The following is a 399,447-nucleotide window of genomic DNA, read 5'->3' as shown; positions in this document are numbered from 1 at the left end:
GGGACCCTGTGGGAGAGTAGGACGCCGCCGAACTCCTTTTGGAGAAAACCCCCGCACCTTTCGGTGCGGGGGTTTTCTGCGTTCCAGGGCTTTCGTCAGTTCCAGGGTTTCCGTCAGAGGCGGCCGGCCGCCTTCAGGGAAAGGTATGCGTCGGCCAGGGCCGGGGCGAGGTCGTTCGGGGTGGCGTCCACGACCGTGACGCCGCGGCGGGTCAGTTTCTCTGCCGTGCGGTGGCGTTCCGACGCGGCCTGCGCCGCGGCTGCGGCGTCGTACACCGCCTCCGTCGTGCCGCGTGCGGATGCCATCTGCTGGATGTGCGGGTCGGTCACCGATGCCAGTACGACCTTGTGGCGCTTGGTGAGGCGGGGGAGTACCGGGAGCAGGCCCTCCTCGACGGCGGCCGTGTCGAGACTTGTCAGGAGCACGATCAGTGAGCTGCGCGGTGCGGTGCGCAGGGCCGTGGAGGTCAGGCCCCGGGCGTCTGTCTCGATGAGTTCGGGTTCGAGTGTGGCGAGGGCGTCGACCAGGGAGGGGAGGACGTTGCCCGCCGAGCGGCCCTGGACCAGGGCGCGTACCCGGCGGTCGTAGGCGAGCAGGTCCACGCGGTCGCCGGCGCGGGAGGCGAGGGCGGCGAGGAGCAGCGCCGCGTCCATGGAGGCGTCCAGGCGCGGGGCGTCGCCGACGCGGCCCGCCGAGGTGCGGCCGGTGTCGAGGACCAGAAGGATGTGGCGGTCGCGTTCCGGGCGCCAGGTGCGGACCGCGACGCTGGACTGGCGGGCGGTGGCGCGCCAGTCGATGGAGCGGGTGTCGTCCCCGGGCACGTAGTCGCGGAGGCTGTCGAATTCGGTGCCCTGACCTCGGGTGAGGAGGCTGGTGCGGCCGTCGAGTTCGCGGAGCCGGGCGAGTTTGGCGGGGAGGTGCTTCCTGCTGGCGAAAGGCGGCAGGACGCGCAGGGTCCAGGGGATCTTGTGGCTGCCCTGGCGGGTGAAGAGGCCCAGCGGACCGTACGAGCGGATCGTCACGCGGTCCGCCTGGTGGTCGCCCCGGCGGGTGGGCCGCAGCTGTGTCGTGAGGCGGCGGCGTTCGCCGGACGGGACGGTCAGGCGGTGGCGGGTCTCGGTGGCCTCGGTGCCGGGGCGGGTGCTGGGCGGCCAGGCGTCACGCAGTTCTGCGCGGAGGGGGCGGCCGGAGGGGTTGGTGACGGTCAGATCGATCTCGGCGGCTTCGCCGAGGCGTACGGACGCGTCGCCGGAGCGGGTCAGGCCGAGACGGCGTACAGGCGCGGCCAGGGCGAAGTCGCAGGCGCATGCCAGGGCCAGCGGGGTGTTCACGGCGAGGACGCCGGTCCAGCTGGGGTCCCACAGGCCCACGGGGAATGTGCCCAGGGCCGCCAGGAGCGCGGTGCGTCCGGTGAGGGCCATCAGCGGGGGACCGGGACGTGGGCGAGGATCGCGTTGATCACCGAGTCGGCGGTGACGCCCTCCATCTCGGCCTCCGGGCGGAGCTGGATCCGGTGGCGGAGGGTGGGCAGGGCGAGGGCTTTGACGTCGTCGGGGATGACGTAGTCGCGTCCGGTGAGCCATGCCCAGGCGCGGGCCGTGGAGAGCAGGGCCGTGGCGCCCCGGGGGGAGACGCCGAGGGTGAGGGACGGCGACTCGCGGGTGGCGCGGCACAGGTCCACGACGTACGCGGTGATCTCGGGGGAGACCGTGGTCTTGGCGACCGCGGCGCGGGCCGCTTCGAGGTCCGCGGGGCCCGCCACGGGGCGTACGCCGGCGGCGTGCAGGTCGCGTGGGTTGAAGCCCTCGGCGTGGCGGGTGAGGACGTCGATCTCGTCCTGGCGCGAGGGGAGAGGGACCGTCAGTTTGAGGAGGAAGCGGTCGAGTTGGGCTTCGGGGAGGGGGTACGTCCCCTCGTACTCGACCGGGTTCTGGGTGGCGGCGACGAGGAACGGGTCGGGGAGCGGGCGAGGTGTGCCGTCGACCGTGACCTGGCGTTCCTCCATGGCTTCGAGCAGGGAGGACTGGGTCTTGGGCGGAGTGCGGTTGATTTCGTCGGCCAGCAGGAGGTTGGTGAAGACCGGGCCCGGCTGGAAGGAGAACTCGGTGGTGCGGGCGTCGTAGACGAGGGAGCCCGTGACGTCGCTCGGCATCAGGTCCGGGGTGAACTGGACGCGCTTGGTGTCGAGTTCGAGGCTCGCGGAAAGTGCGCGGACGAGCAACGTTTTGGCGACCCCAGGGACTCCTTCTAGTAGGACGTGACCGCGGCAGAGGAGGGCGACGACGAGGCCGGTGACGGCGGAGTCCTGGCCGACCACGGCCTTCGAGATCTCGGCGCGCAGCGCTTCGAGGGAGGTGCGGGCGTCGCGGGGATCTCCGGTGGGCCCGTTGCCAGTGGTCGGGTCCATCATGAGTGGCGTACCTCTCTTTCGAGGGCGTCGAGTTGGTCGGCGAGGGCGATCAGTGCCGCGTCGTCGGCCGGGGGCGGGCCGAAGAGGAGGGCGTGCGGGTCGTGGCCGGATGTGCGGAGGCGGGAGGTGAGGGCGGGGAGCAGGGTCTCGGGCGTGTGCGCCTGGGAGGGGGAGACACCGGCGAGAGGGGCGAGACGGGTGCGGGTGGCGGTGCGCAGGGCCGCGGCGGCGCGGTCGCGGGCGTTGGCCTTGCGGTAGAGGCGGGCGCGGCCTTCCACGGCTTCGGAGGCGCGGATGGCTACGGGGAGGCGTTCCGCGACGAGAGGGCCGAGGCGGCGGGCGCGCCACAGGGCGGCGAGTACGGCGGCGATGGTGAGTTGCAGGGTGCCCCAACGCCAGCCGGAGGGGATGAGGTCGAAGAAGCCGCGGCGTTCGGAGTCGGGGGTGGCCGGGTCGTCGGAGGGGGACGGGAGATACCAGACCAGGTGGGGGCGGGTGCCGAGGAGTTGGAGGGCGAGTGAGGCGTTGCCCTGCTCGTCGAGATGGTCGTTGTACAGGATGTCGGGGGCGCCGATGACGACGGTGTCGCCGTTTCCGCGGGGGGCGGGGAGATGCAGGAGACCGGGGAGTCCGTCGCTGAGGTAGCAGGCCTCGGCGTCGGGGGCGAGGGTGTCGTAACGGATGCCGCCCATGTCGGCGGGGCCGGCGCGGCGGGCCGCGGGGAGCGAGCAGCCGGCGGAGAGCGTGGAGTCGTCGCTGGTCGTGGCGGAGGCGGTGACGCCGGGGGCGAGGTCCTTGACCGAGGTGCCGCTCGGGGCGACGAGGAGCGTGCGGCCGCCGGAGTTCTCGATGGCCGCGTGGAGCCGGGTGCGCCGGCCGGCGGTGAGCAGGTCGGGGTCGGCGACGAGGAGCGTGGTGTCGGGTCCGGTCGCGGACCGGGCCGCGTCGAGGGTGGTGACCACGCGGGTGGATACGCCGCGGTCGGCGAGGAGTTCGGCGACGGCCCGGCTGCCGTGGGTGTCGGCGGAGCGCGGGTCCAGGCGGCCGTGCTGGGCGCCGGAGCGGACCACTGCGATGGCGGCGGCCGCGACGAGGAGGACGACCACGGCGAGGACGATGCCTCGGGAGCGGGTCCAGATCTGCCGGGGGGTGGGGGTGATCGACGTCGACGCGGGTGGGGGCGGTGGCGGTGGCGCCACGGTCCGTTCCGTGGTGGGCGACGCGGAGGGCTGGGTGGGGGCGGGGCCGGTCATTCGGCTGCCCCTCGGGGGCCGTTGCCCGGTGTGGTGGGGGCCGGTGCGGTGCGGGCGGTGGTGGCCAGGGCCGGCCTGGTGTGTTCCAGTTCGTGGTCGAGTTCGGCCAGGCGCAGGTATGCCGTCTCGTCGGCGGTGCGGCCGCCGTATGTGACGTCGTCGAAGGAGCGGGCGGCGGCGCGGAGGCGGTCGGTGTGGGAGGGCAGGGTGCGGCCCGCCTCCGCCGCTGCTTCGTCGGCGGTGCGGCCCGGGCGGGGGTCGAGGAGCGCGCGTTCCTCCAGGGCGCGGACGACGGCGCGCATGCGTTCCTGCACGGCCTGGTTCCACTGGGCCCGGTCGGCGTGTGCCTCGGCGGCGGCGCGGTGTTCGGCGGCGCTGCGGGGGCGGTCGTCGAAGAGCGCGGGGGCGGAGGAGGGGGCGCGGCGCGGGGTGCCGAGGCGCCACCACAGGGCGACGGCCAGGAGTACGACCGCGAGGACGATGACGAGCAGCCCGAGTCCGCCGCCCGGGGCGACCCCGGACGCGGCGGAGAAGAGGTCGTCGACCCAGCCCCAGAAGCGGTTCAGGGCGCGCTGGAAGAGGCCGGGGTCGTTCTCGTGGTACATCGGGTCGGACAGTTCGCGCTCGGCGGCCTCCCGCGCCGGGTCGCGCGGGATGGTCACCGGCGGGTCGTCGCCGATGCGCGCCAGGAGCGGGGCCGCCGTGAACCGGCCGAGGGCGTCGGCCGGTTCACGGAGGGCCGCCCTTGCCGCGCCGAGTCCCGCTCTGAGTACGTCCCCCCGCTCTCCGAGCGCCGCTCCCGATGCTCGCAGTACTGCCCCCACCGCGGTCACCGCATCAGCTCCCCGGGGTGCCGGGCGGGGTGGGGGCGTGGCCGGGGACGCCCGCGGCGCGGGAGAGTTCGAGGTCGAGGGCCTCGCGGCGGATGCGCTGGTCGATGTAGAGGAGCACGGTGACCCCGGCCGTGATCGGGAACGTCAGCATCGAGCCGATGACCGAGCCGACGCCGCTGACGATCAGGAAGGTCCAGCCCAGTTCCCCGGTGCTGTCCAGGAAGCCCGTGACTCCCTCGCCGCTGATCGCCCCGGCGATGAAGGTGAAGGGGATGACGATGATCGACGCCACCACGTTGGCGATGATCGCGGCGAGCAGCTGGATGCCGAAGACCCGCCACCAGGAGCCGCGGACCAGCTTGGCGGAGCGGGCCAGGGACTTCTTGACGCCCTGCTTCTCCAGCATGAGGGCGGGCGAGGCCAGCGAGAGGCGGACGACGAGCCAGAGGGCGGCGACGCCCGCGGCGAGACCACCCAGTACGGCGAGGGCGGCGCCGGCGTCGGAGGGGCCCGCCAGCGCGATCAGCAGGCCGGGCAGGATGCCGACGAAGACGATCGCCGCGCCGATGAGCGGGATGAGCAGCGTCAGACCGGCCAGCTTGGCCAGCCGGGGGCGGGAGTCCCGCCAGGCCTCCGCGGTGGTCACCGGCTTACCGAGCACGGCGCGGCTGGTGACCATCGTCAGGAGGGCCGTCGCGACGATGGTGCCGAGCAGGGTGATCCCGAGGACCACGCCGGAGTTCAGCATCGTGTCGCCCATGGCGCGGGTCAGTTCGCCGACGGTCGCGCTCGGGTCGTCGAGGGCCTCGGTGTCGACGGACTCGTTCAGGACGAGCCCCTGGAGGAGTACGACGATGATCTCCGTGACCACGGCGACGGTCAGGGAGATGCCGAGGACCGTGCGCCAGTGGGCGCGCATGGTCGACACCGCGCCGTCGAGGATCTCGCCGACGCCGAGCGGGCGGAGCGGGATGACGCCGGGCTTGGCGGCGGGCGGGGGGCCCTGCCAGGCTCCCCAGCCGGGGTAGCCGCCGGGGCCTCCAGGACCGCCGGGACCACCCGGGCCGCCGGGTGGCCTGCCCTGCCAGCCCCAGCCGCCGCCCTGGCCGGGCGGCGGGGGCGGCGGAGGCGGGGTCTGGCCCGGGCCGGGGGTGCCGGGCGGGGACCAGGGGGCGGGCGGCGGCTGCTCCTTGGACCACTTCGGCCGGCTGTCCTGCGCGCCGGCGCCCGCGCGCTCTTCGGCGTCCGCGGGCCCTCCGGCGTCCGGGGTGCCGGAGTCCTGTCCGTCGGAGGGGGCAGATCCGGGCGAGGCCCAGCCCGGAGTGTCGTTCATCGTCGCTCCTTCAAGGTGCCCGTCCGCGGGTGCGGCGGCAGGTTGCCAGCCATCGTGCCATGGGGGACCCGCAAGGTGACCGGGCGCCGTAGCCGCTGTACACCTTCAATTGTCCGCCGGGTACGGGGCAGACTGGGCGGATGGCTGATCAGTACGCGCAATCCAGCGAGGACATCCGGCCGACCGGGCCTCCCACGGTTCCCGCGATCCGTTGGGACGACCCGCCCGAGGGACCTGTGGTGGTCCTGCTCGACCAGACCAGGCTGCCCGGCGAGGAGATCGAGCTGGTGTGCACCGACGCACCGGCCCTGGTGGAGGCGATACGGACGCTCGCGGTGCGAGGGGCACCGCTGCTGGGCATCACGGGGGCGTACGGGGTCGCCCTCGCCGCCACCCGCGGCTTCGACGTGGACGAGGCGGCGGACTCGCTCGCGGGGGCGCGGCCCACCGCGGTCAACCTCGCCTACGGCGCGCGCCGGGCGCAGGCCGCGTACCGTGCCGCGGCCGCGGGCGGTGCCGACCGCCGGCAGGCAGCCGCCGCGGCACTCGCCGAGGCGCGGGCGCTGCACGCCGAGGACGCCGAGGCCAGCCGCCGGATGGCGGCCCACGGCCTGGCGTTGCTCGACGAGCTGCTGCCCGGCGGTGGCCACCGGATCCTGACGCACTGCAACACTGGGGCACTGGTCTCCGGAGGGGAGGGCACCGCGTTCGCCGTCGCGCTCAAGGCGCACCGGGAGGGCAGCCTGCGCAGGCTGTGGGTGGACGAGACGCGGCCGTTGCTGCAAGGTGCGAGGCTCACGGCATATGAGGCGGCGCGCAACGGAATGGCGTACACCTTGCTCACGGACAACGCGGCGGGTTCGCTGTTCGCGGCGGGCGAGGTGGATGCCGTGCTGATCGGCGCCGACCGCATAGCCGCCGACGGTTCGGTGGCGAACAAGGTGGGGAGCTATCCGCTCGCCGTGCTGGCGAGGTATCACCACGTGCCCTTCATCGTGGTGGCCCCGCTGACGACCGTGGACCCGAAGACGCCGGACGGGGCGGCCATCGAGGTCGAGCAGCGGAGCGGTCATGAAGTGACGGAGGTCACGGCGCCACGGGTGCCGGTGATCGGGATGGAAGCGGGAGGCGGTATTCCGGTGGCACCCCTGGGGACCCAGGCGTACAACCCCGCGTTCGACGTGACGCCACCGGAGTTGGTGACGGCGATCGTCACGGAAGAGGGCGTTCTGTCACCTGTGACAGCAGAGGGCCTTGTCGAGCTGTGTGCCAGGTCACGCCAGGTAACGATTAGCTAATGGGATGATGTCAGGCATGAAGGGACGAGTCCTTGTCGTCGACGACGACACCGCACTGGCCGAGATGCTCGGGATTGTGCTGCGTGGTGAAGGTTTTGAGCCGTCGTTCGTGGCTGATGGCGACAAGGCGCTGGCCGCTTTCCGGGAGGCCAAGCCTGATCTTGTGCTGCTCGATCTGATGTTGCCGGGGCGGGACGGGATCGAGGTGTGCCGTCTGATCAGGGCGGAGTCCGGAGTGCCGATCGTCATGCTCACGGCCAAGAGCGACACCGTGGATGTGGTGGTCGGTCTGGAGTCGGGGGCGGATGACTACATCGTCAAGCCGTTCAAGCCGAAGGAGCTCGTGGCCCGGATCCGGGCGCGGCTGCGGAGGTCGGAGGAGCCCGCGCCGGAGCAGCTGGCCATCGGTGACCTGGTCATCGACGTGGCCGGCCACTCCGTCAAGCGGGACGGGCAGTCCATCGCGCTGACGCCGCTGGAGTTCGACCTGCTGGTCGCGCTGGCGCGCAAGCCGTGGCAGGTGTTCACGCGTGAGGTGCTCCTGGAGCAGGTCTGGGGCTACCGGCACGCGGCGGACACCCGTCTGGTGAACGTGCACGTCCAGCGGCTGCGCTCCAAGGTCGAGCGCGACCCCGAGCGGCCGGAGATCGTGGTGACCGTGCGTGGCGTCGGTTACAAGGCCGGACCGAGCTGACGTGTCCCGGGACAGTTCCTCCTCGGCGCCCGGAGCTCCGGGGCCTCGCGCGGGGCGGACTGGACCGGCGCGGCGCGCGTCCTGGTTCGGGCGGCTCGTCGACGGCAAGCTGCTGCTCCAGGGCGGCGTCCAGGGCAGCCCCGTGCTGCGCCTCTTCGTGCGCTGGGTGCGCCGCCCACTGCTGCCCGCGGTGCGGCTGTGGCGGCGCAACATCCAGCTGAAGGTCGTCGCCACCACGCTGCTGATGTCGCTCGGCGTGGTCCTCATGCTCGGCTTCGCCGTCATGAGCTCGGTCAACAACGGCCTGCTCAAGGCCAAGGTGAAGGCCTCGCAGAGCCAGGCCGACGGCGGCTTCCGGGCCGCGCAGGACAGTGTCAACGCGGCGCGGCAGAGCGCCGGCCAGGGGCAGGGCCAGGACGGCAGCACCGCGGACGGGCGCAACGCCGCGGTGTGGATGTCCGACCTCGTCGAGCAGCTCTCCAGCGGCGGCCAGAACGCCTTCGCCGTGGTGACGCTGAGCCCCACCTCCGCCGGTGATGCAGGGAGCGTACGGGGATCGCGGGCCTCGGGCGGCGTCGAGCCGATCCTCAGCGTCCCCGAGGAGCTGCGCCGCCAGGTCGACACCGGCACGGGCGTCTACCAGGCCAATACGCGCATCGTCTTCGACGACGACCGCGAACCGCAGTCCGGTCTGGTGATCGGCAAGCGTCTCAACGACCTCAACGGCGACCCGTACCAGCTGTACTACCTCTTCCCGCTGACGCAGGAGGAGGAGTCGCTCAACCTCGTCAGGACCACCCTCGCCACCGCCGGACTCTTCGTCGTGGTCCTTCTGGGCGCCATCGCCTGGCTCGTGGTGCGCCAGGTGGTCACACCCGTGCGGATGGCCGCGGGGATCGCCGAGCGGCTCTCCGCCGGGCGCCTCCAGGAACGCATGAAGGTCACCGGCGAGGACGACATCGCACGCCTCGGTGAGGCCTTCAACAAGATGGCGCAGAACCTCCAGCTGAAGATCCAGCAGCTGGAGGAGCTCTCCCGGATGCAGCGGCGGTTCGTCTCCGACGTCTCGCACGAGCTGCGTACGCCGCTGACGACGGTACGGATGGCCGCCGATGTCATCCATGAGGCGCGGGTCGACTTCGATCCGGTGACCGCGCGGTCGGCCGAGCTGCTCGCCGACCAGCTGGACCGCTTCGAGTCGCTGCTCGCCGATCTGCTGGAGATCAGCAGGTTCGACGCGGGGGCGGCCGCGCTAGAGGCCGAGCCGATAGACCTCCGTGAGGTCGTGCGCAGGGTGGTCGGCGGTGCGGAGATGCTCGCCGAGCGCAAGGGCACGCACATACGCGTCGTCGGGGACCAGCAGCCCGTGGTCGCCGAGGCCGACGCGCGCCGCGTGGAGCGGGTGCTGCGCAACCTCGTGGTCAACGCCGTGGAGCACGGCGAGGGCAAGGACGTCGTGGTGCGGCTCGCCGCCGCCGGTGGCGCGGTCGCCGTCGCGGTACGGGACTACGGAGTGGGCCTCAAGCCCGGCGAGGCGACCCGGGTCTTCAGCCGTTTCTGGCGGGCCGACCCGGCACGCGCGCGTACCACCGGTGGTACGGGGCTCGGGCTCTCCATCGCCCTGGAGGACGCGCGGCTGCACGGCGGCTGGCTGCAGGCCTGGGGCGAGCCGGGCGGGGGTTCGCAGTTCCGGCTCACGTTGCCGAGGACGGCGGACGAGCCGCTGCGGGGTTCGCCGATCCCCCTGGAGCCCGACGACTCACGCCGTCACCGCGGTCTGAACGACGCGGGCCTGCCCCTCGGCGGCGGGAACAAGCTGGCCACCGTGCCCGCGCAGGCGGCCCCCGCGGAGCGCGTGACTCCGCCGGTGCCCGCGAAGGGACCCATACCGCCGAGGCTCCTGCAGGCCGGCCCGGTCGATCTCACGGCCCTGCCCGGCAACGGCTCGCGGGTCGTGCCGCGCCGCCCCCTGGACGACGAGCCGCCGGGCGACGGGGGACGAGGCGACGAGGCGCCGGATGTGACCGGCGGTTCGCGGGATGCGGACGGTGGGTCCGCTTCCGGTTCTCGTACGCGGGCGAGCGGGGAATCCCGTACGGGCACGGGCGAGGAATCTCGTACGCGTACGGACACGGGCGAGGCCCGTGGGCAGACGGACGCCGACCTTCGTACGGATGCGGACACGCGTCCCAGGGCGTCGGGGCCCGGGGTGGGGACGGACAGGGAAGAGGAGAGCACCCGTGGTCGCTGACCGAGCCGGACGCAGCCGCCGGACCGGCCGCGGGCGCCCACTGCGCACCGCCCTGCTCCTGGGTGGCTGCGGGGCGCTCCTCGCCGGATGCGCCTCGATGCCGGACAGCGGCAACCTGAAGTCCGTCGACGCCTCGCAGCGCCCTGACTCGCAGTCCCAGGTCCGTGTCTACGCGCTGCCGCCGCGCGAGGGCGCCCGGCCCGTGGAGATCGTGCAGGGTTTTCTCGAGGCGCTGACCAGCGATGATCCGCAGTTCGCGATGGCGCGCAAGTATCTGACCAAGAAGGCGTCGAAGAGCTGGCATCCGGAGGAGTCCACGACCGTCCTCGCCGACGGCCCGAACACGGACGCGGGGAACGCGGGCAACGACGACGAGGGCAGCCGCCGTTACACCCTGACAGGGCGCCAGATCGCGCGGGTGGACGCGCAGCACGCGTACCGTCCCGACGACGCGCCCTACAGCCAGTCCGTGCACCTCAGCCAGGACGGCGGCCCGGGCGGCGACGAATGGCGCATCGACAAGCCGCCGACCGGCGTGGTCCTCGGCGAGTCGGACTTCCAGCGGATCTACCGGCCCGTCAACAAGTACTACTTCGCCGGGCCCGCCGGGGCGGGCGTGAGCGGCCGCACCGGACTCGTCGCCGACCCCGTCTACATCCGCCAGCGCATCGAACCGCTGACGCAGACGGTCAAGACGCTGCTGGGAGGTCCCACCAACTGGCTGCGCCTCGTGGTGAATTCGAGCTTCCCCAGCGGTACGGCGCTCAAGGACCCCGAGAAACCCCTGACACTGGACGACCAGAACAGGCTGACGGTGCAGCTCAACAGCCGCTCCGACGACGCCGGGCAGACCAAGTGCAAGGAGATGGCGGCGCAACTGCTCTTCACCTTGCAGGACTTGACGCCGTCGGGGGTCGAGCAGGTGACGTTGCAGCGTTCCAACGGGTCGATGCTCTGCGTGCTGAGCCAGGAGAGGGCCGAGACCGTCGCGGCGCACCGCAGCGCGGACCGCCCCGACTTCCAGTACTTCATCGACGAGAAGCACCGGCTCGTACGCATGTCGGCCAACGCGGGCAGCACCGTGGAGCCGGAACCGGTGACGGGCGCCCTCGGCACCGGCGACCAGCCGCTGCGCTCGGCGGCGGTCTCGCGCGACGAGCAGTACGCGGCCGGGGTGTCGCTCGACGGCAAGTCGCTGTACACGGGCTCGCTGCTCTCGGACGACGCACTGGGCAAGGCGCACCTGCGCAGCAAGGCCAAGTCGGAGGAGGACCGCCTCTCCACGCCCAGTTGGGACGGCAGGGGCAACCTCTGGGTGGCCGACCGCGACCCGAAGCGGCCCCGGCTGTTCTGGCTCGAACGGGGCACGGGCGAACCGGTCGAGGTCGAGCTGCCCGCCGTGGACGGACGCGTCCGGCAGGTGCGGGTGTCGGGCGACGGCGTGCGGATCGCCCTGCTGGTGGAGAAGGACGACAAGACCTCTCTGTGGATCGGCCGGGCCGAGCGCAGCGGCGGAAAGGGCGAGCGGCCGGAGATCTCGGTCCTCGACCCCACGCCCGCGGCCCCGCAGATGGAGGAGGTCACGGCCATGTCGTGGGCGGGCGGAAGCCGTCTCGTGGTGGTCGGCCGTGAGACCGGCGGGGTGCAGCAGATCCGGTACGTGCAGTGCGACGGCTCGGTGCTGCCGGGCACCGCGCTGCCGGGCCTGACGGGCGTCGAGGAGATCGCGGCGTCCGACGACGAGCGGCAGCCGCTGCTGGCGCACTCGGACGACGGGATCGTCCGGCTGCCGACGGGGTCGCAGTGGCAGACCGTGGTGAAGGTGGGGATGGCTCCGGTTTATCCGGGGTGAGGGGCTAGTTCCCTCCTGCGGGCGGCAGTTGGCTGTCGGTCGTCGACTGTCGTCGGAGAGTTGTCCACAGAGAGTTCTCGGGAATTCTCCGGAGTTATCCACAGGGGTGGCCGCGCTGCTCCTGCCTTGACACAGTGGTGGGCATGCGGGGCTGGTGGCAGGACCTCACCGACCTGGTGCTGCCGGCCGAGTGCGGAGGGTGCGGGGAGCTCCGGACGGCGCTCTGCGACGGGTGCCGGGCCGCCCTGTGCGGAGCCGGGCCGCGCCGGGTGCGGCCGTCGCCGGAGCCGCCCGGGCTGCCCGTCGTCCACGCCGCCGCGCCGTACGAGGACGCGGTGCGGGCCGTTCTCCTCGCGCACAAGGAGCGCGGCGCCCTGGGTCTCGCCGGGCCCCTGGGAGTGGCGCTGGCCTCGGCCGTGCGTGAGGCCGTCTCCGGCGCCCGTCCTGAGGCTCTGCGGGGCGGATCCGGCTCTCCGGGTGATAGGCCGCCGGGATCGTGGGTACGTGGCAGACAGGATGGACCACAGGGGCGCGTGATGCCGTTGTCGCTCGTTCCTGTGCCTTCGGCGCGGGCCGCCGTGCGGGCGCGCGGGCACGACCCGACGCGACGGATCGCGCTCGCGGCCGCCGCCGAGCTGCGACGGGCGGGTGTCCCGGCGCGGGTGCTCGCGGTGCTGCGGCAACGGCGCGCGGTGGCCGACCAGTCGGGGCTCGACTCCCGGCGGCGCCAGGCCAATCTGGCGGGCGCCCTGGAGGTCTCTGCCGCAGGCCGGCGGCTGCTGAGGGCCGGCGGCCGGGTGGTGGTCGTGGATGACCTCATGACCACCGGCGCCTCCTTGGCGGAGGCGGCCCGGGCATTACGTGCCGTACACACGGAAAAGGAAACCCGAGGGGAAACCGCACGAGAACGGGGAACGGGGGCCGTACGAAGGCCGGTAGGAGACGGCGAGAACGCGCCAGGTGCGGCGGTTGTCGCTGCGTCGCCGGAATCCTTCGAAATAAACCGGAACTGATTGAGAACTTGCATCGTTGCAGGTGATGAGAGGGCTAATACACCTGAATGGAGGTACGCGGCAGTAGAGGGTGACGACTTCCCTCCGGGCGAGATATGTTCGGTTGTGAGGAATGGCGGACGCCGTCCCTCGCATATCGGAATGCCGGTGCGCGGGTTTTCCGCAATCACCCGGGCCGGTGGGGTGGAGAGCTTGCCCACGGGGGAGGAGGAGGTGGAAGTCACCGAGTCCGAGGCCCCGGATGTCACCGGGGTCTGGTGCAAAAGGGAGATGCTCCGCCGCCGAAGCGGAGCGATCCGGGAACGGAGTTCTGCGTGGACATCGTCGTCAAGGGCCGCAAGACCGAGGTGCCCGAGCGGTTCCGCAAGCACGTGGCCGAGAAGCTGAAGCTGGACAAGATCCAGAAGCTCGACGGCAAGGTGATCAGCCTCGACGTCGAGGTGTCCAAGGAAACCAACCCGCGACAGGCCGACCGTTCCGACCGGGTGGAGATCACCCTCCGCTCGCGCGGACCCGTGATCCGCGCGGAGGCCTCGGCAGCCGATCCGTACGCGGCACTCGACCTGGCCACGGCCAAGCTCGACGCGCGGCTGCGCAAGGAGCACGAGAAGCGCCACAACCGCCGGGGCAACGGCAGGCTCTCCGCCGCCGAGGTCGCCGAGCGGGTCCCGGACGCCGCGTCCTTCAACGGAGACGGCTCCATCGCACGCGACGAAGAACCGGACGGCGTGCCGGTCAAGAAGATCGGCTCCCTCGAGATCCAGGGCGAAGGCCCGCTCGTGGTCCGGGAGAAGACCCACGTCGCGGCCCCCATGTCGCTCGACCAGGCGCTCTACGAGATGGAACTGGTCGGCCACGACTTCTACTTGTTCGTCGACTCCGAATCCAAGGAACCGAGCGTCGTCTACCGCCGGCACGCCTACGACTACGGCGTGATCCGGCTCAACACCGACCCCATGGTCGCCAAGGCCGAGTCGGCCGGTGGTGGCGGAGCTCTCGCAGGCTGATCACCGCCCCGTGACGGCCGAGGTGGTGCCCCTGGAGCGCCTGTGCGCCCCCAGGGGCACCACCGTGCGCCCACTGCACGCACCGCACCGGCGCCGGGCATGAAATCATGGGCGGGCCGGTCAACCGGTGTGCTGGCGCCTGGGGTTGGCGCAGCAGAGGGCACAACAGGCCGCGGCCTTCATGGGGGAGGAACGATGGCGGACAGCTTCGGACCGATGCGTCACGAGCATGCCGGCGACGGCATGGGCATCGGCACGGACGCGGGCGCCCCACGCAAGGAGCCCATCAGGGTCCTTGTGGTGGATGACCACGCCCTCTTCCGCCGCGGCCTGGAGATCGTCCTCGCCGCCGAGGAAGACATCCAGGTCGTCGGAGAGGCGGGCGACGGCGCCGAGGCGGTGGACAAGGCCGCCGACCTGCTGCCCGACATCGTGCTGATGGATGTGCGGATGCCCAAGCGCGGCGGCATCGAGGCGTGCACCTCCATCAAGGAGGTGGCACCCAGCGCAAAGATCATCATGCTGACGATCAGCGACGAGGAGGCCGACCTCTACGACGCGATCAAGGCGGGCGCCACCGGCTATCTCCTCAAGGAGATCTCCACGGACGAGGTGGCGACGGCGATCCGGGCGGTCGCCGACGGCCAGTCGCAGATCAGCCCGTCCATGGCGTCGAAGCTGCTCACCGAGTTCAAGTCGATGATCCAGCGCACCGACGAGCGCAGACTGGTGCCCGCGCCCCGGCTGACCGACCGGGAGCTGGAAGTGCTCAAGCTGGTCGCCACCGGAATGAACAACCGCGACATCGCCAAGGAACTGTTCATCTCCGAGAACACCGTGAAGAACCACGTGCGCAACATCCTGGAGAAGCTGCAGCTGCACTCCAGGATGGAGGCCGTCGTCTACGCGATGCGGGAGAAGATCCTCGAGATCAGGTGAGGGCCCGCACCAGCTCGGCGGCGAGCTCGGGGCGGTCCACCCGCTCCACCCGCACCGCGTCACAGCCGACCCAGGACGCAGCCTCGAGGAGGGCCCGGGCCATCGGGTCGACCGCCTTCGGGCCGTCCAGCGAGACCTGCCTGGCCACCAGCGTGCTCCCCTCGCGCGCGGGGTCCACCCGGCCGATGAGCCGGCCGCCCGAGAGCAGCGGCATCGCGAAGTACCCGTGGATCCGCTTGGGCCTCGGCACATACGCTTCAAGCCGGTGCGTGAAGCCGAAGATCCGCTCCGTGCGCGCCCGCTCCCAGATCAGCGAGTCGAACGGGGACAGCAGCGTCGTGCGGTGCCGGCCGCGGGGCGTCGTCTCCAGCGCCTTCGGATCGGCCCAGGCCGGCTTGGCCCAGCTCTGGACCGTCACCGGCACCAGGCCCGAGTCCGCCACCACAGCGTCGAACTGCTCGCCCTTGAGGCGGTGGTAGTCGGCGATGTCCGCGCGCGTGCCGACCCCCAGCGCCTCGCCCGCCAGGCGGACCAGGCGGCGCAGGCACTCCGCATCGTCCAGGTCGTCATGGAGCAGCGCGCCGGGGACGGCGCGCTCCGCCAGGTCGTACACCCGCTTCCAGGAGCGGCGCTCCGTGCACACCACCTCGCCGTACATCAGCGCCCGCTCCACGGCGATCTTCGACTCGGACCAGTCCCACCACTCGCCCTTGTTCTTCGCGCCGCCCAACTCCGTGGCGGTCAGCGGGCCTTCGGTGCGCAGCTGCTTGATGACCTGGTCATACGCTCCGGCGGGCAGGTCGTGGTGCCAGTGCGGGCGGGCGCGGTAGGCGCGGCGGCGGAAGGCGAAGTGCGGCCACTCCTCGATGGGCAGGATGCACGCGGCGTGCGACCAGTACTCGAAGGCGTGGGTCTGCGTCCAGTACGCCGCCTCGACGGTGTCGCGGCCGACGGCGCCGAGGCGCGCGTACGGAATGAGCTCGTGGGAGCGGGCCAGGACCGAGATCGTGTCGAGCTGGACCGCGCCGAGATGGCGCAGGACGCCCCGCACCCCGGATCTGCGGTCCGGGGCCCCCAGGAAACCCTGGGCGCGCAGGACGATGCGGCGTGCCTCGTCGGCGGAGAGGTCGATGGCGGGGCTCGGCAGGCTCGTCATGGTCCGAACGATAGGGGGCGGCACTGACAACCGGCCCGGGTGGTGAGGCCGTCAGGTCCGGGCGGGCAGGTAGGGGTAGGGCGACCGCAGGCCCAGGTCCGAGGGGAGCAGGGCGCCGACCCAGCCGTCGCGGAGCGTGCCCTTGTTGAGCAGGCCCGCGCGGTGCACCCCCTCCATGGTGAAGCCGGCCTTCTCCGCCACCGCCCGCGAGCCGGTGTTGCCGACCTCGGCGCGCCACTCCAGGCGCGTGCAGCGCAGCTCCGTGAAGGCCCACCGGGCCAGCTCGAGGACGGCCTCCGTCATGTAGCCGTGGCCCCGGTGCTCCTTGGCCGTCCAGAAGCCGACCTCCCAGGCGCCCGAGCGCGGGTGGTGCAGGCTGGCGGCGGCGAGCAGCGGGCCGCCCTGCCTGGGGCGGACGGCGAAGGTGTACTCGCGGTCGTTGCGCCAGTCGTCCGGGACGACGCGGTTGATGAAGGTCTCGGCGTCCACGCGCGTGTACGGCGACGGGATGGTCGTCCAGCGCTGGATGTCGGGGTCCTGGCAGGCCGCGTAGGTCTCATCGGTGTCCTCGGGCGTGAAGACGCGCAGGCACAGACGTTCGGTGGTGAGGGTGACGGGCTCCATCAAACGATTCTGCTGGGGCGACGCCCCCGGAGCCACCGTTTTACGGGCATTCCCGATCACCGTTCGCGGGGCACTCATGGACGCAACCCGGCACCTTCGGCACCCCTCGTCCGTTGACCTCATGGCAGACCTCCCGGCGCGGCGTGGTCCTCGCATACGATGGCCGTTGCCCGACGAGTAAAACCGACCATGCCAGGCCCGACCGGCAAGGAGACCAACCCCCGTGTCCGTCCTCTCAAAGATCATGCGTGCAGGCGAAGGCAAGATCCTGCGCAAGCTGCACCGCATCGCGGACCAGGTCAACTCCATCGAAGAGGACTTCGTCAGCCTCTCCGACGCCGAGCTGCGCGCACTGACCGAGGAGTACAAGGAGCGATACGCCGACGGCGAGACGCTCGACGACCTCCTCCCCGAAGCCTTCGCGACCGTCCGCGAGGCCGCCAAGCGCGTCCTGGGCCAGCGGCACTACGACGTCCAGATGATGGGCGGCGCCGCCCTGCACATGGGCTATGTCGCGGAGATGAAGACCGGTGAGGGCAAGACCCTCGTCGGCACGCTCCCCGCGTATCTGAACGCCCTCTCCGGCAAGGGCGTCCACCTCATCACGGTCAACGACTACCTGGCCGAGCGCGACTCCGAGATGATGGGTCGCGTCCACAAGTTCCTGGGCCTGACCGTCGGCTGCATCCTGGCCAACATGACGCCGGCCCAGCGCCGCGAGCAGTACAACTGCGACATCACGTACGGCACGAACAACGAATTCGGCTTCGACTACCTCCGCGACAACATGGCGTGGTCGAAGGACGAGTTGGTCCAGCGCGGCCACAACTTCGCGATCGTCGACGAGGTCGACTCGATCCTCGTCGACGAGGCCCGTACGCCGCTGATCATCTCCGGCCCCGCCGACCAGGCCACCAAGTGGTACGGCGACTTCGCCAAGCTGGTCACCCGCCTCACCAAGGGCGAGCCGGGCAACCCCCTCAAGGGCATCGAGGAGACCGGCGACTACGAGGTCGACGAGAAGAAGCGCACCGTCGCCATCCACGAGTCCGGCGTGAGCAAGGTCGAGGACTGGCTGGGCATCGACAACCTCTACGAGTCGGTGAACACGCCCCTGGTGGGCTACCTCAACAACGCCATCAAGGCCAAGGAACTCTTCAAGAAGGACAAGGACTACGTCGTCATCGACGGCGAAGTCATGATCGTCGACGAGCACACCGGCCGTATCCTCGCCGGCCGCCGCTACAACGAGGGCATGCACCAGGCGATCGAGGCGAAGGAAGGGGTGGACATCAAGGACGAGAACCAGACCCTTGCGACCATCACCCTCCAGAACTTCTTCCGCCTCTACAAGCGCGAGGGCTACGAGAGCGGCCTCTCCGGAATGACCGGTACGGCCATGACCGAGGCCGCCGAGTTCCACCAGATCTACAAGCTGGGCGTCGTGCCGATCCCGACGAACCGGCCCATGGTCCGCGCCGACCAGTCCGACCTGATCTACCGCACCGAGGTCGCCAAGTTCGCCGCCGTCGTCGACGACATCGCGGAGAAGCACGAGAAGGGGCAGCCGATCCTGGTCGGCACCACCTCCGTGGAGAAGTCGGAGTACCTCTCCCAGCAGCTCTCCAAGCGGGGCATCCAGCACGAGGTGCTCAACGCCAAGCAGCACGACCGTGAGGCGACCATCGTCGCCCAGGCCGGCCGCAAGGGCGCCGTCACCGTCGCCACGAACATGGCCGGACGAGGCACCGACATCAAGCTCGGCGGCAACCCCGACGACCTCGCCGAGGCCGAGCTGCGCCAGCGCGGCCTCGACCCGGTCGAGCACGCCGAGGAGTGGGCCGCGGCGCTGCCCGCCGCCCTGGAGAAGGCCGAGCGCTCCGTCAAGGCGGAGTTCGAAGAGGTCAAGGAGCTCGGCGGGCTCTACGTCCTCGGCACGGAGCGGCACGAGTCGCGCCGTATCGACAACCAGCTGCGCGGCCGTTCCGGACGTCAGGGCGACCCCGGCGAGTCCCGGTTCTACCTCTCGCTCGGCGACGACCTGATGCGCCTCTTCAAGGCCCAGATGGTCGAGCGCGTGATGTCCATGGCCAACGTGCCGGACGACGTCCCGATCGAGAACAAGATGGTCACCCGCGCCATCGCCTCCGCGCAGTCGCAGGTCGAGCAGCAGAACTTCGAGACCCGGAAGAACGTCCTCAAGTACGACGAGGTCCTCAACCGCCAGCGCGAGGTCATCTACGGCGAGCGTCGCCGCGTCCTGGAGGGCGAGGATCTGCAGGAGCAGATCACGCACTTCATGGACGACACCATCGACGCGTACATCGCCGCGGAGACCGCCGAGGGCTTCGCCGAGGAGTGGGACCTGGACCGGCTGTGGGGCGCCTTCAAGCAGCTCTACCCCGTCAAGGTGACCGTCGAGGAGCTGGAGGAGGACGCGGGCGACCGCGCCGGCCTGACCGCCGAGTTCATCTCCGAGGCCATCAAGGAAGACATCCACCAGCAGTACGAGGCGCGTGAGGCGCAGCTCGGCTCCGACATCATGCGCGAGCTGGAGCGGCGCGTCGTGCTCTCGGTCCTCGACCGCAAGTGGCGCGAGCACCTCTACGAGATGGACTACCTCCAGGAGGGCATCGGCCTCCGCGCCATGGCGCAGAAGGACCCGCTGGTCGAGTACCAGCGCGAGGGCTTCGACATGTTCAACGCCATGATGGACGGCATCAAGGAGGAGTCCGTCGGCTACCTGTTCAACCTGGAGGTCCAGGTCGAGCAGCAGGTCGAGGAGGTCCCCCTCGAGGACGCGGCGCCCTCGCTGACGAAGGACGGCGCGCAGGACGCGGTGCCGGCCGGTGCGGGCCACTCCCGCCCGGAGATCCACGCCAAGGGCCTGGAGGCCCCGCAGCGCCCCGACCGCCTGCACTTCCAGGCGCCGAACGCCGAGGGCGGTGTCGACGAGGGCGACTTCACCACCGACGGCGCGGGCGTCCGCTCCGAGGCGGACGGCATGACCCGGGCGGAGCGGCGCAAGGCGCAGAAGGGCGGCCGGCGACGCAAGAAGTAGGCCGTCGCCTGCGTGTGGCCGTGTGACTGACCGAAGGGGCCGGGCTGCTGTCCGGCCCCTTCGGCGTGCCCCGGGGACGCGGCAGGGGGGCTGGGCGAGGGGTCAGGGACGGCTCGGGTCGGTTTCCACCGCCGTGCAGCGCCACCTGCGGTCCGGGCCCAGCGTGAGGCGGAACGCCAGCGCGCGCAGGCGCGGGCCCGTCGCGACGCGGGCGAAGACCTCGTACGTCTCGGGGTGCGGCTGGTAGTGGCCGATCCGGTGGATCGTGGGGCGGTGGCCGCTCGCGGCGAGCGGCCGGAGCTCGGCCAGGCGGGCCAGGTCGTCGAAGGCCGTGTTGGCGATGTGCCGGGCCACCCAGTGCATCGGCCGCTGGCCGCTGAGGACCAGGACGAGACGCTCGGCGAAGACCTCCGTGGGGTGCGGGGGTGGCTGGGCGGGGATCGTCGCCCCACGCGTCGCCGGGGAGGCCGGGCGCGCCGCGGGAGCCGAGGGGGTCCTGGGCGATGTGGGTGTGGGGGCCGTGGGAGTCGTGGGGGACGAAGGGCGTCGGGAGTCCCTCCGGTTCGGCGGGCGGCCCGCGGGCGTGCGGGTCGCCGTCGGGCGGGGGCGGGGCCTTGTCATCACCTTGCGCATGGGTGCCTCCGTCTCGTTTCCCTCGGCCGGGAGCGGGACGCCCGACCGGAAGCCCGGCTCGTACCGGACAGTAACTTCGCGTCGAGGGATCTTGTACGGGGCCGGGGAGGGCCGGCGCAAGGGGTGCCAGGGGCGGGCGAAGGCGGTGTCAGGGTTCACCTATCAGGGTGACGCGCGGCCTCGCGGGGGCGGTGGGCGCCGGGGTGTGCCGGGTGAAGGCCGGGACAGGCGCTGACGGCGCGGGGCGCGGTGGGGGGAGCTCGATGGGGGACTCCCGCACGTATCCTGAAGGTCCTCCACGGCCACGAAGGTCCGCCTGCCGCGGACACGAACGAAAGCGGTCAGCCATGCGCGTCTACGTCCCCCTGACCCTGCCCAGGCTCGCCGAGGCGTACGAGGCGGGGCAGCTGGGGCCAGGGCCGCTGGTCGCCTACGCCGTGACGCCCGCCCTGCGCGAGTGGTACGTCTCGGACGACATCGAGGAGCTGGAGTACGCGGCGCTGAACCGGGCCGCGCTGGCGTCGCTGCGGCTGATCGCCGGGGACCCCGGGGCGGCGCGGCGCCGGGTCGTCCTCGCCGCCGACGTGCCCGACACGGCTGCCCTGGCCGACCCCGACCGCGGCCTCGACCAGGGAGCGCTCGGCGAGGTGCGGATCGCGGAGGCGCTGCCGCTGGCCAAGGCGGCGGCCGTGCACGTGGACGCGGACGACGCGGAGGCGGACGTGACGGCGGCGGCCGCGGCGCTGGGGGCCGCGGACCAGGGGGACGACGACGCGAGGTTCGTCGTGGACGGCGCCGAGGACCACGAGCTGCTCTGGTTCGCCACGCAGGAGATCCCCGGGCTGCTCCAGTAGCCCCGGCGCTTCGGCGCTTCGGTCCCTGGCCTCGCTCTGACCTCGCTCGGGCGGCCTCGTGTCCGCTGGTGGGAGAGGTAGCGTCTTGGTATGGGGAAGATGCTGCGCGGGGCGCATATCGTCTGGGACTGGAACGGGACGCTGCTGCATGACATTCATGCGGTGATCGACGCCACGAACGCGTCCTTCGCCGAGCTCGGGCTCGAACCGATCACGCTGGAGCGGTACCGGGACCTGTACTGCGTGCCGGTGCCGCGGTTCTACGAGCGGCTGATGGGGCGCCTCCCCACCGACGCCGAGTGGCGGGTCATGGACGCCGTCTTCCACAAGCACTACTGGTCGCGGGTGGACGCCTGCGCGCTGGCCGATGGCGCCTCCGAGCTGCTGGCCGCGCGGCGGGCTGGCGGGCGCACGCAGTCGCTGCTCTCGCTCGCGCCGCACGAGCGCCTGGTGCCGATCGTGCGCAAGTACGGCATCCACGAGTACTTCGTACGGATCGACGGCCGCACCGACGAGTCGCACGCCGGCAAGGCGGAGCGGATGGTGCGCCACCTCGCCGAGCTCGAAGGAGTGGACGTCGACCGCATCGTGGTGATCGGCGACGCCGTCGACGACGCGGTCGCCGCCGGGCACGTGGGGGCGCGTGCCGTGCTCTACACGGGGGGCTCGCACAGCCGGGCGAGCCTGGAGGTGGCCGGGGTGCCCGTCGTGGACAGCCTCGCCGACGCCGTCGACGTGGCGGAACGGCTCGTCTCCTGAGCGGTGCCCCTTTGGGGAGGGGGCGGAAGAGGCTGCCGCGGGGTTGGGGATTTCGTTCACGCTCCGCGTCGATCTGCGTACGCTGAGGTGGGATCCTCGGCGGTGCGGGGCGACGTGACGGGGGCGGTAACGCTATGGGTTTCGGCTTCGGGCAGCGGCGGGGCGGGCAACTGCCCGCCGAACTGACCTCGTTCGTCGGGCGCGTGGACGAACTGGCGCAGGTCCGCGACGCGTTCGCGTACGCCAGGCTCGTCACGCTGGTCGGGCCCGGCGGCGTGGGCAAGAGCCGCACCGCGCTGCGGGCGGCCGCCGGGCTCGGCGAACGGTTCCCGGACGGGGTGTGGCTGGCGGAGCTCTCCGCCCTGCGCGACCCGGAGTTGATCCCCGCCACGCTCGCCGCGGTCCTCGAACTGCCCGAGCAGCCGGGGATGGCGCCGCTCGACGCGGTCGTGGCGCACCTCCAGGGCCGGCGCCTGCTCATCGTCCTCGACACCTGCGAGCATCTGGTCGACGCCTGCGCGATGCTCTCCGACATCCTGCTGCGCGAGGCGGCGGACGTGTGCGTACTGGCGACCAGCCGGCAGCCGCTGGACGTGCCCGGCGAGCACTGCTGCCCCGTCGCCCCGCTGGCGCCGGACGACGCCGTGGAGCTGTTCGCGCAGCGCGCCGCGGGGGTCGTGCCCGGGTTCGCGGTGCGGGAGGCCGACCGCGACCAGTTGATGGCGCTGGTCCGGCGGCTCGACTGCATCCCGCTCGCCCTGGAGCTCGCGGCGGTGCGGCTGCGGGCCGTCTCCGTGGCGGAGCTGGTGGCGCGGCTCGACGACCGGTTCCAGGTGCTCACGGGCGGCCGGCGGACCGCTCTCTCACGGCACCAGACGTTGCGTACGGCCATCGACTGGTCGCACGAACTGTGCACCCCCGGCGAGCAGTTGCTGTGGGCCCGCCTCTCCGTCTTCGCGGGGTCCTTCGAACTGTCCACGGCCGAACAGATATGTGCCGACGCGGAGTTGCCCGTCTCCGACGTGCTGGCCCGGCTGATCGGGCTCGTCGACAAGTCGGTGGTCCAGCGCCTCGGCGAGACCGGTAACCGCTACCGGCTCCTCGACACGCTGCGCGAGTACGGGGCCGAGCGGCTCGGCGCCCTGGAGGACGACGGGGGCGCCGCGCTGCGGGCGCGGCACTTCGCCTACTACCAGGACCTGGGGCGCCGCTTCGAGGAGGGCTTCCTCTCCGCCGAACAGCCCGCGCTCCACAACGCGGTACGGGTCGACGCCGCCGACCTGCGCGCCGCCCTCGAGTACGCGTACGCGACCGACGGGCGGGCCCGCGAGGGACTGCGCCTCGCCGCCCGGCTCTGGCCCTACTGGCGGGCCTCCGGGACGCTCTCCGAAGGCGGTTACTGGATCGAGAAGGGCCTGGCACGCGTGGACGAGGACTGCTCGGCGCGGGCCTGGGGGCTCCTCGGGACCGGCGTCATCGGAGTGTGGACCGCGGACCTCGCGACCGCCGTCGAGCGGATGGAGCTGGCGTGGGAGTCCGCGGTGCGGGCGGGCGACGAGGAGGTCGCGCAGTTCGCCGAGGCGTACACCCACGGGCTCGCCGCGCTCTGCGGCGACGAGACCGGGCTGGCACGCCTCGCCGACGTGCGGCGGCGGATGGTCGAGAGCGACAACCGGCTGGGCGTCGTGGTCATGAGCTACGAGGCCGCTCTGCTGCGGGCCGTCCTCGGCGACACGGACGGGGCGCTCGAAATGTGCGAGCAGGGTCTGGAACTCCTGGAAGGCACCGGCGAGCGGCAGATCTACGGGTCCACGCTGACGGCGCAGGGGCTGGTGCGGTGGCTCGCGGGGGAGCGGGAGGCGGGGGTCTCGTCGTTGTGCCGGGGGTTGGAGGCGGCGAGCGAGGTGGGTGACATGGGGGAGGTGCTGGTCGCCGCGATGTGCTGCCACGGGCTGGCGTGGGCGGCGGCGGGGGAGGGGCGGCAGGTGCGGGCGGCGTGGCTCTTCGGGTACGCGGAGACGGCGCGGCGGCTCGGTGGTGACCCCATCGCGATGCTGCCGTCACTCCTCGAACAGCAGGAGGCCGCGCGGGAATCGGTGCGGGAGGCGCTGGGGAGCAGGCAGTTCGAGCGGTGGCATGCGGTGGGGGCGCGGTTGTCGGGGCGGCAGGTGTTGGAGGCGGTGCGGGCGGACGCGGATGCGCCGTTGGCTGGGGCGGGGGGCGGTTCTGGGGGTGGGGCCGGGGCTCGGGGGCGGGGGGATGTGTTGACGCGGCGGGAGCGGGAGGTCGCTGTGCTGGTCGCCCAGGGGCTCTCCAACCGGGAGATCGCGGAGCGGCTGGTGATCTCGAAGCGGACGGCGGACGCGCATGTGGAACACATCCTGGCGAAGCTGGGGGTGGGTTCACGGAGGGAAATCGCGGGCGCGACGTAGGTTGCGGCTGCGCTGGGGCTGGGGCCCCGGGGGTGCGGTCCGGTGGGGTCGCGCGTGCTGTCCGTCTGTGGGTGCGGGGCCGCGGGGGTATGTGCGTACTCGCCATCCCTGCGCCGCGCTGCACGAACAAAGACGCCATGGCTGGTTCGGTGCTCCGTGCGCACATACCCCCACGTCCCCTTGTGTCTCGCGCGCGGGTGCGGCCTGGTGGGCGTAAGCGCCTTGGGTCGGTTGTGGGTGCGGGGCCGCGGGGGTATGTGCGTACTCGCTATCCCTGCGCCGCGCTGCACGAACAAAGGCGGCACAGTGTGCTCGGTGCTCCGTGCGCACATACCCCCACGTCCCCTCCCGTCTCGTGCGCGAGTGCGCCCCGGTGGGGGTGGTTCCGCCCGGGTCTGCTGCTCCGTCCCGGCGCGACGGACGCCAAACACCCGCCGCCCCCGCCGTGAGTCGCGGCCCAAACACCCCCACCCCCGTCTTGCTCCCGCCGTGCGTCGCACGGCAAACATCCCCGGTCCCGCCCTGCGTCGCGCGCAAACACACCCCGTCCCGCCCTACGTCGCGGGGCGCCCCCACCCTGTCCTGCTCTCGCTGTGCGTCACGGGGAAAATGCACCCCCCCGCCCCTGCCTCGCCGTACGTCGCGGGGCAAACACACCCCCGCCCCTGCCCCGCCCTGCGTCGCCGGGCAAGCAGGCCCCGCCCGCCCCTACCCTGCCCTGCGTCGCGGGGCAAACGGGTGGGTGGGTGGGATACATCCGCCGCGGAGCGGCGGGGTTGTGCGGGGCCGTGGTGGTGCTGGGTACGACCCCTCGCCGGGGCACGCACCCCTCACCCCCCCCAAGCGCCCCAGCGCAAGGTACCGCCCCCCTCCGGGGCCCCGGGCTTCTGCCGTCGCCGACGAGGGCAGGGGGCCGGGGGCGGGCCAGGGGAGGCGGTACAGGGGGAGCCTGGTGGGTGCGGGGCGCTGCCGCCATCCGTATCGGGCAGGATCCGCATACCGATGTGTCGCCGGGTGCCGTCCCCTCCGTATACCTAGCGGAGCGACACCGGTGCCTTCGCGCGCAGTACCGTCAGGAACTCCCGCATCCAGCCCGAGTGGTCCGGCCACGCGCGGGCCGAGACCAGCGTGCCGTCCACCACCGCCTCCGCGTCCCGGTAGGTCGCCCCGGCCGCCTGCATGTCCAGCTCCAGCGCCGGGTACGCCGTGACCGTGCGGCCGCTGAGGCCGCCGATCGCGGCCGTCAGGAGCGGGCCGTGGCAGATCTGGGCGACCGGCTTGTCCGCGTCGAAGAACGACTTGAGGATCTTGCGGAGCTCGGGGTCGTTGCGCAGGTACTCCGGGGCCCGGCCGCCCGGGATCACCAGCGCCACGTACTGGCCGGGATCCACCTCGGAGAAGGCGAGGTCCGCGGGCCAGGTGTAGCCGGGCTTCTCCGTGTACGTGTCGAAGCCCGGCTCGAAGTCGTGCACCACGAACCGCAGCGTCTTGCGGGCCGGGGCGGCGAGGTGGACGTCGTACCCCTCCTCGCGCAGCCGCTGGTACGGGTAGAGGACTTCGAGGGACTCCGCCGCGTCCCCGGTGACGATCAGGATCTTCGCTGCCATCGTGCCGCGCTCCCCTCGGCGGGTACCGCCCCGGTCGGGCCGGACCCTCCAGGTCAACGTGCCCGTGCGGGGACTGTTTGCCAAGGGGGCGGGAAGACGGGGTGTGTGACTGTGCAGACTGTCAAAGTTCGGACCCCGCTTTTGTACACATACGGCTCATGACGGCTGACCGGTGGGGAGCGATAGCCTTGACCCGTGATCAGCGCGATATCCCGCGGGGGCCCCGGTGCCCCCGTCCTGCGCCCGGGGAACACGGACAACCGTGCCCGGGGCGTCGCTGACGCTTCTTCGCGGTACGGCCGAGCAAGCCATCAGTCAGCGAAACCGCTGAAAATGGCGGAAAGCTGTCCGCTCTTCCATCACCGCGGCATAACGTCGAAGACGGCCGGAGACCCCGCGCCGCGGCGTTACGTCACATCACTTCCTTCTACGTCACGCAATGGCGCGCGACAGGAGTCAGAGGACAATGCAGACCAAGCTGGACGAAGCCAAGGCCGAGCTGCTCGCACGGGCCGCCCGGGTAGCTGAGAACAGCCCGGCCGGGGGACGCCTGCCGAGCGGTACACCGACCGGGACGACGAGCGGGGCCACGCCGGACCAGGACATGGCTCTCGCGTTCCTCCAGCGCTACTACCTGCACACCGCCCCCGAGGACCTGGCCGACCGCGACCCGGTCGACGTCTTCGGAGCCGCCTTCTCGCACTACCGGCTCGCCGAGAACCGCCCCCAGGGGACGGCCAACGTACGGGTGCACACCCCGACCGTCGAGGAGAACGGCTGGACGTGCAGCCACTCCGTCGTCGAGGTGGTCACCGACGACATGCCGTTCCTCGTCGACTCCGTGACGAACGAACTCTCCCGGCAGGGCCGCGGCATCCATGTCGTGATCCACCCGCAGGTCGTGGTGCGCCGTGATGTGACCGGCAAGCTCCTCGAGGTCCTGAGCAGTGAGGCCGGCGCCGAGCTGCCGCACGACGCGCTCGTCGAGTCGTGGATCCACGTCGAGATGGACCGCGAGACGGACCGCGCGGACCTGAAGCAGATCACCGCCGATCTGCTGCGGATCCTCAGCGACGTGCGCGAGACCGTCGAGGACTGGGAGAAGATGCGCGACGCCGCGCTGCGCATCGCCGACGAGCTGCCCGCCGAGCCCACCGCCGGCGACCTGCCCGACCAGGAGGTCGAGGAGGCCCGCGAGCTGCTGCGCTGGCTCGCCGACAACCACTTCACCTTCCTCGGCTTCCGTGAGTACGACCTCACGGACGACGACTCCCTCTCCGCCGTCCCCGGCACCGGCCTCGGCATCCTGCGCGCCGACCCGCAGCACGACGGCGACGACCACCACCCGGTCAGCCCGTCCTTCAACCGCCTCCCCGCCGACGCGCGCGCCAAGGCCCGCGAGCACCGGCTGCTCGTCCTGACCAAGGCCAACAGCCGGGCCACCGTGCACCGGCCCTCGTACCTGGACTACGTCGGCGTGAAGAAGTTCGACGCCGAGGGCAATGTGGTGGGGGAGCGGCGCTTCCTCGGGCTCTTCTCGTCCGCCGCGTACACCGAGTCCGTGCGCCGCGTGCCCGTCATCCGCCGCAAGGTCGCCGAGGTGCTGAAGGGCGCCGGGTTCTCGGCCAACAGCCACGACGGGCGCGACCTGCTCCAGATCCTGGAGACCTACCCGCGCGACGAGCTCTTCCAGACCCCGGCGGACGAGCTGCGCTCCATCGTCACCAGCGTCCTCTACCTCCAGGAGCGGCGCCGGCTCCGGCTCTACCTGCGCAAGGACGAGTACGGGCGCTACTACTCCGCCCTCGTCTACCTGCCCCGCGACCGCTACACCACCGGTGTCCGGCTGCGGATCATCGACATCCTCAAGGAAGAGCTGAACGGCGCCAGCGTCGACTTCACCGCCTGGAACACCGAGTCGATCCTGTCGCGTATTCACTTCGTGGTGAGGGTGCCGAAGGGCGGGGAGGTCCCCGACCTCTCCGACGCCGACGTCGAGCGCATCGAGGGCCGCCTTGTCGACGCCGCCCGCTCCTGGGCCGACGGCTTCGCGGAGGCGCTGACCGCCGAGTGCGGCGAGGAGCGCGCCGCCGAGCTGATCCGCCGGTACGGCCACGCCTTCCCCGAGGGGTACAAGGCCGACCACACGCCGCGCGCGGCCGTCGCCGACCTCCAGCACCTGGAGCAGCTCGGCCAGGGCGAGAAGGACTTCGCGCTCTCGCTGTACGAGCCGGTGGGCGCGGCGCCCGGCGAGCGGCGCTTCAAGATCTACCGGTCCGGCGGGCAGGTCTCCCTCTCCGCCGTGCTGCCCGTGCTTCAGCGCCTCGGCGTGGAGGTCACCGACGAGCGCCCGTACGAGCTGCGCTGCGCGGACCGTACGCACGCGTGGATCTACGACTTCGGGCTCCGCATGCCCAAGTCCCCGAACGGCAACGGCGACTACCTCGGCGACGACGGCCGCGAGCGCTTCCAGGAGGCCTTCGCCGCCGCCTGGACCGGCGCCGCCGAGGTCGACGGGTTCAACTCGCTGGTGTTGCGGGCCGGTCTCGGCTGGCGCCAGGCGATGGTCCTGCGCGCCTACGCCAAGTACCTGCGCCAGGCCGGTTCGACGTTCAGCCAGGACTACATGGAGGACACCCTCCGCAACAACGTCCACACCACCCGGCTGCTCGTCTCGCTCTTCGAGGCGCGCATGTCGCCCGAGCGCCAGCGGGCCGGCACCGAGCTGACCGACGGGCTCCTGGAGGAGCTGGACGGCGCGCTCGACCAGGTCGCGAGCCTGGACGAGGACCGCATCCTGCGTTCCTTCCTCACCGTCATCAAGGCGACGCTGCGGACCAACTTCTTCCAGAAGACCGAGAGCGGCGAGCCGCACCACTACGTCTCCATGAAGTTCGACCCGCAGGCCATCCCCGACCTGCCGGCGCCCCGCCCCGCGTACGAGATCTGGGTGTACTCGCCCCGCGTCGAGGGCGTCCACCTGCGCTTCGGCAAGGTCGCGCGCGGCGGTCTGCGCTGGTCGGACCGGAAGGAGGACTTCCGTACGGAGATCCTCGGCCTGGTCAAGGCGCAGATGGTGAAGAACACCGTCATCGTGCCGGTCGGCGCCAAGGGCGGCTTCGTCGCCAAGCAGCTCCCCGACCCGTCCGTGGACCGCGACGCGTGGCTCGCCGAGGGCGTGGCCTGCTACAAGACGTTCATCTCGGCGTTGCTCGACATCACCGACAACCTGGTGGCGGGCGAGGTCGTGCCCCCCAAGGACGTCGTGCGCCACGACGAGGACGACACCTACCTGGTGGTCGCGGCCGACAAGGGCACGGCGACGTTCTCCGACATCGCCAACCAGGTCGCCGAGTCCTACGACTTCTGGCTGGGCGACGCCTTCGCCTCCGGCGGCTCGGCCGGCTACGACCACAAGGGCATGGGCATCACCGCCCGCGGCGCCTGGGAGTCCGTCAAGCGGCACTTCCGGGAGCTGGGCTGCGACACCCAGTCCGAGGACTTCACCGTCGTCGGCGTCGGCGACATGTCCGGCGACGTCTTCGGCAACGGCATGCTGCTCAGCGAGCACATCCGCCTCGTCGCCGCCTTCGACCACCGGCACATCTTCATCGACCCGAAGCCGGACGCCGCCACCTCGTACGCCGAGCGGCGCCGCCTCTTCGAGCTGCCGCGCTCCTCCTGGGCGGAGTACGACAAGGAGCTGCTCTCCACGGGCGGCGGCATCTTCCCGCGCAGCGCCAAGGCGATCCAGCTCAACGCCCACATCCGCGAGGCCCTCGGCATCGAGAGCGGCGTCGGCAAGATGACCCCGGCCGAGCTGATGAAGGCCATCCTCCAGGCCCCCGTGGACCTGCTGTGGAACGGCGGCATCGGCACGTACGTGAAGTCGTCGGCGGAGTCCGACGCCGACGTCGGCGACAAGGCGAACGACGCCATCCGCGTCAACGGCGCCGACCTGCGCGTCAAGGTCGTCGGCGAGGGCGGCAACCTCGGTCTGACCCAGCTGGGCCGCATCGAGTTCGCGCGCGCCGGCGGCCGCATCAACACCGACGCCATCGACAACAGCGCGGGCGTGGACACCTCCGACCACGAGGTGAACATCAAGATCCTGCTCAACGCGGTCGTCGCCAACGGCGACATGACCGTCAAGCAGCGCAACAAGCTGCTCGCCCAGATGACCGACGAGGTCGGCCACCTGGTGCTGCGCAACAACTACGCGCAGAACACCGCGCTGGCCAACGCCGTCGCCCAGTCGCCGTCCCTGCTCCACGCCCACCAGCGCTTCATGCGCAGGCTCGGCAAGCAGGGCCACCTCGACCGGGGCCTGGAGTTCCTCCCCAACGACCGGCAGATCCGCGAACTGCTCAACTCCGGCCGGGGCCTGTCCCAGCCCGAGCTCGCCGTGCTCCTCGCCTACACGAAGATCACCGCGGCGGACGAGCTGATCCAGACGACGCTGCCCGACGACCCGTACCTGCGGCGGCTGCTGCACGCGTACTTCCCGAAGGCGCTGCGCGAGAAGTTCCCCGAGCAGGTCGACGGGCATGCGCTGCGCCGCGAGATCGTCACGACCGTCCTCGTCAACGACACGGTCAACAGCGGTGGTTCGACCTTCCTGCACCGGCTGCGGGAGGAGACGGGCGCCTCGCTGGAGGAGATCGTGCGGGCCCAGATGGCCGCGCGGGAGATCTTCGGCCTGAGCGAGGTGTGGGACGCGGTCGAGGCGCTCGACAATGTCGTCGCCGCCGACGTCCAGACCCGGGTCAGGCTGCACTCGCGGCGCCTCGTCGAGCGCGGCTCGCGCTGGCTGCTCAACAACCGGCCGCAGCCGCTCCAGCTCGCCGAGACCATCGACTTCTTCGGCAAGGGCGTCGCCGACGTCTGGGACGAGCTGCCCCAGCTGCTGCGCGGCTCCGACCTGGAGTGGTACGAGGGCATCCGCGACGAGCTGACCGGGGCGGGCGTGCCGGAGGAGCTGGCGCGGCGCGTCGCCGGATTCTCGTCCGCCTTCCCGACGCTCGACATCGTCGCGGTCGCCGAGCGGACCGGCAAGGAGCCGATGGCCGTCGCCGAGGTCTACTACGACCTCGCCGACCGGCTGCGCATCACCCAGCTCATGGACCGCATCATCGAACTGCCGCGGGCCGACCGCTGGCAGTCCATGGCGCGCGCCTCCATCCGGGAGGACCTGTACGCGGCGCACGCCGCGCTGACGGCGGACGTCCTCGCCGCCGGCAACGGCGACGCCACGCCGGAGCAGCGCTTCAAGGCGTGGGAGGAGAAGAACGCGCCGATCCTGAGCCGGGCGCGGACGACGCTGGAGGAGATCCAGAGCTCGGACGCGTTCGACCTGGCGAACCTGTCGGTGGCGATGCGGACGATGCGGACGCTGCTGCGCACGCACTCCTGATCTCTGCTAGGCGACGAAGGGGGCGCCCCGAGCCGGAAGGCCCGGGGCGCCCCCTTGTGCATCCCTGACTCCTCGGCGGGCGAATCGGTTGCCCGGGTGGCGCGGAATGGGTGATGAGATTCGCCATACCGCATCAATTCAGACATTTGGGCTAAGGTGGGTGAGATTGTCTGATGGCGGTACGAGATCCGAAGCGCAGGGAAGGTCCGACAAGGCGATGACGGAAGCCATTCTGCTGGTCGGCGGGCAGGGCACCCGGCTCAGGCCGGTCACGGTCCACACGCCGAAGCCGATGGTCCCCGCGGCCGGGGTCCCCTTCCTCGCCCACCAGCTCGCCCGCCTCGCCGCGGCCGGCGTCGACCACGTCGTGCTGGCCACCTGCCACCTCGCCGAGGTCTTCGCACCGCACTTCGGCGACGGATCCGCGTACGGCCTGCGACTGGAGTACGTCGTCGAGGACGAGCCCCTCGGCACCGGCGGCGCCATCCGCCACGCCGCCCGGCGGCTTCGCGGCGGCTCCGACGAGCCCGTCCTCGTCCTCAACGGCGACATCCTCAGCGGCGTCGACATACGCGGCCTGCTCGACACCCACCTGCGGCGCGGCGCCGACGTCACCCTCCACCTCACCCGCGTCGACGACCCCCGCGCCTTCGGGCTCGTGCCCACCGACCGGGACGGGCGCGTCCTCGCCTTCACCGAGAAGCCGCGGAGTGCCGAGGAGATCGTCACCGACCAGATCAACGCGGGCGCGTACGTCTTCCGGCGCTCCGTCATCGACACCATCCCCGCGGGGCGGCCCGTCTCCGTGGAGCGGGAGACCTTCCCCGGGCTGCTCGCCTCCGGCGCGTACCTGCACGGACAGGTCGAGGACGCCTACTGGCTCGACCTCGGCCGCCCCGAAGCACTCGTCCAGGCATCCGCCGACCTCGTACGCGGCGTCATCACCTCGCCCGCCCTGCCGGGGGAGCACGGCGAGTCGCTGGTCCTGCCGGGCGCCGACGTCGCGGCGGACGCCGGACTCGCCGGCGGGACCGTCGTCGGCGCGGGCGCCCGCATCGGGGCGGGCGCGCTCGTGCACGGCTCCGTCGTGCTCGACGGGGCACAGGTGGGGGCCGGCGCCGACATCCGCCGGAGCCTGATCGGCGCGGGGGCCCGGATCGGCCGCCGTACCGTCCTCGAAGGCGCGGTCGTGGGGGACGGCGCGCGCGTGGGGGCCGACAACGAACTGCGGACCGGGGCACGGGTGTGGTGCGAGGCGGTCCTGCCGGACGCGGCGCTGCGCTTCTCGCCGGACGTACCCGACGCATCTTCCGACCACCGAAGGGCCTGAGCAGTGACCGTGAACCTTTCCGAGAGCCTCGCCGCCCGGCTGCCCGAAGCCTGGGCCGCCACCCCCCTGACCGTCGTCATGCCGACGTACAACGAAGCGGGCAACCTGCCCGGCATGGCCGAGGCCCTGATGGCGCTCCCGCTGCCCGGCCTGCGCCTCCTCGTCGTCGACGACTCGAGCCCCGACGGCACCGGCGAGATCGCCGAACGCTTCGCCGAGCGGTACGGCAGCGCCCGCATGAGCGTCCTGCACCGCACCGAGAAGGACGGCCTCGGCCGGGCCTACGCGGCCGGCATGGCGCAGGCCGTCGCCGAGGGCGCCCACTACGTCCTCCAGATGGACGCCGACGGCAGCCACCCCGTCGAGAAGGCCGCCGAACTGCTCGGCGTCGCCCTCGCCACCGACGCCGGCGTCGTCATCGGCAGCCGGTACGTGCAGGGCGGCACGCTCTCCGACGCGTGGGGCGCCCACCGCAAACTGCTCTCCCGCTGGGCCAACGCCTACGCGGGCACCATCCTCGGCACCCGCGTACGCGACATCACCGGCGGCTTCAACCTGTGGCGCGCCGACGCCCTGCGCGCCATCGACCTGGCCTCCGTGGACAGCGCCGGCTACAGCTTCCAGGTCGAGATGAAGTACCGGGCGCTGCGCCGCGGCTTCGGCGTCATGGAGGTGCCGATCCACTTCGAGGACCGCACGGTCGGCGAGTCGAAGATGAGCCTGATGGTGCAGCTGGAGTCGGTCGTGATGCCGTGGAAGCTGCGGCTTGACGCGAGAACCTCCGGCCGGGGCACGGAGGCCCGCCGATGACGGCCCCCACCCTGCACGAGGCGCCGCCCGCCGGGTCCGCGCCCGGCACCACCGTCGCGGTGCCCGCCCCCGCGGCCGCCGCCCCGGCCCCCCGGCTCACCGTCGCCCGGCTGCGCAGGCTCTCCCTGGAGATCGTGAAGTTCGGCCTGGTCGGCGGCAGCGGCGTCGCCGTGAACCTCGTCGTCTTCAACCTGCTCCTGCACGGTCTCGGCTCGGGCCCGATGACCGCCACCGTGCTGGCCAGCTGCGTCGCCATGGGCACCAACTACCTCGGCTTCCGCTTCTTCGCCTACCGCGACCGTGCCTCGCGCACGAAGCGGCAGATCGCGCTCTTCTTCGCCTTCAGCGGGATCGGCGTGGCGATGGAGAGCATCCTGTTCTACGCGGCGTACCACGGCGCGGACATGAGCGGGCCGCTCGCGTCGAACGTCGCCAAGGCACTGTCGATCGTCCTGGCCTCGGCGTTCCGCTTCCTGGTCTACCGGACGTGGGTCTTCCAGCACGATGCGCGTCGCCACTAAGGCGGTCATACGGCCGGGCAGCCGGCCCACGGCCCCGCTCGCCCCCCTCCGGTCCGCACCGGCCCTCACCGTCCTCGTCCTGCCCGTCCTCGTCCTGCTCCTCCTGGTGATCGCCCGCCTGCCCTGGGCGGGTGACCTCGGCATCCACGCGGCGACGATCGAGCGTCTGCGCCACGACCCGCTCCACCCGGGCAACCCGCTGGTCGACGCGGACACCCCCAGCCCGTACTACTCCCCGTGGATGCTGCTGCTCGGCTGCCTGGCGAAGGCGACCGGCCTCGGCACGTTCGTGGTGCTGCGGGTGGCGGCGCTGGCCGGTCTGACGCTGCTGGTCACGGGGGTCCGGCACCTCGTGCGCACCTTCAGCGCGCACCGCGGGGCGCCGCCGCTCGCGCTGCTCTGCCTGCTGCTGCTCTGGGGCCCGCGGCTCTTCGACTGGAGCGGCTTCACCGGCCTGCACTCGCTGGCGCTGACGATCTCGTATCCGAGCACGTTCGCGCTCGGGCTCTCCTTCCACTTCTGGGCGCTGCTGCGGAAGACCCTGCGGGGTGACGGCACCGGGTGGCGGCCCGCTCTCGCGCTGGGCGTGCTCTGGGCGGTCATCCTGCTGAGCCACCAGTTCACGGGCGTGGTCGCCTCCTTCGGGGCGCTCGCGATGGTGCTCGGCGCGCGGCCGTGGCCCGCACGGGGTCCGTGGATCCGGCTGGCCGCGGGAGCGGCCCTCGGCGTCGCCGTCCTCGCCGCCTGGCCGTACTACTCCTTCTTCGGCCTCTTCGGCGCCGGTGACCTGGAGGCCATCCACCGCTCCCTCTACCGGGACCTGCTGCCGCACTTCGGCCTGGTCCTGATCGGCGTCGCGGCGCTGGGCATGCGGCTGCGCCGCGACCGCCGCGACCCGCTGGTCCTCTTCTTCCTGTTCGGCGCGGTGACGTTCGCGGCGGGCGGCCTGACCGGCCACTACTCGTGGGGCCGCGTGCTGCCCGCGGCCCTCGTCCCGGCGCAGCTCGCGGTGGCCCTCGAAGTCTTCGGGGCGGGACGGGCGGGGGTGCGCCGGGCGTTCGGCGCGCTGCTTGCCGCGGCGCTCCTGCTCGGCGCGTGGACCCAGTCGGGCACGCTGGGCTACGTCGTGCCGAAGTCCGTGCTGCCGGCCCCGGTCGCCGCCAAGTACAAGGCGCCGTGGCCCGGTTACCACTGGCTCACGCCGGAGGTGAAGTACGGCGACGTGGTCCTGGCCAAGACCTTCCCGGCCCGCCAGATCCCCGCGTACGGCCCCTACACGGTGGCCCCCGGCTACCCGGACTTCTTCCTCCCGGACCAGGAGGAGCGGATGTCGGCGGTACGGGAGTACTTCGCGCCCGGCACCCCGCGCGGGGAACGCCTGGACATCCTGCGGCGGTATGGGGTGCGGTGGGTCGTGGAGTACCCGGGGGACGGCGGACTGGGGGCGGACGACCCGGCGCTGCGGCGGACGGCCGGCGGGCCGAAGGGGCAGGTGCTGTATGAGGTGGTGGGCTGAGGCGTTCGCCTCGGCGACGGGCGGCCAGTGGGGGGTTAGGGCCCACTGGCCGCCCGCCTCGTCAGCGGCTCAGGGGCGCGTCACGGGCAGGTGGCCAGGATGACGGAGATGGCCGTGCAGGTGACCGAGGCCGTGTCGTTGGCCGGGTTGGGGTCCGCGGGGGCGGAAGCCGTGCGCTGACCTGTGACCTTGACCGGGCCCAGGGTCAGCAGGTGCAGGGGGACCCGGAAGGTCTTGGGTGCGGAGGTGTTCGCGGGGATGGGGCCGTGCATGCACGTCACCGTCGTGCCGGACGTCGTGCATCCGGGGGACAGGTTGGTGGCCCGCGCGCCCGCCGGGAGCTTCGCCGTCACGGTCGCCGATGTGACGGCTCCCGGGCCCGTGTTGTGGGCCGAGAGGGTGTACGTGAGGTACGGGACCAGGAGGCTCAGGTGCGGTTGGGCCGTCAGGTCGACGTCGATGTCCGCCTGCGCGGCCGGCGGCGCGGCGGTGAAGCCGATGCCGTACGGGCCGTTGAAGCCCTTGATGGTGTCGGTGACCGTGTTCGTCCCGGAGTCGATGACCGAGACGGTGTCGACCGAGATGTTGGCCGCGTAGACGGCGGTGCCGGACGGGTCCGCCTCGACCCTGACCGGTCCGTCACCGACCGGGACGGTCGCCGTCACGGCACGGGTCGCCGTGTCGATCACCTTCACGTCGCCGCTGCTCCGGTCGGCGACGTACGCCCGGCTGCCCGACGGGTCGAACGCGACGCTGTTCGGGGAGCCGCCGACCGGGACGGTCGCGCTGACGGTGTTCGTCGCGGTGTCGATGACCGAGACGGAGTTGCCGTCGTTGTTGGTGACGTAGGCCGTGGTGCCGGAGGGACTGACCGCCACGCCGGCGGGGGCGGCCCCCACCGGGACGGTCGCGCTGACCGTGTTCGTCGCGGTGTCGATGACCGAGACGGAGTTGCCGTTGTTGTTCGTGACGTAGGCCGTGGCGCCGGACGGCGTGATCGCCACACCGTTCGGGCCCTGCCCGACCGGGACAGTGGCACTGACCGTGTTTGTCGCGGTGTCGATGACCGAGACCGTCGTCCCGCCGCTGTTCGCCACGTACGCGCGGGACCCGGACGGGGTCACCGCCACGTTGAGGGGGTTGCCGCCGACGGGGACGGTCGCCGTCACCTTGCGGGTGCCCGTGTCGATCACCGAGACGGTGGCCTCGTCGAAGTTGGTGACGTAGGCCCGCCCCTTGGCCGCCGCGACCGCCACGCCCACCGGGCTGTTGCCGACGGTGACGGTGTCGGTGACGGCGTGCGTGCTCGTGTCGACCACCGAGACCGTGTCGCCGTGGAAGTTGGCCACGTACGCCGACGGGCCTGCCGCGGCCTGCGCGGCCGGCGCGGGAAGCGCCACCACGCCGGCAAGGACGAGAGCCCCACCGGCGGCCAGCGAGGCGAGCCGCCGAAAACGTCCGGCCGGTCCTGCGGGTGTGGATTTGGAGGGTGCGGGTGTCAACGGAACTCCCCCTTCGGCAGATGCGCACGGGCGACGCCCGGCGACGTGACCGGAATCCTCTCGCTCGCCCGACCACCCGGGAGCCGGAACTTCACTCTTGTCCGAATACGGTCAAAAGGCGTCCCTGCGGCCACTTGACACCGCGATGTGCGTAGGGGGGCGCGTGGGGTGACAGCGCCGGCACCCGGGGCGTCCACCGCAGTGGTGGCCCGCCCCGGGTGCCGGTGTCAGCGAGTCAGGCTCGCTGCCAGGCGGGCCGCTCTGCGGACTCGGGAGTTTGCCTTGGCGCCTGCCTTGCGGGCCAGGGGGCGTATGACGCGGGACGTCACGCCCACCGGGGTCCAGCGGAGCTGGAGGCGGCCCGAGGCGCGGCCCTCCGGTTCGACCGTGACCTCGTGCGGGAGCGCGCCGCCCCGGTAGTCGACCCGCGCCCGCAGCGTGGGGAAGGCCAGCGGGGCCAGCAGCAGGGCCGTGTTGCGGAGTGGGCCCGAGGTCAGCTGAAGGACCGGGTGGCGGGTGCCCGCGAAGCCGTTCAGAGGGAGCGGGGCCTCGGCGAGGTCCAGGCGGACCGTGCCCTCGAAGACGCCGGGGCGGACCGGGTCCAGGCGGAAGGGGGCCTTCATGCGGCGGCGGCCGGGGGCCAGCAGGAGCGTCGCCACCTGGGGGCCGACCGGCAGCCGCAGGCCGGGGTCGTAGGTGCGGACGGACAGGTCGACCGAGGCGCCCGGACCCGGCTCCACCCGCGTGATCTCGTGCCGGAACTGGGCGCTCGGGAAGGGGCGGGAGTCCAGGCCCTGGTCCGTGAGGTCGAGCTCCGTGCGGGCCGCTTCCGTCTCCGGGACCTTCGCGCCCCAGTAGACGTGACCCGCCGCGTCCACCGACGTCTCGCGCGGCGCGACCCCGTGGCCCAGGCCGCGCGCCGCCAGCTGTGCCTCCGCCAGGCGGCGGTCGCGGACCAGCTGGAGGACGACCCGCTCGGCGCGGGGCAGGCGCGCGTAGGCGCCGGGGGAGAGCTCCGCCAGATACGGGACGACGATGTCGGCGAAGCCCGTCAGCCACTCCTCGTCGCGGAAGGGCAGGTCACCCGCGTACATCCGGAAGTCGTGCTTGAGGAACTTGTAGTCCTTGGCCTCCCGGACGCCCGCGTGACCGCTCGACGTCAGGAACACGTCGATGAGCCGCTGCACGTGTATGCGGTCGCGGACGTTGGTCAGCTTGTGGCGCTGGTTGGAGATGGACGCCGACTCGGCCGCCTCGTACGGGGCTATGTACCAGCGGTATACGGGGTCGGGGATGACCGTGAAGGACCGCGCGAGGCAGTAGGCCTGCGCCGAGAACAGCTGGTCCTCGTAGTGGATGCCCTCGGGGAAGCGCAGGCCGTTGCGGTCCAGGAACTCCCTGCGGTACATCTTGCTCGTCGACAAGTGCTCGAAGAACAGGGCCGGTTCCGCCTCGATGCCCCGCACCGTACGGCGCTCCGCGACCAGGTGCGGCATCCACGTGGAGGTGCGGCCCGTGTCGACACGCACCCGCTCCACCGCGCCCATCGCGAAGTCCACGTCCCGCTCCCGGTGTGCCGCGAGCAGCAACTCGACCGCCCGCTCCGGGAGTTCGTCGTCGCTGTCCAGGAACATCAGGTACGGGGCGCGCGCGATCTCCAGCGCGCGGTTGCGCGGCGCGCTGCAGCCGCCGCTGTTCTCCGGCAGGCGGAGGTAGGAGACGCGTTCGTCCTCCGCCGCCAACCGCCGTGCCACCTCTGGGGTGTTGTCCGTCGAGTGGTCGTCACTGATGATGATCTCGATGTTCGCGTGCGTCTGACGGCGCAGCGAGGCCACCGCGCGCGGCAGCCGCTCCGCGTCGTTGTAGACGATCACGGTGACCGTCACATCGGGCGTCTCGGTCATCGGGTCGTCGCCTCCTCGGGCGTCGGTGCCGGGGTGCGCTCGTCGACCGGGGTCACGGGCGGCAGCGAGTCCTCGCTCTCGCCGAGGAAGACACGGCGCACGACCCGTTCGGCCGCGCGCCCGTCGTCGTACTCGCAGAACCGGTGGCGGAAGGCGCGGCGCGCCTTGGCGGCCGTCTCGTCGCGCCAGGCGTCGGAGGTGAACAGCTCCGTCAGCTCCTCCTGGGTGCGCGCCACCGGCCCTGGCGCCTCCTCCATCAGGTCGAAGTAGACGCCGCGGGTCTTCGCGTACGTCTCCCAGTCGTCGGCGTAGATGACGATCGGGCGGTCGAGGTTGGCGTAGTCGAACATGATCGACGAGTAGTCCGTGATCAGCGCGTCCGCCGCGAGCGCCAGCTCCTCCACCGGGTCGTACGACGAGACGTCGATGACCCGGCCGCTCCTGCGCAGCCCCGCCAGCGGCGAGGTCGCGCCGCCGTAGAAGTAGTGGCCGCGCACCAGCAGCACCGTGTCCTCGCCGAGGCGTTCGGCGAGCGTGGCGAGGTCGAGTCGGGGCGTCCAGGCCGCCTCGTAGTCGCGGTGCGTCGGCGCGTAGAGGATCGCCCGCTTGCCCGGCGCGATGCCGAGCCGCTCCCGGATCGCGCGGACGTCGGCGGCGCTCGCGCCGTAGTAGACGTCGTTGCGCGGGTAGCCGTAGTCCAGCGAGACGTAGTGCGAGGGGTAGGCGCGCTCCCACATCTGGGTGGAGTGCCCGTTCGCGGAGACGCTGTAGTCCCACTTGTCGACGCGGGCCAGCAGGCTGTGGAAGTTGAGGCCCTTGGACGCGGCCGGGTAGTCGAGCTGGTCGAGACCCATGCGCTTGAGCGGTGTGCCGTGGTGGGTCTGGAGGTGGACCGCGTCGGGGCGCTTCACCACCGCGTTGGGAAAGTTGACGTTGTTCACCAGGTACTTGGCGCGCGCGAGCACCTCCCAGTAGCGGGGCGTGCCGGGCACGATGTGGTCGGTGCCGGGCGGCAGCAGCGGCACGTTCGCCGCCGAGACGACCCACACCGGGTGGATGTGCGGGGCGAGTTCGGCGAGCTTCGCGGCGATCGCCGCCGGGTTGCAGGCCACGCCCCGGTCCCAGTACGCGGAGAAGACCGCGAGGTCGGGGTCGACGGGCCGCTCCAGCGCCCTGCGGTAGCGCAGGTCGCGGACCTTCAGCCCCACCTTGTGCTTGCGCGAGACCACCGCCGACCTGAGCTTGCGCCGCTGCTGGTTGGCCGTCTGGAACGTGCGGTACTTGGTGTACGCGTCCTCTTCGAGGAGCCGGCGCCGGATGCCTTCGAGACCGCCGGGACGCTCGTGCCCCGCGGGCCGCCAGGCGACGGCGGCCCGCGACGCGCGGTGGAAGAACTCCCTGCGCACCGCGTCGGGCAGCTGTTCGCGGGCGACGACGCGCAGGCAGTCGCCGACCATCACGTCGTAGAGGGCGGCGCGCGGGGCGGTCGGCAGGCCGCGCTCCGCGGCGAGCCGCAGCAGCGACTCGTACCGCTCGATGACGCCGTACCGCTCCTCGGGCGCGCCCTTCGGCAGGCTCTCGGCGCGCAGCTCCCGTACGTTGAGGGCCACTTGGTCGAGGGCGGCGAGCCGGTCGGCGAGGAGCAGCGCGGCGTACGCGGCGAACGTCTCGTCGTCGACGGCCAGTCGGTCGCGGTGCGCCCGCCAGAACTCCGCCCGCAGCACCCGGGTGGAGAGCAGCGGCGTGACCTTCAGGAGGTTCGGGCAGTCCGCGAGCGGCAGCGCGCGGCGGCCCTGCTTGGCGAGGTGCTTCCCGTCGGGGCTCGGCATCCCCTGGTGCCGCCACGTCGAGCGGACGTGGTCGACGCAGAGGACGTCCACGGAGCCGCCGTCGTCCGGCAGGTCGGCCACGCGGTCGGCGACGGCACGCGGCGCGCCCGTCGGCACGCTGTCCTTGCTGTGCACGAAGTGCAGCCACCGGCCGGCCGCCCGCTCGGCGCCCGCCGCGCGGGCCGCGCCGTCGCCGGTGCCCTCGGGCAGCGGTACGACGGTGACGCCGGGCCGGTCCGCGGCGGCGGCCTGCGCCGACGCGCCCACCGCGGCGACGACCACCTCCACACCGGGCGAGGCCTGCGCGGCCAGGGCGTCCAGGCAGGCGCCGAGATGGCCCTGGACGTTGCGGCCGTGGACGACGACGGTCAGCTCGGGTCCGGTGCCCTGCGGCCGGGCGCCCTCACTCTGCTCGGGCACGGTGGCGCCCTCCTCTCGCGTGGTCATGCGGTGGCCGTCCCGCGGTGGGCGAGCATCCGGTCGACGACGCGGCGCGCGGCCCCGCCGTCGTCCAGGTCGCAGAACTCGGCCCGAAACTCGTCGTACGCCCGCCCGTACGGCTCACTCACCGCTTCGAGGTCCCGCAGCGCGCGGATCAGCTCGTCGGAGGTGGGCACCAGCGGGCCCGGCGCGCGCTTCTCGAAGTCGAAGTAGAAGCCGCGCAGCCGGTCGCGGTAGTGCTCCAGGTCGTACGTGAAGAAGAGCATCGGACGGCCGGTCACGGCGAAGTCGAACATCACCGAGGAGTAGTCGGTGACCAGGACGTCGGCGATCAGGAGCAGGTCCATGATGTCCGGGTAGCCCGCGACGTCCCACACGAAGCCGTCTCCCGCGCCCGGCACCGGCTCCACGATGTGCGCGTGCGGCCGGACGAGCAGGACGTGATCCTCGCCGAGCTCGTGGCGGGCCTTCTCCAGGTCGATGCGGAGGTCGAGCAGGAAACCGCCCCGGTGGCGCTGCTTGTCCTCGCGCCACGTCGGCGCGTACAGCACGACCTTCTTGCCCTCGGGCAGGCCGAGCGCCCGGCGCACCTTCTCGGCGCGCTCGGTGCGGTCGGGCGCGAGCAGCACGTCGTTGCGGGGGTAGCCCGCCTCAAGGAGCTCACCGCCCAGGTCGCCGCCGAACCGGAAGGCGCTGCGCATGATCGGCGTGCTGAACCGGTTGGGGGAGAGCAGCATCGTCCACTGGTGGCGCTCGCGGTCCAGGTCCGTCAGGTACTGGGTGCTCGCGAAGTGGTCGTTGTCGAAGTCGAAGCCGATGCGCTTGAGCGGGGTGCCGTGCCAGGTCTGGATGATCTGCTGGCCCTCACGCCGCTCCAGCCAGCGCGGGAAGTGCGTGTTGCCGACGATGTAGCGGGAGCGGGCCATCGCCTCGTAGTACTCGGGGCTGTGCACGCGCACGGCCCGCGCGGTGGCCGGGACCTCGCACTGGCCGTCCCTGACGACCCACAGGTGCTCGACCGGCAGGCCGCGGCGGACCATCTCCTCGTGGATGGCGCGCGGCGAGTCGCCGTACATGCGGCCGCCGAAGACGTCGTACAGGACCGCCTCGCGCAGCGGCTCGTGGCGGGCGGCCGGGTAGGCCTCGGTGCGCAGCCGGGTCTGGCGGTAGCGGCTGCGCTCGTCGGGGCGCAGCTCGGAGTGGGCCATCAGCGCCAGCTGGTCGTACTGGCGGGCCTGCAACTCGACGCGCTTGCCGTGCGCCCTGACCTCCAGGGGGAGGTCCCCGTGGACGGGCGGGGCGAGCTGGACGGCGGTGCGGGAGCCGTCGGGCTTCTGGACGGAGGGCCACCAGAAGCCGGCGCGCAGCGGGGTCGCGCCCGCGTAGCGGTGGGTGGGGGCGGGCACGAAGCTCGCCACGAAACGGCCGTCGGCCGCCTTCGCCGGGAACGTGTACTCGTGGCCCGACCAGGTCTGCCGCAGCACCAGGGAGAGGTCGTGAGTGCCCTTCGCGGGGTAGCTGCCGGTGAGGGTGACGGTGCCGTCGGGGTCCACGGAGACGTGGTCGACGAGCGGCTGGACGGGCTGGTCGCAGAGCTGGAGGTAGCCGCCGGGGCTGCGCCGGGCGTAGACCGTACGAGCGGTGTCCGCCTGCGCGAACTGGGCGCCGGAGAACCCTTCGCGGTCGTCCAGGATGAGGGCGAGACGGGTCGACCGGGGCTCGTCGCCGGCGGCCTCGACGACCTCCACCGACATGTCCCAGCGGGCGATCGAGCGTTCCGCCTGGGTCGGGCGCAGGCGCTCGTGGTCCTCGCGGACCTCCTTCAGGGCCGCCGTGTCGACGTGCGCGGTGAAGGGGACGCGGCCGTCCAGCGGCGCGCCGAGCTCCAGCGGAACGGTGAGGATGCGGCCGGACTCGCGGTGGCGCATGCGCAGCCGGGCCTCGCCCTGAGGGGCGGTGCGCAGGATGCCGCGTACGAGGAGACCGGAGCCGTCGGCGCGGACCTCCAGGGCGCGCGCGTGCGCCGTCTCCACGCGGATGGCCAGCTCGCCGTCCTGGATCTGCGGGGCGACGCGGACGTCCTCGGTCACCCAGTGCGCGGGCGGCGTCTGCCCGGAGCCCGTACCGGCCCCGTACAGCGGGCCGCGCCGGGGCGTCGAGCCCGTACCGGCCACGGCGATCCGCACGTACCAGACGCCGTCGACCCACTTGCCGCGGTGGCGCAGCCGGACGGGGTTCACCAGCGCGCTGAAGCCCGCCCAGTCGGCGTGCCGGAACTCGGCGCCCGAGGCCACCGTCGCCTCGGGGTCGAGGTGGCTGCGCGCGGGCACCAGGACCGTGCGGCGGCTGCCCTTCTCCTTCAGGATCAGCGACTTCAGCGCCTTGCTCCGCGACTCGGCACCGATCTGGCGCGCGAACGCCCAGCCGGAAAGCCACAGCTTGTCGTCGTGCCAGGCGGCCTCGTCGAGGCGGCTGCGCAGCCGCAGCTCCTGGTCGAGGCGGAGGACCGCGTCGGGGACCGGGTCCGTCGGGTCGAGGAAGGGGTAGTCGGCCTTCGGGTGCAGCGTGCCGGTGACGGGGATGGAGCCGGGGTGCTCCTTCTCGAACTCCAGCTGCCCGACCAGCTCCTCCAGGCGGCGGTGCACGGTCAGGTACAGCTTCAGCTTGTGCGGCACGTGCAGGGCGCGCACCGCGTCCTGGCCGATCTCGCGGACGAGCCGGCCCACGTGCTCCAGGAAGGCCTCCTGGTAGGCGGCGTCCGAGCCCGGCAGCACCTTCCAGAAGAGGGGGATCTCCTCGGCGAGCGCGTTGTGGTCGTACACCTTCAGGTGCTCGGCGAACATCGGGTCGTCGCCGACCCGGGCCAGCATGAACTCGCGGACCATGCGGATCGACTTCACGCGGTCGATCAGGCCCTGCGGATTGGTGCGGTTCTGCGTGATGGAGCGCTCGCCGATCTCACGCTCGCGCCAGTTGTAGATCGGCTCGCTCAGTACGTCGACGGAGTCGGCGAGGTAGTGCGCGGGGACGCTGACGGGGGCGTCCTCGTAGAGCATGCCCTCGGGGTAGGCCAGCGCGTGCTTCTCCCAGAAGGAGCGGCGGTAGACCTTGTTCCACGCGGTGCGGTCGGTCAGCAGCGGGCGGAACTTCGACACGTGGGTCCGCAGCCGGGTCGCGGCGAAGGGCACGCGGTGCACCGGCGACTGGACGTGCCCGGCGGAGCGGAAGCGGGTGACGTTGCCCGCCGCGAAGTCCGAGCCCGTCTCGTCGAGCGTCTCGATCATCAGCGCGTACGCCGTGGTGGGCAGGGTGTCGTCGCTGTCCACGAACGCGAGGTACTCGCTGTCCGGGGACATCTCCCGCACACCCGTGTTGCGCGCCGCGCCCAGCCCCTTGTTCTCCTGGGATATCAGCCGGAAGCGCGGGTCGGCCGCCGCGAAGGCCTCCGCGATCGCCGCGCTGCCGTCCGTCGACCCGTCGTCGACCATGAGCACTTCAAAGTCCGTGAACGTCTGGGCGGCCAGGGACTCCAGGCACTCGTCGAGGTAGAGCTCGACGTTGTAGACGGGGACGACAACACTCAGCCGTGGCTGCACGCGCACTCCTTCTGTTGCTAAACGCTCCCATAGTGTAAGGATCTGCGTATTGGTGCGACAAAAGGGATACACGTCCGGCTCTGCGGGTACGCCCCGTTATTGGCCCTTGCCGCCGCCCGTGAACCGCTCGTACTCCTTCAGGACCTCCGCCGTGGGGCCGTCCATGCGCAGCTCCCCGCGTTCCAGCCACAGCACACGGTCACACGTGTCACGGATCGATTTGTTGTTGTGACTCACCAGGAAGACCGTGCCCGCACGCTCGCGGAGCTCACGGATGCGGGCCTCCGAACGCTTCTGGAAGGAGCGGTCGCCGGTGGCCAGGGCCTCGTCGATGAGGAGCACGTCGTGGTCCTTGGCGGAGCCGATGGAGAAGCGCAGGCGCGCGGACATGCCGGAGGAGTAGGTGCGCATCGGCAGGGTGATGAAGTCGCCCTTGTCGTTGATCCCGGAGAAGTCGACGATCTCCTGGTAGCGCTCCTTGACCTGCTCCCGGGACATCCCCATCGCCAGACCGCCGAGGAGGACGTTGCGCTCCCCGGTCAGATCGTTCATCAGCGCCGCGTTCACGCCGAGCAGGGAGGGCTGGCCGTCGGTGAAGATACGGCCGTGCTCCACGGGGAGCAGCCCGGCGACGGCCTTCAGGAGGGTCGACTTGCCCGAGCCGTTGGTGCCGATCAGCCCGATGGCCTCGCCCTTGTACGCGGTGAACGAGACCTTCTTGACGGCATGCACCTTGCGCACGCCGGGCGACTCGCCCCTGCCGCGCCGGAGGATGCGGCCGAGCGCGGCGGTGGCGCTGCCGCGGCCCGCGCCGGCGCCGGCGCCGTGTACGCGGTAGACGATGTCGACTTGGTCGACGATAACGGTGGGGGAGGGGGTTGGGGCGGCGGAGGGGGTGTTGTCGTGGAGGGCCTCGCGGGGCCCGGGGGTCTCACGGGTGTCAGCCACGGCCGTACGTCTCCTCTGCCTTCCAGAAGTAGATGAACCCGCCGATCCCGGCGAGCAGCGCCCAGCCCAGGGCCCAGGCCCACACGTGGTGCGGGAGCTGGTCCCGGTGGAAGCTGTCGATCAGCGCGAACCGCATCAGGTCGATGTAGACGGCGGCCGGATTGGACTCCAGCAGGACCTGCACGACGTGCGGGAGGTCCTGGTCCTTGAGGACGGCCTCGATGCTCCACATCACCCCGGACACGTACATCCAGGTCCGCAGCACGAACGGCATCAGCTGCGCGATGTCCGGCGTCCTGCTGCCGAGCCGCGCCATGACGAGCGCCAGCCCGGTGTTGAACGTGAACTGCAGCGCGAGGACCGGGACCACCAGGAGCCAGGACGCCGTGGGCGGCACGCCGAAGCAGAGCAGGATCACGAGCAGCGCGCACATGGAGAACAACAGCTGCTGCAACTGCTGGAGGCAGTACGAGACGGGCAGCGCGGCCCGCGGGAAGTGCAGGGCGCGGACCAGGCCGAGGCTGCCGGAGATGGCGCGCGTCCCCGCCATCACGGACTGCTGCGTGAACGTGAAGACGAAGACCCCGGTGACCAGGAACGGGACGTAGTCCTCGACGTCGCGCTTGGTGTCCATCAGGACGCCGAAGATGAAGTAGTAGACCGCCGCGTTCAGCAGTGGAGTCATCACCTGCCAGACCTGGCCGAGCTTGGCCTGGCTGTACTGGGCCGTCAGCTTGGCGGTCGCGAAGGCGGTGATGAAGTGACGCCGCTGCCACAGCTGCCGCACGTAAGCGGGCAGCGAGGGCCGGGCGCCGCTGACGGTCAGCCCGTACTGGGCGGCCAGTTCGGCGGGGGAGGGGGACGGGGGTGAGGGTGGGGTTGCCGGGGCGGGGATCTGGCCGGCGGGGGTGGTGGCGCCGGTGGGACCTGTGGCGGGGGGCGGTGTGTCGAGGGCCTGGCTCACATCCGCTGCTTTCGCTCGGGGGACTCGGGAAACGCGAGCACGCACATTGGGGACGACCGAGGTCAGATTACGTCGGTACGGTCCCGTATCGTCGCAACGCCGAGAGTAGGGCGTGGCTACGTCGGAACGCAACCGTATCGTCGTGACGCTTTATGATGTCCGTATGACGACGAGCAGGCCACAGGGTGAACAGCCGCGCCGCAGGGCGCCCGCCGGAGCCGCCGTGCTCCGCGAGGACAAGACCGAGGCCATCCGGGCGGCCGTCTTCGAGGAACTCGCCTCCGTCGGGTACGCCCGCATGTCCATCGAGGGCATCGCCCGCCGCGCGGGCGTCGGCAAGACCGCGGTCTACCGCCGCTGGCGCTCCAAACTCCACCTGGTCCTCGACCTCGTGTCGGCCATAGCGGTCCAGGGCCTGCCGGCCCCCGACACGGGCTCCCTCGAAGGCGACCTGCGCCTGCTCTACGAGGTGACATCACGCGCCCTGCGCCACCCCATCGCCTCCCAGGTCATCCCCGACCTCCAGGCCGAGGCGGCACGCAACCCCGACATGGCGGAGGCACTGCAGAAGGCACTGCGGGAGGGCCAGTACGGGGTGGCCAGCGGCATCGTGCGGGCGGCCGTGGACCGGGGCGAGATGAACAAGGAAGCCGACGAACCCCTGGCCCTGGACCTCATCTCCGGCCCGCTCTACTGGCGGACGGTGGTGGTACGGGACGCCTTGCCGAAGGGCTACGTGGCCAGCCTGGCGAGGGCCACGGCAGCGGCACTACGGGAGCTGTGAGCGGGGCCGGTGCCGCTTCCCTGAGTTCACCCCTCGGACTGGTGGGGCCATCAGCTTTCGTCGCCGCGTGCGGACCGGTCCATCGTGGATGGCCGCCACAGTCGAGGCGGGGGAGGGCGGGGTCTTCGGTGGGCCGGGATCTTCGAAGGTGGCCGGGGCCGCCCGGGTTTTGCGTGAGTGTGGCGGTTCCGGGCCGGGAGTAAAGGGCGCCCTGCGGGCGTCGGCTTCGCCGATTCCGCTGCGCTCCACCCTTGACTCCCACCCCTCCACCGCAGCTTGACCTTTGACCCGGACGGCCAGGGGTGAGGCGGCGGGCTTGGCTGGTGGGGTCATCAGCTTTCGCTGCCGGGTGCGGACCGGCCCATCGTGAGTGACGGCCACGGTGCGAGCTCGGTCAGACGCGCGGCCTCGCCGCTCGGGTCATCGGCTTTCGGTGCCGGGTGCGGACCGGCTCATCGTGTCCGGCTGCCACGGTGCGAGCTCGGCCAGGCGGCTCCGCCGCTCGGGCCATCAGCTTTCACCGCCGGGTGCGGTCCGGTCCATCGTGGGTGGGCGCCATGGTCGGGGCGAGGGAAAGCGGCGCCTTCGGCGAGCCGGAATCTTCGAAGGTCACCGGGGCCGCCCGGGTTTTGCCTGAGTGTGGCGGCTCCGGGCCGAGAGTAAAGGGCGCTCCTTCGTCGCGTCGGCTTCGCCGATTGCGCTGCGCTCTACCCTTGACTCCCGCCCCTCCACCGCAGCTTGAAGTTCGACCCGGACGGCCAGGGGAATGGGCTGCGGATCTGGCTGGTGGGGTCATCGGCTTTCGCTGCCGGGTGCGGACCGGCCCATCGTGAGCGAAGGCCACGGTGCGAGCTCGGTCAGACGCGCGGCCTCGCCGCTCGGGTCATCGGCTTTCGGTGCCGGGTGCGGACCGGCTCATCGTGTCCGGCTGCCACGGTGCGGGCTCAGCCAGCCGGGAGGCCGCTCGGGGCATCACCTTTCGTCGCTGGGTGCGGTCTGGCTCATCGTGTGTGGGCGCCACGGTGCGGGCTCAGCCAGCGGTGCGGCTTGGCGTGCCGGGTCATTGGCTCTCGTCGCCGGGTGCGGGTTGGTCCATCGTGCGTCGCCGCCATGGTCGGGCGCGCGGGGCCTCGCGGGTCGGTGGCCATGGCCAGTGGTGCTGGTGGCTGGGGTGGTGTGGGGTGAGGGTGTGACGGATGGTGCGTCCTGAGGCGCCATCCCGGCCCGCATTTCGGGCATTTGGGTCTTGCGAGGGGTGGAGTGCAGGGAAGTCTCAGGGGGAGGGCCTGATTGGTGGGGTGGCGGGGAGACTTTCCTGCGATCGGGCTCGGGAGCGGCTTGGCGGGCTTGGTCCGGTGGGCTCCCGTGGCCTTCTGGGTGCGGTGCAGGGACGTCCCAGCGCCGCGAGCATCCCACGTCCCTGACCCACCCCGCGACGGGCAGGCGCGCACCCGGCGATGAGACCCCAGGAGCTGCGCGCCGACCGGGGCTCGCCCACGAAAGACCCGACCGCACCCGGCACCGAAAGGCGCACGACCCCGAGCGGCCACGCCATGCCGTGAGCCGCATCGCACTCGGCGACGAGAGCCGATGCCCCGGCACGCCAAGCCGCCCGGTCAACCGAGCCCGCACCGGGGCAGCTGCACACGATGAGCCGGTCCGCACCCGGCGATGAAAGGTGATGACCCGAGTGGCCAGGTCGGTCCGCTGGCCGAGCCCGCACCGTGACGCCCGCACGCGATGAGCCGATCGGCACTCGGCGATGAAAGGTGATGGCCCGAGCAGCGAAGCCGCCCGACTGGCCGAGCACCTGACCCTGCCCCCCGCCCACGATGAGCCGGTCCGCACTCGGCGATGAAGGCTGGTGGCCCGAGCGGCGAGGCCGCCTGGTCGGCCGAGCTCGCGTCGTCGCGCGCGATGCGGCTGACCGCTCGGGCCGTGCACCTTTCGGTGCCGGCTGCGGCCCCGTCTGTCGTGGACGAGCCCCGGTCAGCGCGCAGCTCGTGGGGTCTCGTCGCCGGGTGCTGGGCCGAGGGCTCGGTCAGCGGGGTGCCTCGGGTCGATCGCGGCACTGGGACCTTTCCTGCATCACACGGCGGGTGCCGTCGCCGCGCGCTGGACCAGGTCCGCGAGACCGCTTCCGGGACCGATCGCAGGAAAGTCTCCCCGACACCCCACCAATCAGGGCCTTCCCCTGACACTTCCCTGCACTCCGCTCCTCGCGGGACCCAAATGCCCGAAATGGGGGCCGGGGGTGGCCCGCAGAGGAGCCCCCATCCGTCTCACCGCTCACCCCCACCACCACCGAAGCCCCCGGTCCGCCGAGCCACGCGGCCCGAGCACCCGACCGAGCCCTGGCCCTGACCGCCACCCACGATGGACCGGGCCGCACCCGGCGATGAGAGCCGATGACCCGGCACGCCAGGCCGCCCGGCTGGCTGAGCCTGCACCGTGGCGTCCGCACACGATGGGCCGGTCCGCACCCGGCGATGAAAGGTGATGACCCGAGCGGCGAAGCCGCTTGGCTGGCCGAGCCCGCACCGTGGCGCCCGCCCACGATGGGCCGGTCCGCACCCGGCGATGAAAGCTGATGGCCCGAGCAGCGAAGCCGCGTGGCTAGCCGAGCTCGCACCTCGACCGCCGCCCACGATGGGCCGGTCCGCATCCGGCCACGAAAGCTGATGACCCCACCAGCCAAGCCCGCCGCCTCACCCCTGGCCGTCCGGGTCAAAGGTCAAGCTGCGGTGGAGGGGTGGGAGTCAAGGGTGGAGCGCAGCGGAATCGGCGAAGCCGACGCGTAGCGCAGCGAAGCGCCCTTTACTCCCGGCCCGGAGCCGCCACACTCGGGCAAATATCCGGGCGGCCCCGGTGACTTTCGAAGGTCCCGGCCCGCCGAAGTCCCCGGCCTTCCCCGCCTCGACTGTGGCGGCCACCCACGATGGGCCGGGCCGTACCCGGCGATGAAGCTGATGGCCCGGGCGGCGTGGTCGGGCGGTTGGCCGAGCTCTGACCGTGGCGTCTGCCCACGATGGACCGGACCGGACCGCACCGGTCCGCACCCGGCACCGAAAGCCGATGACCCAATCACCGAAACCCGCCGGCCCACCCAGCTCGCCCCGACCCCCTACCCCCGCCCCGCCCCCGGATGCAGGCGTAGCCAGCCTGACCAGGCTGAGGTGATCATGTCGCGGATGTCGTGTTTGGCCGACCAGCCGAGTTGGTCGGTGATGCGGGATGCCGACGCGACCACGCGGGCCGGGTCGCCGGGGCGGCGGGGGGTTACCTCTGGCGGGGTGTCGTAGCCCGTGACCTCGTTGATCAGGTCCGTCATCTCGCGGACCGAAACACCCTCGCCGCGGCCGACATTGAGGGTCAGGTCCGTGCCCGGGGCGGCGGACGCCAGGGCGCGGGCCGTCGCCACGTGGGCCTCGGCGATGTCGACGACGTGGATGTAGTCCCGTACGCACGTGCCGTCCGGCGTGGCGTAGTCCGCGCCGAAGATGCGCGGGGCCTCGCCGTCCGTGAGTTTCTCGAAGACCATCGGGACGAGGTTGAAGACGCCGGTGTCGGCGAGCGCGGGCTCGGCCGCGCCCGCCACGTTGAAGTAGCGCAGGGACGCCGTCGCCAGGCCGTGCGCGCGGCCCGTCGCGCGGACCAGCCACTCGCCGGCCAGCTTCGTCTCGCCGTACGGGCTCATGGGCCGGCACGGCGTCTCCTCGGTGACGAGGTCGACGTCGGGCATGCCGTACACCGAGGCGGAGGAGGAGAAGACGACGTGCGCGACGTTCCCGGCGACCGCCGTGTCCAGGAGGGTGCGCAGGCCTTCGACGTTCTCGCGGTAGTAGTGCAGCGGGCGCTCCACGGATTCGCCGACCTGCTTCTTGCCTGCCAGGTGCACGATGCCGGTGACCGCGTGCTCCTCGAAGGTGCGGGCGAGCAGGTCGCCGTCGAGGACCGAGCCGACCACGAGCGGCACACCGGCCGGGAGGCGCTCGGCGATGCCGGTCGACAGGTCGTCGTAGACCACGGCCCGCTCGCCTGCCTCCGTCATGGCGCGGACGACGTGCGCCCCGATGTATCCGGCGCCGCCGGTGATCAGCCAGGTCATGGTCGTCTTGTCCTGTCTTGTCGCGAGTGTGTGCGTGGACGTGCAGTGTCGCAGAGGCGTTGTTCCTGGTTCGAGTCGCGTCAGTGGCCTCCGCCGCGCACCGAGCGCACGAGCCGGGCCAGCCGGCGCCTGGCGACGCCCGCGACCCCCCGCAGGCCGGGGGCGAGCCGCACCGAGAGGTTTCCCGCCTGGGTGGCGTAGGGCTGGACGAGCAGTACCCCGCACCGCCTGCCGACCACCACCGTGCGGCGCAGCAGCCCCGGCCCGGCGACGGCGTGGGCGGTCGTGTCGCGGGTCGTCCCGTCGTCGAAGTGCAGGCGGAGCCGCAGGTCCCAGACGCCTCCGGCCAGGGAGCCGAGGTCGATCAGGGCCGTGGCCACCCAGGTCTCGCCCGGGCGCTCGGGGCGGAACGCCGCCGTGCGGCGCAGCCCCGGCGGACCGCCCTGCCGGTGGACCAGCTCGATGTCGACCGTGGCCGGCCCCGCGTCGGCGACGCGCCCGTACAGCTCGCGCAGCCGCAGCGTGAGCCGTGAGCTGCCGCCGGCCGGGCGCAGCTCGCCGTCGACGGCGATGGGCAGCAGGCGGATGGGCCGTACGAGGAGGTGTTCCAGGGTGACCTGGGGGAGGTCCGCCGCCCAGATCGGGGTCGCGTCGGGCGCCGTCGGATAGGGCGGAGCGAGCCGCGCCGGGCGCGCCGCCACCTGTTTCAGGCGGGTCAGGTCGCGGGGTTCGTCGGCGGCGAGGACGACACGGGCGATGGCGCGGCCGGGCGCGGGTGCCGCGTCGAGGTCGGCGGTGTCGAACGTCGCGAGGTACGCGCGGGTGAGGGTCCACCACTCGCGCTGGTACTCCGTGCCGCGCGCGGCGAGTTCGCGGGTGTACATGCGCAGGCTGTGGTCGAGGAACTTGGCGCGGGCGGCCCGGGCGAGCCGCTTGCCGCCCGCGCCGCGCGCCTCCCGCAGGATGTCGACGGACTGGCGGTGGGCCTCTATGCGGGCCTGCCAGTTGGCGATGTTCGCGCGGTCCAGGGAGATGGACAGCTTGGCGGCGGCGCGGCGCACGTGCCAGACGTAGACGGTGTCGGGGACGAGGGCCATGCGCGGGGCGGCGGCCAGGACGCGTGCGGTGAAGACGAAGTCCTCGTAGATGAAGCGGCCTTCGGGGAAGCGGATGGTGTTTTCGCGGAGGAACGCCGTGCGGTAGAGCTTGTTGACGCAGAGCGTGTCGTGGACGAGGCGGGGGCGCAGCTCGGGGCGGGCGACGAACCGCGCCTTGTCGTACAGCTCGGGCTGCCAGGGCACCTCGCGCCCGGAGGGCAGCTCACGGCGTACGCACAGTCCGGCGGCGACCTCCGCGTCGTGCCGGCGGGCGGCGGCGAGCAGCGCGTCGGCCGCGCCGGGCGGCAGCACGTCGTCGCTGTCGAGGAACATCAGGTAGGGCGCGGCGGCGGCGTCGATGCCGTCGTTGCGGGGGGTGCCGCAGCCGCCGCTGTTGGTCTCGCGGCGGATCACCCGCACCCGGGGGTCGGCCTCGGCGAGGGTGGCCAGGAGGCCGGCGCTGCCGTCCGTCGAACAGTCGTCGACGGCGATCACCTCGCGGACCACGGGGCCCTGGGCGAGCGCGGAGCGCACGGCGTCGGCGACGTGGTCCGCGTCGTTGTAGCCGATCACGACGACGGAGACCTGGGCGGTGTGGGAGGTCTGGTCCTGGGCGGGCGGTTGAGGCAGGGTGCGTTCCACAGGGGAAATTTTAGATGCTGCCGGTAATTATCCGATTAAGGGGGCTTTCGTGGCGAGGCAAACCGATCCAGGAGTACGTCAACCAGTCCTCAGCGCCGTCCCGCCCCACCCGTCTCCTTCGTCCCGTCTGCTCCCTCTACCCCGTCTGCCCCACCCCTCCCACCCGTAACCCGCGCGAGCACTTCCCCCGTCCGGCGGCTCCAGTCCACGACCACCGCCTCCGGCGGGACCCGCTGGCCGGGCGAGAGCAGCAACCACCGCACGTCGTAGCGGCGGACGATCGCGGCCCGTTCGGCGGGGGTGGAATCGGGGGCGAGGTAGGCGCGCACGGCCCCGAGGCGGCGGTTGCGCACGGCCTCGTCGAGCGAGGCGTCGGGCCAGGCGGGGGCGACGAGGTTGGCGCCGTAGCCGGGCACCGAGCGGGTGGGCCGGTAGCCGTCGGTCAGGACGACGTCGCCCTTGCGCAGGTGGCCGACGGCCCACCCGTACCCCGGCCAGCGCGGCGGCTGGTCGAAGCCGATGGGGTCCAGGGCGCGCGGCACGACGGCGCCGGCCTGGATCTGGAAGAAGCCGACGCAGGCGCCGAGCGCGGCGGCCCCGGCGAGCGCGCCGCGCCGCCACCCCCACGGGCGGGGCGCCGCGAGTTCGATCGCCAGGGCGAACTGGAGGGGCACCAGGGTCAGGCCGAGGATGCGGCCGTAGGTGTAGTGGCCGCTGACCCAGCCGTACGCGACGACCGCGCACTCCAGGGCGAACATCAGCACCAGCGGGTCCCTGCGGTCCCGGCGGAAGCGCAGCCACAGGGCGGGCAGGCCGAGCAGGGCCAGCCAGAAGCGCTGGGGCATCTCGGTGTAGAGCTGGCGGTGGATCCAGTCGACGGACTCGTCCCCGACGAGCGAGAAGACGCTGTAGTACGGCCAGAGCCCCGCGACGACCGCCGCGGTGACGGCCGTCGCCGCCCAGGGCCACACCCGGCGCCCCGACGCCGCGAACGCGACGACGCCGATGACCGCCGCCACCGACGAGATGGGGTGGATGAGCAGGATCAGCCCGCACAGGGCGCCGAGCCCTACGTACGGCCACCACCCGACCCACCCGTCACGCCCACCCCTCCCCTCACGAGCACTCCCCTCCCGAACCAGCCCACCCGCCCACGCCCACGCCCAGAACGCCAGGCCGATCGCGAAGGTCGACGGATAGCCGAGGTTGCCCGTCATCGACATGAGCCCCAGGTAGCCGCTCCACCACGCCATCCGGGTGCCCCACAGCAGCACCATCGCGGCCAGCGCGAGCACCGGCGCCCACGGGCGGGGCGTCAGGACGCGGACGAAGCGCCCGATGCCGGTGAGCAGCACGAGCAGGTTCAGCGGTCCCGAGACCTTCACGACCTCCCAGCCCGCCAGGCCGGTGACCTTCGCGAACATCCCTTGGGCCACGGCGTACGGCGAGTAGTACGGGCTGCCCCGGCCCGGCAGGTCCGCCATCGGGTGCGCCGGGTGGAGAAGGTCGTCCTTCAGCCGTTCGACGACGGCCGCGTGCTGGCCGAAGTCGCAGCACATCGGGACCCGCCAGAACGCCAGCGACATCACCAGCCAGAAGAGGCCGCCGATGACGAGGTAGGGGGAGGGGCGGCGGCGCCCGCCGCCGCCCAGCGCCGTCGCGCCGTGGAAGGCGCGGCGGGTGAGGAGCGCGCCGCTCACCGCAGGAGCCTCTCCGCCACCCGCGCCGAGGCCCGGCCGTCGTCCAGGTCGCAGTACGACTCGCGGAACGCCGCGTACGCCTCCGCGTGCCGGGCCGCGATGGCGTCGAGGTCGCGCAGCGCCTCGACGACCTCACCGGTGGAGGCGAGCAGCGGGCCCGGCGCGTGCGTCTCGAAGTCGAGGTAGAAGCCGCGGACCGTGTCGCGGTAGTGCTCCAGGTCGTAGGCGTGGAAGAGCATCGGGCGCCCGGTGTGCGCGAAGTCGAACATCAGGGAGGAGTAGTCCGTGACCAGCACGTCGGCGAGGAGCAGGAGTTCGGCCGCGCGCGGGTGGGCGGAGACGTCGCGGACGAAGGGCGCGCGGGCCCCCGGCAGGCGGCCCGCGGTCAGCGGGTGTTTGCGCACCAGCAGCACGTGGTCGTCGCCGAGCACCGACTCGGCCGCGCGGAAGTCCAGCGCGGGTTCGTAGCGGAACCGGCCCGGTGAGTACGCCAGGTGGTCCCGGTAGGTCGGCGCGTACAGCACGATCCGCTTGTCCGGGGCGATGTCGAGTTCGCGGCGGAGCCGGTCGGCGACCTTGCGGCGGTCCTCGGCGAACAGCACGTCGTTGCGGGGCGAACCGGCTTCCAGGACCTCCCCGTCGTAGGCGAGGGCGCGCCCCAGGTGGGGGGTGGAGAAGCGGTTCGGGGAGACGAGGACGTCCCACTGGCGGGAGAGCCTGGGCAGGGCGTCGAGGTGGCCGTGGTCGGCGTAGAGGGTGTCGGTCAGGTCGGTGCCGATGCGCTTGAGCGGGGCGCCGTTCCACGTCTGGACGACCAGCTGGCCCTCGCGGCGCTCGAAGAAGTCCGGCAGGTGGCCGGCGGTGACGATGCGGCGGCAGCGGGCCAGCGCCTCGTACCAGGCGGCGCTGTGCTCCTCGACGCCCCGCGCGCCCGCCGGGACGCGGGTCTGCTGGTCGTGTGTGACCCACAGGTGCTCGACCTCGGTGCCGCGCCGCACCAGTTCCTCGTGGACCGCGCGCGGCGAGTCCCCGTCGAAGTAGAGGACGGCGTCGGTAAGGGGCAGTTTCCGCCGGCTCGGGTAGTGGACGGTGCGCAGCCGGTGCTGCCGGTAGGCGCCCCGCTCGGACCGGGCGAGCACCGATCCGGCCACGAGGAGCAGCCGGTCGCCGAACCGCCGCTCGACGGTGAACTCCCGTCCCTGGACGGTCCGGTGGCGGGGCAGGGTGACGGCGGCGGAGGCGAGCAGCCGTACGGGCATGCCGTCCTCGGCGTGGGCCCGCGCGGTGCCCTCCGCGGTCCCGGCGGCGTCGCGCAGGAACGCGTACCAGCGCCCCTCCCGCAGGGCGCCGCCGCCCGGCGCGATCTGCGCGCGGAACCGCTCGCCGTCGCGGACGGTCGGTACGGCCACCTCCTCGTCGCGGCCGCTGTGCCGCAGCACCAGTTCGGGCTCGGCCCAGCTGGCGGCCGCCAGCGACCCCGCCACGGTCAGGGTGGAGTCCTCGCCCCATTCGACGAGGTCGGCGATCGGCTGCCGGGTCAGCTCGACGACCAGCTCGCCCCGGTCGTTGGCGGTGGCGCACAGCTCGCGGCCGGCGCGGGAGGCGTACCGGCCGGGAGGCAGGTCGAGGGTGGCGGCCAGGGACTTCAGGGTGCCGTCGGGCAGGACGAGGTTGGCCTGCCAGCGGTCGCCGTGCGGCGGCTCGACCTCCTTGGGCGCCAGGTGCGGGGTGGGCGCCACGTCCTCCAGGTCGCCGAGGCGTACGCGCACCTCGAAGCGGTCGCCGGTGATCCGCACCGGGTGGTCGAGGTCCGTCGCCGTGTGCGCGTGGGTGAGGCGCAGGGCGGTGGGGCGGGCGCTGCCCGGCAGGGTGCCGGTCAGGACCACGTCGTCCCCGTCGAGCCGGTGGGACTCCACGCGTGCGGCGTACTCCTGGATCCGCAGGACGAGCCGGCCCTTGCTGTAGCCGAGGACGAGCCGCTGCCCGTCGCCGAGTTCGCGCACCACGGACTGCGCGGAGGCGCCCTCCACGGCCCGCACGGCGGCCCGCCGCACCGAGCCGTGGCCGGCGACGACCACGCCGAACAGCCAGTTCCCGGGGATCCAGCGGCCGCCGGTCTTCAGCTGCTCGGGGTCGACGGTCATCTCGAAGCCGGACAGGTCGTAGCAGTGCAGCTGCTGGCGCGAGTACTCGGTGGCCTGCGGCGCGGTGACCGTCCTGGTCGGCACGCGGCGGATGCGGCGCCTGCTGTGGGCCGACTTGAGCAGGCCCGCCTTGACGGAGTGGCCTGGCCGGGTCGCCGCGAGGTTGCGCACGTACGCGTATCCGCTGATCCGCAGTTTCCCGTCGGCGTCCCACCGCGACTCGCTCACCCGTGCCACGACGGGCAGTTCGCCCCGGCCGATGCGTGCCAGCTTCTCGGGGACGGGGCCGAGGCCCGGGTAGGCGGCGCTGCGGCGCACCCGGCCGCGGACGTGGAAGGCCGTGCCGTTGGCGCGCTCGAAGGCGAGCAGTTCGATGAGTTCGGCGGTGCGCGACTCGCGGACGAGCTGCCATTTGATGCGCAGGTCGACGGGGAGCGCGGCGAGCACGTCGGGGTCGGCGCGGCGCAGGAACGCGGCCGTGTCGGCGATGAAGGCGGCGCGGTACTCGGGGCCGCCCATCGGCAGGCCCTCCAGGAAGTAGACGAAGTCGTCGCGCAGGCAGGAGGCGTCGTACGTCTTCTTCATCTCGGGCGCGTGGTGCGCGAGGAAGCCGCTGACGTGCGCGCAGGCCGCGATCCGGTCGCGCACGCCCTTGACGTCGGTGCGGCGCCGGGTGATGGAGCCCTCGCGGACCCGCCAGTAGTAGACGTGGTCGCTGAGCACGTCCACGGAGCCGGCGAGGAAGTGCGCCGGGATCATCACCGGCGTGTCCTCGTAGAGCTTGCCCTCGGGGAAGGTGAAGCGGTGGCGGTCCCAGAACGAGCGGCGGAACACCTTGTTCCAGGCGACCCGGTCGGAGAGCAGGTCCAGATCGCGGGCGATGTGGGTGCGGGCGCGCGGTTCGGTCAGCCACTTGTACTGCCAGGCCTGGGAGCGGCCGCGTTCGGTGAGCCGCCAGACGTTGCCGGTCGCGAAGTCGGAGCCGGTCTCGTCGAGGCTGGCGATCATCCGTTCGTAGGCGTCGTGCGGCACGACGTCGTCACTGTCGACGAAGGTGAGGAACTCGGCGGTGGGGGAAGCCTTGCGCACCCCGGTGTTGCGGGCGGCGCTCAGCCCGGCGTTGCGCTGGCGGACGTAGACGAAGCGGGGGTCCTTGGCGGCGAACTCGCGGGCGATGCGGGGGCTGCCGTCCGTCGAGCCGTCGTCGACGAGGATGCACTCCAGCCCGCCGCGCGCCTCGGGGCCGCCCAGCAGGCCGGGCCCGTCCACGGTCTGTCCTGCGATCGACTCCAGGCACTCCTCCAGGAACTCCTCGACGTTGTAGATGGGTACGACGACGCTGAGACGGGGCTGCACGGCGACCGGCCTTTCGTGGGGATAAGTGCATATTCGTCCCCCATGCCCGCTCGCGTCGCACCACGGTCAATATCCGCGCCCTCGACCACCCCAACGAGTGACGATCGGTCTTCGACAGGCGGTGCTCGGTTGACTACGGTCGGTGCCCATGACGCGCTTCTCGGTTGTCGTCCCCGCCCATCGCGTTCAGGGATATCTGCGCGAGTGCCTGGACTCGGTGCTCACCCAGTCCTTCGGCGACCTCGAACTGATCGTCGTCGACGACGCGTCGCCCGACGCCTGCGCCGCGATCGCCGCGGAGTATGCGGAGCGCGACCCCCGCACGCAACTCGTCCGCGCCCCCCGCCGGTCGGGCCCCGGCCCCGCCCGCAACACCGGCGCCGAGCGCGCCACCGGCGACCACCTGCTCTTCCTCGACGGCGACGACCTGCTCCTGCCCGGCGCGCTGGAGGCCGCCGACGCCGCCCTGACGGCGGCAGGCGAACCGGACGTCCTGCTCTGCGCGCACGACCGCGTCGACTGGTGGGAGAACGTCAGGCCCGGCGGCGACGACCTCACCGGCGACCCGCTGGCCGCCACCCCCGCCGCCTGGAACCGCTTCTTCCGGCGCGACTTCTGGCGTGAGCGGCACCTCGCCTTCTCCGACGGCCCGTACGAGGACGTGGTGCCGGTCCACACGGCGACCCTGCGCGCGGGCGAGCGGCTCGCCGTCCTCGACCGGCCGTGCGTGCGCTGGCGCGAGCGCCGGGCCGGCAGCTTCACCAAGACGCCGGGCCGGGCACACCTCGCCGTCGTCGAGCGGTACGCGGAGCTGCTGGCCGCGGCGGACACCGACGAGCGCGCCCGGCTGCTGCCGCACGCCTGCGCCCACCTCCTCGCCGTCCTTGAGGACCCCGGCCGCATCCGGGAGGGCGACCGGCGCGACTTCTACGACAAGGCGGCGGCCCTCTGCGGCACGCACGCAGCTCCTGGGACCGCCCCGCGCACGACCGGGGCCTTTGCCACCGCCTCGTACGCCGCCTACGAACGGCTGCGCAAGGCCGAGACGCGGCGCCTGCGCGTCACCCGGCAGCTCAAGCGGCAGAAGAAGAAGCTGCGGGCCCGCGCCATGCGCGCCGCCTACCGCGGCGACCTGCGGCGCGCCCTCGACCCGCACCTCGCCGTCTACGGCGCCTACTGGAACCGCGGCGTCTCCTGCAATCCGGCCGCGATCCACGCCAAGGCCCGCGAACTCGCCCCGCACATCCGGGGCGTGTGGGTGGTCTCCAGCCGCAACAAGCACCGGGTGCCGCCCGGCGTCGAGTACGTCATCGAGGGTTCCCGGCGCTACTGGCAGACGATGGCCACGGCCACCTACCTCGTCAACAACTCCAGCTTCCCCGGCGGCTTCACCAAACGCCCCGGCCAGGTCTACCTCCAGACCCACCACGGCACCCCGCTGAAGACGATGGGCCTCGACCAGCGCCGCTACCCGGCCGGCACCCACGGCATCAGCTTCCAGAAGGTCCTCGACCACACCGACCAGTGGGACTTCAGCCTCTCCGCCAACCCGCACTCGACACAGATCTGGGAACGCGTCTACCCCTCCGCCTCCTACCAGGCCCTGGAGGCGGGCTACCCGCGCAACGACGTGTACTTCACCGCCGACGCCGAGGAAGTGGCCCGAATCCGGGCGCAGTTGGGCGTCGACGACGGGCGGACCGTGCTCCTGTACGCGCCCACCCACCGCGACTACCAGAAGGGCTTCCTGCCCCGCCTCGACCTGAGGACCTTCGCCGAGCGGCTCGGACCCTCGTACGTCGTGCTGGTGCGCGCCCACTACTTCTACGGCGCCGACGCGGGCCTGGAGAGCCACCCCCAGCTCGTCGACGTCACCGGCCACCCGCACGTCGAGGAGTTGTGCCTGGCCGCCGACGCGCTCGTCACGGACTACTCCTCGCTGATGTTCGACTACGCCTGCCTGGAACGCCCGATCGTGACGTACGCCCCCGACTGGCAGGCCTACCGCCTCGCCCGCGGCACCTACTTCGACCTGCTCTCCGGCCGCCCCGGTGAGACCCCGGGAGCCGTCGCCACCACCGAGGACGAGCTCGCCGCGCTCTTCGGGACCGGCGGCTGGGACACGCCGGAGACGACGGCGCTGCGGTCGGCGTTCCGGGAGCGCTTCTGCCCCTACGACGACGGCAGAGCCGCCGAACGCGTGGTCCGGCGGCTCTTCCTGGACGGGGGCGGGGCTCAGTCCCCGGCGCGCAGCTCGTAGGGCGAGCGCACCGGGAAGTACGCCGTCAGGAACGAGCGGATGGCGAGCGCCATCTCCTCGTCCGTCACGCCCCCGTCGGGCGACTCCCCGATGCAGAACGCCGTCCTGTCCCGGTTCTGCAGCAGCCGGCCGAGCCGCGCGTGGTCGGCGCGGTCCCCGATGTCCACGAAGTCGTACGCGATGCTGCCGGGCACCGCCCGGCCGGTGAGGTACGCGTAGTGCTGGTGGAGCGAGGAGACGAGCGCGATGTCGCCGCGGGAACGGAAACGGCTGCGGGCCGTGGCCGCGAGCTCCTCGGGGAAGCGCTCGGTGATCTCCTGCAGGATGCTGCGGCGCAGCGCGTACGGCACGTGGAAGAAGCTGTGCGTCGTCGTCCTGCCGAACGCGGCGCGCAGCAGCTCCCGGTTGTTCTTCGCCGCCGCCAGATAGCCCTCGTCGGCCTCCGTGACCGGCAGGGCGGGCACCGACGCCGACGACCAGAAGATGCGGGCGAGACCGTTGCCGAGGAAGAAGGTGTCCGGGGTGGTGGGGCGGCCCAGGAACATGTCGTCGTTGAAGTAGAGGAAGTGCTCCGACAGGCCCTCGATGCGGTGCAGCTGGGACTCGATGGAGTGCGAGTTGAAGGTGGGCAGGCACGCGTCGGGCTCGGCGAAGAGGTCGCGGTGGTCGACGACGGTGATGCCCGGGTGGCTCCGGTCGAGCCAGGAAGGGGTCTGGCCCGCCGTGACCAGGTAGACGTGGCGGATCCACGGCGCGTACATCGCCAGTGAGCGCAGGCTGAAGCGGAGCTCGTCGCGGTTGCGGAACCGCACCGCCCCGTTGTCCGCCGACGTGCTCTTGCCGCCCAGCGTCTCGTCGCGCCGGGCACGCCACTCGGGGTCGGAGTCGTCCACCCACGTGTAGACCGCGTCGACGGGGAAGTCGACGTCCTTGACGAGGAGCCGGGTGAACACGTCGAGGGTCGGATACGCGTGGCCGGCCACGCGCAGCGAGGCCGTCGGGGTGAGCGAGGGCAGCTTTGCGCCCGCGAGCGTCGCGCCGAACGGGGCGTGGAAGGCACCCTCGGGCGTCCGCGTCCAGAACGCCACCGTGCACGCGAGGCCCGCGCCGTGCCGCAGCGAGAGCGTGGTCGTGGTGACCGGCTTGAACACCTTGACGCCCGCCAGCTCCCCGATGGAGTCGAGGCGTTCGGCGAGGACGGTGCCGGGCGGCGCGTCGCGCGGGTTGACCAGCTCCGCGTAGACGGGCTGTCCGCGCAGCGCCCCGGCGAGCGCCTTCAGGGCCCGGCCGCGGTCGTCCTCGGCGACGGCCAGGGTGTGCGCGGTGCCGTTCGGGGTGCGGACCAGGACGTACGGGACGTCCTGCGAGAGGAGGGCGGACGCGGTCAGCTCCAGGTTCCAGTCGGCCATGCGCGGGGCGAGGACGTCGTCGCGCCGCTCGGCGAGCCGGCCCACCGATCGGATGAGGCGGCCCGTGGTGTCGGCGGCGAGGATCTCCTCCTCGCGGGCGTGCTCGTCGGCGCAGGCCGCCGCGTCGAAGGTGTGCGGGGCGGTGGGCCGGAAGCCGCTGCCGCCCGACGCGACGCCGAGCGCCACCCGGTCGGCGCGCCCGCGCAGCCGCTCCGGCCGGTCGCGGCCCGCCACGAGCCGGCGGTACAGCTCCTCCCAGCGCGCGGTGACGTCGGCCGACGAGAAGCGGGCGTAGACCCCTTCGCGGGCAGCTTGGGCGTACCGGCGCCGCGTCACGTCGTCGCCCATCAACTCGTCCATCGCGCAGGCGAGTTCCTTCACCTCGCCGGGTGGCACGAGCAGCCCGTCGACGCGGTGCCGGACGATCTCGGCGGGCCCGGTCAGCACGTCGTACGCGACGACCGGCACCCCCGCGGCGAGCGCTTCGAGGAGCACCAGGGGGAACGCCTCGTTGTGGCCCGCGGTCATCAGGCTCAGGCCGGCCTTGGCCCACTCGGCGGCCATGTCCCGGCAGGGGCCGAGGAGTTCGACCCGGTCGTGCAGGCCGAACCCGTCGACGAGGCGGCGCAGATGCCGTTCGCGGTGGCCGCTGCCGAAGATCCGCAGCGTCCATCCGGGGTGCGCGTCGGCGACCTCCGCGAAGGCCCGTACGGCGTGGTCGACGCGCTTCTCGCCGGTCAGCCGCGCCGCCATCACGATGACCTTGCCCTCGCCGTCGGCGCGCGGCCGGAAGCCGTCGGGCACCGCGTTGGGGATGACGGCGAGTTCGGGGGCGGTGGCGCCGAGGGACTCCGCGATCCAGTCGCGGGTGCGGTCGGTCAGTGTGACGAGCGCGTCCAGGCGCGGCGCGTGCAGCAGCAGCGGCTCCCCGGACGGGCCGCGCCGCTGGGTGGGCCGGTGCTCCTGGTGGACGGTGACCACGCGGGCGGGCACCAGCGCCACGGCGGCGGCGAGCAGCGCGGGCGTGGTGGTGACCAGGACGTCGGTGTCCAGGGTGGAGAGCGCGGCGGTCATCTCGATGTCCGAGAGCCGGTCGAAGGCGTCCTCCCAGGCGGGCCTGATCAGCTCGCTGGGGAGCGCGGCGAGCGTCCGGCACGCGGCGTCGTCCAACTCCGAGTCGCGCACGGGGCGTTCGGGCGTCACGGTGCGGTCCACGAGATGCCGTACGGGCAGCTCGCGCGCCTCGGCGAAGAACGGCTCGGCGCGGGTCCGGAAGACGGAGACGACCTCGACCTCGATGCCGGGACGCTCGGCGAGATGCCGTGCCTGGGTGTACGTGGCGAGCTCGGTGCCGCCCATCTCGTCGCCCCAGCCGAGCAGATACGTGATCTTCATGAGCTCTCCTGTGTGACGGCGGTGATGTCCCAGCATGTGACCGCGAAGGCGCCGGACGCGGTGAAGTGGGCGTGGGCCCGCACCAGCGAGCCGTCGGGCAGCGCGTAGACGCGGAAGGGGGTGGGGTAGGCGGCGGAGGGGTCCCGCACGTCGGACAGCCACCGGCCGAGGGGGAGCCGGCCGACGCGGAAGTCCCACACCCACTGCCCGGGGCCCGCCCCGGCCATCGCGGCGAGCGGCACCCGCAGCGTGAACGCCTTCCCCTGCCGGGCCACCTCCACCGGCACGACGACGCCGTCCCGCCGCCGCACGGCCTCGGCCCGGCCGGGCACGGCCCCCGCGACGAGCCGCCCGTGCACGGTGATGCCGTCCCCGGACGGCACGAACCGCACCAGCTCCGCGCGCGGCCGCGACCGCGTCGCCTGCAGCACGGCCCGCCCGGTGCGGGTCCGGACGATCCTGACGAGGGTCCCGGTCACCGGGTCGGGGGCGTGCTGCGCGGTCGGTGTGGCGGGCGGTGCGCCGGCCTCGGCGGTCGTCAGCCCGTGGCGCCGTACGCGTCCGTCGGCGCCCCGCGCCTCGACGGTGAGCCGCCACACGCCGTCCCGCAGGCCGCGCAGGGTGGCCGTGGCGGTCAGCAGGGGAGTGGCGCCGGTGTGCGGCTCGTGGACGAGGGGGACGGCGAGCCTGCGGTGTCCCCGCGTGATCAGCAGCCTCGCGCTGCCGGGACCTTCGAGGACGGCCTGTGCGGCGAGGGCGAGGTTGAGCGTCCGGCTGTCGCGCAGGGAGAGGTGCACGGGGGGCAGGAGCGGCCGGGCGCCCCCGGCCCCGCCCTGCCCGCCCTTGCCGGCGCGCACCCGGCCCGCCACGGCCCGCTCCAGCCGGAAGCGCGAGGTCCGCGCGGTGGCGAGCAGGCGCCTGACGAGAGGCGGCGGTGGTCCCGGACGGCGGGGCGAAGTGAACCACATCTGGTGCATCTGTTCACTTTGACGGCTTTCATCCCGGTGCTCTCGCGCAACTACGCCATTCTTGCGCCGCCCGCCCCCGAGCCTCCGCCCGAACACCGCCCCGCTGGTCACCGCCCCGCCGGTCACAGCCGCGCCGACTGCGGGCGGGCCTGGTACGGCACCCGGTCGGGGCGCGGCCCGGCCGCCGGCACCGGATGCCGCTCCTCCAGGGGCACCACGGACGGCAGCCCGCCCTCCTCGCCGAGGACGACCCGGCGTACCACCCGCTCCGCCGCGCGCCCGTCGTCGTACGCGCAGAACCGCTCACGGAACGCCCGCCGCAGCTGCGCCGAGCGCGAGCCCGCCCAGTGCCCGGTGACGAAGATGTCGGTGAGCTCGTCCTCGCTGCGGGCGACCGCGCCCGGCGGGAACTCCCGTACGTCGAAGTAGGTGCCGCGGGCCGCCTCGTAGGCCTCCCAGTCGTCGGCGTGCAGCACGATGGGCCGGTCGAGCCCGGCGTAGTCGAACATCAGCGACGAGTAGTCGGTGACCAGCGCGTCCGAGGCGAGACAGAGCGATTCGACGCTCGGGTGGTCCGACACGTCGATGAGCCGGCCCGTCGTGTCCCCGTCGCTCAGCGGCGCGTCGTAGAGGTGGTGGGCGCGGGCGAGCACCACGAAGCGCGGACCGAGCGCCCGCAGCACCTTCTCCAGGTCGAGACCGGGGCGCGGGCCGCTGCGGTAGTCGCGGTGCGTCGGCGCGTACAGCACCGCCACCGTGCCGTGCGGAATCCCGAGGCTCTCCCGCAGCCGCGCCACGTCCGCCGAAGTCGCCCGCTGGAAGCGGTCGTTGCGGGGGCAGCCGTACTCCAGCGTCGTGTACGCGCCGGGGAAGACCCGCTCCCAGACCAGCGTCGAGTGGCGGTTGGCCGACAGGACGTAGTCCCACTGGCCGGTGCCCCGCACCAGGGCGGCGAAGTCCGTGCCGCGCGCGGCCGCCGGGCGGTCCAGGAGATCGAGACCCATGCGCTTGAGCGGCGTGCCGTGGTGCGTCTGGATGAGCACCTGCCCGGGGCGCTTGACCAGCCGGTGGTCGAACTCGTCGTTGTTCACCAGGTACTTGGAGCGGGCGAGGGCCGTCCAGTACGCGGCCGTGCCGGGCCGGAGCCTGCGCGTCGCCGTCGGGATCGTGTGGTGGTGGCGGGGGTGCGCGATCCACGCCGTCGAGATGCCCGGCACGAGCTCGCGCATCGCGGTCTCCAGCGCACCGGGGCTGCACCCGTGGCCGCGGCCCCCGTACGCGGAGAAGACGGCCCAGTGGTCGCGCACCGGCAGCCGCAGCTGGAGGCGGTAGTGCAGCCGGAGCAGGGCACTCCTCGCGTGGCGGCGGCCGAGGGCCGCGCACCGCCCGGCGCGGGCCCACAGGTCCGCCGCCGCCCGCACGCCCCGGTACGCCCGGTGCGCGCCAAGGCGGGCCAGGACGTACCGCCACCGCGTGCCGGACGGCAGACGGACGCCCGGCACGCGGTGGCGGCGGTAGTGGGCGCGGGCCCTGCGCAGGAAGGCGGGGCGCGAGCCGTGCGGCAGCCCGTCCCGGCCGGTGAAGATCTCGGTGAGCTGCTCGACCAGGCGCCGGACCAGCAGGGGCCGCCAGACCGCGGGGAGTTCGGGGCGCGCGTCGAGGAAGGCGAAGAGTCGGTCGTACTGGTCGAAGACGTCGAAGTGCCCGCCGGCCCCGGTGCCCTGGGCGCCGCCCTCGTGGCGGCTCCGGTGGTGCACGCAGACCCGGTCCAGGGTGGCGAGGGCGTCCGCGGCCATCAGGACCGGGTACGTCCACGGCGTACCCTCGTGGCGGCCGGGCGGGAAGCCGAAGCCCTCGCGTTCGACGAAGTCGCGGCGGTGCGCCTTGTTCCAGGCGACCGCCGGGAGCTCCGTCAGCTCAGGGCGGTCGGCGAGCCGGAAGGAGAGCTCGCCCTCCGCGCCGAGGTGGCAGGCGGACCGGTCGCGCACGGTCTCGCCCGACCAGGACGCGTGCGCGTGCCCGTAGAGCAGCACGTCCGGCTCGCCGGTCTCCTTGAGGCGGGCGGAGATCGCGGCCAGGGAGCCGGGGGTCAGGGTGTCGCCGCCGTCCAGGAAGATCAGGTAGTCGCCGGTGGCGCGCTCCATCCCGGCGTTGCGGGCCGGCCCGGGGCCCACGCTGGCGGGGAGGTGGACGGCGGCCACGCGCGGGTCGCGGCCGGCGAACTCGTCGACGATCGTGCCGCTCCCGTCCGGCGAGCCGTCGTCGACGACGATCAGCTCCAGGTCGCTGAAGGACTGCTCGAGCACGGACTCCAGGCACGCGTGCAGAAACGCCCGCACCTCGAACACGGGGACGATGACACTGAACCGGGGCACGGCACATCCATGGGTCGGCGCGGGCACACGGCCCTCAAACGCCCGACGGGGTGCGCGAGTTACGCCGGATGCGGCATACGGGGGAGGGGCGGCCCGGCCCGGACCGCCCCTCCCCGGCTCGCTCTTGTCCTGGCCGCGCGGCTACTTCACCGCGCCCGCCATCACACCGGAGACGAACTGCCGCTGGAATGCGAAGAAGACGGCAAGTGGGATCACCATCGAGATGAAGGCGCCGGGCGCCAGGATCTGCACGTTGTCGCCGAAGAACCGCACCTGTTGCTGGAGCGCGACCGTGATCGGCGGGTTCTGCGAGTCGGCGAAGATCAGCGCGATCAGCATGTCGTTCCAGACCCACAGGAACTGGAAGATGCCGAGCGAGGCGATCGCGGGCGCCCCCAGCGGCATCACCACGCGGACGAACAGGCGCAGTTCACCCGCCCCGTCGAGCCGCGCCGCCTCCAGGAGTTCGCGCGGGATCTCCGCGAAGAAGTTCCGCAGCAGGAAGATCGCGAACGGCAGGCCGAAGGCCACGTGAAAGATGACCACGCCGATCGTGGTCTCGAAGATCCCGATCTGGCCGAAGAGCTTGGAGATCGGGACCAGCGCCACCTGCACGGGGACCACGAGCAGCCCGACCACGCCGATGAACCACCAGTCGCGGCCCGGGAACTCCATCCACGCGAAGGCGTACCCGGCGAGCGCACCGATGACCACGACCAGCAGGGTCGCCGGCACCGTGATCATGACGCTGGACAGGATCGAGTCGGTGATCGTCTCGTCCTTGAGGAGGTTGGAGTAGTTGTCCAGCGTCAGCTGCGACGGCGCGCCGAACACCTTCCACCAGCCGCTCTCGCTCATGTCGGCGGGCGTCCGCAGCGAACCGATCAGCAGACCGACCGTCGGCACCAGCCAGAACAGCCCCACCAGCACGAGGAAGACGCGCAGCGCGGTGCCGCCGAGCACCGCGGCGACACGACCGCCCACGGACTGCCTGGCCTTGACGGTCTCGGTGTGGGTCGTCACCTCTGCGCCTCCCGCCTCATCCGCCGGATGTTGCTGTGCCTTCCCGGGGGACGACCCCCGGACCCCCGGCCGAGGGTCGGGTGAGCGGTCACCTCTGCGCCTCCCGCCTCATCCGCCGGATGTTGAACAGCATCACGGGAATCACGAGCAGGAAGAGCAGCACGGCGATCGCGCTCGCCACGCCCGAGTCCTGGTCGCCGAAGGCCGAGTTGTACAGCTGGACCGCGAGGACGTTCGCCTCGTCCTTCGACGAGCCCGGCGGGATCACGAAGACCAGATCGAAGATCTTCAGTACGTTGATCATGAGCGTGACCAGGACCACCGCGAGGACCGGGGCGAGCAGCGGCACCGTGACCCGGCGGAACACCTGCCACTCGTTGGCGCCGTCCACCCGGGCGGCCTCCAGGAGTTCGCGCGGCACGCTCGCCAGACCCGCCGCGATCAGGACCATCGCGAACCCGGCCCACATCCACAGGTAGGAGCCGATGATCGCGGGCGTGATCAGGCTCGGGCCGAGCCACTCCACGCCGTTGTAGGCCTCCCGGAAGTTGGAGTCGGGATACCGCAGGCGGGCGCCGTCGGCCTCCTTGGGCAGCGCGAAGGTGCCGTCCGACGCGGCCTCGGTCGACGCCACCACCTTGCCGCCCTTGACGGCCTCGATCTTGATGCCCGCGTAGCCGAACTCCGAGGCGTCGGGGGCGTTCGGCGTGCCGCGGCCCTTGCCGCGGGTGAAGTCCTGCCAGGCCGTGCCGGTGACCCGGCCGGGGTCGGCCTTCGCCGGCTTCGCGGCCTCGGCGCCGTCCGGCATCTTGTTCGGCGCCACTCCCGTCAGGGGGAGGACCACCGGCTCGCCCGCCCGTACCGGCTCCTTGGTGATGAAGGCCCCGCCGCCCGCCGGCTTCAGCGGCGAACCGGTGGTGGGATGCGCCTGCGGGAACGCCGACGCCTCGGCGAACATGTCGTGCACGCTCACCGCGACCGCGTTGGCCACCCCCCGGTCGGGGTCCGACTCGTACACGAGCCGGAAGATGATGCCCGCGGCCAGCATCGAGATCGCCATCGGCATGAAGATGACGAGCTTGAACGCCGTGCCCCAGCGCACGCGTTCGGTGAGCACGGCGAAGATCAGACCGAGCGCCGTCGCCACGGTGGGCGCCACGACCAGCCAGATCGCGTTGTTCTTGATGGCGGTGCGGATGCCGTCATCCGTGAAGAGCGTCTCGTAGTTGCCCAGGCCGGTGAAGTCACCGGACTTGTCGAAGAAACTGCGGAACAACGAGTACCCGATGGGGTAGAGGACGAGCGCGCCGAGCAGCACCAGGGCGGGCAGCAGGAACAGCACCGCCACCGCCTTGCGGGTGCCGGTCACGCTCTTGCGCGAGGTCGGGGCCGGGGGCGCCACCTTGGCATTGCCCCCGGCGTTCACGGACGCCATCGCGTCAGTCCTTGTAGGCCTTGGCGGCGGCCGTCTCCAGTACCTTCTGGGTGCCCGCGACGTCCTTCGGGTTCTTCAGGAAGTCCTGCAGCGCCTTCCACTCGCCCTTGCCCGGCGTGCCGCCGAAGGACTGCGGGGCCTGGTCCGACATGTCGAAGCGGATGTCGTCGCCGGCCGCGATCATCGCCTTGGCGATGCCCCGCTGCACCTCGTTCGGGTACACCGCCAGGTCCAGGCTCTTGTTCGGCGAGATGAAACCGCCCGCCTCGGCCCAGATCTTCGCGGAGTCCGGCGACGCCAGGAACGTCAGCAGCGCCTGGGCGCCCTTGCTGTCCTTCAGCGCCACCGCAGCGTCACCGCCGACCACCGCGGGGGACTCGTCGCCGACCGCGGGGAAGGGGAACACCTTGGCGTCCGTGCCCACCTTCGCCTTGGTCTCCGAGATGGCCAGCGAGACCATGTCACCCTCGAAGACCATGCCCGCCTTCGGCTGGTCGCCGCCCCGGAAGGTCTGCTTCACCGACGCGGGGAACTCGGTCTGCAGCGCGCTGCTCGCGCCGCCCGCCACGAACCCCTTCTTCCCGAACAGCTCACCGAGTGTGGTCAGCGCCTCCTTGACCGACGGGTCCGTCCACTTGATCTTGTGGGCGGCGAGCTGGTCGTACTTCTCCGGGCCCGCCTGCGAGAGGTAGATGTTCTCGAACCAGTCGGTGAGCGTCCATGCCTCGGCGCCCGCCACCGATACCGGCGGCACACCGGAGTCGTAGACGGTCTGCGCGGTCTTCATGAAGTCGTCCCAGGTCTTGGGCACGCTCACGCCCGCGTTCTCGAAGACCCGCGTGTTGTACCAGACCAGGGACTTGTTGGCCGCCTTGAAGTAGACGCCGTACTGCTTGCCGTCGACCGTGCCGAGGTCCTGCCAGCCCTTGGCGTAGTTCTTGTCGAGCTGTTTCTGCGCCTCGGGGCCGACCGGCTTGGCCCACTTGTTCGCCACGGCCTGCTGGATCGCGCCGACCTGCGGCAGCATCGCGACGTCCGGCGGCTGCCCGCCCGCCACCTTCGACTCCAGGAAGCTGATGATGGGGTCCTGCGCCGGTACGAAGGAGACCTTGGCGCCGGTCCGCTTCTCGAACTCGTCGAGAACCTTCAGGAACACCTTGCGCTCCGAGCCGCCCCAGACCGCCGACACGGAGATGTTCTCCCCGTCCAGCTTGGGCAGCCGCAGCGCCGAACCGGTGTCCTTGCCGCCGTCCTTGCCTCCCTTGCCGCCGCCGTCGTCGTTGTCGTCCCCGCCGCACGCGGTGACGGTGAAGGCGAGCGCGCTCGCGACGACGGCCGAGGCGATCCTGGCGGTGGTACGCCGATGTAGCGGTGCCCTGCGTGTACGAAGAGTGCTGCGCATCACTGCCCCGTTCTCTTCCCTGGCGAGTCCCGTGCGGTCTGGTCTACGCCCGCGCGGGGAGGGGCGGCAAGATGGCCTGCGCTGTCAACTCGGCGATCGTGATGGCGTTGTGACGTGGCGTCACGAGGTTTGAAGCGGCGCAGGCCGCCGTGGGCGGGCGCGCCGCGTGCGGTACGGGGAAGGGGCGACCCGCGGCAGGGGCGGGAAGCGGCGGCCTACAGCAGGGACGGCACCTGATCCGCCGAGACGGACCGGGCGGCCCGCTCCAGCGCGCTGGCCAGCAGCGCCAGGTCCGTGGGCCCGTTCCCCAGCTCGCGCACCGGGCGCCGCGCCGGCGGGTCCCCCATCCGCTCCCACTCCAGGGGCACCACCGTGGGCCGCAGCGTCGCCGTGCGCGGGATGCGGCCGGTCACCCGGCCCGCCTGGAACGGCGTGGCCCGTCCGTCCGGCGAGCGCAACTCGCCCCGCCCCGGCGCCGGTTCCTCCGGCCCCGCGGTCACCGCGTCGAGGACCACCCGCAGCGACGCCCGCTGCCCGAGCTCGGTCTCCATGACCCGCTCGCACCGCGCGCTCGCCACCACCAGATGCACCCCGAGCCGCTCCCCGTCCCGCGCCACGGCTTCCAGGGCGCGGACCACCGAACCGGCGGCGGGCCGCCCCGGCGAGCCGAGCGCGGGTGCGAGGAGCGCGTCGAAGTCGTCCACCAGCACCACGAGCCGGGGCAGCGGCGGGCCGGGATCGACCCGCGGCCGGGCGGCGGCGGGCCGCAGCCGCATCGTGGCGCTCGGCGGCGCGTCGAGGTCACCGTCGGACAGCTGCGCGGGCACGACGGCACCCGTGGCGTCCGCGCCGGAACCGGTGGCGGCGGCGCCGACCGACGCCGACGGCTGGGACCGCTGGGCCACCATCCGCCCCGAGACCTCCCGCCGCGTGTGCCATTCGGTGAACCCGAGCCTGCCGAGCAGCTCGGCACGCCGCTTCAGCTCCGCGGCCAGGGACTGCGCGAACTCCCGCATCCGCACCGGGTCGTTGGCGACGAGGTGGGTGGTGACGTGCGGCAGGTCCGTACAGACCCCGAGCCCCGTCCCCTGCCGGGCCGCGGCACCGCCCGCACCCGAGCCGTCCCGCCCGTCGACGAGGACGATGCCGAGCCGGTCGGGGCGCTCGGCCGCGGCCAGGGATGCGGCGATCGACCTCAGCAGCTCCGTGCGCCCGCTGCCCGCGGGGCCCTCGGCCAGCAGATGCGGCCCGTCGGCGGCGAGGTCGGCGACGACGGGGCCGCGCGGGCCCGCGCCGAGCACCGCGAGGGCGCGCCCGCCGAGCGCGTCCGGGTCGTCGGCCGCCGCCGCCCACCGGGCCATCAGGGAGGCGGGCGTCGCCCGGGCGAGGCCCAGCTCGTCGAGGAGCCGGGCGGCCTGGGGCAGCGGCGCGGACACACGTGCGTGCCCCTCGCCCGCTGTGCCGTCCGTCCGCAGCGGCGCCAGCGCCCGCGCGAACCGCTCGGCCCAGGCCGCCGAGACCGCGTCCAGGGCCGCCACGGTCCCGTGCCCCGCCGGACGCCCGCCGGCCGTCCGCATCAACCGCAGCGCCGTCGCCACGTCACCGCTGAGCAGCGCGGCGGCACCGCACGCGCGAAAGGGAGGAGAGACCGAACAGGCCGCCTCGTACGTCTCGAGGACCGGCGACGCGGGGGAGGCGGCCACCGTCTCGGCGAGGCACACCACATGGATGCCGGCCCGCGCGCCCTCACCGGCGAGCCGGACGGTGGCCTCGCGCAGCTGTGCGGAGCCGGGGTCGCCGTCGACGACGACGACCGTGCGCGCGCCCGCCGTGCCGTCCGTCGTGGCGTCGACGCCGTCCGCGATGCGGTCGTCGAGACGGCGGATCAGCTCATCCGTGCGGGCCGCCGCCTGGTCGCGGTCGTAGGCGAGCAGCAGGCGGCAGTCCTGGCCGTGCGTCGGCCGCAGATGGGGGAGCCAGCCGAGCCAGGCCCACTCGGCGGTGCGCTCGGCCACCGGACGCGCCCGGTCCGTGCTGATCAGCACGATCTCCAGGGAGTCGGGGGAGTGCAGCGCGGCGAGCTGGGCGACGACCGCCCTGGCCAGGCCGGTCAGCCGGTCCCGTGGTCCGGCGAGGCCCAGCGAGCCGGTCTCGCGCAGGCCGACCGTGACGGGCACGGCGGGCAGCAGGCCCTCGCGGCCGTCGGCGCCGGGCAGTGTCCGGTCGACCGTGCCGAGCCGCACCGCGAGCGCCTCCGGGTGGTCCGGGCCGCGCTCCCAGAGGCGCGGGCCGGGGCCGAGCGCCGTCAGCAGCAGGGCGGCGGGATCCGGCCACACCTCGGGCGTGCGCGAGGCCGCGGCGACGGCGAGCTCCTCCCACGAGGGACCCGACTCGCCCGGACCGCCGCTCCCGTACGTCTCGTGGTGGACGCCCTGGTCCTCGTCCGCGGCATACGCGTCGTGCCGGGCCTCCTCGTCGTAGGCCAGGTCGTCCCTGCTGCCGTCGCGGCCCCCGGTCAGCCGCCGGGCCCAGGCCGACAGGCCGCGCCTGCGCAGAGTGCGCGGCACGGTCGTCCCGCGCGCGGGGGTGCCGATACGGGTCCGCTCGGCGTCCGGCGCGCCGCCCTGCTGCGGCACGACGGAGGCATCGGTGCCGCCGGTGCCGCCGGGCGTTCCGTACGCCACCGGGGGTGGCTGGTTCTCGTACGTCCCCGGGGTGCCGTGCGTCCCGTATGCCCCGTCCCCCGCGGTGCCGCCCGCGGCGCCCCAGCCCGCCGAGCCGTACGCGTGGTGGGTGGTGCCGGGCTCGGCGGGTGCGCCTCCGGCGTGGAGGGGCGGGTGCGCGGGACGGCGCACGCGCACGTGGCCCTCGCCGTCCGGGGCGGTCGGGAGCGGGGTGCCCGCGCCGGAGGCCGGGCCGCCACCGCCGTCCGTCAGGCGCAGCGCGGACTCGCCGATGCGCAGCAGGGAGCCCGGGGAGAGGGGCGAGGGACGGTCGGTGATCTCCCGGCCGTCCACCGACGTGCCGTTCGTCGAGCCGAGGTCCGTGACCGTGACCCGGCCGTCGGGGGCGAGCGTGACCGAGCAGTGCAGCCGGGAGACGTCCGGGTCGTCCAGCGGGACGTCCGCGTCGGCGGAGCGGCCGACCTGGATGCGGCCGCCGTGCAGCAGGTGGACACCGCCCGCGTCCGGGCCCGCCACCACGTGCAACTGGGCGGCCGCGCCGGTCGGTTCGGGACCCGGCTCGGCGGGGGCGCCCAGCGAGAGCACCGCTCCGTCGATCAGGGGTGGCTCGCCGAGCGTGCAGCGCTGGGCGTCCAGGCGCTCCGGGCCCGCGTACAGCACCAGGGGGGCCTCGCTGCCCGCGACGGCGGTCGCGAGGCCGGAGGCGACCGCGGCGAGCGCGGTCCCCGCGGGTGCGGTGACCAGGACGTCGCAGGCACCGGGAGCCCCGGTCGGCGCCGTGGGGCGGCCATGCCGCTCGGTCTGGCCGCTGCGCGGCCCGAGGACGGTCAGCCGGATCTGCATCGCCGTCAGCGGTCCCTTCTGCGCTGGGCGCCCGGCACGGGGACACGCGCTGTGATTCCCCCCACCGCACACGGGCACGTCGGCCAGTACTGGAGGCATCCTCGCACCTGCCACCGACAACACGCCCGGCGGCCACCCGTAAGTGATCTTGATTGGTCGGCTCTGCTCGGAAAAGTGCCTGCTTGGACCGTTGCGGAAACGTGCGGGCGTTATCGGGCGGAGGTCAATTCGGGACCACTCGGCAACCAATGGCCACGGGCGAGCGTCTTTCCCCCGAACAACGATCCGGAATGCCCCGGCGGGAAAAGGCCGGGCGGGAATCCGACCCCTCGGCGCCCTGTTCGGCGGCATTACAGTGGGTCGGAACACCTTCGGACAGACCCCCGGACAGAACCAGCGTCCGGACGGGACCAGCCAGACCAGCAGGGAGCGCATGACGTGCGGCCGGTAGGCAGCAAGTACCTGCTCGAGGAGCCGCTCGGGCGCGGCGCCACGGGCACCGTCTGGCGAGCCCGCCAGCGGGAGACCGCGGGCGCCGAGGCGGCCGTGCCCGGTCAGCCCGGCGAGACCGTCGCGATCAAGGTCCTCAAGGAAGAGCTCGCCAATGACGCGGACGTCGTCATGCGCTTCCTCAGGGAACGGTCCGTCCTGCTCAGGCTGACGCACGAGAACATCGTCCGCACCCGCGACCTGGTCGTCGAAGGTGACCTCCTCGCCCTGGTCATGGACCTCGTCGACGGCCCCGACCTGCACCGGTACCTGCGCGAGAACGGTCCGTTCACCCCGGTCGCCGCAGCCCTGCTGACCGCCCAGATCGCCGACGCGCTCGCGGCCAGCCACGCCGACGGCGTCGTGCACCGCGACCTGAAGCCCGCGAACGTCCTGCTCAAACAGGACGACCAGGGCATGCACCCGATGCTCACCGACTTCGGCATCGCGCGCCTCGCGGACTCCCCGGGCCTGACCCGCACCCACGAATTCGTCGGCACGCCCGCGTACGTCGCGCCGGAGTCCGCCGAGGGCCGCCCGCAGACCAGCGCCGTCGACATCTACGGCGCGGGCATCCTGCTGTACGAGCTGGTCACCGGCCGCCCGCCGTTCTCCGGCGGCTCCGCCCTCGAGGTCCTGCACCAGCACCTCAGCGCCGAGCCGCGCCGCCCCTCGACCGTCCCCGACCCGCTGTGGACGGTCATCGAGCGCTGCCTCGACAAGAACCCGGACCGCCGCCCCAGCGCCGAGAACCTCGCCCGCGGGCTGCGGGCCGTCGCCGAGGGCGTCGGCGTGCACTCCACCCCGGCGCAGATCGCCGCCGCCGAGGGCGTGGCCGCGCTGCTCATGCCCGACCCCTCGCCGGCCCACGTGCCGCAGACCCCGGGCGCCGCCGACCCCACCCAGGTGCTGCCGAACAACGCGGGCTCGTACGACCCGAACGCGGCCACCAGCGTCATGCCCAGCACCGGCGGCCACACCCCCGGCTCATCCGACGCCGACCCGACCTCCGTGCTGCCGACCGGCCGCGGCGCCGCCGACCCGACCGCGGTCATGCCCCCCGTCCCGCCGAACGGGCCGGGCGCGGACCCGAACGACCCGCACCCCTGGCAGAGCCAGATGGCCGCGGCCCGCGACCGCAACGAACAGACCCAGTACCACGCGCACCTCGACCCGAACGACGACCCGCTGCGCCGCCGCCCCCAGCGCCAGGTGGCGCGCCCCCAGCAGCCGCCGCAGCAGCAGCGCCCCCAGCAGTACGCGCCGCAGCAGCCGCGAGGCCGGCAGCACCAGCAGCAGTACGCTCCCGCGCCGCAGCCCCAGCACCAGCCCCAGCAGTACGCGGCGCCCCCGCAGGCGCCGCAGCCCCAGCAGCCCGCCCCGCGCCCCGCGCGCGAGCCGCGCCAGCCCCGCCAGCGCAGCGCCAACCCGATGAAGATCCCGGGTCTCGGCTGCCTCAAGGGCTGCCTGTTCACGATCGTCATCCTCTTCGTCGTGAGCTGGCTGGTCTGGGAGTTCAGCCCGCTCCAGGACTGGATCGGCACGACGAAGGGGTACTGGGCGCAGCTGAGCGACTGGTACGACACGGTCAGCGGCTGGATCGGCAAGGTCGGCGGCAAGTAGCCGCCGACGCGGGACGGCACCGTAATCCCCGGCGAGTCTGGGGATTTGTCGACATCTGCAGAGTGATTTCCGCTCCCGGAGTGAACGTTGGCGGCAAGGCCGCGTAGTTTTGTCGCCAACACGCATCCGTAGGAGCAGTCTTGACGCGCAAGATCGGCAGCCGGTACACCGCCCACCAGATCCTGGGCCGTGGCAGTGCCGGCACGGTGTGGCTCGGCGACGGACCGGAGGGCCCCGTCGCCATCAAGCTGCTGCGCGAGGACCTGGCCTCCGACCAGGAACTCGTCGGCCGCTTCGTCCAGGAGCGCACGGCTCTGCTCAGCCTCGACCACGCGCGCGTGGTCGGCGTCCACGACCTGGTCGTCGACGGCAACGACCTCGCCCTCGTCATGGACCTCGTCCGCGGCACGGATTTGCGCACCCGCCTGGAGCGCGAGCGCCGGCTCGCCCCCGAGGCCGCCGTCGCCATCGTCGCGGACGTCGCCGACGCGCTGGCCGCCGCGCACGCCGCGGGCATCGTGCACCGCGACGTCAAGCCCGAGAACGTCCTCCTCGACATGCAGGGCCCCCTCGGCCCCGGCGGCGCGCACCCCGCCCTCCTCACGGACTTCGGCGTCGCCAAACTGATCGACTCCCCGCGCCGCACCCGCGCCACGAAGATCATCGGCACGCCGGACTACCTCGCCCCGGAGATCATCGAGGGCCTGCCGCCCCGCGCGGCCGTCGACATCTACGCCCTCGCCACGGTCCTGTACGAACTCCTCGCGGGCTTCACCCCCTTCGGCGGCGGCCACCCCGGGGCCGTCCTGCGCCGCCACGTCACCGAGACCGTGGTGCCCCTGCCCGGCATCCCCGAAGAGCTCTGGCAGCTCCTCGTCCAGTGCCTGGCCAAGGCCCCCGCCTCCCGCCTGCGCGCCTCCGAGCTCGCGGCGCGGCTGCGGGAGCTGCTGCCGCTGGTCGCCGGGATGCCGCCGCTGGACGTCGACGAACCGGACACGGAGGCCTCGCAGGCCGAGGAGGCGTACGAGGACTCCGCGCCCGAGCCGCACGAGGCCGCTCCCCGGCGGGGCGCGGTCCCCCTCGTGCCGGGCTCCGCCCCCGCCGACTCCAACCGCGACACCCACACCTCGATGCGGGTGCCGGGCCCCGACGAACTGGCCGGCGGCGCCCGCGGCACGGCCAGGGCCCCGCGCGCGGCCGGCACGGCCCGCCCCGGCTCCGCCAAGCACCGGGCCTCGGCGCGGCGGCGCAGGATCACGCTGGGGGTGGCGGGCGTGGTGCTCGTCGCCGCGGCGGGCGTCGGCACGTGGGTCGCCACGAGCGGCGACGACGGGGACGCACCCCCCTCGGAGCCGGGCAACTCGGCCCCGCGAACCCCCTGACCCGCCTATCGCTGTCTGCGGGTGGGTGGGGGTTGTTCGCGCAGTTCCCCGCGCCCCTGGGGTGGTGGTCCTCGTGTCTCGTCTGCGGGCAGGTGGGGGCTGGTCGCGCAGTTCCCCGCGCCCCTGTGGGGGTCGGCCATGGCTGTCGTCTGCGGGTCCTCGCGCCCCTGGGGGGTGGCCGTGGTCTGGCGTCCGCGGAGGGTGGGTAGGGGCGCGGGGAACTGCGCGAGCAACCCCGTGCCGGCCGCAGGGGGGAGAATGCCTGGCCCCGGAGGGGTGCGGGGTGGTCGGACCCCCGCCCTGGCCCCGCAGGGACAAGCTCGGTTGCCGTAGCCGTTACGCTGGAGTCGTGGCAGTCGTCGATGTATCCGAAGAGCTCAAGTCCCTCTCCTCGACCATGGAGTCGATCGAGGCCGTCCTGGACCTCGACAAGATGAGGGCCGATATCGCCGTGCTCGAGGAGCAGGCGGCCGCGCCGTCCCTCTGGGACGACCCGGAAGCGGCGCAGAAGATCACCAGCAAGCTCAGCCACCTCCAGGCGGAGGTGCGGAAGGCCGAGGCCCTGCGCGGGCGTATCGACGACCTGAGCGTGCTGTTCGAGATGGCCGAGGAGGAGGACGACCCGGACACCCGCGCCGAGGCCGAGTCCGAGCTCACCGCCGTCAAGAAGGCGCTGGACGAGATGGAGGTCAGGACCCTCCTCTCCGGGGAGTACGACTCCCGCGAGGCCGTCGTCACCATCCGCGCGGAGGCCGGCGGCGTCGACGCCTCCGACTTCGCCGAGAAGCTCCAGCGCATGTACCTGCGCTGGGCCGAGCGCCACGGCTACAAGACGGAGCTCTACGAGACGTCGTACGCGGAAGAGGCCGGCATCAAGTCGACCACCTTCGCCGTCAACGTCCCGTACGCCTACGGCACCCTCTCCGTCGAGCAGGGCACCCACCGCCTCGTCCGCATCTCGCCCTTCGACAACCAGGGCCGCAGGCAGACCTCCTTCGCCGGCGTCGAGATCCTCCCCGTGGTCGAGCAGACCGACCACATCGAGATCGACGAGAGCGAGCTGCGCGTCGACGTGTACCGCTCATCGGGCCCCGGCGGCCAGGGCGTCAACACCACGGACTCCGCGGTGCGCCTGACCCACCTGCCCACCGGCATCGTCGTCTCCTGCCAGAACGAGCGCTCGCAGATCCAGAACAAGGCGACCGCGATGAACGTCCTCCAGGCGAAGCTCCTCGAGCGCCGCCGCCAGGAGGAGCAGGCGAAGATGAACGCCCTCAAGGGCGACGGCGGCAACTCCTGGGGCAACCAGATGCGTTCGTACGTCCTGCACCCGTACCAGATGGTGAAGGACCTGCGGACGGAGTTCGAGGTCGGTAATCCCGAGTCCGTCTTCAACGGCGAGATCGACGGTTTCCTCGAAGCCGGAATTCGCTGGCGCAAGCAGCAGGAGAAGTAAAAGCCGCCGAGAACGGCTTTATCGACAAGGCAACTGCCGCCCAAGAGGCGGTAGTTGCCTTTTTCGTCACAGTCACATCTCCGTACGACGGTCAACTGCTCCGATTTCGGACATCGCGCCCGCAACGACCTTGACGCTGCTGTGAAAAGTGGAAAGGCTAGCGCGCGGCATGCGTATTTCTGGGGCGTGTGGGATCTGTGGGGGCCGATCGAACCGCCCCCGCCCGACGCAGCCCCGGACGCTGCCTCACTGACGATTCAGCTACTGGGGGTAGCAGCCAGATGACCAAGAAGACGCGGATACGTGTCGCGCGGATCGCCGCCGGTGCCGTGATCGCCGCAGGCGCCTCGCTGACCGCCGCGGGTGCCGCATCGGCCCTCGACGTCGGCGTCGACCTCGGCGGTGTGGGCGTCGGCGCCCACGCCGACGACAGCGGGGTCGGCGTGGACGTGGACGTCCCGGCCGGCGCGGACGAGGACCCGGGCCCGGACCCGGACCCGACCATTCCCGGCCCGGAGCCGACGCAGCCGGACCCGACCATTCCGGGCCCGGAGCCGACCGAGCCCACCACCGAGCCCACGGACCCGGGTGAGCCGACCGAGGACCCGACCGAGCCCACCGAGGACCCGGACCCGGGCGAGCCCACCAGCGACCCGACCGCCCCGGGCAACGGCAACGGCGGCGGCAGCGGCGGCAACGACAACGACCCCGACGGCGGCGGCTCGGCCCCCGTCGAGCAGGGCAAGGGCAAGGACAGCCTGACCGACACCGGCTCCAAGCCGGTCGAGCAGGGCGGCCACAACGGCGACAGGACCGGCAAGGGCGGCGAGCTCGCCGAGACCGGTGCCGCCGAGACGACCTTCCTGCTGATCGGTGCCGCGACGATGATCGCCGGCGGCATCGGCTTCCGCTTCCTGCCGCGCCTCGTCGGCAACCGCGGCGCCGCCGCCTGAACCAGGCGGTGACGTACGCCACGTACGTGTGAAGAAGGGCCCGGAGCTCCACGAAGCTCCGGGCCCTTCCGCATGTCTTTTGCCGTACCGTCTCGGCGTGCTTTCTCGGTGACGCCGCGTGACGACGTGAGGTCGGCGCTCTTACGCGGTCTGGTGCGCCAGCAGGGCCACCGCCGCGATCAGCACCACGAGCAGCGCTATCAGAGCCGCGGGATTGAGCCCCGCGAAGGGGCCCTCCTGCTGCATGCGCGCGCGATTGGCCCGGCACACGGGGCAACGGCCTTCACTCACGGGCGCTGCGCAGTTCGCGCATACCAACCGGTCCAGGGTCATGCGCTTCTCCTCCCGCACAGTCTCAGCCTGCCCAACGCTGGGGGGAACCCAATCGTTCCCCCTACCACTGTGCCAGCTTCCGCGGATTTCGGCGCGGCCCGCCCTCTCCCGACGGTTTCCGACCGTTCCGCACCCCTGTGCTTCCGCGGTACTTCCGAGACAATCGGCGCAACTCCGGACGCCGACTGCGCTCGCGTACCGGGTTCGCGTATGGTCACGCTCACCTACCCCCGGCAACCCGTGGTGCATCCGTGATCCGATTCGACAACGTCTCCAAGGCCTATCCGAAGCAGACCCGCCCCGCCCTCAGGGACGTCTCCCTCGAGATCGAGAAGGGCGAGTTCGTCTTCCTGGTGGGGTCCTCCGGCTCCGGAAAGTCCACCTTCCTGCGGCTCGTCCTGCGCGAGGAGCGCACCAGCCACGGCCAGGTGCACGTCCTCGGCAAGGACCTCGCGCGCCTGTCCAACTGGAAGGTGCCGCACATGCGCCGCCAGCTGGGCACCGTCTTCCAGGACTTCCGCCTCCTGCCCAACAAGACCGTCGGCGAGAACGTCGCCTTCGCGCAGGAGGTCATCGGCAAGTCACGCGGCGAGATCCGCAAGTCCGTGCCCCAGGTCCTCGATCTCGTGGGCCTCGGCGGCAAGGAGGACCGGATGCCCGGCGAGCTCTCCGGCGGTGAGCAGCAACGCGTCGCCATCGCGCGCGCGTTCGTCAACCGCCCCAAGCTCCTCATCGCCGACGAACCGACCGGCAACCTCGACCCGCAGACGTCCGTCGGCATCATGAAGCTCCTCGACCGGATCAACCGGACCGGCACCACCGTCGTGATGGCCACCCACGATCAGCAGATCGTGGACCAGATGCGCAAGCGGGTCATCGAGCTGGAGAAGGGCCGTCTCGTCCGCGACCAGTCGCGCGGCGTCTACGGCTACCAGCACTGACGTCCCGTCCCGCTCGTACCGTCTGATCCACTGATCCACCTGATCCACTGAAAGGCCGCCATGCGCGCCCAGTTCGTCCTGTCGGAGATCGGCGTCGGTCTCCGCCGGAATCTCACGATGACCTTCGCGGTCATCGTCTCCGTAGCGCTTTCGCTCGCCCTGTTCGGCGGTTCGCTGCTCATGCGCGACCAGGTGAGCACGATGAAGGGCTACTGGTACGACAAGGTCAACGTCTCGATCTTCCTGTGCAACAAGGCCGACGCGGAGCAGGACCCCAAGTGCGCCAAGGGCGCCGTCACGAACGAGCAGAAGGACCAGATCCTCGCCGATCTGAAGAAGATGCCCGTCGTCGACACCGTCCAGCACGAGTCGGCGGACGAGGCGTACAAGCACTACAAGGAGCAGTTCGGCGACTCCCCGCTGTCCAGCTCGCTCACGCCGGACCAGATGCAGGAGTCGTTCCGCATCAAGCTCAAGGACCCGGAGAAGTACCAGGTCGTCGCGACGGCCTTCTCCGGACGCGACGGTGTGCAGGCCGTGCAGGACCAGAAGGGCTACCTGGACAACCTCTTCGGCCTCCTGAACGGCATGAACTGGGCCGCCGTCGCGGTGATGGCGCTGATGCTCGTCGTCGCGCTGATGCTGATCGTCAACACCGTGCGCGTCTCGGCGTTCAGCCGCCGACGGGAGACCGGCATCATGCGGCTGGTCGGCGCGTCCAGCTTCTACATCCAGATGCCGTTCATCATGGAGGCCGCGGTCGCCGGTCTCATCGGCGGAGCCGTCGCCTGCGGAATGCTGCTGGTCGGGCGGTACTTCATGATCGACCACGGCCTCGAACTCTCCGAGAAGATCAACCTCATCAACTTCATCGGCTGGGACGCGGTCCTCGCCAAGCTGCCGCTGGTCCTCGCGATCGGCCTGCTGATGCCCGCGCTTGCCGCGTTCTTCGCGTTGCGCAAGTACCTGAAGGTGTGACAAGAGCCCTCCGGGTCTCGGGGCGTCGTAGGGTTCAACCACCCGTACGGCGCCCTTCGTTGTCCTAGACTCACCGTCATGTCAGGCCTCGACCGGTTCGCCGATCGGATCTCCTCGCCCCGCCGCATCCGCCGCGGGGCGACCCTGACGTTGGTCTTCGCGAGCGTCCTCGCCACCGGAGCCGCCACCGGCTCCTGGAGCGACGCGGCGGGTGACGGCCAAAACGCGCCGCTTCCCTCGCTGCGTGCCGGCGCCGTGATGCCGCGCGCGGGGAACACCGGCACCGACCCCGAAACCGACACCGCGGAAGAGGCCGCCGACGCGGCCGCCGAGGCGATGGCCGACGGCAAGTCGGGTCAGCAGGCGGCCGAGGAAGCCGTCAGCCGCAGCGGCGACCGCTGGGGCGCGGTGTACTCACCCGGGGAGTACCAGGAATTCGAGAAGGCCCTCGGCGGCGGCTACACCGGCGTCGGCCTCTGGGCCCGGCGCACCGCCGACGGCCGCATCGAGATCTCCCGCGTCCAGAAGGGCGGCCCGGCGGACCGGGCCGGGCTCCGCGAGGGTGACCGGCTGCGCTCCGTCGACGGCGAGCGCGTCACCGGGCGCCCCGTCACGGAGGTCCTCTCCCTGCTGCGCGGTGACCGCGCGGGCACCCCGGTGGTCCTCGGCGTGGAGCGCGGCACGCGCGCGTGGCGCGAGACGCTGCACAGGGCGCACCTGTCCACGGACCCGGTCACGGTGACCCAGCTGGCCGGCGGCGACGTCCTGATCAAGGTCGCGGCGTTCACCAAGGGCTCCGGAGAGGCCGTACGGACCGCGGTGCGGGAGGCCCCCGAGGGCGCCGGCATACTCCTCGACCTGCGAGGGAACTCCGGAGGCCTGGTCACGGAGGCCGTCACCGCCGCCTCCGCCCTGGTCGACGGCGGCCTCGTCGCGACGTACGACGTACGGGGAGAGGAGAAGGCGCTGCACGCCGAGCGCGGCGGCGACGCGGACAGACCCGTGGTCGCGCTCGTCGACGGCGGCACGATGAGCGCGGCCGAGCTCCTCACGGGCGCCCTGCAGGACCGCGGCCGCGCGGTCGTGGTGGGGTCGAGGACCTTCGGCAAGGGAGCGGTCCAGATGCCGAGCCGGCTGCCCGACGGATCCGTCGCCGAACTGACCGTCGGCCACTACCGCACCCCTTCCGGGCGGGCCGTCGACGGCCGGGGCATCACCCCCGACCTGGAGGCCGAGCGCGGGGCCGAGAAGCGGGCCGAGACAGTATTGACTGGCCTCGGACCCCCCTCGTAGTGCGAAAATGGCCGCACTATGGCGAAGGAAAAGGTAAAGCGCAAGGCCGCGAAGGCCAATGAGAAGGCCCCCGCCCGCAAGATGGTCGCGCAGAACAAGAAGGCGCGGCACGACTACCACATCCTGGACACCTACGAGTGCGGCCTGGTGCTGATGGGCACCGAGGTCAAGTCGCTGCGCATGGGCAGGGCCTCCCTCGTGGACGGCTTCGTGCACATCGACCGCGGTGAGGCGTGGCTGCACAACATCCACGTCCCGGAGTACGTGCAGGGCACCTGGACCAACCACTCCGCCACGCGGAAGCGCAAGCTCCTGCTGCACCGGGCGGAGATCGACAAGCTGGAGTCGAAGGCGAACGAGACGGGGCACACGATCGTGCCGCTCGCGCTCTACTTCAAGGACAGCCGGGTCAAGGTCGAGATCGCGCTGGCCAAGGGCAAGAAGGAGTACGACAAGCGGCAGACGCTCCGCGAGAAGCAGGACACGCGGGAGACGAACCGTGCGATCTCCGCGGTGCGGCGGCGGCAGGGCATCGCCTAGCGGCGGGCATCGCGGCGTCGCGCCGGGTGGCGCGGGGTCTCGTGAGGAATAGGCTGGCACCGTCGTGCGTTGGTCACGTACGATGGGTCTTGCCCCGCTGGTGACGGGGCACCCGGATCGAAAGATCCACCTTGAAAAATCAACATGGGGATGATCGGTTTCGACAGCGGATGTCGAAGCAGGGGAAGCGTGTCGAGGAAGCGGCAATGATCTCGTAAACCATATGTCGCAAAAAATAATCGCCAACACCAAGCGCGATTCCTTCGCCCTCGCTGCCTAAGTAGCGACTCGCGAAGTGTCAGCCCGGGGCTGTTCCCGACCCGGATCCTGGCATCAGCTAGGGAACTAAACTTCTGGACCCGGTCACGGGGTCCAGGAGGAAATCAAACAGTGACTGGGCCCGTCGGCGACTTGTTCGCGTGATCGCCGGGGCCGAGAAAATCGCAGCGAACTGCACACGGAGAAGCCCTGATTCTGCACCGTTGGACGCGGGTTCGATTCCCGCCATCTCCACAATTCCCATGTGAGGCAAAAGCCCTCCGCTCTGTCGTCAGGACGACAGAGCGGGGGGCTTTTTCCATTGGTGGTCAGGTGCTGTGCTGGGCTGGGGGGGGGTGGGTCAATTGGTGTGTATCGAAAGCGTGTTGTCAGGGGTGGGTGGCGGCCGGGTCCTCGGTGGCGCGGGCACACCCTCTGGGCACGTGACTCGTTACTGCTGCCGAGTGCAGGTTCGCAGCGGCCGTGCGGCACAGCGCCCGGGCCGGGTAGGCAGGAGCAGGAGGCAGTCGCATGGATGCCACCGTCACTCTCCTCGGCTCCGTTCTCGCCAGCCTGGGAGTTCTGGGCGCGGCTGTGGTGGCGTATCTCGGCAAACGCGGCGAGAACGCGCTCACGGGATTCTCCAGCCTGACCGAGAAGCTCCAGAGCGAGCGGGACAGGCTGGAGCGGCTGGTCGCGGAACGCGACGCGAAATTGGCCGAGTTGAGCGCTCTGCACGCGCATGACCAGAGCGAGATCGCCCGGCTGCTCATCGACAACCAACGGCTCGGAGGCACGCCGTGACCCAGCTCGAGCGACTCCTGGCCCGCCGTTGGCGCAGGGCGTTCCTGGTGTGTGTGCTCCTCGCGCTCTCCGGGGTGGCGGCCCTGCTGTGGGCCCGCATCGACGCGGGGGACCGGCGTGCGGACCGGTTCGCGGTGGAGGCGGACCGGCGGGGTGAGGCGGTTTCCACGCTCGCGCGCGATGTACGGACGTTGCGGGCGCAGGTCCGTGCGCACGGGGACACCCCGGCGGCGCCGGATCCCTCCGAGGCGGTGGACGACCTGCTGTCCCGGGTCCGGGTGCCGGCGGGCACGCCGGGGGCGCCTGGGTCACGGGGGGTGGCTGGAGTGGCTGGGGTGACTGGTGCGGCTGGGGTGGACGGGGAGGACGGGAAGAGGGGGGAGCGTGGGGGGCAGGGGCGTGACGGTGAGCGGGGGGAGGCCGGTGAGCGGGGTGAGAAAGGTGCGCGGGGGGAGCCTGGGGCTCCTGGAGAGGTGGGGCCGGCGGGGGCAGCGGGTCCCGCGGGGCCGATGGGACCGGCGGGGCCGTCCGGGGCGGATGGTGCGGCGGGGGCTGCGGGGCCGGTGGGACCGGCGGGGCCTGAGGGGCCACGGGGTGAGCAGGGGCCGAGGGGTGAGCCCGGTGCCGCGGGGCCGATGTGCCCGGAGGGCTACACGTTGCAGCAGTCGCCCGACGACGCCGACGCGGTGGTGTGCCGGCGCGCGGGCGGGGGCCCGACGATGCCTTCCTCGGCGCTGACGCTACTGGCGGCGCTCCCACCTCAACGCCGCCGCTTGTACGGGACGGACGAGTAGCGGGGCGCCTGGGGCTGGTCGGTGGGTGCGGGGCCGCGGGAGTATGTACGTATCGGCTTGTCTGGCTCGGTGCTCCGTGCGCACTTACCCCCATGTCCCCTTTCGTGTCGTGCGGGGGTGCGGCCCGGCGGGGCCCCGGCCCCTCCAGCCCCACGCCACAGGGCAATCACCCCGCCTCTGCTCCACCCCTGCGAGACGGGCCAAACGCCCACCTTCCCCCACTCCCGCCCTGCGTCGCGCCCCAAACCCACCCCCACCCTGCGCCTCAGGACAAACCCACCCCCGCCCACCCTCACCCTGTGCCTCAGGACAAAACTCGCCCCCGCCCCACCCCCACCCTGTGCCTCGGGGCTAACCCGCCCCCGCCCCATCTTCACTCTGTCCTCGGGACAAACCCGCCCCCGCCCCACCCTGTGCCTCGGGGTAAACCCGCCCCCGCCCCCACCCTGCGCCCGCCTCGGGCCAACGCACCCCGCCCCTCCCCGCCCCTACTCCAACCCTGCGGCGCGGGGTAAACGGGTGGGTGGGTGGGTGGGAGGCATCCGCCGCGGAGCGGCGGGCTTGGTGCTCCTACGGCAAGGACGCGACGCAGGACACCCCCCCCCCAGGCCGACCGCCAGGTCACCGCGCCGGGTGCCGGACCACCCCCACGCCGACCGCCAGGTCAGCGCGCCGGGTGCTGGGGCCCACCCCGAGGCCGACCGTCAGGTCAACGTGCCGGGTGCTGGGGCCCACCCCCAGGCCGTCCGCCAGGTCACCGCGTGGGGGCTGTTGCCCGGCCGCCGCGTCCGGGATGCTCCAGGTCATGAAGAGACCCGTGAGACGCGTCAACACCCGCATGCGCCACTGGATCTGGCCCGCCCTGCTCGCCGTCGCCGCGGCCGGGCTCTCCGCGGGCTCCCCGGCCGGCGCCGACTCCGACCGGTCGGGGCTGCCCGAGGCCATCGACACCATCCTCGGCGACCCGCGCATGGAGGGCGGGGTGGCCAGTGTCGTGGTCGCCGACTCGGCCTCCGGCGACGTCCTGTACCAGCACCGTTCCAGCGGTCGCCTCATGCCCGCCTCCAACACCAAGCTGCTGACCTCCGCCGCGGCCATGGAACTCCTCGGCCCCGGCCACCGGTTCACCACCGACGTCCTCTCCGACGCGCCGCGCCGGGGCCGCGTGCTGCGGGGCGACCTGTATCTGCGCGGTACCGGTGACCCGACGACGCTCGCGAAGGACTACGACCAACTCGCCGCGAAGGTCGCCGACTCGGGGATCCGGCGGGTCTCGGGGCGGCTGATCGCCGATGACACCCGGTTCGACGCCAGGCGCATCGGTGACACCTGGGGCGGCGACGACGAGTCCTCGTACTACGCGGCCCAGATCAGTGCTCTGAGCGTCGCGCCCGACACGGACTACGACACCGGGACGGTCATCGTCGAGGTGACGCCCGGCGCGCGGGCCGGGGCGAAGCCGCGCGTGAGCGTGACGCCGAAGACCGACTACGTGGACATCGACCTGCGCGCGACCACCGGCGCGGCGGGCGGGGACGACACCATCGCCGTGGAGAGGCAGCACGGCAAGAACACCATCACCGTCAGCGGCACCGTCCCCGTCGGCGGGGAGGCCACCAAGGAGTGGGTCACCGTCTGGGAGCCCACCGGGTACGCGGCGGACATCTTCCGTGCCGCCCTCGCCGCGCACGGCGTACGGGTGAGCGGGCCCACGAGGGCGGGTGTCGCCACCCCGGCGGGGGCCCGGCGGCTCGCCTCGCACGAATCCATGCGGCTCAAGGAGCTGATGGTCCCCTTCATGAAGCTCTCCAACAACATGCATGCGGAGAGCCTCACCAAGGCGATGGGGCACAAGGCGACCGGGCGGGCCGGGAACTGGGACGACGGCCTCGCAGCGATCAAGGGGTATCTGAAGTCGGTCGGGGTCGAGCCGGAGAAGATCCGTCAGGTCGACGGGTCCGGGCTCTCGCGCAAGGACAACGTCGCGGCCGGGCAGTACATCACGTTGCTGCGTGCGGTGAAGGGCGAACCCTGGTTCGACGACTGGTACGCGTCCCTTCCCGTCGCCTGCGCCCCCGACAAGTTCACCGGCGGCACGCTGCGTTCGCGGATGTGCGGGACACCGGCGGCCCTCAACGTCCATGCCAAGACGGGCACGTTGACGGGCGCGTCCGCCCTGTCCGGGTACGTCAAGGACAAGAACGGGCGTGAGCTGGTCTTCAGCATCATCCTGAACAACTACCTGCCCTCGTCGGTGAAGGCGCTCGAGGACGCCATCGTGGTCACCCTCGCCTCGTCGACCGAGGACAGGGCCGTACTCGTCACGCCGCGTTCGACGCGCGGGGCCGGGCAGGACGGCGGCGAGCTGGAGTGTTCGTGGCGCAAGCCTGCGCGGTGCTGAGCAGCAGCGCGCAGCAGGCGGCGGCGACCGGCACCCCGTAACCCGCGGCGGTGGACAGGTGTTCCACCGCCCAGCCGCCGCCCGCGGCGCCGCACGCGATGCCCCCGAGGAGGCCGGTCACGGCGAGGGTCATGCCTTCGTTCAGCCGCCCCTCGGGGGTGCGGCGCTGTACGAGCGTCATGCCGGTGACCATCGTGGGCGCCGTCGCCATCCCGGCGGCGAGCAGCGCTCCGGAGAGGACGATCAGCGAACCGGTGGCCGCCGCGGCGAGCAGGGGCAGCGTCATCAGGGCCGCCATGGCGGCGACGCACAGGAGGTGGCGGCGGCCGAGGGAGCCGCGCGGTTTCACCGCCCCGTAGACGAGGCCCGCCGCGCAGGAGCCCGCGGCCTGGAGGGCGAGGATCGCTCCCGCGGCCGCCTTGTGCCCCCGCTCGTCCGCGTAGGCGATCGTGACGACTTCGAGGGAGCCGAAGACGGCCCCCGTGGCGAGGAAGGCGAGCAGCAGGGCGGGCATCCCGCGCGCACGAAGTGGCGACCGGGCGGCGGAGGGTGTGCTCGTACGGTCCCGGGGCGGGGGTTCCGTCGCACGCTGGGCGGCGAAGAGGAGGACGCCGGTCACCAGCAGGATCACGCCGACGAGGGTGCCGGCCTGAGGGAAGAGCGCGCCGCAGAGGAAGGCGGCGAGGACCGGGCCGAGCATGAAGCAGAGCTCGTCGGCGGCCTGTTCGAAGGAGTTGGCGGTGTGCAGGGCCGGCGCGTCGTCCTTCAGGAGGTGGGCCCAGCGGGCCCGGGACATGCCTCCGGTGTTGGGGGTCGTGGCGGTGGCGGCGTACGACGCGAAGAGCGTCCAGTCGGGCGCTCCGTACCGTACGCACAGCAGCAGCGAGAGCGAGCCGATGGCCGCGACGAGGGTGGCGGGGACCGCGACGCGCGCCTGGCCGTGGCGGTCGACGAGCCGCGCCGTCCAGGGCGCGACGACGGCGGTCGCCGCGAGGCCGGTCGCGGTGACGGCGCCGGCCAGGGCGTACGAACCGCGCGCCCCCGAGATCATGATGACGGCGCTGACGCTGAACATGCCCATGGGGAGGCGGGCGATGAGGTTGCCGAGGGTGAAGGCGGTGGCGCCGGGTATCGCGAAGAGGCGCGCGTAGGGGTTGCGGGGGAGGGGGCGGTGGCGCCGGTCGGGGTGTGGTCCGTCGTGGGGGCGGGCGGCGCGCGGGCCACCGGGAAGGTCGTCGCTGGGCATGGCGCCACCCTCGCCGCGGGGGCTCGGCGGGGTCCAACACCTTCTGGGTGCCGATTCACACACCTGCGTTGTAAGTTCCTGCGATGACCGCGGAATCCGTCGTACGCACGGCCGGGCACCGGGACGTCGATCCCCGGCTGCTGCGCGCCTTCGTCACCGTCGCCGAGGAACTGCACTTCACGCGCGCGGCCGCCCGCCTGTACGTCGCCCAGCAGGCGCTGAGCCGCGACGTCCGGCGCCTGGAGCGCGCCCTCGGCGCCGAGCTGTTCGTCCGCACGACCCGGCAGGTGACGCTGACCGCCGACGGCGAGCGGCTGCTGCCGTACGCGCGGCGCGTCCTGCGGGCCCAGGACGACCTGGTCGCCGCCGTGGCGGGCGCGGCGCGGCCGCTGCTCGTCGATCTGAACAGTCCCGGCCTGATCTCCGGGCGGGTCCTGGAGCGGGCCCGCGGGCTCGTCCCGGAGTGCGAGCTGATGGCCCGCTTCGAGAGCGGACTCACCGGGGCGGCGGCCGAGATGATCGCCGGCCGGCTCGACGCCTCCTTCGGGCGGTTCGCGGGGCTCGCCCCCGAGCTGCGGGCCGGGCTCGACCAGCAGCCCGTGCGGTACGAGCCGATGGCGGTGCTGCTGCCGGACGGCCATCCGCTCGCGGAGCTGGACGCGGTGCCGCTGGACGCGCTCGCGGGCGAGACCGTGTACGCGGGGGCGGGCAACCCCCGGACGCTGGAGTGGACCGACCTCGCGTGCCGCCTCTTCGAGGGGCGCGGCATCGAGATCGCGCCACCCGCGCCGCTCGCCGTCGGCGTCGAGGAGTTCGAGCGGATCATGGCGAAACATCGGAATCCGGTCCTCGCGGCAGTGGACTTTCCGGCCATGCCCGGTGCCGTGCTGCGGCCGCTGATCGATCCCGTCCCGCTCTCCCCGGTGTCGCTGGTGTGGCGAAAAGGCCTGGTTCACCCGGGTATCGACGCCTTGAGGGCGGCTGCCGCGGCGCTCGCCGCCGAGGAAGGGTGGCTGAAGCGACCCGCGCGCGGGTGGGTTCCCGCCGCAGATGCACTCATCATGATGAGACAGAACTGACTGAGAACCACACCCACCACTTCGGTGCGCTACATTCATCGTCCGGGTGCAATGTGATAGGGGGAGCGCTCGGGTCGGGTGGGGGCCCGGTCCGAACGGCAGGCACTCGCGGTCGTATGCGCACCCGAGACAGTGATGTGGGGGGTTGTGCGTACGCATGGAAACTTGGCGAGAAGATGCCCTACCAGGACATACCCATGATCCGAACGAGGTCACCGTTCAGATCGACGGCCTGGGACGGCAGTTGGCGGACCTGCCCGCCGTGCGCGGTCACGAGAGCGCGGCGGACGGGCCGGTCTTCGTCGACGAGACGGGCCGCCGCGGCCGGCGCTACCGCAGGATCGGCGTGGTCGTCGGCATGGTCTGCGCGGTCTATGCCGCGGTGATCGTCGGCACACTCTTCTCCGGCAACTCCAGCGCGCCCTGGCTGCCCATGCCGGCCCCCAAGGACGACAGACCCGCCAGCACGGTGGACGCGCCCGACCGCCCGGTGGACGCAGCCGACCCCTCGGCCTCGTCCGACGGGTCGCCGTCGCCCGACGCCTCGGCCGACGCGGACACGATGCCCGGACCCGGCACCAGCGGCGACCCCGTCCCCACCCGGGCCGGCGGCGACACCGGACGGGACAAGTCCACCCGCCCCGACCCCACGGCCGGCGGCGGCAGGCCCGCCCCCAAGCCCGACCCGACGGGCCCCGGCCGCAGGCCCCACCCGGACCCGACCGGCGACACCGCGGGCCCCGGCCCCGGCCCCTCCCACCCCGTCGACCCGCCCGTGGACCCCAGCACCGGCCCCCCGGAGCCCGGCGGCAACGGCGGCGGCGGTGGCAACGGCGGAGAGGTCCCCGTCGTCTACACCCCACCCGCCGAGCAGTCCTCCACGGACACCGGACCGTCCTCGGAGGACGCACAGCGATGAACGCCCGCACCACCAGGGGCCGGTCCGCCCGCCCCCGGAACAGCCACGCCCAAAGCCGCGGCGCCCGCGCGGGACGGACCCGCGGCGAGCGCGCCCGGCGGGGCGCAGGCCGCCACGGCGGCCCACCGGGCCGGGGCACCCGGCGCCGCGGCAAGGCGGCGAGGAACGCTCCCGGACGCCGCCGTCTGCCGCTGCGCCACCTGCTGCCCTCGCTGCTGCTCGTCGCGCTCCTCGCGATGCTGATGCTCCGCGGTTACGTGCACAGCGAGATCCTCGCCGACCACCGCGTCAGGCCCCCCGCGCCCACCGACCACGTGCCGCGCAAGATCCTCGAGGGCGGCCCCGTCATCGACACCCGGGGCGGCCGCGAGACCACCCTGAGCGTCCCCGACCACCGGCTCGTGCTCACCTTCGACGACGGCCCCGACCCGGAGTGGACCCCCAAGGTCCTCGACGTCCTGAAGGAACACCACGCCCACGGCGTCTTCTTCGTCACCGGCACCATGGCCTCGCGCTACCCCGACCTCGTCCGCCGCATGGTGGACGAGGGGCACGAGGTGGGCCTGCACACCTTCAACCACCCCGACCTCTCGTACCAGTCGACGAGCCGCATCGACTGGGAGCTCTCACAGAACCAGCTCTCGCTCGCGGGCGCGGCGGGCATACGGACCTCGCTCTTCCGCCCGCCGTACTCGTCGTTCGCCGACGCCATGGACGACAAGTCCTACCCGGTCACCAAGTACATAGGCGGCCGCGGCTACCTCACCGTCGTCAACAACACCGACAGCGAGGACTGGAAGCGCCCCGGCGTCGACGAGATCATCCGCCGGGCCACGCCCGACAACGGCAAGGGCGCCATCGTCCTCATGCACGACTCCGGCGGCGACCGCTCCCAGACCGTCGCCGCGCTCGACCGCTTCCTGCCCGCACTCCAGAAGCAGGGCTACCGCGTCGGCAACCTCACCGAAGCACTGGACGCCCCCAGCGCGCACACCCCGGTCACCGGCGTCGAGCTGTGGAAGGGCAAGGCCTGGGTCTTCCTGGTCGGCGCGTCGGAGACCCTCACCGACGGCCTCGTCGTGGCGCTCGCCGTCATCGGCGTGCTCGTCTTCACCCGCTTCGGCCTGATGCTGCTGCTCTCCGCCGTGCACGCGCGCCGGGTGCGGCGGCGGAACTTCCGCTGGGGCGCGCCGATCACCGAGCCGGTCTCCGTCCTCGTCCCCGCCTACAACGAGGCCAAGTGCATCGAGGCGACCGTCCGTTCCCTGATGGCGAGCGACCACCCCATCGAGATCATCGTCATCGACGACGGCTCGACGGACGGCACGGCACGCCTCGTGGAAGGCCTCGGCCTGCCCGGCGTCCGCGTGGTGCGCCAGCAGAACGCGGGCAAACCCGCCGCCCTCAACCGGGGCATAGCCAACGCCCGCTTCGACATCATCGTGATGATGGACGGCGACACCGTCTTCGAGCAGTCCACCGTCCGCGAGCTCGTGCAGCCCTTCGGCGACCCGAGCGTCGGCGCCGTCGCGGGCAACGCCAAGGTCGGCAACCGCGACTCGCTCATCGGCGCCTGGCAGCACATCGAGTACGTGATGGGCTTCAACCTCGACCGCCGGATGTACGACATGCTGCGCTGCATGCCGACCATCCCCGGCGCGGTCGGCGCGTTCCGGCGCTCCGCCCTGGAGCGGGTCGGCGGCATGAGCGACGACACGCTCGCCGAGGACACCGACATCACCATGGCGCTCCACCGCGACGGCTGGCGGGTGGTGTACGCGGAGAAGGCGCGCGCCTGGACCGAGGCCCCGGAATCCGTCCAGCAGCTCTGGTCCCAGCGCTACCGCTGGTCGTACGGCACGATGCAGGCGATCTGGAAGCACCGCCGCGCGGTCGTCGAATCGGGCCCCTCGGGCCGCTTCGGCCGGATCGGCCTGCCCCTGGTGGCCCTCTTCATGGTCCTGGCACCGCTCCTGGCGCCGCTGATCGACGTGTTCCTCCTGTACGGCCTGGTCTTCGGCCCCACCCAGAAGACCATCGTGGCCTGGCTCGGGGTGCTCGCCGTGCAGGCGGTCTGCGCGGCGTACGCCTTCCGCCTCGACCGCGAACGCATGACCCACCTGATCTCGCTGCCCCTCCAGCAGATCCTCTACCGGCAGCTGATGTACGTCGTGCTGCTGCAGTCCTGGATCACCGCTCTCACCGGAGGCCGGCTGCGCTGGCAGAAGCTCCGGCGCACGGGAGTGGTGGAGGCGCCCGGTTCCATCCCGCGACAGCGGACGGGCAGTCACGAGCGGAGGCCCGTCGCGTGAGCCACGGATACATACCCGATCAGGTACCCGACCACGTACCCGCATACGTACCCGCAGACGGGGAGAGACGGCAGCTGCCGCACATGGACACGACGACTCCTTACCCTGTGGCTTCGGGGCCGGTCCCGCATCCCGCGCAGGTCCCGCCCGCCGCACCGGTGCCGGTGCCGCCCGCCACACCCGTACCGCCCGCCGGGGATGCCGCCGCGCCCAAGAGGCCGGGCCGCGACCGCTACCTGGACCTGCTGCGCTCGCTCGCGCTGGTCCGCGTCGTCATCTACCACCTCTTCGGCTGGGCCTGGCTGACGATCGCGTTCCCGTCCATGGGCGTGATGTTCGCGCTGGCCGGCTCGTTGATGGCGCGCTCGCTGAAGCGGCCCGCGTGGGGCGTGATCAGGGGCCGCATCCGCCGACTGCTGCCGCCCATGTGGGTGTTCAGCGCGGTGGCGCTCTGCCTGCTCTTCGCGGGCGGCTGGGACATCTCCAAGGACCCCGACCACGGCGGCACATGGGGCCTTGTCTCGATGCTCAACTACGTGTTCCCGGTGGGCGCCCCGCCCTTCCCGTGGAACCTGGGCGACAAGGCGGGCCTCCTGGAGGACACCTGGCCGGCGCAGGCGGCGGGCCCGCTCTGGTACATCCGCGCGTACCTGTGGTTCGTCATCGCCTCACCCCTGCTGCTCTGGGCGTTCCGGAAGCTCCCGTGGGCGACGCTGCTCGCCCCGCTTGCGCTGACCGCGGTGGTCGGCACGGGTGTCGTCACGATCCCGGGCGAGACGGGCAACGCGGTCTCGGACTTCGCGGTGTACGGCAGTTGCTGGGTCCTCGGCTTCGCGCACCAGGACGGCCTGCTGGCACGGGTCCCCCGCTACCTCGCGGTGTCGGGGTCGGCCCTGATCATGGCGTTCGGCCTGTGGTGGGCCTCGGGCCATCTGGGCCCGGACGGCTGGGACCTGAACGACATCCCGCTGGCCCAGGCCGCGTGGTCGTTCGGCTTCGTCGTCATCCTGCTCCAGTACTCGCCCTCCTGGCAGGAGTTGCCGGGGAAGCTGGCCAAGTGGGACAAGCTGGTGACGCTCTCCAACAACCGCGCGGTGACGATCTACCTCTGGCACAACTTCCTCATCATGGCGACGGTGCCGATCATCGACAGGGCGTACGACCTGCCGTTCATGGAGGACGAACGCTGGAGCTCGGCGCTCGACACGACGTACATGCTGTGGATGACGCTCCTGATCTGGCCGTTGATCGGCCTGATGGTGGTGACCGTGGGCTGGGTCGAGGACCTGGCGGCGAAGCGCAGGCCGAGGCTGTGGCCGAACGGCGCGAAGTCCAAATCCCGGGGGAGGAGGGCGGCTTCGTCCGCCTGATCACCTTCGCGCACTTAGCGGGAGCTCAGCAGTGAAGCGGGCCGGTCACCGGGATATCCGGTGACCGGCCCGATGCGTTGCGCGACTGTTACGTGGGGAGAGGCGACCGCAATGGACTGAAATGCCGCGGTAAAGGGGGTCGTTGAGCGCACGGAACACACGCCCCGGACTACTGTCCAGCCCTCCGGATATTCGCTCAGGCGAACGATCGCCGCCACGACGACACCCCGCCGTCCCCGCCCCGCACATTGCAAGAGCAACCATTCATCACGGTGATGGCCCGTCACGACCTCGACGCGCCCAGTGGCCAACTCCTAAGCTGACGGCTCCCTGCCGCCCACCGGACCCCCCTGTGTCGAGCGGCGGATCCACTTCTGCCAGGAGATCTCTTTGCTTTACAGGAAGACCGCCCTGCGGGCCGCCGTGCCCGTCGCCGTACTGGCCCTCGCGCTGACCGCCTGCGGCGGCGGTGACGACAAGGCGGACGACAAGAAGGCGGACGCCTCAAAGTCCCGGAACAAGCCCGCGGCCCCCACCGCCCTGAAGGCCGGCGAGCCCACCACGGGCAAGGTGAAGGAGGGCGCCGCGACCGTCACGTACGACGTCGCCGCGCAGAAGGTCGACGTGGGCACGGAGGCGGAGACCAAGAAGCTGGTCTCCGACCCGAAGAAGGCCAAGGGCCTGGTCGTGGCGACCGCCCACATGAAGATCACCCACAAGGGCGGCGCCCCGCTCAAGGACACCCCCGACGTGGCGGAGACCACGGAGATCTACGCGGACGGCACCCGCGGCGGCCTCCTCATCGGCGCCGCCGAGGACGCCCCCGGCTGCGAGGACGAGCTGGAGCTCAAGGGCTGGAAGACGGGCCGGACCCACGTCCTCTGCGAGACGTACCTGGTCCCGGCGGGCTCGAAGGAGCTCGAGGTGCACTGGGCGGAGAAGGACGGCGCGGAGCCGGCCGTGTGGAAGTTCCCGGCCAAGTAGCCACCGCCGAACCAAGGAACCAAGGGATACGGACCACCACCGCTCCCGACGCGAAAAAGGCCGGGCAGCCCCGTGCGGGCGCTGCTCGGCCTGTCGTGTGTCTGTGCTCTCTGGGGAGCGGCTCAGTACCCCACCGTGAAGCGGGCGCGCAGGTGGGTGGGGTGTTCCGTTTCTTGCAGGAGTGCTATCGCCAGGTCCTCCATGGAGATCGACGAGTTGCCCGCCGGGTCCACCAGGAGTTCGTCCTTGCCGAGGCGGAACTCGCCCGTGCGGGTGCCCGGTTCGAAGAGGGCCGCCGGGCTCACGTACGTCCACTCCACGTCCGTGTCCGCCGTGCGGATGGCGTCGTACTGGGCGTTGGAGGCCTCGGCGATGTGGCGCCAGGCGGCGGGGACGTAGCGGGGGTCGTCGATGGCGAGGACGCCGTTGGTGCCGGGCACCGTCAGGCTGCCCGCGCCGCCGACCACCAGCAGGCGGACGCCCGTGCCCGCCAGGCCCGCCAGCATCGACCGGGAGATGGCGGCGTGGTCGGCCTCGTGGCCCGGGGCGGGTCTGGTGGCGTTGACGACGACGTCCTGGCCCGCGCTCAACTCGCGTACGTCGTCCGGGTTCCTGGCGTCGCCGGTGCGGTGGGCGGCGGCCGGGTGGAGCTCCGGGAAGCGGGCCGCGTCGCGAACGACCGCGGTGACCTCGTGGCCGCGGGAGAGGGCCTCGGTGACGATGCGGGTCCCGGTGTTGCCGGCTGCTCCGAAGACGGTGATGCGCATGGTGACTCCTCAGGGGTGTGGTGCGGGGGAGAGGCGATGGGGCGGGGCGGGGTTACGCCTTGCGGGCGGCCGTGCGGCGGCTCTGGCCGAGCAGGACGCTGCCCAGGACGAGGACCAGTCCGCCGACCTGCCAGACGGTGAGGGTCTGGCCGAGCAGGACGAGCCCCGCCAGCGTGGCGACGACCGGGTTGGTCAGGCCGAGGAAGGAGACGGAGGAGGCGGGGAGGCGCTCGATGCCGCGGAACCACAGGGCGTACGCGAGGGCCGTGCCGATGATGCCGAGGTAGGCGTAGCCGGCGAGGTTGGCGCCGGTGAAGTGGTCCGGGAGGCCTTCGGCGGTGAGGGCGATGGGGGCCAGGACGAGTCCGCCTGCGGTGAGCTGCCAGCCGGTCAGGGCGAGCAGGGAGACGCCTTCGGGGCGGCCCCACCGCTTGCTCAGCACCACCGCGAGCGCCATCAGTGTGGTGGCGCCGAGCATGGCCACGATGCCGGTGAGGTCGACGGCGGCGTTGCCGCGCAGGACGAGGAGGGCGACGCCGACGACGCCGACGAGTCCCGCGGCCAGCGTGCGGCCGGTGGGCCGCACCTTCAGTACGCCCATTCCGAAGCCCGCGACGAGCAGTGGCATGACCGCGCTGATCGTCGAGGCGACGCCGCCGGGCAGCCGGTAGGCGCCGAAGAAGAGGAGCGGGAAGAACGCACCGAAGTTCAGCATGCCGAGGACGGCGGCCTTCCACCACCAGTCGCCGCGCGGGAGGCGCCGGGTGAGCGCCATCAGGATGAGTCCGGCGGGCAGTGCGCGCAGGGCGGCGGCCAGCAACGGGCGGTCCGGGGGGAGGAGTTCGGTGGTCGTGACGTAGGTGGTGCCCCAGGTGGCCGGGCCGATGGCGGCGAGCGCGGCGATTCCGGCGGCGGCCTTGGCGGTGGTGCGAGGGGCCGGTGCCGGGGTCTGCGGTCCGGAGTGGGACGGGCCCTGCTTACCCGTGCGGGCCGTGGCCGCGGTCCGGTTGTTCCGGTCGGCCGGTCGCTGGACGCTGCTCATGATCGTCATGACGGTTCCCCTCGTCGTTCCCCTGAACGCTGTTATTCTCAACGTTGAGATAAATATGGACCCTGGATCTGAGAACGTCAAGTATCTGAACGTTGAGAGATTGGGTCCCCGGTGAAGAGGAGGACATCCCGTGGCCGATCAGGAGAGCGTGGACGCCATCGACGAGCTGCGCGGCCAGTGGCGCCGCGAGCGCCCCGACCTCGACCCCGCGCACCTGGACGCGATGGCCCTCGTGGGCCGCATCAAGCGCGCCGACCACCTGCTCAGCAAGGGCATGAAGCGGGTCTTCGCCGAATACGGCCTGGAGTTCGCCGAGTTCGACGTCCTCGCCACGCTGCGCCGGGTCGGCGCCCCGCACGAACTGACCGCGGGCGGTCTCCTGAAGACCGCGATGGTCACGTCCGGCGCCATCACCAACCGCCTCGACAAGCTCGAACGCAAGGGCCTGATCGCCCGCCGCCCCGACCCCACCGACCGCCGCGCCATCCGTGTCCGGCTCACCGATGCGGGCAGGGAGATGGTCGACCGCGCGGTGGTCGAACACGTCGCGAACGAGGACGCCATGCTGGCCGACCTGACCCCGGAGGACCGCGCGGCACTCGACGGCGCACTGCGCCGCCTCCTGGTGTCCTTGGGGGACACGCATCTGGGGTGAGGCAGGACGCGTTGCTATTGCGTGCAGCGAACGGGCGGGTGGCAGGGCTTCTGTTCGTGGCCATCGGTGACCAAGTGGGCGCGGTCGGCGATCAATTCACGTCAAGCGTGTTGCTCTGCGGCGGCTATGTCCGCGTATGCCCGGTGTGGGGCGGGGGCTCGACGTGACCTCGGCTTTCCCTCATGGATAGCGTGGTTCACCGCAGAGAACCCTCCCCCCACCAGGAGCTCACCGTGAATCGCCGACCTGCCCTGCTCACAGCGGCCACCATGACTGCCGCGGCAGTCCTCTCCCTCGCCGGCTGCGGAGGGGACGGCGGCGACTCCAAGGGCAGCGACAAGATCGCGGGGGCGGATGACGGCGCCTCGAAGCCGGCGTCCTCCTCGTCCTCGGCGCCGGACGACGGGATCGACCGGCCGGAGATCAGGTTGCCTAAGGGTGTGAAGGACGACTTCGAGGGCGGGAAGACGGGCGACGCCAAGAAGGACGCGGTACTGGCCGACAGTGCGCGTCGGATCAGTTCGGTGACGGAGGCCGTCACGGCCGACGCGAAGGAGCACCCGGCGCTGAAGTTCTATTCGGCGGGCGAGGCCCTGCTGTCGGCGGCGAACCACGTCCAGGGCTTCCAGAAGAAGAACAAGAGCTTCGTCGGTACCACGCGGTACTACGACCGTGAGGTCACGTTCCTCAAGGACGGTGCCGCCGCGGTGACGTACTGCATGGACTCCACCAAGACCTACCCCAAGGACCGCAGGACCGGTGAGGTCGACAAGTCGATCCCGGCGTCCGCGCAGGATTACTCCTTCTACAACACACGCCTGGAGAAGAACGAGCACGGAGTCTGGCAGACGACGAAGGTGCTGACCACCACGGCGGCGAAGCGGTGCATGCCGTGATCCGTCGCGCGCTGGTCCGCCCGGCCGTTCTCGCCCTCGTGCTGGCCGCGGTCGCCGCACCCGGGGCTGCCCACGCTTCCGGCGGCAACCAGGCCGAAGAGCCGGTCCCGCAGGCCAAGGGTGGACGCCAGGGACAGAACCTCACCGTGCAGACGAAGATCCGGACAACAGTCAACGGCGCACAGGAAACCGCCAGGACCGGCACGCTCACGCCGGCCGACAGCAACTGGGACCCGCCGGCCTGCTGGTACGAGCCCGCCTACACCCCGAAGCAGATCGAGGCCGCCGTCAAGGCCATCCGGACGGTGAAGCTCTTCGGGGTCGGCGACTTCGTGGGCGGTGTCTTCGACTCGTACTTCAAGGAAGGCAAGCCGTACAAGAACTACAACCTCGACAAGCAGGGCAAGGGGCAGTTCTGGGCGGCCACCATCAACGACAAGCGCAAGAACGACCCCGAGGCCAACTCCTGCAACAAGCTGCCCTTCTGGGTGCCCACGGGTGCCACGCCGAAGGAGCCGCTCGCCGTCTCACCCAAGGTCCTCGCTGAGTACGCCTACGACGAACTGCCCGTACCCGGCACCGAGATCGCCATGGCGCCCAAGGGGACGACGAAGGTCAATCTCCCGACCTGGGTCTGGCTGGACAAGGCGAAGTTCAAGAAGGTCTCCGTCACCGCGAGCATCCCCGGCTCCGGGCTCTCCGCGACCACGACCGCCGAACCCGTCTCTCTCTCGATCGATCCGGGGACGGAGGACGCGGAGACGTATCCCGCGTCGGGCGAGTGCCCCATCGAGGACGGGAAGATCGGCGCGCCCCGCGCCAAGGGCACCCCGGCGGACACGGAACCCCCGTGCGGCGTGCGGTACCTGCGCTCGTCCGGCGACGGCTCGTACGCCCTCCGGGCGACGGTCACCTGGAAGATCAGCTGGACCAGCACCACGGGCGAGGGCGGCGACCTGCCGGACGGCCGCTTCGGTGCGGACCAGCAGGTCGAGGTGGAGGAGATCCAGTCCATCAACCGGTGAGCGGACCACCCGAGGACTGCCTCTGAACGCCACCGCCCCTCACCGCCCCCACCCCTCACCGCCCCGCCCCACCCCCCGTGAGAGCAACGTTCCCCGGTGGTCATCGGGTGGCACAGGGTTGAAATGCGGTCTCTCTACCTTCGGGATCCGTCGGTCGCTGCCCGTGGACTGCGTGGATACCCCTGGAGGCGTGTGATGTGGATCGAGCGGTGGGAGCCGGAGGACGAGAGGTTCTGGAAGGAGGAGGGAGGGGAGAAAGTCGCCCGGCGGAACCTGGCGTTCTCCGTGCTCTCCGAGCACATCGGGTTCTCCGTCTGGAGCCTCTGGTCGGTGATGGTCCTCTTCATGGGGCCCGAGTACGGCATCGACGCCGCCGGGAAGTTCTTCCTGGTGTCGATGGCGACCCTCGTCGGCGCCGTCGTCCGCGTCCCGTACACCTTCGCCGTCGCGCGCTTCGGCGGGCGCAACTGGACCGTCATCGCGGCCTCCCTGCTGCTCCTGCCGACCGTCGCCGCGTTCGCCGTCATGGAACCGGGGACCTCGTACGGCACGTTCATGCTCTGCGCCCTGCTCACCGGCATCGGCGGCGGCAACTTCGCCTCCAGCATGACCAACATCAACTCCTTCTTCCCGCTGCGGAAGAAGGGGTGGGCCCTCGGACTCAACGCCGGGGGCGGCAACATCGGCGTCCCCGTCGTCCAGCTCGTCGGGCTCGCCGTCATCGGGGCGAGCGGCGGGCCGCGCGTCGTGCTCGGGATCTACATCCCGCTCGTCCTCGTCTCCGCCGTCTGCGCCTTCCTCTTCATGGACAGCATCTCCTCCGTCCGCAACGACACGGGGGCGGTGAAGGCCGCCGTCCGCGACGCGCACACCTGGATCATGTCGTTCCTGTACGTGGGGACGTTCGGGTCGTTCATCGGGTACGGGTTCGCCTTCGGGCTCGTCCTGCAGACGCAGTTCGGGCGTACGCCGCTCGAAGCCGCCCAGCTCACCTTCGTCGGACCGCTGCTCGGCTCGCTGATCCGGCCCGTCGGCGGATGGCTCGCCGACCGGTACGGCGGGGCCCGCATCACCCTGGGGAACTTCCTCGGGATGGCCGCCGCGACCGGTGTCGTCGTCCTCGCCTCCGTGCGTGAGTCGCTGCCGCTGTTCGTCTGCGCGTTCGTCGCGCTGTTCGTGCTGACCGGGCTCGGCAACGGCTCCACGTACAAGATGATCCCCGGCATCTTCCAGGCGAAGGCCGAGGCGCGGGGGCTCACCGGGGAGGCCGCGGCGGCGTACGGGCGACGCCTCTCGGGCGCGGCCATGGGGCTGATCGGCGCCGTCGGCGGGCTCGGCGGGCTCGGCATCAACCTCGCGCTGCGGCAGTCCTTCCAGACGGTCGGGTCCGGGACGGGGGCGTACGTGGCGTTCCTCGTCTTCTACGGGGTGTGCTCGCTCCTCACCTGGGCCGTATACCTTCGGGGGACGGCCGTCCGCGTGGCCGGCGCCGCCGACACGGAGGAGAAGCCGCAGCTCAGCTACGCCGAGGTGTGACGTAACACTGCGGACATCAGAGCGAACCGGGCCTGTCACGCACCGTTGACAGGCTCAGTCGTCCGCCGCCCCTCCTCCACCGGGCACCGGCGGAACGGCCGGGACCACCCGGACGGCCGGGACGCCCGGAACGAGCGGGACGCGAGTCACGAGCGGAACGAGAGCCACGAGCGGGACGAGACGAGACAGGCCTATGCGCGACACCCCAAGGCACGCCCCGAGCGAGCCGAACTCCCCGAACGAGTCCGGCGGGTCCAGCGAGCCGAACGCCATCAGCGAGCCGAACGTCACCGGCGAGCCGAACGTCACCGGCGAGCCGGCGGAATCCGCCGCCCGGGGCGTCCCCGCCCCCCACGGCCCCCTCGCCGGCTTCACTGTCGGCGTGACCGCCGCCCGGCGCGCCGACGAGTTGGGCACGCTGCTCAAGCGGCGCGGCGCCACCGTGCTGCACGCGCCCGCGCTGCGCATCGTGCAGCTCGCCGACGACAGCGAACTCCTCAGCGCCACGAAGGAGTTGATCGACCACGCGCCGGACGTCGTGGTCGCCACCACCGCCATCGGGTTCCGCGGCTGGGTCGAGGCCGCCGACGGCTGGGGGTACGGCGAGGCCCTGCTCCGCTGTCTGCGCGGCGTCGAACTCCTCGCCCGCGGGCCGAAGGTGAAGGGCGCGGTACGGGCCGCCGGGCTCACCGAGGACTGGTCGCCCTCGTCCGAGTCCATGGCGGAGGTGCTCGACCGGCTGCTCGGCGAGGGCGTGGCCGGCCGGCGCGTGGCCCTGCAACTGCACGGCGAGCCGCTGCCCGGCTTCGTCGAGGCGCTGCGGGCCGGGGGCGCGGAGGTCGTCATGGTGCCCGTCTACCGCTGGCTGCCGCCCGAGGACCTCACGCCCGTGGACCGGCTGCTCGACGCGGCCGTCGGGCGGGGCGTCGACGCGCTGACCTTCACCAGCGCGCCCGCCGCCGCGTCGCTGCTCGCCCGCGCCGAGGAGCGCGGCATGACGGCCGAGCTGCTCGCCGCCCTGCGCCACGACGTGCTGCCCGTCTGTGTGGGGCCCGTCACCGCGCTGCCGCTGCAGTCGCTCGGAGTGGACACCGTGCAGCCCGAGCGGTTCCGGCTGGGCCCGATGGTCCAGCTCCTGTGCCAGGAACTGCCGTCCCGTTCGCGGAAGTTGGTGATCTCCGGGCGCCGGGTGGAGATCCGCGGGCACGCCGTCATCGTCGACGAAGAGCTGCGTCCCGTACCGCCCGCGGGCATGGCCCTCCTGAACGCCCTCGCGCGCCGCCCCGGCTGGGTGGTGGCCCGCGCGGAGCTGCTGCGCGCGCTGCCGGGCGCGGGGAGCGACGAGCACGCGGTGGAGTCCGCGATGGCCCGACTGCGCACGGCACTGGGCGCACCCAAGCTGATCCAGACCGTCGTCAAACGGGGCTACCGCCTCGCAGTCGACCCGGCCGCGGAGTCGAAGTACGCGGAATGACAACGAAGGCGCGCGGTACGGGACGCGCGCCGGGGCCTCGCTGCGGGGTGACCGGGGCCCCTTCGCCGGGTAACCGCACCCTCTCCCCGGAACAACCCCAGCCCCCACCCCAGGTAACCGAACCTCTTCTCCGGGCAACCTGGTGCGGTGGGTTCCGGAGGCGGTCGGGGACGGGCACTGTAGGGGTACGCGACGGCATTCACCCACCGGTGACCCCCAAGGCGGTGACAGGCGCATGGCGTTGGGCACGGCCCCGGCTCCGTACGAGCTGCGATTCGACTCCGGGCGGATCAGCCTGGACCTCGTGGCGACCAACCATCCCGTGGAACGGCTCTACTCCGTGGAGAGACTGCGCGCCTGGCTCGCCGGTGCCGGCCTCGTCCCCGCGGCCGCGCCCCTGCCCGGCGCCGGTCCGCAGTGGCTGGCCGCCTTCCGTGAACTGCGCGGCCACATCGCGCAGTTGGTGCGGGCCGAGATCGAGGGCAGGCCCGCGGGGGCCGCCGCCGCGCTGGACCGCGTCAACGCCCTGGCCGCAGCGGCGCCCCCGGCGCCCTGCGCGGTGCGCGCGGCGGACGGCACGCTGGTCCGCGTCCTGCGTGGCGACCCCGGCTGCGCGGGCCTGGTGGCCGCGGTCGCCAGGGACACGGTCGACCTGCTCACCGACCCGGTGGCCCGCGCCCTGCTGCGCCAGTGCGAGGGCGACAGCTGCCCCATCGTCTACCTCGACACCTCCCGCGGCCGTCGCCGCCGCTGGTGTTCGAGCGAGGTGTGCGGCAATCGCGAGCGGGTGGCCAGGCACCGGCGCAGGGCGGCACTCGCCCGTACGTGAGGCGGCCGTCCCGAGAACCCGCGCGTACGTTGAACATCCGCCGCCCCGCGTACGTACCTCCGACGTGAGACTCCCCAGTCCCGCCCGACCCCGCGAAAGCGCGGACAACGGAGGTGCGCGTGCGCAAGGATTCCGCCGTGGCCGATGAGCGACCGCAGCGGCACCGCCATCGTCTCGGCCGGCCCCCGGGCCCGGACGAGGAGCTGATGCGCGCGCTCTACCGCGAGCACGCGGGACCGCTGCTCGCCTACGTGCTCCGGCTGGTCGCGGGTGACCGGCAGCGCGCCGAGGACGTCGTGCAGGAGACGCTCATCCGTGCCTGGAAGAACGCCGGTCAGCTCAACAGTGCGACCGGTTCGGTACGCCCCTGGCTGGTGACGGTCGCCCGGCGCATCGTCATCGACGGCCACCGCAGCCGGCAGGCCCGGCCGCAGGAGGTCGATCCGTCGCCACTGGAGGTCATCCCCGCGGAGGACGAGATCGACAGGGCGTTGTGGCTGATGACTCTCTCGGACGCGCTGGAGGACCTGACTCCCGCGCACCGGGAGGTACTTGTCGAGACCTACTTCAAAGGGCGTACGGTCAATGAGGCGGCGCAGGCGCTGGGCATCCCGAGCGGCACGGTCCGTTCGCGGGTCTTCTACGCGCTTCGCTCGATGAAGCTGGCGCTCGAGGAGCGGGGGGTGACGACATGACCGGGTCCTACGGCCACCACGACGCCCGGCGGGAGGGCGACCTCCACGAGACGGTCGGCGCGTACGCCCTCGGCATCCTGGACGACGCGGATGCCATCCGGTTCGAGGAGCATCTCGCGGGCTGCGGGATCTGCCGGCACCAGCTGGAGGAGTTCTCCGGCATGGAGCCGATGCTGGCCGCGCTCGCCGGCCTGCCCGGACCGGCGGGCGCACCGGCCCCCGACCCCCACGCCCCTCCCGGCGGCCTCGGCGTCCGTCCGAGCCCCCGCCTCGCCGAGCGCCTCGCCGCCGAGGTGGCCGCCAAGCGTGAGCGCCGGCGCAGGCACGGCCTGTACTTGGCCGCCGCCGCGGCCGTCCTGATCGTCGGCGGCCCGCTCGCCGCCCTCGCGCTGACCGGCGACGACGGCTCCACGCGGGACGCGCTGGCCGACCCGCACCCCACCAGCCCCGCCGAGGACGCCTTCTTCCACCACATGGACGAGAAGTCGCACGCCACGGACCCGACGACCAAGGTCAGCGCCACGGTGGGCACCGAGCGGAAGGCGTGGGGCACCCACGCCGTCCTGGAGCTGAAGAACGTCAAGGGCCCGCTGAAGTGCTCGCTGGTCGCGGTCGGCAGGAACGGCGAGAAGGAGACGGTCACCAGCTGGTCGGTGCCCAAGTGGGGGTACGGGATCAAGGACAGCCCGGACAAATGGGCGCGCGGCCCGCTGTACGTCCACGGGGGCGCCGCCATGGACCGCAACGACATCGACCACTTCGAGGTGACCACGTTCGACGGCAAGCGCCTGGTCGAGGTCGACGCGTAACGCCGGACGAGGACGACGGGAGGCAAGCGCACCGCGAGACAAGTGCACAGGACGGGCCCCTTTCGCCTAAGGTGGACGGCTGCTCAATACGGGCAGCAGCACGGTGTGAAAGGGGCCTCGGTGGCCGACGTACGCGACCGCGAGATCAGTGTCGAACAGGAACACCTCGACCAGGTCTACCGACGTCTCGAGGAGAAGATCCACGAGGCCGAGTTCCTGATGAACGACGCTGCCAAGCGCTCCCAGGTCGGTACGCCGGGCGCGCTCGCCGAGCGCGACGCCCAGGTCTTCCGGGCGGGCGTCCACCTGAACCGGCTCAACAACGAGTTCGAGGACTTCCTCTTCGGCCGCATCGACCTGCTCCAGGGCAAGGACGGCAAGAAGGGCCCCGACGGCGCGTACACGGCCGTCGAGCCCGCCGAGGGCGCGGTCCGCGAGGACGAGAGCGGCAAATACGCGGACATCGCCGAGACGCTGCACATCGGCCGCATCGGCGTCCTCGACGCCGACTACTCCCCGCTGGTCATCGACTGGCGCGCGCCCGCCGCCGCGCCCTTCTACCGCTCCACGCCGGTCGACCCGGGCCGCGTCGTGCGCCGCCGCGTCATCCGCTCCAAGGGCCGCAAGGTCCTCGGCGTCGAGGACGACCTGATGCGCCCGGAGATCACTGCCCGCCTGGACGGCGAGGAGCTCCCGGTGATCGGCGACGGCGCCCTGATGGCCGCGCTCGGCCAGGCCCGCAGCCACTCCATGCGGGACATCGTCGCCTCCATCCAGGCCGAGCAGGACATGGTGATCCGGGCGCCCGCCGCTTCGGTGACATACGTGGAGGGCGGGCCCGGCACCGGCAAGACGGCGGTGGCGCTGCACCGCGCCGCGTACCTCCTCTACCAGGACCGCCGCCGGTACGCGGGCGGCATCCTCATCGTCTCCCCGACCCCGCTCCTGGTCGCCTACACGGAGGGCGTGCTGCCCTCCCTCGGCGAGGAGGGCCAGGTCGCGATCCGCGCGGTCGGCTCGCTCGTCGACGGCGTCGAGGCGACGGTCTACGACTCCCCGGCGGTGGCCCGCGTCAAGGGCTCCTCGCGGATGCTGAAGGTGCTGAGGAAGGCGGCCCGGGGCGCCCTGGAGACCTCCGCCCCGCCCGCCGCGCGGGACGGGGGACAGGAGACCGAGGGTCAGCTGGCCTTCGGTGACGACGCCTCCGGGGGCGACTGGGCCGGCACCGGCGAGCAGGGCACCCCCTCGCACGGCGGCGCCCCCACCCGCCTGCGCGTCGTCGCGTTCGGGCGGCGCCTGGAGCTCGACGCCGGCCAGCTGAACCGCATCCGGAACAACGCGCTCGGCGGCACCGCCCCCGTCAACCTGCTGCGCCCGCGCGCCCGCAAGCTGCTCCTGGACGCCCTGTGGTCCCAGTCGGGCGCGGCGGGCCGCCACACGGACCCCGAGCTCGCCGCCGAGCTGCGCTCCTCCTTCGACGACGACGTCTCGTCCGAGGACGACTTCATCCGCTTCCTCGACGCCTGGTGGCCCGAGCTCACCCCGCGGGGCGTGCTCGCGGCGATGGGCGACGAGAAGCGGCTCGGCCGCTGGGCCCGCCGCGTGCTGAACCCCGGGGAGGTCCGCAAGGTCGCCCGCTCCCTGCGGCGGGACGCCCTGTCCGTGCACGACGTGGCGCTCCTCGACGAGCTGCAGGCGATCCTCGGCACGCCGCACCGGCCGAAGAAGAAGCGCGAGCTGGACCCCCTTGACCTGCTCACCGGTCTGGAGGAGCTGATGCCGCAGCGCGAGGAGTCCCAGCGCGAGCGGGCCGAGCGCCTCGCGGCGGAGCGCACCGAGTACGCGCACGTCATCGTCGACGAGGCCCAGGATCTGACCCCCATGCAGTGGCGCATGGTCGGCCGCCGGGGCCGGCACGCCACCTGGACGGTCGTCGGCGACCCGGCCCAGTCGTCCTGGTCCGACCCGGACGAGGCGGCCGAGGCCCGCGACGAGGCCCTGGGCACCCGGCCGCGCCGCCGCTTCACCCTCACGGTCAACTACCGCAACCCGGCCGAGATCGCGGAGCTCGCCGCCCGGGTCCTGGCCCTGGCGATGCCCGGCGCCGACTCCCCGTCGGCGGTGCGTTCGACGGGGGTGGAGCCCCATTTCTGCGTCGTACGGGACGGGGACCTCGCCGCGTCCGTGCGCGAGGAGGCGGCACGGCTCCTGGAGCGGGTCGACGGCACGGTCGGCGTCGTGGTGGCGATGAACCGGCGCGAGCAGGCCGCCCGGTGGCTCGCGGGGCTCGGCGATCGCGTGGTGGCGCTGGGCAGCCTGGAGGCCAAGGGCCTGGAGTACGACGCGACGCTCGTCGTCTCGCCCGCGGAGATCGCCGACGAGTCCCCGGCGGGGCTGCGGGTGCTGTACGTGGCGCTGACGCGCGCGACGCAGCAGCTCACGGTGTTGTCGGGGGAGCGGGACGAGCCGGACGCGGACGGGGTGCCGGACCTGCTCCGAGATTGACCGGAGCGGCTTCCCGGGAGGGAATTGCCTTCCGGGATTCGTTTGTTACCTTGGATGTGGCACCGGCCCGATCCAAGCCCCCGGGCCCAACCTTCGTCGCTACGAGCGACCACTTGCCGCGAGGCGAGCATGGCGGGTCGGTGTCATGAACGTACGGAAGAGGTCCACGTCAGCAGTGACGTGGACCTCTTCCGCGTTTCCGGAGGCCCCTTCCACAAGAGCCCCTACTTCTCGTATGGTGGAAATAGGTTTCCGAAAACGAAGCCCGGCGGCCGATGAACAAAACGTTCTCAATCCGGGGCGGCTACCACGTACCCGGCGGTAGGTGCGACCATCGGACGGCAAGAGCTACAAGGTGAAAGCAGAGGAAGTCGGCCATGGCAACGGCGCCCAGCGTCTCCTACTCGATGACGGTCCGGCTGGAGGTGCCCGCGAGCGGAACCGCGGTCTCCCAGCTCACCACGGCCGTCGAGTCTTCCGGGGGCTCGGTCACCGGCCTCGACGTCACGGCCTCCGGCCACGAGATGCTGCGGATCGACGTGACGATCGCGGCGTCCTCCACCACGCACGCCGACGAGATCGTCGAGCAGCTGCGCACGATCGAGGGCGTCACCCTCGGCAAGGTCTCCGACCGTACGTTCCTGATGCACCTCGGCGGCAAGATCGAGATGCAGTCGAAGCACCCCATCAGGAACCGTGACGACCTCTCCATGATCTACACCCCGGGCGTGGCCCGCGTGTGCATGGCGATCGCCGAGAACCCCGAGGACGCGCGCCGCCTCACCATCAAGCGCAACTCCGTTGCGGTCGTAACGGACGGCTCGGCCGTCCTCGGCCTCGGCAACATCGGCCCGAAGGCCGCCCTGCCGGTCATGGAGGGCAAGGCGGCCCTCTTCAAGCGCTTCGCCGGTATCGACGCCTGGCCGCTCTGCCTGGACACCCAGGACACCGACGCCATCGTCGAGATCGTCAAGGCGATCGCCCCCGGCTTCGCGGGCATCAACCTGGAGGACATCTCCGCGCCCCGCTGCTTCGAGATCGAGGCCCGGCTGCGCGAGGCCCTCGACATCCCCGTCTTCCACGACGACCAGCACGGCACGGCCATCGTCGTCCTCGCCGCCCTCACCAACGCCCTGCGCGTGGTGACGAAGAACATCGGCGACGTGCGCGTCGTCATGTCGGGCGCCGGCGCGGCCGGTACGGCCATCCTGAAGCTGCTGCTCGCCGCCGGTGTGAAGAACGCCGTCGTGGCCGACATCCACGGCGTCGTGCACGCCGACCGCGAGGACCTCATCTCCCACGAGGCCGACTCGCCGCTGCGCTGGATCGCCGACAACACCAACCCCGAGGGCCTGACCGGCACGCTCAAGGAGGCCGTCGTCGGCGCCGACGTCTTCATCGGCGTGTCGGCCCCGAACGTGCTGAACGGCGAGGACGTCGCGGCGATGGCCGACGGCGCCATCGTGTTCGCGCTCGCGAACCCGGACCCCGAGGTCGACCCCGCAATCGCCCGCCAGACGGCGGCAGTTGTGGCGACCGGCCGTTCGGACTTCCCGAACCAGATCAACAACGTCCTGGTCTTCCCCGGCGTCTTCCGCGGCCTGCTCGACGCCCAGTCGCGCACCGTCAACACGGAGATGATGCTGGCCGCGGCGGGCGCCCTCGCGGACGTCGTCGCCGAGGACGAGCTGAACCGCAACTACATCATCCCCAGCGTCTTCAACGACAAGGTCGCGGGCGCCGTCGCCGACGCCGTGCGCACCGCCGCGAAGGCCGCCGGAGCAGCTGTGACGGGTGCCACGGCCTAGGGACACGGCGCGTCGCGGAACCCGGGCCCAGAGGCCCCTCTAGGGTGGCTTGGCAGCAAGCCCCCCGGCCCCCGTCGTTTCAGGGGCGGCGGACGCTTTTCGTGTGACCCCCAAGGGCGCCGGATTGGCTTTCCCGCCGCAGGTGGGGGCAGGATGCGTAATCGGGCGCGAGGGTCTGACGTCAGACCCGGGTCCGGGGACTGTCCGAGGACCCTGGCAGCATCGTCTTCGCTGTGCCCATCATGCGGCCCTGCCGCGTGGCACGCCTCAACGGCAAAAGAACACGGGAGTACAAACATGAACCGCAGTGAGCTGGTGGCCGCGCTGGCCGACCGCGCAGAGGTGACCCGCAAGGACGCCGACGCCGTGCTGGCCGCGTTCGCCGAGACCGTCGGCGAGATCGTTGCCAAGGGCGACGAGAAGGTCACCATCCCCGGCTTCCTGACCTTCGAGCGCACCCACCGTGCCGCTCGCACCGCCCGCAACCCGCAGACCGGTGAGCCGATCAACATCCCGGCCGGTTACAGCGTCAAGGTTTCGGCTGGTTCCAAGCTGAAGGAAGCGGCCAAGGGCAAGTAAAGCCTGAAGCACCGAAGAGGGGCGGTCACCCACCGGGTGACCGCCCCTCTTCGCGTACCGCCGGGCACCGGGCCCGGCGGCGGACCGGCTAGCCCAGCGCGGCCTTGCCCGGCAGCTCGACCTTGGCGCCGAGCTCCTGGAGCTTCTCCATGAAGTTCTCGTAGCCGCGGTTGATCAGGTCGATGCCGTGGACGCGGGACGTGCCCTGCGCCGCCAGCGCCGCGATGAGGTACGAGAAGCCGCCGCGCAGGTCGGGGATGACCAGATCGGCGCCCTGCAGCTTCGTGGGGCCGCTGACGACCGCCGAGTGCAGGAAGTTGCGCTGGCCGAAGCGGCAGTCGGAGCCGCCCAGGCACTCGCGGTAGAGCTGGATGTGCGCGCCCATCTGGTTGAGCGCGGAGGTGAAGCCGAGGCGCGACTCGTAGACCGTCTCGTGGACGATGGAGAGGCCCGCGGCCTGCGTCAGGGCCACCACGAGCGGCTGCTGCCAGTCGGTCTGGAAACCGGGGTGGACGTCCGTCTCCAGGGCGATCGCGTCGAGCGAGCCGCCCGGGTGCCAGAAGCGGATGCCCTCGTCGTCGATCTCGAAGGCGCCACCCACCTTCCGGTAGGTGTTCAGGAACGTCATCATCGAGCGCTGCTGGGCGCCGCGGACGTAGATGTTGCCTTCGGTCGCCAGGGCCGCGGAAGCCCACGAGGCGGCCTCCAGGCGGTCCGAGAGGGCGTGGTGGGTGTAGCCGCCCAGGCTGTCGACACCGGTGATCCTTATGGTCCGGTCGGTGTCCATGGCGATGATCGCGCCCATTTTCTGCAGGACGCAGATCAGGTCCTCGATCTCCGGCTCGACCGCGGCGTTCGAGAGCTCGGTCACACCCTCCGCGAGGACGGCCGTGAGCAGCACCTGCTCGGTGGCGCCCACGGACGGGTACGGCAGCCGGATCTTGGTGCCGCGCAGCCGCTGAGGGGCCTCCAGGTACTGGCCGTCGGCGCGCTTCTCGATGGTGGCGCCGAACTGGCGGAGCACCTCGAAGTGGAAGTCGATCGGCCGGCCGCCGATGTCGCAGCCGCCGAGGCCCGGGATGAAGGCGTGGCCGAGCCGGTGCAGCAGCGGGCCGCAGAAGAGGATCGGAATGCGCGACGAGCCCGCGTGGGCGTCGATGTCGGCGACGTTCGCGCTCTCCACGTGCGACGGGTCCATGATGAGCTCGCCCGGCTCCTCGCCGGGACGGACGGTCACGCCGTGCAGCTGGAGCAGGCCGCGTACGACGCGGACGTCCCGGATGTCGGGGACGTTGCGCAGCCGGCTCGGAGCGCTGCCCAGCAGCGCGGCCACCATGGCCTTGGGCACGAGGTTCTTCGCGCCGCGGACACGGATCTCGCCCTCCAGCGGGGTTCCGCCATGGACAAGCAGTACGTCTTCGGTGCCGGTGACGGTCATGAATCTCGCGTTCCGATTGGATGGACGGGGGGACCAAAGGGCCAAGCGTAATGGCCGTGTACCCCCCTTCCGTAAGGCCAAGGGCGTGCAAAACACGTCATGAGTTCGTGACAACACGAACCGTACGGAACCGGACACTCCAGGTCACTGCCCGCGACGGGCGCTCCACCTGCCCCTTCCGCCCCTGAGCTGCGTTCACTCCGGTATGCCCATTGGCTCCCCGCGCGGGGCGAAGATGCGGGATCATGTGGTCCATGACCGAGGTGTCCTCGCTCACAGGGCGGCTGCTCGTGGCCACACCGGCCCTGGCGGACCCGAACTTCGACCGTGCGGTGGTGCTCCTCCTCGACCACGACGAGGAGGGCTCGCTCGGCGTGGTCCTGAACCGCCCGACCCCGGTGGACGTGGCCGACATCCTGGAGGGCTGGGGAGAGCTGACCGGCGCGCCCGGCGTCGTCTTCCAGGGCGGGCCCGTCTCCCTTGACTCGGCGCTCGGGATCGCGGTGATCCCCGGTGACGAGGGCGCGCCCGCCGGAGCCCGGGTGCGGGCCGTGCGGGAGGACCCCGTCGGCTTCCGGCGCGTGCACGGCGCGATCGGCCTGGTCGACCTGGAGGCCCCGCCGGAGCTGCTCGCCTCGGCCCTCGGCTCCCTGCGCATCTTCGCCGGGTACTCGGGCTGGGGCCCGGGCCAGCTGGAGGACGAGCTGGTGGACGGCGCCTGGTACGTGGTCGAGTCCGAGCCCGGCGACGTCTCGTCCCCGGACCCGGAGCGGCTGTGGCGCGCGGTCCTCAGGCGTCAGCGCAGCGAGCTGGCGATGGTCGCCACCTATCCGGACGATCCGTCGCTGAACTGATCGGCGCCGCGCAGGAACCGCTCGGCCAGCGGATGGGCGTCCCTGGCCGGCACCGCGAGCCGCACGGCGACGGGCGGCGCGTTCTTCAGGCGTACGCGGCGCAGCGCCGGATGGGAGTGCCTGCGGGCCACCGGTTCGGGCACCACGCCCACGCCGTGCCCCGCCGCGACCGCCTCCAGCCACTCGTCGAAGTTGTCGGCCGTGCAGGCGAGCCGGGGGCGGCGGGGCGCGGGCCACAGGTCGGGGCGGGTCGTGCCGGTGACGGTGTTCACGACCAGCGGCAGGTCGGCGAGTTCCGCCCAGTCCACCACCCGGCGGCCGGCCAGCTCCGCCGCGCCCCGGGCGACGACGGCCACGCGCGGCTCGTGCAGCAGCGTCCGTGAGCGCACCCCGGCGCCGGGCGGGATCTCCCCCCGTACGACCGCCACGTCGCACGCGCCCGAGGTCAGGCCGGCGAGCGGGGTGTCGCGGCGCACCAGGCGGACGCCCGCGCCCGTCGCGGCCTTGAAGGCGGCGCTCAGGGCGACGCAGGCCTCGGGCAGCACCGCGGTGAAGCCGAGCCGGAGCAGGGGCGGCTCGGCGCGGGTGGCGCGCAGGGTGGCGTCCAGGCGGGCCAGCAGCGGGGCGAGGTCCTCGCGCAGCCGGTGGCCCGCGTCGGTGAGGACGACGCGGCGCGTGGTGCGCTCCAGGAGCCGCGCGCCGACGGCTTCTTCGAGGGCGCGCACGGTGCGGGTGAGCGCGGGCTGGCCGATCCGGAGCCGGTCGGCGGCGTGCGTGAAGCTCAGCTCGTCGGCGACGGCGAGGAAGCCCCGCAGGTGCCGCAGCTCGACGTTTTCCAGGAGCGGTGCCGCTTGCGGGGGAGGTGTCGCTTCCGGTGGGGGTGCCGCGCGTACGTGATCCATGCCGCCCGAGCATAAATGGCCGTCACCGGCATTTCCCCCGCGATACGGAGGCTGCCTACGTTTCCTCTCCCCGGCCGGGCCGGACCGGGTGCCGAGCAGGACGTACGAGGGAGATGAGTGGCGTGCGCAAGGTGTGGCTGCTGATGCTGGGAGCCTTCACATTGGGGCTCGATGCCTATGTGATGGCCGGACTGCTGCCGGTCGTCGCCGGCGATCTGGGCACCACGGTGTCGCTCGCCGGCCAGATGGTCACCGTCTTCACCCTCGCCTACGCCATCAGCGCGCCCCTCGTCGCCGGAATGGCATCCGGCGTACGCCCCCGCGCGCTGATCATCGGCGCCCTCGGCGTCTTCACGCTCGGCAACGCCCTCACCGCGCTCGCCCCCGGACTCGCGGTCCTGCTCGTCGCCCGCGCCGTCGCGGGAGCCGGCGCAGGCGTCTACTCCGCGCTCTCCACCGCGGCGGCCGCCGCGCTCGTGCCGGGCGAGCGCCGCGGCCGCGCCCTCGCCCTGGTGATGGGCGGAATGAGCTCCGGCACGGTCCTCGGGGTGCCGCTGGGCGTCCTGCTCGCCGAACACGCCGGGTGGCGCGCCACGATGTGGGGCGTGACCGGACTCGGCGCGCTCGCCCTGACCGGGCTCACCCTGTGGCTGCCGCCCGTCCCCGCCGATCCGCCGGTCCCCGCGCGGGCCAGGCTCGCCGCGCTCACCGACCGCGGTGTCGTGCCCGTCGTCGGCGTCTCCTTCCTCGGCGCGATCGCCAGCCTCGGCCTGTACACCTACCTCGCCCCCGTGCTCGCCTCGGCGGGCGGCGTGGGGGAGGGCGACCTCGCCCCCTACCTCTGGGCGTGGGGCATCGGCGGGGTCATCGGCAGCGTCCTCGCCGGACCGCTCGTGGACCGTACGGGCAGGGCCGTCGCCCTCGTCGGCGGGCTGATGGCGGCGCTGATCCTCGCCGTCGCCGCGCTGCCGCCGCTCGGTGCCGCCGCCTTCCCCGCGCTCGTCCTGTGGGGCGCCGCCGGATGGGCGCTCCAAGTCCCGCAGCAGCACCGCCTGCTGGCCCTGCGCGCCGAGCGCGGGACGGTCGCCCTCGCCCTGAACAACTCCGCCCTCTACCTCGGCAGCGCGGTCGGCTCCGGCGCGGCCGGGCTCGCCCTCTCCGCCGGGCTCGCGCCGCGCACACTTCCGTGGGTGGCGGCCGCCGTGGCGGGGGCGGGGCTCATGCTGCATCTGCTGGGGGCGCGTGGTGGGCGAGGGGCGCGAGGCGCGCGGGCGGCGCGTGAACCCGCCGCCGCACCCTCCGAGGGGTCTCCCGACGCGGCCGCTGCCAGGACGCGCCGGGCGTGAGTACCCTTGGCCCTTATGAGCACTCTTGAGCCCGAGCCCGAGCGCGGGGCAGGTACGGGGACCCTCGTAGAGCCGACGCCGCAGGTGTCGCACGGTGACGGCGACCACGAGCGCTATGCGCACTATGTCCAGAAGGACAAGATCATGGCCAGCGCGCTCGACGGCACGCCCGTCGTCGCGCTCTGCGGCAAGGTGTGGGTCCCCGGCCGCGACCCGAAGAAGTACCCCGTCTGTCCCATGTGCAAGGAGATCTACGAGTCCATGGGCGCCGGCGGCGACAAGGACAAGGGCGGCAAGGACGGCAAGGGCGGCGGCAAGAAGTAACCCCTCCCGTCCCTTCTGAACCCCTTTCGCCCGAGGGGCGTTGCGCCAGCCGCAACGCCCCTTTTGCGTTGTGCAATCGCGTGACAGCCTTGGGCGCCATGACCTTTGGGCAACTCATCCCGGCGCCCGCACGCGCCGAGGCCACGCAGAGCTCCTCCTTCGTCATCGACGCCACCACCACCCTCGACGCCGGCCCCGGCACCGCCACCACCGAGCGGTGGCTGCGCGCCACCCTCGGCGCCGCGCTCGGCCTGCCGCTCCCGCCCGGCCCCGAGGGCGCCCGCAACTCCCTCCGGCTGCGCGTCGACGACTCCCTGGAGCCCGAGGCGTACCGGCTCACCATCGACGGCGACCGCGTCGACCTCACCGGCGGCGCCGGCGCCGGCGTCTTCTGGGGCGCCCAGACCCTGCGCCAGCTCCTCGGCCCCGACGCCTTCCGCCGCGCCCAAGTGCGGCCCGGCGGCGAGCACTCCGTGCCCGCGGGCGTCATCGAGGACGCGCCCCGGTTCGCCTGGCGCGGCATGATGCTCGACGTGTCACGGCACTTCATGCCGAAGGACGGCGTCCTGCGCTACCTCGACCTGCTCGCCGCCCACAAGCTCAACGTCTTCCACTTCCACCTCACCGACGACCAGGGCTGGCGCGTCGAGATCAGACGCCACCCCAGGCTCACCGAGATCGGCTCGTGGCGGGCCCGCTCCAAGTGGGGCCACCGCGCCTCACCGCTGTGGGAGGAGCGCCCGCACGGCGGGTACTACACACAGGACGACATCCGGGAGATCGTCGCGTACGCCGACTCCCTGCACATCACCGTCGTCCCCGAGATCGACATCCCGGGCCACTCGCAGGCCGCGATCAGCGCCTACCCGCACCTCGGCAACACCGACGTCATCGACACCGGGGCGCTCACCGTCTGGGACACCTGGGGCGTCAGCCCGAACGTCCTGGCCCCCACCGACGACGTACTCCGCTTCTACGAAGGGGTCTTCGAGGAGATCCTCGACCTCTTCCCGTCCACCTTCATCCATGTGGGCGGCGACGAGTGCCCCAAGGACCAGTGGAAGGCGTCGGCCGCCGCGCAGGCCCGCATCAAGGAGCTGGACGTCGAGGGCGAGGACGGCCTCCAGAGCTGGTTCATCCGGCACTTCGACCGATGGCTCACCGCCCGCGGCCGGCGCCTCATCGGCTGGGACGAGATCCTTGAGGGCGGCCTCGCCGAGGGCGCGACCGTGGCGTCCTGGCGCGGCTACCGGGGCGGCGTCGCCGCGGCCCGAGCCGGCCACGACGTCGTCATGTGCCCCGAACAGCACGTGTACTTCGACCACCGGCAGCACGGCGGCCCCGACGAGCCGATGCCCATCGGGTTCATCCGCACCCTGGAGGACGTCTACCGCTTCGAACCCGTACCCGCTGAACTCACCGAAGAGGAGGCCGCCCACGTCCTCGGCACCCAGGCCAACGTCTGGACCGAGGTGATGGAGCACCAAGGGCGCGTCGACTACCAGGTGTTCCCGCGCCTCGCCGCCTTCTGCGAGGTGGCCTGGCGCAGGCTGCCTGCGCCGGCCAAGCGGGACTTCACGGAGTTCGAGCGCCGAATGGCCACGCACTACCCGCGACTTGACGCCCTCGGCGTCGACTACCGTCCGCCGAGCGGTCCTCTGCCGCGACAGCAGCGACCGGCCCCCGAAGGAATGTCGAACAGCAGCCTCGGACGCCCGATCGAGGGGGCGCCCCCGAACGTGTGAGACGGCCCCCCGGCAACGCGCTCCCGGCGGCCCGCGCCGGGAGCGTGGGGGTAATTCACCCCACCCGGAGAGGGCCCGTCAAACCGGCACATCCCCCCGTACCAGGGACGAATGCCTCCTAGCGGACCCCCGCGTCGGGGGCCGGGGAAGATGTGCCAGAGTTGCCACGTCCGGGTTGTGAGCACGTACCGTACGGCGGAACAGGCGTAACGGTGAGACGTCGCGAAACGGCGAGCACTTCACATACACGTCGTACGTGGAGTACGCGGCCGGGCATCGGGAAGGGGCAGCCGGTTTTGACCACGCACGCACCGCAGGCGGCACAGACACCGCAGTCGGTGAAGCTGCCCGCCACGCTGGACGAGGCCGTGGCGGCACTCACCGCCATGCCCGCCGCCGTGCCCGTCGCCGGCGGCACCGACCTCATGACCTCGGTCAATTCGGGACAACTGCGCCCCGCCGCCCTCGTCGGCCTCGGCCGCATCAGCGAGATCCGCGGCTGGCAGTACCAGGACGGCCACGCCCTGCTCGGCGCCGGACTCACCCACGCCCGCATGGGCCGCCCCGACTTCGCCGCGCTCATCCCCGCCCTGGCCGCCGCCGCGCGCGCCGCGGGACCGCCCCAGATCCGCAACGCGGGCACCCTCGGCGGCAACATCGCCTCGGCCGCGCCGACCGGCGACGCGCTGCCCGTCCTCGCCGCCCTCGAAGCCGTCCTGATCGTCGCGGGCCCCGGCGGATCCCGCCGCGAGATCCCCGTCCCGCACCTCCTCGCCGGCATGGAGATGCTCCGCCCCGGCGAACTCATCGGCTTCGTGCGCGTACCGCTCCTGCACGCCCCCCAGGTCTTCCTCAAGGCGACCGGACGCACCGGCCCCGGCCGCGCCACGGCCTCCGTCGCGCTGGTCCTCGACCCCGCGCGGCGCGGCGTGCGCTGCGCGGTCGGCGCGATCGCGCCGATGCCGCTGCGGCCCCTCGAGGCCGAGGAGTGGGTGGCGTCCCTGATCGACTGGGACGGCGAGCGGGGCAGCCTCGTCCCCGAGGCGGTCACCGCCTTCGGCGAGTACGTCGCCGCCGCCTGCATCCCGGACCAGCCCCCGGCGGCCGACGGCACCGAACAGCCGCTGTCGCCCGCCGTACTGCACCTGCGGCGCACCGTCGCCGCGCTGGCCCGACGAGCACTGGGGAGGGCGCTGTCGTGAGCGACGACCAGAACACCCACAACGGCGGCGGCTGGCAGCCGCACCCGCAGGGCGAGTACGACTCCGACGCCACGGCGTTCGTCCAGCTCCCCGAGGGCATGCTGGACGCCCCGCTCGCCGCACCCGGCCACGGCTACGTCCCGCCGCAGATAACGGTCACCCCCACCACCGCCGACGCCACCGACCCGGCGGCCACGGGCACCTGGGTCATGCCGCCCGAGATGACGGGCGCGGCCACCGGCGGGCACGCGGTGCGCTGGCCCGAGGCGGCGACGGCACAGGAGCCGCAGCCGCAGCCGCAGCCGCAGCCGTCGGTTCCGGGGCCGGGGTACGACCCCCGGGCGACCGGCCAGTGGACCTTCGACGAGACGGAAGCCGCGCCGCAGGAGCCGTACGGGCACGGGCCCGGGCACGCGTCCGTACCTGGGCATGCCCAGGCGCAGGGTCAGGGATTTGGACAGGAGTACGGCGAGAACTACGGGCACCAGCAGTACGGGCAGGAACCCGCGGCTCCCCCCACCCCCGCCTCCGACGTCACCGGACAGTGGTCCATCCCGGTCGCCGACGGTGACCTGCCGGACGAGTCCGGCGAGTTCACGGCCTCGTCCCTGGCCACCCAGTGGGGCGGCACGCCTCCCGCGACCCTGCCGGGCGGCGCGCCCGCGCCGTGGGCGACGGGGGTGGGGGCCGGTGCGCCCTGGGGGGCGCAGGCTCAGGAGGCCTTGCAGGAGACCATCGGGGCGGAGCGCCCCGAGGAGCCGGAAAACCGCTTCGAGAAGACGCAGTTGCTGCGCGCGATCCGGCTGCCCTCGCAGGAGCCGGCCGCCGCGGAGCCGGTCGAACCGGCCCACGTCGAGGTGGTCGACGTGCCTGAGGTATCTGGGGTGCATGGGGCGCCTGAGGTGCCTGAGGTGCAGGCCGAGGTCGTCGATCTGCACGAGGCCGGCGTCGTACCTGCCGATGAGCCGGACGAAGCGGACGCATCGACGCAGGAGCCGGAGGAATCGGGGGAGCTGGGGGAGTCGGGGGAGGCTGAGGACGCGGCGGACGCGGCGGAAGCTGCTGACGTCGTCGAGCCTGTCGATTCCGTCGAACCCGCCGAAACCGCCGATCCCGTCGAACCTGCCGAAGCCGCCGCGGTCGCCGAGGGTGCCGAAACCGCCCCGGTCGCCGAGGGCGCCGAAGTGGCGGAGGGCGCCGAGGGCGTCGAAGCCGCTGAGGTTGCCGAGGCCGCCGAGCCAGGTGCCGCTCCGGTCCCCCTCCAGGACGACCACCCGCTCGTCTCGTACGTCCTGCGTGTGAACGGCACCGACCGTCCCGTGACCGGCGCCTGGATCGGCGAGTCCCTGCTCTACGTGCTGCGCGAGCGGCTCGGGCTCGCGGGGGCCAAGGACGGCTGTTCGCAGGGGGAGTGCGGGGCCTGCAACGTCCAGGTGGACGGCCGCCTCGTCGCCTCCTGCCTCGTCCCGGCCGCCACGACCGCGGGCAGCGAGGTCCGCACCGTCGAAGGCCTGGCCGTCGACGGCAGACCCTCCGACGTGCAGCGGGCGCTCGCCGCGTGCGGCGCGGTGCAGTGCGGTTTCTGTGTACCGGGCATGGCCATGACCGTGCACGACCTCCTTGAGGGCAACCCCGCCCCCAGCGACCTGGAGACCCGCCGCGCGCTCTGCGGCAACCTCTGCCGCTGCTCCGGATACCGCGGTGTGCTCGACGCCGTGCGCGAGGTGGTCGCCGAGCGCGAGGCGACCGCGGCCGCCACCGAGCCCGCCGCCCGGAACGAACACGGGCACGGGCACGAGCCCGAGTACTCGGACACCGCCCGCATCCCGCACCAGGCCGGGCCCGGTGCCGGGGGCGTCCACGAGAGCGCGCACGACGGGACGTACGGCGAAGCGCCCGGCGGCGCGTACGACGCGCCCCACCCGTACGACGCGCCCGGACCCGAAGCACACGGACCGCACGGCCCCTACGGCCAGGACGGAGGCCACGCGTGAGCACCGAAGCCACCACCGGGACCACGCCCGCCGCCGAGCAGGGGTCCGGGCAGTCGCAGGCGCAGGCGCAGCCGCCGCACGGCATCGGTTCGTCGCTGCCGTCCGCGCAGGCCCGGGTGAAGACCGAGGGCACCTTCCCCTACGCGTCCGACCTGTGGGCCGAGGGCCTGTTGTGGGCGGCGGTGCTGCGCTCCCCGCACGCCCACGCCCGCATCGTCTCCATCGACACCAGCCACGCGCGCGAGATGCCGGGCGTCCACGCGGTCGTCACCCACGAGGACGTCCCGGGTGAATCGCTGCACGGCCGGCGGACGGCCGACCGGCCGGTCTTCGCCTCCGACGTCGTACGCCACCACGGCGAGCCCATCGCGGCCGTCGCCGCCGACCACCCCGACACCGCGCGGATGGCGGCCGCCGCCGTCATCGTCGAGTACGAACTGCTCGAACCGGTAACCGACCCGGAGAAGGCCTTCGAGGCCGAACCGCTGCATCCCGACGGCAACTTGATCCGTCACATCCCGCTGCGGCACGGCGACCCGGAGGCGGCGGGCGAGGTCGTCGTCGAGGGCCTGTACCGCATCGGCCGCCAGGACCCGGCGCCGATCGGCGCGGAGGCCGGCCTCGCGGTGCCGCGCCCGGACGGTGGCGTGGAGCTGTACATCGCCTCCACCGACCCGCACGCCGACCGCGACCGGGCCGCCGCCTGCTTCGGCATCGCCCCCGAACACGTGAAGGTCGTCGTCACGGGTGTGCCCGGCGCGACCGCCGACCGCGAGGACGCGAGCTTCCAACTCCCGCTCGGGCTGCTCGCGTTGCGCACCGGCTGCCCCGTGAAGCTCACCGCGACCCGCGAGGAGTCCTTCCTCGGCCACGCCCACCGCCACCCCACGCTCCTGCGCTACCGCCACCACGCCGACGCCGAGGGGCGGTTGGTCAAGGTGGAGGCGCAGATCCTGCTCGACGCGGGCGCGTACGCGGACACGTCGTCGGAGGCGCTGGCCGCCGCCGTCTCCTTCGCCTGCGGCCCGTACGTCGTGCCGAACGCCTTCATCGAGGGCTGGGCGGTCCGTACCAACAACCCCCCGTCCGGGCACGTCCGGGGCGAGGGCGCCCTTCAGGTGTGCGCCGCGTACGAGGCGCAGATGGACAAGATCGCGAAGAAGCTGGGCGTCGACCCGGCCGAGCTGCGGCTGCGCAACGCCATGGCGACCGGCGACATCCTGCCCACCGGCCAGACGGTGACCTGCCCGGCCCCGGTGGCCGAACTGCTTGCCGCCGTACGGGACTTCCCGCTGCCCGAGCTGCCCAAGGACACCCCCGAGGACGAGTGGCTGCTGCCCGGCGGCCCGGAGGGCGCGGGCGACCCTGCGGCGGTGCGCCGGGGCGTCGGCTACGGCCTCGGCATGGTCCAGCTCCTCGGCGCCGAGGGCACCGACGAGGTCTCCACCGCCACGGTGAAGGTCCACGGCGGCACGGCGACGGTGATCTGCGCGGCCGTCGAGACCGGCCAGGGCTTCACCACGCTGGCCCGCCAGATCGTCCAGGAGACGCTCGGCATCGACGACGTGCGGGTCGCCCCCGTCGACACGGACCAGCCGCCGGCGGGCCCGAGCTGCCGAGGCCGGCACACCTGGGTGTCGGGCGGCGCGGTGGAGCGGGCCGCGAAGATGGTCCGCACGCAGCTCCTCCAGCCGCTGGCCCACAAGTTCGGCATGTCGACGGAGCTGCTCCAGATCACGGACGGCAAGATCACCTCGTACGACGGCGTGCTCTCCACGACCGTCACCGAGGCCCTGGAGGGCAAGGAACTGTGGGCCACGGCCCAGTGCCGCCCCCACCCGACCGAGCCGCTCGACGAGGCCGGGCAGGGCGACGCCTTCGTGGGCATGGCGTTCTGCGCGATCCGCGCGGTCGTGGACGTCGACATCGAGATCGGTTCCGTACGGGTGGTCGAGCTCGCGGTCGCCCAGGACGTGGGCCGCATCCTCAACCCCGCCCAGCTGCGGGCCCGCATCGAGGCGGGCGTCACCCAGGGCGTGGGCGCGGCGCTCACGGAGAACCTCCGCACCCCGCGCGGCATCGTCCGCCACCCCGACCTGACCGGATACGCGCTGCCGACGGCCCTGGACACCCCCGACATCCGCATCGTGAAGCTGGTGGAGGAGCGGGACGTCGTGGCCCCCTTCGGTGCGAAGGCGGCCAGCGCGGTACCGGTCGTGACCTCGCCTGCGGCCATCGCGTCGGCGGTCCGCGCGGCGACGGGCCGCCCGGTCAACCGCCTGCCGATCAGGCCGCAGGCGGCTGTGGCTGTGTGAGCAGTGTTCGGTCGAGTTGGAGGGGTGGGATGAACGTTCCGGCGGGGTCGGTGGTCGTGATCACCGGCATCATGGCGTCCGGCAAGTCCACGGTGGCACAGGCGTTGGCCGAACGGCTCCCGAAGGCCGCGCACGTGCGGGGCGATGTCTTCCGCCGCATGATCGTCTCGGGTGGCGTGGAGTACGAGCCCGGTGCGACGGGGGAGGGCGAGGCCCAACTCCGGCTCCGCTACGGCCTGTCGGCGTCGACGGCCGACGCGTACGCGGCAGCGGGCTTCACGGCGATCGTCCAGGACGTGATCCTGGGCGAGGAGTTGAAGACGTACGTGGACCTCGTCCGTACGCGCCCCCTGTACGTGATCGTCCTCGCCCCGCGCCCCGCCGCGGTCACTTCCCGCGAGGCCGCACGCGGCAAGACCGGCTACGGGGAGGCGTGGACGGTCGAGACCCTGGACGGCATCCTGCGCGAGGAAACGCCCCGACTCGGCCTCTGGCTGGACAGCTCGGACCTGACGGTGGGGGCGACGGTGGACGCGATCTTGGGACGGGCGGACGAGGCGCGGGTGGGGTAGGCGGGTGAGCTCGGCGGGGGTGGGCTGGGCTGGGTGGGCTCGGCGGGGTTACCAAAGGCCGAGGTCGTCCTCGTCTTCGTTCTCGCCCTCCGAATTGCCCGAGTCGTCCGGGTCCTCCGAGGGGCTGAGGCTGTCGCCGGATTCCGAGGGGAAGGGCCAGACGGCGACCGGGACCACGGACAGCAGGCCGATGTCCTCGGGATGGACGACGGGGATCACGGCGGCTGTGGCGACGACCGCGGCGCCTGCGGCGACCGTGGTGCGGCGGCGCTGCTCCGGAGGCGAGGCGCGACGGGAAGGGTCGACGTACGCCCCCAACCCGAGGCGCGGCGACTCGCGCGACTCGCTGTAGTGGTGCACGTATCCGGCGGTCCAGTCGTCCCTGCGCCAGCCCTCGCGGGTGTACCCGACCACGCGGCACGGCCACTCCCGCCCACCGTCGGCTTCCCGGCACAGGAGGTCGACGCGGATCTCCAGCTCGCCGTGGTGCTGTTCCGTGGTGCGGATCTTCAGGGTGCGGGTGGTGCCGGGGGCGGTGTGGTGCCAGGTGAGTACGCCGTCGTCGTCGCCGTCGACGAGGTCGGCGGGCTCGTCGTTCAGGTGGACGGTGACCCGGGCCTCGGCCACGGGGGAGCCGCCGGTCTGCTCGATGACGGCGATGATGTCGGGGGAGCCGTTGCCGCGATGGACGTCGGTCTCCCGGACGACGAAGACGGGACAGTCGGCTTGGTCGAGGCGCTCGCGTTCGCGCGCGAACTGCTCCCGTATCAGCTCCACTTGGGCGAGCGCGGCGCGGGCCTGGAGGTCGGCTGCGAGGGAGGCCTGCCTGGCGACGAGGACCTGCCAGGAGGCGATACAGGCGGCGCCCGCCGCGACGACGGCACTGCCCGCCGCGATGTAATCCCCAGCCTCCACCGGCACCCCCGCCCCCGTGGCTTCCGCGTGTGTCGTCGGCGGACTCACCATACTGACGCGGGGGTACGCGAGAGGGGTGGTCCGGTGAGGACCACCCCTTCGGTAATACGAGAGGCCGTGGCGGGATTCGAACCCGCGTTACTGGATTTGCAGTCCAGCCCCTGAGCCACTCGGGCACACGGCCAAGCACTTGACCTGACCCCTCGAACGTAACGACCCCCCGCAAAACCCTCAAGCGATCACCCTCCACCGCAACGGAACTGCCATACGCCGTTAACGGAGGCCCGAGGCCCGACGCCCGACGCCGGCTGACGGGCGACGGGGGGCGGGCCCGCCGGGGGCGGTTCCGGGCGGACAGTAAAGGGGACTCCCACCCCTGCACCGAAGCTTGACGTTCGCCTGGACGGCCAGGGGGCGGCGGGCGGGATGAGGCGGGTCATCGGCTTTCGTTGCCGGGTGCGGTCCGGTCCATCGTGGGTGGTGGCCAGGGCCAGGGCTCGGTCGGGTCCGTCGGCCTCGCGGCTTGGCGAGCCGGGGGCTTCGGTGGTGGGGGTGAGCGGTGTGACGGATGGGGCTTCTTGACGGGCCATCTCCGGCCCTCATTTCGGGCATTTGGGTCTCGCGAGGAGCGGAGTGCAGGAAAGTCTCAGCGGGAGGCCCTGATTGGTGGGGTGTGGGGGAGACTTTCCTGCGATCGGGCCTGGGAGCGGCTTTGCGGACCTGGTCCAGCGCGCCGCGACGGCGCCCAGCGTGCGATGCAGGAAAGATCCCAGTGTCGCGATCGACCCGAGGCACCCCGCTGACCGAGCCCCCGACCCTGCACCCGGCGCCGAGACCCCACAACCTGAGCGCTGACCCGGGCTCGCCCACGACAGGCCAGGCCGCACCCGGCACCGAAAGGTGCATGGCCCGAGCGGTCAGCCGCATCGCGCGCGACGACGCGAGCTCGGCCGACCAGGCGGCTTCGCCGCTCGGGCCATCAGCCTTCGTGGCCGGGTGCGGACCGGTCCATCGTGGGCGGGGGGGGGGCAGGGTCAGGTGCTCGGTCAGTCGGGCGCGGCTTCACTGCTCGGCCCATTACCTTGCGTCGCCGGGTCCGGTCCGGTCCATTGGCGCTGCCACGGTGCGGGCTCGGCTAGCCACGCGGCCCCGCCGGTGGAGTCATCGGCTTTCATTGCCGGGTGCAGACCGCCCGTCGTGGACGCGGCCACGGTGCGGGCTCGGCCAGCGGACCGACCTGGCCACTCGGGTCATCACCTTTCATCGCCGGGTGCGGACCGGCTCATCGTGTGCAGCTGCCCCGGTGCGGGCTCGGTTGACCGGGCGGCTTGGCGTGCCGGGGCATCGGCTCTCGTCGCCGAGTGCGATGCGGCTCACGGGATGGCGTGGCCGCTCGGGGTCGTGCGCCATTCGGTGCCGGCTGCGGTCCGGTCTGTCGTGGGCGAGCCCCGGTCGGTGTTCAGCTCGTGAGGTCTCGCCGCGGGTGCGGGCCCGGGCTCGGTCAGCGGCGCGCGTATCGGGTCGGCTGCGATGCTGGGATGCGGCTGCCTTCCGGGCATCGCGCGCGGGAAGCCATGCGGGCGCGCTGGACCAGACCCGCAAAGCCACTCCCGAGCCCCATCGCAGAAAAGTCTCCCCGACACCCCACCACTCAGGCCCTCCCCCTGAGACTTCCCTGCACTCCACCCCTCACGAGATCCAAATGCCCGAAATGAGGGCCGGGGGGAGACCTCGCGGACACACCACGGCTCACACCCTCACCCCACACCACCCCAGCCACCAGCACCACTGGCCAGGGCCGCTGACCTGCGAGGCCACCCCGCCCGGCTGGCTGAGCCCGCACCGTGGCCGTCACTCACGATGGGCCGGTCGGTACCCGGCAACGAATGGTGATGGCCCGAGCAGCGAAGCCGCCCGGCTAGCCGAGCCCGCACCGTGGCAGCCGCCAACGATGAGCCGATTCGCACCCGGCGAAGAAAGGTGATGGCCCGAGCGGCGAGGCCGCCTGGTCGGCCGCGCTCGCACCGTGGCCTTGGCCCACGATGGACCGGTCCGCACCCGGCAGCGAAAGCTGATGACCCGACCAGCCAAGCCCGCCGCCTCATTTCTGGCCGTCCGGGTCGAAGGTCAAGCTGCGGTGGAGGGGCGGGAGTCAAGGGTGGAGCGCAGCGGAATCGGCGAAGCCGACGCCCGCAGGGCGCCCTTTACTTCCGGCCCGGAGCCGCCACACTCAGGCAATGTCCGGGCGGCCCCGGTGACTTTCGAAGGTCCCGGCCCGCCGAAGGTGCCGCTTTCCCTCGCCTCGGCCGTGGCGTCCATCCACGAGGGGCCGGTCTGTACCCGGCGACGAGAGGTGATGGCCCGAGCAGCGTGGCCGGGCGATTGACCGAGCGCCCACCGTGGCCGCGTCCACGAGGGGCCGGTCCGCGCCCGGCGATGCAAGGTGATGGCCCGAGCAGCGAAGCCGCGTGGCTGGCCGAGCTCGCACCGTGGCCCCCGGCCACGATGAGCCGGTCCGCACCCGGCACCGCAAGCCTATGACCCCACTAGCCAGACCCGCCGGCCCCACCCGGGCACCGTCAACGACACCGGCCCGCCTAAGTCCAGGGCCTTCCCCCCCCCGCCCCGGCCCTGACCGCCACTCACGATGAGGCAGGCCGCACCCGTACCCAACGCCTGGAGCCCCCTATCCCCGCCCTCCGGGAGGGTGTCAGGCCGGGGTGAGGATGCAGAATTCGTTGCCCTCCGGGTCCGCCAGGCATGACCACGGGGCGTTGCCCTGGCCGAAGTCGATGCCGCGGGCGCCGAGGTCCCGCAATCGGCTCGCCTCCGCCTCGTGATCGCCCCCGCGGTACGGGCGGAGGTCCAGGTGGATGCGGGGCCTTACCGACGGGTCCCATTCGGTCCTCACTCCGGGCGTCCGCAGGAATTCGAGGTACGGTCCCACGCCGGCGGCCGACCGCAGTCGTGCGTGGTCGTCAGACACCTCGTGCACGGTCCAGTCCATCGCCTCGCCCCAGAACCGGGCCATCGCCCGGGGATCGGCGCAGTCGACCACCACGGCGGCCATCGGGCCGGTGTCCCGGTAGATCTCGCGGGGCTCCAGCACGCAGAACTCGTTGCCCTCCGGGTCGGCCAGGACCTGCCACGGGGTGTCGCCCTGGCCCACGTCGGCGGGGGTCGCCCCGAGGTCGCGGAGGCGCGTGACCAGCTCCGCCTGATGCGCGGCGGACGTGGTGGCGAGGTCGATGTGCAGGGGGTTCTTCGCCGTCTTGGGCTGGGGGTCGGCGACGACGTCGATGCAGAGGGCGGTGGGGTCCGGGTAGTCGAAGCCCTTGGGTTCGAGGTTGGTGACGCCGGGGCCTTCGCTGTCCACGCCCCAGTCGAGCGCCTCCGCCCAGAACCGGCCCAGTGCGGCGTCGTCCCGGGCCTTCAGGTGAATCTGAACAAGTCGCGTCGTCATGCCGCCAATCCTAGATCGGCGATCTTGTGCCGTGCCACGGTCGGGATGCATGCGTGAGGTGACTGATCTGACCGATCTGACCGATCTGGCCGAGGAGGGCTTGGCTCGGCGGGCTAGCCAGTTCCGGATGCTGGCCGGCTAGACGCCTGCCGGTGTGCTCGACTCGTACGCCGAAGTCCGTGCCCGCACGGCTGAGTTGGCGAGTGCCCTGTCCGACCTGGACGCTGAACAGTCAGCTGATGGCCGGTCGCCGTGGCCCCTCAACGGGCGCGCCGCCTCCCGCCCTTCAAGTGGCCGCAGTTACAGTGCTGTGCCCCCCCCACACACACGCACAACGCCACCCCTGTTCTCTCCCCCCACGACTACATCCCGTATCCCCGAACTCCCGTACCACTACCAGTAGTTCCATCGGAAAGGGAACGTCAGCCGTGTCTCAGCACTTGCCTCACATACATCACATGCGTCACTTACGTCCCGGGCCCGCCGCCGTCGCCTCCGCGGCCGCCGTCGTCATCCTCACCCTCGGCCTCACCGGCACCGCCCACGCCGCCGCACCCGCAACACCCGCCGGCGGCTCCAGCGCCCGCGCGGTCGGCGATTCGGATCAGCCGGACAATCCCCTCTACGACGCGCCCGAGAGCTTCGACGTCGCGTCCGGGCGGGAGGCCGTCTCGCTCTCCTGGAGTCCGCTCTCCGCTGCCACCGCCTACGAGGTCTCCCGCGCCGAGGCCGAAGGTGCCGGGCCGGACGAGGTCGGGCCGTATGAATCGCTGGGCACCGTCACCGGGTCCGAGTACGTCGACAGTGCCGCCGACCCCGACGTCACGTACTCCTACCGGGTCCGCGCCCTGGACGACGCCGGGCACGTCTCGCCCTGGACCGGACCCCGCCGTGGCACCCGGGACACCGTCGCGCCCTTCGCGCCCCGCGATCTCACCCGTGTGCGCGAGGACGAGCGCGGTGTCACGCTGACCTGGCGCAGCGGCGACTCGGACTCCGTGAAGTACGTCGTCTACCGCGCCGAGTCCCCCAACTCCAGGTGGGTGAAGGCCGGTTCGACGACTTCGCTGACCTTCCGCGACACGAAGGGCGAACCGGGCCGCACGTACGTGTACGAGGTGCGGGGCGTCGACGCCGTCGGGAACGAGTCCCCGGGGTCGAACTGGGAGACCGGCACCAAGACCGCCGTCCCCGCCGCCACCCCCAAGGCCCCCGTCCTGACCGATTCGCACATCGTGGGCCAGCGGCTCACCCTGCGCTGGTCGCAGAACCAGGACGTCCCCGTCTCCTCCTACACCGTCTACCGGTCGCGGACGTCCCCGGTCGACATCACCGACGCGGCCAACCGCGTGGGCACCGCCACGCGGACCGAGTACACCGCCACCGTGGGCGAGGACGAGCGGGACTACTTCTACGCCGTCGTCGCCACGTCCACGCACTCGGTGCCCTCGCCCGCCTCCGCGTCCGTGAAGCCGGCGTACACGGCGCCGCGCCCGCCCGGCGCCACGCAGGTCTACGACATCGCCGCGGGCAAGGGCAGCGTCCGGCTCGACTGGTACGTCGTGCCGTACGGGAGCGACGAGTCGCGGATCACCGGTTACCGCGTCTATCGCGCGACCACACCCGGTGTCACCAAGGAGAACGCCGAGTTCAGCAAGTCCACCACCGATTCGCGGTACGTGGACAGCGGGCTGACGGCCGGGACGACGTACTACTACGCCGTCGCCACCGTAAACGAGGACGGCCTGGAGTCCGCCCTCTCGCCCGAGGTGTCGGCCACGCCGACCGCCTGACGGGGCAGGGCCCGCACTTCGGAGCCGGGCGGCGGCTCCGCAGTGCAGGCCCTGGCCCAAGCTCCGGCCCCGGCTCCGCGCCGCGGGCGTCCCGGACTTACGACCAACGGACGATCAGATCCCCGTCCCCGGACAGGGGTAAAAGACGCCCACGCCTCTTACTCTGGCGTGATGACCGACACCGACGGAGTCCTGCGCAAGCCTTACCGTGCCCTCAGCACCGGCATCGTCTCCGTCGTCCTCCTGATCGCCTTCGAAGCGACCGCCGTCGGGACCGCGATGCCGGTCGCGGCCCGCGAGTTGGACGGCGTGTCCCTGTACGCCTTCGCGTTCTCCGGGTACTTCACGACCAGCCTCTTCGGCATGGTGCTCAGCGGACAGTGGGCCGACCGCCGCGGGCCGCTGGGGCCGCTCGCCGCCGGGATCGGCCTCTTCGCGGCGGGGCTGCTGCTGAGCGGCACCGCCGGGGGCATGTGGGTGTTCATCCTGGGGCGGGCCGTGCAGGGGCTCGGCGGCGGACTCGTCATCGTCGCGCTGTACGTCGTCGTCAGCCGGGCCTACCCCGAGCACCTGCGGGCGTCGATCATGGCGGCGTTCGCGGCGAGCTGGGTGGTGCCGTCCGTCGTGGGACCGCTGATCTCCGGGACGGTCACCGAACACCTCGGCTGGCGCTGGGTCTTCGTCGGTATCCCCGTCCTCGTGACCGCGCCGCTCGCCCTCGCGCTGCCCGCGATACGGCGCACCGCGTCCGGGCCCGTCGACCCGGACGCGCCGCTCGCCGCCTTCGACCGGCGGCGGATCCGGCTCGCGCTCGGCATCTCGCTGGGCGCGGGGCTCCTCCAGTACGCGGGCCAGGACCTGCGGTGGCTCTCGCTCCTGCCTGCCGCGGCGGGGGCGGCCGTCCTCGTGCCGGCCGCGCTCGGGCTGCTGCCCAAGGGGACGTACCGGGCCGCCCGCGGGCTGCCGTCCGTGGTGCTGCTGCGCGGTATCGCCGCGGGGTCGTTCATCGCCGCCGAGTCCTTCGTGCCGCTGATGCTCGTCACGCAGCGCGGGCTGAGCCCGACCATGGCGGGGTTCTCGCTCGCCGTGGGCGGCGCGACCTGGGCGTTCGGCTCGTACGTCCAGTCGCGGCCCCGCATGGAGCCGTACCGGACGCGGCTCGTGGCCATGGGCATGGTGCTCGTGGCCGCCGCGATCCTCGCCGCGCCGACCGTCCTCCTCGATGCCGTGCCCGTGTGGGTCGTCGCCGTCGCGTGGGGCTTCGGGTGCCTCGGCATGGGCATGGTCATCGCGTCGACCAGCGTCCTGCTGCTGCGGCTCTCCGCGCCCGCGGACGCCGGGTCCAACTCGGCCGCGCTGCAGATCTCCGACGGGCTGTCGAACGTCATCCTCCTCGCCGCCGGAGGCGCCGCGTTCGCCGCGCTGGGCGGGGGAGCGGTCGGCGAGGCCGGTCACGGGGCGGCCGACGCCGCCGGCTCCCACCCGGCCGCCTTCGTCGCCGTCTTCCTGCCGATGGCCGCGGTCGCCCTGGTCGGGGTGTGGGTGGGGACGCGGCTCCAGGGGCCGGGGCGGGAGCCGGGGGCGGCGGCGGACGCGGGCGTGTCGGTGGATGTGGTCGCGGTGACGGCGGACGTGACCGGGACGACGACGGGGGTTGTCGGGGCGGCGACGGAAATGGGTGGGGTGGCGGGTGACGCGGTGCCGGACAAGCCGTAGCCCCCGCCCGGGGGGCGGTTCCTCGTGCTCCTAGGTTCGTCTGGCTTGCTGCCCGGCTGTTGATCTGCGGGTCCGCCGTGGTTGTTCGCGCAGTTCCCCGCGCCCCTGGGTTCGTTCGTCTTGCCGTCCGGCAGCCCACCTGCGGGTTCGCCGTGGTTGTTCGCGCAGTTCCCCGCGCCCCTGGGTTCGTTCGTCTGCTGCCCGGCTGTCTACCTGCCGGCCCGCTGTGGTTGTTTGCGCAGTTCCCCGCGCCCCTTAGTCGCCCGCCCCGGCCGGCGCCCCACCTGCGGGCCCGCCGTGGTTGCTCGCGCAGTTCCCCGCGCCCCTTAGTAGTCCGCCTTGGCCTGCACGTCATCCGCCACCCCGCCCAGCCAGGGTGGCGTCACACGTCCTCGTGTGAGCCCCGTCGCACCCGTGGTCGGTGCCGTCTTGTCGTCGGGGGCGGGGCGGCGCATCACCGGTAAGGTGGCCCGGTTGTCATACGTGCCGCCGACCCGCGAACCCGGAGACCGTGACTACCACCAGCGCCGCCGCCAACTCCTCCCACCACCTCTCGCCCGCCTTTCCCGGGCGTGCCCCCTGGGGTACCGCCAACAAGCTGCGCGCCTGGCAGCAGGGCGCGATGGAGAAGTACCTCCAGGAGCAGCCGCGAGACTTCCTGGCCGTCGCCACCCCGGGCGCCGGCAAGACGACGTTCGCGCTCACGCTCGCGTCCTGGCTGCTGCACCACCACGTCGTCCAGCAGGTCACCGTGGTCGCGCCCACCGAGCACCTGAAGAAGCAGTGGGCCGAGGCCGCCGCCCGTATAGGCATCAAGCTCGACCCCGAGTACAGCGCGGGTCCGCTCAGCAAGGAGTACCACGGGGTCGCCGTGACGTACGCGGGCGTCGGCGTGCGGCCGATGCTGCACCGCAACCGCTCCGAGCAGCGCAAGACCCTCGTGATCCTCGACGAGATCCACCACGCGGGCGACAGCAAGTCGTGGGGTGAGGCGTGCCTGGAGGCGTTCGAGCCCGCCACGCGCCGGCTCGCGCTGACCGGTACGCCGTTCCGGTCCGACACGAACCCGATCCCCTTCGTCACGTACGAGGAGGGGAACGACGGAATCCGGCGTTCCTCCGCCGATTACACGTACGGCTACGGAAGCGCGCTGGGCGACGGCGTCGTGCGGCCCGTCATCTTCCTCTCCTACAGCGGCAACATGCGGTGGCGTACGAAGGCCGGTGACGAGATCGCGGCGCGGCTCGGCGAGCCGATGACCAAGGACGCCGTCTCGCAGGCGTGGCGCACCGCCCTCGACCCGCGCGGCGAATGGATGCCGAACGTCCTGAAGGCCGCCGACAAGCGGCTCAGCGAGGTCAGGAAGGCCATCCCGGACGCGGGCGGGCTCGTCATCGCCTCCGACCAGGACTCCGCGCGCGCCTACGCCAAGCTGATCCGCGAGATCACCGGGGCCAAGGCCACCGTGGTCCTCTCCGACGACGCCGGGGCGTCCAAGCGCATCGACGACTTCAGCGGCGGCACCGACCGGTGGATGGTCGCGGTCCGCATGGTCTCCGAGGGCGTCGACGTGCCGCGTCTCGCGGTGGGCGTGTACGCCACGACGATCTCGACGCCGCTCTTCTTCGCGCAGGCCGTCGGCCGTTTCGTGCGGTCCCGGCGGCGCGGCGAGACGGCGTCCGTCTTCCTGCCCACCGTCCCTGACCTGCTGACCTTCGCCAATGAGATGGAGGTCGAGCGCGACCACGCCCTCGACAAGCCGAAGAAGGAAGGGGAGGAGGACCCCTACGCCGAGTCCGAGAAGGAGATGGACGAGGCGAACAAGGAGCAGGACGAGGACACCGGCGAGCAGGAGCAGTTCTCCTTCGAGGCGCTGGAGTCCGAGGCCGTCTTCGACCGGGTGCTCTTCGACGGCGCCGAGTTCGGCATGCAGGCGCATCCGGGCAGCGAGGAGGAGCAGGACTACCTCGGCATCCCGGGGCTCCTCGAACCCGATCAGGTGCAGATGCTGCTCCAGAAGCGGCAGGCCCGGCAGATCGCCCACAGCAGGAAGAAGCCGGACGAGGAGGCGGATCTCCTCGAGCTCCCCGCCGAGCGGCGTCCGGTCGTCTCCCACAAGGAGCTGCTGGGGCTCCGCAAGCAGCTGAACACGATGGTGGGCGCGTACGTCCATCAGAGCGGGAAGCCGCACGGGGTGATCCACACCGAGCTGCGGCGCACGTGCGGCGGGCCGCCGAGCGCGGAGGCGACGGCGGGGCAGCTGCGGCAGCGCATCGAGAAGGTCCAGGAGTGGGCCACCCGCATGAAGTGACGTTCGGGTAAGGAGCCGGGGGCTCAGAGTGGGGAGGTGCGGGTTCCGAGTGGGGAGGTGGTGTGCGGAGGTCGTGCACGCCCCCTCACCGGTGCCCGCCGCGTAACGGGGCAATGGGGGGCGCTCAGGGCGTCCCGGTGCCCGGATTCTGGACGAAGTCTTCCGCTGAGCGGGACGGCCTCGCTAATGTCCCCGCACAGCACACGCCCCGTGGCAGCGCCGCCGCGGAGCGCAGCCGGTGTTCCGACCGGCGGCCTCTGACGCGCGTCGCCCACGGGACCGGCGACGCAACCGCCGCGTAGGGGGGCCGCCGACCCTCACCTAAGGAGTGGGCGTCGTGACCGCGGAGACTTCCCAGACGCTCGACCGAGGACTGCGCGTCCTCAAGCTGCTGGCCGACACCGACCATGGACTCACGGTCACCGAGCTCTCCAACAAGCTCGGGGTGAACCGGACCGTGGTGTACCGCCTGCTCGCCACGCTCGAACAGCACGCTCTCGTACGACGGGACCTGGGCGGCCGCGCCCGCGTCGGCCTCGGTGTGCTGAGGCTCGGCCGCCAGGTGCACCCGCTGGTGCGCGAGGCCGCGCTGCCCGCGCTGCGCTCGCTCGCCGAGGACATCGGGGCCACGGCACATCTGACCCTGGTCGACGGCACGGAGGCCCTCGCGGTCGCGGTGGTGGAGCCGACCTGGACGGACTACCACGTCGCCTACCGCACCGGTTTCCGCCATCCGCTGGACCGGGGCGCCGCGGGCCGCGCGATACTCGCCGCCCGCCAGGGCCTGGTCACCGACCCCGGTTACGCGCTCACCCACGGCGAGCTGGAGGCCGGCGCGAGCGGCGCCGCGGCCCCGCTGGTCGGGGTGACGGGGCTGGAGGGCAGCGTGGGGGTCGTGATGCTGGCCGACTCGGTGCCGGAGCGGGTGGGACCGCGGGTGGTGGACGCGGCGCGGGAGGTCGCCGACGCGTTGCGCTGAGGCCGCGCGGGCGGGCGGTTCCACGGGGCTCGGCAAATCGCCGGCTGCGCCGAGCTCGTCCTCAAACGCCGGACGGGCTTGATTGGGCGCGATCGTTCTCGGGTGCCGGGTGGGCATGGTGTGCCGGGTGGGCTGGAAACTCGGAGTTCCGGGGGGCGCGTTAGATTGATCCCGTGTTCTCCCTCTCTCGTCTCACGCGTCCCCAGGCCCTCGCCGTCTGTGCCCTGCCCGTCGTGGCTCTGCTCGCCGTGGTGGGGTTCGCGCCGTTGCCGTTCGCCGTGGCCCAGCCCGGTGGCACGGCGAACGTGCTCGGGGACCACGAGGGCAAGCCCGTGCTCACCGTCTCCGGCGTGCCCACGCGGAAGACGAGCGGGGAGCTGCGCATGACGACGATCGTCGCGACGGGGCCGCAGACGGACAATTACCTGGGTGACGTGATCGACGGGTGGTTCCGTACGGACCGTGCCGTGATGCCCAAGAGCTCCGTCTACCCCGTCGGCGACAGCGTGAAGGAAGTCGAGAAGCACAATCTCGGCGACATGAAGAAGTCGCAGGACGACGCCACGAAGGCCGCGCTCGCCTACCTGAAGGCGAACGGCGTCGACGGCACCGACAAGGTGAAGGTCAAGGCCGACCTCGGCAAGATCGGCGGGCCGAGCGCCGGCCTGTTCCTCTCGCTCGGCATCATCGACAAGGTGGACGGCGACGGCAGCGGCCGCGACCTCACGGGCGGCCGCAAGATCGCGGGCACCGGCACGATCGAGGCCGACGGCACGGTCGGACCGGTCGGCGGGGTGGCCCTGAAGACGCAGGCCGCCGGGCGGGACGGCGCGACGGTCTTCCTGGTCCCCCGGGACGAGTGCTCGGACGCGAAGGCCGAGCTGCCGAAGGGGCTGCGGCTGGTGCCGGTCACCACGCTGAAGGGCACGGTCGAGTCGCTGCGGGCCCTGGAGAAGGGCGCGAAGGTCCCGAGCTGCTGACCAGGCGCAGCCCGCATTCGACGAGGGTCCAGCCGAGCCGGGCGCGGACGGGCCGGGTGCGGACGGGGCGGTGGGTGCGCCGTACGGCGGCCGCGCGCCGTAATTCCCCGGCGCGGGCGTCGTGCAGCATCAGGTGGACGTCGGGATGCATGCGGTGTTCCTTTCACGTGTCCGGTGTCAGGGTCAGGTGTCAGGTGCCGTCGGACCTCGGCCGGGTCGGGAAGACGTGGGAGTGCACGCGCACCTTCGCCACGTCGGGGTCGTCGTCGTCCGGCGCCGCCGCGCGGTAGCTCTCCATGAGTTCGTGGACCTTGTGGCTCAGTTCGCAGGCGAGCGCCGGGGTCAGGTCCAGGGTGAAGTCGCTGGTGTCCGCGGCCTCGATCCACTCCTGCGGCCACTCGTGCCGCGTGGCGATCCAGGTGGACACCTCCTGGGCGCGCTGCGTCGCGTACTCGTGGAGGAGGGTCTCCAGGGCGCCCCGCACCTCCGGGTCCCGGTCCCGCAGGAGGCTCTCGTCGGTCCAGGTGCCCTGGTGGACCGAGCGCCACCACCGCTCCCTGCCCTTGCCCAGGTCGGGGTCGTCCTCCACGAACCCGTACTCGGCGAGCTGCCGCAGGTGGTAGCTGGTCGCACCGCTCGACTCACCCAGGCGGGCGGCGAGTTGGGAGGCGGTCGCCGGTCCGTCGAGCCGCAGGGAGGAGAGCAGCCGCATCCGCAGGGGGTGGGCGAGGCCGCGCAGCGAGCGCGCGTCCAGGTGGTGGACCTTGCGGGGCGGGGGCTCTTGCGTCATGTCCTCAGCGTAGAGATGCAAAGACTCCGTTGCAACGGGTTCTTTGCAACGGAGTCTCTGTAACTGGCCGACAGGCAAGAGGAATTGAAGCTGCCCGGTGGGCTACTCCTTCACGAAGCCCTCCTGCACCAGCCAGTCCTTCGCCACCTCGTGCGGGTCCTGGCCCTCCACGTCCACCTTGGAGTTGAGGTCCCTGGCCACCGTGTTGTTCAGCTTCCTGGTGATGGGGGCGAGGACCTCCGCCATCTCCGGGTGCTTCTTCAGGGAGTCGCTGTTGATCTCCGGGGCGGCGTTGTAGTTGGGGAAGAAGTGCCGGTCGTCGTCCATCGTCGTCAGGTTCATCGCCTTGATGCGGCCGTCGGTGGTGAAGACCTCGCCGTAGGTGCACGACCCCTTGGACGCCTGCGTGTAGATGATTCCGGTGTCCATCTTGGTGATGTTGGAGGAGGGCACCTTCATCCCGTACTCCCTCTCCATGCCCGGCAGTCCGTCCTCCCGCGAGGCGAACTCGCTCTCCACGCAGAGCGAGACGGCCTTCGGGTCGGACTTGGAGAGCGCGGCCACGTCCGAGAGCGTCTTCGTCCGGTACTTGGCGCGGTTCCGCTCGTTCGTCGCCAGCGCGTACGTGTTGTTGAGCGCGGCCGGCGCCAGCCAGGTGACGCCGTTCTTCAGGTCGGCGTCGCGCACCGCACTCCACTGCTTCTGCGGGTCGTCGATGGGCTCGGTGTTGCCCTGGTACGTGATCCAGGCGGTGCCCGTGTACTCGTACATCGCGTCCGCGTCACCGCTCTTGATGGCCTCGCGCGCGCCGATGGAGCCCTGGATGCCGGTGCGGTCGAGGACGTCCGCGCCGGCCGCCTCGAAGGCGATGCCCATGATCGCGCCCAGGATCAGCTGTTCGGTGAACTCCTTGGACGTGACCGTGAGATCGGCGCCCTTCAGGGGCAGCCCCCGGCCGATGGAGCCCGGCTTCACGTCGTCCACCATCGGGCTGCCGCTGGTGAGTCCGCACGCGGCGAGCAGCGCGCCGCCCAGGACGCCGACGAGGGCCGTGCGCGGGGTGGTCCTCATGAGCTCACCTCCAGTCCGCGCGGGCGCAGCAGCAGTTCGGCCAGCGAGGCCAGCCAGTCGACGAGGAGCGCGAGCGCGATCGTCAGGATCGAGCCGAGCATGAGGACGGGCATGCGCTGGTTGGTCATGCCCGTCGTGATCAGGTCGCCGAGGCCGCCGCCCCCGCCGAACGTGGCGAGCGTCGCCGTGCCCACGTTGAGGACGAGCGCCGTGCGCACGCCCGCGAGGATCAGCGGTACGGCGAGGGGGAGTTCGACCCGCGTCAGGACGCCAAGCGGTGACATGCCGATGCCGCGCGCCGCCTCCAGCAGGGTCGGGTCGTTGGCCTTCAGGCCGGCGATCGTGTTGGAGAGGACCGGCAGGACGGCGTAGATGATGATGCCGATCAGGGCGGCCTTCTCGCCGATGCCGAGCCAGATCACCAGGAGGGCGAGGAGGCCGATCGCCGGGGTCGCCTGGCCGATGTTGGCCAGCGCCATCGCGGCGGGGGCGGCCCTGCGCAGCCGCCCGCGGGTCAGCAGGATGCCCAGCGGGATGGCGATGATCAGGACGAAGAAGGTCGAGATCGCGGTGAGCTGGATGTGCTGGCGCAGCCGGAGCCAGACATTGCCGTCCGCCAGCGCGTTCTCGGAGATCGAGTCGAGGTCGGCCTGCTGGAACCACCACCAGGTCGCCAGCAGGACCACCGCGAGGACGGCGGGCAGGAAGGTCAGCTTCTGCCAGCCGACCTTGCGGGGCTGCCGGGCGCCGAGCGGCGCGGGAGGGGCTTCCGGTTCGGCCTCTCCCTCGTCGCGGAAGGCGAGGCCCTTGACCTCGTGCTCGCCCGCGGGGCGCGACGCCTCCTTCGGCGTGGGCCTGCGGTCCGGGATCCGGGGCGAACCCCCGGGGGTGCCCCTCACGCCTTCGCCTCCCCGCCGTGGCCCTCCTGCTCCTGGTGGGTCAACCCGGCGCGCTGCTCCTCCAGTTGGTGCTGGTGCTCGACGGCGTCGAGCCGGTCGGCCTCCAGCATCTCGTGGACGGAGTTCATCAGCGTCTCCATGTCGACGACGCCCGTGTACTCGCCGCGCCGCCCGGTCACCGCGACCCGCCCCGCGTTGTCGGTGAGGACCGCCTCCAGGGCGTCGCGCAGGGTGGCGTCGCGGGTCACGGTGTCGTGGACGAGGGTGCCGGCGCGGGCCAGCGACCCCTTGGCGCGCATCAGGTCGCCGCGGCGCAGCCACTTGTAGGGGCGGCGGCGCTTGTCGAGCAGGAGGAGTTCGTTGGTGCCGCCGGCGCGCAGCTTGTCGAAGATGTCCTGGAGCGGGTCGTCGACGGTCACCGTCGGGATGTCGGCGATCTCCACGTCGCGTACGCGGGTGAGGTTGAGGCGTTTGAGGGCCGCGCCCGCGCCGACGAAGCCGGAGACGAAGTCGTCGGCGGGGTTGGTGAGGATGGCCTCCGGGGTGTCGAACTGCGCGATGTGCGAGTGCTCCCGCAGGACGGCGATGCGGTCGCCGAGCTTGATGGCCTCGTCGAAGTCGTGGGTGACGAAGACGATGGTCTTGTGCAGTTCGTGCTGGAGCCGGATCAGCTCGTCCTGGAGGTGGTCGCGGGTGATCGGGTCGACCGCGCCGAACGGTTCGTCCATCAGGAGTACGGGCGGGTCGGCGGCGAGCGCCCGGGCCACACCCACGCGTTGCTGCTGGCCGCCGGAGAGCTGGCGGGGGTAGCGGCCGTGGAACTCGGCCGGGTCGAGCCCGACGAGGTCGAGCATCTCCGCGACGCGGGACCTGATCCTCGACTTGCCCCAGCCGACCATCTTCGGCACGAGCGCGATGTTCTGGGCGACGGTCATGTGCGGGAAGAGCCCGGAGGACTGGATCGCGTAGCCGACCTTGCGGCGCAGTCTCACCGGGTCGATGTCGGTGACGTCCTCGCCGTCGATGCGGATGCGGCCGCTGGTCGGCTCGATCAGGCGGTTGATCATCTTCAGCGTCGTCGACTTCCCGCACCCCGAGGGGCCCACGAAGATGACGATCTCGCCCGCCTTGATCTCCATGGTGACGCTGTCCACGGCCGGTTCGCTGCTGCCGGGGTAGCGCTTGGTGAGGTTCTCCAGCTCGATGGTGGCCCCGGAGGTGGTGGCCCCGGAGGTCGTGGCGGGCCGCCCGGCGCCCTCGGGCCTCGCGCCCGACTCGGTGGCGCCCGACTCCGTCGCGCTCCGGTCCGGCGCGCTCCCGCCGGTGGTGGTCTCAGACACGGATCCCCCTCGGGATGGTCAGCCGGCCGATCAGGACGTACGCGGCGTCGAAGAGCAGCGCGAGGACGACGATGCCGAGCGTGCCCGCGAGCACCTGGTTGAGCGCGTTCTTGCTGCCGAGCGAGCCGATGCCGCGGAAGATCTCGTTGCCGAGCCCGGGGCCCGATGCGTACGCGGCGATGGCGGCGATGCCCATCAGCATCTGGGTGGAGACGCGGATGCCGGTCAGGATGGGCGGCCAGGCGATCGGCAGCTCCACCCGGAAGAGCCGGGCCGGCCGGGACATCCCGATGCCCTTGGCGGCGTCGACGAGCGACGGGTCGACGCCGCGCAGGCCGACGATGGCGTTGCGCACGATCGGGAGCAGCCCGTACAGGGTCAGCGCGACGACGGTCGGCGCGACGCCGAGCCCCACGACCGGGATGAGCAGGCCGATCATGGCCAGGGACGGCACGGTGAGGATGGTGGAGGTGACGGTCGTGGCGAGATTGCCCGCCCATTCGCTGCGGTAGGTGAGGACGCCGATCAGTACGCCGATGAGGGTGGCGACGACCATGCACTGGAAGACGGCGCTCGCGTGCTGGTACGCGTCCGTCAGCAGTTGCTGGTGGCGGTTGCCGAGGTAGTCCCAGAAATTCACTGAAGTGCTCACCTCGCCCTTTTCCGGAGGTACTCACAAGGTCGGTGACCCGGGTCGGTGACTCGGGCCGGGTGACTCGGGTCGGGTGACTCAGGGGTCTTCGGACGCCTGCTCCACCAGCGGGATGATCCGCAGCGGAACGGGGTTTTCCATGACGATGGCCGTGGAAGCCCGGACGATGCCATCAAAGCCGACGACCCGGTCGATCACCCGCTGGAGATCCGCGTTCGACCGGGCGACCAGGCGGCAGAGCATGTCGCCGTGGCCGGTGATGGTGTGCAGTTCGAGGACCTCGGCGACGGTCGCCAAGTGGGCCCGTACGTCGGCTCCCTGGCCCTGTTTGATCTCCAGGGTCGCGAAGGCGGTGACGGGGTAGCCGAGCGCCGCCGGGTCCACTTCGGGGCCGAATCCCCGGATGACTCCATTGGACTGAAGCCGGTCCATCCGCGCCTGCACGGTGCCGCGCGCCACCCCGAGCCTGCGGGAGGCCTCCAGGACCCCGATGCGGGGCTCGCGCGCCAGGAGCACGATGAGCCGGCCGTCCAGATGATCGATCGACATGGCGCCTCCGTGATGGTCATGATGTACAGATAGCCCGCCCATACTGGCCAGTGCCTGTGCAGATTGACCACTGAAAGCGCGAACTATTGCGCATCTTGCGGTTCGGCGGGAGCCTCTGCTCATGACTGAGACCACCACCCACACCACCCCGGACACCGCGCGCGAGGCCGACCCCTTCCCGGTCAAGGGAATGGACGCGGTCGTCTTCGCCGTGGGCAACGCCAAGCAGGCCGCGCACTACTACTCCACGGCGTTCGGCATGAAGCTGGTCGCCTACTCCGGACCGGAGAACGGCAGCCGCGAGACCGCGAGTTACGTGCTCACGAACGGCGGTGCGCGCTTCGTCTTCACCTCCGTCATCAAGCCCTCCACGGACTGGGGACACTTCCTCTCCTCCCACGTGGCCGAGCACGGTGACGGCGTCGTCGACCTCGCCATCGAGGTCCCGGACGCCCGTGCCGCGTACGCCTACGCCGTCGAGCACGGCGCCCGCGGCATCACGGAGCCGTACGAGGTCAAGGACGAGAACGGCACGGTGGTGCTGGCCGCCATCGCCACGTACGGCAAGACCCGCCACACCCTGGTGGAGCGCACCGGGTACGACGGCCCGTATCTGCCCGGTTTCGTGGCCGCGAACCCGATCGTCGAGCCGCCGGCCAAGCGCACCTTCCAGGCGATCGACCACTGCGTCGGCAACGTCGAGCTCGGCAAGATGAACGAGTGGGTCGGTTTCTACAACAAGGTCATGGGCTTCACGAACATGAAGGAGTTCGTGGGCGACGACATCGCGACCGAGTACAGCGCGCTGATGTCGAAGGTGGTCGCGGACGGCACCCTCAAGGTGAAGTTCCCGATCAACGAGCCCGCCATCGCCAAGAAGAAGTCGCAGATCGACGAGTACCTGGAGTTCTACGGCGGCGCCGGCGTCCAGCACATCGCGCTCGCCACCAACGACATCGTGGCGACGGTGCGCACCATGCGCGCGGCCGGCGTCCAGTTCCTCGACACCCCGGACTCGTACTACGACACCCTCGGCGAGTGGGCCGGTGAGACCCGCGTCCCCGTCGAGACCCTGCGCGAGCTGAAGATCCTCGTCGACCGCGACGAGGACGGCTACCTGCTGCAGATCTTCACCAAGCCGGTCCAGGACCGTCCGACCGTCTTCTTCGAGATGATCGAGCGGCACGGCTCGATGGGCTTCGGCAAGGGCAACTTCAAGGCGCTCTTCGAGGCGATCGAGCGGGAGCAGGAGAAGCGCGGCAATCTTTAAGCGGGGCAATCTCTGAGCGGGGTTGATCACGGGCTGCGCCAGCTCGTCCTCAGTCTCAGCCGCCGGACAGGCTCTGCCTGTCCGGCGGTTTCGCGCTGTTCCGTGTCTCGGCGGCAGGGCCGGCAGATTTATCCACGTTTCAATTTGACTGTCGCGGGGGCGCATATAGAACCCCCGCAATCAACTGTTTACGAAAAACTATTTGGTACGGTTCTTAATTTTCTGTACGGCCATGACGGTGCGGGCCGTGCCCGGTGGGGCAGCAGGGCAGCCCCAGGTCGTGGCTGCTTATGAAGAGGGCGCACGCCTCCGCTTTCACCGCCTTGCCGGCCGCGCCCCACGTGCGCCCCTCTTGCGCCCCTTGTCCGCCTGCCTATCCGGAGCAGGTGTTGTGATGTTGCCCTTTTCGTACATACGTTGGTCCTGCGGATTTGACCCTCTCGATTTCTGGGACGAGGTCTAATTGAATTCGCCGCGCATATTTTTTCTGTGCGTATCGTCCTCAAAAAGGGAGAACGATTATGACGTACGAGCGTCCCACGCTCACCAAGGCCGGCAGCTTCCGCAAGGTGACCGGCATCAAGAACACCGGCCCCAAGGACGTCCTCGGCGGCAAGCAGCTCCTCTGATCGGGGCGGCCCCGGCCGCTGAGCGGTTCTGAGTCGCAGAACGTTTGCGCCGGCCCCTGAACAGGCCGGCTGTCGGGTGGTGGCGTCCAGCCGCCACCCGATCCTCTGCTCCGGGCATCACCTCACCGCCGACCAAAGGCCGTTGCTCATGGCTCCGTTCCTCTCCCTCCAGGCCGCACCCGCCTGGTTCATCGCGTTGCCCGACACCGCCGCGGCCGCGCCCCTTGCCGCCAGAGCGCACCGCTACGCCACCCGGAGTCTGCTTCATGCCTCTGGACGACCGTGGCTGGTCGGCCGCTGGAAGGAGAACTCGGCCGTGACGGGGCGGTGTGGGGGCACCCGTATCGCGGTGATCGGGGAGCACGCCGTCACCGAGCACCATCTCGACCGAGTCGCTGCGGACACCGGCCCCGCCGCACTGACGGCCCTCGACCGCGCTGCACGCCGGCCCGGCAGCTTCCACCTGGTGAGCAGCTCCGGCGGCCGGGTGCACGTACGGGGCGGCGTCGTGAACTTACGGCGCGTATTCCACGCCGAAACCGCGGCATTCGGCTCCGGGCCGGTCAGCGTGGCGTCGGATCGGGCCGACGTGCTCGCCGAACTGATCGACGCTGATCTCGACGAAAGCCGGATCGCCCTCGAACTGCTCACCTCAGGAGCGCCGTACCCGCTGTCGGAGCCCCCGCTGTGGCAGGGCCTGCGGGCCGTACCCCCAGGACACTTCCTGACCCTCGACGCCGACGGCCGGACCACCATCAGGCGGTGGTGGTCGCCACCCGATCCCGTCGTCCCCCTCGCCGAGGGCGCCCGACACCTGCGGGAGGCGCTCACCGAAGCGGTCGGCGTACGCACCCGCGGGCGCGAGCTGGTGACGGCGGATCTGGGCGGACTGGACTCCACCGCCCTGTGCTGCACAGCGGCCCGCGGTGACACCAAGGTCGTGGCGTACACGGCCGCGCTCCACGACGAATCCGGTGACGACGTGTACTGGGCCCGGCGCACCGTCCAGGGACTCGAAGGCATCGAGCACCACGTCGTAGCGGCCAAGGACACGGCCATGACCTTCGACGGGATCGACACCCTCCACGACATCCTGGACACGCCCAGCATCATCACCGTCGACCGCAACCGCCGGATGGGCATCGTGGAAATGGCCGCGGCCCGCGGATCCACCCTGCACATGACCGGACTGGGCGGCGACGAACTCCTCGCCGGCACGCCCGCCCGGCTGCATCCTCTGTTGCTGACCCATCCGTCGACCGCGCTGCGCAACATCCGCGGATACGCCGCCAAGTACCAGTGGACCCGGCGGGCGACGCTGCGCCAGCTCCTGGACCGGCGCTCCTACCGGAGCTGGCTCGGCCGCGTGGCCCGCGACCTGACCGGGCCGCCTCCCGGCACGAACACCCCGCTGCTCGACTGGTCCGTACCACCCCGGATGGCTCCCTGGGCCACGCCGGACGCCGTCGCGGCCGCCCGCGAACTGATACGCGCCGGCCTGCCCGGCACCGAACCCCGGGGCAGGGGCCACGGTGAGCACCGAGAACTGGTCGCGATGGACGGCATCTCCCAGTGGACCCGGCACATCGGCCAGATGGCCGCGCCCCTGGGCATCACCGTCGCCGCCCCCTACTACGACACTCGCGTCATCGAGACCTGCCTCGCCGTGCGGCCGCAGGAACGGATCACCCCCTGGCGGTACAAACCCCTGATCGTCGAAGCCATGCGCGGCGTCGTGCCGGAAACCAGCCGGACGCGCGGCACCAAGGCGAACGCCACGTTCGAGGAGGAGGTCGGCCTGCGCGAGCATCGTCGGCGGCTGCTGGCACTGTGTGATGACTCGCGGCTGGCCCAGCTCGGCCTGATCGACGAGAACATCCTGCGTGAATGGTGCCGCCGCTCTCTCGCCGCGGAGACGGAGAGCTACCAGCTGCACTCGACGATCGCCTGCGAAGTCTGGCTGCGCGCCCGCGAATTGACGCCCCCGCCCCCTGGGAACACCGTCCCCGCCCAGCCTCTCGCCGACCGTAAGGAATGATCTTGATGCACGCCTTGAGGCCCGGCGTCCTGATGACCGAGACCGAATACGGCGCGGCGCTGCTCGACCAGAAGAGCGCCGAATACTGGACCCTCAACCCGACGGCGGCCCTTGTCCTGCGAACTCTGCTGGACGGTCGTGCCCGCGGCACGGAGCGGGCCGTCGAGGCGCTGACCACGCAGTACGACGGCATCGACGCCGACGAGGCGGCCAAGGACGTCGACACCATCGTCGGCGAGCTGCGCTCCGCGGGACTGCTCACCACATAGCGCCCGCATGCGACAGGCACAGGCCCGCGGTCACACTCCTGCGCCACGCCCTCCTTCGACCGAAGAGGTACGCATGACGACCCCGGAAGCTCTCCCCTACGATCCGCGCTCCATACCGGCGGGCCGCCGCTTCACCGCCCGGATGGCCGTGGGCTGTGCCCATGTACTGGCCACCTTGCCGCCGGGCCGCATCCGCACCGTCCTGGCCGGGCTGCGTCACGGCGCCCGGCCCGCCACCTTGTCCGAGGCGGAGAAGGCCCGGGAGACGGTACTCGCCGTAAGCCTGTCCGCCGGCGGACAGAAGGGCTGCCTCCCGAGATCCCTGGCCACCGTGCTGCTCTGCCGGTGGTACGGCCACTGGCCCACCTGGTGCGTGGGCGTGCGCAGCCGGCCGCCCTTCGCCGCCCACGCCTGGGTGGAAGCCGAGGGTGTCCTCGTCGGCGAAGACGCGTCACCCACATACTTCCAGCGCTTCTTCACCGTGGAGTGAGCCGATGACCACGGCCCCCGGCATCGAGGACCCCCGGCCCCTCACCGGGCCCGCCGACGGCTCCGACGCGCCTGAGGAGGACACGGCTCCCGAACGCCCCTGGGCTTCACAACGAGCGCTCATGACCCATCTGCGCCCACAACGATGGCGCATGGCCGCAGGTGTCCTGCTCGGGCTCGTCGGCAGCGTCATGGGCCTGGCCCAGCCCTTGGCGGCCAAGCGTGTGATGGACGACATGAGCCAGGGCCGGCCGACCGCCGGCCCCATCCTCATGCTCAGCCTGCTGGTGGTCACCGGCGCGGTACTCGCCGGGCTGGGCCACTACGTGCTGCAGTGGTCGGCCGAGTCCATGGTCTGCGCCGCCCGCTGCCGGCTGACCGAGCGGCTGCTGCGCCTGCGGGTGCCCGTGGTGGAGCGCACCGAGCCGGGCGACCTGATCGCCCGCGTCACCTCCGACACGACGTTGCTGCGCCAGACCGCGCCCCAGGCGGTGTCCGCCGCCGTCACCGGCACGCTGGTCACCGCTGCGACCGTCGTCATCATGGGCTTCCTCGACGCCGTCCTGCTCTGCGTCACTCTCGGCGTGATCGCGTTCGTCGGGGTCATCGTCGCGGTCGTGGCTCCGCGCATCGGCCGCGCCACCCGGCAGGTGCAGGATGCGGTGGGCCACATCGGCGGCGCCCTGGAGCGCGTCCTGGGAGCCTTTCGCACCGTCAAGGCATCGGGTGCCGAGCACTGGGAGACCCGAGCGCTGCACCGTGCGGCCGAACACGCCCGCCGCAGAGGTACGCGGGCCGCAGTGTGGGAGGCGGTGTCGGCCACGGCGTCGGCGGTGGTCGTCCAGGTGTGCTTCCTCGTCGTGCTCGGGGTGGGAGGCGCCCGGGTCGCGTCCGGCACGATCAGCGTCTCCACCCTCGTCGCCTTTCTGTTGTATCTCTTCGCCCTCGCTCCTCGCGTCGGTCAACTCGTCGAAGGAGTGAGCCAGTTCCAGATCGGATCCGCGGCGGCTGCCCGCATCGAGCACATCGAGACGCTCGAGGCCGAACAGGTGAAACCCGAGCACGCGGCCGAGCCCGCGCGGGGAGTGACAGCGGGGGGCGACTCACCCGATATGGCCGCCGAGGACTGCCGGTCACCACTCGACGTGACGTTCCGGCACGTCCGTTTCTCTTACCGGCCCGGACTGCCCCCGGTGCACCACGAGGTCTCCTTCACCGTGCCCAGACGCGGTCTGACGGCAATCGTGGGCCCGTCCGGCGCAGGCAAGACCACCGTCTTCTCGCTGATCGAGCGCTTCTACGAACCCGATGCCGGGTGCATCCTCGTGGGCGGCGAGGACACACGGCAGTGGCCCCTGGGCCGGCTCCGCGCATCCATCGGCTACGTCGAACAGGACACCCCCGTCCTCGCCGGCACACTGCGGGACAACCTGACGCTCGGCGCCGGCGAACCCTCCGGCGAAGAACTCGCCCAAGTGCTGTACATGGCACGGCTGGACACCTTGCTGGACCGCCTCCCCCACGGGCTGGACACCCATGTCGGCCACCGCGGCAGCCGCCTCTCCGGGGGCGAGCGACAGCGTGTGGCGATCGCCCGCGCTCTGCTGCGCCGCCCGAGGCTGCTGCTGATGGACGAAGTCACCTCACAACTCGACGCGGCCAACGAGGCGGCACTGCGCGACATGATCACCGATGCCGCCCGCGACACCACCGTCATGGTGATCGCCCACCGGCTCTCCACCGTCACCACGGCCGACCGGATCATCGTCATGGAGGCCGGACGCGTACGAGCGATCGGCACGCACGGCGAACTCATCGAGCATGACGCCCTCTACGGCGAACTGGCGCACACGCAACTCCTCAATCACTGACAACACGGATGTAGTTGAGGCATCACTCCTGATCCGGGCGGGACATGTGCAGACATTGGCTAGGGTGCGTCCATGGCCAGGATCAACGACGTCGGTGGCATGCAGGGCTTCGGGCCGCTCGACACCACCGACGACACCGAGCCCTTCCACGCCGACTGGGAGGCGCGCGTCTTCGCACTCAACAGCGCGTTGGTGCGCGAAGGTGTCTACAACCTCGACGAGTTCAGGGACGCCATCGAGTCGATGCCGCCCGCCGACTACCTGGCGGCCTCGTACTACGAGCGCTGGTTCCACGCCATCCGCACGCTCCTCGAACGCAAGGGCGTACTCGAAGAGGGTGCCCTCGATCCCGGACCGGGTGCCCTCGATGAGTGACCGCTTCGGCCCCGGCGCCCGCGTCCGCACCGTGGCCCACGACCCGCCCCACCACACCCGCCTGCCGCGATACGCCCGGGGGAGACGCGGCGTGGTCGTCGAGCCCGAGGGGCGCCACCCGCTCGCCGACGTCCGCTCGCAGGGGCGGGACGACGCACCGGTCGAGCAGGTCTACGCGGTGCGCTTCACGGCGCGGGATCTGTGGGGCGAGGGCGACCACGACGTCGTGCTCGACCTGTGGGAAAGCTATCTGCTGGAGGACGACACCCCATGAGCGGTACGCACACGGACGCCCGGATCTCCCGGCAGGTACGCCGCCTGGAGACCCTCTTGGAGGAACGCGGCATCGTCGTCGGTGCCGTGCTCGACGAGACGCTGGACGCCTTCCTCGCCGGCGCCACCCCGCTGAACGGCGCGCGCGTCGTCGCGCGGGCCTGGACCGACCCGGCGTACAAGGGGCGGCTGCTCGCCGACGGCACGGCGGCCGTCGCCGAACTCGGCTACTCCGCCGGGGGAGTCCAGCCCCAGCGGCTGCGCGTCGTCGAGAACACCGAGGACACCCACAACGTCGTCGTGTGCACGCTCTGCTCCTGCTACCCGGTGCGGCTCCTCGGCCCCTCGCCCAGCTGGTACAAGAGCGAGGCCTACCGTTCGCGGGTGGTGCGCGAACCCCGCGCCGTGCTCGCGGAGTTCGGGCTGCGGCTGCCGGCCGGCACGCGGATCACCGTCTGGGACTCCAGCGCCGAGACCCGCTACCTGGTCCTGCCGCGCCGCCCCGCGGACGCCGGCTCCCTCACGGAGGAGGAGCTCGCGGCCCGGGTCACCCGCAACGCCCTGATCGGCACGGCGGCGCTCTAGGGCTCTTCCGTGCGCCACCGGTGATCGGGCAGGAAGCTCACGTCGAAACGCTCGGGGACGTCACGGAATTTGTCGGGTCCGGGGACCAGCGGGCGGTGCGGCAGACCGTGCCGCTCCGTGGGGGCGCCGAGGTTCTCGAAGAACCGCTCGAAGGTGCCGCCCGGTCCCGCGGCGACGCCGACGACCTGGCTGTGGTGGCGCTCCATGCGGTAGGCGTGGCGGCAGTTCTTCGGCACGAAGCCGAAGTCGCCCGGGGTGAGCAGCTTCTCCTGCTGGACGCCCTCGGTGTCCTCGACGAAGAGGCGGACCGCGCCCTGCGTGACGTAGAAGACCTCGTGGGTCTCGGCGTGCACGTGGGCCGGTATGACGTCGCCCTTGGGGCCCTCGACGGTGAAGAAGTTGAAGGTGTTCTCGGTCTGCTCGCCGCCCGCGTAGACGGTGATGAGGTCCCCGAACAGGTGGGCGCGGTCGCCCTCGCCCTTCTCGATGAAGTAGGGCTTGCCGGGCTCCGGGGGGATGCGGGAGGCCCGGCGGTGGCGGGTGGCGTACTCGATGGTCATGGCGCTCCTCGGTGTACTCGGTGGTCCTCGATGTCGGACACCAATGTCAGGTACCCTGACATTAATGTCGCAGAAACCCGGTCACCGCAACCTCCCCCAGCTCCTCGGCGAGGCCCGCCGCTGGTTCGAGGAGGGACTCCTCGCCGCCATGGCGGCCGCCGGGGCCCCGCCCGTCTCCCCGACCCAGGCCCAGCTCTTCGCCGTCCTCGACGACGAGGGCACCACCGTCTCCGAGCTGGCCCGCCGCATGGGCGTCACCCGGCAGACCGCCCACCAGGCCGTCCACGGCCTCGTCGGCGCCGGGCTCCTTACGCAGGTGCCGGATCCCGCATCCGCCCGGCGGCGCCTGATCCGGCGCACCCCGGCCGGTGAGAGCGCCCACCGTGCGGCCGTCGCCGTCCTCGCCCGCATGGAGGAGCGGCTCGCCGAACGCATCGGCGGCACGGCCGTCGACGCCCTGCGGGCCGCCCTGGAGGCGCCGTGGGGCCCGCCGCCCGCACCGGACCCGGTGGCCGACGCCTGACCGCCGGGTTCAGTTCGCGGACGACCCGCGCCCCGAACCGCTCCCGCTCCCTCTCCTGCCCCCGGTCCGGCCGCTCGACGTGCCCGGCGCCGTCCGGCGCTGCGACGTGCCCCGAGGGGTCGTCCGGCGCGGCGCCGCCTGCCGGGGCGAAGAGGCCTGCGGGCCCTGCGCGACCGGATCCGGCGCGTACATCTCCTCGGGTCCGCCCTCCGGCGGCTCGCCCAGCTCCTCCAGCGCCTCCTTCGCCGCGGGCACGCCCAGCGGCGAGAAGTACGGGTTGACGCGCAGCGCCTCGCCGAGGTGGCGGCGCGCGGCGCCGTAGTGGGCCAGCTCCCGCTCGATCTGCCCCCGGTGGAAGGCGAACAGGGCGCTGCGCGGCCCCTTGTCCATCGCCTTCGTGACCAGCTTCAGGCCCGCCTCGCTCTTCCCGGAGCGGTGCAGCGCCCAGCCCAGCGCGTCCGCCGTCTGCGGGCTGCCGTGCCGCTTGTACTCCGCGCTGAGCCGCTTCACCGCCCTGTCCGCGTCGCCGTGGTCCGCCTCGAAGAGCCCGAGGATCCGCTCGTCGTTGACGCCGGCCGCGCCCTCCTGCTTCACCCGGGCCCGCACCATGTCGTACTGCGCCTTCGCGGCGGGCCGCAGCTTCAGCGACTGGTACAACTCGCCCAGTTCGAGGGCGTATTCGGGTAGCGGCTGTCTGGCGAGCGCCGAACGGTAGGCCTGCAGCGCCTCCGAGGAGCGGCCCAGCGCGGCCAAGGCACGGCCCCGGCCCGCCATCGCCGGGTGGTGGTCGGGGTCGGCGGCGAGCGCCGCGTCGTCGTAGCGCAGCGCCTCCGCCGGCTCGCCCCGCTCCCAGGCGAGCTCCCCGACGCGGTGCAGGCACGCCGCCTTCTCCGCCGGGGCCTCGGCGAGCGCCGCCGCGTCGGCCAGTGCGGTGTTCGCGTTCTCGCGCCAGCCGCGGTCGCGGTAGACCTGCCCGGACCACTCCAGGACCGCGGGGCCCGAGCCCAGCTTCTGCAGCGCCTCAAGGGCCCTGCCGACGCCCTTCGCGTCGCCGAGCCCGCTGTACGCGTCGATCAGCGGCGGGTAGACCGTCCACCGCTTCGGGGCCTGCCGCGCCGCGAGCTCGCCCCACTTCTTGGCGGCGCGGTAGTCGTGCCGGGCGTTGGCGAGCGTGGCCAGGCCGGTCAGCGCCTCCGGGTTGCCCTCCGGCCGCACCCGCAGGGAGGTGTTCAGCGCGGTCTCGGCCTTCGGGAAGTACGTGACGTCGGCGGTCCGCTCCGCGCGCGCCACGTAGGCCGAGCCGAGCACCGCCCAGGACTGCTCGTCGCGGGGGTGCGCCCGCACCTGCGCCTCGCGCTCCCCGATGAGCGCCGCCAGGTCGGGCAGCGCGGCGGGCGCCCCCGTCCCCACGGCCGCCATCGCCCGCCCCGCGGGCCCCAGCGCGGGAGGTGCCGCGTCCTTCCCCTCCGGCGGCAGCAGCACGACGACGCCGCCGAGCAGCACGCTCCCCACGGCGGAGGTGATCAGTCCACGTTTCACCCAAGGGTTCATGGCCTTCACTGTGCGTCAATACGAAGAGCACATCCCGGCATGGTGAAGGGCATCGCAGACGGGTTCACACCGATGGCCCCGGGTGCGAGGCTGTGATCATGAGCCGCACCCTCGTCGAACTGCTCCGGGAGGGCCTCCCCGCCGAGGCGCTCCTCACGGATCCGGACGTCACGTCCTCGTACGCGCACGACATGGCGAGCTTCTGCGAGGCGGGCGTCCCCGCCGTCGTGGTCCTGCCGCGCACCGTCGAGGAGGTCCAGCACGTCATGCGGACCGCCACCGCGCTGCGCGTCCCCGTGGTGCCGCAGGGCGCCCGCACCGGCCTGTCCGGCGCCGCGAACGCCAGCGAGGGGTGCATCGTGCTCTCCCTCGTCAAGATGAACCGCATCCTGGAGATCAGCCCCGTCGACCGGACCGCGGTGGTCGAGCCGGGCGTCGTCAACGCCGCGCTCTCCCGCGCGGTCGGCGAGCACGGCCTCTACTACCCGCCGGATCCCTCCAGTTGGGAGATGTGCACCATCGGCGGGAACATCGGCACCGCCGCCGGGGGCCTGTGCTGCGTGAAGTACGGGGTCACCGCGGAGTACGTCCTCGGCCTCGACGTCGTCCTCGCCGACGGGCGGCTCATGAGCACCGGACGCCGCACCGCCAAGGGCGTCGCGGGATACGACCTGACCCGGCTCTTCGTCGGCTCCGAGGGCAGCCTCGGCATCGTCGTCCGCGCGGTCCTCGCGCTCAAGCCCGAGCCGCCCCGGCAGCTCGTCCTGGCCGCCGAGTTCGGCTCGGTGCAGGCCGCCTGCGACGCCGTCTGCCGGATCATGGCGGGCGGCCACGCCCCCTCGCTCCTCGAACTGATGGACCGTACGACGGTGAAGGCCGTCAACGACCTCGCCCACATGGGGCTGCCCGAGACCACCGAGGCGCTCCTGCTCGCCGCCTTCGACACCCCGGACCCGGCGGTGGACCTCGCCGCGGTGGGCGCGCTCTGCGAGGCCGCGGGCGCCACCCAGGTCGTCCCGGCCGAGGACACCGCCGAGTCCGAACTCCTCCTCCAGGCCCGGCGGTTGTCGCTCACCGCCCTCGAAGCCGTCAAGGGCAGCACGATGATCGACGACGTGTGCGTGCCGCGCTCGAAGCTCGCCGACATGCTCGACGGCGTCGAGCGCATCGCCGGGAAGTACGGCCTGACCATCGGGGTCTGCGCGCACGCCGGCGACGGGAACACCCACCCCACCGTCTGCTTCGACGCGGCCGACCCCGACGAGAGCGGGCGCGCCCGCGAATCCTTCGACGAGATCATGGCCCTCGGCCTCGAACTCGGCGGCACCATCACCGGCGAGCACGGCGTCGGCGTCCTGAAGAAGGAGTGGCTGGCGCGCGAGATCGGCCCGGTGGGCGTCGAGATGCAGCAGGCCATCAAGGCCGCCTTCGACCCGCACTCCCTGCTCAACCCGGGCAAGCTCTTCTGATCGGATTCCCTGTCCGCCCCCGTGGCGCGGGAGTTCACTCACCGTCCTTGGACTCGTCCGAGGGCCACGGGTCGCGCAGCCAGAGCTCGTCGGCACGGCCGGAGGCGGGCGCGAGCAGCTCGGCGAGGCCGTCGTCGATGCCGAGCTGCTCGGACTCGGAGCCCGGCGGGACCACCCGCAGCGTCCGCTCGAGCCAGGCGGAGACGGCGGTGGCCGGCGCCTCCAGGAGGGCGTCGCCGTCCGGCGAGCTGAGCGCCATCAGGACCACGCCGCGGCCGTCCACCTTGGTCGGCCAGACCCGCACGTCCCCGTGGCCGCACGCCCTGAAGACCCCCTCCACCAGCAGCTCGCGGGCGAACGTCCAGTTCACCGGGTGCTCGGAGCCGATGTGGAAGGCGATGTGGACGGCGTACGGGTCGTCGGTGCGGTAGGTGAGGCGGGCCGGGACGGGGATGGCCCGTTCCGGCGAGAGGACGAGTTTCAGCTCCAGTTCGCGTTCCACCACGGAGTGCATGTCGATGCCCTGCCTTTCCCTGTAGGGGCCCTGGGAGCGGACCCGTACGAGTGGAGAGCGCGAGATCGCCGGAGCATTACGCGGGTTCGGGAAAGTTTCTCCGGACCGCTGCGCGGCGGAGGCCGGGAGGGGGAGCGGAGGGGGCGGGGGATGTGTGGGGAGCGTGCCCGGAAAGTGGTCCGTGGGCCGGGAGCCGCCCGGTGGCACACGGAGGTCTGATAGATGTGGAGCCCCCAGAAGACCCCCGAGCAGATACGGGACGACGGACATGAGCGCCCCAACTCCGGCCCCAGGCGACGACCGGCCGCGCGAAGGCTACTACCCCGACCCGTCCATTCCCGGATATGTCCGGTACTGGAACGGTGCCGCCTGGGTCCCCGGTACGAGCCGTCCCGCACCGTCCGACGGCGAACCCCTCCCGGCCCCTCCCGGCGCCGGTGCCGACACGGGTGCCGTGGTCCCGCCGCCCGTGGAGGAGACGGGCCCCCACTTCTTCGACGAGGAACCGCGGACGGACCCGGGGGAGCGGCCCGAGCCCGCCTCCGCGTGGGGCGCCGACGCGGGCCGGCAGGCCGGGCTCGGCGCCGAGCAGGAGCGCGTCTCCTGGGGCGACCCGAACCAGTCCGACCCGCGCGTGCCGAGCGACGCCGCGCCCCGCGCGGAACTCCCCGAGGAGGCCGCGCGGGCGAAGGCCCCGGGGGAGACCGGGGCGCCGCACGGCGACAGCAACCCCGGCACGGTCACGATCCGCGCGGTCGAGCCCGGCGCCGCGAAGCCGGCCAGCGGCGAGGGCACGGTGACGTTCCGCCGGCCCACCGGGCCGGTGCGGCCCGCCGCGGGCAAGCCCGGCGGCCAGGGCACGCCCGCCGCCTCGCCCGGCACCGACGGCACCATGTCCATCCGCGCGATCCGCCCCAAGTCCGCCCGGCGCGGCGCGCAGACCGCCGCCGCCCAGCCCTCCGTACCGCAGCAGGGAGCCGTACCCCCGCAGACACAGCAGCCTCAGCAGCCCCAACCCCAGTCTCAGCCTCAGCCTCAACCGCAGGCCCAGCACCCGCAGCCGGACGCCGCGGCCCCGCAGCCCGCCGTGCCGCAGCAGGGCGGCGTCCCCCACCCCGTCACCTCGGGGCCCGGCGGAGGCTCGCCCTCCTGGGCCCAGCAGGTGCACCAGCTCGCGCAGCCCCCGGCCGGCCCGGCCCCCGAGCAGCACGGCGGCGAGGGACAGCCCGTCGTGCCGTGGAAGCCGGTGGCCGCCGACCCGTTCCTCGCGGTGGCGCAGGCGCAGGCCGCGGCCCGCCCGGCCGGACTCGGCAGACGCCTCGCGGCACGGCTGATCGACACCGTCGTCCTCGCCGCCGTCACCGGCGCGGCCGCGCTGCCGCTCGGCACCAAGGCCGCCGACCACATCGACGGCAAGATCGACGCGGCGAAGCTCTCCGGCGAGAAGACCACCGTCTGGCTGCTCGACGGCACCACGGCGGGCTACCTCGGCATCGTCCTCGCCGTCCTGCTGCTCTTCGGCGTCGTCTACGAGGTACTGCCCACCGCCAAGTGGGGCCGCACACCGGGCAAGAAGGTGTGCGGCGTCCAGGTGCGGGACATCGAGGAGCACGAGACGCCGACGTTCGGGGCGGCGCTCAGGCGCTGGCTGGTGTACTGCGTGCCGGGCGTGCTGGTGATCGGCGTGGTGGGCGTGGTGTGGTGCGTCTTCGACCGGCCCTGGCGCCAGTGCTGGCACGACAAGGCGGCGAACACGTTCGTCGCGGGGTGACGCCCGGGTAACCCGGTCGGCCGCTCGCCGGATGCGGAGCCGGGGCGGTCGCGGTCGACTCGGGCCATGAGCACCGAACCGCCGCAATATCCGCCGCCGGACGACGACCCGTTCAAGAAGCAGCCGCCGAACCGGCCACCGGAGGGCGGCGGCTCCCCGTACGACACCCCGCCCCCGGGCGGCGGCTCGCCCTACGGCACCCCGCCTCCGCCCTACGGCGGTGACCCGTACGGGGGCGGCAGCGGCGGGCCGGGCGGCCCCGGCGGCTACGGCGGTCCCGGTGGCTTCGGGGGGACGGATCCCCTCGCCGGAATGCCCCCGCTCGCCGACAGCGGCAAGCGTGTGCTCGCCCGCATCATCGACATGGTGCTGGTGGCCGTCGTGGTGGCCCTGCTGTCATGGGCGTTCGGCACGGCGGAGTACGACATCGACCCGGACGACGTGAACACGGGCAAGTCGTTCGGCCAGTCCCTGCTGGCCGCCGTGCTCTACATCGCGTACGACACCTTCATGATCTCCAGGACCGGGCAGACGCTCGGCAAGAAGTGGCTGGGGATGCGGGTCGCGAACCTCAACGACGGGGCCACGCCGGGAGTGCAGACCGCGCTCGCCCGCGCGGCCGTCCTCTGGCTGCCGTTCGCCTTCTGCTGCGCCTGCATCTGGACGGCGATCAGCGGCGGCTGGAGCTTCTTCGACAAGCCCTACAAACAGGGCCTGCACGACAAGGCGGCGAAGACGGTGGTGGTCAGCGTCTAGCCGCTGCCGGCGCACTCCCGGCCCCGGCCCGGCACTGCCGGGCGCGGTGGTGGCACGCTCATGCGGCGGGCCCGTGACTCACGGGCCCGCCGGTTCGCGTACCGGGTCGGCGAGCACGGAGCGCTGCGCGGGGACGCGCTCGTCGGCGGCGGCGGGCGCCGCCGTGGCGCGTGCGGCCGGCGCCGCGGGCGGTTTGGGCAGCGGCACCGTCATGGCGACCAGTAACCCGAGGCCGAGCGCGGCCAGGGATATCACCGCGATGCCGACCCCCGAGGCGGTCTGGGAGAGCAGCAGCATCGCGAGGGTCGAGACGATGACGGTCACCGAACCGTAGGTGATCTGTGCGGTGGTCGGACGTGGCATGGGACGAGGCATGACGTGATCCGTCCTCGGCAGTGATCCCCCCACGTCTTGTGGACCATGGGGGCGGATGCGGATGTGGGCACGGCTTATGCGAATCAAAGGGTGCTTGACGGCAGCGACTTGGGATGTGCCGCTTCGCGCGGTGGCGCACCGTCGATTGACTCTATTCCGCACCATGCCCGACGGGAACGGGTAGTAAGCGTGACCTAACCCACGGTGCCGCAGCACAGGGGGCGCACGGGTTCATGGCGTCCATCAAGTGGACGGTGCGGCGCGCCCGTTCGCCTGCCCCGTGGGGGAGTGCTCCGTGTCCGGATACCGGGGTCCGGCGTCTGCATAGTGCACTTGGCCTGTCCAAGTCAAGGTCTGTCTTTTCTCCCGTACTTCCGGTCGAATGTCGTCACTTGTGACGCGTACATCGCGCGCGGACCTCCTCCGACCGGGACATCGGTCCGTCACATTTCGCGCGGGCGCGGGGGAGGACAGCATCAAGTGACAGTCAGAACACGGACGTTCAGAGCCACCGCGGTGGCCGTGGCGATGGCCGCGGCCACCGCGACCTTCGCGGCAGCGACGGCTTCGGCCCAGGACGGCGCCTCGGGCGGGGCGCCGGCCGTCGACCGGCAGGACCCGTCGCGGACCAAGGCACAGGTCGACCACGACCTGGACGGTCCGTTCAGCAAGCAGCAGGCGCAGCAGCGCAAGGCGGCCCTGCAGCAGGTCGTCGCGGGCGACGCCAAGGTCCAGAAGAGGGGCGCCTCCAAGGTCGTCAAGCTCGACGACAAGAAGTACGTCGAGCTGGGCCGGGAGAAGACCGACAAGATCTTCACGATCCTGGTGGAGTTCGGGAACAAGGTCGACGACACGACCATGTACGACCCGGACGGCCCCGAGGGCCCGGAGCAGCCGGTCAAGAAGTACGGCGGCAAGCCCGGCCCGCTGCACAACAAGATAGCCAAGCCCAACAGGGCGAAGGACAACAGCACGGCCTGGCAGGCCGACTACAACAAGAAGCACTTCCAGGACCTGTACTTCGGTCAGGGCAAGGACAGCAGCGGCAAGACGAAGCACTCGCTGAAGACCTATTACGAGAAGACCTCCTCGGGCCGGTACTCGGTCGACGGCGAGGTCTCCGACTGGGTCAAGGTCGACTACAACGAGGCCCGTTACGGCTCGAACTACTGCGGCGACACCAACTGCCCGAACGTCTGGGACGCGGTCAAGGACGGCGTGACCGCCTGGGCCAAGGACCAGAAGGACAAGGGCCGCACGGACGAGCAGATCAAGGCGGACCTGGCCAAGTACGACCTCTGGGACCGCTACGACTTCGACAACGACGGCAACTTCAACGAGCCCGACGGCTACATCGACCACTTCCAACTGGTCCACGCCGGCGAGGACGAGTCGGCCGGCGGCGGCGCCGAGGGCAAGAACGCCCTGTGGGCGCACCGCTGGTACGCCTACGGCAACGACGCGGGCAAGACCGGTCCGGGCAACAACAAGGCCGGCGGCACCCAGATCGGCGACTCGGGCATCTGGGTCGGCGACTACACGATGCAGCCGGAGAACGGCGGCCTCGGCGTCTTCGCCCACGAGTACGGCCACGACCTCGGTCTGCCGGACCTCTACGACACCACGGGCAAGGGCGAGAACTCGGTCGGCTTCTGGTCGCTGATGTCGGCGGGCTCCTGGCTCGGCACCGGCAAGGACGCCATCGGTGACCTGCCGGGCGACATGACTGCCTGGGACAAGTTCCAGCTGGGCTGGCTCGACTACGCCAAGGCGAAGGCCGCGACGACCTCCGAGCACAAGCTGGGCGTCTCCGAGTACAACACCCGCCACCGTCAGGCGCTCGTCGTCGACCTGCCGAAGAAGCCCGTCACCACCACCGTCGTGAAGCCCGCCGAGGGCGCCAAGCAGTGGTGGAGCGACCAGGGCGACGACCTCAAGAACACCCTGACGCGCTCCGTCGACCTGACCGGCAAGTCCAAGGCCGAGCTCTCGCTGCAGGGCTGGTGGGACATCGAGGCCAACTACGACTACCTCTACACCGAGGTCTCGACGGACAACGGCGCCAACTGGACGCCGGTGGACGGCACCGCGGACGGCAGGCCGATCACCCGCGACGCCGGTGACAAGCCCGCGCTGACCGGCGTCTCGGGCGCGTACAAGAAGCTGGTCTTCCCGCTCGACGCCTACGCCGGCAAGAAGATCGACATCCGCTTCCGCTACGCCACGGACGGCGGCGCGGGCGGCAAGGGCTTCACGGCCGACGCGCTCGCGGTCACCGCGGACGGCACCAAGCTGTTCGAGGACGGCGCCGAGGGTGACGACAACGGCTGGACGGCGAAGGGCTTCTCGCGCATCGGTGAGTCCTTCACCAAGAAGTACGACCAGTACTACCTCGCCGAGAACCGCCAGTACGTGTCGTACGACAAGACCCTGAAGGTCGGCCCGTACAACTTCGGCTTCTCGCAGTCCCGTCCCGACTGGGTCGAGCACTACCCGTACCAGACCGGCCTGATGGTCTGGCAGTGGGACACCTCGCAGAAGGACAACAACACCAGCCAGCACCCCGGTGCGGGCCTGATCCTTCCGGTCGACGCCCACGCCAAGCCGCTGAAGTGGAAGGACGGCACGATCCTGCGCAACAAGATCCAGCCGTTCGACGCGCCCTTCAGCAAGTTCGCGACGGACGCGTTCACGCTCCACAACGCGGACGTCGCGCTGAAGATCAAGTCCCAGAAGGGTGTCCCGGTCTTCGACGACCACAAGGGCACCTACTGGTACGCGTCGAACCCCACGGGAAGCGTGAAGGTCACTGACACCAACACGCAGATCAAGATCATCAAGCAGCCCAAGGACGGCTCGACGATCACCCTCCAGGTGGGCCCCTCTAAGAAGTAATTAGCGTTTTCGCAGGTCAAGCCATGATCGGCCGTCGCCCTCTAGCGGGCGGCGGCCGATCGTGTTTAGGTGCGTCCTGTGGATTTCTTATTGACGCGGGGCCCGGCCGTGGCGGCCGGGGACCCCGTCCGATGTCTCACGGGGGTGTGACCGAGCATGTCCGCAGGAGGTTTCTGCAAGCTGCCGAACGGCAGTGTGGTGGTGGCGCTGACCCTGCCGAGCCCGTCGCCGGGCGGCGGCACGGTCAGGATGATCGTGCACGCCGTGAACCGCGCCCGAGCCCTGACCAGGCTGCGCAACCTCGGCATGCGCGCGGTGTACCTGCGCGGCAACGCGGAGCCGCCCACGCCCGACGAGGTCACGGCGGTGCTGCACCACCCCGACGGCCTGATATGGCGGACGGCGCCGGACGACGCGCGGGAGCTGTGGCACCCGATCCGAGCCCTGCGGAGGCAGGGCCGCGCCGCTCCCCACTCCCGTGGGTCAGGGGTCCCGTTCTGACAGCTCTCGTGCGTTCTGCGGGCGGCACCTTCGCTCGGGCGGCACGCAGGACCACCCAGGGGCGCGGGGAACCGCGCGCCGAGCCCCCACCGGCCCGCGGGTCAGACGACGGGCTTGCCCGTGAGCTCCACCCCGGCCGAGCGGAGCTCGGCCATCGCCGTCTCGGTGGTCGCCGCCGAGACCCCGGCCGTGAGGTCCAGAAGCACCGTCGTCCGGAACCCCTCCCGCGCCGCGTCCAGCGCGGTGGCGCGCACGCAGTGATCCGTGGCGATGCCCACCACGTCGACCTCGGTGATCTCCCGCTCGCGCAGCCACCGCGCCAGCGGCACGTCGTTCTCGTCGACGCCCTCGAAGCCGCTGTACGCCGCCGAGTGGGCGCCCTTGGAAAAGACCGCGTCGATGGCGCCGGAGGCGACCGCGGGGGCGAAGTTCGGGTGGAAGCCGATGCCCTCCGTGCCGGCCACGCAGTGCGGCGGCCAGGAGTCGACGTAGTCGGGGTGGTCGGAGAAGTGGTCGCCGGGCTCGATGTGGTGGTCGCGGGTGGCCACGACGTGGCGGTAGCCCGCCGGGGCCTGGCCGATCAGCTCGGTGATGGATGCGGCCACGTCCGCCCCGCCGGCGACCGGAAGGCTGCCGCCCTCGCAGAAGTCGTTCTGCACGTCTACGACGATCAGTGCGCGGCGCATGGCGGGTGTCCTTCGGCTCGGCAGGGCGGGGAACGGTGGGGGACTCGGCCGGATGAACCGAGCGTAGAGACTTCGCGGGCGTTGCGGGAGGGGGCGCCGGTGCGGCCACCGGTCACCGGGCGCCGCTGCGGCCCCCCGGTCGCCGGGTGTGGGCCGGGAGGCGCCCCCTCCCCACCCGTCAGACGTACTCCGTCGGGATGACCGCCTCGCCGCGCGACAGCTGCGTCGCCGACAGGGGCAGCCCGGCGCGGGCGGCGGCGTGCCGGTCACGGACGGCGTCCAGCGGCTCGCGGGCCACGACGTCGCCGCCCTTGACCAGCTCGACCAGGAGCTGCCGGTCGGCCAGGTCGGCCGGTACCGGACCGGTGCCGACCACCTCGGCCTCGGCGACCCCGTACGCGTCGGTGCGGCGCGCGGCCCACTTGCGGCCGCCCATCGAGGACTTGGCGCCGAGCGACTTCTTCGCCACCGGCTCCAGGGGCGCCTTCGGGTCGGCGGAGTGGGCGCGGGCCACCAGCTTGTAGACCATCGAGCAGGTGGGGTGCCCGGACCCGGTGACGAGCTGGGTGCCCACGCCGTACGCGTCCACGGGCGCCGCCGCGAGCGAGGCGATGGCGTACTCGTCGAGGTCGGAGGTGACGACGATCTTCGTCTTGGTCGCGCCGAGCTCGTCCAGCTCCTTGCGCACCCGGTGCGCGACGAGCAGCAGGTCACCGGAGTCGATGCGGACGGCGCCGAGCTCGGGCCCGGCGATCTCCACCGCGGTGCGGACGGCCTCGGTCACGTCGTACGTGTCCACGAGGAGCGTGGTGCCGGGGCCGAGGGAGTCCACCTGGGCCTGGAAGGCGTCGCGTTCGTTGTCGTGCAGCAGGGTGAAGGCGTGGGCGCTGGTGCCGACGGTCGGGATGCCGTAGCGGAAGCCGGCGGCGAGGTCCGACGTGGTGGTGAAGCCGCCGACGTAGGCGGCGCGGGAGGCGGCGACGGCGGCCAGCTCGTGGGTGCGGCGGGCGCCCATCTCGATCAGCGGGCGGTCCCCGGCGGCGGAGGACATCCGGGAGGCGGCGGCCGCGATGGCCGAGTCGTGGTTGAGGATGGAGAGGATCACGGTCTCCAGGAGCACGCACTCCGCGAAGGAGCCCTCGACCCGCAGGATGGGCGAGCCGGGGAAGTAGACCTCGCCCTCGGGGTAGCCCCAGATGTCGCCGCTGAAGCGGTAGCCGGCCAGCCACTCCAGGGTCGCCTCGTCGACGATGCCGCGCTCGCGCAGGAAGCCGAGGACGCCGGCGTCGAAGCGGAAGTTCTCCACGGCGTCCAGGACCCGGCCGGTTCCGGCCACCACGCCGTAGCGGCGGCCCTCGGGCAGTCTGCGGGTGAAGACCTCGAAGACCGAACGCCGGTCGCCGGTGCCCGCCTTCAGTGCGGCCTGCAACATCGTCAGCTCGTACTGGTCCGTGAAAAGCGCTGTCGACGGAACATCCACCGGCAGGCCAAGGTCCGCTGTGTTCATACGAAGGATGCTACCCCCAATCTCGTCACTCTGACGATTTCGTGGCGCGCGCGGGAGACCATTTGTGCGAGGGCCCTTCAGGGGTGGCAGCATGGGGCACGTGAGTACGGCTCCCGCAGAAATCACCCGCCCGGATTCGGACGAAGAGGCGCTCGTCGTCCCCGAGCCGGACGTTCCCTGGATCACGCTCGTGCACAACGACCCGGTCAATCTGATGAGTTACGTGACGTACGTGTTCCAGACGTACTTCGGGTACTCGAAGGAGAAGGCCACGAAGCTGATGATGGACGTCCACCAGAAGGGCCGCGCGGTCGTCTCCAGCGGTACCCGTGAGGAGATGGAGCGCGACGTGCAGGCCATGCACGGTTACGGCCTGTGGGCCACTCTTCAGCAGGACCGCAAGTAGCCGACCTCCAGCAGCGCACGGACCGGAAGCAGCGACGCATCTGATGCCAGGACAATTCGAACCGATTCCCGGGGGCGGCGCCGCCGTCGCGCTCGACGAGGTCGAGATCTCGATCATCCGTTCCCTCGCCGTGCAGCTCCTGGAGCTGATCGGGCCGGGTCCGGGCGGGGAGGTCTCCGACGACCCCCTCGCGGAGCTCTTCGCCGAGGGGCCGAGCGAGCCGCCCTCCGACCCGGTGATGCGGCGGCTGCTGCCCGACGCGTACGGCGGGCCGGGGAGTGAGGACGCCGCGCCGGGCGACGCCGAGGAGGCGCGGGCGTACTCGGCGGAGTTCCGCCGCTTCACGGAGAACGATCTGCGGGCCAAGAAGCGCGACGACGCGCTGGTGGTGATCCGTTCGCTGGACGCGATGACGGCGTCCGGCGACGGCGGAGCTGTCCTGAAACTGTCGGTCGAGGAGTCCCAGCGGTGGCTCGGCGCCCTCAACGACCTCCGGCTCGCGATCGGCACGCGCCTTGAGGTCAGCGACGAGGAGGACGCGGATCTGCTCTACCGCCTCCCGGACACCGACCCCCGCAAGCCGATGGTGATGGCCTATCTCTGGCTGGGCGGCTTGCAGGAAACGCTGGTGGGGACGTTGCTGGACTGAAACCGGGCCAAATTCGGTGCATACGGCAGCGAAATTTGTTGTAGTGGACAGGTTCTGTTCACGAGGCGGGCCGTTCGCTCAGCGGATCCTCAAATCCGGATAACGATCGCGTCAAGCCGTTGTCCGCTTTTGCGGTGTCAAGGGCGCTTTGTCCGCTTCTCCCTGTGTTCTGTGCCACAGGTGGCTCATTCCCTCACTGTTGCCCCCGTGATAAATCTTCACGACCGCTCGGTGACGCCACCCATGTCGCCGAGGGCGCTCCAGCCGGCAGACCGCCGGTAGCACTCCATCCATATCCGGGGGGATCAGGACCTGGTCCGCAGCCACAACGCAGATGTGCGGGCGCGGATCAGCATGGAGAAAGGCGTCACCATGACCTCAGTGCAGGTCGAAGAGCACCACGGCGAGCACGGCGGCAATGGTGTCGCGCAGGGCGGCTCGTCCGGCGAGGGCGAGGGCTATCAGCGCGGGCTCGGAGCCCGGCAGATCCAGATGATCGCGATCGGCGGCGCCATCGGCACCGGCCTGTTCCTCGGCGCGGGCAAGGCCATCCACAAGGCCGGCCCCAGCCTCATCCTGGCGTACGCCATCGCGGGCCTCGTCATCTTCTTCATCATGCGGGCGCTCGGCGAGCTCCTCATGTACCGGCCCGTGTCCGGCTCCTTCTCGGAGTACGCACGCGAGTTCATGGGCCCGTTCTTCGGTTTCGTGACCGGCTGGACCTACTGGCTCTTCTGGGTCGTCACCGGCATCACCGAAGTCACCGCGGCCGCCCAGTACATGCAGTACTGGACACACGACTCGTTCCCGCAATGGGCGTACGCCCTGGTCTTCACGGTCATCCTGTACGGCGCGAACCTCATCTCCGTGAAGCTCTTCGGTGAGCTGGAGTTCTGGTTCTCGATGGTCAAGGTCACCGCCATCATCGGCATGATCCTGATCTGCGTCGGCATCCTCACCATCGGCTTCTCCGACGCCGGCGACACCGCGTCCGTCACCCACCTGTGGAACGACGGCGGCTTCTTCCCCAACGGCATCGGCTCCACGCTGATGACCCTGCAGATCGTGATGTTCGCCTTCCTCGCCGTCGAGCTCGTCGGCGTCACCGCGGGCGAGTCCAAGGACCCGAAGACCGTCCTGCCCAAGGCGATCAACACCGTGCCGTGGCGCATCGCCGTCTTCTACGTCGGCGCGCTGATCATGATCCTCTCGGTCGTGCCGTGGACCTCCTTCAAGCCGGGCGTCTCGCCGTTCGTGAAGGCCTTCGAGGAGATGGGTCTCGGCGTCGGCGCCGCCATCGTGAACTTCGTGGTCCTCACCGCCGCGCTCTCCTCCTGCAACTCCGGCATGTACTCCACCGGCCGCATGCTGCGCGACCTGGCGCTCAACGGCCAGGGCCCGAAGTTCTTCACCAAGCTCACGAAGAACGGCCTGCCGCTGACCGGCACCACGGTCTCCGCCGCGTTCATGCTGGTCGGCGTCTGGATCAACTACCAGTGGCCGGGCGAGGCGTTCAACTACGTCGTCTCCTTCGCCACCATCTCCGGCATGTGGGCCTGGATCATGATCCTGGCCTGCCAGATCCGCTACCGCCGCAAGGCCGACCGCGGCGAGCTGCCGCAGTCCACCTTCCGCGCCCCGGGCGCCCCGTACACCAGCTGGTTCGCGCTGCTCTTCATCGGCATGGTCATCGTGATGATGGGCGTCGACAAGGACGCGCGGATCTCGCTCTACGCCGCCCCGGTCTGGGCCCTGATCCTCACGGTCTCCTACCTGGTGCTCAAGAGCCGCAACCCCGATGCCGCGGCGTTCACCAAGCGCAAGACCGCCGTCGACGGCTCCGTCACCGCCGGCAGCGCGCCGGTCGAGAAGGACTGACACCGGCGCCCCGACACCGGCTCTTCCGGGCCGTGTCCAGCATTCGGGCCCGCCCGTACCACACTTCGGTACGGTGCGGGCCCTCTGCTTATCCTGACTCCCATGCTGACCATCACCCAGGCCCTCCACGACCAGATCGTCGCGCACGCGCGCCAGGACCACCCCGACGAGGCGTGCGGCGTGGTCGCGGGACCGGCGGGCACCGGCCGCCCCGAGCGGTTCATCCCCATGCTGAACGCCGCGCGCTCGCCCACGTTCTACGAGTTCGACTCGGGTGACCTGCTCAAGCTCTACCGCGAGATGGACGACCGCGACGAGGAGCCGGTGATCGTCTACCACTCGCACACGGCGACCGAGGCCTACCCCTCGCGCACCGACATCACGTACGCCAACGAGCCCGGCGCGCACTACGTCCTGGTCTCCACGGCCGACACCGACGACGCAGGACCCTTCCAGTTCCGCTCGTACCGCATCGTCGACGGCGAGGTCACCGAGGAAGAGGTAAAGGTCGTACAGGCATACTGATCTTTACTCACGAGGGCGGCAGGACCCAGGAAGCCGGCGCGAATCCGGCACGGTCCCGCCACTGTGACCCCACCCCGTACCGGGGCCGGGGGTAGTCAGGAACTGACCTGCCGCCTTCCTCCACCCGACGCAGGGGACGCGGAAATCCCCTGGAGGAGGCAGCACCCCCATGTCCCGCCCCACGCGCGCCCTGCTGGCCGCGGCCCTGCTCGTCCCGCTCGCCGCGTGCTCCTCGTCCGGCCCGGCCGACGACGCGAAGCCCGCCGCCAAGGCCGCCGGATTCCCGTACACCGTCACCAACTGCGGTGTGCGCACGACGTACGAAGAGCCCCCCAAGCGCGCCGTCACCATGAACCAGCACGCCACCGAAGTGATGCTGGCACTCGGCCTCCGGAACCGGATCGTCGGCACCGCCTACCTCGACGACAAGGTCCTGCCCGCCTACGAGAAGGCGTACAAGTCGATCCCGGTGCTCGCCAAGGAGTACCCCTCCTACGAGAAGCTGCTCTCCGCCGACCCCGACTACGTGTACGGCGGCTACGCGAGCGCCTTCCAGGCCGGCGACGGCCGCAGCCGCGCCGCCCTCGCCGAGTCCGGCATCGACAGCCGCCTCAACGTCGAGAGCTGCGCCAAGCACCCCGTCTCCATGGACGACGTCTACCGCGAGGTCCGCGAGGTCGGCGCCACGTTCGGCGTGCGGGACCGCGCCGACCGGTGGATCAAGGACGCCCGGCGCGAACTGGCCGCCACCGAGGCCGAGTCCAGGGGCAGAAAGGCCCGTTCCGTCTTCGTCTACGACAGCGGCGACAAGACCGCGTTCACGGCGGGCGGCCGCGGCATCGGCAACGACATCATCAAGCGGGCGGGCGGCCGCAACGTCTTCGCCGACGTGGACAAGTCCTTCAGCGACGCGTCCTGGGAGAAGGTCGTCGAGCGCGGGCCCGAGACCATCCTCATCCTCGACTACGGCGCCACCACGGTCGCCCAGAAGAAGAAGCGCCTCCTCGACGACCCGGCCCTCCAGGACGTCCCCGCGATCAAGAACAAGAGCTTCGCGGTGCTGCCCCTGTCGGACGTGGTCACCGGCGTACGAGCACCGGAGGCGGTGAGGAAGCTGGCGGCACAGCTGTGAGGCCCATCCAGCCCGCAGGGCGACTCATCCAGCCCGTCGGGCGGATCATTCAGCCCGTGGGGCGGATCATTCAGCCCGTCCGGCGTTTGAGGACGAGCCCGAAGGGCGATCGACGGGACACACTTGGGCGGCGCACGGCCGTCCTGGCCGTCCTCACGCTCGCCCTCGCGGCAGCGACACTCGCCGGGCTCGCCCTCGGCTCCGTCCGCATCCCGCCCGGCCAGGTCCTGGAGATCCTCACGGGGCGGGCCGAACCCTCCCCGTTCCGCACCATCGTCCTGGACGTGCGGCTCCCCAGGGTCCTGCTCGGCGCCACCGTCGGCGCCGGACTCGCCGTCATCGGCACCGTCCTGCAGGCCCTCGTCCGCAACCCCCTCGCCGACCCGTTCCTGCTCGGCGTCTCCTCGGGCGCCTCCGTCGGCGCGGTCGGCGCGATCGTCCTCGGCGGATTCCTCGGCATCGGCACCACCCTGTCGACCACCGTCACCATCCCGGCCGCCTCCTTCGCGGGCGCCCTGATCTCCCTGGTCCTCGTCTACGCCCTGGCCAGAAGCGGGGGCGGCGGCTTCGCCACCGGCCGTCTGATCCTCGCGGGCGTCGCCGTCTCGTACGTCCTCTCCGCGCTGACCAGCCTCATCCTGGTCACCGCCGACACAGCGGACCAGCTCAAGGAGGTTTTGTACTGGACGCTCGGCGGACTCGGCGGCGCCCGCTGGGACATGCTCGCCCTGCCCTGCGCCACGCTGGTCCTCGGCACGGCCCTCCTCATGGTGCTGGCCCGCCCCCTCGACCTGCTCCTCGCCGGCGAGGAGGGCGCCACCGTCCTCGGCCTGGACGCCGCCCGCTTCCGCGCCGGCGTCTTCGTGCTCGCCTCGCTCCTCACCGGCGTCCTGGTCGCCTACAGCGGCGCCATCGGCTTCATCGGCCTGATGGTCCCGCACGCCGCCCGCATGCTGGTCGGCGCCGCCCACCGCGCGCTGCTGCCGGTGGTCGCCCTGATGGGCGCCGTCTTCCTGGTCGCCGCCGACCTCGCCGCGCGCACCGTCGCCGCCCCGCAGGACATCCCCGTCGGCGTCCTCACCGCGCTGACCGGCGGCCCGTTCTTCCTCTGGCTGCTGCGGCGGCGTACCGAAGGAGCACCCGCGTGAATCCCGCCGCGCCCGCCGCCGCGCTGCGCACCGAAGGCCTCTCGTACGAGACCGACGGCAGGCTCCTCGTCGACGCCGTCGACCTCACCGCCGCCCCCGGCGAGACCGTCGGCGTCGTCGGCCCCAACGGCAGCGGCAAGACGACTTTGCTGCGCTGCGTCTACGGCACCCTGCGCCCCACCGCGGGCCGCGCCCTCCTGGACGGCGACGACCTGCACACGATGACCCCGAAGGCGCGGGCCCGGCGCCTGGCCACCGTCCCGCAGGACGGGCAGGCGGCCTTCGAGCTGACCGTCCGGCAGGTGGTCGCGATGGGCCGCTCCCCGCACAAGCGGTTCTGGGAGGCGGACACGGCCGCCGACGAGGAACTCGTCGCCGCGGCGCTCGCCCGCGTCGGCGTCGAGGAGCTCGCCCACCGCCCCTTCCCCTCGCTCTCCGGCGGCGAGCGCCAGCGCGCCCTGGTGGCCCGCGCCCTGGTGCAGCAGCCCGCCCTCGTCGTCCTCGACGAACCCACCAACCACCTGGACATCCGCTACCAGCTCGACATCCTCTCCTTCGTGCGGGGCCTGGGGACGACGAACCTCCTCGCCCTGCACGACCTGAACCTCGCCGCGTACTACTGCGACCGCATCCTCGTCCTCGACGGCGGCCGCCTCGTCGCCTCAGGGACGCCGAAGGAGGTCCTCACCGCCGAGCTCCTGGCCACCGTGTACGGGGTGACGGCCGAGGTCAGCACCCATCCGCTGACCGGCGCCCCGACCGTCGTCTATCTGCCGCCGCCCGCATCCTGAACGGTTTCCGTCCACCAGCTGAGATCACATTCCGGGATCCGGACCGGGAATCGATACGATGACCGCATGGTTCCCCACGACGTGAGCGAAAAGACGCCGGGCGCACTGCTCGTTGCGCGGCTGCACGTCGACCTGTGCCGCCTCGCCAGCGCGATCTGTTCCCGCTGAACCGTGCCGCCGCACGGCCGCGGGCCGCGGCGCCGCACCTCCGTACACGGCGCACCACCCGCAAGCACAGCGCCGCCGCGCGCCCACCACCCGCACTTCTCGACGCACCTCTTCACTCCCGACAGGAGCCCAGCATGGCCATCGAGGTCCGCATCCCGACCATCCTCCGCACCTACACCGACGGCGCCAAGGCCGTCGAGGGCAGCGGCGACACCCTCGCCGAGCTCCTCACCGACCTCGACTCGCGCCACGCAGGCATCGCCGAGCGCATCGTCGACGGCGACAAGCTGCGCCGCTTCGTGAACGTGTACCTGAACGACGAGGACGTCCGCTTCCTCGACGGCATCTCCACGAAGCTCACCGACGGCGACAACGTCACGATCCTGCCGGCCGTCGCCGGCGGCATGGTCTAGGCCCGATCCCGGATGCCTCGTCACGACTCCCCGCTCGCCGCGGTCGGCAACACGCCGCTCGTCCGGCTGCCCCGCCTGTCCCCCTCGGAGGACGTACGGATCTGGGCCAAGCTGGAGGACCGCAACCCGACCGGCTCCATCAAGGACCGGCCGGCCCTCCACATGGTCGAACAGGCCGAGAAGGACGGCCGGTTGACGCCCGGCTGCACGATCCTGGAGCCGACCTCGGGCAACACCGGCATCTCGCTCGCCATGGCGGCCAAGCTCAAGGGCTACCGCATCGTGTGCGTCATGCCGGAGAACACCTCACAGGAACGGCGCGACCTGCTCGCCATGTGGGGCGCCGAGATCATCTCCTCCCCGGCCGCCGGCGGCTCCAACACCGCCGTCCGCGTCGCCAAGGAGCTCTCCGCCGAGCACCCGGACTGGGTGATGCTCTACCAGTACGGCAACCCCGACAACGCGGGCGCCCATTACGCCACGACCGGCCCCGAGATCCTCACGGATCTCCCCTCCGTCACCCACTTCGTGGCCGGCCTCGGCACCACCGGCACCCTCATGGGCGTCGGCCGCTACCTGCGCGAACAGAAGCCGGACATCAAGATCGTCGCGGCCGAGCCGCGCTACGACGACCTCGTCTACGGCCTGCGCAACCTCGACGAGGGTTTCGTCCCCGAGCTGTACGACGCCTCCGTCCTGACCACCCGCTTCTCCGTCGGCTCCGCCGACGCGGTCACCCGCACCCGCCAACTCCTCCAGGAGGAGGGCATCTTCGCGGGCGTCTCCACGGGCGCCGCGCTGCACGCCGCCATCGGCGTCGGCAACAAGGCCGTCAAGGCGGGCGAGAGCGCCGACATCGTCTTCGTCGTCGCCGACGGCGGCTGGAAGTACCTCTCGACGGGCGTCTACACCGCGGCCACCACGGAAGAGGCCATCGAGACGCTGCAGGGCCAGCTCTGGGCCTAGCCGCGGGCCCCACCGCCCCGCACCACCCGTACACCGCCGCTGCCCGGACCGGTTCTCCGGCCCGGGCAGCGGCACGTTCCGCTTCTCACCCCGCCAAGTACTTCACCTGATCCCAGAGGACCGGATCCACCACCCCGGCGCGCCGCCGGAACTCCCACAGCGGCACCTCCCGCAGCTCGTCCGTCTCCAGGAAACTCGGCCGCCCCCGCGCGTCACCCACCGCACCAGGCGGCAGCGTGATCACACCCGCCCGCTCGTCGTGGTACTTGCTCGTGATCTTCGCGACCCGCGCGGTGCGCCCGCGCACCGACAGGACCAGACACGGCCGGTCCTTGCCGCCGGGCCCGTCCTCGTACGGCACCCGCGCCCACCAGATCTCCGCAGGCCGCGGCGCGGGCAACCGCCCCCGCGGCCCCCGCGGCGGCCGCGTGCCGCCCGGCGGCCGGGAACTGGACACACGCGGCCCGCGCCCCCAGCCGTCCACCAACGTGACGACGAGCGCGAGCACCACCACGGCGGCCAGCGCGAGCCACCAGGACGTGTCCATGGGTCCGACGGTACCGGCGCACGCCCCCCACCGCCCACCACGTCCCGCACGCCCCAAGAGCCCCCCGAACCGGTGACAGCGCAGGTGAGTTCCCCCACAACGACCCACGACGGAGGAGCGACCAGGCCTTTTGCGCCTTACGCTCGACGGACCGCACACCACCCCCAGACTCTCCTGCCAGCGCGGAGGTTCCAGCTTCATGAAGCTCACCGTCGTCGGCTGCTCGGGGTCGTTTCCGTCCGCGGACTCGGCCTGCTCGAGCTACCTCGTCGAGGCCGACGGCTTCCGGTTGCTGCTCGACATGGGCAACGGCGCCCTCGGCGAGCTGCAGCGCCACATCGGTCTGTACGACCTGGACGCGGTCTTCCTCAGCCACCTGCACGCCGACCACTGCATCGACATGTGCGCGTACTTCGTGGCCCGCTACTACCGGCACGAGGGCGGCCGCTGCGCCCCCATCCCGGTCTTCGGCCCCGAGGGCACCGAACAGCGTCTGACCACCGCGTACGCCGACACGCCCACCGCCTCCTCGATGAGCGAGGTCTTCGACTTCCACACGGTCAAGCCGGGCTCCTTCGACATCGGCCCGTTCGCCGTGCGCACCGAGAAGATGTGCCACCCCGTCGAGGCCTACGCCATCCGCGTCGAACACGGCGGGAAGTCCCTCACCTACTCGGGGGACACCGGCCCCTGCGAGCCCCTGGACAAGCTCGCCGAGGACACCGACCTCTTCCTCTGCGAAGCGGCCTTCACGCACGGCAAGGAGAACATCCCCGACCTGCACCTGAACGGCCGCGAGGCGGGCGAGTCCGCCCGGCGCGCCCGTGCGGGAAGGTTGCTGCTCACGCACATCCCGCCGTGGACGGACCCCCAGGTCAACCTCGCCGACGCCCGCGCCGTGTACGACGGCCCGACCGCCCTCGCCGCGCCCCGCGTGACGTACGAGATCTGACGGTCCCGACGGGTCAGGCCCGCCGGAAACCGCGGCCGCCGAGCGCCATCCGGTTCCACGTGTGGCGGCGGCCGCGGACCGCCACCGAGTAGTCGTACATGACCTCCGGGTCGCACATCCCCGGCAGGAACGAGTCCCCGAAGTGGTGGGCGTCGACGCCCACCTCCTTCGCCGTCAGGGCCAGTTGGGGCACGACGTTCGCGTGGCTGCCCTCCTGGCTGGTGCCGATCGCGCCCATCACCACCGCGCCCGCCTCCTGCACCGCCGCCACCGCCTCGGCCGCCAGCTCCCGGGTGACCCCCGGCAGCGTGCCGGGCAGCGGCAGTACCACCCCGTCGGCACCCGCCTCCACCAGCGACGTCAGCCGCCCCACCGTGACCCGCTCCGGATGACCCGCGTGGTGCATCTTGCCGCTCCACAGCGCCACGTCGTCACCGAGCCCGGCCCGCAGCTCCTCGGTGACCCGCGCCAGCCCCTCGTACGAGCCGCCCGTGCCCGGATTGGCCGTCAGGCAGAGCATCGCCGCGCCCATGTCCACGAGGCGCCTGGCGTACTCGGGCTTCGCGCGGCGGATCTCGGGGACGTCGCCCGGCTCCAGGTTGATGCCGACGGGGCGGCCGATGTACGCGGCGAGGTCGGCGATGGAGGCGAAGGTGCCGAGGCCCGGCAGGTCGAGGCGCTCGCCGTCCCAGGCGCGCTCGATGAGGTTCAGTACGACGATGTCGGCGCCGAAGGCCGCCACCAGCTCGGCGTTGTGCACGCCCGGCATGCCCGGCACCGGGACCAGGACGGCGCGGTCGGCGAAGACCTCGGCGACCATCGTGCGGCCCTCGGCGGCGGCCACCGAGGCGGTCAGGGCGCGGCCGCGCAGGGCGGCGAGGCGCTCGCGGTCGAGGTCGAGGATGCGGGGGGCGGGTCGGTCGCTGTGCTGGTCGCTCATGGTTCGACCGTATGCGGCCGGGCACGGCGAAGCCCCTCGCCGTTGGTACCGATGGCGAGGGGCTTACGTCCCCGGAAGTCCGGGCAGGGGCCGGGCGGAGGCTACTTCGCCTCGGCCTTCTGGAGCTCGGCGAGCTCCTCGTCGGACTCGCGGCCCGGCGTCGGCAGGTTGAACTTGGTGATCGCGAAGCGGAAGACCACGTAGTAGACCGCCGCGAAGCAGAGGCCGACCAGGGCCAGGCCCCACGGGTTCTTCGCGATGCCGAGGTTCAGGAAGAAGTCGACCGCGCCTGCCGAGAAGCCGAAGCCGTCCTTCATGCCCAGCGCCCAGGTCAGCGCCATGGAGATACCGGTGAGCACCGCGTGGATCGCGTACAGGACCGGCGCGATGAACATGAAGGTGAACTCGATCGGCTCGGTCACACCGGTCACGAAGGCGGTGAGCGCGAGCGAGAACATCATGCCGCCGACGACCTTGCGGCGCTCGGGACGGGCGCAGTGCACGATCGCGAGGCAGGCGGCCGGCAGGGCGAACATCATGATCGGGAAGAAGCCGGTCATGAACTGGCCCGCGGACGGGTCGTGGTGCAGGAAGCGCGCGATGTCGCCGTGGTAGTCCACGCCGCCGTCGTTGTACGTGCCCGCCTGGAACCACGGGAAGGAGTTCAGGAGGTGGTGCATGCCCACGGGGATCAGCGCGCGGTTGGCGACACCGAAGACACCCGCGCCGACGGCGCCGGACCCGACGAGCCACTCACTGAAGTTGTGGATGCCGGTGCCGAGGACCGGCCAGATCAGACCGAAGACGATGCCCGCGACCAGGCCCGCGAAGGCGGAGAGGATCGGGACGAGACGGCGGCCGCCGAAGAAGCCGGCCCAGTCGGGCAGCTTGGTCCGGTAGAACTTCTGGTACAGCAGGGCGACGATGATGCCCATGACGACGCCGCCGAGCACACCGGCGTTGACCGGGGCCTCGTTCATGACGATCTTGCCGTCGACGACGGAGGCGACCTTCGGCAGGTTCTTGTCCGTGAAGGTGGCGAGCACCTTCTGGAAGACCAGGTAGCCGGTGACGGCCGCGAGGGCCGTCGAGCCGTCCGACTTCTTGGCGAAGCCGATCGCGATGCCGACGCAGAACAGCAGCGCCATGTTGTCGAGCAGCGCGCCACCGCCCGCGGCCATGTAGCTCGCGAGCTTGTTGATGAAGGTCGGGAACGACTCCTTGCCGAGCATGTCGTCCTGGCCGAAGCGGACCAGGAGGGCTGCGGCGGGCAGCACGGCGACCGGCAGCATGAGGCTGCGGCCGATGCGCTGCATGACAGCCATCACGCCGGCGCCCTTCTTCTTCTCGGCCGCGGGGGCGGACTTGGCCGTGGACACAACTTCCTCCAGTGGGCAAGGCGCCGCCTGGGGACAGGGAAGTGGGGGACGGCGGCGTCTCCGGGGGACGCGGCGAGATGGCCGCGTGGTCTACACCAATTAGTGGTGTAGACCTGTTGTAGCACGGTGAAGGTGACGTAAGGAACCCGCGATTCCTGTGGGGTCCGCCATATCCGGACATGGCAGCCGAAAGACCCCCGGACCAGAGGTCCGAGGGCCTGACATAGGGGAGGAGAAGCGCGCCCCGCGCGACGAATTATGCCTTCGTCTGCTCCCTGTCCAACGCCTCCGCCTCCTCCTCCGGTTCACGTCCCGGAGTGTGCAGATCGAACTTCGTGATGACGAAGCGGAATAGCGCGTAGTACACCACGGCGAAGCACAGACCGATCGGAATGATCAGCCACGGCTTGGTCGCCAGACTCCAGTTGATGACGTAGTCGATCAGCCCCGCGGAGAAGCTGAAGCCGTCCTTCACCCCCAGCCCCCACGTCACCGCCATCGACACACCGGTCAGCACCGCGTGGATCGCGTACAGCAGCGGCGCGATGAAGAGGAACGAGTACTCGATCGGCTCGGTGATGCCCGTGACGAACGACGTCAGACCGACCGAGAGCATCAGGCCGCCGACCACCTTGCGGCGCTCCGGGCGCGCGCAGTGCGTGATCGCGAGGGCCGCCGCGGGCAGCGCGAACATCATGATCGGGAAGAAGCCCGAGGTGAACTGGCCCGCCGTCGGGTCGCCCGCGAGGAAGCGGTTGATGTCGCCGTGCACCATCGTGCCGTCCGGCTTGGTGTAGTCGCCGAACTGGAACCAGACGAACGTGTTCAGGAACTGGTGCAGACCCACCGTGAGCAGCGCGCGGTTGGCGACGCCGAAGATGCCCGAGCCCAGCCAGCCGAGATCGACGAGCCACTTGGAGAAGCTGGTCAGCGCGTCACCGATGGGCGGCCAGACCCAGACGCAGAGCCCGGCGAAGACCAGGCCGACGAAGGCCATGATGATCGGCACGAGACGGCGGCCGTTGAAGAAGCCGAGCCAGTCCACCAGCTTCACGCGGTGGTAGCGCTGCCAGAACCAGAAGGCGAGCAGCCCCATCACGATGCCGCCGAAGACCCCGGGATTCTGGTACGCGGCCTGCGCGACCGTGCCGTCCTCGGCCACGCACACCCCGCTCCACATGCCCGCCCCGCCGAAGACGGTGTCCTTCGGGCAGTCGTCGGGGAAGGCGCGCAGCACCGCGTAGTAGACGAGGAACCCGGCGACCGCGGCGAGCGCCGTGGAGCCGTCCGCCTTCTTCGCCATGCCGATCGCGACACCGATGCAGAACAGCAGCGGCAGACCGAGCGTGGAGTCGAGCAGCGAACCGCCCGCGGCCGCGAAGACCTTGGCGACATTGGTCCAGCCGAGGCCGTCGTCGCCGAACACGTCGGGCTGGCCGAGCCGGTTCAGGATGCCGGCGGCGGGCAGCACGGCGATCGGCAGCTGGAGGCTGCGGCCCATCTTCTGCAGGCCCTGGAACAGCCCGTTCCACCACTTCTTCTGCGGCACCGCGGAGGCTGCGGAACTCATCGGCGTCCCTCCCGGAACAAGCCAGGTTTGGCGGTCGTTGAAAACTGGTGTAGACCAGTTGCGGAACGGTGGGGCACCACCCGGTGAGGGACGGCACCTTGATCGTCATCATTGGGTACGACTGCCGTAACCGCCCGCGAAGATGGTCCAACCGTGCGTTACCGTGACAAAGCGGACCGACGGTGGGTCGAACGCCGCGACCTATGGCTGCACACCCCCGGGGCGACCCCGGACCCCCAGCCGCGAGAAAACAGGGAGAAACACCATGGCCACCAAGGCTGAGAAGATCGTTGCCGGGCTCGGCGGCATCGACAACATCGAAGAGGTCGAGGGCTGCATCACCCGCCTCCGCACCGAGGTCAAGGACCCCGGCCTGGTCGACGACGCCGCCCTGAAGGCCGCAGGCGCCCACGGCGTCGTCAAGATGGGCACCGCGATCCAGGTCGTCATCGGCACCGACGCCGACCCGATCGCCGCCGACATCGAAGACATGATGTGAGTTCCTGAACTCGCGCGACGAGGGGCCCTCCCGCCACGGGAAGGGCCCCTCGCCCATGTCCCGATAGGCTCGGACCCATGTCCTCAACGCCCCGCATCGACGGCCGCACCCCCGAACAGCTCCGCCCCATCACCATCGAACGCGGCTGGAGCAAGCACGCCGAGGGCTCCGTCCTCATCTCCTTCGGCGACACCAAGGTCTTCTGCACCGCCTCCGTCACCGAAGGCGTCCCGCGCTGGCGCAAGGGCAGCGGCGAAGGCTGGGTCACCGCCGAATACTCGATGCTGCCCCGCTCCACCAACACCCGCGGCGACCGCGAATCCGTCCGCGGCAAGATCGGCGGCCGCACCCACGAGATCAGCCGCCTCATCGGCCGCAGCCTCCGCGCCGTCATCGACTACAAGGCCCTCGGCGAGAACACCGTCGTCCTCGACTGCGACGTCCTCCAGGCCGACGGCGGCACCCGCACCGCCGCCATCACCGGCGCCTACGTCGCCCTCGCCGACGCCATCACCTGGGCCCAGGACAAGAAGCTCGTCAAACACGGCCGCCGGCCCCTCACCGGCACCGTCAGCGCCGTCTCCGTCGGCATCGTCGGCGGCGTACCCCTGCTCGACCTCTGCTACGAAGAGGACGTCAGGGCCGACACCGACATGAACGTCGTCTGCACCGGCGACGGCCGCTTCGTCGAGGTCCAGGGCACCGCCGAGGCCGAACCCTTCGCCCGCAAGGAACTCAACGCCCTCCTCGACCTCGCCGTCGGCGGCTGCGAAGACCTCGCCGCCTTCCAGCGCGAAGCACTCGAAGCCACCCGCTAGCGACGTAGGTCACGCGGGCGCGCAGGCAACCAACACCCCCTCCAAGGACGTTATTACGGGTACGGACGCACGGGCAGAACCGCGCGTCCGTACGTACCCGGGGAGGGACCGAACCATGGCCGCGCGCCACCGTCGTATCGCCACCGCCGTCGTCACGGCACTGATCGTCATCCCGGCCGGCGCCGGCCTCGTCGGCTGCGACGCCGTCTCCAAGGCCCTGGACTGCGTCCAGACCGCGGACACCATCGCCGACAGCGTCACCGACCTCCAGCAGGCCGTCGAGAGCGCCGGCGACAACCCCGCCGAGGCCGACCGCGCCCTGGACGACATCGGCAAGAACCTCGACAAGATCGACGAGAAGACCGACGACACCGACGTCACCAAGGCCGTCGACGACCTCGACAAGGCCGTCGACAACGTCCGCGAGGCCATCAGGAACGGCGACGCCACACCCGACGTCCGCCCCGTCACCGACGCGGCCGGCGAACTCACCAAGGTCTGCACGCCGTGACGGAGGCGGTCATGCCCCCCGGGATACTGGGGGGCATGACCCGCCTCATCCTCGCCACCCGCAACGCCGGCAAGATCACGGAACTGAAGGCGATCCTCGCCGACGCGGGCCTCGCCCACGAACTCGTCGGCGCGGACGCCTACCCCGACATCCCCGACGTCAAGGAAACCGGCGTCACCTTCGCCGAGAACGCCCTCCTCAAGGCCCACGCCCTCGCCCGGGCCACCGGCCTGCCCGCCGTCGCCGACGACTCCGGCCTCTGCGTCGACGTCCTCGGCGGCGCCCCCGGCATCTTCTCCGCCCGCTGGGCCGGCCGCCACGGCGACGACAAGGCCAACCTCGACCTGCTCCTCGCCCAGCTCGGTGACATCGCCGCGGAACACCGCGCGGCCCACTTCGCCTGCGCGGCGGCACTCGCCCTGCCCGACGGCACGGAACGCGTGGTGGAAGGCCGCCTGCGCGGCGTACTCCGCACTGCCCCCGCAGGCACGGGCGGCTTCGGCTACGACCCGATCCTCCAGCCGGACGGCGAGACACGGACGTGCGCTGAGCTCTCCGCCGCGGAGAAGAACGCGATCAGCCACCGCGGCAAGGCGTTCCGGGGGCTGGTGCCGGTGGTGCGGGAGCTGTTGGGCTGACGCGAACGGGCCGTGGGCCCGGTCGTCAAAGGACCGGGCCCACGGCCCGTCGAAGGTGCGGCCGGTGGGACTCGAACCCACACGGGTGTTAACCCACTGGGACCTAAACCCAGCATGACTGCCAAATTCCATCACGGCCGCTCAAAAACGGTCACACGGTCTGACCGGCGGCGTTCAGTGTACGGGCAGGGCGGGTCACCCGGCGAGAGGCCGCCGCCCCTTCTGGCGGCACCACGTCTCCGTCAGCGCGTGGCAGTTGGGGCACAGATACCGCAAGTTCTCCCGCCGGTTGTCCCGCCAGTCGCCGTTGGCATGGTCGATCTGCAGGGTGATCGTCTGCCCCAGCCATTCGCCGGTGCTGCCACACCCCGAGCACTCGTAGGGCACACCGATCTCCGTCAGGGCGCGGTGCAGCTGGGCCCGGTTGGTACGCCCGGCGTGTCCGGGCAGGACGACCAGCACCCGCTGGGCGACCGGCGCGGGTTCGGGCTCGTCCGTCCGTCTCCAGGACCGGCGTTTGAAGTGGCCGGTGTCGAGCTTCAGTCGGGACGCCATCCGGCGGACCCGGCGGTGGTTCACGTCGGAGACCTCAAGGCCGAGCTTCCGCATGACGTCCGCGAAGCTGGTGGCCTCCGGCACGGCCGCGCGGAGGGCCGTCTCGTCGATGGCGAGGCGGGCATGGCGGAAGTGCGAGGTGTCGATGCCGTGCTCGCGCAGCATGCGGGCCAGTGCCGCTCGCGAGCGGCTGTCATCGGGCACCCCGAGGGCCCGCGCGGTGCCTCGCACACTGGTCGATCCGGCAGCGGCGCGTGCCAGTTGCCGGGCCGTGAACGGCAGGTCGAGCCGGTCTCGACGTATGCCGGGGAAGTGGCTGACGTCGAGGCCCGCGCGCTCGATGCGCCGCGCGAGGTGCGACATCGTGCCGGTGGCCGGGGTGGCTCCGAGACGCAGTGCGACCTCGCGGAGACTCTTCGACGAGGCCACCGCCAGGCCAATGGCCTCGTCCGTGTACTTGCGCCACGGGCTGCGCTTGGTGAAGTGCCCGGTGTCGATTCCGTGGGCGGCGACCCTTTCCTGAAGGATCCGTCGTCGCCCGCCGCTCTCCACGAGCCCGAGACGGCGCATCAGCGCCGACCAGTTGTGGACTTCGGAGACCGCGGCGGCCAGCGTGTCCCGGTCGTACGGATCGGTCGCGGCGGCTCCCTCGTGGTCCGCCCCGGCGCCCTCTGCTTCCGCCATGTCACCCCTCCGTCCCGGCCGCGTGTTCGTGGCCCCGTACGGAGTAACGAACCGACAATCGGACCGTGACGCACGGAATGCGGAACGGCCCGGCTCACTTGGGTGAGGCGGGCCGTTCCGGGGTCCGGGGCGGAGGGGGAGTGTCAGAAGCGGGGGGCCGGGGTCTGGGCCGCGACCAGTTCTGCCGCTTCCTCCTTCGTCTCCACCGACGGCGGTGAACCCGTCAGCGGCTTCTGCGCCGTCTCCTTCATGCACGCCACCGCGATGACACCGACGACGGCCGCCGCCATCGAGTAGTACGCCGGGACCATGTCCGTGCCCGTGACGCTGATCAGGGACGTGATGACCAGGGGGGCCGTGCCGCCGAAGAGGGAGGCGGAGAGGTTGTAGCCGACGGAGAGGGAGCCGTAGCGGACCGAGGTGGGGAAGAGGGCGGGGAGCGTCGCCGACATCGTGCCGAGCAGGCAGACCAGGGAGAGGCCGAGCAGCAGCATGCCGGCGGAGACCGCGAGCAGGCTGCCCTGCTTGATCAGGAGGAAGGCGGGGACGGAGAGGACCAGGAAGCTGACCATGCCGGTCATCAGGAGCGGCTTGCGGCCGAAGCGGTCGGAGAGTTTGCCGACCTGGGTGATGATCAGCATGAGGACGATCATCGTGCCGATGAGGATGAGCAGTCCGTGGGAGTCGTCGTAGCCGAGCTCGTCCGAGAGGTAGGTCGGCATGTACGACAGGAGCATGTAGTCGGTGATGTTGTACGCGCCGACGAGGGCGATGCACAGGACCAGCGTGGCCCAGTGGTCGCGGAAGATCTTGGCGAGGTCGCCCTTGGCGGTGGTCTCCACGGTGGAGGCGCCCTCGGAGGCCGAGTGGAAGGACGCGTCCTCCATCTTCTGGAAGGCGGGGGTCTCGTCGAGCTTGAGCCGCAGGTAGAGGCCGACGAGGCCGAGCGGGCCCGCGACGAGGAACGGTATGCGCCAGCCCCAGGACTCCATGGCGTCGGAGCCGAGCGCGGTGTTGAGGATGAGGACGAGGCCGGCCGCGCCGGTGTAGCCGGCGAGGGTGCCGAGCTCCAGGAAGCTGCCGAAGAAGCCGCGCCGCTTGTCGGGGGCGTACTCGGCGATGAAGGTGGAGGCGCCGCCGTACTCGCCGCCCGTGGAGAAGCCCTGGATGAGGCGGAAGAGGATCAGCAGGACCGGCGCCCAGAAGCCGATGGTGGCGTACGACGGGATGAGGCCGATGGCGAGGGTGCCGATCGCCATCATGATCATCGTCAGTGCGAGGACCTTCTTGCGGCCGATCTTGTCGCCCATCGGGCCGAAGACCATGCCGCCGATGGGGCGGACCAGGAAGGAGACGGCGAAGGTGGCGAAGGACGAGATCAGCTGGACGGTGTCGTTCCCGGACGGGAAGAAGACGTGGCCGATGGTGACGGCGAGGTAGCTGTAGATGCCGAAGTCGAACCATTCCATGGCGTTGCCGAGCGAGGCCGCCTTGACCGCCCGTTTGACCGCGGCCTCGTCGGTGACCGTGATGTCGGTGCGGCGCAGGGGCGGGTTCTTGCGGCGCTTCACGGCCCGGAACAGGGTTCTGTGGCGTTTCACCGCCTCGGTGTCCGCCTCGGTCGTGTCGTGGGCCGCCATGGAGTCGATCCTTTCGTTCTTCGTACAAACCCCCGGGGATCACTTGCTCGAAGTTGGCCGACGCAAACGGAAGCCCCCGGCGAGGGGGGCTTCGTCACAGTGGGGCGGGTGTGCCGCCGGGGGGTCTCAGACGCCGAGGTCCCGGATGATCTTGGCCACGTGGCCCGTCGCCTTCACGTTGTAGAACGCGTGCTCGACCTTGCCCTGCTCGTCGACGACCACGGTCGACCGGATGACGCCGGTCACCGTCTTGCCGTAGAGCTTCTTCTCGCCGAAGGCGCCGTACGCCTCCAGGGTCTCCTTGGAGGGGTCGCCGACCAGCGTGACCTTGAGGTTCTCCTGCTCGCGGAATTTCGCGAGCTTCTCCGGCTTGTCCGGCGAGACGCCGATGACGTCGTACCCGGCGGCGGCGAGCACGTCGAGGTTGTCGGTGAAGTCGCAGGCCTGCTTGGTGCAGCCGGGGGTGAGGGCGGCGGGGTAGAAGTAGACGATGACCTTGCGGCCCTTGTGGTCGGCCAGCGAGACGTCCTTGCCGTCGGCGTCGGGCAGGGTGAAGGCGGGGGCGGTGTCGCCGGGCTGCAGTCGCTCGCTCATGGGCGGTCTCCTCATAAGGGGTGCTTCGCGAAGGGTGTGGTGACGGAGTCGAGCGTAATAGGGGTGCCGTGGGGTGCGGTGCGCGCGAAGCTGACAGACTGTGGAGTACAGATCCACCGATTGACCGGTTCCGATTTTCAGCTACGACGACGGAGGCAGCGCGGTGTCGGATGCCAGGACCCCTGCGCAGATCGAGGCGGACATCAAGCGCCGGCGCGACCAGTTGGCCGAGACCCTCGACGAGATCGGGGTGCGTGTCCACCCGAAGACGATCGTCGGCGACGCGAAGGCGAAGGTCGTCTCCAGCGTGGACCACACGCTCGGCCGGGCGTATGTGGGGGCGAACCGCATCGTCTCGGACGTGCGCGGCAGGCTCGTCACGGAGGAGGGCGCGCCGCGCATGGAGCGGATCGTCCCGGTGGCCCTGGTGGCCGTGGGCCTCGTGGGGCTCCTCGTGGTGAGCTCGCGGCGCCGCGGCGACTGAGTCCGGTGGACGAGCTCCGACCCGGCGCCCCACGGCGGGCGCCGGGGCAGGTAGGTTCTGGGACGTGAGCGAGAAGACCCACCACGACGACAAGCTGCCCATCCGGATGCTGCACGACCGCGTGCTCGTGCGGCAGGACACCAGCGAGGGCGAGCGGCGCTCCGGCGGCGGCATCCTGATCCCCGCGACCGCGGCCGTGGGCCGGCGGCTCGCCTGGGCCGAGGTGGTCGCGGTCGGGCAGAACGTCCGTACGGTCGAGCCGGGCGACCGGGTCCTGTACGACCCGGAGGACCGGGCCGAGGTCGAGGTGCGGGGCGTGGCGTACGTCCTGATGCGGGAGCGTGACCTGCATGCCGTGGCCGCCGACCGGTTCGAGGGCTCGGAGGATTCGACGGGCCTGTACCTGTAGCCGCGGTGCCCTGTACCTGTGGCCGCTGTGGGCACGAGGGGCTGGTGACCATGGTCACCAGCCCTTTTCGCGCGGGTTTTGCTACGTTGGGATGACCCCGACGAGACGCGCCGTACCGGGTTTCCGCAAAGACGACGCATCCTCATGAGACGACGCGTGCGCGCGTCCTGTTCGTCGGAGGTGCCGTCATGGCCTGGGTTCTGCTGATCGTCGCCGGTCTGCTCGAGGTGGGCTGGTCGATCGGGATGAAGTACACGGACGGTTTCACACGGCTGTGGCCCAGCGTGTTCACGGGCATGGGCATCGTCGCCAGCATGATGCTGCTGTCGCAGGCCGCCAAGACGCTGCCGATCGGTACGGCCTACGGGGTCTGGGTCGGCATCGGCGCGGCCGGTGCGGCGGTGCTCGGCATGGTGATCCTGGGTGAGCCGGTCACCGCGGCCCGGATCTTCTTCGTCTGTCTGCTGCTGGTCGCCGTCGTCGGTCTGAAGGCGACCTCGGGTCACTGAGCGGCCGCGGCGCCCGGGGAACGGGCGCCGCGGCCCGGCTAGCCGTCGGTGAGGCCGCCGATCGCTCCTCCGTCGTCGGTGCCGCCGTCCGTGGGGCCTCCGTCGGTGGTGCCGCCGTCCGTGGGCCCGCCCTGGGTGCCGCCGTCGGTCGGCCCGCCGTCGGTGGTGCCGCCGTCCGTGGGGCCTCCCGGGGTGCCGCCGTCGGTGGTCCCGCCGTTCTGGCCACCCGTCTGGCCGCCGTTCTGCCCGCCGGTGCGGCCGCCGCCGTCCTGGCCGCCCGTCTGGCCGCCGTTCTGGCCGCCGGTGTCGGGTCCGCCGGTGGTGGTGCCGCCCGTGTCCTGGCCGCCGCCGGTGTCGGTCCCGCCGTCCGTGGTGCCGCCGGTCTCCGGCTCACCGGTGCCGCCGGTCGTGGGGGCGGGCTGCTCCGGCAGGTCGGCACCCTGTTCGAGCTCCAGGTCGAACTCCTTGACCGGCTTGCCCTTCAGAGCGGCCTTGGTGAACTGCGCCCAGACGCGGGCCGGGTAGGCGCCGCCGTTGATGCGGGGCTCGCCCAGCGCGCCGTACAGCGGGGTGTGCGCGCCGGTCTCCGGGTTCTGGCCCATCACGGCGACCACCGTGGCGAGTTCGGGGGTGTAGCCGGCGAACCAGGCCGCGGTGTCGTTCTCGGCGGTGCCGGTCTTGCCCGCGGCCGGGCGGCCCGCGCCCTGCGCGGCGGTGCCTGTGCCGCCCTGGACGACGCTCTGCAGGATGGCGGTGGTGGTGTCGGCGGCCTCGCGGCTCACGGCCTGTGAGGTCTTCGGCTCGGGCAGTTCGATCTCGTCGCCGTCCTTGGTGATCTTCTCGACGAGTGTGTACGTGCCGTGCTTGCCGTGGTTGGCCAGCGTCGCGTAGGCCTCGGTCATGTCCAGGACGCTGGCGGTGGAGGGGCCGAGCGCGATGGAGGGGGAGGCGTTCAGGTCGGGGGTGTTCTCGGGGACGCCGAGGGCGACGGCGGTGTCCTTGACCTTGTCGGAGCCGACGTCGACGGCCATCTGCGCGTACACCGAGTTCACGGACTTGTCGGTGGCGGTGCGGACGGTGATGTCGCCGTAGTCGACGTTGTCCTCGTTCTCGGGGGCGTACGTCCCGCCGCTCCAGCCCTGTACGGGGCGCTTGTTGGTGCCGTCGTACATGGTGTTGGGGGTGATCGGGCGGCCGTCCTGGGTGACCGAGCCGTTCTCCACCGCGGAGGTGAAGACGAACGGCTTGAAGGTGGAGCCGACCTGGTAGTCGCGGCGCGTGGCGTTGTTGACGTACTGCTTGGTGTAGTCGATGCCGCCGTACATCGCGACGACCTTGCCGGTCTCCGGGTCGATGGAGGCGCCGCCCGCGCGGACGTTGCGGTCGGCCTTGCGGGCGCCCTTGTCGACCTTGGACATCACCTGTTCGTCGACGGCCTTCTTGAAGGCGTCCTGACGGTCCTTCTGGAGGGTGGTGGTGATGCGGTAGCCGCCCTTGGCGAGGGTGTCCTCCTCGATGATCTTGTTGCTGGTGAGGTAGTCCTCGACGGCCTTGACGACGTAGCCGCGCTGCCCGGACAGGCCCGCCGCGCCCTTGGCCTCGTCGGGCACCGGGAACTTCATCTTCTTCCGGTCACCGGCGTCGAGCCAGCCCTCCTTGACCATGCCGTCGAGGACGTAGTTCCAGCGGCCCGCCGCGCGCGGCTTGTTCTCCGGGTGCGTGGCGACGTCGTAGGCGTTGGGGGAGTTGAGGAGGGTGGCGAGGTAGGCGCCCTGGGCGGGGGAGAGGTCCTGGACGTCCTCGCCGTAGTACGCCTGGGCGGCGGCCTGGATGCCGTAGGCGTTGCGGCCGAAGTAGCTGGTGTTGAGGTAGCCCTCCAGGATGTCGTCCTTGCTCACCTCCCGGTCCAGCTTGATCGAGATGAAGAACTCCTTCACCTTGCGGGTGACCGTCTGCTCCTGGCCCAGGTAGTAGTTCTTCACGTACTGCTGGGTGATGGTGGAGCCGGACTGCTTGCCCTTGCCGGTGACGGTGTTCCACGCGGCGCGGACCATCGCCTTGGGGTCGACCGCGGACTCGCCGTAGAAGTCGCGGTCCTCGGCGGCGAGCACGGCGTGCTGGATGACCAGCGGGACCTGCTTGAGCGGCACCTTCTCGCGGTTGACCTCGCCGTCGCGGGCGATCTGGGTGCCGTCGGCGTACAGGTAGACGTTGCTCTGTTTGGTGGCGGCGGCGTTGGCCGGCGGGATGTCGACCAGCATGTAGCCCGCCATGAAGCCGCCGACGAGCAGCAGGACCAGCAGGATGAAGCCGCCGAGGACCATGCGCCAGGTGGGGAAGATCCGCCGCCAGCCCTTGCGCTTGGGACGCTTCGGCTTCTTGGCCTTGCCGGGCCCGGTCGCGGGGGCGGCTTCGGCGGTTCCGGGGGTCCCGGGGGCGGCTCCGGTCACGCCGGTCGCTCCCGTGGCCTCGGCCTTTCCGGCAGCTCCGGAAGCTCCGGCGGCACCGGCAGACCCGGTCGCCGCGCCGCCCTGACCGGTCTTGTCGGCCTTCCCGGCCGCACCCGTCTCACCGGTCGCGCCGGCCTCACCCGTCTTACCCGCCTTACCGGCGTCCCCCGTCCCCCCGGACTCACCGGTTCCGGCAGCCGCCGCGCCCCCGGCTGCGTCCGCCGGTGGCCCGGCGGGCGTGTCCTGGGGATCCCTGGGCGCCCAGCCCTTGCGCCCGGCAGGACCCTGCTGCTGCGGCTCGTCGCTCATGTCTCGCGGAACTCCCGGTTAGCGTCGTACGTCCAGTACGCCTCGTAAACCCCATGGCAACCCCCATTGCACACCGTTGCCACACACGTTCGTGACCAGGCACGCACCCCCACGCCGAAAATGCCTGGCACGAGCGACCTCGATCGCACTAGGCTCCAGCGCTTTGGCCCGATTCGGGACGAAGCTCACGGTGAAAGGGATGCACGTGCGCACAGGACGGTTCCGTTTGTACGCGACCGTCGCCGGGGGCAGCTTCCGCCGGTACGCCACCTACCGGGTGGCGACGGCGGCGGGGGTGTTCACCAACTCCGTCTTCGGCCTCATTCTCGCCTACACCTACCTGGCGCTGTGGGACCAGCGTCCGGGACTCGGCGGCTACGACCAGTCCCAGGCCCTCACCTACGTATGGCTCGGCCAGGCGCTCCTCGCGACGATGGCGCTGATGGGCGGCGGCTTCGAGAGCGAACTGATCGAGCGGATCCGCACCGGAGACATCGCCGTCGACCTGTACCGGCCCGCCGACCTGCAGCTGTGGTGGCTGGCGACCGACCTCGGCCGGGGCGCCTACCAGCTCCTCGGGCGCGGCGTCATACCGATGATCTTCGGTGCGCTCGTCTTCGACCTGACGGTTCCCCCGGACGCGCTGCGCTGGCTGGCCTTCGTGATCGCCGTCGTGCTCGGCGCGGTGGTCGGCTTCGCGATCCGCTTCCTGGTGGCGCTCTCCGCGTTCTGGCTCCTGGACGGCGCGGGTACCCAGCAGGTGGCGATGCTCGCGGGCACCTTCTTCTCCGGGATGCTGCTGCCGCTGAACGTCTTCCCGGGCGCCCTCGGCGATCTCGCCCGCGCACTGCCCTGGTCGGCGCTGCTCCAGCTGCCCGCCGACGTCTTCCTCGGCACGTACTCCGGCGCCGGGCTGCTGCGGGCGTACGCCTTCCAGCTCGGCTGGGCCGCCCTGCTGCTCACGGCGGGCCGGCTGCTGCAGGCCGCGGCGACGCGCCGGGTGGTGGTCCAGGGTGGCTGAGCCGGGCCAGATCCGGGAGGGGCTGCGCGCCTACCGGCTGATCTCCGCCATGTGGATCCGCTCCCTCATGGCGTACCGCATGTCGTTCGCGATGACCGCGCTCGGCAACTTCGCGGTGACCGCCTTCGACTTCGTGGCCATCCTGCTGATGTTCTCCCAGGTGGACAGGCTCGGCGGCTACTCGCTGCCCGAGATCGCCTTCCTGTACGGCCTGAGCTGCACCGCGTTCGGCCTCGCCGACCTGGCCCTGGGCTCCATGGACCGGCTGGGCCGCCGGGTGCGGGACGGCACGCTCGACACGCTCCTGGTGCGGCCCGCGCCGGTCATCGCGCAGGTCGCCGCCGACCGCTTCGGCCTGCACCGCGTCGGCCGGCTCACGCAGGGCGCCCTCGTCCTGGGGTACGCGCTGGTGGTCCTGGACATCGACTGGACGCCGTGGAAGGTGCTGATGGTGCCGGTGACGCTGGTGTGCGGCGCGGGCATCTTCGGGGCGGTCTTCGTGATGGGCGGGGCGTTCCAGTTCGTGGCGCAGGACGCGGCCCAGGTGCAGAACGCCTTCACGTACGGCGGCACCACCCTGTTGCAGTATCCGCCGACGGTCTTCGCCAAGGACCTGCTGCGCGGTGTCACCTTCGTCCTGCCGCTCGCCTTCGTGAACTGGCTGCCCGCCCTGTACGTGCTGGGCCGGCCCTATCCGCTCGACCTGCCGGCGTGGGTGGCGTTCGCGCCGCCTCCGGTGGCGGCCGGGTTCCTTGCCCTGGCCGGACTCGCCTGGCGCGCCGGCCTCCGTTCGTACCGCAGCACCGGGAGCTGATCCGCCGTGGACACAGACCTCATCGAACTCGACGGCGTGGAGAAGGTCTTCGACGTACGCCGCAAGACCGGGTTCCTGCGCCGCGAGCGGCACCGGGTGCGGGCCGTCGACGGGATCTCCTTCACCGTGCCGCGCGGCGAGATGGTCGGCTACATCGGGCCGAACGGCGCGGGCAAGTCGACGACGATCAAGATGCTGACGGGCATCCTCACCCCGAGCGGCGGCCGGCTGCGCGTCGCGGGCGTCGACCCCTCCCGCGAGCGCACCCGCCTGGCGCGCCGCATCGGGGTCGTCTTCGGCCAGCGCACCACGCTCTGGTGGGACCTGCCGCTGATCGACTCGTACCGCCTGATGCACCGGATGTACCGGATCCCGGACGCGCGGTTCAGGGAGAACCTCGACCGGTGCGTGGAACTGCTGGAGCTGGGCGCCCTGTTGGACGTCCCCGTGCGTCAGCTCTCCCTCGGGCAGCGGATGCGCGGTGACATCGCGGCGGCGCTGCTGCACGATCCGGAGGTGCTGTACCTGGACGAGCCGACGATCGGCCTCGACGTGATCAGCAAGAACAAGGTGCGGGGCTTTCTGCGGGACCTGAACGCCGAGTCGGGCACGACGGTCCTGCTCACCACGCACGACCTGACCGACATCGAGCAGCTCTGTGAGCGCGTGATGGTCATCGACCACGGCCGGCTGATGTACGACGGCCCGCTGGCGGGCCTGCACGAGGTGGGGGAGAGCGAGCGGACCCTCGTCGTGGACCTGGAGCGTGAACTCCCGCCGATCGAGGTCGAGTCGGCGCGCGTGGTGCGGGTGGCGGGGCCGCGGCAGTGGCTCGCCTTCCCCGCCGCGCACTCCGCGGCGCCGCTGGTCGCGCGGATCGCGGAGCGCTACCCGCTGGCCGATCTCTCGGTCAGGGAACCGGACATCGAGGCCGTCATCGCCAAGATGTACGCGGAGAAGTCCACCTCGTAGGCTGCACCGTATGAGCGAACCCGCCTTCTCCGAGGGGACATCCCCGGAACTGCCAGGCCCCGATCTGCGGGCCTCCGACGCCGACCGCGAGAGGGTCGCCGAACAGCTGCGGGACGCGCTGGCCGAGGGCCGTCTCGACATGACGGAGTTCGACGAGCGCCTCGACGCCACCTACCGGGCGCGCACGTACGGGGAGTTGGCGCCCCTCACCCGCGACCTGCCGTCGCCGGGCACGAAGGTGTCCATGGTGAAGCGGCGGGTGAGCGACGACCCGGCCGCCATCGACTGGGACGAGCGGATGGTGGCCGGCGAGCCGTCGTCCACCCTCGGCCTCGCCTTCTGGGGCGGGTTCAGCCGCAAGGGCGGCTGGGTGGTCGGCCGGCGGTTCAACGGGTTTGCGATGTGGGGCGGCGGCGAGATCGACCTGCGCGAGGCCCGGTTCACGGAGCGCGACGTGGAGATCCGCTGCTTCACGGTCATGGGCGGCATGCAGGTCGTGGTGCCGCCGGACATGACCGTGGTGGTCCGGGGCTTCGGCATCATGGGCGGCTTCGACGACAAGGCGACCGGTGAGGGCACGCCCGGCTCGCCGCGCGTCGTCGTCAAGGGGTTCGCGCTAATGGGCGGCGTCGGCGTGGACCGCAAGATCCGCCGGATGGAGAAGCTGCGCCTGAAGGAGGAGCGTCGCCGGGAGCGGCTGGAGCGGCGCGGGGAACGGGGCTGAGGCCCCGCCGGGGGCGCGGGTGTCCTCCCGCGCCCCCGGGGGGGGCGGCCCTGCTACAGCTCGGCCGCCGCCGAGCCCTTGAGGTGCGAGAGGTTGAACGTCTGCGCCATCCGCTGGTAGCCGGCGTCGGAGGGGTGCAGGTGGTCGCCCGAGTCGTACTGCCCGCGCAGCTTGCGGGGGTCGTACGGGTCGCGCAGGGCCCGGTCGAAGTCGACGAACTCGTCGAAGACCCGGCCGGAGCGGATCTGCTCGTTGACGGCCTCGCGCACGTTCTCCAGGGCGGGTCCGTAGCCGCGGTGGCCGCCGAAGGGCATCACGGTCGCGCCGACGACGCGCAGGCCGCGGGTGTGCGCCTGGCGGGTCAGCTCGCGCAGGCCCTCCACGATGCGGTCGGGGTTGTTCTGGTGCGGGTTGCGCAGGATGTCGTTGACACCGAGGGCGATCACGACGGCCTTGACGCCGGTGCGGTTCAGGACGTCGCGGTCGAAGCGGGAGAGGCCGCTGGGGTTGACGGCGGGCCGGCCGCGTCCGTCGGAGAGGATGCGGTTGCCGCTGATGCCCTGGTTCACGACGCCGTAGCGGGGTGCGCCCGCCTCGTCGCGCATCCGGTCGGCGAGGACGTCGGTCCAGCGGCGGTTGGCGCCCATCGTGGACGAGATGCCGTCGGTGATGGAGTCGCCGAAGACGACGACGGTGCCATCGCTCTCGTTGCTCAGCACGTCCACCGCGGACAGGTAACGCCAGTACGGGCTCTGCTCGGTGTACGCGTCGCCGAGCTCGTCCTCGGTGCGGTCGCCCTCGGCGACGTAGCTGATCTGGCGTGCGTGCGGGTGGTACGTGACCGGGCCCGACGGCGTCGGCGAGTACGTGGTGACGAGCAGGTCCGCGTCGTGCGGGACGCGCAGCCGCGCGGCGTCGCTCATCACGTGGCCGCCCGCCGGGATCACCACCGAGGTGTTGCCGTCGAAGGTGAGCCTGCGCAGCGTGCCGGCCGCGGCGCCCGGGTTGTTCGACGCGGAGGCGAGCGCGATCGAGGCATGCGTGATGCTGAGCGGCGTCGTGCCGTACAGGTTGGACAGGGTGATGCGGGCGCTGGTGCCGCCGACGCTGGTGTGCACGACGTTGCGGATGGAGCGGCCGGCGAACCCCTTCTGCTCGGTGCCCGGTTCGGACCCCGCGGGGGAGGCCGACCAGGAGCCGACCCAGACGCCGGAGGAGGCGGGGGCGGCGGAGTTGCGGGGGGAGCGCGGACCGGCGCTGATCGTGTCGTCCGAGCCGCCGTCGGTGCTGACCCCGACGTATATGGCGGCGGAAATCACCACTATGACCGCGAGAACCGCGGCGAGAAGGGCATAACCGTGACGCTTGGTCATGCGGGCTCTTTCTCCTCGGGCAGGGGGAGCTCCGAGGCTCCGATGTGATCACCCCATGATGCGGCATGGACCGGGAGACGGCCGACACTGCCCCCCTCCGTCTCTTATAGACGCCGGGAACTTGTGGTCCGTTCCAGGAGTCGGTCAGGAAGGGGCGTAGAACACATGCCGCGGGGACAATCGGGACACGGTGTGGCACGGCGAGGAAACCATGCGGACGAGGAACGACGCGAACGGGCCAGGTGGAGCGAGTGAGACGCACAGACGCGGAGGAACCGGCCGGGCCGGGTGAGGCGGGCCGGCACGAGGATGCCCGTGAGCTTCGCCCGTCAGGCGGTTCCCCGTTCGGAGCAGCGCGTGACCCGCTCGGCGCAGCGCGTGACGCGTCCGGCGCACGGGGCGGCGCCGGGAGCGGCACGGGTGTGGGCGGTTTCACGTATAGCCCCGCCGACGAGGAGAAGCGGCGCGGGGTCCGCCGGATGAAGGCCACGGCGACCGGACTCCTCGTCCTCGTCGCCGTCGTCTACGTCCTGGCGAAGTGGGCGCAGCACTCCGGCGCCGGCGCCTGGGCGGGGTATGTCGCGGCGGCCGCCGAGGCTGGCATGGTCGGCGCGCTCGCCGACTGGTTCGCGGTCACGGCCCTCTTCCGCCACCCGCTCGGCCTGCCCATCCCGCACACGGCGATCATCCCGCACAAGAAGGACCAACTGGGTGCCTCCCTGGGTGACTTCGTGGGGGAGAACTTCCTCTCCGCCGATGTCGTACGGGGCCGCCTGCACGCCGTCGGCATCGGCGGACGCCTCGGTGCCTGGCTCGCCGAGCCCGCGCACGCCGACCGGGTGACCGCCGAGCTCGCCACCGCGCTGCGCGGCGCCCTCACCGTCCTGCGCGACTCCGACGTGCAGGCCGTCGTCGGCGAGGCGATCACGCGGCGCGCGGACGCCCAGGAGATCGCCCCCGGCATGGGCAAGATGCTGGAGAAGATCGTCGCGGACGGCGGCCACAAGCGGGTCGTCGACCTGGTGTGCGTCCGCGCCCACGACTGGCTCGTGGAGCACGCCGACTCCGTGATGGACGCCGTGCAGGGCGGCGCCCCCGGGTGGACGCCGCGGTTCGTCGACAAGCGGGTCGGCGAGCGCGTCTACAAGGAGCTGCTCCGCTTCGTCACCGAGATGCGGGACATGCCGGGGCACCCGGCGCGCGGCGCCGTCGACCGCTTCCTCGCCGACTTCGCCGCCGACCTGCAGTCCGACTCGGACACCCGCGCGCGCGTGGAGCGCCTCAAGCGGGACATCCTGGCCCGCGGCGAGGTACAGGACCTGATCGCCTCGGCGTGGTCGTCGGTGCGGGCGATGATCGTGGCGGCGGCCGAGGACGAGCGCAGCGAACTGCGGCTGCGCGTACGGGCCTCGCTCCTGTCGCTCGGCGCGCGGATGTCGACGGACGGCAGGCTCCAGCAGAAGGTCGACGGCTGGGTGGAGGGCGCCGCGGTGTACGTGGTCACGACCTACCGCGCCGAGATCACCTCGCTGATCACGGACACGGTCGCGGGCTGGGACGCGGAGCACACCTCGAAGAAGATCGAGGCCCACATCGGCCGTGACCTGCAGTTCATCCGCATCAACGGCACGGTGGTCGGCTCCCTGGCGGGGCTCGCGATCTATACGGTGTCGCGGCTGGTGGGGGCGTAGGGGCTTCAGGAGGGGCGCCTTGGGGAGGGCCGGGGGCCGGCCGTGTTCCGGCGCGCGTGAGAGCGCGTTTACCGGGCACTCTGGAGGAGCTCTCTCGGCGTCGAGGGGGCCGTCGCCCGCGAGGCGTACGCGTGCAGCCGGCGCGTGGACCCGCGACGGGAACCGCCGACCGGCGACGTGGGAGCCCGCGGAAGGAGCCGCCCCGCCATGACCGCGTCGTCCACGCCCTCCCAGCCGCCCCCGGACTCCGCACCCGGGGAGCACACCGTCACCACGGCCGTGCCCGCCCGCCTCGACCGGCTGCCCTGGTCACGCTGGCACTGGATGATCGTGGTGGGCCTCGGCACGGTCTGGATCCTGGACGGCCTCGAGGTCACCACCGTCGGCAACATCGCGAGCCGCCTCTCCGAGGAGGGCAGCGGCCTCGCGATCAGCTCCGCCCAGGTCACGGGCATCGCGGCGGCCCTCTACGTGACCGGGGCGTGCTCGGGCGCGCTCTTCTTCGGGTGGCTCACCGACAAGTTCGGCCGCAAGAAGCTCTTCATGGTCACCCTGATGGTGTACCTCAGTGCCACCGCCCTGACCGCGCTCTCCGTCGACGCCTGGTGGTTCTTCCTCTTCCGCTTCCTGACCGGGTTCGGCATCGGCGGCGAGTACGCGGCGATCAACTCGGCCATCGACGAGCTCATCCCGTCCAAGTACCGCGGCCGCGTCGACCTGATCATCAACGGCAGCTACTGGCTTGGCGCGATCGGCGGCTCGCTGCTCTCCGTCCTCATGCTCGACACGGGCATCTTCCCCAAGGACATCGGCTGGCGGCTCACCTTCGCCCTCGGCGTCGTCCTCGGCCTGGTGATCCTCCTCGTACGCCGGCACGTCCCGGAGAGCCCGCGCTGGCAGTTCATCCACGGGCGCGGCGAGGAGGCAGACGCCCTCGTCACATCCGTGGAGCGGGAGATCGAGGAGGAGAAGGGCGAGCGGCTGCCGCGCCCCGACCGCGAGATCACCATCCACCAGCGCAAGAGCATCGGCTTCGGACTGATCGCCAAAACCGTATTCCGCGACTATCCGCGGCGGGCCGTCCTCGGCCTCTCCCTCTTCATCGGCCAGGCGTTCCTCTACAACGCGATCACCTTCGGTTTCGGCGCGATCCTCACCAAGTTCTTCGACGTCCCCTCGGGGCATACGGGTTACTACTTCGCCGTCATCGCCGCCGGGAACTTCCTGGGCCCGCTCTTTCTCGGCAAGCTCTTCGACACGGTCGGCCGCCGGATCATGATCTCCTCGACGTACCTGCTCTCCGGCGTCCTGCTCTTCGTCACCGCCTGGCTCTTCGACCGGGGCTCGCTGAGCGCGACGACCCTCACGGCCTGCTGGTGCGTGGTGCTGTTCTTCGCGTCGGCGGGTGCGAGCAGCGCGTATCTGACGGTCTCCGAGATCTTCCCGATGGAGACGCGGGCCATGGCGATCGCCTTCTTCTACGCGATCGGAACGGCGGCCGGCGGCATCAGCGGCCCGCTGATCTTCTCGGAGCTGACCGAGTCGGGCGTCGTCGGCGACACGGTCCTCGCCTTCCAGATCGGCGCGGGCCTGATGTGCGCGGCGGGCCTGGTGGCGGCGGTCTTCGCGGTGAAGGCGGAGGGGCGTTCGCTGGAGGACATCGCGACACCGCTGTCGAGCGCCGACCCGGCGCCGCACACCCCGTGAGGGCTCTGGCCGACGGGGAGCCCTGTGCAAGGATCCGGCCATGAGCAGCGGTACGGCGGATGGTGGGACGGAGGGCATGGCGAGGGCGAGGGATGCGGCGACGGATGCGGCGGCGGCGACGGATTCGGCGACGGATTCGGCGATGGACAGGGCGCGTCACAGGGTGGCGGTCCTGGTGCGGGACGGCGTGCTGCCGATGGAACTCGGCCTGGTGCACCAGCTGTTCGGCGGGGCGCGCGGCCCGTCGGGGGAGCGGCTGTACGAGGTGCGGACGTGCGCGGTGGACGGCCCCCGCCAGATCCGTACGGACGCGGACTTCCCGATCGGCGCCCCGCACGGCCCCGACGCGCTGACGTGGGCGCAGACGGTGCTCGTCCCGGCCTCGCACGAGGAGGACGAGTCGCTGGCCCCGGGTGCTCTCCCGGCACCGCTGGCGCGGGCCGTGGACGCGGCGCGCGGGGCGCGGCTCGCCTCGATCTGCACGGGGGCGTTCGTGCTGGCGGCGGCTGGCCTCCTGGACGGCCGCAGGGCGACGACGCACTGGCTCTCGACGGACCTCTTCGCCCGTACGTTCCCCTCGGTGACGGTGGACCCCGACGTCCTCTACGTCGACGAGGGCCGCATCCTGACCTCGGCGGGCGAGGCGGCGGGCGTGGACCTGTGCCTGCATCTGATCCGCCAGGACCACGGCGCCACGGTCGCGGCGGACGTGGCACGCCGCACGGTGGTGCCGCCGCACCGGGAGGGCGGCCAGTCCCAGTACATCCGACGCCCGGTCGCGGAACCGCGGTCGAGCTCGACGGGCGGCGCGCGGGCCTGGGCCCTCGACCACCTGCACGAGCCGCTGACACTCGGCGAACTGGCCGAGCGGGCGTCGATGAGCGTACGCACCTTCAGCCGCCGCTTCCGCGAGGAGACGGGCCTGACACCGATGCAGTGGCTGACGCAGCGCCGGGTGGACCGGGCCCGCGAACTCCTCGAGGCCACGGACCACACGGTGGACCGCATCGCGACGGAGTCGGGCTTCGGCACGGCGGCCTCACTGCGACAGCACTTCGTGGCGGGGGTGGGGGTGCCCCCGGCGACGTACCGGTCGACGTTCCGCGGCGCGGCCCCGCTCCGGGAATGAGTACGCGTACTCTGTCGTGCCACGCACCCGGCCCGGCACCGTCGTACACATGAACGCGATGCTGATCCCTCTCCGGCGTACCGCACCGCTCCCCAGATACGCGACCCGCCTCCTCGGCGCGGCCCTCGCGGCCACGGCGTACGTGACGTGCCTCCCCTGGGACCTGCGCAACCGCGCCCAGACGCCGGGCGCGATCGAGGAGACATCACCGGTGACGCCGGCGGGCCTGACCTTCCTGACCCTCGCGCTCCTGGCGCTGGCGGCCTACTTCGGCCTGAGGGACCGCCTGCCCTGGGCGCTCCTGGTGGTCGCGGTCCCACCGGCGACGCTCCTGTACGCGTCCTTCACCACGCACCCCACCCAGGACGCGAGCGCGTGGCCGCTGGCCTGGGGCTTCTTCGCGCTGCTGATGGGGGTGGGGGTGCTGATGACGGCGGGTCTGGCGCGGAACTTCCGGAGGGGGGAGGGCTGAGCCCCCGGACCGAGACTCAGCACCCGGAGACTCAGCGCCCGTCGGGTGAGGCGCCGCTACGACCCCGGCACCCAGACCCTGACCCTCACCTCAGGCGTGACGGTCGGCCAATGCCCAGGAGGCGGCGGCCACGCCGCTGGCCACGCCGAGGACGGCAGGCCAGGCCCCGACCTTCTTGGCCAGCGGATGGGACCCGGCGAACCCGGCGACGTAGGCCGCGGTGAGCGCGGCGGCGGTCTTCGCGCCGGCGGCCTCCCGCCACTGCCGGGCGGCCACGGTCCCGGCCGCGGCGAGCACGGCTCCGCCGAGGGGACGCTTCCTGGTGAACCGGGCGGTGGCGTACCCGCCGATCAGCCCACTCGCCGCCACTGCCGCCGCCGGAATCCTCGCCATGGTTGGTCCGCCTCTCGGTGATACGTCCCTGTTGCGTTCTCCGCCCGAGGCTAACGCGCGACAAGAAGAGGAGCCGAGGCCGGGCAGACTCAGAGCTTCGGCTCGACGGGGTGGGGCAGCGAGGCGGCCCACTCGGCGAGGACCCCCGCCGCGACGGCCCGGGCCTCACCTCCGACGGCCACTTCGGCGAGCTGGGTGCGCTCACCGTTCGGCACGGCGAGCTCCCGGTAGAACTGCAGGTCCTCGAAGCCGTTGACGGCGGCGTCGTGACTGGTCGCGGCGTAGACGAGCCGCGGGATGCCCGCCCAGTAACAGGCGACGAGGCACATGGGACAGGGCTCGGCGCTGGAGTACAGGGTGCCGTCCTCGATGAGATGCCGCCCGAGCCGCCGCCCCGCGTCCCGCAGAGCCATGACTTCGGCGTGTGCGGTCGGATCACAGAGCTCGACGGTCGAGTTGGCCCCGTTCCCCACCACCTCCCCACCCACGACGACGACGGCCCCGAAGGGCATCTTGTCCCCACCACCAAGAGCACGACGCGAATGCGCGACGGCCAGCTCCAGAAACACACGATCCTGCTCATTCTCGGGGGCGTAAGGCACGGGGGCTTCCTCTGTTCGTGAGCCGTGGCCGGCCACGGGCCGTCACTCGCGCCCTGCCGGATTCCGGCAGGGAAGCACGGCCCCGTGGATCATCCGGAGACATTGCTCTGCCCCCACTACCCGTCCGCGGCGGACCCGAAGCGGGCCGAACGCCTCTTCTCGTGGCACGACCGGCGACCTCAAGGCATCGGGTTCTCCGGGTCCTTGGCCCGACGGAGTACGGCGGCGATCTGCATGGCCACCTGCTCCGGCACCTCATGCTCCCAGAAGCGCAGAACGGTCCAGCCGAGAGCTTCGAGGTGGGCGGAGGTTCTGGTGTCGCGAAGGGCATTCTTGTCGATCTTGTCGCGCCAGAACGCCGAGTTCGCCTTCGGGAAGGTGGCGTGCTCCGGGCAGCCGTGCCAGAAGCAGCCGTCGATGAACACGGCGATGCGAGGCCCGGGGAAGGCGATGTCGATCGTGCTGCGGGCCATCCCCGGGATGCGCCGCTGCAACCGGAAGCGGAGTCCGGCGGAGTGGAGCAGGCGCCGGACCGCCACCTCCGGTTTGGTGTCCCGGGAGCGCTGCCTGCTCATCCGTGCGGAGACGGCGAGGGACGAAGGGGTCGGACGGGGCGGTCGTGGTACGGGCACGTCTTCAGTGTGCGGTGTCCGCCGCGGCCTCGTCACGGTCCTTCGGGGCCCATTCGGAGAGTGCGTGCCACTCGTCCTTGCCCGGCGGCGTCAGGCCCAGCGCGGCGCTGAGGACGTGGATGCCGAGGCGCGGCGGAACGGCGTTGCCGATCTGCTGAGCGATGTCACCGCCGGACCAGGGAAACCGCTTCGGGAAAGTCTGGAGACGTCCCGCCTCGCTGTGACTGAGCCGGGCCAGATCACGCTCCGCCGGGTCGTCGGTGACGATGCGGTTGCGGGAGACCTTGCCCGTCACCGTGGCGGAAGGCTCACAGGAGCGACGGCGCCCGCGCAGCTTGGGGTCGCCGCCGGTGCCGTAATTGGAGACGACCTGGAAGGGGCTGGTGCGCTCCGTCAGCACGTCCTCCATGGCGACCCACGTCTGGAGCACGAAATCGCTCTCGGGACGCGGCGCACCCTTGCGGTAGCGATGATGCGTGGGGCCGGGGAGGGAGGCCGTCAGCGGGTCGCGGCGGGCGACGAGGATCGCCCGCCTCCGGGTCTGGGGGATGCCGTAGGCCTCGGTGTGCAGGACGTCGCAGTCCACCGAATAGCCCTCCTTCTCCAGGACCGTCGCGTACGCCTCCCAGACCCGGAGTGCCGCCGGTACCTGTTCGAGGACGATGGCGTCGTACGGGCGGAGCTCGGCGTCGTCGATGGCGCTCAGTGCCCATCGCAGGGGCTCGAGGACGAGCCCGGTCCGCTCGTCGTCCATTTCGGCCAGGTCGGCGTCGATGACGTCGCGCGGCTCGCGGTCGACGAGACGCTGCACGTACGCGAGGACCTTGTCCAGGGCGCGGCGGCCGGCCCCGGATCCGGCGACGGTGAAGCTCTGGCAGGGCGGGCCTCCGGCGAGGACGTTCGCCTCGGGGAAGTCTTCCGGGCCGTACGCGCGCACGTCACCGTGGACGGTGTGAAGTCCGGCCGCGGTCCGGGTGGCCACGGCGTTCGCGTCCCACTCGATCCCCACGGAGGGCACGCCCAAGATCGTCGCGGCCATGTCCAGCCCGCCGGGGCCGGCGAAAAGGTCCACGATGCGGTAATCCACAGGTGGGCGCTGGTGAGGCAGAGCGACGGTCATGGTGAGCGAGTTTATAGGTGTTGGAGAGCGCGAGGGGCCGGTGGAGGGCCTGAGCGGAGAAGTGCCGGGTGAGGTGCCCTCGCCTGATCGTTCTACGTGGTCAAACCGCCGCCAGCGCGGCGCTGATCGCGCGTCCGATGGCCTCACCGACGGGAGGCGGGGAGGCATGGCCGACCTGGCGGTAGCGGGCGGTCTTGCGCCCGGCGAAGTCCCAGTCCTTGGGGAAGCCCTGGAGCGTGGCGGCCTGTTCGACGGTGAGCGCCATCATGCCGTCGCGGCCGATGGCCGGGTTCCACTCGAAATCCGGGCCGGGTACCTCGTTCGCGACGGTGCCGCCGTCCACGCCGATACGGGCCCAGGCCCGCTTGGATCCGGTGGGGCCCAGGTCCGCGCCACCACGGTCCCAAGAGCCTCCGACGAGTGTCGGAGCGACGTCGGTGGCCTGTGCCGCCCAATCGGCGGCGCGTGGCCAGCCCCGAGCGGCCATGGACGGCCCGAGCGCCTGACCGACCGAGACGTCGGGTTCGGGTGAGGGTGAGGGCATCCGGAACGCGGCGGCGGCCCCGGGGTCCCGGAAGGCGACGAGGATGCCCTGCCTGCGGTCCTGGGGCACGCCGTGGTGGCGGGCGTTGAGCACGAACCAGGTGGCGGAGTAGCCGATCTCCGACATCGTCTCCTCCACGTGTTCCCGGAGCGGTGCGTACGTCTCGCCGGTTACGAGGTCCGGCACGTTCTCGATCAGAAGGGCGCGGGGTCGGAGGGCGCGGGTCAGCCCGAGGGTGGCGTGGAAGACCGCCAGTTCGTGATCGTTGCCGCGTTCCCTGGCGACCGCGGCGGAGGCCTTCAGGCGCGGGAGGCCGCCGGCGATCAGATCGAGCCCTTGGAGGGCGGGATCCCGCGTCAGTGTGTCCGGGTCCAGAACGCTGAGGTCTTCCTCGCGGAGGCGCCAGTCGGGCCGGTTGAGGCGCAGGGTGTCCAGGGCGACCGGTCGGTTGTCGATCAGCAGGGCGGGGGTGAAGCCCGCGGACTCCAGACCGAGCGCCAGACCTCCGGCTCCCGCGCAGACCTCCAGGGACGTGAGGCGAGGCGTGGGCGTCAGGAGCGCGGGAAATGTCGCCCGCGAGGGCGTGGGACCCGACGGACCGCTTTCGGGGGCGGAGGACGCTTCGACCGCCGGTATGGGCGCTGGTTCCTCCTGCTGGGACGCCTCGGGTCGCAGCGCGGCGACGGACTCCTCGGCCACGGAGCGGAGTTCGGCCTGCAGCTCCGTGTCGTCCAGGGCCTCGAAGATGACGAACGGCGCGAGCCTCAGCAGGCGCTTGAGGAAGTCGCGGAAGACCTCGCGCTCGGGCAGGCCGTGCAGGTCCACGGCTGACCAGGCCTGCAGGATGTTGCGCACGAGATGGGGACTGCCGCCCAGAGACCTGCGTCGGGCGTAGATCTGGTCGAACGCGGCCTCACCGAGGATGTCGAGGGCCGCGTACGGTTCGGCGGCCGAGGGGTCGCGGACCAGGTGGGCGCGCCACCACAGGCGCCCGAAGACGTGCCGGGTGAGGTCGCTGGCCACGACGCGGTCGCCGGGCGGGCGCGGGTAGCGCCAGTACGCGACGTCCGGCAGCAGGACCAGGGCGAGGAAGGCCCAGATGTCGCCGGACGCTGCCTCCGCCGGCATCAGGTCCATCTCCGCGTGCAGGAGCGCGGCCAGGTCGAGGTCGAAGCGGGAGCGGGCCGTGCGCGAGGACTCCCCGGGGAAACCGCCCTGCTCGGCGACTCGCAGGACACGGGCCCGCAGGTCGCGCAGACGTGACTCCGTGATCCGGTCGCCGCCGGTGGCCACGTAGACGGCGGACTCGTGGCGGTGGGCGACGAACGCGGTCAGTTCGCGGGGCGACATCTCCCTGTACCGCTGATGGAGCGGCTTGGCCTGCCCGGCGAGGAGGCGGGGATAGAGAAGAGCCATGGCTCACGCCTCCTTGAGGATGCGGGTCGCGGCCTGCAGCTCCGTCGCGAACAGGTTCGGCGAGTTCTGTCGGAGCTGACGCAGGTCCTGGACGGTCCGGCCGGGGAAGAGCCGGTGGAAGAGATTGATCAGGGTGGCGCCCAGGGAGTCCTCCGTGAAGACCGCGTCGTCGTCGAACTCCTCCTTCAGCAGGGCGTGTTCCACCATGATGCGCGCACAATCGGAGTAGACCATCGAGAGGACGACACGATCCACCGGGCCCGGCCTGGCGGCACGCGCGAAGGCTCCGGAGACTTCCTCGGACTTCTCGTTGACGACGAGGAGCATGGAGCCCATGGCCGCGGCGTTCAGGTCGGAGCCGAGCTGCAGGTGCCAGGCCGCGTCGTCCCTGAACGAGGTGTGGGCGAAGTCGATCACCGTCATGGGGAAGAGCGGTGCATCACCCTGGAGGCGCAGGGCCGCGGCGTCGTCCCAGAGCAGCGAGCCGGCTCTGCGCGGAGCGAAAGGTGCTGCGGGGCCCGTCGTACGGGACAGGACGAGCACCGTCTCCAGGGAGAGCACTCCACCGAGCTGGGCGCCCGGCAGGACGGCGTGCAGGTCGATGGTGCGGACGCCGTCCCCGCTGAGAGGCACCCGCTGGACGGGACCCCGGAGGTTGGAACCGGAGGCCGTCCAGATCGCTGCGAGGGTGAGCACCGCGTCATCGGCGAGGCCCGCTCCCGCACGGGCCGTCTGCAGGTCGACGTGTACGGTGCGGCGGAGTTCGACGTCCATGCGGTAGTCCCAGAAGTCGAGCGACTCGGGGAGCTCGGTCGTGGCACCGTCGAGGACGAGTCGCCAGGGCTCGGCGCGGACACATGAGGGGACGGGGGAGCGATAGGGGAGAGCGAGTCTGCTCACGTCGCGCTCACCGCCTGGGTCTTCACGGTGATCTCCGTGATGGTGTCCGGGGCCGGGCGGACCACGGCGCGCCAGATGGTGTCGTCCCCGCCTTCGATGACGAAGGTGGGCGATGCGTGGAGCGTGCCGGCGGGGTCCTCCCAGCCGACGAGGCCGGGCATGGCGGCGCCGGCGGGTGGGTCGGTCTCGCGGTTGCCGACACCGGGCAGGGCGACGGCCAGGTCGACGCGAACGCGCTGCAGCATCGGCGCGGGCAGGGTGAACGCCTGGACCAGGACGGCATGCCCGAAGCGTTCCTCGTAAGTGGTCTCACCTGCATACTTCACGCGCGGGCGGGGCGCTCGGGCCGCGCCGTCGGCCGCCGGGGGGAGGTCGACGGGGCCCGAGCCCTTGCGGCGTGTGCCCGAGCGGGCGCCGCCACGCGGTTCGGGCCGTTCCTCGTCGTCGTCCACCGCCGAAGTGGCACGGCCCGTGGAGGAAGTGCCTCCGTGGTCCGTGGCGCCACCGGTTCCCCGGGCGCCACCGACCAGCGGGGAGAAGCGGGCACTCGCCGCTCCCAGTGCCACGTTCGCAGATCCTTCACGGGCAGATCCACCCAGTTGGAGGAGCTCGTCGACCGCTTCCTTGAGTCGCGTGAAGGTGGTACGCACGAGCGTCCGCTCCTGACCCTCCAACCGGTGGTGGTTCCAGGCGTCGTGGGTGGGCGGTTCGGCCTCCGCGTACGTGGCGTCCATCTCCTCGGTGGCGCGGAAGACGCCCGCATAGGAGAGGAGTTCGGCACCGGTCTCTCGACCGGGCCAGTAGGTGACCACCAGCTCCGCGGGACGCATCAGGGCCACATGGTGCACGGTGCGTTCGATCTGCACCATCTCCATGGCCCGACGGGCGGCGGGAGCGGGTTCCAGGGGCACGACCGGCCGCTGGACGAGTCCCAGTCGTCCCAACTCCCTGACCGGCCTGTGGCAGGACAGGGTCTGTCCTTCCTCGGAGTCCAGCCGGCGGTAGGCGTCGACGAAGAGATTGAGCGGAGAAGTGGTGCGGGGGTCCGGTACGGGAAAGTCGCGGCCCTCGCAGGTGACCGAGAACTGCATGGGCGGCGTGCCGTCGGCACCCTCCAGCATCTTGGGCCACAGGTGCCAGGCCACCGTCTCCGCGAGGTAGGCCGCGGCCTCCTTCGGCTCCATGCCGTCGAGGTGTGGGTCGAGGACGACGATGCTGGTGCCGGTCTCCTCCGGTCCGAAGGGAGCGAGACCCAGGAGCCGGGCCGTCTCCTCCGCCTCGGCATCGACGAGGGGGTCGATCACGTCACCGGAAGCGTCACCCCACCAATGCCGCCCCGTATATCGCCGTTCGTTGCCCGCCGTGTCCGTGGCCCGGTAGCTGTGCCAGAGGGCACAGCCCATCAAGCGGGTCTCCAACTTCCCCTCGTCGTTGCGGCATCGGGTGTGTACGAGCACGGTGCCGAGGCTCGAGAGCAAGTAGAAGACGGCTTTGCCGAAACCGTAGGTGCCGCCGCCCAGCCTCGTGTCCCGTGGTTCGCCCACGTTCCGCACGAAGGCGATGAAGTCCTGGCGGTCCCGGGAGATCTGGTGGGCTCGCGTGGGGCCGCCGAGACCATTCGTGCCCCGGTCGGAGACGGTCATGATCCGGATGCCCGACCGGAGTGCTCTGCGCACCCCGAGGTATTCGTTGGACGGCGCGCCGTTGGCAAGGAGCCTGCGCCAGGCGTCGGCGTGTGCCGGACCCACGTACCCCAGGTCGATTCCGAACCGGACCGGTCCGTCGTGCTGCGTGTCCCTGGCGTCCCAACTGTTCTGGGCGGCTTCCCGGACGAGGATGGTCAGCAGGTCCAACTCGGGCCGACCGAGCTGATTGCGGATGCCCTCGGCCGCGCTCGCCCCTTCCGGGGGGTAGGGCTGCGAATACCACTGGGGTTCGGTGCGCGGGTCCGTCACGTGCCCTCCCCGAGCAGTGCGGCCAGGTGTCTCTCCACCGTGGTCATCGGAAGCGGGCTGGGGGCGGACATGGTGAGGTCCACCGTGTAGTCGACCTCCATCACGTTGCCGGGCACCTGTGCGACGGTGAGGTCGGCCGACGTTATCCGGGGGAAGCCCGCGCCCACCGCGTACCAGCGCTCGTCGCGCACGGTGAAGCGAATCGCGCGATACCGCTCGGCGTCCACGGTGTAGTAGCCGACCTCGGCGAGGAGACCGAGCAGGGCGTTCTCGTCGTCGCTCAGCCGCAGGGCCCGTTCCACCAGGTCCACGACGCTGGTTCCGTTCCCACCCTCCGGGGTACGCTCGACGCGCAGGCAGGCGAGCTGCAGGGATCCGCCCTCCGGGGGCTCCAACTGGCGCAGGCCGTGGATGCGAATGCGCAGGGCGTCACCGGTGGCCGTCTTCACCTCGACCGCCTCTTTGCCCGAGGTGAAGTCGTGCGGGCGCCCGGCGGGCCCCGTCCACAGGGTGTGGGCGCTGGGGTTCCGGGCGAGAAGGCGCAGGAGCAGATGCAGTTCGCCGTACAGCCCGGCGAGTTGCGCGGCACTCAACGGCGTCCCCGCCGTTCGAAACAGCGCTCGCCAGCGGTCCAGGACCCGATGCAGCACCTTGAGCGGCCGTGGAGACACCGGTGACCGGTCGTCCTCACCGATGCGGTTCATCTCCCGCAGGACGTCTTCTCCGAGCCGGGTGAACACGTCGTCGAGGTCGTGGCGCAGGCAACTGAGGTCGGCGTAGTACTGGTACACGTCCGCGTCTTCCAGAGGCCGCTTGCGCAGGCGCAGTACCTGGCCGTCACGGATCTCGCGGACGTGCTGGTTCCCGGCGACGGGCACCAGCAGGTGGCGATGCCCTTCGCGGTCGACGGCCGCGAGGACGGGACCACGCGCGGTGGAGACGGGAAGCGGAGCGGTGCGGAGCCGGTTGTCCGCGGAGACCGGCGCGCTCATGAGATCGCGCCAACATCCTTCGAGCGCGTCCCGGAATGTGTCGCTCACGCCGTTTCCTCGCCCTCGACGGTGCGCAGGTCCTCGTCGTCGGTGTCCTCCAACCGGATGCCCGAGAGGTCCGCGGAGATGTAACTGCCGTCCCAGGTGACCTCGCTGTCGTGGCCGGGCTCCGGGAACACCAGGCCGACGCCGATCACGTGTTCCTCGGCTCCGAGCGGCTCACGGGACTGTTTCCGCCGTTCCGAGGGGCGGGAGTCCTTGTCGATGGGGTACAGCACGATGAGACCGGTGTCCGGGAGCTGCTCCCGGCGCAGGCGTTTGATCTCTTCTTCCGTCAGGCCTCGGGGGGCGTCCGGCAGATCCACCGCCGCGTCCGCGCGGCTCATCAGGGTCTTGATGTCCGCGAAGTCCGGCTCACCGGTGAGGTTGTGCAGTCGCGCACGAGTGATGCGACCGACGGTCACGCCCGGTGCGAAGGTGTGGTTCGACGCGTCGTCCGTCGCACGGTTGCCCACGACCGCGACGTTCCAGCGCAGGAGCGAGCCCTGCTGCACGCGGCGTCGGATGTAGGAGGAGATCAGCGTGGCGTCGCACTCCTGGGAGTTCTCGTGGAACCGGTACCGGTCCAGGAATTCGAGCACGGGCGTGTGCGGGATCTCGCGCAGGACGTGCCGACCCGCCTCGGGGCGTGAGTCGTGCGTCACGGCTTCGTCCACGGCGATGCGCACCAGCTCTCGGGCGGCATCCTCGTTGTCACGCAGCCAGTCGGCGCGGGTGTGGAAGTAGCGCGTCTGGATCCGTCGACCACCGTATGCGGCACTCGCCTTGATCGCGGACTGCATCTTCGCCGCGGCGGTCACCCGCAGCACGGGGTGCGTGCGCAGGCGAACGGCGAACGTCTGCGGGGTCTCGTTCTCGTGCAGGTACACGTCGATGTCGCGACGCATGTCCGCCTCGACGGTGGCGAGATGCCGGAAGGAGGCATGGAGCTCGGTCGTCATCCACACACGGGGCAGGTCGGCGTATCCGTGACGGAAGCCGAACCACCGCCCCATCTGCAGCAGGGTGTCGTATGCGGAGGCGGCGCGCACGAAGTACGTGACGGCGAGACCCTCCAGCGTGAGGCCGCGGGAGAATTTGTTGCCGCCGACCGCGATGGCGACCACCGGGCCGTTGTCGTAGTCGAGGGTGTCCTCGCTCTCGGAGTTGTCCATGATGATCCGGCAATCACGGATCACCCCCGGCAACTCCTTCAGGAGGCTGTCGAAGGGGACCTTCGTCTGTCCGAAGTCCTCGGCCGGCACCCGGGCGGTCTCCTCGTCCCAGAGGGCGCGCAGGCGCCGCAGGGTGTCGGCGTCACCCAGATGGTCCAGGGTGTGCGAGCGGAGCCGCTTGAGCGGGGCGCGGAAGCTGTTGTGCACCTGGATGCGCATGCTGGTGTGGATCAGCATGGTGGCGTGCTTGTTGCCCGTGCCGCGCACGCGTCGGGCCGCGGTGGTCAGCCAGAAATACTGGATGGCCGCGTCGAGGGTGTCGGTGATCTCGGGCGTGAAGCCTTCCGCGTCGGCTCTCGTGGCCGGGGTGACCAGGGGGACGTCTTCCGCGGGGATGTCGCGGATCATGTCGTAGCCGTCGTCGACGTCCTCCGGATCCTCGCCGTCGAGGGCGTACCGGCCGAAGAGCACCTCCGTGCCGAAGTGTTCCCGGGGCTGCGGCAGGTTCACGATGAAGTCGCTGGGATACAGGTCCTTCGCCGCCGGGTCGATGAGGACGTTGGCGAAGGGGGTCGCCGTGTATCCGACGTAGGCAGCCTTCGGCAGGGTCCCGAGGATGCGCAGGATCAGCGGGTTGATCGAGGCGGTGGCCACGCTCGCCTGGTCGGCCTCGTCGTCGATCACCAATGCCGGTGCCTGCTGGAGGTATTCGGAGGCCGACTCGAGCCAACGGGCGAACTTGCGGAGTACGCGGGCGTTTTTCTTGACGACACACAGAACATGGGTGGTGTTGCTGCCGCCGAAGAACGACGCCGCATTCTCCGTCGGCACGAAGTCACGTTCGAGGCCGGTGAGTTGAGACCAATTCGTCGGATTCGACTCCACCAGCTGCTGGGCGAGGCGGGCCTGCGTCTGGCGGCGCAGGCCGTTGTGGATGCCGGCCAGGACGATGAAGAGCTTGTATTGGCGGTCCGCCGCTTTGGCCATCACCGAGGTGAAGTTCGTCGTCTTGCCGGACTGCACGTAGCCGACGACCAGGCCGCGAGCGGCGAAGGCGGGCTCCTTCGGATGGTTGAGAAGGGAGACGACCCGGGTGGAAGAATTGTCGAGGTCCCTGATGGCGTCCTGACTCCAGCCGGACTTCTCCAGTTGGCGCTTGATCGCGGGCCACGCGCGATCGTTCTCGCGGGGGCCGGTGTACCAGGTCTCGCGGTTGCCGTTCACGGCTACGCGCGGTTCCTCCATCTCCCTGATGGAGAGCAGCTGCTGCTCGTGGAATTCGCGGATGCGCTGGATCCGATCCTGGTCGACGCCCAGGATCTCCAACTGCTTGACCGCTTCCGCCGGCGTGCTGGTGTCGAGGAGATTGCGGAAGACCTCGTACATCTGGCCGAGTTCGCTGCTCACTTTTGTTCCCTTACCGGACCGCCCGCGGCTCCAGTACCCCGAGTACTTGCCTGGGTCAATGAAGTTTCTGAGGTCATGCGAATTCAGTACATGCGAAACATGCGTCAATTGTCATGCGGATACCCGGCCGGCCGGGGCCGGCGCTGAAGTCGCACGGCTCGACAGAGCGATCCTCGGATCAAAGGCGTGGGGGTGAGCCAGACGATATCGCACACCTGTGTTGTTGATGCATCTACTGGCGCAAAGAGGTCGGTGGCTTGCCGAAACCAGCCGGGTCACCGGCGAGTGCCGGTTCCTCCGGGCATCAATGCCGACCGTGACACTCCCCATAAGTCGTCTCCGAGCCGCACCAGCACTGCCCGCCTCGTTCCGGGGGCCAAGACGTTGCTCGGCCTCGGGCTGCCAGGGTTGTGGCGTATTGGGGGAGGAGGGACGGGTCGTCCGGGGTGGTGCCCTCTGAGGCGGCGAAGGCCTCGTAGGAGGGGACCGTGCCCGTGACGATGCCCAGGTTCGGGGTGCCGGAGGCCGAGAGTTCGCGGAGGGAGGACTCTATGGTCGACAGGTGGGCCTCGTGGGACGGGTACTCCGAGGCCAGGGACGGGTACGCCGTCAGGAGTTCCGTCAGTTCCGCCGCCGGCCAGTGCAGGATCGCCACCGGGAACGGGCGGGACAGCGCCTCCCTGTACGAGCCCAACTCCACCTGGATGCGGGCGATCTCCGCGCGCAGCTCCGCCGGGTTCTCCGAGCCGAGGGACCACACCCGCTTCGGGTCGTGGAGTTCGTCCAGGGAGACCGGGGCCGTGGAGACGCGGTCCGCCAGGGTGTCCCATGCGTCGTGGTCCGCGCCCAGGAGGCGGCGTACGCGGTGACGGCCGAAGAGGAGGGGGTGCGCGGCGTACGGGGGTTCCTCGGAGGGTGAGGGGATGAGCAGGGTCGCCGCCGCCGTGAACGTCTCGTGCGCCTGTTCCAGCTCGTCGTGCGATTCCAGCGACTCCGCCACGATCACCCACGGCGCGGGGTCCCGGGGCGCCGCCGCGCGGACGCCGTCGATGATCGCCCGTGCCTCCGCCTCATGGCCGTACTCCCACAGGTTCGAGGCCTTCAGGGCGCGGATGAGGAGAGGCGCCGTCGCCGGGCGCGGTGCGGACGGCGACAGCATCCGGTCGTAGAGCGTCGTCGCGCGGTCGCGGGCGCCGGCCAGTTCGAGGTGGGCCGCGGCCTGGAGGAGGAGCTGTTCGGAATCCTCCGGGTACAGGCCGGCCGTGCGTTCCAGGCGCGCGGCTTCGGCGATGTGGTCCACGTCGGTGCGGTCGGCGGCGGCAGCAGCAGGCTTGTCGGGGCGCATACGGGACACGGTACTGCCGAGCGGGGCACTTGCAGGAGGGGCGATGCTCCGCCTGTTGGTCGGGCCCAGTCCGTCCTCCGGTCGGGTGCGTCGTGTGGGTCGGGTTCCCGGGCATGGATTCTTCCAGGAGCAGCGCCTATCCTCCGGGCGGTCCAGGTCCAGGTCAGCTCCAGACCCCCCTCCAGGAGGCCCCCGTGCGCCAGCGGCTCCCCGTCGTGCAGCACGGGCTCGCCCGGCGCCGGACCCGTGTCGTTCGCGTGGTGTGGGGTGCCGCCGAGGTCGCCGTCACCCTCGGGCTCGTACTCCTCCTGCTCGTCGCCCATCAGCTGTGGTGGACCAACCGGCAGGCCCGCGCCGCCGCCGAGCGGAAGGTCGACGCGCTGGAGGAGGAGTGGGGGCGTCAGCGGGGTGACTCCGGTGGGGCCGGTGACTCGGGTGGGATGGGTGATTCGGGCGGGACCGGTGCGCCCAGTGGGCCGGATGCGTCCGGCCGGTACCCCTCGCGTACCGACCGCCCCCGCCCCGGTTCCCCCCAGTCCCACGACGGCAGCCCCTCCGCCCCCGCCCCCCGCTGGGACCAGGCCTACGCCGTCCTCCGCATCCCGCGCATCGGCATCCGCGTCCCCGTCGCCGAGGGCGTGAGCAAGGCGGCCGTGCTCAACCACGGGTACGTCGGGCACTATCCCCGTACCGTCCAGCCCGGACAGGCCGGGAACTTCGCCCTCGCCGGGCACCGCAACACGCACGGGGAGCCGTTCCGCCACATCGACCGGCTGCGGCGCGGGGACGAGGTCACCGTCGAGACCGCGCACGCCATCTATACGTACGTCGTCGACAAGACGCTGGCGCGGACCTCCGCCCGCGACGGCGGCGTCATCCGGGAGGTGCCCCGCAGCGACGTGCGCAAGGGGTACGGGTATCGCGAGCCCGGGTACTACGTCACGCTCACCACCTGCACGCCCGAGTACACCTCCAAGTACCGGCTCGTCGTGTGGGGCAAGCTGCGGGCCATGCGGCCGCGGTAGCCGGCGGGCCGCGCCCCGGCCCCCGGATAGGGTCGGGCCTCGTGATCGCTCGACGCCGCCCCCATCTGCTGTGGCTCCTCGGCCCCTTCGTGCTCTACCTGGGGGCCCTGCCCCTCGCCAACCGCGTACGGCCCGTCGTCCTCGGGCTGCCCTTCCTCTTCTTCTGGCTGCTCTGCGCGACCCTCCTCACGCCGTTGTGCGTGTGGCTCGCCCACCGCGGTGACCGGAAGCAGCAGCACGAGCAGGAACAGCAGCACGACCGCACGACAGAAGGGCCGCGCCCATGACCGACGGAGCCATCGCCACCACCGTCTTCGGCGTCTTCATGGCCGCGACCGTCGCCCTCGGCCTCGCCGCCGTCCGCGGGCGCGGCAAGCAGGGCGGGATCGCCGAGTGGTCGGTGGGCGGGCGCAGTCTCGGGGCCGTCTTCATCTGGGTGCTGATGGCGGGCGAGGGGTACACCAGTTTCAGCTATCTGGGTGCCGCGGGCTGGGGGTACAACTACGGCGCCCCCGTGCTGTACGTCGTCGCCTACATGTCCTGCGGTTACGCGGTCGGTTACGTCGTCGGGCCCACGCTCTGGGCCTACGCCCGCCGGCACGGGCTCGTCAGCATCTCCGACATGGTCGCCCACCGGTACGGGCGGCCGTGGCTCGGCGCGGGCGTCGCGCTCCTCGTCACCGTCTTCCTGCTGCCCTACATCCAGTTGCAGATCACCGGCATGGGCGTCGTCGTCTCCACCATCTCGTACGGCGCGATCAGCCTCAACTGGGCCTATTTCATCGGCTTCGCCGTCACGACCGGGTTCGTGGTGGTGAGCGGATTGCGCGGCAGCGCCTGGGTGTCCGTGCTCAAGGACGTCCTCGTCGTCGGGACGCTCGCCTTCCTCGCCGTCTACGTACCCCTCCACTACTTCGACGGGTACGGGGACTTCCTCGACCGGATCGTGCGCGAGAAGAGCGACTGGCTCACGCTGCCGGGCAGCGGCGAAAGTCCGTACGGGCAGGCGTGGTTCGCCACGACCTCGCTCCTCAACGCGCTCACCGTCGTCATCTTCCCGACCACCGTCGCCGGCTACCTGGGCGCCCGCGACGCCGACGCGCTGCGGCGCAATGCCATCTGGCTGCCCGCCTACAACGTGCTGCTCTTCGTGCCGATGCTGCTCGGCATGGCCGCGCTCTTCGTCGTGCCGGGGCTCGTCGGCGCCGGGTCCAACCTCGCGCTCTTCGAGCTGGTCGTGGACTCGCTGCCCGCGTGGGCGGTCGGGGTCATCGGGGTCGCGGCGGCGCTCTCCTCGATCGTTCCCATGGCCGTGTTCATGCTGGTCATCGGCACGATGTGGGGCAGCAGCGTGCTGTCGCTGCTGCCCCGCTGGCGCACCCCGCAGCGGCAGAAGCGCGCCTCGCAGGGTGTGGTCGTCGTCGCGGGCGGCCTGGCGCTCGCCCTCACCTACGGGGCGCCCAACACACTGGTGCGGCTCTCCCTCATCTCGTACGAGGGAATGGCCCAGCTCGTCCCGATGCTGCTGCTCGGCCTGGTGTGGCGCAGGCTGACCCTCGCCGGCGCGCTGAGCGGGCTGGTGGTGGGCGTCGGCGTGGTGTGCGCGCTCGTCTTCGGCGGGCACGATCCCGTCTTCGGGGTCAACGCCGGGATCGTCGCGCTCGCCGGGAACCTGGCCGTGGCGCTCGCCGTGTCGTACGCGGGGCCGGCCGGCCGTGCCGACGGCCGGCCGGACGACGAGGTCCTCGCGCGCGATCCCGTCAACGACGAGGACCCGGCGTCCTCCCCTTCCCCTCCCGCAGCAGCAGCACGCTGACCGCCGCGAGGACGGCGAGTCCGGCCGACACCCCCATGGCCAGGTCCGTGCCGTGCCGGGGTTCGCCGGTGGACGTGGAGACGGCGATCATCAGCGCGACGCCGGCGGCCGAACCGATGTAGCGGGCGGTGTTGTTGGCGCCCGAGCCCATCGCGGCGCGCCCGGCGGGCACGGATTCGACGGCGAGCAGCGGCAGTGCGGCGTTGAGCAGGCCGCTGCCCGCGCCGGAGACGATGAGGCCGGGGAGCAGGCGCGGCCACGAGCCGGAGGAGGCGGCGCCCAGCATCGTCAGGACGGCGACGGCGTGCAGGGCGAAGCCGACGGCCAGTTGGTGGCGGGCGGAGACGCGGCCCGCGAGCCGCCGCGCCTGGAGCGCCGCGACGAAGGACGTGCCCGACCAGATGACGAAGAGCCAGGCGGCGTGCATCGTCGAGAGGCCCAGCGTCTGCTGGAGCAGCGTCGGCAGGTAGCTGAAGAGGGCGATCACGGAGAAGCCCGTGAAGAGGGCGCCCGTCGTCGAGGCCAGGAACAGCGGCCGACGCAGCAGCGCGAGGTCGAGCATGGGGGCGCTGCCGCGCCGCTCCACGGCGACGAACGCGCCGAGCAGCAGCACCGCGGCGGCGAGCAGTCCGCCCACCGGGGCGCGCAGCCAGCCGTCCCTGCCGAGGGTGAGCGCGGCGACCAGGGAGGTGAGCGCGAGGCCGAGGGTGGCGGCGCCCGCCAGGTCCGGCCGGCCGGGGCGCGGGGCGCGGGACTCGGTCAGGGCGCGGGGGGCGAGGGCGGCCACCGCGAGCGCGGCGAGGCCGAGGACGGCGTACGCCCAGCGCCAGCCGTCGGCGCCCGTGGCGGCGATGCCGCCGGCGAGGGGCGGGCCCGCGGCGATGCCGCCGCTGACGAACGCGCCCCAGATGCCGGTGGCCCTGATCCGGCCCGGGCCCGGCGGGAACGCGTGCACCAGCAGGCCGAGGCTGCTGGCGAGGATCGCCGCGCTCGCCGCGCCCTGGGCTACGCGGGCCAGCGTGAACAGCCAGGTCGAGCCGGCGAGCGCGGCGAGTGCGGTGGTGATGCCGAGCGCGACGGTGCCGGAGAGGAAGATCCGGCGCCGGCCGTGGTCGTCGGCGAGGCTCCCCGCGACCAGGAGGACGGCGGCGAGCCCGAGGGGGGTGCCGTTGAGCAGCCAGGCCTGGGCGGAGAGCGGGGTGTGCAGGGCGGCGGCCGTGTCGGGGAGCGTGATCATCGGCGCGGTGTACGTCATGAGGGCCACGGCGGTGGCGGCGCTGGTGACGGTGAGCGTGGCGGTCGGCCGGGCGGTCGGGGGACTGGCCGGCGGAGCGGCCGGGGAGGCGGGCGCGGTGGAGTGGTCGGAGGGGGTGGGGACGAGGCGGGTGGACATGCGGCAGCCCTTCGAGGTTCATTCATTGAACTCGGTGCGTGCCGAGACCGTAGCATCCAAAGTTCGTTCACTGAACCTCGTACGGGAAAAGTGGTTAGAGTAGGGGCCATGGCTCTCGGCAAGGACTACGCCGCGCAGGAGTGCTCGATCGCCCGCGCCCTCGAAGTGGTCGGCGAGCGCTGGACGCTGCTCGTGGTCCGCGACGCCCTCTACGGAGTGCGCCGCTACAACGACTTCCTCGTCCACCTCGGCATCCCCCGCGCCGTGCTCGCCGCACGCCTCCAGGCGCTCGTCGCCGCCGGGGTCCTCGACAAGCGGCCGTGTTCCGACGCGCCAAGGCGGCAGGAGTACGTGGTGACGGAGCGCGGCAAGGCCCTGTGGCCCGCGCTGCGCGCGCTCGGCCTGTGGGGGCGCGAGCACATCCCAGGCACGCGGCCGCTGCGCCACTTCCGGCACGCGCAGTGCGGCACGGAACTGGGGATCGTCGGGGAGTGCCCGGCGTGCGGACACCCCGTCGCGGTCGAGGACGTCGAGATGCTGCCGGGTCCCGGCCTCGATCCGGAGCCCCCGGATCCGGTCAGCCGGGCGCTGCTGCGGCCCCGCAGGCTCCTTCAGCCGGTCGAGATCGATCCTGTATAACGGCAGTACGACAGGATCGGACGCGTACGAGTAGGAATACGAGTACGGGTCCGAGTACGACGGGTCCGGTCACGGATCCGAGCCCGAGCGTCAGGAGAGGAGGGCAGCCATGAACGGCACCACGCGCCACGTCATCCGCGACATGGCCCGCAGCGCGAAAGCGGCCGCCCGTCCCGCCCTGCTCCTGCTCTTCCTCCTCGTCGAGGTCGTCCTCGTCGACACCGGCAGCTTCACCGCCGCCGTCGCGCTCGCCGCGACCGCCGCCGTGGGCTCCGCCCTCGCCGTCTGCTCCGTGATCGCCGCGCGCTGCGCGCCCGCCGTGCCCCGCACCAGGGTGCGCACGGCCATCCGCGACCGGGAGCGGCGCACCGCCTTCCTGCCGCAGCGCGACCCCGACGCCAGGGGCCGCAGGCGCCCCCGAGCGCCCGGCCGTCCCCTCCCGACGGCCGCGTAGGGGCGCCGGCGGCACACCGCCGCCGGCACGGAACACCACCACTCTCATCCCCCAGCCCCTCGCGGCTCGTCACGCCGACGACGCGACGTCTTCCGTCGCTTTCCCACCGGCACGACGAGACCCTCGGAGGGCTTCTCCATGTCCGCTTTCATGTCCGTGTTCGCCGCTCTGGTCGAGCACCTCGCCGACCTGCTCCACCCGCTCTTCCACGGTTCGGCGACCGCCGCCGCGATCGTGCTCTTCACCGCCTGCGTACGTCTCCTCGTCCACCCCTTGTCGCGTGCGTCGGCCCGCGGCCAGCGGGCGCGCGCCAGGCTGTCGCCGCAGATCGCGGCGTTGCGCGAGAAGCACGGCAAGAATCCGGAGAAGCTGCAGAAGGCCGTCCTGGAACTGCACCGCAAGGAGAAGGTGTCGCCGCTCTCCGGGTGCCTGCCCAGCCTCTTCCAGCTCCCCGCCTTCTTCCTGCTCTACCACCTCTTCTCCAACACCGGCATCGGCGGTGACGCCAACCTGCTGCTCGACCACACCCTCCTCGGGGCGCCGCTGGGCGGCCGGTGGACCGGCGCGCTGGCCGACGGCGGGATCTTCGGCGCGCAGGGCCTCGTCTACCTGGCGCTCTTCACGATCGTCGCGGCCGTCGCCACGTTCAACTACCGCCGCACCAAGCGGCAGATGGCGGCGAACCCGCTGCCGCAGGCCGGCGCCGGCGCAGGGGACCAGCAGGTGCCGGGCATGGCCGCGATCACCAAGGTGATGCCGCTGATGTCGTTCATGACTCTGTTCACCGTGGCCGTCGTGCCGCTGGCCGCCGCGCTGTACGTGGTCACCAGCACGACGTGGAGCGCGGTCGAGCGTGCGGTGCTGTACCGGGACATGCCGGGCAGCGCGGGGGCGCTGGCCGCCGCCGTCTGAGACCCGCGCTACCGCCCGGTAAAGGTCCAGTACGTGAACGGGGTCTTGCGGACCGGACGGTGACCTTGGACGATCGACCAAAGCTCCGAGGCCGCACCCCGTCCCCAGCCGCGAACGAACCGGCCGGGGAGGCCCCATCGCCGGGCTACCGAAGGAATGGAGTCTGACCATGAAGCTGCTGCGAGTCGGTACGGCCGGGGCGGAGCGCCCGGCGCTGCTCGACGCCGACGGGACCCTGCGGGATCTGTCGGGGGTCGTCGCCGACATCGACGGCGGGGTGCTCGCCGACGCCGCCGCGCTCGGCCGGATCAGGGCCGCCGCCGACGCCGGTGACCTGCCCGTTCTCGCGGCCGACGGGCTGCGCGTGGGACCGCCGGTCGCGCGGATCGGCAAGGTCGTCTGCATCGGCCTCAACTACCACGACCACGCCCGCGAGACGGGCGCCGAGCCGCCCGCCGAACCCGTCATCTTCTTCAAGGCGGCGGACACCGTGGTCGGCCCGGACGACACCGTGCTGGTGCCGCGCGGCTCGGTCAAGACGGACTGGGAGGTCGAGCTCGCCGTGGTCATCGGGCGTACGGCGCGCTACCTGGAGTCGCACGAGGAGGCGCTGGCGCACGTGGCCGGGTACGCGGTGGCGCACGACGTCTCCGAGCGCGAGTTCCAGATCGAGCGGGGCGGTACCTGGGACAAGGGCAAGAACTGCGAGACGTTCAACCCGCTGGGCCCCTGGCTGGTCACCGCGGACGAGGTACCGGACCCGCAGGTGCTCGCCCTGAAGCTCTGGGTCAACGGCGAGTTGAAGCAGGACGGCACCACCGCCGACCAGATATTCCCCGTCGCCGAAGTCGTGCGCTACGTCAGCCGGTTCATGACCCTGTACCCCGGCGACGTCATCAACACGGGTACGCCCGCGGGCGTGGCGATGGGGCAGCCCGAGCCGAAGCCGTACCTGCGGGCGGGCGACGTGGTGGAGCTGGAGATCGAGGGCCTCGGCCGGCAGCGGCAGGAACTCAAGGACGCGTGACGCTCCCGCTCCGGGACCGGCCCTCTTCCGGGGCCGGTCCCGGAAGGGATGGCCGGGCTTCGGCGTTGTCCTGCCCCGTCGCTTCCTCCTGCACGGCGAGGAACCGTTCCAGCGTCTCCACGACCAGCGCGTGATCCTCGATCTGCGGCAGCCCCGACACCACCACCGTGCCGATGACGCCCGCGCCCTCGACGGCGAGCGGGAAGCCGCCGCCGTGGGCCGCGTATACATCGGGGTCGAGGCGCGAGGAGTCCTCGAAGGTCGTGCCCTTGGCGCGGAAGCGGCAGCCGACCAGGTACGAGGAGCAGCCGTAGCGCTCCACGACGCGGCGCTTGCGGTCGATCCAGGCGTCGTTGTCGGGCGTCGAGCCGGGCAGCGCCGCGTGGAAGAGCTGCTGGCCGCCGCGCCGGATGTCGATCGCCACCGGGGCGCGGCGCTCGCGGGCCCGCTCCACCAGGAGCGTGCCGAGCGCCCAGGCGTCGTCGTGGGTGAGGCGGGGGAGGACCAGACGCCGTTCCTGGGCCTCCAGTTCGTCGATCGAGGGGGCCGGTGCCGCGCTCACAGGGACACCGCCACACCGTCGCGGGCGGAGCGGCGGGCCGCTTCGAGCACGTCGAGGGCGGCGGCCGCCTCGTGCGCGGTGACCGGGTTCTCGCCGGTGCCGCGCAGGGCGGCGGCCACCGCCGCGTAGTACGCGGGGTAGTCGCCCGGCAGGGTCGGCAGCGGGTCGCCGCCGCCGGTCAGCGGGGACTCGCCGGCGCCGATCCGGCCCCACATCGTCTCGGGCTCCACGCCCCACGGGTCCTGCGTGGCCGGGCGCAGGCCCTCGCGCAGCGCCGCCTCCTGCGGGTCGAGGCCGTACTTCACATAGCCGGCCCGCGAGCCGAGGACCCGGAAGCGCGGGCCGAGCTGGGCGGTGGTGGCGCTGACGTAGAGGTGCGAGCGGACGCCGTTCGCGTGGGTGAGGGCGAGGAAGGTGTCGTCGTCGGCCTCCGCGCCGGGGCGCCGGACGTCCGACTCGGCGTACACGCTCACCACGGGGCCGAAGAGGACCAGCGCCTGGTCGACGACGTGGCTGCCCAGGTCGTAGAGGAGGCCGCCGATCTCCTGGGGGTCGCCGGACTCGCGCCAGCCGCCCTTCGGCCGCGGGCGCCACCTCTCGAAGCGGGACTCGAAGCGCCACACGTCGCCGAGTCCGCCGTCGGCGAGCAGCCGCCGCAGCGTGCGGAAGTCGTTGTCCCAGCGGCGGTTCTGGAAGACGGACAGGAGCAGCCCGCGCTCGTCGGCGAGGGCCGCGAGCTCGCGCGCCTCGGCGGCGGTGCCGGCGACCGGCTTGTCCACGACGGCCGGCAGGCCCGCCTTGAGGGCGGCGGTGGCGAGCGGCACGTGCGTCTTGTTCGGGGACGCGATGACGATCAGGTCGAGCTCGTCCGCGCGGTCCCACAGCTCGTCGGCCGAGGCCACGCAGCGCAGGTCGTCGCCGGACTCGGCGCGGGCCTGTGCCTGCCGCCCGGGGTCGGACGTCACGACCGTGTCGAGGACGAGGCCCTCGGTGGCGGCGATCAGCGGGGCGTGGAAGACGGAGCCCGCGAGGCCGTACCCGACGAGGCCGACGCGGAGAGGAGAGCCTGAAGAGCCTGTGCCAGTCATGCCTCCCACTTAAGCAACGGTGTTGCCAAAGTGCAAGCGGACGGGACAATGGCCCCGTGAAGTCGTACGTGAACAGGGTGAACCCCGGAGTCAACCTGCCGGCGCTGCGCGGGCACAACGCCGCGCTCGTGCTCGACCTGCTGCGCGCCGCGGGCGAGGCGGGCATCAGCCGCCTGGAGCTCGCCGAGCGCACCGGGCTCACCCCGCAGGCCGTCAGCAAGATCACCGCGCGGCTGCGGGCCGAGGGGCTGGCCGCGGAGGCGGGCCGCCGCGCCTCCACGGGCGGCAAACCCCGCACGCTCCTGCGCCTCGTCCCCGCCGCCGGCCACGCGGTCGGCCTGCACCTGGACCGCGACGAGCTGACCGCGGTCCTCGTCGACCTGACCGGCGCGGTGGTCGCCGAGCGCCGCGCCCCGCTCGCCTTCGGCGCGGGCGCGACGGCGGTGGTCGAGGCGGCGGCGCGCGAGGTGCGGGAGCTCCTTGACCCCGCCGGGGACGCGGAGAGCGACGAGGGCGGGCGCCGGATCTCCGGGGTCGGCGTCGCGCTGCCGGGGCCCCTCGATCACGCCGCGGGGGTGCTGCACCGGGTCACCGGGTTCCCCGAGTGGGACGGGTTCGCGCTGCGGGACGCGCTCGCGACCCGGCTCGGTCTGCCCGTCACCGTGGACAAGGACACCAACGCCGCCGCCCTCGGCCTCGCCCTCGCGGGCGCCGCCGACTCCTTCGCCTACCTCCACCTCGGTACGGGGCTCGGCGCGGGACTCGTGCTCGGCGGCACCCTCTACCGAGGCGACCGCACCGGCGCGGGTGAATTCGGCCACCAGGTCCTGCAGTTGGACGGACCGCGGTGCGAGTGCGGGGACCGGGGCTGCGTCGAGGCGCTCTGCCTCGCGGCCGTCGCCCGGGGCGAACTCGCCGAGGCGGCACGGGTACTCGGCACGGCCGCGGGCAACCTCGTCGGCCTGCTCGACATCGACCGCGTCCTGCTCGGCGGCCGGACCGTCTTCGCCGCCGAGGAACTCTTCGTGCGAGGAGTGGGCACCGTCGTCGCCGAACGCGTCCGGCGCGGGGGCGGGGCCGCACGGGTCCCGGTGAGCCTCGCTCCCGGCGGGGAACGCGGCGTCGCGGAGGGAGCGGCCCAACTCGTCCTCGCCCCACTCTTCGGCCGCGCGGACGTGGCTTTCCCCGTATAGACCCCGAGTCCGTGCGCGAGGGTCCTCCAGGTCCTCCCTCCTCAGTCGAAGAAGGCGGCAAGCGCGTATCCCAGCAGGAGTACGAATCGATCTCCTCCCGTGTGCGGTCTTCGCCCGCGACGGCTTCTTCCCGTCGTAGACGACCGGGACCACTGTCCCCACGGGGGTCGGGCTCTCGGAGCAGCAACTCGTAGAACTCCCCGGCGCGCTCACCCTCCGGGACCGACACGCAGGCGCCGGAACTCCAGGACGTTCCACCCGCCACATGATCCGCCGCACAGAGCCCAGGGCTTTTCCTGCGGGGGCGGGTGCCCGGCGTCGGGTGCGCGGGCGGGGGCCTGCACGTGTGCTCAGGTTGGGTGGGGTTTGAGCAGGGCTTCGACGAGTGTGTCTACCAGGCCGCGGGGGATGGTCGCACCCGTCAGTGCGCGGTAGACGATCGGGCCGATCAGGGCGTCGACCGTGGCCTCAAGCCCCAGCACGGGGGCGATCTCGCCGGCCTCGACCGCCGCCGCGAGCAGGTCGCGCTCCTGGGCGCGGCGCGGGCCGAGATAGCGCTTGTGGAAGCTCTTGGCCGTCTCCGGGTCGTGCTGCGCCTCGGCGACGAGGGCGAGCAGCACCTTGCCGGCGGGGTCGCGGGTGAGGAACCGAGCGAAGCCGCGCAGGTAGGCGCGGATGCTCTCCGCCGTGGCCCGCTCCGTCGGGACGGGGATGCGCTTGCCGGTGTCCTCGATGAGCGTGTCGAGGAGGATCTCGACCTTCGAGGGCCACCAGCGGTAGATCGTCTGCTTGGCGACGCCGGCGCGGCGCGCGATGGCCTCGATGGTCAGGGCGCCGAAGCCGTTCTCGACGAGCAGGTCGTCCGCGGCGTGGAGCACGGAGAGCCGCGCGGACTCGTCGCGCCGGCTGCCGGAGTGGGGTCTACGGGGCCGGGAGGTCTGGGCGGGCATGCGGACACGATACCGGGCGGGCGTGCGGCCCGAGGGCATTGTCTAGTCGCAACGGTGCGTCTAGGCTAAGCGAACCGAGACGAGGCCGTGGGCGGGGCCGCCGGCCGTGTGCGCCACCGCCGCCGTCATCTTCACCTTCACCACCCCGGGGGCCGGTGCGCATGTGGCATCGCGCCCGAACCTCTCTGTGCCTGCTGCCTGCTGCCTGAGCACGTCTGCCCGCCCCTGACCTTGGAGAACCCGTGACCATCACGTCCGACACACCCCGCACCCCCCACCGCGCCACGCCCCGCCGGGCCCTCGTCATCGGAGCCTCTCGAGGGTTAGGGCTCGTCCTCGCCGACGAGCTCGTACGGCGTGGCTGGCACGTCACCGCCACCACCCGCCGGACGGGCGGCGAACTGGGGGAGCGCGCCCGCGCCGCGGCCGGGCGGCTGGACGTGGAGACCCTGGAGATGACGAGCGCCGACCAGCTCGCCGGGCTGCGCGCACGCCTTGAGGGCACCGGGTTCGACCTGCTCTTCGTCAACGCCGCCATCGACCGGGGCGATCTGCCGATCGACCAGGTCCCCACCGAGATGTTCACCGAGGTGATGGTCACCAACGCGCTGAGTCCGCTCCGCACCCTCGAGGCCCTGCGCGGGCTCGTCGTGCCCGGCGGGACCGTCGCGGTCATGTCCTCCGACCAGGGCAGCATCTCGCGCAACACGGAGGGCGGTTACGAGCTCTACAAGGCCAGCAAGGCCGCGCTCAACCAGCTGATGCGCAGTTACGCGACCCGGTACGGCGACGACGGGCGGACCAAGCTGCTCATCGACCCGGGCCACAACCGCACCCGGCTCGGCGGCCCCGACGCGCCGCTCGCCCCCGAGGAGAGCATCCCGGCCGTCGTCGACGTCCTGGAGGCGCAGGCGGGCGCGCCCGGCCTGCGGTTTCTCGACCGGCACGGCGAGCCCGTCCCGTGGTGAGCGCGTCGGTCACCCGCCCGGAGCGCCGGAAGCTCCCCTGAACGAGGGGGATCGGGCGGCCGATCGGGCCCATCGGGCGGTGGCGCGGCGGTGAGGTCGCGCGCGCGTGGCAGGGTCTCTGGCCATGACCGGTGGACGCCGGCCGCAGTCCGCCCCCGCCCGGCACCCGCCCCGATCAGATCCCTCCCGATCTCCGCAGCCCCGCCCGCGCGCCCCCGCTGTCCGCAAGTCCCGCGCCCGTTGTCCGTCAGTCCCGCGTCCCGTCGGCGTCCCGCTCAGCAAAGGTCCTTCATGCGCTTCCGCAGTTCTCTCGTCTCCGGTCTCACCGCCGCAGCCGCCGCCCTCGCGCCCGCCGTGGCCGGGACGCCCGCGACGGCGGACGGAGGCGGAGCCGGGGCGGCGGGCCGCCAAGTCTGCGTCGGGGCAGGGCCCTCGACGGCGGGCCGCGCGGACCCGTCCTGCGTGAACCCCCATGAGGACGCCGGGGCCCGCGCCTCCCGTACCGGGCCCCGCGCTGCCCGTACCGAGGCCCGCGCCTCTCGTACCGAGGCCCGCCTTATCCGTGCCGAGACCCGTGCCTCCCGTACCGCCGTCGCACCCCACACCGGCCCCGCCGCCCAGCGGCCCACCTGTGACCAGGAGGACCGCGCGGAGTTCCCCATCGACACCCGTATCCACCCCGGGCCCGCCACCTACCGGCCCGGCGAGGGCTACCGGAAGTGGACCGTCGATCTCACCAACACCACCGACGAGACCTGCGCGAAGATCCACCCCGTCGTCGTCCTCGTCGACGACGCGCGGACGCTGCGGCCCCGGCAGGTCCAGCTGGAGTTCGACGACGGAAAGCGGCGGCGGCACGTGACCTTCGAGAACACCGGTCGGGGCGAGAACATCGGCGTCTTCGACGACGGCTTCGCCGGGTTCACGGTCGCGCCGGGCCGGACCGTCTCCGTCGCGGTCAGGCTCGCCTTCACCTCCGACACCGAGCCCGACCGCGTCACCGCGTCGGCCGCCCTCGTGCAGCGCAAGGAGGACGACGGCGACTGGGTCGGCGACTCCAACGACTACCCGTTCGACATCGTGAACGAGGGCCCCGTCGCGCCCTCCGCCGAACAGCTCGCCGAGACGGGCCCTGGCACGCCGCTCGCCCCGGGCGTCGTCATGGGCGCCCTCCTCCTCGGCGCCGGAGCCGTCGTGATGGGCGCCCGGCGCCTGCGGGCCAGAAGGCGCTGAACCACCGGACCGGCCCCCCCGGGCCGCCGCGCCGGTAACGCCACCCCTCGTTCACCCGTGTGTTCACGTACGTCTGCGAACATCCCCGCGTGGACAACCCGAACCCCGCGCACGTGCCCGCCCACCTCCTCGACCAGGTGCCGGGCGCCCCCGTCCGCTCCGGCATCCCCGAGCACGGGCGCATCCCGAAGTACTACGCCGTGAAGGCCAGGATCGCCGCGCTGGTCGAGGAGTTGGGGAACGGGCGGCCGCTGCCCACCGAGCGGGATCTGGCCGAGCGGTACGGGGTGGCGCGCGAGACCGTGCGGCAGGCGCTGCGCGAACTGCTCCTGGAGGGGCGGCTGCGCAGGCAGGGCCGGGGCACGGTCGTCGCGGGCCCCAAGCTGGAGCAGCCGCTGTCGCTGGCGAGTTACACGGAGGGCGTGCGGCGCCAGGGCCTCACCCCGGGCCGCAACCTCATCTCCCTGGACCGCTTCCCGTGCCCGGCCCAGCTCGCCGCCGAGATCGACGCCGGCGAGGGCGAGCCCGTCTGGCACATGGAGCGGGTGCTGCTCGCCGACGAGGAGCGGATCGGCCTGGAGAGCACCTACGTCCCGGTGGCCCGGGTGCCGCGGCTCGACGAGGACTTCGAGCCGGACTCCTCCTTCTACGCGTACCTGCGCGACAGCCTCGGCATCGCGTTCGGGGACGCCGACGAGCGGATCGAGACGGTCCTCGCCACCCCGCGCGAGGCGCTCCTCGTCGGGACACCGCCGGCGCTGCCCATGCTGCTCATCCACCGGCTGTCGCGGGACACGGAGGGCCGGCCGCTGGAGCGGGTGCGCACCCTCTACCGGGGTGACCGGTTCTCATTCACCACGCATCTGGGGTCCGCGGCGCCGACCACGGGCAAGGGCTGAGACAGGCCTTCTGGCGGTGCCGGGCCGGTGGAGCACTCGTTTGGTCACGGAAACATAACAGGTCTGGTCCAAGTTTGGGTGGCCGTTCACCGTCCCGTCGCCGGTCGGCCCCGCGCGGGACATCGGCCGCCAGGAGCGTTGCCGCCGTGAGAGTCATCGTCGTAGGAGCCGGCGTGGTGGGCACCATGCACGCCTGGCACGCAGTGGAACGCGGCCACGAGGTCGTACAGATCGAGCGCGAGACCGAGGCCCGCGGGGCATCGCTGCGCAACTTCGGACAGATATGGGTGAGCGGCCGGGCGGGCGGCGAGGAACTCGACACCGCCCTGCGCGCCCGCGAGTTGTGGAAGGCCATCGGCGAGCGTGTGCCGGAGCTCGGCTTCCGGGCCAACGGCTCCCTGACCCTCGTGCGCAACGAGCGTGAACACGCCGTCGCCGAGGCCGCGCTGGCCCGCCCGGACGCGGCCGACCGCGGCTACAAGCTGCTGACGGCCGAGGAGGCGCGCGCCCTCAACCCGGCCCTGCGCGGCGAGTTCACCGCCGGGCTGTGGTGCGAGCGGGACGCGGCCGTCGAGCCGCGCACCGCTCAACTCCGGCTGCGCGAAAACCTCCTGGCCTCTCCGCGCTACACCTTCCTGCCCGGGCGCGAGGTCCGGGACGTCGTCGGCGAGAGCGCCGTCCGCGACGACCACGGCGACGTGCACCGCGGTGACGTCGTGGTGCTCGCCACCGGCGCCTGGCTCGGCGGCCTCGTGCGCGAACTGGCAGGACCCGGCCTGCCCGTGCGCCGCGTCCGGCTCCAGATGATGCAGACCGAACCGCTCGGCGAGCCGCTCACCACCTCCGTGGCCGACGCCGACAGCTTCCGCTACTACCCGGCGTACCGCTCGGCGGCGCTCGACGCGCTCAACGCCGGGCAGGAGCAGACGCCGACCGCCGCCGCGCACAAGATGCAGCTGCTCATGGTGCAGCGCGCGGACGGCGGCCTGACCATCGGCGACACCCACGAGTACGAACACCCCTTCGCCTTCGACACCGTCGAGGACCCCTACGACCACCTCACCGAGGTCGTCGAGGGCTTCCTCGGCCGCCCGCTGCCGAAGATCAGGCGGCGCTGGGCGGGCGTGTACGCGCAGTGCGTCGACCCGGGCCGGATCGTGCACCGGCAGCGGGTGCGCGAAGGGGTGTGGCTGGTGACCGGGCCGGGCGGGCGCGGCATGACCTGCTCGCCCGCCATCGCCGAGCGGACCGCGGACGAACTGGGATGGTGAACGCATTGACCACGAACCACATCGGCCTCGTCGTCCTCGACATGGCCGGGACCACCGTCGCCGACGGCGGCCTCGTCGAGCGCGCCTTCGCCGCCGCGGCACGGGAGTTGGGCGTCGAGCCGGACTCGGCGGACCACGCCGCGAAGCTGGCGTACGTGCGCGCCACCATGGGCGAGTCCAAGATCTCCGTCTTCCGGCATCTGTTCGGGGCTGAGGAGCGCGCGCAGCGGGCCAACGCCGCCTTCGAGGAGGCGTACGCGACGCTGGTGGACGAGGGCCGTGTCGCGCCCGTCGCCGGGGCGCGCGAGGCCATCGAGGAGATGCGGGACGACGGCAGGACCGTCGTCCTGAGCACCGGTTTCGCCCGCGTCACCCAGGACGCCATACTCGACGCGCTCGGCTGGCGCGACCTGGTCGCGCTGACCCTCTGCCCGGCCGACGCGGGCGGCCGCGGCCGCCCCTACCCGGACATGGTGCTCAGCGCGTTCCTGCGGACCGGTGCCGCCGACCGCGTCCAGGACGTCGCCGTCGTGGGCGACACGGCCCACGACATGCGCAGCGGCGTACGGGCGGGCGCCTCCGTCGTCGCCGGGGTGCTGACCGGCGCCCACGATGACGCCACGCTGCGCGAGGCCGGGGCCACCCACGTCCTCGGCTCTGTCGCCGAACTGCCCGCGCTGCTCCGGGGAGTCGGCTGATGGGCAGCGGCATCCGCTTCGACGGGGTCAGCGTCGCCTACGGCGGCACCACCGTCCTCGACTCCCTCGACCTGACCGTCGAGCCCGGCGAGGTGATGGCCCTGCTCGGCCCCTCCGGTTCCGGCAAGACCACCGCGCTGCGGGCCGTCGCGGGGTTCGTGCGGCCCGCGTCGGGGCGGGTCTTCATCGGGGACCGCGACGTCACCGCGCTGCCGCCGCACCGGCGGGGCATCGGCATGGTCGTCCAGCAGTACGCGCTCTTCCCGCACATGCGGGTCGCGGACAACGTCGCGTTCGGCCTGAAGGCGCGGAAGACGGCGAGGTCCGCGATACCCGGGCGGGTCGCCGAGGCGCTGGAGCTGACCGGCATGGCGGCGTACGCGAAGCGGTTCCCGCGCGAGCTCTCCGGCGGCCAGCAGCAGCGCGTCGCCATCGCGCGGGCGCTCGCCATCCGGCCCGGCGTGCTCCTCCTCGACGAACCGCTCTCCGCGCTCGACGCGCAGCTGCGCTCCGGGATGCTCGCCGAACTGGCCCGGCTGCACCGCGAGTTGCCGGATGTGTCCATCCTGTACGTCACCCATGACCAGGTCGAGGCGCTGACCCTGGCCGACCGCATCGCCGTGATGGACCGGGCGCGGCTCCAGGACTGCGGGACACCGCAGGAGCTGTACCGGGCGCCGCGCACTCAGTTCACGGCGTCGTTCGTGGGCAACGCGAACCTGCTGCCGGTGACCGTCGGCGCCGGGGGCGTCTCCTTCGCGGGGACGCGGCTGGAGGTCGACACGCGGGAGGCGGCCGCCGGGGCGACGGCCACGCTCTGCGTGCGGCCGCATCTGGTCGGGCTCGGGGACGGCCCCAATCCGCTGCGGGGAAAGGTCACCGAGGTCCAGTGGCGGGGCGCCACGCACCGGCTGTACGTCGACGTCGCGGGGGAGCGGGTAAAGGCGGACGTCCGCGAGCTCAGGACGCCACCCGGCATCGGAGACCCCGTCACCCTGCACTTCGCGCCCGAGGACGGGGTGCTCCTGGCGGGAGGGGTGACCGGTGCGTAGCCCCGCCGAGCGCCTCACCGGAAGCGCCCCCGCGCAAGAAGAGGCACCCGACACCGCGCCGGACGCCAAGCCCGACACCGCGCCGGATGCCACGCCTGATACCGCGCCGGACGCCACGTGGGGCACCGCGTCGGATGCCGCGCCCGCCACTGCGCCGGACGCCAAGCTCGGCACCGCGCCGGATGCCACGCCCGGCACCGCGCCGGGTCCCACGCCCGACACCAGGCCGGATGCCGCACCCGGCACCGCGCCGGGTCTCGCACCCGGCACCGCGCTGGACGCCAAGCCCGGCACCGTGCCGGATGCCACGCCGGACACCGCGTCGGATGCCACGCCGGACACCGCTCCGAATGCCGCACCCGGCACTGCGCCGGATGCCGCACCCGGCACTGCTCCGGATGCCGCACCCGGCACCGCGCCGGACGCCAAGCCCGGCACCGCGCCGGACGCCGTGTCCACCCGGACCGCCCCGGCCGAGCGGCTGCCCGCTGCCGTCGCGCCCCGGGGCCGCGGGGTTCCCGCCCTCGTCTGGGCCCTGCCTCCCGTCGCGCTTCTCGCGCTCTTCTTCCTCTATCCCCTCGCCCTCGTCGTGCGGCAGTCCCTGCGGCCCGACACCGGCGGGAGCTCCCTGCGCCCCTACACCGACGTATTCGCGTCCGACGCGTTCCGGGAGGCGCTCGGGACCACCGTGTGGCTCGCGCTCGGGTCGACCGCGGGATGCCTCGTGCTCGGGTTCACGCTCGCGCTGGTCATCGCCTTCGTACCGTTTCCCGGCAGCCGGGCCGTCGCCCGGTTCATCGACGTCTTCCTCGCCTTCCCGTCGTTCCTGATCACCCTCGCCCTGCTCTTCCTCTACGGGACGAAGGGCATGGCCAACGGCGTCTGGACGGACGCGACCGGCGCCGCCGAGGGGCCCTTCCGGTTCCTCACCACCCCGTGGGGCGTCCTGCTCGCCGAGATCACGTACTTCACGCCGTTCGTGGTGCGGCCCCTGCTCGCCGCGTTCTCACAACTGGACACGGCGCAGCTCGAAGTCGCCTCGTCCCTCGGCGCCCGGCCCGCCCGCGTCGTGCGCCGCGTCGTCCTGCCCGAGGCGCTGCCCGCGCTCGCCGCCGGCGGCAGCCTCGTCCTCGTCATGTGTCTCAACGAGTTCGGGATCGTGCTGTTCACGGGGGCCAAGGGGGTCACCACCCTGCCGATGCTCGTCTACGGCAAGGCCATCCTCGAGGCCGACTATCCGGCGGCCTGTGCCGTCGCCGTCGTCAACATCGCGATCTCCGTGGGCCTTTACGGCCTCTACCGGGTGGTGAGCCGTCGTGCTGGTGCATAGCCGCACCGGGAAGTGGGCCCTGTGGACCCTCTTCCTCGTCCTCTTCCTGCCGCTCTTCGCGCTGCCACTGCTCGTGATCCTCCTCGCGTCGTTCTCGGGACACTGGTCGGGGGCCTTCCCGTCCGGGCTCACCGGCGAGCACTACGCGGCGGCCACCCGCGGCGACTCGCTGCGCGCCCTCACCACCAGCCTGGTCACCTCGGCCGTCGCCGGCCTGCTCGCGCTGGCCGCGGGTTCCTGGGCCGCGCTCGCCGCGGCCTCGCTGAAGAAGGGCGGCGGGCGCGCGCCCGCGCTGTCGGCACTCGTGGGGCGGATGATCGGCGCGCTGTTCATGCTGCCGGTCGCCGTGCCGTCCGTGGTCGTCGGCCTCGCGGTGCTGGTCGCCTTCTCCGAACCGCCGATCCTCCTCAACGGCACCCGGTGGATCGTGATCCTCGCCCACGCCCTGCTGGTCACGGCGTTCGCCCACCAGTCGGTGGCGGCCGCCCTCGCCCGCCTCGACCCGGCGTACGAGCAGGCCGCCGCGTCACTCGGCGCCCGGCCGGCCCACGTCCTGTGGAAGGTGAAGCTGCCGCTGCTGCTGCCGTCCCTGACCGCCGCCGCGGGCCTCTGCTTCGCGCTCTCCATGGGCGAGCTGAGCGCCACGATGATGCTCTACCCGCCGGACTGGACGCCGCTCCCGGTACGGATCCACGCGGTCACCGACCGCGGTTCCACCTTCACCGGGGCCGCCCTCGCCGTGGTCCTGATGACGGCCACGCTCCTCGTGCTCTTCGCCGTCTCCCGTATCCGCACCCGCGCCTCCTACCGCTGAACCGCCCACCCCGCCAAGGAGTACGAAACGCCATGTCGCGCCTCACCCGGGTCCGCCCCGTCCGCACGGCCGCCGCCGTCACCGGCTGCCTCGTCCTCGCCGGCTCCCTCACCGCCTGCGGCGGCAGCTCCGCCGCCTCCGACGCCAAGGCCGTCACCGTCTACAGCGCCGACGGCCTCAAGGGCGAGAACGGCGACGGCTGGTACGACCACGTCTTCGGGGAGTTCGAGAAGAAGACCGGCATCAAGGTCAACTACGTCGAGGGCGGCTCGGGGGAGATGGTGCAGCGCGCCGTCCGCGAGAAGTCCAACACCCAGGCCGACGTCCTCATCACCCTGCCGCCCTTCATCCAGCAGGCCGACGCCAAGGGCCTGTTGAAGGCGTACGAGCCCAAGGGGTCGGAGCAGGTCGCCGCCGCGGACAAGGCCGCCGACGGCAAGTGGACCTCCGTGGTCAACAACTACTTCGGGTTCATCTACGACAAGAAGGAGCTGTCCGGCGACAAGGCGCCGCGGACCTGGGAGGACCTCACCGACGGCACGTACAAGAACAAGGTGCAGTACTCCACGCCCGGTGTCGCGGGCGACGGCACCGCCGTGCTCATCAAGGCCATGCACGACTTCGGCGGCAGGAAGCCGGCGATGGCGTACCTGAAGAAGCTGCAGACCAACAACGTCGGTCCCGCCGCCTCCACCGGCAAGCTGGCGCCCAAGGTCGACAAGGGCGAACTCCTCGCCGCCAACGGCGACGTCCAGATGAACCACGCCCAGTCCAAGGACATGCCGAACCTCGGCATCTGGTTCCCCGCCACCGACCGCAACCCCGGCAGGCCCACCACCTTCGCGCTGCCCTACGCGGCCGGACTCGTCACCGGCGCCCCGCACGACGCCAACGCCCGCAAGTTCCTCGACTTCCTGCTCGGCGCAGAGGCGCAGCGCCAGGTCGGCGAGGTCGGCGGCGGCTTCCCGGCGCGCAAGGACATCGAGGCGACCGGCGCCGACGCCCGCGCCCTGCGCGAGATCATGGACGGTGTCGAGATCTTCCGGCCGGACTGGCGGGACATCTCCGAGAACCTCCCGTCGTACGTGGCGGAGTGGAAGTCGGCCACGGGCAGCTGACCCCGGCTCGACCGGTGGCGGGGGAGGGCAGCGGGCGTGGATCACGTCCCCGCCGACCCGGTCCAAGATCGTGGCTTCCTGATTAGGCTGTGGGGCGTCGGCACAGCGCTGTCCCGGCGCCCCTCAGTTACCCCGCATCGACGCAGAACGCAGGAGTGCACCCCATGGCAGAGCGCAAGCCCATCGAATCGTGGCTCACCGACATGGACGGCGTGCTCATCCACGAGGGGGTGCCGATCCCCGGCGCCGACTCCTTCATCAAGAAGCTGCGCGAATCCGGCAGGCCCTTCCTCGTCCTGACCAACAACTCCATCTACACCGCGCGCGACCTCCAGGCCCGGCTGGCCCGCATGGGCCTCGACGTCCCCGTCGAGAACATCTGGACCTCCGCGCTCGCCACCGCCAAGTTCCTCGACGACCAGCGCCCCGGCGGCACGGCGTACGTCATCGGCGAGGCGGGCCTGACCACGGCGCTGCACGACATCGGGTACGTCCTCACCGACCACGCCCCGGACTACGTGGTCCTCGGCGAGACCCGTACCTACTCCTTCGAGGCCATGACCAAGGCCGTCCGCCTCATCAACGGCGGCGCCCGCTTCATCTGCACCAACCCCGACGAGACCGGCCCCTCCACCGAGGGCCCGCTGCCCGCCACGGGCGCCGTCGCCGCGCTGATCACCAAGGCGACCGGCAAGACGCCGTACTTCGCGGGCAAGCCGAACCCCCTGATGATGCGGACCGGCCTGAACGCGATCGGCGCGCACTCGGAGACCAGCGCCATGATCGGCGACCGGATGGACACCGACGTCCTGGCCGGTCTGGAGGCCGGGATGGAGACGTTCCTGGTGCTGACCGGGCTGACGACCCGCGCCGACATCGACAAGTACCCCTTCCGCCCGTCCACCGTCGTGAACTCCATCGCGGACCTGGTCGACCGCATCTGACCTGCGACGACGCCTTCCGCGGGCGCCTCGGACGGCTCGGCTCGAGATGCGAAGCCGCGGCGGGCGCATGAACCTCGTAGTACAGGAGGTTCACGATGCGTATATGTTCCCTTGCCGTCCGTGGGGCCGGGGTGGCCGTCGCCCTGGCGGCCGCCCTGCCCGCCACCGCGGCCCAGGCCCACGACGACGGCTCCGTACGGGCCACGGTCACCCCCTCGACCGCCGCGCCCGGCGCCACCGTGGAGGTGAGCGTCACGGGGTGCGGGGGCACGACAGGGTCGGCCGGATCGGAGGCCTTCGAGGGGGACGCCGAGCTGACCGGCCGGGACGGCGGCACATACGCGCTGGCCGGCAGCGCCAGGATCCGGCACGACATCTCAGGCCCCCACGCCATCACCATCACCTGCGACGGCCACCCCCACCAGGGCGCCGGCACGGTCCGCGTCACCGGCCACCACCAGGAGGGGCGTCACCAGGAGCCGGTCTCGCCGGTGCGGGCCGGGGGCGGCGGCGCCGCACGGCAGGTGACCACGGCCGTCTCCGCAGAGGCCGACGAGGCGGGACCCGGCACCCGGCACGCCGTGATCGGCCTCATCCTCGCCGCGGTCGCGGCCGTCGCAGTCGCCGTCCGCAGCGTGCGCCGGCGACGCTCCGAGTGACGGCGGGAGACGACCGTGTCCAGCGGTGAACACCCCATGGGCTCCGGACGGTTGCTGACCGGGGTCGCCTGGGCCCTCCTCATGGCCGGCCTCTGCCTCTGGGGCAGCGACGTCACCGGCCTGCGCGGCGGCCTCTCCGGGCCCGCCACCGGCGACGTGGCCGCCGTCGGCCGCCCCCTCGGCGTGGAATTCCCCGCCGCGCACGACCCGTTGGCGCCCGCGCGCCCGCTGCGCGTCGAGGTGCCGTCACTCGAGGTGCGCGCCCCGGTGTCGGCCCGCGGCCTGGACGCCGACGGCGCGATCGACCCGCCGCCCTTCGAGGAGGCCGACACCGTCGGCTGGTACGGCGGCGGCACCCGCCCCGGCGCCGCCGGCGCGGCCCTCATCGTCGGCCACGTCGACACCGAGACGCAGCCCGCCGTCTTCTACGACCTCAGCACCCTGCGCCCCGGCGAGACGGTCGAGGTGACCCGCGACGACGGCACGGTCGCGCAGTTCACCGTCGACGACGTCCGCGTGGTGAGCCGCGCCCGCTTCGACGCGAAGAAGGCGTACGGGCAGCACGAGGACGGCCGGGCGGAGCTGCGCCTCATCACCTGCGGCGGCGTCTTCGACAAGACCGCCCGCGCCTATACGGCGAACGTGATCGTCTCGGCGTATCTGACGGGGGTCGAACGGCGGACCTGACGGAGGCGGTGCCCTGCGGCCGACCCGGTCCGGTCGGCGGCCCGCTCCCCCCGGAGCCGCCGACCGGACTGGTCCTCGACCGCGCGCGCACGAGCTGCGGGAGTAACCCGGCGTCGGCGCGGGAGGTTCGAGACCATTCCAGAAACGCGGAATGGCCGGTGGATGGGCCGGGGGCTCGGGCCGTGCCATCGACTCTAGAACGAACAGGCGCTCGGGCCTAGAGGGTATTGGCGGCAAATAACGCCAAGTCGCCCTGTGCTCTCCCTCCGTGATGGTCGCAGGTGGAGGGGGTCCCGGTCCGAATCGCACCGGCCGCCGGGGAGCGCCGGGCCGCCGGATCCGTGGCCTGTTCGATGCGCCTGGCGCGGCGCTGTAACAGCTCTCCTACAGGTCTCCATGCGGTACGGGCGGACCTCGTGGGCAGGGAGTGTGTATGTCAGGATTGAGACCGGACAGTGCGCCCAAGGGGGAGTGGATGTACCACAAAGACACAGGTCGCGGACGCCGTTTCGCGGCCCGGGGGGTGAGGACGGGGGCGGCTCTCGCGGGGGTCGCGCTGCTCCTCGCGGGGTGCTCCTCGTCCGACGGCGACTCGGACGGGGCGTCGAGCCCGCCCGTGAAGCAGCAGCCCAAGGGCAAGGACCCGTACTGGGTCAATCCGGACGGCAAAGCGGCCAAGCAGGCCGCCGCGTACGCCGAGGACGGCAAGAAGGACGACGCCGCGCTGATCCGGAAGATCGCCGAGCAGCCGACCGCCGAGTGGATCATCCCGGAGAACGCGCAGGAACAGGCGCGCGGCTTCACCGAGGCCGCCGAGAAGGCCGACCGGGACGCCTTGTTGGTCGTCTACAACATCCCGCACCGCGACTGCGGCCAGTACTCGGGCGGCGGCGCGGCCGACGGCAACGCGTACCGCGCCTTCATCGACGAGGTCGCCAAGGGCATCGGCGACCGGCACGCCACGGTGATCCTGGAGCCCGACGCGGTGCTCCACATGGTCGACCAGTGCACGCCCGAGCAGTTCCACGAGGAGCGGTACGACCTCCTCAAGGGCGCCATCGGCAAGCTCAAGTCCCTGAAGAACACCAAGGTGTACCTGGACGCGGGCAACGCCGGCTGGAAGAACCCCGACTCGCTCTGGGAGCCCCTGAAGTGGTCCGGCGTCGAGCAGGCCGACGGCTTCTCGGTGAACGTGTCCAACTTCCAGACCACCGAGGCCAGCACGGAGTTCGGCAAGACGCTCTCGACGAAGATCGGCAACAAGCCGTTCGTCATCGACACGGCGCGCAACGGCAACGGGCCCTACACCAAGGGCAAGGACCCCTGGTGCAACCCGCCGGGACGGGCGCTCGGCGAGACCCCGACGACGAAGACGTCCGACCCCCTCGTCGACGCGTACCTCTGGGTCAAGCGTCCCGGTGAGTCGGACGGCACGTGCCGCGGCGGCCCCAAGGCGGGCGAGTGGTGGCCCGAGTACGCATTGGGCCTCGCGAAGGCGTCCCGCTAGGGGCGCGGGGAACTGCGCGACAAGCCACGAAACAGCCGCAGTCGCATCTGCCGAGTCACCTGGCAGACGCGACTGCGGCTTTGTCGTGGTTGCTCGCGCAGTTCCCCGCGCCCCTGAAACGCGCCCTCCGGGCGCCCCTAGGGCACCCGCACCCACTGCGCCTTGCTGGGCGTGCCCTGACCGTCGGTCACGAACAGCATGTACCAGCCCGACTCCACCAGCGACCGGTTCTTCGGGACCGTCACGGAGACCGAGTCCCCGCTCTTCTTCAGGTCGAGCGCGATCGACGTCTGGTCGATGTCCGTGACGTGCGTGGACGCGCTCGGCTTGATGAGGCGGGCCGTCTTGACGGACGAGACGTCCTTGGTCGGGAACGTGCCCGTGCCGCCCCGTCTGATCGTCTCCGGGCCCTTGCCGAGGCTCGGCCGCGAGCCGTGGTACAGGTACGGCGGCGTGTAGATCTCGATGCGCTGCTCGAAGACGCCCGGCTTGGTGTTGGCCGCGTCCGCGTAGAGCGAGTCGGAGCCGAAGAACATCACGCGGCCGTCGGGCAGCAGGATCGAACCGGAGTGGTAGTTGCGGCCCACCTCGGGGTCGGCGACGCGCTTCATCTCACCGGTCTTCGCGTCGTAGATGCGCGCCTGGTGGATGTTGGAGGCGCCGCGCCCGCGGTAGTCCTCGGAGCCGCCGGAGATCAGCACGGTGTCGTCCGGCAGCGTGGAGATCTGCGGGTAGCGCGTGCCCTTCTCCAGCTCGGGCCCGTCCGCGAACATCGGCTTCTCGGCCTTCAGGTCGACGATGCGGGTCTTCTTGCTGGACTCGTCGGACTCGCCGACGCCACCGCCGCCGACCACCATGTACTTCTGGTCCTGCGCGGGCGGCAGTTCGACGGTGCCGGAGGTCTCCATGAGCTTGCTGTCGCTCAGGCCCGGGATGCCCTGCCACTTGTTGGTCTTCAGGTCCCAGATGCCGGGCTTGCGGCCGACGTCGTCGGGGCCGTACCCCGCGTTGGAACCGGAGTAGAAGAGCCGCCCGTCGGCCATCTGGAAGATCGCCGGGTAGGTCGGGAACTGCCGGATGCCCTTGGTGTACGTCCACTTCTTGGTCTTCGGGTCGTACACCTCGTTCTTGCCCGGGACCAGCTGGCCGATCTCGTCCAGCCCCGAGGTGGAGAGGATCTTGCCGTCGGTGAGCGTGGTCAGCGTGGGGTACCAGCGCGCCTCGTTCATCGGGTCGACCTTGATGTACCGCTCGGCGACCGGGTCGAACTCGAAGGCGTCCTTGATCCCCTGGAAGTCCTTCTTGTCCAGGGCGAGCTTCTGCGCCATGCCGTAGACGTTGCGGGTGTCGGCGCCCTTCAGGCCCTGGATGCGGTAGTTGTCCTGGGTGCCCGTCTCGTACTTGGTGCCGCTCCTCTGCGCCTCCACGTAGACCCGGCCGAGGCCGGGCTCCGTGCGCAGGAACGCGCCGGTCTGCTTGTCGAAGACCTTCTTCGCCTTCTCGACCAGGATGTTGTCCTGGGAGACGAACGTCTTGCCGTTCTTCTTGCCGGTGAACTTCGTGCCCGCCGGGATCGTCTTCGGCTCGTCCGGGTCCTCGTTGTGGACGATCATCAGGCCGCCGGCCTTGGTGATGTCGCCCTTCAGCTTCTCGTAGCGCTGCGTGCCGCCCGCGATCAGCAGGTTGCCGTTGCCCAGCTGGGTGTGGCCGGTGCAGAACAGGTCGGTGGGCGTCGGGATCTTCTTGATCGTGTTCTTGACCGGGTCCCACAGCCGCGTGTCGAACTTCTTCTTGTCGAAGTTCTTCTGGTTGTTGCCCGATCCCGCGACCAGCAGGACCTTGCCCGTGTGCAGGAGCGCCGCGTGAATGGTGTTCTGGCGGTACTCCTCGGGGAAGTTCACCACGTCCCAATGGCCGTTGTCCGCCTTGTACTCCGGCTTGTTGATCTTGTAGTCGTGGTACTTCTCGGAGCCCACGCGCCACAGCCACGGGCCGTTCATCCCCGCCAGCGCGAGGACGACCGCCGCGCCTATCGCGATGCGGCGGGCGCGGCGGCGGCTGGAACGGTCTTTCATTTCTTACGTCCCCCAAGGGAAATCTGCATGGTCTGGTCGGGCGCGGCCCACGTCGGCTTCTGCTGCGGGGCGTGCGGCAGCGGCGCCGTGGCGTCACGCTGCTGCGGGAGGGCCACGTCCGGCGCGGGCGGGCGCGGCTTCTTCTTCTCCTGCCGCATGCCGTACCGCCACGCGAAGATCGGCGCCGCGGTGATCAGCAGGGCGAACGTGGCCCAGGTGATCATCGCCGGGTGCGCGTGCCCGTACACGAAGGAGGCGGCCATCGAGCCGGCGAAGACCAGGATGAAGAACAGGTGGATGCGGAAGGTCCCGAACAGCGTGTCCGGGCTCGCCGAGTCGCCCTTGGGGGTCACCACGAACTTGCTCTTGCGGCGCAGGGCGGCGTCGAGCAGCGAGCGGGCGTAGATCGGCGCGGAGAGGGCCGACATCACCATGCCCGCCACACCGCCGGAGCCCTCCGGCTCGTGCGGGGAGACGTTGTGCCTGCGGTTCCAGATGTACAGGCCGATCTGGAGCGCCGAGGCGTTGCCGTACAGCATCAGCCAGATGGTCGGGTCGATGTTCACGCCGGACGCGCCGAGACCCAGGAACAGCGCACAGCTCAGCGCCGCGAGGATCCAGTTCATGGCGGACATCGGGTAGAAGATGACCATCATCGTGTAGTTGAAGAGGCGGCCCGGGGGCAGCGAGAACGGCGCCTTCCAGAACTGCTTGAGGATCGTCTCGTACGTGCCGCGGGACCAGCGCAGCTGCTGGGTGAAGAAGTCCGTCCAGGCGTTGGGGCCCTCGCCGACCGCGAGCACGTCCGGGGTGTACACGGACTTCCACTTCTTGCCGGTCGCCGGGTTGGTGGCGCGGTGGATCTCGAAGCCCGTCGCCATGTCCTCGGTGATCGAGTCGTACAGGCCGCCGATCTGCTTCAGCGCCTTGATGCGCACGGCGTTGGATGTGCCGACGAACATCGGGGCGCCGTAGGCGTTGCCCGCCCGCTGGATCAGCGCGTGGAAGAGGAACTGCTGGGACTCGGCGGCCTTGGTGACGAAGTTGTCGTAGTTGCCGTAGACCTGCGGGCCGATGACGAAGCCGACGTTCTCGTCGCGGAAGAAGCCGAGCATCCGCTCCAGGTAGTTCGGCATCGGGATGTGGTCGGTGTCGACCGAGGCGAAGTAGTCGTACTCGTCGCCGTGCGCGTCGAGCCAGGCGTTGTAGTTGCCGTGCTTGGTCTTGGCGCGGTGCGGGCCCTTGGCCATGTTCCACTTCGCCACGCCCTTGCGGGAGAAGTGGTGGACGCCGAGCCGCCGGCAGACCTCCTTGACCTCAGGGTCGTCACCCTCGTCGAGGAGCCAGACGTGCATCAGACCGCGGTGCCGGATCTTGACCGCGGCCTCGAGCGTCTTCGTCACCATCTCGATCGGCTCCTTGCCGGGCACGAACGAGGTGAGGAAGGCGACGCGGGTGCCGGTCTCGGGGACCACGGGTATCGGGTCGCGGGCGACGAGCGTCGCGTGGGCGTTGGAGAGCACGTTCATGCAGCGGAAGAACTCGATCAGCCCGATCGATATGAGCATGACGACGTCGAGCGCCGGCAGCCAGTCGTTGGCGACGTAGTCCCGCTTGGTCCAGTGCTCGGGCTGCAGCAGCCAGCCGAGCAGCACGAGCGAGAGCAGCGGCGCCGCGCCCAGCATGAGGGCGGCCCGTACCTTGTGCGGCTCCTGGGAGAGCAGCGAGCGGTACTTCACCCGGTACGGCTTGTTCGGGTCGGGCTGGGTCAGGGGTCCGGCGAGTCTGCTGTAGTGCTCGTAGTCGTACCGCGGCAGGGTCTTCTTGATCCTGCGGAAGCCACCCGTGCGGTACGAGTCCACCCTGAGCTGGGTCGTCTCTGTCGGGTCGTTCCGCTGCGCGCCCGCGCCCGTCGGCGTCGACGTCATGAGTCATCCCCCCGCACGCGGTCCCCCGCGTGTTCGTAGGTCGTTCCGTCCGCTTGGGCCCCCTCGACCTTCACGAACGCATCAGTGGCAGGCCACCGTCTCCTTAGACATGGAACGGCGACCTTCCGGTTGCATGATGCCCCCCTCGGCATCGCTTCATGAACGGGACCCCCGTCCCCTGTCCCGCCGCGGCCGTTTCGGGTCCCCAACTGCCCCGTATCGTCCGCCTCATGAGAGCCAGTGGCTCCGGGACAGGGTTCTACGCCCTATGGCATGATCGCAAGGCCAAAACAAGGAGTTTACCGGTCATCTGTGCGATTCGGGGCGTCTGGTGGGACGGGTGAGCTCAGCCGGGTCCTGATGTTGCCGAAGTGCTCGCGCACCGCCCGTTCGGCCCGGTGGGCGTCGCCCGAGCGCACGGCCTCCAGGATCTCGCGGTGCTGGCGGCAGGTGACCCAGGGGTCCTGCGGCACGTCCACCAGATCGGTGCGAACCCGGTGAAAAGCATCCCAGAACGCCTCCAGGACCTCGCCGAGGAGGAGATTTCCGAGGCCGCGGTAGAGCGTGGCGTGAAACGCGCGGTCGGTCTCGGCACGCACGGCTCCCTCCGGGGACGCCGCCTCCGACTCCATCCGGGCGACCAAGGCGTCGAGTTCGGCCAGGTCCCCGTCCGGGACCCGGCCCGCGAGCCGCGCGATCAGCCCGGTCTCCACGGCCTCGCGCAGCTCCAGGAGCTGGAGCAGGCTGTCCTCGCCGCGGTAGTGGCCCGCGACCGTACGGAAGGCGAGGCCCTCGATCATCGGCGCGACCGACATCGGCCCGACATACGTGCCGAAACCATGCCGGATCTCCACGATCCCCATCGCCTGGAGCGCCTTGAGCGCCTCCCGGACGGAGTTCCTGCTGACCCCCAGGCGCTCCATCAGCTCGGGCTCGGTCGGCAGCGAGGCCCCGGAGGGCAGCCTCGCATCGATGATGAGCTTCTTGATCCGCTCCTGGATGTCGCGCGCCATGGCGCAACGGTAGCGGTACGGATACGGGGGCCGGCCCCCGCACGCACGTACGACGAAGGCCCCCCGCGTGAACGGAGGGCCTTCGCTGTCTGTGCGCCGCCAGGGACTCGAACCCCGGACCCGCTGATTAAGAGTCAGCTGCTCTAACCAACTGAGCTAGCGGCGCCTGCTGACCCGGAGAACTCTACCGGATGTCCGGGGGTGCTCCGAACCACCCGGCGGGCGCCCGCCGGGGTGCCGCGCGGACCCCCACAGAGGCGTGCCGGGGGCCGATCCATCATTCGGACCGTCAACATGCGGTATCGCGGGACAGTTGAGAAACTGACGGACGTGCAGATGCGCGGAGATTCTTTTGTGGGGTGTGAGGGGAATCGCATGGCGGCCGCTCCGGCATTCGAGGAATTCACTCCCGAGAGCGACTGTGATTGTCCCGGCTGTATTCACTGGCGCCGTATGGCGGTGCATTCCCTGCCCACGCGGCTCGGCGGCCACCCCGCCGCGCACGGCGCGCGCCGCGCCCTCGTGCTCGCCGCCGCGGCCGGCACGGTCCTCGGCGGCCAGGCGCTGCCCGCGGCGGCGTCGGCCGAGGTGGCGGGCGCCCCGGCGGCCCGGGGGCAGGACCCGGCCGACGGCGACCCGGACAGCCCGCAGGGCGCCGCGGCCCCGCTGTACGGCGGCGCGCAGAGCCCCACCCCGGGTCCGCCCGGCGTCGCGGCGGCCCCGGCGACGACCCGGGCGGAGATCATCGCGCGGGCGGAGAAGTGGGTCGCGGCGAAGGTGCCGTACGACATGGGCGCGTTCTGGTCCGACGGCTACCGGCAGGACTGCTCGGGCTTCGTCTCGATGGCCTGGAAGCTGAGCGGCAACGAATGGACGGGCAGCCTCGGCAAGTACGCCGTCCGTATCGAGAAGGAACAGCTGCAACCCGGCGACATTCTCCTCTTCCACAATCCGGCGAATCCCACGAAGGGTTCGCACGTGACGATTTTCGGGGGCTGGTCGGACACCGCGCACACGCGTTATCTCGCCTACGAACAGACCCGCCCGATCACCAGGAAACAGGCCACCCCCTATGCCTACTGGACCAATGGGGACCGCTATCTGGCCTATCGCCACAAGGGCGTGAGCGACGGGCCCGCGAGCGGCGCGGACGCCACGACGACGCGGTACCCCGGCGCCCGCGCCTTCGGGCCCGGGGCGAACAACACGTACGTGACGCGGCTCGGCGAGGCGCTGATCGCCCGCGGCGGCAAGCGCTTCTACCGCTCGGGCCCCGGCCCGCGCTGGAGCGACGCGGACCGCAGGGCGACGCAGGCCTTCCAGCAGGCGCAGGGGTGGCGGGGCGCGGACGCGGACGGGCTGCCGGGGCCCAGGACGTGGGCGTACCTGATGACGGGCAAGGGCCGGGACATCCCCGCGGCGAACGGCGGCGCCGCCGGTGCGCCCGCCTACCCGGGCCGTGGCGTCTTCCGCCCCGGCAGCACGGACCCGGCGATCGAGCGGCTCGGCGGGCAGCTGGTGAAGAAGGGCTACGGCAGGTACTACACCCGGGGCCCCGGCCCCGCCTGGAGCGAGAGCGACCGGCGCGCCGTGGAGGCGTTCCAGCGGGCCCAGGGCTGGCGGGGCGCGGCGGCCGACGGCTATCCGGGGCCGGAGACGTGGCGGCGGCTGTTCCGGTGACCGGACCGGGAGGCGCCGCGCCGGGGCGCGGGACCGGCAGGGGCCCGGGGCCCGGGCGTGGGCGCCGGGCGGGCACGAGAGAGAACGAGGCACGAATGAGTCGGAGGCACGGATGAGTGCGACGGCAGCTTCCCAGCCACAGCCCGCGCGGTCCGACGGGCCGCCCGGGCCGGCCGCCGCGCGGCCGCCCCGGGTCATCCAGACCGAGGCCACCACGGAGATCCCCGTCCACCTCCTCTTCCGCGACGACCCGGACGACGCGACGGGCGTGCCACTCCCGCCGGCCGTGGTTCGGCGCAGGCAGGGCACCGGTGAGCAGCCCCGTACCCCCCGGCGGCCCGTCCCGCCCGCCTTCGACCCGCCGGCGCGCCCGGTGCCCGAGGCCGACCCCGCGCTCGTGGAGCGGCGCGCGCGTGTGCTGCCCGGTCTCGCCGGGGTGCTCGGCGGCTGCGCGGGCGTCGCCGGGTGCGCGCTCTCGCTGTGGTGGGCGGGGGTGCTGCCGGAGCCCGCGCTGCGGGTCACGGGGCTGCCCGGTGACGGGGGCGCGGGGCTCGGCGCCGCGCAGTGGGCGTCGCTGGCCGGGTCGGGGACGCTCGGCCTCTTCGGGTTCGGCGGGCTGGCCCGCGGCCGGGTCGGCAGGGCGTGGGTGCTCAGCCTCTTCGGCCGCTACCGGGGCACCGTCCGCCGCACCGGCCTGCTCTGGGTGAACCCGCTGCTGCTGCGCCGCCGTGTCGACGTACGGCTTCGGCACTGGAGGAGCGAACCGATGCCGGCCGTGGACCGGGCCGGGGTCGCCCTGCGCGTCGTGGTCCTCGTCGTGTGGCGGGTGCGGGACCCCGCGCGGGCGACGTTCGCGGTCGAGGACCACCAGGAGTATCTGCGGGAGTGCGTGGAGGCGGCCACGGCGCGGGTCCTCTCGCGGCTGCCCGCCGACGCCTTCCACGACGAGGCGCCCACCCTGCGCGACGCGGAGGCGGTCGGGGTCGCGCTGACCCGGGCGCTCGCGGCGGAGGCGGCGGCGGTCGGCGTCCAGATCTTCTCGGCCCAGCCGACCTTGATCGAGTACGCCCCCGAGGTGGCGGCGGCGATGCAGCGCCGCCGGGTCGCTGCGCTTGACGCACGCCACCGCGACACGGTGCTGACCTCGGTGGTCGACTCGGTGGAGGACACGGTGACGCGGCTGACCACGCGGGGTCTGGTGGAGCTGGACGACTACGAGCGCAAGGCCTTGGTGAAGGACCTGACGGTGGCGTTCTACACGGGCCACGGCGAACACCGCTGACGACGAGACCTCACCGGAAACCCCAACAGCCCATCCCCTCAATCCTGTTGAGGGGATGCGTCATGCGGACGGAACCTCTCCGCGATTGGTATGGACATGTTCAACTAACGGCAATAATCTGAGACTTGGTCTAGACCGCAGTGCGCGCACGTCCCACGGAACTCCCCACGTTCGGCAGGAGCGGCACATGCGAAACAAGAAGATGTACGCGGCCCTGGTCGGTCTCGGCACGGTCGGCGCGTTCGCGCTCTCCGCCGGTGGCGCCAGCAGCCACGGCTACACGGACCTGCCCGCAAGCCGGCAGATCAACTGCGCCAAGGGCGTGGTGACCGGCTGCGGCTCCATCCAGTGGGAGCCGCAGAGCGTCGAGGGCCCCAAGGGCTTCCCCGCCGCGGGACCGGCCGACGGCAAGATCTGTTCGGCGGGCATAGCCGGCTTCGACCAGCTCAACTCACCCAAGGCACCAGGGGGAGGGGCCTGGCCGACGACGAAGGTGAGCGGCGGCCAGAACTACACCTTCCGCTGGCAGTTCACCGCCCGCCACCGCACCACCGATTTCAAGTACTACATCACCAAGCAGGGATGGGACGACAGCAAGGCGGTGACCAGGGCGGTCCTGGACACCACGCCGTTCCTCACCGTCCCGTACAACAGCCAGCAGCCGCCCGCGACCCTCTCGCACAGCGGCACCATCCCCGGCGGGCGCAGCGGACACCATGTGATCGTCGCCGTCTGGACCATCGCGGACACGGCGAACGCCTTCTACGCCTGCTCGGACGTTCAGTTCTGAGCATCGCTTGAGGAACTTCCCCCCACCCCGCGGGTAGGTTCTGCGCACGCCGTGCCGACCTCACGGCGTGCGCAGAACCGTGCACGTGCCACGCGCACGGCAGGACCAGGACATCGGGGGAACCTCATGGAGTTCATGTTCTACGCCGTGCCCAGTTTCATCGCCGTGGTGGTGATCCTCGGGGCGGCCAAGGTGGTCAAACGCTCCACCGAAGTGAACCGGGCCTGGAACAGCGGCCTCACCGCCGAGGCGCGGTGCCTGCGGACGTACACCACGACCAGAGGCCACGGCGACGACGGTCGCATCTCCACGACGCTGCACCACGTCTACGAGTTCACCACCCGGGAGGGCCGAACCGTCCGCTTCGAGGAGGAGGACGGCCCGTCCACCACCGTCGAGGGCGACATCGTCACCGTGCACTACACGGCAGGACGCCCCGAGGCGGCGACCGCGCGCCCGCCCCGCCCGTTCGCGATGGCGGCGGGCACGGTGGGCATGCTCTGCTTCTTCGGCCTGATGCTGGCCTTCTGTGTCTTCTTCATGGTCACGGCGCACGACTCCTTCGCCGACGACGTCTTCAGCGACATGCCGTAACAGGACGGGCCGGCACACTCCACATCTGACGGTACGTCAATTACCGTGCCGCACCATGGAGTCCACCGGAACGACGGTCGCCGATCTCGTACGGGCCCGGTGGGGCGACCACCGCACCGGGCTGCGGTTCGCGGGCGGGCAACTCAGCCACCACCAGGTGGCCGCGGGCGCGGCAGCCAGAGCCGCGCTCCTCACCGACCTCCTGCCGCCCCGCGGCGAGCCCCACATCGGCGTCCTGCTCGACAACACCCCCGAATACCCCCTGTGGCTGAGCGCGGCGGCACTCGCCGGAGCGGCGGTCGCGGGCATCAACCCCACCCGGCGCGGCCCCGAACTGGCCCGCGACATCCTGCACACCGACTGCCGCGTCCTCGTCACGGAACGGACGCATCTGCCGCTCCTGTCCGGCCTCGAACTCCCCGGCGTACGCGTCCTGGTGACCGACACCGCGGCCTACCGGGAACTCCTCGCCCCCTACGCGGACGCGAAGCCCGAGACCGCGCGGACCGTGCACCCGGGCAGCCGCATGCTCCTCTACTTCACCTCCGGGTCGACCGGCGCCCCCAAAGCGGCCATCTGCAGCCAGGGCAGACTCGCCGCGGCGGGCGCCTCGCTGGTCACCCACTTCGGGATCAGGCCCTCCGACACCCACTACATCTGCATGCCCATGTTCCACGGCAACGCGGTGATCGCCGACTGGGCGCCCGCGCTGGCCGCGGGCGCAGGCGTGGCCCTGCGCGCCCGCTTCTCCGCCTCGCGATTCCTCTCCGACGTACGGGACTTCGAGGCGACGTACTTCACGTACGTGGGCCGGGCCGTCCAGTACATCCTCGCCACCCCGCAACGCCCCGGCGACCGGGACAACCCCCTGCGGGTCGGCTTCGGCACCGAGGCGGGGGCGGTGGACGCGGCACGCTTCGAGGAACGGTTCGGGGTACGGCTCGTCGAGGGGTACGGGTCCTCCGAGGGCGGCGCGGCGATCCAGCGCACCCCGGGCACCCCGGCCGGCGCGATCGGCCGCGCCGCACCCGGCGACGACCTCGCCGTGGTCGACCCCGCCACGCGGCGGGAGTGCGAAGCGGCCCGGTTCAGCGCGGACGGCCGCCTCCTGAACGGCCGCGCCGCCATCGGCGAACTGGTCAACCGCGGCCCCAACCCCTTCGAGGGGTACTGGCGCAACGAGCGGGCCCAGGCGGAACGCCTGCGGGACGGCTGGTACTGGACGGGAGACCTCTTCTACCGGGACGCCGACGGCTACCTCTACTTCGCCGGCCGCACGGACGACCGGCTGCGGGTGGACAGCGAGAACCTCGCGGCCGCGATGATCGAGAACATCCTCGCGCGGTACGCCGGGGCGGCCGGGGTCGCGGTCTACGCGGTCCCGGACCCGGTCGCCGGCGACCAGGTCATGGCGGCGCTCGCCCCGCCGCCCGGCTCCTCCTTCGACCCGCTCGACTTCGCCGAATTCCTGCTCTGCCAACCGGACCTGGGCACGAAGATGGCGCCGCGCTTCATACGGGTGGTCCCGCGGATGCCGGTGACGGCGACGAACAAGGTCGCCCGCGGGGTCCTGCGGCGCGAGGGCTTCCGGTGCGGGGACCCCGTCTGGTGGCGCCCCCCGGGTTCGCCCGCCTACCGCCGCCTCACGCCGTCCGACGTGACGACCCTGCTCTCCGAGTACGAGGCGCGGGGCCGCGCGGGGTCACTGGACCTCTGAGCCCGGCGACGTCTTCCCCCGCGCCTTCCCTTTCCCGTAGGAGCCCCAAGCCCGCCGCTCCGCGGCGGATGCTTCCCACCCACCCACCCGTTTACCCCGCGCCGCAGGGTTGGAGTAGGGGCGGGGACGGGGGGCGTTTGCCCCGTGCCGTCGGGTTGGAGTCGGGGTGGGGTGGGGGGTGCGTTTACCCCGTGCCGCCGGGCTGGAGTCGGCGGGGGCGGGGCCTGAGGACCCACCGGGCCGCAGGCGCGTGCAAGACGGGAGGGGACGTGGGGGTATGTGCGAACGGAGCACCGAGCCAACCATGGCGTCTTTGTTCGTGCAGCGCGGCGCAGGGATAGCGAGTACGCACATACCCCCGCGGCCCCGCACCCACAAACGAACCCCAGGCGACACCAGCACAACCCGTGGACGCATACCGTAGGAGCCTCGGCCGGGGGAGGGGCAGCGTGAGGGCAAGTCGTCGGATCCGCGGGCGGAGCGTCCTCGTGGCCCACGCCCACGCCCACCCCACTCCCAGCCACCCATGGCGCAGCGCCGCCTACCTCCTCAGCGGAGCCCTCCTCGGCGCCGCCCTCCTCCTCGTGGGCCTCGCCCTCACCACCGCCGGCCTCGCCCTCACCCTCGTCCTCATCGGCCTCCCCCTCCTCGGCGCCCTCACCCTCACCGGCCTCCCCGTCGCCGCCGTCGAGCGCCGCCGCCTCACCCTCCTCACCCCCGCCACACCCCCCGCCCCGGCCCCCCACCGCACCCCGGCCACCCCCGGCATCCCCGCCTGGATCCGCCTCCGGCTGACGGAGCCGGCGACCTGGCGCGAGCTCGCGTACGCCGTGCTGCTCGCCGTCGTCCTGTGGCCCCTTGACCTCCTCGTCCTGGCCTGCACGGTCGCCCTCCCCGCGCTGCTCGCCGCCGCTCCCGTCCACCTCGCCCTGGCCGGTGGCGCGGGCGGCGGCGGAATCCGCCCGGCCAAGCTGTGGCTCGTCGACAGCTGGCCCGCAGCCGCGGGCACCGCACTGCTGGGCCTCGCGCTCCTGCTCGTCCTCACCCGCCCCCTGGGCACGTACGCGTCCCTCCGCGCCGCGTTCACCCGCCTCCTGCTCGCCCCGCGCGAAGCGGAACTCGCCGCCGGTCTCGCGGAGGTGACCCGTTCCCGCGCCCGCCTGGTCGACGCCTTCGAGGCCGAACGCCGCCGCATCGAGCGGGACTTGCACGACGGGGCGCAGCAGCGCCTGGTCGCGCTGACCATGACCCTCGGCCTCGCCCGGCTCGACGCGCCGCCGGACGGCCCGCTCGCCGAACGACTGGCGGTGGCGCACGACGAGGCCGGCCGCGTCCTCACCGAACTGCGTGAACTGATCCGTGGCATCCACCCGCAGGTCCTCGCCGACTACGGCCTCACCGCGGCGGTCGAGGACGCGGCGGACCGCTCGCCCGTCCCGGTGACCGTCGAGACCGCCGGGGGCGCCGTGCCGAGGCTGCCCCAAGCCGTTGAATCCGCCGCGTACTTCGCGGTCCGCGAGGCACTCGCGAACATCACCAAGCACAGCGAGGCGACCCGGGCCCACATCACCCTCACCCACACCACCACCACCCCCGCCCCCGCCCCCAAACCCACCCCCCACGGCGTGCTCCGCATAGACGTGCGGGACGACGGCCGCGGCGGCACGGACCCGGACCGCGGAACGGGCCTCACCGGCCTCGCCGATCGTCTCGCCGTCCTCGATGGCACACTGACGGTCGCCAGCCCGCCGGGCGGCCCGACCGTCCTGTCCGTCGAGATCCCCGTGGAGCCGCCTTGTCCGACCGAAGGCTGAGAGTCGTACTCGCCGAGGACAGCGTGCTGTTGCGCGAGGGGCTCGTGGCCGTGCTCGGCCGCTTCGGGCACGAGACGGTCGCGGCCGTCGGCGACGCGGACGCGCTGCGGGACGCCGTGTCGGCGTACGAGCCGGACATCGTGGTGACCGACGTGCGGATGCCGCCGGGGTTCCAGGACGAGGGGCTGCGCGCGGCGGTCGCCCTCAGGGCGGGACGTCCGGCGCTCCCCGTCCTCGTGCTGAGCCAGTACGTCCAACGGTCCTACGCCGCCGAGCTCTTGGACACCGGCGACGGCACGGGCGTCGGCTACCTCCTGAAGGACCGGGTGGGCCAGGTCGAGCAGTTCGTCGAGGGTCTGACGAGGGTCGCGGAGGGCGGGACGGTCGTCGACCCGGAGGTCGTACGGCAGTTGCTGCGCCGCCGCCGCGACCCGCTGGAGCGGCTGACGCCGCGCGAGCGCGAGGTGCTGGCCCTCGTCGCCGAGGGGAAGTCGAACGCGGCGATCGCCGGTGAACTCGTCGTCTCCGAGGCGGCGGTGGGCAAACACATCGGCAACATCCTCGGGAAGCTGGGCCTGCCGCCGGCCGACGGAACGCACCGCAGGGTGCTCGCGGTCCTGACGTACCTGAGGGCGTGACGGCACGAGGGCGTGACGGCGTGAGGGAATCGTGGGGAAGGGACACAAGTCGGCAAAAACCGCTCGCTTGACCGATTACGATCCACGTCCATGAGCGCGCGAGAACAGCCCGGGACGACGACCCAGAGCCGACTTACCCCCGCCACCCCCGCCGCCCGCGCCCGACGGGCCCGTATCGCCGCCGCGTCGCTGCTGATGGCCGCCGCCGCGGTGGTCCTCGCGCTGCGGCTGGCGAGCCGCTCGTCCGTCCTCGTCGTCGGGGTCTACGGCGTCCTGCTCATCCTCTGCGGCGCGGTGATCGAGCTGAGCCGCCGCGGCCGTACCAGGCTCGGCACCTGGCTGCTGGCCGCGGGCCTCGCGGCGGCACTGTTCATGGACGGCTTCGTCCTGTCCTGACCCCGACCGCCCCCCGTACCCCCACCCCCATCCCACCCCCGCCCTCAGGACTCCAGATACCGCAGCACCGCGAGGACCCGGCGGCTGTAGCCGTCGGCGCGGGACAGGCCCAGCTTGTCGAAGATCGCGTTCAGGTTCTTCTCGACCGCGCTCAGCGAGATGTGCAGTTTCTGCCCGATGGCCGCGTTGGTGTGGCCCTCGGCCAGCGCCTCCAGAACGGTCCGCTCCCTCGGCGTGAGCCGGGTCAGCGGGTCGACGTGCGTGGTGCGGATGAGCAGCTGACGGACGACCTCCGGATCGATGGCGGCGCCCCCCGCGTGCACCCGCTCCAGCGCGTCGAGGAACTCCTCGACCTGGGCCACCCGGTCCTTGAGGAGGTAGCCGACCCGCTCGGCGCTCGACGTGAGCAGCTGCGTCGCGTAGTTGCGCTCCACGTACTGAGAGAGGACGAGCACGCCGATCTCGGGGCGCAGTTCGCGGATCCGTACCGCCGCGCGCAGCCCTTCGTCGGTGTGGTCGGGCGGCATGCGGATGTCGGTGACGACGACGTCGGGGGTGTGCGCCCCGACCTCCCGCAGCAGCGCATCGGCGTCGCCCACGGCGGCGAGGACCTCGTGGCCCTCCTCGGCGAGCAGCCGGACGAGGCCCTCCCGCAGCAGGGTCGAGTCCTCGGCGAGGATTACGCGCACGGCAGCTCCGCGGTGATGGTGGTGGGTCCCCCGAGGGGGCTGTCGACCCGCAACGTTCCGTCGAGCGCGGCGACCCGGCTGCGCAGCCCGGTCAGCCCGCTGCCCGCCGGGTCGGCGCCGCCGGCCCCGCTGTCGCGGACGAGCACGGTGAGCGTCGCGGGGCCGGTCTTGCGCACCTGTACGAGGACCTCCTCGGCCGCCGCGTGCTTGGCCGCGTTGGTCACGGCCTCCGACACGACGAAGTAGGCGGCCGTCTCGACGGGGGAGGGCAGCGGGCCGGGTACGTCGTACTCCATGCGTACGGGGAGCGCGCACCGCTCCGACACCCCGCCGAGCGCCTCGCGCAGCCCCAGGCTGTCGAGGGCGGTGGGGTAGACCCGCCAGGCCACCTCGCGCAGTTCGGTGAGGACTTCCCTGGCTTCCTTGTGGGCCTGTGCGAGCAGGGCGTCGGCCTGTTCCGGGGTGCGGCCGCGCCGGGCCCGGCCGAGGAGCATGGCGAGGGCGACGAGCCGCTGCTGGACGCCGTCGTGCAGATCGCGTTCGACGCGGCGCCGCTCCACGTCGACGGCGTGGACCACCGCGGCCCGGCTGGTGGCCAGCTCGTCGATGCGGCGCTGGAGGAGTTCCCGGTCGGAGGGGCCGAAGCACTCGCGGGCGAGCCGGGCGTCCTGGTCGGTCAGGGCGCGCAGCCCCTGGACGGCGAGGAAGAGCAGGGTGCCGCCGAGGACGACCTGGCTGAGCAGGTCGAGCCAGGTCATCGAGGAGCGGGCGAGCGACACGGCGAAGATCCCGGCGAGGACGGCGCCGAAGTCGACCAGGCCGACCACGACCGCGCACAGGAGTCCGGAGTACGTACGGGCCGCGAGGTAGCGCAGGATCTGCTGGTCGCTCGGGCGGTGCTCGGGGAAGACGTCGTGGAAGAAGAGGGAGCGCCGGCGCCGTTCGACGGCGGTGAGTCTGCGGGCGCCCGCGGCGAGGAGGGCGTGGGCGCGGCGGCGGGTGCGCGGCCAGAGCAGGAAGGCGCCGAGGGCCGTGCCCGCGACGGCGAAGTAGACCAGGCCGAGCAGCGCGCTCAGGCAGCCGGCGAGCACACCGGAGACCCGGAGCAGGAACGGGGCGGCCACGGGCTCCTTCACGTCGTCCGACATTAGCCGAGCCCTAATCCGCGCGCCGGTGTCGGGGCCCGGCGCCGGAGCGGGCCGCCCGGCCGCGGGAGCGCACCCGCACCGTCACGTACCAGGCGACCGCAAGGAGGACGAGGGCCAGGACGGCCTTGGACAGGAGCCCCACGTACGTTCCGACCGCGTCCCACTGGTCGCCCAGCCAGTAGCCGGCCAGGACGAGGACGGAGTTCCAGACGAGGCTGCCGGCCGTGGTGAGGGCGAGGAAGACGGGCAGCCGCATGCGTTCCACACCGGCCGGCACGGAGATCAGGCTGCGGAAGATCGGCACCATCCGGCCCAGGAGGACGGCCTTGGTGCCGTGCCGCGCGAACCACGCCTCGGTGCGTTCCAGGTCGGCGGCCTTGACCAGCGGCAGCTTCGCCCACAGGGCGTGCATGCGCTCGCGGCCGAAGAGCACGCCGATCCCATAGAGGGCGGCGGCGCCCACCACGGAGCCGAGCGTGGTCCAGAACAGCGCCGAGAAGAGGCTGATCACGCCCTGCCCGGCGGCGAAGCCGGTGAGCGGCAGGATCACCTCGCTGGGCAGCGGCGGGAAGAGGTTCTCCAGGGCGATGGCGAGTCCGGCGCCCGGGCCACCCAGCACGTCGACGAGGTCGGCGGCCCAGCCCGCGATGCCTCCCGCGGGTTCCTGGGGGAGGGCGAGAGTCGTGAGGTCCATGGAGGCAACGCTAGAAAGCGCAGGTCAGCGGCGGTATGAGGGTTGCCGTCGACGTGGGGTGCGGAAAACCGCACCCTTCCCCCGCGCACCCGGGGCAGGCCCACGGCGGCGGGCAGCGCGAAAGGGCGTCCCCGGAGACCGGGAACGCCCTTTCGGCATTCGCAAGTGCGCCGCCAGGGACTCGAACCCCGGACCCGCTGATTAAGAGTCAGCTGCTCTAACCAACTGAGCTAGCGGCGCCTGCTGACGAGTAAATAGTACCTGGTCCCGGCGGGTGCTCCGAACCGGAGCCGGTCCGCCCCCGGACGCCCCTAGATCGCCAGGGACAGCAGCACCGGCGCCGCGCCCCGGTTCAGCGTGTCCGCGGCCTCCCGCAGCCGGTGCGCGTGCTCGACCGGCAGGGAGAGGGCGAGGCAGCCGACGGAGGAGCCCGCGGTGATGGGCACGGCCGCGCAGACCGTGCCGACCGCGTACTCCTGGAGGTCGAGGACCGGGACCGTGGCGGGCTGGGAGGCGAGGCGGTTGAGCAGGACCCGCTCGTCCGTGATCGTCCGCGAGGTGAGGCGGGCCATCTTGTGGCGGGAGAGGTGGTCCTTGCGGCCGTCCACGTCCAGCTGGGTGAGCAGGCTCTTGCCGACCGCGCTGGCGTGCGCCGAGGAGCGGAAGTCCACCCACTCGTTGACCGCGGGAGTGCGGGGTCCTGCCGCGAAGTCGGTGACGCGGACCTCGCCGTCCACGTAACGGCTGATGTAGACCGCGGCGCCGATGGAGTCGCGCAGCCCGTCCAGGGTGCGCCGGAGCTTCTCGCGCAGCGCCTCGGCGCGCCCGTGGGCGGAGCCGAGGCGGCTGAGGGTCTCGCCGGTGACGTACGCCCCGGTGGTGTCGTCGGCGAGCTGCTCGACGTACCCCTCGCCGCGCAGCATGCGGAGCAGCGGGGTGAGCTCGGTGAGCGGCAGGCCGGTGTCGCGGGCGATCCGGGCGGCGGTGACGCCGGTGCCGTGCCGTGCGACGGTCTCCAGGACCCGCAGGGCGCTCTGGACGGAGCGGTGCGGCGTTGTCGCCTCGTGCTTCAACGCCACGGCAATCCCCCTGCGTGGAACGGTTCCGGACAGCTGGACTCCGTCCCACGATAGCCGCCAACTGGTCTATTCGGAGGGTCTGTTGTGGAGATTGGCGGTGCGCTTGGGCCCTGTCAGCAGGAACGCGCCGCTCTGGCATATGCCCAGGTCATGCCCCGGTCCGGGGACCCGTCCCGCGGGTCCCCGGAGCGGGGCCGCGCGGTCACAGCACCGCGCTGAGGAACTCCCGGGTCCGCTCGTGCTCCGGCTCCGTGAAGATCTTCTCCGGGGTGCCGGACTCGATGACCCGGCCCGCGTCGAACATGAGCACCTGGTCCGAGATGTCCCGGGCGAAGTTCATCTCGTGGGTCACGCACAGCATGGTGATGTCCGTGGTGTGCGCGATGTCGCGCAGCACGTCGAGGACGCCCGCCACCAGCTCGGGGTCGAGCGCGGAGGTCACCTCGTCGAGGAGCAGCACCTGGGGGCGCATCGCCAGGGCGCGCGCGATGGCGACGCGCTGCTGCTGGCCGCCGGAGAGCTGGGTCGGGTACGCGTCGCAGCGGTCGCCGAGCCCCACCAGGTCGAGCAGCTCGCGGGCCCGCACCTCGGCCTCGTCCTTGGACATGCCGAGGACGGAGACGGGCGCCTCGGTGATGTTTCTGAGCACCTTCATGTTCGGGAAGAGGTTGAACTGCTGGAAGACCATCCCGATGTTCTTGCGGACCTCGCGGACGTGCTTCTCGCCGGCGGGGACGAGCTTGCCGTTCTTCTCCTCGTGGGTGAGGTACCTGCCGCCCACCTTGATGGTGCCCTGCTCCGGCTTCACCAGCGTCATGAGCAGACGCAGGATCGTGGTCTTGCCGGAACCGGACGGGCCGATCAGCGTCACGTGCTTGCCGGAGGCGACCGAGAAGTCCAGCTCGTCCAGGACGGTGTTCGAGCCGTAGCGCTTGACGACCTTGTCGAAGCGGATCAGCTCACTGCCGTCGACGGCCGGGTTGGGGATTTCCTGGGAAGTGCTGCTGTCAGCGGACAAGGCGACGCTCCAAAACTCGCAGAAGAAGAGAGGCCGGGTAGGCGATGACGATGAAGGCGACACCGACCACGCTGATCGCCTCGTAGGTGAAGGTCGTCTGGCTGTACCCCTGGGCCTGGCCCAGCATGTCGAGCGCGCCGATGGCGGCCATCTGCGGCGACTCCTTGAGCATGACGATCACGTAGTTGCCCAGGGCGGGGATGACCCGGCGCACCGCCTGCGGCAGGATCACGGAGGTCCAGGTGCGGCGCCTGGAGAGGCTGAGCGCGGTCGCCGCCTCCCACTGGCCGGCCGGCACGCCGTCGATGCCGGCCCGGTAGACCTCGGAGGTGTACGTCGAGTAGTGCAGGCCGAGCCCGACGATGCCCGTGGTGAGCGGGGACATCGAGGGGCCCCACTCCGGCACCACGTAGAACAGGAAGAACAGCTGCACCAGGAGCGGGGTGTTCCGGATGAACTCGGTGACCACCGTGACCGGCCAGCGGATCCACTTCTTCTCCGAGCGCTGGGCGACCGCCCAGACCAGGCCGAGCGAGAAGGCGATCAGGGTGCCGAAGAGCAGCGCCTTGAGGGTGAGCTCCAGGCCGTCCCAGAAGAGCGGCATGAAGTCGTCGACGTGATCCCAGTTCCAGTTCACTTGGCACCCCCCGTGCCGGTGACGGCGTCGATCGTCGACCTGGAACGCATCCCGGCGAACAGGCCGGTCTTCTCGGGGGCCTGTCCCACCCGCTTCTTGGCGTGCCGCTCCAGGAGCCGCATGCCGCGGGTGAGGATGAACGCGAGGACGAAGTACAGGGCGAGCAGCAGCGTGTAGATGGGCGCGCTCTCGTTCTTGACGAGCCGCAGCAGGTCACCGGCGAAGGTCATGTCGGCCACCGCGATGAGGGAGACCAGCGAGGTGCCCTTGAGCAGCTCGATCAGCAGGTTGTTGAACGGCGGGATCATCTCCGGCCAGGCCTGCGGGAGTTCGATGCGGCGCAGCCGCTGCATCGGGGTGAAGTTCAGGGCGATGCCCGCCTCGCGCTGGGCGGGCGGCACCGCGGCGAGCGCGCCGCGCACGATCTCGGAGGCGTACGCCCCGTAGGTGATGCCGAGCGCCAGGACGCCCGCGAACATCGGCTGGAAGCTGATGTTGAACACCGGGGGGACCGTGAACGCGATCCAGAACATGAAGACCAGCGACGACGTGCTGCGGAAGATCTCGAAGTAGGCCCCGGCGAGGAAGCGCACGATCCAGAGCCGGTTCGTGCGCAGCACGCCGATCGGGAAGGCGATCACGAAGGCGAGGGCCGCGCTGAGGAAGGTGACCTGGACGGTGATCCAGACGCCGGGCAGGAACCAGTTCCCGAAGAACTCCGACGACATCATGAGGAGCCGCCCTTCGCGGGGGGACAGAGCTTGTCCACGGTCAGGTCCGTCATCTCGGCCTCGGTGAAGCCGAACGGCTTGACGATCCGCAGGAGTTCGCCGCTCTCCTTGAGCTTGTGCAGCTCCTTGTTGAAGGCGTCCCGCAGGTTCTTCTCGGAGAGCCGGAAGGCGAAACCGCCCGCGCCGTAGGCGGGCTTCCCGTCGACCTTGGGCTGGAAGGGCTCGGTCGCCTCGACCCGCGGGTTCTTCTTGATCACCGTGCGGACGGTGACGTTGGTGCCGGCGAAGGCGTCCACCCGGCCCTGGGCGACGGCGTCGAGCCCGGCGACCTGGTCGGGCAGGACGAGGACGGACTTCACGCCCGCGGCCTTGGCGTAGTCGATCTCCGCGTAGGCGGTGCCGCTCGCCAGCTTCAGCCCCTTCTTCGCGATGTCCTCGTACCCCTTGATGCCGTGCGGGTTGCCCTTCTTCACGATGAAGGAGTCGAGCATGAGGTAGTCGGGATCGGAGAAGAGGACCTGCTCGCACCGGGTCGGGTTGATGTACATGCCCGCCGAGACCACGTCGAACTGGCGCGCCTGCGTCAGCCCGGGGATCAGGGCGCCGAACTTGGTGGGCACCGCCTTCACCTTGGGCACACCGAGGCGCGGGAAGATCACCTTGGCGATCGCCGGGGCCTCCCCGGTGACCTCGCCGTCCTCGTCGATGTAACCGAACGGGACCTCACCCGCGACACCGATCCTGACCGTACCGCTGTCACGCAGGCGGTCCAGCAGATCGCCCCCCTCGACCTTCCCCTCCTCGGGCACCCGGCTGCATGCCGAGACCCCGAACGCGCCAAGAGCCGCCCCGCCCGCTCCGGTGAGCAGGGCGCGGCGGCGAACCGCTCTGCCGGTGAATCCCTCGTTGTTCCCAAGTGGTGGAGCCATGGGCGCGCGGCTACCCGACTCGAAGCAACATATGCCGGTGAATTCCGGCCCCTGATGCAATCGTTGTGCTCTTGACCCCGGGAGGAGCATGGACCACATGTCAGAGCGATTCATCGAAGTCTCCCTCGCCAAGCGGGGAGTTCAGTGCACGGCGAAACTGCTCGACGACCGGGCCCCGGTGACCTGCGCGGCGGTGTGGGAGGCGCTGCCGCTCGGTTCGGACGTCTATCACGCGAAGTACGCGCGCAATGAGATCTATGCGCTCTTCCCGGCTTTCGCGGACCGGGAGCCGCCCCTGGAGAACCCGACGGTCACCCCCATCCCGGGAGATCTCTGCTATTTCTCCTTCTCCGGTACGGAACTGGGCACGCAGGCCTACGGCTACGAGCCCGAGGCCGACGTGAAGGCGGGCACCACCGTCGTCGACCTCGCCCTCTTCTACGAGCGGAACAACCTGCTCCTCAACGGCGACGTCGGCTGGGTCCCCGGCATCGTCTGGGGCCAGATCGTCGAAGGCCTCGACCGGATGGCCGAGGCCTGCAACGACCTGTGGCGCGCGGGCGCACAGGGGGAGACGCTGAACTTCAAACGCGCCTAGGCGCCCCGCGGACTCAGCTCACGCCCGGCGCGGGCGCCGCGATCCCCGCGCCGCCCGCCTCGTACAGCGCGTGCGCCGCCCGCAGCACCACCGTGTCGGCGTGCCGGGCCCCGACGATCTGCACCCCGACCGGCAGCCCGCTCCCGTCCACCCCGCAGGGAACGGTCGCGGCGGGCTGCTGGGTGAGGTTGAAGGGGTACGTGAACGGGGTCCAGCCCGTCCACCGCCGGTGCCCCGAGCCGCGCGGCACCTCGGCCCCCGCCTCGAACGCGGTGACCGGCAGCGTCGGCGTGACCAGCAGGTCGTACGTCGAGTGGAAGCGGCCCATGCGGCGCCCGAGGTCCATGCGGACGTCGACGGCGGCGAGGTAGTCCAGCGCGCTGTACCGCGCGCCCTGCCCGCAGACCTCCCGCAGCCCCGGATCGAGCAACTCGCGCTGGGCGGGCGCCAGATGCTGCACGACCCGCGCCGCCCCGCTGAACCACAGGGTGTGGAAGGCCTCCACCGGCTCGGAGAAGTCGGGGTCGGCCTCCTCCACGTACGCGCCCTGCGCCGCCAGGGACTCCACCGCCCGCCGCACCGCCGCGGCGACGGCCGGCTCCACCGCGACCTGCCCGCCCAGCGACGGCGAGTAGGCGACGCGCAGCCCGCGCACCCCGCCGTCGAGGCCCTCCCGGAAACTCCCCGCCACCGGGCCGAGCTGGGACCAGTCGCGCGGATCCGGGCCGGTGATGACGTCCATCATCAGGGCCGCGTCCGCCGCGTCCCGGGTCATGGGCCCGACGTGGGCGAGCGTCCCGAAGGGGCTCGCGGGATACAGCGGCACGCGCCCGTACGTCGGCTTCATCCCGAAGATCCCGCAGAACGCGGCCGGGATGCGCACCGAACCGCCGCCGTCCGTGCCGAGCGCGAGCGGGCCCGCGCCGACCGCCACGGCCACCGCGCTGCCGCCGCTGGACCCGCCCGAGGTGCGCGACGTGTCGTACGGATTGCGGGTGATGCCGCTCTGCGGACTGTCCGTGACGCCCTTCCACCCGAACTCCGGGGTCGTGGTGCGGCCGACGAAGACCGCGCCGTGCTCGCGCAGGCGGGCGACCGACGGCGCGTCCTCGTTCCACTTCCCCTCCGGGCGCACGGTCAGCGAACCGCGCAGCGTCGGTCCGCCGCGCATCAGGAGCAGGTCCTTCACCGCCACCGGAACGCCGTCCACCAGACCCTGCGGCTCGCCGCGCCGCCACCGCCCCGCACTGGCCTCGGCCTGTGCGAGGGCGCTCTCCGCCTCGATCCGCACGAACGCGTTCACCGCCGCCCGGGTCTCCTCGGCCCGCCGCAGCACGGCACGGGCCGCGTCGACCGGGCTGAATTCGCCCTTGCGGTAGCCCTCGACGAGTCGTACGGCGGTGAGATCCGTGAGCTCGGTCATGCACGCTCCTCAGAAGTCGGACGGAGTGGGTGACGTGCCATCAATGTCCCGGGACATACCCGCGTTCCTTGTCGACCACGTTCGCCAGCGGCCCGCCCGCCTCCCACGCCTCGTACAACTCGACGAACTGGCGGCCCAGTTCGTCGCGCCAGCCGACCGTGTCGCCGCTCATGTGCGGGGAGACGAGCAGCCCCGGCACACTCCACAGGGGGCTGTCGGCGGGCAGCGGCTCCCGCTCGAAGACGTCCAGCGCCGCGCCCGCGATCCACCGCCCGGACACCGCCGCCACCAGGTCGTCCTCGACGACGAGCGGGCCGCGGCCGATGTTGATGAAGTGCGCGGACGGCTGCATGACGCCGAAGCGGCGGGCGTCGAACATGCCGCGCGTGTCGTCGGTGAGCGGTGCCGCGCACACCACCCAGTCGGCGCGCCCGAGGAGCCGGTCCAGGTCACCGGGGCCGTACACGCCGGCCCGTGGGGTGCGGCCCACCAGCGCGGTGATGATGCCGAGCGCCTGCAGCGTCCGCGCGATCGCCCGCCCGATGGGCCCCGAACCCACCACGCACGCGCGCGTGCCGGAGATCCGCCGCGACTCGCGGTGCCGCCAGGTGTGCTCCCGCTGCAGTTCGAGGGTGCGCGGCAGATCCTTGGCCAGGGCGAGGACGAGCGCGGCGACGTACTCGGCGATGGGCTGGTCGAAGACGCCGCGCGCATTGGTCACCACCGTGTCGGAGGCGGCGAGTTCGGGGCACATCAGATGGTCCACGCCCGCGCTCGCGGTGTGCACCCAGCGGGGCCTCGGCCCCGCGCCCGGCCAGGCGCGGCGCACCGAGTCCGAGCTGAAGTCCCACACCAGCAGCACGTCGGCGAGGGGCAGCCGGTCGGCGAGGGCGGCCTCGTCCGTGTGCAGGATCCGGGCGCGGCCGGTCAGGCCGCCGAGGCGCGGCGGGGGCGTGGGGGGCTCGGCGTCAAGGACGAGGACGGTCGTTTCGGGCGTCGGGGAGAGACCGTTTCGCAAGAGGTTCCGCTTCCCTGTCAGAGGTACGGCCCCACCGGTTCCGGATCCGCGTCCGGAACCCGGCTCGGCCGTCTGAGATGTGCGGATTGACCACGCTCGCACCCGAACCTACCTTCGTCAACAGAGGCACTGCTGTACCGGCGGTGCCCGGAGCCAGTACTCTCCGTGCAGCCGTACGCACACTCCGTGCGGTACGACCGCGCGGCATCCCCGTCCCGACGTCCCGGCGCGTCGCCGGCTTCGCTCGTCCCCCGGCCCCCGGCCGGTCCCTGAATCAACGCACGAACTTGGGGACTGTTCATGGACGTCTCTTTCCTCGGCGGACCGCACCCACAACGAGGTGTCGGTGTCGTAGCCCCTTTTGACTTCGTCCTCGACCGCGAACTGTGGCGGTGGATCCCGGACGAGATCTCCCTCCATCTGACCCGCACCCCGTATGTGCCTGTCGAGGTGAGCCTCGACCTCGCCCGCCTGGTCAGCGAGCACGAGACGCTCGGCGAGGCGGTCCGCGCGCTGACCGCCGCCGAGCCCGAAGTCCTCGCGTACGCCTGCACGTCGGGCAGTTTCGTCGGCGGCACCGCCGGGGAACGCGCGATGTGCGAGGCCATGACGCGCGAGGGCGCGGTCGCCTCGGTGACCACGTCGGGCGCCCTCCTGGAGGCCCTGGACGAACTGGGCGCGCGGCGCATCGCGCTCGTGACGCCCTACACCTGGTCGGTCACCAGGTCCCTGGAGGAGTACCTGGCCGAGGCGCACGTCTCGGTCTCCGCGCGCGCCTACCTGGGGCTGACCCGGCACATCTGGAAGGTCCCCTACCGCGACGTCGCGGACATGGCGCGCCGGGCCGTCCAGGGCAGCGTCGGGGGCGTGGACGCCCTCTTCATCAGCTGCACGAACCTGCCGACGTACGACGTCATCCCGCAGCTGGAGGCGGAGTTGCGGATGCCGGTGATCTCCGCGAACCAGGTGACGATGTGGTCCGCCCTGCGTCGGCTGGGTACGCGTGCGGTAGGGCCCTATCAGGCACTGATCGATCCGTCGGCGCGGCCGGGCGGCAGTCCGCTCGATCCGTCGGCACCGCCGCAGGGCCTGCCCGAAGTACCACCCGCAGAAGGAGGAGGCTGGACGTGACGGCACTCGGATTTCTCTACCCGGGGAACTCGGCCGAGGACGACTACCCCCGCATGGAGCAGATGCTCGGCAGCGACATCCGGCTGCAGGTCGTCCACACGGACATCGGTGAGGACGCCCACCGGGTCGACGCGCTCCTGGAGATGGGCTCCGACGCCCGGCTCGCCGCCGGCGTCGAGGAGCTGCGGCTCTCCGGTGCGGAGGCGGTGGTGTGGGCGTGCACCAGCGGCAGCTTCGTCTACGGCTGGGAGGGCGCCCACGACCAGGTCCGCAAGCTGGCCGTGGCCGCGGGGCTGCCCGCCTCCTCGACGTCGTTCGCCTTCGTCCATGCCGTACGCGAGGTGGGCGCGGCCCGTGTCGCGGTCGCGGCCACCTATCCGGAGGACGTGGCCGGACACTTCTCGGCCTTCCTGAAGGACGGCGGCGCCGAGGTCGTCTCGGTGCGCGGCAGCGGCATCGTCACGGCCCAGGAGGTCGGCACCTGGGGTCGCGACGAGGTCCTCGCGCTGGCCCGCGAGGGCGACCACCCGGACGCGCAGGCGCTGCTCCTGCCGGACACGGCGCTGCACACGGCCGCGTACCTCCGTGAGCTCGAATCCGCCCTCGGCAAACCGGTCCTGACGGCCAATCAGGTCACGGTATGGGAGGCGTTGCGGCTTGCTCAGCGTCGGGTCAATGCGCCTGAGATGGGGCATTTGTTCACTCGGGAGCCGGTGGTGCAGGTTGGGGGGTGAGGGGGGCGGGTGTGTGTGGGGGGCTCACGTGGTGCGGGTTAGGGGCTGAGGATCAGCCTTACCACCGTTAACGTCTGGACCGATCCGGAGACGTAGTAAAGGACGATGGCGCCGTCTACCGTCGCCTCCCTGCGGTCCGGGTCTTCCCGCACGGGCGTGGACCCGTGGCCGTACGGATCCCGGCCCACGGTGCGCGCGAGCGCGGTGCGGAAGGCGTCGGCGTCGCCCATCTTGGCGAGGGTGTCGTCGGCGGGCGGTGCGTAGGTGACGCGGTAGCCGCGGCGGTGGCGAGGGCTCACGACGCGCCCCGCCTCTCGGCCTCGTCGGAGGCGAGCCGGGCGAGGCGGGCCTCCGCGTCGGGGTCGGGCACGGCCTCCAGCATCCAGTGCCGCATCACGGAGTGGATCTCGTCGACCCCGGCGGCGTTGATGGCCCGGTCGAACTCGGCGCGGCGTTCGGCGGGGAGCGCGGCGCGGATGTCCGGGATGGTGTTGGGCACCTCGACCTCGACTCCGTCGACGAGGGTCTTCAGGGGATCAGCCATGGGCGGCACGGTAGTGGGGGGTGGGAATCAGCCTTCGGGCAGGGGTCGGGAATAAAACGGAGTGAGCCTCCTGTTCTCGTCCGCGTACCCACGTGACGTACGTACGCAGTGCAGGAGGCACCCCCAGTGACAGTGGACCCGATCGGCGAAGGCACCCGTGACGACCTCGGGGAGCGGTCAGATGGCGACGGCATCCGCGGGGAGCGGCACGGTAGCGCGCCTGTGCCTCTGTCCGTCCTCGATCTGGTCACCGTGGGCGCCGGACGCACCGCCACCGACGCCCTGCGCACCAGCGTGGAGTTGGTGAAACTGGCGGAGGCCCGCGGCTACCACCGCTACTGGGTCGCCGAGCACCACTCCATGCCCGGCGTCGCCTCCTCCTCCCCGGCCGTGATCCTCGCCCACCTCGCCGCCCACACCCGCCGCATCCGGCTCGGCTCCGGCGGGGTCATGCTGCCCAACCACGCTCCACTCGTCATCGCCGAGCAGTTCGGCACCCTGGAGGCGATGGCCCCCGGCCGCGTCGACCTGGGCCTCGGCCGCGCCCCCGGCACGGACGGTGCGACCGCCGCCGCGCTGCGCCGCACCGACCGCCTGAACGAGGGCGCCGACGACTTCCCGCAGCAGCTGGCCGAGCTGACGCGCTTCCTCGACGACGACTTCCCCGACGGCCACCCCTACCGCCGCATCCACGCCGTGCCGGGCCCGGTCCAGGCCACCTCGCCGGGTGGCGTCCAGTCTCCGCACCGGCCCCCGCTGTGGCTGCTCGGCTCGTCCGGCTTCAGCGCCCGGCTCGCCGGGGCGCTCGGTCTGCCGTTCGCCTTCGCGCACCACTTCTCCGCGCAGAACACGATCCCGGCGCTCGACCTCTACCGCGAGTCGTTCCGGCCCTCCGCGCTCCTCGACGCCCCGTACGCCGTCATCGGCGTCTCGGCGCTGGCGACCGACGACGAGGCCGAGGCCCGCCGCCAGGTGAGGGCCGCCGCCCTGAACATGGTCCGCCTGCGGACCGGCCGTCCGGGCCTCGTCCCCACGCCCGAAGAGGCGCAGGCGTACGAATTCAACGAGATGGAGCGGGAGTTCGTCGCCAACTGGAACTCCAACGTCATCCACGGCACCGCGGACGAGGTCCGTGCGGGCCTGGACGACCTGGCGAAGCGCACGGGCGCCGACGAGCTGATGATCACGGCCAACGCGCACGGGGGTGACGTGCGGTTGCGTTCGTATGAGCTGATCGCGGATGTGTATGGGGTGGGGCCCGGGGTGTGAGGTTGGGTGAGGGTGGGGGTGCTGAGTGCGCCTTTGGTCCGTAATCCTCCGTGGCCTGGAGCGTGCGCGTCCGCGGGTGATTCGGGGTGCGAAAGGCGGCTGGCGACGGGGGGAGGGAGGGGTGGTTGCGGACCGGTCGCCGTCGGGCCGGGCGGAATGGGGTTGTTGGCCGTACTCCCGCCGTCTCGCATGACGGGTGCGTGAGGAGACCGCGCCGCCCGGCCGTGACTGAGGGGAGCAGCTGCTGCCGCGATGTGGTGGCGGCCGGTGTGGTCGCTCCGCGTCGGTTCCGGTCTCGTCGGGGCTCAGGAGCGTGTCGTTGCGTGTCGGGGCGTGTCGTTGGGGAGCTCGGCGACGGGGGCGTGTGGTGGTCCGTGTTTCTCGTGTGGGGGGCGCGTGGGTGAGAATTATGGGGCGTTGCGTAGTAGGGCGGAGATGCGGTCTGGGGGGACCGGGCGGGAGTAGAGCCAGCCTTGGCCCGTGTCGCAGCCGATCTTGCGGAGGCGGGTGGCCTGGGATGCGGTCTCCACGCACTCTGCCGTTACCGTGAGGCCCAGGCGGTGGGCTAGTTGCACCATCGCCTCGACGATGACCTCGTCGGCCGGGTTGGTGTGGGGCTCGCCCTCCTCGTACTGGAAGCTGCGGACGAATGAGCCGTCCAGCTTCAGTACGGAGACCGGGAGGCGGCTGAGGTAGGCGAGGTTCGAGTAGCCCGTGCCGAAGTCGTCGATGGCGATCCGTACGCCCATGTCGCTGAGCGCCTGGAGGGCCTGCAGGGGGCGGCCCGCCGAACCCATGACGGCGGACTCGGTGAGTTCCAGTTGCAGCAGGTGCGCGGGGAGGCCGGTCTCGTTGAGGATTTCCGCGACGTCCGCCACCAGGTCGGAGTCCCACACCTGACGCACTGCCACATTGACGCTGACGAACACCGGGTCGCGCTCGGGGTGTTCCAGTTGCCAGCGTCGCGCTTGTTGGCACGCGCGGTGCAGGACCCAGCGGCCGAGCTGCACGATCGAGCCGTCCTCCTCGGCCAGTCCGATGAACCGATTCGGCGTCAGAAGGCCGAACTGCGGGTGCCGCCAGCGCACCAGGGCCTCGACGCCGTGCAGTCCCTCGTCGTCCAGGCCCACCAGCGGCTGGTAGTCCAGGACGAACTCGTCGCGGTCGACGGCGGGCCGCAGCGAGCTGGCGAGCGCCTGCCGGGTCATGCGGTGCGCGTTGCGCTCGGGGTCGAAGAGCGTCCAGCGGGCCTTGCCGTCCGTCTTCGCCCAGTACAGGGTGGTGTCGGCAGCCTGCATCAGGCCCGTCGTGGTGGTGCCGGCCGCGCGCCGTTCCACGACGCCGATGGAGGCGGAGACCGAGAGCCGCTGACCGGACAGATCGAAGGGTTCCTGTAGGGCTGTCAGTGTCCTGTCGGCCAAGTCCACCAGCTGGTCCGTGCCGGTCGAGTCCTCCACGAGCAGCGCGAACTCGTCGCCGCCGAGGCGCGCGACCAGCGGCGCCGCGCCTCTGCCTGCCCGGTCCGCGCAGCGGGTGAGCCGCTCCGCGACGGCGGCGAGCAGCCGGTCGCCGACCCGGTGGCCGAGGGTGTCGTTGACCGCCTTGAACCCGTCGAGGTCCAGATAGCAGAGCCCGATCCGCCCGGTGCTCGTGTCGTCGTACGTGCCCGCCTCCAGGGCGGCGGCGAGCCGCTCGAAGAAGAGGTTGCGGTTGGGCAGCCGGGTCACCGGGTCGTGCATCTGCACGTGGCGCAGCCGGGCCTGGAGCTCGCGGCGCGCGCTGATGTCCGTGGCGGCCAGGAGGGCGGTGCCGCCCTCGCCGGGCCCCGGCATCGGCGAGACCGTGATCTGTACCCAGAGCGAGTGGCCGTCCGGGTGCTTCAGACGCCGGGTGCAGCGCAGTCTGGCCTGCCGGCCGCGGAGCACCTCGCGGTACGCGTGCCAGGTGCGGGCGTCGGAGGCCAGGTCGATCAGGTCGGCGGCGATGCGGCCGGTGAGCGCGCCGGGGGCCGCGCCGAAGAGTGCGGACAGGGCGTCGTTGGCGCTGAGGACCAGACCCTCGTCGTCGATGACGGCGAGGGGCAGCGGGGCGGCCGCGAACGCGCCGCGGTAGTCGGACCGCTCCGTGCGGCGACGCTCCGTGATGCCGGCCCGGCTCCGGCCGGGTGCTGTGACCGTCGTGGGGGTGGGCCCTTCGGACGTTCCGTTCACCGCTTGCTCCCGCAGTGCAGTTTGTTCTCGAACAGGTCTCGTCGGGCGGCGGGCAGAGGCGGGCGGTGGTGTGGGGACCGGGCCCGCGCTGGAAAGTGTGCCGATCATAGAGGCTGGTTGGAGGCCCGTTCCAGCCGCGCCGTCGGGGCGGGCGGGGCCCGGTGGCCTCGGCAGATCGTTTCTGCTCGGGCCTGAACTGGTTCCGTTGTGACCCGATCGCTTGTGACGTTCGGTGAGCACTCGGGGTGTCGTCCCCTCGCCTCACACTCACTCGGAAGGGCCAGACAAACAGGGCGTACTTCAACAAAACATCTCAAGGTGGGTGGGGTGTCCCGCATTCCGCACCCGGAGGTCGACGTGCCGCGTCAGCTCCCCCCTTGGGGACTCACCCGTGGAGGGGAGAACTCCCGTCTTCGCAGCACCGCCGCCATCCTCACCTCCCTGACCGCCCTGGCCGCCACCTCGCTCGTCGCGGGCCCCGCGATCGCCGAGCCCACCGGGGGACCGTGCGCCCTGCGCCGCACCACCGCGCACCACTCGGAGGGGCTCGACACCTGGAACACCGCCTACCCGCGCCCGCTCAGGACCCTGAACGCGGTGATGGTGTTCCTCTCCTTCCCGGATTCCCCGCCGATGACCGCCCCCGCCGACCTGGCCGCCGACTACTTCCCGGCCACCAGCCGGTTCTTCGAGCGCGCCTCGTACGGCAGGTTCAGCCTGACCCCGCACCCGCAGCGCGACTGGGTCCAGATGCCGCAGAGCTCCCTGTCGTACGCCATACAGCGCGACTGGAACGCCAAGCGCCGTGCCGCCTACCTGCGCGACGCGGTGGCCGCCGCCGACCCGCACGTCGACTTCTCCCGCTACGACGTCGTCTACTTCGTCGCCGACCCGGACGCGCCCGGCGTCGACTCGGACGCCACGAAGGTGGTCAACTTCGACCGGCCGATGCGGGCCGACGGCACGGAGATCCGGCGCATCGTCACCGTCTTCGAGCGGCACCCGCCGGACCGCAACGTCCTGGCCCACGAGACGGGCCACGTCTTCGACCTGCCCGACCTCTACCACCGGCCCACCGACGGCAAGGGCGACTGGGACACCTACGTGGGCGACTGGGACGTCATGGGCAGCCAGTTCGGGCTCGCCCCCGACCTCTTCGGCTGGCACAAGTGGAAGCTGGGCTGGCTGGAGCGGCGGCAGGTGCGCTGCCTCGGCGCGGGCACCGAGCGGCTGACCCTGGACCCGCTGGCGGCGCCGCCCCCGCCCGGCGGCCTCGGCGGCACCCGGCTCGCCGTCGTCCGCACGGGCAGCGGCACGGCGCTGGCCATGGAGGCGCGCGGTTCCCTGGGCAACGACGAGGCGACGTGCACGGAGGGCGTACTCCTGTACGAGGTACGCAACGGGACGGCGTCGGGCGGCGGCCCCGTCGAGGTCGTCGACGCCCACCCGGACTCCGGCTCCTGCTGGGGCGAGTCGGTCTACCCGCAGCTGGCGGACGCCCCCGTGCGGGCCGGCGAGAGCTTCACGGTGCCCGGCGAGGACATCCGCGTCGAGGTGGCCGGACGGACCGCTTCCGGGGCGTGGAACGTGCAGGTCACGACGGGCTGAGCCGGGGCCGGGACGGCGCGCGTACGCAAGAAGCCCCTCGCTTCCGCGAGGGGCTTCTCACCGTCTGTGCGCCGCCAGGGACTCGAACCCCGGACCCGCTGATTAAGAGTCAGCTGCTCTAACCAACTGAGCTAGCGGCGCCTGCTGACGTCGTAGACCTTAGCACTCTGATCGCCGCCAGGAAAAATCGATGTGCGTACGGCCGAGGAGGCCGCCGAGCGGGCCGCGCGGACGCATGCCCAGAGGATGACCTCGGGTCCCGGGAGCCAGGGGTGGCGGGTGTCGGGGGCCACCAGCCACCGCGATCCGAGGCGGTCGCCGGACGCGGCGTCCGGGGCGCCGGGGGTCGCCGTGAGCGGCGGTACGGTCACCGCGTCGCCGGTGCCGTGGCAGAGCACGGACGGGACGGCGGGGCCCCACTCCTCCCACTCCAGGAGGGCGGGCAGGCGCTGGGCGGTGCCGGGAGAGGCGAAGAGCAGGACGCGGCCGCGGTGGGCGGCGACCGGTCCCGAACCGGGCCCCTCCGCCCATAACCGGTCCAGCATCCGGCGCCCGAAGACCGCGGGGACGCTCACCACGTCGAAGGCGGAGCCGCAGGGGAGCACGGCGGGGGCGGTGGGTTCGCTCCGCCAGAGAGCGAGGGCGCTGCGGGGATACGTTTCCGCCGAGGCGAGCCAGGCGGCGCCTTCCGCGGTGACGGTGCGGGCGCCGTGGGCGGGGCCGGTGGGGGACGGGCCCGCGGGGGACGGGGCGGCCGGCGAGAGGGCCGCGTGCAGGGGTAGGGGAGTGCCGCTCATGGCAGGTACATGTACCGGTAGTGAGGGTTCCATTTCTGCGAGTTACGAAAAATCGGGACAGGGCGGGGTGGGTTGGGGTACCTTGCCCCGTCTGGCATATGCCAGATCGTGTGGCGCGGCGCGGCACGCGCCCCCCGGTTACTGCGGTTACTGCCTCTCGGCGCCGCCCCGCAGCAGATCCCGGCCGAACTCGACCATCTTCTTCGCGTAGTCCTCGGTCCACTCGGCGCGCTCCGCGATCAGCGCGAGCGACAGCCGGTCGAACCGGCGCGGGTCGGCGAGCTGGGCGGCGGCGATGGCCTGGAACTCGATGGACCGGTCCGTCGCGGCGCGGAACGCGTGCGTCAGCTCGGTCGCGCGGTCGAGCAGCTCGCGGGGGTCCTCCATCGACTCCAGGTCGAAGAAGTGCTCCGGGTCACCGGCGGCCTCCGCGGGCTCGAAGAGCAGGGGCGCGGGACGCATGCGCTGTTCCGTCCGGGGCCGCTCGGGCTCCGCCATGGTCGTTCCTCCTCGTACGGTGCGGGCCGTCCGTGCGGTCGTCCGGCCGCCTCTCATTGTCCCTTGCCGCACAAGGGGGCGGGGGCCTCCCGGTGACAGCCGGAGCGCCCGTCAAGGTCGCCAGGTCACCCGGTGTTCCGCGAGGCGGGCCAGTACCGCGTGGTTCGCCTCCCAGCCGTCCGGGCTGTGTCTGTTGGCCGCCTGTGGCGGCGTGCCGGACTCCGTCCGGCGGTGGGGCGGTGTGGTGCCGGTCGTTGGGCGGGTGGGAGTCGGGGTGTGGGTCAGGGGCGCCAGGTCACCCGGTGTTCCGCGAGGCGGGCCAGTACCGCGTGGTTCGCCTCCCAGCCGTCCGGGAATTTCACCGTGACGCCCAGCTGGACCGGTTCCGTCGACGGGTGGTCGTCTAGGAGCGCGTCGACGCCGGCGCGGCAGACGACGATGCACGCGTGCCGGTGGCGGGAGGTCAGGACGCAGAGGCGGCCCGTCTCCAGGTGGAAGGCGGTCGCGTCAGGGCGGCCCGAAAGCGGGTGCAGGACGACCGTCACGTCGTACTCCCGGCCCTGGAGCCGGTTGGCCGTGTCCACCGTGACGTCCGGGACGCCGAGGCCGGCGAGGGCCGCGCGGACCGCCGCCGCCTGGTCGCGGTGGGCGGTGCCGACGGCGATGCGGTCGGCGGTGAGCGGCGTGGGGCCGGGCCCGCGCTCCGAGGTGGCGGCGCCGCCCCGGTCCAGGAGGCGGCGCACCACCTGGGCCAGCGCGAGGACCGCCTCGGGATCCGTGCGCGGCGTATTGCGCGCGGGCAGCTCAAGGAGGCCCCAGCCCGACTCCGCCGCCTCGTCGATCACCCGGTCCGGGCCCGAACCGTCCGAGGCCACCGCGAAGCGCAGCGTGCGGTCCCCGTGGTCCGTGCCGCTGCGGAACGGCGTGTACGGATAGAACGCGTCGGAGACGAGGGGCGCGGCCGAGGCGGGCAGCCGCCAGGAGACGGGCAGGCGGTGCTGGGGCAGTTCGGGGTTGTGGGCGAGCAGCGTCGTCACGGCCGACGACGAAGGGTCGTACGACAGCCCCGCCCACTGCTCCGCGCCGACGATCGAGAACGGGTCCAACTGCCCCGGATCGCCCACGAACAGGGCCCGCTCGAAGAGCCCCGCCACGGCGAGCAGCGCGTCCGAACGCATCTGGTACGCCTCGTCGACGATGGCGTGGCCCCATGGGGCGTCGAGCTGGTCCAAGTTGACATGGGCCCACTTCGCGGCCGTCGAGATGACCACGTCCAGGCCCGCGAGGTCCCCGGCCTTCGTCGACTTGCGGACGTTGGCCAGGTCGTCGAGGGCCTTGTCGTACGGGTCGGGGTCGCTGCTGTGCAGGCGGCCGACCGGCAGCTCGGGGTCCTTCTCGGCGAGGCGCAGGACCAAGTCGTCCACCTGCGCGTTCGTCTGCGCGATGATCATCAACGGGTGGCCGGCCGCGGCCAGTTCGAGCGCCGCGCGGACCACGAGCGTCGACTTGCCGGCGCCGGGCGGGGAGTCCACCACGACGCCGCGGTGCGTGCCGTGCAGGGTGTCGTGGAGAATCGCCTCCGTGGCGCGCGCGGCCGCGGTGCCGGGGTCGAAGGCGCCGCCCGCGGGCGGGGCGAGCTGCATCACAGGGTGTCCTCCGCGGTCACGGGGTCGGGCTTCTCCACGGCGTCGGAACCGTCGGCCGGCGGCCCGCCGTGCGTCCAGGGGGTGGCCTCGGGATCGGGCAGCCTGGGGCCGCCGCGCTGCTCGTGCTCGAAGAGGGTCCAGCAGATCCGGTCGCCCTTCTCCGGCACGGAACCCGGCTCGGGCTCCTTGCCGCGGCCCATCTTGTCGGTGAGGCGCAGGACGACCGTCTCCTTGCCCGCCCCGCCCTCGTACGCCACGAACTCCGCGGTCTGCGGCTTGCCGCCGAGCGAGCGGTAGACCTTCGTGCGCTCGCCGAGATGCGGCCGGTCGTCCGTGCGGACGGTGATCAGGGGGCGCGGCCGCGGTGTCTTCGCCTCGCTGTACGCCATGACGACCTCCGTCACCTCGCCGGCGAAGGCCTCGCCCGCGAGGCGGCGGCCCGCCATCACCAACGGGTCGTCGAGGGCCTCCTGGGCGTCCAGGCGGGCCTGTTCGCGCTCGCGGGTCGCCAGCTTGTTGGCGGCGGTGACCGCGTCGTCGACTCGGGGCTGCGGGGGCTCGCCCGCCGTGACGCGGTCGCGGTGCGCGGTGAACGACCAGCGGTCGCGGGTCCAGCGCTCGGCGACGTGCGGGGCCTCGGGGAGCGTGCACAGGGCGTCGAGCCCGCGCCACACGGCGTCCCAGGTGGGGCGGGTCCTGCTGTCGATCAGGGCGCGGATCTCCCGCTCGGCGGCCGAGAGGCCGGCGAGCCGCTCCTCCGCCTCGAAGCCGTCCTCGGCGGCCGCGAGGGCGGTGCGCGCGCGGTCGTACCGCTCGATGGCCGGGGCCAGCAGGTCGTTGTCGAACGCAGGGTCGGTGGCCGGGCCCGCGGGCGGGCACAGGAGCTGCCCCGACCCGTCGCGGGCCAGCTCGGCACGGAGCGCGGCCTCGGCCCCCGAGGTGCCCTCCGGCGCCTCGATCCAGGCGAGCAGGGCGCCCAGGTGCTGCTCCTCCAGGCTCGACTGGCCGGTCGCCCAGTGTCGGGAGAGCAGCTCGGTCATGGGGACGAGCAGCGACGAACCGGGGACGCGGGCACGCTCCCCGAAGTGCGTCAGCCAGCGGCCGAGCAGGGGGACGCGGGGCGGGGCGGGATGAGGCGTGTCGGGGTCCTGCTCGGCGGTGCGGCGAAACCGCATGGAGCGGCCTAGGAGCCGCACGAACTCGACGCCGGCACGGCTCGGGACGATCAGCTGCGGGGCGTCCGCGCAGAGCTCCACCTCGACCTTGACGCGCTTGCCGGTCTCGGGGTCGGTCTCGTTCCGCTCGGCGGCCTCGACGTCCTGCGCGAACCCGTCGACGTACGGCAGGACGGTCTCGGCGAGCTCCGCGAGGAAGGCGAAGCGCAGGTCGCGGTCGCGGGGCTGCGGGACGGTCAGGAGACGCGGCGAGGTGCGCTCGGTCCCGACGAGGGCGCCGAGCGGCGCGCCGGTCTCGCCGGCGGTGGTGAGCGGGACGAGGACGAGGGGCCGCTGAGAGACGTGCCGGTGCCGGACGGTAGCCCTGGGCTGGGCCCGACCGGTACTGACCGCCTCCAGGCGGGCGAGACTATCGATCAGAGACACGGGCACACCTCGTCCGGGGACGCGACAGGGGAGGAGGGCCCGCCACCGGCGTAGGACCACGGGGCGGACGGCGGTGGGGCGGGCAGCGGCGCGGCGGGAGTCCCGCGCGGGGTGCTCGCAGGGGTATGGCTCAGCACGGGGCGCCTCCCGGGGCGCCCGCGCCGGGCAGTGCCCGCTGCCGGCTGGCAGCGGCAACCGACATATGACGCGCGCCGGGCAGCGGCGCGGTGGGGGTCCCGCGTGGGGTGCTTGCAGGGGTGTGGCTCAGCACAAGGCGCCTCCCGGGGTGCCCGCGGTCGACAGTGCCTCTCGTCGTAGTTCCGCGGCCCTGCGCAGGGCCGCCACCGTCGGGTCCGCGGGGTCGCCCGTCGTGCCCGAGGCCGCCGAGAGGACCTCGTCGATGGTGGTCAGGCCGCCAAGTTCGCCGCGGATCGCGCGGCCCAGGGAGGTCACGTCCCCCCGCTCGCGGGCCCGGTCCCGGCAGTGGAAGGCCAGCTCGCAGGCGGCCAGACACTCGGGGGCATACGTCGCGGGGACCGACTCGACCGCCGAGGCGAGCTCGTCCGCGGGGCGCCGCACGTCGAAGGTGATGCCCTCGGGGAGCCGTGCCGCGATGTCCTCGACGCGGGTCAGCCGGTCCAGCTGGCGCCGGGTCACCGACAGCTGTTTGCGGACGTCGACCGCACGGGCCGTCGGCAGGTTCGAGAAGTCCTTGGGGCAGACCAGCAGGACGTGGTGGAGGACGCGGGGCGCCGGGTCCATGCGCTCGGCCACCCGCTCCAGCGCCAGGGTGTACACCGCGGCCTGACGGGCGGCGGCCCCCACCTTCGCGGCGTCCGCCGAGCCGTCGATCATGGGGAAGGACTTGATCTCGACGACCGTCCAGCTGCCGTCGGGCCGGACCACCACCGCGTCCGGCTCCAGGAAGGCGGGCGTCCCCGCGACGTCCAGGGCCAGCATGGGGTGGTCGAGAAGGGTCCAGCCGCCGGAGCCGGTGGCGTCGCGCAGGGCGAGCGCGGTGCGTGCGGCGCGGCCCTCGGGGCCCGCCGCCGACAGGTCGGGCACGGCGGACTCGCCCGGCACCGGCTCGGCCCCGCCGCCCAGGCTCCCGTGCGTCAGGCGCAGCAGCTCCGCGCCGCCGTCGGCCTTGACCCGCGCCTCGAAGGCATTGCCGCGGACGAACGCGAACTGCGACTGGCCGAAGCCGGAGGGCGCGCCCAGCGACTGCGCGAGCGCCGCCTTGTCCACGCCCGCGCCGTCGAGCAGCGCCCGCCGCCCGCACCCCGGGTTGGCCGCGAGCGCGGCCAGGGCACGGGCGTCCAGCGGCCGCGCCGGGAGGCCCGCGCCGCGCAGCTCAGTGAGCCGGTGCCGGAGCGCCTTCCCCGGCGTCGGCCGGGTGGCCGACCTCTGCGGGGCGGGCACCGGGCTCGGCGCCTGGGGCGGCACTCTGCTTGCGCTGTCGGGGAATTCGCTCACCCGCCGAAGTCTGGCATCCGGCACCGACAATTGAGGAGTTTGTGGCGGACGAGGTGGCCGAGGAGGACAGGAAGCGGTCCCGCAGCCGGTTGATCGTCGGTTCGGTGAGCCGCTGCACGGGCCGTACGAGGAGCGCTCCGACGCCCATCACGCAGGCCCCGGCGACCGCGTCGAAGAAGTAGTGGTTGGCGGTGCCCATCACCACGATCGTCGTGATGAGCGGGTAGGCGACCGCGGCCGCCTTGGTCAGCGGGGAGCGTCCGCACCGCCAGAGCATCACCCCGCACCACAGCGCCCACCCGACGTGCAGGCTGGGCATGGCCGCGTACTGGTTGGTCATGCCGCCGAGGCCGCGCGGCGCGCTCGCCTCGCCGCCCCACCAGCCGAAGTTGCTGTACTGGGCCATGGTGTCGACGAAGCCGTGGCCCTTGCTCAGCAACCGGGGCGGGCAGGTCGGCAGCAGCGTGAAGCCGATCAGGCCGATCATGGTGGAGATCATCAGCCACGCGCGTGCGGCGCGGTAGTGGACGGCCCGGCTGCGGAAGAGCCAGATCAGCACGGCCGGCGTGACGAGGTAGTGCAGCGAGGCGTACCAGAAGTCCGCGGGGACGCCGATCCAGGCGTTGCCGGTGAAGAGACGGTTCAGCGGGCTCTCCGCGTTGAGCCGCAGGAACCGCTCGGCCCTGAGGATGCCGAGGCCGTGGTCGACGGCGCTGGCGACGTCGCCCCGGACGATCAGGCGGCCCGCCGAGTACGCGGCGTACACCAGCACGATCAGTGGCAGCTCGGTCCACCAGCGGAGCCGGTGCCCGGTTATGCCCGTGGTGCCCGGCACGTCGGTCTTCGGCATCCGGTCGGTCCCCCATCGTCTCTGTTCATGCGGCGTATGCCGCCGCATCACTTTACGGCGCGCGCGAAGGCCGTCGAGGAGTCCCCCGGCCGACTAAGACGCAGAGATCGGCGACCGGGTTGCCAGGGCGGGCCGGGGCCCTGGCCGGGTGGGTGATGATGGAGAGGGCAGCCGCCCGCTGTCCGTGAAAAGCAACAAAAGTCCCATCCGGGGTGCGACCGGATGGACATGCGTACGACTTGGAGAGATCCCCATGGCACCCCGCATCCTGTTGGCCCGGCACGGACAGACGGAATGGTCGCTGTCCGGGAAGCACACCGGCAGGACGGACATCCCCCTCCTGGAGGAGGGGCGCCGCGGCGCCAAGCTGCTGGGCGAGCGGCTGCACCGGGCGCCCCACGACGGTCTCCCGGACGTCGAGGTGCGCACGAGCCCGCTCTCCCGCGCGCGGGAGACGTGCGAGATCGCCGGCTTCGGCGACCGCGCGACCACCTGGGACGCGCTGATGGAGTTCGACTACGGCGCGTACGACGGCATGACCCCCGCCGACATCCAGGCCATCCGCCCGGGCTGGTTCATCTGGCGCGACGGCGTCCCCGAGGGCGAGACGCTGGCGCAGGTCTCCGCGCGCGCTGACGAGGTGGTCGACTGGGCCAGGAGCGCCGACCGCGATGTCCTGGTCTTCGCGCACGGTCACATCCTGCGGGTCATCGGCGCCCGCTGGCTGGGCCTCGGCATCGAGTTCGCCGCCCGTATCCGCCTCAACCCGACCTCCCTCTCGGTCCTGGGCTGGGCCTACGGAGAGCCCGCCATCGAGTCGTGGAACGAGACCGGACACCTGGCCTGACCCCCGTCCCGTACGCCGGCCCGGTCCCGTACGCCGGCCCGGTCCCGTACGCCTGCCCGAGCACGCGCGGGCGCCGGCCGCTACACCGCCCGTGGCAGGCAGGCGTGCCCCTCCAGGAAGTCGCTCACCTCCGAGGTGCTGCGGTGCGGGAGCAGCACGCGTGCCGTCGTGGCCAGCATCGACTGGATGCGTGAGGACTGGACCTCGCCGAGCAGCCCGAGGACCCGCTGTCCCGCCATCGCCGCCTCGTCGGGGCGGCCCGCACGGGCCAGGTCGTCGGCGAGCTCGGCGGTGTAGAGGGCGATGTTCCGGGTGAACTGAGGGGTCTGCGACGCGGCCGTGGTCGCGGCGAGCCGCGCGTGCCCGACGGCCCGCCCCCACTCGCCGAGGGCCGACCAGCACTGCGCCTCCAGCCCCGCGAGCTCGGCAGGCCCGTAGAAGGTCATCCACTCCGGGTCCTCGTCCCGGGGGCCGCGGTCGAAGAGGGCGTGGGCGCGGGAGAGCGCCTGCTCACACCCCGCCCGGTCGCCGAGCCCGGCCCAGCCCCCCGCCTCGCGCAGCGCGATGAGCGAGAGCAGCCGGTAGGAGCCGAGCGGGTGGGCGGCGCGGGTGGCCGCCTGGGCGGCCCGCACCGCTTCCCGGGGCCGCCCCGCGTCCCGCGCGAGGAAGGCGGTGTTGCAGAAGGCGTGCGCCTCCAGGGCGGCGTCTCCGGAGACCCGGGCCGTGGCGAGGGCCTCGGCGTAGTGCGAGCGGGCGTCGTCGAAGCGGCCCGAGTCGTGCGCCAGCCAGCCCACGGAGATGGCCAGTTCGCCGGCGCCCGCGTGCAGCCGGTCCGAGGTGGACCGGCGGGTCGTGGTCCCCGCGTCGAGCAGGGTGTAGGCGGTGCGCAGGGGGGCGGCGGCGCGTCGGTAGAGCCCGTCGGCGCCGTGCCGGTCGTCGAGCAGCCTGATCTTGCGTACGGCCGCCTCGACCGCGCCGACCTCGGCCTCGCCGATCCGGCGGCCCCGCAGGGCGGCCGCCTCCGCCGGGCCGCCCAGGGTGAGCCCGGCGGGTCCGAGGGCCGCGGCCACGGTGGCCGTGGACCCCGTCATGAATGCGCGACGTTGCACGTCGCTCTCCTCGTGTGTCTGGACCGCGTACGGATCGCAGGCGTGAGGGTCTGACCCGGACGGATGGGACTCGTACAAGTGAAGCGTGGTCGGTGTCGTGTGGAGCGTGGTGCCGGTCTCGATCGTGCCGGGGGCCGGCGGCGGGCCCGGCTCGGCGCGCGTTCCCCTTCCGCGCACCAGTGACCGGGGGGCGAACCCCAGGTCCGCCAGGGTCCGGCCGGGGAACATGTGCAGGAACACACGTTCGTAGGCGTAGTTCGGGCAACGGATCTCACCCGCCTCCACGCGTCCGATGTACCGCGCGTCGCAGCTGACGCGCTCGCCGATCTCGCGCGCGGCCCGCCGTACGGCCGCGGCGAACTCGCCCGGCGAGCGCCGCCCGCGGAGCCGGCGGAAGGCGAGGTTCGGTCGTGGGGACTGAGTTGACGATGCCATCGGTGAGGACGCCATGGCCGGACCCTCTCGTGCGGATCGTGCCGGATCGTGCCCACCCTGGCGCACCCGTGAGCGGCGCCGCGCACGCACTCCCGCGGTGCCGCCGCAGTCCCGGCGGAGCACGAACGTACCGTCTGTAACGGGTCCGCCACACGGAGTTCGCCTACAAACCGGATATCTCACCCGCGATCCGCCATGAACTGCCATCCTTTGCGGCGGCGTGCCGCAGTGCCTGTTGACGCCGACCCGCGTTGTACCGAGAGGAGCGGGAGCCAGGCGATCCCGCACTTGCGAGGAGGGGTCCCCTTGTTGGAGATCGGCATGGAGAGCAGCGACTCCCGTACGAAGAGCGGCGCCTCCCCGGCGTCACTCACCACGGCACGGCACTGGCCCACGCCGGACCACAGCGCCCCGCCCCCCTGCGACGACGAATGGTGCGACCTGGTCACGGTCCCCGCCAGGCAGGGACTCGAAGCCGTCGACATCCTGCGCCGCGGTGCGGCCGACACCATCGGCCCCGTGCTGCACGACGGGAGCTGCGACACCCTCGGCTTCCTGGTGCCGCCGGGCACCGCGGACGGCTGGGACCTGCCGGGCAGCGCCTGCACCCAGACCTTCGGACGCGGCCTGAGCGTCTACGCGGAGCCTCTTCCGGGCCCCACCGGCCCCGTCGTCCCCGAACCGCCGGTCGCCGGCACCGGCTGGCTGCTCCCGCCGGACGGCGAGAACGACCCCGTCACCGACCCCGCCGTCCTGCGCGCCGCGCTCGGCCAGGCCGCCCGCACCATCGAGGCCGCCGACAACTGCCGCTGAGCGCCCCCCGCCCCCAGGGTCCCGCGCCCCGCCCAGGACGGCCGTCGGGCCGCCGCGCCCGCGTACGCCGATAATGGCCGGATGACCAGGAACAAGCGGTCCCGGGAAGCGCGGGAGGCCGTCGTCGAGGACGTGGACGGCGGACTCGCCGAGCTCATGCCGGACCGGGACAGGCCGCGCGCCTGGACGCTGCTGGTGGACGGCGCCCCGCAGTCCCACGTCGACCTCGACGACCCCGCGTACCTCGACTTCGAGTACCAGCGCAGGCTCGGCCACGTCGTCGACCTCGTCGCACCGCCCGGCAAGCCCATCCACGCCCTGCACCTCGGCGGCGGCGCCTTCACCCTCGCCCGCTACACCGCGGCGACCCGCCCCCGCTCCACCCAGCAGATCGTCGAACGCGACACCGCGCTCGTCCGGCTCGTCCGCCGCGAACTGCCCCTGGACCCCCAGGCCCGGATACGGGTGCGCGGCACCGACGCCCGCGAAGGCCTCGCCAAGATCGCCGACGGCTGGGCCGACCTCGTCATCGCCGACGTCTTCAGCGGGGCACGCACCCCCGCCCACCTCACCAGCACGGAATTCCTCACCGACGTCCGCAGGGTCCTGAAGCCCGGCGGCCACTACGCCGCCAACCTCGCCGACGGCCCGCCCCTGGCCCATCTGCGCGGCCAGATCGCCACCGCCGCCGCCCTCTTCCCCGAACTCGCGCTCGTCGCCGACCCGACGGTGCTGCGCGGCAAGCGCTTCGGCAACGCCGTGCTGCTCGCCTCCGACGGCGCGCTGCCCGTCGCCGAGCTGACCCGGCGCTGCGCGAGCGACCCGCACCCCGGCAGGGTCGAACACGGCCGCGGGCTCAGGGACTTCAGCGGGGGAGCGGCGGCGGTCACGGACGCCGCCGCGGTCGCCTCACCGGCACCGCCCCCGTCGGTCTTCCGGTGACCTGCGGTCCTCAGTGAGCCGCCGGACCGGCCGGGGCGGTCAGGACTTGTCGATCTCCACCCGGGGTGCCGTGTCGTGCCAGGTGCAGAAGACCGAGACCCGGGCGGCGCCCCCGGTGAAGTCCACCCGGATCCACTTGTCCTGCTTCCACGTCTGCACCGACCAGCCGGCCGCCGGGGTCGCCGAGACCAGCGTCGCGGAGTCCTCGCCGAGGTCGAGGACGACCCGGCCGCCCTCGGTGTTGTAGCTCTTCACCGTGCCGGTACTGGACTTCGTGGGCGGCGGCGAGGGCTTCTTGCCGTGCGGGGTCGCGGTCACTCCGGACGGCTCCGGCGACGCCGGCGGCTTCGGGGACCGTGACGGCTTCCCGGTGGGGGCGGACGGGGTGCGGTGGGTCGAGGAGGCGCGCGGCCGGGCGTGCTCCGTGCCGCCGTCGTCGGCCGCCAGCGGCAGGGCCCGCGGCGGGTCGTAGGCGGTGCCCGCCATCACCGTGTGGACGCCCCACCAGGACAGCGTGACCGCCGCGCCCGTGGCCAGCGACCAGGCGATTGTGTGTACGAGTCCTCTGCGCATCGCGGGCCATACTGCACCACGTCTCGCGCCCCTGTCCCGCGGGGCGGCCGCGCCCCGGGCCGCCCGGAGCGGGAACGTCCCGGAGAGGACCGCGTTCCTCCGTATGGCGTACGGTGCCGCCCATGGCAAGTGTGCTCGTCGTCGAGGATGACCAGTTCGTACGCTCCGCCCTCATCCGGCACCTGACCGAGGCATCGCACACCGTGCGCAGCGTCGGCACGGCCCTGGAGGCGCTGCGTGAGGTCGCCCATTTCCGCTTTGACGTGGTGATCCTGGATCTCGGCCTGCCCGACCTCGACGGGTCGGAGGCGCTGAAGATGCTCCGCGGCATCACGGACGTCCCCGTGATCATCGCGACCGCCCGGGACGACGAGACGGAGATCGTCCGCCTCCTGAACGACGGTGCCGACGACTACCTCACCAAGCCCTTCTCCGTGGAACACCTCTCGGCCCGGATGGCCGCCGTGCTGCGCCGCGCGCGCGTCCCGGCCGGGGAGGGGCCGCCGAGCAATGTGCTCCAGGTCGGCGGGCTCTCCATCGACCCGCTGCGGCGCCAGGCGGAGCTGGACGGCGCCCGCCTCGACCTGACCCGCCGCGAGTTCGACCTGCTCGCCTTCCTCGCCGGGCGGCCCGGCGTCGTCGTGCCCCGCAAGGAGCTGCTCGCCGAGGTCTGGCAGCAGAGTTACGGCGACGACCAGACCATCGACGTCCATCTGTCGTGGCTGCGGCGGAAGCTGGGCGAGACGGCCGCCCGGCCGCGCTATCTGCACACCCTGCGCGGCGTCGGCGTGAAGCTGGAGCCGCCGCTGCCGGAGCCACCGCTGTGAGGTGGGCGCTGGTCAAGGTGTGCCTGGCCGTCACCACGATGGTCGTGGTGGCCTTCGCGGTGCCGCTCGGTCTCGTCGTCAAGGAGATGGCCAGGGACCGGGCCATCTCCAACGCGGAGCGGCACGGCGCGGGCATGGGCCCCACCCTCTCCATCACCACCGACCGCGCCGAGCTCAACCGTGCCGTGGCCGCGTCGGAGGCGGGCGGCGACGGGCGGATGGCGGTGTACGTACCGGCCGTCGACGACCACCCCGCCTTCGAGGTCGGCGACCCGAGGGCCGAGGCGCGCGCCGTGGAGGCCACCCGCAAGGAGGGCCGGGCCAGGACCGCAGGGGTGCCCGGCGGCTTCGTGGTGCTCCAGCCGACCGCGCTCAGCTCGGGCACGGCCGTCGTGGAGATCTTCGTGCCGGAGGCCGAGGTCAGCAACGGCGTGACCACGGCGTGGCTGGTGCTCGCGGGCGTCGGCATCGCCCTGATCATCGGCTCGGTGGCGGTCGCCGACCGGCTCGGCGTACGCATGGTGCAGCCCGCCAAGCGGCTGGTGGGCGCCGCGCACGACCTCGGCGAGGGCAAGCTGGGGGCCCGGGTGCCGGAGGAGGGGCCGACCGAACTGCGGCTGGCCGCGGTCGCGTTCAACGCGATGGCCGACCAGGTGGTGCAACTCCTCGCCAACGAACGGGAGCTGGCCGCCGACCTCTCCCACCGGCTGCGCACGCCCCTGACCGTGCTGCGCCTCAACGCGGCCTCGCTCGGCGACGGACCGGCGGCCGAACAGACCCGTACGGCGGTGGAGACGCTGGAGCGCGAGGTCGACACGATCATCCGTACGGCGCGGGACGCCAAGCCGCAGACGGCGACGGTAGGCCCCGGCACGGGCTGTGACGCGGCCGAGGTGATCCGGGAGCGGATGGCCTTCTGGTCGGCGCTGGCCGAGGACGAGGGGCGCGAGGTCCGGGTGGCGGGCATCGACCGGCCGGTCCGCATCCCCGTGGCCCGGCCCGAACTGGTCGCTGCCCTCGACGCGTTGCTCGGAAACGTCTTCCGGCACACCGGCGAGGGAACCGCCTTCTCCGTGGACGTGCACAGCGGCGAGGACGCGGTGATCGTCCTCGTCTCCGACGCCGGGCCCGGCATCGCCGACCCCGAGGCCGCGCTGGCCCGCGGCTCGGGTTCCGGGGAGGACGGCTCGACCGGCCTCGGCCTGGACATCGTGCGCCGCCTCGCCGAGTCGACGGGCGGCGACGTCCGCATCGGCAGCTCGGTGCTCGGCGGCACGGAGGTCCGCATCTGGATCCAGCTGGACGCGCGCCGTCCGGGGGAGGACCGCCGGGGCCACCGGGGAGCCGCGGTACGCCGCCGCAGGCGCGCACCCACACCGGGCTGAAGCTCCCGCGCGGGCCGTCAGCTCCCGGGGAACCGCGGGCCCGTCAGCTCCTGGGTCGGTCTCAGTCCCTGGCGGCCAGGTCCAGCGTCCACCACGGCCCGCCGGACCCTTCCACCACGCCGACACCCGCGTGCGTGTAGTGGCAGTTGAGGACGACGGTGCGGTGGGAGGGGCTGTCCACCCACAGGTCGACGGCGGCGTCCGGCGAGGTGGCCCCGGCCGCGATGACCTCACCGGCCCGCAGCGGCTGGTACCCGGTCTCCCGCACCCGGTCGATGGGGCGGCTGCCGTCCTCGCCCGTATGGGTGAGCCGCTCGTGCCGCGCCATCTCGGCGCTGTGCTCCCGGGCGGCCCGGCTGAGCGAGTCCAGGAGCCGTACGGGCGGGCAGCCGGCCCGGGACCGGTGGCGGTTGACCCCGTCGACCACGTCGGCGGCCTGGCCGACCCGTTGCTCGGGTGGGCCGGGCGGGCCGGGTGGCGGCGGTTCGGCCGAGGCCGCCGCCGGACAGGCCAGCAGGGCGGCGAAGAGGGCGACCCCTGCGGTGAACGTTCCTCTGTGCTCTCCGGTCATGTTTCCCTTTCTCCCCTTCTGTTTTTAATCGGCTCCCATCCCCGTCTTAAGCGCACCCTAAGATCGCCGGCCCCGGTCCCGCATGGCCGTTTTGTCGCTTCCGGCGCGGCTAGCGTGCTGCCGCACCCCCACCCCCGTACAGCTAAGGCAGGCACGCGATGAGCAGCACGCACCGGCGCACGGTGAGCACCCGTTCCAAGGTCATAGGGGGGATCGTCGCCGCGTCACTCGTCGGCGGCGGCGCCTTCCTCTTCTCCGGGACGGCCCTCGCGACCAAGGCCCCGGCGAAGAAGGCTCCCGCGACGTCCGCGACGGCGAAGGCCACCGGGGACGCCGCGGCCTTCGCGCCCTTCGTCGACACCTCCCTCACCCCCGCCCAGGACCTGGTCGGCACGGCGGCCAAGACCGGCGTCAAGGAGTTCAACCTCGCCTTCGTCACCTCCGGCGGCGGCTGCGAGCCGCTGTGGGGCGGCACCACCGGCCTGGGCGACGACAAGGTGGCCGCGCAGATCGGCGACCTGCGTGCCGAGGGCGGCGACGTCCGCGTCTCCTTCGGCGGCGCGGCCGGCTCCGAACTCGGCCTCAAGTGCGACGGCGCACAAGAGCTGACCAAGGCCTACGGCAAGGTCATCGACGCCTACGACCTCACGAAGGTCGACTTCGACATCGAGGGCGCCGCCCTGCCGGACACCGCCGCCAACACCCGCCGCGCCCGGGCCATCGCCGCGCTGCAGAAGCAGCACCCGGGCCTGGACGTCTCGTTCACGCTGCCCGTCATGCCCGAGGGGCTGACTCAGCCGGGCGTCGACCTGCTCGCCGACGCGCGGAAGAACGGCGTGAAGATCGACGCGGTGAACATCATGGCCATGGATTACGGCCCCTCCTACAGCGGCGACATGGGCACGTACGCCGAACAGGCCGCCACCGCGACGCAGAAGCAGCTCAAGAGCGCCCTCGGCCTCTCCGACGCGGCCGCCTGGAAGACCGTCGCCGTCACCCCCATGATCGGCGTCAACGACGTCACGACCGAGGTGTTCGGGGTCGACGACGCCCGGCAGCTCGTGGAGTTCGCCGAGGAGAAGGGGCTCGGCGCCCTCTCCATGTGGTCCTCGACGCGCGACAAGGCCTGCGAGGGCGGCGCCTCCGGAGCGGCCCAGCCGACGTGTTCGTCGATCGAGCAGAAGCCGCTGGCGTTCACCGAGGCGTTCGCCACGTACGACAAGTAGGGCCGCGCGGCCTTCGCCGCGTCAGGCCGTCGGTGAGCCACCCCCCGAGGTGCCCCGGCCGGAGTTCCCCCGCCCGGCCGGGGCACCGCCATGTCAGTCCAGGTCCGGGGCCTGCGGCAGCTCCCCGGAGGCCGCCACCTTCGCGTACCAGTGGGCACTGGACTTGGGGGTGCGGGCCTGCGTCTCGTAGTCGACGTAGACCGCGCCGAACCGCTTGCTGTAGCCGTACGCCCACTCGAAGTTGTCCAGCAGCGACCAGAGGTAGTAGCCGCGCACGTCGGCCCCCTCGGCGATCGCCTCCCGCACCGCGGTCAGATGGCCGTGCAGATAGCGGATGCGCTCGGGGTCGTGGACCTGGCCGCCCGCGCCCGGCCTGTCGTCGTAGGCCGCTCCGTTCTCCGTCACGTAGAGCGGAACCTCCGGGGCCTGAGCGGTGTACTCAAGGAGAAGGTCCTTCAGACCGGTCGGGTCCACCGGCCAGTCCATGGCGGTGAGTTCACCGGGCGCCCGGTGGAAGGAGACGTGCTCGTCGGCGCCCGGCCAGGGGGAGTGGCTGCTCGCGCCGTGCCCGTCGGGGCGCGGCCGGCCGGCGCCGTCCGGGGAGGCGGCCGAGACGACGGAGGGGGCGTAGTAGTTGATGCCGAGGAAGTCCAGCGGATGGCGGGCGGTGCGCAGATCGTTGTCCAGGACGAAGGACCAGTCCGTGACACCCGCGGTGTCCGCCAGCAGATCGTCGTCGTACGTGCCGCGCAGCATCGGCCCGGTGAAGACGCGGTTGGCCAGCGCGTCGATCCGCCGGCACGCGTCCCGGTCGGCGGCGGACGGGGTGAGCGGACGCACTGCGCTCGGGTTGAGGCTGACACCGATCCGGGCCCGCCCCGGCAGACCGTCGCGCAGCGCCTGCGCGCCCAGGCCGTGCGCGAGGTTGAGATGGTGAGCCGCGCGCAGGGCGGCCGCGGGATCGGTGCGGCCCGGGGCGTGCACCCCCGAGCCATAGCCCAGGAAGGCGCTGCACCACGGCTCGTTGAGCGTCGACCACATCTCCACCCGGTCCCCGAGCGCCCCCGCGACGATCCCGGCGTACTCCGCGAAGCGGTGGGCGGTGTCCCGCTCAGGCCAGCCGCCGCCCGCCGCCGAGCCGCTGGGGAAGGCGTCCTCCAGCTCCTGCGGGAGGTCCCAGTGGTAGAGGGTCACCATCGGCTGGATGCCGTGCGCGAGCAGCTCGTCGACGAGCGCGCGGTAGAAGTCGAGCCCGCGCTGGACGGCGGGCCCCCGCCCGGTGGGCTGCACCCGCGACCAGGAGACCGAGAAGCGGTACGCGGACAGCCCCAGGTCCGCCATGAGGCGCACGTCGTCCCGCCACCGGTGGTAGTGGTCGACGGCGACATCCCCGGTGTCGCCGCCGAGCACCTTGCCCGGCGTGTGGCTGAAGGTGTCCCAGATGGAGGGCGTGCGGCCGTCCTCCCGCACGGCCCCCTCGATCTGGTACGCGGCGGTCGCGGCGCCCCACAGGAAGCCGGGCGGAAAGGTGAGGCCGGTGGCGGTGGTCGGGTCCGGGTCCGGGGTCGGTCCCGGGGTCGGCCCCGGGGTCGGATTCGCGGAGGTCAGAGACATAGGAGCGCTCCCATGGTTCGTACGGAGAAGGGGAGTTGAGGGAGATGGGGGAGATGCGATGGGGCGGGTTGGTGAGGCGGACGTACGGGGAGGGCTCAGCCCTTGACCGCGCCCTGCATGATCCCGCCCACGATCTGCTTGCCGAACAGCACGAACGCGAGCAGCAGCGGCAGCGTGCCGAGCAGCGCGCCCGCCATGATCACGGACTGGTCGGGGATGGCCCCGCGGCCCAGCCCGGCGAGCGCCACCTGCACGGTCGGTTCGCCCTCCTGGGTCAGGGCGATGATGGGCCAGAAGAAGTCGTTCCACGCCATGACGAAGGTGAGCATGGCCAGGACCGCCATCGCGGGGCGCGCGGCGGGGAAGACCACGTGCCAGATGACGCGCCAGCTGTTCGCCCCGTCCACCCGGGCCGCCTCGATCAGCTCGGTGGGCAGCGCCTCCGAGAGGTACTGCCGCATGAAGAACACCCCGAAGGCGCTGACCAGCGTCGGCAGGATCACGGACTGGAGCTGGTCGGTCCAGCCGAGATCGGCCACCACCATGAAGAGGGGCACGACACTGAGCTGGGGCGGCACCATCATCGTGCCGATCACCAGCAGCATCAGCAGGCCGCGGAAGCGGAAGCGGAGCTTGGCGAAGGCGAAGCCGGCCAGGGTCGAGAAGAGCACGGTGCCGACGGTGATGGTGCCCGCCACCACCAGCGTGTTGAGGAGCGCCGTGCCCATGTTGGCGTCGGTCCAGGCGATCTCGAGGTTCTTGAAGAGGTTGCCGCCGAACCAGAAGGGGGGAGGGGTCTCGGCGAGCCGGGTGTTGTTGCGGGAGGCCGCGATCGCGGTCCACACCAGCGGGAAGAGCGAGCCGACGGTGAAGAGGATCAGCACGGCGTAGGTCACCTTGCCGCCGTGCAGCTGGCGCCCCGCGCCCCGCTTCTCCCGCTTTCCGCGCCCGCCCGCGCGCCGCGTGTCCCGCACGGCAGGACCGCCGGGCCCGGTGGACAGAGTGGTGGTCACGTCATCCCCTCACGCGCTCTTGCGGAGCCGGCGGCTGATGGCCCAGTTGACGAGGCCGATCAGCACGAGAATCAGGAACATGGTCCAGGCGATCGCCGAGGACCGGCCGAGGTGCTGGTTGAACCAGCCCTGTTCGTAGAGATAGAGCCCGAGCGTCTGGAACTGGTGCTCGGTGCCTCCCGTGGGGCTCGCGCCCTGGCTGAACAGCAGCGGCTCGCCGAAGAGCTGGGTCGCCCCGATCGTCGAGACGACACAGGTGAACAGGATCGTCGGCCGCAGCGAAGGGATCGTGACGTGCCGGAACTGCTGCCACCGGCTCGCGCCGTCGAGCGCCGCCGACTCGTACAGGTCGTGCGGGATGGCCTGCATCGCCGCCAGGTAGATGAGCGCGTTGTACCCCGTCCACCGCCAGATCACGATGGAGGAGACGGCGAACTGCGCGGTCCAGTCGCCGTTCTGCCAGTCGACGGCGTCGACGCCGACCAGGCCGAGCCCCCAGTTGATCATCCCGTGGTCGGTGCGGCTGAACATCAGCACGAAGACCAGCGTCGCCGCGGCCACCGACGTGGCGTACGGCGTGAGGATCGCGACCCGGAAGAACATCGAGCCGCGCAGCCGGTAGTTGAGGAGGTGGGCCAGGCCGAGCGCCATCGCCAGCTGGGGCACGGTGGAGAGGAGGCCGATGGTGAACGTGTTGCCCAGCGCGTTCCAGAAGAATTCGTCGTCCCAGAGCCGGGTGAAGTTGTGCAGCCCCACCCACTCCATGTCGGTCGGCGCGCCGAGCTCCACGCGGTGCAGGGAGGCCCACCCCGTATAGAGGAGCGGGAAGAGGCCGAAGGCGAGGAAGAAGAGGAAGAAGGGGGCGATGAAGGCATAGGGACTCCACTTGACGTCCCAGCGGTAGCGGCGGCTGCGCCGTGCCCGGCGGCGCTCGTCGGCGGGGTCCGCGGACCGCGTGCCGGTCCCGGCGCGGGGGACCGCGCCCTCCTCCCCCTGGGAGGGCGCGGCGGTGCTGGCGTCGCTCGTCATCCCGCTCACTGGTCCAAAGCGTTGTCGATCGTCTTCACGGCCTTGTCCCAGGCCTCGTCGGGAGAGGTTCCCTTCTGGTCGACGCCGAGCATCCCGGTGTCGGCCAGGTACTGGGAGATGATTCCGTCCTTCGGGCCGATGGGCTGGACCGGCACGCCCTCGGCGGCCCGGGAGAAGATCTGGCCCACGGGCGCGTTGCCGAAGTAGGGGTTCTTGGCGTCCTTGACCTCGGGCAGGTCGTAGGCGGCGTCGGCGCTGGGGAAGCTGGCCCGCTCGTCGAAGAGGGTGGCGAGCTGCTTGGGCTCGGTCAGCCAGGCGGCGAGCTTCGCGGCCTCCTCCTTGTTCTTGCCCGCCTCGGGCACGGTGAGGAAGGAGCCGCCCCAGTTGCCGGGCTTCGGCGAGGGCGCGACGTCCCACTTGTCCTCGCCCTTGTCGCCCGCCTTGTCCTTGATGTAGCCGAGCATCCAGGGCGGGCAGGTGATGGTGGCGAAGGAGCCGTTGGAGATGGCCTGGTCCCAACTGGGCTGGAACTGCTGGAGCTTGGCGGTCAGTTTCGCCTGGGCGAACTGGGCCGCGAGGTCCCAGCCCTCCTTCACCGCCGGGCTGTCCTTGTAGACCAGCTCGCCGTCCTTGTCGTAGAACTTCTCCTTGCCCGAGGCGTGCACGGCCGCCATCACGCCGGTCGCGCCGTCCACGAAGGAGGTGCCCTTGGGGGCCTTGGCCTGGTAGCGCTTGCCCGCCGCGAGGTACTTCTGCCAGTCGCCGGCCCACAGCTTGCCGACCTCGTCGCGGTCGGTGGGCAGGCCCGCCTTCTCGAAGAGGTCCTTGCGGTAGCAGATGCCGGTCGGGCCGATGTCGGTGCCGAGCCCGATCGTCTTGCCGTCCTTGGTGGTGCCCTGCTGCCACTTCCAGTCGAGGAAATCGCCCTTGTCGACGCCGGAGACCTTGCCGAGGTCCATCAGCTTGCCGGAGTGGGCGGTGGTCAGCTCGGCGATGTTGCCGACCTCGACGGCCTGGATGTCGGAGAGGCCGCTGCCGGTGCTGAGGTGGGTGAGCAGGGCGGGCCAGTAGTTCTCGTTGCGCTGCACGGAGTTCTGCTTGATCTTGATGTTCGGGTGGAGCTTCTCGTACTCCTTGTAAAGACCGGCCTCCTGCAGGCCGAAGGCTCCGAAGACGCCGATCGTGAGCGTCGTTCTGCCCTTGCCGCCGCCTCCGCCGCCGCCCGATGAGCCGCCGGAGTCCTCCTTGTCCTCGGCGCAGCCGGCGAGCAGCCCGGCGGCGAGCGCGGTGACGGCCGCGAGGACGGTCACCCTGCGGTACGTACGCGTGCGGTAGGTGCGGGTCCTGTGGCGCATGACGTCCTCCTCGTGCCCCTTGACGTGCCGGCCGCCCTCGGTCAACTGCTGTAACTGGTACGTGAGTTGACGTTGTGTACGGGGGCGGGGGACGTGCGGGTCTTGTAAGAGCCAGGTACGGTGGGAGCGCTCCCATGTGTGATGTCTTGAAGAGTCGCGGCTCTCCGCGGGGGTGTCAAGGCGGCGGACGCCAAGAGTTGAAGGCGTCCGGCGGGCGGCGGCGAGGCCGCACCCGGGCCGGGCCGGCCGGGAGGACGGCCGCGGACCGGCTGTTAGATTCGCGTCGTTGGGAGGCACGGATGGGGACTGGTCAGCCCAGAGGGCGCAGTGGGGGGAGGCCCACGCTCGAGGAGGTGGCGGCGCGCGCCGGAGTCGGCCGCGGCACCGTCTCCCGGGTGATCAACGGCTCGCCGCGGGTGAGCGAGCGCACCCGCGCGGCCGTCGAGGAGGCGGTCGCCGAGCTCGGTTACGTCCCGAACACGGCGGCGCGGGCGCTGGCGGCGAACCGTACGGACTCGATCGCGGTCGTCGTGCCCGAACCGGAGTCGCGGTTCTTCGCCGAGCCGTACTTCTCGGACATCATCCACGGCGTGGGCCAGGCCCTCTCCGACTCGGACATGCAGCTCCTGCTGACCTTCGCGGGCGGCGACCGCGAACGCAGGCGCCTGGCCCAGTATCTGGCCGCGCACCGGGTGGACGGCGTGTTGCTCGTCTCGGTGCACGCCGACGATCCGCTGCCCGACCTCCTGGAGCAGCTGGACATCCCCGCGGTGATCAGCGGCCGCAGATCGGCCGACGAGACGCTGGCCTCGGTGGACTCGGACAACTTCGCGGGGGCCAGGGCGGCCGTCGCCCACCTGGTGGCCCGCGGCCGCCGCACCATAGCGACGATCACCGGCCGGCTCGACGTGTACGGCGCCCGGCGCCGCCTGGACGGTTACCGCGACGCCCTGGCGCACGCGGGGCTCCCGGTCGACGAGAAGCTGATCGTGCGGGGCGACTTCACGGAGGAGGGCGGCCGCCGCGCGATGGCCGAACTCCTGGAGAACTGCCCGGAGTTGGACGCGGTCTTCGCCGGCTCGGACGTGATGGCGGCGGGCGCCCGCCAGGTGCTGCGCACTGCGGGCCGCCGGATACCGGAGGATGTGGCCCTGGTCGGCTTCGACGACTCGGCCATCGCCCGCCACATGGATCCGCCGCTGACCAGCGTGCGCCAGCCGATCACCGAGATGGGCCGGACGATGACGGAGCTCCTGCTGGCGGAGGTCGCCTCCCGGGCGGAGGCCGCATCTCTCGCGGACGCCGCCTCTCCCGCAGCGGCCGGAGAGGACCATTCCGCGGCCGGCCTGCGCGCGCGCCGCCCGCAGATCGTGCTGCCCACCCGGCTCGTGGAGCGGGCGTCGTCCTGACCGCGGCCCGCCAACACGCTGCGTAACCCTTCGACATGCGCTTCCCGTCACCCCGGCCGAAGCTGTGACGGGGGGACGAAGCCGATCGTGAAGGCACGAAGGGAGCCCGCCATGGGCATGAAGGACCAGTTCCAGGACAAGGCCGAGCAGCTCAAGGACCAGGCGAAGAAGGCGCGGTCCGGCGCGCAGGACGAGGCGTCGCAGCGCGGCGGCCAGGCGAAGGACCGGGCCCGCAAGGGTCAGGACCAGGCCCGGGACGCCGTCGACGACGCGCGGGACCGCTTCCAGTCCTGACTGTCCGGCCCTGGCCGATGCCCGGGCCCGGCGAGCAGAACCGCGGCGGCTGTGGCGCCGCGTGAACGAGCCCCCGACTCGCATGCCGAGTCGGGGGCTCGTCGTCTCAGGTGTTGCTGCAGTGGTTGCCCTCGGCCGGGTTGAGGAGCCCGAGGATGTCCACGGTGAGACCGCAGGCGTTGACGGGGACCTTGACCGGGATCTGGATGTTGTCGCCGGAGAGGATGCCGGGGCTGTTGCCGGTCGTGGCGGTGGTCGGGTCGCCGTCGGCCAGGGCCTGGCCGGCCCCGCCCAGTACGGTCAGACCCGAAAGCAGTACGGCGGCGGTGAGAATACGGGCACGGCGCATTGAGGACCTCCAAGGGTTCGGGGACGCGTGCGAATCCAACTCACCGCAGTCCACGCCGATTCGCGACCGCTGACCGCCATATGAACGAAGCCCGGCCGCGGGGCGCACACCCGTCATGTCCGGGTGCGCCGGGGGTATTCGGGCTCCATGAACTTACCGAAACCGCTGAAGCTGACGCTGATCCTCCTGCTCATGTACGCCTTCTGCGTGCTGCTCTTCCGCTACCGGCGCGACGGCATGGACTGGGGTCCCGCGCTGCTCATCGGGCTGGTCGCCGCTCCGCTGGCCCTGCTCCTCTCCTGGGGCAGGGAGCGGTTGAACGGCAGGGCCCGGCAGGCGGGTCAGCGGTGGCGGGAGCGCCGGCAGGGCGGCGGCTGAGACGTCGGGAGCACTCCCGTGAGACGACTTCTCCAGTGGCGGGCCGAATGAAGCGTGCATAGAACGGGAGACACGCTCACATGCGGGGCGAGGACGTCCCGCTGAAATGGAGAAGTGACATGGCCGCTGAGTCATTCTCTGCCGCCGGGGATTCCTCCGGGGCCGGCGAACCTATGGTTTCGACGTCGGTTCACTGGGGCACCGCGCAGCTCGGCGCCCCACCCCGTGACCAGCCCGCCCCCCAGCCGCAGGCAGTCGAGCACGCCACGGACGGCGTTCCGCCGGAACCGGCGGTGTACGGCACCGACGCGAGGCCCCCGCAGCGCCCCGCGCACGCACCCAACTGCGGCCCCCCGGAGCCGGCGCCGCCCGGCGCCGACGACGACGCGGTGGAAGAGCTCATACGAGTCGCCGTGGTCTCCAGGCCCCTGGACGACGTCGTCGACCTCGTCACCCTCCTGGAGCAGTCGCCCGACGACATGCCGACCGCCGCGTCCGTCCTCCGTCTGGCGGCCGTGGCCCGTTCCGTCGACGACGTCACCCGGCTGGTGGAACTGCTCGGTCCGCCGGAGCATCCGGCCGACCACATGGACCAGGCCATCCGGCACGCGGCCGAGGAGCGGCCCATCCCGGAGGTGAGCCGCCTCGTCCACCTGCTCTCCCGTCCGCCGCACGACCCGCACAGCGGCGCCGAGGTGGTGCACGCCGCGGGTACGAGCAGGTCCGTCGAGGACCTGATGGAGCTGATCGGCAGCCTGCGTGACCACAAGGGCGCCGTTCCGCCCGAGGCGACGGCCCCGAACGCGAACGCGCCGGGCACCCCGTCCGCCGGGGCCGCCACCCGCCCCGCACCCGGCACGCCGGGAGCGCCCGCCGCTGCCGCCCCCGTCGCATCCCTGCCGGGTGCCTCTCGCCCGCAGGCCAGGACCCCGCTGGTGTGGCTACGCCGTCTCGCGGGCCTGCTGCTCCTGCTCTGTGCGGCGGCCCATTTCCCGGTGCGCTGGTCGGGCGCCCCCACCGTCGCCCTCTCGGCCGCGGTGGCGGTCTGCGTCCTCTGCGCCGCGGCGGGCGTGGCGCTCCTGCTGAGCCGGTCGCCGGTCGTGGCGGTGCTGAGCACCTTGGTGGCGGGCGCGCTGGCCGTCGGCCATCTCCTGGACGACCGGATCCACTCCACGACGCTCGCGTACGTGCTGCGGCCGCCCGGCGGCGTGGCGGCCCCGCTCCCGATGCTGTCGGCGGCGCTCGCGACGCTGGGCGCGCTGCTGGTCGTGGCGTTCACGGTGGCCGGCCTCAGGGCAGCGGCGGGCCGGACCCAGACGGTGCGCTAGCCGACGCGGACACACAGAAGGACAGACAGACAGAAGGGCACACACGCAGAAGGGCCGATCCGTTCTCACGGATCGGCCCTTCTTCTTCAGGGTGAGTGACGGGACTTGAACCCGCGGCCACCTGGACCACAACCAGGTGCTCTACCAACTGAGCTACACCCACCATGCCCGGTCTTTTGTCGTTCTTCCGACCGGCCGAGAAAAAGTGTACAGGGTCTGGAGGGGTGCTCGCGCACACGTTTTCCCGACCCCGTACACGGGGCTCCCGCCCGGGCTATTCCGCAGGCAGGACGTGCTTGGCCGCGATCGTCCTCGCGGTGTCCGAGTCCGGGCCGGGCTGCGGGACGAAGATCGCCTCGCGGTAGTAGCGCAGCTCGGCGATGGACTCGCGGATGTCGGCGAGCGCGCGGTGGTTGCCGTTCTTGTCCGGGCTGTTGAAGTAGGCCCTCGGATACCAGCGCCGGGCCAGCTCCTTGATGGAGGAGACGTCGACGATCCGGTAGTGGAGGTACTCCTCCAGCGTCCGCATGTCCCGCAGCAGGAAGCCGCGGTCGGTGCCGACCGAGTTTCCGCACAGCGGAGCCTTGCGGGGCTCCTTGACGTGCTCACGTACGTACGCCAGGACCTGCTCCTCGGCGTCCGCCAGCGTGGTGCCGCCGGCCAGCTCGTCGAGGAGCCCCGAGGCGGTGTGCATGGCGCGCACCACCTCGGGCATGGTCTCCAGCGCCGCGTCCGGCGGGCGGATCACGATGTCCACACCTTCGCCGAGCACGTTCAGTTCCGAGTCGGTGACCAGTGCGGCCACCTCGATAAGTGCGTCGTCCGTCAGCGAGAGCCCGGTCATCTCGCAGTCGATCCACACCATGCGATCGTTCATGCGTCTTACCCTACGGCGCGCTCCTCTGGCCGGGCAGGGGAGCACGTCCTGGCGCGTACACGTCCGAGTGCGGCTTGCCGGGCTCGGTGGGCACCGAGGCCGAGGGGCCCAGCGCGCTCGCGGCCGCCGTGCGCCGGGTCTGGGAGGGCACCGGACCCGCCTCCACCAGCGCGGGAACCGCCTGCGCCGTCGCCGAGACGGACTCCAGCGCCCGCTCGCCCTGCGGCCTGCGGGCGCGGTAGGCGGCCCGGTAGGCGGCGGGGGAGGAGCCCAGCTGGCGCCGGAAGTGGCCCCGCAGCGCCACCGGCGAGCGGAAGCCGCAGCGGCCCGCGACCTCGTCGACGGAGTAGTCGGAGGTCTCAAGGAGCCGCTGCGCCTGCAGCACCCGCTGGGTGATCAGCCACTGCAGCGGCGCGCTGCCGGTGAGCGAGCGGAACCTGCGGTCGAAGGTGCGCCTGCTCATGTACGCGCGCGCGGCCAGGGTCTCCACGTCGAACTGCTCGTGGAGGTGTTCGAGGGCCCACGCGACGACCTCGGCGAGCGGGTCGGCGCCGATCTCCTCGGGTAAAGACCTGTCGAGGTAGCGCTCCTGGCCGCCGGCCCGGCGCGGCGGCACCACGAGCCTGCGGGCGAGCGCGCCCGCCGCTTCGTTGCCGTGGTCCGTGCGCACGATGTGCAGACAGAGATCGATTCCGGCCGCGGTCCCGGCACTCGTCAGGACGTCCCCGTCGTCGACGAACAGCTCGCGCGGATCCACGTGGACGGACGGATAACGCTTCGCGAGCGTCGGCGCGTACATCCAGTGGGTGGTCGCGGGCCGCCCGTCCAGGAGTCCCGCCGCGGCGAGCACGAACGCACCGGTGCACAGCCCGACGATGCGGGCGCCCTCCTCGTGCGCGCGGCGCAGCGCGTCGAGCGCTTCCGGCGGCGGCGGTGACGTGATCGACCGCCAGGCCGGCACGACGACCGTGCCTGCCCGGCCGATCGCCTCCAGCCCCTGTGGCGCGGTGAGTTCGAGACCGCCGGTGGTCCGCAGCGGTCCCTCCTCGCCGGCGCACACCAGCAGCCGGTAGCGGGGGACGCCGGCGTCCTGCCGGTCGATGCCGAACACGGAGAGCGGTATGGAGCTCTCGAAGATGGGACCGCCGCTGAAGAGCAGCACCGCTACGATCTCCCGGCGGCGCCGCCCCGAGAGTTTCCGAGCCGCGGCCTCCGGCGCGGCAGTGGAGTCGTGGCTCATGGTGCTAAACCCCCCTCGGTCGTCGCGGCTCCCCGTTCCTGACGTGCTTGACGTGCTTGCTTGGCTTGTCGCTGCTGCACGTTTCCCCTCGGTCCTCCACCAGTCCCCCGCCGTAATACAGTCAAGATCGAATCTACTGCGTCCCGTGCTGCCGGGGTGACCAGTTCATCACTCGGCAGATTGTCGACATGGCAACTTGGCGTGAAGCATTCGATCACGAAGCGTTGCACTCGCGCGGCTTGCTGGGAAGTGGGCCTTCGCTCCATGGCCGGTCCCCGTAGGGTGCACGCGGCCGGAGAGCACCTTTCAGCCCTGGTCGGACGGGGGTTGAGAGGGCGTTCGGCCAGGGGATCCGGGGGCCCCGGAAGTTGGCTGAAAAGCTACGGGAGCGTGTGTGTGAATCAGTCAGTCGACCGGCGCACTGTCGGCACTGTGACGGGTGCCCCTGTGCGCCCCCGGAGCCGTCCTGCCGTGCCGCCCGCGGTGCCCGTCGTTCTGTTCTGCAAGCAGTCGCGCGGCGCCCCGTTCGGACTGGCGCAGGAGCACCCGGCAGACCCCGGTGACGGCCACCAGGCCGAGGGCCGAACCGGCGGCGCCGGCCAGTGACGTGCCGTACCCGATGAGGACGACGGGCACCAGCACGCAGCTGAACGCGGCCCAGCGGACCACGTCGCTCGCCGAGTCGGGCGCGGGCCCGTCCTGCGTCTCCCGCGCGCCCTCGGGCGGGCGCCGGTGGCTGTTGGCCGCCCTCTGTCCCCCTTGCCGGGTCTGCCGGGTCCGCCGGTCCGGCCGGGCCGGCTGGTCCTGCGGGGCTTGCTCGGGTGAATCCGGGAAGCGGGTGGCGGATGGGGGCGCGGTCGAAAATCCAGGCACGGCGTGCTCCCTGTGGCGGTGAGGTACGGAGGTTCAACGGCCGGCCCCGCGCCGGGTCACTGGGGAGGGCGCCGGGTGGCGCCGGACGGGTGGGCAAAACGCCTGTAGGAGGCAGCAACCATTGCCATACGGGCGAGGCTCGTGCATGCTCCGGTGAGCGCCGGGAGGCCTGTGCAGGGCCCCGGTGGGGCTCCGTGCGGGGCTTTTCGCAGGCTCTGGGCAGGAGGGGAGTGTCGCCGTACCCTTGGGGGTATGGGGTTGGGAAGATGATTCCCGGACGACCTTCCAGGTCCTGAACTTGTCCACCACCTGAAAAAGCCGACCCTCCCACAGAGGACTCCTTCGCCGAGACACCGATGGCCGGTCACGAATTCTCCGAACCCGCGGACCGCAAGCGGCAGGTCGCCGATCCGACAGCGACCCCCCGAGCGGCGGAAGAACCGCGCCACTCCTGCGATCCGGCCTTCCGGCACGGGGTCGTCGTCGGCTTCGACGGTTCGACCTCCAGTGAGCGGGCCCTCGCCTACGCGATCGGCATGGCCCACCGTTCCGGCTCCGGTCTGATCATCGTCCACGTCGCCAACCGGCTGCCCACCACCGTGTGGGCGGGGTGCGAGCCCCCGGTCTTCGTCGACGTCCCGGACCACCGCACCGAGGTGCTCGGCCTTGAGCTGGCCTGCGCGGACTACCTCGCCGAGGTGCCGTGGATCCTCGTCGAGCGAGGCGGCGACATCTGCCACGAGCTGGAGGAGGTCGGCCGCGAGTACAGCGCGGACGCGATCGTCGTCGGCTCCACGCACGGCATCGTCGGCCGCATCTTCGGCTCCGTCGCGGGCCGGCTGGCGCGCCGGGCGCAGCGCCCCGTCATCGTCATCCCGTAACACCCGCCCGCGCCGGGCGAGTTGAGCTGCCACATCGCCGAACTCCCTTACGGGGAACGTTCCGTATGCAGATGAATCTACTCGCGCGTAGAGGTGGTTCGCGCCTTTGTGAAGGGTACATAACGGTCGTCGACGCGGAGCGGTACGAACGCACCGTCGCGCCCCTGCACATGAAGGGAGCCCGCCGTGGGCAAAGGCGTCTTCGCGGGAAACGCCACCGCCACTCTCGGCCAACTCGCCCTGGCTCCACGGCTCTTCCGGGGCGCCCCGCCGGCCGGAGGGTGACGGCCGCCGGCCGAGCCGGGCGCGGGTCGGGGTAATGGGCGACCCCGGCCCCTCGAAAGGACGACCCCCTGTGCGCTGGTGGCACGCACAGGGGGTCGTCCGCATCGTCCGCGTGGGACCCGCGACTACTCGACGGTCACGGACTTCGCGAGGTTGCGCGGCTTGTCGATGTCCCGGCCGAGCGCCAACGCCGTGTGGTAGGCGAGGAGTTGCAGCGGAATGCCCATCAGGATCGGGTCCAGCTCGTCCTCGTTCTTCGGGACGACGATCGTCTGGTCGGCCTTCTCCTGCTCCTGGTGGGCGACCGCGAGGATCTTGCCGCTGCGGGCCTTGATCTCCTCCAGGGCGGCGCGGTTCTTCTCCAGGAGGTCGTCGTCAGGGACGATCGCGACCGTGGGGAGCGCGGGCTCGATGAGGGCGAGCGGGCCGTGCTTCAGCTCGGAGGCCGGGTAGGCCTCGGCGTGGATGTACGAGACCTCCTTGAGCTTGAGGGAGGCCTCACGGGCGACGGGGTAGCCCCGTACGCGCCCGATGAAGAGCATCGAGCGGGCCTCCGCGTAGCTCTTGGCGATCTTCTTGATCTCGTCCTCCTGCTTGAGGATCTCCGAGATCTGGCCGGGCAGCTTGCGCAGCCCCTCGATGATCCGCTTGCCGTCGGAGACCGACAGGTCACGGATGCGGCCCAGGTGCAGGGCGAGCAGCGCGAAGGCGACCGTGGTGTTGGTGAAGCACTTGGTGGAGACGACGCAGACCTCGGGGCCCGCGTGGACGTACACGCCGGCGTCGGCCTCACGGGCGATCGCCGAGCCGACCACGTTCACCACGCCGAGGACGCGGGCGCCCTTGCGCTTGAGCTCCTGGACGGCGGCGAGCACGTCGTACGTCTCGCCGGACTGGGAGACCGCGATGTAGAGGGTGTCGGGGTCCACGACCGCGTTGCGGTAGCGGAACTCGGACGCCGGCTCCGCGTCGGCGGGGATGCGGGCCAGCTCCTCGATCATCTGGGCGCCGATCATGCCCGCGTGGTACGAGGTGCCGCAGCCGAGGATCTTGACGCGGCGCACCTTGCGGGCGTCGTGCGCGTCGAGGTTGAGGCCGCCGAGGTGCACGGTGGAGAAGCGGTCGTCGATGCGGCCGCGCAGGACGCGGTCGACCGCGTCGGGCTGCTCGAAGATCTCCTTGTGCATGTACGTGTCGTGGCCGCCCATGTCGTACGACTCGGCCTCCCACTCCACGGTGGTCGGCGAGGCCGTCGTGCGCGAGCCCTCGGTGGTGTAGGTGCGGTAGTCGTCGGCCTTGATGGTGGCCATCTCGCCGTCGTCGAGGGTGACGACCTGGCGGGTGTGGGAGACGAGCGCGGCGACGTCCGAGGCGACGAACATCTCCTTCTCGCCGATGCCGAGGACGACGGGGGAGCCGTTGCGGGCGACGACGATGCGGTCGTTGAAGTCGGCGTGCAGGACGGCGATGCCGTACGTGCCCTCGATGTGGCGCAGCGCCTCGCGGACCTTCTCCTCCAGGGTGTCGGCCTGGGAGCGGGCGACGAGGTGGGTGAGGACCTCGGTGTCCGTCTCGGAGAGGAACTCGACGCCGTCGGCGGTGAGCTTGGCGCGCAGGTCGGAGGCGTTGTCGATGATGCCGTTGTGGACGACGGCGACCTTGTCGTCACCCGACATGTGCGGGTGGGCGTTCTCGTCGGAGGGCGCGCCGTGGGTGGCCCAGCGGGTGTGCGCGATGCCGGTCGTGCCCTTGAAACGGGCGGGGACCTTGGCCTCCAGGTCGCGGACGCGGCCCTTGGCCTTCACCATCTTCAGGCCTGCGGCCTTGGGACCGGTGACGGCGATGCCCGCGGAGTCGTAGCCGCGGTACTCCAGGCGCTGCAGGCCTTCGAGGAGCAGCGGGGCGACGTCACGCTTGCCGATGTATCCGACGATTCCGCACATAGAGGGATTCCTAGCCGTAGACGATGCGGCGCAGCTGCCGGAGCGTGAGCTCCGGAGGCGCGACCGCGCGGTATGCGAGATCCGCCGAGATCTTCTCGAAGATCGCCGCGTTCAGCAGGCCCTGACCCTGCAGTTCGCGGTGGCGGCGACGGACGAACTGTTCGGTCGTCTCGTCGAAGTAGGCGAGCACGTCCTGGATGACCCGTAGCGCTTCGCCCCGCTGGAGCGGGGTGCTGCGGGTGAGGTGGTCCACCAGGTCGTCGTGCATTCGTTGATCCTGGGGTATCGCATGCCCTTTCGCAAGAATCCTGCCCGGAATCGGGCAGGGACGTGTCGGAACGGGTCATGGAGCGGGCCATGGCAGGGGTCACATGCGACGCAGGACCGCCTGCTTGGCCGTCGCGAACTCCTCGTCGGTGAGGACCCCGGCCCGGTGCAGCTCGCCCAGCTCCCGCAGGCGGCGCAGCAGGGCGTCGTGATCGTCGCCCGGGGGGTGCGCCGCCGGGGCCGGGGCCGCCGCGGGGGAGGCGAGCGTCTTCGGGGCGGCGGGCGCCGCGGGGTGCGGCAGCCGGGCCTGGACCGCGGCCGCCACCAGCGCCATCAGGGGGTCCTTCTTGAAGCCCCACAGCTCGACCGCGTTCGGGTCGTACTTCGGCGGGGCCTTGGTCGGGGCGTTCCGCACGGTGAAGCGGAGGTGGCCGTTCTCAAGCCCGGCCGCCGGCTGCCACTCCACGGCGACGATGTCGTCGAGCGCCAGCGAGCGCGTACCGGCCGCCGCCTTCGCCTCCTCCGTCTTCCAGTTCCACTCCAGGCGGACGGTCTCCCCGTCGAAGCTCGCCGTGCCGTCCCCCGCCGAGACCGACAGCGGCACGGAGGGCCCGCCGAAGAGGTAGGCGTCGCAGGGCGCCGCCGGCACCTGTTCGAGCAGATGGGCGTTGCGGACCTCGTCGACCAGATACTCCGCGACGCCGTACCGGTCCGGCTCCACGTGCAGCTGGTACGGGTCCACGGAGTCCGTCAGCTTCCCGCCCGCCGCCTGGAGCAGCGGGTCGGCGCCGTCCCGCAGGCGCAGCCGCAACCGGCCCGACTTCCTGCCCTGTTCGAAGGCGATGCCCGCCAACGCCCGGAGCGGCACGGAGAGTTCCCCCAGCGTCCTGCGGAGCAGCGAGACGTTCTTGTCGCGGCCCGGCACCAGCCGCAGCGTCTCTCCGTCGAAGGTCCACGTTCCGTCGCGCTGGATGATTTCCGCCATGCGGGAATTCTCGCACCGAGCCTTCGGATGACTGGTCTACACCCCTTGACCCCTTGTAGGGCCCGGGTTACCAATGGGGACCGTTCGATCGCGATGCACCACAGATGCGCCACGCGCCACGTGCCACCACAGACGCGCCGCACACGTGCCCCACCGCGGCGCCGGCCCGTCGAAGGGACCCGCTCGTGAGATCGCAGAGAAAATCGACACGATTGTTCGGCGCGCTGCTGCTCGTGGCGGCCGCCGGAATCTCCTCGTTCGCCGCCGCGCCCGCCCCGCGGCCGGACACCCCGCCGCCCACCCCGCTCGGCCGGATCGTGCCCGCGCCCCTGAACGCCGAGGCGGGCGGCGCCGGTTACGAGATCACCCCGAGGACCCGGATCCGCGTCGCCGAGGGCAATCCCGAGGAGCGGCGCGTCGGCGAGTACCTCGCGAAGCTGCTGCGCCCCTCCACCGGCTACAAGCTCCCGGTCACCACGGGCAGCGGCGGCGACGGCATCCGGCTGCGCATCAGCGCCGACCCGGCCAACAAGGTGCTCGGCGCCGAGGGGTACCGCGTCATCTCCGCACGCGACTCCCTCACCATCACCTCCTGGACGGGCGCGGGGCTCTTCCACGGCGTCCAGACCGTGCGCCAGCAACTGCCCGCCGCGGTCGAGGGGAAGACGGCGCGGCGCGGCCCGTGGCGGATCGCGGGCGGCACCATCAAGGACATGCCGCGCTACGGCTACCGCTCCACCATGCTCGACGTCTCCCGGCACTTCTTCACCGTCGACCAGGTCAAGCGCTACATCGACCAGGCCGCCCTCTACAAGATGAACAAGCTCCACCTGCACCTCAGCGACGACCAGGGCTGGCGCATCGCCGTCGACTCCTGGCCGCGGCTCGCGACGTACGGCGGGTCCACGCAGGTCGGCGGCGGCAAGGGCGGCTTCTACACGAAGGCCCAGTACAAGGAGATCGTGGAGTACGCGGCCTCGCGGTACCTGGAGGTCGTCCCCGAGATCGACATGCCGGGGCACACCAACGCCGCGCTCGCCTCGTACGCCGAGCTGAACTGCGACGGTGTCGCGCCGCCGCTCTACACCGGCACCGAGGTCGGCTTCAGCTCGCTGTGCGTGAAGAAGGACGTGACGTACGACTTCGTGGACGACGTGATCCGCGAGCTGGCCGCGATGACGCCCGGCCCCTACCTCCACATCGGCGGCGACGAGGCGCACTCCACCAGCCACGAGGACTTCGTCGCCTTCATGGACAAGGTGCAGCCGGTGGTCGCCAAGTACGGCAAGACGGTGGTCGGCTGGCACCAGCTGACCGGGGCGAAGCCCGCCGAGGGCGCCGTCGCGCAGTACTGGGGGTACGACCGGACGTCCGCCGCCGAGCGCGAGCAGGTCGTGAACGCCGCGAAGAACGGCACCAAGCTGGTCCTCTCGCCGGCCGACCGCTCCTACCTCGACCACAAGTACACCAAGGACACCCCGCTCGGGCTCTCCTGGGCGGGCTACGTCGAGGTGCGGCGGTCCTACGACTGGGACCCGGGCACGTACCTGGCGGGCGCCCCGGCGGACTCGGTCATCGGCGTCGAGGCGCCGCTGTGGTCGGAGACCCTCTCGACCTCGGCGCACCTGGACTACATGGCGTTCCCGCGGCTGCCCGGCATCGCCGAGCTCGGCTGGTCGCCGGCGGCCACGCACGACTGGGACGCGTACAAGGAGCGGCTCGCCGCGCAGGCCCCGCGCTGGGACGCGCTCGGCATCGGCTACTACCGGTCGCCGCAGGTGCCCTGGCCCGCGAAGTGACCCGTGAAGTGACGGGGACGGGCGCCCCGGAGGACCGTCTCCGGGGCGCCCGCCGGCTCAGAGGGCGGCGCGCCGCACGCTCCGCCACCGCTCGCGGGTGCAGAAGCACAGCAGGGCTTCCTTCTCCGGCTTCTGGACGACGGTCTCGGCACGGAATCCGGCGGCCTCGAAGAGGGTGAGCGCCGCGGTGTCGCGCACGTCGGGCTCGACCACGAGCCGCTCGGCCGCCGGGTCGGCGAACAGCTCCCGCACCGCCGCGGTGAGGGCGCCGAGGCCGAAGCCGGGGACGCGGGCCCGGTGGGGTGCGGTCAGCAGGTGCAGGCCGACGTCGCCGGGGCGCGGCTCGTAGAGGCCGGCGAGTTCGACGTGCCGGGGGTCGTACCGCTCCACGAGGAACGAGGGCACGCCCCTGTACAGGCCGAGGTAGGCGTCCTGGTGCTCGGCGGCGGCGATCGCCATGTAGGCGCGCTCGACGTCGGTCAGCGTGGCGTGCCGCATCATCCGGTGGGCGGCCTCGGGGTGGGTGAGCCAGCCGTGCACCAGTTCCGCCTCGGTCAGGGGGTCGAGGGGGCGCAGGGTGAAACCGGTGGCGGTACGCGGCCGGACGCGGAGGTCAGCAAGCGCGATCAACGTTCTCTCCCGGGGACTGCTCGACCGTATGTACTTAGGTAAGCCTAACCTAACTTCCCCCTTCTCGTGGGGGGTGTCCGAAAAACGACGGCTGCCCCCTCCCGTTCGGAAGGGGGCAGCCGCAGACCGCGGAGGCGTGGGGCTACTTCAGCTTCTTCGCCTTCTCGATCGCGGTGGCCAGGTCCTCCAGGATCGGCGCGCACTTGGCGTACGAGAAGATCGGCTCGGTGACGCGCGGGATGACCTGTCCGGCCTTGACCGCGGGCAGCTTCTTCCAGGTCGGCTTGGACTTGTCGAGGTCGGCCGGCTGGAGGGCCGAGGTGCGGTTGTCCATCATGATGAGGTCCGCGTCGTACTTGTCGACGTTCTCCCAGCTGAGGTTCTCGAACCAGCCGCCGGACTCCTTCTTGGCCTTCTCCGGCGGTTCGATGAAGTTCACGCCGAGCGCCTTGAAGTACTCCAGGTCGACCGAGAGGTTCGAGCCGGAGACGTAGAACAGGTCCTGACTCGCGGAGCCGACGAGGACCTTGATGTCCTTGTGGGCCTTGGCGACCTTGCGCAGCCGCTCGGAGGCCTCCTCGAAGCGCTTCTTCGCCTCGCGGGCCTTCTGCGACCTCACGTCCGCGCCGAGCGACTCGGCGAGCGCCTGGATGCGCTGGAGCGGGTGCGTCAACTGGCGGTCGTAGACGCTGATGCCGACGCTCGGGGCGAGCTTCAGGATCTTGTCCTTGCTCTCCTCGGGCACGTACCAGAGGGTGCCCTGGTCGTCGAACATCGTGGAGATCAGCACGTCCGGGGCGAGGCCCGCGTACTTCTCGATGTTGAACTGGCCCCACTCGTTGCCGATGACCGTCAGCTTGCTGACGTCCATGTCGCCGGCCTGGACGTCGGGCTTGCCGTCCTTGGTCTTCGTCGGGCCGAAGACGCCCTTGACCTCGATGCCGTAGTCGAACAGGGCGGCGGCGACGCCGGTGAAGGCCACGATGTTCTTCGGCGTCGCGTCGCGCTTGGCGGTGGTGCCGCGGTCGTCCTTGAAGCTCCAGGGCCCGGTCTTGCCGCCCCCGGTCTCGCCGGACCCGTCCTTTTTCTCGGAGCCGCAGGCCGCCAGGGCGGCGGTGAGGCCGAGGGCGCCGCCGGCGGCGAGGATGCCGCGGCGGGAAGGCTGGGGGAAGCGGGCCTGGGGCATGAGGGTCTCTGCTTTCGTGACGTACGGCGGCGGGGCCGCTGGCCGGAAGTAGAGCTTAGGCTAACCTAAGCTAACTTCTGGCCGGCGACCCCGCCGCCGTACGGCCCGGGTCAGCCCGCGAAACCCAGCTCCCGGGCGATCAGCATGCGCTGCACCTCGCTCGTGCCCTCGCCGATCTCCAGGATCTTGGAGTCCCGCCACATGCGCGCCACCGGGTACTCGTTCATGAAGCCGTACCCGCCGTGGATCTGGGTGGCCTCACGGGCGTTGTCCACCGCGACCGTCGACGAGTAGAGCTTGGCGATGGCCGCCTGCTTTTTGAAGGGCTCGCCCGCGACCAGCCGCGAGGCCGCGTCGTGCCAGCCCACCCGGGCCATGTGCGCCCGCATCTCCATGTCGGCGATCTTGAACTGGATGGCCTGGTTGGCGCCGATCGGCCGGCCGAAGGCGTGCCGCTCCTTGGCGTACTTCACGGACTCGTCGACGCAGCCCTGGGCGAGCCCGGTGGCCAGCGCGGAGATGGCGACGCGGCCCTCGTCGAGGATGTGCAGGAACTGGGCGTACCCGCGGCCCTCCTCGCCCAGCAGATTGGCGGCGGGCACCCGGACGTCGGAGAAGGACAGCTCGCGGGTGTCCGAGGCGTTCCACCCCACCTTCGAGTAGGGCGCGGCGACGGTGAAGCCGGGGGTGCCTGACGGCACGATGATCGAGGAGATCAGCGGGCGGCCGTCGTCCTTGCGGCCGGTGACGGCGGTGACCGTGACCAGGCCCGTGATGTCCGTACCGGAGTTGGTGATGAAGCACTTGGAGCCGTTGATCACCCAGTCGTCGCCGTCGCGCACCGCCGTCGTGCGGGTGCCGCCCGCGTCCGAGCCTCCGTCCGGCTCGGTCAGGCCGAACGCGCCGAGGATCTCGCCGGAGCACAGCTTCGGCAGCCACTCCCGCTTCTGCTCGTCCGTGCCGAACAGGTGGATCGGCATCGCGCCGAGGGAGACGCCCGCCTCCAGGGTGATCGCCACGGACGAGTCGACGCGGGCCAGCTCTTCGAGGGCGATGCCGAGCGCGAGGTAGTCGCCGCCCATCCCGCCGTACTCCTCGGGGAAGGGCAGGCCGAACAGGCCCATGCGGCCCATCTCGCGGACGATCTCGTAGGGGAACTCGTGGCGCTCGTAGAAGTCACCGATCTTGGGGGCGACGACGTCGTGGGCGAACGCCTCGACCGTGCGGCGCAGTTCCTCGTGCTCGGGGCTCAGACGGTGGTCCATCGTTCTTCACTGCTCCTGGTGGGAGGCGGTCGCGGTCTGCTCGTCGTGGGAGCGGGCCGTGAGGGCGCGGACGGTGCGGGAGGGGCTCGGACGGCCCAGCCGGTCGGCCATCCAGGCGCTGGTGGCGCTGAGGCGGACGAGGTCGACGCCGGTGTCGATGCCGAGGCCGTGCAGCATCCAGATGAGGTCCTCGGTGGCGAGGTTCCCGGTGGCGCTCTTCGCGTACGGGCAGCCGCCGAGGCCGCCCGCGGAGGCGTCCACCGTGGTCACACCGTGCTGGAGCGCGGCCAGGGTGTTGGTGAGCGCCTGCCCGTACGTGTCGTGGAAGTGGACGCCGATGCGCTCGGTCGGCACCTGCACGGCGTTGAGCGCGGCGAGCATCGCGTAGACGTGACCCGGGGTGGCCACGCCGATCGTGTCGCCGAGGCTCAGCTCGTCGCAGCCCATGTCGAGCAGGGCGCGGCAGACGCGGACGACCTTGGAGATGGGGACGGCGCCCTCCCACGGGTCGCCGAAACACATCGAGAGGTAGCCGCGCACGTGCGCCCCCTGCTCGCGGGCGCGGGCGACCACCGGGGCGAACATCGCGAGCGCCTCGTCCACCGTGCGGTTGAGGTTGGCCCTGGCGAACGAGTCGGTGGCGCTGGCGAAGACGGCGACGCGGCGCGCGCCGAGCGCGAGGGCCCGGTCGAGGCCGCGTTCGTTCGGCACCAGGACCGGCAGGTGCACGTCCCGCAGATCGTCGAGGAGCGGGAACAGCTGCTCCGCGTCGGCCAGTTGGGGCACCCACTTGGGGTGCACGAAGCTGGTCGCCTCGACGGTGGTGAGGCCCGCGTCGGCGAGCCGGTGGATGAACTCCGCCTTGATCTCGGTGGGGAGAGCCGTCTTCTCGTTCTGCAGGCCGTCGCGGGCCCCCACCTCGTGGATGCGGACGCGGGACGGCAGGCCACGGGTCGGCACGACCATCGGGAGCGGCGCGGACGCCAGCTCCAGCGGCTCGTCCCCGGGCGTCGGGGTGGGGCTGCTCATGCCTGCTCCTCCTCGGGGGTGACGACGGCGAGGACCTGGTCCATGGCGACGGTCGTGCCCGGGGTGACGTCCAGCTCGGTGACGGTGCCGGCGTGCGGGGCGGAGATGACGTGCTCCATCTTCATCGCTTCGACGACCAGGAGGCTCTGTCCGGCGGCCACGACGTCCCCGGGGGAGACCTTGACGACGGTGACGGTGCCGGGCATGGGGGCGGTGAGGGCGTCGGCCCCGGCGTGCGCGGCGCCGGTCAGAGAGGCCGCCACGGGGTCGTGGTCCTGGATGTGCCAGGCGTCGCCCTCCCTGCCGAGCCAGTCGCCGGCGCGGCGGAAGGTGTGCAGGGTGCCGTCGACGGTCACCGAGACGCACTCGGGCGTGACGGTGTGGCCGGTGCCGCGGAGGCGGTGGGTGACGGGTTCGAGTCCCGCGGCCTTCAGCCAGTGCGTGACGGGCGCCGGGGTGCCCCCGAGCCGCCAGCCGCTGGGCACCGAGAAGGGGTCGGTCCAGCCGTCGCCGGAGGGGCGCAGGGCGTCCTCGCGGACGGCGGCCGCCGCCTCGTACACCTCGTCGGGCACGCCGTCGGGGACGAGCGAGGCGGCCTCGCGCTCCACCAGGCCGGTGTCCAGCTCGCCCGCCACCACGGCCGGGTGGGCCAGCAGCCGGCGCAGGAAGCCCGCGTTGGTCGGCACGCCCAGGGTGACCGTGTCGGCGAGGGCGGCGCGCAGCTTGCGCAGGGCCGTCGCGCGGTCGGGGCCGTACGCGATGACCTTGGAGAGCATCGGGTCGTAGAGGCTGCCGACCTCCGTGCCCTCGCTCAGCCCCGAGTCGGTGCGCACGCCCGCGCCCTGCGGCTCGTGCAGGGACAGGATGGTGCCGCCGGAGGGCAGGAAGCCGCGCGCGGGGTCCTCCGCGCAGACACGGGCCTCCACCGCGTGCCCGGTGAGCGTGATGTCGTCCTGCGTGAACGGCAGCGGCTCGCCCGCGGCCACCCGCAGCTGCCACTCCACCAGGTCGAGCCCGGTGATCAGCTCGGTGACCGGATGCTCCACCTGGAGGCGGGTGTTCATCTCCATGAAGTAGTACGAGGAGGGGTCGGAGCCGGGGACGATGAACTCCACCGTGCCCGCGCCCGCGTACCCGCACGAGCGGGCCGCCTGGACGGCCGCCTCGCCCATCGCCGCGCGCGTCGCCTCGTCCAGGAGGACGCTGGGCGCCTCCTCGATGATCTTCTGGTGGCGGCGCTGCAGGGAGCACTCGCGCTCGCCGAGGTGGATCACGTTCCCGTGGCCGTCGGCGAGGACCTGGATCTCGATGTGCCGCGGCCGGTCGACCCACCGCTCCACGAGCAGCGTGTCGTCGCCGAAGGAGGCGCGGGCCTCGCGCCGGGCGGCGGCGATCTCGTCGGCGAGGAGCGCCTCGTCCCGGACCAGGCGCATGCCCTTGCCGCCGCCGCCCGCGGAGGGCTTGAGCAGCACCGGCGTGCCGATCTCGCGGGCCGCGTCGGCCAGTTGGGCATCGGTGAGGCCGCTGCCGGAGGAGCCGGGGACGACCGGGACGCCGGCCGCCCGCACGGTCTCCTTGGCGCGGATCTTGTCGCCCATGAGGGAGATGGCGTCGGCGGGCGGGCCGATGAAGACCAGCCCCGCGCCGGCGCAGGCCGCCGCGAACTCCGCGTTCTCCGCGAGGAAGCCGTACCCCGGGTGGACGGCCTGGGCGCCGGACTTCGCGGCCGCCTCCAGGATGCGGTCCACACGCAGATAGCTCTCGGTGGCGGGCGCCGGACCGATCCGTACCGCCGTGTCGGCCTCGCGCACGTGCCGGGCGTCCGCGTCGGCGTCGCTGAAGACGGCGACGGAGCGGACGCCGAGCTCGCGCAGCGTACGGATGACGCGCACCGCGATCTCGCCGCGGTTGGCGACGAGCACCGTGTCGAACATGGTCCCTCTCCCCGGGGTGGTCCCTTGCTGGAAGTCGCTCATCGTCCGCCCCTCACATCCGGAAGACGCCGAAGCCGGGCGCCGCGGGGTCCCTGCGGGGGAGCGGGGCGCCCGCGCACGCGGTCAGGGCGAGGCCCAGGACCTGCCGGGTGTCCAGGGGGTCGATGACGCCGTCGTCCCAGAGGCGGGCCGTGGCGTAGTAGGCGTTGCCCTGCTGCTCGTACTGGGCGCGGATCGGGTCCTTGAAGGCTTCCTCGTCCTCGGCGGCCCACTCCTCGCCGCGGGCCTCCAGCTGGTCGCGCTTGACCGTGGCGAGGACGGAGGCGGCCTGCTCGCCGCCCATAACGGAGATCTTGGCGTTCGGCCACATCCACAGGAAGCGGGGGCTGTAGGCCCGGCCGCACATCGAGTAGTTGCCCGCGCCGTACGAACCGCCGACGACGACCGTCAGCTTCGGCACGCGGGTGGAGGCCACGGCCGTCACCATCTTCGCGCCGTGCTTGGCGATGCCGCCCGCCTCGTAGTCCTTGCCGACCATGAAGCCGGAGATGTTCTGCAGGAAGACCAGGGGGATGCCGCGCTGGTCGCACAGCTCGATGAAGTGGGCGCCCTTCTGGGCGGATTCGGAGAACAGGATGCCGTTGTTGGCGATGACGCCGACCGGGTGACCGTGGATGTGGGCGAAGCCGGTCACCAGCGTCTGGCCGTACTCCGCCTTGAACTCGGCGAAGCGGGAGCCGTCGACCACGCGCGCGATGACCTCCCGCACGTCATAGGGGGTGCGGGAGTCCGTCGGCACCGCGCCGTACAACCCCGCCGGGTCGACCTTGGGCTCCTCCACCGGCCGCACCGTCCACGGCAGCTCCCCGCGCGCGGGCAGCGTGGAGACGATGGTGCGCACGATGCGCAGGGCGTGGGCGTCGTCCTCGGCGAGGTGGTCGGTGACCCCGGACGTGCGGGAGTGGACCTCGCCGCCGCCCAGCTCCTCGGCGGTGACGACCTCGCCGGTGGCCGCCTTCACCAGCGGCGGGCCGCCGAGGAAGATCGTGCCCTGATTCCGGACGATCACCGCTTCGTCGCTCATCGCGGGGACGTACGCCCCGCCGGCCGTGCAGGAGCCGAGGACGGCGGCGATCTGCGGGATGCCGGCGCCCGACATCCGGGCCTGGTTGTAGAAGATCCGGCCGAAGTGCTCGCGGTCGGGGAAGACGTCGTCCTGCATCGGCAGGAAGGCACCGCCCGAGTCGACCAGGTAGAGACAGGGCAGCCGGTTCTCCAGGGCCACCTCCTGGGCGCGCAGGTGCTTCTTCACGGTCATGGGGTAGTACGTGCCGCCCTTGACGGTGGCGTCATTGGCGACGATCACGCACTCGCGGCCCGAGACCCGGCCGATGCCGGCGATGACACCGGCCGCCGGGGCGTCCCCGCCGTACAGCCCGTCCGCCGCCAGAGGCGCCAGCTCCAGGAAGGGGGAGCCGGGGTCGAGGAGCGTGTCCACGCGGTCGCGGGGCAGCAGCTTGCCGCGCGCCACATGGCGGGCCCGCGCCCGCTCCCCGCCGCCGAGCGCGGCCGCCGCGAGCTTGGCCCGCAACTCCTCGGCGAGGGCGGTGTGCGCCGCCTCGTTCGCCCGCCACGCCTCGGACGCGGGGTCAGCCGCGCTCGCCAGCACTGGTGCCTGCCGCATCAGTCGAGCCCCCTTGCTCGGTCGGGTCGGCCGTCCCCGTCTCCGGGGGGATCGGCCTCCGGGACGGTTAATGACCGTTAACGCATTTCCTTAAGGTTAACGATCGCTAACCGGCCTGTCTAGAATCAATTCCATGGCCACCAGAACCGACGCCCCCACCCGCCGCGAGCAGATCCTCAAGGAAGCCGCCAGGCTCTTCGCCGAACGCGGCTTCCACGGAGTCGGCGTGGACGAGATAGGGGCCGCCGTCGGCATCAGCGGGCCGGGTCTCTACCGGCACTTCGCGGGCAAGGACGCGATGCTCGCCGAGCTGCTCGTCGGCATCAGCGAGCAGCTCCTGACCGGCGGCAAGCGGTGCGTGGCCGACGTGGGCGGCCCGCCCGGGGCGGTCCTCGACGCGCTCATCCAGGGCCACATCGACTTCGCGCTCGACGACCGCTCCCTGATCACCCTGCACGATCGCGAGCTCGACCGCCTGCGGGACAGCGACCGCAAGCTGGTCCGCCAGCTCCAGCGGCAGTACGTGGAGATCTGGGTCGACATGGTGCGCAAGGTCTATCCGGAGCTCGCGGAGAACGCGGCGCGGGTGGCCGTGCACGCCGTCTTCGGGCTGCTCAACTCCACGCCCCACCTGAGCCGCCGCGACGCGCTGCCCAGCCGGGCGGCGATGGCGGAGCTCCTGCACCGTCTGGCCCGGGGGGCCTTCGCGGCCGCCGCGGAGTGACACGCGTCTCTGGACGCTCTGGTGACCGCCGGGTAACCTGCCTCTGAGCAAGCGCTTAGTCGAAGCAGGCGAGATGCAGGCAGAAGGAGTTCTCCGTGCGCCGTACCGTTTTCAATGAGGACCACGAGGCGTTCCGGGAGACCCTGCGCGCCTTCATCGAGGCCGAGGTCGTGCCCGTCCACGACGAGTGGTTCGCCGCCGGCCAGGTGCCGCGCGAGTTCTACTACAAGCTCGCCGAGCTGGACCTCTTCGGCATCAACGTGCCCGAGGAGTTCGGCGGCGCCGGCCTGGACACGCACAAGTTCGAGGCCATCCAGTACGAGGAGACGGCCCGCGCCGGCGTCTCCTTCGGCGGCTCCGGCGTGCACGTGCTGCTCGCCCTGCCCTACATCAAGATGCTCGCCACCGACGAGCAGAAGAAGCGCTACCTGGAGAAGTTCGTCTCCGCCGAGGAGATGTGGGCCCTCGCGATGACCGAGCCGGGCACCGGCTCCGACCTCGCGGGCATGAAGACCACCGCCAAGCTCTCCGAGGACGGCACCCACTACGTCCTCAACGGCTCCAAGACCTTCATCACCGGCGGCGTGCACGCCGACCGCGTGATCGTCTGCGCCCGCACCTCCGCGCCCACCGCCGAGGACCGCCGCCACGGCATCTCGCTCTTCGCCGTCGACACCAGGTCCGAGGGCTACTCCATCGGCCGCAAGCTCGACAAGCTCGGCCTGAAGACCTCCGACACCGCCGAGCTGGCCTTCGTCGACGTCAAGGTCCCCGTCGAGGACCTCCTCGGCGAGGAGAACAAGGGCTTCTACTACCTCGGCAGCAACCTCCCCTCCGAGCGCTGGGGCATCGCCTACGGGGCGTACGCGCAGGCCAAGGCCGCCGTCCGGTTCGCCAAGGAGTACGTCCAGGACCGCACGGTCTTCGGCAAGCCGGTCGCCTCCTTCCAGAACACCAAGTTCGAACTGGCCGCCTGCCAGGCCGAGGTGGACGCCGCCGAGGCCGTCGTCGACCGCGCCCTGGAGGCGCTGGACGCCGGCGAGCTGACCGCCGCCGAGGCCGCCTCCGCGAAGCTGTTCACCACCGAGGTCGCCCACCGCGTCATCGACAAGTGCCTCCAGCTGCACGGCGGCTACGGCTTCATGAACGAGTACCCCATCGCCCGCCTGTACGCGGACAACCGCGTCAACCGCATCTACGGCGGCACCAGCGAGGTCATGAAGATGATCATCGCCAAGGACATGGGTCTCTAGGGAGCGCCCGGCAGAGACGGCCCCGAAGAGACGCCCTGTAGAACTACCTTCATGAACCAGGCACTTGAAGCCCTCCTCGATCTGCTCGACCTGGAGCAGATCGAGGAGGACATCTTCCGGGGCGTGAGCCGCCCGTCGCTCGTGCCCCGCGTCTTCGGCGGCCAGGTCGCCGCGCAGGCCCTGGTGGCCGCCGGACGCACCGTGCCGGGCGGGGAGGGCCCCCGGGCCCACTCCCTGCACGCCTACTTCCTGCGCCCTGGCGACCCCGGCGCGCCCATCGTCTACACCGTCGACCGCATCCGCGACGGCCGCTCCTTCACCACCCGCCGGGTCGTCGCCGTCCAGCACGGACAGCCGATCTTCCACCTCTCCGCGTCCTTCCAGACGTACGAGGAGGGCCTGGAGCACCAGGCCGAGATGCCGGCCGCGCCGGACCCGGAGACGCTGCCCACCGCCGCCGAGACGCTGCCGCGCCACCTGCCGGCCGATGTCGCCGCACGGCTCGTCGAGGCCCGCGCCGCCGTCGATCTGCGCTACGCCGACGTACCGCCCTGGGGCACCGTCGGACAGCCCCGCGAGCCCCGCTCCCAGGTGTGGTTCCGGGCCGCCGGCAAGCTCGCCGACGACCACCTGCTGCACGTCTGCCTCGCCACGTACGTCTCGGACATGACGCTGCTCGACTCGGTCCTGCTGGCCCACGGCAGGGGCGGCTGGGCGGTCGGTGACGTCGTCGGCGCCTCGCTCGACCACGCCATGTGGTTCCACCGGCCCTTCCGCGCCGACGAATGGCTCCTGTACGACCAGGAGTCGCCGTCGGCCTCCGGCGGCCGGGGCCTCGGCCAGGCGCGGATCTGGACGCAGGACGGACGGCTCGTCGTGACCGTCATCCAGGAAGGCGTCGTTCGCGTTCCCCGCTGATCGGACATACCGTCCGGTACATGAGTGAGCAACCGTCAGAGGGCGGCGGCGAGAGCACGTTCACCGTCGTCGTCGCCGCCGTCGCCAACCTCGGCATCGCCCTGGCCAAGGCCGTCGCGGGCGTCATCAGCGGGTCGAGCGCCATGCTCTCCGAAGCGGCGCACTCCGTGGCCGACACCGTCACCGAGCTGATGCTGCTCGTCTCCCTGAAGGCGAGCGACAGACCCGCCGACGAGGAACACCCCCTCGGCTACGGCGGCGCCCGCTACATCTGGGCGCTCCTCGCCTCCGTCGCCACCTTCGTCGGCGGCGGCGTCTTCGCCGTCTACGACGGCATCCACACCCTCACCCACGGCGAGGACCCCGGCGACCCGCTCGTCTCGTACCTCGTGCTCGCCGTCGCCTTCCTCCTGGAGGGCTACTCCCTGCGCACCGGCCTCAAGCAGGCGCGCGGCGAGGCCGACCGCTTCGGTGTGCACATCAAGCGCTATCTGCGCCACACCCCCGACACCGCGGTCAAGGCCGTCGTCATGGAGGACTCGGCGGCGCTCGCCGGCCTCGTGCTCGCCGCCGCCGGACTCCTCGGCGGGCAGCTCACCGGATCGGGCGCGTGGGACGGGATCGCCTCGCTCTGCATCGGCGTGCTGCTCGTGTACGTCGCCTGGGTCCTCGGCCACGCCAACTCCGAGCTGCTCATCGGACGGCCGCTGCCGCCGGAGATGCGGGCCGCCGTCCGCGCCGAACTCCTCGCCGACCCGCACGTCGTGGACGTGGTGGAGCTGACCACGCTGCTCCAGGGCCCCAAGGAGGCGCTGGTCGCAGCCAAGGTCGACTTCCGCGACGTGTCGTCGGCGGCGGAGATCGAGCGGGCCTGCGACCGGATGGCCCGCCGCCTCCAGGAGCGGTTCCCCGCGATCAGACGGGTCTACCTGGACCCGACACCGGGACCGGCTCAGAACCCGGGCGTGAGCCCCGCCGCGTCCAGCAGGTAGGCCGTCATCGGGTCGTAGTGGCGCGGGCTCGTCACGTGGTCGTCGAGCGGCACCGTCACCTGCACGGTGCCCTCGGCCTCGCCGATGAACAGCGCCGGGTCGTTGCAGTCCGCGTACCCGACCGAGTCCAGGCCGCGCTGGCCCGCGCGCCCCGCCCAGCCGTGGTCGGCGACGACGAGGTCGGGCCGCGGGCGGCCCTCGCGCTCCAGGCCGTCCAGGATCGCGTTCATCGGCTCGGGGGAGTGCGTGTGCCACAGCGTCGCGCCGCGCTCGAGCACCGCCACGTCCGCGAACTGGAAGACCATGCCTTCGTCGGCCGTCAGCCCCTCGGGGATCACCACGATCTCGCAGCCCGCCGCGCGCAGCGCCGCGGCCGTCGCGCGGTGCACGTCGAGCAGACCCCCCGGGTGGCCGGTCGCGAAGAGCACCCGCTCCTTGCCGGCGGCCGCCTTGCGCAGCCGGGCCGCCATCCGCTCCAGGGCGTCGACCGTCAGCTCCGGGTCGATGGTGTCCTGGCCGTACCGGAACTGCGGGTCGTCGATGACGCCACAGCGCTCGGCCATCACCGCGAGGACGTCCTGCTCGTCGCTCCAGCGGTCGCCGAGCTCCAGACCGAGCCAGTAGTGACGGTCGCCGTTCGCGAGCTTGCGGTAGTGGCTGAGGTTGTTCTCGCGGGGCGTGGCGACGTCACCCGCGATGCGGGTACGGACGAGATGGTCGACGAGCGCGGCACGAGTGGGTATGGGCATGACTCCCATTGTGGGGGACGAGCGCTCCGCGCAGGGGGTGGGTTTTCCCTGAGCCCGTGCGCGGGGGCCTAGTCCGGTCTGGTCAGGGCGAACCAGAGTTCCATGCGGGTGTCCGGGTCGTTCAGGTCGGCGTCCAGGAGGGTCGTGCAGCGGGCGATGCGCTGGCGGACCGTGTTGCGGTGGACTCCCAGGGCCACTGCCGTGCGGTCCCAACTGCCGTGCAGGGAGAGCCAGGTGCGCAGGGTCGACGTCAGCGTCTCGTTGCCGGCCAGCGGGGACAACAGCACGCGCGCGTGGGCGGCGGCCTCCTCGGGGGCGATCAGGTCGGCGACGGTGTTGGCGTGCTGGCGGACCAGGGGGGCGCGGATGGCCTCCGCGCGGCGCAGCGCGCGGGCCGCCTGTGTGTCGGCCGCCGCGAGGCCCGCCGCGGGGGCCGGGGCGGAGACGCCGAGGGTCCAGCCCTCCAGGGGCGCGATCTCGCGGTCGGCGGGGACGAGGAGGCGTACGACGTCCTCGTGGGGGTCGACCAAGGTGCTGCCGAGCGCCGCGGCGAGGGCGGAGGCGGCGAGCGGGGTGTGCTCCCCGCGCGCGTGCACGACGGTCCACCGTTCGCTGCCCAACAGGGGGCCGGTCTCGTCCGCGGGCGCCCCGAGCAGCAGCCGTACGAGAGCGGAGGAGCGGGCCGCCTCGGAGGCGCCCTGGTGTTCGCCGGTGAGCAGGGAGAGCAGGACGACCGCGGCTCCGGCGATGGTGTGGTCGCCCGGTTCGCGGCGGTCGGTGGCGACCCCGAGCGCGAATCCGCGGCCGCCGCCCAGGGCGTAGGCCGCCAGGTGCGTGCCCCCCGCCGTGTCGGCCGCGGACGCCGGGGCGCCGGGTGCGGGGCGGCGCACCACTCCGGTCAGCTCCCGCAGCGCCCGCCGCGCGGCGTCCCGCGTCCGGCCGGCCGCCGTCAGCTCCGCGCCGTCCGGCCCGTACAGCACCGCGGCCCCGCCGAGCCGGGCCGCCAGCTGACGCAGCACGGCCGGGACGGGGTCGGGGCGGGCCGCCGCCGTGGCGAGGCCCTGCTGCGCCTGGGTCACCCGGCGCAGCTCCGCGTGGCGGGCCTCGGCCATCAGCCGCCACACGGCGCGGGCGACGCCGCTGAACGTGGTGCGGGGCGGGACCTCGACGAGCGGCAGGCCGTAGCGGTCGCACGCCTCGGCGAGGGCGCGCGGCACCGTGTCGTGCACGGGCGCGACGCCGAAGCCGAGGGCGGCGCCGCCCGCCGCGACGATGCGGGCCACGTAGTCGTCGAGCCGGCCGCCGGCGCCGGCCGGGTCCGTGATGTGCACGCCCGCGGTGAGGAGCAGCTCGCCGCCGAGCAGGTACGGGTAGGGGTCCGGCATCTCGGAGGTGTGCACCCACTGGACGGCCGTGTGGGCGGCCCGCGCGTCGGGTCCGGCGATCTGGCGCAGGCCCAGGTCCTCGCGGGCGAGGAGCGCGGCGAGCGGGACGGGGGGCGTCGGGGGGACCGCGGGGGTCGGGGCGGGCTCGGCCATGGTGGACGTTTCCTCCATCCAGGTCGCCACAGGTAGAGGAAACGTACACTTCAGCGTCGCTTTCCGGCCACCTAAGGTCGTGCCGACCACAGGCCGCGGGTACGGGCGGATGTCCCCGCGGCCGGTCGCCACCACTCCATCTGCACGACACGCCACCGAGGTGCGCGAAGGAGGCCCCCTATGGCCGTCGACTACACAGTGATCGTCGTCTATCTCGCCGGGATGCTGGCCATGGGCTGGTGGGGCATGCGCCGCGCCAAGTCCAAGGCGGAGTTCCTGGTCGCCGGGCGCCGCCTCGGGCCGTGGATGTACTCCGGGACCATGGCCGCGATCGTCCTCGGCGGCGCCTCCACCATCGGCGGCGTCGGCCTCGGCTACCAGTACGGCCTGTCGGGCGCCTGGATGGTCGTCACCATCGGCCTCGGCATCCTCGCGCTCAGCGTCTTCTTCTCGGCCCGCATCGCGCGCCTGAGGGTCTACACCGTCTCCGAGATGCTCGACCTGCGCTACGGCGGGCGCGCCGGGCTCATCTCCGGGGTCGTCATGTGGGCGTACACGCTGATGCTCGCGGTCACCTCGACCATCGCGTACGCCACGATCTTCGACGTCATCTTCGACATGAACCGCACGCTCGCGATCATCCTGGGCGGCTCCATCGTCGTCGCGTACTCGACGCTGGGCGGCATGTGGTCCATCACGCTCACCGACATGGTGCAGTTCGTGGTGAAGACGGTCGGCGTGCTGCTCCTGCTGCTGCCCATCGCGGTGGTGAAGGCGGGCGGTTTCGGCGCGATGCGGGACGAGCTGCCCACCGCATACTTCGACCCGCTCGGCATCGGCGGCGAGACGATCTTCACGTACGTGCTGATCTACACCTTCGGCATGCTCATCGGGCAGGACATCTGGCAGCGCGTGTTCACCGCGCGCAGCGACAGGGTCGCCCGTTACGGGGGCACGGTCGCGGGCACGTACTGCCTGCTCTACGCCGTCGCGGGCGCCGTCATCGGCACCGCCGCCAAGGTCATGTACCCCAGGCTGCCGAGCGCCGACGCGGCCTTCGCGACCATCGTCAAGGACGAGCTGCCCGTGGGCGTGCGCGGCCTGGTGCTCGCGGCCGCGCTCGCCGCCGTCATGTCGACCTCCTCCGGCGCGCTCATCGCCTGCGCGACCGTCGCCAACAACGACATCTGGTCGCGGCTGCGCGGGGCGGTGACGGCGAAGGAGGGTGACGGGCCGCACGACGAGGTGAAGGGCAACCGCGCCTTCATCCTCGTCATGGGCGTCGCCGTGATCGTCATCGCCATCGCGCTCAACGACGTCGTCGAGGCCCTGACCGTCGCGTACAACCTGCTCGTCGGCGGGCTGCTCGTGCCGATCCTCGGCGGGCTGCTGTGGCGCCGCGGCACCGCGGCCGGCGCGCTCGCCGCCGTCGCCGCCGGCGGCCTCTCCGTCATAGGGCTCATGTGGGGGTACGGGATCCTCGCCAACGAGCCCGTCTACTACGGCCTGCTGACCTCGCTCGCCGTCTACGTCGTGGTCTCCCTCGCCACCCGGCCCACCGACGCGGCCGTCCTCGCCGCCTGGCGCGAACGGCTCGCCGGGCGGGGCGCGGAGCCCGGGGCCGAACCGGCCCCCATACCTCAGTAAAGTCAGAAAGCGCCCACAAAGCGCATCCAAGCGTAAAAAGGAAGGCACTCCATGAGCAGCAACGAGACGCCCCGCGGCCCCGTCGACTCCTCCCGCATCCCGCGGTACGCGGGCCCGGCGACGTACGCCCGGCTGCCCCGCCTCGACGAGGTCGGCGGCAAGGCGGACGTCGCGGTGGTCGGCGTGCCCTTCGACTCCGGCGTCTCGTACCGCCCCGGCGCCCGCTTCGGCGGCAACGCCATCCGCGAGGCCTCCCGCCTCCTGCGCCCCTACAACCCGGCGCAGGACGCCTCGCCCTTCGCGCTCGCGCAGGTCGCCGACGCGGGCGACATAGCCGCCAACCCGTTCAACATCAATGAGGCCGTCGAGACCATCGAGGCCGCCGCCGACGACCTCCTCGGCTCCGGCGCCCGCATGATGACCCTCGGCGGCGACCACACCATCGCGCTGCCGCTGCTGCGCTCGGTCGCCAAGAAGCACGGCCCGGTCGCGCTCCTCCACTTCGACGCGCACCTGGACACCTGGGACACCTACTTCGGCGCCGAATACACCCACGGCACCCCGTTCCGCCGCGCCGTCGAGGAGGGCATCCTCGACACCGAGGCGCTCTCCCACGTCGGCACCCGCGGCCCGCTCTACGGCAAGAAGGACCTCACCGACGACGAGAAGATGGGCTTCGGCATCGTCACCTCGGCCGACATCTACCGCCGCGGCGCCGACGAGGTCGCCGACCAGCTGCGCCAGCGCATCGGCGACCGCCCGCTCTACATCTCCATCGACATCGACTGCCTCGACCCGGCCCACGCGCCCGGCACCGGCACCCCCGAGGCGGGCGGCATGACCTCCCGCGAGCTCCTGGAGATCCTGCGCGGCCTCGCCTCCTGCAACCTCGTCTCGGCCGACGTCGTCGAGGTCGCCCCGGCCTACGACCACGCGGAGATCACGGCGGTGGCCGCCTCCCACACCGCGTACGAGCTGACGACGATCATGTCCCGCCAGATCGCGGAGGCCCGCGGGACGGGGAGCACACAGTGACCCACGACCACGACCTGGTCCTGCGCCCCACGCCGCGCCAGACCGAGGCCGCCCTGAACCCGCCCCCCGGGCGCAACGGCGGCGACCTCGTCGTCGAGACCCTCGCCGGTCTCGGCGCGACCACCGTCTTCGGGCTCCCCGGCCAGCACGCGCTCGGCATGTTCGACGCGCTGCGGCGCTCCTCGCTCTCGTACGTGGGCTTCCGCGTCGAGAACAACACGGGCTTCGCCGCGGACGCGTACGGCAGGATCACCGGCGAGGTCGCCCCGCTGCTGCTCTCCACCGGACCCGGCGCGCTCACCTCGCTCGCCGCGCTCCAGGAGGCGGCGGCGGGCTCCTCGCCGGTCCTCGCGATCGGCAGCCAGGTCCCGGTGGCCGGGCTCGGCGGCGGCCGCCACGGCTATCTGCACGAACTCCGCGACCAGCAGGCCTCGTTCCGTGACGTGGTCAAGTCCGTGCACACCGTCCGTACGGCCTCGCAGATCCCGTCCGCCGTCGCCGCGGCCTGGGAGTCCGCCCTGACCGCGCCGCACGGCCCGGTCTGGGTGGAGATCCCGCAGGACGTGCTGCTCGCCGAGACGACGCTGCCCGTCGTCACGGCGATGGACGCGACGCCGGAGGAGGTCGTGCCGCGCCCCGAGCTGACCGCCGTCGCAGCCGACCTGCTCTCCCGCGCCGAGCGCCCGGCGATCATCGCGGGCGGCGGCGTCGTGCGGTCCGACGCGAGCGGCAAGCTGCGCGTGCTCGCCGAACTGCTGAACGCCCCCGTGGTCACCACCTTCGGCGGCAAGGGCGCCTTCCCCTGGGAGCACCCGCTCTCGCTCCAGTCGTGGCTGGAGGACCGGCACACCACGGACTTCCTGGAGGACGCGGACGTCCTGCTGGTGGTCGGCTCGGGGCTCGGCGAGCTCTCCTCGAACTACCACACGTTCAGGCCCCGCGGCCGGGTGATCCAGATCGAGGCCGACGCCGGGAAGCTGGAGTCCAACCACCCCGGGCTCGGCATCCACGCGGACGCGCGCATCGCCCTGTCGGCGCTGCTTGAGACCATCGAGACGCCCAGGGAGGACGCCGACGCCCCCGAGCGGGTGCGGGCGGTGCTCGACCGCGTCCGTGAGCGGATCGCGGCCCAGGACCTCACCCTGGAGCAGCGGGTCCTCGCCTCCGTCCGCGACGCCCTGCCCGACGCCTCCCCGTCCTTCTGGGACATGACGATCCTCGCGTACTGGGCGTGGTCGGCGTTCGACGCGCGGCGCCCCAACACCATGCACTCGGCGCAGGGCGCGGGCGGCCTCGGCTACGGCTTCCCCGCCGCGCTCGGCGCCGCGGCCGCCGACCCCTCCCACCCGGTCCTCGCCGTCTCGGGCGACGGCGGGGCCATGTACTCCATCGCGGAGCTGGCCACGGCGAAGCAGTACGACCTGCCGGTGACCTGGCTGATCGTCGACGACGGCGGCTACGGCATCCTGCGCGAGTACATGTCCGACGCCTTCGGCGAGGCGACGGCGACGGAACTGGCGCGGCCCGACTTCGTGAAGCTCGCGGAGTCCTTCGGGGTGCCGGGCGTGCGGTCGTCGCCCAAGAGGCTCCGGGACGACCTGGCGAAGGCGCTGGCGGAGCCGGGGCCGTCCGTGGTGGTGCTGCCGGCGGTGCTGCGGATGTTCGCGCCGACGCACCTGGACTGACGCCGGACCACCCTGCCGGGACGATCAGGCCAGATTTTCGTACAAGTCATACAACCTTTCACCGGTACTGGTGAGTCATGTGGTGCGAGTGCGCCGGGGGGCGCACTTGTACGGACCCCGGGGGTCCTGTACGGACCCAAGGGGATGGGAACACCTCATGACTCACCCGATATCCGGGATATCCAGGCGTGCCCGCGTGCTCTCGGCGGGCCTCGCCGCCGGAGTGCTCGTGCCGCTCGGCGTCACCGCCGCCGCCACGCCCGCCGCCGCCGCGACCGCGCCGAAGGTCACCTGCACCTCCGCGCAGTCCGGCCTCGCCGCCAAGCTCACCAAGGACATCACGGCCGCCCTCAAGAACCGCAAGGGCACCGTCGCCGTCGGCCTCCACGACCGGACCACCGGCACCACCTGCACGCTGCGCGCGACGACCTCGTACGACTCGGCCAGCGTCGTCAAGGCGACCGTCCTCGCCACGCTCCTCTGGGACGCCCAGAAGACCGGCCGGAGCCTCTCCTCCCGCGAGAAGAGCCTCGCCACGGCCATGATCACCCAGTCCGACAACGCGGCGACCAGCACGCTCTGGCGCCAGCTCGGCGTGACCAAGGTGAAGAACTTCCTCCGGGCCGCCAAGATGACGAAAACGGTGCCGGGCAGCGGCGGCTACTGGGGACTCACCCAGATCAACGCCACCGACGAGCAGAAGCTCCTCGCCCTGATCACCGGCGAGAACACCGTCCTCACCGACGCCTCCCGCGCCTACATCCTCAAGCTGATGGGCAAGGTCGTCTCCTCGCAGCGCTGGGGCACCCCCGCCGGCGCGCCCTCCGGCGTCGCGATCCACGTCAAGAACGGCTGGCTGCAGCGCTCCACCCACGGCTGGCGGGTGCACAGCATCGGCGCGTTCAAGGGCGGCGGCCACGACTACACCATCTCCGTGCTCACCCACGGCAACAGCACCATGAACTACGGCGTCGCCACCATCCAGGGCGTGGCCAAGGCCATCCACAAGGACCTCGCGCCCCGGGCCGCCGCGGCCACCAGGTACGCGCCGACCGACACGCCGCGCGAGGCGTTCGTGGCGGTGCCCGGCAGCTGACGAAAGCCCCCACTTTGTTGCGGCGGGATGAAATCCGCGTCCCGCCGCGTTGGGCCTCTCGGCAGGTCAGGTCGACGGGAGGCAGCTGGTGGCAGAGGAACGGGGCTGGGCGGGGCGGCTCGCCGGGTACGCGTGGCGGTATCCCAAGGACGTCGTGCTCGCGCTGGGCTCCTCGCTCGGCGGTATGGCCGTCATGGCCCTCGTACCGCTGATCACCAAGGTGATCATCGATGACGTGATCGGGCAGGACGGCCACGGCGGCGGCCGCTCCATGGGGCCGTGGGCCGCGGCGCTCATCGGCGCCGCCGTCGTCGTCTACATCCTCACCTACATACGCCGGTACTACGGCGGCCGTCTCGCCCTGGACGTCCAGCACGACCTGCGGACCGAGATGTACGGGACGATCACGAAGCTCGACGGGCGGCGCCAGGACGAGCTGTCCACCGGACAGGTCGTCGGCCGCGCCACCAGCGACCTCCAGCTCATCCAGGGCCTGCTCTTCATGCTGCCGATGACCATCGGCAACATCCTCCTCTTCGTGATCTCCCTCGTGATCATGGCGTGGCTCTCCCTGCCGCTCACCCTCGTCGCCCTCGCCGTCGCCCCCGCCCTCTGGTTCATCGCCCGCCGCTCCCGCTCCCGCCTCCACCCCGCCACCTGGTACGCGCAGGCCCAGGCCGCCGCCGTCGCCGGCGTGGTCGACGGCGCCGTCAGCGGCGTACGCGTGGTGAAGGGCTTCGGGCAGGAGGAGCAGGAGACCGGCAAGCTCCGCGAGGTCGGGCGCAGGCTCTTCGCCGGGCGGCTGCGCACCATCCGCCTCAACTCCCGCTATACGCCCGCCCTCCAGGCCGTCCCCATGCTCGGCCAGGTCGCGATGCTGGCCCTCGGCGGCTGGCTCGCGGTCAAGGGCGAGATCACCCTCGGCACCTTCGTCGCCTTCTCCACCTACCTCGCGCAGCTCGTCGGCCCCGTGCGGATGCTCGCCATGGTCCTCACCGTCGGACAGCAGGCCCGCGCCGGCGTCGAACGCGTCCTCGAACTGATCGACACCGAGCCCAGCATGAGCGACGGCACCAAGGAGCTGCCCGCCGACGCCCCCGCCACCGTCGAGTTCGACGACGTCGGCTTCGCCTACGAGGACGGCCGCCCCGTCCTCGACGGCCTCTCCTTCGAGATCCGCCCCGGCGAGACCCTCGCCGTCGTAGGCTCCTCCGGCAGCGGCAAGTCCACCGTCTCGCTCCTCCTGCCGCGCTTCTACGACGTCACCCACGGCGCCGTCCTCATCGGCGGCCACGACGTGCGCGAGCTGACCCTCGACTCCCTGCGCTCCGCCATCGGGCTCGTCCCCGAGGACTCCTTCCTCTTCTCCGACACCGTGGGCGCCAACATCGCCTACGGCCACCCGGAGGCCACCCGCGAGGAGATCGAGACCGCCGCCCGCGCCGCCCAGGCCCACGGATTCATCTCCGACCTGCCCGAGGGGTACGACACCAAGGTCGGCGAGCAGGGCCTGACCCTCTCCGGCGGCCAGCGCCAGCGCATCGCGCTCGCCCGCGCCATCCTCACCGACCCCCGCCTCCTCGTCCTCGACGACGCCACCTCGGCGGTCGACGCGCGCGTGGAGCACGAGATCCACGAGGCGCTGCGCGGCGTCATGACGGGGCGCACCACGCTCCTCATCGCCCACCGCCGCTCCACCCTCGGCCTCGCCGACCGCATCGCCGTCCTCGACGACGGACGCCTCGCCGACCTCGGCACCCACGAGGAGCTGGAGGAGCGCTCCGCCCTCTACCGGCGGCTGCTCACCGACCCCGACGAGCTTGGCGGCGTCTCGCCCGGTCACGCGCTCCCCGCCGACCTGCCCGAGGACACCTCCGTACGCGAGGAGCTCGACGCCGAGTTCGACGCGGAGCGCGGCATCACGCCCGCCCTGTGGACCGGCGACCGCGAGCCCAAGGACACCGCCCTGACCGGGATGCCCGCCACGCCCGAACTCCTCGCCCAGGTCGACGCGTTGCCCCCGGCCGACGACACCCCCGGCATCGATGAGGCGAAGGCCGTCACCCCCGAGGAGTCGTACGGGCTGCGCAGGCTGCTCGCCGGATTCGGCCTGCCGCTGCTCTTCAGCCTGCTGCTCGTCGCCCTCGACGCCGGCATGGGGCTGCTGCTGCCCGTCCTCATCCGGCACGGCATCGACGAAGGCGTCAACCAGCTCGCGCTCGGCGCCGTCTGGGCCGCCTCCGGGCTCGCGCTCGCCGCCGTCGTCGTGCAGTGGGCGGCGCAGACCGGCGAGACGCGGATGACCGGACGCACCGGCGAACGGGTCCTCTACTCGCTGCGCCTGAAGATCTTCTCGCAGCTCCAGCGGCTCGGACTCGACTACTACGAGCGGGAGTTGACCGGGCGCATCATGACCCGGATGACCACCGACGTGGACGCGCTCTCCACCTTCCTGCAGACCGGCCTCGTCACCGCGTTCGTCTCCGTCGTCACCTTCTTCGGCATCATGGTCGCCCTCCTCGTCATCGACGTACAGCTCGCGCTCGTCGTCTTCGCGACGCTGCCGCTGCTCATCGTCGGCACGTACTTCTTCCGCAAATCCAGCGTGAAGGCGTACGAACTGGCGCGTGAGCGCGTCTCCGTGGTCAACGCCGACCTCCAGGAGTCCGTCGCCGGGCTGCGCATCGTGCAGGCCTTCCGGCGCGAGCGCGCGGGCGCCGAACGGTTCGCCGAGAACAGTGACAGCTACCGCAGGGCCCGCATCCGCGGCCAGTGGCTGATCTCCGTGTACTTCCCGTTCGTGCAGCTCCTGTCGTCCGTCGCCGTCGTCGCCGTGCTGATCGTCGGCGCGGGCCGGGTCGAGGCGGGCACGCTCACCACCGGCGCGCTCGTCGCGTACCTCCTCTACATCGACCTGTTCTTCGCCCCCGTGCAGCAGCTCTCCCAGGTCTTCGACGGCTACCAGCAGGCCACCGTCTCCCTCGGCCGCATCCAGGAACTGCTCCAGGAGCCGACGTCGACGAAGACCGCGGACGAGCCGCAGGAGGTGCTCTCGCTGCGCGGCGAGATCGCCTTCGAGGACGTGGACTTCGCGTACGCGGCCACCGGCGACGGCGCCCCCGAGGAGGCGCTCAGCGGCGTACGGCTGCGGATACCCGCCGGCCAGACCGTCGCCTTCGTCGGCGAGACCGGCGCGGGCAAGTCGACGCTCGTGAAGCTCGTCGCCCGCTTCTACGACCCCACCGGCGGCCGCGTGACGGTCGACGGCGCCGACCTGCGCTCCCTCGACCTCACCTCGTACCGCCACCGCCTCGGCGTGGTCCCGCAGGAGGCGTACCTCTTCGCCGGCACGGTCCGCGACGCCATCGCCTACGGCCGCCCCGACGCCACCGACGCCCAGGTCGAGGCCGCCGCCCGCGCGGTCGGCGCCCACGACATGATCGCCACGCTGGACGGCGGCTACCTCCACGAGGTGGCCGAGCGGGGCCGCAACCTCTCCGCGGGACAGCGCCAGCTGATCGCGCTGGCCCGCGCCGAACTGGTCGACCCCGACATCCTGCTCCTCGACGAGGCGACGGCCGCCCTCGACCTCGCCACCGAGGCGCAGGTCAACCAGGCCACCGACCGCATCGCGGGCAAGCGCACCACGCTCGTCGTCGCCCACCGCCTGACCACGGCCGCCCGCGCCGACCGCGTCGTCGTGATGGACCACGGCCGGGTCGCGGAGGACGGCACGCACGAGGAGCTCCTCGCGCTGGACGGGCGGTACGCGCGGCTGTGGCGGACGTTCGTGGGGGACCCGGTGGAGGCGGCCTGACCCGGCGCGGCCGGGAAGCGGCCGGAAAGCGGCCGGAAAAAGCGGGGGATCCCGCAACCGCACGGGCCACGGGCTGCGTCCGTACATCAGTACGTGAAGCAGACGTGGCGGGAGGGCAAGCTGTGAGCAGTGGTCGCGGCCGTGGTCGCATACGACGGCGGCTGGTGCTCGGCACCGCCGTGCTCGCCGCCGCCGTCCTGCTCGCCCTCGCGGGCCCCGGCACCGCCTCGGCGGAGGCCGCCAACGGCCTCTGCGCCGGCCGCAAGGTACGGACCCTGCCCTTCAGCACGGGCCGGGTCGACGTCTTCAAGGCCCGCGGGTACGTCTGCGCCGTGGCCTTCGCCAAGCACACCGGCGCCCGCAAGGCGATGTACGTCAGCATCAAGGCGCGCGGCGGCCGCCCCGCCCGCGACAAGGGCCGCTACGCCCACCACGCGGGCCCGGTCACGGTCCACGCGGGCCACCGCTGCGTGTGGGTGAAGGGCCGGATCGGCGGCCGCGGGGTCAGTTCGGGCTGGATTCTCTGCTGACGTCCGACCTGTACCGCCCTCCCTCCACGAGGACCCCTCAACATCCCCTGGTGCGGACCCAGTTGCTCCGTTAGGTTCCGGGGCATTGCTGTGTCGACAGGGGAGGGTGCATGCGCAAGGCGCTCAGATGGCTGCTGTCGCTCGTGGTGCTGATAGGCACGGTGGGCGCGGCCGGAGCGACGACCGGAACGGCCACGGCCGCTACGACCGGTACGGAAGGTCCTACGAGTACGGCCGGTGCGAAGAGTGAGACCGGGACCGACATCAAGGACAGGCTGCTCGCCATACCCGGCATGAGCCTGATCGAGGAGAAGCCGTATCCCGGTTACCGCTTCTTCGTCCTCAACTACACCCAGCCGATCGACCACCGGCACCCCTCCAAGGGCACCTTCAAGCAGCGCCTGACCGTGCTGCACAAGGACACCAGCCGGCCCACGGTCTTCTACACCAGCGGCTACAGCGTCTCCACCAACCCCAGCCGCCGCGAGCCGACCCAGATCGTCGACGGCAACCAGATCTCCATGGAGTACCGCTACTTCACGCCCTCGCGCCCCGAACCGGCCGACTGGTCCAAGCTCGACATCTGGCAGGCCGCCACCGACCAGCACCGCATCTACCGTGCGCTCGAGCCGATCTACGGCAAGAAGTGGCTGGCCACCGGCATCTCGAAGGGCGGCATGACGGCGACGTACTACGAGCGCTTCTACCCGCGCGACATGGCTGGCGTCGTCTCCTACGTCGCGCCCAACGACGTCGTCGACAAGGAGGACTCGGCCTACGACAGGTTCCTCGCGGGCGTCGGCACCAAGGAGTGCCGCGCCAGGATCCAGGCCGTGCAGCGCGAGGCGCTGGTGCGCAGGGAACCCCTGTCGGCGAAGCTCGCGGCGTACGCCGCGGGAGAGGGCTACACCTTCAAGACCGTCGGCACGCTCGACAAGGCCTTCGAGGCCGTCGTCATGGACCTGGTGTGGGGCTTCTGGCAGTACCAGCCCGCCGCCACCGCCTGCGGGCAGATCCCGGACGCGGCCACCATGACCGACCAGGCGCTCTACGACTACGTCGACTCGGTGGGCGGCTGGTCCTCCTACACCGACCAGGGCCTCGCCCCCTACACGCCGTACTACTACCAGGCGGGCACGGAGCTCGGCGCGCCCACCATCAAGCAGCCCTGGCTCGGCGGCCTGAGCCGCTACGGCTACCAGCCGCCGCGGAACTTCGTGCCGCGCGAGATCCCGATGACGTTCAAGCCGTACGTGATGCGGGACGTGGACCGGTGGGTGCGGCACAACGCGCACCGGATGATGTACGTGTACGGCGAGTACGACCCGTACGGCGCCGAGAAGTTCCGCCCGGCGCGGGGCGCCAAGCACGACAGCCACGTCTTCGTCGCGCCCGGCGCCAACCACGGGGCGACCGTCTCGCAGCTCGTCGCGGACGAGAAGGCGAAGGCGACGCAGCGGATCCAGGCATGGGCCGGGGTCGCATCGGATTCCGGCAAGCCGCTGGCCCCGTACGACAAGAAGCTCGACCGGCGCGACGTCCGGAAGGAGCTGACGCTGCGGCCGTGAGGCCGTGAGGCCGTAAGGCCGTGATGCGGCGACCCGGTGCGGCGTGCTGGTCAGTACGTCAGTCCGTGCCCGATCGGGTACAGCACCCGCGCCGGGTCGTCCGCCCGCCGCACCGGCACCGGCAGCCGCCCCTGGGGAGCGACCCGGCCCGCGATCACCCGTGCGGCGGCGCGGAGTTCGACGTCGGTCCAGGAGTACGAGGCGAGGGCGGCGTCGACCGGGGGCAGGTGGGCCACGTCGTACGGGTTGCGGATCGCCAGGGTGATGACGGGCGGTCCGGTCGCCAGGAGGGCGGCCACGAGGGCGGCCTGACCGGTGCTCCCGGCGTCATCGGCCGGGTCGGTCGCCCGGTGGGCGCGGGCGTTGCCGCCCGGCTCCAGATCGCTGTTGGCGGCCTGGGTGTTGTCCTGCGTACGCGTGTGGGTGGTGATGTTGTACGTCGCCACGAGGATGGCGTCCTGCTCCTTCGCCGAGGCCACCGCCGTCTCGATCGTGGCCTCGTCGGGCGCCGTGCCGGTCGGCAGGGCCACGGCCCGGAACCCCAGGCCGTTGAGGGCGCCCGCGAGGACGGTCGTCGGCGGACCCGTGGTGCCGGACGGGGAGCGGGGGTCCGCGCCGACGACCAGGATGTTGCCGTGCGTGGCGGGCGACAGGGGGAGGAGTCCGCCGTCGTTGCGCAGCAGGGTGGTGGTGGCGTCGGCGATGAGGTCGGCGGAGATCTGGTGGGCGGGGATCCCTACGGTGGCGTCGACCGTTTCTGGGGTGGGGGCGCTGTTGATGACAGTGGCCGTGGCCGTGGCCGTGGCCGTGGCCGTGGCCGGGTGGGGCGGTAGGAGGCCTACGTCCGCCTTCATGCGGAGCACGCGGAGCACCGACTCGTCGATCCTGGCCTCCGTCAGTTCGCCCTCCGCGACCGCCCGGAGCACCGCGTCCCACGCGACCTGCGGCCGGGGCGGGTTGAGGAGCTGGTCGGCGCCCGCCTTGAGCGCGAGGACGGCCACGCGGTCGTCCCCGTACTTCGTACGGACCCCGCGCATCGCGAGCGAGTCCGTCGAGATCACGCCCTCGAAACCGAGCTCGTCGCGCAGGATGCCGGTCAGGATCGGGTGGGAGAGCGTCGCGGGGTCGCCCGAGGGGTCGAGCGCGGGCACCACGATGTGCGCGGTCATGACGGAGTCGACGCCGGCGGCGATCGCGGCCCGGAAGGGCGGCGCGTCGTAACGCTCCCACTCCTCGCGGGTGTGGTGGATGTGCGGCAGCTCGGTGTGGCTGTCGTCCGTCGTGTCACCGTGTCCCGGGAAGTGCTTGGCCGCGGCGGCGATGCCGGCGCCGCGGAACCCCTCGACCTGCGCGGCCACGAGTCCGGCGACCGCCTCGGGGTCGGCGCCGAAAGAGCGTACGCCGATGACCGGATTGGCGGGGTCGACGTTCACGTCGGCGTCCGGGGCGTGGTCCTGGTGGACGCCGAGGGCGCGGAGCTCGGTGCCGGCGATGCGGGCGGCCTCCCGGGCGTGGTCGTGCGAGCCGGAGGCGCCGAGGGCCATGGCGCCGGGGAGGAGGGTGGCGGGGGCGCCGATGCGGGCGACGGCGCCGTGCTCCTGGTCGACGGAGATCAGGACGGGGGCGGGGAGGCGGGCTTCTTGCGCGGCTTGCTGGATGCCGTGGGAGAGGGCGGCGATCTGGTGCGGGGCGCGGGTGTTGTGGGCCCAGCCGAAGTAGATGATGCCGCCGAGCCGGTAGCGGGCGATCAACTCGGCGGCGTCGCGGACGCCGAGTTCCCGGCGGTTGGTGTCGATGTCGGCGGGGTCGGGGTCGGCGGCGGTGTGGCCGTAGACGTGCATCACGAAGAGCTGGCCGACCTTGTCCTCCAGGGACATGGTGCGGATGAGGGCGCGGAGCCTTTGGTCGCGGGCTTCGGGCTGGGACACGAGGGCTCCTGCGGGCCGGAGGAAACTTTCTTTCAGGAGTCGTGGATATCCCGAAGATTTCTGCCGGTCAAGGAAACTGTGCTGGGGGGGCTGGTGTCTGCGCCTTGGGTTCGGTTGTGGGTGCGGGGCCGCGGGGGTGTGTGCGTACTCGCCATCCCTGCGCCGCGCTGCACGAACAAAGACGCCATGGTTGGCTCGGTGCTCCGTTCGCACAAACCCCCACGTCCCCTCCCGTCTCGTGCGCGGTGCGGCCCGGTGGGCGTGGGCGCCTGCGGCTGGTGTCGGGGTCGGGGCCGCGGGGGTGTGTGCGTACTCGCTATCCCTGCGCCGCGCTGCACGAACAAAGACGCCAGCGTCTGCTCGGTGCTCCGTTCGCACAAACCCCCACGTCCCCCTCCCGTCTCGCACGCGAGTGCACCCCGGTGGGGGCAACTCCCGCCCGGACCGAACCTGACCAGCGCCGCGGGGTATACCCACCCGCCCCGGCCCCCTGCGTCGCGGGTGAACCCACCCCTGCTCCCGGCCCCACCCTCTGCGTCGCGGGTGAACCCACCCGCCCCGGCCCCCTGCGTCGCGGGTGAACCCACCCCTGCTCCCGGCCCCACCCTCTGCGTCGCGGGTGAACCCACCCCCGCTCCCGGTCCCACCCTCTGCGTCGCGGGTGAACCCACCCCCACCTCCGCCCTCAGCAGCACGGGCAAACCCACCCCCACCCCCCTCCCGCCCCCTGCGTCACGGATAAACCCACCCCCACCCCCGCCCCACCCCCCGCGGCGCGGGCAGACCCACCCCCGCCCCCGCCCCTACTCCAGCCCTGCGGTGCGGGGTAAACGGGTGGGTGGGTGGGAGGTATCCGCCGCGGAGCGGCGGGTCTGTTCGTGCCCGCAGAGGGAAGAGGGGAGGAGCCCCCACGAAGGGTCCCGCTACACGGGCCAGTGGGGTATCCGCCGCGGAGCGGCGGGACTGTTCGTGCCCGCAGGGGGAAGAGGGGAGAAGCCTCCGCGAAGGGTCCCGCTACACGGGCCAATGCCCCCGCAGGGCCCGTACCGTTTCTGCGATCGCCGGCCGCCGCGCCGCCCCCGTGCGCCACAGGGCGTAGAGCCGCCGTACCGGCACGGGGTCGAGGGAGACGGTGACCGCCCCGTCCGGGACGGGCCCGCGGCCGAGGCGGGGGATGAGCGCGATGCCGAGCCCCGCGGCGACGAGGGCGACCAGCGTCGGGTTCTCCTCGGCCTGGTGGGCGATGTCGGGCTCGCACCCCGCCGCGCGCAGCGTCCGGAGCAGCCACTCGTGGCAGACGAGCCCGGGCGGCTGGGTGATCCACCGCTCGGACTTCAGCTCCTCGCGCCGTACGGAGTCCCGCCCCGCGAGCCGGTGCCCGACGGGTACGACGAGGTCGCAGAGGTCGTCGCCGATGACGGCCTGTTCGACGCCCGGCGGCGTCGGCAGCGGCGCGATGTCCCAGTCGTGGACGACGGCCACGTCGACCGCGCCCTTGGCGACCAGGTCGATCGACAGGTGCGGGTCGATCTCCGACATGCGGGCGTCCAGGGCGGGGTGGCGGCGGGCCAGGTCGGCGAGGACGCCGGGCAGCAGCCCCCGCGCCGCCGAGGCGAACGCGGCGATCTTCAGCCGCCCCGCCGGCACCCCGCGCCGCTCCTCCAGCTCGGTCTCGGCACGCTCCACGATGGCCATCAACTGCTGTGCCGTATCGGCGAGATGGAGGGCCTCCTCGGTGAGGGCGACGCCTCGGCCCCGGCGTTCGAGGAGGGTGGTACGGGTCTCGCGTTCGAGTTTGGCTATCTGCTGGGAGACCGCGGAGGGGGTGTAGCCGAGCGCGGTGGCGGCCGCGCCCACCGTGCCGTGCACGGAGACGGCGTGCAGCGCGCGGAGCCGGGCGAGATCGAGCACGGGGGTCTCCCATTCATAAGCGTTGCTTCATCCAATCATGCAGAGATCCGCGCTGGTCCTAAATGGTCGTGCCGGGTGATCCTCGACGCATGCGACCTGCACATGTCTGTCTGGCTGTTCTCGTTGCCGCTGTCTGGGGCGTCAACTTCGTGGTGATCGAGGTGGGGCTCGGCCACTTCCCGCCGCTGCTGTTCTCCGCGTTGCGCTTCCTCGTCGCGGCGCTGCCCGCCGTCTTCTTCGTGGGGCGGCCGAAGGTGGCGTGGAAGTGGGTGGTGGGGGTGGGGCTCGTGCTGGGCGTCGCCAAGTTCGGGCTGCTCTTCATCGGGATGGACGCCGGGATGCCCGCCGGTCTCTCTTCGCTCGTCCTGCAGATCCAGGCCGTCTTCACCGCCCTGTTCGCCTTCGTCGCGCTCGGTGAACGCACGGGCCGCCTGCGGGTGTTGGGCATGGCCATCGCGCTCGCTGGTATCGGTGTCGCCGCGGTCGACGAGGGCGGTACCGGTCCGCTGACCGCCTTCGCCCTGCTGATCGCCGCCGCGGCCTGCTGGGGCGTCTCGAACGTCCTGACCCGCAAGGCGGCGCCCCCGGACGCCCTGAACTTCATGGTGTGGGTGAGCACGGTCCCGGTGCTGCCCCTGGCCGCGCTCTCCCTGCTCTTCGAGGGGCCGTCCCGGGACCTGGCCGCCCTGCGCTCCCTCGACTGGACCGGCGCGGGCATCGTCGTCTACGTCGCCTGGATCACCACGGTCTTCGGCTTCGGCGCCTGGGGGTATCTGCTGCGCCGGCACCCCGCGGCCACGGTCGCGCCGTTCTCGCTGCTCGTGCCGGTCTTCGGGATGTCGTCCGCGGCCCTGGTGCTGGGCGAGTCGGTGAGCGGACTGCGGTGGTGCGCCGCGGCCCTGCTGGCGGGCGGGGTCGCGCTGACCTCGTTCGCGGGAGCGGGCCGGGTCAGGCGGGGCGGGCCGTCAGCCGTGCCAGCAGTTCGCGGCCCGGGCCCAGCAGGTCGGGGAGCGGTGCCGCCGCCTCGTACCAGCGTTTCTCGTACTCCCAGCACAGCCACCCCGCCGCCTTCTCCTCGCTGAGCAGGGCCACGCATTCGGCGAGCGGCAGGGTGCCGGCCCCGAGCGGCAGGGGGGTGGTGTCGTGGGCGGAGGCGATGTCCTTGACCTGGACGTAGCCGAGGTGGGGGGAGAGGGCGGCGAAGGTCTCGGTGACCGATTCGCCGCCGAGCCAGGTGTGCATGAGGTCCCACAGGGCGCCCACGTGAAGGTGGCCGACGGTGCCGAGGACGCGGGTGACGTCGGCGCCGGTGCGGTGCGAGTCGTGGGTCTCCAGGAGGATGCGTACGCCGGCGTCGGCGGCGTACCGGGCGGCGGTGCCCAGCCGCCGTGCGGCCGTCGCGTCGGCCTCGGCCGCGCTCTGCTCGGTGCCGCCGCCGGGGAAGACGCGGACGAAGGGGGCGCCGAGGTCGCGGGCGAGGGTGACGAGGGAGCGGATCTCGTCGAGGACCGGCTCGTCGTCGCCGGGGGACGCCACGCGCGCGTACCCGGCGATGCCGAGGATCTCGACGCCGGACGCCTTGAACTCGGCGGCCACGTCGGCCCGTTCGAGCAGCCCGAGGCCGGGGTGGACCGGCTCCTCGGGGTGCGCGCGGAGCTCGACGCCGTGGTAGCCGTGGGTGGTGGCGAGCCGCAGGACGTCGGGTACGGGGAGGCCGGGTACGCCGAGAGTGGAGAAGGCGAATTTCATGGTCCCGACAGTAGGCGGCGCGGCGGCGCGGTCAACCCCGCCGCCGCGCGGTCCCGGGCCGGTGCCTCAGAGGAAGGCCAGCCGCGCCCCCAGCGCCGCGAACGCCACCGCGAAGGTGCGGCGCATCCGGATCACGACGCGCGGCCGCGAGATGACGTGGCTGCGCATCGCCGCCGCGAACCGGCCGTACGCCACGAAGACCACGAACGTGATGAGCATGAAGTACGCGCTGAGCTCGGTCATGCGCAGGAAGGCGTACGGCTCGTCGGTGCTCACGAACTGCGGCAGGAACGCGAGGAAGAACAGCGTCAGTTTGGGGTTGAGGATGTTGATCAGCACGCCCGTCAGGATGGTGCGGCCCGCCGAGCGCGGCTCGCTCTCCGGCTCGGCGGTGAGCTCGCTCTTGTCCCGCAGCGTGCTCCACGCCATGTACAGCAGGTAGGCCACGCCCAGGTACTTGAGGGTCTGGAAGGCGACGGCGCTGGTGTTCAGGAGGGCCGCGAGGCCGGTGATCGCGGCGACCATGTGCGGGACGACGCCCAGCGTGCAGCCGACGGCCGCGATCACCGCGGCCCGGGTGCCGCGCGAGAGGCCGGCCGCGATCGTGAACAGGACGCCGGTGCCCGGCGTCACGCAGACGACCAGGGAGGTGAGGAGGAATTCCATGGCTCGACCCTGGCGCCACAATGGCTCCATGAACAGGTCCATTGGATCTCCTTCCGACCGGTCCATAACCGCGGGCGCCACGGCGGACTTCCTCCAGCTCGACCCCGGTGCCGCGCCCCGGGGCGGGCTCTCCGACTGGCTGGCGCGGCAGATCAGGGGCGCCATCGCCGACGGCCGCCTCACCGTCGGCAGCCGGCTACCCGCCACCCGCACCCTCGCCGGCGACCTGCGCGTCTCCCGCGGCGTCGTCACCGAGGCCTACCGGCGGCTCACCGAGGACGGCCACGTCGCGGGGCGCGGACGCGCCGGCACGGTCGTGGTGGCCGTCCCGCACACCCCGGGCGCGTCAACTTCCCCGCGTACGAAGGGGGATGAGCCCGCGGCCTCCCGCGACGACCTCTTCACCGCACCCCCCGACCTCGGCGTCTTCGACGCCCTGCGCGCCGCGCCCGCCCGCATCGACCTGTCACCCGGCCTGCCCGACCTCTCCGCCTTCCCCCGCGCGGCCTGGCTGCGCGCCGAGCGCGCCGTGCTCGCCGCGCTGACCCCCTCGGACTTCGGCTACGGGGACCCGCGCGGCACCCCCGCCCTGCGCGGCGCCGTCGCACGCTGGCTTTCCCGCAACCGGGGGATCCCCGCCGACCCGGACGACGTGCTGATCGTCAACGGCACGGCCCAGGCGCTGCGGCTCCTCGTCGATGTCCTGCGCGCCGACGGGATCACGCGGGTGGCGGTCGAGGAGCCGGGTTCGCTCGGCGTACGGCAGCACCTGCGGCCGCTCGCCACCCCGCCCGTCCCGGTCGACGCGCACGGCATCCGCGTCGACGCGCTGCGCGCCACCGGGGCCCCGGCCGTACTGCTCACCCCCGCCCACCAGTTCCCCACCGGGGTCGTCCTCGGCGGCGAACGGCGCCGCGCGCTCATGGAGTGGGCCCGTGAGGGCGGCCTCGTCATCGAGGACGACTACGACGCCGAACACCGCTACGACCGCCCCGCCGTACCCGCGTTGCGCTCCCTGCTCCCGGACCACGTCTGCTACGCGGGCAGCGTCTCGAAACTCCTCGCGCCCGCCCTGCGCCTCGGCTGGCTGCTCGCGCCGCCCGCCCACCGGGACGCGCTCGTGGACGCCAAACGCCTCATCGACCTGGGCAGCGCGGCCCTGCCCCAGCTCGTCCTCGCCCACCTCATGGACCACGGCGACCTGGAACGCCACCTGAGACTCATCCGCAGGCACCACCGCAGACGCAGGGACGCGATGATCGCGGCGCTCGCCGCCCATCTGCCCGGCGCCGTCGTCCACGGCGCGGCGGCCGGACTGCACCTGACGATCACCCTCGAAGGACACGCGTACGACGGCCCCGACACCGCCCTCGCCACCACGGCCCTGCGCCATGGCGTCAAGACCCACCCCCTGTCCTGGCACACCCAACTCCCGCACCCCCCGGGCCTGGTCCTCGGCTACGCGGCGAGCGGCACGGCCGAGATCACGGAGGGGGTCGCGGTGCTGGGGAGGGTGGTGAGGGGGGAGTAGAGGGGGGCGAGTAGAGAAGGGGGAGTAGAGAGGGCTGGGCGGAGGCGGCAGGGGCGCCGGGTGCCCTACCTGGGTGCCGCCGTCGACCCCCGCACCATCAGCTCGCCGTGGATCGTCGCCACCCCGCCCGGCGGCGGCTTCTCCTTGCTCATGGCGATGCGGCCCGCCCGTGCGCCCGCCTCGTGCAGCGGCAGGCGGACCGTCGTCAGGGCGGGGACCGCGTCGACGCTGAAGGGGAGGTCGTCGAAGCCCGCCACCGATACATCGTCCGGGATGCGCAGGCCCTTGTCGCGCAGGGCCGCGCAGGCGCCGAGCGCCACCGTGTCGTTGGCGGCGACGACGGCCGTCAGGTCAGGGGCGCGGCGCAGGAGTTCGTCCGTGGCGTCGTAGCCGGAGCGGCGGTCGTAGGGGCCGTGGACCGTCAGCCGCGGGTCGTCCGCGATGCCGCGCGCGGCGAGCGCGGCGCGGTGGCCCTCCAGGCGGTGCCGGGTGGTCGTGCGCTCCTCGGGGCCCGCGATGTAGCCGATGCGCCGGTGGCCGAGGCTCAGCAGGTGCTCCGTCAGCTGCTGTCCGCCGCCGCGGTTGTCGAAGGTGAGCGCCACCGCCTCGGTCTGCGGCGCGGGCGGCCGGCCGCAGAGCACCACCCGTGAGCCGGCCTCCGCGAGGCGCCGCAGCTTGCCGCCGATGGCCGCCGCGTGGTCGGGGTCCTCGACGGCGCCGCCGGTGAGGACGACCGCGGCGGCGCGCTGGCGCTGGAGGAGCGTGAGGTAGGTCAGTTCGCGCTCGGGGGATCCGCCGGTGTTGCAGACCACGGCAAGCCGTTCGCCGCCGGCGCGCCCGCCGGGTCCGCCGATCTCGGACTGCACGGCCCCCGCCATGATCCCGAAGAAGGGGTCGGCGATGTCGTTGACGAGGATGCCGACCAGGTCGGAGGTGGCCGCGGCGAGCGCGCTCGCGGGGCCGTTGAGGACGTAGTCGAGGTCGTCCACGGCGCGCAGGACGCGTTCGCGCGTGGCGGCGGCCACCGGGTAGTTGCCGTTGAGCACGCGCGAGACGGTGGCGGGGGAGACCTGCGCACGGGCCGCCACATCCGCCAGGGTCACAGTCATCTCGTCGTCCTCCGGTCACCCGTCTTGTCGACTTCCGCCACGCCCTCGACCGAAGCCCTTGTCCGAACCTTGTCCGGCAGGCTAGCTTGCCCCTGGATAGAAAGCGCTTGCTGGGCACTTACGGAGGGACTTTCGTGACACGCAAGACGGTGCGCATCGCCATGAACGGCGTCACCGGCCGCATGGGCCACCGCCAGCACCTGGTCCGCTCGATCCTCGCCCTCCGCGACCAGGGCGGCCTCGATCTGGGCGACGGCACCGTGCTGTGGCCCGAGCCCGTCCTGGTCGGCCGCAGGGAGCACGCGCTGCGCGCCCTCGCCGACCGGCACGGCCTGGAGCACTTCTCCACCGACCTGGACGCGGTCCTCGCCGACCCCGCCGTCGACATCTACTTCGACGCACAGGTCACCTCGGCCCGCGAGGACGCCATCAAGCGGGCCATCGCCGCGGGCAAGCACATCTACACCGAGAAGCCGAGCGCCACCGGGCTCGACGCCGCCCTCGGCCTCGCCCGGCTCGCCGAGGAGGCCGGCGTCAAGCACGGCGTCGTCCAGGACAAGCTCTTTCTGCCGGGTCTGCTCAAGCTGAAGCGGCTCGTCGACGGCGGCTTCTTCGGCCGGATCCTCTCCGTGCGCGGCGAGTTCGGCTACTGGGTGTTCGAGGGCGACTGGCAGCCCGCCCAGCGCCCGTCCTGGAACTACCGCGCCGAGGACGGCGGCGGCATCGTCGTCGACATGTTCCCGCACTGGGAGTACGTCCTGCACGAACTGTTCGGCCGCGTCCGCACCGTCCAGGCCCTCACCGCCACCCACATCCCGCGGCGCGGCGACGAGGACGGCAGGCCCTACGACGCCACCGCCGACGACGCCGCGTACGGCATCTTCGAACTGGACGGCGGCATCGTCGCCCAGATCAACTCGTCCTGGGCGGTGCGCGTCCACCGCGACGAGCTGGTGGAGTTCCAGGTCGACGGCACCGAGGGCTCGGCGGTCGCGGGGCTGCGCGACTGCCGCGTACAGCACCGGAGCACCACACCGAAGCCGGTGTGGAACCCCGATCTGCCCGCCGCCCACTCCTTCCGCGACCAGTGGCAGGAAGTCCCCGACAACCAGGGCCCCGAGGGGTTCGACAACGGCTTCAAGGCGCAGTGGGAGCTCTTCCTCCGGCACGTGTACGCCGACGCGCCCTACCGCTGGGACCTCCTCGCGGGCGCGCGCGGCGTGCAGCTCGCCGAGCTCGGCCTGAAGTCCTCCGCGGAGGGCCGCCGCATCGAGGTGCCGGAGATCGCGCCGTGACCGCCACCGTCCGGCTCCCGGCCGCGGACGGCGGCACGCGCGCGTACACCCCTCGTCCCGACCCGCTGCGCCTTCCGGCCGGGGGACCGCCACCGGCCTCCCGCACCGTCTTCGCCGCCGCCCACGTCGTCGCCGACCCCCGCGCGGACGTCACGCCCGACGGCCCCGCCGCCCTCGACTGGGACGCCACGCTCGCCTTCCGCCGCCACCTGTGGTCGCACGGCCTGGGCGTCGCCGAGGCGATGGACACCGCCCAGCGCGGCATGGGCCTGGAGTGGGCGGGAGCGGCCGAGCTGATCCGCAGGTCGGCCGCGGAGGCGAAGGCGGTCGGCGGCCGGATCGCCTGCGGCGTGGGCACCGACCAACTCACCCTGCCCGCACGCCTGCCCGAGGTCAGGGCGGCGTACGAGGAGCAGCTCGCCCTCGTCGAGTCGGCCGGCGCCCGCGCGGTCCTGATGGCCTCGCGCGCCCTCGCCGCCGCGGCCGCCTCACCGGACGACTACCTGGAGACGTACGGCCACCTCCTGCGCCAGGCCCGCGAGCCGGTGATCCTGCACTGGCTCGGCCCGATGTTCGACCCCGCCCTGGAGGGCTACTGGGGCTCCGCCGACCTGGACGCGGCCACCGACACCTTCCTGGAGGTGATCGCCGCCCACCCCGGCAAGGTCGACGGCATCAAGGTCTCCCTCCTGGACGCCGACCGCGAGATCGCCCTGCGCCGCCGCCTCCCCGACGGCGTGCGCTGCTACACCGGCGACGACTTCAACTACCCCGGACTCATCGCCGGTGACGACCACGGACACAGCGACGCCCTGCTCGGCGTCTTCGACCCGCTGGGCCCCCTCGCCGCGGCGGCCGTACGGGTCCTGGACACCGGGGACGCGAAGGGCTTCCGGGAGCTGCTCGACCCCACGGTGGAGCTCTCCCGCCACCTCTTCGAGGCCCCCACCCGCTACTACAAGACGGGTGTCGTCCTGCTGGCCTGGCTGGCCGGGCACCAGCGGCACTTCACCATGGTCGGCGGCCACCAGTCGGCCCGCTCGCTGCCGCACCTGGCCCGCGCCTACGAACTGGCCGACGGCCTCGGCCTGTTCCCCGACCCGGCGCTCGCGGCCGCCCGCATGCGCTCCCTGCTCACCGTCCACGGAGTCCCCCAATGAGCCACGCGCCCAGCACCCCGCCGAACCCGCCGCCGCTTTCCCTGGACCGCCTCAGCGTCAACCAGGAGACCATCAGGCAGTGGTCACTCCCCGAACTGGCCGAGGGCTGCGTCAAGGAAGGCATCGGGGCGGTCGGCCTGTGGCGCGCGCCGGTCCAGGAGTACGGGGTCGAGCGCACCGCCCGCCTCATGCGGGAGTCCGGACTGACGGTGACGAGCCTGTGCCGGGGCGGCTTCCTCACGGACACCGACGAGGCGGCACGCGCGCGTGCCCTCGACGACAACCGCGCCGCGGTCGACGAGGCGGCGGCCCTCGGCACGGACACCCTCGTCCTGGTCTCCGGCGGGCTGCCGCCCGGCAGCAAGGACCTGGCGGGCGCGCGCGAGCGCGTCGCGGACGCGCTCGCCGTCCTCGGCCCGTACGCCGAGGAGCGCGGTGTACGCCTCGCCGTCGAGCCGCTGCACCCGATGTTCGCCGCGGACCGCTGCGTGGTCTCCACCCTCGGCCAGGCCCTCGACCTCGCGGAACGCTTCCCCGCGAGTCAGGTGGGCGTGGTCGTGGACACGTACCACCTGTGGTGGGACGACCGGGCGCCCGCCCAGATCGCACGCGCGGGGCGCGGCGACCGCCTGCACGCCTTCCAACTGGCGGACTGGGTCACGCCGTTGCCGGCCGGGGTCCTGCTCGGCCGGGGGCAACTGGGTGACGGCAGCGTCGACTTCAAGGCGCTGCGCGCGGTCGTCGAGGCCGCGGGTCACCGGGGACCGATCGAGGTGGAGATCTTCAACGAGGCGCTGTGGGCGCGCGACGGCGGCGAGGTGCTGAGGGAGACGGCGGACCGCTTCCGCACATACGCGTAGCGCACGCACGCGTGCCGTACGCCCGCGCGGGCCGGAGGGGCGGCCTACTTCTTGCCGCCGAGGATCTGGCCCAGCAGGTCACCGAGGCCGCCGGAGGGGGAGGCGGAGGACTTGGGCGCGCCGCCGGATCCCCTGGTGCCCGCCGCGCGCTTGGAGAGCACGGCGAGGACGACCGGGATGAGCATCTCGATGACGCGGGTGACCGTCGGGGCGGGAATGCCGGTCTTCTTGGAGACCGCGTTCGCCACGGGCCTGCTCATCTTCGCGAGCACGCCGGACATCATCCCGCCGGCCGCCAGACCGCCCAACCCGCCGAACGCGGCCACCCCCTGGAGGGGCGCCTGCTCCGGGGCGGGCGCGTCGCCGACCTCCGCGATGGCCTGCCGTACCTCTTCGGCCTCCGCGGGGTCGTCGGTGGCCGCCTTGTCCTGGAGGTTCCCGGAGAGCGCGGACACCGTGGTGCCCACGACGTCCTGGGCACCGGACGCGTCCGTGCCGAGCAGGCCGGCGATCTCTTGGAGCTTGTCGTCGCCGAGCTCGTCCAGGACGTCCCGCTCGAAGGACTGGGATTCATCGCTCATGCGTCAAACGCTACGTCTGCCCCGCTTTGCCGGCACCTGGAAGGCGTCCGGAAAAAAATCTCGCCACGCGGTGCAACCCTTCGGGCACCAGGCGTGTCGTACATGGCGTCAGGGCTGCTGAGGGGGGAACCAGGATCTGGGGGGATCCGGGGGATCCGGGGGGATCGCGAGTTCTGACAGGGGAGGGAAACGAAGGGGCCCGGTCCATGGACCGGGCCCCTTCGAAGTTCCGCGGCCGCCGCGCACGCGGCGCGGAAGTCGTCCACAGGCCCGCCGCGCTGTCGGTGCCGGACGGTAGCGTCGGATCATGGCGAGTCCAGCTGTGGCGACGGCAGTGCTCGAGGGAGTCCTCGAGCGCATCACGTACGCCAACGAGGAAACGGGATACACCGTCGCGCGCGTCGACACCGGCCGCGGCGGCGACCTGCTCACCGTCGTCGGCGCGCTGCTCGGCGCGCAGGTCGGCGAGAGCCTGCGGATGCAGGGCCGCTGGGGCTCCCACCCGCAGTACGGCAAGCAGTTCACCGTCGAGAACTACACGACGGTGCTGCCCGCCACCATCCAGGGCATCCGCCGCTATCTCGGCTCGGGCCTCATCAAGGGCATCGGCCCGGTGATGGCCGACCGGATCACCACGCACTTCGGCGTGGACACCCTCGACATCATCGAGACCGAGCCGAAGCGGCTGGTGGAAGTGCCCGGCCTCGGCCCCAAGCGGACCAAGATGATCGCCGCCGCCTGGGAGGAGCAGAAGGCCATCAAGGAGGTCATGGTCTTCCTCCAAGGGGTCGGCGTCTCCACCTCCATCGCCGTGCGCATCTACAAGAAGTACGGCGACGCGTCGATCTCCGTCGTGAAGAACGAGCCGTATCGCCTCGCCGCCGACGTCTGGGGCATCGGCTTCCTCACCGCGGACCGCATCGCCCGGTCCGTCGGCATCCCGCACGACAGCCCCGAGCGCGTCAAGGCCGGTCTCCAGTACGCCCTTTCGCAATCCACCGACCAGGGCAACTGCTATCTCCCCGAGGAGCGCCTCATCGCCGACGCGGTGAAGCTGCTCCAGGTCGACACGGGCCTCGTCATCGACTGCCTCGCCGAACTGGCCGGCGAGGAGGAGGGCGTCGTCCGCGAGACGCTCCCCGACCCGGACGGCGGCGACGACATCGCCGCCGTCTACCTCGTCCCCTTCCACCGTGCCGAACTCTCCCTGGCCGGCCAGCTGTTGCGCCTGTTGAAGACCGGCGACGACCGCATGCCCGCCTTCCGGGACGTCGCCTGGGACAAGGCCCTCGCCTGGCTCTCGGCGCGCACCGGGGCGGAGCTCGCGCCCGAGCAGGAGGAGGCGGTCAAGCTCGCGCTGACCCAGAAGGTCGCCGTCCTGACCGGCGGGCCCGGCTGCGGCAAGTCCTTCACGGTCCGCTCCGTCGTCGAGCTGGCCCGCGCCAAGAAGGCCAAGGTCGTCCTCGCCGCCCCCACCGGACGCGCCGCCAAGCGCCTCGCCGAGCTCACCGGCGCCGAGGCCTCCACCGTGCACCGCCTGCTCGAACTGAAACCGGGCGGCGACGCGGCGTACGACAAGGAGCGGCCGCTCGACGCCGATCTGGTCGTCGTCGACGAGGCCTCCATGCTCGACCTGCTCCTCGCCAACAAGCTGGTCAAGGCCGTCCCGCCCGGCGCCCACCTGCTCTTCGTCGGCGACGTGGACCAGCTGCCCAGCGTCGGCGCCGGCGAGGTGCTGCGGGACCTGCTCGCCGACGGCGGCCCGATCCCCGCCGTCCGCCTCACCCGCATCTTCCGGCAGGCCCAGGAGTCGGGCGTCGTCACCAACGCCCACCGCATCAACTCCGGCATCCCGCCCATCACCCAGGGCATGAAGGACTTCTTCCTCTTCGTCGAGGAGGAGACCGAGGACGCGGGCCGCGTGACGGTGGACGTCGCCGCGCACCGCATCCCGAAGAAGTTCGGCCTCGACCCGCGCCGCGACGTGCAGGTCCTCGCGCCCATGCACCGCGGCCCGGCCGGCGCGGGGAACCTCAACGGCCTCCTCCAGCAGGCCATCACGCCCGCCAGGCCCGGCCTGCCCGAGAAGCGGTTCGGCGGCCGGGTCTTCCGCGTCGGCGACAAGGTCACCCAGATCCGCAACAACTACGACAAGGGACAGAACGGCGTCTTCAACGGCACGGTGGGCGTCGTCACCGCCCTCGACCCCGACGAGCAGCGGCTCACCGTCCGCACCGACGAGGACGAGGAAGTCCCGTACGACTTCGACGAACTGGACGAGCTGGCGCACGCCTATGCCGTGACGATCCACCGCTCCCAGGGCAGCGAATATCCGGCGGTGGTGATCCCGGTCACCACCGGGGCGTGGATGATGCTGCAGCGGAATCTGCTCTACACGGCCGTGACACGCGCCAAGAGGCTGGTCGTCCTGGTCGGTTCGCGCAAGGCTCTGGGGCAGGCCGTACGCACGGTCTCCGCGGGCAGGCGCTGTACGGCACTGGATTTCAGGCTTTCCGGCCGCCGCGGAACGGGCCCCGGAAGATTTGATCGATCAAACGAGTCGGAAACGTCACACAGCACTTCCGGAACCAGGGCGAAGGGGGCAGGATGAGCAGGTTGGCGGCACTGAGTGCCGCCAATAGGCCCAATGGTCGACCCCGAGTGCACTCTCCAGGGCCAAATGGGGGATGGTAGAGACAGTCAGGGCACCTCGAAGAAGAGGCACAACGTCGGTGAGGGATGACGTGAGCGAGAACGCTAACAACGGTGTAGTACTGCGGTACGGCGACGACGAGTACACCTACCCGGTGATCGAGTCGACCGTGGGCGACAAGGGCTTCGACATCGGGAAGCTCCGTGCCCAGACCGGTCTGGTGACCCTGGACAGCGGCTACGGCAACACCGCCGCCTATAAATCCGCCATCACCTATCTCGACGGTGAGCAGGGCATCCTCCGGTACCGCGGCTACCCGATCGAGCAGCTGGCCGAGCGCTCCACCTTCACCGAGGTGGCGTACCTCCTGATCAACGGCGAGCTGCCGAAGGTCGACGAGCTGGCCACCTTCAAGAACGAGATCACGCAGCACACCCTGCTGCACGAGGACGTCAAGCGGTTCTACGACGGCTTCCCGCGCGACGCGCACCCGATGGCGATGCTGTCGTCGGTGGTCAGCGCCCTGTCCACGTTCTACCAGGACAGCCACAACCCGTTCGACGAGAAGCAGCGCCACCTCTCGACGATCCGCCTGCTCGCCAAGCTTCCGACGATCGCCGCCTACGCGTACAAGAAGTCGCAGGGCCACCCGGTCGTCTACCCGCGCAACGACCTCGGCTACGTCGAGAACTTCCTGCGCATGACCTTCTCGGTGCCCGCCGCCGAGTACGAGCTGGACCCGGTCGTGGTCAACGCGCTCGACAAGCTCCTGATCCTGCACGCGGACCACGAGCAGAACTGTTCGACCTCCACCGTGCGTCTGGTCGGCTCCTCGCAGGCGAACATGTTCGCCTCGATCTCCGCCGGCATCTCGGCCCTGTGGGGCCCGCTGCACGGCGGCGCCAACCAGTCCGTCCTGGAGATGCTGGAGGGCATCCAGGCCTCCGGCGGCGACGTCGACACCTTCATCCGCAAGGTGAAGAACAAGGAAGACGGCGTGAAGCTCATGGGCTTCGGGCACCGCGTCTACAAGAACTTCGACCCCCGGGCGAAGATCATCAAGGCGGCGGCGCACGACGTCCTCTCGGCGCTCGGCAAGTCCGACGAGCTGCTCGACATCGCGCTGAAGCTGGAGGAGCACGCGCTGGCCGACGACTACTTCGTCGAGCGCAAGCTCTACCCGAACGTGGACTTCTACACCGGCCTGATCTACCGGGCCATGGGCTTCCCGACCGAGATGTTCACCGTGCTCTTCGCGCTCGGCCGGCTGCCCGGCTGGATCGCGCAGTGGCACGAGATGATCAAGGAGCCGGGTTCGCGCATCGGCCGCCCGCGCCAGATCTACACGGGCGAGGTTCTCCGGGACTTCGTCCCGGTCGAGGGCCGCTGACCCTCCCGGGCCGCCGCGCACAAAGCGGAAAGCGCCCCGCCGTCGATCCCCCCACGGGTCGACGGTCGGGGCGCTTCCCTTTTTCCCGGTGCGGATTCCCCCCACGGGATCCGGCCGGGCGTCTGTGGCTGCCCTGCGGTCTGCCGGGACGCGTACGTATCGGGAGGGCCGCTCAAAGCTCCCCGGTGCACGTGCCCCGGCAACGCAATTCCAGAGAACATCCCCCAAGATGTCCTCCGATGTCGGAAGACGTCCCCCAAGACATCTTCCTGCATCGCACCATTAGACTCGCGACCCCCCTCAATGGTTACGTCCCGATCGCTGTGATCTGCGTCTCTTGCATATGTCGCGTACGGGCGCAAGACCCCCCATATGGGGATCCTGTGACAGGTGTGTGGATACTGAAACGACCTCGTGAAGGGGTCATGAGAACGTCCGCAGCCGCAGGCTGTTCGTCACCACGAACACCGACGAGAACGCCATCGCGGCACCCGCGATCATCGGGTTGAGCAGACCGGCGGCGGCGAGCGGCAGCGCGGCGACGTTGTAGCCGAAGGCCCAGAAGAGATTGCCCTTGATGGTGGCGAGGGTCTTCCGGGAGAGCCTGATGGCGTCGGCCGCGACCCGCAAGTCCCCGCGCACGAGCGTCAGATCGCTCGCCTCGATCGCCGCGTCCGTGCCGGTGCCCATCGCCAGGCCGAGATCGGCGGTGGCGAGCGCGGCCGCGTCGTTCACGCCGTCCCCGACCATCGCCACGACCTTGCCCTCGCCCTGCAACCGCCGTACGACATCGACCTTGTCCTGCGGCAGGACCTCCGCGAACACGGCGTCCCGGTCGATGCCCACCGCATCGGCCACCGACGCGGCGACCGCCTTGTTGTCACCGGTGAGCAGCACCGGGGCGAGCCCGAGCGCGCGCAGCTCGCGCACCGCATCGGGACTGGTCTCCTTCAGGGCGTCCGCGACGGTCAGGACACCGCGGGCGGCGCCGTCCCAGGCGACCAGGACCGCGGTGCGCCCCGCGGCCTCCGCCTCGTCCCGCAGCCCCGCCACCGCCTCCAGGCCCGTCACCCTGGCCGCCGCGAGGAGCCGTTCGCGGCCGGCGAGCACCTCGTGCCCGTCCACGGTGCCGCGCACCCCGGACCCGGCGACGTTCTCGAACCGCTCGGGCACCGGCAGCTCCCCGACGGCGATCCCGAGACGGCCGGCGGCGCCCGCCGCGACGGCCCGCGCGACGGGGTGCTCCGAGGCGTGCTCCAGGGCGCCCGCGAGCCGAAGGAGGCGCTTCTCGTCGGTGTCCCCGACGACGTGCGCCTCCATGAGTTCCATGCGCCCGGTGGTGACGGTGCCGGTCTTGTCCAGGACGATCGTGTCGACGCGGCGGGTGGACTCCAGGACCTCCGGGCCCTTGATGAGGATGCCGAGCTGGGCGCCGCGGCCGGTGCCGACCATGAGGGCGGTCGGGGTGGCGAGCCCGAGAGCGCACGGGCAGGCGATGATCAGTACGGCGACGGCGGCGGTGAACGCGGCGGTCGCGTCACCGGTGGCGCCCAGCCAGCCGCCGAGCGTGCCGGTCGCGATGAGCAGGACGACGGGCACGAAGACCCCGGCGATCCGGTCGGCGAGCCGCTGTACCCGGGCCTTGCCGGTCTGGGCGTCCTCCACGAGCCGCGCCATCCGCGCCAGCGAGGTGTCCGAGCCGACCCGCGTCGCCCGGACCACGAGCCGCCCGGCGACGTTGACGGTGCCACCGGTCACGGCGGCACCGGCGGCCACGTCCACGGGCACGGACTCGCCGGTCAGCATCGAGGCGTCGACCGCGGAGGCGCCCTCGACGACGGTGCCGTCGGCCGCGACGGTCTCGCCGGGACGGACGACGAAGCGGTCCCCGACGGCCAGCCGCCCGACCGGCACCCGCGTCTCGGTGCCGTCCCGCAGCACCGCCACGTCCTTGGCGCCCAGCTCCAGCAGGGCGCGCAGCGCCGAGCCCGCCGTGCGCTTGGAGCGGGCCTCCAGCCAGCGGCCGAGCAGGATGAAGGTGACGACGCCCGCGGCGACTTCGAGGTAGATGGTGGAGGCGCCGTCGCCGGGCGAGGCGGTGAGGTCGAAGCCGTGCCGCATCCCGGGCATCCCGGCGTCCCCGGCGAACAGCGCCCACAGCGACCAGCCGAAGGCGGCGAGCGTGCCGATGGAGACGAGGGTGTCCATCGTCGCGGCCCCGTGCCGCAGGTTGGTGAAGGCCGCCCGGTGGAAGGGGAGGCCGCCCCAGACGACGACGGGCGCGGCGAGGGTGAGCGAGAGCCACTGCCAGTAGTCGAACTGGAGGGCGGGGACCATCGCGAGGAGCGCGACGGGCAGGGCGAGGAGCGCGGAGACGGTCAGGCGCTGCCGCAGGGTGTCGGGCTCGGTGATGTCGGCGGTGGTGGGGGCCGCGGACCCGTCCTCCGGTTCCGGCGGGGGCGGGACGATCTCCTCCGCGGTATAACCCAGCTTCTCGACGAGGGCGATGAGCTGGGCGACCTCGACCCCGTCGGCGTACGCGACCTTCGCCTTCTCCGTCGCGAGGTTGACCGTGGCGGTCACGCCCTCCATGCGGTTCAGCTTCTTCTCGATGCGGGACGAGCAGGAGGCGCAGGTCATTCCGCCGACGGCGAGTTCGACCTCATGCAGCTCGGTGTCGGCCTCGGGCGGGGCGCTGGCGACTTCCGTCATGACTCTTTCGTACTACTTCCGGGGGTGGAACGGCTGCGGGCCCTGTGGTGCCGGTGTCGGCACCACAGGGCCCGGGGTACCCGGCGGGCCGCCGGTCAGACGTCGCGGCCGGGGTGGACCTCAGGCCTCGACGCCGGCGAGCTCGTAGCCCGCCTCGTCGACGGCGGCGCGCACCGCGGCCTCGTCCAGCGGGGCCTCGGAGACCACCGTCACCTGCCCGGTGGCGGCGACCGCCTTGACGGAGCTGACGCCCGCGATCTCCGAGATCTCCGCGGAGACGGCGCCCTCGCAGTGCCCACAGGTCATGCCGGTCACCCGGTACACGGTGGTGACGGCGCCCTGCGGCGTCTCGGCGGCGCCGGAGTGGCAGGAACCGCTGGGGGAGCAGCAGGAGCCGGTCGACTCGGACGCGGCCTGCGGGAGCTCGGTCTGGGCGCTCATGTCGTTCTCCTCGGGGAGGGGTGTGTACGTATGCGGCGTGGCGTGCAGGAGGGGGCCCCGGAGTCCCGGTGTCCTCCTGACACACCCGACACTATACCCCTAGGGGGTACGTCTCAACGGGGTGGGGCCGCTCCGGGCGGGCCGCCGCGCTCAGTCTCTGCGTCCCCGGTTGCCGGGCCGGGCGGCGACCCAGGCGCGGATGGTGTCCGCGTACCAGTAGGGCTTGCCGCCCTCCACGTGATCGGGGTCGGGGAGCAGACCGTGCTTGCGGTAGGAGCGCACGGTGTCGGGCTGCACACGGATGTGCGCGGCGATCTCCTTGTACGACCAGAGCCTGCGGTCGGTCATCAGTGGCACCTCCCTGCGCGCGCCCAGGGCGGCCGGAGAGGCCGACGGGGGAGCTGGGCGCGGCGCGTGGCGATCACTCAGCCTGTGCCCGGTGAACGACGCTGAGTGACCGCATGGGGGCGGCTGTCGACCGCCTGTTACGCAAGACCCGCGTACACGAGACATGTGTGACAGGAAAGGGGTGTTTGTGACGGAAGAGACGCATCACGAAGGCGCATCGCCCCGGCGTGCGGGCGCCCGTCAGGCGCCGCAGGAGCGCAGGAAGGAGCGGGTGCGGCGGGCGATGGGCAGTGGCCGGTCCGGCGCGCACGGGTACATGTCCTGCTCCACGATGGCGAAGAGCTCCACACCCAGCTTCTGGGCGGCGGCGAGCACGGGCTCAAGCGCGGGCACGCCGGCGGGCGGCTCGCACATCACACCGCGCGCCACCGCGGGCCCGAACGGCACCTCTTGGGCGCGCACCTCGGCGAGGATCTCCGGGTCGACCTGCTTGAGGTGCAGATAGCCGATGCGTTCGCCGTACGTCTCGATGAGCTTGACGCTGTCGCCGCCGCAGTAGGCGTAGTGGCCGGTGTCCAGGCAGAGCGAGACGAGGTCCGGGTCGGTGGCGTCGAGGAAGCGGGTGACGTTCTCCTCGGTGTCGATGTGGGTGTCCGCGTGCGGGTGGACCACGACGCGCAGCCCGTACCGCTCGCGGACCTCGTGGGCGAGACGCTCGGTCTGGGTGGTCAGTTCGCGCCATTGTGCGGGCGTCAGGACGCGGTCCTCCAGGACCTCACCGGTCTTGTCGTCGCGCCAGAAGGAGGGGATGACGACGAGGTGTCCGGCGCCCACGGCCTGCGCGAGCGCGGCGTTGTCCGCGACGTGGGCCCAGGTTTTCTCCCAGACGGCCGGCCCGTGGTGCAGGCCCGTGAAGACGGTGCCCGCGGACACCTTGAGGCCGCGGCGGGCCGTCTCCGCCGCCAGTTCGGCCGGGTCGGTGGGGAGATAGCCGTACGGGCCGAGCTCGATCCACTCGTATCCGCACTCCGCGACCTCGTCGAGGAAGCGGCGCCAGGGCACCTGCCGCGGGTCGTCGGGGAACCACACGCCCCAGGAGTCGGGTGCCGAGCCGATCCGGATGCGAGACAGCGTCGTCATACCGGCCAGACTCCAGGCCGTCTCGGAAGGGTGTCAAGCAGTCGTCCGAATGTAAGGACAAAATGTTGACAGGGTTCCCGGCGCGGGATTAGACCTGGGGTCACACGAACGTCACATGAACGCGACGAAGGGGCGTGCAGGGTGACCGGTCCGTACGACGTCATCACGATGGGCCGGATCGGGGTGGACCTGTACCCCTTGCAGGTGGGGGTTCCCCTCGCCGAGGTGAGCGCGTTCGGGAAGTTTCTCGGCGGCTCCGCCAGCAACGTCGCGGTGGCCGCGGCCCGGCTCGGGCGCCGCGCCGCCGTCATCACGCGCACCGGCGAGGACCCCTTCGGCGCCTACCTGCACGGCGCGCTGCGGGAGTTCGGCGTCGACGACCGCTGGGTGACTCCGGTCGCGGGCCTGCCGACACCGGTGACGTTCTGCGAGATCTTCCCGCCGGACGACTTCCCGCTGTACTTCTACCGGCTGCCGAAAGCGCCCGACCTGGAGATCCACGAGAGCGAACTCGACCTCGACGCCATCGCGGCGGCGCGGATCTTCTGGATGACGGGCACGGGGCTCTGCGCGGAGCCGAGCAGGTCGGCGACGCTGGCCGCGCTCGGGGCGCGGCCGGCCGGCGGGGTCACGGTCTTCGACCTCGACTGGCGGCCGATGTTCTGGGACGACCCGGAGCGGGCGCGGCCCCACTACGCCGCCGCCCTCGCGCACGCCACCGTCGCCGTCGGCAACCTCGACGAGGTGGAGATCGCCACCGGGGAGCGCGAACCGCTCGCGGCGGCGCGGGCGTTGCTCGACGCCGGCGTCGGGCTGGCCGTCGTCAAGCAGGGTCCCGGCGGCGTACTCGCGATGAACCGCGCGGGCGAGGCGGCGCAGGTGCCGCCGCTGCCGGTGCACGTCCTCAACGGCCTCGGCGCCGGGGACGCGTTCGGCGGCGCGCTCTGCCACGGGCTGCTCGCGGGCTGGGATCTGGAACGGATCATGCGGTACGCCAACGCGGCGGGGGCGATCGTGGCCTCGCGGCTGGAGTGCTCGTCCGCCATGCCTTTTCCTGGCGAGGTCGCCTCGGCGGTGGAGAAGGGTGCCGTCACGTGAATCCGCGCGCCGCACGGGGTCGCCGTCCCCGGGGCGCCGCCCCGGACCCCGCTCCTCAAACGCCGGAGGGGCTGAAATCCCTGCCGGGCCGGCTCTGTGGTGGGCGTGGGAGCCGTCACGTGACGCCTGCCGCCGCACGGGGTCGCCGTCCTCGGGGCGCCGCCCCGGACCCCGCTCCTCAAACGCCGGAGGGGCTGAAATCCCTGCCGGGCCGGCCCGTTGCGTATGGGGCGGGAGTCGCGCCGGAGAGGCTGGAATCTCTGCCGGGTGGGTCTGTTGTGCGTGGGGTGAGTCGTGGTTGATGTCGGGGCTCTTGTGCGGACTCGGGCTCGGTGTCCCGAGGCCATCGCCGAGGCCGCCGCGCGGCGGCGGCGGAGGCCGTTGGTCCAAGGGAGCGGGCGGCTCATGATCGTCGCCGCCGACCACCCCGCCCGCGGCTCCCTCGGCGTCGGGGACGCGCCCCTCGCCATGGCCAACCGGCGCGACCTCCTCGAACGGCTCTGCCTCGCCCTGTCGCGGCCCGGGGTCGACGGGGTCCTCGCCAGTGCCGACGTCCTCGACGACCTGTTGCTCCTGGGCGCCCTGGACGGCAAGGTCGTCATGGGCTCGATGAACCGCGGCGGTCTCGCCGGGGCCGCCTTCGAGATGGACGACCGCTTCACCGGCCACCGGCCCGAGGACATCGAACGGCTCGGCTTCGACGCGGGCAAGCTGCTGCTGCGCGTCGACTACTCCGACCCGGGGTCGCTGACCACCCTGCACTCGGCCGCCCGCGTCGTCGACGCGATGGCCGGACGCGGTCTTCCGGTCTTCGTCGAGCCGTTCCTGACCCGCAGGGACGGCCCTGGGCCGCCCCGCAACGACCTGGGCGCCGAGGCCGTCATCCGGTCCATCGCCATCGCCTCCGGGCTCGCCGGCACCTCCGCGTACACCTGGCTGAAGGTGCCCGTCACCGACGACCCCGACGACATGGCCCGCGTGATGGAGACCTCGACGCTGCCCGCCGTGCTCCTCGGCGGCGACGTCGGGACAGATCAGGACGGTGCGTACGAGAAGTGGCGCGGCGCCTTGCAACTGCCCACCGTGCAGGGTCTCGTCGTGGGCAGGGCGCTGCTGTACCCGCCGGACGGGGACGTGGCGGCGGCGGTCGACACCGCCGTGGGACTGCTCTAGCGGGACAGGCGACGGGACGGACAGGCCTGGGAGGCCCACATGACGTACGTACCGAAAGGGAGCGTGGCCGACGGCCCGTACGCCCTCTCCATCGATCCGGCACGGGCCGGGTGGACCTACACGCACCTGCGCGTCCTCGAACTCGCGCCGGGCGGGCGGCACTCCTTCGCCACCGGCGGGAGTGAATGGATCGTGCTCCCGCTGACCGGCGGCTGTACGGTGCAGACGACAGACGGGATCATCGAACTGCGGGGCCGCGAGAGCGTGTTCAGCGGAGTCTCGGACTTCGCTTATCTGCCGCGCGATGCCCGTATCCAGATCGCCTCCGGCGCGGGAGGCCGCTTCGCCCTGGCAGGAGCGGAGTGCGAGCGTCGACTCCCCGCCCGCTACGGCCCCGCGCCGGAGGTACCCGTGGAGAGCCGCGGCACCGGCGGCTGCGCCCGCGAGGTGCGCAACTTCGCGTCGGCCGACGCCTTCGCCTGCGACCGGCTCATCGCCGTCGAGGTGATCACGCCGGGCGGCAACTGGTCCTCGTACCCGCCGCACAAGCACGACGAGCACCGGCCGGGCGTCGAGGCGGAGCTCGAAGAGGTCTACTACTACGAGATCGAGGCACAAGGCGGCCGTGAGGGAATGGGGTACCAGCGGGTGTTCCCGTCCCGGGAGGGTGGCACCGACGTCCTCGCCGAGGTCCGCACCGGGGACGCCGTGCTGGTGCCCGACGGATGGCACGGCCCGTCGGTCGCCCAGCCCGGCCACGCGATGTACTACCTGAATGTGATGGCGGGTCCGGGCGAGGAGAGGGAGTGGCGGATCTGCTTCCACCCCGACCACACGGAGGGATATCGATGACGGGGACCCCCAAGGACGGCGTCAGGCTCACCACCGCGCAGGCGCTCGTGCGCTTCCTGTCCCGGCAGTTCACCGAGCGGGACGGCACCCGGCAGCGGCTGATCGGCGCGACCTGGGGCATCTTCGGGCACGGCAACGTGGCCGGCATCGGGCAGGCGCTCGTGGAGCACGCCGACGAGATGCCCTTCCACCAGGGACGCAACGAGCAGGCCATGGTGCATGCCGCCGTCGGGTACGCGCGCCACAGCGGCCGGCTCTCCACGCACGCCGTGACCACCTCCATCGGGCCCGGCGCCACCAACCTCGTCACCGGGGCCGCGCTCGCCACCGTCAACCGGCTGCCCGTCCTGCTGCTGCCCGGCGACACCTTCGCGACGCGCCCCGCCGACCCGGTCCTCCAGCAGCTCGAAGTGGCGTACGCGGGCGACGTGTCGGTCAACGACTGCCTGCGGCCGGTGTCGCGGTACTTCGACCGCGTCACCCGGCCCGAGGCGCTGATCCCCGCCGCGCTCGCCGCCATGCGGGTGCTCACCGACCCGGTGGAGACCGGCGCGGTCACGCTCGCGCTGCCGCAGGACGTGCAGGCCGAGGCGTACGACTGGCCGGCGGAGTTCTTCGCCGAGCGGGTGTGGACCGTCCGCAGGCCCGCCCCCGACCCGCGCGAGGTGGCCGCCGCCGCGGCCGCGGTGCGCGCGGCCCGCCGCCCCCTGGTCATCGCGGGCGGCGGCGTCCACCACAGCGCCGCGGAGGAGGCCCTGCGGGAGTTCGCCGAGGCCACCCGGATCCCCGTCGCCTCCACCCAGGCGGGCAAGGGCTCCCTGCGCCACGACCACCCGGCGGACGTCGGCGGCATCGGGCACACCGGCACCGCCACCGCCGACGAACTGGCCCGCACCGCCGACCTGGTGATCGGCGTCGGCACCCGCTACAGCGACTTCACCACCGCCTCCGGCACCCTCTTCGAGGCGAGCGGGGTGCGCTTCCTCAACCTCAACATCGCCCCCTTCGACGGCCACAAGCTGGCGGCCACCACCCTGGTCGCCGACGCCCGCGCCGGCCTTGAAGCCCTCGGGCAGGCGCTGCGCGGCCACCGCGTCGAGCCCGCCTACGCCGTGGAGTACGCGGACGACAAGGAGCGCTGGGAGCAGCGGGTGGAGGCCGCCTATCAGGCGGAAGAGCCGGACATAAGGCCCACGCAGACCCAAGTGCTGGGCCTGCTCGACGAGTTGGTGGACGAGGAGGACGTCGTCATCAACGCGGCCGGGTCGCTCCCCGGCGACCTGCACAAGCTGTGGCGGACCCGGTCGCCGCGCCAGTACCACGTCGAGTACGGCTACTCCTGCATGGGATACGAGATCCCCGCGGCCATCGGCGTCGCGCTCGCCGAGCCCGGGCGGCCGGTGTGGGCGCTGGTCGGCGACGGCACGTACCTGATGAATCCGACCGAGCTCGTCACGGCCGTCCAGGAGAACATCCCGATCAAGGTCGTCATCCTGCAGAACCACGGCTACGCCTCCATCGGCGGCCTCTCGGAGTCCGTGGGTGGCGAGCGGTTCGGCACCGCGTACCGCTTCCGGGCGCCGGACGGGACGTACACCGGGGGCCCGCTCCCCGTCGACCTCGCCGCGAACGCGGCCTCGCTCGGCATGCGGGTGCTGCGCGCCAAGACCGTGCGTGACCTGCGGGCGGCGCTGCGCGAGGCGCGCGGGGCAGACCGGCCCACATGTGTCTATGTGGAGACGGAAACGGCAGACACAGTGTCGGGCCCGCCCCCGGCACAGGCGTGGTGGGATGTGCCCGTGGCCGAGACCGCGACCCGGGAGTCGGCGGTCAAGGCCAGGGAAGAGTACGACCGGCACGTCGGGGCCCGGCGCCGCCACCTGTGAGAGTAGGGATGCTTGTCATGACGAAGACCGTCAATCACTGGATCGGCGGGAAGGCCGTCGAGGGCGCGTCCGGTACGTACGGCCCGGTCACCGACCCGGCGACCGGCGCCGTCACGACGCAGGTCGCGTTCGCGTCGGTGGACGAGGTGGACGCCGCCGTCGCCGCCGCCCGCGGGGCCTTCGCCACCTGGGGCACCTCCTCGCTCGCCAAGCGCACCGCGATCCTCTTCAAGTTCCGCGCGCTGCTCGACGCCAACCGCGACGCGGTCGCCGAGCTGATCGTCGCCGAGCACGGCAAGGTGCACTCCGACGCGCTCGGCGAGGTCGCCCGCGGCCTGGAGATCGTCGACCTGGCCTGCGGCATCACGGTGCAGCTGAAGGGCGAGCTGTCGACCGAGGTCGCCTCCCGCGTGGACGTCTCCTCGATCCGCCAGCCGCTCGGCGTCGTCGCCGGCATCACGCCGTTCAACTTCCCGGCCATGGTGCCGATGTGGATGTTCCCGCTGGCCATCGCGTGCGGCAACACCTTCGTGCTCAAGCCGAGCGAGAAGGACCCGTCCGCCTCGATGAAGATCGCCGAGCTCCTGAGCGAGGCCGGTCTGCCGGACGGCGTCTTCAACGTCGTGCACGGCGACAAGGTGGCCGTCGACCGCCTCCTCGAGCACCCGGACGTCGCGGCCGTCTCCTTCGTCGGCTCCACCCCCATCGCCCGCCACATCCACGCGACCGCCTCCGCCAACGGCAAGCGCGTCCAGGCCCTCGGCGGCGCCAAGAACCACATGCTGGTCCTGCCCGACGCCGACCTGGACGCGGCGGCCGACGCGGCCGTCTCCGCGGCCTACGGCTCGGCGGGCGAGCGCTGCATGGCGATCTCGGCGGTCGTCGCGGTCGGCGCGATCGGCGACGAACTCGTCGCGAAGATCAAGGAGCGTGCCGAGAAGATCAAGATCGGCCCCGGCAACGACCCGGCCTCCGAGATGGGCCCGCTCATCACCGCCGCCCACCGCGACAAGGTCGCCTCGTACGTCACGGGCGCCGCGGCCGAGGGGAGCGAGGTCGTCCTCGACGGCACCGGCCACACGGTCGAGGGCCACGAGAACGGCCACTGGATCGGCCTCTCCCTGCTCGACCGCGTCCCGACCACCGCCAAGGCCTACCAGGACGAGATCTTCGGCCCGGTCCTGTGCGTGCTGCGCGTCGACACGTACGACGAGGGCGTGGCGCTGATGAACGCCTCGCCGTTCGGCAACGGCACCGCCATCTTCACCCGGGACGGCGGCGCGGCCCGCCGCTTCCAGCTGGAGATCGAGGCGGGCATGGTCGGCGTCAACGTGCCGATCCCGGTGCCGGTGGGCTACCACTCCTTCGGCGGCTGGAAGGACTCGCTCTTCGGCGACCACCACATCTACGGCAACGACGGCACGCACTTCTACACCCGCGGCAAGGTCGTCACCACGCGCTGGCCCGACCCGTCGGACGCCCCGTCCGGCGTCGACCTCGGCTTCCCGCGCAACCACTGAGCCGCTCCCCGCGAGTTGCCCCCTGGTCTCTTGACCAGGGGGCTTCGTCGTCCCGGCCCGAACGCGTGGTTACCTTCCCCGCATCCGCTCCGTCATGGGTGATGACGGGCCCGAACAGGCCCGCGTACCAGCTGGAGGAGCACCAATGCTGACGAACATCATGTACGTGACGCTCTACGTCACCGATCAGGAGCGGGCGCTGGGTTTCTACACGGAAAAGCTCGGTCTGGAGAAGCGCGTCGACCACGCGGGTCCTGAGGGGCGCTTCCTCACGGTGGGCGTCCCCGGCAGCCCCCTCGAGATCATCCTCTGGCCGCACGCCGCGGCTGCGGGGCACCCCGCCGAGCTGCGGCCGGGCACCACACCGGGTCCGGTCTTCCTCGAATCGGACGACCTGCGCGCGGACTTCGAGGTGTTCCGCGACCGCGGTGTGACGTTCGACAAGCCCGAACCGGAGGACTACGGATACGGGATCCGCGCCGAGGCAGTGGACCCGGACGGCAACCGGATCTCGCTGCGCCAGCGCGCGGCCTGGCAGCTTCCCGACGCCGACTGACCCACAATCCGACGCTGACGGACGAGGTGTTCCAGCATGCCGACAACGATCGACTCAGTGGTCACGCGACAGCGCGTCGACGACCTGGAGGCGGCCGTCCCCTTCTACGAGCGGTTGACCGGCCGGACGGCCACCCGCTTCGACTTCGCCGGTGTACGCCTGGCGAGCGTCGGGCCCTTCCTGCTGTTCTGCGGTCCGGACGAAGCAGTGCACAGGGTGGCCCGAGTGAGTGCCACTCTGCCGGTCTCAGACCTGGTTGCCGCCGTCGGGGAAGCCGTCGCGGCCGGTGCCACCGTGGTGATGCCGGTGCAGCCCACCCCCAACGGCCACCGAGCCGTGCTGCGGCACCCTCACGGGGGCGTGTACGAATACGTCGGCCGTGAGCCGGCGCAGCAGGTGGGAGGCACGGCGTCCCACCCGCCGGTGGCCTCTTAGGTCCGGGGGCTCCGCCGTTGGTTCACCGTTCTACGATGTGTGTGCACTACATGGAAGGCCGTGAGCATGCCGCACATCGACATCGACTACGCCGAGACCCTGTCCGGCGTCCTGGATCTGCCCGCCCTCGTGGCGGAGCTGCATCCCCTGGTCGTGGAGCGGGTGGACTCGGTCGGCGTCGGCAAGAGCTTCTGCCGCTCGGCGGCGGCCTTCGTGGACGGGCGCGCGGCGGCGCCCTTCGTCCATGTCACCGTGGGCCTCCTTCCGGGGCGCGGGCCCGCCGTGAAGGCCGGGCTCTCCGACGACGTCCTCGCGCTGCTGTGCAAGCACCTCTCGGGGGTCGAGGGCGCGACGTACTCAGTAGAGGTGCGCGACCTCGACCCCTCCTACCGGCTCCATCCGACGCACTGAGCGGCCGCACTGAGCGGAGCCGCCCCGTGACTGAATGTGGAGGGGTGTCGTCCGGATACCGGACGGATCCGATTCTTTTTTGACGCCGTCCTTGCGGTTCCCGTGCACAGGGTGCAATTCGGGCACCTAATGCGGCTCCGTTCATCCGCCTGCAATATCAAGGTCATATCCGAGACGGGCATGTTCATTGCGACCCCAAGGAGCAAACTCTTGGGAAAGCCAGGCAACTTGGGGATCTTCGCGGCTGCGGATTCCGTAGGTAAAGGACCGTTGACGTTCCGGTTGCCGCCGGGGTTCGATGACGCGCCGGGAGCCACCGAAACACCAGCTCAACAGCCTTCGGAGGCGATAGCGCTCCCGCCGTACTCCTGCCACACGAGTCGATCGGAACCGCTGCTCCATGACCGACACGCTTCGCCCACTCCAGTCCGCCACCACCGGGGAGCCCCCGGCACCGGTAGCCGTCCCCGGGGACCCCCAGAAGCTCAAGCGTTCCATCGGCGTCGTCGGCGGCACCCTCCTCACGCTCTCGTGCGTGACGCCCGCCTCCACCCTCTTCGTCGTCGTCCCCGACCTCTTCTCCTCGCTCGGCACCGCCACCGCGCTCACCATCGCGATCGGCTCGCTGCTCTGCGTCGGCGTCGCGTTCTGCTACTCGGAGCTGGGCACCCTCATCCCCAGCGCGGGCGGCGAGTACGCGATGGTCTCCACCATGGCGGGACGCCTCGCCGGCTGGCTGGTCTTCGTCCTCTCGCTGCTGGTCGTGATGATCGTGCCGCCCGTGATCGCCATGGGTACGGCCGACTACCTGGCCCCGGTCATCCACCTCGACCCCTCCTACGCGGGCGCCGGCGTCATGATCCTCGCCACCCTCGCGGGCCTGCTCGACCTGCGCGCCAACGCCTGGATCACCGGCATCTTCCTGGTCCTCGAGGTGATCGCGGCCGGCGTCGTGGCCGTCCTCGGCTTCACCCACGCCGAGCGGGGCGCGGGCAGCCTGGCGGACCTGTCGGTGGCGGGCTCCGGACCCGGCGGCGTCGACACCGTCACGGCGATGCTGATCGTCTCCGGCCTCGCCGTCGCCCTCTTCGTCACCCAGGGCTTCTCGACGGCCGTCTACCTCTCCGAGGAGCTGGAGAACCCGCGCCGCAACGTCGCCCGCACCGTCCTCGCGACCCTCGCCATCTCCACCGTGATCATCCTGGTCCCCGTCGTCGCGATCACCATGGGCGCCGAGAGCCTCACCGCCCTGTCCGAGGGCGACATCAGCGCCATGGTGACGGCCTGGTCCAACTCGGCGGTCGGCACCTTCGTCAGCCTCTGCGTGGCCCTCGCCATCATCAACGCGGGCATCGTCATGGTCATCCAGAACTCCCGCGTCCTGTTCGCCTCCGCCCGGGACAGGGCCTGGCCCACCCCGGTCAACAAGGCCCTGTCGAAGCTCGGCGGAACCGGCGCCCCCTGGGCCGCCACGCTCCTCGTGGGCATCCCCGGCGCGCTCCTGTGCTTCGTCAACCTGGACACGCTGTACGGCGTGACCGGCGTCTCCGTGACCGGCATGTACCTGCTGGTGGCGGTCGCCGCGCTGCTCGCCCGGCGCGGATCGCACGGCCACGGCTCGGCCTGGCGGATGCCGCTGTGGCCCGCGGTGCCCGTGGTGCTGATCGCGGTCCTCGCGTACGTGCTGAGCCGGCAGGAGACCCAGTACCTCGTGTGGACCGGCTCCATCGTGGTCGTCGCGACCCTGTACTGGGCGCTGTACCTGCGCCCGCGCCGCGAGACGCGCTGGCTGGTCACGGTGGACTGCGACGGTCTCGACGACTGACCCCGGGGCCCCGACCCCCGCCCCGGCCCCGCGTCCCGCGCCCGTACCTTTGACGGCATGGATCTACGACTGCCCAGGGCCAGGTTCCCCGTGCCGCGCGGTCCGCGCAGGCTGCTCGCCGCCGCGGCCGCCGTCGTGGTGCTCGCCGGGGTGGGCACCTGGACGGCGGCCGCCTCGGACGACGCCCCCGCCGTGCACCGCGTGGACCGCATGGTCGACACCGGCGGCGCCCGGATCGACACCTCGTACTTCACGGCGGGCGACCCGCACACCAAGCGCCCCGCCGTCCTCATCGGCCACGGCTTCGGCGGCAGCAAGAACGACGTGCGCGCACAGGCGGAGGACCTCGCCGCCGACGGGTACGCGGTCCTGACGTGGTCCGCGCGCAGCTTCGGCAGGTCCACCGGCAAGATCGGGCTCAACGACCCCAAGGGCGAGGTCGCCGACGTCTCCAAGCTGATCGACTGGCTGGCCACCCGCCCCGAGGTGCGGCTCGACAAGGAAGGCGACCCGCGCGTCGGCATCACCGGCGCCTCCTACGCGGGCGCGGTCTCGCTGCTCACCGCCGGGTACGACCGGCGGGTGGACGCGATCGCCCCGCAGATCACCTACTGGAACCTCGCGGACGCGCTGTTCCCCGACGGCGTCTTCAAGAAGCTGTGGGCCGGCCTGTTCGTCAACACCGGCGGCGGCTGCGACCGGTTCGAGAAGCGGCTGTGCGCCATGTACGAGCGGATCGCCGAGGCCGGCAGGCCGGACGCCGCCGCGCGCGAACTGCTCACCGAGCGCAGCCCGGTCGCCGTCGGCGACCGCATCAAGGTGCCCATGTACCTCGCCCAGGGCCAGACCGACTCGCTCTTCCCGCTCACCCAGGGCGACGCCATCGCCCGGGCCGTCCGCGCCAACCACGCGCCCGTCTCCGTCGACTGGATCGCCGGCGGCCACGACGGCGGCGACCGCGAGAGGGACCGCGTCGAAGGACGCGTCAACGCCTGGTTCGACCGCTACCTCAAGGGCGACAAGACCACCGACACCGGCCCCGCGTTCCGGATCACCCGCACCGGAGGTGTCGACTCCACCGACGGCGCGGCCCGCAAGCGGGGCGCATCCGGCGACGCGTATCCGGGCCTGGAGAGCGGCCTGCGCCCGGTCCCGCTGCGCGGCCGCGAGCAGAGCTTCGCCAACCCGGCGGGCGGCAACCCGCCCGCCATCTCCGGCCTGCCCGGCACCGGCGGCGGCCGGCTCTCCCAGTTCGCCTCCCTCGGCGTCGGCGTCTCCGTCGACTTCCCCGGCCAGAACGCGCGGTACGACTCCGCGCCGCTCGGCAAGGACCTGCGCGTCACCGGCACGCCGACGGTCCGGGCACACGTGAAGTCCTCGACCGACGACGCGGTGCTCTTCACGAAGGTCTACGACGTCGGCCCCGGCGGCAAACAGCAGGTGCTGCCCTCCCAGCTCGTCTCCCCGGTCCGCGTCGAGGGCGCGGGACGCGGCAAGGACGTCACCCTGCGGATGCCCGCCGTCGACCACGAGGTGCAGAAGGGCCACCGCCTGCGCCTGGTCATCGCCTCGACCGACCTCGGCTTCGCCTCGCCTGCCCGCCCCGCCACGTACACCGTCTCCCTCAAGGGCGACCTGAAGGTGCCGACGGCGCCCGGCGTCGAGACCGCCGCCGCGCCGCTGCCCTCCTGGGTGTGGTGGCTGCCGGCCACCGGCGCCCTGCTCGCCCTCGGCCTGCTCGTCACCGCGCGCCGCCGCACCACCGCCCCCGCGCCCGACCCGGACCTCGCCGAAGTGCCGCTCCACATCACCGGATTGAGCAAGCGGTACGCCAGGTCCAGCGACCGGTACGCCGTCCGCGACGTCTCCTTCACCGTCGAGAAGGGCCAGGTCCTCGGCCTCCTCGGACCCAACGGCGCGGGCAAGACCACCACCCTGCGCATGCTGATGGGCCTCATCCGCCCCGACGCGGGCGAGATCCGCGTCTTCGGCCGGGCCATCCGCCCCGGCGCGCCCGTCCTCTCCCGGGTCGGCGCGTTCGTCGAGGGCGCCGGATTCCTGCCGCACCTCTCCGGCCGCGAGAACCTGGAGCTGTACTGGAAGGCGACCGGCCGCCCCGCCGAGGACGCCCACCTGGACGAGGCGCTGGAGATCGCCGGGCTCGGCGACGCCCTGGCCCGCGCCGTGCGCACCTACTCGCAGGGCATGCGCCAGCGCCTCGCCATCGCCCAGGCCATGCTCGGCCTGCCGGACCTGCTCATCCTCGACGAGCCGACCAACGGCCTCGACCCGCCGCAGATCCGCGAGATGCGCGACGTCATGATCCGGTACGCGCGCGGCGGCCGCACCGTCATCGTCTCCAGCCACCTCCTCGCCGAGGTCGAGCAGTCCTGCACGCACCTGGTCGTCATGGACCGCGGCCGGCTCGTCCAGGCCGGACCGGTCGCCGACATCGTGGGCTCCGGCGACACGCTGCTCGTCGGCCTCGCCGCGGAGATCCCCGATCCGCTGGTCGAGAAGGTCGCCGCGCTGCCCGGCGTCGCCTCCGCGGTCCGCGCGGACGGCGGCCTGCTCGTCCGGCTCGACGGCACCGGGCAGACGAGCGCCGCACGGCTGCTGCCCGAACTGGTGCGCCTGGACGTGCCCGTGGAGTCCATGGGCCCGCACCGCCGTCTCGAAGACGCGTTCCTGACCCTGATCGGAGGCACCGCATGAGCGCCCCCACGCTGGAGCGGCCCACCGCGCCCGGCTACCGCGCCGGCCGCACCCTGCCCCTGCGGGTGGAGGCGGTGCGCCAGCTGAAGCGGCGCCGCACGCTGGTGATGGGCGCCATCATGGCGCTCCTCCCGGTCGTCCTGATCATCGCGTTCGCCGTCGCGGGTGGCTCACCGGGCTCCCGCAACGGCAACGTGACGCTGATGGACACCGCCACCGCGTCCGGCGCCAACTTCGCGGCCACCTGCCTCTTCGTGTCGGCGGGCTTCCTGCTGGTGATCCCGGTGGCCCTGTTCTTCGGGGACACCGTCGCCTCCGAGGCGAGCTGGTCCTCGCTGCGCTATCTGCTCGCCGCGCCCGTGCCGCGGGCCCGTCTGCTCTGGTCGAAGATGGCCGTCGCCCTCGGTCTGAGCGCCGCCGCGCTGGTGCTGCTGCCGCTCGTCGCGGTCGTGGTCGGCACGGCGGCGTACGGCTGGGGGCCGCTGGAGATCCCGACCGGCGGGCAGCTGCCCGCGGGCACGGCCGCCCAGCGGCTCCTGGTCGTCGTCGCGTACATCTTCGTCTCCCAACTGGTCACCGGTGGCCTCGCGTTCTGGCTGTCGACGAGGACCGACGCCCCGCTCGGCGCGGTGGGCGGCGCGGTCGGACTGACGATCGTCGGCAACGTCCTCGACGCGGTGACGGCGCTCGGTGGCTGGCGCGACTTCCTGCCCGCGCACTGGCAGTTCGCCTGGGCCGACGCCATCCAGCCGCAGCCCGAGTGGGCCGGCATGATCCAGGGCTCGGCGGTGTCGGTGACGTACGCGCTGGTGCTGTTCGCGCTGGCGTTCCGGGGGTTCGCCCGCAAGGACATCGTCAGCTGAGGCCGGGCTACTGGCGCTCCGCGGCCCGCAGCCGGTAGGCGTACGTGTACGTGCGTCCCGCGTGCAGCAGGTACGGCTCCAGCGGCGGGGCGCCCCACGAGTCGTTGCCGCCTACGCCCATCTGCCGGTGGTTGACGCCGAGGACGGTCTCCGCCCGCCGCCTCACCTCGTGCGGGTGGCGCGGCCCGTCCAGGTCGAACGGCGTGTGGTGCAGGGCGCTGATCTCCAGGAACGGTTCGCCGTCGGCGGGGTCGGCCAGCACCGTGAGGCCCTGCCCCGACCGGTCGGCGACCGTGCACCGCCGTACGTCGGTCATGTTGCCGGTCTGCTGCGGCCGGACGTACGGGGCGACCTGGTCGTCCACGGTGGAGCGGTAACGGCCCACGAACGCGGCGGAGTTGCGGTCCCGGTAGTTCTCGTGCGGCCCGCGCCCGTACCAGTCGAGCCGTTCGTGCCCGGCGGGCACGGCCAGCAGGACCCCCACCAGGGGCAGGTCGGGCAGGCCCGCCGGTGCCTTCAGGGTGTGCCGCACCCGGACCTCGCCGTCGCCGCGCACGGTGAACACGGTGTGCCAGTCGCAGGGGTGCGGGGAGGTCGGCAGCGTGGCGCTCACCTCGACGGTGACCTCGCCGGGAGCGGTCCTGGCCGCCCGGACCCCGGTGATCTCCGCCTTGGCGCCCGCGTCGCGCCAGGTCGCGGCCTGTTTCTGGTAGCCGCGGCCGATGTCGTTGTCGGTGGGGGCGCGCCAGAAGTTCGGCACGGGCCCGCCGGTGAGCAGCGGCCGCCCCTTCACCTCGTACGAGGAGAGGGTGCCGGTCGCCTTGGAGAGGACGGCCTCGACGTGCCGGCCGGTGACCCGCACCTCCTTGTCGTCCTCGGCCAGTTCGAGGCGGGGCAGGGAGCCGGGTGCCGGGTCGGCGGGCGCCGGCGCGTGCCAGTCGAGGGCGAGCTGTCCGGCGGCGACGGTGTGCCCGGCCGGGGCCCAACCGGTCTCCTTCCGCAGCACGAGGGCGAGGTTCAGCCAGTACTCGGCGCCGGGTTCGGGACGCGCGGGCTTCCGGTAGGGGACGCGCAGGGTCCCCGAGGCGCCGGGGGCCACCCGCGGCGCCTCCAGCGTCCCGTGCTGGATCTCCTCGCCGTCGCGGGTCACGGCCCACCGCAGCTCGTACGCGTCCAGGCCGCTGAAGAGGTGCTTGTTGCCGATCCGCACGGAACCGGAGCCGAGGTCGGCCGCGGTGAAGGACGCCGGTTGGTAGACCTTCTTGATCTCCTGGAGTCCGGGGTGGAGGGCGCGGGTCGAGGCGACGAGGCCGTTGCAGCTGAAGTTGGAGTCGGTGGGGTAGCCGGGCGTCCAGTCGCCGCCGTACGACAGGTAGGAGTGCCGCCGGTCGCCGGGTATGGGGCGCCGGATGTTCTGGTCGACCCAGTCCCAGACGAAGCCGCCGTGCAGGTTCGGGTACTTCTCGAAGATCTCCCAGTACTCCGGCAGGTTGCCGTTGCTGTTGCCCATGGCGTGCGTGTACTCGCAGAGCATGAACGGCTTGGACGCGCCCGACCTGCCGTACTTCTCGACGTCGGCGGGCTTGGTGTACATCTCGCTGTGCACGTCGGCGACGGAGTTCATGCCCTCGTAGTGCACGGGACGCGAGTCGTCGCGTGCGTGCACCCAGTCCGCCATGGCCTTGAAGGTGTTGCCCTGGCCCGCCTCGTTGCCGAGCGACCAGACGATCACGCTCGGGTGGTTCTTGTCCCGCTCGACCATCGACCGCAGCCGGTCCACGCAGGCGTCCGTCCACTCGGGCAGCGACCCGGGCAGGCGGTCGCGCACGCCGTGCGTCTCCAGGTTCGTCTCGTCGACGACATACAGGCCGTACTCGTCGCAGAGGTCCAGCCAGTGCGGGTGGTTGGGGTAGTGCGAGGTGCGGACGGCGTTGATGTTGTGCCGCTTCATGAGCAGGACGTCCTGGAGCATCACCGACTCGGGGACGGCCTGCCCGTGGTCGGGGTGAGACTCGTGGCGGTTGGTGCCGCGCAGCATCACGGGCCGGCCGTTGACGGTGAACTTCCCGGGCCCGACGTCCACTTGACGGAAGCCGACCCGCGTCCGGTGCACCTCCAGGGTCTTGCCGGAGCCGTCCCGCAGGGTGACGACGAGGGTGTAGAGGTGCGGCTGTTCGGCGGACCAGAGCGCCGGTCTCCTGACGGTGGTCTTCAGGGTGAGGGGCCGGTCGGGCTCGGACTCACCGGTCAGTCCGGCGCCGGGCACGGGCCGCCCCTCGGCGTCGTGCAGCACCGCGTCGATCCGGAGCCCGCCCGCGCCGCCGCTGCCTCCGGCGTCGCGTACGACGGTCGTCACGGACAGGACGGCGTCCCGGAACTCCGCGTCCAGGTCGGTCCGCACCCCGAGGTCGTGCACGTGCGTGCCGGGCACCGAGTACACGTACACGTCCCGGAAGATCCCGGACAGGTCGATCATGTCCTGGTCCTCGAGCCAGCTGCCGTCGGACCAGCGGTAGACCTCCACGGCGAGGGTGTTGCCGCCCGGCCGCAGCCGCTCGGTGATGTCGAACTCGGCGGGCGTGTAGCTGTCCTCGCTGTACCCGACCTTCTCGCCGTTGACCCAGACGAAGAAGGCGGACTTCACGCCCTGGAAGGAGAGCAGCGTGCGGCGTCCGTGCCAGCCGCGCGGCACGGTGAAGGGGCGGCGGTAGGAGCCGACGGGGTTGAACTCCTTGGGCACGTCGGGGAAGTCGGGCTGCTCGTACCCCTCCCACGGATACCGGATGTTGAGGTAGATCGGGTGCTCGTACCCCTCGATCTCCCAGTTGGAGGGCACAGTGATCCGGTCCCAGCCGCTCACGTCGTACGCGTCGGCCTCGAAGCCGGTCGGCCGCTGTCCGGGGTTGCGGGCCCAGTGGAAGGCCCAACGCCCGTTCAGGGAGCGGTAGTAGGGGGACTTCGTGAGGTCGCCGCGCAGCGCGTCGGCGGTGGAGGCATACGGGATGAGGCGGGTGCGGGCGGGTTCTCTGTTGACCTGGAAGACGCGGGGGTCGGCGTCCCACTCGGGCGCCCTGGCCGCGCCGCGGGGTCCTACGCCGCTCGCGGCGAAGGCCTGCTTCTGCGCGGCGAAGGCGGCCCAGCCCGCGAGCGCGGTACCGGAGGCGAGGAAGGACCGGCGGCTCGGACGGCTCATACGGCAACTCCGAACGTAAGGCAACAAGAACCATCAGCATCCGACGCACTCGCTCAGCGCGCAAGAGGCCCGCGCTCAACGGGAGTTGAGCCGGGCCCCGCTACCCACCCGCTTCCGCACTCACCGTCCCCGCCCGCACAGCTCCCGCTCGGCCCGCACCGGGTCGTTGGGGAAGCGGAACGAGGTGCGCGCCACCGCCCCGGTCAGATTGCGCCAGAACCGGCCCGCCGTCATCGGCGCCCGCGTGGCCTCCCGCAGCTCCGCGAGCGGCCCGCACCGCAGCGCCCGGCGCGCGGCGCCGACCCGCGCCGGATCGAGCCCCAGCGCCGCGGCGCCCCGCGCCGTGCCGCGGTCGGCGACCACCCACTCGTCCGGCAGCCGCTTGTCGTGGCCGACCCGGCCGGGGAGCGGCTCGGAGTGGGCGGCGAGCGGATAGGCCAGCCCGATCGGGTCGAGCGCGGCTCCGCGCAGCGGGACGACGGTGCCGTTGAGGCCGAGGACGTTGTAGACGCCGGTGACCGACGGCGCACGGGCGGGCGTCGGCGTCCAGGCGAGCAGCAGGGTGGGGTGGCCCAAGCGCGCCGCCCCGCGCACCGCGCGCACATAGTCGGCGTTGCCGCGGGAGTCGGAGAAGTCGTGGTGGAGGGGGTGCCGGTCGCCGTTCTGCTGGACGTACACGCCGCGTTCGTCGGCGATCCCGTCCGGCCCGATCTTCCCCTCGTACGGGATGCGCAGCAGGCTCGCGCACACCACCGCCCAGACGCCGACCGCCACGGCGGCGACGGACCACACCCGGGTGACGGGCACGAGGAAGACGGGCAGCAGCATCAGGAGCAGTCCGGGCAGGAACATCCGCCCGTGCATGAAGTCGCCGCCCACCTTGATGACGTACGCCCAGCACAGCACCCCGGCGACCAAGGGCGCGGCCACCGGAACGCTCACCCGGAACCGCCCCTGGGCCAGGGCGCACGCCCCCACCACAAGCAGCGGCAACCACAGCGCGTACGGCCCGGCGAAGTCCCCGAGGTAGCCGAACCCGCGCCCCCACAGGCTGCGCGACGCCTCCTTGGTGACGCCGGGCAGCGGCACCAGATGCCCGTAGTAGCCCATGCGGAAGATCTCGTACGCGACGGGCAGCGCCCCCGCGGCACCGGCCCCCGCGAGCGCCCCGCGCCACGACGGCCGCGCCATGACCCACTGCCCGGCGAGGAACACCGCGGAGACCAGGGCGAGGTCGGGCCGCACGAGCGGGCCGAGCCCCAGGACGGCGCAGGTCAGCGGCGACCGGGGCCGCGCGAGGAGCGCGAGCCAGGCCCCGGCGATCCAGCAGGTGGCGAGCCCCGTCTCCAGGCCGGACGTGGCGAAGTCCCACACCGGCGGCAGCGCGAGCAGCACCAGCGCCCCGCACGGCACGAGGAGACGGTCCCCGCCCCACATCCGCAGCGCCCCGGCCCCGGCGAGCGCGAACCCGGCGACGGTGAACAGCAGCCCCCCGTACATCGCCACCGTCGCGACGTCGAACCCCGGTGCCCCGCCCACCACGAGCAGCCATTGCCACAGCGTGCCGGTGGACGACTCGGCACGCTCGCCGGCGTTGAAGACGGGCCCGTTCCCCGCCAGCACCTGCCGGACGGTCCGCACGTAGATGTGCCCGTCGTCGGACATCCACCGCCGCTGGAACCCGGCGAAGGCGATGACGAGGGCGGGCAGCAGACAGGCGGCGACGCGGGCCCGCCCCGGCCCGGACCTGCCGTCGGGGCGGGTACCGACGGCAGCCTCCGGCTCACGGACGACAGAGGAGTACGTAGACGTCATGACCGCTACATCGGCGCAGGTCAGTCAGGCCTTGAATCGTGCTGCCGCACCGAGGAGCGCCGGCGCGGGTGGGGGCTCGGGCCTCGCGGGTGGGAGTGAGGGCTCAGGCCTTCGGGATGTCGAAGTAGCGGGTGAGCCCGGCCGCGAGGGCGACATCGCCCGCGATCTTCACCTTGCGCGTCAGGAAGAGCGAGACGGGGCTCGCGTTGCCGGAGACCAGTCTGAGGAACTCGGGGTCGGCCATGGTGAGCGTGAGCCGCGGCTCGGCGTCCGAGCGCCCCTCGCGCACGGCGCAGCCGCCGTCGGCGATCTCCGTCTCGTACACGGCGTCCTCGTTGCCGTCGCTGCCCGTGATCTTCCAGCGGATCAGGGCCTTCAGCGAACCGGCGGCAGCCGGCTTGAACTGCCGCTCCATGCGGCCGAAGACCTCGTCGAGCACGCGGGTGCGCAGCGCGCCGTCGCGGGCGATCGCCGCGATCTCCCGGTTCGAGAGCCCCTTCACGAGCCGGGCGAACTCCTCGGGTGTCACGTCGGCGAAGTCGAGGTCGGCGATCCTGCTGATGTCGTCCGCCACGGCGATCTCCTTACTCTACAGTAAACTTACTAAAGAGTAAGGTAGGTCGGAACCGGGAGGCTGACAAGGGTGGGCGACATGTCCGAGGGTGGGACCGCGCCGCGCAGGCGCAGGGTCCCGCGCCCCGAGCGCGAGCGGCAGATCGTCGACGTGGCGGTAGGGGTCTTCGCCAAGCGTGGCTACCACGGCGCCTCGGTGGACGAGATCGCCGAACTCGCCGGAATCTCCAAGCCGATGGTGTATCTGTACCTCGAATCCAAGGAGGGTCTCTTCCTCGCCTGCCTGCGCCGAGAGGCCGACCGGCTGGTCGGCGCCTTCCAGGACGCGGCGACGGCGAGCGGGCCGACCCCCGAACTGCGCCTGCATGCAGGGCTGCTCGCCTTCTTCACCTTCGTCGCCGAACACCGCGACAGCTGGGTGGTGCTGCACCGCCAGGCCTCCGAGCTGAGCGAGACGATCGCGGCGGCCGTCGCCGGGGCGCGCCGCGCGGTGATGGCCGAGGTGGCGGGGCTGGTGTGGGCGGGCATCACGGACAGCGGCCCGGAGGCGCAACTCTCCGCCGAGGACGCGGACTTCGTGGCGCACGCGCTGGTCGGCGCGGCGGACTCGCTGACCGACTGGATGGCCCTGCACCCCGGCCAGTCGCCGCAGGGGATGACCCATCGCCTCATGAACATGGTGTGGGTGGGCATGGGCCGCGTCCTGCGCGGAGAGGTCTGGAGCCCCACGCCGACGGAGTGAGCCGCCCGCCCCTCTCGCCTCCTTCCGGCCCCTCCCGTCTTCTCGCCCCCCTCGCTGCCGCAGTCTCCTCCCGCCCGACCCATTGAATTTTCCTTACGGGTCGGTAAGTTGACGCATGAGTAAGTACGCGCCGATCGCCTGCACATCAGCTGGGAACGGGAAGCCGGGGAGCCGTCATGGGCGTACGCAAGGATCTGAAAAGAGCACAGCGCCACAGTCACCTGGCCGAGCGCGCCGAGGTCGAACTCATCAGGGACGAGCGCGGCACCGTACGGGAGGCCCGCACCGCCCCGCTCGTCGCCCGGCCCACCACCGGCAGCATCGCCGACATCCCCTTCACCAACGCCGCCGAGGCCCCCGACGCGGTCGTCCTGCGCCGCAAGGAGGGCGGACAGTGGCGGCCCGTCACGGCCGCCGCCTTCGCGCGCGAAGTGACCGAGGCGGCACGGGGGTTGATCGCCGACGGCCTCGAACCCGGCGGGCGGGTCGCGCTGATGGCACGCACCCGCTACGAATGGGCGGTCCTGGACTTCGCCATCTGGGCGGCGGGCGGCCAGACCGTGCCCGTCTACGCGACCTCGTCGGTGGAACAGATCGAGTGGATCGTCCGCGACTCCGGCGCCCGCCTCTTCATCGCGGAGACCGCCCAGAACGCGGCGAGCGCCGAGGAGGCCGTCGCCGCCCACGCCGACCCGCCCCGCATCCGCCATCTGGACGGCGGCGCGATGGCCGAACTGGCCGCGCTCGGCCGGGACGTGCCCGACGAGGCGGTGACCAAGCGGCGGACCGCGCTCACCCCGGACTCCGTCGCGACCCTCTGCTACACCTCGGGCACCACGGGACGCCCCAAGGGGTGTGTCCTCACCCACGGCAACCTCCACGCCGAGGCGGCGAACACCGTCGACCTGCTCCACCCCATCTTCAAGGAGATCACCGGACAGGTCGCCTCCACGCTCCTCTTCCTGCCGCTCGCCCACATCCTCGGCCGCACCCTCCAGATCGCCTGCCTGCTCGCCCGCATCGAGCTCGGCCACTGCCCCGGCCTGAAACCCGACGAACTCCGCCCGGAACTGCGGGCGTTCAGGCCGACCTTCCTCGTCGGTGTCCCGTACCTCTTCGAGAAGATCCACGACACCGGCCGGGCGACCGCCGAGAAGATCGGCCGCGCCGCCTCCTTCGACCGCGCGGAGCGGATCGCGGTGCGCTTCGGCGAGGCGTACCTGAACAAGTTCCTGGACAAGAAGGGCCCCGGCCCCTCCCTCGGCCTCTACGCCGGCTGGGCGCTCTACGAACTCCTCGTCTACCGCCGCATCCGCAAGGAGGTCGGCGGCCGGCTGCGCTACGCGATCAGCGGCGGCTCACCCCTCGACCGCGACCTCAACCTCTTCTTCTACGCCGCCGGAATCATCATCTACGAGGGGTACGGCCTGACCGAGACCTCCGCCGCCGCCACCATCACCCCGCCGCTCCGGCCGCGCCCCGGCACGGTCGGACTGCCGGTGCCGGGCACCGCCGTGCGCATCGCCGACGACGGGGAGGTGCTGATCAAGGGCGGCATCGTCTTCGGCTCGTACTGGAACAACCCGGCCGCGACGGACGCGGTGCTCACCGGCGGCTGGTTCGCCACCGGTGACCTCGGCGTGCTGGACGCCGACGGCTATCTCACCATCACCGGCCGGAAGAAGGACATCATCGTCACCTCCGGCGGCAAGAACGTCTCGCCGGCCGTCCTGGAGGACCGGCTGCGCAGCCGCGCGCCGGTCGGGCAGTGCATCGTGGTGGGGGACAACCGCTCGTACGTCGCCGCGCTGGTCACCCTGGATCCCGAGGCCGTGCGGCACTGGCTGGCCGTGCGGAAACGCCCCGAGGACACCCCGCTCGCGGAACTCGCCCGTGACCCGGAGATGCTCGCCGAGGTCCAGAAGGCCGTGGACCACGCCAACGCGGCGGTCTCCAGGGCCGAGTCGATCCGCAGATTCGCCGTCGTCGGCGGCGAGTTCACGGAGGAGAACGGCCTCCTCACCCCCTCCCTCAAGATCAAGCGACACGCGGTGAGCGCGGCCTACGCGGCGGAGATCGAGGCGCTGTACGGGGGATGAGCGGGGACCTGGCCGGGCTGGGCGGGGATCCGGGACCAAAGTCCCGTCTTCGGTCTCATTCACATCACCCTGCCCGGTGGCCGGGGCTCCCACTTCTACACCTGTGTAAAAGTATCCGTCGGCATCCCGGGCGGGGATCCTCTTCGAGGGCCCGGGGTGCTTTCGCATGCACCTGCACAGGGAGGGACCCATGAAGAAGAACACCCGGACGGCGCGGGGCGCGGCCTGCGGTTTCATCGCGACGGTGACGGCGGTGGCCGTCCTCGGCGCGGCATCCCCCGCGGCCCTCGCCGCGCCGGCCCCGTCCGACGCCGAACGGGCGGCCGCCGTGGTCGAGAAGGCGACCGGGACCGCCGACCTCACGACGCTCGACGGCCACCGGGGCAGCGGCCGGGCGGACGAGGGGAAGGTGACGGTCACCGCACCCGCGCGGGCCGACGGCGACGTACGCATCGACGCCCCCAACGCGGACGTCTCGCTCGGCGTCCCGCGGGCCGGGGGCGCCCGGGGCGTGGCGGCCGGCGCGGGCACGGTGGTCTACCCGGACGCCGCACCCTCGACCGACATCGCCGTGCAGCCCACGGCGGACGGCGCGGCCCGCACGCTGGTGACGCTCAAGGACCGCAAGGCCCCGACCACGCACGACTTCTCGCTGACGCTCCCCGACCGGGCCCGGCTCGTGCCGGACGGCCGGGACGGGTACCTGATCGCCAGGAGCCACGGCGAGGACACCGAGGTTCTCGGCGCCATCGACGCCCCGTGGGCCAAGGACTCCGACGGCAGGCCGGTGCCCACGCGGTACCGGCTCGACGGCCACAGGCTGACGCAGACGGTCGAGGTCGCCGACGACACCGCGTTCCCGGTGGTGGCGGACCCGAAGGTCTCGCTCGGCTGGTCCATCTACCTCCGCTTCAGCAAGAAGGAGGTGAAGGACATGGCCAAGACGCCCATGTACCACTTCGCGGCCACGGCCACGGTGATGGCCTGCGCCAAGATCCCGAACGCGGTCGCCGCGGCCGGCTGCGGCGCCGCGCTGACCGCCCAGGCGAGCTCCCTGCGCGGCCAGATGCAGGACGCCGCCAAGGCCAACCAGTGCGTGGAGTGGAAGGTCAGCTACGTGGGCGTCATCACCAACTGGAAGCGCTACAAGTGCTGATCGGGGGCCACCCGCGGAATGTCAAGCACCCGACGAACGTGAACGACCCGAGGAACCCCCGGTGAACGACCCAAGGAACCCCCGGATGAGCGTGAAGAAGGACCTCCTCGTCCTCACCGTCACCTACCTGGCACTCGTGGCCCTCGCCTGGGCCGTGCTGAGCTGGGAGACCGCCCGCTGGATGCTCTTGCTCCTGCCGGCCCTGATCGCGGGCCGCGTGGTGGCGCTCCGCGGCCGGACCCGGCGCGAGTAGCCGCACCCCTCCCCAGCCCCGCCCGTCACCAGCCGGTCACCAATAGGTGGTTGACCAGGAGCGCGACGGCGGCCTGGGCGGCGAGCCAGGGGCGGGGCCGGGGGAGGAACGCACAGGCCGGGAGCAGCCACATCGCGAACGGCAGCCAGATCCGCTCCGTCTCGGCCTTGCTCATCCCGGACAGATCGGCGGCCAACAGGGCGAGCAGCGCAGTGAGGGTGAGCAGGGCGAGGCGCGGCCCGGCGGTGGGGTCGAGCGCCGGGCCTGGGCCTGGGCCTGGTGCGGGGCGAGGGGCGCTGCCTTGGACGAGGACGTTCCGGCGCCCCCGGACAAGCGTCCCCCCGGCCCGGCGCAGTCCCGCCGCCGTCGCGAGGCCCACGACGAGTACCGTGCACGCGAGGTTCGCCCACACCCAGTACCCGTACGGCCGGATGCCGCCCGCGCCCTGGTAGTAGCGCTCGACCAGCAGCCGGTACGCCTCCCACCAGTCGAAGCCCGCGAGCGTGAACGCGAGGGGGACGACGGCGAGTCCGGCGAGCAGCGGGGGCAGAACCCTCAGCCGCTCCCTGATCCCGGTGCCGCCCAGGAACAGCACGCCTGCCCCGATGAGCGCGAACAGTGTGAGCCCGTACGAGAGGTAGCAGGTCAGGCCGTAGAGCAGGCCGGAGGCCGCCGCGGTGAGCGGGCGCCGGCGCCCGCGGCCCGGCAGGGCGAGTGCCAGCAGGGCCACGGCCCAGGCGGCGACCGCGGCGAAGTACCCGTCCGCCGACGTGCCCATCCACACGGCCGCGGGCGCGAGGGCCAGGAAGGGCGCCGCCCGCCGCGCCGGCTCCTCACCGGCCAGCGCCCGCACCGTCACCAGGACGGCGACGCACGCCGTGGCACCGACGGTGATGCACCAGGCCCCCGCCCAGGCCCCGCCGCCCAGACCGGCCCGGTCGAGCAGGACGAACGTGAGCGTCGCGCCCGGCGGATGCCCGGCGACGTGCGCGGGCCAGTGGTCCGGGGAGTCGATCAGGATGTGCCGGGTGAAGTCCCGCAGGGTGCCGTGGATGTCGTCGAAACGGCTGATGACCTGGACGTACTCGTACTTGGTGGTGAGGCGGCGGGCCACGCCCCGGTCCCAGCCGTCGATCAGCGCGAGCGCCCATACAACTGCCCCAGCCCATGCATTCGTCCCTGCCCCCGATAGACATGCAACCCTTGCGTTACGCGAAACCCGTCAAGAGGGCCCGCGCACGCCAACACGTGCAGCGGCACGTCAGCCGCATTCATAGCCCCAGCCCCAGTCCCAGCCGAAGTGACACGTCAGGCGCCGCGCGCCGCCGACGTATCGGACCAGCCCAGCGGGTGCAGTTCGGGTCCGTCCGTGGCGGGCGCGGGCGGTTCGCCGCCCGCGTCGTTGAACGCGGTCAGGGCCTCGACGAGTGACGCGCGCTGCTGCGGCGCGAGGCGCTCGACGATCGCGGCTATCTCGGCGCGGCGCCGGGCGGTCACGGCGGCGACGGTGCGCCGGCCTTCGTCGGTGAGACGGAGCAGGGTTTCGCGCCGGTTGTCGGGGTTGATCCTCCGGTCGGCGAGCCCGGTGGTGATCAGCCGGTCCACCATCCGCATCGCGGTGGAGGGCGCGACGTGGAGGAGCTCGGCCAGCGCCACCAGTTTGGTCTCGCCCCGACTGGAGAGGACCACCAGCATCCGGAACTGGGGAAGCGTCACCCTGCCCTCGACCTCGGCTAGGGACCGGGCGGACAGCGCGACCAGAAGCCGCGACGCGGTCAGCACCGCACCCGTCACCGCGTCGACATCATCCACGCCCGCACCTGGGGCCACACGCTCGACCATGCACCTCTCCACCGTCCGCCGTTCCCGTCGCGGCCACCACACCGCTCCGGCCCCTTATGCCCCCGAAGCGGCGGATCAGTAGAGGAGAGGGCGGAGCAGAGAGGGCGCGCACGGCCACACACAGCGGCACGCGGGAGGGAGTTGACGGGGGCTCAAATATTGTCCCGTCCCGTGGTTGCGGCGATACAGTCCGGCGAGGTCGGATCGGTGATCCGAGGAACGGACCGGCGCTTCGAGGACCGGACCGGTAGCCGAGGACCGGAGCGATGACCGGGCCGGTGATCAAGGGAGTCCCAGGGGAGGGGCCGACGTGCTGGAGATCGTGGCGCTGAGCGCGCTGACCGCATTTCTCACGGCAGCGGGAAACGGCGCGGCGGGCGAGATGGGCAAGCAACTGCTCCTGTCCACCGGTGCGCTGGCGAGACGGACCCTGGGCCGGGAGACGCCACGGCCCACGGACCCGGAGGGCTGGCAGACGCTGGCCGACCAGATGCACGCGAGGCTGGGCGACGACCCCCGCCGGGCCGGCGAGTGGGCCGTACTCATCCGAAGCCTCCCGGACCAGGCCGCAGCCCTGTCGACGACTCTCTCCGCGGCCCTCCCCGCCCTCCCCACGACGCTTGGCACGGCGCTCGGCACGGTCGGTGGACTCCCGCCCGCGCCAAGGGACTTCACCAACCGCCAGCAGGTACTGAAACAGCTCAAGCGGGAGGCGACCCGCCCCGCCGCAGGCCGGCCGCGCGTCGCCCTGCTCCACGGCCCGCCCGGCATCGGGACGACGGCGGTGGCGCTGCACCTCGGTGCCGCGCTCTACACCCGGTTCCCTGACGGCCGGTTCTACGTCGACCTGCGAGAGGCGTCGGAGGGGCACGGTCCGGGCCCGGCCACCGTTCTGTCGCGCCTGCTGCGGCAGATGGGCGTCGCACCGGAGCGGATCCCGTCCACCGCCGCCGAGCGCGAACAGCTCTACCGCAGGCTCACCGAGGGCCGCAGGGCCCTGGTGGTCGTCGACCACGCGTCGTCGGTCGCCCAGGTCCGCGGCCTGGTCCCGGCCACGCCCGACGTATTCCTGCTGGTCGTCGTCTCCGGCCGGCCCTTCGCGCTGGAGGCGGAACGCGTCCCGGTTCCTCCGTTGAGCGACCGTTACGCGGTGCAGATGATGAGGAAGGTGGCGGGGCAGGAGAAGATCGCGCGGGCCAAGGCCAGGATGCCGCAGGTCCTCGAAGAGTGCGCGGGCAACGCCTTCGCCCTGAAGGCCGAGGCCCTGAGCCTGCTCACCGAGGAGCCCGCCCGTGACCCGGACCCGCACGGAAATCCCCCGCAGCCCCACACCCACGTACGTAACCCCGTACGCGACACCGCCCGGAACGCCTGCGACCGGCTCCGCCCGGAGACGGCGCGGCTCGTCCGGCTGACGGCACTGGGCGGCTGGCCCGCCATCGACGCCCGCCTCGCCGCGGCGGCCGCGGACGTGACGTACGAGGAAGCGGACCGGATGCTCATGGAGGCGGCAGACGCCCAACTCCTGGACCCCGAAACCGCCCCCGCCCCCGCTCCCAGCGGCACATCGACCCCCGACGACCACTACCGCTACCGCTTCCGTCCCGAAGTCCGGCGCGCCCTGGCCGACATGGCGGCCCAAGAGCACGGCATCGCGGAGTGTTCCGCCACCGTGCGGCGCGTACTCGACGCCCTGCTGAACCGCGCCCTGCACGCGGCACACGCCGTCCTGCCCCAGAGCTGGCGCACCGAACCCGCTCCGAGCGAGGGAGAGCCGTGCCGCGGCGAGGCGGCGGGCGTGGCGGTCCTGGCGGCGGAGGTGGGCAATCTGGTCCGCGCGGTGTCCGTGGCCGAGGAGTACGGGCACACGGAGATCGCGCTGCGGCTGGCCCGGGCACTGTGGCCGCTCCAGTTGAAGGCCGGGTACTGGGACGAGGTGCTGCCCGCACTGCGCGTCGCGGCCCGGTGCGCCGACGAACACCGGCCGCATTCCCGCGAGGCCGGGGCGCTGCACTTCCAACTCGGCCACTGCCTGGGCGAACTCGCGCAGTGGGAGGAGGCCGACCGGGCCGCGCTCGCCGCCGTCGAGAGCGAGCGCGCGGCCGGTCACGTGCGGGGCGAGGCGTCGGCCGTCGAGCTGCTGGGTCTGCTGAAGCTGTACGACTGGCGGTACGAGTCGGCGTACGAGCGGTTCGTCGAGGCCGAGCGCATCTACCGGCGGATCACACCCGGCCAGGAAGGGGCGGCCGACCTCGCACGCGCCCTCGCCCTCGTCGAACGTCACCAGGGCCGTGCCCTGCGCGGCATGGGGAGAACGGCCGAGGCGGAGCAACTCCTGCAATCCGCGGCGGACTTCTTCGAGCGCGAGGGGGAGCCGTACAACCGGGCGCGAGCGCTCACCGACCTGGCCGAGACCCTCCACGAGGCGGGCCGGAACGCCGAGGCCCTGCCGACGATCACCCAGGCCGAACGCCTGCTCACGCCGGCAGCGACCCCACACCTGCAATACCTCGCCGGCCTCCGCCGACGCTGCGAGGAAGCCAATTAACCGGCCCCCTCACCCCCCTCACCCTCCTCAACCACCCACTCCACATTCACCGGGTGGACGCCGCCGGCCGTGCGCACCCGGAGCGTGATGCCCGCGGGCGGCACGGTGCCGCCGGCCGTCAGCCACGCATGCAGCGACGACGCATACGCCGCCGGATCGACATCCGCTCCAGGCCCCGCGGAGAGCCGCAGCAACCCGTGCCCCCGGCTGTGCGCGACGCAGCCGTCCGGGCCGGTCACGTACGCCGCGACCGAGCAGTGCGGATGCCGGTCCAGGACCTCGGCCGCCCAGATGTACGGGCCGCCCAGGCGAGGGTCGTCGGCGGGCCCGTCGCGCACGATCACGTCGGCCAGCTCGAGACCGCGCGGGTCGCGGGTCTCCTCGTGCACGGCGAGGTGTACGTAGCCGTCGGCAGCGGCGCCGCCGTCATAGGGGTGTTCGGTGGACCGCTCGATCGCGACCTCAGTGCCCCGCACACGCGTGAGGACGAGCAGCGGCGCCGTACGCCGTGGCGGGTCGTACGGAGGCAGGGGGAGGGGTTCGAGGAGAGCGGGGCCGGCGGGCTCGGGAAGGTCCATCAGCGCGTAGAAATGGCGCCGCAAGAGCACCGCGGAGCCGCCCGGATCAGAGGTCACGAACTCGGCGGGCCCCACGTCCCCGGCCCCAACCCCAGGAGCCCTACGTCCCGCCGACAACCCCTCCACCTGCCCACGCAGAGACCCCCGGGGATCGAGCCGGGGCGCACCCCGTACGAACGCGGCCAGAGGCGACTCGGGGTCCAGCCGGTCCTGCCCGGCGGCCGCAAGCAGCACGGGCACCCCGAGGGCGTACGCGTAGTAGGACACGGCACCGAAATCGCCGACCACGGCGTCGGCGGCGAGCAGGGCCTGCCGCCAGGCATGCGCGGGGTCGATCAGGGTCAGGCCGCTGCGGAGCGCCTGGTCGAGCCAGGCACGGATCTGCCCGGGCCCGTGCCCGTACCAGATGTTCGGGTGCAGCACGGCGGCCAGCCGGTAGTCGTCCGCGGGCAACTCGGCGGTGAGCCGCGGGAGAAGCCCCGGCAGCACGTCATCACCGCCCCCGTCGCCGAAGAGCCCTTCCGGATTCCAGGTGGAGTTCAGTACGACGAGACGCTGACCCCGCCGGACGCCCAGGGCACGCCGGAACCGGTCGCGGTACGGGCGCGCGGCGAGCATCCGGTCGAAGCAGGGGTCGCCCGCGAGTACGGCCGCGTCCACGGCCTCCGGACAGGCGCGACGCAACCGCTCCAACTGCTCGGGGTGTGAGAAGACGAGGCCGTCCACGTACGGCTTGCCACCCGAGAGAAGCCACTCCGCCGACAACCCGAACGTCGGCTCCCGGCTCCCGGCTCCCGGCTCCCGGCTCCCGGCTCCCGGCTCCCGGCTCCCGGCTCCCGGCTCCCGGCTCCCGGCTCCCGGCTCCCGGCTCCGCCAGCTTTTTAGTATATCCGGCCCCATGCGAAATAACACACAATTTGCCCTGAAGGGAGGCGATTTGACCGCCGAAGCTGGCGGAGATCGCAAGGTCCACGGGTGTCGACAGGGCCTGCTCCCAGGGCAGTACGGGAAGGCCCAGACCGGCGAGAAGTTCGCCGACCCCGTCCTGGAAGACGGAGGACCCGGTCGACGTGACGAGCAGCTGGACCCGGAAGTCGCCGTGGAAGAGCGGCAGCACGTCCAGCAGGCGGCCGGCGGAGGTGGCGTTGTGGATCACCAGGAGGACCCGCCGCTGGGCTGTACGGCTGACCCAGCGCTCGGACCGGTGGCCGACCGGCACGCGTATCGGCAGGGGTTCCGCTGCCCGCACCTTGCCCCTCCCGAGAGTGTCCGACGCCACCGCGCGATCACCTTAACCGCGCGACCACACCACTCCCGCCCCCGCATCCCGATCCTTATGCCGCCTCAACGCGGCACTCGCTAATCTCCCGACCACCGACAGAGAGCAGGGCTCTCAAGCGACTCCGCGTGAGTCTCCGAGAGCCCGCGAGAAGCCCTCAGGAAGCCTCAGGAACAGCCCTCAGGAACCCAAAAAGGACCCTCCCAAAGGGAGGGCCGAAGCCTGCGCTGACCCTTGCGGGCGAAAGCGCCCCCGGCAGGACTCGAACCTGCGGCCAAGCGCTTAGAAGGCGCCTGCTCTATCCACTGAGCTACGGGGGCCGGGTGTGGCCGTTGGCACGGGGCCCGGAGGTGGGGGAGATCCGTGACCTTGCCGGGGACAAGGATAGGGCTCCCGGGTCCCTGCCCCTGGTGCTTCGCCTACGCGCCGTGATGTGGAGGTTCGGTGAAGCGGTCCTGATAATCGCAGGCAGGTGCGAATCTCGCATCGCTTTTGGCGTCTCGCGCCCCGGGTGTTGTGCACTCGTTATGCCTGCGCCCCGGTCGCCCCTTCCATCCCCCGTGTCCGATCGGCGCGCAGGGACCCCCATATGCTTCAGAAAGCCGCCAAAATTGGGCATTCTTCGCATGTGGTGACCTTGGACGTACGGCCTCAGTTGCTTGACGCACTCTCCGCCCTGCGCGAGCGTGTCGCCGCCGCACGCTTTCCGCTCCCCCTGCCGGGGGCGCCACGCGCGCGTGCCAACCGTGACGAGTTGCTGGCACAGCTCGATGACTATCTGGTGCCCCGCCTCAAGGCACCCGAAGCGCCCCTCCTCGCCGTTGTCGGCGGATCCACCGGAGCCGGTAAGTCCACTCTGGTGAACTCCCTCGTGGGACGGCAGGTCAGCGAGGCGGGTGTGCTGCGGCCCACCACGCGTACGCCGGTGCTCGTCTGCCACCCGGACGATCACCACTGGTTCTCGGGGATGCGGATCCTGCCGGACCTCACGCGCGTGTGGGTGCCCCGCCCGGAGCCCGCGGAGGGCGGTGAGGGGGCGGACGGCGGGGACGACGGCGACGCGGGCGTGCAGGCCGTCGTGGGCGAGGACGAGCGCGCCCTGCGGATCGAGACCGCGCGGAGCCTGCCGCGGGGGCTCGCCCTGCTCGATGCCCCCGACGTCGACTCGCTCGTCGCCGACAACCGCGTCCTGGCCGCCGAGCTGATCTCCGCGGCCGATGTCTGGGTCATGGTCACCACCGCCTCGCGGTACGCCGACGCCGTGCCCTGGCACCTGCTGCGCACCGCCAAGGAGCACGACGCCACCCTCGTCACGGTCCTCGACCGCGTACCCCACCAGCTGGTGAGCGAGGTGTCACGGCAGTACGGCGCGCTGCTCACCAAGGCCGGCCTCGGCGACGTGCCGCGCTTCACCGTGCCCGAGCTGCCCGAGTCCGCCGGCGGCGGCGGACTCCTCCCCGCCACCGCCGTCGCCCCGCTGCGCGCCTGGCTCACCCACCGCGTGCAGGAACCCGCGGCCCGCGCCCAGGCCGTCGCCCGCACCGCACACGGCGTCATCGGCTCCCTCGACACCCGGATGCCGGAACTCGCCGGCGCGGTCGCCGCCCAGTACGCCGCCGCGCTGCGGCTCACCTCCGCCGTCGACGAGGCGTACGAGAGGGAGCACGCGCGCGTGCGGGGCCGTCTGCGGGCGGGCGGCGTGCTGGCGGGTGGCGCCCTGAAGCGGTGGCGCAGCTACCCGCTCGACTGCGGCCCCGGCGAACTCCTCGACGCCATCGCCGAGAGCCTGGAGGCGCTCCTGCTCTGCGCCGTCACCGCCGCCGACGAACGCATCGACGAGGCCTGGCGGCGCGAACCCGCCGCGGGCGCCCCCGGCCTCGCCGACCGCGACCGCGACGTGGAGAGCGCCGAGCACCGCATCGGGATGGCCGTCCGCAGATGGCGGCGGGTCCTGGAGGAGTACGCCGAGGACGAGGTGCGCGGCGTCGAACGCGTCGACAAGAGCGCCCTCCCCGACCCCGAGGTCGTCGCCGCGCTGCTCGCCACGGCCCTGCTCGGCGGGCGCCGGGCGCGTTCGGCGGGCGAGGTCCTCGCCGAGCGGATCGGCGCGCAGGCCGCCGTCCGGCTGCGCGACCGGGGCACGCGCCTGCTCAACGACTACCTGGAGAAGGTCCTCACCACCGAGCGGGAGCGCCGGCTCGCCCCCCTGGACGCCCTCGAAGTCCACCCGGAGCCCCAGGCCGAGCTGATCGCCGCCCTGTCCGTACTGCAGAAGGAGAGGTGACCGCGGTGACCGCCGTCACTGATCACGCCGATCACGCCGAGCCCGCCGACCACGGTGACGGGGCCGGGCCGGACGGGAGCGAGCGGCCCGCCGCCGGCTCCGAACGCGCCTGGGACGACGGGCTGATCGCCCGACGCGTCACGCCGGGGGCACGGGGCACGGAGGCCGGCGACGACACCGGCACGCGCGCGTACACCCCCGCGCGCCGACCCGCCGCCTACGAAGGGAGCGCCGTCCCGTACGAGGGGAGCCCCACCTCGTACGAAGGGAGGCCCGGTTCCTACGAGGGACCTCTGGAGAAGAAGTCCGGCTCCTACGAAGGAGCCCTGCGCACCCGTCTCGACGCGCTGCGCGAACTCGTCGGGCTCTCCCGCACCCGCCTCGACAGCGGCACCCTCGCCGAGGCGGGCCGGGTCCTCGACGAGGCCGCCGCCCGCCGCAGACTCTCCGACCGGCACACCGTCGTCGCCATCGCCGGGGCCACCGGAAGCGGCAAGTCCACGCTCTTCAACTCCCTCGCCGGGGTGATGATCTCCGACACCGGGGTGCGCAGGCCGACGACCGCCGCACCCATCGGATGCAGCTGGACCGACGGCGCCGCGGGACTGCTCGACCGGCTCGGGATCCCCGGCCGGCTGCGCCGCAGGCCCCTCCAGGGGCCGGGCGCCGACGAGCTCCAGGGGCTGGTCCTGATCGACCTGCCCGACCACGACTCCGCGGTCGGCGAGCACCGCGACCACGTCGACCGCATCCTGGCCCTCGTCGACGCCGTCATCTGGGTCGTCGACCCGGAGAAGTACGCCGACGCGATGCTCCACGAGCGGTACCTGCGGCCCATGGCCGGCCACGCCGAGGTCACCTTCGTGGTGCTCAACCAGATCGACCGGCTCCCCGGAGACGCCGCCGACCAGGTCCTCGACGATCTGCGGCGGCTCCTCGACGAGGACGGCGTCGCCCTCGGCGAGCACGGCGAACCGGGCGCCACGGTCCTCGCGATCTCCGCGCTGACCGGCGAGGGCGTCGGCGAACTGCGCGAGGCGCTCGGCCAGTTCACCCAGGAGCGGGGCGCCGCGGCCCGGCGGATCTCCGCGGACCTGGACGCCGCGGCGGAACGGTTGCGTCCGGTGTATGTCGACGGGGCGCACCGCGGGCGCGACCGCGGCCGGATCGGGCTCAGCGAACAGGCGCGCGAGGAGTTCGCCGACCGGCTCGCGGACGCCGTGGGCGCGGCCGCTGCCGGAGACGCGGCCGAACGGGCCTGGCGCAGACACGCGGGCAGGGCGTGCGGCGACCCCTGGCTGCGGCTCTGGCGCTGGTACGAGGCCCAGCGCTCCCCGGAGGGCCTCCCGGGGCCCGCCGCGCTGGCACCCGTGGACGAGGAGGCGACGGCGCGCCAGCGCGTGGAGCACGCCGTGCGCACGGTGGCCGACGAGGCGGCCTCGGGGCTGCCCGTGCCGTGGGGGCAGGCCGTGCGGGAGGCCGCAGTGCGCGGCGCCGAGGGGCTGCCCGAGGCGCTCGACGAGCTCGCGGTGACGGTCGGGGTGCCGGCCGGACGGCCGCCGCGCCCCGGCTGGTGGCCGGTCGCCGTCCTCGCGCAGGCGGCGATGACGCTGCTCCAAGTCGTGGGCGGGCTCTGGCTGGTGGGGCAGATCATCGGGATCGCCACGCCGAACCTGGGCGTGCCGGTGCTACTGATGCTGGCGGGCATCGTGGGCGGCCCCTGTGTGGAGTGGGCGAGCCGGCTCGCGGCGCGTGGCCCCGCGCGCCGGTACGGCCACGAGGCGGAGCGGCGGCTGCGGGAGGCGGCCGCCGGGTGCGGGCGGGCGCGGGTCCTCGATCCGGTGGCGGCGGAGCTGCTGCGCTATCGGGAGGTCAGGGAGCAGTTCGTACGGGTGACGGGGGCGCCGGTGGGGTGAGCGGGGCCCGCCCGGGAACGCCTGGTCACCCTCTGGGGTGACGGAGTTTTCCACAACCGGTGGGCGGTCCACAGGTCTCAGCGGGATCGGTCCGGCCGGTGCAGTCTGAGGACGCAGACGCAGATGCCGCCGCGAAGGGCGCGGCGGCGCGAGGCGCAGACGATGCGGGGGAGTGGATCGGCGATGAACGAGACCTTGGTGACGGTGGTGGGGAATGTCGCGACGACTCCGGTGTACCGGGAGTTGCCGTCGGGGCCGGTGGCCCGGTTCCGGCTCGCGGTGACATCGCGGTACTTCGACGCCGCGCAGAACACGTGGAACGACGGCCACACCAATTTCTTCACGGTCTGGGCCTGGCGTGCCCTCGGTACGAACGTGCAGGGGTCGGTGTCGGTGGGCGAACCGGTCATCGTGCAGGGCCGGTTGAAGGTGCGCGACGAAGAGCGGGGAGGCCAGCACTGGACATCGGCGGACATCGAGGCACTGGCCATCGGCCACGATCTGTCGCGCGGTACGGCGGCGTTCCGCCGGGTCGTCAAGGGCAACGCCGCGCTGACGGCCCCGGCGTCGGAGCGGCGCGAGGACGCGTCCGGGGCGCAGGAGAAGCAGCCGGCGCCGGTGGGGTGATGGGTCGTCAGCGGGAGCGGGCCCATGGCGACCGATGTGCGGCATATCGGTGAATGAGGGGGGTGGATTTGTCGATAAGCCCAGCTCGGAGCAGGTGTTGGGGATAACGATTCCGAGTCGGATCCGCCGTCCCATGAGATGCGTGGGGCTCGTGATGCGCCACTTCCTTAGGATGCCGGACGTAGCTCACGGGGCAGTTGGCAGGAGACGCCATGCAGGTGGCAGGTGATCCTGCCCCATTCAGTCTGCTGGCGGGACCACCCCCCAACGTTGTGAACGGGTCCCGCCCGGAGGGGAATTCTGTGTTTTCTGCGTTGTCCATACGTAGCCGAGGCGTCGCCCGTCTCGCCGCAGTGACCGTGGCGGCGGGACTGGCCGTGGCGGGCGGAATGACCGCTGCCGGGGCGGCCGTGGCGGAGGAGGCGCCGCAGCATCAGGGGGGCGCCACCGCGACGCTGGGCGGGCTGCAGACGTTCGACCAGGCCGTCATCCGGGACAACGGCAGCTCGCAGCAGGTGCCCGCGGGACTCTTCGAGATGTCCGTGGAGGGCGGCGGCGCACTTCAGACGTACTGCGTCGACATCCTCAACCCCACGCAGAAGGACGCCAAGTACCAGGAGACCCCCTGGAGCGGCACCTCGCTGAACGCCAACCGCGACGCGGGCAAGATCCGCTGGATCCTGCAGCACTCCTACCCGCAGGTGAACGACCTCGCGGCGCTGGCCGACAAGGCGGGCGTGCGCTCGCTCACCGCGCAGACCGCCGCCGCCGGCACCCAGGTCGCGATCTGGCGCTACTCCGACCACGCCAAGGTCGACGCCGTCGACCCCAAGGCGGAGAAGCTCGCCGACTACCTGTACCGCAGCGCCCGCGGCAGTGCCGAGCCCAAGGCTTCGCTGACCCTCGCCCCGTCGGCCGTCTCGGGCCGCGCGGGTGAGCGGCTCGGCCCGGTGACGGTGCGGACCGACGCCGACTCGGTGACCGTGACGCCGCCCACGGACTCCGCGGAGAGCGGCGTGAAGATCGTCGGCAAGAACGGCAAGGCCGTGAAGTCGGCGCACAACGGCAGCCGCCTGTACTTCGACATCCCGAAGGACGCCCCCGACGGCTCGGCCGCGCTCTCCCTCCAGGCGTCCACCACCGTCCCCGTCGGCCGGGCCTTCACCTCCGAGACCCGCAGCCAGACGCAGATCCTCGCCGGCTCCAGCGAGTCGACGGTGACGGCGACGGCGACGGCCGACTGGGCCGAGAAGGGAGCGGTGCCCGCACTCTCGGCCGAGAAGAACTGCGCCAAGAGCGGCATCGACATCACCGCCGCCAACAAGGGCGACGCGCCCTTCACCTTCCGCCTCATGGGCCTCAAGCACACCATCGCGGCGGGCACGTCACAGACCGTGACGATACCGCTGCAGGAGGACCAGCCCTACGACTTCACGATCAAGGGCCCGAACGGCTTCGAGAAGCGCTTCAAGGGCGTGCTCGACTGCCGCACGGAGGGCGCCGTGACCGGCACCGGCACGAAGGCCCAGCTGGCCGCCGAGCCCAGCCCCGCCACCGCGGGCGACGCCACCACCACGGGTGGCGGCGACCTCGCGGAGACGGGCAGCTCCAGCAACACGCCCCTGATCGCCACGATCGCGGTCCTCTTCGTCGCCCTCGGCGCCGCGACAGTCTTCTTCCTCCGCAAGAAGAACGACGGAACGGACCCCTCCACCGAGGAGTGACCGAGGAGTGACCGACCTAGCGCGGTCGGGGTGTCTCGGCGGCGGTGTCCCCGTCACGGGGAGTGATGGCGCGCCCGGTCTCATCACGGTGGCGTTTGGCGGCGTCGTCGGTTGTCGCGAAGAAGGAGACCGTGAAGAGCAGACCACCCGCGATCGTGAGGATGTGCCACCAGCCGCCGCCTTGGCGGAAGCCCATCCACATGAACAGAACAGAGATCCCCATGAGGGTGGACCCGATGCGGACACCGGACATGTTCCGGGTGCGCTGATCCTCATCCTTGATCAGTGACTTGAACGAGTCCGAGACATGCTGTTTGTACTCCTGCCGGATCGGCAGATCCTCCGGCATGGAATTGAGTAGCTCCAGGTCCTTCATCAGCCGATCCCGGGTCTCGTACCGAGGCCGCCGCCCCTGCCACATGGCGCCGGCCAAGGCGAGCAGCCCCAGAAGGACGGGACTCAGTTCGGACCACTTCATGCAGGCAGATTAGTGACCGGACGCCACACGGGAGGCGGCTTTGAGAGGTTCGCTCAGTGACCGAGCGACTACGGAAGCCGTCCGAGGGGCGTCCAGGTCGCGGACCCCCGGGCATACTGGTTTCCTCCGGGGGGTGGCCGTCAGGCAAGATGGGGTGTATCTGCCCACTCACTGATTGCCGGACGGTTTCTCTTGGCTGAGTACATCTACACCATGCGCAAGACGCGCAAGGCGCACGGCGACAAGGTGATCCTCGACGATGTCACCTTGAGCTTCCTTCCTGGCGCGAAGATCGGTGTCGTGGGCCCCAACGGCGCCGGTAAGTCCACGGTGCTGAAGATCATGGCTGGTCTCGAGCAGCCGTCGAACGGTGACGCGTTCCTGTCGCCCGGGTTCACCGTCGGCATCCTCATGCAGGAGCCGCAGCTCGACGAGTCGAAGACCGTCCTGGAGAACGTCCAGGACGGCGCCGCCGAGATCATGGGCAAGCTCAAGCGCTTCAACGAGGTGGCCGAGCTCATGGCCACCGACTACTCCGACGAGCTCATGGAGGAGATGGGCAAGCTCCAGGAGGACCTGGACCACGCCAACGCGTGGGACCTGGACGCCCAGCTCGAGCAGGCCATGGACGCGCTCGGCTGCCCGCCCGGCGACTGGCCCGTCACCACCCTCTCCGGTGGCGAGAAGCGCCGCGTCGCGCTCTGCAAGCTCCTCATCGAGGCGCCCGACCTGCTCCTCCTCGACGAGCCCACCAACCACCTCGACGCCGAGTCGGTGAACTGGCTGGAGCAGCACCTCTCCAAGTACGCCGGCGCCGTCGTCGCGGTCACCCACGACCGGTACTTCCTGGACAACGTGGCCGAGTGGATCCTGGAGCTCGACCGCGGCCGCGCCCACCCGTACGAGGGCAACTACTCCACGTACCTGGAGAAGAAGCAGTCCCGTCTCAAGGTCGAGGGCCAGAAGGACGCCAAGCGCGCCAAGCGGCTCAAGGAAGAGCTCGAGTGGGTGCGGTCCAACGCCAAGGGGCGGCAGGCCAAGTCCAAGGCGCGTCTGGCCCGGTACGAGGAGATGGCCGCCGAGGCGGACAAGATGCGGAAGCTGGACTTCGAGGAGATCCAGATCCCGCCGGGCCCGCGTCTGGGCAACATCGTCGTCGAGGTCGAGAACCTCTCCAAGGCCTTCGGCGACAAGGTCCTCATCGACGACCTGAGCTTCACGCTGCCGCGCAACGGCATCGTCGGCATCATCGGCCCGAACGGTGCGGGCAAGACCACGCTGTTCAAGATGATCCAGGGCCTGGAGAAGCCGGACTCCGGCAACATCAGGATCGGCGACACGGTCAAGGTCAGCTACGTCGACCAGGGCCGCGCCAACATCGACCCGAAGAAGACCCTCTGGGCCGTGGTGAGCGACGAGCTCGACTACATCAACGTCGGTCAGGTCGAAATGCCCTCGCGGGCGTACGTCTCCGCCTTCGGCTTCAAGGGTCCGGACCAGCAGAAGCCCGCCGGGGTGCTCTCCGGCGGTGAGCGCAACCGCCTCAACCTGGCGCTGACCCTCAAGGAGGGCGGAAACCTCCTCCTCCTCGACGAGCCGACGAACGACCTGGACGTCGAGACCCTGTCCTCGCTGGAGAACGCGCTCCTGGAGTTCCCGGGTGCCGCCGTCGTGATCTCCCACGACCGCTGGTTCCTCGACCGGGTCGCCACGCACATCCTCGCCTACGAGGGTGACTCCAAGTGGTACTGGTTCGAGGGCAACTTCGAGTCGTACGAGAAGAACAAGGTCGAGCGTCTGGGCGCCGACGCGGCCCGCCCGCACCGCGCCACCTACAAGAAGCTCACGCGAGGCTGAGGCGACCGTGGCCCGACACATATACCAATGCCCGCTGCGCTGGTCGGACATGGACGCCTTCGGGCACGTCAACAACGTCGTCTTCCTGCGGTATCTGGAAGAGGCGCGCATCGACTTCATGTTCCGTCTCGCGCCCGGTGACGGGTCCCCTTCGTTCTCCGGCGGGTCGGTCGTGGCCCGGCACGAGATCGACTACCTACGGCCGTTGGTGCACCGGCACGAGCCGGTCACCGTCGAATCGTGGGTGACGAAGATCGGTGCGGCGTCGCTGACCATCGCGTACGAGATCAAGGACGCGGAACAGGTGTATGTCCGGGCCTCGACCGTGGTCGTGCCCTTCGACCTGGAGGCCCAGCGGCCCCGGCGGATCAGCGCCGAGGAGAGGTCGTTCCTCCAGGAGTACGTGGACGACGGCGCCGGCGGCCCCGACAGTGGCTCGGGGGCGCTCGCCGCATGACCGCGCGGCTCCACTTCGCCGATGCCGGGGAGGCGGCGGACCTCGCCGCCTTCCTGGCGCGCCTGATCCATTACGACAAGGCGGCCGCGGTCCGGCTGCAGGCCGCCGGGGACACGCTGGCCGTGTTCGGGCGGCCGCCGTCGTTCGAGGTGCTCGTCATCCGCACGGCGCGGCTCGCCAAGCCCTACGAGGACGGCCTCGACACGACGCTCGACGTCACCGTCTCAGCGGGCGAGTTCCTGGAGAGCGTCGGCGCGTCCGCGGAGTCCGTGCGGGCCGCCGGCGTCGCCCCGGTGCCGGACGCCGTCACCGGTCCGCCGTGGGCGGGCGTGCTGCCCCCGCGCGGCGGCTGGCGGCAGGAGCCGGGGCTCGTCGCCCCGGACGCGCTGCGGGCCCTCGTGCACGCGGCGGTCGCCGAATTCCGTTCCCGCGTCGAGGAGTTGCCCGCCGAGCGGCGGGTGCGGGCCGAACTCGACCGGGTCGGGCGGGAGATCTGGTCCCGGCCCGTCGGCGACACCGAGCTGCCGGTGCGGGCCGCGCACGCGGCGCAGTCCCTGGGATTCCTGCGCGGGGACACCGTGACCCTGCTGTCGGCCGGGCCGTGGCTCCGGCTGCGTACGGCCTACGGGTCCGTCGCGGTGCGCCGGGCCGGCGTCCAAGGGCTCACCGTCACCCCCGCGTGAGCGTCGGGCCCCCGCCCGGCGCGCCCGCCACCACCTCTGGCCCCTCCGGCCCCCGTCACCCCCGCTCGTCGGGCCGGACCGCGATGTGGTCCCGCTCCAGCTCCAGCGCCACCCTGTCCCGCATGTCCAGGGCCGCCGTGTACTCCGCGGGGAGCTGGAGGCGGCCCGCCCGGTCCAGCATCGCGTACTCGCGGGAGACCAGGGACTCCCGGCCCGTCGACGCGTCGACCTCCGTGTGGCGCAAGACCTCCGTCGAGGTGCGGCCGTCACGGATGGCGACCGTGCGGCGCACCTCCGAGGCGACCGCCTGGTCGTGGGTGACGATGACGATGGTGGTGCCGAGTTCCTCGTTGGCCCTGCGGAACGCCGCGAAGATCTGCTCCGCCGTGTGGGAGTCCAGCTCGCCTGTGGGCTCGTCGGCGAGGAGGACGGCGGGGTCGTTGGCCAGCGCCACCGCGATGGCGACGCGCTGCTGCTGACCGCCGGACAGCTGATGGGGCCGCCGGCCTTGGCACTCCGCCACCTCCAGCAACTCCAAGAGGCTGAGGGCGCGTTCGGCCTTCTGAGTGCGTGTACGGCCGCGTCCTCCCTTCAACTGCATGGGAAGCGCGACGTTCTGAGCGGCCGTCAGGTAGGGAAGCAGGTTGCGGGCCGTCTGCTGCCAGACGAAGCCGACCACGTCACGGCGGTACCGCAGCCGCTCCTTCGCGCTCATGGCCAGCAGACTGTGGCCCGCCACGCGCGCCGCGCCCGCGGTCGGCTCGTCGAGGCCCGCGAGGATGTTCATCAGCGTCGACTTGCCGCTGCCCGAGGCGCCGACCAGTGCCATCAACTCGCCCTCGCGCACCAGCAGATCGAGCCCCTGGAGCGCCTGCACCTCGACGCCGTCCGTCGCGAACACCCGCACCAGACGGTCGCAGCTGATCAGCGCGTCGTGCCCGTAGGACGGCCGGTCGCGGTGGGCGGCCGCCCGCGCCTCCAGCTCCGCGAGCGACGGTGGTGACGCTGCGGTGCCCGTGGCGCCCCTAGCGCCCGTATCCGTGCCTGTCATCGGTGGTCTCCCGTTCTGAGATCGGCCGCGGGGGTGCGCCGGGTGGTCCACCAGGCCTGGGCGAACGCCACCGCGGCCGTGAGGGCGACGACGCCCGCCGCGGGCAGCAGCAGCGACCACGGGTCGGCCCGCAGGGTCACGTCCCCCAGGTCGCCGATCCCCCCGCGTGCGGCGAGCGCGATCCGGCGTAGATCGAGCCCGTCCGCGAGCAGCCCCACCGCCGCCCACCCCACCAGCGCCCCGCCACCCGCGGCGAGCAGCGCCTGCGGCAGCGCTTCGAGGGCCAGCAGCAACCGGCCCTGACGTGTGCTCAGGCCCATGGTGCGCAGCCGGGCCAGGAGGGCGGAGCGTCTCGGGGCGGAGTGCAGGAGGGAGAGGAGTACGGCGAGCGCCGCGTAGCCGGCACCGGCGGCGACGGCGGTCAGGTAGACGCGTTCGGCGCCGGTCTGCAGCGGCGAGTCGGTGAGCACGGCCCGCTCGGCGGAGCGCAGGCTCACCTCGACGGCGGGGGACTCCGGCGTGCCGCCCGCCGGGCCCGTGGCCGCCGCCTCGATCGCCTTCCTGGTGACGTCGGAGCCCGTCACCAGGAGCATGGTGTCCTTCGCCCTCGGGAGCGCGCGCCGGTCGATGAGGACGAAGGCGCCCTGGGTGGGCAGCGCGGGCGTCGTCGTCCGGGTGGTGGTGACCTTCGCGGTGAACGTTCCCGACGGCGTACGGAAGGTGTGGGCGCCCGCGCCGAGCCTGCGGGCGACGTCGGGGGTGGCGACCGCGGGCACGGCGGCGCCGCCGCTGCCCGGTGGCGCGGCCAGGGCCGGGCCTTCGACCGGACCGAGGCCCGTCGTCGCCGTGAGGCGGGTGTACGTCGCCGGGTCGGCGGCGATCAGCGGCACCGTGGAACCGTCCGGCAGGGAGAGGTTCCAGTCGATGTGGACGGCGGCCACCTCACGCACACCGGGCGTCCTGCGCACCTCGCCCGCCAGCCGCGCGGGCAGCGCGGCGCCGTCCCGCGTGACACGGGCGTCGGCGCCCACCGCGAGCAGCGCCGTGCGGTCCCTGGCGTCCTCCACGCCCGCCAGCACCGAGCCGCCGAACGCCGCCGTCGTCAGCGCCAGCAGCAGCCCCAGCAGCGGCAGGACGTGAGCGGTCGACGCGCGGCCCGCGCTCGCCGTCGAGAGGAAGCCGAGCAGCCCGCGCCGCCGCGCCAACGGGCGCATGAGCAGCCGCAGCGGCAGCGGATACAGCCGTACGAGGAGAAGCGCCGCGATGCCGCCGACGAGCAGCGGAGCCGCGCTCACCAGCCAGTCCACCGAGCCCCCTGAGCCTCCCGGGCCGCCCGCACCGCCACCGGAACCCCCGCCGCCCCCGGATCCCACCGAGCCCGCGCCGCGCCTCCTCAGCGACACCACCGCGCCCACCGCCAGGGCGAGCAGCACCAGTTCGGCCACGGTCCGCCGCCGGGACGGCCGCGCCGTGACCAGGTCCCCGCGGCCCGCGTGGGCGCGCGGTCTGCGGTGCGTGACGGCGGCCCGGACCGGCAGCGCCGCGCAGGCGAGGACGCACACCCCGGCCGCCGCCGCGACCGACGGCCACGCGCGCGCGTGGGGCTCGACGAGGACCGCCGCCGCCAGACCGACGGCCGCCGCGGGCACCGCCACCACCGAGGTCTCGGCGAGCAGCCGCCCCGCGATGCCGCGCACGGAGCCGCCGCGCGAGCGCAGCAGCGCCAGCTCGTCGTGGCGGCGGACCGCGGTCAGCGCGCACATCATGAGGAGGACGACGGCGGCGACACCGCCCACGCCGTACGCGGCGACGGCGACGACCGGCGCGACCGCGTCCCGCAGCCCGGCATGGTCGGTGAGGACCTTGTCGAGGTCGGTGGAGAGGCGCGCGTCCGGGGCGATGCGGGAGCGCAACTCGCTGAGCAGCGGCCCCTTTTCGTGGGAGGCGATCCGGTTCTGGAGCGCCGGCAGGTCGCCGGCGGTGAGCCCACCGAGGTCGGGGGCGATACGCCAGTACCGCTGCGGGCCGCGGTCCACGGCCGACAGGACCGGGCCCGCGCCGGGGGCGAGGAGCAGCCCGGCGTGCCAGCGCCGCAGCTCGGTGCCCTGGCCCCGCACCGTCACCTCGGCGGGGGTGCGCAGAACCGTGTCGTACGACCAGTAGGCGCCCTCGGGACGCACCGGATCGACGATGCCGGTGATGTGGACCGTGACGGTCTCCCCGGTCGCGGGGGCGAGGTGGATGTCCGCGCCGGCCTTGATCCGCAGGGTGCGCGCGGTCTCCGCGGTGACGGCCGCCTCGACCCGGCGGCTCTTCGACGTGATGCCCCGCCCGGTGGGCAGGCGCCCCTCGCGCACCCGCGTACGGGTGTCGAGTCCGGCCTGCGCGGCGAGCGTGAACTGCGGGGCGAGCGGGCTCGTGCGGGGCAGCCAGCGGTCGGTGGCCTCGGGCGGCTCGACGGTCCTCGTGCCGTACGCCGACTCCGCCGGGTCGGTGCGGACCGGCGCGGGCATGGCCCTCCGCGTCCTGTCGAACCGCTCCCGCAGTGCGGCGGGGCGCAGCGCGTCCTCGCGTTCGCGCCGGTTCTTCTCCCACCCCGGCGCGGGCGCCGTCAGTTCGATGCCGCTGCGCTCGGTACCCGCCTCCGTGATGGCGGCGCGCACCCCCTCGCTCTCGTACGTCTCCACCGCGCGCGGGAAGAGGGCGGCGAGGAACGCGGTCACCGCCACGAGGAGCGCGAGGGCCGTCGCGAAGGCCGGGGCGGCGCGCAGCCGGGTCCGTACCCAGGGGGTGACGACGCGGGGCGGCATGTCAGTTGTCCCCTTCGTGGCGCAGGGAGACCGCGGGGTCGCCGCGGCGCAGCGAGAGCGCCGCGATGATCAGGAGCGGGACGGCGGCCACGGCGGCGAGCAGCGTGGCGACCCGTGCGGCGGGCAGCTCGACGAGGACCGGGGGGAGCGGCTGGGTCGCCTCGCCGGTGAGCACGATCAGCGGGACCACGGCCCGGGTGAGGACGGCCCCGAGCCCCAGGCCGACGAGGAGCGCGACGCCGAGGAGGAAGCCCTGTTCGGCCGCGATCAGCAGGGCGAGGCGGCGGCGCGGGGCGCCGAGCGCGCGCAACACCCCGAACTCCGCGGCCCGTTCGCGCAGGGACGCCGCGGCGCTCACCGCGAAGCCGACGGCGGCCAGCGCGGCGGCGGCCGCCGCGACCGCGAGCAGCGCGGACTGCGGGCCCGCGCCGAGCGGGTCGTCGCGCAGCTCGCGGGCGATCTCGTCGCGTACGAGGACCTGTTCGGGGTCGGTGTCGGGGCGGGCGCGCAGTGCGGCGGCAGCCCGCTCCGCGCCGCCCGCGCGCGTGCTGAGCCACCACTCCGTGGCGGCCAGCGGGGTCTTGCCGGCCTGCGTGAGGCGCGCGTTGACGCTCGGCAGGTCGAGCAGCACGGCACCGCCGCCGTCCGGGCCACCGCCCACCGCGGCACCCCCGCCGACCGAGGAGCCCGCCGCGCCGGAGCTTGCCGCGCCGTCCGGTGAGGCCGCCGCCGGAAGTTCCCGTACCGCCTTCGCGATCCGCACCCGCAGCGTCCCGCCGCCGGTCGGCACGTCCACGCGCGCGCCGACCTTCGCGCCGCCCGCCCGCAGGAACGCCTCCGTCACCACGGCCGGCAACGGCGCACCCGGTTCCCGCGCCGCCCGGCCCGGCGCGAGGGCCGCCGCCACCGCCTCCCGGTCCGCGCCGTCCGCACGGGTCAGCATCCCGGACGCGGCGTGCGCCGTGTCCAGCGCCAGGACCGAGGCCTGCCGGTCGTCCGACAGGTCCATGGTGAGGCGGGCGGCGGGCGCGGCCGCCCGTACGCCGGGCAGTGCCCGGAAGACCCTGCCCTGCTCGCCCGGCGGCACCCGGCTGCCGAGCACCCGGATCTGCGTACCCGCGCGGAAGTCCGCCTGATCCTCCTGCGAACGGTCCCAGGACGCGCCCTGCCCGATCGCCAGCATGCCCATCGCCACGGCGAGTACGAGCAGCAGCACCGGGCCCGCGCCGCGCAACGGCCGCCTGCTGAGCTGCCAGCCCGCGAGCGCCCCCGGCAGCCCCCGCCCCCTGGCCGCCCACCGCTCGGCGAACCGGGCCGCGGGCGGCAGCAGCCGCAGCGTCACCACGGTGCCCGCGAGGAGCGCGAGGGCCGGGGCGGCCACCAGGAGCGGGTCGATGCCGAGCCGCCCCGAGCGGTCGTCGCTGAGCGCGCCTGAACCCGACGTACGGCTGTCCAGCTGCCAGTACGCGACCGCGGCGATCACCAGCAGCCCCACGTCCGCGCCCGCCCGCAGCGGCGCGGGCAGCGCCGCGGCCCGCACCGGACGGCGTGCGCCCGCCGTGGCCGAGAGCGCGGGCGCCACCACCGCGAGCGCGCAGCCGAGCGCGGTGACCGCGGCGGCCGACCACACGGCGGCGCCCGCACCGGCCTCCAGCCGCAGACCGGTGCGGGCCAGGGCGCCGTGCCCGGCGATGAGTCCGGTCAGCGGGCCCGCGAGGAGCGGCGCGAGGACGACGGCGGGCAGCGCGAGCAGCAGCGCCTCCACGGCCGCGAGCCAGGCGATGCGGCCGCGCGCGCCGCCGCGCGCCATGAGCAGCGCGGTCTCGCCGCCGCGCTCGGCGGCCAGCAGCCGGGCGACCAGGAGCAGCGCGTACCCGGCGAGCATGATCAGCTGCAGGGCGACGATGAGCAGCGTGGAACGGGCGACGAGCAGCGCACGCGCGGCCCGGTCGAGGACCTCGGGCAGCGCGGTCGCCGCGCTCGGACTGCCGCGCAGGGCGGGACTCTTCACCAATGCGTCCGGGCCCTTGGCCGCCGCCGAGCGCAGCGCGTCGACGCGGTCCGTGGTGACGGTCCCGAAGTCGGCGGTGGCCAGCCACTGCGTCCCGTCCGCCGAGACGCGCGAGCCGGTGAGCACCGCCCGGTCGACGAGCAGCGGCCCGTAGACCATGAACACGCCCTGCCGCATGCCGCGCCCGCCCAGCTCGTCGAGGCGCCAGTACGGGTCGGCGGGGTCGGCCGGGCGGTAGAGACCGGTGACCCGGACCGTGACGTCCGGGCCCGAAAGGCGGTCGGTGAGGGTGACGGGGGCGGAGCCGGGACCGAGGCGGAGCCGGGCGGCGGCGGCCTCGGGCAGCGCCACCTCGATAGGGGCGGTACCGCGGCCGGACCGCTGTGCCGCGCCACTGCCCGGACCCGGCCAACTGCCCTTGGTGAGGCGGATCCTGGACCGGTCGATGGCCGCGAAACGGGTCAGGTCGGGCCGGCCGGCGGAGCGCCCGCCGGGCAGGGCGTACGTGCCCGAACGGGTCAGGGAGAGCAGCCGTACCGGCAGGCCGTCGAAGGTGCGCCGTGCCCCCTCACGCACCGCGCGGTCCGCCGCACCGGCCGCGCCCGGCGCGACCTGGCTGCGGACGACGAGCGCCGCGGGCGCCGCGGAGCCGGTGCGCAGGGTGTGTCGCAGCGCCGCGTCACCGATCGCCCCGGAGAACGCGGTGAGCGTGGCGAGGACCGCCGTGGTCAGCAGGACGGCGAGGAGGGCGGCGGCGAGCAGCAGCCGGTGGGCGCGCACGCGCAGAAGAACGAACCCCGTCAACGCCGCCGACCCCCCGTGCCCTGCCCGCGCCCGCGCTCGCGTTCACGCGAAGCGCGGGTGCCCGTGCCTGTGTGCCGCCCCCCAGCGGTCACTGTGGATGCTTTCAGAGGGCAGGCACTTACGGAAGGGGCGAGAGCACGAGCCGCACGGGCAAACAGGATCCTGACAACCGGGGTGGGCCGGGCGGGCGAGCGGGTGTCAGCCCTCGGAGTTGACCATGGACGCCGCCGCGTACGTCAGGTAGTTCCACAGCGTCCGCTCGTGCTCCTCGGAGAGACCGAGCTGGTCGACGGCCGCCCGCATGTGCTTCAGCCAGGCGTCGTGCGCGGCCCGGTCGACGGTGAACGGCGCGTGCCGCATGCGGAGCCGGGGGTGGCCGCGGTTGTCGCTGTACGTACGGGGGCCGCCCCAGTACTGCATGAGGAAGAGCGCGAGGCGCTCCTCGGCGGGGCCCAGGTCCTCCTCCGGGTACATCGGCCGCAGCAGCGGGTCCTCCGCGACCCCCTGGTAGAAGAGGTGCACCAGGCGCCGGAAGGTCTCCTCGCCGCCGACCTGCTCGTAGTAGGTCTGCTCCTGAAGCGTGCCGTGCGGGATCTCTTTCACGCGTTCCATGGTCTCAGACGGGGCGGCCGAGTACGGAAGGCTTAGGACCATCGCCCGGATCACCGGCACCACCCCGGGCCCGGCCCCCCGGTCCCGCCGCTCGCATCGCGGGCGGCGGCGCAGCACAGTGGAGTCATGGAACCCGATCCTGACCTCGTCTCCGAGGCCCGGGCCGCCCTCCTGCGCGAGATCGAGGCGAGCGGGGTCTGGCGGGACGACCCCGCCTGGCGGGCGTCGTTCGAAGCCGTGCCGCGCCACCTCTTCGTGCCGTACTACTACGTGGGCGTGGCCGGGGGATACGAGCGGCTGTGGGGCGAGGACCCCGACGAGCGGCACCGCGTCCGCTGGCTGCGCGGCGCCTACGCGGACGCCCCGCTCGCCACCCGGGTGCGCGACGGCGAGCTGCTCTCCTCCAGCAGCCAGCCGTCCCTGATGGCGAAGATGCTCCAGGAACTGGACGTACGGGAGGGCGATCACGTACTGGAGATCGGGGCCGGCACCGGCTACAACGCGGCGCTCCTCGCGCACCGGCTCGGCGACGACCACGTCACCACCGTCGACCTGGACCCGGAGATCACCGAGTCCGCGCGGCGGCACCTGGCCGCCGCGGGCCACCGCCCGGCCGTGGTCACCGGCGACGGCGCGGCCGGCTGCCCCGAACGCGCCCCCTACGACCGGATCATCGCCACCTGCACCCTCGGGTCGGTGCCCAGGGCCTGGCTCGCCCAGTGCGCGCCCGGCGCCCGCATCCTCGCGCCGCTGGCCACCGGCCTGATCGCGCTGACCGTGCAGGACGCGGACCACGCCGAGGGGCGGTTCCTGCACACCCCCGCCTACTTCGTGCCGCTGCGGGGCGGCGACGCGAAGGCCCCGCACGAACGGCACCTGGGCGGGCTGCCGCGCGGAGCCCTGCAGAACGAACTCTTCCGCTTCCTTCTCGAGCTGACCTCGGGCAGCCTCGATCCGCACGAAGCGCTCGCGCTGTGGCAGCGCGAGGGGCTGCCGGTGCGCGAGCGCTTCGGGGTCACCGTGAGCGGTCCGTACGCGTGGGCCTGGCTCGACGACCCGGAGGGGCCGTACGTCTGGCCCCTGTGAACCGGGTCAGTCGCGGCGGATCGTGATCGTCGTCCAGGCGCCCACGTGCACCTGGTCGCCGTCCTGGAGCGGGACGGGGACGAACGGCTGGATGGGCTCCTCGCCGCCGTTGACCGTGGTGCCGTTGGTGGAGTTCTGGTCGACCACCGCCCAGCTGCCGTCCGGCTGCTGGACGAGCACCGCGTGCTGGTGCGAGACGCCCGGGTCCTCCGGCGGCACCGACAGGTCGATGTCCGGGGTGTCACCCGTGGAGTGCCTGCGGCGGCCGATGCTGATCTGGTTCCCGGCGAGCGGACGCTGCTGCTCCGGCGAGTACGCGGGCAGGTTGAGGCCCGAGGCCTCCGGGCCGCTGCGCTGCATCATCGCCATGAAGTACTCGCGGTCGGGACCGATCGTCGCCGTCCACGTGCCCGGACCCTGCGGTGCCTGAGGCGGCTGGCCCTGTCCCTGCTGCTGGCCCTGTCCCTGCTGCCCGGGACCCTGCTGCTGTCCCGGTCCCTGCTGGAAGTGGTCCTGCTGCGGGAAGGACTCCTGCTGCCGGAACGAGTCCGGCTGCGGGAAGGGCTCCTGCTGGGCCGGGGCGGAGGGCGGCGAGAGCACCCAGTCGTCACCGCCACCGCCACCGCCGAACGACGGTCCCGGCGGAGGCGGTGGCGGACCCTGCGGTGCGCCCGACTCCTGCGGGAACGCGGGCGGCGCGGGCGGACCCGGCTGCTGGAACGCCTGCGGGGCGCCGGGCGGCGCCTGACCGGGGCCGGGACCATGCGGACCGGGCTGACCCGGGCCGTGCTGCCCCGGACCCTGCTGACCCGGGCCGTGCTGCCCCGGACCCTGCGGGCCGCCGCCGTTGCCGAACGGCGGGATCGGCTCGGCGGGGCGGTTCATCTGCGAGGGGCGCGAGCCCTGGTACTCGTAGCCCGGCGGCGGCTGCTGCTGGAACTGCTGCGCGGGGCCGGGGCCGGGGCCGGGACCGGGGCCGGGACCGCGCCCGGGGCCGCCCTGCGTGCCGGGCAGCGGCGGGTTCGGCGCGGCCGGGGTGTACGAGGTCGCCGTGTTGGTCAGGAAGTTCCAGCGGCACTCCTCGCAGAACGGCGCGTTCGCCTCGCGGGGCGTGCGGCACTGCGGGCAGAGCTCGGCCTCGGGGGCCGGGTCCGGGACGGCGGCCAGGTGCGGGCGGCCGGGCGCGGGCTGCGGGAAGCCCGGGTCCTGGCCGGGCGGCGGCGGAGGATAGCCGTATCCGGCCGCGGGCGGCGGCGGAGGCGGCGGCGGTACGGCACCGGCCATGCGGTGACCGCAGACCTCGCACCAGTCGTCGGAACCCGACTGGTGTCCGTTCGGGCAGGTCGGCATGTCGGCGCTTCCCCCTCTCCTTCTCCGGCCCGAGGGCCGTACATCGCTGCTTCTTCAGGACTGTGTCGGTCAGGACCGCTCGGTCACGACTGCTCGGTCACGGCCGCTCGGTCACGACTGCTTCTTCACGCGAACGGTCTTCGTCGACCGTGTTTCGAGTGTCATCTCGTCGGCCTCGGCGACCTTCGCCTTCAATCGAACAGTACCTGCAGCGGCATCCACGACGTCCACCACCTTCGAAAGCAGTTTCGCCGTATCGGCATTGCCCGAGGCGCTCGCGAGCTGTACGGCGCGGCCCAGCTTCGCCGTCGCGCCGTCGACATCTCCCGATTTGCGGGCGTCAAGACCCTGCTGGATGACTTGTGCCAGTTCCGCCTGGCCCGTGTAGTGCGCGACCTGCGGATTGATCGAGGTGGAGGCCGCCATGTCGTCCGTCCACACCGCCCGCACCAGCCCCTGGGACAGCGTCTGCGCGCTGCCGTCCTCCTGCGGCACGACCAGCGAGACCCGGGCCGCGAGCATCTCCTGGCCCAGTTCGGCGCCCGGCACGTGCACACAGATGTGGTAGTCGCGGGACTCGTCGCCCCAGGACCCCGTGGGGTAGTCCCCGGCGCGCGGCCCCGCCTCCGTGCGGCGGGAGGTCAAGTCCTCGACCGTGGGCGCCACTTGCTTCACGAACCTGATCTCCACGCCCACCGGCGTCCACAGCCTCAGGCTGACGTCGGCGACCTCCTTGCCCATCGCCGTCTCCATCATCTGCGTGAAGTCGGCGGCGAGGTTGGCGGGGTCGGCGACGATGTCGGCGGTGCCGAGCAGCGCGGAGGCGATCCCTGTGACCTCCTTCACCTCCCAGTCCGTGCCGACACCGCGGGCGTCGCAGGTGAAGCGGCCCGCGCAGGAGTCGAGCGCGGCCTGGAGGTCGCCCGGCGACTCGTGTTCGTTGCGGCCGTCGGTGAGCAGGATGCCGTGCCGGATGCCGACGTCGGCGGAGGCCAGCAGGCGGTCGGCCAGGCGCAGCCAGGTGCCGATCGCCGTGCCGCCGCCCGCGCTCAGCCTGCGCAGCGCCTGCTTGGCCTGGTCCCGGGTCCGCGCGCTCGCCACCGCGAGCCGCCCGTCGCCCGGATAGATCTCCTTGGCGACATGGGTGCCGCCGATCACCGCGAAGTGCACGCCGTCGCGCACGGCGTCGATCGCCGCGGCCGTGGCGTCCCGCGCGCCGCGCATCTTCGTCGGCGGGTAGTCCATCGAACCGGAACAGTCGACCATGATCGCCACGGCCGCGTCCGGGCTCTGGCCCGCCGAGTACAGGTGTGGGGCGCGCACCGCGGACCCGATCGTCCCGCCCCCGGTCGAGGTGACGGTGGCGATGGCGTTGACCTCCCGGCCGCCCTCCGGGAGGTACTCGTTCTGGTAGACGTCCACCGAGAACTGCGGCACGTTCGACTTCGAGAAGTTGGCCATGGAACTGCTCCCCCTCAGACCCTAGGACTTCGTACCCCGGCGTCCCCCTAGTCGGCCGGGCCGCCCGCGGGCGGACCTGCGTCCGCCGTACCGGCGGGTGTGCGTGCGCTCTAGGCCGATCCTGCCCCTTGCGGCACGAACGGGAACGGGACGACGGCCACTGTTACGTTGTCGTGGCCCCCGCCGTCCAGCGCGTGGCCGACCAGGACCCGGGCGCTGTGCAGCGGCCGGTCCGCGGCGTCGGCGGGCACCGCGTCGGCCATCTCCTCCACGGCCTCCGCGTAGTTCCACAGCCCGTCCGTGCACACCACCACTACACCCGCACGGTCCGGCTTGAAGGAAGCGGTGTGCGGCTCCAGTTCGTACGCGTCCGCGCCGAGCCAGCCCGTGATGGCGTGCGCGCGCTCGTCGGCGTACGCCTCGGCCTCGCTCATCAGGCCCGCGGCGACCATCTGGGCCGCCCACGAGTCGTCCTCGGTCAGGCGGACGGTGGGGCCGGTGCGGTCGTCGGGGACCCAGTAGGCGCGGCTGTCACCGACCCAGCCGACGACGAGCAGGCCGCCGGCGACGACCGCGCCGACCAGCGTGCAGGCGGGCGCGTTCTGGTGCGGGCTGTGCTCGCGGGCCGAAGCGGGCTCGGCGGCAAGGGCGTTGACGGCCTCGGACGCCGCGAGGATCGCGTCGTGCATGCCCTGCTGCGGGTGGGTGCCGCGCGGCAGCGACTCCAGGAGCGCGGCGTTGGCGGCGCGCGAGGCGGCGAGCGAGGCCTCGTCCGGGCGGGTCGCGGAGGAGACGCCGTCGCAGACGATCGCGACGACGGCGGCGGAGCCGTCCGGCAGAGCGGCCGCGGAGATCGCGAAGGCGTCCTCGTTGCGGTGATGGCGCAGCCCGCGGTCGCTGACCGCGGCGACCGCGTCGAGCTCCTGCTCCATGTGGTCGCGCTCGCGCGGCTGGGCGTGCCCGCAGTTCTCGCAGTACCCGTCCGGGTCCACGCGGCCCGACCGGCAGGCCACGCAGAGCTTGGTGCCGGCCGCGGGCGTGGGGTCGGAGGACTCCGCGCGCGGGTCGGCGGCGGCCGGTGCGGCCGTGCCCGGGGCGGGCAGCGGGTACTCGTCGGGCTCCGCGCCGGCGGCCGGCTCCCCGGCGATTCCGTCGGCGGCCGCGGCGGCCGCCGGGGCGGCCTCGGGGTTCCCGGTGAGCCGGCCGCCCGCCGAGTCCGTGCCCGGCAGTTCCGCCGGGAGGTGGGTCGGTACGGGCCGGTCGGAGCTGTCGACGTCCGGCGCGGCGGGCCACGGCGCGGACTCCCCGGCGGGGGCGGCCGGTGCCGCGGATCCATTGGGGGAGGCGGACCCGTTGGGTGACGCGGCCGGCCGCGGTGGCACCGCCGACAGGTCGAACCCGCACGCACCGCAATACAGGTCACCCGACTCCAGCGGCTCCTCACAGCTGGGGCAGGCAGACAGCTGGGGCATCTGCGACATACTCACACCCACGTCCGGGGGCGGAAACGGTTGGCCCGCTCCACCAGTTCGATCCTCTCCTCGCCACCCTGTGCGAGCCGGGCCAGTGTCCGGTACGAACGTTCCAGACCGAACCGGAGGCCACGCTCGTCCAGGTCACTGCCGAGCAGTACGGTCCGCGCACCGGTGGTGGCCGGCGGCGCGGAAGCGTGACCAGAGTGCCTACCGGAGAGTACCCAGTCGAGCGCCGTCCCCAGTACCTCGGTCGACAGGCGCTCCCTGCGCACCGCGTCCAGACCGAACCCGGCGAGCGCCTCGATCTGCCCCGCGGCGGCCGTCAGGTCGTCCAGGAAGGCGGCGCCCGGCGAGCCGTCCGGGCCGGACGTCAGCCGCCTGCGCAGCCGGGCCCGCACCGCCGCCACCCGCGCCGCGGTGTAGTGGATGGACGACTCGGGCACCGACTCCAGGGTGCGCACGGCGCCTGCCCTGTCGCCGGCGGCGAGCTGCACGCGGGCCAGGCCGAACGCCGCGCTCACATAGCTCGGGTCGGTCGCCCACACCAGGCGGTAGTACTCCGCGGCGTTGTCGAGCTGGCCGAGGACCTCCGCACAGACGCCGAGCGCCAGCTTCGGCGCGGGCTCGCCGGGGAACGCGTCGTAGACCGCGTCGAAGGAGAGCGCGGAGTTCTCGAAGTCGCCGGTGGCCAGGGCCGCGACGCCCCGGTACCAGACCACCCGCCAGTCGTCCGGATGCTGGCGCTCGAGATCGGCCAGGGCCTGCGCGGCGGGCGCCAGCTCGCCCATGGAGAGCCGTGCGCGCAGGCCGCGCAGCCGCAGCTCCAGCGAGTCGGCGGGCGCCGCCCGCAGCGCGGTGATCAGTTCGCCGGGGGCGGAGGCGATGAGGCCGGCGAGGAAGCCGGCGTTCGGGTCGTTCGGGTCCACGAGGGGCACGGGCAGCGCGAGGGCGGTCGCGGCGGCGTCCAGCTCCCGGACGATCCCCGTACCGCCCGCGGCGCCCGGTGCGCCGGCCGGCAGCGCCCTGCCGTTGCCCGACGGCTCGACGGGCCGTGCCCCCAGAGCCGACACCTCCCCGGTCAGCTCCGCGAACAGCTCCGTGTCCGGCACCTTCACCTCGGGCCCGAACAGCGTGGAGAGCGCGGGCCGCGGCCGCCCGGTCTGCAGCGCCACGACCTCCCGCAGGACGCCCGTGAGCTGCTCGGCCATCTCCTGCGCGGAGGCGAAGCGCCGGGCGGGATCCGGGTCCGTCGCCCGGACCAGGAGGCGGTAGAACGACTCGTACGTACGGAAGACCTCGATGTTGTCGGGGTCCGGCAGGGAGTCCACGAACACGTTCGTATAGCCCTGGAAGTCGAAGGTGAGGACCGCCAGGGTGCGCGCCACCGTGTACAGGTCGGAGGCGACCGAGGGGCCCACGTCGGCGACTTCGGGGGCCTGGTAGCCGACGGTGCCGTAGATCGCGGACTCGTCGTCGTCCATCCGGCGGACCGCGCCCATGTCGATGAGCTTGAGCTGGCCCTCCGTCTGGATGGCGTTGTCGACCTTGAAGTCGCAGTACAGGAGGTTGCGGCTGTGCAGGTGGCCGAGGGCCTCCAGGGCCTCGATGCCGTACGCGCAGGCCTGCTCGACCGGGAGCGGGTCGCGCTTGCCCTCTGGCGTGCGGCGGCCGTTGGCGATCTCCTTCAGGGACTTGCCGCCCACGTACTCCATGACGATGTAGCCGTCCATGGAGCCGGTGCGCTGGTCGAGGTGCTCCACGAAGTTGTAGATCCGCACGATGTTCGCGTGCTCGATCTCGGCGAGGAAGCGGCGCTCGGAGATCGCGGCGGCCATCGCGTCCTGGTCACCGGTGTCGAGCAGGCCCTTGAGCACCACCCAGCGGTCCGAGACGGCGCGGTCGATGGCGAGGTAGACCCAGCCGAGGCCGCCGTGCGCCAGACAGCCCACCACTTGATACTGGCCGTGCACGATGTCGCCCTCGGCCAGCTTCGGCACGAAGGAGTAGGGATGGCCGCACTTGGTGCAGAACCCCTCGGTGCGGCCAGGCCGGTCACCCCGCGCCCGCCCCACCGGCGCCCCGCAGTCCGAGCGCGAACAGAACCGCTTCCGCTCGGGCACCTCGGGGTTGGCCTGCACCGCGTCGCGCGGGTCGGGGCGCGGCACGTCCGGCACCGTGACCAGCCCGGCACCCAGCCGGCCGCGGCCCGACGAACCGGTCGCCGAGCCGGAGCTGCGCACCGACACCGAACGCGACGCCGACCCGCCGGACAGGGAGCGGGAGAGCCGCCCCGACACCGACCTGCGCGAGGACTGCGACCGGGAGGACCGGGACGAGCGCGAGGAGGCGCGCGACGAGGAGCGGGCGCTGGAACTGCCCGAGCCCCGCGACCCCTTGCCGCCGCCCGTGATGCCCGTCGGCGACGAACCCACCATGCCGTCGGGCGCGACCACCGGGGCGAGACCGCAGGTGTCGCAGTACAGCTCCCCGCCGCCGACGTCCTCGTACGACCCCGCGCATCCGGGCCGCTGACACTGCCGCTGGCTCACGATTCCCCCGTCCGGTCGGTGGGCCCGCCCTGCTGCGGGACCCTCGGCGCGAGCACCTCGGCGGCGGCCTGCTGATAGCGCAGGACCGCCTGCTCCGCCACGCGCAGATCGCAGGGCGCGCTCCACAGCATCCGGCGGGCCGCGTCGTACCGCTCGATCAGGAACGGGTCCTCGGCGTGGCCGAGCCGGGCGACCTTCGCCTTGTACGCGTCCAGGCGGCCGCGGAGCTCGGCGCGGACCGCGAGCGGTGCCGTGACGGCGGTCAACGACTCGCGGGCGCGCAGCAGTTCGTCCTCGGCCTTCTCCTCCAGGGACTCCAGGAGCGGCGAGAGGCGGTGCCACTGCCCGAACCTGCGGTACTCGGCGGCGGCCGCCAGCTGCTCCTGGAGAGCGGTCGGCGGGCCGCTGACCGCGGGCACCTCGGAGGCGGCGATCTTCGCGAGGACCTCGCCGCGCGCGGAACGCGCCTCGGCGAGGGTGCGGTCCGCGCGGGAGAGCACGTCGCGCAGCCTGCCGAGCCGGGCCTCCGCGTCCTGGCGGACGGTGAGCACCGCCTCGATCTCACGGCGCACCTCCTCCAGGGCGCGGGCCTCGCGGTCGTACCGCTCGGTGTGCGGGCGGCCGCCGCCCGGCGCCGAACTGCCTTCCGCGCGCTGCCAGAAGGCCAGC

Annotated in this window: 324 protein-coding genes, 7 tRNA genes, 1 other RNA gene, 3 pseudogenes and 2 riboswitches (1 of these 337 running past the window's edge); of the genes and pseudogenes, 188 read left to right on the top strand and 147 right to left on the bottom strand. The window is 72.1% G+C overall.

Annotation, left to right across the window (positions count from 1 at the left end; translation table 11 throughout):
• Positions 1–113 precede the first annotated feature (113 nt).
• The 5 genes from ACZ7DY_RS14500 to ACZ7DY_RS14480 are packed head-to-tail and all read right to left on the bottom strand — an operon-like array spanning position 114 to position 5,829.
• A complete protein-coding gene (locus tag ACZ7DY_RS14500) occupies positions 114–1,421 on the bottom strand; it encodes a DUF58 domain-containing protein (RefSeq protein WP_471134451.1) in 1,308 nt (435 codons plus the stop codon).
• Entirely contained in the window at positions 1,421–2,407 is a 987-nt protein-coding gene (locus ACZ7DY_RS14495; protein ID WP_471134448.1) for an AAA family ATPase, read from the bottom strand. The genes ACZ7DY_RS14500 and ACZ7DY_RS14495 overlap by 1 nt, the downstream gene beginning before the upstream one ends.
• Positions 2,407–3,663 carry a DUF4350 domain-containing protein gene (locus ACZ7DY_RS14490; protein WP_471134445.1) on the bottom strand — a complete coding sequence of 419 codons (1,257 nt, stop codon included), beginning with the start codon at positions 3,661–3,663 and terminating at the stop codon, positions 2,407–2,409. Before ACZ7DY_RS14490 ends, ACZ7DY_RS14495 begins: the two co-directional genes overlap by 1 nt.
• Positions 3,660–4,496 carry a DUF4129 domain-containing protein gene (locus tag ACZ7DY_RS14485; RefSeq protein WP_471134443.1) on the bottom strand — a complete coding sequence of 279 codons (837 nt, stop codon included), beginning with the start codon at positions 4,494–4,496 and terminating at the stop codon, positions 3,660–3,662. The genes ACZ7DY_RS14490 and ACZ7DY_RS14485 overlap by 4 nt, the downstream gene beginning before the upstream one ends.
• Before the next feature lie 4 nt (positions 4,497–4,500).
• Positions 4,501–5,829: a DUF7847 domain-containing protein gene (locus ACZ7DY_RS14480; RefSeq protein WP_471134441.1), complete on the bottom strand. Its 1,329-nt coding sequence runs from the start codon at positions 5,827–5,829 to the stop codon at positions 4,501–4,503.
• A 140-nt stretch (positions 5,830–5,969) separates the two neighbouring features.
• Between ACZ7DY_RS14480 and mtnA the strand changes: the two genes are divergently transcribed.
• The 7 genes from mtnA (at position 5,970) to ACZ7DY_RS14445 (ending at position 14,883) form a co-directional block, all read left to right on the top strand.
• On the top strand, positions 5,970–7,127 hold the full coding sequence (gene mtnA / locus ACZ7DY_RS14475) for an S-methyl-5-thioribose-1-phosphate isomerase (protein WP_471134439.1): 1,158 nt from the start codon (positions 5,970–5,972) through the stop codon (positions 7,125–7,127).
• Between the two features lie 4 nt (positions 7,128–7,131).
• A complete protein-coding gene (mtrA, locus tag ACZ7DY_RS14470) occupies positions 7,132–7,821 on the top strand; it encodes a two-component system response regulator MtrA (protein WP_189176211.1) in 690 nt (229 codons plus the stop codon).
• Between the two features lies 1 nt (position 7,822).
• Positions 7,823–10,072: an MtrAB system histidine kinase MtrB gene (mtrB, locus tag ACZ7DY_RS14465; RefSeq protein WP_471134436.1), complete on the top strand. Its 2,250-nt coding sequence runs from the start codon at positions 7,823–7,825 to the stop codon at positions 10,070–10,072.
• On the top strand, positions 10,062–11,924 hold the full coding sequence (locus ACZ7DY_RS14460; RefSeq protein ID WP_471134434.1) for an LpqB family beta-propeller domain-containing protein: 1,863 nt from the start codon (positions 10,062–10,064) through the stop codon (positions 11,922–11,924). The genes mtrB and ACZ7DY_RS14460 overlap by 11 nt, the downstream gene beginning before the upstream one ends.
• 143 nt (positions 11,925–12,067) lie before the next feature.
• Positions 12,068–12,937, top strand: a complete 870-nt coding sequence (locus ACZ7DY_RS14455) for a ComF family protein (RefSeq protein WP_471134431.1) — start codon at positions 12,068–12,070, stop codon at positions 12,935–12,937.
• Between the two features lie 314 nt (positions 12,938–13,251).
• Positions 13,252–13,944 carry a ribosome hibernation-promoting factor, HPF/YfiA family gene (hpf, locus tag ACZ7DY_RS14450; RefSeq protein ID WP_471134429.1) on the top strand — a complete coding sequence of 231 codons (693 nt, stop codon included), beginning with the start codon at positions 13,252–13,254 and terminating at the stop codon, positions 13,942–13,944.
• A gap of 195 nt (positions 13,945–14,139) precedes the next feature.
• Positions 14,140–14,883 (top strand): response regulator, encoded by a 744-nt coding sequence (locus ACZ7DY_RS14445; protein ID WP_471134426.1) that lies wholly within the window; start codon positions 14,140–14,142, stop codon positions 14,881–14,883.
• On the opposite strand, the gene ACZ7DY_RS14440 is transcribed toward ACZ7DY_RS14445, so the two are convergent.
• Both ACZ7DY_RS14440 and ACZ7DY_RS14435 read right to left on the bottom strand, forming a co-directional pair.
• A complete protein-coding gene (locus ACZ7DY_RS14440) occupies positions 14,876–16,039 on the bottom strand; it encodes a winged helix-turn-helix domain-containing protein (protein WP_471134424.1) in 1,164 nt (387 codons plus the stop codon). The genes ACZ7DY_RS14445 and ACZ7DY_RS14440 overlap by 8 nt on opposite strands.
• 51 nt (positions 16,040–16,090) lie before the next feature.
• Positions 16,091–16,663: a GNAT family N-acetyltransferase gene (locus ACZ7DY_RS14435; RefSeq protein WP_471134421.1), complete on the bottom strand. Its 573-nt coding sequence runs from the start codon at positions 16,661–16,663 to the stop codon at positions 16,091–16,093.
• Between the two features lie 223 nt (positions 16,664–16,886).
• On the opposite strand from ACZ7DY_RS14435, the gene secA reads away from it, so the two are divergent.
• Positions 16,887–19,724 carry a preprotein translocase subunit SecA gene (secA, locus tag ACZ7DY_RS14430; RefSeq protein WP_471134419.1) on the top strand — a complete coding sequence of 946 codons (2,838 nt, stop codon included), beginning with the start codon at positions 16,887–16,889 and terminating at the stop codon, positions 19,722–19,724.
• A 102-nt stretch (positions 19,725–19,826) separates the two neighbouring features.
• On the opposite strand, the gene ACZ7DY_RS14425 is transcribed toward secA, so the two are convergent.
• Positions 19,827–20,357: an Rv3235 family protein gene (locus tag ACZ7DY_RS14425; protein WP_471134415.1), complete on the bottom strand. Its 531-nt coding sequence runs from the start codon at positions 20,355–20,357 to the stop codon at positions 19,827–19,829.
• Between the two features lie 347 nt (positions 20,358–20,704).
• Here ACZ7DY_RS14425 and ACZ7DY_RS14420 point away from each other — a divergent pair, with 347 nt between their 5' ends.
• From ACZ7DY_RS14420 to ACZ7DY_RS14410, 3 genes are all read left to right on the top strand, one after another.
• Positions 20,705–21,211, top strand: a complete 507-nt coding sequence (locus tag ACZ7DY_RS14420) for a DUF6912 family protein (protein ID WP_471134414.1) — start codon at positions 20,705–20,707, stop codon at positions 21,209–21,211.
• Positions 21,212–21,301: 90 nt separating this feature from the next.
• A complete protein-coding gene (locus tag ACZ7DY_RS14415) occupies positions 21,302–21,970 on the top strand; it encodes an HAD family hydrolase (RefSeq protein WP_471134412.1) in 669 nt (222 codons plus the stop codon).
• A 134-nt stretch (positions 21,971–22,104) separates the two neighbouring features.
• Positions 22,105–24,402, top strand: a complete 2,298-nt coding sequence (locus ACZ7DY_RS14410) for an ATP-binding protein (protein WP_471134411.1) — start codon at positions 22,105–22,107, stop codon at positions 24,400–24,402.
• 1,034 nt (positions 24,403–25,436) lie between these two features.
• Here ACZ7DY_RS14410 and ACZ7DY_RS14405 read toward each other — a convergent pair.
• A complete protein-coding gene (locus ACZ7DY_RS14405; protein ID WP_471134409.1) occupies positions 25,437–26,009 on the bottom strand; it encodes a DJ-1/PfpI family protein in 573 nt (190 codons plus the stop codon).
• A gap of 466 nt (positions 26,010–26,475) precedes the next feature.
• Here ACZ7DY_RS14405 and ACZ7DY_RS14400 point away from each other — a divergent pair, with 466 nt between their 5' ends.
• The 5 genes from ACZ7DY_RS14400 (at position 26,476) to ACZ7DY_RS14380 (ending at position 35,599) form a co-directional block, all read left to right on the top strand.
• Entirely contained in the window at positions 26,476–31,422 is a 4,947-nt protein-coding gene (locus tag ACZ7DY_RS14400; RefSeq protein ID WP_471134407.1) for an NAD-glutamate dehydrogenase, read from the top strand.
• 217 nt (positions 31,423–31,639) lie between these two features.
• Entirely contained in the window at positions 31,640–32,752 is a 1,113-nt protein-coding gene (gene manB, locus ACZ7DY_RS14395) for a mannose-1-phosphate guanylyltransferase (RefSeq protein ID WP_471134405.1), read from the top strand.
• A gap of 78 nt (positions 32,753–32,830) precedes the next feature.
• Positions 32,831–33,562, top strand: coding sequence for a polyprenol monophosphomannose synthase (locus ACZ7DY_RS14390; RefSeq protein ID WP_471134592.1), 732 nt, complete (start codon positions 32,831–32,833; stop codon positions 33,560–33,562).
• Positions 33,559–34,083 carry a GtrA family protein gene (locus ACZ7DY_RS14385; protein ID WP_471134403.1) on the top strand — a complete coding sequence of 175 codons (525 nt, stop codon included), beginning with the start codon at positions 33,559–33,561 and terminating at the stop codon, positions 34,081–34,083. Before ACZ7DY_RS14390 ends, ACZ7DY_RS14385 begins: the two co-directional genes overlap by 4 nt.
• Positions 34,067–35,599, top strand: a complete 1,533-nt coding sequence (locus ACZ7DY_RS14380) for a hypothetical protein (protein ID WP_471134400.1) — start codon at positions 34,067–34,069, stop codon at positions 35,597–35,599. The genes ACZ7DY_RS14385 and ACZ7DY_RS14380 overlap by 17 nt, the downstream gene beginning before the upstream one ends.
• A gap of 80 nt (positions 35,600–35,679) precedes the next feature.
• Here ACZ7DY_RS14380 and ACZ7DY_RS14375 read toward each other — a convergent pair whose 3' ends face one another.
• From ACZ7DY_RS14375 to ACZ7DY_RS14350, 6 genes are all read right to left on the bottom strand, one after another.
• Entirely contained in the window at positions 35,680–37,101 is a 1,422-nt protein-coding gene (locus ACZ7DY_RS14375) for a beta-propeller fold lactonase family protein (protein ID WP_471134398.1), read from the bottom strand.
• Positions 37,102–37,328: 227 nt separating this feature from the next.
• Entirely contained in the window at positions 37,329–39,005 is a 1,677-nt protein-coding gene (locus tag ACZ7DY_RS14370; protein ID WP_471134395.1) for a glycosyltransferase family 2 protein, read from the bottom strand.
• On the bottom strand, positions 39,002–41,281 hold the full coding sequence (locus tag ACZ7DY_RS14365) for a CDP-glycerol glycerophosphotransferase family protein (RefSeq protein ID WP_471134393.1): 2,280 nt from the start codon (positions 41,279–41,281) through the stop codon (positions 39,002–39,004). Before ACZ7DY_RS14365 ends, ACZ7DY_RS14370 begins: the two co-directional genes overlap by 4 nt.
• Complete coding sequence (locus ACZ7DY_RS14360) at positions 41,278–44,871, bottom strand: bifunctional glycosyltransferase/CDP-glycerol:glycerophosphate glycerophosphotransferase (RefSeq protein WP_471134390.1); 3,594 nt, start codon at positions 44,869–44,871, stop codon at positions 41,278–41,280. Before ACZ7DY_RS14360 ends, ACZ7DY_RS14365 begins: the two co-directional genes overlap by 4 nt.
• Positions 44,872–44,967: 96 nt before the next feature.
• Complete coding sequence (locus ACZ7DY_RS14355) at positions 44,968–45,732, bottom strand: ABC transporter ATP-binding protein (protein ID WP_471134590.1); 765 nt, start codon at positions 45,730–45,732, stop codon at positions 44,968–44,970.
• A gap of 79 nt (positions 45,733–45,811) precedes the next feature.
• Positions 45,812–46,714: an ABC transporter permease gene (locus tag ACZ7DY_RS14350; protein ID WP_471134587.1), complete on the bottom strand. Its 903-nt coding sequence runs from the start codon at positions 46,712–46,714 to the stop codon at positions 45,812–45,814.
• A 232-nt stretch (positions 46,715–46,946) separates the two neighbouring features.
• On the opposite strand from ACZ7DY_RS14350, the gene ACZ7DY_RS14345 reads away from it, so the two are divergent.
• Positions 46,947–47,567 (top strand): TetR/AcrR family transcriptional regulator, encoded by a 621-nt coding sequence (locus tag ACZ7DY_RS14345; protein ID WP_471134388.1) that lies wholly within the window; start codon positions 46,947–46,949, stop codon positions 47,565–47,567.
• 3,124 nt (positions 47,568–50,691) lie between these two features.
• Here ACZ7DY_RS14345 and galE read toward each other — a convergent pair.
• The 4 genes from galE to ACZ7DY_RS14325 all read right to left on the bottom strand — a co-directional run bounded on the left by galE (position 50,692) and on the right by ACZ7DY_RS14325 (position 58,614).
• Positions 50,692–51,675, bottom strand: coding sequence for a UDP-glucose 4-epimerase GalE (galE, locus tag ACZ7DY_RS14340; protein WP_471134386.1), 984 nt, complete (start codon positions 51,673–51,675; stop codon positions 50,692–50,694).
• Positions 51,676–51,755: 80 nt separating this feature from the next.
• The gene (locus ACZ7DY_RS14335) at positions 51,756–53,414 is read right to left on the bottom strand and encodes a glycosyltransferase family 2 protein (protein ID WP_471134383.1); all 1,659 of its coding nucleotides are present in this window, start codon (positions 53,412–53,414) and stop codon (positions 51,756–51,758) included.
• Between the two features lie 89 nt (positions 53,415–53,503).
• Positions 53,504–55,114: a hypothetical protein gene (locus ACZ7DY_RS14330; RefSeq protein ID WP_471134380.1), complete on the bottom strand. Its 1,611-nt coding sequence runs from the start codon at positions 55,112–55,114 to the stop codon at positions 53,504–53,506.
• Entirely contained in the window at positions 55,111–58,614 is a 3,504-nt protein-coding gene (locus tag ACZ7DY_RS14325; protein ID WP_471134378.1) for a bifunctional glycosyltransferase/CDP-glycerol:glycerophosphate glycerophosphotransferase, read from the bottom strand. The genes ACZ7DY_RS14330 and ACZ7DY_RS14325 overlap by 4 nt, the downstream gene beginning before the upstream one ends.
• Before the next feature lie 148 nt (positions 58,615–58,762).
• On the opposite strand from ACZ7DY_RS14325, the gene ACZ7DY_RS14320 reads away from it, so the two are divergent.
• Positions 58,763–60,874, top strand: coding sequence for a CDP-glycerol glycerophosphotransferase family protein (locus ACZ7DY_RS14320; RefSeq protein WP_471134375.1), 2,112 nt, complete (start codon positions 58,763–58,765; stop codon positions 60,872–60,874).
• On the opposite strand, the gene ACZ7DY_RS14315 is transcribed toward ACZ7DY_RS14320, so the two are convergent.
• The 7 genes from ACZ7DY_RS14315 to ACZ7DY_RS14285 form a co-directional block, all read right to left on the bottom strand.
• On the bottom strand, positions 60,850–63,678 hold the full coding sequence (locus ACZ7DY_RS14315; RefSeq protein WP_471134372.1) for a stealth conserved region 3 domain-containing protein: 2,829 nt from the start codon (positions 63,676–63,678) through the stop codon (positions 60,850–60,852). The genes ACZ7DY_RS14320 and ACZ7DY_RS14315 overlap by 25 nt on opposite strands.
• Positions 63,675–64,655 carry a hypothetical protein gene (locus tag ACZ7DY_RS14310; RefSeq protein WP_471134369.1) on the bottom strand — a complete coding sequence of 327 codons (981 nt, stop codon included), beginning with the start codon at positions 64,653–64,655 and terminating at the stop codon, positions 63,675–63,677. The genes ACZ7DY_RS14315 and ACZ7DY_RS14310 overlap by 4 nt, the downstream gene beginning before the upstream one ends.
• Positions 64,656–64,768: 113 nt before the next feature.
• Entirely contained in the window at positions 64,769–67,021 is a 2,253-nt protein-coding gene (locus tag ACZ7DY_RS14305; RefSeq protein ID WP_471134367.1) for a bifunctional glycosyltransferase/CDP-glycerol:glycerophosphate glycerophosphotransferase, read from the bottom strand.
• A gap of 141 nt (positions 67,022–67,162) precedes the next feature.
• Complete coding sequence (locus ACZ7DY_RS14300; protein ID WP_471134365.1) at positions 67,163–68,044, bottom strand: carbohydrate ABC transporter permease; 882 nt, start codon at positions 68,042–68,044, stop codon at positions 67,163–67,165.
• A gap of 88 nt (positions 68,045–68,132) precedes the next feature.
• Complete coding sequence (locus ACZ7DY_RS14295) at positions 68,133–69,479, bottom strand: carbohydrate ABC transporter permease (RefSeq protein ID WP_471134363.1); 1,347 nt, start codon at positions 69,477–69,479, stop codon at positions 68,133–68,135.
• A gap of 4 nt (positions 69,480–69,483) precedes the next feature.
• Positions 69,484–70,881 carry an ABC transporter substrate-binding protein gene (locus ACZ7DY_RS14290; RefSeq protein ID WP_471134360.1) on the bottom strand — a complete coding sequence of 466 codons (1,398 nt, stop codon included), beginning with the start codon at positions 70,879–70,881 and terminating at the stop codon, positions 69,484–69,486.
• A gap of 215 nt (positions 70,882–71,096) precedes the next feature.
• The gene (locus ACZ7DY_RS14285) at positions 71,097–74,408 is read right to left on the bottom strand and encodes an FHA domain-containing protein (protein ID WP_471134357.1); all 3,312 of its coding nucleotides are present in this window, start codon (positions 74,406–74,408) and stop codon (positions 71,097–71,099) included.
• Positions 74,409–74,846: 438 nt separating this feature from the next.
• Between ACZ7DY_RS14285 and ACZ7DY_RS14280 the strand changes: the two genes are divergently transcribed.
• The 4 genes from ACZ7DY_RS14280 (at position 74,847) to ACZ7DY_RS14265 (ending at position 80,311) form a co-directional block, all read left to right on the top strand.
• On the top strand, positions 74,847–76,520 hold the full coding sequence (locus tag ACZ7DY_RS14280; protein WP_471134356.1) for a serine/threonine-protein kinase: 1,674 nt from the start codon (positions 74,847–74,849) through the stop codon (positions 76,518–76,520).
• 140 nt (positions 76,521–76,660) lie between these two features.
• Positions 76,661–77,902 carry a serine/threonine-protein kinase gene (locus tag ACZ7DY_RS14275; protein ID WP_471134354.1) on the top strand — a complete coding sequence of 414 codons (1,242 nt, stop codon included), beginning with the start codon at positions 76,661–76,663 and terminating at the stop codon, positions 77,900–77,902.
• 349 nt (positions 77,903–78,251) lie between these two features.
• Positions 78,252–79,358, top strand: a complete 1,107-nt coding sequence (gene prfB / locus ACZ7DY_RS14270; protein ID WP_471134351.1) for a peptide chain release factor 2 — start codon at positions 78,252–78,254, stop codon at positions 79,356–79,358.
• A gap of 281 nt (positions 79,359–79,639) precedes the next feature.
• The gene (locus ACZ7DY_RS14265; RefSeq protein WP_471134349.1) at positions 79,640–80,311 is read left to right on the top strand and encodes an LPXTG cell wall anchor domain-containing protein; all 672 of its coding nucleotides are present in this window, start codon (positions 79,640–79,642) and stop codon (positions 80,309–80,311) included.
• Between the two features lie 141 nt (positions 80,312–80,452).
• Here ACZ7DY_RS14265 and ACZ7DY_RS14260 read toward each other — a convergent pair whose 3' ends face one another.
• On the bottom strand, positions 80,453–80,644 hold the full coding sequence (locus ACZ7DY_RS14260; protein ID WP_471134346.1) for a hypothetical protein: 192 nt from the start codon (positions 80,642–80,644) through the stop codon (positions 80,453–80,455).
• A 251-nt stretch (positions 80,645–80,895) separates the two neighbouring features.
• Here ACZ7DY_RS14260 and ftsE point away from each other — a divergent pair, with 251 nt between their 5' ends.
• The 6 genes from ftsE to ACZ7DY_RS14230 all read left to right on the top strand — a co-directional run bounded on the left by ftsE (position 80,896) and on the right by ACZ7DY_RS14230 (position 85,458).
• Positions 80,896–81,585, top strand: a complete 690-nt coding sequence (ftsE, locus tag ACZ7DY_RS14255) for a cell division ATP-binding protein FtsE (RefSeq protein WP_055569411.1) — start codon at positions 80,896–80,898, stop codon at positions 81,583–81,585.
• A gap of 60 nt (positions 81,586–81,645) precedes the next feature.
• Positions 81,646–82,563 (top strand): permease-like cell division protein FtsX, encoded by a 918-nt coding sequence (gene ftsX, locus ACZ7DY_RS14250; RefSeq protein WP_471134343.1) that lies wholly within the window; start codon positions 81,646–81,648, stop codon positions 82,561–82,563.
• 78 nt (positions 82,564–82,641) lie between these two features.
• Positions 82,642–83,856 (top strand): S41 family peptidase, encoded by a 1,215-nt coding sequence (locus ACZ7DY_RS14245; protein WP_471134340.1) that lies wholly within the window; start codon positions 82,642–82,644, stop codon positions 83,854–83,856.
• 18 nt (positions 83,857–83,874) lie between these two features.
• Positions 83,875–84,396, top strand: coding sequence for an SsrA-binding protein SmpB (smpB, locus tag ACZ7DY_RS14240; protein ID WP_471134337.1), 522 nt, complete (start codon positions 83,875–83,877; stop codon positions 84,394–84,396).
• Positions 84,397–84,542: 146 nt separating this feature from the next.
• Positions 84,543–84,912, top strand: a transfer-messenger RNA (tmRNA) gene (gene ssrA, locus ACZ7DY_RS14235).
• Between the two features lie 273 nt (positions 84,913–85,185).
• Entirely contained in the window at positions 85,186–85,458 is a 273-nt protein-coding gene (locus ACZ7DY_RS14230) for a hypothetical protein (protein ID WP_471134334.1), read from the top strand.
• Positions 85,459–86,873: 1,415 nt separating this feature from the next.
• On the opposite strand, the gene ACZ7DY_RS14225 is transcribed toward ACZ7DY_RS14230, so the two are convergent.
• Entirely contained in the window at positions 86,874–87,059 is a 186-nt protein-coding gene (locus ACZ7DY_RS14225; RefSeq protein WP_471134331.1) for a hypothetical protein, read from the bottom strand.
• Between ACZ7DY_RS14225 and dacB the strand changes: the two genes are divergently transcribed.
• On the top strand, positions 87,058–88,653 hold the full coding sequence (gene dacB / locus ACZ7DY_RS14220) for a D-alanyl-D-alanine carboxypeptidase/D-alanyl-D-alanine endopeptidase (protein WP_471134328.1): 1,596 nt from the start codon (positions 87,058–87,060) through the stop codon (positions 88,651–88,653). The two genes, ACZ7DY_RS14225 and dacB, sit on opposite strands and share 2 nt — an antisense overlap.
• On the opposite strand, the gene ACZ7DY_RS14215 is transcribed toward dacB, so the two are convergent.
• Entirely contained in the window at positions 88,574–89,899 is a 1,326-nt protein-coding gene (locus tag ACZ7DY_RS14215; RefSeq protein WP_471134325.1) for an MFS transporter, read from the bottom strand. The two genes, dacB and ACZ7DY_RS14215, sit on opposite strands and share 80 nt — an antisense overlap.
• A gap of 83 nt (positions 89,900–89,982) precedes the next feature.
• On the opposite strand from ACZ7DY_RS14215, the gene ACZ7DY_RS14210 reads away from it, so the two are divergent.
• The 5 genes from ACZ7DY_RS14210 to ACZ7DY_RS14190 all read left to right on the top strand — a co-directional run bounded on the left by ACZ7DY_RS14210 (position 89,983) and on the right by ACZ7DY_RS14190 (position 96,563).
• Positions 89,983–90,978, top strand: coding sequence for a LysR family transcriptional regulator (locus tag ACZ7DY_RS14210; protein ID WP_471134322.1), 996 nt, complete (start codon positions 89,983–89,985; stop codon positions 90,976–90,978).
• A gap of 244 nt (positions 90,979–91,222) precedes the next feature.
• The gene (locus ACZ7DY_RS14205) at positions 91,223–91,897 is read left to right on the top strand and encodes a hypothetical protein (protein WP_471134319.1); all 675 of its coding nucleotides are present in this window, start codon (positions 91,223–91,225) and stop codon (positions 91,895–91,897) included.
• Positions 91,894–94,209, top strand: coding sequence for a glycosyltransferase (locus ACZ7DY_RS14200; protein ID WP_471134316.1), 2,316 nt, complete (start codon positions 91,894–91,896; stop codon positions 94,207–94,209). The genes ACZ7DY_RS14205 and ACZ7DY_RS14200 overlap by 4 nt, the downstream gene beginning before the upstream one ends.
• 83 nt (positions 94,210–94,292) lie before the next feature.
• Complete coding sequence (locus ACZ7DY_RS14195; RefSeq protein ID WP_471134314.1) at positions 94,293–95,579, top strand: acyltransferase family protein; 1,287 nt, start codon at positions 94,293–94,295, stop codon at positions 95,577–95,579.
• 390 nt (positions 95,580–95,969) lie between these two features.
• Positions 95,970–96,563, top strand: coding sequence for a hypothetical protein (locus ACZ7DY_RS14190; protein WP_471134311.1), 594 nt, complete (start codon positions 95,970–95,972; stop codon positions 96,561–96,563).
• 122 nt (positions 96,564–96,685) lie between these two features.
• Here ACZ7DY_RS14190 and ACZ7DY_RS14185 read toward each other — a convergent pair whose 3' ends face one another.
• Positions 96,686–97,330 (bottom strand): NAD(P)-dependent oxidoreductase, encoded by a 645-nt coding sequence (locus tag ACZ7DY_RS14185; RefSeq protein WP_471134310.1) that lies wholly within the window; start codon positions 97,328–97,330, stop codon positions 96,686–96,688.
• Positions 97,331–97,382: 52 nt separating this feature from the next.
• On the bottom strand, positions 97,383–98,381 hold the full coding sequence (locus ACZ7DY_RS14180) for an EamA family transporter (protein ID WP_471134308.1): 999 nt from the start codon (positions 98,379–98,381) through the stop codon (positions 97,383–97,385).
• Positions 98,382–98,511: 130 nt separating this feature from the next.
• Between ACZ7DY_RS14180 and ACZ7DY_RS14175 the strand changes: the two genes are divergently transcribed.
• The 11 genes from ACZ7DY_RS14175 (at position 98,512) to ACZ7DY_RS14125 (ending at position 111,192) form a co-directional block, all read left to right on the top strand.
• Positions 98,512–99,036 (top strand): MarR family winged helix-turn-helix transcriptional regulator, encoded by a 525-nt coding sequence (locus tag ACZ7DY_RS14175; RefSeq protein ID WP_471134305.1) that lies wholly within the window; start codon positions 98,512–98,514, stop codon positions 99,034–99,036.
• 269 nt (positions 99,037–99,305) lie between these two features.
• Positions 99,306–99,932, top strand: coding sequence for a hypothetical protein (locus tag ACZ7DY_RS14170; RefSeq protein WP_471134302.1), 627 nt, complete (start codon positions 99,306–99,308; stop codon positions 99,930–99,932).
• A complete protein-coding gene (locus ACZ7DY_RS14165) occupies positions 99,929–100,957 on the top strand; it encodes a hypothetical protein (RefSeq protein ID WP_471134300.1) in 1,029 nt (342 codons plus the stop codon). Before ACZ7DY_RS14170 ends, ACZ7DY_RS14165 begins: the two co-directional genes overlap by 4 nt.
• Before the next feature lie 195 nt (positions 100,958–101,152).
• Positions 101,153–102,493, top strand: a complete 1,341-nt coding sequence (locus tag ACZ7DY_RS14160; protein WP_471134298.1) for a nitrate/nitrite transporter — start codon at positions 101,153–101,155, stop codon at positions 102,491–102,493.
• 193 nt (positions 102,494–102,686) lie between these two features.
• A complete protein-coding gene (locus ACZ7DY_RS14155; RefSeq protein ID WP_471134295.1) occupies positions 102,687–103,967 on the top strand; it encodes a uroporphyrinogen-III synthase in 1,281 nt (426 codons plus the stop codon).
• Between the two features lie 235 nt (positions 103,968–104,202).
• Entirely contained in the window at positions 104,203–104,796 is a 594-nt protein-coding gene (locus tag ACZ7DY_RS14150; RefSeq protein WP_471134293.1) for a CGNR zinc finger domain-containing protein, read from the top strand.
• Positions 104,797–104,909: 113 nt separating this feature from the next.
• Positions 104,910–105,491, top strand: a complete 582-nt coding sequence (locus tag ACZ7DY_RS14145; protein WP_471134290.1) for a sigma-70 family RNA polymerase sigma factor — start codon at positions 104,910–104,912, stop codon at positions 105,489–105,491.
• Positions 105,488–106,300, top strand: coding sequence for a zf-HC2 domain-containing protein (locus ACZ7DY_RS14140; RefSeq protein WP_471134288.1), 813 nt, complete (start codon positions 105,488–105,490; stop codon positions 106,298–106,300). Before ACZ7DY_RS14145 ends, ACZ7DY_RS14140 begins: the two co-directional genes overlap by 4 nt.
• Positions 106,301–106,420: 120 nt before the next feature.
• A complete protein-coding gene (locus tag ACZ7DY_RS14135; protein ID WP_471134285.1) occupies positions 106,421–108,805 on the top strand; it encodes a HelD family protein in 2,385 nt (794 codons plus the stop codon).
• 377 nt (positions 108,806–109,182) lie between these two features.
• A complete protein-coding gene (locus ACZ7DY_RS14130) occupies positions 109,183–110,613 on the top strand; it encodes an NAD-dependent malic enzyme (protein WP_471134282.1) in 1,431 nt (476 codons plus the stop codon).
• A 297-nt stretch (positions 110,614–110,910) separates the two neighbouring features.
• A complete protein-coding gene (locus ACZ7DY_RS14125; protein WP_016645140.1) occupies positions 110,911–111,192 on the top strand; it encodes an HU family DNA-binding protein in 282 nt (93 codons plus the stop codon).
• Between the two features lie 88 nt (positions 111,193–111,280).
• Here the strand turns inward: ACZ7DY_RS14125 and murA are convergent, their stop codons facing one another.
• On the bottom strand, positions 111,281–112,630 hold the full coding sequence (gene murA, locus ACZ7DY_RS14120) for a UDP-N-acetylglucosamine 1-carboxyvinyltransferase (protein WP_471134279.1): 1,350 nt from the start codon (positions 112,628–112,630) through the stop codon (positions 111,281–111,283).
• Between the two features lie 254 nt (positions 112,631–112,884).
• Here murA and ACZ7DY_RS14115 point away from each other — a divergent pair, with 254 nt between their 5' ends.
• Complete coding sequence (locus ACZ7DY_RS14115) at positions 112,885–113,484, top strand: YqgE/AlgH family protein (RefSeq protein ID WP_471134278.1); 600 nt, start codon at positions 112,885–112,887, stop codon at positions 113,482–113,484.
• Here the strand turns inward: ACZ7DY_RS14115 and ACZ7DY_RS14110 are convergent.
• Entirely contained in the window at positions 113,457–114,386 is a 930-nt protein-coding gene (locus ACZ7DY_RS14110; RefSeq protein WP_471134276.1) for a LysR family transcriptional regulator, read from the bottom strand. The two genes, ACZ7DY_RS14115 and ACZ7DY_RS14110, sit on opposite strands and share 28 nt — an antisense overlap.
• 113 nt (positions 114,387–114,499) lie before the next feature.
• Between ACZ7DY_RS14110 and ACZ7DY_RS14105 the strand changes: the two genes are divergently transcribed.
• The 7 genes from ACZ7DY_RS14105 to ACZ7DY_RS14075 all read left to right on the top strand — a co-directional run bounded on the left by ACZ7DY_RS14105 (position 114,500) and on the right by ACZ7DY_RS14075 (position 123,884).
• Entirely contained in the window at positions 114,500–115,732 is a 1,233-nt protein-coding gene (locus ACZ7DY_RS14105; RefSeq protein WP_471134273.1) for an MFS transporter, read from the top strand.
• A 15-nt stretch (positions 115,733–115,747) separates the two neighbouring features.
• Positions 115,748–116,056 carry a DUF3039 domain-containing protein gene (locus ACZ7DY_RS14100; RefSeq protein ID WP_471134271.1) on the top strand — a complete coding sequence of 103 codons (309 nt, stop codon included), beginning with the start codon at positions 115,748–115,750 and terminating at the stop codon, positions 116,054–116,056.
• 98 nt (positions 116,057–116,154) lie between these two features.
• Entirely contained in the window at positions 116,155–117,801 is a 1,647-nt protein-coding gene (locus tag ACZ7DY_RS14095) for a beta-N-acetylhexosaminidase (RefSeq protein WP_471134269.1), read from the top strand.
• Positions 117,802–118,097: 296 nt separating this feature from the next.
• Positions 118,098–119,003, top strand: a complete 906-nt coding sequence (locus ACZ7DY_RS14090; RefSeq protein WP_471134266.1) for an FAD binding domain-containing protein — start codon at positions 118,098–118,100, stop codon at positions 119,001–119,003.
• Positions 119,000–120,997, top strand: coding sequence for a (2Fe-2S)-binding protein (locus ACZ7DY_RS14085; RefSeq protein ID WP_471134263.1), 1,998 nt, complete (start codon positions 119,000–119,002; stop codon positions 120,995–120,997). The genes ACZ7DY_RS14090 and ACZ7DY_RS14085 overlap by 4 nt, the downstream gene beginning before the upstream one ends.
• Positions 120,994–123,312: a xanthine dehydrogenase family protein molybdopterin-binding subunit gene (locus ACZ7DY_RS14080; RefSeq protein WP_471134261.1), complete on the top strand. Its 2,319-nt coding sequence runs from the start codon at positions 120,994–120,996 to the stop codon at positions 123,310–123,312. The genes ACZ7DY_RS14085 and ACZ7DY_RS14080 overlap by 4 nt, the downstream gene beginning before the upstream one ends.
• Before the next feature lie 29 nt (positions 123,313–123,341).
• The gene (locus ACZ7DY_RS14075; protein WP_471134259.1) at positions 123,342–123,884 is read left to right on the top strand and encodes an AAA family ATPase; all 543 of its coding nucleotides are present in this window, start codon (positions 123,342–123,344) and stop codon (positions 123,882–123,884) included.
• A 48-nt stretch (positions 123,885–123,932) separates the two neighbouring features.
• On the opposite strand, the gene ACZ7DY_RS14070 is transcribed toward ACZ7DY_RS14075, so the two are convergent.
• The 3 genes from ACZ7DY_RS14070 to ACZ7DY_RS14060 all read right to left on the bottom strand — a co-directional run bounded on the left by ACZ7DY_RS14070 (position 123,933) and on the right by ACZ7DY_RS14060 (position 128,262).
• Positions 123,933–124,799, bottom strand: coding sequence for a hypothetical protein (locus ACZ7DY_RS14070; RefSeq protein WP_471134256.1), 867 nt, complete (start codon positions 124,797–124,799; stop codon positions 123,933–123,935).
• Between the two features lie 112 nt (positions 124,800–124,911).
• Positions 124,912–124,983, bottom strand: a tRNA-Cys gene (locus tag ACZ7DY_RS14065).
• Positions 124,984–127,509: 2,526 nt separating this feature from the next.
• Complete coding sequence (locus ACZ7DY_RS14060) at positions 127,510–128,262, bottom strand: VOC family protein (protein ID WP_471134253.1); 753 nt, start codon at positions 128,260–128,262, stop codon at positions 127,510–127,512.
• A 458-nt stretch (positions 128,263–128,720) separates the two neighbouring features.
• On the opposite strand from ACZ7DY_RS14060, the gene ACZ7DY_RS14055 reads away from it, so the two are divergent.
• From ACZ7DY_RS14055 to ACZ7DY_RS14035, 5 genes are all read left to right on the top strand, one after another.
• Positions 128,721–130,055 carry a hypothetical protein gene (locus ACZ7DY_RS14055; RefSeq protein WP_471134251.1) on the top strand — a complete coding sequence of 445 codons (1,335 nt, stop codon included), beginning with the start codon at positions 128,721–128,723 and terminating at the stop codon, positions 130,053–130,055.
• 171 nt (positions 130,056–130,226) lie between these two features.
• On the top strand, positions 130,227–131,771 hold the full coding sequence (locus ACZ7DY_RS14050; protein WP_471134248.1) for an MFS transporter: 1,545 nt from the start codon (positions 130,227–130,229) through the stop codon (positions 131,769–131,771).
• Positions 131,772–132,282: 511 nt separating this feature from the next.
• On the top strand, positions 132,283–134,082 hold the full coding sequence (locus tag ACZ7DY_RS14045) for a DEAD/DEAH box helicase (RefSeq protein WP_471134245.1): 1,800 nt from the start codon (positions 132,283–132,285) through the stop codon (positions 134,080–134,082).
• A gap of 337 nt (positions 134,083–134,419) precedes the next feature.
• Complete coding sequence (locus ACZ7DY_RS14040; protein ID WP_471134242.1) at positions 134,420–135,061, top strand: IclR family transcriptional regulator; 642 nt, start codon at positions 134,420–134,422, stop codon at positions 135,059–135,061.
• Positions 135,062–135,234: 173 nt separating this feature from the next.
• Positions 135,235–136,041, top strand: coding sequence for a S16 family serine protease (locus ACZ7DY_RS14035; protein ID WP_471134239.1), 807 nt, complete (start codon positions 135,235–135,237; stop codon positions 136,039–136,041).
• A gap of 190 nt (positions 136,042–136,231) precedes the next feature.
• Here the strand turns inward: ACZ7DY_RS14035 and ACZ7DY_RS14030 are convergent, their stop codons facing one another.
• From ACZ7DY_RS14030 to ACZ7DY_RS14005, 6 genes are all read right to left on the bottom strand, one after another.
• The gene (locus tag ACZ7DY_RS14030; protein WP_471134236.1) at positions 136,232–136,831 is read right to left on the bottom strand and encodes an ArsR/SmtB family transcription factor; all 600 of its coding nucleotides are present in this window, start codon (positions 136,829–136,831) and stop codon (positions 136,232–136,234) included.
• Positions 136,832–136,933: 102 nt separating this feature from the next.
• Positions 136,934–137,902 (bottom strand): glycine betaine ABC transporter substrate-binding protein, encoded by a 969-nt coding sequence (locus tag ACZ7DY_RS14025; protein ID WP_471134233.1) that lies wholly within the window; start codon positions 137,900–137,902, stop codon positions 136,934–136,936.
• Positions 137,899–138,771 (bottom strand): ABC transporter permease, encoded by an 873-nt coding sequence (locus tag ACZ7DY_RS14020; protein ID WP_471134584.1) that lies wholly within the window; start codon positions 138,769–138,771, stop codon positions 137,899–137,901. The genes ACZ7DY_RS14025 and ACZ7DY_RS14020 overlap by 4 nt, the downstream gene beginning before the upstream one ends.
• A 26-nt stretch (positions 138,772–138,797) precedes the next feature.
• The gene (locus ACZ7DY_RS14015) at positions 138,798–140,006 is read right to left on the bottom strand and encodes a betaine/proline/choline family ABC transporter ATP-binding protein (protein ID WP_471134581.1); all 1,209 of its coding nucleotides are present in this window, start codon (positions 140,004–140,006) and stop codon (positions 138,798–138,800) included.
• Positions 140,007–140,133: 127 nt separating this feature from the next.
• Positions 140,134–140,781, bottom strand: coding sequence for an ABC transporter permease (locus ACZ7DY_RS14010; protein ID WP_471134579.1), 648 nt, complete (start codon positions 140,779–140,781; stop codon positions 140,134–140,136).
• Positions 140,782–140,871: 90 nt separating this feature from the next.
• The gene (locus ACZ7DY_RS14005) at positions 140,872–141,342 is read right to left on the bottom strand and encodes an Lrp/AsnC family transcriptional regulator (protein WP_361723912.1); all 471 of its coding nucleotides are present in this window, start codon (positions 141,340–141,342) and stop codon (positions 140,872–140,874) included.
• Positions 141,343–141,463: 121 nt separating this feature from the next.
• Between ACZ7DY_RS14005 and hppD the strand changes: the two genes are divergently transcribed.
• From hppD to nthA, 9 genes are all read left to right on the top strand, one after another.
• Complete coding sequence (gene hppD / locus ACZ7DY_RS14000; protein WP_471134231.1) at positions 141,464–142,612, top strand: 4-hydroxyphenylpyruvate dioxygenase; 1,149 nt, start codon at positions 141,464–141,466, stop codon at positions 142,610–142,612.
• Between the two features lie 521 nt (positions 142,613–143,133).
• A complete protein-coding gene (locus tag ACZ7DY_RS13995) occupies positions 143,134–143,241 on the top strand; it encodes a keywimysin-related RiPP (protein ID WP_158688462.1) in 108 nt (35 codons plus the stop codon).
• 148 nt (positions 143,242–143,389) lie between these two features.
• Positions 143,390–145,279: a lasso peptide isopeptide bond-forming cyclase gene (locus ACZ7DY_RS13990; protein WP_471134228.1), complete on the top strand. Its 1,890-nt coding sequence runs from the start codon at positions 143,390–143,392 to the stop codon at positions 145,277–145,279.
• Between the two features lie 5 nt (positions 145,280–145,284).
• On the top strand, positions 145,285–145,548 hold the full coding sequence (locus ACZ7DY_RS13985) for a lasso peptide biosynthesis PqqD family chaperone (protein WP_471134226.1): 264 nt from the start codon (positions 145,285–145,287) through the stop codon (positions 145,546–145,548).
• A 73-nt stretch (positions 145,549–145,621) separates the two neighbouring features.
• Positions 145,622–146,038 (top strand): lasso peptide biosynthesis B2 protein, encoded by a 417-nt coding sequence (locus ACZ7DY_RS13980; protein ID WP_471134224.1) that lies wholly within the window; start codon positions 145,622–145,624, stop codon positions 146,036–146,038.
• Positions 146,039–146,042: 4 nt separating this feature from the next.
• Positions 146,043–147,908, top strand: a complete 1,866-nt coding sequence (locus ACZ7DY_RS13975; RefSeq protein ID WP_471134222.1) for an ABC transporter ATP-binding protein — start codon at positions 146,043–146,045, stop codon at positions 147,906–147,908.
• Between the two features lie 72 nt (positions 147,909–147,980).
• Positions 147,981–148,283 carry a hypothetical protein gene (locus tag ACZ7DY_RS13970; RefSeq protein WP_471134220.1) on the top strand — a complete coding sequence of 101 codons (303 nt, stop codon included), beginning with the start codon at positions 147,981–147,983 and terminating at the stop codon, positions 148,281–148,283.
• The gene (locus ACZ7DY_RS13965) at positions 148,276–148,557 is read left to right on the top strand and encodes an SH3-like domain-containing protein (RefSeq protein WP_471134218.1); all 282 of its coding nucleotides are present in this window, start codon (positions 148,276–148,278) and stop codon (positions 148,555–148,557) included. Before ACZ7DY_RS13970 ends, ACZ7DY_RS13965 begins: the two co-directional genes overlap by 8 nt.
• On the top strand, positions 148,554–149,141 hold the full coding sequence (nthA, locus tag ACZ7DY_RS13960; protein WP_471134216.1) for a nitrile hydratase subunit alpha: 588 nt from the start codon (positions 148,554–148,556) through the stop codon (positions 149,139–149,141). Before ACZ7DY_RS13965 ends, nthA begins: the two co-directional genes overlap by 4 nt.
• On the opposite strand, the gene ACZ7DY_RS13955 is transcribed toward nthA, so the two are convergent.
• Entirely contained in the window at positions 149,138–149,701 is a 564-nt protein-coding gene (locus tag ACZ7DY_RS13955) for a quercetin 2,3-dioxygenase (protein WP_471134214.1), read from the bottom strand. The two genes, nthA and ACZ7DY_RS13955, sit on opposite strands and share 4 nt — an antisense overlap.
• Before the next feature lie 64 nt (positions 149,702–149,765).
• On the opposite strand from ACZ7DY_RS13955, the gene ACZ7DY_RS13950 reads away from it, so the two are divergent.
• Positions 149,766–150,224, top strand: a complete 459-nt coding sequence (locus ACZ7DY_RS13950; RefSeq protein ID WP_471134211.1) for a MarR family winged helix-turn-helix transcriptional regulator — start codon at positions 149,766–149,768, stop codon at positions 150,222–150,224.
• A gap of 9 nt (positions 150,225–150,233) precedes the next feature.
• Here the strand turns inward: ACZ7DY_RS13950 and ACZ7DY_RS13945 are convergent, their stop codons facing one another.
• A complete protein-coding gene (locus ACZ7DY_RS13945; RefSeq protein ID WP_471134209.1) occupies positions 150,234–151,763 on the bottom strand; it encodes a tetratricopeptide repeat protein in 1,530 nt (509 codons plus the stop codon).
• 110 nt (positions 151,764–151,873) lie between these two features.
• Between ACZ7DY_RS13945 and ACZ7DY_RS13940 the strand changes: the two genes are divergently transcribed.
• Complete coding sequence (locus ACZ7DY_RS13940; RefSeq protein ID WP_471134207.1) at positions 151,874–153,244, top strand: FAD-binding oxidoreductase; 1,371 nt, start codon at positions 151,874–151,876, stop codon at positions 153,242–153,244.
• 34 nt (positions 153,245–153,278) lie between these two features.
• Here the strand turns inward: ACZ7DY_RS13940 and ACZ7DY_RS13935 are convergent, their stop codons facing one another.
• A complete protein-coding gene (locus ACZ7DY_RS13935) occupies positions 153,279–153,758 on the bottom strand; it encodes an SsgA family sporulation/cell division regulator (protein ID WP_471134206.1) in 480 nt (159 codons plus the stop codon).
• Between the two features lie 268 nt (positions 153,759–154,026).
• On the opposite strand from ACZ7DY_RS13935, the gene ACZ7DY_RS13930 reads away from it, so the two are divergent.
• Entirely contained in the window at positions 154,027–155,529 is a 1,503-nt protein-coding gene (locus ACZ7DY_RS13930) for an RDD family protein (RefSeq protein ID WP_471134203.1), read from the top strand.
• A 66-nt stretch (positions 155,530–155,595) separates the two neighbouring features.
• Complete coding sequence (locus tag ACZ7DY_RS13925) at positions 155,596–156,285, top strand: RDD family protein (protein ID WP_471134201.1); 690 nt, start codon at positions 155,596–155,598, stop codon at positions 156,283–156,285.
• A 78-nt stretch (positions 156,286–156,363) separates the two neighbouring features.
• Here ACZ7DY_RS13925 and ACZ7DY_RS13920 read toward each other — a convergent pair whose 3' ends face one another.
• Positions 156,364–156,648 (bottom strand): hypothetical protein, encoded by a 285-nt coding sequence (locus ACZ7DY_RS13920; RefSeq protein ID WP_471134198.1) that lies wholly within the window; start codon positions 156,646–156,648, stop codon positions 156,364–156,366.
• Positions 156,649–157,140: 492 nt separating this feature from the next.
• On the opposite strand from ACZ7DY_RS13920, the gene ACZ7DY_RS13915 reads away from it, so the two are divergent.
• Both ACZ7DY_RS13915 and ACZ7DY_RS13910 read left to right on the top strand, forming a co-directional pair.
• Positions 157,141–159,555, top strand: a complete 2,415-nt coding sequence (locus ACZ7DY_RS13915) for an immune inhibitor A domain-containing protein (RefSeq protein WP_471134196.1) — start codon at positions 157,141–157,143, stop codon at positions 159,553–159,555.
• Positions 159,556–159,711: 156 nt separating this feature from the next.
• Positions 159,712–160,056 carry a hypothetical protein gene (locus ACZ7DY_RS13910; RefSeq protein ID WP_471134193.1) on the top strand — a complete coding sequence of 115 codons (345 nt, stop codon included), beginning with the start codon at positions 159,712–159,714 and terminating at the stop codon, positions 160,054–160,056.
• A 101-nt stretch (positions 160,057–160,157) separates the two neighbouring features.
• Here the strand turns inward: ACZ7DY_RS13910 and ACZ7DY_RS13905 are convergent, their stop codons facing one another.
• Positions 160,158–160,742 (bottom strand): nicotinamidase, encoded by a 585-nt coding sequence (locus tag ACZ7DY_RS13905; RefSeq protein ID WP_471134191.1) that lies wholly within the window; start codon positions 160,740–160,742, stop codon positions 160,158–160,160.
• Between the two features lie 178 nt (positions 160,743–160,920).
• Positions 160,921–162,249 (bottom strand): nicotinate phosphoribosyltransferase, encoded by a 1,329-nt coding sequence (locus ACZ7DY_RS13900; RefSeq protein WP_471134188.1) that lies wholly within the window; start codon positions 162,247–162,249, stop codon positions 160,921–160,923.
• Positions 162,250–162,340: 91 nt separating this feature from the next.
• On the opposite strand from ACZ7DY_RS13900, the gene clpS reads away from it, so the two are divergent.
• The 10 genes from clpS to ACZ7DY_RS13850 all read left to right on the top strand — a co-directional run bounded on the left by clpS (position 162,341) and on the right by ACZ7DY_RS13850 (position 170,325).
• Positions 162,341–162,655, top strand: a complete 315-nt coding sequence (gene clpS / locus ACZ7DY_RS13895) for an ATP-dependent Clp protease adapter ClpS (protein WP_471134186.1) — start codon at positions 162,341–162,343, stop codon at positions 162,653–162,655.
• A 43-nt stretch (positions 162,656–162,698) separates the two neighbouring features.
• On the top strand, positions 162,699–163,304 hold the full coding sequence (locus ACZ7DY_RS13890) for a DUF2017 domain-containing protein (RefSeq protein WP_471134183.1): 606 nt from the start codon (positions 162,699–162,701) through the stop codon (positions 163,302–163,304).
• A gap of 372 nt (positions 163,305–163,676) precedes the next feature.
• On the top strand, positions 163,677–165,182 hold the full coding sequence (locus ACZ7DY_RS13885; RefSeq protein WP_471134181.1) for an amino acid permease: 1,506 nt from the start codon (positions 163,677–163,679) through the stop codon (positions 165,180–165,182).
• Between the two features lie 102 nt (positions 165,183–165,284).
• The gene (locus tag ACZ7DY_RS13880; RefSeq protein WP_471134178.1) at positions 165,285–165,707 is read left to right on the top strand and encodes a M67 family metallopeptidase; all 423 of its coding nucleotides are present in this window, start codon (positions 165,285–165,287) and stop codon (positions 165,705–165,707) included.
• A 3-nt stretch (positions 165,708–165,710) separates the two neighbouring features.
• Positions 165,711–165,832: riboswitch (cobalamin riboswitch) on the top strand.
• 44 nt (positions 165,833–165,876) lie between these two features.
• Positions 165,877–166,839, top strand: a complete 963-nt coding sequence (locus ACZ7DY_RS13875) for an ABC transporter substrate-binding protein (RefSeq protein WP_471134176.1) — start codon at positions 165,877–165,879, stop codon at positions 166,837–166,839.
• Positions 166,840–166,925: 86 nt separating this feature from the next.
• Positions 166,926–167,987 (top strand): FecCD family ABC transporter permease, encoded by a 1,062-nt coding sequence (locus ACZ7DY_RS13870; RefSeq protein ID WP_471134173.1) that lies wholly within the window; start codon positions 166,926–166,928, stop codon positions 167,985–167,987.
• Entirely contained in the window at positions 167,984–168,778 is a 795-nt protein-coding gene (locus ACZ7DY_RS13865) for an ABC transporter ATP-binding protein (protein ID WP_471134170.1), read from the top strand. Before ACZ7DY_RS13870 ends, ACZ7DY_RS13865 begins: the two co-directional genes overlap by 4 nt.
• A gap of 66 nt (positions 168,779–168,844) precedes the next feature.
• Complete coding sequence (locus ACZ7DY_RS13860; protein ID WP_355816933.1) at positions 168,845–168,946, top strand: putative leader peptide; 102 nt, start codon at positions 168,845–168,847, stop codon at positions 168,944–168,946.
• Positions 168,947–169,080: 134 nt separating this feature from the next.
• Complete coding sequence (locus tag ACZ7DY_RS13855) at positions 169,081–169,359, top strand: MoaD/ThiS family protein (RefSeq protein ID WP_471134167.1); 279 nt, start codon at positions 169,081–169,083, stop codon at positions 169,357–169,359.
• A gap of 12 nt (positions 169,360–169,371) precedes the next feature.
• On the top strand, positions 169,372–170,325 hold the full coding sequence (locus ACZ7DY_RS13850) for a PLP-dependent cysteine synthase family protein (protein WP_471134164.1): 954 nt from the start codon (positions 169,372–169,374) through the stop codon (positions 170,323–170,325).
• A gap of 85 nt (positions 170,326–170,410) precedes the next feature.
• Here ACZ7DY_RS13850 and ACZ7DY_RS13845 read toward each other — a convergent pair whose 3' ends face one another.
• Complete coding sequence (locus ACZ7DY_RS13845; protein ID WP_471134163.1) at positions 170,411–170,872, bottom strand: type II toxin-antitoxin system PemK/MazF family toxin; 462 nt, start codon at positions 170,870–170,872, stop codon at positions 170,411–170,413.
• Between the two features lie 199 nt (positions 170,873–171,071).
• On the opposite strand from ACZ7DY_RS13845, the gene ACZ7DY_RS13840 reads away from it, so the two are divergent.
• A complete protein-coding gene (locus ACZ7DY_RS13840; RefSeq protein ID WP_471134161.1) occupies positions 171,072–171,824 on the top strand; it encodes an MBL fold metallo-hydrolase in 753 nt (250 codons plus the stop codon).
• A gap of 13 nt (positions 171,825–171,837) precedes the next feature.
• Here the strand turns inward: ACZ7DY_RS13840 and ACZ7DY_RS13835 are convergent, their stop codons facing one another.
• The 3 genes from ACZ7DY_RS13835 to ACZ7DY_RS13825 form a co-directional block, all read right to left on the bottom strand.
• On the bottom strand, positions 171,838–172,764 hold the full coding sequence (locus ACZ7DY_RS13835) for a DUF7916 family protein (protein WP_471134158.1): 927 nt from the start codon (positions 172,762–172,764) through the stop codon (positions 171,838–171,840).
• Positions 172,765–172,865: 101 nt separating this feature from the next.
• Positions 172,866–174,143: a PTS transporter subunit EIIC gene (locus ACZ7DY_RS13830; RefSeq protein ID WP_471134156.1), complete on the bottom strand. Its 1,278-nt coding sequence runs from the start codon at positions 174,141–174,143 to the stop codon at positions 172,866–172,868.
• Between the two features lie 256 nt (positions 174,144–174,399).
• On the bottom strand, positions 174,400–175,713 hold the full coding sequence (locus tag ACZ7DY_RS13825) for a PTS transporter subunit EIIC (RefSeq protein ID WP_471134154.1): 1,314 nt from the start codon (positions 175,711–175,713) through the stop codon (positions 174,400–174,402).
• Between the two features lie 142 nt (positions 175,714–175,855).
• On the opposite strand from ACZ7DY_RS13825, the gene ACZ7DY_RS13820 reads away from it, so the two are divergent.
• From ACZ7DY_RS13820 to rdgB, 4 genes are all read left to right on the top strand, one after another.
• The gene (locus ACZ7DY_RS13820; protein ID WP_471134152.1) at positions 175,856–176,212 is read left to right on the top strand and encodes a PTS sugar transporter subunit IIB; all 357 of its coding nucleotides are present in this window, start codon (positions 175,856–175,858) and stop codon (positions 176,210–176,212) included.
• Between the two features lie 77 nt (positions 176,213–176,289).
• Positions 176,290–177,030: a ribonuclease PH gene (gene rph, locus ACZ7DY_RS13815; protein WP_471134150.1), complete on the top strand. Its 741-nt coding sequence runs from the start codon at positions 176,290–176,292 to the stop codon at positions 177,028–177,030.
• 115 nt (positions 177,031–177,145) lie between these two features.
• A complete protein-coding gene (locus tag ACZ7DY_RS13810; RefSeq protein ID WP_471134149.1) occupies positions 177,146–177,541 on the top strand; it encodes a hypothetical protein in 396 nt (131 codons plus the stop codon).
• Between the two features lie 35 nt (positions 177,542–177,576).
• Positions 177,577–178,179, top strand: a complete 603-nt coding sequence (rdgB, locus tag ACZ7DY_RS13805) for an RdgB/HAM1 family non-canonical purine NTP pyrophosphatase (RefSeq protein ID WP_471134146.1) — start codon at positions 177,577–177,579, stop codon at positions 178,177–178,179.
• Positions 178,180–178,235: 56 nt separating this feature from the next.
• Here the strand turns inward: rdgB and ACZ7DY_RS13800 are convergent.
• The 4 genes from ACZ7DY_RS13800 to bcp form a co-directional block, all read right to left on the bottom strand.
• Positions 178,236–178,320, bottom strand: a tRNA-Leu gene (locus ACZ7DY_RS13800).
• A 54-nt stretch (positions 178,321–178,374) separates the two neighbouring features.
• Positions 178,375–179,418 carry an HNH endonuclease signature motif containing protein gene (locus ACZ7DY_RS13795; RefSeq protein WP_471134144.1) on the bottom strand — a complete coding sequence of 348 codons (1,044 nt, stop codon included), beginning with the start codon at positions 179,416–179,418 and terminating at the stop codon, positions 178,375–178,377.
• A gap of 143 nt (positions 179,419–179,561) precedes the next feature.
• Entirely contained in the window at positions 179,562–181,058 is a 1,497-nt protein-coding gene (proP, locus tag ACZ7DY_RS13790) for a glycine betaine/L-proline transporter ProP (protein ID WP_471134142.1), read from the bottom strand.
• Positions 181,059–181,184: 126 nt separating this feature from the next.
• Positions 181,185–181,652 (bottom strand): thioredoxin-dependent thiol peroxidase, encoded by a 468-nt coding sequence (gene bcp, locus ACZ7DY_RS13785; RefSeq protein WP_223774844.1) that lies wholly within the window; start codon positions 181,650–181,652, stop codon positions 181,185–181,187.
• A gap of 163 nt (positions 181,653–181,815) precedes the next feature.
• On the opposite strand from bcp, the gene ACZ7DY_RS13780 reads away from it, so the two are divergent.
• The 3 genes from ACZ7DY_RS13780 to ACZ7DY_RS13770 all read left to right on the top strand — a co-directional run bounded on the left by ACZ7DY_RS13780 (position 181,816) and on the right by ACZ7DY_RS13770 (position 183,054).
• The gene (locus ACZ7DY_RS13780) at positions 181,816–182,136 is read left to right on the top strand and encodes a DUF3618 domain-containing protein (RefSeq protein WP_471134139.1); all 321 of its coding nucleotides are present in this window, start codon (positions 181,816–181,818) and stop codon (positions 182,134–182,136) included.
• Between the two features lie 64 nt (positions 182,137–182,200).
• The gene (locus tag ACZ7DY_RS13775; RefSeq protein ID WP_030793504.1) at positions 182,201–182,545 is read left to right on the top strand and encodes a GroES family chaperonin; all 345 of its coding nucleotides are present in this window, start codon (positions 182,201–182,203) and stop codon (positions 182,543–182,545) included.
• 79 nt (positions 182,546–182,624) lie between these two features.
• A riboswitch (guanidine-III (ykkC-III) riboswitch) is annotated at positions 182,625–182,686 on the top strand.
• Between the two features lie 47 nt (positions 182,687–182,733).
• On the top strand, positions 182,734–183,054 hold the full coding sequence (locus ACZ7DY_RS13770) for a DMT family transporter (RefSeq protein WP_362368654.1): 321 nt from the start codon (positions 182,734–182,736) through the stop codon (positions 183,052–183,054).
• A 38-nt stretch (positions 183,055–183,092) separates the two neighbouring features.
• Here ACZ7DY_RS13770 and ACZ7DY_RS13765 read toward each other — a convergent pair whose 3' ends face one another.
• The gene (locus ACZ7DY_RS13765) at positions 183,093–185,813 is read right to left on the bottom strand and encodes a transglycosylase domain-containing protein (protein ID WP_471134136.1); all 2,721 of its coding nucleotides are present in this window, start codon (positions 185,811–185,813) and stop codon (positions 183,093–183,095) included.
• Between the two features lie 199 nt (positions 185,814–186,012).
• On the opposite strand from ACZ7DY_RS13765, the gene ACZ7DY_RS13760 reads away from it, so the two are divergent.
• Genes ACZ7DY_RS13760 through ACZ7DY_RS13745 form a run of 4 tightly spaced genes read left to right on the top strand, consistent with a single transcriptional unit; the run spans position 186,013 to position 189,344 of the window.
• Positions 186,013–186,834, top strand: coding sequence for an ABC transporter permease (locus tag ACZ7DY_RS13760; RefSeq protein ID WP_471134134.1), 822 nt, complete (start codon positions 186,013–186,015; stop codon positions 186,832–186,834).
• A gap of 49 nt (positions 186,835–186,883) precedes the next feature.
• The gene (locus tag ACZ7DY_RS13755; RefSeq protein WP_471134576.1) at positions 186,884–187,648 is read left to right on the top strand and encodes an ABC transporter permease; all 765 of its coding nucleotides are present in this window, start codon (positions 186,884–186,886) and stop codon (positions 187,646–187,648) included.
• A 6-nt stretch (positions 187,649–187,654) separates the two neighbouring features.
• Complete coding sequence (locus ACZ7DY_RS13750) at positions 187,655–188,620, top strand: ABC transporter ATP-binding protein (RefSeq protein WP_471134133.1); 966 nt, start codon at positions 187,655–187,657, stop codon at positions 188,618–188,620.
• Positions 188,621–188,630: 10 nt separating this feature from the next.
• Positions 188,631–189,344 carry a DUF1707 SHOCT-like domain-containing protein gene (locus ACZ7DY_RS13745; RefSeq protein ID WP_471134131.1) on the top strand — a complete coding sequence of 238 codons (714 nt, stop codon included), beginning with the start codon at positions 188,631–188,633 and terminating at the stop codon, positions 189,342–189,344.
• Positions 189,345–189,397: 53 nt separating this feature from the next.
• On the opposite strand, the gene ACZ7DY_RS13740 is transcribed toward ACZ7DY_RS13745, so the two are convergent.
• Complete coding sequence (locus tag ACZ7DY_RS13740) at positions 189,398–190,717, bottom strand: SGNH/GDSL hydrolase family protein (protein ID WP_471134129.1); 1,320 nt, start codon at positions 190,715–190,717, stop codon at positions 189,398–189,400.
• Positions 190,718–190,959: 242 nt separating this feature from the next.
• Between ACZ7DY_RS13740 and ACZ7DY_RS13735 the strand changes: the two genes are divergently transcribed.
• The 4 genes from ACZ7DY_RS13735 (at position 190,960) to ACZ7DY_RS13720 (ending at position 195,716) form a co-directional block, all read left to right on the top strand.
• A complete protein-coding gene (locus ACZ7DY_RS13735; protein WP_471134127.1) occupies positions 190,960–192,408 on the top strand; it encodes a DUF445 domain-containing protein in 1,449 nt (482 codons plus the stop codon).
• Between the two features lie 207 nt (positions 192,409–192,615).
• The gene (locus ACZ7DY_RS13730) at positions 192,616–194,115 is read left to right on the top strand and encodes an MFS transporter (RefSeq protein WP_471134124.1); all 1,500 of its coding nucleotides are present in this window, start codon (positions 192,616–192,618) and stop codon (positions 194,113–194,115) included.
• Between the two features lie 142 nt (positions 194,116–194,257).
• On the top strand, positions 194,258–195,244 hold the full coding sequence (locus ACZ7DY_RS13725; protein WP_471134573.1) for a GlxA family transcriptional regulator: 987 nt from the start codon (positions 194,258–194,260) through the stop codon (positions 195,242–195,244).
• 49 nt (positions 195,245–195,293) lie between these two features.
• The gene (locus ACZ7DY_RS13720) at positions 195,294–195,716 is read left to right on the top strand and encodes a hypothetical protein (RefSeq protein ID WP_471134122.1); all 423 of its coding nucleotides are present in this window, start codon (positions 195,294–195,296) and stop codon (positions 195,714–195,716) included.
• Positions 195,717–195,806: 90 nt separating this feature from the next.
• Here the strand turns inward: ACZ7DY_RS13720 and ACZ7DY_RS13715 are convergent, their stop codons facing one another.
• The 10 genes from ACZ7DY_RS13715 to ACZ7DY_RS13670 all read right to left on the bottom strand — a co-directional run bounded on the left by ACZ7DY_RS13715 (position 195,807) and on the right by ACZ7DY_RS13670 (position 208,236).
• A complete protein-coding gene (locus tag ACZ7DY_RS13715) occupies positions 195,807–196,109 on the bottom strand; it encodes a hypothetical protein (protein WP_471134119.1) in 303 nt (100 codons plus the stop codon).
• Between the two features lie 89 nt (positions 196,110–196,198).
• A complete protein-coding gene (locus ACZ7DY_RS13710) occupies positions 196,199–196,678 on the bottom strand; it encodes a nucleoside deaminase (RefSeq protein ID WP_471134116.1) in 480 nt (159 codons plus the stop codon).
• A gap of 212 nt (positions 196,679–196,890) precedes the next feature.
• Positions 196,891–197,286, bottom strand: a complete 396-nt coding sequence (locus tag ACZ7DY_RS13705; protein WP_471134570.1) for a very short patch repair endonuclease — start codon at positions 197,284–197,286, stop codon at positions 196,891–196,893.
• 61 nt (positions 197,287–197,347) lie between these two features.
• A complete protein-coding gene (locus ACZ7DY_RS13700; protein WP_471134113.1) occupies positions 197,348–198,463 on the bottom strand; it encodes a DNA cytosine methyltransferase in 1,116 nt (371 codons plus the stop codon).
• A 100-nt stretch (positions 198,464–198,563) separates the two neighbouring features.
• Positions 198,564–200,423 (bottom strand): DUF6339 family protein, encoded by a 1,860-nt coding sequence (locus ACZ7DY_RS13695; protein ID WP_471134111.1) that lies wholly within the window; start codon positions 200,421–200,423, stop codon positions 198,564–198,566.
• Between the two features lie 3 nt (positions 200,424–200,426).
• The gene (locus tag ACZ7DY_RS13690) at positions 200,427–201,323 is read right to left on the bottom strand and encodes a hypothetical protein (RefSeq protein WP_471134109.1); all 897 of its coding nucleotides are present in this window, start codon (positions 201,321–201,323) and stop codon (positions 200,427–200,429) included.
• The gene (locus tag ACZ7DY_RS13685) at positions 201,320–203,278 is read right to left on the bottom strand and encodes a hypothetical protein (protein ID WP_471134107.1); all 1,959 of its coding nucleotides are present in this window, start codon (positions 203,276–203,278) and stop codon (positions 201,320–201,322) included. The genes ACZ7DY_RS13690 and ACZ7DY_RS13685 overlap by 4 nt, the downstream gene beginning before the upstream one ends.
• A complete protein-coding gene (locus ACZ7DY_RS13680; protein ID WP_471134104.1) occupies positions 203,275–204,270 on the bottom strand; it encodes a PD-(D/E)XK motif protein in 996 nt (331 codons plus the stop codon). The genes ACZ7DY_RS13685 and ACZ7DY_RS13680 overlap by 4 nt, the downstream gene beginning before the upstream one ends.
• Before the next feature lie 44 nt (positions 204,271–204,314).
• Positions 204,315–206,891 carry a Z1 domain-containing protein gene (locus tag ACZ7DY_RS13675; RefSeq protein WP_471134102.1) on the bottom strand — a complete coding sequence of 859 codons (2,577 nt, stop codon included), beginning with the start codon at positions 206,889–206,891 and terminating at the stop codon, positions 204,315–204,317.
• A gap of 304 nt (positions 206,892–207,195) precedes the next feature.
• Positions 207,196–208,236: an SEC-C domain-containing protein gene (locus tag ACZ7DY_RS13670; RefSeq protein WP_471134100.1), complete on the bottom strand. Its 1,041-nt coding sequence runs from the start codon at positions 208,234–208,236 to the stop codon at positions 207,196–207,198.
• Positions 208,237–208,430: 194 nt separating this feature from the next.
• Here ACZ7DY_RS13670 and ACZ7DY_RS13665 point away from each other — a divergent pair, with 194 nt between their 5' ends.
• Genes ACZ7DY_RS13665 through ACZ7DY_RS13655 form a run of 3 tightly spaced genes read left to right on the top strand, consistent with a single transcriptional unit; the run spans position 208,431 to position 211,077 of the window.
• Complete coding sequence (locus ACZ7DY_RS13665; RefSeq protein WP_471134098.1) at positions 208,431–209,261, top strand: class E sortase; 831 nt, start codon at positions 208,431–208,433, stop codon at positions 209,259–209,261.
• A 41-nt stretch (positions 209,262–209,302) separates the two neighbouring features.
• Entirely contained in the window at positions 209,303–209,548 is a 246-nt protein-coding gene (locus ACZ7DY_RS13660; protein ID WP_471134095.1) for a DUF3311 domain-containing protein, read from the top strand.
• Positions 209,545–211,077 (top strand): sodium:solute symporter family protein, encoded by a 1,533-nt coding sequence (locus ACZ7DY_RS13655; protein WP_471134092.1) that lies wholly within the window; start codon positions 209,545–209,547, stop codon positions 211,075–211,077. Before ACZ7DY_RS13660 ends, ACZ7DY_RS13655 begins: the two co-directional genes overlap by 4 nt.
• Here the strand turns inward: ACZ7DY_RS13655 and ACZ7DY_RS13650 are convergent.
• Positions 211,022–212,470, bottom strand: coding sequence for an MFS transporter (locus ACZ7DY_RS13650; protein WP_471134090.1), 1,449 nt, complete (start codon positions 212,468–212,470; stop codon positions 211,022–211,024). The genes ACZ7DY_RS13655 and ACZ7DY_RS13650 overlap by 56 nt on opposite strands.
• A gap of 108 nt (positions 212,471–212,578) precedes the next feature.
• Between ACZ7DY_RS13650 and ACZ7DY_RS13645 the strand changes: the two genes are divergently transcribed.
• The 4 genes from ACZ7DY_RS13645 to ACZ7DY_RS13630 all read left to right on the top strand — a co-directional run bounded on the left by ACZ7DY_RS13645 (position 212,579) and on the right by ACZ7DY_RS13630 (position 215,502).
• Complete coding sequence (locus ACZ7DY_RS13645; protein ID WP_471134088.1) at positions 212,579–213,109, top strand: winged helix-turn-helix transcriptional regulator; 531 nt, start codon at positions 212,579–212,581, stop codon at positions 213,107–213,109.
• Between the two features lie 109 nt (positions 213,110–213,218).
• Positions 213,219–213,563 (top strand): DUF6412 domain-containing protein, encoded by a 345-nt coding sequence (locus ACZ7DY_RS13640; RefSeq protein ID WP_471134085.1) that lies wholly within the window; start codon positions 213,219–213,221, stop codon positions 213,561–213,563.
• A 138-nt stretch (positions 213,564–213,701) separates the two neighbouring features.
• Positions 213,702–214,475 (top strand): YidC/Oxa1 family membrane protein insertase, encoded by a 774-nt coding sequence (locus tag ACZ7DY_RS13635; RefSeq protein ID WP_471134082.1) that lies wholly within the window; start codon positions 213,702–213,704, stop codon positions 214,473–214,475.
• Between the two features lie 169 nt (positions 214,476–214,644).
• On the top strand, positions 214,645–215,502 hold the full coding sequence (locus ACZ7DY_RS13630) for a fumarylacetoacetate hydrolase family protein (RefSeq protein ID WP_471134079.1): 858 nt from the start codon (positions 214,645–214,647) through the stop codon (positions 215,500–215,502).
• 94 nt (positions 215,503–215,596) lie between these two features.
• On the opposite strand, the pseudogene ACZ7DY_RS13625 reads toward ACZ7DY_RS13630, so the two are convergent.
• Together ACZ7DY_RS13625 and ACZ7DY_RS13620 are read right to left on the bottom strand one after the other, a co-directional pair.
• Positions 215,597–216,064, bottom strand: a pseudogene (locus ACZ7DY_RS13625) (heme-degrading domain-containing protein); the annotation flags it as partial.
• The gene (locus ACZ7DY_RS13620) at positions 216,061–217,152 is read right to left on the bottom strand and encodes a Gfo/Idh/MocA family protein (protein WP_471134077.1); all 1,092 of its coding nucleotides are present in this window, start codon (positions 217,150–217,152) and stop codon (positions 216,061–216,063) included. The gene ACZ7DY_RS13620 and the pseudogene ACZ7DY_RS13625, both read right to left, overlap by 4 nt.
• Before the next feature lie 56 nt (positions 217,153–217,208).
• Here ACZ7DY_RS13620 and ACZ7DY_RS13615 point away from each other — a divergent pair, with 56 nt between their 5' ends.
• On the top strand, positions 217,209–218,345 hold the full coding sequence (locus ACZ7DY_RS13615) for an ROK family transcriptional regulator (protein WP_471134074.1): 1,137 nt from the start codon (positions 217,209–217,211) through the stop codon (positions 218,343–218,345).
• A 350-nt stretch (positions 218,346–218,695) separates the two neighbouring features.
• Here ACZ7DY_RS13615 and ACZ7DY_RS13610 read toward each other — a convergent pair whose 3' ends face one another.
• Positions 218,696–219,295, bottom strand: a complete 600-nt coding sequence (locus ACZ7DY_RS13610) for a TetR/AcrR family transcriptional regulator (RefSeq protein WP_471134072.1) — start codon at positions 219,293–219,295, stop codon at positions 218,696–218,698.
• 242 nt (positions 219,296–219,537) lie between these two features.
• On the opposite strand from ACZ7DY_RS13610, the gene ACZ7DY_RS13605 reads away from it, so the two are divergent.
• The 13 genes from ACZ7DY_RS13605 to ACZ7DY_RS13545 all read left to right on the top strand — a co-directional run bounded on the left by ACZ7DY_RS13605 (position 219,538) and on the right by ACZ7DY_RS13545 (position 232,475).
• Positions 219,538–220,263 (top strand): SDR family NAD(P)-dependent oxidoreductase, encoded by a 726-nt coding sequence (locus ACZ7DY_RS13605; RefSeq protein ID WP_471134070.1) that lies wholly within the window; start codon positions 219,538–219,540, stop codon positions 220,261–220,263.
• A 291-nt stretch (positions 220,264–220,554) separates the two neighbouring features.
• Positions 220,555–221,496 carry a hypothetical protein gene (locus ACZ7DY_RS13600; RefSeq protein WP_471134067.1) on the top strand — a complete coding sequence of 314 codons (942 nt, stop codon included), beginning with the start codon at positions 220,555–220,557 and terminating at the stop codon, positions 221,494–221,496.
• A gap of 89 nt (positions 221,497–221,585) precedes the next feature.
• Positions 221,586–222,395, top strand: a complete 810-nt coding sequence (locus ACZ7DY_RS13595; protein ID WP_471134065.1) for a GntR family transcriptional regulator — start codon at positions 221,586–221,588, stop codon at positions 222,393–222,395.
• 146 nt (positions 222,396–222,541) lie between these two features.
• Complete coding sequence (locus ACZ7DY_RS13590) at positions 222,542–223,666, top strand: TIGR03364 family FAD-dependent oxidoreductase (protein ID WP_471134062.1); 1,125 nt, start codon at positions 222,542–222,544, stop codon at positions 223,664–223,666.
• A gap of 5 nt (positions 223,667–223,671) precedes the next feature.
• Entirely contained in the window at positions 223,672–224,364 is a 693-nt protein-coding gene (locus ACZ7DY_RS13585; protein WP_471134059.1) for a phosphonatase-like hydrolase, read from the top strand.
• Positions 224,364–225,416: an ABC transporter ATP-binding protein gene (locus ACZ7DY_RS13580; RefSeq protein WP_471134057.1), complete on the top strand. Its 1,053-nt coding sequence runs from the start codon at positions 224,364–224,366 to the stop codon at positions 225,414–225,416. Before ACZ7DY_RS13585 ends, ACZ7DY_RS13580 begins: the two co-directional genes overlap by 1 nt.
• Positions 225,417–225,867: 451 nt before the next feature.
• A complete protein-coding gene (locus ACZ7DY_RS13575; protein WP_471134567.1) occupies positions 225,868–226,746 on the top strand; it encodes a 2-aminoethylphosphonate ABC transporter permease subunit in 879 nt (292 codons plus the stop codon).
• Positions 226,733–227,560, top strand: a complete 828-nt coding sequence (locus ACZ7DY_RS13570; protein WP_471134054.1) for an ABC transporter permease — start codon at positions 226,733–226,735, stop codon at positions 227,558–227,560. Before ACZ7DY_RS13575 ends, ACZ7DY_RS13570 begins: the two co-directional genes overlap by 14 nt.
• Before the next feature lie 32 nt (positions 227,561–227,592).
• Positions 227,593–228,678 carry a 2-aminoethylphosphonate ABC transporter substrate-binding protein gene (locus tag ACZ7DY_RS13565; RefSeq protein ID WP_471134051.1) on the top strand — a complete coding sequence of 362 codons (1,086 nt, stop codon included), beginning with the start codon at positions 227,593–227,595 and terminating at the stop codon, positions 228,676–228,678.
• 164 nt (positions 228,679–228,842) lie between these two features.
• On the top strand, positions 228,843–229,622 hold the full coding sequence (locus ACZ7DY_RS13560; protein ID WP_471134048.1) for an HAD-IIA family hydrolase: 780 nt from the start codon (positions 228,843–228,845) through the stop codon (positions 229,620–229,622).
• 95 nt (positions 229,623–229,717) lie between these two features.
• Complete coding sequence (locus ACZ7DY_RS13555) at positions 229,718–230,281, top strand: hypothetical protein (RefSeq protein WP_471134045.1); 564 nt, start codon at positions 229,718–229,720, stop codon at positions 230,279–230,281.
• 36 nt (positions 230,282–230,317) lie between these two features.
• Complete coding sequence (locus tag ACZ7DY_RS13550) at positions 230,318–230,968, top strand: class F sortase (RefSeq protein WP_471134565.1); 651 nt, start codon at positions 230,318–230,320, stop codon at positions 230,966–230,968.
• A 475-nt stretch (positions 230,969–231,443) separates the two neighbouring features.
• The gene (locus tag ACZ7DY_RS13545; RefSeq protein WP_471134042.1) at positions 231,444–232,475 is read left to right on the top strand and encodes a glycoside hydrolase family 6 protein; all 1,032 of its coding nucleotides are present in this window, start codon (positions 231,444–231,446) and stop codon (positions 232,473–232,475) included.
• Between the two features lie 137 nt (positions 232,476–232,612).
• Here the strand turns inward: ACZ7DY_RS13545 and glxA are convergent, their stop codons facing one another.
• The 4 genes from glxA to ACZ7DY_RS13525 all read right to left on the bottom strand — a co-directional run bounded on the left by glxA (position 232,613) and on the right by ACZ7DY_RS13525 (position 237,657).
• Complete coding sequence (gene glxA, locus ACZ7DY_RS13540) at positions 232,613–234,550, bottom strand: radical copper oxidase GlxA (RefSeq protein WP_471134040.1); 1,938 nt, start codon at positions 234,548–234,550, stop codon at positions 232,613–232,615.
• Positions 234,547–236,478: a glycosyltransferase family 2 protein gene (locus ACZ7DY_RS13535; RefSeq protein ID WP_471134037.1), complete on the bottom strand. Its 1,932-nt coding sequence runs from the start codon at positions 236,476–236,478 to the stop codon at positions 234,547–234,549. Before ACZ7DY_RS13535 ends, glxA begins: the two co-directional genes overlap by 4 nt.
• Positions 236,479–236,777: 299 nt before the next feature.
• On the bottom strand, positions 236,778–237,491 hold the full coding sequence (locus ACZ7DY_RS13530) for a FadR/GntR family transcriptional regulator (protein ID WP_471134034.1): 714 nt from the start codon (positions 237,489–237,491) through the stop codon (positions 236,778–236,780).
• A 92-nt stretch (positions 237,492–237,583) separates the two neighbouring features.
• Positions 237,584–237,657 (bottom strand) — tRNA-Lys (locus tag ACZ7DY_RS13525).
• A 209-nt stretch (positions 237,658–237,866) separates the two neighbouring features.
• On the opposite strand from ACZ7DY_RS13525, the gene ACZ7DY_RS13520 reads away from it, so the two are divergent.
• From ACZ7DY_RS13520 to ACZ7DY_RS13485, 8 genes are all read left to right on the top strand, one after another.
• Entirely contained in the window at positions 237,867–239,171 is a 1,305-nt protein-coding gene (locus ACZ7DY_RS13520) for a peptidoglycan-binding protein (protein ID WP_471134032.1), read from the top strand.
• Between the two features lie 112 nt (positions 239,172–239,283).
• Positions 239,284–240,453: an SPFH domain-containing protein gene (locus tag ACZ7DY_RS13515; protein WP_471134030.1), complete on the top strand. Its 1,170-nt coding sequence runs from the start codon at positions 239,284–239,286 to the stop codon at positions 240,451–240,453.
• Between the two features lie 187 nt (positions 240,454–240,640).
• Entirely contained in the window at positions 240,641–241,243 is a 603-nt protein-coding gene (locus ACZ7DY_RS13510; RefSeq protein ID WP_471134029.1) for a lytic polysaccharide monooxygenase auxiliary activity family 9 protein, read from the top strand.
• A 126-nt stretch (positions 241,244–241,369) separates the two neighbouring features.
• Positions 241,370–241,837 carry a DUF3592 domain-containing protein gene (locus ACZ7DY_RS13505; RefSeq protein ID WP_471134026.1) on the top strand — a complete coding sequence of 156 codons (468 nt, stop codon included), beginning with the start codon at positions 241,370–241,372 and terminating at the stop codon, positions 241,835–241,837.
• A 55-nt stretch (positions 241,838–241,892) separates the two neighbouring features.
• Entirely contained in the window at positions 241,893–243,554 is a 1,662-nt protein-coding gene (locus ACZ7DY_RS13500; protein WP_471134025.1) for an AMP-binding protein, read from the top strand.
• Positions 243,555–244,042: 488 nt separating this feature from the next.
• Positions 244,043–245,368 carry a sensor histidine kinase gene (locus ACZ7DY_RS13495; RefSeq protein ID WP_471134023.1) on the top strand — a complete coding sequence of 442 codons (1,326 nt, stop codon included), beginning with the start codon at positions 244,043–244,045 and terminating at the stop codon, positions 245,366–245,368.
• Complete coding sequence (locus tag ACZ7DY_RS13490; protein WP_471134020.1) at positions 245,350–246,006, top strand: LuxR C-terminal-related transcriptional regulator; 657 nt, start codon at positions 245,350–245,352, stop codon at positions 246,004–246,006. The genes ACZ7DY_RS13495 and ACZ7DY_RS13490 overlap by 19 nt, the downstream gene beginning before the upstream one ends.
• A 90-nt stretch (positions 246,007–246,096) precedes the next feature.
• A complete protein-coding gene (locus ACZ7DY_RS13485) occupies positions 246,097–246,402 on the top strand; it encodes a hypothetical protein (protein ID WP_471134018.1) in 306 nt (101 codons plus the stop codon).
• 44 nt (positions 246,403–246,446) lie between these two features.
• Here ACZ7DY_RS13485 and ACZ7DY_RS13480 read toward each other — a convergent pair whose 3' ends face one another.
• The 9 genes from ACZ7DY_RS13480 to ehuB form a co-directional block, all read right to left on the bottom strand.
• Positions 246,447–247,091, bottom strand: a complete 645-nt coding sequence (locus tag ACZ7DY_RS13480) for a response regulator transcription factor (RefSeq protein ID WP_471134016.1) — start codon at positions 247,089–247,091, stop codon at positions 246,447–246,449.
• On the bottom strand, positions 247,082–248,239 hold the full coding sequence (locus ACZ7DY_RS13475; RefSeq protein WP_471134014.1) for a sensor histidine kinase: 1,158 nt from the start codon (positions 248,237–248,239) through the stop codon (positions 247,082–247,084). Before ACZ7DY_RS13475 ends, ACZ7DY_RS13480 begins: the two co-directional genes overlap by 10 nt.
• 10 nt (positions 248,240–248,249) lie before the next feature.
• Positions 248,250–248,933, bottom strand: a complete 684-nt coding sequence (locus ACZ7DY_RS13470; protein WP_471134013.1) for a DedA family protein — start codon at positions 248,931–248,933, stop codon at positions 248,250–248,252.
• A 166-nt stretch (positions 248,934–249,099) separates the two neighbouring features.
• Positions 249,100–249,173, bottom strand: a tRNA-Lys gene (locus ACZ7DY_RS13465).
• A gap of 71 nt (positions 249,174–249,244) precedes the next feature.
• Positions 249,245–250,012 (bottom strand): IclR family transcriptional regulator, encoded by a 768-nt coding sequence (locus ACZ7DY_RS13460; protein ID WP_471134010.1) that lies wholly within the window; start codon positions 250,010–250,012, stop codon positions 249,245–249,247.
• 202 nt (positions 250,013–250,214) lie between these two features.
• Positions 250,215–251,030 (bottom strand): ectoine/hydroxyectoine ABC transporter ATP-binding protein EhuA, encoded by an 816-nt coding sequence (gene ehuA, locus ACZ7DY_RS13455; RefSeq protein ID WP_471134008.1) that lies wholly within the window; start codon positions 251,028–251,030, stop codon positions 250,215–250,217.
• Complete coding sequence (ehuD, locus tag ACZ7DY_RS13450) at positions 251,020–251,667, bottom strand: ectoine/hydroxyectoine ABC transporter permease subunit EhuD (RefSeq protein ID WP_471134004.1); 648 nt, start codon at positions 251,665–251,667, stop codon at positions 251,020–251,022. Before ehuD ends, ehuA begins: the two co-directional genes overlap by 11 nt.
• The gene (gene ehuC / locus ACZ7DY_RS13445) at positions 251,664–252,395 is read right to left on the bottom strand and encodes an ectoine/hydroxyectoine ABC transporter permease subunit EhuC (protein WP_471134562.1); all 732 of its coding nucleotides are present in this window, start codon (positions 252,393–252,395) and stop codon (positions 251,664–251,666) included. Before ehuC ends, ehuD begins: the two co-directional genes overlap by 4 nt.
• A complete protein-coding gene (gene ehuB, locus ACZ7DY_RS13440; protein WP_471134002.1) occupies positions 252,395–253,327 on the bottom strand; it encodes an ectoine/hydroxyectoine ABC transporter substrate-binding protein EhuB in 933 nt (310 codons plus the stop codon). The genes ehuC and ehuB overlap by 1 nt, the downstream gene beginning before the upstream one ends.
• A 97-nt stretch (positions 253,328–253,424) precedes the next feature.
• Here ehuB and ACZ7DY_RS13435 point away from each other — a divergent pair, with 97 nt between their 5' ends.
• Positions 253,425–253,925 carry a DUF3830 family protein gene (locus ACZ7DY_RS13435; protein WP_471133999.1) on the top strand — a complete coding sequence of 167 codons (501 nt, stop codon included), beginning with the start codon at positions 253,425–253,427 and terminating at the stop codon, positions 253,923–253,925.
• 13 nt (positions 253,926–253,938) lie between these two features.
• Here ACZ7DY_RS13435 and ACZ7DY_RS13430 read toward each other — a convergent pair whose 3' ends face one another.
• Together ACZ7DY_RS13430 and ACZ7DY_RS13425 are read right to left on the bottom strand one after the other, a co-directional pair.
• Positions 253,939–255,348: an amidase gene (locus ACZ7DY_RS13430; protein ID WP_471133997.1), complete on the bottom strand. Its 1,410-nt coding sequence runs from the start codon at positions 255,346–255,348 to the stop codon at positions 253,939–253,941.
• A 40-nt stretch (positions 255,349–255,388) separates the two neighbouring features.
• The gene (locus ACZ7DY_RS13425) at positions 255,389–256,366 is read right to left on the bottom strand and encodes a D-2-hydroxyacid dehydrogenase (RefSeq protein WP_471133995.1); all 978 of its coding nucleotides are present in this window, start codon (positions 256,364–256,366) and stop codon (positions 255,389–255,391) included.
• A gap of 300 nt (positions 256,367–256,666) precedes the next feature.
• Between ACZ7DY_RS13425 and ACZ7DY_RS13420 the strand changes: the two genes are divergently transcribed.
• A complete protein-coding gene (locus ACZ7DY_RS13420; protein ID WP_471133993.1) occupies positions 256,667–257,497 on the top strand; it encodes a maleate cis-trans isomerase family protein in 831 nt (276 codons plus the stop codon).
• Positions 257,494–258,231: a maleate cis-trans isomerase family protein gene (locus ACZ7DY_RS13415; protein ID WP_471133990.1), complete on the top strand. Its 738-nt coding sequence runs from the start codon at positions 257,494–257,496 to the stop codon at positions 258,229–258,231. The genes ACZ7DY_RS13420 and ACZ7DY_RS13415 overlap by 4 nt, the downstream gene beginning before the upstream one ends.
• 38 nt (positions 258,232–258,269) lie before the next feature.
• On the opposite strand, the gene ACZ7DY_RS13410 is transcribed toward ACZ7DY_RS13415, so the two are convergent.
• Together ACZ7DY_RS13410 and ACZ7DY_RS13405 are read right to left on the bottom strand one after the other, a co-directional pair.
• Positions 258,270–258,461: a hypothetical protein gene (locus ACZ7DY_RS13410; RefSeq protein ID WP_471134560.1), complete on the bottom strand. Its 192-nt coding sequence runs from the start codon at positions 258,459–258,461 to the stop codon at positions 258,270–258,272.
• A gap of 65 nt (positions 258,462–258,526) precedes the next feature.
• The gene (locus ACZ7DY_RS13405; RefSeq protein WP_471133988.1) at positions 258,527–258,775 is read right to left on the bottom strand and encodes a hypothetical protein; all 249 of its coding nucleotides are present in this window, start codon (positions 258,773–258,775) and stop codon (positions 258,527–258,529) included.
• A gap of 141 nt (positions 258,776–258,916) precedes the next feature.
• On the opposite strand from ACZ7DY_RS13405, the gene ACZ7DY_RS13400 reads away from it, so the two are divergent.
• Positions 258,917–260,044 carry an LLM class flavin-dependent oxidoreductase gene (locus ACZ7DY_RS13400; protein ID WP_471134557.1) on the top strand — a complete coding sequence of 376 codons (1,128 nt, stop codon included), beginning with the start codon at positions 258,917–258,919 and terminating at the stop codon, positions 260,042–260,044.
• 407 nt (positions 260,045–260,451) lie between these two features.
• Here ACZ7DY_RS13400 and ACZ7DY_RS13395 read toward each other — a convergent pair whose 3' ends face one another.
• Complete coding sequence (locus tag ACZ7DY_RS13395) at positions 260,452–262,254, bottom strand: putative bifunctional diguanylate cyclase/phosphodiesterase (RefSeq protein ID WP_471133985.1); 1,803 nt, start codon at positions 262,252–262,254, stop codon at positions 260,452–260,454.
• Between the two features lie 327 nt (positions 262,255–262,581).
• Here ACZ7DY_RS13395 and ACZ7DY_RS13390 point away from each other — a divergent pair, with 327 nt between their 5' ends.
• A complete protein-coding gene (locus ACZ7DY_RS13390; protein ID WP_471133983.1) occupies positions 262,582–263,862 on the top strand; it encodes a M6 family metalloprotease domain-containing protein in 1,281 nt (426 codons plus the stop codon).
• A 67-nt stretch (positions 263,863–263,929) separates the two neighbouring features.
• Here ACZ7DY_RS13390 and ACZ7DY_RS13385 read toward each other — a convergent pair.
• The 7 genes from ACZ7DY_RS13385 to ACZ7DY_RS13355 all read right to left on the bottom strand — a co-directional run bounded on the left by ACZ7DY_RS13385 (position 263,930) and on the right by ACZ7DY_RS13355 (position 270,730).
• Positions 263,930–264,003: transfer RNA gene (locus ACZ7DY_RS13385), tRNA-Lys, on the bottom strand.
• Positions 263,994–264,659 (bottom strand): bifunctional DNA primase/polymerase, encoded by a 666-nt coding sequence (locus ACZ7DY_RS13380; RefSeq protein ID WP_471133980.1) that lies wholly within the window; start codon positions 264,657–264,659, stop codon positions 263,994–263,996. Before ACZ7DY_RS13380 ends, ACZ7DY_RS13385 begins: the two co-directional genes overlap by 10 nt.
• 147 nt (positions 264,660–264,806) lie before the next feature.
• Positions 264,807–265,157 (bottom strand): hypothetical protein, encoded by a 351-nt coding sequence (locus ACZ7DY_RS13375; RefSeq protein WP_471133977.1) that lies wholly within the window; start codon positions 265,155–265,157, stop codon positions 264,807–264,809.
• Positions 265,158–265,438: 281 nt separating this feature from the next.
• Positions 265,439–266,800, bottom strand: a complete 1,362-nt coding sequence (locus ACZ7DY_RS13370; RefSeq protein WP_471133975.1) for an AAA domain-containing protein — start codon at positions 266,798–266,800, stop codon at positions 265,439–265,441.
• Positions 266,800–268,404: a hypothetical protein gene (locus ACZ7DY_RS13365; RefSeq protein ID WP_471133972.1), complete on the bottom strand. Its 1,605-nt coding sequence runs from the start codon at positions 268,402–268,404 to the stop codon at positions 266,800–266,802. Before ACZ7DY_RS13365 ends, ACZ7DY_RS13370 begins: the two co-directional genes overlap by 1 nt.
• Positions 268,405–268,668: 264 nt before the next feature.
• Complete coding sequence (locus ACZ7DY_RS13360; protein WP_471134554.1) at positions 268,669–269,826, bottom strand: hypothetical protein; 1,158 nt, start codon at positions 269,824–269,826, stop codon at positions 268,669–268,671.
• On the bottom strand, positions 269,759–270,730 hold the full coding sequence (locus ACZ7DY_RS13355) for a phosphatase PAP2 family protein (protein ID WP_471133970.1): 972 nt from the start codon (positions 270,728–270,730) through the stop codon (positions 269,759–269,761). Before ACZ7DY_RS13355 ends, ACZ7DY_RS13360 begins: the two co-directional genes overlap by 68 nt.
• A gap of 253 nt (positions 270,731–270,983) precedes the next feature.
• On the opposite strand from ACZ7DY_RS13355, the gene ACZ7DY_RS13350 reads away from it, so the two are divergent.
• Complete coding sequence (locus ACZ7DY_RS13350; protein WP_471133968.1) at positions 270,984–271,577, top strand: histidine phosphatase family protein; 594 nt, start codon at positions 270,984–270,986, stop codon at positions 271,575–271,577.
• 80 nt (positions 271,578–271,657) lie between these two features.
• Here the strand turns inward: ACZ7DY_RS13350 and ACZ7DY_RS13345 are convergent, their stop codons facing one another.
• Positions 271,658–273,136 (bottom strand): tetratricopeptide repeat protein, encoded by a 1,479-nt coding sequence (locus tag ACZ7DY_RS13345; protein WP_471133966.1) that lies wholly within the window; start codon positions 273,134–273,136, stop codon positions 271,658–271,660.
• Between the two features lie 306 nt (positions 273,137–273,442).
• Between ACZ7DY_RS13345 and ACZ7DY_RS13340 the strand changes: the two genes are divergently transcribed.
• Both ACZ7DY_RS13340 and ACZ7DY_RS13335 read left to right on the top strand, forming a co-directional pair.
• Positions 273,443–273,934 (top strand): hypothetical protein, encoded by a 492-nt coding sequence (locus tag ACZ7DY_RS13340; RefSeq protein ID WP_471133964.1) that lies wholly within the window; start codon positions 273,443–273,445, stop codon positions 273,932–273,934.
• Positions 273,935–274,015: 81 nt separating this feature from the next.
• Positions 274,016–274,876: a spermidine synthase gene (locus tag ACZ7DY_RS13335; RefSeq protein ID WP_471133961.1), complete on the top strand. Its 861-nt coding sequence runs from the start codon at positions 274,016–274,018 to the stop codon at positions 274,874–274,876.
• Between the two features lie 39 nt (positions 274,877–274,915).
• On the opposite strand, the gene ACZ7DY_RS13330 is transcribed toward ACZ7DY_RS13335, so the two are convergent.
• Positions 274,916–275,449, bottom strand: coding sequence for a hypothetical protein (locus ACZ7DY_RS13330; protein ID WP_471133959.1), 534 nt, complete (start codon positions 275,447–275,449; stop codon positions 274,916–274,918).
• A 122-nt stretch (positions 275,450–275,571) separates the two neighbouring features.
• Between ACZ7DY_RS13330 and ACZ7DY_RS13325 the strand changes: the two genes are divergently transcribed.
• On the top strand, positions 275,572–276,276 hold the full coding sequence (locus ACZ7DY_RS13325; protein WP_471133956.1) for a response regulator transcription factor: 705 nt from the start codon (positions 275,572–275,574) through the stop codon (positions 276,274–276,276).
• Positions 276,273–277,661, top strand: a complete 1,389-nt coding sequence (locus ACZ7DY_RS13320; RefSeq protein WP_471133954.1) for a sensor histidine kinase — start codon at positions 276,273–276,275, stop codon at positions 277,659–277,661. The genes ACZ7DY_RS13325 and ACZ7DY_RS13320 overlap by 4 nt, the downstream gene beginning before the upstream one ends.
• A 61-nt stretch (positions 277,662–277,722) precedes the next feature.
• Here the strand turns inward: ACZ7DY_RS13320 and ACZ7DY_RS13315 are convergent, their stop codons facing one another.
• A complete protein-coding gene (locus ACZ7DY_RS13315; protein ID WP_471133951.1) occupies positions 277,723–278,232 on the bottom strand; it encodes a CAP domain-containing protein in 510 nt (169 codons plus the stop codon).
• A gap of 158 nt (positions 278,233–278,390) precedes the next feature.
• Here ACZ7DY_RS13315 and ACZ7DY_RS13310 point away from each other — a divergent pair, with 158 nt between their 5' ends.
• Positions 278,391–279,458 (top strand): chitinase, encoded by a 1,068-nt coding sequence (locus ACZ7DY_RS13310; protein ID WP_471133948.1) that lies wholly within the window; start codon positions 278,391–278,393, stop codon positions 279,456–279,458.
• 93 nt (positions 279,459–279,551) lie between these two features.
• On the opposite strand, the gene ACZ7DY_RS13305 is transcribed toward ACZ7DY_RS13310, so the two are convergent.
• From ACZ7DY_RS13305 to ACZ7DY_RS13290, 4 genes are all read right to left on the bottom strand, one after another.
• On the bottom strand, positions 279,552–281,072 hold the full coding sequence (locus ACZ7DY_RS13305) for a GH1 family beta-glucosidase (RefSeq protein ID WP_471133946.1): 1,521 nt from the start codon (positions 281,070–281,072) through the stop codon (positions 279,552–279,554).
• A 95-nt stretch (positions 281,073–281,167) separates the two neighbouring features.
• On the bottom strand, positions 281,168–282,046 hold the full coding sequence (locus tag ACZ7DY_RS13300) for a carbohydrate ABC transporter permease (protein ID WP_471134551.1): 879 nt from the start codon (positions 282,044–282,046) through the stop codon (positions 281,168–281,170).
• A 48-nt stretch (positions 282,047–282,094) separates the two neighbouring features.
• A complete protein-coding gene (locus ACZ7DY_RS13295; protein ID WP_471133943.1) occupies positions 282,095–283,114 on the bottom strand; it encodes a carbohydrate ABC transporter permease in 1,020 nt (339 codons plus the stop codon).
• A gap of 5 nt (positions 283,115–283,119) precedes the next feature.
• Entirely contained in the window at positions 283,120–284,469 is a 1,350-nt protein-coding gene (locus ACZ7DY_RS13290; RefSeq protein WP_471133940.1) for an ABC transporter substrate-binding protein, read from the bottom strand.
• A gap of 299 nt (positions 284,470–284,768) precedes the next feature.
• Between ACZ7DY_RS13290 and ACZ7DY_RS13285 the strand changes: the two genes are divergently transcribed.
• Entirely contained in the window at positions 284,769–285,878 is a 1,110-nt protein-coding gene (locus ACZ7DY_RS13285) for a LacI family DNA-binding transcriptional regulator (protein WP_471133937.1), read from the top strand.
• A 111-nt stretch (positions 285,879–285,989) separates the two neighbouring features.
• Positions 285,990–286,172 (top strand): hypothetical protein, encoded by a 183-nt coding sequence (locus ACZ7DY_RS13280; RefSeq protein ID WP_471133934.1) that lies wholly within the window; start codon positions 285,990–285,992, stop codon positions 286,170–286,172.
• Between the two features lie 106 nt (positions 286,173–286,278).
• On the opposite strand, the gene ACZ7DY_RS13275 is transcribed toward ACZ7DY_RS13280, so the two are convergent.
• Positions 286,279–286,521, bottom strand: coding sequence for a chaplin (locus tag ACZ7DY_RS13275; RefSeq protein WP_471133931.1), 243 nt, complete (start codon positions 286,519–286,521; stop codon positions 286,279–286,281).
• 147 nt (positions 286,522–286,668) lie between these two features.
• Here ACZ7DY_RS13275 and ACZ7DY_RS13270 point away from each other — a divergent pair, with 147 nt between their 5' ends.
• Both ACZ7DY_RS13270 and ACZ7DY_RS13265 read left to right on the top strand, forming a co-directional pair.
• Positions 286,669–286,899 (top strand): hypothetical protein, encoded by a 231-nt coding sequence (locus tag ACZ7DY_RS13270; RefSeq protein WP_471133928.1) that lies wholly within the window; start codon positions 286,669–286,671, stop codon positions 286,897–286,899.
• 173 nt (positions 286,900–287,072) lie between these two features.
• A complete protein-coding gene (locus tag ACZ7DY_RS13265; RefSeq protein WP_471133925.1) occupies positions 287,073–288,227 on the top strand; it encodes a hypothetical protein in 1,155 nt (384 codons plus the stop codon).
• A 90-nt stretch (positions 288,228–288,317) separates the two neighbouring features.
• Here the strand turns inward: ACZ7DY_RS13265 and ACZ7DY_RS13260 are convergent.
• The 4 genes from ACZ7DY_RS13260 to ACZ7DY_RS13245 form a co-directional block, all read right to left on the bottom strand.
• Positions 288,318–288,390 (bottom strand) — tRNA-His (locus tag ACZ7DY_RS13260).
• A 111-nt stretch (positions 288,391–288,501) separates the two neighbouring features.
• Positions 288,502–289,104, bottom strand: coding sequence for an oligoribonuclease (orn, locus tag ACZ7DY_RS13255; RefSeq protein ID WP_471133922.1), 603 nt, complete (start codon positions 289,102–289,104; stop codon positions 288,502–288,504).
• A 10-nt stretch (positions 289,105–289,114) separates the two neighbouring features.
• Positions 289,115–290,344, bottom strand: coding sequence for a helix-turn-helix domain-containing protein (locus ACZ7DY_RS13250; protein ID WP_471133919.1), 1,230 nt, complete (start codon positions 290,342–290,344; stop codon positions 289,115–289,117).
• Between the two features lie 405 nt (positions 290,345–290,749).
• Positions 290,750–291,217: a hypothetical protein gene (locus tag ACZ7DY_RS13245; protein WP_471133916.1), complete on the bottom strand. Its 468-nt coding sequence runs from the start codon at positions 291,215–291,217 to the stop codon at positions 290,750–290,752.
• A gap of 356 nt (positions 291,218–291,573) precedes the next feature.
• On the opposite strand from ACZ7DY_RS13245, the gene ACZ7DY_RS13240 reads away from it, so the two are divergent.
• On the top strand, positions 291,574–292,098 hold the full coding sequence (locus ACZ7DY_RS13240; protein WP_471133914.1) for a universal stress protein: 525 nt from the start codon (positions 291,574–291,576) through the stop codon (positions 292,096–292,098).
• A gap of 410 nt (positions 292,099–292,508) precedes the next feature.
• Here the strand turns inward: ACZ7DY_RS13240 and glmS are convergent, their stop codons facing one another.
• From glmS to ACZ7DY_RS13225, 3 genes are all read right to left on the bottom strand, one after another.
• Positions 292,509–294,326, bottom strand: coding sequence for a glutamine--fructose-6-phosphate transaminase (isomerizing) (glmS, locus tag ACZ7DY_RS13235; protein ID WP_471133912.1), 1,818 nt, complete (start codon positions 294,324–294,326; stop codon positions 292,509–292,511).
• 10 nt (positions 294,327–294,336) lie between these two features.
• Positions 294,337–294,594, bottom strand: coding sequence for a hypothetical protein (locus ACZ7DY_RS13230; protein WP_355819837.1), 258 nt, complete (start codon positions 294,592–294,594; stop codon positions 294,337–294,339).
• A 99-nt stretch (positions 294,595–294,693) separates the two neighbouring features.
• Positions 294,694–295,578 (bottom strand): DUF4429 domain-containing protein, encoded by an 885-nt coding sequence (locus ACZ7DY_RS13225; RefSeq protein WP_471133910.1) that lies wholly within the window; start codon positions 295,576–295,578, stop codon positions 294,694–294,696.
• A 104-nt stretch (positions 295,579–295,682) separates the two neighbouring features.
• Here ACZ7DY_RS13225 and ACZ7DY_RS13220 point away from each other — a divergent pair, with 104 nt between their 5' ends.
• Positions 295,683–297,377, top strand: a complete 1,695-nt coding sequence (locus ACZ7DY_RS13220; protein WP_471133907.1) for a beta-N-acetylhexosaminidase — start codon at positions 295,683–295,685, stop codon at positions 297,375–297,377.
• 57 nt (positions 297,378–297,434) lie between these two features.
• Here the strand turns inward: ACZ7DY_RS13220 and ACZ7DY_RS13215 are convergent, their stop codons facing one another.
• The 6 genes from ACZ7DY_RS13215 to ACZ7DY_RS13190 all read right to left on the bottom strand — a co-directional run bounded on the left by ACZ7DY_RS13215 (position 297,435) and on the right by ACZ7DY_RS13190 (position 305,105).
• Positions 297,435–298,007: a GNAT family N-acetyltransferase gene (locus ACZ7DY_RS13215; RefSeq protein ID WP_471133904.1), complete on the bottom strand. Its 573-nt coding sequence runs from the start codon at positions 298,005–298,007 to the stop codon at positions 297,435–297,437.
• 142 nt (positions 298,008–298,149) lie between these two features.
• Entirely contained in the window at positions 298,150–299,193 is a 1,044-nt protein-coding gene (locus ACZ7DY_RS13210) for an ABC transporter substrate-binding protein (protein WP_471133901.1), read from the bottom strand.
• A gap of 110 nt (positions 299,194–299,303) precedes the next feature.
• Complete coding sequence (locus ACZ7DY_RS13205; protein WP_471133898.1) at positions 299,304–300,458, bottom strand: acyl-CoA dehydrogenase family protein; 1,155 nt, start codon at positions 300,456–300,458, stop codon at positions 299,304–299,306.
• Between the two features lie 6 nt (positions 300,459–300,464).
• Complete coding sequence (locus tag ACZ7DY_RS13200; protein ID WP_471133895.1) at positions 300,465–301,487, bottom strand: hydroxymethylglutaryl-CoA lyase; 1,023 nt, start codon at positions 301,485–301,487, stop codon at positions 300,465–300,467.
• A complete protein-coding gene (locus tag ACZ7DY_RS13195; RefSeq protein WP_471133893.1) occupies positions 301,484–303,421 on the bottom strand; it encodes an acetyl/propionyl/methylcrotonyl-CoA carboxylase subunit alpha in 1,938 nt (645 codons plus the stop codon). The genes ACZ7DY_RS13200 and ACZ7DY_RS13195 overlap by 4 nt, the downstream gene beginning before the upstream one ends.
• Positions 303,422–303,473: 52 nt before the next feature.
• The gene (locus ACZ7DY_RS13190; protein WP_471133890.1) at positions 303,474–305,105 is read right to left on the bottom strand and encodes a carboxyl transferase domain-containing protein; all 1,632 of its coding nucleotides are present in this window, start codon (positions 305,103–305,105) and stop codon (positions 303,474–303,476) included.
• A 133-nt stretch (positions 305,106–305,238) separates the two neighbouring features.
• Between ACZ7DY_RS13190 and ACZ7DY_RS13185 the strand changes: the two genes are divergently transcribed.
• From ACZ7DY_RS13185 to ACZ7DY_RS13170, 4 genes are all read left to right on the top strand, one after another.
• Positions 305,239–305,829: an SACE_7040 family transcriptional regulator gene (locus tag ACZ7DY_RS13185; protein WP_471133887.1), complete on the top strand. Its 591-nt coding sequence runs from the start codon at positions 305,239–305,241 to the stop codon at positions 305,827–305,829.
• A gap of 95 nt (positions 305,830–305,924) precedes the next feature.
• A complete protein-coding gene (locus ACZ7DY_RS13180) occupies positions 305,925–307,082 on the top strand; it encodes an acyl-CoA dehydrogenase family protein (RefSeq protein ID WP_471133885.1) in 1,158 nt (385 codons plus the stop codon).
• A 51-nt stretch (positions 307,083–307,133) separates the two neighbouring features.
• Positions 307,134–308,000: an acyl-CoA thioesterase gene (locus tag ACZ7DY_RS13175; protein WP_471133883.1), complete on the top strand. Its 867-nt coding sequence runs from the start codon at positions 307,134–307,136 to the stop codon at positions 307,998–308,000.
• A gap of 20 nt (positions 308,001–308,020) precedes the next feature.
• Positions 308,021–308,992, top strand: coding sequence for a cation diffusion facilitator family transporter (locus ACZ7DY_RS13170; RefSeq protein ID WP_471133881.1), 972 nt, complete (start codon positions 308,021–308,023; stop codon positions 308,990–308,992).
• Here the strand turns inward: ACZ7DY_RS13170 and ACZ7DY_RS13165 are convergent.
• A complete protein-coding gene (locus tag ACZ7DY_RS13165) occupies positions 308,953–309,741 on the bottom strand; it encodes a phosphatase (protein ID WP_471133878.1) in 789 nt (262 codons plus the stop codon). The genes ACZ7DY_RS13170 and ACZ7DY_RS13165 overlap by 40 nt on opposite strands.
• 68 nt (positions 309,742–309,809) lie before the next feature.
• A complete protein-coding gene (locus tag ACZ7DY_RS13160) occupies positions 309,810–311,297 on the bottom strand; it encodes a PucR family transcriptional regulator (protein ID WP_471134549.1) in 1,488 nt (495 codons plus the stop codon).
• 162 nt (positions 311,298–311,459) lie between these two features.
• Here ACZ7DY_RS13160 and ACZ7DY_RS13155 point away from each other — a divergent pair, with 162 nt between their 5' ends.
• From ACZ7DY_RS13155 to ACZ7DY_RS13125, 7 genes are all read left to right on the top strand, one after another.
• Positions 311,460–312,926 carry a sodium:solute symporter family protein gene (locus tag ACZ7DY_RS13155; protein ID WP_471133875.1) on the top strand — a complete coding sequence of 489 codons (1,467 nt, stop codon included), beginning with the start codon at positions 311,460–311,462 and terminating at the stop codon, positions 312,924–312,926.
• A 51-nt stretch (positions 312,927–312,977) separates the two neighbouring features.
• Positions 312,978–313,961, top strand: a complete 984-nt coding sequence (speB, locus tag ACZ7DY_RS13150) for an agmatinase (protein WP_471133872.1) — start codon at positions 312,978–312,980, stop codon at positions 313,959–313,961.
• Positions 313,958–315,646, top strand: coding sequence for a thiamine pyrophosphate-binding protein (locus tag ACZ7DY_RS13145; protein ID WP_471133869.1), 1,689 nt, complete (start codon positions 313,958–313,960; stop codon positions 315,644–315,646). The genes speB and ACZ7DY_RS13145 overlap by 4 nt, the downstream gene beginning before the upstream one ends.
• Before the next feature lie 157 nt (positions 315,647–315,803).
• Positions 315,804–316,742, top strand: a complete 939-nt coding sequence (locus ACZ7DY_RS13140) for a serine hydrolase (RefSeq protein ID WP_471133867.1) — start codon at positions 315,804–315,806, stop codon at positions 316,740–316,742.
• A gap of 88 nt (positions 316,743–316,830) precedes the next feature.
• Positions 316,831–320,559, top strand: coding sequence for an ABC transporter ATP-binding protein (locus ACZ7DY_RS13135; protein WP_471133864.1), 3,729 nt, complete (start codon positions 316,831–316,833; stop codon positions 320,557–320,559).
• A 122-nt stretch (positions 320,560–320,681) separates the two neighbouring features.
• On the top strand, positions 320,682–321,089 hold the full coding sequence (locus ACZ7DY_RS13130; RefSeq protein ID WP_471133861.1) for a hypothetical protein: 408 nt from the start codon (positions 320,682–320,684) through the stop codon (positions 321,087–321,089).
• A 110-nt stretch (positions 321,090–321,199) separates the two neighbouring features.
• Positions 321,200–322,657, top strand: a complete 1,458-nt coding sequence (locus ACZ7DY_RS13125) for an aminopeptidase (protein ID WP_471133858.1) — start codon at positions 321,200–321,202, stop codon at positions 322,655–322,657.
• Between the two features lie 50 nt (positions 322,658–322,707).
• On the opposite strand, the gene ACZ7DY_RS13120 is transcribed toward ACZ7DY_RS13125, so the two are convergent.
• Together ACZ7DY_RS13120 and ACZ7DY_RS13115 are read right to left on the bottom strand one after the other, a co-directional pair.
• Positions 322,708–324,534, bottom strand: coding sequence for a glycoside hydrolase family 3 protein (locus ACZ7DY_RS13120; RefSeq protein WP_471134546.1), 1,827 nt, complete (start codon positions 324,532–324,534; stop codon positions 322,708–322,710).
• 1,065 nt (positions 324,535–325,599) lie between these two features.
• Complete coding sequence (locus ACZ7DY_RS13115; protein ID WP_471133856.1) at positions 325,600–326,496, bottom strand: LysR family transcriptional regulator; 897 nt, start codon at positions 326,494–326,496, stop codon at positions 325,600–325,602.
• 89 nt (positions 326,497–326,585) lie between these two features.
• Here ACZ7DY_RS13115 and ACZ7DY_RS13110 point away from each other — a divergent pair, with 89 nt between their 5' ends.
• On the top strand, positions 326,586–327,578 hold the full coding sequence (locus ACZ7DY_RS13110; RefSeq protein ID WP_471133854.1) for an EamA family transporter: 993 nt from the start codon (positions 326,586–326,588) through the stop codon (positions 327,576–327,578).
• On the opposite strand, the pseudogene ACZ7DY_RS13105 reads toward ACZ7DY_RS13110, so the two are convergent.
• Both ACZ7DY_RS13105 and ACZ7DY_RS13100 read right to left on the bottom strand, forming a co-directional pair.
• Positions 327,463–328,245: pseudogene (locus tag ACZ7DY_RS13105) on the bottom strand (sugar phosphate isomerase/epimerase family protein); the annotation flags it as partial. The gene ACZ7DY_RS13110 and the pseudogene ACZ7DY_RS13105 overlap by 116 nt on opposite strands.
• Positions 328,246–328,311: 66 nt before the next feature.
• Positions 328,312–328,911 carry a LysE family translocator gene (locus ACZ7DY_RS13100; protein ID WP_471133851.1) on the bottom strand — a complete coding sequence of 200 codons (600 nt, stop codon included), beginning with the start codon at positions 328,909–328,911 and terminating at the stop codon, positions 328,312–328,314.
• Between the two features lie 28 nt (positions 328,912–328,939).
• On the opposite strand from ACZ7DY_RS13100, the gene pdxR reads away from it, so the two are divergent.
• Complete coding sequence (pdxR, locus tag ACZ7DY_RS13095; protein WP_471133848.1) at positions 328,940–330,442, top strand: MocR-like pyridoxine biosynthesis transcription factor PdxR; 1,503 nt, start codon at positions 328,940–328,942, stop codon at positions 330,440–330,442.
• A 65-nt stretch (positions 330,443–330,507) separates the two neighbouring features.
• Here the strand turns inward: pdxR and ACZ7DY_RS13090 are convergent, their stop codons facing one another.
• Positions 330,508–331,551 carry a LacI family DNA-binding transcriptional regulator gene (locus ACZ7DY_RS13090; RefSeq protein WP_471133845.1) on the bottom strand — a complete coding sequence of 348 codons (1,044 nt, stop codon included), beginning with the start codon at positions 331,549–331,551 and terminating at the stop codon, positions 330,508–330,510.
• 134 nt (positions 331,552–331,685) lie between these two features.
• Here ACZ7DY_RS13090 and ACZ7DY_RS13085 point away from each other — a divergent pair, with 134 nt between their 5' ends.
• From ACZ7DY_RS13085 to ACZ7DY_RS13075, 3 genes are read left to right on the top strand one after another with little or no spacing between them, the layout of a single operon-like run.
• Positions 331,686–332,846 (top strand): Gfo/Idh/MocA family protein, encoded by a 1,161-nt coding sequence (locus ACZ7DY_RS13085; RefSeq protein ID WP_471133842.1) that lies wholly within the window; start codon positions 331,686–331,688, stop codon positions 332,844–332,846.
• A complete protein-coding gene (locus ACZ7DY_RS13080; protein ID WP_471133840.1) occupies positions 332,843–334,006 on the top strand; it encodes a dihydrodipicolinate synthase family protein in 1,164 nt (387 codons plus the stop codon). The genes ACZ7DY_RS13085 and ACZ7DY_RS13080 overlap by 4 nt, the downstream gene beginning before the upstream one ends.
• Positions 334,003–334,866, top strand: a complete 864-nt coding sequence (locus ACZ7DY_RS13075; RefSeq protein WP_471133837.1) for a sugar phosphate isomerase/epimerase family protein — start codon at positions 334,003–334,005, stop codon at positions 334,864–334,866. Before ACZ7DY_RS13080 ends, ACZ7DY_RS13075 begins: the two co-directional genes overlap by 4 nt.
• A gap of 44 nt (positions 334,867–334,910) precedes the next feature.
• Here ACZ7DY_RS13075 and ACZ7DY_RS13070 read toward each other — a convergent pair whose 3' ends face one another.
• Complete coding sequence (locus ACZ7DY_RS13070; RefSeq protein WP_471133834.1) at positions 334,911–335,447, bottom strand: DUF937 domain-containing protein; 537 nt, start codon at positions 335,445–335,447, stop codon at positions 334,911–334,913.
• A 307-nt stretch (positions 335,448–335,754) separates the two neighbouring features.
• Between ACZ7DY_RS13070 and recD2 the strand changes: the two genes are divergently transcribed.
• Positions 335,755–338,058 carry an SF1B family DNA helicase RecD2 gene (gene recD2, locus ACZ7DY_RS13065; protein ID WP_471133831.1) on the top strand — a complete coding sequence of 768 codons (2,304 nt, stop codon included), beginning with the start codon at positions 335,755–335,757 and terminating at the stop codon, positions 338,056–338,058.
• Between the two features lie 133 nt (positions 338,059–338,191).
• Entirely contained in the window at positions 338,192–339,490 is a 1,299-nt protein-coding gene (locus ACZ7DY_RS13060) for a citrate synthase (RefSeq protein ID WP_190415400.1), read from the top strand.
• A 423-nt stretch (positions 339,491–339,913) separates the two neighbouring features.
• Here ACZ7DY_RS13060 and ACZ7DY_RS13055 read toward each other — a convergent pair whose 3' ends face one another.
• The 4 genes from ACZ7DY_RS13055 to ACZ7DY_RS13040 all read right to left on the bottom strand — a co-directional run bounded on the left by ACZ7DY_RS13055 (position 339,914) and on the right by ACZ7DY_RS13040 (position 344,131).
• Positions 339,914–342,202 (bottom strand): heavy metal translocating P-type ATPase, encoded by a 2,289-nt coding sequence (locus tag ACZ7DY_RS13055; RefSeq protein WP_471133828.1) that lies wholly within the window; start codon positions 342,200–342,202, stop codon positions 339,914–339,916.
• Between the two features lie 120 nt (positions 342,203–342,322).
• The gene (locus tag ACZ7DY_RS13050; protein ID WP_471133825.1) at positions 342,323–342,643 is read right to left on the bottom strand and encodes a heavy-metal-associated domain-containing protein; all 321 of its coding nucleotides are present in this window, start codon (positions 342,641–342,643) and stop codon (positions 342,323–342,325) included.
• Positions 342,644–342,793: 150 nt separating this feature from the next.
• Complete coding sequence (locus ACZ7DY_RS13045) at positions 342,794–342,991, bottom strand: MerR family transcriptional regulator (protein WP_467669408.1); 198 nt, start codon at positions 342,989–342,991, stop codon at positions 342,794–342,796.
• Positions 342,992–343,231: 240 nt separating this feature from the next.
• Entirely contained in the window at positions 343,232–344,131 is a 900-nt protein-coding gene (locus ACZ7DY_RS13040) for a sugar phosphate isomerase/epimerase family protein (protein WP_471133822.1), read from the bottom strand.
• 141 nt (positions 344,132–344,272) lie between these two features.
• Between ACZ7DY_RS13040 and iolC the strand changes: the two genes are divergently transcribed.
• The 11 genes from iolC (at position 344,273) to ACZ7DY_RS12985 (ending at position 357,465) form a co-directional block, all read left to right on the top strand.
• Positions 344,273–345,229: a 5-dehydro-2-deoxygluconokinase gene (iolC, locus tag ACZ7DY_RS13035; protein WP_471133820.1), complete on the top strand. Its 957-nt coding sequence runs from the start codon at positions 344,273–344,275 to the stop codon at positions 345,227–345,229.
• 294 nt (positions 345,230–345,523) lie between these two features.
• Positions 345,524–346,402: a Cgl0159 family (beta/alpha)8-fold protein gene (locus tag ACZ7DY_RS13030; protein ID WP_471133817.1), complete on the top strand. Its 879-nt coding sequence runs from the start codon at positions 345,524–345,526 to the stop codon at positions 346,400–346,402.
• A 39-nt stretch (positions 346,403–346,441) separates the two neighbouring features.
• The gene (gene iolB / locus ACZ7DY_RS13025) at positions 346,442–347,254 is read left to right on the top strand and encodes a 5-deoxy-glucuronate isomerase (RefSeq protein ID WP_471133814.1); all 813 of its coding nucleotides are present in this window, start codon (positions 346,442–346,444) and stop codon (positions 347,252–347,254) included.
• Positions 347,251–349,140 carry a 3D-(3,5/4)-trihydroxycyclohexane-1,2-dione acylhydrolase (decyclizing) gene (gene iolD / locus ACZ7DY_RS13020; RefSeq protein ID WP_471133812.1) on the top strand — a complete coding sequence of 630 codons (1,890 nt, stop codon included), beginning with the start codon at positions 347,251–347,253 and terminating at the stop codon, positions 349,138–349,140. Before iolB ends, iolD begins: the two co-directional genes overlap by 4 nt.
• Positions 349,141–349,157: 17 nt before the next feature.
• Positions 349,158–350,660: a CoA-acylating methylmalonate-semialdehyde dehydrogenase gene (gene mmsA / locus ACZ7DY_RS13015; protein WP_471133809.1), complete on the top strand. Its 1,503-nt coding sequence runs from the start codon at positions 349,158–349,160 to the stop codon at positions 350,658–350,660.
• Positions 350,661–350,805: 145 nt separating this feature from the next.
• Positions 350,806–351,216: a VOC family protein gene (locus ACZ7DY_RS13010; RefSeq protein WP_471133807.1), complete on the top strand. Its 411-nt coding sequence runs from the start codon at positions 350,806–350,808 to the stop codon at positions 351,214–351,216.
• A gap of 36 nt (positions 351,217–351,252) precedes the next feature.
• Entirely contained in the window at positions 351,253–351,651 is a 399-nt protein-coding gene (locus ACZ7DY_RS13005; protein ID WP_471133804.1) for a VOC family protein, read from the top strand.
• A 66-nt stretch (positions 351,652–351,717) separates the two neighbouring features.
• A complete protein-coding gene (locus ACZ7DY_RS13000; RefSeq protein ID WP_471133801.1) occupies positions 351,718–352,062 on the top strand; it encodes a 5-carboxymethyl-2-hydroxymuconate Delta-isomerase in 345 nt (114 codons plus the stop codon).
• Between the two features lie 400 nt (positions 352,063–352,462).
• Positions 352,463–353,887, top strand: a complete 1,425-nt coding sequence (locus tag ACZ7DY_RS12995) for an APC family permease (RefSeq protein ID WP_471133799.1) — start codon at positions 352,463–352,465, stop codon at positions 353,885–353,887.
• A 57-nt stretch (positions 353,888–353,944) separates the two neighbouring features.
• A complete protein-coding gene (locus ACZ7DY_RS12990) occupies positions 353,945–356,602 on the top strand; it encodes an alpha/beta fold hydrolase (protein WP_471133796.1) in 2,658 nt (885 codons plus the stop codon).
• Positions 356,599–357,465, top strand: coding sequence for an ABC transporter permease (locus ACZ7DY_RS12985; RefSeq protein ID WP_471133793.1), 867 nt, complete (start codon positions 356,599–356,601; stop codon positions 357,463–357,465). Before ACZ7DY_RS12990 ends, ACZ7DY_RS12985 begins: the two co-directional genes overlap by 4 nt.
• 7 nt (positions 357,466–357,472) lie before the next feature.
• On the opposite strand, the gene lacZ is transcribed toward ACZ7DY_RS12985, so the two are convergent.
• From lacZ to ACZ7DY_RS12970, 3 genes are all read right to left on the bottom strand, one after another.
• Entirely contained in the window at positions 357,473–360,658 is a 3,186-nt protein-coding gene (lacZ, locus tag ACZ7DY_RS12980; RefSeq protein ID WP_471133790.1) for a beta-galactosidase, LacZ type, read from the bottom strand.
• Between the two features lie 120 nt (positions 360,659–360,778).
• Positions 360,779–362,473, bottom strand: coding sequence for an arabinofuranosyltransferase AftB family protein (locus tag ACZ7DY_RS12975; protein ID WP_471133788.1), 1,695 nt, complete (start codon positions 362,471–362,473; stop codon positions 360,779–360,781).
• 103 nt (positions 362,474–362,576) lie between these two features.
• On the bottom strand, positions 362,577–363,047 hold the full coding sequence (locus ACZ7DY_RS12970) for an SCP2 sterol-binding domain-containing protein (protein ID WP_471133785.1): 471 nt from the start codon (positions 363,045–363,047) through the stop codon (positions 362,577–362,579).
• Between the two features lie 78 nt (positions 363,048–363,125).
• Between ACZ7DY_RS12970 and ACZ7DY_RS12965 the strand changes: the two genes are divergently transcribed.
• The 4 genes from ACZ7DY_RS12965 to ACZ7DY_RS12950 all read left to right on the top strand — a co-directional run bounded on the left by ACZ7DY_RS12965 (position 363,126) and on the right by ACZ7DY_RS12950 (position 367,296).
• Complete coding sequence (locus ACZ7DY_RS12965) at positions 363,126–363,788, top strand: TetR/AcrR family transcriptional regulator (RefSeq protein WP_471133782.1); 663 nt, start codon at positions 363,126–363,128, stop codon at positions 363,786–363,788.
• Between the two features lie 176 nt (positions 363,789–363,964).
• The gene (locus ACZ7DY_RS12960) at positions 363,965–365,887 is read left to right on the top strand and encodes an AMP-dependent synthetase/ligase (protein ID WP_471133779.1); all 1,923 of its coding nucleotides are present in this window, start codon (positions 363,965–363,967) and stop codon (positions 365,885–365,887) included.
• 190 nt (positions 365,888–366,077) lie between these two features.
• Positions 366,078–367,043 (top strand): hypothetical protein, encoded by a 966-nt coding sequence (locus ACZ7DY_RS12955; RefSeq protein ID WP_471133777.1) that lies wholly within the window; start codon positions 366,078–366,080, stop codon positions 367,041–367,043.
• A gap of 85 nt (positions 367,044–367,128) precedes the next feature.
• Positions 367,129–367,296 carry a hypothetical protein gene (locus ACZ7DY_RS12950; protein ID WP_471133774.1) on the top strand — a complete coding sequence of 56 codons (168 nt, stop codon included), beginning with the start codon at positions 367,129–367,131 and terminating at the stop codon, positions 367,294–367,296.
• Between the two features lie 25 nt (positions 367,297–367,321).
• Here ACZ7DY_RS12950 and ACZ7DY_RS12945 read toward each other — a convergent pair.
• Together ACZ7DY_RS12945 and ACZ7DY_RS12940 are read right to left on the bottom strand one after the other, a co-directional pair.
• A pseudogene (locus ACZ7DY_RS12945) lies at positions 367,322–368,467 on the bottom strand (hypothetical protein); the annotation flags it as partial.
• Between the two features lie 137 nt (positions 368,468–368,604).
• Positions 368,605–369,138 (bottom strand): MarR family winged helix-turn-helix transcriptional regulator, encoded by a 534-nt coding sequence (locus tag ACZ7DY_RS12940; protein ID WP_471133771.1) that lies wholly within the window; start codon positions 369,136–369,138, stop codon positions 368,605–368,607.
• A 310-nt stretch (positions 369,139–369,448) separates the two neighbouring features.
• On the opposite strand from ACZ7DY_RS12940, the gene ACZ7DY_RS12935 reads away from it, so the two are divergent.
• Positions 369,449–371,686: a tetratricopeptide repeat protein gene (locus ACZ7DY_RS12935; RefSeq protein WP_471133769.1), complete on the top strand. Its 2,238-nt coding sequence runs from the start codon at positions 369,449–369,451 to the stop codon at positions 371,684–371,686.
• Here the strand turns inward: ACZ7DY_RS12935 and ACZ7DY_RS12930 are convergent.
• Positions 371,683–372,990, bottom strand: a complete 1,308-nt coding sequence (locus ACZ7DY_RS12930; protein WP_471133767.1) for a hypothetical protein — start codon at positions 372,988–372,990, stop codon at positions 371,683–371,685. The genes ACZ7DY_RS12935 and ACZ7DY_RS12930 overlap by 4 nt on opposite strands.
• A gap of 800 nt (positions 372,991–373,790) precedes the next feature.
• Positions 373,791–373,863, bottom strand: a tRNA-Arg gene (locus ACZ7DY_RS12925).
• A gap of 269 nt (positions 373,864–374,132) precedes the next feature.
• Between ACZ7DY_RS12925 and ACZ7DY_RS12920 the strand changes: the two genes are divergently transcribed.
• The 4 genes from ACZ7DY_RS12920 (at position 374,133) to ACZ7DY_RS12905 (ending at position 380,094) form a co-directional block, all read left to right on the top strand.
• A complete protein-coding gene (locus tag ACZ7DY_RS12920) occupies positions 374,133–375,827 on the top strand; it encodes a GTPase domain-containing protein (RefSeq protein WP_471133764.1) in 1,695 nt (564 codons plus the stop codon).
• 5 nt (positions 375,828–375,832) lie between these two features.
• The gene (locus ACZ7DY_RS12915; RefSeq protein ID WP_471133761.1) at positions 375,833–377,743 is read left to right on the top strand and encodes a GTPase; all 1,911 of its coding nucleotides are present in this window, start codon (positions 375,833–375,835) and stop codon (positions 377,741–377,743) included.
• Positions 377,744–377,926: 183 nt separating this feature from the next.
• On the top strand, positions 377,927–378,370 hold the full coding sequence (locus ACZ7DY_RS12910) for a single-stranded DNA-binding protein (RefSeq protein WP_471133758.1): 444 nt from the start codon (positions 377,927–377,929) through the stop codon (positions 378,368–378,370).
• Positions 378,371–378,690: 320 nt separating this feature from the next.
• On the top strand, positions 378,691–380,094 hold the full coding sequence (locus ACZ7DY_RS12905; RefSeq protein ID WP_471134543.1) for a Cys-Gln thioester bond-forming surface protein: 1,404 nt from the start codon (positions 378,691–378,693) through the stop codon (positions 380,092–380,094).
• Between the two features lie 16 nt (positions 380,095–380,110).
• On the opposite strand, the gene ACZ7DY_RS12900 is transcribed toward ACZ7DY_RS12905, so the two are convergent.
• Positions 380,111–380,572, bottom strand: coding sequence for a hypothetical protein (locus ACZ7DY_RS12900; protein ID WP_471133755.1), 462 nt, complete (start codon positions 380,570–380,572; stop codon positions 380,111–380,113).
• Between the two features lie 192 nt (positions 380,573–380,764).
• Between ACZ7DY_RS12900 and ettA the strand changes: the two genes are divergently transcribed.
• From ettA to ACZ7DY_RS12885, 3 genes are read left to right on the top strand one after another with little or no spacing between them, the layout of a single operon-like run.
• Positions 380,765–382,429 (top strand): energy-dependent translational throttle protein EttA, encoded by a 1,665-nt coding sequence (ettA, locus tag ACZ7DY_RS12895; protein ID WP_471133752.1) that lies wholly within the window; start codon positions 380,765–380,767, stop codon positions 382,427–382,429.
• Positions 382,430–382,436: 7 nt separating this feature from the next.
• Positions 382,437–382,886: an acyl-CoA thioesterase gene (locus ACZ7DY_RS12890; RefSeq protein WP_471133750.1), complete on the top strand. Its 450-nt coding sequence runs from the start codon at positions 382,437–382,439 to the stop codon at positions 382,884–382,886.
• Positions 382,883–383,569 (top strand): DUF8185 domain-containing protein, encoded by a 687-nt coding sequence (locus tag ACZ7DY_RS12885; protein WP_471133747.1) that lies wholly within the window; start codon positions 382,883–382,885, stop codon positions 383,567–383,569. The genes ACZ7DY_RS12890 and ACZ7DY_RS12885 overlap by 4 nt, the downstream gene beginning before the upstream one ends.
• 55 nt (positions 383,570–383,624) lie before the next feature.
• Here ACZ7DY_RS12885 and ACZ7DY_RS12880 read toward each other — a convergent pair whose 3' ends face one another.
• The 4 genes from ACZ7DY_RS12880 to ACZ7DY_RS12865 all read right to left on the bottom strand — a co-directional run bounded on the left by ACZ7DY_RS12880 (position 383,625) and on the right by ACZ7DY_RS12865 (position 390,857).
• Positions 383,625–384,620, bottom strand: coding sequence for an ABC transporter ATP-binding protein (locus ACZ7DY_RS12880; RefSeq protein ID WP_471133745.1), 996 nt, complete (start codon positions 384,618–384,620; stop codon positions 383,625–383,627).
• Positions 384,617–387,430: an ABC transporter permease gene (locus ACZ7DY_RS12875; RefSeq protein WP_471133742.1), complete on the bottom strand. Its 2,814-nt coding sequence runs from the start codon at positions 387,428–387,430 to the stop codon at positions 384,617–384,619. Before ACZ7DY_RS12875 ends, ACZ7DY_RS12880 begins: the two co-directional genes overlap by 4 nt.
• A gap of 1 nt (position 387,431) precedes the next feature.
• Complete coding sequence (locus tag ACZ7DY_RS12870; protein ID WP_471133739.1) at positions 387,432–390,245, bottom strand: FtsX-like permease family protein; 2,814 nt, start codon at positions 390,243–390,245, stop codon at positions 387,432–387,434.
• Positions 390,246–390,443: 198 nt separating this feature from the next.
• A complete protein-coding gene (locus tag ACZ7DY_RS12865) occupies positions 390,444–390,857 on the bottom strand; it encodes a globin (RefSeq protein WP_306336998.1) in 414 nt (137 codons plus the stop codon).
• 126 nt (positions 390,858–390,983) lie between these two features.
• On the opposite strand from ACZ7DY_RS12865, the gene ACZ7DY_RS12860 reads away from it, so the two are divergent.
• Entirely contained in the window at positions 390,984–391,943 is a 960-nt protein-coding gene (locus ACZ7DY_RS12860) for a methyltransferase domain-containing protein (RefSeq protein WP_471133735.1), read from the top strand.
• 6 nt (positions 391,944–391,949) lie between these two features.
• Here the strand turns inward: ACZ7DY_RS12860 and ACZ7DY_RS12855 are convergent, their stop codons facing one another.
• From ACZ7DY_RS12855 to ACZ7DY_RS12840, 4 genes are all read right to left on the bottom strand, one after another.
• The gene (locus ACZ7DY_RS12855) at positions 391,950–393,293 is read right to left on the bottom strand and encodes an FHA domain-containing protein (RefSeq protein ID WP_471133732.1); all 1,344 of its coding nucleotides are present in this window, start codon (positions 393,291–393,293) and stop codon (positions 391,950–391,952) included.
• Between the two features lie 111 nt (positions 393,294–393,404).
• Positions 393,405–394,754 carry a vWA domain-containing protein gene (locus ACZ7DY_RS12850; RefSeq protein ID WP_471133730.1) on the bottom strand — a complete coding sequence of 450 codons (1,350 nt, stop codon included), beginning with the start codon at positions 394,752–394,754 and terminating at the stop codon, positions 393,405–393,407.
• A 110-nt stretch (positions 394,755–394,864) separates the two neighbouring features.
• A complete protein-coding gene (locus ACZ7DY_RS12845) occupies positions 394,865–396,235 on the bottom strand; it encodes a PP2C family protein-serine/threonine phosphatase (RefSeq protein WP_471133727.1) in 1,371 nt (456 codons plus the stop codon).
• Between the two features lie 2 nt (positions 396,236–396,237).
• Complete coding sequence (locus ACZ7DY_RS12840; protein ID WP_471133724.1) at positions 396,238–398,394, bottom strand: serine/threonine-protein kinase; 2,157 nt, start codon at positions 398,392–398,394, stop codon at positions 396,238–396,240.
• A gap of 10 nt (positions 398,395–398,404) precedes the next feature.
• On the opposite strand from ACZ7DY_RS12840, the gene ACZ7DY_RS12835 reads away from it, so the two are divergent.
• Complete coding sequence (locus ACZ7DY_RS12835) at positions 398,405–398,761, top strand: hypothetical protein (RefSeq protein ID WP_471133721.1); 357 nt, start codon at positions 398,405–398,407, stop codon at positions 398,759–398,761.
• Positions 398,762–398,774: 13 nt separating this feature from the next.
• Here the strand turns inward: ACZ7DY_RS12835 and ACZ7DY_RS12830 are convergent, their stop codons facing one another.
• Positions 398,775–399,447, bottom strand: the 3' portion of a protein-coding gene (locus tag ACZ7DY_RS12830) for a hypothetical protein (protein ID WP_471133718.1). 647 nt of this gene lie beyond the right edge of the window; only the last 673 of its 1,320 coding nucleotides appear in the window; its start codon lies off the right edge, out of view; it ends in the stop codon at positions 398,775–398,777.

The sequence above is a fragment of the Streptomyces sp. NPDC037013 genome (genome assembly GCF_055607265.1).
This window is presented reverse-complemented; position numbering and strand designations above follow the sequence as displayed.

Excerpts from the sequence above, each read along its gene's own strand:
- ACZ7DY_RS13555 (WP_471134045.1), top strand. The coding sequence starts at position 229,718 with ATGCGTATATGTTCCCTTGCCGTCCGTGGGGCCGGGGTGGCCGTCGCC.
- ACZ7DY_RS12900 (WP_471133755.1), bottom strand. The coding sequence starts at position 380,572 with ATGAAGTGGTCCGAACTGAGTCCCGTCCTTCTGGGGCTGCTCGCCTTG.
- ACZ7DY_RS13220 (WP_471133907.1), top strand. The coding sequence starts at position 295,683 with ATGCGCCACGCGCCACGTGCCACCACAGACGCGCCGCACACGTGCCCC.
- ACZ7DY_RS13565 (WP_471134051.1), top strand. The coding sequence starts at position 227,593 with ATGTCGCGCCTCACCCGGGTCCGCCCCGTCCGCACGGCCGCCGCCGTC.
- ACZ7DY_RS12960 (WP_471133779.1), top strand. The coding sequence starts at position 363,965 with ATGGGCGTACGCAAGGATCTGAAAAGAGCACAGCGCCACAGTCACCTG.
- ACZ7DY_RS13340 (WP_471133964.1), top strand. The coding sequence starts at position 273,443 with ATGGAGAGCAGCGACTCCCGTACGAAGAGCGGCGCCTCCCCGGCGTCA.
- ACZ7DY_RS12950 (WP_471133774.1), top strand. The coding sequence starts at position 367,129 with ATGAGCGTGAAGAAGGACCTCCTCGTCCTCACCGTCACCTACCTGGCA.
- ACZ7DY_RS13715 (WP_471134119.1), bottom strand. The coding sequence starts at position 196,109 with ATGGCGAGGATTCCGGCGGCGGCAGTGGCGGCGAGTGGGCTGATCGGC.
- ACZ7DY_RS14455 (WP_471134431.1), top strand. The coding sequence starts at position 12,068 with ATGCGGGGCTGGTGGCAGGACCTCACCGACCTGGTGCTGCCGGCCGAG.
- ACZ7DY_RS14095 (WP_471134269.1), top strand. The coding sequence starts at position 116,155 with ATGACCTTTGGGCAACTCATCCCGGCGCCCGCACGCGCCGAGGCCACG.
- pdxR (WP_471133848.1), top strand. The coding sequence starts at position 328,940 with ATGAACAGGTCCATTGGATCTCCTTCCGACCGGTCCATAACCGCGGGC.
- ACZ7DY_RS13820 (WP_471134152.1), top strand. The coding sequence starts at position 175,856 with ATGGTCCAACCGTGCGTTACCGTGACAAAGCGGACCGACGGTGGGTCG.
- ACZ7DY_RS14170 (WP_471134302.1), top strand. The coding sequence starts at position 99,306 with ATGACTGCCGCGGCAGTCCTCTCCCTCGCCGGCTGCGGAGGGGACGGC.
- ACZ7DY_RS14265 (WP_471134349.1), top strand. The coding sequence starts at position 79,640 with ATGACCAAGAAGACGCGGATACGTGTCGCGCGGATCGCCGCCGGTGCC.
- glxA (WP_471134040.1), bottom strand. The coding sequence starts at position 234,550 with ATGAAAGACCGTTCCAGCCGCCGCCGCGCCCGCCGCATCGCGATAGGC.
- ACZ7DY_RS13925 (WP_471134201.1), top strand. The coding sequence starts at position 155,596 with ATGAGCACCGAACCGCCGCAATATCCGCCGCCGGACGACGACCCGTTC.
- ACZ7DY_RS14310 (WP_471134369.1), bottom strand. The coding sequence starts at position 64,655 with ATGCACCAGATGTGGTTCACTTCGCCCCGCCGTCCGGGACCACCGCCG.
- ACZ7DY_RS13485 (WP_471134018.1), top strand. The coding sequence starts at position 246,097 with ATGAGCGCGCGAGAACAGCCCGGGACGACGACCCAGAGCCGACTTACC.
- ACZ7DY_RS14110 (WP_471134276.1), bottom strand. The coding sequence starts at position 114,386 with ATGGATCACGTACGCGCGGCACCCCCACCGGAAGCGACACCTCCCCCG.
- ACZ7DY_RS13695 (WP_471134111.1), bottom strand. The coding sequence starts at position 200,423 with ATGGCTCTTCTCTATCCCCGCCTCCTCGCCGGGCAGGCCAAGCCGCTC.
- ACZ7DY_RS13505 (WP_471134026.1), top strand. The coding sequence starts at position 241,370 with ATGGAGTTCATGTTCTACGCCGTGCCCAGTTTCATCGCCGTGGTGGTG.
- ACZ7DY_RS13170 (WP_471133881.1), top strand. The coding sequence starts at position 308,021 with ATGAGTGAGCAACCGTCAGAGGGCGGCGGCGAGAGCACGTTCACCGTC.
- ACZ7DY_RS13810 (WP_471134149.1), top strand. The coding sequence starts at position 177,146 with ATGGCCGCGCGCCACCGTCGTATCGCCACCGCCGTCGTCACGGCACTG.
- ACZ7DY_RS14005 (WP_361723912.1), bottom strand. The coding sequence starts at position 141,342 with ATGTCGATCGATCATCTGGACGGCCGGCTCATCGTGCTCCTGGCGCGC.
- ACZ7DY_RS13280 (WP_471133934.1), top strand. The coding sequence starts at position 285,990 with ATGGGCATGAAGGACCAGTTCCAGGACAAGGCCGAGCAGCTCAAGGAC.
- ACZ7DY_RS13375 (WP_471133977.1), bottom strand. The coding sequence starts at position 265,157 with ATGGCGGAGCCCGAGCGGCCCCGGACGGAACAGCGCATGCGTCCCGCG.
- ACZ7DY_RS14025 (WP_471134233.1), bottom strand. The coding sequence starts at position 137,902 with ATGAGGACCACCCCGCGCACGGCCCTCGTCGGCGTCCTGGGCGGCGCG.
- ACZ7DY_RS14380 (WP_471134400.1), top strand. The coding sequence starts at position 34,067 with ATGCGCGTCGCCACTAAGGCGGTCATACGGCCGGGCAGCCGGCCCACG.
- ACZ7DY_RS12975 (WP_471133788.1), bottom strand. The coding sequence starts at position 362,473 with ATGACGTCTACGTACTCCTCTGTCGTCCGTGAGCCGGAGGCTGCCGTC.
- iolD (WP_471133812.1), top strand. The coding sequence starts at position 347,251 with ATGACGGGGACCCCCAAGGACGGCGTCAGGCTCACCACCGCGCAGGCG.
- ACZ7DY_RS14245 (WP_471134340.1), top strand. The coding sequence starts at position 82,642 with ATGTCAGGCCTCGACCGGTTCGCCGATCGGATCTCCTCGCCCCGCCGC.
- ACZ7DY_RS13910 (WP_471134193.1), top strand. The coding sequence starts at position 159,712 with ATGTCCGCAGGAGGTTTCTGCAAGCTGCCGAACGGCAGTGTGGTGGTG.
- murA (WP_471134279.1), bottom strand. The coding sequence starts at position 112,630 with ATGACCGTCACCGGCACCGAAGACGTACTGCTTGTCCATGGCGGAACC.
- ACZ7DY_RS14200 (WP_471134316.1), top strand. The coding sequence starts at position 91,894 with ATGAACGCCCGCACCACCAGGGGCCGGTCCGCCCGCCCCCGGAACAGC.
- nthA (WP_471134216.1), top strand. The coding sequence starts at position 148,554 with ATGAGCGGTACGCACACGGACGCCCGGATCTCCCGGCAGGTACGCCGC.
- recD2 (WP_471133831.1), top strand. The coding sequence starts at position 335,755 with ATGGCGAGTCCAGCTGTGGCGACGGCAGTGCTCGAGGGAGTCCTCGAG.
- ACZ7DY_RS12875 (WP_471133742.1), bottom strand. The coding sequence starts at position 387,430 with ATGCCGCCCCGCGTCGTCACCCCCTGGGTACGGACCCGGCTGCGCGCC.
- glmS (WP_471133912.1), bottom strand. The coding sequence starts at position 294,326 with ATGTGCGGAATCGTCGGATACATCGGCAAGCGTGACGTCGCCCCGCTG.
- ACZ7DY_RS13420 (WP_471133993.1), top strand. The coding sequence starts at position 256,667 with ATGGACGTCTCTTTCCTCGGCGGACCGCACCCACAACGAGGTGTCGGT.
- ACZ7DY_RS13990 (WP_471134228.1), top strand. The coding sequence starts at position 143,390 with ATGGCTCCGTTCCTCTCCCTCCAGGCCGCACCCGCCTGGTTCATCGCG.
- dacB (WP_471134328.1), top strand. The coding sequence starts at position 87,058 with ATGAAGAGACCCGTGAGACGCGTCAACACCCGCATGCGCCACTGGATC.
- ACZ7DY_RS13345 (WP_471133966.1), bottom strand. The coding sequence starts at position 273,136 with ATGGCGTCCTCACCGATGGCATCGTCAACTCAGTCCCCACGACCGAAC.
- ACZ7DY_RS13670 (WP_471134100.1), bottom strand. The coding sequence starts at position 208,236 with ATGCGCCCCGACAAGCCTGCTGCTGCCGCCGCCGACCGCACCGACGTG.
- ACZ7DY_RS13720 (WP_471134122.1), top strand. The coding sequence starts at position 195,294 with ATGAACGCGATGCTGATCCCTCTCCGGCGTACCGCACCGCTCCCCAGA.
- ACZ7DY_RS14495 (WP_471134448.1), bottom strand. The coding sequence starts at position 2,407 with ATGGACCCGACCACTGGCAACGGGCCCACCGGAGATCCCCGCGACGCC.
- orn (WP_471133922.1), bottom strand. The coding sequence starts at position 289,104 with ATGAACGATCGCATGGTGTGGATCGACTGCGAGATGACCGGGCTCTCG.
- ACZ7DY_RS12965 (WP_471133782.1), top strand. The coding sequence starts at position 363,126 with ATGTCCGAGGGTGGGACCGCGCCGCGCAGGCGCAGGGTCCCGCGCCCC.
- ACZ7DY_RS14425 (WP_471134415.1), bottom strand. The coding sequence starts at position 20,357 with ATGCGCAAGGTGATGACAAGGCCCCGCCCCCGCCCGACGGCGACCCGC.
- ACZ7DY_RS14480 (WP_471134441.1), bottom strand. The coding sequence starts at position 5,829 with ATGAACGACACTCCGGGCTGGGCCTCGCCCGGATCTGCCCCCTCCGAC.
- ACZ7DY_RS13405 (WP_471133988.1), bottom strand. The coding sequence starts at position 258,775 with ATGGCTGATCCCCTGAAGACCCTCGTCGACGGAGTCGAGGTCGAGGTG.
- ACZ7DY_RS13655 (WP_471134092.1), top strand. The coding sequence starts at position 209,545 with ATGACCGACGGAGCCATCGCCACCACCGTCTTCGGCGTCTTCATGGCC.
- ACZ7DY_RS13855 (WP_471134167.1), top strand. The coding sequence starts at position 169,081 with ATGGCCATCGAGGTCCGCATCCCGACCATCCTCCGCACCTACACCGAC.
- ACZ7DY_RS13200 (WP_471133895.1), bottom strand. The coding sequence starts at position 301,487 with ATGAGCAGCCCCACCCCGACGCCCGGGGACGAGCCGCTGGAGCTGGCG.
- ACZ7DY_RS13040 (WP_471133822.1), bottom strand. The coding sequence starts at position 344,131 with ATGACGACGCTGTCTCGCATCCGGATCGGCTCGGCACCCGACTCCTGG.
- ACZ7DY_RS13055 (WP_471133828.1), bottom strand. The coding sequence starts at position 342,202 with ATGACGGAAGTCGCCAGCGCCCCGCCCGAGGCCGACACCGAGCTGCAT.
- ACZ7DY_RS13350 (WP_471133968.1), top strand. The coding sequence starts at position 270,984 with ATGGCACCCCGCATCCTGTTGGCCCGGCACGGACAGACGGAATGGTCG.
- ACZ7DY_RS14440 (WP_471134424.1), bottom strand. The coding sequence starts at position 16,039 with ATGACGAGCCTGCCGAGCCCCGCCATCGACCTCTCCGCCGACGAGGCA.
- ACZ7DY_RS12865 (WP_306336998.1), bottom strand. The coding sequence starts at position 390,857 with ATGGAACGCGTGAAAGAGATCCCGCACGGCACGCTTCAGGAGCAGACC.
- ACZ7DY_RS13315 (WP_471133951.1), bottom strand. The coding sequence starts at position 278,232 with ATGACCGGAGAGCACAGAGGAACGTTCACCGCAGGGGTCGCCCTCTTC.
- ACZ7DY_RS14180 (WP_471134308.1), bottom strand. The coding sequence starts at position 98,381 with ATGACGATCATGAGCAGCGTCCAGCGACCGGCCGACCGGAACAACCGG.
- ACZ7DY_RS14150 (WP_471134293.1), top strand. The coding sequence starts at position 104,203 with ATGGCGTTGGGCACGGCCCCGGCTCCGTACGAGCTGCGATTCGACTCC.
- ACZ7DY_RS13755 (WP_471134576.1), top strand. The coding sequence starts at position 186,884 with ATGTGGATCCGCTCCCTCATGGCGTACCGCATGTCGTTCGCGATGACC.
- ACZ7DY_RS13545 (WP_471134042.1), top strand. The coding sequence starts at position 231,444 with ATGTACCACAAAGACACAGGTCGCGGACGCCGTTTCGCGGCCCGGGGG.
- ACZ7DY_RS13730 (WP_471134124.1), top strand. The coding sequence starts at position 192,616 with ATGACCGCGTCGTCCACGCCCTCCCAGCCGCCCCCGGACTCCGCACCC.
- ACZ7DY_RS13825 (WP_471134154.1), bottom strand. The coding sequence starts at position 175,713 with ATGAGTTCCGCAGCCTCCGCGGTGCCGCAGAAGAAGTGGTGGAACGGG.
- ACZ7DY_RS14320 (WP_471134375.1), top strand. The coding sequence starts at position 58,763 with ATGACGCGCTTCTCGGTTGTCGTCCCCGCCCATCGCGTTCAGGGATAT.
- ACZ7DY_RS13155 (WP_471133875.1), top strand. The coding sequence starts at position 311,460 with ATGGCCGTCGACTACACAGTGATCGTCGTCTATCTCGCCGGGATGCTG.
- ACZ7DY_RS13940 (WP_471134207.1), top strand. The coding sequence starts at position 151,874 with ATGAGCCGCACCCTCGTCGAACTGCTCCGGGAGGGCCTCCCCGCCGAG.
- rdgB (WP_471134146.1), top strand. The coding sequence starts at position 177,577 with ATGACCCGCCTCATCCTCGCCACCCGCAACGCCGGCAAGATCACGGAA.
- ACZ7DY_RS14105 (WP_471134273.1), top strand. The coding sequence starts at position 114,500 with ATGAGTGGCGTGCGCAAGGTGTGGCTGCTGATGCTGGGAGCCTTCACA.
- ACZ7DY_RS13205 (WP_471133898.1), bottom strand. The coding sequence starts at position 300,458 with ATGGACCACCGTCTGAGCCCCGAGCACGAGGAACTGCGCCGCACGGTC.
- ACZ7DY_RS13370 (WP_471133975.1), bottom strand. The coding sequence starts at position 266,800 with ATGCAGCTCGCCCCGCCCGCGGGCGGCGCCTTCGACCCCGGCACCGCG.
- ACZ7DY_RS14365 (WP_471134393.1), bottom strand. The coding sequence starts at position 41,281 with ATGACCACGCGAGAGGAGGGCGCCACCGTGCCCGAGCAGAGTGAGGGC.
- ACZ7DY_RS13900 (WP_471134188.1), bottom strand. The coding sequence starts at position 162,249 with ATGAACACAGCGGACCTTGGCCTGCCGGTGGATGTTCCGTCGACAGCG.
- ACZ7DY_RS13740 (WP_471134129.1), bottom strand. The coding sequence starts at position 190,717 with ATGACCAAGCGTCACGGTTATGCCCTTCTCGCCGCGGTTCTCGCGGTC.
- ACZ7DY_RS14050 (WP_471134248.1), top strand. The coding sequence starts at position 130,227 with ATGACCGACACCGACGGAGTCCTGCGCAAGCCTTACCGTGCCCTCAGC.
- ACZ7DY_RS12860 (WP_471133735.1), top strand. The coding sequence starts at position 390,984 with ATGGAACCCGATCCTGACCTCGTCTCCGAGGCCCGGGCCGCCCTCCTG.
- ACZ7DY_RS12850 (WP_471133730.1), bottom strand. The coding sequence starts at position 394,754 with ATGGCCAACTTCTCGAAGTCGAACGTGCCGCAGTTCTCGGTGGACGTC.
- ACZ7DY_RS12985 (WP_471133793.1), top strand. The coding sequence starts at position 356,599 with ATGAGCGCCCCCACGCTGGAGCGGCCCACCGCGCCCGGCTACCGCGCC.
- mtrA (WP_189176211.1), top strand. The coding sequence starts at position 7,132 with ATGATGTCAGGCATGAAGGGACGAGTCCTTGTCGTCGACGACGACACC.
- ACZ7DY_RS12920 (WP_471133764.1), top strand. The coding sequence starts at position 374,133 with ATGCTTCAGAAAGCCGCCAAAATTGGGCATTCTTCGCATGTGGTGACC.
- ACZ7DY_RS13725 (WP_471134573.1), top strand. The coding sequence starts at position 194,258 with ATGGACAGGGCGCGTCACAGGGTGGCGGTCCTGGTGCGGGACGGCGTG.
- ACZ7DY_RS14195 (WP_471134314.1), top strand. The coding sequence starts at position 94,293 with ATGGACACGACGACTCCTTACCCTGTGGCTTCGGGGCCGGTCCCGCAT.
- ACZ7DY_RS13265 (WP_471133925.1), top strand. The coding sequence starts at position 287,073 with ATGGTTTCGACGTCGGTTCACTGGGGCACCGCGCAGCTCGGCGCCCCA.
- ACZ7DY_RS13980 (WP_471134224.1), top strand. The coding sequence starts at position 145,622 with ATGACGACCCCGGAAGCTCTCCCCTACGATCCGCGCTCCATACCGGCG.
- ACZ7DY_RS13860 (WP_355816933.1), top strand. The coding sequence starts at position 168,845 with ATGGTTCCCCACGACGTGAGCGAAAAGACGCCGGGCGCACTGCTCGTT.
- ACZ7DY_RS13840 (WP_471134161.1), top strand. The coding sequence starts at position 171,072 with ATGAAGCTCACCGTCGTCGGCTGCTCGGGGTCGTTTCCGTCCGCGGAC.
- ACZ7DY_RS14060 (WP_471134253.1), bottom strand. The coding sequence starts at position 128,262 with ATGACGACGCGACTTGTTCAGATTCACCTGAAGGCCCGGGACGACGCC.
- ACZ7DY_RS13930 (WP_471134203.1), top strand. The coding sequence starts at position 154,027 with ATGAGCGCCCCAACTCCGGCCCCAGGCGACGACCGGCCGCGCGAAGGC.
- ACZ7DY_RS14400 (WP_471134407.1), top strand. The coding sequence starts at position 26,476 with ATGCAGACCAAGCTGGACGAAGCCAAGGCCGAGCTGCTCGCACGGGCC.
- ACZ7DY_RS13000 (WP_471133801.1), top strand. The coding sequence starts at position 351,718 with ATGCCGCACATCGACATCGACTACGCCGAGACCCTGTCCGGCGTCCTG.
- ACZ7DY_RS13185 (WP_471133887.1), top strand. The coding sequence starts at position 305,239 with ATGGCCACCAGAACCGACGCCCCCACCCGCCGCGAGCAGATCCTCAAG.
- ACZ7DY_RS14500 (WP_471134451.1), bottom strand. The coding sequence starts at position 1,421 with ATGGCCCTCACCGGACGCACCGCGCTCCTGGCGGCCCTGGGCACATTC.
- ACZ7DY_RS13610 (WP_471134072.1), bottom strand. The coding sequence starts at position 219,295 with ATGCCCGCCCAGACCTCCCGGCCCCGTAGACCCCACTCCGGCAGCCGG.
- ACZ7DY_RS13435 (WP_471133999.1), top strand. The coding sequence starts at position 253,425 with ATGTCAGAGCGATTCATCGAAGTCTCCCTCGCCAAGCGGGGAGTTCAG.
- ACZ7DY_RS13845 (WP_471134163.1), bottom strand. The coding sequence starts at position 170,872 with ATGGACACGTCCTGGTGGCTCGCGCTGGCCGCCGTGGTGGTGCTCGCG.
- clpS (WP_471134186.1), top strand. The coding sequence starts at position 162,341 with ATGGGGCACGTGAGTACGGCTCCCGCAGAAATCACCCGCCCGGATTCG.
- ACZ7DY_RS12885 (WP_471133747.1), top strand. The coding sequence starts at position 382,883 with ATGACCGCGCGGCTCCACTTCGCCGATGCCGGGGAGGCGGCGGACCTC.
- ACZ7DY_RS13075 (WP_471133837.1), top strand. The coding sequence starts at position 334,003 with ATGAGCCACGCGCCCAGCACCCCGCCGAACCCGCCGCCGCTTTCCCTG.
- ACZ7DY_RS12990 (WP_471133796.1), top strand. The coding sequence starts at position 353,945 with ATGGATCTACGACTGCCCAGGGCCAGGTTCCCCGTGCCGCGCGGTCCG.
- ACZ7DY_RS13635 (WP_471134082.1), top strand. The coding sequence starts at position 213,702 with ATGTCCGCTTTCATGTCCGTGTTCGCCGCTCTGGTCGAGCACCTCGCC.
- galE (WP_471134386.1), bottom strand. The coding sequence starts at position 51,675 with ATGACCTGGCTGATCACCGGCGGCGCCGGATACATCGGGGCGCACGTC.
- ACZ7DY_RS13600 (WP_471134067.1), top strand. The coding sequence starts at position 220,555 with ATGCGCTTCCGCAGTTCTCTCGTCTCCGGTCTCACCGCCGCAGCCGCC.
- ACZ7DY_RS13985 (WP_471134226.1), top strand. The coding sequence starts at position 145,285 with ATGCACGCCTTGAGGCCCGGCGTCCTGATGACCGAGACCGAATACGGC.
- mmsA (WP_471133809.1), top strand. The coding sequence starts at position 349,158 with ATGACGAAGACCGTCAATCACTGGATCGGCGGGAAGGCCGTCGAGGGC.
- ACZ7DY_RS14405 (WP_471134409.1), bottom strand. The coding sequence starts at position 26,009 with ATGGCAGCGAAGATCCTGATCGTCACCGGGGACGCGGCGGAGTCCCTC.
- ACZ7DY_RS13535 (WP_471134037.1), bottom strand. The coding sequence starts at position 236,478 with ATGACGTCGACGCCGACGGGCGCGGGCGCGCAGCGGAACGACCCGACA.
- ACZ7DY_RS13290 (WP_471133940.1), bottom strand. The coding sequence starts at position 284,469 with ATGCGCCACAGGACCCGCACCTACCGCACGCGTACGTACCGCAGGGTG.
- ACZ7DY_RS13580 (WP_471134057.1), top strand. The coding sequence starts at position 224,364 with ATGGGCAGCGGCATCCGCTTCGACGGGGTCAGCGTCGCCTACGGCGGC.
- ACZ7DY_RS13560 (WP_471134048.1), top strand. The coding sequence starts at position 228,843 with ATGGCAGAGCGCAAGCCCATCGAATCGTGGCTCACCGACATGGACGGC.
- ACZ7DY_RS14125 (WP_016645140.1), top strand. The coding sequence starts at position 110,911 with ATGAACCGCAGTGAGCTGGTGGCCGCGCTGGCCGACCGCGCAGAGGTG.
- ACZ7DY_RS13760 (WP_471134134.1), top strand. The coding sequence starts at position 186,013 with ATGCACGTGCGCACAGGACGGTTCCGTTTGTACGCGACCGTCGCCGGG.
- proP (WP_471134142.1), bottom strand. The coding sequence starts at position 181,058 with ATGGCGGCCCACGACACGACCGAGGCGGACACCGAGGCGGTGAAACGC.
- ehuB (WP_471134002.1), bottom strand. The coding sequence starts at position 253,327 with ATGGCTCCACCACTTGGGAACAACGAGGGATTCACCGGCAGAGCGGTT.
- hppD (WP_471134231.1), top strand. The coding sequence starts at position 141,464 with ATGACTGAGACCACCACCCACACCACCCCGGACACCGCGCGCGAGGCC.
- ACZ7DY_RS13920 (WP_471134198.1), bottom strand. The coding sequence starts at position 156,648 with ATGCCACGTCCGACCACCGCACAGATCACCTACGGTTCGGTGACCGTC.
- ACZ7DY_RS13885 (WP_471134181.1), top strand. The coding sequence starts at position 163,677 with ATGACCTCAGTGCAGGTCGAAGAGCACCACGGCGAGCACGGCGGCAAT.
- ACZ7DY_RS13880 (WP_471134178.1), top strand. The coding sequence starts at position 165,285 with ATGCTGACCATCACCCAGGCCCTCCACGACCAGATCGTCGCGCACGCG.
- manB (WP_471134405.1), top strand. The coding sequence starts at position 31,640 with ATGACGGAAGCCATTCTGCTGGTCGGCGGGCAGGGCACCCGGCTCAGG.
- ACZ7DY_RS13295 (WP_471133943.1), bottom strand. The coding sequence starts at position 283,114 with ATGACGAGCGACGCCAGCACCGCCGCGCCCTCCCAGGGGGAGGAGGGC.
- ACZ7DY_RS12940 (WP_471133771.1), bottom strand. The coding sequence starts at position 369,138 with ATGGTCGAGCGTGTGGCCCCAGGTGCGGGCGTGGATGATGTCGACGCG.
- ACZ7DY_RS14390 (WP_471134592.1), top strand. The coding sequence starts at position 32,831 with ATGCCGACGTACAACGAAGCGGGCAACCTGCCCGGCATGGCCGAGGCC.
- ACZ7DY_RS13165 (WP_471133878.1), bottom strand. The coding sequence starts at position 309,741 with ATGCCCATACCCACTCGTGCCGCGCTCGTCGACCATCTCGTCCGTACC.
- ACZ7DY_RS13995 (WP_158688462.1), top strand. The coding sequence starts at position 143,134 with ATGACGTACGAGCGTCCCACGCTCACCAAGGCCGGCAGCTTCCGCAAG.
- rph (WP_471134150.1), top strand. The coding sequence starts at position 176,290 with ATGTCCTCAACGCCCCGCATCGACGGCCGCACCCCCGAACAGCTCCGC.
- ACZ7DY_RS14055 (WP_471134251.1), top strand. The coding sequence starts at position 128,721 with ATGCGTCACTTACGTCCCGGGCCCGCCGCCGTCGCCTCCGCGGCCGCC.
- ACZ7DY_RS14210 (WP_471134322.1), top strand. The coding sequence starts at position 89,983 with ATGACCGCGGAATCCGTCGTACGCACGGCCGGGCACCGGGACGTCGAT.
- ACZ7DY_RS13410 (WP_471134560.1), bottom strand. The coding sequence starts at position 258,461 with ATGGGCGACGCCGACGCCTTCCGCACCGCGCTCGCGCGCACCGTGGGC.
- ACZ7DY_RS12880 (WP_471133745.1), bottom strand. The coding sequence starts at position 384,620 with ATGACAGGCACGGATACGGGCGCTAGGGGCGCCACGGGCACCGCAGCG.
- ACZ7DY_RS13950 (WP_471134211.1), top strand. The coding sequence starts at position 149,766 with ATGTCGCAGAAACCCGGTCACCGCAACCTCCCCCAGCTCCTCGGCGAG.
- bcp (WP_223774844.1), bottom strand. The coding sequence starts at position 181,652 with ATGAGCGAGCGACTGCAGCCCGGCGACACCGCCCCCGCCTTCACCCTG.
- ACZ7DY_RS14030 (WP_471134236.1), bottom strand. The coding sequence starts at position 136,831 with ATGACGCAAGAGCCCCCGCCCCGCAAGGTCCACCACCTGGACGCGCGC.
- ACZ7DY_RS13470 (WP_471134013.1), bottom strand. The coding sequence starts at position 248,933 with ATGGACCTCACGACTCTCGCCCTCCCCCAGGAACCCGCGGGAGGCATC.
- smpB (WP_471134337.1), top strand. The coding sequence starts at position 83,875 with ATGGCGAAGGAAAAGGTAAAGCGCAAGGCCGCGAAGGCCAATGAGAAG.
- speB (WP_471133872.1), top strand. The coding sequence starts at position 312,978 with ATGAGCAGCAACGAGACGCCCCGCGGCCCCGTCGACTCCTCCCGCATC.
- ACZ7DY_RS14315 (WP_471134372.1), bottom strand. The coding sequence starts at position 63,678 with ATGAAGATCACGTATCTGCTCGGCTGGGGCGACGAGATGGGCGGCACC.
- ACZ7DY_RS13110 (WP_471133854.1), top strand. The coding sequence starts at position 326,586 with ATGCGACCTGCACATGTCTGTCTGGCTGTTCTCGTTGCCGCTGTCTGG.
- ACZ7DY_RS13190 (WP_471133890.1), bottom strand. The coding sequence starts at position 305,105 with ATGCGGCAGGCACCAGTGCTGGCGAGCGCGGCTGACCCCGCGTCCGAG.
- ACZ7DY_RS13010 (WP_471133807.1), top strand. The coding sequence starts at position 350,806 with ATGCTGACGAACATCATGTACGTGACGCTCTACGTCACCGATCAGGAG.
- ACZ7DY_RS13045 (WP_467669408.1), bottom strand. The coding sequence starts at position 342,991 with ATGACCGACCGCAGGCTCTGGTCGTACAAGGAGATCGCCGCGCACATC.
- ACZ7DY_RS13640 (WP_471134085.1), top strand. The coding sequence starts at position 213,219 with ATGAACGGCACCACGCGCCACGTCATCCGCGACATGGCCCGCAGCGCG.
- ACZ7DY_RS14160 (WP_471134298.1), top strand. The coding sequence starts at position 101,153 with ATGTGGATCGAGCGGTGGGAGCCGGAGGACGAGAGGTTCTGGAAGGAG.
- ACZ7DY_RS13285 (WP_471133937.1), top strand. The coding sequence starts at position 284,769 with ATGGGGACTGGTCAGCCCAGAGGGCGCAGTGGGGGGAGGCCCACGCTC.
- ACZ7DY_RS14410 (WP_471134411.1), top strand. The coding sequence starts at position 22,105 with ATGGGTTTCGGCTTCGGGCAGCGGCGGGGCGGGCAACTGCCCGCCGAA.
- ACZ7DY_RS13100 (WP_471133851.1), bottom strand. The coding sequence starts at position 328,911 with ATGGAATTCCTCCTCACCTCCCTGGTCGTCTGCGTGACGCCGGGCACC.
- ACZ7DY_RS13500 (WP_471134025.1), top strand. The coding sequence starts at position 241,893 with ATGGAGTCCACCGGAACGACGGTCGCCGATCTCGTACGGGCCCGGTGG.
- ACZ7DY_RS14140 (WP_471134288.1), top strand. The coding sequence starts at position 105,488 with ATGACCGGGTCCTACGGCCACCACGACGCCCGGCGGGAGGGCGACCTC.
- ACZ7DY_RS13305 (WP_471133946.1), bottom strand. The coding sequence starts at position 281,072 with ATGTCTCTGACCTCCGCGAATCCGACCCCGGGGCCGACCCCGGGACCG.
- ACZ7DY_RS13510 (WP_471134029.1), top strand. The coding sequence starts at position 240,641 with ATGCGAAACAAGAAGATGTACGCGGCCCTGGTCGGTCTCGGCACGGTC.
- ACZ7DY_RS13195 (WP_471133893.1), bottom strand. The coding sequence starts at position 303,421 with ATGTTCGACACGGTGCTCGTCGCCAACCGCGGCGAGATCGCGGTGCGC.
- ACZ7DY_RS13430 (WP_471133997.1), bottom strand. The coding sequence starts at position 255,348 with ATGACCGAGCTCACGGATCTCACCGCCGTACGACTCGTCGAGGGCTAC.
- ACZ7DY_RS13275 (WP_471133931.1), bottom strand. The coding sequence starts at position 286,521 with ATGCGCCGTGCCCGTATTCTCACCGCCGCCGTACTGCTTTCGGGTCTG.
- ACZ7DY_RS13240 (WP_471133914.1), top strand. The coding sequence starts at position 291,574 with ATGGCCGGTCACGAATTCTCCGAACCCGCGGACCGCAAGCGGCAGGTC.
- ACZ7DY_RS13050 (WP_471133825.1), bottom strand. The coding sequence starts at position 342,643 with ATGAGCGCCCAGACCGAGCTCCCGCAGGCCGCGTCCGAGTCGACCGGC.
- lacZ (WP_471133790.1), bottom strand. The coding sequence starts at position 360,658 with ATGAGCCGTCCGAGCCGCCGGTCCTTCCTCGCCTCCGGTACCGCGCTC.
- ACZ7DY_RS14445 (WP_471134426.1), top strand. The coding sequence starts at position 14,140 with ATGGCGGACAGCTTCGGACCGATGCGTCACGAGCATGCCGGCGACGGC.
- ACZ7DY_RS13645 (WP_471134088.1), top strand. The coding sequence starts at position 212,579 with ATGGCTCTCGGCAAGGACTACGCCGCGCAGGAGTGCTCGATCGCCCGC.
- ACZ7DY_RS14155 (WP_471134295.1), top strand. The coding sequence starts at position 102,687 with ATGCGCGACACCCCAAGGCACGCCCCGAGCGAGCCGAACTCCCCGAAC.
- ACZ7DY_RS13310 (WP_471133948.1), top strand. The coding sequence starts at position 278,391 with ATGAGCAGCACGCACCGGCGCACGGTGAGCACCCGTTCCAAGGTCATA.
- ACZ7DY_RS13520 (WP_471134032.1), top strand. The coding sequence starts at position 237,867 with ATGGCGGCCGCTCCGGCATTCGAGGAATTCACTCCCGAGAGCGACTGT.
- ACZ7DY_RS13070 (WP_471133834.1), bottom strand. The coding sequence starts at position 335,447 with ATGAGCGATGAATCCCAGTCCTTCGAGCGGGACGTCCTGGACGAGCTC.
- ACZ7DY_RS13210 (WP_471133901.1), bottom strand. The coding sequence starts at position 299,193 with ATGCCCCAGGCCCGCTTCCCCCAGCCTTCCCGCCGCGGCATCCTCGCC.
- ACZ7DY_RS12855 (WP_471133732.1), bottom strand. The coding sequence starts at position 393,293 with ATGCCGACCTGCCCGAACGGACACCAGTCGGGTTCCGACGACTGGTGC.
- ACZ7DY_RS14295 (WP_471134363.1), bottom strand. The coding sequence starts at position 69,479 with ATGGCGTCCGTGAACGCCGGGGGCAATGCCAAGGTGGCGCCCCCGGCC.
- ACZ7DY_RS14490 (WP_471134445.1), bottom strand. The coding sequence starts at position 3,663 with ATGACCGGCCCCGCCCCCACCCAGCCCTCCGCGTCGCCCACCACGGAA.
- ACZ7DY_RS12910 (WP_471133758.1), top strand. The coding sequence starts at position 377,927 with ATGAACGAGACCTTGGTGACGGTGGTGGGGAATGTCGCGACGACTCCG.
- ACZ7DY_RS13650 (WP_471134090.1), bottom strand. The coding sequence starts at position 212,470 with ATGTCCACCCGCCTCGTCCCCACCCCCTCCGACCACTCCACCGCGCCC.
- ACZ7DY_RS13850 (WP_471134164.1), top strand. The coding sequence starts at position 169,372 with ATGCCTCGTCACGACTCCCCGCTCGCCGCGGTCGGCAACACGCCGCTC.
- ACZ7DY_RS13160 (WP_471134549.1), bottom strand. The coding sequence starts at position 311,297 with ATGGAGGAAACGTCCACCATGGCCGAGCCCGCCCCGACCCCCGCGGTC.
- ACZ7DY_RS13955 (WP_471134214.1), bottom strand. The coding sequence starts at position 149,701 with ATGACCATCGAGTACGCCACCCGCCACCGCCGGGCCTCCCGCATCCCC.
- ACZ7DY_RS13530 (WP_471134034.1), bottom strand. The coding sequence starts at position 237,491 with ATGGCGCGCGACATCCAGGAGCGGATCAAGAAGCTCATCATCGATGCG.
- ACZ7DY_RS13515 (WP_471134030.1), top strand. The coding sequence starts at position 239,284 with ATGAGTGCGACGGCAGCTTCCCAGCCACAGCCCGCGCGGTCCGACGGG.
- ACZ7DY_RS13835 (WP_471134158.1), bottom strand. The coding sequence starts at position 172,764 with ATGAGCGACCAGCACAGCGACCGACCCGCCCCCCGCATCCTCGACCTC.
- ACZ7DY_RS14290 (WP_471134360.1), bottom strand. The coding sequence starts at position 70,881 with ATGCGCAGCACTCTTCGTACACGCAGGGCACCGCTACATCGGCGTACC.
- ACZ7DY_RS13630 (WP_471134079.1), top strand. The coding sequence starts at position 214,645 with ATGAAGCTGCTGCGAGTCGGTACGGCCGGGGCGGAGCGCCCGGCGCTG.
- ACZ7DY_RS13330 (WP_471133959.1), bottom strand. The coding sequence starts at position 275,449 with ATGCGCAGAGGACTCGTACACACAATCGCCTGGTCGCTGGCCACGGGC.
- ACZ7DY_RS13230 (WP_355819837.1), bottom strand. The coding sequence starts at position 294,594 with ATGCACGACGACCTGGTGGACCACCTCACCCGCAGCACCCCGCTCCAG.
- ACZ7DY_RS14075 (WP_471134259.1), top strand. The coding sequence starts at position 123,342 with ATGAACGTTCCGGCGGGGTCGGTGGTCGTGATCACCGGCATCATGGCG.
- ACZ7DY_RS14130 (WP_471134282.1), top strand. The coding sequence starts at position 109,183 with ATGGCAACGGCGCCCAGCGTCTCCTACTCGATGACGGTCCGGCTGGAG.
- ACZ7DY_RS13175 (WP_471133883.1), top strand. The coding sequence starts at position 307,134 with ATGAACCAGGCACTTGAAGCCCTCCTCGATCTGCTCGACCTGGAGCAG.
- ACZ7DY_RS13140 (WP_471133867.1), top strand. The coding sequence starts at position 315,804 with ATGACTCACCCGATATCCGGGATATCCAGGCGTGCCCGCGTGCTCTCG.
- ACZ7DY_RS13120 (WP_471134546.1), bottom strand. The coding sequence starts at position 324,534 with ATGTCCCTGGAGGACAAGGTCGGCCAGCTCTTCGTGATGCACGTCTAC.
- ACZ7DY_RS13335 (WP_471133961.1), top strand. The coding sequence starts at position 274,016 with ATGACCAGGAACAAGCGGTCCCGGGAAGCGCGGGAGGCCGTCGTCGAG.
- ACZ7DY_RS13680 (WP_471134104.1), bottom strand. The coding sequence starts at position 204,270 with ATGAGCGCGCCGGTCTCCGCGGACAACCGGCTCCGCACCGCTCCGCTT.
- ACZ7DY_RS13875 (WP_471134176.1), top strand. The coding sequence starts at position 165,877 with ATGTCCCGCCCCACGCGCGCCCTGCTGGCCGCGGCCCTGCTCGTCCCG.
- ACZ7DY_RS13705 (WP_471134570.1), bottom strand. The coding sequence starts at position 197,286 with ATGAGCAGGCAGCGCTCCCGGGACACCAAACCGGAGGTGGCGGTCCGG.
- ACZ7DY_RS14285 (WP_471134357.1), bottom strand. The coding sequence starts at position 74,408 with ATGCAGATCCGGCTGACCGTCCTCGGGCCGCGCAGCGGCCAGACCGAG.
- ehuC (WP_471134562.1), bottom strand. The coding sequence starts at position 252,395 with ATGTCGTCGGAGTTCTTCGGGAACTGGTTCCTGCCCGGCGTCTGGATC.
- ACZ7DY_RS12955 (WP_471133777.1), top strand. The coding sequence starts at position 366,078 with ATGAAGAAGAACACCCGGACGGCGCGGGGCGCGGCCTGCGGTTTCATC.
- ACZ7DY_RS12845 (WP_471133727.1), bottom strand. The coding sequence starts at position 396,235 with ATGTCGCAGATGCCCCAGCTGTCTGCCTGCCCCAGCTGTGAGGAGCCG.
- ACZ7DY_RS13250 (WP_471133919.1), bottom strand. The coding sequence starts at position 290,344 with ATGAGCCACGACTCCACTGCCGCGCCGGAGGCCGCGGCTCGGAAACTC.
- ACZ7DY_RS13905 (WP_471134191.1), bottom strand. The coding sequence starts at position 160,742 with ATGCGCCGCGCACTGATCGTCGTAGACGTGCAGAACGACTTCTGCGAG.
- ACZ7DY_RS14225 (WP_471134331.1), bottom strand. The coding sequence starts at position 87,059 with ATGACCTGGAGCATCCCGGACGCGGCGGCCGGGCAACAGCCCCCACGC.
- ACZ7DY_RS14370 (WP_471134395.1), bottom strand. The coding sequence starts at position 39,005 with ATGACCGAGACGCCCGATGTGACGGTCACCGTGATCGTCTACAACGAC.
- ACZ7DY_RS13975 (WP_471134222.1), top strand. The coding sequence starts at position 146,043 with ATGACCACGGCCCCCGGCATCGAGGACCCCCGGCCCCTCACCGGGCCC.
- ACZ7DY_RS13965 (WP_471134218.1), top strand. The coding sequence starts at position 148,276 with ATGAGTGACCGCTTCGGCCCCGGCGCCCGCGTCCGCACCGTGGCCCAC.
- ACZ7DY_RS14415 (WP_471134412.1), top strand. The coding sequence starts at position 21,302 with ATGGGGAAGATGCTGCGCGGGGCGCATATCGTCTGGGACTGGAACGGG.
- ACZ7DY_RS13550 (WP_471134565.1), top strand. The coding sequence starts at position 230,318 with ATGGGCTCCGGACGGTTGCTGACCGGGGTCGCCTGGGCCCTCCTCATG.
- ACZ7DY_RS14435 (WP_471134421.1), bottom strand. The coding sequence starts at position 16,663 with ATGGAGCCCGTCACCCTCACCACCGAACGTCTGTGCCTGCGCGTCTTC.
- ACZ7DY_RS14260 (WP_471134346.1), bottom strand. The coding sequence starts at position 80,644 with ATGACCCTGGACCGGTTGGTATGCGCGAACTGCGCAGCGCCCGTGAGT.
- ftsX (WP_471134343.1), top strand. The coding sequence starts at position 81,646 with ATGCGCGCCCAGTTCGTCCTGTCGGAGATCGGCGTCGGTCTCCGCCGG.
- ACZ7DY_RS13475 (WP_471134014.1), bottom strand. The coding sequence starts at position 248,239 with ATGTCGGACGACGTGAAGGAGCCCGTGGCCGCCCCGTTCCTGCTCCGG.
- ACZ7DY_RS13745 (WP_471134131.1), top strand. The coding sequence starts at position 188,631 with ATGAGCGAACCCGCCTTCTCCGAGGGGACATCCCCGGAACTGCCAGGC.
- ACZ7DY_RS13795 (WP_471134144.1), bottom strand. The coding sequence starts at position 179,418 with ATGGCGGAAGCAGAGGGCGCCGGGGCGGACCACGAGGGAGCCGCCGCG.
- ACZ7DY_RS13700 (WP_471134113.1), bottom strand. The coding sequence starts at position 198,463 with ATGACCGTCGCTCTGCCTCACCAGCGCCCACCTGTGGATTACCGCATC.
- ACZ7DY_RS14185 (WP_471134310.1), bottom strand. The coding sequence starts at position 97,330 with ATGCGCATCACCGTCTTCGGAGCAGCCGGCAACACCGGGACCCGCATC.
- ACZ7DY_RS13325 (WP_471133956.1), top strand. The coding sequence starts at position 275,572 with ATGGCAAGTGTGCTCGTCGTCGAGGATGACCAGTTCGTACGCTCCGCC.
- ACZ7DY_RS13890 (WP_471134183.1), top strand. The coding sequence starts at position 162,699 with ATGCCAGGACAATTCGAACCGATTCCCGGGGGCGGCGCCGCCGTCGCG.
- ACZ7DY_RS14385 (WP_471134403.1), top strand. The coding sequence starts at position 33,559 with ATGACGGCCCCCACCCTGCACGAGGCGCCGCCCGCCGGGTCCGCGCCC.
- ACZ7DY_RS12995 (WP_471133799.1), top strand. The coding sequence starts at position 352,463 with ATGACCGACACGCTTCGCCCACTCCAGTCCGCCACCACCGGGGAGCCC.
- ACZ7DY_RS13090 (WP_471133845.1), bottom strand. The coding sequence starts at position 331,551 with ATGACTGTGACCCTGGCGGATGTGGCGGCCCGTGCGCAGGTCTCCCCC.
- ACZ7DY_RS13770 (WP_362368654.1), top strand. The coding sequence starts at position 182,734 with ATGGCCTGGGTTCTGCTGATCGTCGCCGGTCTGCTCGAGGTGGGCTGG.
- ACZ7DY_RS13355 (WP_471133970.1), bottom strand. The coding sequence starts at position 270,730 with ATGCCGAAGACCGACGTGCCGGGCACCACGGGCATAACCGGGCACCGG.
- ACZ7DY_RS13270 (WP_471133928.1), top strand. The coding sequence starts at position 286,669 with ATGAACTTACCGAAACCGCTGAAGCTGACGCTGATCCTCCTGCTCATG.
- ACZ7DY_RS14215 (WP_471134325.1), bottom strand. The coding sequence starts at position 89,899 with ATGCCCAGCGACGACCTTCCCGGTGGCCCGCGCGCCGCCCGCCCCCAC.
- ACZ7DY_RS13380 (WP_471133980.1), bottom strand. The coding sequence starts at position 264,659 with ATGAGCGGCACTCCCCTACCCCTGCACGCGGCCCTCTCGCCGGCCGCC.
- iolB (WP_471133814.1), top strand. The coding sequence starts at position 346,442 with ATGACGTACGTACCGAAAGGGAGCGTGGCCGACGGCCCGTACGCCCTC.
- ACZ7DY_RS13125 (WP_471133858.1), top strand. The coding sequence starts at position 321,200 with ATGCGCAAGGCGCTCAGATGGCTGCTGTCGCTCGTGGTGCTGATAGGC.
- ACZ7DY_RS14100 (WP_471134271.1), top strand. The coding sequence starts at position 115,748 with ATGAGCACTCTTGAGCCCGAGCCCGAGCGCGGGGCAGGTACGGGGACC.
- ACZ7DY_RS14345 (WP_471134388.1), top strand. The coding sequence starts at position 46,947 with ATGACGACGAGCAGGCCACAGGGTGAACAGCCGCGCCGCAGGGCGCCC.
- ACZ7DY_RS13970 (WP_471134220.1), top strand. The coding sequence starts at position 147,981 with ATGGCCAGGATCAACGACGTCGGTGGCATGCAGGGCTTCGGGCCGCTC.
- mtnA (WP_471134439.1), top strand. The coding sequence starts at position 5,970 with ATGGCTGATCAGTACGCGCAATCCAGCGAGGACATCCGGCCGACCGGG.
- ACZ7DY_RS13765 (WP_471134136.1), bottom strand. The coding sequence starts at position 185,813 with ATGAGCGACGAGCCGCAGCAGCAGGGTCCTGCCGGGCGCAAGGGCTGG.
- ACZ7DY_RS13005 (WP_471133804.1), top strand. The coding sequence starts at position 351,253 with ATGCCGACAACGATCGACTCAGTGGTCACGCGACAGCGCGTCGACGAC.
- ACZ7DY_RS13225 (WP_471133910.1), bottom strand. The coding sequence starts at position 295,578 with ATGGCGGAAATCATCCAGCGCGACGGAACGTGGACCTTCGACGGAGAG.
- ACZ7DY_RS14115 (WP_471134278.1), top strand. The coding sequence starts at position 112,885 with ATGACCGAGGTGTCCTCGCTCACAGGGCGGCTGCTCGTGGCCACACCG.
- ACZ7DY_RS14230 (WP_471134334.1), top strand. The coding sequence starts at position 85,186 with ATGGATGCCACCGTCACTCTCCTCGGCTCCGTTCTCGCCAGCCTGGGA.
- ACZ7DY_RS13620 (WP_471134077.1), bottom strand. The coding sequence starts at position 217,152 with ATGACTGGCACAGGCTCTTCAGGCTCTCCTCTCCGCGTCGGCCTCGTC.
- ACZ7DY_RS14420 (WP_471134414.1), top strand. The coding sequence starts at position 20,705 with ATGCGCGTCTACGTCCCCCTGACCCTGCCCAGGCTCGCCGAGGCGTAC.
- ACZ7DY_RS13935 (WP_471134206.1), bottom strand. The coding sequence starts at position 153,758 with ATGCACTCCGTGGTGGAACGCGAACTGGAGCTGAAACTCGTCCTCTCG.